405 protein-coding genes, 5 tRNA genes, 9 rRNA genes and 12 pseudogenes (2 of these 431 cut by a window edge) are annotated in these 461373 nt (G+C 40.0%); 172 read left to right on the top strand and 259 right to left on the bottom strand.

All coding sequences use genetic code 11. The features are described from left to right. On the top strand, positions 1–255 hold the 3' end of the coding sequence (locus ABX891_RS03505; protein WP_354628917.1) for a DUF2797 domain-containing protein. Its footprint begins 555 nt before the window's first position; 255 of the gene's 810 nt are visible here — the last part of the coding sequence; its start codon lies off the left edge, out of view; the stop codon is at positions 253–255. A gap of 6 nt (positions 256–261) precedes the next feature. Beyond that, positions 262–555: a DUF4144 family protein gene (locus tag ABX891_RS03500; RefSeq protein ID WP_002957811.1), complete on the top strand. Its 294-nt coding sequence runs from the start codon at positions 262–264 to the stop codon at positions 553–555. Positions 556–568: 13 nt separating this feature from the next. Here ABX891_RS03500 and ABX891_RS03495 read toward each other — a convergent pair whose 3' ends face one another. The 6 genes from ABX891_RS03495 to ABX891_RS03470 form a co-directional block, all read right to left on the bottom strand. After that, the gene (locus ABX891_RS03495; RefSeq protein ID WP_354628916.1) at positions 569–1486 is read right to left on the bottom strand and encodes a histone deacetylase family protein; all 918 of its coding nucleotides are present in this window, start codon (positions 1484–1486) and stop codon (positions 569–571) included. A gap of 100 nt (positions 1487–1586) precedes the next feature. Continuing rightward, positions 1587–3128: a serine hydrolase gene (locus ABX891_RS03490; protein WP_354628915.1), complete on the bottom strand. Its 1542-nt coding sequence runs from the start codon at positions 3126–3128 to the stop codon at positions 1587–1589. A 15-nt stretch (positions 3129–3143) separates the two neighbouring features. Further along, positions 3144–3638: a gamma-glutamylcyclotransferase family protein gene (locus ABX891_RS03485; protein WP_182747947.1), complete on the bottom strand. Its 495-nt coding sequence runs from the start codon at positions 3636–3638 to the stop codon at positions 3144–3146. 27 nt (positions 3639–3665) lie between these two features. Then, positions 3666–4304 carry a LysE family translocator gene (locus ABX891_RS03480; protein ID WP_354628914.1) on the bottom strand — a complete coding sequence of 213 codons (639 nt, stop codon included), beginning with the start codon at positions 4302–4304 and terminating at the stop codon, positions 3666–3668. 11 nt (positions 4305–4315) lie between these two features. Continuing rightward, the gene (locus tag ABX891_RS03475; RefSeq protein WP_354628913.1) at positions 4316–5089 is read right to left on the bottom strand and encodes a hypothetical protein; all 774 of its coding nucleotides are present in this window, start codon (positions 5087–5089) and stop codon (positions 4316–4318) included. 47 nt (positions 5090–5136) lie between these two features. Continuing rightward, entirely contained in the window at positions 5137–5622 is a 486-nt protein-coding gene (locus tag ABX891_RS03470) for a CreA family protein (RefSeq protein ID WP_002957817.1), read from the bottom strand. Between the two features lie 207 nt (positions 5623–5829). Between ABX891_RS03470 and ABX891_RS03465 the strand changes: the two genes are divergently transcribed. After that, positions 5830–6159 carry a 5-carboxymethyl-2-hydroxymuconate Delta-isomerase gene (locus ABX891_RS03465; RefSeq protein ID WP_002957818.1) on the top strand — a complete coding sequence of 110 codons (330 nt, stop codon included), beginning with the start codon at positions 5830–5832 and terminating at the stop codon, positions 6157–6159. Between the two features lie 313 nt (positions 6160–6472). Here ABX891_RS03465 and ABX891_RS03460 read toward each other — a convergent pair. The 4 genes from ABX891_RS03460 to ABX891_RS03445 form a co-directional block, all read right to left on the bottom strand. Continuing rightward, positions 6473–6549, bottom strand: a tRNA-Ile gene (locus tag ABX891_RS03460). 253 nt (positions 6550–6802) lie between these two features. Then, positions 6803–7300, bottom strand: a complete 498-nt coding sequence (locus tag ABX891_RS03455) for a hypothetical protein (protein WP_081473447.1) — start codon at positions 7298–7300, stop codon at positions 6803–6805. A 378-nt stretch (positions 7301–7678) separates the two neighbouring features. Then, positions 7679–7837 (bottom strand): YqaE/Pmp3 family membrane protein, encoded by a 159-nt coding sequence (locus ABX891_RS03450; RefSeq protein WP_002957822.1) that lies wholly within the window; start codon positions 7835–7837, stop codon positions 7679–7681. A 72-nt stretch (positions 7838–7909) separates the two neighbouring features. Beyond that, positions 7910–8476: a BON domain-containing protein gene (locus ABX891_RS03445; RefSeq protein ID WP_007586486.1), complete on the bottom strand. Its 567-nt coding sequence runs from the start codon at positions 8474–8476 to the stop codon at positions 7910–7912. Between the two features lie 328 nt (positions 8477–8804). Here ABX891_RS03445 and ABX891_RS03440 point away from each other — a divergent pair, with 328 nt between their 5' ends. Then, positions 8805–9467, top strand: a complete 663-nt coding sequence (locus tag ABX891_RS03440; protein WP_010553380.1) for a LiaF domain-containing protein — start codon at positions 8805–8807, stop codon at positions 9465–9467. Positions 9468–9511: 44 nt separating this feature from the next. On the opposite strand, the gene ABX891_RS03435 is transcribed toward ABX891_RS03440, so the two are convergent. Next, positions 9512–9928 (bottom strand): VOC family protein, encoded by a 417-nt coding sequence (locus ABX891_RS03435; RefSeq protein WP_354628912.1) that lies wholly within the window; start codon positions 9926–9928, stop codon positions 9512–9514. Positions 9929–10204: 276 nt separating this feature from the next. On the opposite strand from ABX891_RS03435, the gene suhB reads away from it, so the two are divergent. Then, positions 10205–11008, top strand: coding sequence for an inositol-1-monophosphatase (suhB, locus tag ABX891_RS03430; RefSeq protein WP_002957826.1), 804 nt, complete (start codon positions 10205–10207; stop codon positions 11006–11008). A gap of 53 nt (positions 11009–11061) precedes the next feature. Here suhB and ABX891_RS03425 read toward each other — a convergent pair whose 3' ends face one another. From ABX891_RS03425 to queA, 6 genes are all read right to left on the bottom strand, one after another. Beyond that, on the bottom strand, positions 11062–11871 hold the full coding sequence (locus ABX891_RS03425; RefSeq protein ID WP_354628911.1) for a substrate-binding periplasmic protein: 810 nt from the start codon (positions 11869–11871) through the stop codon (positions 11062–11064). Between the two features lie 313 nt (positions 11872–12184). Further along, a complete protein-coding gene (gene secF, locus ABX891_RS03420; RefSeq protein ID WP_002957828.1) occupies positions 12185–13132 on the bottom strand; it encodes a protein translocase subunit SecF in 948 nt (315 codons plus the stop codon). Between the two features lie 9 nt (positions 13133–13141). After that, entirely contained in the window at positions 13142–15001 is a 1860-nt protein-coding gene (gene secD / locus ABX891_RS03415; protein ID WP_024605592.1) for a protein translocase subunit SecD, read from the bottom strand. A gap of 19 nt (positions 15002–15020) precedes the next feature. Continuing rightward, positions 15021–15356: a preprotein translocase subunit YajC gene (gene yajC / locus ABX891_RS03410; protein ID WP_002957830.1), complete on the bottom strand. Its 336-nt coding sequence runs from the start codon at positions 15354–15356 to the stop codon at positions 15021–15023. A 25-nt stretch (positions 15357–15381) separates the two neighbouring features. Further along, positions 15382–16509 (bottom strand): tRNA guanosine(34) transglycosylase Tgt, encoded by a 1128-nt coding sequence (tgt, locus tag ABX891_RS03405; protein WP_002957831.1) that lies wholly within the window; start codon positions 16507–16509, stop codon positions 15382–15384. Between the two features lie 183 nt (positions 16510–16692). After that, positions 16693–17724: a tRNA preQ1(34) S-adenosylmethionine ribosyltransferase-isomerase QueA gene (gene queA, locus ABX891_RS03400; protein ID WP_354628910.1), complete on the bottom strand. Its 1032-nt coding sequence runs from the start codon at positions 17722–17724 to the stop codon at positions 16693–16695. Positions 17725–17910: 186 nt separating this feature from the next. Here queA and ABX891_RS03395 point away from each other — a divergent pair, with 186 nt between their 5' ends. Further along, the gene (locus tag ABX891_RS03395; protein WP_354628909.1) at positions 17911–20442 is read left to right on the top strand and encodes a two-component system response regulator; all 2532 of its coding nucleotides are present in this window, start codon (positions 17911–17913) and stop codon (positions 20440–20442) included. Between the two features lie 181 nt (positions 20443–20623). Beyond that, positions 20624–20836 carry a hypothetical protein gene (locus tag ABX891_RS03390; protein WP_024592496.1) on the top strand — a complete coding sequence of 71 codons (213 nt, stop codon included), beginning with the start codon at positions 20624–20626 and terminating at the stop codon, positions 20834–20836. A gap of 24 nt (positions 20837–20860) precedes the next feature. Here the strand turns inward: ABX891_RS03390 and ABX891_RS03385 are convergent, their stop codons facing one another. The 7 genes from ABX891_RS03385 to ABX891_RS03355 form a co-directional block, all read right to left on the bottom strand. After that, on the bottom strand, positions 20861–21781 hold the full coding sequence (locus ABX891_RS03385; protein ID WP_007586467.1) for a hydrogen peroxide-inducible genes activator: 921 nt from the start codon (positions 21779–21781) through the stop codon (positions 20861–20863). Between the two features lie 82 nt (positions 21782–21863). Then, positions 21864–23132 (bottom strand): inorganic phosphate transporter, encoded by a 1269-nt coding sequence (locus tag ABX891_RS03380; protein ID WP_354628908.1) that lies wholly within the window; start codon positions 23130–23132, stop codon positions 21864–21866. Between the two features lie 39 nt (positions 23133–23171). Further along, a complete protein-coding gene (locus ABX891_RS03375; RefSeq protein WP_002957838.1) occupies positions 23172–23849 on the bottom strand; it encodes a TIGR00153 family protein in 678 nt (225 codons plus the stop codon). Between the two features lie 150 nt (positions 23850–23999). After that, positions 24000–24701 (bottom strand): phosphate signaling complex protein PhoU, encoded by a 702-nt coding sequence (gene phoU / locus ABX891_RS03370; protein WP_007586465.1) that lies wholly within the window; start codon positions 24699–24701, stop codon positions 24000–24002. Positions 24702–24747: 46 nt separating this feature from the next. Continuing rightward, complete coding sequence (gene pstB / locus ABX891_RS03365) at positions 24748–25575, bottom strand: phosphate ABC transporter ATP-binding protein PstB (protein WP_002957840.1); 828 nt, start codon at positions 25573–25575, stop codon at positions 24748–24750. Between the two features lie 27 nt (positions 25576–25602). After that, positions 25603–27252: a phosphate ABC transporter permease PstA gene (pstA, locus tag ABX891_RS03360; protein WP_002957841.1), complete on the bottom strand. Its 1650-nt coding sequence runs from the start codon at positions 27250–27252 to the stop codon at positions 25603–25605. Positions 27253–27267: 15 nt separating this feature from the next. Further along, positions 27268–29502, bottom strand: coding sequence for an ABC transporter permease subunit (locus tag ABX891_RS03355; protein WP_354628907.1), 2235 nt, complete (start codon positions 29500–29502; stop codon positions 27268–27270). 381 nt (positions 29503–29883) lie between these two features. On the opposite strand from ABX891_RS03355, the gene ABX891_RS03350 reads away from it, so the two are divergent. Continuing rightward, positions 29884–30390, top strand: a complete 507-nt coding sequence (locus ABX891_RS03350; RefSeq protein WP_002957843.1) for a glycine cleavage system transcriptional repressor — start codon at positions 29884–29886, stop codon at positions 30388–30390. Between the two features lie 136 nt (positions 30391–30526). Here the strand turns inward: ABX891_RS03350 and ABX891_RS03345 are convergent, their stop codons facing one another. The 7 genes from ABX891_RS03345 to ABX891_RS03315 form a co-directional block, all read right to left on the bottom strand. Continuing rightward, on the bottom strand, positions 30527–30982 hold the full coding sequence (locus ABX891_RS03345) for a hypothetical protein (RefSeq protein WP_354628906.1): 456 nt from the start codon (positions 30980–30982) through the stop codon (positions 30527–30529). A 199-nt stretch (positions 30983–31181) separates the two neighbouring features. After that, complete coding sequence (locus ABX891_RS03340; protein WP_354628905.1) at positions 31182–34301, bottom strand: efflux RND transporter permease subunit; 3120 nt, start codon at positions 34299–34301, stop codon at positions 31182–31184. An 8-nt stretch (positions 34302–34309) separates the two neighbouring features. Further along, complete coding sequence (locus ABX891_RS03335) at positions 34310–35872, bottom strand: efflux RND transporter periplasmic adaptor subunit (protein WP_354628904.1); 1563 nt, start codon at positions 35870–35872, stop codon at positions 34310–34312. Then, entirely contained in the window at positions 35862–37238 is a 1377-nt protein-coding gene (locus ABX891_RS03330; RefSeq protein WP_354628903.1) for a TolC family protein, read from the bottom strand. The genes ABX891_RS03335 and ABX891_RS03330 overlap by 11 nt, the downstream gene beginning before the upstream one ends. Positions 37239–37496: 258 nt before the next feature. Then, positions 37497–37859, bottom strand: coding sequence for a hypothetical protein (locus tag ABX891_RS03325; RefSeq protein ID WP_354628902.1), 363 nt, complete (start codon positions 37857–37859; stop codon positions 37497–37499). 94 nt (positions 37860–37953) lie between these two features. Beyond that, positions 37954–38568: a paraquat-inducible protein A gene (locus tag ABX891_RS03320; RefSeq protein WP_182671454.1), complete on the bottom strand. Its 615-nt coding sequence runs from the start codon at positions 38566–38568 to the stop codon at positions 37954–37956. Between the two features lie 2 nt (positions 38569–38570). Continuing rightward, the gene (locus ABX891_RS03315; protein WP_354628901.1) at positions 38571–39836 is read right to left on the bottom strand and encodes an EAL and HDOD domain-containing protein; all 1266 of its coding nucleotides are present in this window, start codon (positions 39834–39836) and stop codon (positions 38571–38573) included. 149 nt (positions 39837–39985) lie between these two features. Here ABX891_RS03315 and ABX891_RS03310 point away from each other — a divergent pair, with 149 nt between their 5' ends. The 3 genes from ABX891_RS03310 (at position 39986) to ABX891_RS03300 (ending at position 42320) form a co-directional block, all read left to right on the top strand. Next, the gene (locus tag ABX891_RS03310) at positions 39986–40735 is read left to right on the top strand and encodes a substrate-binding periplasmic protein (RefSeq protein WP_024595823.1); all 750 of its coding nucleotides are present in this window, start codon (positions 39986–39988) and stop codon (positions 40733–40735) included. A 78-nt stretch (positions 40736–40813) separates the two neighbouring features. Next, a complete protein-coding gene (locus ABX891_RS03305) occupies positions 40814–41380 on the top strand; it encodes a PhnA domain-containing protein (protein WP_007586451.1) in 567 nt (188 codons plus the stop codon). A gap of 121 nt (positions 41381–41501) precedes the next feature. Then, positions 41502–42320 carry an META domain-containing protein gene (locus ABX891_RS03300; RefSeq protein ID WP_354628900.1) on the top strand — a complete coding sequence of 273 codons (819 nt, stop codon included), beginning with the start codon at positions 41502–41504 and terminating at the stop codon, positions 42318–42320. A gap of 107 nt (positions 42321–42427) precedes the next feature. Here the strand turns inward: ABX891_RS03300 and ABX891_RS03295 are convergent, their stop codons facing one another. Then, entirely contained in the window at positions 42428–43267 is an 840-nt protein-coding gene (locus tag ABX891_RS03295) for a 23S rRNA (adenine(2030)-N(6))-methyltransferase RlmJ (protein ID WP_182720368.1), read from the bottom strand. A 238-nt stretch (positions 43268–43505) separates the two neighbouring features. Here ABX891_RS03295 and ABX891_RS03290 point away from each other — a divergent pair, with 238 nt between their 5' ends. The 8 genes from ABX891_RS03290 to ABX891_RS03255 all read left to right on the top strand — a co-directional run bounded on the left by ABX891_RS03290 (position 43506) and on the right by ABX891_RS03255 (position 49214). Then, positions 43506–43736 carry a cell division protein ZapB gene (locus tag ABX891_RS03290; protein ID WP_002957855.1) on the top strand — a complete coding sequence of 77 codons (231 nt, stop codon included), beginning with the start codon at positions 43506–43508 and terminating at the stop codon, positions 43734–43736. Further along, positions 43736–44041 carry a cell division protein ZapA gene (locus tag ABX891_RS03285; protein ID WP_024605605.1) on the top strand — a complete coding sequence of 102 codons (306 nt, stop codon included), beginning with the start codon at positions 43736–43738 and terminating at the stop codon, positions 44039–44041. Before ABX891_RS03290 ends, ABX891_RS03285 begins: the two co-directional genes overlap by 1 nt. A gap of 63 nt (positions 44042–44104) precedes the next feature. Further along, positions 44105–45127, top strand: coding sequence for an MBL fold metallo-hydrolase (locus ABX891_RS03280; protein ID WP_165743440.1), 1023 nt, complete (start codon positions 44105–44107; stop codon positions 45125–45127). Between the two features lie 55 nt (positions 45128–45182). Beyond that, the gene (locus ABX891_RS03275) at positions 45183–46652 is read left to right on the top strand and encodes a LysM peptidoglycan-binding domain-containing protein (RefSeq protein WP_354628899.1); all 1470 of its coding nucleotides are present in this window, start codon (positions 45183–45185) and stop codon (positions 46650–46652) included. Positions 46653–46718: 66 nt separating this feature from the next. Then, the gene (locus tag ABX891_RS03270) at positions 46719–47207 is read left to right on the top strand and encodes an FKBP-type peptidyl-prolyl cis-trans isomerase (protein WP_002957860.1); all 489 of its coding nucleotides are present in this window, start codon (positions 46719–46721) and stop codon (positions 47205–47207) included. Between the two features lie 21 nt (positions 47208–47228). After that, entirely contained in the window at positions 47229–47957 is a 729-nt protein-coding gene (locus tag ABX891_RS03265; protein ID WP_354628898.1) for an SDR family NAD(P)-dependent oxidoreductase, read from the top strand. Continuing rightward, the gene (locus ABX891_RS03260; protein ID WP_354628897.1) at positions 47954–48793 is read left to right on the top strand and encodes an amidohydrolase family protein; all 840 of its coding nucleotides are present in this window, start codon (positions 47954–47956) and stop codon (positions 48791–48793) included. Before ABX891_RS03265 ends, ABX891_RS03260 begins: the two co-directional genes overlap by 4 nt. 49 nt (positions 48794–48842) lie before the next feature. Next, positions 48843–49214 carry a hypothetical protein gene (locus ABX891_RS03255; protein WP_039489041.1) on the top strand — a complete coding sequence of 124 codons (372 nt, stop codon included), beginning with the start codon at positions 48843–48845 and terminating at the stop codon, positions 49212–49214. Between the two features lie 93 nt (positions 49215–49307). On the opposite strand, the gene ABX891_RS03250 is transcribed toward ABX891_RS03255, so the two are convergent. From ABX891_RS03250 to ABX891_RS03235, 4 genes are all read right to left on the bottom strand, one after another. After that, the gene (locus tag ABX891_RS03250; protein ID WP_007375956.1) at positions 49308–50483 is read right to left on the bottom strand and encodes a mandelate racemase/muconate lactonizing enzyme family protein; all 1176 of its coding nucleotides are present in this window, start codon (positions 50481–50483) and stop codon (positions 49308–49310) included. Between the two features lie 26 nt (positions 50484–50509). Continuing rightward, a complete protein-coding gene (locus ABX891_RS03245; RefSeq protein ID WP_121953742.1) occupies positions 50510–51277 on the bottom strand; it encodes a class II aldolase/adducin family protein in 768 nt (255 codons plus the stop codon). Positions 51278–51442: 165 nt separating this feature from the next. Beyond that, positions 51443–51766, bottom strand: a complete 324-nt coding sequence (locus ABX891_RS03240; protein WP_002957866.1) for a c-type cytochrome — start codon at positions 51764–51766, stop codon at positions 51443–51445. A 183-nt stretch (positions 51767–51949) separates the two neighbouring features. Further along, the gene (locus ABX891_RS03235) at positions 51950–52489 is read right to left on the bottom strand and encodes a DUF2058 domain-containing protein (RefSeq protein WP_002957867.1); all 540 of its coding nucleotides are present in this window, start codon (positions 52487–52489) and stop codon (positions 51950–51952) included. Between the two features lie 198 nt (positions 52490–52687). Here ABX891_RS03235 and ABX891_RS03230 point away from each other — a divergent pair, with 198 nt between their 5' ends. After that, complete coding sequence (locus ABX891_RS03230; protein WP_309167735.1) at positions 52688–53836, top strand: MFS transporter; 1149 nt, start codon at positions 52688–52690, stop codon at positions 53834–53836. Here ABX891_RS03230 and ABX891_RS03225 read toward each other — a convergent pair. Continuing rightward, positions 53803–54303, bottom strand: coding sequence for a prolyl-tRNA synthetase associated domain-containing protein (locus ABX891_RS03225; RefSeq protein ID WP_154903604.1), 501 nt, complete (start codon positions 54301–54303; stop codon positions 53803–53805). The genes ABX891_RS03230 and ABX891_RS03225 overlap by 34 nt on opposite strands. A 1-nt stretch (position 54304) precedes the next feature. Further along, a complete protein-coding gene (locus tag ABX891_RS03220) occupies positions 54305–54700 on the bottom strand; it encodes a putative periplasmic lipoprotein (RefSeq protein ID WP_354628896.1) in 396 nt (131 codons plus the stop codon). 166 nt (positions 54701–54866) lie between these two features. On the opposite strand from ABX891_RS03220, the gene ABX891_RS03215 reads away from it, so the two are divergent. The 4 genes and pseudogenes from ABX891_RS03215 to ABX891_RS03200 all read left to right on the top strand — a co-directional run bounded on the left by ABX891_RS03215 (position 54867) and on the right by ABX891_RS03200 (position 59122). Continuing rightward, positions 54867–54942 (top strand) — tRNA-Ala (locus ABX891_RS03215). Between the two features lie 179 nt (positions 54943–55121). Further along, positions 55122–56168, top strand: a pseudogene (locus tag ABX891_RS03210) (ABC transporter substrate-binding protein); the annotation flags it as partial. A 559-nt stretch (positions 56169–56727) separates the two neighbouring features. Further along, positions 56728–58055 (top strand): annotated as a pseudogene (locus ABX891_RS03205) (IS4 family transposase). 116 nt (positions 58056–58171) lie between these two features. Next, positions 58172–59122, top strand: a complete 951-nt coding sequence (locus tag ABX891_RS03200; RefSeq protein ID WP_354630102.1) for an Hpt domain-containing response regulator — start codon at positions 58172–58174, stop codon at positions 59120–59122. A 93-nt stretch (positions 59123–59215) separates the two neighbouring features. On the opposite strand, the gene ABX891_RS03195 is transcribed toward ABX891_RS03200, so the two are convergent. The 8 genes from ABX891_RS03195 to ABX891_RS03160 all read right to left on the bottom strand — a co-directional run bounded on the left by ABX891_RS03195 (position 59216) and on the right by ABX891_RS03160 (position 69363). Then, entirely contained in the window at positions 59216–59566 is a 351-nt protein-coding gene (locus tag ABX891_RS03195) for a glutathione binding-like protein (RefSeq protein WP_354628895.1), read from the bottom strand. A gap of 23 nt (positions 59567–59589) precedes the next feature. Beyond that, positions 59590–59988, bottom strand: a complete 399-nt coding sequence (locus ABX891_RS03190) for a glutathione S-transferase family protein (protein WP_354628894.1) — start codon at positions 59986–59988, stop codon at positions 59590–59592. 455 nt (positions 59989–60443) lie between these two features. Next, a complete protein-coding gene (locus ABX891_RS03185) occupies positions 60444–61892 on the bottom strand; it encodes an efflux transporter outer membrane subunit (RefSeq protein ID WP_354628893.1) in 1449 nt (482 codons plus the stop codon). Next, entirely contained in the window at positions 61885–64974 is a 3090-nt protein-coding gene (locus ABX891_RS03180) for an efflux RND transporter permease subunit (protein WP_354628892.1), read from the bottom strand. Before ABX891_RS03180 ends, ABX891_RS03185 begins: the two co-directional genes overlap by 8 nt. 10 nt (positions 64975–64984) lie before the next feature. Then, entirely contained in the window at positions 64985–66103 is a 1119-nt protein-coding gene (locus ABX891_RS03175) for an efflux RND transporter periplasmic adaptor subunit (RefSeq protein WP_354628891.1), read from the bottom strand. Between the two features lie 729 nt (positions 66104–66832). Further along, on the bottom strand, positions 66833–67477 hold the full coding sequence (locus tag ABX891_RS03170; protein ID WP_354628890.1) for a lipocalin-like domain-containing protein: 645 nt from the start codon (positions 67475–67477) through the stop codon (positions 66833–66835). A 598-nt stretch (positions 67478–68075) separates the two neighbouring features. Then, complete coding sequence (locus ABX891_RS03165) at positions 68076–68885, bottom strand: AraC family transcriptional regulator (RefSeq protein WP_354628889.1); 810 nt, start codon at positions 68883–68885, stop codon at positions 68076–68078. A gap of 247 nt (positions 68886–69132) precedes the next feature. Beyond that, positions 69133–69363, bottom strand: a complete 231-nt coding sequence (locus ABX891_RS03160) for a hypothetical protein (protein ID WP_354628888.1) — start codon at positions 69361–69363, stop codon at positions 69133–69135. 505 nt (positions 69364–69868) lie between these two features. On the opposite strand from ABX891_RS03160, the gene ABX891_RS03155 reads away from it, so the two are divergent. Next, complete coding sequence (locus ABX891_RS03155; RefSeq protein WP_354628887.1) at positions 69869–70252, top strand: hypothetical protein; 384 nt, start codon at positions 69869–69871, stop codon at positions 70250–70252. Between the two features lie 127 nt (positions 70253–70379). Beyond that, positions 70380–70766, top strand: a pseudogene (locus ABX891_RS03150) (EAL domain-containing protein); the annotation flags it as partial. 72 nt (positions 70767–70838) lie between these two features. Here ABX891_RS03150 and ABX891_RS03145 read toward each other — a convergent pair. Both ABX891_RS03145 and proB read right to left on the bottom strand, forming a co-directional pair. Next, complete coding sequence (locus ABX891_RS03145) at positions 70839–72086, bottom strand: glutamate-5-semialdehyde dehydrogenase (protein ID WP_002957875.1); 1248 nt, start codon at positions 72084–72086, stop codon at positions 70839–70841. Continuing rightward, positions 72083–73189 carry a glutamate 5-kinase gene (gene proB / locus ABX891_RS03140; RefSeq protein WP_002957876.1) on the bottom strand — a complete coding sequence of 369 codons (1107 nt, stop codon included), beginning with the start codon at positions 73187–73189 and terminating at the stop codon, positions 72083–72085. The genes ABX891_RS03145 and proB overlap by 4 nt, the downstream gene beginning before the upstream one ends. A gap of 868 nt (positions 73190–74057) precedes the next feature. Between proB and ABX891_RS03135 the strand changes: the two genes are divergently transcribed. Beyond that, a complete protein-coding gene (locus tag ABX891_RS03135) occupies positions 74058–75905 on the top strand; it encodes a cation:proton antiporter (protein WP_154903610.1) in 1848 nt (615 codons plus the stop codon). Positions 75906–75974: 69 nt separating this feature from the next. Here ABX891_RS03135 and ABX891_RS03130 read toward each other — a convergent pair whose 3' ends face one another. The 21 genes from ABX891_RS03130 to rpsJ all read right to left on the bottom strand — a co-directional run bounded on the left by ABX891_RS03130 (position 75975) and on the right by rpsJ (position 92343). Then, complete coding sequence (locus tag ABX891_RS03130; RefSeq protein ID WP_039489024.1) at positions 75975–76613, bottom strand: tetratricopeptide repeat protein; 639 nt, start codon at positions 76611–76613, stop codon at positions 75975–75977. A gap of 111 nt (positions 76614–76724) precedes the next feature. Further along, on the bottom strand, positions 76725–78038 hold the full coding sequence (locus tag ABX891_RS03125) for an adenylosuccinate synthase (protein ID WP_024597266.1): 1314 nt from the start codon (positions 78036–78038) through the stop codon (positions 76725–76727). A 214-nt stretch (positions 78039–78252) separates the two neighbouring features. Continuing rightward, a complete protein-coding gene (hflC, locus tag ABX891_RS03120; RefSeq protein WP_002957880.1) occupies positions 78253–79131 on the bottom strand; it encodes a protease modulator HflC in 879 nt (292 codons plus the stop codon). Positions 79132–79136: 5 nt separating this feature from the next. Next, on the bottom strand, positions 79137–80306 hold the full coding sequence (gene hflK, locus ABX891_RS03115; protein WP_002957881.1) for an FtsH protease activity modulator HflK: 1170 nt from the start codon (positions 80304–80306) through the stop codon (positions 79137–79139). A 100-nt stretch (positions 80307–80406) separates the two neighbouring features. Continuing rightward, positions 80407–81696 carry a ribosome rescue GTPase HflX gene (hflX, locus tag ABX891_RS03110; protein ID WP_024597267.1) on the bottom strand — a complete coding sequence of 430 codons (1290 nt, stop codon included), beginning with the start codon at positions 81694–81696 and terminating at the stop codon, positions 80407–80409. 15 nt (positions 81697–81711) lie between these two features. Further along, positions 81712–81975 carry an RNA chaperone Hfq gene (gene hfq, locus ABX891_RS03105; protein WP_024597268.1) on the bottom strand — a complete coding sequence of 88 codons (264 nt, stop codon included), beginning with the start codon at positions 81973–81975 and terminating at the stop codon, positions 81712–81714. Positions 81976–82053: 78 nt separating this feature from the next. After that, on the bottom strand, positions 82054–82971 hold the full coding sequence (miaA, locus tag ABX891_RS03100; RefSeq protein WP_354628886.1) for a tRNA (adenosine(37)-N6)-dimethylallyltransferase MiaA: 918 nt from the start codon (positions 82969–82971) through the stop codon (positions 82054–82056). Between the two features lie 10 nt (positions 82972–82981). Beyond that, a complete protein-coding gene (mutL, locus tag ABX891_RS03095; RefSeq protein WP_024605620.1) occupies positions 82982–84829 on the bottom strand; it encodes a DNA mismatch repair endonuclease MutL in 1848 nt (615 codons plus the stop codon). Positions 84830–84862: 33 nt separating this feature from the next. Beyond that, positions 84863–86206, bottom strand: a complete 1344-nt coding sequence (locus tag ABX891_RS03090) for an N-acetylmuramoyl-L-alanine amidase (RefSeq protein WP_138489744.1) — start codon at positions 86204–86206, stop codon at positions 84863–84865. A 27-nt stretch (positions 86207–86233) separates the two neighbouring features. After that, on the bottom strand, positions 86234–86701 hold the full coding sequence (gene tsaE / locus ABX891_RS03085) for a tRNA (adenosine(37)-N6)-threonylcarbamoyltransferase complex ATPase subunit type 1 TsaE (protein ID WP_002957887.1): 468 nt from the start codon (positions 86699–86701) through the stop codon (positions 86234–86236). A gap of 678 nt (positions 86702–87379) precedes the next feature. Then, positions 87380–87637, bottom strand: coding sequence for a 30S ribosomal protein S17 (gene rpsQ / locus ABX891_RS03080; RefSeq protein WP_002957888.1), 258 nt, complete (start codon positions 87635–87637; stop codon positions 87380–87382). Then, the gene (rpmC, locus tag ABX891_RS03075) at positions 87637–87828 is read right to left on the bottom strand and encodes a 50S ribosomal protein L29 (protein ID WP_002957889.1); all 192 of its coding nucleotides are present in this window, start codon (positions 87826–87828) and stop codon (positions 87637–87639) included. Before rpmC ends, rpsQ begins: the two co-directional genes overlap by 1 nt. After that, positions 87828–88241, bottom strand: coding sequence for a 50S ribosomal protein L16 (rplP, locus tag ABX891_RS03070; protein WP_002957890.1), 414 nt, complete (start codon positions 88239–88241; stop codon positions 87828–87830). Before rplP ends, rpmC begins: the two co-directional genes overlap by 1 nt. 12 nt (positions 88242–88253) lie before the next feature. After that, positions 88254–88955: a 30S ribosomal protein S3 gene (rpsC, locus tag ABX891_RS03065; RefSeq protein WP_002957891.1), complete on the bottom strand. Its 702-nt coding sequence runs from the start codon at positions 88953–88955 to the stop codon at positions 88254–88256. 11 nt (positions 88956–88966) lie between these two features. Continuing rightward, the gene (gene rplV, locus ABX891_RS03060) at positions 88967–89299 is read right to left on the bottom strand and encodes a 50S ribosomal protein L22 (protein WP_002957892.1); all 333 of its coding nucleotides are present in this window, start codon (positions 89297–89299) and stop codon (positions 88967–88969) included. 13 nt (positions 89300–89312) lie between these two features. Continuing rightward, positions 89313–89591 carry a 30S ribosomal protein S19 gene (rpsS, locus tag ABX891_RS03055; protein WP_004588689.1) on the bottom strand — a complete coding sequence of 93 codons (279 nt, stop codon included), beginning with the start codon at positions 89589–89591 and terminating at the stop codon, positions 89313–89315. A gap of 15 nt (positions 89592–89606) precedes the next feature. Then, positions 89607–90431, bottom strand: a complete 825-nt coding sequence (gene rplB / locus ABX891_RS03050; protein WP_002957895.1) for a 50S ribosomal protein L2 — start codon at positions 90429–90431, stop codon at positions 89607–89609. A 15-nt stretch (positions 90432–90446) separates the two neighbouring features. Next, the gene (rplW, locus tag ABX891_RS03045; RefSeq protein WP_002957896.1) at positions 90447–90749 is read right to left on the bottom strand and encodes a 50S ribosomal protein L23; all 303 of its coding nucleotides are present in this window, start codon (positions 90747–90749) and stop codon (positions 90447–90449) included. Next, a complete protein-coding gene (rplD, locus tag ABX891_RS03040; protein ID WP_002957897.1) occupies positions 90746–91351 on the bottom strand; it encodes a 50S ribosomal protein L4 in 606 nt (201 codons plus the stop codon). The genes rplW and rplD overlap by 4 nt, the downstream gene beginning before the upstream one ends. A 17-nt stretch (positions 91352–91368) precedes the next feature. Beyond that, positions 91369–92004, bottom strand: coding sequence for a 50S ribosomal protein L3 (gene rplC / locus ABX891_RS03035; protein ID WP_002957898.1), 636 nt, complete (start codon positions 92002–92004; stop codon positions 91369–91371). Between the two features lie 27 nt (positions 92005–92031). After that, positions 92032–92343 carry a 30S ribosomal protein S10 gene (rpsJ, locus tag ABX891_RS03030; protein WP_002957900.1) on the bottom strand — a complete coding sequence of 104 codons (312 nt, stop codon included), beginning with the start codon at positions 92341–92343 and terminating at the stop codon, positions 92032–92034. 417 nt (positions 92344–92760) lie between these two features. On the opposite strand from rpsJ, the gene plsB reads away from it, so the two are divergent. Further along, the gene (gene plsB / locus ABX891_RS03025) at positions 92761–95199 is read left to right on the top strand and encodes a glycerol-3-phosphate 1-O-acyltransferase PlsB (RefSeq protein WP_354628884.1); all 2439 of its coding nucleotides are present in this window, start codon (positions 92761–92763) and stop codon (positions 95197–95199) included. A gap of 22 nt (positions 95200–95221) precedes the next feature. Here plsB and tesB read toward each other — a convergent pair whose 3' ends face one another. After that, positions 95222–96079 (bottom strand): acyl-CoA thioesterase II, encoded by an 858-nt coding sequence (gene tesB / locus ABX891_RS03020; RefSeq protein WP_002957902.1) that lies wholly within the window; start codon positions 96077–96079, stop codon positions 95222–95224. A 77-nt stretch (positions 96080–96156) separates the two neighbouring features. Here tesB and ABX891_RS03015 point away from each other — a divergent pair. Next, positions 96157–96614 (top strand): annotated as a pseudogene (locus tag ABX891_RS03015) (EVE domain-containing protein). A gap of 69 nt (positions 96615–96683) precedes the next feature. Next, positions 96684–97718, top strand: a complete 1035-nt coding sequence (locus ABX891_RS03010; protein ID WP_354628883.1) for a cytosolic protein — start codon at positions 96684–96686, stop codon at positions 97716–97718. A gap of 36 nt (positions 97719–97754) precedes the next feature. Here ABX891_RS03010 and ABX891_RS03005 read toward each other — a convergent pair whose 3' ends face one another. Then, the gene (locus tag ABX891_RS03005; RefSeq protein ID WP_354628881.1) at positions 97755–97952 is read right to left on the bottom strand and encodes a PLDc N-terminal domain-containing protein; all 198 of its coding nucleotides are present in this window, start codon (positions 97950–97952) and stop codon (positions 97755–97757) included. Beyond that, positions 97952–99019: a potassium channel family protein gene (locus ABX891_RS03000; RefSeq protein ID WP_354628880.1), complete on the bottom strand. Its 1068-nt coding sequence runs from the start codon at positions 99017–99019 to the stop codon at positions 97952–97954. The genes ABX891_RS03005 and ABX891_RS03000 overlap by 1 nt, the downstream gene beginning before the upstream one ends. 169 nt (positions 99020–99188) lie before the next feature. On the opposite strand from ABX891_RS03000, the gene ABX891_RS02995 reads away from it, so the two are divergent. Next, positions 99189–100499: a short-chain fatty acid transporter gene (locus ABX891_RS02995; protein WP_354628879.1), complete on the top strand. Its 1311-nt coding sequence runs from the start codon at positions 99189–99191 to the stop codon at positions 100497–100499. 55 nt (positions 100500–100554) lie between these two features. Here ABX891_RS02995 and ABX891_RS02990 read toward each other — a convergent pair whose 3' ends face one another. Then, positions 100555–101571 carry a metalloprotease gene (locus ABX891_RS02990; protein WP_354628877.1) on the bottom strand — a complete coding sequence of 339 codons (1017 nt, stop codon included), beginning with the start codon at positions 101569–101571 and terminating at the stop codon, positions 100555–100557. 166 nt (positions 101572–101737) lie between these two features. Here ABX891_RS02990 and ABX891_RS02985 point away from each other — a divergent pair, with 166 nt between their 5' ends. After that, positions 101738–102949, top strand: a complete 1212-nt coding sequence (locus ABX891_RS02985; protein WP_354628876.1) for an EAL domain-containing response regulator — start codon at positions 101738–101740, stop codon at positions 102947–102949. A 32-nt stretch (positions 102950–102981) separates the two neighbouring features. Here ABX891_RS02985 and ABX891_RS02980 read toward each other — a convergent pair whose 3' ends face one another. Continuing rightward, positions 102982–104058, bottom strand: coding sequence for a hemolysin family protein (locus ABX891_RS02980; RefSeq protein ID WP_002957910.1), 1077 nt, complete (start codon positions 104056–104058; stop codon positions 102982–102984). A gap of 84 nt (positions 104059–104142) precedes the next feature. On the opposite strand from ABX891_RS02980, the gene ABX891_RS02975 reads away from it, so the two are divergent. Both ABX891_RS02975 and ABX891_RS02970 read left to right on the top strand, forming a co-directional pair. Further along, complete coding sequence (locus ABX891_RS02975) at positions 104143–106638, top strand: alpha/beta hydrolase family protein (RefSeq protein ID WP_354628874.1); 2496 nt, start codon at positions 104143–104145, stop codon at positions 106636–106638. 216 nt (positions 106639–106854) lie between these two features. Continuing rightward, on the top strand, positions 106855–107559 hold the full coding sequence (locus ABX891_RS02970) for a response regulator transcription factor (protein ID WP_024605629.1): 705 nt from the start codon (positions 106855–106857) through the stop codon (positions 107557–107559). On the opposite strand, the gene ABX891_RS02965 is transcribed toward ABX891_RS02970, so the two are convergent. The 7 genes from ABX891_RS02965 to nudE form a co-directional block, all read right to left on the bottom strand. Further along, complete coding sequence (locus ABX891_RS02965; RefSeq protein WP_002957914.1) at positions 107556–109067, bottom strand: YifB family Mg chelatase-like AAA ATPase; 1512 nt, start codon at positions 109065–109067, stop codon at positions 107556–107558. The two genes, ABX891_RS02970 and ABX891_RS02965, sit on opposite strands and share 4 nt — an antisense overlap. A gap of 34 nt (positions 109068–109101) precedes the next feature. Continuing rightward, a complete protein-coding gene (locus ABX891_RS02960; protein ID WP_002957915.1) occupies positions 109102–109716 on the bottom strand; it encodes a trimeric intracellular cation channel family protein in 615 nt (204 codons plus the stop codon). Positions 109717–109952: 236 nt separating this feature from the next. Continuing rightward, positions 109953–110029 (bottom strand) — tRNA-Met (locus ABX891_RS02955). Between the two features lie 62 nt (positions 110030–110091). Next, positions 110092–110168, bottom strand: a tRNA-Met gene (locus tag ABX891_RS02950). Positions 110169–110248: 80 nt separating this feature from the next. Then, positions 110249–110325: transfer RNA gene (locus ABX891_RS02945), tRNA-Met, on the bottom strand. A 136-nt stretch (positions 110326–110461) separates the two neighbouring features. Further along, a complete protein-coding gene (gene cysQ, locus ABX891_RS02940) occupies positions 110462–111265 on the bottom strand; it encodes a 3'(2'),5'-bisphosphate nucleotidase CysQ (protein ID WP_002963016.1) in 804 nt (267 codons plus the stop codon). After that, positions 111258–111830 carry an ADP compounds hydrolase NudE gene (nudE, locus tag ABX891_RS02935; RefSeq protein ID WP_154903622.1) on the bottom strand — a complete coding sequence of 191 codons (573 nt, stop codon included), beginning with the start codon at positions 111828–111830 and terminating at the stop codon, positions 111258–111260. The genes cysQ and nudE overlap by 8 nt, the downstream gene beginning before the upstream one ends. Before the next feature lie 61 nt (positions 111831–111891). Here nudE and yrfG point away from each other — a divergent pair, with 61 nt between their 5' ends. Further along, on the top strand, positions 111892–112539 hold the full coding sequence (gene yrfG / locus ABX891_RS02930) for a GMP/IMP nucleotidase (RefSeq protein WP_007378908.1): 648 nt from the start codon (positions 111892–111894) through the stop codon (positions 112537–112539). Positions 112540–112554: 15 nt separating this feature from the next. Here the strand turns inward: yrfG and ABX891_RS02925 are convergent, their stop codons facing one another. The 3 genes from ABX891_RS02925 to ABX891_RS02915 form a co-directional block, all read right to left on the bottom strand. Beyond that, entirely contained in the window at positions 112555–113178 is a 624-nt protein-coding gene (locus ABX891_RS02925) for a dUTP diphosphatase (protein WP_002963012.1), read from the bottom strand. An 80-nt stretch (positions 113179–113258) separates the two neighbouring features. Continuing rightward, entirely contained in the window at positions 113259–113627 is a 369-nt protein-coding gene (locus tag ABX891_RS02920) for a YacL family protein (RefSeq protein ID WP_354628872.1), read from the bottom strand. Positions 113628–113743: 116 nt separating this feature from the next. Beyond that, positions 113744–113968, bottom strand: a complete 225-nt coding sequence (locus tag ABX891_RS02915; protein WP_002963009.1) for a hypothetical protein — start codon at positions 113966–113968, stop codon at positions 113744–113746. 303 nt (positions 113969–114271) lie between these two features. Here ABX891_RS02915 and uvrD point away from each other — a divergent pair, with 303 nt between their 5' ends. From uvrD to ABX891_RS02860, 11 genes and pseudogenes are all read left to right on the top strand, one after another. Continuing rightward, the gene (uvrD, locus tag ABX891_RS02910; RefSeq protein ID WP_354628871.1) at positions 114272–116437 is read left to right on the top strand and encodes a DNA helicase II; all 2166 of its coding nucleotides are present in this window, start codon (positions 114272–114274) and stop codon (positions 116435–116437) included. Next, positions 116415–118484, top strand: coding sequence for a tRNA(Met) cytidine acetyltransferase TmcA domain-containing protein (locus tag ABX891_RS02905; protein ID WP_354628870.1), 2070 nt, complete (start codon positions 116415–116417; stop codon positions 118482–118484). The genes uvrD and ABX891_RS02905 overlap by 23 nt, the downstream gene beginning before the upstream one ends. A gap of 302 nt (positions 118485–118786) precedes the next feature. After that, complete coding sequence (tnpA, locus tag ABX891_RS02900; protein WP_179808287.1) at positions 118787–119083, top strand: IS66 family insertion sequence element accessory protein TnpA; 297 nt, start codon at positions 118787–118789, stop codon at positions 119081–119083. Further along, the gene (tnpB, locus tag ABX891_RS02895) at positions 119080–119433 is read left to right on the top strand and encodes an IS66 family insertion sequence element accessory protein TnpB (RefSeq protein WP_354628869.1); all 354 of its coding nucleotides are present in this window, start codon (positions 119080–119082) and stop codon (positions 119431–119433) included. Before tnpA (ABX891_RS02900) ends, tnpB (ABX891_RS02895) begins: the two co-directional genes overlap by 4 nt. Before the next feature lie 70 nt (positions 119434–119503). After that, positions 119504–121033, top strand: a pseudogene (gene tnpC, locus ABX891_RS02890) (IS66 family transposase). 338 nt (positions 121034–121371) lie between these two features. After that, a complete protein-coding gene (locus ABX891_RS02885; RefSeq protein WP_354628868.1) occupies positions 121372–124083 on the top strand; it encodes a TonB-dependent receptor in 2712 nt (903 codons plus the stop codon). A gap of 65 nt (positions 124084–124148) precedes the next feature. After that, positions 124149–124847 carry an SDR family NAD(P)-dependent oxidoreductase gene (locus ABX891_RS02880; protein ID WP_354628867.1) on the top strand — a complete coding sequence of 233 codons (699 nt, stop codon included), beginning with the start codon at positions 124149–124151 and terminating at the stop codon, positions 124845–124847. A 36-nt stretch (positions 124848–124883) separates the two neighbouring features. Then, entirely contained in the window at positions 124884–127214 is a 2331-nt protein-coding gene (locus ABX891_RS02875; RefSeq protein ID WP_354628866.1) for a glycoside hydrolase family 2 protein, read from the top strand. Positions 127215–127262: 48 nt separating this feature from the next. After that, positions 127263–128831 (top strand): sodium/sugar symporter, encoded by a 1569-nt coding sequence (locus ABX891_RS02870; protein WP_354628865.1) that lies wholly within the window; start codon positions 127263–127265, stop codon positions 128829–128831. A 5-nt stretch (positions 128832–128836) separates the two neighbouring features. Beyond that, positions 128837–131473, top strand: a complete 2637-nt coding sequence (locus ABX891_RS02865; RefSeq protein ID WP_354628864.1) for a glycoside hydrolase 5 family protein — start codon at positions 128837–128839, stop codon at positions 131471–131473. 170 nt (positions 131474–131643) lie between these two features. Then, complete coding sequence (locus tag ABX891_RS02860) at positions 131644–134097, top strand: glycoside hydrolase family 2 TIM barrel-domain containing protein (protein WP_354628863.1); 2454 nt, start codon at positions 131644–131646, stop codon at positions 134095–134097. Between the two features lie 145 nt (positions 134098–134242). On the opposite strand, the gene ABX891_RS02855 is transcribed toward ABX891_RS02860, so the two are convergent. After that, entirely contained in the window at positions 134243–135250 is a 1008-nt protein-coding gene (locus tag ABX891_RS02855) for a LacI family DNA-binding transcriptional regulator (RefSeq protein WP_309167763.1), read from the bottom strand. Positions 135251–135441: 191 nt separating this feature from the next. Here ABX891_RS02855 and ABX891_RS02850 point away from each other — a divergent pair, with 191 nt between their 5' ends. The 4 genes from ABX891_RS02850 to ABX891_RS02835 are packed head-to-tail and all read left to right on the top strand — an operon-like array spanning position 135442 to position 139692. Further along, positions 135442–136485 (top strand): UDP-glucose--hexose-1-phosphate uridylyltransferase, encoded by a 1044-nt coding sequence (locus tag ABX891_RS02850; protein WP_354628862.1) that lies wholly within the window; start codon positions 135442–135444, stop codon positions 136483–136485. Beyond that, a complete protein-coding gene (gene galK / locus ABX891_RS02845) occupies positions 136485–137630 on the top strand; it encodes a galactokinase (RefSeq protein WP_354628861.1) in 1146 nt (381 codons plus the stop codon). The genes ABX891_RS02850 and galK overlap by 1 nt, the downstream gene beginning before the upstream one ends. 50 nt (positions 137631–137680) lie before the next feature. After that, positions 137681–138706 carry a UDP-glucose 4-epimerase GalE gene (gene galE, locus ABX891_RS02840; RefSeq protein ID WP_309167766.1) on the top strand — a complete coding sequence of 342 codons (1026 nt, stop codon included), beginning with the start codon at positions 137681–137683 and terminating at the stop codon, positions 138704–138706. Then, positions 138706–139692: an aldose epimerase family protein gene (locus ABX891_RS02835; RefSeq protein WP_309167767.1), complete on the top strand. Its 987-nt coding sequence runs from the start codon at positions 138706–138708 to the stop codon at positions 139690–139692. The genes galE and ABX891_RS02835 overlap by 1 nt, the downstream gene beginning before the upstream one ends. Before the next feature lie 48 nt (positions 139693–139740). On the opposite strand, the gene ABX891_RS20555 is transcribed toward ABX891_RS02835, so the two are convergent. From ABX891_RS20555 to ABX891_RS02810, 5 genes and pseudogenes are all read right to left on the bottom strand, one after another. Beyond that, positions 139741–140052 carry a type 2 periplasmic-binding domain-containing protein gene (locus ABX891_RS20555; RefSeq protein WP_375144328.1) on the bottom strand — a complete coding sequence of 104 codons (312 nt, stop codon included), beginning with the start codon at positions 140050–140052 and terminating at the stop codon, positions 139741–139743. A 214-nt stretch (positions 140053–140266) separates the two neighbouring features. Further along, positions 140267–141789, bottom strand: a pseudogene (gene tnpC, locus ABX891_RS02825) (IS66 family transposase). 70 nt (positions 141790–141859) lie between these two features. Beyond that, a complete protein-coding gene (gene tnpB, locus ABX891_RS02820) occupies positions 141860–142213 on the bottom strand; it encodes an IS66 family insertion sequence element accessory protein TnpB (RefSeq protein ID WP_024596033.1) in 354 nt (117 codons plus the stop codon). Beyond that, positions 142210–142473 (bottom strand): IS66 family insertion sequence element accessory protein TnpA, encoded by a 264-nt coding sequence (gene tnpA, locus ABX891_RS02815; protein WP_309167768.1) that lies wholly within the window; start codon positions 142471–142473, stop codon positions 142210–142212. Before tnpA (ABX891_RS02815) ends, tnpB (ABX891_RS02820) begins: the two co-directional genes overlap by 4 nt. A gap of 29 nt (positions 142474–142502) precedes the next feature. Continuing rightward, a complete protein-coding gene (locus ABX891_RS02810; protein ID WP_309167769.1) occupies positions 142503–142757 on the bottom strand; it encodes a hypothetical protein in 255 nt (84 codons plus the stop codon). A gap of 224 nt (positions 142758–142981) precedes the next feature. Here ABX891_RS02810 and istA point away from each other — a divergent pair, with 224 nt between their 5' ends. Together istA and istB are read left to right on the top strand one after the other, a co-directional pair. Continuing rightward, the gene (gene istA, locus ABX891_RS02805; protein WP_354628860.1) at positions 142982–144526 is read left to right on the top strand and encodes an IS21 family transposase; all 1545 of its coding nucleotides are present in this window, start codon (positions 142982–142984) and stop codon (positions 144524–144526) included. Between the two features lie 28 nt (positions 144527–144554). Then, entirely contained in the window at positions 144555–145319 is a 765-nt protein-coding gene (gene istB / locus ABX891_RS02800; RefSeq protein ID WP_008111090.1) for an IS21-like element ISShfr5 family helper ATPase IstB, read from the top strand. Between the two features lie 72 nt (positions 145320–145391). Here istB and ABX891_RS02795 read toward each other — a convergent pair whose 3' ends face one another. The 22 genes from ABX891_RS02795 to ABX891_RS02690 form a co-directional block, all read right to left on the bottom strand. Then, the gene (locus tag ABX891_RS02795; RefSeq protein ID WP_354628859.1) at positions 145392–146471 is read right to left on the bottom strand and encodes an IS4 family transposase; all 1080 of its coding nucleotides are present in this window, start codon (positions 146469–146471) and stop codon (positions 145392–145394) included. 314 nt (positions 146472–146785) lie between these two features. Further along, positions 146786–146900 (bottom strand): 5S ribosomal RNA (gene rrf, locus ABX891_RS02790). A 150-nt stretch (positions 146901–147050) separates the two neighbouring features. After that, positions 147051–149940: ribosomal RNA gene (locus tag ABX891_RS02785) — 23S ribosomal RNA — on the bottom strand. Positions 149941–150238: 298 nt separating this feature from the next. After that, positions 150239–151774 (bottom strand): 16S ribosomal RNA (locus tag ABX891_RS02780). Together the 16S, 23S and 5S rRNA genes form the textbook arrangement of a ribosomal RNA operon. Positions 151775–152931: 1157 nt before the next feature. Next, the gene (gene rplQ / locus ABX891_RS02775) at positions 152932–153333 is read right to left on the bottom strand and encodes a 50S ribosomal protein L17 (RefSeq protein ID WP_002959450.1); all 402 of its coding nucleotides are present in this window, start codon (positions 153331–153333) and stop codon (positions 152932–152934) included. Between the two features lie 39 nt (positions 153334–153372). Beyond that, positions 153373–154359, bottom strand: a complete 987-nt coding sequence (locus ABX891_RS02770) for a DNA-directed RNA polymerase subunit alpha (RefSeq protein ID WP_002959452.1) — start codon at positions 154357–154359, stop codon at positions 153373–153375. Positions 154360–154383: 24 nt separating this feature from the next. Beyond that, positions 154384–155004, bottom strand: coding sequence for a 30S ribosomal protein S4 (gene rpsD / locus ABX891_RS02765; RefSeq protein ID WP_002959461.1), 621 nt, complete (start codon positions 155002–155004; stop codon positions 154384–154386). 21 nt (positions 155005–155025) lie between these two features. Continuing rightward, positions 155026–155412 (bottom strand): 30S ribosomal protein S11, encoded by a 387-nt coding sequence (gene rpsK, locus ABX891_RS02760; protein ID WP_002959471.1) that lies wholly within the window; start codon positions 155410–155412, stop codon positions 155026–155028. 12 nt (positions 155413–155424) lie between these two features. After that, positions 155425–155781 carry a 30S ribosomal protein S13 gene (gene rpsM, locus ABX891_RS02755; protein ID WP_002959473.1) on the bottom strand — a complete coding sequence of 119 codons (357 nt, stop codon included), beginning with the start codon at positions 155779–155781 and terminating at the stop codon, positions 155425–155427. A 125-nt stretch (positions 155782–155906) separates the two neighbouring features. Further along, positions 155907–156020, bottom strand: a complete 114-nt coding sequence (gene rpmJ, locus ABX891_RS02750) for a 50S ribosomal protein L36 (RefSeq protein WP_002959476.1) — start codon at positions 156018–156020, stop codon at positions 155907–155909. 22 nt (positions 156021–156042) lie between these two features. Beyond that, a complete protein-coding gene (gene secY / locus ABX891_RS02745) occupies positions 156043–157371 on the bottom strand; it encodes a preprotein translocase subunit SecY (RefSeq protein ID WP_002959478.1) in 1329 nt (442 codons plus the stop codon). Positions 157372–157381: 10 nt separating this feature from the next. Further along, positions 157382–157816, bottom strand: a complete 435-nt coding sequence (rplO, locus tag ABX891_RS02740) for a 50S ribosomal protein L15 (RefSeq protein ID WP_002959480.1) — start codon at positions 157814–157816, stop codon at positions 157382–157384. 4 nt (positions 157817–157820) lie between these two features. Continuing rightward, the gene (gene rpmD, locus ABX891_RS02735; protein WP_002959482.1) at positions 157821–158003 is read right to left on the bottom strand and encodes a 50S ribosomal protein L30; all 183 of its coding nucleotides are present in this window, start codon (positions 158001–158003) and stop codon (positions 157821–157823) included. Positions 158004–158005: 2 nt separating this feature from the next. Next, positions 158006–158512, bottom strand: coding sequence for a 30S ribosomal protein S5 (gene rpsE, locus ABX891_RS02730; protein WP_002959485.1), 507 nt, complete (start codon positions 158510–158512; stop codon positions 158006–158008). A gap of 9 nt (positions 158513–158521) precedes the next feature. Then, on the bottom strand, positions 158522–158872 hold the full coding sequence (gene rplR, locus ABX891_RS02725) for a 50S ribosomal protein L18 (protein WP_002959486.1): 351 nt from the start codon (positions 158870–158872) through the stop codon (positions 158522–158524). Between the two features lie 9 nt (positions 158873–158881). Then, entirely contained in the window at positions 158882–159415 is a 534-nt protein-coding gene (rplF, locus tag ABX891_RS02720) for a 50S ribosomal protein L6 (RefSeq protein WP_002959488.1), read from the bottom strand. A 13-nt stretch (positions 159416–159428) separates the two neighbouring features. Further along, on the bottom strand, positions 159429–159821 hold the full coding sequence (rpsH, locus tag ABX891_RS02715) for a 30S ribosomal protein S8 (protein ID WP_002959491.1): 393 nt from the start codon (positions 159819–159821) through the stop codon (positions 159429–159431). 21 nt (positions 159822–159842) lie between these two features. Then, positions 159843–160148 carry a 30S ribosomal protein S14 gene (gene rpsN, locus ABX891_RS02710; RefSeq protein ID WP_006794245.1) on the bottom strand — a complete coding sequence of 102 codons (306 nt, stop codon included), beginning with the start codon at positions 160146–160148 and terminating at the stop codon, positions 159843–159845. A 10-nt stretch (positions 160149–160158) separates the two neighbouring features. Next, a complete protein-coding gene (gene rplE, locus ABX891_RS02705; protein WP_010554915.1) occupies positions 160159–160698 on the bottom strand; it encodes a 50S ribosomal protein L5 in 540 nt (179 codons plus the stop codon). Positions 160699–160714: 16 nt separating this feature from the next. After that, positions 160715–161029 carry a 50S ribosomal protein L24 gene (gene rplX, locus ABX891_RS02700; protein WP_002959496.1) on the bottom strand — a complete coding sequence of 105 codons (315 nt, stop codon included), beginning with the start codon at positions 161027–161029 and terminating at the stop codon, positions 160715–160717. 10 nt (positions 161030–161039) lie between these two features. Continuing rightward, entirely contained in the window at positions 161040–161408 is a 369-nt protein-coding gene (gene rplN / locus ABX891_RS02695) for a 50S ribosomal protein L14 (protein ID WP_002959498.1), read from the bottom strand. A gap of 272 nt (positions 161409–161680) precedes the next feature. Further along, the gene (locus ABX891_RS02690) at positions 161681–163651 is read right to left on the bottom strand and encodes an AsmA family protein (RefSeq protein ID WP_354628858.1); all 1971 of its coding nucleotides are present in this window, start codon (positions 163649–163651) and stop codon (positions 161681–161683) included. Positions 163652–163883: 232 nt separating this feature from the next. On the opposite strand from ABX891_RS02690, the gene ABX891_RS02685 reads away from it, so the two are divergent. From ABX891_RS02685 to ABX891_RS02670, 4 genes are all read left to right on the top strand, one after another. After that, a complete protein-coding gene (locus tag ABX891_RS02685) occupies positions 163884–164303 on the top strand; it encodes a hypothetical protein (protein ID WP_354628857.1) in 420 nt (139 codons plus the stop codon). 8 nt (positions 164304–164311) lie between these two features. Beyond that, positions 164312–164512: a helix-turn-helix transcriptional regulator gene (locus tag ABX891_RS02680; RefSeq protein ID WP_002959505.1), complete on the top strand. Its 201-nt coding sequence runs from the start codon at positions 164312–164314 to the stop codon at positions 164510–164512. Positions 164513–164667: 155 nt separating this feature from the next. Beyond that, on the top strand, positions 164668–165831 hold the full coding sequence (locus ABX891_RS02675; protein WP_024606326.1) for a hypothetical protein: 1164 nt from the start codon (positions 164668–164670) through the stop codon (positions 165829–165831). A 276-nt stretch (positions 165832–166107) separates the two neighbouring features. Next, positions 166108–166794, top strand: a complete 687-nt coding sequence (locus tag ABX891_RS02670) for a TorF family putative porin (RefSeq protein WP_033020855.1) — start codon at positions 166108–166110, stop codon at positions 166792–166794. 54 nt (positions 166795–166848) lie between these two features. Here ABX891_RS02670 and ABX891_RS02665 read toward each other — a convergent pair whose 3' ends face one another. The 4 genes from ABX891_RS02665 to ABX891_RS02650 all read right to left on the bottom strand — a co-directional run bounded on the left by ABX891_RS02665 (position 166849) and on the right by ABX891_RS02650 (position 172134). Further along, a complete protein-coding gene (locus tag ABX891_RS02665; RefSeq protein ID WP_182738358.1) occupies positions 166849–167184 on the bottom strand; it encodes a Bor/Iss family lipoprotein in 336 nt (111 codons plus the stop codon). Next, entirely contained in the window at positions 167181–167492 is a 312-nt protein-coding gene (locus ABX891_RS02660) for a Bor family protein (protein WP_165744191.1), read from the bottom strand. The genes ABX891_RS02665 and ABX891_RS02660 overlap by 4 nt, the downstream gene beginning before the upstream one ends. A gap of 172 nt (positions 167493–167664) precedes the next feature. Next, a complete protein-coding gene (locus ABX891_RS02655; RefSeq protein WP_354628856.1) occupies positions 167665–171243 on the bottom strand; it encodes an ABC transporter permease/M1 family aminopeptidase in 3579 nt (1192 codons plus the stop codon). Between the two features lie 9 nt (positions 171244–171252). Then, complete coding sequence (locus ABX891_RS02650) at positions 171253–172134, bottom strand: ABC transporter ATP-binding protein (protein ID WP_354628855.1); 882 nt, start codon at positions 172132–172134, stop codon at positions 171253–171255. A 244-nt stretch (positions 172135–172378) separates the two neighbouring features. Here ABX891_RS02650 and ABX891_RS02645 point away from each other — a divergent pair. Beyond that, a pseudogene (locus tag ABX891_RS02645) lies at positions 172379–172998 on the top strand (nitroreductase family protein). Here ABX891_RS02645 and ABX891_RS02640 read toward each other — a convergent pair. Beyond that, entirely contained in the window at positions 172991–173299 is a 309-nt protein-coding gene (locus ABX891_RS02640; protein WP_024594836.1) for an ArsR/SmtB family transcription factor, read from the bottom strand. The pseudogene ABX891_RS02645 and the gene ABX891_RS02640 overlap by 8 nt on opposite strands. 286 nt (positions 173300–173585) lie before the next feature. Between ABX891_RS02640 and ABX891_RS02635 the strand changes: the two genes are divergently transcribed. Continuing rightward, positions 173586–173930: a rhodanese-like domain-containing protein gene (locus ABX891_RS02635; RefSeq protein WP_354628853.1), complete on the top strand. Its 345-nt coding sequence runs from the start codon at positions 173586–173588 to the stop codon at positions 173928–173930. Between the two features lie 15 nt (positions 173931–173945). Here ABX891_RS02635 and ABX891_RS02630 read toward each other — a convergent pair whose 3' ends face one another. The 7 genes from ABX891_RS02630 to ABX891_RS02600 form a co-directional block, all read right to left on the bottom strand. Next, positions 173946–174347, bottom strand: coding sequence for a DUF1801 domain-containing protein (locus tag ABX891_RS02630; RefSeq protein ID WP_354628852.1), 402 nt, complete (start codon positions 174345–174347; stop codon positions 173946–173948). Positions 174348–174384: 37 nt separating this feature from the next. Then, on the bottom strand, positions 174385–174930 hold the full coding sequence (locus ABX891_RS02625; protein WP_354628851.1) for a PH domain-containing protein: 546 nt from the start codon (positions 174928–174930) through the stop codon (positions 174385–174387). 175 nt (positions 174931–175105) lie between these two features. Next, positions 175106–179410 carry an alpha-1,6-glucosidase domain-containing protein gene (locus ABX891_RS02620; protein WP_354628850.1) on the bottom strand — a complete coding sequence of 1435 codons (4305 nt, stop codon included), beginning with the start codon at positions 179408–179410 and terminating at the stop codon, positions 175106–175108. 22 nt (positions 179411–179432) lie between these two features. Next, positions 179433–182306 (bottom strand): TonB-dependent receptor, encoded by a 2874-nt coding sequence (locus ABX891_RS02615; protein ID WP_354628849.1) that lies wholly within the window; start codon positions 182304–182306, stop codon positions 179433–179435. Positions 182307–182472: 166 nt separating this feature from the next. Next, a complete protein-coding gene (locus tag ABX891_RS02610) occupies positions 182473–183090 on the bottom strand; it encodes a LysE family translocator (protein ID WP_024604487.1) in 618 nt (205 codons plus the stop codon). Further along, a complete protein-coding gene (locus ABX891_RS02605) occupies positions 183091–183273 on the bottom strand; it encodes a hypothetical protein (RefSeq protein ID WP_024604488.1) in 183 nt (60 codons plus the stop codon). Between the two features lie 17 nt (positions 183274–183290). Then, positions 183291–183689, bottom strand: a complete 399-nt coding sequence (locus ABX891_RS02600) for a DUF3224 domain-containing protein (protein WP_154904068.1) — start codon at positions 183687–183689, stop codon at positions 183291–183293. 91 nt (positions 183690–183780) lie between these two features. Here ABX891_RS02600 and ABX891_RS02595 point away from each other — a divergent pair, with 91 nt between their 5' ends. Beyond that, positions 183781–185559: an ABC transporter transmembrane domain-containing protein gene (locus ABX891_RS02595; RefSeq protein ID WP_354628848.1), complete on the top strand. Its 1779-nt coding sequence runs from the start codon at positions 183781–183783 to the stop codon at positions 185557–185559. On the opposite strand, the gene ABX891_RS02590 is transcribed toward ABX891_RS02595, so the two are convergent. Then, positions 185560–186192, bottom strand: a complete 633-nt coding sequence (locus ABX891_RS02590) for a YiaD family glycine zipper/OmpA-like lipoprotein (protein ID WP_002959537.1) — start codon at positions 186190–186192, stop codon at positions 185560–185562. 190 nt (positions 186193–186382) lie between these two features. Here ABX891_RS02590 and chrA point away from each other — a divergent pair, with 190 nt between their 5' ends. Further along, complete coding sequence (gene chrA, locus ABX891_RS02585; RefSeq protein WP_197098986.1) at positions 186383–187537, top strand: chromate efflux transporter; 1155 nt, start codon at positions 186383–186385, stop codon at positions 187535–187537. Here chrA and ABX891_RS02580 read toward each other — a convergent pair. From ABX891_RS02580 to speA, 4 genes are read right to left on the bottom strand one after another with little or no spacing between them, the layout of a single operon-like run. Then, positions 187494–188753: a mechanosensitive ion channel family protein gene (locus ABX891_RS02580; RefSeq protein WP_002959539.1), complete on the bottom strand. Its 1260-nt coding sequence runs from the start codon at positions 188751–188753 to the stop codon at positions 187494–187496. The genes chrA and ABX891_RS02580 overlap by 44 nt on opposite strands. After that, a complete protein-coding gene (yihG, locus tag ABX891_RS02575) occupies positions 188750–189670 on the bottom strand; it encodes a 1-acylglycerol-3-phosphate O-acyltransferase, YihG family (protein WP_165744197.1) in 921 nt (306 codons plus the stop codon). The genes ABX891_RS02580 and yihG (ABX891_RS02575) overlap by 4 nt, the downstream gene beginning before the upstream one ends. A 25-nt stretch (positions 189671–189695) precedes the next feature. After that, positions 189696–190574 carry a 1-acylglycerol-3-phosphate O-acyltransferase, YihG family gene (gene yihG, locus ABX891_RS02570; protein WP_354628847.1) on the bottom strand — a complete coding sequence of 293 codons (879 nt, stop codon included), beginning with the start codon at positions 190572–190574 and terminating at the stop codon, positions 189696–189698. 60 nt (positions 190575–190634) lie between these two features. Further along, on the bottom strand, positions 190635–192515 hold the full coding sequence (gene speA / locus ABX891_RS02565) for a biosynthetic arginine decarboxylase (RefSeq protein ID WP_002959544.1): 1881 nt from the start codon (positions 192513–192515) through the stop codon (positions 190635–190637). Between the two features lie 199 nt (positions 192516–192714). On the opposite strand from speA, the gene speE reads away from it, so the two are divergent. Continuing rightward, positions 192715–193578 (top strand): polyamine aminopropyltransferase, encoded by an 864-nt coding sequence (gene speE / locus ABX891_RS02560; protein WP_008138747.1) that lies wholly within the window; start codon positions 192715–192717, stop codon positions 193576–193578. Between the two features lie 180 nt (positions 193579–193758). Here speE and ABX891_RS02555 read toward each other — a convergent pair whose 3' ends face one another. The 3 genes from ABX891_RS02555 to ABX891_RS02545 all read right to left on the bottom strand — a co-directional run bounded on the left by ABX891_RS02555 (position 193759) and on the right by ABX891_RS02545 (position 197271). Beyond that, positions 193759–195360 carry a methyl-accepting chemotaxis protein gene (locus ABX891_RS02555; RefSeq protein ID WP_197098978.1) on the bottom strand — a complete coding sequence of 534 codons (1602 nt, stop codon included), beginning with the start codon at positions 195358–195360 and terminating at the stop codon, positions 193759–193761. A 65-nt stretch (positions 195361–195425) separates the two neighbouring features. Then, a complete protein-coding gene (locus ABX891_RS02550) occupies positions 195426–196658 on the bottom strand; it encodes a hypothetical protein (protein WP_354628846.1) in 1233 nt (410 codons plus the stop codon). Further along, positions 196648–197271 (bottom strand): cupredoxin domain-containing protein, encoded by a 624-nt coding sequence (locus tag ABX891_RS02545; protein WP_309167783.1) that lies wholly within the window; start codon positions 197269–197271, stop codon positions 196648–196650. The genes ABX891_RS02550 and ABX891_RS02545 overlap by 11 nt, the downstream gene beginning before the upstream one ends. 158 nt (positions 197272–197429) lie before the next feature. Here ABX891_RS02545 and ABX891_RS02540 point away from each other — a divergent pair, with 158 nt between their 5' ends. Further along, on the top strand, positions 197430–199472 hold the full coding sequence (locus ABX891_RS02540) for a glycoside hydrolase family 97 protein (RefSeq protein ID WP_354628845.1): 2043 nt from the start codon (positions 197430–197432) through the stop codon (positions 199470–199472). A gap of 22 nt (positions 199473–199494) precedes the next feature. Here the strand turns inward: ABX891_RS02540 and envZ are convergent, their stop codons facing one another. Both envZ and ompR read right to left on the bottom strand, forming a co-directional pair. Next, positions 199495–200808, bottom strand: coding sequence for a two-component system sensor histidine kinase EnvZ (envZ, locus tag ABX891_RS02535; RefSeq protein ID WP_024604498.1), 1314 nt, complete (start codon positions 200806–200808; stop codon positions 199495–199497). Between the two features lie 5 nt (positions 200809–200813). Next, positions 200814–201533, bottom strand: coding sequence for an osmolarity response regulator transcription factor OmpR (gene ompR, locus ABX891_RS02530; RefSeq protein WP_002959552.1), 720 nt, complete (start codon positions 201531–201533; stop codon positions 200814–200816). A 195-nt stretch (positions 201534–201728) separates the two neighbouring features. On the opposite strand from ompR, the gene greB reads away from it, so the two are divergent. The 4 genes from greB to ABX891_RS02510 all read left to right on the top strand — a co-directional run bounded on the left by greB (position 201729) and on the right by ABX891_RS02510 (position 205764). Continuing rightward, positions 201729–202208 (top strand): transcription elongation factor GreB, encoded by a 480-nt coding sequence (greB, locus tag ABX891_RS02525; protein WP_354628844.1) that lies wholly within the window; start codon positions 201729–201731, stop codon positions 202206–202208. Between the two features lie 116 nt (positions 202209–202324). Beyond that, a complete protein-coding gene (locus ABX891_RS02520; protein WP_033020846.1) occupies positions 202325–202636 on the top strand; it encodes a hypothetical protein in 312 nt (103 codons plus the stop codon). Between the two features lie 50 nt (positions 202637–202686). After that, the gene (locus ABX891_RS02515; RefSeq protein WP_039489108.1) at positions 202687–203268 is read left to right on the top strand and encodes a CBS domain-containing protein; all 582 of its coding nucleotides are present in this window, start codon (positions 202687–202689) and stop codon (positions 203266–203268) included. Positions 203269–203436: 168 nt separating this feature from the next. Further along, positions 203437–205764, top strand: coding sequence for a Tex family protein (locus tag ABX891_RS02510; RefSeq protein WP_354628843.1), 2328 nt, complete (start codon positions 203437–203439; stop codon positions 205762–205764). A 72-nt stretch (positions 205765–205836) separates the two neighbouring features. Here ABX891_RS02510 and ABX891_RS02505 read toward each other — a convergent pair whose 3' ends face one another. The 3 genes from ABX891_RS02505 to bioH all read right to left on the bottom strand — a co-directional run bounded on the left by ABX891_RS02505 (position 205837) and on the right by bioH (position 207832). Further along, positions 205837–206691, bottom strand: a complete 855-nt coding sequence (locus ABX891_RS02505) for a putative metalloprotease CJM1_0395 family protein (protein ID WP_354628842.1) — start codon at positions 206689–206691, stop codon at positions 205837–205839. A gap of 4 nt (positions 206692–206695) precedes the next feature. Continuing rightward, positions 206696–207004, bottom strand: a complete 309-nt coding sequence (locus ABX891_RS02500; RefSeq protein WP_002959563.1) for a hypothetical protein — start codon at positions 207002–207004, stop codon at positions 206696–206698. A 90-nt stretch (positions 207005–207094) separates the two neighbouring features. Beyond that, a complete protein-coding gene (bioH, locus tag ABX891_RS02495; RefSeq protein WP_354628841.1) occupies positions 207095–207832 on the bottom strand; it encodes a pimeloyl-ACP methyl ester esterase BioH in 738 nt (245 codons plus the stop codon). A 74-nt stretch (positions 207833–207906) separates the two neighbouring features. Between bioH and ABX891_RS02490 the strand changes: the two genes are divergently transcribed. Further along, positions 207907–208584 carry a ComF family protein gene (locus ABX891_RS02490; RefSeq protein WP_309167787.1) on the top strand — a complete coding sequence of 226 codons (678 nt, stop codon included), beginning with the start codon at positions 207907–207909 and terminating at the stop codon, positions 208582–208584. A 223-nt stretch (positions 208585–208807) separates the two neighbouring features. On the opposite strand, the gene ABX891_RS02485 is transcribed toward ABX891_RS02490, so the two are convergent. Beyond that, positions 208808–211363, bottom strand: coding sequence for a M14 family zinc carboxypeptidase (locus tag ABX891_RS02485; protein ID WP_354628840.1), 2556 nt, complete (start codon positions 211361–211363; stop codon positions 208808–208810). Between the two features lie 146 nt (positions 211364–211509). On the opposite strand from ABX891_RS02485, the gene nfuA reads away from it, so the two are divergent. Both nfuA and ABX891_RS02475 read left to right on the top strand, forming a co-directional pair. Continuing rightward, entirely contained in the window at positions 211510–212085 is a 576-nt protein-coding gene (nfuA, locus tag ABX891_RS02480) for a Fe-S biogenesis protein NfuA (RefSeq protein WP_002959571.1), read from the top strand. A 9-nt stretch (positions 212086–212094) separates the two neighbouring features. Further along, complete coding sequence (locus tag ABX891_RS02475) at positions 212095–212364, top strand: hypothetical protein (protein WP_354628839.1); 270 nt, start codon at positions 212095–212097, stop codon at positions 212362–212364. A gap of 9 nt (positions 212365–212373) precedes the next feature. Here ABX891_RS02475 and dinF read toward each other — a convergent pair whose 3' ends face one another. Further along, positions 212374–213708 (bottom strand): MATE family efflux transporter DinF, encoded by a 1335-nt coding sequence (gene dinF, locus ABX891_RS02470; RefSeq protein WP_354628838.1) that lies wholly within the window; start codon positions 213706–213708, stop codon positions 212374–212376. On the opposite strand from dinF, the gene ABX891_RS02465 reads away from it, so the two are divergent. Then, complete coding sequence (locus ABX891_RS02465; protein ID WP_309167788.1) at positions 213688–214725, top strand: polysaccharide deacetylase family protein; 1038 nt, start codon at positions 213688–213690, stop codon at positions 214723–214725. The two genes, dinF and ABX891_RS02465, sit on opposite strands and share 21 nt — an antisense overlap. Before the next feature lie 160 nt (positions 214726–214885). Next, positions 214886–216214, top strand: coding sequence for an IS4 family transposase (locus ABX891_RS02460; protein WP_502936041.1), 1329 nt, complete (start codon positions 214886–214888; stop codon positions 216212–216214). 47 nt (positions 216215–216261) lie between these two features. Here ABX891_RS02460 and ABX891_RS02455 read toward each other — a convergent pair whose 3' ends face one another. Genes ABX891_RS02455 through ABX891_RS02435 form a run of 5 tightly spaced genes read right to left on the bottom strand, consistent with a single transcriptional unit; the run spans position 216262 to position 220060 of the window. Continuing rightward, positions 216262–216879 carry an SCO family protein gene (locus ABX891_RS02455; protein ID WP_354628837.1) on the bottom strand — a complete coding sequence of 206 codons (618 nt, stop codon included), beginning with the start codon at positions 216877–216879 and terminating at the stop codon, positions 216262–216264. Beyond that, entirely contained in the window at positions 216876–217805 is a 930-nt protein-coding gene (cyoE, locus tag ABX891_RS02450; protein ID WP_024606467.1) for a heme o synthase, read from the bottom strand. The genes ABX891_RS02455 and cyoE overlap by 4 nt, the downstream gene beginning before the upstream one ends. Positions 217806–217817: 12 nt before the next feature. After that, positions 217818–218807, bottom strand: coding sequence for a COX15/CtaA family protein (locus ABX891_RS02445; protein WP_007584952.1), 990 nt, complete (start codon positions 218805–218807; stop codon positions 217818–217820). Between the two features lie 28 nt (positions 218808–218835). Then, a complete protein-coding gene (locus tag ABX891_RS02440) occupies positions 218836–219330 on the bottom strand; it encodes a hypothetical protein (RefSeq protein ID WP_024606466.1) in 495 nt (164 codons plus the stop codon). Further along, positions 219320–220060 carry an SURF1 family protein gene (locus tag ABX891_RS02435; RefSeq protein ID WP_354628836.1) on the bottom strand — a complete coding sequence of 247 codons (741 nt, stop codon included), beginning with the start codon at positions 220058–220060 and terminating at the stop codon, positions 219320–219322. Before ABX891_RS02435 ends, ABX891_RS02440 begins: the two co-directional genes overlap by 11 nt. 14 nt (positions 220061–220074) lie before the next feature. Here ABX891_RS02435 and ABX891_RS02430 point away from each other — a divergent pair, with 14 nt between their 5' ends. Beyond that, entirely contained in the window at positions 220075–220383 is a 309-nt protein-coding gene (locus tag ABX891_RS02430) for a DUF2909 family protein (RefSeq protein WP_354628835.1), read from the top strand. Here the strand turns inward: ABX891_RS02430 and ABX891_RS02425 are convergent. From ABX891_RS02425 to lexA, 5 genes are all read right to left on the bottom strand, one after another. Beyond that, on the bottom strand, positions 220286–221161 hold the full coding sequence (locus ABX891_RS02425; RefSeq protein ID WP_354628834.1) for a cytochrome c oxidase subunit 3: 876 nt from the start codon (positions 221159–221161) through the stop codon (positions 220286–220288). The two genes, ABX891_RS02430 and ABX891_RS02425, sit on opposite strands and share 98 nt — an antisense overlap. Before the next feature lie 35 nt (positions 221162–221196). Further along, entirely contained in the window at positions 221197–221727 is a 531-nt protein-coding gene (locus tag ABX891_RS02420) for a cytochrome c oxidase assembly protein (protein WP_002959612.1), read from the bottom strand. Then, positions 221727–223319 carry a cytochrome c oxidase subunit I gene (gene ctaD / locus ABX891_RS02415; protein WP_002959615.1) on the bottom strand — a complete coding sequence of 531 codons (1593 nt, stop codon included), beginning with the start codon at positions 223317–223319 and terminating at the stop codon, positions 221727–221729. The genes ABX891_RS02420 and ctaD overlap by 1 nt, the downstream gene beginning before the upstream one ends. Continuing rightward, entirely contained in the window at positions 223319–224461 is a 1143-nt protein-coding gene (gene coxB, locus ABX891_RS02410) for a cytochrome c oxidase subunit II (protein WP_039489140.1), read from the bottom strand. The genes ctaD and coxB overlap by 1 nt, the downstream gene beginning before the upstream one ends. Before the next feature lie 483 nt (positions 224462–224944). After that, positions 224945–225562: a transcriptional repressor LexA gene (lexA, locus tag ABX891_RS02405; RefSeq protein ID WP_024595093.1), complete on the bottom strand. Its 618-nt coding sequence runs from the start codon at positions 225560–225562 to the stop codon at positions 224945–224947. Between the two features lie 167 nt (positions 225563–225729). Between lexA and ABX891_RS02400 the strand changes: the two genes are divergently transcribed. After that, positions 225730–226170 (top strand): PaaI family thioesterase, encoded by a 441-nt coding sequence (locus tag ABX891_RS02400; RefSeq protein WP_149603343.1) that lies wholly within the window; start codon positions 225730–225732, stop codon positions 226168–226170. On the opposite strand, the gene ABX891_RS02395 is transcribed toward ABX891_RS02400, so the two are convergent. Beyond that, positions 226171–226551: a hypothetical protein gene (locus tag ABX891_RS02395; RefSeq protein ID WP_024595094.1), complete on the bottom strand. Its 381-nt coding sequence runs from the start codon at positions 226549–226551 to the stop codon at positions 226171–226173. It lies immediately after the preceding gene. Between the two features lie 313 nt (positions 226552–226864). Between ABX891_RS02395 and ABX891_RS02390 the strand changes: the two genes are divergently transcribed. Continuing rightward, positions 226865–227590, top strand: a complete 726-nt coding sequence (locus ABX891_RS02390) for a hypothetical protein (RefSeq protein WP_182738407.1) — start codon at positions 226865–226867, stop codon at positions 227588–227590. A gap of 62 nt (positions 227591–227652) precedes the next feature. Here the strand turns inward: ABX891_RS02390 and ABX891_RS02385 are convergent, their stop codons facing one another. Both ABX891_RS02385 and ABX891_RS02380 read right to left on the bottom strand, forming a co-directional pair. After that, the gene (locus ABX891_RS02385) at positions 227653–227973 is read right to left on the bottom strand and encodes a chaperone modulator CbpM (RefSeq protein ID WP_165744775.1); all 321 of its coding nucleotides are present in this window, start codon (positions 227971–227973) and stop codon (positions 227653–227655) included. Continuing rightward, complete coding sequence (locus ABX891_RS02380) at positions 227973–228941, bottom strand: DnaJ C-terminal domain-containing protein (RefSeq protein ID WP_309167793.1); 969 nt, start codon at positions 228939–228941, stop codon at positions 227973–227975. The genes ABX891_RS02385 and ABX891_RS02380 overlap by 1 nt, the downstream gene beginning before the upstream one ends. 231 nt (positions 228942–229172) lie before the next feature. Here ABX891_RS02380 and ABX891_RS02375 point away from each other — a divergent pair, with 231 nt between their 5' ends. The 3 genes from ABX891_RS02375 (at position 229173) to ABX891_RS02365 (ending at position 231904) form a co-directional block, all read left to right on the top strand. Next, on the top strand, positions 229173–229826 hold the full coding sequence (locus ABX891_RS02375; protein WP_309167794.1) for an endonuclease: 654 nt from the start codon (positions 229173–229175) through the stop codon (positions 229824–229826). 99 nt (positions 229827–229925) lie between these two features. After that, positions 229926–231533, top strand: a complete 1608-nt coding sequence (locus ABX891_RS02370; protein WP_354628833.1) for a S41 family peptidase — start codon at positions 229926–229928, stop codon at positions 231531–231533. Beyond that, entirely contained in the window at positions 231533–231904 is a 372-nt protein-coding gene (locus ABX891_RS02365; RefSeq protein WP_138489796.1) for a hypothetical protein, read from the top strand. Before ABX891_RS02370 ends, ABX891_RS02365 begins: the two co-directional genes overlap by 1 nt. Positions 231905–231973: 69 nt before the next feature. Here the strand turns inward: ABX891_RS02365 and hmpA are convergent, their stop codons facing one another. Further along, positions 231974–233155, bottom strand: coding sequence for an NO-inducible flavohemoprotein (gene hmpA, locus ABX891_RS02360; RefSeq protein ID WP_354628832.1), 1182 nt, complete (start codon positions 233153–233155; stop codon positions 231974–231976). Positions 233156–233175: 20 nt separating this feature from the next. Beyond that, positions 233176–234408: an NnrS family protein gene (locus ABX891_RS02355; protein ID WP_354628831.1), complete on the bottom strand. Its 1233-nt coding sequence runs from the start codon at positions 234406–234408 to the stop codon at positions 233176–233178. A gap of 279 nt (positions 234409–234687) precedes the next feature. On the opposite strand from ABX891_RS02355, the gene norR reads away from it, so the two are divergent. Next, complete coding sequence (norR, locus tag ABX891_RS02350; protein WP_354628830.1) at positions 234688–236244, top strand: nitric oxide reductase transcriptional regulator NorR; 1557 nt, start codon at positions 234688–234690, stop codon at positions 236242–236244. A 21-nt stretch (positions 236245–236265) separates the two neighbouring features. Here the strand turns inward: norR and ABX891_RS02345 are convergent, their stop codons facing one another. Then, positions 236266–237165, bottom strand: coding sequence for a LysR family transcriptional regulator (locus ABX891_RS02345; RefSeq protein WP_024605005.1), 900 nt, complete (start codon positions 237163–237165; stop codon positions 236266–236268). A gap of 119 nt (positions 237166–237284) precedes the next feature. On the opposite strand from ABX891_RS02345, the gene ABX891_RS02340 reads away from it, so the two are divergent. Beyond that, on the top strand, positions 237285–237851 hold the full coding sequence (locus ABX891_RS02340; RefSeq protein ID WP_354628829.1) for an NADPH-dependent FMN reductase: 567 nt from the start codon (positions 237285–237287) through the stop codon (positions 237849–237851). 17 nt (positions 237852–237868) lie between these two features. Here the strand turns inward: ABX891_RS02340 and ABX891_RS02335 are convergent, their stop codons facing one another. Next, positions 237869–238309 carry a tellurite resistance TerB family protein gene (locus tag ABX891_RS02335; protein WP_002959645.1) on the bottom strand — a complete coding sequence of 147 codons (441 nt, stop codon included), beginning with the start codon at positions 238307–238309 and terminating at the stop codon, positions 237869–237871. Between the two features lie 99 nt (positions 238310–238408). On the opposite strand from ABX891_RS02335, the gene ABX891_RS02330 reads away from it, so the two are divergent. Further along, complete coding sequence (locus tag ABX891_RS02330) at positions 238409–238789, top strand: hypothetical protein (RefSeq protein WP_002959647.1); 381 nt, start codon at positions 238409–238411, stop codon at positions 238787–238789. A 2-nt stretch (positions 238790–238791) separates the two neighbouring features. On the opposite strand, the gene ABX891_RS02325 is transcribed toward ABX891_RS02330, so the two are convergent. The 6 genes from ABX891_RS02325 to rhlB form a co-directional block, all read right to left on the bottom strand. Continuing rightward, entirely contained in the window at positions 238792–239385 is a 594-nt protein-coding gene (locus tag ABX891_RS02325; protein ID WP_309167799.1) for a hypothetical protein, read from the bottom strand. 582 nt (positions 239386–239967) lie between these two features. Further along, a 5S ribosomal RNA gene (gene rrf / locus ABX891_RS02320) occupies positions 239968–240082 on the bottom strand. 150 nt (positions 240083–240232) lie between these two features. Then, positions 240233–243122, bottom strand: a 23S ribosomal RNA gene (locus ABX891_RS02315). 298 nt (positions 243123–243420) lie between these two features. Further along, positions 243421–244956: ribosomal RNA gene (locus ABX891_RS02310) — 16S ribosomal RNA — on the bottom strand. Positions 244957–245491: 535 nt separating this feature from the next. Further along, positions 245492–246985, bottom strand: a complete 1494-nt coding sequence (gene gppA / locus ABX891_RS02305; RefSeq protein WP_354628828.1) for a guanosine-5'-triphosphate,3'-diphosphate diphosphatase — start codon at positions 246983–246985, stop codon at positions 245492–245494. Positions 246986–247028: 43 nt separating this feature from the next. After that, positions 247029–248306, bottom strand: coding sequence for an ATP-dependent RNA helicase RhlB (gene rhlB, locus ABX891_RS02300; RefSeq protein WP_002960940.1), 1278 nt, complete (start codon positions 248304–248306; stop codon positions 247029–247031). A 91-nt stretch (positions 248307–248397) separates the two neighbouring features. Here rhlB and trxA point away from each other — a divergent pair, with 91 nt between their 5' ends. After that, positions 248398–248724, top strand: a complete 327-nt coding sequence (gene trxA, locus ABX891_RS02295) for a thioredoxin TrxA (protein WP_354628827.1) — start codon at positions 248398–248400, stop codon at positions 248722–248724. Positions 248725–248910: 186 nt separating this feature from the next. Further along, positions 248911–250170, top strand: coding sequence for a transcription termination factor Rho (gene rho, locus ABX891_RS02290; protein ID WP_002960945.1), 1260 nt, complete (start codon positions 248911–248913; stop codon positions 250168–250170). A 63-nt stretch (positions 250171–250233) separates the two neighbouring features. Here rho and ABX891_RS02285 read toward each other — a convergent pair whose 3' ends face one another. Then, the gene (locus ABX891_RS02285) at positions 250234–253053 is read right to left on the bottom strand and encodes a tetratricopeptide repeat-containing hybrid sensor histidine kinase/response regulator (RefSeq protein WP_354628826.1); all 2820 of its coding nucleotides are present in this window, start codon (positions 253051–253053) and stop codon (positions 250234–250236) included. A 76-nt stretch (positions 253054–253129) separates the two neighbouring features. On the opposite strand from ABX891_RS02285, the gene ABX891_RS02280 reads away from it, so the two are divergent. Further along, complete coding sequence (locus ABX891_RS02280) at positions 253130–253702, top strand: DNA-J related domain-containing protein (RefSeq protein WP_278380182.1); 573 nt, start codon at positions 253130–253132, stop codon at positions 253700–253702. 22 nt (positions 253703–253724) lie between these two features. Here ABX891_RS02280 and dbpA read toward each other — a convergent pair whose 3' ends face one another. Next, entirely contained in the window at positions 253725–255113 is a 1389-nt protein-coding gene (gene dbpA / locus ABX891_RS02275) for an ATP-dependent RNA helicase DbpA (RefSeq protein WP_002960948.1), read from the bottom strand. 189 nt (positions 255114–255302) lie between these two features. Here dbpA and ABX891_RS02270 point away from each other — a divergent pair, with 189 nt between their 5' ends. From ABX891_RS02270 to ABX891_RS02260, 3 genes are all read left to right on the top strand, one after another. Beyond that, positions 255303–257381, top strand: coding sequence for a TonB-dependent siderophore receptor (locus ABX891_RS02270; protein ID WP_278380184.1), 2079 nt, complete (start codon positions 255303–255305; stop codon positions 257379–257381). A 181-nt stretch (positions 257382–257562) separates the two neighbouring features. Next, a complete protein-coding gene (locus tag ABX891_RS02265; protein ID WP_002960950.1) occupies positions 257563–258963 on the top strand; it encodes a M20/M25/M40 family metallo-hydrolase in 1401 nt (466 codons plus the stop codon). Positions 258964–259049: 86 nt separating this feature from the next. Further along, positions 259050–259991, top strand: coding sequence for a tetratricopeptide repeat protein (locus ABX891_RS02260; RefSeq protein WP_149603356.1), 942 nt, complete (start codon positions 259050–259052; stop codon positions 259989–259991). A 44-nt stretch (positions 259992–260035) separates the two neighbouring features. Here the strand turns inward: ABX891_RS02260 and ABX891_RS02255 are convergent, their stop codons facing one another. Continuing rightward, positions 260036–260941, bottom strand: a complete 906-nt coding sequence (locus ABX891_RS02255) for a DUF808 domain-containing protein (RefSeq protein ID WP_024605924.1) — start codon at positions 260939–260941, stop codon at positions 260036–260038. A 146-nt stretch (positions 260942–261087) separates the two neighbouring features. Here ABX891_RS02255 and ABX891_RS02250 point away from each other — a divergent pair, with 146 nt between their 5' ends. The 5 genes from ABX891_RS02250 to ABX891_RS02230 all read left to right on the top strand — a co-directional run bounded on the left by ABX891_RS02250 (position 261088) and on the right by ABX891_RS02230 (position 266405). Beyond that, the gene (locus ABX891_RS02250) at positions 261088–261369 is read left to right on the top strand and encodes an MliC family protein (RefSeq protein WP_024605925.1); all 282 of its coding nucleotides are present in this window, start codon (positions 261088–261090) and stop codon (positions 261367–261369) included. A 66-nt stretch (positions 261370–261435) separates the two neighbouring features. Beyond that, positions 261436–263466, top strand: coding sequence for a methyl-accepting chemotaxis protein (locus ABX891_RS02245; protein ID WP_354628825.1), 2031 nt, complete (start codon positions 261436–261438; stop codon positions 263464–263466). Positions 263467–263537: 71 nt separating this feature from the next. Continuing rightward, positions 263538–265004, top strand: coding sequence for a 4-hydroxy-3-polyprenylbenzoate decarboxylase (gene ubiD, locus ABX891_RS02240; RefSeq protein WP_002960958.1), 1467 nt, complete (start codon positions 263538–263540; stop codon positions 265002–265004). Positions 265005–265113: 109 nt separating this feature from the next. Further along, positions 265114–265827: an NAD(P)H-flavin reductase gene (fre, locus tag ABX891_RS02235; RefSeq protein ID WP_149594663.1), complete on the top strand. Its 714-nt coding sequence runs from the start codon at positions 265114–265116 to the stop codon at positions 265825–265827. Between the two features lie 167 nt (positions 265828–265994). Further along, complete coding sequence (locus tag ABX891_RS02230; protein WP_024594621.1) at positions 265995–266405, top strand: CBS domain-containing protein; 411 nt, start codon at positions 265995–265997, stop codon at positions 266403–266405. 54 nt (positions 266406–266459) lie between these two features. Here the strand turns inward: ABX891_RS02230 and add are convergent, their stop codons facing one another. From add to cyaY, 8 genes are all read right to left on the bottom strand, one after another. Further along, positions 266460–267461 (bottom strand): adenosine deaminase, encoded by a 1002-nt coding sequence (gene add / locus ABX891_RS02225; protein WP_039486862.1) that lies wholly within the window; start codon positions 267459–267461, stop codon positions 266460–266462. 127 nt (positions 267462–267588) lie between these two features. Then, positions 267589–270276 (bottom strand): CHASE domain-containing protein, encoded by a 2688-nt coding sequence (locus ABX891_RS02220; protein WP_149594662.1) that lies wholly within the window; start codon positions 270274–270276, stop codon positions 267589–267591. Between the two features lie 51 nt (positions 270277–270327). Beyond that, positions 270328–271437 (bottom strand): heme biosynthesis HemY N-terminal domain-containing protein, encoded by a 1110-nt coding sequence (locus ABX891_RS02215; RefSeq protein WP_354628824.1) that lies wholly within the window; start codon positions 271435–271437, stop codon positions 270328–270330. Then, positions 271434–273275: a uroporphyrinogen-III synthase gene (locus ABX891_RS02210; RefSeq protein WP_165743265.1), complete on the bottom strand. Its 1842-nt coding sequence runs from the start codon at positions 273273–273275 to the stop codon at positions 271434–271436. The genes ABX891_RS02215 and ABX891_RS02210 overlap by 4 nt, the downstream gene beginning before the upstream one ends. Beyond that, positions 273276–274214, bottom strand: a complete 939-nt coding sequence (hemC, locus tag ABX891_RS02205) for a hydroxymethylbilane synthase (RefSeq protein ID WP_024605933.1) — start codon at positions 274212–274214, stop codon at positions 273276–273278. A gap of 35 nt (positions 274215–274249) precedes the next feature. After that, positions 274250–275227 (bottom strand): DUF2914 domain-containing protein, encoded by a 978-nt coding sequence (locus tag ABX891_RS02200; protein WP_354628823.1) that lies wholly within the window; start codon positions 275225–275227, stop codon positions 274250–274252. Between the two features lie 22 nt (positions 275228–275249). Beyond that, positions 275250–275906: an alpha/beta hydrolase gene (locus tag ABX891_RS02195; RefSeq protein ID WP_007580555.1), complete on the bottom strand. Its 657-nt coding sequence runs from the start codon at positions 275904–275906 to the stop codon at positions 275250–275252. Next, the gene (cyaY, locus tag ABX891_RS02190) at positions 275903–276226 is read right to left on the bottom strand and encodes an iron donor protein CyaY (RefSeq protein WP_002960979.1); all 324 of its coding nucleotides are present in this window, start codon (positions 276224–276226) and stop codon (positions 275903–275905) included. The genes ABX891_RS02195 and cyaY overlap by 4 nt, the downstream gene beginning before the upstream one ends. Before the next feature lie 157 nt (positions 276227–276383). Here cyaY and lptM point away from each other — a divergent pair, with 157 nt between their 5' ends. From lptM to ABX891_RS02150, 8 genes are all read left to right on the top strand, one after another. Beyond that, entirely contained in the window at positions 276384–276578 is a 195-nt protein-coding gene (gene lptM / locus ABX891_RS02185) for an LPS translocon maturation chaperone LptM (protein ID WP_008136157.1), read from the top strand. Further along, positions 276579–277832, top strand: a complete 1254-nt coding sequence (lysA, locus tag ABX891_RS02180; protein ID WP_354628822.1) for a diaminopimelate decarboxylase — start codon at positions 276579–276581, stop codon at positions 277830–277832. 64 nt (positions 277833–277896) lie between these two features. Further along, entirely contained in the window at positions 277897–278727 is an 831-nt protein-coding gene (gene dapF, locus ABX891_RS02175; protein WP_002960987.1) for a diaminopimelate epimerase, read from the top strand. Beyond that, positions 278724–279335, top strand: a complete 612-nt coding sequence (locus ABX891_RS02170) for a DUF484 family protein (RefSeq protein WP_290192656.1) — start codon at positions 278724–278726, stop codon at positions 279333–279335. The genes dapF and ABX891_RS02170 overlap by 4 nt, the downstream gene beginning before the upstream one ends. After that, positions 279332–280276, top strand: a complete 945-nt coding sequence (locus ABX891_RS02165) for a tyrosine recombinase XerC (RefSeq protein ID WP_290192657.1) — start codon at positions 279332–279334, stop codon at positions 280274–280276. Before ABX891_RS02170 ends, ABX891_RS02165 begins: the two co-directional genes overlap by 4 nt. A 10-nt stretch (positions 280277–280286) precedes the next feature. Then, entirely contained in the window at positions 280287–280994 is a 708-nt protein-coding gene (locus ABX891_RS02160; protein ID WP_354628821.1) for an HAD-IA family hydrolase, read from the top strand. A 28-nt stretch (positions 280995–281022) separates the two neighbouring features. Then, positions 281023–282126 carry a retroviral-like aspartic protease family protein gene (locus ABX891_RS02155; RefSeq protein WP_354628820.1) on the top strand — a complete coding sequence of 368 codons (1104 nt, stop codon included), beginning with the start codon at positions 281023–281025 and terminating at the stop codon, positions 282124–282126. Positions 282127–282147: 21 nt separating this feature from the next. Further along, complete coding sequence (locus ABX891_RS02150) at positions 282148–282504, top strand: HopJ type III effector protein (RefSeq protein WP_182721006.1); 357 nt, start codon at positions 282148–282150, stop codon at positions 282502–282504. A 9-nt stretch (positions 282505–282513) separates the two neighbouring features. Here ABX891_RS02150 and ABX891_RS02145 read toward each other — a convergent pair whose 3' ends face one another. Then, complete coding sequence (locus ABX891_RS02145; RefSeq protein WP_182721007.1) at positions 282514–282921, bottom strand: GNAT family N-acetyltransferase; 408 nt, start codon at positions 282919–282921, stop codon at positions 282514–282516. Positions 282922–282962: 41 nt separating this feature from the next. After that, on the bottom strand, positions 282963–283268 hold the full coding sequence (locus ABX891_RS02140) for a DUF6482 family protein (RefSeq protein WP_182721008.1): 306 nt from the start codon (positions 283266–283268) through the stop codon (positions 282963–282965). Positions 283269–283357: 89 nt separating this feature from the next. On the opposite strand from ABX891_RS02140, the gene ABX891_RS02135 reads away from it, so the two are divergent. The 3 genes and pseudogenes from ABX891_RS02135 (at position 283358) to ABX891_RS02125 (ending at position 285743) form a co-directional block, all read left to right on the top strand. Further along, positions 283358–284050: a pseudouridine synthase gene (locus tag ABX891_RS02135; protein WP_182712529.1), complete on the top strand. Its 693-nt coding sequence runs from the start codon at positions 283358–283360 to the stop codon at positions 284048–284050. 101 nt (positions 284051–284151) lie between these two features. Continuing rightward, on the top strand, positions 284152–284526 hold the full coding sequence (locus tag ABX891_RS02130) for a BlaI/MecI/CopY family transcriptional regulator (protein ID WP_007377323.1): 375 nt from the start codon (positions 284152–284154) through the stop codon (positions 284524–284526). 9 nt (positions 284527–284535) lie between these two features. Then, a pseudogene (locus tag ABX891_RS02125) lies at positions 284536–285743 on the top strand (M56 family metallopeptidase). Positions 285744–285816: 73 nt separating this feature from the next. Here ABX891_RS02125 and ABX891_RS02120 read toward each other — a convergent pair. Continuing rightward, on the bottom strand, positions 285817–286200 hold the full coding sequence (locus tag ABX891_RS02120) for an MAPEG family protein (protein ID WP_002961011.1): 384 nt from the start codon (positions 286198–286200) through the stop codon (positions 285817–285819). Between the two features lie 239 nt (positions 286201–286439). On the opposite strand from ABX891_RS02120, the gene ABX891_RS02115 reads away from it, so the two are divergent. Further along, the gene (locus ABX891_RS02115) at positions 286440–287318 is read left to right on the top strand and encodes an EamA family transporter (RefSeq protein WP_442448668.1); all 879 of its coding nucleotides are present in this window, start codon (positions 286440–286442) and stop codon (positions 287316–287318) included. Positions 287319–287385: 67 nt separating this feature from the next. Here ABX891_RS02115 and ABX891_RS02110 read toward each other — a convergent pair whose 3' ends face one another. From ABX891_RS02110 to ABX891_RS02095, 4 genes are all read right to left on the bottom strand, one after another. Continuing rightward, a complete protein-coding gene (locus ABX891_RS02110; RefSeq protein ID WP_002962354.1) occupies positions 287386–287703 on the bottom strand; it encodes a DMT family transporter in 318 nt (105 codons plus the stop codon). After that, positions 287703–289235 (bottom strand): GNAT family N-acetyltransferase, encoded by a 1533-nt coding sequence (locus tag ABX891_RS02105; RefSeq protein WP_354628819.1) that lies wholly within the window; start codon positions 289233–289235, stop codon positions 287703–287705. Before ABX891_RS02105 ends, ABX891_RS02110 begins: the two co-directional genes overlap by 1 nt. A gap of 88 nt (positions 289236–289323) precedes the next feature. Beyond that, positions 289324–290172, bottom strand: a complete 849-nt coding sequence (locus tag ABX891_RS02100; protein WP_354628818.1) for an MBL fold metallo-hydrolase — start codon at positions 290170–290172, stop codon at positions 289324–289326. Positions 290173–290230: 58 nt separating this feature from the next. Beyond that, a complete protein-coding gene (locus ABX891_RS02095) occupies positions 290231–292516 on the bottom strand; it encodes a penicillin acylase family protein (protein WP_354628817.1) in 2286 nt (761 codons plus the stop codon). A gap of 156 nt (positions 292517–292672) precedes the next feature. Between ABX891_RS02095 and ycaO the strand changes: the two genes are divergently transcribed. The 7 genes from ycaO (at position 292673) to folX (ending at position 301363) form a co-directional block, all read left to right on the top strand. Next, a complete protein-coding gene (gene ycaO / locus ABX891_RS02090; protein WP_193226764.1) occupies positions 292673–294433 on the top strand; it encodes a 30S ribosomal protein S12 methylthiotransferase accessory factor YcaO in 1761 nt (586 codons plus the stop codon). 115 nt (positions 294434–294548) lie between these two features. Beyond that, positions 294549–297911, top strand: coding sequence for an ATP-binding protein (locus ABX891_RS02085; RefSeq protein ID WP_354628816.1), 3363 nt, complete (start codon positions 294549–294551; stop codon positions 297909–297911). A 43-nt stretch (positions 297912–297954) separates the two neighbouring features. Next, a complete protein-coding gene (locus ABX891_RS02080; RefSeq protein ID WP_354628815.1) occupies positions 297955–298584 on the top strand; it encodes a YceH family protein in 630 nt (209 codons plus the stop codon). Positions 298585–298652: 68 nt separating this feature from the next. Next, a complete protein-coding gene (gene nadE, locus ABX891_RS02075; RefSeq protein ID WP_024589633.1) occupies positions 298653–299483 on the top strand; it encodes an NAD(+) synthase in 831 nt (276 codons plus the stop codon). A 222-nt stretch (positions 299484–299705) separates the two neighbouring features. Beyond that, positions 299706–300425, top strand: a complete 720-nt coding sequence (folM, locus tag ABX891_RS02070) for a dihydromonapterin reductase (RefSeq protein ID WP_354628814.1) — start codon at positions 299706–299708, stop codon at positions 300423–300425. A gap of 22 nt (positions 300426–300447) precedes the next feature. Then, complete coding sequence (folE, locus tag ABX891_RS02065) at positions 300448–301002, top strand: GTP cyclohydrolase I FolE (RefSeq protein WP_002962341.1); 555 nt, start codon at positions 300448–300450, stop codon at positions 301000–301002. A gap of 4 nt (positions 301003–301006) precedes the next feature. After that, entirely contained in the window at positions 301007–301363 is a 357-nt protein-coding gene (gene folX / locus ABX891_RS02060; RefSeq protein WP_002962340.1) for a dihydroneopterin triphosphate 2'-epimerase, read from the top strand. A gap of 16 nt (positions 301364–301379) precedes the next feature. Here the strand turns inward: folX and ABX891_RS02055 are convergent, their stop codons facing one another. Both ABX891_RS02055 and ABX891_RS02050 read right to left on the bottom strand, forming a co-directional pair. Then, the gene (locus ABX891_RS02055; protein WP_354628813.1) at positions 301380–301814 is read right to left on the bottom strand and encodes a YqaA family protein; all 435 of its coding nucleotides are present in this window, start codon (positions 301812–301814) and stop codon (positions 301380–301382) included. A gap of 228 nt (positions 301815–302042) precedes the next feature. Continuing rightward, entirely contained in the window at positions 302043–302408 is a 366-nt protein-coding gene (locus tag ABX891_RS02050) for a DUF4870 domain-containing protein (protein WP_024595771.1), read from the bottom strand. A 185-nt stretch (positions 302409–302593) separates the two neighbouring features. On the opposite strand from ABX891_RS02050, the gene ABX891_RS02045 reads away from it, so the two are divergent. From ABX891_RS02045 to ABX891_RS02030, 4 genes and pseudogenes are all read left to right on the top strand, one after another. Beyond that, positions 302594–303295, top strand: coding sequence for a spondin domain-containing protein (locus tag ABX891_RS02045; protein WP_354628812.1), 702 nt, complete (start codon positions 302594–302596; stop codon positions 303293–303295). Positions 303296–303305: 10 nt separating this feature from the next. Continuing rightward, on the top strand, positions 303306–304040 hold the full coding sequence (locus tag ABX891_RS02040) for a spondin domain-containing protein (RefSeq protein WP_354628811.1): 735 nt from the start codon (positions 303306–303308) through the stop codon (positions 304038–304040). 63 nt (positions 304041–304103) lie between these two features. Continuing rightward, a complete protein-coding gene (locus ABX891_RS02035; RefSeq protein WP_197098930.1) occupies positions 304104–304829 on the top strand; it encodes a response regulator transcription factor in 726 nt (241 codons plus the stop codon). A gap of 52 nt (positions 304830–304881) precedes the next feature. Continuing rightward, a pseudogene (locus ABX891_RS02030) lies at positions 304882–306328 on the top strand (sensor histidine kinase). Positions 306329–306371: 43 nt separating this feature from the next. Here the strand turns inward: ABX891_RS02030 and ABX891_RS02025 are convergent. Then, positions 306372–308546: a S9 family peptidase gene (locus ABX891_RS02025; protein WP_354628810.1), complete on the bottom strand. Its 2175-nt coding sequence runs from the start codon at positions 308544–308546 to the stop codon at positions 306372–306374. 189 nt (positions 308547–308735) lie between these two features. Between ABX891_RS02025 and ABX891_RS02020 the strand changes: the two genes are divergently transcribed. Both ABX891_RS02020 and ABX891_RS02015 read left to right on the top strand, forming a co-directional pair. Continuing rightward, a complete protein-coding gene (locus tag ABX891_RS02020) occupies positions 308736–309206 on the top strand; it encodes a DUF2721 domain-containing protein (RefSeq protein ID WP_024605414.1) in 471 nt (156 codons plus the stop codon). Positions 309207–309298: 92 nt separating this feature from the next. Then, a complete protein-coding gene (locus tag ABX891_RS02015; RefSeq protein ID WP_024595584.1) occupies positions 309299–309751 on the top strand; it encodes a c-type cytochrome in 453 nt (150 codons plus the stop codon). A gap of 90 nt (positions 309752–309841) precedes the next feature. Here ABX891_RS02015 and ABX891_RS02010 read toward each other — a convergent pair whose 3' ends face one another. The 4 genes from ABX891_RS02010 to ABX891_RS01995 all read right to left on the bottom strand — a co-directional run bounded on the left by ABX891_RS02010 (position 309842) and on the right by ABX891_RS01995 (position 315860). Further along, positions 309842–312976 carry an efflux RND transporter permease subunit gene (locus ABX891_RS02010; protein ID WP_354628809.1) on the bottom strand — a complete coding sequence of 1045 codons (3135 nt, stop codon included), beginning with the start codon at positions 312974–312976 and terminating at the stop codon, positions 309842–309844. A 12-nt stretch (positions 312977–312988) separates the two neighbouring features. Beyond that, positions 312989–314167 (bottom strand): efflux RND transporter periplasmic adaptor subunit, encoded by a 1179-nt coding sequence (locus ABX891_RS02005; protein ID WP_354628808.1) that lies wholly within the window; start codon positions 314165–314167, stop codon positions 312989–312991. A gap of 217 nt (positions 314168–314384) precedes the next feature. Beyond that, positions 314385–315173: a PhzF family phenazine biosynthesis protein gene (locus tag ABX891_RS02000; protein ID WP_354628807.1), complete on the bottom strand. Its 789-nt coding sequence runs from the start codon at positions 315171–315173 to the stop codon at positions 314385–314387. 72 nt (positions 315174–315245) lie between these two features. Next, positions 315246–315860, bottom strand: coding sequence for a PQ-loop repeat-containing protein (locus tag ABX891_RS01995; protein WP_033013459.1), 615 nt, complete (start codon positions 315858–315860; stop codon positions 315246–315248). Between the two features lie 290 nt (positions 315861–316150). Here ABX891_RS01995 and ABX891_RS01990 point away from each other — a divergent pair, with 290 nt between their 5' ends. Then, complete coding sequence (locus ABX891_RS01990; RefSeq protein ID WP_354628806.1) at positions 316151–317284, top strand: PepSY-associated TM helix domain-containing protein; 1134 nt, start codon at positions 316151–316153, stop codon at positions 317282–317284. Between the two features lie 49 nt (positions 317285–317333). Next, on the top strand, positions 317334–318494 hold the full coding sequence (locus ABX891_RS01985) for a tetratricopeptide repeat protein (RefSeq protein WP_354628805.1): 1161 nt from the start codon (positions 317334–317336) through the stop codon (positions 318492–318494). Positions 318495–318523: 29 nt separating this feature from the next. On the opposite strand, the gene ABX891_RS01980 is transcribed toward ABX891_RS01985, so the two are convergent. The 4 genes from ABX891_RS01980 to ABX891_RS01965 form a co-directional block, all read right to left on the bottom strand. Beyond that, on the bottom strand, positions 318524–321340 hold the full coding sequence (locus ABX891_RS01980) for a TolB family protein (RefSeq protein WP_354628804.1): 2817 nt from the start codon (positions 321338–321340) through the stop codon (positions 318524–318526). Between the two features lie 122 nt (positions 321341–321462). Next, positions 321463–323010, bottom strand: coding sequence for a PH domain-containing protein (locus ABX891_RS01975; RefSeq protein WP_354628803.1), 1548 nt, complete (start codon positions 323008–323010; stop codon positions 321463–321465). Next, a complete protein-coding gene (locus ABX891_RS01970) occupies positions 323003–323536 on the bottom strand; it encodes a PH domain-containing protein (RefSeq protein ID WP_354628802.1) in 534 nt (177 codons plus the stop codon). Before ABX891_RS01970 ends, ABX891_RS01975 begins: the two co-directional genes overlap by 8 nt. Positions 323537–323564: 28 nt before the next feature. After that, positions 323565–324413, bottom strand: a complete 849-nt coding sequence (locus tag ABX891_RS01965; protein ID WP_354628801.1) for a D-hexose-6-phosphate mutarotase — start codon at positions 324411–324413, stop codon at positions 323565–323567. A gap of 427 nt (positions 324414–324840) precedes the next feature. On the opposite strand from ABX891_RS01965, the gene ABX891_RS01960 reads away from it, so the two are divergent. The 11 genes from ABX891_RS01960 (at position 324841) to ABX891_RS01910 (ending at position 338005) form a co-directional block, all read left to right on the top strand. Next, positions 324841–325323 (top strand): MarR family winged helix-turn-helix transcriptional regulator, encoded by a 483-nt coding sequence (locus ABX891_RS01960; RefSeq protein ID WP_010554531.1) that lies wholly within the window; start codon positions 324841–324843, stop codon positions 325321–325323. Positions 325324–325424: 101 nt separating this feature from the next. Next, positions 325425–326747: a putative porin gene (locus ABX891_RS01955; protein ID WP_354628800.1), complete on the top strand. Its 1323-nt coding sequence runs from the start codon at positions 325425–325427 to the stop codon at positions 326745–326747. 127 nt (positions 326748–326874) lie between these two features. Beyond that, positions 326875–327270, top strand: coding sequence for a YbaN family protein (locus ABX891_RS01950; RefSeq protein ID WP_309167835.1), 396 nt, complete (start codon positions 326875–326877; stop codon positions 327268–327270). A 144-nt stretch (positions 327271–327414) separates the two neighbouring features. Further along, on the top strand, positions 327415–328047 hold the full coding sequence (locus tag ABX891_RS01945; protein ID WP_354628799.1) for a PepSY-associated TM helix domain-containing protein: 633 nt from the start codon (positions 327415–327417) through the stop codon (positions 328045–328047). Next, positions 328047–328556, top strand: coding sequence for a DUF2271 domain-containing protein (locus ABX891_RS01940; RefSeq protein ID WP_024596098.1), 510 nt, complete (start codon positions 328047–328049; stop codon positions 328554–328556). The genes ABX891_RS01945 and ABX891_RS01940 overlap by 1 nt, the downstream gene beginning before the upstream one ends. A gap of 34 nt (positions 328557–328590) precedes the next feature. Beyond that, positions 328591–329436 (top strand): DUF4198 domain-containing protein, encoded by an 846-nt coding sequence (locus tag ABX891_RS01935; protein WP_086993150.1) that lies wholly within the window; start codon positions 328591–328593, stop codon positions 329434–329436. A 282-nt stretch (positions 329437–329718) separates the two neighbouring features. Further along, entirely contained in the window at positions 329719–332247 is a 2529-nt protein-coding gene (locus tag ABX891_RS01930; RefSeq protein WP_502936040.1) for a TonB-dependent receptor plug domain-containing protein, read from the top strand. 206 nt (positions 332248–332453) lie between these two features. Further along, positions 332454–333347, top strand: a complete 894-nt coding sequence (locus ABX891_RS01925; protein ID WP_309167839.1) for a DUF4097 family beta strand repeat-containing protein — start codon at positions 332454–332456, stop codon at positions 333345–333347. A 209-nt stretch (positions 333348–333556) separates the two neighbouring features. Then, complete coding sequence (locus tag ABX891_RS01920) at positions 333557–334480, top strand: PKD domain-containing protein (protein WP_354628798.1); 924 nt, start codon at positions 333557–333559, stop codon at positions 334478–334480. Positions 334481–334504: 24 nt separating this feature from the next. Continuing rightward, positions 334505–335953 carry a PKD domain-containing protein gene (locus ABX891_RS01915; protein WP_354630094.1) on the top strand — a complete coding sequence of 483 codons (1449 nt, stop codon included), beginning with the start codon at positions 334505–334507 and terminating at the stop codon, positions 335951–335953. Between the two features lie 162 nt (positions 335954–336115). After that, positions 336116–338005, top strand: a complete 1890-nt coding sequence (locus ABX891_RS01910) for a monovalent cation:proton antiporter-2 (CPA2) family protein (protein WP_024605241.1) — start codon at positions 336116–336118, stop codon at positions 338003–338005. A gap of 1155 nt (positions 338006–339160) precedes the next feature. On the opposite strand, the gene ABX891_RS01905 is transcribed toward ABX891_RS01910, so the two are convergent. The 3 genes from ABX891_RS01905 to ABX891_RS01895 all read right to left on the bottom strand — a co-directional run bounded on the left by ABX891_RS01905 (position 339161) and on the right by ABX891_RS01895 (position 343405). After that, positions 339161–339874, bottom strand: coding sequence for a hypothetical protein (locus ABX891_RS01905; protein WP_197099070.1), 714 nt, complete (start codon positions 339872–339874; stop codon positions 339161–339163). Between the two features lie 139 nt (positions 339875–340013). Further along, positions 340014–341804, bottom strand: coding sequence for an alkaline phosphatase (locus tag ABX891_RS01900; RefSeq protein ID WP_354628797.1), 1791 nt, complete (start codon positions 341802–341804; stop codon positions 340014–340016). A gap of 11 nt (positions 341805–341815) precedes the next feature. Continuing rightward, positions 341816–343405 (bottom strand): alkaline phosphatase, encoded by a 1590-nt coding sequence (locus ABX891_RS01895; RefSeq protein ID WP_188161989.1) that lies wholly within the window; start codon positions 343403–343405, stop codon positions 341816–341818. Positions 343406–343976: 571 nt separating this feature from the next. Here ABX891_RS01895 and ABX891_RS01890 point away from each other — a divergent pair. The 7 genes from ABX891_RS01890 (at position 343977) to ABX891_RS01860 (ending at position 349578) form a co-directional block, all read left to right on the top strand. Then, positions 343977–344726 (top strand): GntR family transcriptional regulator, encoded by a 750-nt coding sequence (locus tag ABX891_RS01890; RefSeq protein WP_354628796.1) that lies wholly within the window; start codon positions 343977–343979, stop codon positions 344724–344726. A 770-nt stretch (positions 344727–345496) separates the two neighbouring features. Next, positions 345497–345706: a cold-shock protein gene (locus tag ABX891_RS01885; RefSeq protein ID WP_024595869.1), complete on the top strand. Its 210-nt coding sequence runs from the start codon at positions 345497–345499 to the stop codon at positions 345704–345706. A gap of 183 nt (positions 345707–345889) precedes the next feature. Further along, entirely contained in the window at positions 345890–346099 is a 210-nt protein-coding gene (locus ABX891_RS01880; protein WP_354628795.1) for a cold-shock protein, read from the top strand. 187 nt (positions 346100–346286) lie between these two features. Then, positions 346287–346496, top strand: a complete 210-nt coding sequence (locus ABX891_RS01875) for a cold-shock protein (RefSeq protein ID WP_010554515.1) — start codon at positions 346287–346289, stop codon at positions 346494–346496. 231 nt (positions 346497–346727) lie between these two features. Further along, on the top strand, positions 346728–346976 hold the full coding sequence (locus ABX891_RS01870) for a DUF3297 family protein (RefSeq protein ID WP_002963088.1): 249 nt from the start codon (positions 346728–346730) through the stop codon (positions 346974–346976). A gap of 168 nt (positions 346977–347144) precedes the next feature. Next, entirely contained in the window at positions 347145–348050 is a 906-nt protein-coding gene (locus tag ABX891_RS01865) for a homocysteine S-methyltransferase family protein (RefSeq protein WP_354628794.1), read from the top strand. Beyond that, positions 348037–349578 carry a BCCT family transporter gene (locus ABX891_RS01860; RefSeq protein ID WP_354628793.1) on the top strand — a complete coding sequence of 514 codons (1542 nt, stop codon included), beginning with the start codon at positions 348037–348039 and terminating at the stop codon, positions 349576–349578. The genes ABX891_RS01865 and ABX891_RS01860 overlap by 14 nt, the downstream gene beginning before the upstream one ends. A gap of 161 nt (positions 349579–349739) precedes the next feature. Here the strand turns inward: ABX891_RS01860 and ABX891_RS01855 are convergent, their stop codons facing one another. Beyond that, on the bottom strand, positions 349740–350156 hold the full coding sequence (locus ABX891_RS01855) for a MerC domain-containing protein (RefSeq protein WP_309169043.1): 417 nt from the start codon (positions 350154–350156) through the stop codon (positions 349740–349742). A 141-nt stretch (positions 350157–350297) separates the two neighbouring features. Between ABX891_RS01855 and ABX891_RS01850 the strand changes: the two genes are divergently transcribed. Then, the gene (locus ABX891_RS01850) at positions 350298–352709 is read left to right on the top strand and encodes a TonB-dependent receptor (protein ID WP_354628792.1); all 2412 of its coding nucleotides are present in this window, start codon (positions 350298–350300) and stop codon (positions 352707–352709) included. A 32-nt stretch (positions 352710–352741) separates the two neighbouring features. Next, entirely contained in the window at positions 352742–354121 is a 1380-nt protein-coding gene (locus ABX891_RS01845; RefSeq protein WP_354628791.1) for a 5-methyltetrahydrofolate--homocysteine methyltransferase, read from the top strand. A 97-nt stretch (positions 354122–354218) separates the two neighbouring features. Here ABX891_RS01845 and ABX891_RS01840 read toward each other — a convergent pair whose 3' ends face one another. The 4 genes from ABX891_RS01840 to ABX891_RS01825 all read right to left on the bottom strand — a co-directional run bounded on the left by ABX891_RS01840 (position 354219) and on the right by ABX891_RS01825 (position 359614). Next, complete coding sequence (locus ABX891_RS01840) at positions 354219–355520, bottom strand: DEAD/DEAH box helicase (RefSeq protein ID WP_354628790.1); 1302 nt, start codon at positions 355518–355520, stop codon at positions 354219–354221. 159 nt (positions 355521–355679) lie between these two features. Further along, positions 355680–356870: an alpha/beta hydrolase-fold protein gene (locus ABX891_RS01835; protein WP_309167850.1), complete on the bottom strand. Its 1191-nt coding sequence runs from the start codon at positions 356868–356870 to the stop codon at positions 355680–355682. 112 nt (positions 356871–356982) lie between these two features. Further along, the gene (gene glmS / locus ABX891_RS01830; protein ID WP_309167858.1) at positions 356983–358803 is read right to left on the bottom strand and encodes a glutamine--fructose-6-phosphate transaminase (isomerizing); all 1821 of its coding nucleotides are present in this window, start codon (positions 358801–358803) and stop codon (positions 356983–356985) included. Positions 358804–358849: 46 nt separating this feature from the next. Continuing rightward, positions 358850–359614 (bottom strand): DeoR/GlpR family DNA-binding transcription regulator, encoded by a 765-nt coding sequence (locus tag ABX891_RS01825; protein ID WP_024589675.1) that lies wholly within the window; start codon positions 359612–359614, stop codon positions 358850–358852. Positions 359615–359767: 153 nt separating this feature from the next. Between ABX891_RS01825 and ABX891_RS01820 the strand changes: the two genes are divergently transcribed. The 4 genes and pseudogenes from ABX891_RS01820 to tnpC (ABX891_RS01805) all read left to right on the top strand — a co-directional run bounded on the left by ABX891_RS01820 (position 359768) and on the right by tnpC (ABX891_RS01805) (position 362688). Continuing rightward, the gene (locus ABX891_RS01820; protein ID WP_354628789.1) at positions 359768–360295 is read left to right on the top strand and encodes a sugar O-acetyltransferase; all 528 of its coding nucleotides are present in this window, start codon (positions 359768–359770) and stop codon (positions 360293–360295) included. A gap of 151 nt (positions 360296–360446) precedes the next feature. Next, positions 360447–360743, top strand: coding sequence for an IS66 family insertion sequence element accessory protein TnpA (tnpA, locus tag ABX891_RS01815; protein WP_179808287.1), 297 nt, complete (start codon positions 360447–360449; stop codon positions 360741–360743). Continuing rightward, a complete protein-coding gene (tnpB, locus tag ABX891_RS01810; RefSeq protein ID WP_024596033.1) occupies positions 360740–361093 on the top strand; it encodes an IS66 family insertion sequence element accessory protein TnpB in 354 nt (117 codons plus the stop codon). Before tnpA (ABX891_RS01815) ends, tnpB (ABX891_RS01810) begins: the two co-directional genes overlap by 4 nt. An 80-nt stretch (positions 361094–361173) precedes the next feature. Next, positions 361174–362688: pseudogene (gene tnpC, locus ABX891_RS01805) on the top strand (IS66 family transposase). A 199-nt stretch (positions 362689–362887) separates the two neighbouring features. Here the strand turns inward: tnpC (ABX891_RS01805) and rrf (ABX891_RS01800) are convergent. The 5 genes from rrf (ABX891_RS01800) to ABX891_RS01780 all read right to left on the bottom strand — a co-directional run bounded on the left by rrf (ABX891_RS01800) (position 362888) and on the right by ABX891_RS01780 (position 371601). Continuing rightward, positions 362888–363002, bottom strand: a 5S ribosomal RNA gene (gene rrf / locus ABX891_RS01800). Positions 363003–363147: 145 nt separating this feature from the next. Continuing rightward, a 23S ribosomal RNA gene (locus tag ABX891_RS01795) occupies positions 363148–366037 on the bottom strand. 298 nt (positions 366038–366335) lie between these two features. Continuing rightward, positions 366336–367871, bottom strand: a 16S ribosomal RNA gene (locus ABX891_RS01790). Between the two features lie 623 nt (positions 367872–368494). Continuing rightward, the gene (locus ABX891_RS01785; RefSeq protein ID WP_309167861.1) at positions 368495–370288 is read right to left on the bottom strand and encodes a choice-of-anchor I family protein; all 1794 of its coding nucleotides are present in this window, start codon (positions 370286–370288) and stop codon (positions 368495–368497) included. Between the two features lie 83 nt (positions 370289–370371). Next, entirely contained in the window at positions 370372–371601 is a 1230-nt protein-coding gene (locus tag ABX891_RS01780) for an acyltransferase family protein (protein ID WP_354628788.1), read from the bottom strand. Positions 371602–371745: 144 nt separating this feature from the next. Between ABX891_RS01780 and ABX891_RS01775 the strand changes: the two genes are divergently transcribed. Further along, complete coding sequence (locus tag ABX891_RS01775; protein WP_354628787.1) at positions 371746–372588, top strand: LytR/AlgR family response regulator transcription factor; 843 nt, start codon at positions 371746–371748, stop codon at positions 372586–372588. 28 nt (positions 372589–372616) lie between these two features. Here the strand turns inward: ABX891_RS01775 and glmU are convergent, their stop codons facing one another. The 40 genes and pseudogenes from glmU to ABX891_RS01575 all read right to left on the bottom strand — a co-directional run bounded on the left by glmU (position 372617) and on the right by ABX891_RS01575 (position 411750). Beyond that, entirely contained in the window at positions 372617–373975 is a 1359-nt protein-coding gene (gene glmU / locus ABX891_RS01770) for a bifunctional UDP-N-acetylglucosamine diphosphorylase/glucosamine-1-phosphate N-acetyltransferase GlmU (RefSeq protein WP_354628786.1), read from the bottom strand. Between the two features lie 212 nt (positions 373976–374187). Continuing rightward, positions 374188–377331 carry a lantibiotic dehydratase gene (locus tag ABX891_RS01765; RefSeq protein WP_354628785.1) on the bottom strand — a complete coding sequence of 1048 codons (3144 nt, stop codon included), beginning with the start codon at positions 377329–377331 and terminating at the stop codon, positions 374188–374190. A 19-nt stretch (positions 377332–377350) separates the two neighbouring features. Beyond that, a complete protein-coding gene (locus tag ABX891_RS01760; protein ID WP_354628784.1) occupies positions 377351–378568 on the bottom strand; it encodes a lanthionine synthetase LanC family protein in 1218 nt (405 codons plus the stop codon). Positions 378569–379096: 528 nt separating this feature from the next. Further along, complete coding sequence (locus tag ABX891_RS01755; protein ID WP_354628783.1) at positions 379097–379267, bottom strand: hypothetical protein; 171 nt, start codon at positions 379265–379267, stop codon at positions 379097–379099. 10 nt (positions 379268–379277) lie between these two features. Further along, complete coding sequence (locus ABX891_RS01750; RefSeq protein WP_157770560.1) at positions 379278–379421, bottom strand: hypothetical protein; 144 nt, start codon at positions 379419–379421, stop codon at positions 379278–379280. Positions 379422–379621: 200 nt separating this feature from the next. Beyond that, positions 379622–379795 carry a hypothetical protein gene (locus ABX891_RS01745; RefSeq protein WP_354628782.1) on the bottom strand — a complete coding sequence of 58 codons (174 nt, stop codon included), beginning with the start codon at positions 379793–379795 and terminating at the stop codon, positions 379622–379624. 98 nt (positions 379796–379893) lie between these two features. After that, positions 379894–380082: a hypothetical protein gene (locus ABX891_RS01740; RefSeq protein ID WP_096794043.1), complete on the bottom strand. Its 189-nt coding sequence runs from the start codon at positions 380080–380082 to the stop codon at positions 379894–379896. 252 nt (positions 380083–380334) lie between these two features. Further along, complete coding sequence (locus ABX891_RS01735; protein ID WP_354628781.1) at positions 380335–381252, bottom strand: ATP-grasp domain-containing protein; 918 nt, start codon at positions 381250–381252, stop codon at positions 380335–380337. Positions 381253–381265: 13 nt separating this feature from the next. Further along, positions 381266–381439, bottom strand: a complete 174-nt coding sequence (locus ABX891_RS01730) for a hypothetical protein (protein ID WP_354628780.1) — start codon at positions 381437–381439, stop codon at positions 381266–381268. A 1386-nt stretch (positions 381440–382825) separates the two neighbouring features. After that, the gene (locus tag ABX891_RS01725) at positions 382826–382948 is read right to left on the bottom strand and encodes a hypothetical protein (RefSeq protein WP_354628779.1); all 123 of its coding nucleotides are present in this window, start codon (positions 382946–382948) and stop codon (positions 382826–382828) included. A 20-nt stretch (positions 382949–382968) separates the two neighbouring features. Beyond that, positions 382969–383091, bottom strand: a complete 123-nt coding sequence (locus tag ABX891_RS01720; RefSeq protein WP_354628779.1) for a hypothetical protein — start codon at positions 383089–383091, stop codon at positions 382969–382971. 137 nt (positions 383092–383228) lie between these two features. Continuing rightward, positions 383229–383351 carry a hypothetical protein gene (locus ABX891_RS01715; RefSeq protein ID WP_354628777.1) on the bottom strand — a complete coding sequence of 41 codons (123 nt, stop codon included), beginning with the start codon at positions 383349–383351 and terminating at the stop codon, positions 383229–383231. Between the two features lie 20 nt (positions 383352–383371). Then, positions 383372–383494 carry a hypothetical protein gene (locus ABX891_RS01710; protein WP_354628779.1) on the bottom strand — a complete coding sequence of 41 codons (123 nt, stop codon included), beginning with the start codon at positions 383492–383494 and terminating at the stop codon, positions 383372–383374. A 137-nt stretch (positions 383495–383631) separates the two neighbouring features. Continuing rightward, positions 383632–383754, bottom strand: coding sequence for a hypothetical protein (locus ABX891_RS01705; protein WP_354628777.1), 123 nt, complete (start codon positions 383752–383754; stop codon positions 383632–383634). Between the two features lie 195 nt (positions 383755–383949). Next, positions 383950–386163, bottom strand: a complete 2214-nt coding sequence (locus ABX891_RS01700) for a peptidase domain-containing ABC transporter (RefSeq protein ID WP_354630092.1) — start codon at positions 386161–386163, stop codon at positions 383950–383952. Next, complete coding sequence (locus tag ABX891_RS01695; protein WP_354628776.1) at positions 386163–387407, bottom strand: HlyD family secretion protein; 1245 nt, start codon at positions 387405–387407, stop codon at positions 386163–386165. The genes ABX891_RS01700 and ABX891_RS01695 overlap by 1 nt, the downstream gene beginning before the upstream one ends. A gap of 2 nt (positions 387408–387409) precedes the next feature. Next, positions 387410–387751, bottom strand: a complete 342-nt coding sequence (locus ABX891_RS01690; protein WP_166379278.1) for a hypothetical protein — start codon at positions 387749–387751, stop codon at positions 387410–387412. A gap of 1257 nt (positions 387752–389008) precedes the next feature. Then, on the bottom strand, positions 389009–389509 hold the full coding sequence (locus tag ABX891_RS01685; RefSeq protein WP_309167876.1) for a hypothetical protein: 501 nt from the start codon (positions 389507–389509) through the stop codon (positions 389009–389011). Positions 389510–389517: 8 nt separating this feature from the next. Then, complete coding sequence (locus ABX891_RS01680; protein ID WP_309167877.1) at positions 389518–389721, bottom strand: hypothetical protein; 204 nt, start codon at positions 389719–389721, stop codon at positions 389518–389520. Between the two features lie 503 nt (positions 389722–390224). Then, positions 390225–390443: pseudogene (locus tag ABX891_RS01675) on the bottom strand (IS3 family transposase); the annotation flags it as partial. A 423-nt stretch (positions 390444–390866) separates the two neighbouring features. Further along, entirely contained in the window at positions 390867–393002 is a 2136-nt protein-coding gene (locus tag ABX891_RS01670) for a winged helix-turn-helix domain-containing protein (RefSeq protein ID WP_309167878.1), read from the bottom strand. Positions 393003–393167: 165 nt separating this feature from the next. Next, a complete protein-coding gene (locus ABX891_RS01665; protein ID WP_007377666.1) occupies positions 393168–393590 on the bottom strand; it encodes a F0F1 ATP synthase subunit epsilon in 423 nt (140 codons plus the stop codon). 13 nt (positions 393591–393603) lie between these two features. Beyond that, positions 393604–394989, bottom strand: a complete 1386-nt coding sequence (gene atpD / locus ABX891_RS01660) for a F0F1 ATP synthase subunit beta (RefSeq protein ID WP_007585971.1) — start codon at positions 394987–394989, stop codon at positions 393604–393606. A gap of 33 nt (positions 394990–395022) precedes the next feature. Beyond that, complete coding sequence (atpG, locus tag ABX891_RS01655) at positions 395023–395883, bottom strand: F0F1 ATP synthase subunit gamma (protein WP_007585974.1); 861 nt, start codon at positions 395881–395883, stop codon at positions 395023–395025. A 60-nt stretch (positions 395884–395943) separates the two neighbouring features. Beyond that, the gene (gene atpA, locus ABX891_RS01650) at positions 395944–397485 is read right to left on the bottom strand and encodes a F0F1 ATP synthase subunit alpha (protein WP_007585976.1); all 1542 of its coding nucleotides are present in this window, start codon (positions 397483–397485) and stop codon (positions 395944–395946) included. A 14-nt stretch (positions 397486–397499) separates the two neighbouring features. After that, positions 397500–398033 (bottom strand): F0F1 ATP synthase subunit delta, encoded by a 534-nt coding sequence (gene atpH, locus ABX891_RS01645; RefSeq protein ID WP_008134949.1) that lies wholly within the window; start codon positions 398031–398033, stop codon positions 397500–397502. Positions 398034–398049: 16 nt separating this feature from the next. Continuing rightward, positions 398050–398520, bottom strand: a complete 471-nt coding sequence (atpF, locus tag ABX891_RS01640; RefSeq protein WP_004335264.1) for a F0F1 ATP synthase subunit B — start codon at positions 398518–398520, stop codon at positions 398050–398052. 41 nt (positions 398521–398561) lie between these two features. Further along, positions 398562–398795, bottom strand: a complete 234-nt coding sequence (gene atpE / locus ABX891_RS01635) for a F0F1 ATP synthase subunit C (RefSeq protein WP_004335261.1) — start codon at positions 398793–398795, stop codon at positions 398562–398564. A gap of 56 nt (positions 398796–398851) precedes the next feature. Next, positions 398852–399709, bottom strand: a complete 858-nt coding sequence (atpB, locus tag ABX891_RS01630; protein ID WP_004335244.1) for a F0F1 ATP synthase subunit A — start codon at positions 399707–399709, stop codon at positions 398852–398854. Positions 399710–399723: 14 nt separating this feature from the next. After that, the gene (locus ABX891_RS01625; RefSeq protein WP_149594800.1) at positions 399724–400104 is read right to left on the bottom strand and encodes an ATP synthase subunit I; all 381 of its coding nucleotides are present in this window, start codon (positions 400102–400104) and stop codon (positions 399724–399726) included. Positions 400105–400246: 142 nt separating this feature from the next. After that, positions 400247–401173, bottom strand: a complete 927-nt coding sequence (locus ABX891_RS01620; RefSeq protein WP_039488567.1) for a ParB/RepB/Spo0J family partition protein — start codon at positions 401171–401173, stop codon at positions 400247–400249. A gap of 20 nt (positions 401174–401193) precedes the next feature. Further along, positions 401194–401979: a ParA family protein gene (locus ABX891_RS01615; RefSeq protein WP_004335235.1), complete on the bottom strand. Its 786-nt coding sequence runs from the start codon at positions 401977–401979 to the stop codon at positions 401194–401196. A 14-nt stretch (positions 401980–401993) separates the two neighbouring features. Next, a complete protein-coding gene (gene rsmG / locus ABX891_RS01610; RefSeq protein ID WP_354628775.1) occupies positions 401994–402614 on the bottom strand; it encodes a 16S rRNA (guanine(527)-N(7))-methyltransferase RsmG in 621 nt (206 codons plus the stop codon). 15 nt (positions 402615–402629) lie between these two features. Further along, positions 402630–404519: a tRNA uridine-5-carboxymethylaminomethyl(34) synthesis enzyme MnmG gene (gene mnmG / locus ABX891_RS01605; RefSeq protein ID WP_004335230.1), complete on the bottom strand. Its 1890-nt coding sequence runs from the start codon at positions 404517–404519 to the stop codon at positions 402630–402632. 428 nt (positions 404520–404947) lie between these two features. After that, entirely contained in the window at positions 404948–405397 is a 450-nt protein-coding gene (mioC, locus tag ABX891_RS01600; RefSeq protein WP_024604761.1) for an FMN-binding protein MioC, read from the bottom strand. A 1182-nt stretch (positions 405398–406579) separates the two neighbouring features. Further along, the gene (locus ABX891_RS01595) at positions 406580–408409 is read right to left on the bottom strand and encodes a hypothetical protein (RefSeq protein ID WP_354628774.1); all 1830 of its coding nucleotides are present in this window, start codon (positions 408407–408409) and stop codon (positions 406580–406582) included. A gap of 181 nt (positions 408410–408590) precedes the next feature. Next, the gene (locus tag ABX891_RS01590) at positions 408591–408923 is read right to left on the bottom strand and encodes an excisionase family DNA-binding protein (RefSeq protein ID WP_197122002.1); all 333 of its coding nucleotides are present in this window, start codon (positions 408921–408923) and stop codon (positions 408591–408593) included. Positions 408924–409065: 142 nt separating this feature from the next. Continuing rightward, a pseudogene (locus tag ABX891_RS01585) lies at positions 409066–410612 on the bottom strand (DUF927 domain-containing protein). A 530-nt stretch (positions 410613–411142) separates the two neighbouring features. Beyond that, positions 411143–411505 (bottom strand): hypothetical protein, encoded by a 363-nt coding sequence (locus tag ABX891_RS01580; protein WP_354628773.1) that lies wholly within the window; start codon positions 411503–411505, stop codon positions 411143–411145. 29 nt (positions 411506–411534) lie between these two features. Further along, on the bottom strand, positions 411535–411750 hold the full coding sequence (locus tag ABX891_RS01575; protein ID WP_354628772.1) for a hypothetical protein: 216 nt from the start codon (positions 411748–411750) through the stop codon (positions 411535–411537). A 114-nt stretch (positions 411751–411864) separates the two neighbouring features. Between ABX891_RS01575 and ABX891_RS01570 the strand changes: the two genes are divergently transcribed. Further along, positions 411865–412128 carry a helix-turn-helix domain-containing protein gene (locus ABX891_RS01570; protein ID WP_354628771.1) on the top strand — a complete coding sequence of 88 codons (264 nt, stop codon included), beginning with the start codon at positions 411865–411867 and terminating at the stop codon, positions 412126–412128. Then, a complete protein-coding gene (locus ABX891_RS01565) occupies positions 412122–413591 on the top strand; it encodes a hypothetical protein (protein WP_354628770.1) in 1470 nt (489 codons plus the stop codon). Before ABX891_RS01570 ends, ABX891_RS01565 begins: the two co-directional genes overlap by 7 nt. Before the next feature lie 21 nt (positions 413592–413612). Here ABX891_RS01565 and ABX891_RS01560 read toward each other — a convergent pair whose 3' ends face one another. Both ABX891_RS01560 and ABX891_RS01555 read right to left on the bottom strand, forming a co-directional pair. Then, positions 413613–414128 carry an integrase domain-containing protein gene (locus ABX891_RS01560; RefSeq protein ID WP_354628769.1) on the bottom strand — a complete coding sequence of 172 codons (516 nt, stop codon included), beginning with the start codon at positions 414126–414128 and terminating at the stop codon, positions 413613–413615. Positions 414129–414130: 2 nt separating this feature from the next. After that, on the bottom strand, positions 414131–414478 hold the full coding sequence (locus tag ABX891_RS01555) for a phage integrase N-terminal domain-containing protein (RefSeq protein ID WP_354628768.1): 348 nt from the start codon (positions 414476–414478) through the stop codon (positions 414131–414133). A 1040-nt stretch (positions 414479–415518) separates the two neighbouring features. Here ABX891_RS01555 and ABX891_RS01550 point away from each other — a divergent pair. Beyond that, positions 415519–416499, top strand: a complete 981-nt coding sequence (locus ABX891_RS01550; protein WP_248474696.1) for an AAA family ATPase — start codon at positions 415519–415521, stop codon at positions 416497–416499. A gap of 224 nt (positions 416500–416723) precedes the next feature. Further along, positions 416724–419054: a S8 family peptidase gene (locus ABX891_RS01545; RefSeq protein ID WP_354628767.1), complete on the top strand. Its 2331-nt coding sequence runs from the start codon at positions 416724–416726 to the stop codon at positions 419052–419054. Between the two features lie 460 nt (positions 419055–419514). Here ABX891_RS01545 and ABX891_RS01540 read toward each other — a convergent pair whose 3' ends face one another. Continuing rightward, positions 419515–420648, bottom strand: coding sequence for a tyrosine-type recombinase/integrase (locus tag ABX891_RS01540; RefSeq protein WP_248474694.1), 1134 nt, complete (start codon positions 420646–420648; stop codon positions 419515–419517). A gap of 176 nt (positions 420649–420824) precedes the next feature. Further along, on the bottom strand, positions 420825–422189 hold the full coding sequence (gene mnmE, locus ABX891_RS01535) for a tRNA uridine-5-carboxymethylaminomethyl(34) synthesis GTPase MnmE (RefSeq protein ID WP_007584209.1): 1365 nt from the start codon (positions 422187–422189) through the stop codon (positions 420825–420827). 200 nt (positions 422190–422389) lie between these two features. Here mnmE and ABX891_RS01530 point away from each other — a divergent pair, with 200 nt between their 5' ends. Further along, positions 422390–423718, top strand: a complete 1329-nt coding sequence (locus ABX891_RS01530) for an IS4 family transposase (protein WP_502936039.1) — start codon at positions 422390–422392, stop codon at positions 423716–423718. Between the two features lie 304 nt (positions 423719–424022). Here ABX891_RS01530 and yidC read toward each other — a convergent pair whose 3' ends face one another. From yidC to rpmH, 4 genes are all read right to left on the bottom strand, one after another. Next, positions 424023–425660 carry a membrane protein insertase YidC gene (gene yidC / locus ABX891_RS01525; RefSeq protein WP_354628766.1) on the bottom strand — a complete coding sequence of 546 codons (1638 nt, stop codon included), beginning with the start codon at positions 425658–425660 and terminating at the stop codon, positions 424023–424025. Between the two features lie 8 nt (positions 425661–425668). Beyond that, positions 425669–425944, bottom strand: a complete 276-nt coding sequence (gene yidD, locus ABX891_RS01520) for a membrane protein insertion efficiency factor YidD (RefSeq protein ID WP_004335219.1) — start codon at positions 425942–425944, stop codon at positions 425669–425671. Between the two features lie 129 nt (positions 425945–426073). Beyond that, positions 426074–426496: a ribonuclease P protein component gene (rnpA, locus tag ABX891_RS01515; RefSeq protein WP_004335217.1), complete on the bottom strand. Its 423-nt coding sequence runs from the start codon at positions 426494–426496 to the stop codon at positions 426074–426076. 7 nt (positions 426497–426503) lie between these two features. Further along, positions 426504–426638 carry a 50S ribosomal protein L34 gene (gene rpmH, locus ABX891_RS01510; RefSeq protein WP_004335215.1) on the bottom strand — a complete coding sequence of 45 codons (135 nt, stop codon included), beginning with the start codon at positions 426636–426638 and terminating at the stop codon, positions 426504–426506. Positions 426639–427156: 518 nt separating this feature from the next. Here rpmH and dnaA point away from each other — a divergent pair. From dnaA to ABX891_RS01470, 8 genes are all read left to right on the top strand, one after another. Further along, the gene (gene dnaA, locus ABX891_RS01505; RefSeq protein WP_004335207.1) at positions 427157–428539 is read left to right on the top strand and encodes a chromosomal replication initiator protein DnaA; all 1383 of its coding nucleotides are present in this window, start codon (positions 427157–427159) and stop codon (positions 428537–428539) included. Positions 428540–428552: 13 nt separating this feature from the next. Continuing rightward, positions 428553–429656, top strand: coding sequence for a DNA polymerase III subunit beta (gene dnaN, locus ABX891_RS01500; protein WP_004335206.1), 1104 nt, complete (start codon positions 428553–428555; stop codon positions 429654–429656). Between the two features lie 15 nt (positions 429657–429671). Next, on the top strand, positions 429672–430766 hold the full coding sequence (recF, locus tag ABX891_RS01495; RefSeq protein WP_182195786.1) for a DNA replication/repair protein RecF: 1095 nt from the start codon (positions 429672–429674) through the stop codon (positions 430764–430766). A 12-nt stretch (positions 430767–430778) separates the two neighbouring features. Next, a complete protein-coding gene (gene gyrB / locus ABX891_RS01490) occupies positions 430779–433205 on the top strand; it encodes a DNA topoisomerase (ATP-hydrolyzing) subunit B (RefSeq protein WP_024597183.1) in 2427 nt (808 codons plus the stop codon). A gap of 125 nt (positions 433206–433330) precedes the next feature. Beyond that, entirely contained in the window at positions 433331–434659 is a 1329-nt protein-coding gene (locus ABX891_RS01485) for an IS4 family transposase (protein ID WP_502936038.1), read from the top strand. 125 nt (positions 434660–434784) lie between these two features. Continuing rightward, on the top strand, positions 434785–435687 hold the full coding sequence (gene glyQ, locus ABX891_RS01480; RefSeq protein ID WP_004335201.1) for a glycine--tRNA ligase subunit alpha: 903 nt from the start codon (positions 434785–434787) through the stop codon (positions 435685–435687). 1 nt (position 435688) lies between these two features. Beyond that, positions 435689–437758, top strand: coding sequence for a glycine--tRNA ligase subunit beta (gene glyS / locus ABX891_RS01475; protein WP_354628765.1), 2070 nt, complete (start codon positions 435689–435691; stop codon positions 437756–437758). Positions 437759–437832: 74 nt separating this feature from the next. Beyond that, positions 437833–438282: an early set domain-containing protein gene (locus ABX891_RS01470; protein ID WP_138489861.1), complete on the top strand. Its 450-nt coding sequence runs from the start codon at positions 437833–437835 to the stop codon at positions 438280–438282. A 197-nt stretch (positions 438283–438479) separates the two neighbouring features. On the opposite strand, the gene tusA is transcribed toward ABX891_RS01470, so the two are convergent. The 3 genes from tusA to fadB form a co-directional block, all read right to left on the bottom strand. Beyond that, entirely contained in the window at positions 438480–438719 is a 240-nt protein-coding gene (gene tusA / locus ABX891_RS01465; RefSeq protein WP_354628764.1) for a sulfurtransferase TusA, read from the bottom strand. A 313-nt stretch (positions 438720–439032) separates the two neighbouring features. Continuing rightward, positions 439033–440202 (bottom strand): acetyl-CoA C-acyltransferase FadA, encoded by a 1170-nt coding sequence (fadA, locus tag ABX891_RS01460; protein ID WP_354628763.1) that lies wholly within the window; start codon positions 440200–440202, stop codon positions 439033–439035. 4 nt (positions 440203–440206) lie between these two features. Beyond that, positions 440207–442366 carry a fatty acid oxidation complex subunit alpha FadB gene (gene fadB, locus ABX891_RS01455; protein ID WP_138489862.1) on the bottom strand — a complete coding sequence of 720 codons (2160 nt, stop codon included), beginning with the start codon at positions 442364–442366 and terminating at the stop codon, positions 440207–440209. A 192-nt stretch (positions 442367–442558) separates the two neighbouring features. On the opposite strand from fadB, the gene ABX891_RS01450 reads away from it, so the two are divergent. From ABX891_RS01450 to ABX891_RS01410, 9 genes are all read left to right on the top strand, one after another. Next, positions 442559–444445, top strand: coding sequence for a transglycosylase SLT domain-containing protein (locus ABX891_RS01450; protein ID WP_354628762.1), 1887 nt, complete (start codon positions 442559–442561; stop codon positions 444443–444445). A 310-nt stretch (positions 444446–444755) separates the two neighbouring features. Continuing rightward, positions 444756–446078 carry a Xaa-Pro dipeptidase gene (gene pepQ, locus ABX891_RS01445; protein ID WP_024597188.1) on the top strand — a complete coding sequence of 441 codons (1323 nt, stop codon included), beginning with the start codon at positions 444756–444758 and terminating at the stop codon, positions 446076–446078. A gap of 86 nt (positions 446079–446164) precedes the next feature. Further along, positions 446165–446779, top strand: a complete 615-nt coding sequence (locus ABX891_RS01440) for a YigZ family protein (protein WP_004335181.1) — start codon at positions 446165–446167, stop codon at positions 446777–446779. A 96-nt stretch (positions 446780–446875) separates the two neighbouring features. Continuing rightward, entirely contained in the window at positions 446876–448327 is a 1452-nt protein-coding gene (locus ABX891_RS01435; RefSeq protein ID WP_004335179.1) for a TrkH family potassium uptake protein, read from the top strand. A 44-nt stretch (positions 448328–448371) separates the two neighbouring features. Then, positions 448372–449034, top strand: coding sequence for a PilZ domain-containing protein (locus ABX891_RS01430; protein ID WP_309167889.1), 663 nt, complete (start codon positions 448372–448374; stop codon positions 449032–449034). 450 nt (positions 449035–449484) lie between these two features. Then, complete coding sequence (locus ABX891_RS01425; protein WP_024604775.1) at positions 449485–449697, top strand: EF-hand domain-containing protein; 213 nt, start codon at positions 449485–449487, stop codon at positions 449695–449697. Between the two features lie 68 nt (positions 449698–449765). Continuing rightward, complete coding sequence (locus ABX891_RS01420; RefSeq protein ID WP_024604776.1) at positions 449766–449978, top strand: EF-hand domain-containing protein; 213 nt, start codon at positions 449766–449768, stop codon at positions 449976–449978. A 138-nt stretch (positions 449979–450116) separates the two neighbouring features. Beyond that, positions 450117–450329 (top strand): EF-hand domain-containing protein, encoded by a 213-nt coding sequence (locus ABX891_RS01415; RefSeq protein WP_024604777.1) that lies wholly within the window; start codon positions 450117–450119, stop codon positions 450327–450329. A gap of 277 nt (positions 450330–450606) precedes the next feature. Then, complete coding sequence (locus ABX891_RS01410) at positions 450607–450822, top strand: EF-hand domain-containing protein (protein ID WP_024597191.1); 216 nt, start codon at positions 450607–450609, stop codon at positions 450820–450822. Positions 450823–450889: 67 nt separating this feature from the next. Here the strand turns inward: ABX891_RS01410 and trkA are convergent, their stop codons facing one another. The 4 genes from trkA to def all read right to left on the bottom strand — a co-directional run bounded on the left by trkA (position 450890) and on the right by def (position 455122). Continuing rightward, positions 450890–452266, bottom strand: coding sequence for a Trk system potassium transporter TrkA (gene trkA, locus ABX891_RS01405; protein ID WP_004335170.1), 1377 nt, complete (start codon positions 452264–452266; stop codon positions 450890–450892). An 86-nt stretch (positions 452267–452352) separates the two neighbouring features. Then, positions 452353–453648, bottom strand: a complete 1296-nt coding sequence (gene rsmB / locus ABX891_RS01400) for a 16S rRNA (cytosine(967)-C(5))-methyltransferase RsmB (RefSeq protein ID WP_004335167.1) — start codon at positions 453646–453648, stop codon at positions 452353–452355. Next, positions 453641–454594, bottom strand: a complete 954-nt coding sequence (gene fmt / locus ABX891_RS01395; RefSeq protein WP_024604778.1) for a methionyl-tRNA formyltransferase — start codon at positions 454592–454594, stop codon at positions 453641–453643. The genes rsmB and fmt overlap by 8 nt, the downstream gene beginning before the upstream one ends. Positions 454595–454615: 21 nt before the next feature. Beyond that, complete coding sequence (gene def / locus ABX891_RS01390) at positions 454616–455122, bottom strand: peptide deformylase (RefSeq protein WP_309167890.1); 507 nt, start codon at positions 455120–455122, stop codon at positions 454616–454618. A gap of 118 nt (positions 455123–455240) precedes the next feature. Here def and ABX891_RS01385 point away from each other — a divergent pair, with 118 nt between their 5' ends. From ABX891_RS01385 to ABX891_RS01355, 7 genes are all read left to right on the top strand, one after another. Next, on the top strand, positions 455241–456359 hold the full coding sequence (locus ABX891_RS01385) for a LysM peptidoglycan-binding domain-containing protein (protein WP_309167891.1): 1119 nt from the start codon (positions 455241–455243) through the stop codon (positions 456357–456359). 31 nt (positions 456360–456390) lie between these two features. After that, entirely contained in the window at positions 456391–457482 is a 1092-nt protein-coding gene (dprA, locus tag ABX891_RS01380; RefSeq protein WP_033040315.1) for a DNA-processing protein DprA, read from the top strand. 1 nt (position 457483) lies between these two features. Continuing rightward, positions 457484–457957 (top strand): DUF494 family protein, encoded by a 474-nt coding sequence (locus ABX891_RS01375; RefSeq protein ID WP_309167892.1) that lies wholly within the window; start codon positions 457484–457486, stop codon positions 457955–457957. Positions 457958–458071: 114 nt separating this feature from the next. Further along, the gene (locus tag ABX891_RS01370) at positions 458072–458647 is read left to right on the top strand and encodes a DNA topoisomerase family protein (protein WP_004335155.1); all 576 of its coding nucleotides are present in this window, start codon (positions 458072–458074) and stop codon (positions 458645–458647) included. 25 nt (positions 458648–458672) lie between these two features. Further along, positions 458673–459236 (top strand): L-threonylcarbamoyladenylate synthase type 1 TsaC, encoded by a 564-nt coding sequence (gene tsaC / locus ABX891_RS01365; RefSeq protein WP_004335153.1) that lies wholly within the window; start codon positions 458673–458675, stop codon positions 459234–459236. Between the two features lies 1 nt (position 459237). Then, positions 459238–460188 carry an oxygen-dependent coproporphyrinogen oxidase gene (gene hemF, locus ABX891_RS01360; protein ID WP_024591292.1) on the top strand — a complete coding sequence of 317 codons (951 nt, stop codon included), beginning with the start codon at positions 459238–459240 and terminating at the stop codon, positions 460186–460188. Between the two features lie 136 nt (positions 460189–460324). Further along, a protein-coding gene (locus tag ABX891_RS01355) for an IS4 family transposase (protein WP_024598303.1) crosses the window boundary here: on the top strand, positions 460325–461373 show its 5' portion. The gene runs 325 nt beyond the window's last position; only the first 1049 of its 1374 coding nucleotides appear in the window; its start codon is at positions 460325–460327; the stop codon falls past the right edge of the window.

Raw genomic sequence — 461373 nt, 5'->3', positions numbered from 1 at the left:
ATCCCACAAATTAGTGAAAAGCTAGACGAGCTCAGTGAATTATTTGGCGCAACAGCAATAGAGCAACTTGATGAAGATGTGGTTGATTTAAACTTTCCAGTAACCGAATACCCAACAAAAATCAGCTCATTTAATTTTGATAAAGACCCTGTTGTAAGTGGTGTTTTACAAGGTATTAAAGGTCAGTACTTAATCTTTGAAAAAGGCGTTATTAATATACGTAAATTTACGTCTTATGAAGTAACCGTAGGCTAACGGGCCATGTTAAACAGCTACCCACAATTATTGGTTATTTATAATGAGCTTGAGATAGCCCATAACCAACAAGAGCAACAAGAGTGCTTGCACAGCGTTACGCAAAGTGAGCTAAGCGATGTGCGAGTACTTAACAAGCAAGGTGACTACCTTAATTTACAAGGCACTGTTTGCCCTAAATTGAATGGCGAGCAACTAGCACAGCTTGTTACAGCTTACTTATTAAATGAAGGACAATGCTGCCTTGGTAAAATCAAAACCCTAAGCACAGCGCAGGCGTTTGATTTACTAGGGCTATAAACACTCTCTTTATTTAAACCTCAGTAAGCACTTTTATATGCGCTACAGCACTGCGACCTAAAGCTGATAGCGCATAGCCACCTTCTAAATACGAAATAACCCCTTTGCAACCGCCCTCTTTAGCAACACCACATAGTTGCTCGGTAAGCCAAATATAGTCATCTTCAACAAATTTTAAGCTTGCCATATCATCTTCTAGGTGAGCATCGAACCCTGCGCTTATAAAAAGTAATTCAGGTTTAAACGCTTTTAATTTTGGTAGCCATTGCCCAGTAAACACCTCTTTTAAATCGTCGCCATTACTGGCAATTGGCAGAGGTGAATTAACTATATGGCTATTATTTTTAACCGCTGTATTTGGATAAAACGGATACTGAAATAACGAACAAAGCAGTACATTTTCGTCATCAATAAAAATATCTTGCGTACCATTACCGTGGTGTACATCAAAATCCGCAATAGCAATGCGCTTAACCCCTTTGCTTTGTGCGTACTTAACAGCAATAGCTAAGTTATTAAACACACAAAACCCAGATGATGAGTTTTTATTAGCGTGATGCCCTGGCGGGCGCACTGAGCAAAAAGCAGCATCGAGTTTATCGGCAAGTATTTCATCAACCGCTAACAATCCTGCACCTACTGCTCGCTCAATCGCTTTAAACGAATCGGGGCACAGCCACGTATCGCCATCTAAATTAGCGAGCCCTTCTGTTGGTAGTGTAGTTTCTACGTGTTTAACTAAAGCTTCATCGTGAGCAAGTAAATAATGCTCACGCTCGGCCTTGGGTGCTTGTAGGTGTGTTAAGCCAACATCTACGCCGCTGGCAAGTAATCGGTCTGTTATGGCATCTAGACGTTCTGGGCACTCGGGGTGGTCGTCTATCATTTTATGCTTACGGCAATGAGGATGAGAAATAACAGCGGTACGCATAAAAAGTCCCTTACAAGGTGTAAAAACTTAATATAGCAAAGCCACCGATGGGTGGCTTTGCGACTTTGGTTTATATCAATACTTTAAATATCAATATTAGCTATTTTGCTTTTAAATGTAGGTTTCTAAAGTCAAAGCTAAAGTCGGTCACTTGTGTTGATACCGCACGCATTTTGGCACTGTTTACACGATTTTGTGAGCTCATTTCAAAACGAATAAACGCATCTGCTTCTAGTAATTTTTCATCCCACTTAACAATAAATGTATTACCAGTGTAATGCTCAAGAGTGCCTTTCAAGCGTTTAGTGTGCGTAAAATCAATGCGTAATTTACCATCTAACTGCTCAATAATTACATCGCCGTACCAATCATCGTGCAATGTTCCGGTGTAATTAATATTTGGTAATTGTGGTTGGTAGTCAGCGGGGGCTTCTGGTTTTGCATTAGCATACGCTTGTTGCTTGCCTTCAAAATGACTTTTAGCTAAATCTTCTACCCAGTCTTTATCTTCAAGTTCAAGTGCATCTTCAAGCACTTCATGGGTTACTGCCGAAAGTGCACCAAAAGCTTGTTGATTAGATAAAATAACAATACCGAGGTTTTTCTCTGGCAATAAAGTAACTTGCGATACCATTCCCAAAATACCACCGCCGTGACCTAGCTTTTTAAAGCCGTGGTAGTCTTCAATGCTCCAGCCTAACCCATAACCCCTAAACTGCTGATGATACGATTCAAACGCACTTTTAGACGCCATAGATGTAATATGTGGGTGCCACATTTGCGCTTGTTGCTTTTCACTAAATAGCTGCTCGCCACTTGGCATTTTACCGCCTGCTAATTGCGTACGAAGCCATTGGCTCATGTCGCTTACACTTGATGCAATGGCGCCTGCACCTCTAAAGTCTTCAAGGTAGTTCACAAAAAAGGGATGAAGCGTGCCATCCATAGGAATATGACCTGTCGCCCAGTTTTTATTACTTTTAGGAATACGTGAAAAGCCCGCGCGTGAGTTATCCATGTGCAGCGGCTGTAATATATTTTTTTCGATGTAATCGTTCCAGCTCATACCCGACACACGTGCAACCACTTCACCAGCGGTAACAAACATCAAGTTGTTATAAGCGTACTTACTACGAAAACTGCTCGCTGGTTTTAAATACTGTAATCCCGCTAAAATTTCATCAACGGGCTTATCCGTGCTTGGCCAAATCATTAAATCTCCTTGCCCAAGCCCAAGTCCACTGCGATGGCTTAATAAGTCACGAATACGCATTTCGCGTGTTACGTACGAATCGTACAATCTAAACTCTGGTAAATGATCAATTACGCGATCATCCCAGCTTAATTTACCTTCATCAACCAACTTTGCCAGTGCCGCAGTAGTGAATGCTTTTGTGTTTGAAGCAATACCAAATAAAGTGTCTTTGTTTACTTTTTTGTTGGTATCGAGATTAGTTACACCAAAGCCTTTAGCAAATATTACTTTATCGTTTTCAACAATGGCAACTGCCATACCGGGTACGTCAAAACGTGCCATTGACGCTTTAATTACGTCGTCAATTTTGTTGGTATCAACTTGTGCCCAGCTGCTAAACGTAGTGCCTGCTAATAGTGCAATTGCGGCAAGTTTGGTTAATTTCATATCAATCCTATTTTATTATTTTTGATGAACTGCAAATTCAATTGCTGCGCGCTCTTGATTGGTGTCGCTTTTTTGTGCGCGATTTAATATGGCATCACTGTATTCTTTTGGTACGCCCGCTTCAAGTGAACCGCGATGAACGTGTTTTATGTACCAATCATATGGGAGTACATTGCTGTCATGGGTATTAGCTATATAACAATGTGCGGCTACAGTCTCACCCGTTAAAAGCGTTGGGGCTATATCTACGCAGTCATAACCTACGCCCTCAATACCATCTAAAATAGCTTTTTCTTCTTCATTGAGCTCATAAATAACGCCGTAAACCAATGCATCTTCTTTATCGCTTGGACAAATACTGCATTTACCTGAGCCATCTTTAAATAGCATATCAAAAGTAAGCTCGTAGCCCTTAAGTACCGCGGTTCCTACACGCTTTACATTGGGCAAGCGCGCTAACAAACGATTAGATGACATATTAGAACCAAACGAAAAATTATATAGCGGCATTTTTATCTCCTGCGCTTTTTGAATAAGTTAAATAACAACACGTACTGCAAGTGCAATTAAAATAATGCCAATTCCACGGTCAAACCAATAACCGCGTTGTTGGAAAAAACCTCTTACATTATCTCGAGAAAGCATCATTGAAAGCATTGAAAACCACGCCCAAGTAGCCAATGCCATGTACACGCCGTAGCCGACCTGTATGTTAGTAGGTGTTGTTGGGCTAATCACGAGTGTAAATAACGACATAAAAAATAACGTGGCTTTTGGGTTTAATGCATTGGTGAAAAAGCCGCGCCTAAAAGCCACCCAAACGGGTTCCTCTTGAATGGTTTTGTTTTCAACATCTTTTACAGCCTCGCCTTCATTACTTGCAGGCGGTTTTGCAGCTCTAAGAGCTTGTACGCCTAAGTAAGCTAAATATGCACCAGCAAGGTACTTAAGCGCCATAAATAAACTAGGCGATTGCGTTAAAATAAGCGCAACACCTAAAACGCAATAGGCAACGTGCAGTAAAATAGCAGCGCCAACACCGGCGCTTGTCCACAATGCATTGCGCCTTCCTTGTTGCACACTTTGCTTAAGTACTACGGCAAAGTCGGGCCCAGGGCTTGCTACTGCAAAAAAATGAGCAATAACAATCAGTAAAAATTCATCTAAGTATTCCACGCAGATCCTTGCTAGTTTGGCGAATAAGCTAATAACAGCGGGTTGGCCGAGTTATTTACCAATGCTTTAATTTCTTTTTGTGCTTTTTTAAACTGGCCACGTAAATGCGGCTTTAAATGCTTTTTAGACACTTTATCGTTTTTAAAGTAACTAATTAGGGCATGCATAAATACCGTATGCGTTTCACTTAACTTAGCTTCACGGTTAGCGTATGGGTTATAGCAAGAGCCACACCCGCCTTTAAACTGATACACCGTATTGCTCATCATCACACCAAACCCTAAAAAACAAGCAAGCGCATCGGCAGCTTGTGGTAAATACTCCCTACCACCAGGCGGCAGCACCCCAACGTGATGAATAAGTATGGTAGCTAGAGTACCTGCATAACTTGCCACTAAATCTTGTGGCTGATTAATCTGGTTAGGATTAAAAGAAATATTAATCGTATGGCTTGGCGGCACAATTAGATGGCTGCCTTCGCCACGTATTTCATTGCTAAATTCAAAGTGTGGAAAAACTTGCGGTTGTAATTGCTGCGGTGCAACTAGTTGGATAGGCCATGCGTTCATACCCGCGTAATTAGTAACGCGGTTAAAAACATTGGTTGCCATCTCTTCAATGCTCGATACCGAATCAGGGAAAAAAGTGGCCGTTGGCAGTATTATTTGAGTGTGCTTTGTAAAAAACTCAGCATCAAAGTTTTCTACAGCCCAAATAAATGTATCAATAAGCCATTGCTGTTCTTGCTGCTCTAATAATGGCTTTGATTTAAATAAAGCTAACATAGTGTGCTCTTTTAGGTTTTAGTTTAGGTGCTTACGTAGGTGCTAACTTAGTCTTTTTGTGTAAGCGCCCAGTCCCACGCTTGAGTATTGTATAGCGGCACTGTTGATAGCGCATGGTGGTGGCTTCCACTGGACTCTTTAGTTGAGTACGATAAGTACAATAAAGTACGATTTTCAGCATCGTAAATACGACGCACTTTTAGTGATTTAAATAATATACTTTTAGATGATTTAAAGATCACTTCGCCCGACTTGCTACGGTCTATTTTTTGTAGCTGCTGCGCTGTAATTGGCCCCGTTTGACGACACGCTATAGACATATCAGAGGGATCAGAAAAGTCCAAATTAGCCTCTATATGACTAATATGACAAGTAACGCCCTCAACAATAGGATCTTGCTGCGAATTCACCACAACATCTTTAGTTGTAAATAACCCAAGGCTTACCGACGCAACATCGTCAGAGCAAGCACTTAACGTAACAATTGCACCTGCAAGTAAAGCTAAACGTTTAAATTTTTGTGGTAATTTCATACTTATCCTTAATTAATATATAGGTAACTTAGTAGATAAGTTACTAAGCGAAGGTTCACCTGTTTGTTTTTATACTAACATCAAAAATAAATACGACTAAATTAGTTTAAAGTAAAGATTTTAGATAGCTCAGGGTTTAGTGACCCCTCTTGTATTTGGTACAATTACCTCTCGCTCATGTAGTAACTCATAATAGGAAACGCCTAAATGCCGCACATTATTATTGAACACTCAGAAGACCTCCCCGTTTTACCTCAAGTACTGGTAGAAAAAATTCATACAACCGCTTTCGAAAGTAACTTGTTTGAATTAGAAACCATAAAAACACGTGCTATTGCTTATCAGCAATATCAACTTGGCGCAGGAAAATCAGGGTTTATACATATCGCGGTACATATTTTGGCAGGACGCTCAATTGAGCAAAAACAAATGTTAAGCGAACTGCTACTTTCATGTTTAAAAACATATTGCAGAGCATCAGACAGTCTAAGCGTAAATATTTACGATATTGAGCATGAGATATACCGTAAAAATTAGTTAACTCTTGTAGTTTTGAGCAATAAAAGTAAACACTAGTAAGTAAAAAGCCCCAATAGGGGCTTTTTTAATTCTGAAATTAAATGCTAAACACTGTCACTTATTAAAGCAAAGCATCTGATCTAACGCTGGAATTTAATAGTACATTCGCACTCTTTCAAATTTAAGAAGGCTTAGCTTAATCTATGGATTTAACTTTATTTAGATTACGCTTATTATTAGGGATAAATAAAGAATAATAAATTGCCCGATATGAAATTAATGCAGCTTTAAATAATTTTAATAGATATTTACTTGGGAAAGTTTGTAAAAGTGGTGGCCCCTCCCAGACTCGAACTGGGGACCTAACGATTATGAGTCGTGTGCTCTAACCAACTGAGCTAAGGGGCCAACTTTATATAACTGCTAGGCAGTTAATTTTTGAGGCGTTCAGTCACAGAGCGACTAAAGCGGGTTGCAGTATAAAAACTTTTTAGGTGCTTGTCACTACCAAAAGCCTTTATTTTAACAACCAACAAGCTAACTGCTTAAATAGTAACCTTTTAAGTGGGCATAAACATAAAATGTAAGATATTTCCCGTGCTATTCACTGCATTAAATTATAAACAAAACCTATCCCATATAGTCTTTTATATTTAACCCTCTACTTTTTAAGCAAAGCTAACATATATGTATAGGCATACAAGGCTGTAAAAAATATGCTGGGGGCTACTGTCAGTGCCAAATTAGGTGTCTGATTAATTACATTCACCATAATTACTAAGCTCGATTGGACAGTAATCGGAATAATAGGCGCAAAAAGTACGCCTGCTATTTTTTTGTTACCTAAATACGATGCGCTAGAGTTAATTGCATTATTGAAGCTTTGTCGTATTGCTACGTTTTGTGGTGTTTTAGAATGAAACATACAAATAATTGGAGTTACAAACGCAAGCGTTACATAACTAGACTTATACTTGTTGACGACCTTTTCTAAAATAAAAGTAAAAAACAGCGTTACAAATCCACTATATAAACCTTGTACTAATGCAGCTTGAAGCGTGACCGATTTAGCAATATCTGCCGAGCTGTTTGCCCAGTAGGCCCAGCTAAAATAAAAAACGAATGACACAACGCCTGACAGTATAAGTCGAATATTCAATTAGCTACCTCAATATGCGTAAAAGTTTGGTGTAATGATAACACTAGAAGTGATGGTGATATTGTCACTAAATAATAGAGTAATTAATCGCGTATTGTAGATATATAAACAAACTAATGTTAAAGATTTCCTAACTGGCATCAATACAGAATCAGAACACTGCAGTTAGTTAGAAAGCTTAATTGAAGTAAACAATGGTTTGGCTGAGGGAATTTTGGGAGTGAGTTACAAGAAATAAATCACTTAGTTTGAGTAAATTAAAAATTAGATTTTGGTAAAAAATATTTACTTTAAAAACTAATATTGTGAGCCGAACAGTACTGAGACACTTGTATCATTAGGCCTCAGTAGTCGGCTTACACAATATATAATCTGTCATTATTTTTTCGCAATAATGTAGATTGCATGTATTAACCCTGGGAAATAACCTAGCAGTGTTAATAAAATATTTAACCAAAAGTGCATACCTAAGCCAACTTGCAAAAACACACCTAATGGCGGTAATAAAACCGAAAGTATTATACGAATAATATCCATGACTAAACTCCATTTAAATTAAGCATTAAAAAGGCGTAAAGCCCAGTGTTAGTGGGCCTTAACTATACTGTATTATTCAGCAACAATAGCTAGTTTATCAACTACGTCACGAACATCTTCAGCATTTTTAGCAATTTTAACTGCTAGTTGTTTTTCAGCTTCAGACTCTACTGAACCGTTCAGAGTTACAATACCGTTGTCGGTATCAACATCAATGTCTGTACCACCTACTTCTGAGTCAAACAGGAAGCGAGTTGTGATTACAGTGGTGATTTTAGCGTCCGTTAGGTCGTTATCATCATCGTCCATCATGTCATTGCTTTTATCTTTGGTATCCATGCTTTTAACAACAGTAAGGCTGTTATCAACATCAGATACACCATCTAGGCTAAGTACAAGTTCTTCCGCTAGCTCTTTATCAAGCTCGCTATTAACTTTACCTGTAAGTACTACTTTGCCATTTTTTACATCAGTGTTAATGTCAAAGTTGTTTAGATTAGTGTTCATAAGTAGAACTGTTTCTGCCTTACCATCAATCCAAGCATCTTTACTTTCGTTTTCCCAGCTGTTTGCTTGGGCACCCATAGCCGTAGTACCAAGAACTAGAGCTGCGATAATAGACTTGTTAAATGTTTTCATAATCTTTCTCCTTTTGATTAAAGACACTTTAACTAATGCGAGCTTTGGGCCAACTTTATTTATACTTAAATTTCAATAGGTTGAGTTTATTTTTGAGTGAGACATTATCTATAGTTGTGTAACTATTTACAGGCTACTCGGTAAAACTTTCTCAAATAGTGAAAATAGCTAGATAATTGCATTTTTGGTTAATCTATCGTTAATATAACAAAATAAAAAACATCATTATAAATTAACCTACTGATAATTAAGGTGATTACATTTGGTGCGTGCTTTGCATATAAACATCAAGAGCAGTATCAATAGTAAATATAATAAGGAATGCCCCATGTCTGTAAAAGTTGAAGACCGCCCAATAGAGCAAGTACGCGAACAAGTGATTGATCAATTAATTTATAATTACAGTCATGGGGTTATTTCTGTTGATGCATTTGAGAGACGACTCGATAGCGCGATGGATGCACCTAATAACGACGCTCTTTTAGCCTTAGTAGAAGACTTAACACTTAATACCGATCAGCAATATAAAGCAGAAAAACAATCGCAATTTAAACCACATTATAGTGCACAGCAGAACAGTGATGATGACTTTACATTACGCAGTATTTTAGGCTCTAACGAACGAAGCGGTCAGTGGGTTGTCCCAAAAAATATATATTTAAGTAACTTTATGGGATCGGTGGTACTTGATTTTACTGATGCCATTTTTGCGCATCAAAATGTAACTATTCACGTTAACTGTATTTTTGGTAGCGATGAGATTTACGTACCAGAGCATGTAAATGTAGTGTCTAAAATGTTTTGTATTTTAAGTAGTCTTGAAAATAAATCTGTGTCGCTTAACAAACGCCAAGGTCCTACTATTCATATTGAAGGAAAGGCAGTTATGGGATCGGTTGAAGTAAAAATAAAGCGCACAATTAAAGAAAAATTTATGAGCTTTGCAAATGAGCTAAAAACCCAGTTTGGCACGGGTAATAATAGCCGCTAACTATAATTGAGTAGCAGCGCTCTAGCGTGCTGCTTGGTATTTTATTATAAATCGTTATTTCGCTCGCTTGGTATGTCACTTAAATACTCTACAAATTCCACCTCAAACCCGGCGGGATCAATAAAGTAGACATTATTTCTGAAAGGATTCTCGCTACCTTGCTTGCTTACTGTAAAACCCACTTTATTTAAGCGCATTACTACTGCGCTTAAATTATTAGTTACATAAGCAAAGTGTGCAAAACCAATTTGATGGCCCGATAAGTTTCTGTTTTCACCCTCACCATGGTCGCTTATCGCAATGTAATGCGTGTCATCTCCAAAGTGTACCCAGCGTCTTGGTTTTCCATGCCAATCGCCTCTGCCCTCACTTCTAATCGACCAATGTGGAAATACAGCGCGATAAAATTTAAGCATACTATCTATATCACTCGCGACTAAGTTTACGTGCTCTAAATACATAATGTTGTCCTATCAATTAAGTTAGGATCACGATAAAACCTCAAGCTAACTTTAGGTAAAGCGTTATTTAAAATTAATTAAATTTAATTAACACACAAAGGAACATAATGACTTATTAATTGCTCATTATTATTTTTTAAAAATATAGACACTTTTCAATCTTGTATAAAAAACAAACATAAGTATTTGGGGTTTATTGTTTACTTTATGTCAAAAGTCGCTAAAATACGCCGGCTGAAATATATAAACGTTCTTTTACAACCCAAAGGTAATACCATGCATCCAATGTTAAACATTGCGGTTCGCGCTGCGCGCAACGCAGGCAAAATTTTACTTCGCGCAAGTGAAGATTTATCAAAAGTTGAAGTGCAACAAAAAGGCGCTAACGACTTAGTAACTAACATTGATAAAGAAGCCGAAGCCGTAATTCGTGACACTATTTTACAGTCTTACCCTACTCACTCAATTGTTGGTGAAGAACTAGGTGAGCATAAAGGCAAGGATGATGATTACCAATGGATTGTAGATCCTATCGATGGAACAACTAACTTCATCAAAGGTATCCCTCATTACGCGGTTTCTATCGCACTTAAAGTTAAAGGTCGTTTAGACCAAGCTGTTATTTATGATCCAATTCGTGGTGAGCTTTTCACTGCATCTCGCGGTCAAGGCACTCAGTTAAACAGTAAACGTCTACGCGTTAGCAAAACTACGGTTCTTGCAGGCACTGTACTTGCTACTGGTTTCCCTTTCAAAAACAAAAACCACATGGATGCATACACTGAAGCGTTTAAAGCATTATTTGTACACACTGCTGATATTCGCCGTGCAGGTTGCTCTGCTTTAGATATGGCATACGTTGCAGCTGGCCGTGTTGATGGATTTTTTGAAATTGGTTTAAAACCTTGGAACTCTGCTGCGGGCGAACTAATGGTTAAAGAAGCGGGCGGTATGGTTGTAGATTTCGCTGGTGGTAATAACTATAACCACAGCGGCAATATTATCTGTGGTTCACCAAAACTGACTCAAGCAATTATTCGCGAAATTCGTCCAGTATTAACTGAGTCGTTACTTCGCTAATTAAATGCTATTAATAGCATACTAAAAAGGAGCCCAGGCTCCTTTTTTTGTGCCTAAAAATAAGGGTTATCTAGCTTCAACTCTACTGTTTTACCTTTTTCGTAAGGTAACGAGTTTAAATCTTTTGCGAAATATTCATCAAATAAAGCATCAAACTCGCCATTTTCTTGCATTATCTCAAGCCCTTTTTTAATTGCCACTGCAAGCTCTGGCTTACTATTTGATACAAAATAATAAAACCCTGTTGGATAACTCATATATAAATTAGGTACTATCACTAGGTTACTTTGTTTATTTGCCGCTAGCTCTGAATTAACCTCGATAAATGAACGTGGGAAGTAATCAATACGCCCTGCACTTGTTAAGGCAAACATAGCCTGATAATTTGCAAACGGCCTTATATGCAGGCCATTAAACGCCATTATTTTTGTATCAGGCCAATCATGACCTTGCACTGCAGAAAGCCTACCTAACTGCTCTAAGCTCGTAATACCTTTAAATCTAGCAATGCTATTCTTACTTGTTAATAGTGCCCTTTTACCTATGTAGCCTTTAAATAATGGGATTTTAATCGCAATAGCTAAAGACTCTCTTTCGGGGCTGCTCATACTCCAGTATAAATCTAAATTTTTTGTATCTAGTGCTATTAAAGTACGTTGTTGATGGGGATGAATTAAAACGGGGTTAATCTCTGCAGGGTATTGTGCGCTCACCAATGCTTTTTCTAATAGCTCGTTAAGGTAGTCGTCACGAGCATATTGCACACGCTGCCCCTGCGCTACATTTACGATATTTACCTCACTCGCTAAAGCGCTGCATACAAACAAACTTACTACGTTAATCAAATACTTTAATGGCAACATAATTATCACCCTAGTTATTATCGGTAGTCTTAACAGTTATTATTGATAGTTTAAATTATCGCGTTATTTAAGCTAAACAGCTTCCAGCGCCTAAATAAAAGATGGCGATATTATGTAACTGTACTTATTAATAACCGCGCTATTAATACTTATCTTAAATACATAGTACGACGTTACACTCATGGCGTGCTCTACAAAGTTAGCACTGTTTATTCATACTTGCACAGTAAAGCTAAAACAATCGTGAGCATAAATATATTACAGGCAATAAAAAACCGCTCAATGAGCGGTTTTTAAAGTAGTTACAAAACCATTACGGCATAGCGTCTTGGTCTGCGCCTTCTTTTTCAATTACTTCTGGTATTAAATCTTCTTTGCTTACGCCCATTGCTATAGCAACAGAGCTTGCAACATAAATCGAAGAATAAGTACCAATAAACACACCAAACAGTAATGCAGTTGCAAAACCATGAATGGTTTGTCCGCCCCATGCAAACAAGGCAATCAATACTAAAATAGTCGTGATTGATGTTACAAGTGTACGGTTAAGTGTTTGCGTAAGTGAAATATCAATAATTTCTATCGTATCGTCAATGCGTACCTTACGGAAGTTTTCACGTATACGGTCTGATACAACAATCGTATCATTGAGTGAATAACCAATTACCGCAAGAATTGCCGCTAATATAGTTAAATCAAACTCTAAACCTAATACCGAAAATAAACCCACAGTAATGATAACATCGTGTAGTAGTGCACCTACCGCACCTACTGCAAAGCGCCATTCAAAACGGAACGCAACATAGATTAAGATACAAATAAGCGCAGTTAACATGGCAAGGCCACCCTGCTCTTTTAAGTCTTCACCTACACTTGGGCCTACAAATTCAATACGGCGCATTACTACGCTGTCGTCTGCTTTTTTAAGTGCATCGATTACTTGGTTACCAATCACCTCAGCTTTTACATCGCTACCGCGTGGTGCTAAGCGAACTAAAATTTCTTGGCTTGAACCAAATAGCTGCACTGATGCATCAGCAAAACCATTATCAGCTAGTGCATCACGCACTTTTTTAAGGTCAGCCGGTTGTGAAAAACCCACTTCTACCGCAGTACCGCCGGTAAAATCTAAACCAAAGTTTAGGCCTTTGATAAAAATTGATGCAAACGACGCTAAAATTAGTAGCGTCGAGAAACCCATAGCCACTTTTCGAAGAGACATGAAACGAAGGGTTCTACTACCCAAACTTAAAATTTGCATGTCTGCTCCTTAAATCGAAAGTTTATCAATGCGTTTACCACCAACAAATAAGTTGATTACCGCACGGGTACCAACGATGGCTGTAAACATTGAAGTTAAAATACCAATCGCAAGTGTCACTGCAAAGCCCGCAATTGGACCAGTGCCCACTGCAAACAGTATAATGGCAGCAATTAGTGTCGTGATGTTGGCATCAAATATAGTGCTAAATGCGCTATCGTAACCAAAATGAATCGCTTGTTGAGGGCTACGGCCATCGGCCAGCTCTTCACGAATACGTTCAAAAATAAGTACGTTAGCATCAACTGCCATACCTACTGTTAATACAATACCGGCAATACCTGGTAGCGTAAGTGTAGCGCCCGGAATTAAAGACATAACACCTACAATTAGTACTAAGTTAGCCGCAAGCGCAAGGTTTGCAACCATACCAAAGCCTTTGTAGTACACAAGCATAAATACAAGTACAAACGCAAAGCCAAGTGCAACCGCAGTCATACCCGCTTCAATATTTTCTTGTCCTAAGCTTGGACCTACTGTGCGCTCTTCAACTATTTGAATTGGCGCTACAAGTGCACCAGCACGAAGTAGTAAGCTTAAGTTATGAGCTTCTGCTGGGTTATCAATGCCGGTAATACGGAACGAGCGATCAAGACGGGCTTGAATCGTTGCTACGTTAATAACTTCTTCAACCTTAATAGGCGGAAGCGCTTTACCGTCTGCATCTTTTTTACCTGATGGCTTGTACTCAATAAATACCGTTGCCATACGCTTACCAATAGCACGTTTGGTAAAGGCATTCATTTTTGCCCCACCTTTGCTATCTAGCGTAATACTCACTTGCGGACGTTGGTATTCATCAGCGCCAGATTGCGCGCCAGTTATATGGCTGCCTTCTAGAATAATACGCTTTTTAAGTACAACAGGGTAACCGTCGCGGCTCATGATCATTTCAGTACCCGCAGGGATACGACCTTGAGCAGCAGCGCTAATATCAGCGTTTTCGTCTACTTCACGAAATTCAAGTGTTGCTGTTGCGCCTAAAATTTCTTTAGCGCGTGCTGTGTCTTGAATACCAGGTAGTTGAACAATAATACGCTCAGCGCCTTGGCGTTGTACGTTAGGTTCTGCAACACCAATTTGGTTGATACGGTTACGAATAATCGTTTCATTTTGCTTGATAGCGTAGTCACGAATCTCTTTGAGTTTTTGCTCACTCATTGTCGCAAAAAATGCTTTATCGTTACTGCTGTCATCAATGTAGACATTTAGCGGGTAGCGAGTTTCTAAGAAGCTCTCTGCTGCATTTTTGTCTGCTTCGGTACGCATTTCTACACGCATACGATCGGAGCCTGCTACGCGGCGAACACTACGATAACGTAGTTTTTCTTCGCGCAGGTCACTACGAAAATCTTGTTCCATTTGCTCAAGCTGGTTATCAACCGCTGTTGCCATGTCGATTTCCATGGTGAAATGTACGCCACCACTTAAATCAAGACCTAGCTTCATAGGGTTACCACCAACTGCTTTTAACCAAGCTGGTTGAGCAGGTGCCATATTAATAGCAGAAATGTAATCATCGCTCAGCGAATCACGAAGTAAGTCATGCGCTTTAAGTTGCTCTTCAACATTTTTTAAACGAACTAAAATTTGTCCATCTTCAAGTATTGTCGATTTAGCGGTTACATTATTTGTTTTAAGGATTGCGTTTACTTTGTCTACAACACTGAGATCGACATCAGCGCCTTTAGCACCTGAAACTTGTATGGCCGGATCGCGACCATACAAGTTTGGAGAGGCATATAAAAGGCCAATGGCTACCACAGCTAAAACAAGTAAATACTTCCAAACTGGAAACTTGTTTAACACGGGGTCGTCCTTATTATTTTTATAGCGACTTCATTGTGCCTTTTGGCAATACTGCAGATACTGCAGATTTTTGTACTGTAACTTCTGCTTGCTCGTTTAAAGAGATAACGATGAAATCTTTCTCTTCAGAAATTTTCACAATTTTACCCACTAAACCGCCTTGGGTAAGTACTTCATCACCTTTAGCCATCATACTCATTAAGCTTTTGTGCTCTTTAACGCGCTTAGCTTGTGGGCGGTAGATTAAAAAGTAAAAAACCAAACCGAAAATAGCTAACATTATTAGCATTTCCCAACCACCGCCTGCCGCAGGTTGACCAGCTGCTGCGTGTGCATTTGAAATAAATAAACTCATGATACTTCCTCTTTAATTTTAAAGTTTAATTTTTTATATCTGCTAACTCTGGCACATCTTGGCCTCGGCGAGCATAAAAATCTTGTACAAATTCTTCTAATTTACCTTCGCTAATTGCATTACGTAAACCTTCCATAACACGTTGATAGTAACGTAAGTTATGAATTGTGTTTAGTCGCGCACCTAAAATTTCGTTACATTTATCAAGGTGATGCAAATAAGCTCGTGAATAGTTTTTACACGTATGGCAATCACACTCAGGGTCAAGTGGCCCTGTATCTGTTTTATGCACTGCGTTACGTATTTTTACTACACCCGTGGTAATAAATAAATGGCCGTTACGCGCATTACGTGTTGGCATAACACAGTCAAACATATCAATACCACGGCGAACCGACTCAACTAAGTCTTCTGGCTTGCCTACACCCATAAGGTAACGAGGCTTGTCTTCTGGCATTTTAAACGCACAATGATCAAGGATATTCATCATTTCGTTTTTAGGCTCACCTACTGATAGGCCGCCTAATGCATAACCGTCAAAACCAATTTCTTCAAGACCAGCTTGTGATTGTGCACGTAATTCTGGGTACATACCACCTTGGATAATACCAAATAAAGCAGATGGATTATCGCCATGCCCTTCTTTTGAGCGCTTAGCCCAACGAAGAGATAACTCCATAGAATCTTTAGCTTCTTTTTCAGTTGCTGGGTATGGCGTACACTCGTCAAAAATCATAACGATGTCTGAGCCTAAGTCGCGCTGTACTTCCATCGACTTTTCAGGCGACATCATAATTTCATCACCATTTACTGGAGATTGAAATAAAACGCCTTCTTCAGTGATTTTGCGCATTGCGCCTAAGCTAAATACTTGAAAACCGCCTGAGTCAGTTAAAATTGGGAAGTCCCAATTCATAAAGTCGTGTAAATCACCATGTTGTTTAATGATCTCAGTACCTGGGCGAAGCATTAAATGAAAGGTATTACCTAAACATATTTGCGCACCAGTGGCTTTAACTTCATCTGGCGTCATACCTTTTACAGTACCGTAAGTACCAACAGGCATAAAAGCAGGTGTTTCTATTACACCACGGTCAAAAATCAAGCGGCCGCGGCGCGCTTTTCCGTCAGTACAATCTAATTCAAATTTCATATCATCCTCAATGTCGGAAAAACAGTCCAACAAGCTATAATTTAACCGCCTGATTCTACCCTTTTTGCCTCACTAATACTATTAGCTGCGATAAATTCAGTTTTGCCAATTGCCGCAAACAAAAACCCCAGCAACTAAGCTGGGGGTTTTAATATATTCGACTGAGTATTAAACAATATTTTGTTACTTATGTGTTAAAAACATCGCGTCGCCATAACTAAAAAAGCGGTACTGCTGCTCTATTGCAGTATTGTAAGCGCCCATAATATTGTCTTGGCCGCTAAATGCGCTGACTAACATTATAAGCGTTGATTCTGGTAAGTGAAAATTTGTGACCATGGCATCAACAACATTAAATTGATAACCCGGAAAAATAAATATATCGGTATCACCAAAATACGTATCTAACTTGCCGCCGTGAACTTTAGCAGCCGACTCCAATGAGCGAACTGAAGTTGTGCCTATCGCAATTACACGCCCACCATTTGCTTTAGTTTGCGCAACAGCTGCAACTACGTCATCAGGTACTTCTATGTACTCTGAGTGCATTACATGCTCATCAACACTATCAACTCGTACCGGCTGAAAAGTACCAGCGCCAACGTGTAGCGTAACAAAAGCCATATTTACGCCTTTATCTTTGAGTGCTGTCATTAACTTATCGTCAAAATGTAGACCTGCAGTTGGTGCTGCAACTGCACCTGGCTTTTCTCCATAAACAGTTTGATAGCGCTCACGGTCAGCATCGGTATCAGGTCGGTCAATATAAGGAGGCAGTGGCATATGGCCAATATCATTAAGTATATCTAGCACGTTTTGGCTATGATCGAACTCAAGCTCAAATAAAGTATCGTGGCGTGCAACCATTATTGCCTTGGCTTTGCCTTCTAAAATAACTTCGTTACCGACCTTAAGCGACTTGCTTGCCCGTACATGCGCAAGTACGCGATGCTCATCTAATACCCGCTCTACAAGTACTTCAACTTTTCCGCCTGAAGCTTTTTGACCAAACATACGTGCTGGAATAACGCGTGTATTGTTAAAGACCAATAAATCGCCTTCGTTTACTAAATCAAGTATATCGCTAAACACTTTATGTTCTAAAGTTCCGCTTGGGCCATCTAAAGTGAGTAGACGGCTGCTGGTTCTGTCCGCTTTTGGAAAACGAGCTATTAATTCATCAGGTAAGTCAAAGCTAAAGTCAGCCACGCGCATAATTAGTAATCCACATCATTTAAAATCGCGCCAAGTGTATATGTATCGGATATTAAGCTCAAGAAATCAGCCAAACTTATAATGTCTGTTTGCGTGTTTGCCATTAAATTCTCTTGTTCTTATGGTTAAATGTCACTATTCTTATTCGGCTAAATTATTATAAATTATATTAGGGGTGTTCAACTCGTGCCAAACCAGCTTAAATTGCTAATATTAAACGCAAGTAGTGCTGAACGTCGCGCGATTAAGGGCACTTTAGATAGCTTAAATGTATTTACCTTTATTGATGCCCAAGACAGTCAACAAGCTTTAAAGCTTTTAAAACAACACCCTGTTGATATTATAATAACGGGCATTAATGTTGGTAAAATTGATGGCTGGCGCTTTTCTAGGATGATCCGCTCAGGATTATTAAAAACACCAAAAAACACACCAATCTTACTTATTCCGCCAATTTACTGTGAGCGGATTGCCGAAACAACAGCCCGAAGCTATGGGATAGATGCTGTGCTACCGTTTGAGCACAAAGATATGCTCCCTCAAGTACTTGCGAATGTTTTATCTACTCACTTAGAAAAAAGTAGCCGGCTAAACTTATTATTATTAGAGCCACTTCAAAATACGGCCGACAAAATAAGTGAACTGTTAAAGTTAAACTTTGCTATCACTCACGTAACTTCAGCTAAAGCGGCACTTAACGCTTATAACCAACAGCAGTTTTCAATTGTGCTACTCGATGCCACTACATCAAGTGCAGAGAGCTCGAGTGTACTCGTTGAAGAAATCCTCCAGCACAATTCTAAACAAGCTATTGTTACAATTATAGAAAGTGACGATGCCGATTACGCTGAGCAGCTTTTGCTTTCGGGTGTTACCGACTTTATCAGAGCCCCTTACGATCCTTCATTTTTAAACAAAGTGTGTGACCACGCCGCACGACGTGAAGATTTTATGGTGAGTTATGCTGAATTTGCTTACAAAGTAGAACAATTGAGCGTGAGCGAAGTGCGTTACAAAGAGTTATTTTCTGCTCATCAGCGTATTTTATTGCACTTAAATACAGTTGTTTTAGAGCTCGATCAGCAAGGTAATATTCGTTTTATTAACCCCGCATGGGAAACATTAAGCGGTTTTGGTGTTAAATCATCACTACAAAACCCATTAAGCGCTTATTGTAATAACGAAGATAAAGGAAGGCTTGACTACACTATTAACGATATTTTACATGGTGGCGAGCAACAGCAACAAATAGAAGTAAAGTTAACCCACAAAAATGGCAATTTAATTTGGGTTGAATGCAGATTGCAGCTAATAAAAAATAGCCGTAATAACGCGACCATAACCGCAACTATCGACAATATACACGAACGAAAGCAAGCTGAGATTCAACTACGTCATTTAGCACACCATGACCCATTAACAGGTTTACATAATCGTTATTATTTTGATCAACAGCTTAATAAAATATGCCAAGATAAATACACCTATGATGGCATAGAGCATGCTGTTATTTATATTGACCTCGATCACTTTAAAATAATAAACGACAGTAAAGGCCATCATCAGGGCGATATAGTTTTAAAAGAAGTGGCGCAATTATTTAAAGCAAATATTGGCGACGATCACCTGGTATGCAGAATTGGTGGGGATGAATTTGCAGTCATACTTACCAATATGAATTTACTGGATGCACACCTTATTGCAGAAGGTGTGTGTAGTGCGATAGAAAAACATGCTTTTAAATCAGAAGATCAGATATACACTATTAGCTGCTCTATTGGTTTAACTCAAATCACGACACAAAATAACGACCCTAATGAGTGTTTAAAACAAGCCGATATTGCTTTGTATATTGCCAAAAACCTAGGGCGTAACTTAGTACATTGCTATTCAAAAGAAGATGCTCAAAACAATACACTACAAACAGGGCTTGAATGGGGCCACGAAATTCGCCAAGCACTACAGCAAGATAATATTGAACTACATTACCAACCTATTTGGGATTTTAAGGAGTGTAAAGTTGCTTATTTTGAAGCGCTTTTACGCTTAAAACTAAAAGGTGAACTCGTATACCCAAATCAGTTTATTCCCTCTTTAGAAATGCTTAACGACACATTTTTGATGGATCAATGCGTTATACGTAATGCTATTGCTTGTGTATCTAAGCACCCAGAGTTAAACCAAGTTGCTATTAATTTGTCAGCACAATCGTTCTTAGATGAACGCTTATTGCCATTAATTGAATCAAACCTTGAAAAGTATCACGTGCCTGCTTCGCGGATAATTTTTGAAATAACTGAATCTGCGAGTATTAATAACCTAAAGGCCACTCGTAAAATGATTGAGAAGCTTAATAGCTTAGGCTGTCATTTTTCTATCGATGATTTTGGAACTGGATTTAGTACATTTAACTATTTAAAGCAGCTTCCGGCACAGCATGTAAAAATTGATGGCTCATTTGTAAGCGACATGCTTAATGACCCTATAGATTTAGCGTTAGTAAAAGCAATAAATGATATTAGTCGGTCTCTCGATAAGCGCTCTGTAGCTGAGTACGTTGAAAACGAAGAGATATTTTTTGCACTAAAAGAGATAGGTGTTGATTATGGACAAGGCTACTTTATTGCACGCCCAGTACCTGTTGAAAAAGTAAAAGATGAACTTGAAAAAATTTCAAAAAATAAAACGTTTTACCAACAACAAGCTAGCCCAAAATAAACAAAATTAAACAATTTGTTACTACCAATATTACCTTTCTTGCCTATACTTTCAGTATCAAATAAGAAATGTCGTGTATTTTAATGCATTTCATTTTAAAAACATGACATTACCTTTTGGCGGCATAGTACTGATATTTATAGTGGGTTTCAAAGCTATTTAAGCTTTTAAGGAGAAAGGTATGACACAGCTAGTTATGTTATTACTGATTATACATTTTGCAATCGCGTATCAGTGTTATCGTTACGCAAATATTAAAGGCTACCCAGTTAAGGTTTTTACTGTATTAGGCTGCGTGCCTTACTTTAACTTAGTGGTATGGATTTATTTACTATTTTTACCCGAACTTGAGCCTTTTGAAAGCCATCTTAAAAATCAAAAGCAGCCTTTATAAGCTGCTTTCATTCATTTCCTATTCTTATTTAGAAAAATCTAAACTACATTGGCGCTTTAAAAATATCTCAAGCTGTTGACTAAATAACTTAAAGTCGCGGATCCGCCCCGTAGTTTTCCGCCACAATATGCCAATATCTCTATATGCATCGCTTTGTGATGGTGTTGCCACCATATTTTTATTATCTAAAATTCCGGCGTTAATCGCCATTTGTGGTAAAAAAGTCACCCCGAGCTGATGCTCAACCATACTCAATAATGTATGCAAGCTTGCTGCTTCAAATGGGTTAATACAACTAGCACGGTTTAAATGACATGCGCTAAGCGCATGGCCTGTCATACAGTGCTCACGCTCTAATAAGAATACGCTAGCCTCTGGTAATAGATTAAAGTCGACTACGCCCTTTGCAGCGCTGTAGTCCTTATGGTGCACTAAACTAAACTGATCTTTTGCCAATACTTGTGTATGAAATTTATCGGTTTCGTATGGCAGTGCAAGTAGCGCTAAATCAATATGCCCATGCTCAAGTTTGTCCAGTAGCTTGTCACTCGTATCTTCAATTAATACCAGCTCTAAATCACAAAAGGTTTCTTTACAAAAGTGATACAGAGGAGCCGCTATAAAGCTAGCAATTGTAGGTATAACACCCACTGTTAATTTACCACTCAGCGGTGTTAAAAAGCTTTTAGTGAGCTCTTTTAAACTAATTGTATCGTTAATTATTTTACGAGAGCGCTCAACAACTTCTTCACCAATACTGGTAAACATAAGGCTGCGATTTTCGCGCTCAATTAGCTGACAGCCTAGTGTTTCTTCAAGATTTTGAATAGCACTGCTTAAAGTAGATTGCCCTATAAAACAGGCACTGGCAGCTCTGCCAAAGTGCTGATGTTGATGAACAGCTAATAAATACTGTAGCTGTTTGATACTTGGAAGATTGGTCATTTTTTCTTTCCACAAATAAAAAGACCCCAACACCTAGGGCATTGAGATCTTTTCAAGCTAAAAGTCTTTGAGTACTTTTTTGTTAAACCCCAAATGCGGTTCTTAGTACGTAGAAAATAACAATAGCAAGGGCAGCGCCAACTGGCAATGTAATTACCCAAGAAACTACAATGTTTCTGATAACACCCATGTTAAGTGCACCAATTCCACGTGCCATACCTACACCTAATACCGCACCTACTAAGGTTTGGGTAGTAGAGATTGGCATACCAGTACCTGATGCAATAACAACGGTAGAAGCAGCGGCTAGTTCAGCAGCAAAACCACGGCTAGGCGTTAAATGTGTAATGCCTTCACCAATCGTTTTAATTACTTTTTTGCCCAAAATAGCAAGACCCGCAACAATACCAAAACCACCTAGAGGTAGAATCCACCAAGCAATAGCCGCTTTTTTAGCAATTTCACCATTGTTTTCAACAATATTTACAACAGCAGCTAGTGGACCGATTGCATTAGCAACATCGTTAGAACCATGTGCAAAGGCCATACAACATGCTGTTAATACCATAAGAACAGCAAACACTTTTTCAACATTGTTGAATTGCATTTGTTTATCTGCTTTTGGATCGATATTTAAGCGAGATATGGCAATTTTACCAATCACAGCAACAACTATTGCAACACCTACTGACAGTGCATAGCCTTCAGCTGAGCCTAGGTCTACACCAACGTGCTTTAAGCCCTTTTTAATTGTAACCAATGCCATGATAAAACCTGCTAAGCCCATATAAAGAGGGACATAACGTTTAGCATTTTTTAGTGGTGCATCTGTATTAAAAATAAGCTTTTGTGCACTCATGAATATTAAGTATGCAATAAAGCCTGATATGGCAGGTGTTATAATCCAACTACCTACAATACCACCTACTTTACCCCATTGAATCGCCTCAGTACCTACTGCAACTAACGCAAAACCTATGATTGCACCAATGATTGAGTGAGTTGTAGATACAGGCCAACCTAAGAACGAGGCCATTAATAACCAAGCACCGGCTGCAAATAAAGACGAAATCATACCCAGAACCATTAATTCCGGAATATCTGCAAATGGTGCTGCATCAATAATTCCTTTACGAATTGTTGATGTAACCTCACCACCTGCTAAATAGGCGCCTGCAAATTCAAAAATCATCGCTATAAAAATAGCTTGTTTGATTGTTAGCGCTTTTGAACCTACAGATGTACCCATGGCGTTCGCTACGTCGTTCGCGCCAATACCATAAGCCATAAAAAAGCCGACTGCTGCGGCAATTAAAATTAATACCGTGCCGTAAGATGCAATGATATCCATTGTAAAACCTTAATCTTTCGTGTTTGAACTGATTGTAAATTAACGAGCTAACATCAGCTCAAGACGTGATCCTACGCGCTCTGCAATATCTGCAAGCTCGCCAACCCATTCAATGATTTTGTACAAAAACATAACATCAATTGGATTTAACTCACCCTCTACATCACGTAGCTGGCGGCGTACTTTTATCTGCATTTCGTCCGTGTCTTGTTCTATGGCATCCAATTCAACTAACATTTTTTCTACTAAGGTGACTTCTCGACCTTTAAAACCCGTTTCTAGCAATTCTTCTAATTCGTTAATTGCTTTAGATGCTTGTTTAGTCGCATCTACACAACGGGTTAAGTAAGCTAAGAAATCAGCTTGCATTACTTTAGGAATGGTCATTTCACGACCAATCACTCGTCCTGCAATATCTTTTGCTTTATTGGCAATTTTATCTTGTTGAGTTACTAATTCGAGAAGATCTGTACGCTCTACCGGCATGAATAAACCACGTGGCAATTGTAATCGTATATCTCTTTTCATATCATCAGCTTCACGTTCTAAATTGCGAATAGTGATGCGAAGCTCTTCAGCTTGTACCCACTCTTCTTTAAATACGTGATTAAAAAAAGGTATCAAGGCTTTACTTGCTTGATGAACCTTCTTGATGTGTTCTTCCATTGGTTTGATAGGAGATTTTGCAAATACTCCTAAAAACGCGTTTGTAGGCATAACTGACCCTTTAATCAAATTGATATGCTTTGCAGCACGAATTTTACAGTATTAACCAAGATTGTGAACGCTTTTTATTACTTCACTAAGGCTTGCAATGCACAAAGCGGCACTAAGCCGCTTTAATAAAAAAGAAAAATAGGTAAAAAATTATAGCGATTTTTCTATATCTTCTTGAGATGTATGACGAATATCTTTGCCATTTACAAAATAAATAATGTATTCCGCAATATTTTGACAGCGATCCCCTATGCGCTCTAATGAACGAACAGACCAAACTAAGTCCATAATTTTAGGGATTGAGCGTGGATCTTCCATCATATAAGTCATTATTTGACGTGTGATAGCTTCATATTCACGGTCAACTTTTGCATCTTCTTTATGTACTTGAAATGCGCGCTGCACATCCATACGTGCAAATGCGTCTAGTACATCATGTAACATCTTTAGAACTTGGCGGCCCATATTCTCAATATTTACTAACAAGTCTTGTTGATCTTTAGTAAATGAGTCTAGTGCAACTTTAGCAATTCGCTCAGCTTCATCGCCAATACGTTCTAAATCTGCAATAGTTTTTGCAATTGCAATCACTAAACGTAAGTCACTTGCTGCAGGCTGACGACGAGCAATGATACGCGTACACTCTTCATCAATGCTGACTTCCATTGCATTTACTTTGTAATCGTTCTGACGTACTTTTTGAGCAAGCTCAGCATCGTTACGACTCACCGCATCAAGCGCGCTATTTAATTGCTGCTCAACTAAGCCACCCATACTCAATACATGGTTACGTACATTTTCTAGTTCTTGGTTAAAGCGCCCAGAAATATGCTTATTAATATTATGTTCCATAGTTACCTTCTCTTTTAATCTTGTACAACACGCTATAACGGGCTAATTAACCGTAACGACCGGTAATGTAATCTTCAGTCTTTTTCTTCGTTGGTGTAGTAAATAAGGTATTTGTGTCTGAGTATTCAATCAATTCGCCCATATACATAAAGGCTGTTTGATCAGATACACGCGCTGCTTGTTGCATGTTGTGCGTAACAATAACAACGGTAAATTTGTTTTTTAAATCGTTTATTAGCTCTTCGATTACCAAAGTAGAAATAGGGTCGAGTGCTGATGTTGGTTCATCAAGTAAAAGTACCTCAGGCTCAATTGCAATTGAGCGAGCTATAACTAAACGTTGTTGCTGACCACCCGATAAACCAAACGCGCTATCGTGCAATCTATCTTTTACTTCATCCCACAAAGCAGCACCACGAAGTGATTGCTCTACTACTTCATCTAATTTACGTTTCTCTTTAATGCCTTGTAAGCGCAGGCCATAAACTACATTTTCATAAATTGATTTAGGAAATGGATTAGGGCGCTGAAACACCATGCCTACATTACGACGAAGTGCAGCTACATCTACGCTCTTATCGTAAATATTTTGACCATGGAGTAATATTTCACCTTCAATACGGCAAATATCAACTAAATCATTCATGCGATTAATACAACGCAGTAATGTTGATTTACCACACCCAGACGGCCCGATAAACGCAGTTACTTGGCCTTTAGGAATGTTCATATTAACTTTATTAAGCGCCTGCTTATCACCGTAGTAAAGATCGAGGTCTTTAATCTCTAGCGCTTTTTGATCATCCGTTAAATTTTCTAGGTCTAACTTTTGACCAATATTAGCTTGGTTTACTTGTGGAGCGACTGTAATCATTTTTGTTACCTATAAAATCTTTACTAATTAGTGTTCAAGCGATCTGAATTTTTCACGTAAATGGTTACGTATACCAATGGCCGTTATGTTTAGGGTAATAATCACCGACACCAATAAAAAGGCAGTGGCGTATACCAGCGGACGTGCCGCTTCAACATTAGGGCTTTGGAAGCCAACATCGTATATATGAAAGCCTAAGTGCATGAACTTTCTATCTAAGTGAAAATACGGGAAGTTACCATCAAGTGGTAATGTAGGGGCCATTTTCACAACGCCTACTAACATTAATGGTGCAACTTCACCTGCAGCACGCGCAACTGCCAGTATTAAACCAGTCATAATTGCAGGGCTTGCCATTGGAATAATTATGCGCCATAACGTTTCAACCTTTGTTGCGCCAAGCGCTAGCGAACCGTCACGTACGGTACTTGGAATACGAGATAAGCCTTCCTCAGTCGATACAATAACAACTGGCAAAGTTAATATAGCAAGCGTTAACGCCGACCACATTACACCAGGCGTACCAAATACTGGCGTTGGTGCCGCTTCAGGGTAAAATAATTGGTCTAAGCTACCACCTAACATGTATACAAAAAAGCCGAGGCCAAATACACCGTACACAATTGAAGGCACACCGGCCAAGTTAATCACCGCAATACGAATCATCTTAGTGACTGCATTTTTAGCGGCATACTCGTGTAAGTAAATTGCAGCAACAACACCAAACGGCGTCACTATTACAGCCATCAGCATAACCATAAACACAGTACCAAATATAGCAGGGAAAACACCGCCCTCTGTATTTGCTTCACGTGGGTCATCAGATACAAACTTACCTAGCTGCACAAAGTAGTGCCCTAGCTTTGCAAAAAAGCCCATATCATTTGGAAACCAAACATCAAGTACTTGATACATTGGAATCGTAACTACTTCACCGCGCATATCTTTTACAGTTACGTGGTCACGTTTAGCTTGTTTACGTAGTGCAAATAAATCTTTTTCAAGTACACCATACTGCGCACGTAATTCAGCACGCTCTTGAGCAAGCTCAGCAACACGTTCATCAGTGAGTGCGTTATCTAGTAAGTAGCCCTTTTCTTTTAAACGAAGACGCTCAAGCTCATAGTTAATATGCCCAATGTCACCATTTTGTAAATCAAGTGCTTCGTCGTTTAAATCCACGGCACGCTCTACAAGTTCATGTAGAGCTTCAATTTTATCGCCTTCGACTGGTTTACCATCTTTAATTACACTTTCAACATAACCATAAAAATTACCGTTTTTACTACGCTCAAATACAGCAAGCGTTGCAGGCGTTGTTTTATTTTTAATGTCGGTTTCTAATATCCAACGAAAGTCTAAATCTACATACTCACGATTACCTGTTTTAATAAGTAAGCGCTCTATTTCTTCTTTTTCAAATCCGCTAACGTCAATACCTGTCGCGGCTAAACGCGTTTTTGGTACTAATTCACGGTCATAAACTTCGCCAATAACGGTTTGTTTTGAAATTGACCCTTCAAGTTCAAACTGCACAACTTCTGAAGGCCAGAAAAAACTTAATCCTTTCCAGGCTATCATTGCTAATAAGCCTAGAACTGAAATTAAACTGATGCTCACTGCACCACCGGTCATCCAAATCCAAGGAGAACCAGACTTAAACCACTGCTTTACCATGTCATGTCTCTCCGCTTACATTGAGCTATATTTTTCACGCAGTTGCTGGCGAACAAACTCAGCGACTGTGTTAAAAATGAATGTGAATATGAATAGTACAAAGGCCGCTAAGAACAATATTCTGTAATGCGAACTACCTACTTCTGACTCAGGCATTTCAACTGCAATATTTGCTGCAAGCGTACGCATACCTTGGAAGATGCTCCAATCCATAATAGGTGTATTACCCGTTGCCATAAGTACAATCATGGTTTCGCCAACGGCTCGGCCAAGTCCCATCATTACCGCAGAGAAAATACCAGGGCTTGCTGTAAGTAATACAACACGTATTAGTGTTTGCCACTGCGTTGCACCTAATGCTAATGAGCCATTTGATAAATGCTTTGGAACACTAAATACGGCGTCTTCTGCAATTGAGAATATAGTTGGAATAACTGCAAACCCCATCGCAATACCTACAACAAGCGAGTTACGTTGATCGAATGTCATACCCAGCTCATTTGTTAAGTACTGACGTACATTGCCGTCAAACATCCAAAGCTCAACAAATTCACTCATCGCAAACGAAAACCAGCCAATAAGTAAAACGACCGGAATAAGGATAATTGAATGAGATCCTTCAGGAATTCGATGACGAATTTTGGTTGGTAATTTAGTCCAAGCTAAACCTGTCGCTAACATACCTAAAGGTAATAATATGAGTAACCCAACAATTGCAGGTAAGTGCTCTTCTATCAATGGAGCTAACCAAAGACCGGCTAAAAAACCTAAAATAACGGTTGGTAATGCTTCCATTATTTCAACAGTGGGCTTAACTACCTTACGTAATTTACTCGACATAAAGTATGCCGTGTAAATTGCCGCCGAAAGCGCAATAGGCACTGCAAATAACATCGCGTAAAGGGCTGCTTTTAATGTACCAAACGAAATTGGCACTAATGAAAACTTAGATTCAAAGTCATCACTGGCTGATGTTGACTGCCATATATAACCTGGCTCTGGGTAACCTTCGTACCACACTTCTTGCCAAAGCGCTGACCAAGTGACTTCTGGATGCTCGTTATGTATTTCTAATACTGTTAGTTTGTTATCCGCCAAAATTAATGCAGCATTTGAACGCGGTGAAATTGCAAAGTTTTGTATTGCGCCTTCACTTACTTTACCTTGCCATAATTTTGCTTCGCTTGTTGTGTAGTACACCCCAAGCTCACCGTTACTGCTGGTCGTAAAAAAAGTACGACGATAGAACTCTGTAAATACATTTAATTTACTTTGCTTAGTCGTTTCAAATGAACGTATTTTTTGATATTCGCGGCCAGTGTCAGTGTTAACTTCAAACCACTGCGAAACTTCGCCGTTATCATTGGCAAGCATTAATGAGTTTGCACCTGCTAGTAATTTTGCAGATACAATATTGGCATTTTCTTCGTTAGCTGAAAGTAACTGAATTTGTTCTACATCACTTGGGTCACGTGTATCGTATACGTAAACTTGATTAGCAGAACGTACAAAAGTACGGGTTGTATCTGGAGACATTAATAGCTCATCTACACGCCCTTCAACATCTAGCTCTGTGCGCTCAACAACCCACTCAACTTCGCCAGTAAACATATTCTCTTCAGCAACAAAACTGCTAAACAGCACCCGTTTGTCTTCTGTAAGTGCGACAACGGCTGTTCTGTCTTCATAGTGGCTAAATGCAAAGCGCTTAATAGCTGAGCCTTGTTCATCTACTTCCAAAGCTATTTCCCCAAGAGGAAAGTCTAAACGAGGCGTTAATTTACGCTCGTTATTAGGAAAGGTGACCAAAAATTTAGGTGCTACAACCATTACAGTGCCATCTTTTAAACCAAACGCATAATGCCCTTGAAAAGGCGCGCTAGTTGCAAAGCTTGTTGCATCACTTGGTAGCTCGGCGTTTAATGTTTTAAGCTTTTTACCAAAGCTGCCATCTTGCACACTGTAAAAATCAACCTGCCCTTGCTGACTGAGTAAATAAGCAACTTCAGTTTGCTCTTCTACACCTAGGCCTGCTATTTGCTGCGAATTAGCGACCTGAAAGCTATCGCGTTTTTCTACTTTTACTGATTCAAAAATTGGCTGTACTACATAAAGAAGGTAAAAAAATATTAATAGCAGTGCTACCAATACCATTATCCCACCTGCGGTTATACCAAATTTGGCAAACCGATCTTTAAATAGACGGCTTCGATCCGTATTAAAAGTCGGTTTATTCGGATTTGAAGTCATCAAAACACCCTTAAATCTTAACGTTGTATAAATTATATTTCATCAAGATGACAGTAATGTTACAGCAGTAATAATAAGCACGTTAAAACGGTTTTAAATAAAACTAGCGAAGAAAATCGCTAAATAAGTCTCATATAGATGATTTTTAAGTGAACTAAATTATAAAATAATTGGACAAAGCATTTATCGAGGTCAATACTAAAAGAGTACTTACTAAATAAGAATGACTATTAATACCACGTATAGTCAACACAACCATATTCATTTTTATTATTTTAAAATCAACGATTTATAAAAAGTGCAACAACACACAATTTTGATTAGACAATACACTTAATGCCTATGCATTTACTTTCTTTGGGCTTAAAAAGAGAATTATTTATGAAGCAGTTGGTTATAACTATTCTAGGGCAAGATCGCCCTGGTTTAGTAGAGAGTATCTCATCCGTCGTGTTACAAAATCATGGCAACTGGCTAAGCAGTAACTTAAGCCATTTATTAGGTCATTTTGCAGGTATTATTCAACTTGAAGTTGCTGAGGAACACTTTCAATCATTACAAAGCGCTTTAAATAAGTTACCTAAGTTAGACGTTCGAATTGAAACCGGAAACACAGAAATTGAACCATCAACATTAGAACAAATCAATCTGGTTATAACAGGTAACGATCGCCCAGGTATTGTTCAAGAGTTGGCGAGTGTAATACGCCACAAAGGCGCTAACATTACTCATTTAAATTCAAGGCAGCAAAGTGCGCCTAATTGGGGGGTGCCTATTTTTAGCGCTGTTGCTACCGTTACTTTACCCAATGGTATGAATAAAGATGAAGTCATTGAAGCATTGGAATCAATAACAAGTGATTTAATTGTAGATACAGAAGAAGTTTGACATCCCTAGGTGCGTGCCACACGTTGACACGCATATTATTTTAGCCAGTCTATCAAAGCCCTCTGCGGGTTATTTAACGCAGACATAAAATAAGCCGATGCAAGCATCGGCTATTTTAAATGGTTATCTTATAAAGCTACATATCCATATGACGATTCGTACTTTGCATCATTTGCTTTATACCTTGCTTTTCCAGCTCTAGTATTTGTTGCAGCTTTTCTTGGCTACTTTGAGTTTCAGCGCGCTCAAGTAAGTATTCGTATAATTCAATTACCTTTTGATGCTGCTCTGATAAGTAAGCTTGAATAACTTTCTCATCAAATTGCTGGTCCTTACTAATGTCTTCGAAAGTAATTAGCTCAGGATTTTTAGCAAAGTATTCATAACAGTACGTATCGAGCGTATTTATTTCGGTTATCGCTTTAAACCCGACTAAATCTTCAGCGAGTTTTTTTTCGTAATTTAGGTAGTAGTCCACCAGCATTGCATTATGTTCATCGAGTAAATCCTTTACGCTATGAAAATTAGCCGCCATTTGCGTATGAAACAAAACGGTCCAATCGTATACCTCTTTAATTGTTTTAACTTGCATGTGCATTCCTTACTTAGTTGACTGTATAGGTACTACACTGCGTAAAGCGTGCCAATTAAAAAACCTTTAAAAACAGAGGGTTAATTTTAAAATAAATATTAATTAGCAATTTAATAGAATAACTTACAAATTATAGGTAATTTTTATAGAGCAATGCGTGAGTAGTAACCGCACTACTCTGTCGTCTTGTTGCTTTATATTATTTAAGTCCTTGTTTGCGCCACAGTAGGTAAACCGCAGGAATAACAAGTAAGGTGAGTACAATTGCACTGCCCATACCGCCAACCATAGGTGCAGCTATTCGACTCATTACTTCGTTTCCGGTGCCCGTGCCATAAAGTACAGGTAATAAACCGATAATAATTGTCGCGACAGTCATCATAACCGGGCGTACTCGAAGCCCTGCACCTTCAATAATAGCTTGCTGTAATTGCACTAAACTAAGTGGCTTACCTGCCTGCTCTGCTTCGATGCATTTTTCTTGATAGGCCTGGTTTAAATACACCAACATAATGACCCCAATTTCTACCGCTACCCCAGCTAAGGCAATAAAGCCCACACCTACTGCAACTGAAAAGTTAAAGCCCTCTAAATACATTAGCCATACGCCACCAATCATTGCCAGTGGCAACGTAGCCATAATAATAGTGACCTCAGCAAAGCTTCTAAAATTAAGATAAAGCAACACAATAATAATCGCTAATGTAAGTGGTAATACATAAGTCAGTTTGTCTTTAGCGCGCTGCATGTATTCATACTGCCCAGCCCACGTAATTGAGTAGCCAGCAGGTAGTATTAGGTCCTTATCGAGCACTTGCTGAGCGTGCTCAACGTAAGTACCAATATCAACGCCATCTATATCAATAAAACTCCAACCGTTTAAACGTGCATTTTCGCTTTTTATACCAGGCGGTCCATCTTCAATAAATACATCAACTACATCACCAAGTGCTATACGCTGCCCTGTAGGCGTTACAATAGGTAACAACATTAGCTCTTCTGGCGAGTCTCTGTATGCTTGCGGGTAACGCAAATTAACTGGGTAGCGCTCTTGCCCTTCTACCGTTTGTGTTACGTTTGTACCACCTATTGCAGTAGATACAACTTGCTGTATGTCGCTAATATTTAAGCTATAACGCGCCGCTTTTTCTCGGTTTATATCTACTTTTATATAACGCCCACCTGCTACTCGCTCTGAGTAAACCGATACGGTGCCTTGCACATCTTTTAAAAGCACTTCTATTTGTTGACCAACTTTTTGAATTTCACTCAACTTTGGTCCCGCAACTTTAATGCCCACGGGAGTTTTAATACCGGTTGCGAGCATATCAATACGTGTTTTAATTGGCATTACCCACGCATTCGTCAACCCCGGAAACTTAACCAAACCGTCGAGTTCTTTTTTAAGTTTTTCAAGCGTCATACCCTCGCGCCATTCGTTTTTTGGTTTTAGCTGAATAAACGTCTCTATCATTGTAAGCGGCGCAGGATCTGTTGCAGTTTCTGCTCGCCCAACTTTACCAAATACTGTTTTAACCTCGGGTACTGTGGCAATTAGCTTGTCGGTTTGCTGTAGTATTTCGCGCGCTTTACCTACCGATAAACCAGGATACGTTGTGGGCATATACATTAAGTCGCCCTCATCAAGTGGCGGAATAAATTCACTGCCTATTTTGTTTACCGGGTAAAAGCCAATAACAGAAACAACCACCGCGAGTACCAATGTCATTTTTGGAAATTTAAGCACCCAGTTAAGTAGTGGGCGATACGCTGCGACGAGTAATCGGTTAACTGGATTTTTTTGCTCCGAAATAACTTTACCTCTAATAAAGTAACCCATTAATACCGGCACTAAGGTAATCGCAAGCCCAGCAGACGCTGCCATAGCATAGGTTTTAGTGTAAGCTAGTGGCGCAAACATACGTCCTTCTTGCGCTTCTAAAATAAATACCGGCATAAAGCTGACGGTAATAATTAATAAACTAAAAAATAATGCAGGACCCACTTCACTCGCCGATTTAGCCACAACTTCCCAGCGGTTTTCGTTGGTAAGTGGCGTTTTTTCCATATGTTTGTGCATATTTTCAACCATGACGATAGCGCCGTCGGTCATTGCGCCTATCGCTATTGCAATTCCCCCTAAAGACATAATATTGGCGTTAATCCCCTGCCAATACATAATTATAAATGCCGTTAAAATGCCAAGCGGTAACGTAATAATTGCCACCAATGATGAGCGCACATGAAACAAAAACACCACACACACTAAAGCAACTACAATCAGCTCTTCAATTAGCTTACTTGTTAGATTATCTACCGCGTTATTTATTAAGTTGGAGCGATCGTACACAGGGACTATTTCAACGCCCTCTGGCAATCCCTTTTTAAGCGATTCTAATTTTGCTTTTACCAGCTCAATGGTTTTTTGTGCATTTTCGCCATAGCGCATAATAACGATGCCGCCGGTTACTTCGCCTTCGCCATTAAGCTCTGCAATACCACGGCGCATTTGCGGCCCGACTCTAATATCGGCTACATCACGCAATTGCAGCGCAGTACCATTAGCGTTTACACCAAGCGGAATAGCTTCTAGGTCGGCAACACTTTTAATGTAGCCTGTGCTTGTTACCATGTATTCAGCTTCAGCCATTTCAACTACCGAGGCGCCCATCTCTTGGTTGCCTTGTTGAATCGCCGTTTGAATAAGGCTAAGCGGGATACCATATGCACGTAATTTATCAGGCTCTACATTGACTTGGTATTGCTTAACCATGCCACCAACAGCAGCCACTTCAGATACACCGGGCACAGTTTGTAGCTCAAACTTTAAAAACCAATCTTGTAAGCTTCGTAGCTGACTAATATCGTGTTTATTTGTTTTATCAATTAGTGCGTATAAGTAAATCCAACCTACGCCTGTTGCATCAGGGCCAAGCTCTGGCGTAGCGCTATCGGGCAATCGGTTTGCTGCTTGGCTTAGGTATTCTTGTACTCGGCTACGCGCCCAATACAAATCAGTTTTTTCGTCAAAAATAACGTAAACGTACGAGTCACCAAAAAACGAAAAACCCCTTACAGTTTGTGCACCCGGCACAGAAAGCATTGCAGTGGTGAGCGGAAATGTAACTTGGTCTTGCACTACTTGCGGCGCTTGCCCCGGGTAAGTAGTTTTTATAATGACCTGAACATCAGATAAGTCAGGTAAGGCATCCACGGGCGTATTTTTTAGTGCAAACAATCCTCCACCCAGTAAAATTAATGTAAGCAACAACACAAAAAAGCGATTGCCAACAGACCAACGAATAATGGCAGTTATCATAATGGCTCCTAGTGAGAACTATGTTGCATAGGTTGCATAGTAGAATGATCAATCGGCTCTGCGTTTTGCGCTTTAGTAATTACAAATTCATCGTTAATAATGCTAAAAGTAAAATTAATATACAGGGCATTTTCAAACTGACTAATATCAATATCTGGCGCTAATACAAAGTCCATTGTGGCGGGTTCTCGATTCCATTTTTCAATGGCCTCTCGACTAATATTAATAATGCGATTTTGTGTATCTATGGCATTAATAGTGCCGTTAACCGTGGCGCTTTGTGGCTGTATATCCATGCTCATATTTGAGTCTGAACCAGAATCCGACCCCATACCTGAGCTAATGCTAGAACTAGGCATTTCCATTCGTTTAAAGTCGGAGCTCTTACTCGATTCAGAGTCTATTAAAAATTGCGCTGAGGTCACTACCGTGTCACCTGTCATTACACCTGACAAAATGACCGCTTCATTACTATTAATTTGCCCAACTACGACTTCTACCGATTTAAAACGACCCTCACCTAATGCAATAACCACACGATTTTGATGCTGCGTGCGAATTACCGCTTCTTTAGGGACTGTAAATTGCGCTTTACTCGCTTTAGCGTGAATGCTCACTTGTGCAAACATATTTGGTTTTAACCGATGATCTGTATTTTCAAACCTGAGTCTTACACGCAGAGTCCGGTTTTTAGCATCAAGCGCGGGGTAAATGTAATCAACCTTACCTTCCCACTTTTGACCTTTTAAGTAATCAAGCGTCATTGTTACAGGTAAACCAACGCTCACTTGTTCTGATTGGCGCTCGAATACTTCTGCCTCTACCCAAATTTCATCAAGCTGAGCAATACTCATCATTGATGTGCCTGGTTTAACGTAAAAGCCTTCTCGTACTGTTAGCTCATCTACCACACCACTTTGCTTTGCGTAAAAAGTAATGTTTTGCATTATCTTTTTATTTTTTTGTAAGCGCTCGATAAATCCATCAGATACATTTAACGACTCTAAACGCGCCTTTGCAGCGCGAATTAACACGGTATTATTACGATTAACCGCCAATAAAAACTCTTCCTGTGCATTCACCAATTGTGGTGAATACAAAGTATATAAAGGCTCACCGGCTTTAACTTGTGCTCCTTGCGCTTTAACGTACAAGCTTTCAATCCAGCCCTCTACACGCGGATGAATGTGAATAAGTTGGTCTTGGTTATATTGCACATACCCCACAGTATTTATATCGCTGTGAAGTGTTTTAAGCTCTACTTTGGCAGTTCTTACACCCAAGTTATTAATGACTGCAGGCGAAATAGTTACTGCACCTGGTCCATCCTGAGCGTTGCTATCGTTTTCATATACAGGGACTAAATCCATTCCCATTGGCGACAGCCCTGGCGCGTCACGCCTGTAATTACTATCCATAGGGGCTACCCAATATAAGGGCTGTTTTTCAGCACTTTGCTGTTCATGCATCGCCGAGCTGCTAGGTAAAAACTGCATCACTAAGGCGCCAATTAACGCAAATGCGCCCGCACCGACTAAGGCGGCAACAAGTAACTTTAAATTAGTATTCATTATGTAATTCTCCAGTTTTATCGCTCATTACTTGGGGGTCTAAGCTACTTGCATAATAATTAAGGCGAGCGGTAATAATATGCTGATCTACTTGAATATTAAGCGCGTCTATTTTGGCGTTAAGCTCACTAATGCGCGCGCGCATCACGTCAGAAAAATCCCCATCGTCGCGCGTATAAGCATTTAGTGTTGCTTGAGATTGCTCTGACATTTGCGGTAATAACGCATTTTGATATAGCGCATCGCGTTTTTGCAAACGAGCGAGTTGGCTAAACTCCTTAAAGTACATGCCTTTGAGTTTTTGAAGCGCCACCAGCTTTTGTGTTTTAGTAGCTTCTGCACTAGCAATAGCCGATTTAACCTGTTGATCTTGTCTGTTATCAGTAAACAATGGCAAATCAATGCTAAATCCTACTGAAAGTAAATCAGCTCGCGACTCCCCCATCGGCGTATCATCTCGATAACCATAACCCACATTAACGCCCATTTGAGGTTTGTAACTTTGCTTGGCGAGTGCAACTTCGGTTTGCTTTGCGGTGGCAGTTTTGTCTATCGCAATAATTGCGGGATGCGCCATAAGCAACTGTATTAATTTATCAAATTCAAGGTTTGCAAAATCAACCAGCCCTGTGGTTTTAGTAAATTCGGCATTTAAAGGCTGCATAAGCATATTCATAGGTAACCACTGTGCTAAACGGTTTTTAGCACTTTCAAATTGCTGCTCAAGCATAACCAGCTTATCTTCAAGGCGAGTGAGCTCTAATTGCGCACGAATAATATCTTGCTGGCGTGTTTTACCTAAGGTACTTGCGTAGCTTGCTTCGGTAACTTCAATAAGCTGAGTAAATAGCCCTTTATCTTGCTCAATTAAAGCAATACTTCGCTGAGCACGATACGCGTTTAACCACGACTCAATCACAATTGCTTTTACTTGTGCTAAGCGATCTGCGCGCTGCCAAGGGTATTGTTGAGCAGACTGAGCTAATGCCTTTTGTTTAAGCGCTAAACTATTCCCTCGGCTAAACTTTTGGCCCAAATCGACTTTAAGCTGCGTCACCCCTTCTTGATCAAACGCATAACCGTTAGTAGGTAAGTTAAGTAAGCCAACCGTTAAAACAGGATCGGGTAAGGTGCCTGCGGCAATACTTTGTGCTATTGCGGCATCTTCTTGGTAGCCACTCGCTTTTAGCCATGGCTCATGCGTTAGTGCATAATTAAGCGCTTGCGTTAAGCTAAGCGTTTGCTCATTGCGGGCTTGCTTTAGCGTATCGATATTTAGGTTATTTGAATTGTTTTGCGCATCAACAGCTGTGCTAAAAAACACAACACTACATAATACGGCTTTAATACTTACAGCGTGGTTCATCACCTGCTCCATCTAAAAATAAAAGAAATTCTTAAATTAGGAAGCAAAAAAGGTGTTTAGGAGTTTTACAAAAACCTTTTATATCAATTGCATTGAATTAATGATCTATTATTGCGGTAGGAAAATAGCTCTATAACAAGGAAAAAATTACGCAGTATAGTTGCTTTATATAAGTAATTTTTAACGCAGTTAGAGAGTTATTTAACTCGCTAGAATGAGCATGTTTTCAATAAAATTGATATTACACCTATCCTGCTATTAAGCAGACATAGGAGGGCGGTAAAGTGAACGAGGTATATTAATTTGTGTAGTAAATACACTTATATTTACTTTTTCAGATTCAAGTAAAGTAACGCTAAATAAAGTATCAACATTAAGCATTGAATTAGCAGCGCAGCCACTGATAGGGCATTTGCAATCATTTTGTGGCGTACTTTCGTCGTCGCAACAATCCATCTGCATCATATTTTCAGACATGCTAGCAACAGCTGTTGCATCATTACTGTGTGTCATTGGCATTTGGGCATGCGTTGCTGTTTTCGTTGGCAAATGTGGCATTTCGCATACCATAGCTACAGACGCAACTGCCTGACCCACAAAAGTGAGCAGTAAAGTTATCATGAGTAAACTAGAGTAAAAACGTTGCAACATTATGCCTTTTAATAAATTTTAAAATGATTGTAAGATAACCTAACAGCAACCACAAATACTTTAATTATGTAGACTGCGGTTTATCAGGTGTTTTAATTAAGTTACTCGCGATAATTGCAAATATACAATATGCGCTAAAATACCAAAAACCCTCACCAAATTGTGCATTCATAACAAGTAGCTCACCACTTTTACCATGAGCGTTACCTGCTAGGTAAGTCACTATTAATGCAATAACAAATACATCAACCATGCTCCACTTACTTAATGCACAAATAACCAGACCGAGCTTTTGCTTCAACCCATTCAAAGGTAGGCAACAATAAAGCAATTGTAATAGCAGCTTCAAGCTTGGAATAACAATAGAAAACAACCCCACTAAAGCAGCTACAAATAAATTATTATTGCTAGCAAGCTCTTTAACTGTGCCTAAAATACTTTGTGTTTTGTTATAGGCGCTAATCTCGCCCTCTAACTTATCAAGCCCTAGCATATTCGAGAACATCATTAGCATGCTACGAGTCCGACCATCACCCTCTTCAGCAAGCATTTCAATGCCCGCTTGCGCTAATTTTGATTTATCTATGTTACCCTCTATTGTTAATACTGGTTTTGTAATACCAGGAAACAATAAACAAAGAGCAACCACTACACTTATAACCGACAACCAATTACGCATATTTATTCTGCTATTGCCTCAATAATGTCATCACTGTATAAAACAGCATCCAATAAAAAATTAAATATATCGCCAATATGCAGCTCTGAGTTTATGTTGGCCAAATGGACCATAGCTTCATCTATATTATCTAATTCAAACTCTTTTATAAGCGATAAACAGTTCCCTAAAATGCCGCTCTCTAATAGTAACGCATCAGATATTGCAGCATCTAAAGTAAACTCTTTAACTATGTCTTTTAATTCAGCATCTAAAATAGCATCAAGCACCGAGAACAAACCCACCAGATACCCTTGCCCGGTCAACTCTTTATTATTTTGCTCCAATATTAGCGACATAAATTGAGCCCGCGTTAAAGCAAGCTTAGTTAATTCGGTTGGTTTTTCGACCCCCAACTCACTAATTGCTAATACGCGAACAAATTGTCTTATTGTGTCCTCACCTAAATAAATAACAGCTTGTGAAATAGACGTAATGACTAAATTTGCTTTGCCTGAACGCGCGTTAGCTAGCTTTAAAACCCTCGCTGTTATGGCGACATCTCTGGCCACTCGTTGATGAACTTCTTTAAAGCAAAGTGTTTCTTTTGCTGTAAAACGCAATAGATCAAAAACGGTTAGCTTTGAAGGCTCTACACCTTTATACGTAATCATTTCTGGGCGAGAAAAAAAGAACCCCTGAAATAAATCGCAGCCAGCCAATTTTAATACATTAAATTGTTCATGCGTCTCTATTCGTTCAACAATTATTTTTGCATGTGGATTTGCGCGTTTTATTTTTTTAATGCGCATATTGGTTTTAATAACCGGATCATCTATCTCAATTTTTATGTAATCAACATGTGCTAACAGTGGCTCCCATTTTGGATCGCCATCGTAATCATCAAGTGCAAAAACATAGCCTTCTTTTTTAAGTTCTTGCACACGCTCAGCCACCGCAGGAATATTACCCGTGCGCTCCACTATTTCAATAACACTATTTTCTGGCAATAAAAGTTTGGGGAAGTTATCGAGAATAGTTTCTGATGACAAGTTTATAAAAGCTAAATGATGTGCGGTAAGTCTATCTAAACCAACCAACATTAAAGCATTAAAAAATAGGCGGCTTGTCGCATGGACATCAGAAGTGCCTGCAGGAAACGCATTATTGGCTGAGTCTCTATAAAGCAATTCGTACGAGAAAACATTCTGGTCTATATCAAAAATAGGTTGCCGCGCAACAAACTGAGTTATTTTTTGTACTTCATCAGGTATGTTATGTAATTTCACTTGGCTCTAAACCTATAAATAAAAGATGGCAAAACAGCCAATAATATGTGTACTTTAATGCAACACGCATAAGATAAATATAGTCGTCATTGTAAAAACGTTAAAATTACACAACACTAATATAAAATATTAATATAAAAGGTAGAGATTTGACTAACTTTATTCGGTTATTAGTACTGAGCCCTCTGCTATTTGTATTTTTTAGCTATGCCAGCATTAATCCTACTCCCCTCAAATATAATGTTAGCGCGTCAGGGAGTCATTATCCATATTATACAAATGATCCAGAAAAGCCTGGCATATTACCCGAAATTATTGAAAAAGTACTCGATGATGCCAATATTGCAGCTTCTCATATCGACCTACCTACAAAGCGTATTACCAAATATTTACAAGATGAAATAATCGATTTTGATGTTATTTCATTAGAATGGCTCTCTAAGAGTGAGAGAAATGACCCTCGTTATGTTTTTTCAGAGCCGCTTATTTATGCCACAGAAATGATTGTTACCTTGCCTAAAAATGCCCAGCATTGGCAAAGCGCTGATAGCTTGAAGGGTAAAAATATAGGAACGGTACTAGGTTACTATTACTTTAATGACAACACCTTTGAGCGTGTTGACTTTCCATCCGAAAAAGAACTTATGACAGCCCTATCAAGAAACCGTGTAGAAGCTGCACTAGTAGGTAAGTTAACTGCGCTCTATTGGGCAAAGCAGTTAGGGATAAACATTGCCTTTGGCGCACAGCATTCCCATGGTTTTTTAAGAATTCGCTTATTGAGCAAACACAAAGAATTATTGCCCCAGATAAACCTAGCAATTAAAAACCTTCACGCTCAAGGATATATAAAAACTATTGAAGATAAGTATATGAGTAATATACCCACACAAAATTAAGGGACTAATGGCGCAGAGCTCGTGTTTTGGAGTATAATAGCAGCAAATGTTAACTCGACCAGAATCAGAAAGAGCCCCATGAGTATTGAAAAAGCCTTAATCGAACGTAGTAATAATCAATGTGAATTGTGTGCAGCCACCGAGAACTTATCTGTTTATGAAGTACCACCGGTAACTGAAACCCACTCAGATAAATGTATTTACACGTGTCAAACATGTAAAGATCAAATCGAGAATAACAGCGAAATAACGCCTACGCATTGGCACTGTTTAAACGATAGCATGTGGAGCCAAACTCCTGCAGTACAAGTTGTAGCTTACAGAATGCTTTCGCGTTTAGCGCCTGATAATGGCTGGGCACAAGATGCGCTAGACATGATTTACCTTGAAGAAGATACGCTGACGTGGGCTAAAAAAGCACTTGCTGAAGATGACGATTTAAAGCATGTAGATAGCAACGGTGTAGTACTTCAAGCAGGCGATACTGTTACCCTAATTAAAGACTTAGACGTTAAAGGTAGTAGCCTTACAGCTAAACGCGGAACAGCTGTTCGTAATATTGGCCTAACCAGCAACCCTGAACATATTGAAGGGCGAGTTGACGGCCAGCGCATAGTTATTTTAACTAAGTTTGTTAAAAAATAATCGTTTGTTTTTAATTATTAAAGGCGCTAATGCGCCTTTTTTTATGTTTAAAATAAGTTAAGGAATGATTAAGTCACTAGGTAATACACTAGGGGGATAATATTGAGTGAGGATAACAAACATGGAAAAGCATCAAGCAGTACATTCACGTAAAAAAGCACTTACAGGACTTAGTTTATTAGCACTGAGCGCTTTTGCTATAACCGGTTGTGATCAACAAACAAAGCCGACTGAAAATACAGAGCAAGCAAAATCAATATCGACTCTAACTACCCAAGTTAGCTACAAAGATCGCAGTATGCTTCGCCCCAGTTCACAGTTAATAGTTACGCTTTCGGATGTATCTAAAATGGATGTAAAAGCAGATATAATAACCCAAGAAGTGATTGATATAACCCAAGCCCCACCATTTACTGTAGAGCTAACTTATGATGCCAGTAAAGTTAACGATAAACACCGCTATAGCCTAAGCGCCAGAATCATAAATAAAGACAAAGTACTTTACACAAGTACCACAAATAACGACCCATTTAGAGAATCACAGCTAACTGGCCCTTATAAAATTGAGCTTTCAAAAGTATCCGTTGAAAAGCCAGACGTAACGCTTACAAATACGTACTGGAAAGCAATAACAATCAATGCTCAAACAGTAAATGTTACAACTAAAGAGCCGTTTATTCAGTTCGATAAAGACTACCGTGTTAATGGCTTTTTAGGCTGTAATAATTTTAGCGGAAGTTATAGCACCGAGCAGCACACAATTACACTTAGTCAGTTAGCGAGTACAAAAAAGATGTGTTCGGAGAATATGGACCAAGAGGCAGCTATGTCTAACGTACTTAACAATACTTCAAAGTGGGAAATTACAGGCGAGTCACTAAAACTTAAAAACAACAGCGGTAATACGCTTGCTACTTTTAACGCAGTTTATTTTAATTAATATTTAGCTCCCTAATATATGTGTTACCTAACACATTCGTATAGATTTTAAATAAAATGCCCAGCAAAGCTGGGCATTTTATTATTCGTTATAAGCGCTATTTAAAGCTACTCATCAACGAGTTGTTCACTTCTATAAAAACCACTTGGCTCACTTAACAAACCAACAAGTTCAGGCATTATTGCATCCATTGTTTGCTTTAGCTTCCATGGAGGGTTAATCACAATCATGCCAGATGCTGTCATGCCGTGTACGTCAGTGTCCGCTTCAGTGCCTAATTCAAATAGCTGAATGTTGCGCATTCCTGAATCAATTAAGCCCTGCTCCATATTATCAATGCGCTCTCTGTCTACTACCGGATACCAAATCATATAAGTACCTGTAGCAAAACGCTGATGAGCTTTAACTAAGGTTTTTACAACCGTTTCGTAGTCATCTTTAATTTCGTACGGAGGGTCAATTAACACACACGCTCTGCGAGATGCTGGTGGTAATAATCCTACTAAGCCGGTAAAGCCATCTTCTCCACGTACACGAATAGAGCGCTTACCTTGCATGTTTTCTTCAAGTAATAATAAATCGCGCGGGTGCAATTCAAAAAACCAGCCCTTATCTTGGCGGCGCAAGTAATGCTCTGCAATTTTTGGTGAACCTGGATAAAATGCAAGTTCGTCAGTGTCGTTAAATGACTTAATTAATTCAATGTACTCATTAAGCTCAGCATGTTCACTTTTATGTTGCCAAAGTTTTTCAATACCATCTTGATACTCTTGCGTTTTTTGCGCATCAGCAGCTGCCAGTTCAAAAAAGCCAGCACCTGAATGCGTGTCTATATAATCAAGCGGTTTATCTTTAATTGTTTGATAATTTAGTACTTGTGCCAGTACTAAATGTTTAAGTACATCGGCAGGATTACCCGCATGAAATGAGTGTCTGTAACTAAGCATTATTTATTTTCGCCATACGCAATTTAATATCGTAAGTGAACCATAAGCACTAGGCTTTGGCAACTTACACCAAGATAAGAGAGTGTTAAAGTGAACCATTTCTGAATGAAAAAGCTCATATGCTGAATTATCCCTTAACACAGAAGAAAAATCAGCTAAAACCACCGTAAATGCTGGCAAATCAACACACTTTGCTTTACATTTGCATGACATTAATTACAGTTATATGAGCGCCTTTATGAACAACACTACTCTTCAACAACTCGAACAACTGATCGATTCTTTAATCGAACGTAATAATCAATTACAAACAGATGTTGCTACTTTAAAAGAACAGAACACTAAACTAAGCGATGAAAACGAATTACTACAGCTTGAAGCTTTAGAAAATGAAGAAAAGCAAAAAGATGCCAGCACTACTTTATCTGGTCTTCTTGATAAATTACAAAGCGCACAACAGGCTAGCTAATGTCTGAGCTGCAAAACCAGCGGGTCACTGTTGAGTTGCTAGGTAAAGAGCAGCAATTTGCTTGCCCCGAAGGGCAGGAAGATGCATTAATAGCAGCAGCTAAAAATCTAAATGACTTAGTTGAGCAAATGAAACAACGCTCAACCGTTAGAAACGATCAAAAAGCCCTACTAATGGCAGCATTAAACTTAAGCCACGAATTGCTAGAAGCAAAAACACAGGCTACAGTTGAACAACAGCATCAAGACCAATTGATTGATAAACTCAGTCTGCATTTGGCAAATGACCCCAAACACCAAAAATAAAAAGCGCATACTGCGCTTTTTGTTTATTATTAAAGTAATTAAACCTCAGCGTAGAGATAATAAATGAAGTTAAAACTTTCAAACATAACCTCTTCATGTAAGCACTTACTATTGGCATGCACTTTACTATCAATAGCACCTAGCACCTACGCTGCCGTAACTTGGAATACAATAAACCCTCATATTCAGTTTTTAAAGCAACAAGACAAGCTTCGCTTCTACGACTCTAACCAAGTATTAATTGAAGGCGAAAAATGTGCCCTACTGGTTGATACGAGTGCCAATTTTGCTGCAGTTGAACAACTTGCTGAAGATTTAAAAAAACGCCTTAAAACACCTTTATGCTATTTGGTTGCCACGCATTACCATGACGATCACTTGCTAGGTATGGCGGTTATGCAAAATTTTTATCCTGATGCCAAGCTCGTTGTTCATCAGCAAGTAAATAAAAATTTTAGCCTTTACCAAACAGCATATACCGACAAACTAGACACCTATGAAAAGAGCATTGAGCTGAGCTACCAACGGTTAGCGAATGTACCTAAAGAAGAGCAAGCTAAATGGCGTGATAAGTTAAAGCTTGCAAAAAAGCGACTTTTTCGCTGGCAGGAGTATCAGCTTAGCAAACCCGAAATAGTAATTAATAGTCGTAAAATTATCGACCTTGGTGGTTTTGAGGTAACGCTTGAGCCGCAGCAAGCCCATACTAACGGTGATTTAACTATTACTACTAATAATGGCAGTGTGCTGATTGGTGGCGATATCGTTGACTGGCTTCCTTACCCTGGACACGGTGAACTTAAAAGTTGGCAAACGTTGCTTAAGCAATATATTAACGACGAAAAGCTCACTATTATTATACCTGGCCACGGCGGCACATTAACAAAAGAGCAGCTGAAACAGCCGCTATCATTTTTAACAGCCATAACGGAGCATGTTAAAAACAATAAAGATCAAAGTATTGAGCAGTTAATGCTGTCGTTTCCTGAATCAGTTATTGAGCCTTATAAACAAGAAGCGCTTAATATAAAATCGAGTAACTTTTTTTTACAAGCAGGCCTAAATCGTGTAAAAAGCGCAGAATAACTCAACACAACGGATTGTGTTAAAATAATAAAAGGAATTTACAAAAGTGATCACTATGCGCAGTTTGGTTTTATGTTGTTTGGGTATTTTGTTATTTGGTTGTCAATCAACGGAGCAAGAACCACAAGAAGCTCCACAAATATTTACTCATTTTGAGCCTGACTATACTTATGATATTGACGATGAAGTAGCTCAAACGCCTCAAGTTAAAGAGGCAGTTACGCCACTTCAATTCAAAAAAACAATCGTAAAAAAGCGCCCACTAAAAACCACCGATCTGTGGGTGCATATAGCCAATAATCTACACTTTACGATTTATCAAAATCGCGCTTTAAAAAAGCGTATCAGCTGGTATGCAAAGCAACCTAACTACTTACAAACGGTGAGCAAACGCGCAGCGCCTTACCTGTATCACATCGTAAAAAAAATTGAGCAAAAGCAATTACCTATGGAGCTCGCATTACTACCATTTGTAGAAAGCGATTTTAGACCAACAATAGCCTCATCACAGCAAGCTGTTGGTGTTTGGCAGTTAGTTGGCGCAACGGCGCATCACTTTGGTGTTAAATCAGACCAATGGTACGACGGGCGCCAAGACGTACTTGCTTCAACCGATGCTGCACTTGATTACTTAAGTTACTTACATAAACGCTTTGATGGTAATTGGCTACACGCTTTGGCCGCTTATAACAGTGGTGAAGGCCGCGTTAAACGCGCAATAGAAAAAAATAAAAAACGCGGTAAAAGCACCGATTACTGGTCGCTCAGCCTGCCAAAAGAAACCGCTGATTATGTACCCAAATTACTCGCTTTAAGCTATTTAGTTAAACATCCACAAAAGGGCATTCAACGCCCAAAGCTTGCATATAAGCCATTTACAACACAGATGAACATAGGTCAGCAGTTCGACTTTTCAGTCATTGCCAAGCTCTCTGGTATAGGTTCAAAGCAGTTACATGCTATTAATCAGGGATATTTAAAAAATCAAAGCTCACCTAACGGGCCGCATACTTTACTGCTGCCTATAGGGCAAGAAGCATTATTAAAAAGTCAGTTCTTCAAATCAAACTTTGCTGGAGAGTACATCGTTAAACAAAACGACACGCTTTACAGTATCGCCAGGCGTTTTAGTATGTCTGTAAAAGCTTTGAAACAACTTAATAATAAAAATAATAATTTAATAGGTGTTGGAGAAAAGTTATTAGTTGGGCAACCTAAAACTCTGCCAAGCACATTAACTGTTGATTACAAAATCAGCCCTTATTTAGAACACCAAGAGATTGCGATTCCCACCATTGAAATAGATTACGAAGTTAAGTCAGGCGATAGCCTTTGGAGTATAAGTCAGCTTTATGATGTACCTCATAGCGACTTGGCAAAATGGAACAAACTCTCTGCATCAAGTATTTTAAAGCCTGGCACTCAATTAGTACTGTTTATACCACAGGCTGAAAAGCAAAAAGCAGCACCAATAAAAAAAGATTTACTGCTAGATTTACAAAAAACACTAAATCAGCCACGTTAAGTTTATAAACACGTATATTTCGCGTAAAATTGCGCCCTAACATAGTTATTATTTGAAGAGACAAGCATGCAAATTAGCAAAAATTCAGCAGTTGAATTTCATTACACCCTTAGCGAAGCGGGCGAACAAATTGAAAGTAGCACAAACGAAGCGCCACTTACTTACATTCATGGCAGCGAAGGCATGCTTCCTGGTTTAGAAAAAGCACTTGAAGGCAAAGAAGCTGGCGAAAAATTTAGTGTAACTCTAGAGCCAAGTGAATCGTACGGCGAGCGTGTTGATGACTTAATTCAACGTATTCCGCTTAAGCACCTACAAGGCGACGTTAAAGTATGGAAACCAGGTATGACAGCAATGGTTAGCTCTAACCAAGGTCGTCATCAGGTTACTATTGTTAAGGTTGGTCGTTTTAACGCAGATTGTGATTTAAACCACCCATTTGCGGGCAAAACACTAACGTTTGACGTTGAAGTTGTATCTGTACGTGAAGCGACAAGTGAAGAAGTTTCTCACGGACATGTGCACGCTGAAGGCGGCTGCGGTCACTCTCACTAGTTAGCAATAAAGGAAGTAAGTATGTCTAAAGTTGCAGTAGTTACAGGTGGTACAAAAGGAATTGGTCTAGCCGTTGTAAAGCGTTTGCTAAGTAATGGCTATAAAGTACATAACCTTGATATAGAGCCAAGCGAAACTGGTATATTTCATCAGTGTGATGTAAGTGATGTATCGGCGGTACAAAGCTGCATCAACGCTATCTGTGAACAAAGCAAACGTATTGATGTACTTGTTTCTAATGCTGGAAAACACTTAAGCGCAAATATAGAAAGCACCGACGAGCAAACTCTCGATGCACTTTTTGCGCTTAATGTTAAAGGCGCCTATGGTGCAGTACAAAGCGTGTTGCCAAGCATGAAAGCGCAAAATAGCGGCGCTATTATATTAGTCGCATCCGATCAAGCAATTATAGGTAAGCAAAACTCTTTTGCGTATAACCTAACAAAACATGCCCTTGCCTCAATGGCCAAAACAACGGCGCTTGATTACGCGAGCTTTAATATTAGAGTAAATGCGGTATGCCCTGGCACAATAGAAACCCCGCTATTTCATAACGCGATAGATGCGTACTGCGCAAAAAGTGGCGCAAACAAAGCAGAAATAGTTGCCGAGGAAGCAAGTCTTCAACCGCTTAACCGATTAGGTCAAGCCGATGAGGTTGCTGCCCTTGTGAGCTTTTTAGCAAGTGACGATGCCAGTTTTATTACAGGCAGCCTACAAAGTATTGATGGTGGTTACACTGCCCAATGAGCATGCAAATTATTGACCCTCATGTGCATTTTTTTAATCTTGCCGAGGGGCAATATACTTGGCTACAAGGCGAAAACCCACCAACATGGCCTAACCTAGAAAAAATTAAACAACCAATAAGTGCAGAGCAACTTGTTAAAAGTACTGATTTTGAACTTGCGGGTATTGTGCACATTGAGGCTGGGTTTGATAATCAATCACCTATAAACGAGTTAAACTGGCTAAGCTCGCATTTAAAAAACCTTTCATTTAAGGCTATTAGTTACAACCAAATTGATGCGCCCGCAGAGCAATTTAATCACGCGCTAAATGCATTGGCTCATTCAACCCTTTGTGGTATAAGAGATATAACCGAAAAAGATGATGCAGTGAGGCTAAAAAGCCCTCATTGTATTAATAACCTTAATTTATTGGCTACAAATAAACTGCATTTTGAAGCTCAATTTGATATTGAAAATAGCGAAATAACCAAACAAATAGCTTACTACGCTAAGCAGCTACCGCAGCTTCAAATTATAATTAATCATGCAGGACTGCCAAGTAATTTAAATGATTGGCGACAAGGTGTTGAGTTACTTGCTCAGCACGACAACATAGCCATTAAATTCTCTGGTTTTGAATTACTACAACTTACCAGTGAGCAACAAGCAGCGTGTTTTAATATCCTTTTTAATCACTTTGGCCAGCAGCGTATTATGTTTGCAAGCAACTTTCCTGTGTGCCAAATAAATACAAGCTACAACACCCTATGGCACTCCCATAAGGCGTTATGCTCAAACGATAAGACATGGCATAACCTTAGCTATGCAAACGCTAAGCACTACTACCAAGTTTAAGTAAAACTAGTTATATTAAACTCTCTTTTTATAATAATACGGCCAATTTATGAAAATGTACTTTTTACTAATCGTTGTATTTTCTGCGTTTTTTCTCAATGGCTGCATATCTCAAAATCCAGATCCGACACCTAAGCTGCAACATGCTCTACTGTCAAAGCCAAATAAAACAGCCGTTAGCAAAGCAATTAAAACACTTGTACATATACAAGAAACTCAATTAGCTGATAATGTATTTACTACCAGCAGCACAGTAACCCTTAGCAATGTGGATGGTAATAATATTATCGACACGCAAAGTCGCAATACACCCGATCAGTTTGAATTGATGATTAAAGGCAAGCAATGCTATATACGCCACCTTGATAGTAAAGCCACTATTGAGCTTAAAGACGTAGAATGTAGAATTAACGAGTTATAACAAGCTAAAACTTTACCAAACAAGTAAAAGCCGGTAAGTGACTAATCACTTACCGGCTTTTTAATGCATGACCTAAGTTAGGTTAAAAGACTATTATTTTATTTCTACGCGTTGAGAACGCATAACAATCTCATCATTTAATTCAATACCCAACCCTGGCTCTTCTGACACTTCAAAGAAACCATTTTTAGGTTGTGGGTCTTGTAAACATAACTCGCGGTTCCACTTTTTAATCGCATAAGTGTGGTGCTCATGAATCAAAAAGTTAGGGATAGCCGTTTCTAAGTGCAGTGATGCTGCAGTTGCAACTGGCCCGCCACATACATGAGCTTGAATTCGCACATCAAAAATATCAGCGTAATCACACACTTTTTTAGTTTCGGTAAAACCACCACATAAACCAATATCAGGTTGCAGAACATCAATACTTTGATCTTCTAAATACGGGCGCACACCCCAGCGATTATACAAACGTTCACCACCAGCAATTGGCACATTAACTTTATCTGCTACTTTTGCATGTAATGAGTGGTTTAGGTAGTTAACTGGCTCTTCAAAGTACATACAGTCAAATTCTTCTGCAATTTCACCCAACTGAATGGCTGTTGTCACGCCTGGTAAACTGTGGCATTCAAAAATAATATCCACTTCGTCGCCTACTGCTTCGCGAATAGCTTGCATGCGTGCACGGTATAACTTCATTTCAGTACGTGAGATTATTTTTGTACGGTCGTAATAAGTATTGCCGTCTTTATCGTACTGAATTGGATCTACTTTTACTGCATCGTAGCCTTCGGCCATCGCCTTTAAAGCCGCTTCTGCATATTCTTGCGGTTGTACTAGCGCTTTAAATTCGCTATCCCAGTCAAACTGTAATTGCGAAGCGTAAGTGCGTAGTTTGTCGTTAACCTTACCGCCTAATAACTGGTATACAGGTAAACCAAGCGCTTTACCTTTTATATCCCAAAGTGCGGTATCAATTGCGCTCATTGCAGCATATACAACAGGTCCGCCGCCTAAACCCCAAAAGCTTTCACGTAACATACGAGACCATAGTTTTTCTGTTTGAAATGGGTCGTGGCCGATTAAAAAGGCGTCGGCCATTTCTTTAATCATAGCCGCTGCAGCACTGTGACCTAAATCGTATGCAAGGCCGGCTTCGCCAACACCACTAATACCTTCGTCAGTATGAATTCGTACAAACACAGGTGTCCAAGAAGGTCTATCAGGACAGTGAATATCAAATACTTCAACGCGATTTACTTTCATTAAAATTCCTTATTAACCGCTATGGGTTATTTTGCAAAACTAGGGTCAAGTCGATACGCTTTTCGTAACATTGCAGGCCACGCAAGTTGCCCGCCGGTGCTGCCACTGTGTACTACGTTTGCTTGATTATAAATATTGTCGATTATAGGTTGCGGTACTTCAATCACCTCTTGCGAGCTTGATTGTAGCGCTAGTTGAATTTCACACGCTCGCTGTAAATCATAAAAGCGCATAAACGCATCGCCTACCGTTGGACCTACTGTTAAGCCACCATGATTTACCAATAACATATGGTTAGTGCTGCCCAAATCATCTTGCAGCACTTTTCGCTCGTCGTCGTTTACTGCAAGCCCTTCGTAGCCATGATAAGAAAGCGATGGCAATGAAAACATTGAATACTGGCTAAGCGGTAATAAACCATTTTTTTGTGTAGCGACTGCGATTGTTTCTTTAGTATGAAGGTGAATAACACAATGAGCGTCTTCGCGTACCTCATGAATCGCACTGTGAATAGTAAAGCCAGCAGGGTTAATACTAAATGGCGTATCGTCAATAATGTTGCCGTCTAAGTCGACCTTTACTAAATTAGAGGCAGTTACTTCATCAAAGGTTAAACCAAACGCATTCACTAAGTAGTGGTCAGTGCCAGGTAAACGTGCTGATAAATGCGTATAGATCAAATCCCCCCAACGAAAGTGCTCTACCAGTCTATAACACGCGGCTAAATCAATACGAAGTTGCCACTCTTGTGCTGATACTTTATTTTTTAAATCGAGTTGGGGTAAATCAAACATAATAAGCCTTTTAAAAACGTACATTATTAACCTGTACGAACAGATGTTTAGAAGTCTAAAGCAGTCTCTATTTTATAGCAAACACCAAACAAAACAGCCACACTATTGTGTGGCTGTTTATAAAACTAAAATACTAATTGCATTAAAATGGTATAACTGCGTAAATTATTTTACGTTAGCTAGGTAATCTGCAATTGCTTCAAACTCTTCATCAGTTACCGTTGCAACCATTGCTTTCATAGCCATGGTCATACCGTTATTACGTGCACCTGACTTAATATCTTTCATTTGCGCTACTAAATAGTCTTTGTTTTGACCGTTTAGTTTAGGGTACATACCCATAATTGGTGCTTTACCTTCAGCGCCATGACAAGTTTGACAATTTTTAGCGGTATAAAGTGCAGCGCCATCGGCAGCAGCTGCATTAAACGAGAAGCTTGCGGCTAAAGTAATGCCCGCGCCTAATAGTAGTGTTTTCATCTTGCTCATTGTATTTACTCTTCTTTTTTGACGGTTAGAAAAACTGTTCTATTGATTGTAGTAAACAATCAAATAAAAAGCATACGTACGAAACGACGCTAGACGATCAACTTAACCAAAAACCGCCAACTCGTTTCTGTCTCACTTTTATATACTTTAACAAATAAAAATGAGCTTACCCTTAATAGACTATTACCACACTATATCATCTGGTACTTCAAAGTCTGCGTACGGGTCATCTTCATCTTTTGGTTTGTTTTCTGGCTCTACATGAAAAACAATATACTTTTCGTCAACTTCAGCCACTTTGCGTGCTGGTTCGTCGTCTAATACGTAAAATTGCCCTTCTAGTACACAAATAGCTAAACGACCGCCCGATAACGCTTTTTGCGTTTTCTCGTTCACGTCGATATTTTTTACTTTGTTTTGATAAGTAAAATTAAATGTGCGCTCACCACGAATAGCGTCTTGGTTGTGGTGCTCTAAAATTTGTTTAACACGCGCTTCTTGCTCGCGCTGCTTTAAACTCACTTGGCGTGTTTGGTTAAGCTCTTCAGCTTTTTTTTGCTGTTCTAGCTTGGTTTGTTGAATATGCTTTTGCAGATCACTTGGGTTGCTAGTAGCCCCTTTCTTTTGCTTTTTTTGTTGCTTACGCTTTTCTGATTTAGCAACTTTAGCATTATGCGATGTTGTTAATCCTGCTTGAAGCAATTGGTCTTGTAATGAACCCATGGCTTTGTTCCACTAAAAACTAATATTATCGCTATTTTAATCACCAACGAGTTCAAATAACAGCGCTATCGACATTAATCTAGCAAACTAGTTAAAACAAACCATGATATAGCGCAATGACTATGGTTTTAATTATGAATTAAAAGCAATTTTTAATACAATACCACGCAACCAATCAGCAAATGCACAAGCCATATAATGCGTTTACCTCATCTACTCGTTTGCTCGGTATTTATATTTTTTGTGCTTTATGCACCGCAACCCCTACTTAGCCTTTTTGCGAGCGAATTTAATGTAGCACCTGCGGTAGCTGGCAGCTTAATGACTGCAACTATGCTGCCCTTAGCCATTGCCCCGCTCGTTTATGGTTTATTTTTAGCAAAAATAAATCCACTACTTATATTACGTATTGCAATGGTGCTTTTAGGCCTTAGCTGCTTACTTTTTGTTTATGTACCTAGCTTTGAGCTTTTATTATTAGTCAGATTTTTACAAGGTTTAACGCTCCCCGCAGCTTTAACAGCAATGACTAGCTATATAGGCATGAGTTATAGCGCTGATACACTTCAAAAAAATATGACCCTATATATTGGTAGCAGTATAGTTGGTGGTTACTTTGGACGCGTGTTTGCCGCTTTGTTTAGCGACTTATGGAATTGGCAGAGCTTTTATTACGTAATTGCTTTTATGCTTATTTGCTTAGCTTTGACAATTAAGCATTCTCGCTTTACAAACCCAGCTACACAGTCGCAGCTCTCCCCACTCGATTACATTAAACAACTTAAAGAAGGCGCTATCCTTAAAGTGTACGGTGCCGTCTTTTGTATGTTTTTTTGTTTTGCTGCATTACTTAATTACTTACCGTTTATATTACAAAACACGTTTTTAATTACCAATACTCGTGACATAGGTTTAGTTTACAGTGGTTATTTAGTTGGTGCCCTCGCCTCTATTGCTGCACCTTGGTTGCTTAAAAAAGTCCCTTCGCCTTGGCATTTATTAACTGCGGTATTTAGTTTTTATAGTGTGAGTATTATTTTATTAATGAGCCACCAGCTTAGCTTATTTTTAATCGCATTTACTTTGTTTTGCGGTGCTATGTTTGTGATTCATTCAACTGCCGCACCGCTCGTTAATAAAATCAGTAAAGCCCCACCAAGTGTAACCAATGGCGGATATGTATCGTTTTATTACAGTGGTGGCGCATTGGGGTCGTTATTACCCGGTGTAGTATACCAACATCATGGGCAAACAGCGTTTATGTTTACGCTGCTTGCGGTTTGCTTATGTGGTTTATCGTTAATTATGTGGGCTTATTTTGAGGGTAAAAATACAACGCGCGGTTGATGCTTTGTGTAATTAAAAAATGTTTCTAAATCAGCTTTACTAAGCAACCATGTTTGGGTGTTTTCAAACGGATGACAATGAAACAAATCACCGTGCCAAATATCTTGGTCAACCCATAAGCTCACTTCGTTTTGCTTATCATTTAAAAGAGCCAACATAGATACACACCCAGGAGCCACTTTTAAATATTTAGCTAGCCGCTCACTCGATGCGAACCCTAAGCGTGAAAGCCCTTGTTGCTTTGATAGTGCCTTTAAGTCGAGTTGCTTATTGTGCGCTGTAATAACTAAAAAGTGTCGCTTGCCTTCGTTATCGCGTAAAAATAGGTTTTTAAGGCGAGTACCTGGGCGCTCAATCATAAACTCATCTGCCGCTAAGCTAGTATGTAGCGGCGGATGCTCTATTACATCATAGTTAATATCTAGGTGCGCCAAAAGCTCTGCTAACTTAGTTTTATCAGCCAGCATATTACAAACAACGCCCTCTTAGTTGTACACTCAAATCTCGCCATAAAACATCATTAACTTCATGCTTGTTGCCGCAATACTTACGATCTTTTAGCTCTTGATTTAATAATTCAACTGCTTGGTCTTCTAGCTGTAACTTCAGAATGCTCGACTCTTCAAAATGCTCTTTCTCTATATACTGCTTAACCTCACCACGACTTGGTCTCTTGTTAGGACCACGGTCTAAGTTAAAGTTTTCACGATGCTTAGCTTTTACCGAAACAACATAAGCAAAAAGCTTATTGCCTTGCTCATCTTGCCTTTCGTGAAACTGTTTATTATTTATTTCAAAAGGCGGCTCATCATTTGAGGCACAGCCAGCGAGTAAAACCATAAGCGCTAGAACACATTTTTTCATTGTTTTTTATCGTTTTAGTTTTGAATTAAGCCGAGTCTAACAAAAATTGACGTAAACAGTGAAAATTTACGAAAAAATACTTGACCAAATTTATAAAAAAACTTAAAGTTCGTCCCGCTTGGAACTCAGCAGTCAAGCAGTTACATTATATGTAACTTAGGAATGTGGGGCTATAGCTCAGCTGGGAGAGCGCCTGCCTTGCACGCAGGAGGTCAGCAGTTCGATCCTGCTTAGCTCCACCACTTTCCTACTCCTTTTCAAATTCGTTCTACTCTTCTATTTTTCCACTGTTTTTATTATTTTTTGATACCCTAATATTCTAATTTTTCATTCTATATAATTTTAAATTTATCCATTCAACTTGTGTCTTTACAAGTTCTTAGCTATACATAATGTCACACATTAGTACTTTAGGCTTAACATGGACAACCCTAAGCGTTCGACGCTAAAAAAGCTAGCTGCAATAGGTTTAACAGCTGGTGCAATAACACATGCGCCTTATGTTTTTGCCCGAAAAAAAGTCACATTAAGAGTGCTTGGTACGCATGTAACACTCCAAGAGGCTATCCGCAAGCAAGCGATGAGTGACTTGGGTATTAATATAGAATTTACTCCCGCAGGCAGCGCTGCTGTTTTGCAAAAGGCATCAATGGACCCTAGCTCCTTTGATTTATACGAACAGTGGTCAAACAGCATTAATGTGCTTTGGGATGCAGGTTCCATTCAGCCAATAGAAAAAAAACGACTCACCTACTTTAACGAAATAAATCCACTTACTAAAACGGGAAAACTAACCGAAACTGCAAGTATTGGTGCAGGTGATGCCCCCTATAAATTATTAAATGTTCAACCCGATGGCACGTTAAGCGCACAAGAAAGCGATCATATTAGCTTTTTACCTTATGTGCATAATGTTGACTCTTTTGGTTACAACACCGACTTTATTAAGCCCGGTATAGCATACGAAACAGAAAGCTGGAGTTGGCTGCTTGATGACGAGAACAGAGGTAAAGTAGCTATTGTAAATGCGCCTACCATTGGATTATTTGACCTAGCCCTAGCAGCACAAAGTAAAGGACTTATAAAATTTAACAATATAGGTGCAATGACCCGCCCAGAACTTGATAGATTGTTTAGTATATTACTCGACTTTAAACGCCAAGGTCACTTTAGTGGCTATTGGAACTCGGTTCCTGAGTCGATTGAATTTATGAAAAGTAAACGAGCCCATATAGAAAGTATGTTTTCGCCTGCCGTGTCTGCATTAAACAGCCAAAATATTAATGTACGATTTGCCGCACCAAAAGAAGGCTACCGAGGCTGGCATGGTGTTATGTGTTTATCGTCACAAATACAAAGTAGCGCAAAAGATGCTGCGTACGATTATATGAATTGGTGGCTTTCAGGCTGGCCTGGTGCATTTATTGCTCGCCAAGGTTATTACATTAGTAACCCGCAGCGCTCTAAACCTAAGGGATCCCCAAAAATAATTATTAAATTTCAATCACATCACTCACATCCATATTTTTCCAATCGAGTTGCACTACCACCTGTACGAAATAGGCTAGCCCTTCCAAGTAATCTCGCCGCCGCAGCTTAATGGACTGTTTTTTGAAGTATCGCAACCCAACAAATGCCCATGACACTACTCGCCTGTTTTTGCTTGAGTTAGCTTGAAAAGCCCCTGTCTTTCCTGCTTTGTCTATCACAGCACCCAGCATCATTGAGAACCAATGAGCCAATGTTGCGAGCAGTAAAAGTATGTCTAATCGATAGAGTTTGTTCGTTCTGTGCAGATCTGAGCCTAAGCCGAACCTAACACTTTTTTGGTCTCGAAACCCTGCCTCTATCTGCATTCTCATTCCGTATAGCTTGAGCACCTTTTCGAGAAAGTGGTGTCTTTTTGGAAGAGAAGAAACGAGTAGCCAAGGCTCTAATGCCGATCATTTAAGAATTAGTTAATAGCACTTGAACGATCTTCTAGGTATGTAAGAATCCGAATTCTTTTGTAGAATTCGGATTTTTTTATGCAACTTTCTAATGCTCTCGATATTATTAACAACATCAAACCTAATGACGTTGAAACACTCGCAGACTTACTCCCTTTATCTCTTATCGAAGAAGCCTATGCACTGACCGAAACCGTTACACTACGAAAAAGAAAACTAACCCTAGAATCGATGGCTTGGTTGTTGATCGGGATGGTTATTTATAATGACAAATCGATGGCCGATGTCGTTAATATGCTCGACATTGTTGATCGCGATGGTAAGCCATTTGTTGCGCCAAGTGCTTTAACTCAGCGTCGTAAAAACCTAGGTGAAGCCGCCATGAAAGCCTTATTTGAATGCACCCAAAGGCATTGGAATAATGACGCTAATCATCCTCATTGGAATGGGCTTACCTTGCTTGGTGTCGATGGTGTCGTTTGGCGTACGGATGACTCACCCCAAAACAATGAAGCCTTTACAAAACCGACTAATACACAATACCCACAGGTCAGAATGGTGTGTCAAATGGAGCTAAGCAGCCACCTAATCACGGGGAGTGCTTTTGATGATTACAAGGTCAATGAAATGGTGCTGGCTGAAAAGCTTATAGAAACCACACCCGATAACAGTCTCACTTTATTCGACAAAGGTTTCTATTCTTTAGGGCTTTTACATAAATGGCAAACAACTGGCAGTGAACGCCATTGGCTAATCCCCCTGAAAAAAATGTGCAATATGAAGTTATTCAAACATTAGGGCGTAATGATAAATTAGTCCAACTTAGCAGCAACCCAAGAGCAAGAAAGATGTGGCCAACGCTGCCTAACACCTTAATCGCGAGGTTAGTGACTCGAAAAATAAAGGGGAAATCATATAGTGTGATGACATCTATGACAGATCCGATGCGATATCTATCAGCCGATATAGGTGATTTGTACAGTCACCGCTGGGAGATAGAGCTTGGTTATCGGGAACAAAAGCAATATATGCTGGGCAATCGATTAACATTAAGAAGTCGCTTACCAGCGCTTGTAAAGCAAGCAGCGCTTGTAAAGCAAGAGCTGTGGGGAGTGTTGCTTACTTATAATATGGTGCGATATCAGATGGTAAAAATGTGCCACACATTAAAAGGTGATTATTTACCGTACCAACTGAGTTTCAATGGTAGTTTAGCTCAAATAATGAGGTTGCTTGTTGGATTACCTTATTCAACACCTGGAGCCATACCACGTCAATTAAAATACTTTTATGCGATGGCAGAAAGCCTAATTCTAGAGCCTCGAAGGGATCGAGGTTTTCCTCGTGCAGTCAAGCCAAGACCACAGCGGTACGCTAGAAATAAAAAAGCCGCTCACCTTAAGTGAACGGCATTAGAGCTCAACGATAACTTTATTTTACAACAACTGTACGCTCAAAATAAAACCGCTAATGAAAAATTAACACTTATTTTATTAATTACCGATGAAGAGTCTCCTGGCCAATTGCAAAAAATGAAAATATAGACATTATAATTATTGGTAATAAAAATAGTGAAGTTGAAATTTTAAGAAAGCTTTCACCCAATAATTTCAAAGAAAAGCAATTAAAGCCCCATCCTAAATTTTCGGGTTTTAATGCATTAGTTGTTGATGATAATAAAATTAACCAAGAAATAGCCTCAGCCCTTTTAACAAGATTAGATATGACTGTGATCATTGCTGATAATGGACGTGATGCATTAGATAAAATAGAGACAAATGACATCGATATTATTTTTATGGATGTTCAAATGCCAGTTATGGACGGACTAGAAGCAACAAGCATATTAAGAGAGCGAGGCTACAAAACTCCTATAATTGCTATTACGGCAGCCGCAGATCCTAATGATAAAAAAGCAGCGTTTAGAGCGGGTATGGACGACTTTTTAGTAAAACCGATTATTTTTGATGCGCTTTACGAAAGTATAGAGAAACATCTGCAAAGTAATGAACCTCTGAGCACTATAAATCTGCTTTTAGCAAAAGAAAACCTAGAAAATAATGACGTATTATTAACTAAATTATTTACTCAGTTTGTCAACGATTACAATGACTTTTCGACTAAAGCTGATATATTAATTAAAAATGGAGAGTTAGAAAGCTTAATTCGACTAGTACATACACTTAAGGGCCTTGCCGGCACATTAGGTTTGGAGCTACTGCAACAAAGCGCGCAAAGTGTTGAGAAAAGCTTAATAAATGAGAAAAGTATTAACTTATCTCACTTTAATGAACAATTAACACTTACACTTTTTGCTGTAAAACAATTTTTGATAGCTGATAGCTTTAAAAAAGAACATATACAGCAACATGAACTAGAAAACGAAGACTCGGTTATCGATAATATATACTCATTAGCATTAACCGCTCGCCCCGTACTGCTAAATGACGCTCGGCTAAGGTTAAATCGATAGGCACTAAATTAGCTTTTATTTGTGTTTCTTCTAAGGCCGCTAGCACCGTTAATGATGGCCCATTAGGTTCACCGTGGTATAAAGTCATATCCATTATTTTGCCCCTCTTTCTAAAATAGGAATGCGTTTTAATATATCGTTCGTGCCCATATCCCATGTTGTTCTTGTAGCCGGACGTTCATTGATTTTTCTTAACCATTCCATCGTAAATGGTGTTTTTTCATCATTCATTAATTCAGGTAATGTTAACGGAAGTGCATAGGCTAAATTAAATGCATTGATATCAGCCAAACTGTAATTGTCACTACCTAGCCATGCATGTTTGCTTAAATGCTCTTCAAGGAGTCCGATACCAATAGTGATGCGTCGGGTTGATTCTGCCATTTCTTCTTCTGAGAAGGTTCCGTGAATTGCTTTACGCCAAGCAACACGACGTTCTTCCATTGGAATACGGTCAATCGCAGCTTCTAATTCTTTAGGTCTCGGCTATTAACAGAAGGCCCTACAAATATTTTCCAGCCAATCATGCTAAATGAAGGTGCAAACCATTGATCTAAAAACTTCATCCACCAGCGCACTCGTAATTGATCAACTGGGTTCTCAGGCATTAAGGCTGGGCCATCAAACGTTTCATCAATATATTCCATGATTGCCGTAGATTCAGTTAATACACGTTCACCATGCACCATTGCAGGAATAGTTCCTTGTGGGTTAATCGCTAAATATTCAGGTTTGTGCTGGTCAAAATTTAATAAATCCAAGTAATGGCTCTTAAATTTCACGCCTTTTTCAATAATGGTTAACATTGGTTTACCCGAATTCGCATTCGGCTCCCAATGATAAAGAGTTACATTGCTATTACTCATAGAGTGCGCCTTTAATTAATTCGATATAAGTTTGTGGTGAAAATTAATTTAATATCTAAAATTGTTTTTATCAATACAAGCTGTAGATTTTATCTACCTACTACCATTAAAAAATGCTTATTAATGTATTTTAATAAATTGATAGTACGACAAGCCTTTAACTAAACTTGACCATTACAAATAGGAATAGATCACATTATGACAATTATAGTCGCTCTACTGGAAGATATAGATTTCAGCAAATTGATAAAGGGTCAACTTCAAGGTATTGATTGAAGACGACACCATCGATGGTGGAGATAGGACGATGTAGAGACAAGCCGATAATCGTTATTCTCGGTAATGCAAGAGCAGGTCTTTATCGCTTTGTCCGTAGAGAGCTAATTACATACTCACTCGGACAATCGCGTAAACCAAAACATTCACAAGGTACTAAAGTAACTAAATTTACCTTATTACTTATTATTCCATCCGCCGCCGAGGGATTTAAAGACCGAAATCCGAGCAGATCCAACTTGCTGGTCTGCTGCGGCGACTTTAGATCTAGTATTAATAAAGCTCGTCTGTGCGTCAAGCACGTCGAGATAGCTTATCGAACCGCCCTTATAACGTAGATCTGCCATTTTGAAGGCGCTTTCTGCATGACTCCGTGCTCTTATTAATAGATCGCGTTGCTCCATCGCAGAAACATAAGCACTCAAAGACTGTTCAGATTCCTTCAGGGCGTTAAGTACGACACCATCAAAATTTGCTAATGAAGCAGCACTTTGAGCCTTCGCCTGTGCTATATGGCTACGTACGACCACAGTATTAGGAAAGCTCCAGGAGATCAGTGGCCCTAAACCAAAGGAAAACGTACGGTTACCTTTTAAATTGTCATTGCGCAGATAGTTAGCCGATGCGCCAAGCGTGACATGCGGATACAAGTCAGCGATAGCAACGCCGATACGTGCAGTATCAGCTGCCAGTTGATTTTCCGCCTGTCGTATATCAGGACGACGTTTTAACAAGGCCGTGCCATCACCAATTGGTAATACGCCTATAACGTCAGGTGCTTTACGGCAAGCCTTTGCTGCATCCGGTATTTGCGCAGGTGTACGCCCCATTAATGCCACTAATTCAAACAAAGAAGCATTCTTCTTGTTTTTCAGTAGCGGTAAATCGGCTTCGGCAAGCGCTAATGTAAGCCCCGCTCTCTCTACATCGAGGTTCGAAGCAGATCCCGCCTGCTGCTGACTTTGGATAATGGAAAGACTTTTCTGTGCTAATTCGATTGAGGATTGGGCAACTTCAATCGATTCACCATAAGCGCAACTATCCACATAAGCGCGGGTCAGTTCTGCAATTATTATAACGCGGGTTAAATCATACGCTGCAGCAACTGCATCGGTGTCCCTAGAAGCCGCTTCAAGATCGCGTTTTACCCGGCCAAAGAAGTCCAGTTCATAGGATATATCCAAACCACCGCTATAAGACCATTGTTTGGGTGCCTTACCTGCCCCCCCCCAACTGGTTTGATCTCGGCCATAACTCGCACCGGCTGAAATATCAGTTGATGGGTAAAGCTCGCTACGTGATTCGTTATAAATTGCACGGGCACGGTCAAGGTTTGCTATTGCGATCCGTAGGTCGGTATTAGCGGACAATGCCTCCTGAATATAGCCGTTAAGCGCTAAATCATCGTAAAGCTCCCACCAGTTTTCCGGAAGTGGCTGTTGGCTATCGGTTTGACTCGATTGGTTAATGAATGAGCCGTCTGCAATTTTTGGCATAGCTGGCTCAGCGAAGTCTGGACCGCTTGCACAACCCGAAAGTGCGAGAATCGACAAAGTTGCAAAAGTACACAACTTAGTTTTCAACTTTAATGCGGTAAATCTCGATAGATAAGTTCTGTGATTATACATCAGTAGGCACCTCCGCAGACGCCAGTTCACGCGTACGAGCACTTTCAGCCACAGCACGGTGATCTTTAGCGATAAAACTATAAATAGTCGGTAAAACAAATAGAGTAAAGAACGTACCGATCAGCATTCCCATCACCACCACAATACCAATAGAGTAACGGCTAGCTGCGCCTGCTCCATCGGCAAATAAAAGCGGCACTAAGCCCGCAACCATTGCAGCTGTTGTCATGAGAACAGGGCGCATACGCACTGCAGCCGCTTTCTCAATCGCATCAATACGGCTAAGGTTTTCGTGGTGCTGAATATGGTTGGCGAAGGTCACCATCAGAATACCGTGTTTGGAAATCAAGCCGATTAATGTAACCAGCCCGATCTGCGTATAGATATTGAGTGTTGCATAGCCCAGCCATAAAGGCACTAAAGCTCCGCATATTGCCAATGGCACAGTGACCAAAATCACCAGAGGATCACGCAGGCTTTCAAATTGAGCAGCCAGTACCAGAAAGATAATGATCAGCGCAAAACCGAAAGACACCATTAAACCATTACCTTCTTGCACAAACTGGCGGCTATCGCTTAGCCAGTCAACGTTAGTGCCTAGCGGAAGCTTCTGTGATTTCAGAAAAGCAACGGCTTCGCCCATACTTACGCCGGGTGCTGGTAGCATCTCAAGGGTAGCCGAATTCATTTGCCCGAACTGGGTGAGCTGGTTGGCCTGTGGGCGAATATCTATCTGCGTCACAGTTGATAAAGCAACCAATGCGCCGGAGCTTGCTTTGACATAAAAGTTGCCAAGGTCTTCAGGTGTCATACGCTCACTGTCACGAACCTGCGGAATGACGTCGTAGGAGCGGTCATGGTAGTTAAAACGGTTAACATTATCTTCGCCGACCAATAATGCCAGCGTATCAGCAATCGCCTCCATGGTTACGCCCATCTCACTGGCTTTGGCGCTATTAATCGTGATATTTGCCTGCTGGCTATCGTAAGCCAGGTTGTTTTGCACGTACAGAAACAGACCACTGGCGTAAGCCGCTGCTTTAACCTGCTCGGCCGTTTCGTAAAGTGTTTTAAAATCATCAGGAGAGCGCAATACCATTTGTACAGGTAAACCACCACTGGATCCCGGTAGCGGTGGCAGTTGTACAGCCGTAACCGTTAAGCCTTCAATACCTGCACCGGCGACTTGAATTTCATTTTGAATATCAGTCGCTGAACGGCTACGTTCGGACCAGTCTTTTAAAATTGCACCACCCATCATGTTGTTTTGTCCACCAGCATCGCCACCTACGTCCATGAAACTGACGACATACTCAGGGATTGACTGAAATATTTTCTCGACTTGCGCTGCATATAGCGCTGTGTAGCCCGCACCCGCGTATTTAGGGCCTTGGGAAACGACAATGACAACTCCTTGATCTTCAGTCGGAGCGAGTTCTTTAGCCGTGCCATTAAATAATATAACAATGGCAGCAAGCACCACGATACTTACCAATAACACCGAGCCACGTGCGGCTAATGTGCCTGCTAATAAACGTGAATATATGCGGGTAAGGCTAGACATATACCGCTCGATAAACTTTTCCAAAGGCGCTTCGCCTTGCTTTGAATGCAGTAACATCGAACTCATAACGGGTGATAACGTCAGGGCGATAATACCCGACACAATCACTGATCCGGCCAGCGTAAAAGCAAACTCTTTAAAGAGGGCACCGGTTAATCCACCCATCATGCCGATGGGTGCGTAAACGGCCGCTAGTGTGATTGTCATCGCAATGACTGGCCCAATAATTTCTCTTGCACCTAGCAATGCTCCGCGTACCGGTGTATAGCCTTCTTCTATATGGCGGTGAATATTCTCTACGACTACGATGGCATCATCCACTACCAGACCAATGGCCAAAACCATAGCCAATAACGTGAGCAGATTGATTGAAAAACCAAAGGCATACATTAGTGCCATGGTGCCGACCAATGACAAAGGTATAGTAACAACCGGAATAATTACGGCACGAACGCTACCGAGAAACAGGAAAATAACGACGATAACAATGATAATCGCTTCAACTAAACTATGCTTCACTTCATCAATCGAAGCATTAACAAAACGAGCAACATCAAAAACAGATCTCACTTTTAGACCCGGTGGTGCCATGGCGCGGATACCCGGAAGTAGTTTATTTGCCTCTTTGACAATATCTAATGGATTACCATCCGGTGTGGGCTGAATCGCTATCGTGGTGGAAGGTGTGCCTGAGGTAAATGACATACTGTCATAGTTTTGGCCGCCTATCTCAACAGTAGCAACATCGGACAACCTGACTAAACCACCATCAGGATTGGATGAGACAACCATTTGGCGGAAATCTTCAACATCTCGCAAGTCAGTCTCCGCAGTAATGTCCGTTAGTGTTAATGCACTTTTGAGCTGACCCGGAGACGCCTGTACGTTATTGGTACGCAAGGCGGTAGAAATATCCCCGGCTGTCAAACCTCTTGCTGCCAATCGAACTGGATCAATCCATACACGCATGGCCAGTGGTCTACCGCCTTCTACATTAGCAGTCGCCACCCCCGGAATACCCGTAAATAAAGGCTGTGCGACACGTGTTGCGAAGTCAGTTACTTGGGGGATTGTTAAGGTATCACTATAGAATACGATGTACTGGACAGCAGTCCCGCCTTCGGTTGATTTATTAATCACCGGATCGTTGACGCCATCCGGCAGTTGATATTTAACTTGCTGAACTTTGGCGAGAATCTCGGTCATAGCGCGGTCCGCATTAGCATTCAGTACCAAGCGGGCTTTAACTTCGCTATTACCCATTGTTGTACTGGAAGTGAGGTACTCGATGCCGCTAGCCGTTGCTATAGCTTGGGCTATTGGTGTGGTAACAAACCCCTGCATGACTTCCTGAGTTGCGCCGGGGAAGCTGGTACTCACGCTGATAGTCGCGTTCTCTAAATAGGGATTCTCCCTAACAGGTAATAAAAATAAGGCGATGGCTCCGATTAGCAGGATTAGTAAACTGACGACCAGTGCTAATATCGGGCGGCGGATAAAAATATCGGTAAAATGCATAACGCGCTCCTTACAGATCGCTGAGGACAGTTGAAGCTGCCGCATCAGTACTAATTCTAACGGTGGCTTGTGGAGGCAAACGGTTTTGACCAGCCGTCACTACCACATCGTTGCGCTTAACGCCTTGAGTAATGATGATGTCGTTACCTATGCGACGGCCTGTTGTAACGGGTATAGATACGGCGGTACCAATATTATTAGCATTCAGGTTTTGCACTAACACTACATGATCACCGGAGGCTGACGTCAGAATAGCAGTCAGTGGTAAAATAACGGCATTGGCGGTGGCCGGTAGTTCGAGATTCGCAGTAACATACATACCCGATTTGAGCTGATGATTACCATTAGGCAGCAAAGCTTGTACGGCAACATTACGCGTTTCACGATTGATGCGAGGCTCGACAGTACTGACTTTGGCAGTAAACGAATGCTCAGGAATAGCATCAACGCTGACTTTTACCGGCGCATCGATACTCAGTTGAGCAATATCCTGTTGCGGCAAGGTAAAGTTGACATACAAAGGGTCGTGCTGAGTCAACGTGGCAATTGAGTCTCCCGCATTGAGGTATTGACCGAGATTGACCTGTCTTATACCGATTTGCCCGGAAAAAGGAGCACGGATCGTTTTTTGCTGAATACGTGCATCAAGCTGCTTAACGGCTGCTTGAGCTTGTGCGGCTTCGGCTTTACGTTGCTCCAGTATTTCACGCGATTCGGCACCTGATGTTGACAAGTTTTGTGAACGTTTTAATTGCACTAGCGCGAAGTCTGCTTTGGCTTTTGCCGCAGCACGGTCTGCCTGTTCTGGTGCATCGAAAAGCTTAACTAATACCTCTCCTTTTTTTACGGCTTGCCCGGCTTTAAAGTTAATGGCGGTTACGCGGCCTGATGTATCCGGTGCCAGTAACACTTCACGCACCGCTTGCAAGCTGCCAACGGCCTGCAGGTAATTGGAAACACTTTGGCTTTTTGCTTTTATTGCAGAAACAGGAATAGGTGGTGTTTCTTCCTGTACCGGATTGCCCATTCGCGCATCTCTCCATTTGTATAGCAAGCCGAAAATAATGGCCAAGGCAAGTATGCAAATAATAAATGAGACTATAGCTCGGCGGTTTGTATTTTTTTTCATATGCGACTCCTATCGCTGGCGATGCCTTAAAAACTAAAATCGTTATGGTTGATCATTAAATAAAGGGGATATAATGCATAATGTTCTCGTTAAGAATTATAAAAATAGCTCTAACGTAATATATGTCTAACCATATTAAGTTGTAGTTTACCCTGATTACATCGTTTCTTTATTGCCACTTATCGTCACAATACTTTTCATTCCGGCCAATCTTACCTAAATAGACTATTTTGTTATCTTTAAGCTCTGCATAAAAAGTTTTAACTGAAATAAAATAAATCATCTGAAATTCGCGATAGGACAAATGATTATGATGTAAAGCTTTATTACTTACTCACAATCCCTTGTTTATTTATAATAAGGGTATTGATACATTGATGTTGCTTAGCCTTATTTTGAACAATAGCCGTTTTTAGCACAGTGCTGCATTATAAAAATCTTAGGGCTTTTTACTTGGATCTGATACTTGGAATTTATTCATCTCTTCTAAATTTATAAAAGTGTATTACATAAGAAAAATTTAAAGAATAGACTTCAGGGTTATGATTTTTTAATCCACCTTTAAAATAGTGAATCTGTAAGCGGGGCTGAAAATTATAATATAAAGAATTGAAATACGGGCTGATAATCGGTTGTGGATTTATAATAACGAGCGTTCTAATCCTACATGGGATTGGGTGGTGTAACTCTTGACAGAGTGTTCACCCCCTCACCACTATGACAGAGCACCTACCAGCCGCCAACCATTTCGGTGTAGCACAAACCTGTTACCTTTTCACCTTTATAGCTACCTGTTATGGTGCAGGCACCTTCATAGACGGCGCGTCCCACTTCAGTTTCAGCACCTGATATTTCTTGCCCTTTAGGTGTTGCCGTAACCTCGAAAACCCCCTCCAGTGCGGGAATTTTCACTATCCAGCGTGATGGAAAATGTCGTCCTGATTCGGGGCTTATCCAGACGTCAGATGCATCCTTTTCAAGCGGAAGAACATTCGCAATAGTGTGGGTGCCATCTGGACTTACAACTATCGCCCACGCCTGATCTTTTCCCTCAAAGATCACATCCCAAAGAGAAATAACATCGCCGTTATTAAGGCGGAAATTCATCCATGTCCATTTAAATTTATCCGTCTGCAAGACTGAAAGGGGTTGATCCATCCATTGACGATCAAACCAAGTTGTTCCAGAAACCTGATAAGTGCTATCACCCAGAATCACGGTTCCCGATGTATCCATCTTCGGGAATGCAAACTGATATGTAGGAACACCCAGAAATGGAAATACACCAGCTCCATTGTTGTACAGTATCGGCCCAGCAGCGCGTGTGACGAGATCGACGGAAAAGCCATCGGGTAAAGTAGCTTGGATGGACATTTCTTCTATGTTCCTAGTCTATTTTGCGCCAGGCATACGGATATCAATATTGTCTCCCGATTTTGTAATACTGACGTCAGATATTGGATATACTTTTATAAACGTCTTGACTACACCAGTAACGCTGTCGGTAATTCCAAGTGTTATCCGGGCTAATTGTTGATTCTAATATGCAATAAACTTTCATAGCGCGATCATACGCCTATTATTTCCCTGCGGTCGCCATCATAATGGCAAACTTATGGATATTAAAACACATTTAATATATGGGCGATATTTGAGTTAAGCCAAGCTACTTTTCATTTCAGCCAAGTTGTTAAGTGCTCAAGTATTTAGTCGGACGACCTTCGTAAATATCCGTAGTATCTGGAAAAATTATCTACCAAGCACAGCTGTGGGTAATGCTAATTCTGATGCAACAAAGATAGCTAAACCATTAATGGACTGGCGAAAGTGACGATTAGTCGTTCAAAAAAATTCAAGATATCAATAAACTTTAGCACCTCAATCAATATTTTTATGTTTTTACGAGGAAATAGCGTTGATGATCAAACGGCATAGAAGACTGAGGCTTTTGGTGGTAGTAATTTAGCTACTTTTAAGAGTCACCCTCTTTCGGAAATACAATAGCAGGATATAAATGTTGCTCATCTAACGCTATTTTGTTTTTTCGTTCGGTTAAATAACGTGCAGGCGGCTTGCCTAAAGCTTTGCGAAACATTGTAACAAAACCACTTGCGTTCTCATAACCAAGATCAAGTGCTACGGTTTGTACACTTTCTCCTTTTGATAAACGCTGCAAAGAAATAATAATATGCATTTGTCGACGCCATTTTCCAAAACTCATACCAATTTCTTGAGATAATAACCGACTAAGACTACGTTCACTCATTCCTATTCGAATCGCCCATTCTTTTACTAAGGCTTTATCTGAGGGGGAAGCAAGTACCATATTCGCCAACTTTCGTAATTTATTATCTTTTGGCATAGGTAGATGTAAATCATCAATGGGGGCCGCTATCAATTCATCTAATAATGTGGCAATTAATCGAGTTTCAGCGCCTTTTAATGGATAAAGTGCAGGAAAGCGACTAACGCGAATAAATAATTCTCCTAGCAAGAGAGAAACTGAGATCGTACAACAAACCTTTGGAAGGTTAGGCACTACGTTAGGATCAATAAACAAGCAATAACATTCCGTTTCTCCAGAGCCTTTTGCTGAATGCATTAAGCCACTAGGGATCCATATTGCACATTGAGAAGGGACAATCCATACACCATCTTCAACAGTACAATTAATAATGCCACGTACCGTAAAAATTATTTGGGCTTTATTATGAACATGCGGCTCATGCTCCCAATCATGACCAACTGAGGATTGCGATATTGCGACCACAGGCCTTGGCACAGAATCTATATCTATATTATCTATGTCCGTTTTTTTTAAATTATTAATAATATTTCCTCATTATAAGAGTATATTCAAAACTGCATCTACTAAGTTAAACATCTGCAGGGTTGTTTTGTTTGAATGATATTCGAATAACTACGAACATATCATCGAGAGAAACTAGCTAAACAAATAGCTCACTATATAAACCTTGTTTTATAATTTACATTTTAAACAAGGTTTATATTTCTAGGAACGCCATAATTTACGTGACAAAACTCCCTACATTTGAATTATAATTTTTATCAAATAAGTTATTTATATCAAGTTTTGCCGATAAGTTATGATTGAAATCATATTTTGACATTAAATTTTCGAGCATATAGGAAGCTTGATTGATAGTCTCTCCTTGATAAACACCATCTGTTTCACTTATCCAATGAATACCTCCACCTAAATTTAGCTTACCAGGTTTATAGGTGGTAAATAATTTCACCGTTTTTATTGGTATTTACAGCATTATAGCATCTCATGTTAAATATAAGATAGCGGGATAGCATCTCATGTTAAATATAAGATAGCGGGGTTTTGATAAATTACTTTCCAATTCGGCCAAATGAGTCAAAGTATATTTAGTTTAAAATATTTATGGAGAATGCAACCGAACGATAAAACAAACGTTTTCTTAATTTAAAAAATATCACAGCACGTAAAGACTTGGACGATAAGCGCTTCTCCCTTATCGACTAAATCATGAAAGATCTTACCTAAATATTATTTCACGAATTTTTCCAGATAAATATAATACGGCATATACGATCTGATATTTTATGGGACAAAATCTTTCAGAGCTGGGGGATTTATCTATTTAAATTACTTACCACACTAAAAATGGCTGAGTTGAACAATATTTTGACAAATTTGTGAAATTACATCCAAGGCCTCCTCGGGTATAGTAATAGTTCTTATTATTATTCAATCTCAATTTTAGGCGATATATTATGTTAGATAGTACGAAATTTCCTCTTGTTTATATGACAAAAAACACTTCATCTGAGGCAAGTAAAGATGATCAATTTAAAGAACTTGAAGATTTACTTAAACTTAAACAACCTTTTGTTATCATTAGTGATGGTGGGTTCTCTGATAAAAAACATGAACACTCTAAAGAAGAAAATAAAAAAATGTCTCGTTGGATGAAAAAGAATAAAGTTGAAATGAAAAGTTATATTCAAAGCATGATTTTAATAGAGCCAAGTTTAGCAAAACGCTTAGCTGCAAAAACTTTTGCTATTACATTCAATAAATTTTGGGGATATCCACTATTAATTGCTGATTCTAAAGAAGATGCTTTAAACATTGCCCATGCGCTAATAGGAAAATAATATGAACCATAACCATGAAGTAATACTTAATCTGGTTTGTTATAATTGATGCGTAATATCATGATGTAGGTCGGTCAATGCTATTCAGGCCAATCACTTTTTTGTTCGACAGTAGATCTTGACGTGGTCTGTTGAGATAATTGAAGGTACATTGCTTAATCATATGGAAGCGGCTATTGAAGCGGTTCACTTTCTCAAGAAACTAGGTATTAGAGTATCAATTGACGACTTTGGTACTGGATATTCGAGTTTAACCTACCTAAAACAATTACCAATACAAGAACTTAAAATTGATCGTTCTTTTGTTTTAGAGGCTCCTACCGATAACAACGATAAACTAATTATTGATATGATTGTAAGCTTAGGTCGTTTATTTGAACTCGAGATAGTTGCTGAAGGCGTAGAGAACCAGTCCCACTTTGATTTACTACAGGAGTATCCTGAGGTTATTCTGCAAGGCTATTATTTACACAGACCAGAACCTGCAAGTGATTGGTTTAAAAAGTTAAAGTAACTATAGCGTGATTTATAAACTTAAAAGCCGAGCATGAATATGCTCGGCTTTTTATGGACTTAATTTTTACGGTTACTCGCGAACTTGGCCAACTCCATTAACTAAATACTTTTCGGTCGTTAGTGACTCTAGGCCCATAGGACCGTATGCATGTAGCTTGGAAGTAGCTATACCAATCTCTGCGCCTAGGCCCAATTGTGAGCCATCAGAAAAACGAGACGATGCGTTAACCATTACTACAGAAGCATCAACACTGCGTTGGAATAACTCTGCAGCAGCTTCATTTTTAGTACAAATTACTTCTGTATGGTTTGAACCAAACTGTGCAATGTGTTCAACCGCTGCCGTAAAGTTTGGAACAACGCGAATAGCGATTTCTAAGTCTAGGTATTCTTCACCAAACTCGTTATCGGCTAGGACTGTTGCGTTATCAAAGTATTTAGCTGCAAAGCTGTCAGCATTTATTTTTACACCTTCTTGGCGTAATACAACTGCACACAGATTTAAAAACTCATCTGCCACATCTTGATGCACAACTAAACCTTCTAGTGCATTACAAACACCGGTACGCTGCGTTTTACCATTAAGCAGTAAGTTAAGCGCAATTTCTAGGTCTGCATCTTTATCTACATATAGATGACAAACGCCTTTGTAATGCTGAATTACTGGGATCGTGCTGTTTTCAGTAACAAAGTTAATTAAACCCTCGCCGCCGCGTGGAATGATTAAATCAATGCTTTCGCGTTGCTGCATCAGTTCCATTAACAGCGCACGGTCTGGATCTGGAATCACTGAAATAAGTGATACCGGTAAGTTGTGCTTCTCAAGTACGCTGTGCATTACACTTGCGATAGCTTGTGAACTTCTAAGTGCTTCTTTGCCGCCACGTAAAATTACGCCATTACCTGATTTAAAGCATAATGCACCAGCGTCTGCTGTCACATTCGGGCGTGCTTCGTAAATCATACATACAACGCCAAGAGGTACTCGCATTTTGCGAATTTTAATACCATTTGGGCGCTCAGTAATATCACGCAGCTGACCAACAGGATCATCAAGGCTTACGATTACTTCAATACCTTCTGCCATTGCTTCAATACGCTCATCGTTTAACGTTAAGCGGTCGATCATTGAGGCTGCTAAGTTATTGTCGCGTGCTGCGCTTAAATCACTTTCATTTTCTTTTATTATAAATGCTTTTTGCTCTCTTAGTGCCGCTGCCATTTCAACTAATACTTGGTTTTTAGTCTCGGTATCGAGTAAAGCAAGTGTATGTGCAGCTTTAGCTGCCTGACGTGAAATGTCCGTAATTAAACTCATGACTTCTCCAATAATGCGATATGTTTTTCAGATATAACTGGTCCAATTGAATCCTGCATTTTTTCGCTGAATTCACTCTGTTCGTTGTCTGCAATAAAGTTTAACAAACAGCTACTATAATTTGCGGTCGCTTTAGCTAAACGCGTACCGTCTTCACTACGTACTAAAATGGTATCACCCACGGCAAATTCACCGTGAACTTCCATGATTTCGTCACCACGAATACATCCACTTTCACCTTCAAGAGATTCATCAAATGATCCATCAACAACAACTTCACCTTGCTCATTTGCTGTATGTGTCATCCAATGAATAGAGTCCTGCATCGGTTTTTCGTACGGTAAAAATACACTACCTGGGTTTTCTCCAGCTAGCAGTTTTGTAAATGTTTCTTCTTTAAAGCCATTTATAATATAAGTCGCTATACCATGTGACGTTGCTTTTTCTGCCGCTTCTATTTTAGTTTTCATACCACCAGTACCTACCGCACTTGTAGCACATCCTGCCATAGCATAAATAGATTCATCAATTGATTTTATTTCAGGCAGTAACACCGCATCATCATGTAAGTTAGGGTTTTTATCATATAGCCCATCAACGTCTGAGAATATTAATAAAGCATCTGCATCGGCAGCTGCTGCGACCATTGCTGATAAGTTATCGTTGTCACCTACTCGTAAATCGTCGGTGGTTACGGCATCGTTTTCATTAATGATAGGAAGTACACCATGTTCAAGTAAAGTGAACACGGTTTCACGGATGCTCTGGTAACGCTCGCGGTCTCGTAAATCGCCATGCGTTAATAATAGCTGCGCAGATGGAAAGTCAAAAAAGCGGTCCCACATGGCAATCATTTCTGTTTGACCCGCTGCCGCCATTGCTTTTTTCATTACCACAGAGCGTGGTTTGTCTGATGGGAATAAATGTGCGCCAGCCGCTACAGAACCCGATGATACTAAAATCACCTCGATTCCACGGGCACGACAACGAACAATGAACTGTGCGATGGTTAATATGTAACGCGAACGGCAGCCATCTTGATCTGGTGCAATTAATGCACTACCTACTTTAAGTACGATACGTCGCCAATTTAACTTTTGCATAAATGCTCAACTTTCCATTTTATCTGCGCTCACCTTAATTAGACGAGCTAAAACTAAGTAGCTAGGTTTAAAACATAGCTTCGAATTTTTCTTTCATTTAGGCAACACTTTTTTTACACACGCGAAAACCATATCTAAAACAATAAGCTTAGATTTAAGGTTAAGTATAAAGTAGCAACAACCCAATAATATTGAGCAGCACTAATCAAAAAATTTAAAAGTGTTGTTTATGCATCGCTGTAAAAAGCTGTGTGTGGCTTTTTTATTAACAACATACATAGAGCCTCTAAAGTCTGATACACCAACAGATAGGGTGAAGACCAAAGGACCGAGATTTAACCGCCACGATGGGGGTTAAACATTGAAAGTAATAGTTCAACTCAAACCTTTATTTACTTAAATAATTAAATAAACTTGTTTAGCAAAACCATACCAAGAGTTCGGCAAATGAAATTATGTAGTGTTCGAATACTAGTAACACCACTAATGCATGATTATAAAGATTAAAAATGACGTTAAGATTAACAAACCACTTTTACTTCCAATAAACTTCATTAGATAACTAATTATTAGAACACAAAGCATATTACACTAAATACCCCTTAAAAATCAAGGTTAAAATTCGAGCGAAGCTAATTCCTTCTCGTTTGTGGTGTTAGATTGTTATTAAAATTCAACCAATTAAACAATTAATACAGCTTAAAATAAGGCGGCTTAATACGCGCAAAATAATTTAAGCCTACTAATCTTCTATAAGCAGCTAAAATTGATTAGTAATATTTGAATTTCCCGTGTATACCCCTGTATTAATAATTAACAAAAGTTATACTTTCTAAACAAACCGTCATAAATAAGGAATTCTTAATCTATGTCAGCAATTTACATAGCCGGTATCGCACTTTGCTCTGTGCTTGCCCAATGGGTCGCGTGGGCTTTTAGAGTGCCCGCTATTCTTTTCTTATTGCTTACTGGTCTTTTACTTGGGCCATTTAGTGGTGTTTTAGACCCTGATGCATTGTTAGGTGATTTACTGTTTCCTGTTGTATCACTAAGTGTTGCCATCATTTTATTTGAAGGATCCTTAACTCTGCATTTCAGAGAGCTAAAAGGAATCGGAAAAGTTGTAAGGAACCTTTGCTCCATCGGCATGCTTACTACCTGTATTGTTATTAGCCTCAGCGCCTATTGGTTGCTTGAACTTAATTGGCGTGTAGCTGCGGTATTAGGTGCAGTGCTAGTTGTAACAGGCCCTACTGTTATAGCACCGCTATTAAACTCAATGCGCCCAACACAAGACATTGACCGCATACTTCGATGGGAAGGTATTGTAATAGACCCGATCGGCGCATTATTCGCTGTATTAGTATTTGAAGCCGTAATGCTGGTAGGCCAAGGCGAAGTATTTAGCCACACTATTATTGCTTTAGTTAAAACCCTAGGTGTTGGATTAAGTATTGGTGTTGCTGCTGGTTGGTTAACAACACTATTAATGCGCCGCGAGTGGCTACCATTTGAATTACATAAGTTTGGTATATTGGCATTAGTACTCATTAGTTTTTCTGTATCAAACTATTTAAGCCATGAATCAGGCCTATTAGCCGTGACTGTATTTGGTATTTGGCTTGCTAACCAAGACGATTTAGAAATAGATTCTGTACTTGAGTTCAAAGAAGACTTGTCGATGATATTAATATCAACGCTGTTTATTTTACTTGCAGCACGCTTACAGCTCTCTGATTTAATGATGCTCGACAGCGATGTATTTATATTTTTAGCTATCGTGCTTTTTGTTGCTCGGCCACTGTGTATTGCTATTTCGACCTTTGGTACTGACTTACCAATGAAGTCTCGTTTGGTACTTGCCTGGATAGCTCCACGCGGTATAGTCGCCGCAGCCGTTGGGTCGGTATTTGCGCTTAGCATGATGGAGTCTGGTGTTGCGGATGCTGAAAAAATGGTACCTCTTATATTTACAGTAATTATAATTACCGTTGTACTACAGAGCTTAACCGCCATTCCTGTCGCCAAGCTATTAGGTGTACGCCAGCCATCGCCAAATACAATATTAATTATTGGTGCAAACCATGTATCGCGTGCAATCGGCCGAGGCTTACAAGAGCAAAACATTCCGGTTCACCTGTCAGATCCTGCATGGGAAAACTGCAGAATGGCACGTATGGATGGTTTAGCTTGTTATTATGGTAACCCGCAATCAGAGCATGCTGAACGCTACTTACCTCTAACAACGATTCGTAGTGTATTAGCATTATCGCCAAATCGTCATCATAATGCGTTAGGTGTTCAATACTTTTCTCATTTACTTAATGAAAAAAATGTATTTTCGCTACGCTCATCAACGTCGCATGCAAAAGCAAATAAAGACAGCGCAACGTTTTTATCTAGACAAATACTGTTTGGAGACGAAGGCTCGTATGCACGTTTAAGCAGTATTATAGCTAAAGGCGGTAAGGTTAGTTCAACACGTATCTCGGATGAGTTTAGCTGGGAACAATACTTAGAAATGAACCCTGAGGCTATCCCTTTATTTATTCTCAAAGGTGATAAAGACAGTGATGACGATACACCAATTAAGCTAAGACCGTTTACAATCAATATGGAAAAACCGCCGCAAGAAGGCGAACGCGTTGTTGCATTACAGCCGCCTAAAATGTCAGTTTTAAAAGACCCGCAAACAAAGGCTAAAGAAGACAGTTAAATACTTTTACAGTCTGTAAAAACTAAAAAACCCTAACTTAAAAAGTTAGGGTTTTGTTTTTAACAGCCATTAAATAGGAAGGCGAGCTCGAGCAACCACACTATCTGGCATTTTTTGCGCTAACTTAGTCAGCGCTCGCTCAATTTTTCTATGAGTCGCTTTATCTGCCACCATAGAATTGAATAGCCAACGATAGGCATCTTCAAAATCACGCGGGCTGCCATAACCATCATTAAATAATTTAACTAAACGTAGTTGTGCTTTTAAATTGCCTTGCGACGAGGCTTCACGCAAATACGTAATTGCCATTGCTTTATCTTGCTGAACTAAGCGACCAGTGTCATAGTATCGTCCCAATTGCTCTAGCGCTGCCGCTAAGCCTTGCTCAGCTGCTTTTCGCATGTAATACACACCTAACTCTACATTGCGATCAACGCACACGTTATAAGCCAGCATATCGCCGTATAAAAATTGATAAGACGGCAATGCCATTTTATTGGCTCGTGCTTCTATATCTTGCACCAACTGGCAATCATCTGCCTTTACGCGCGCTAAATGCGTATTTTTATTTATTAACGCAATTAGCTCTGATTCTGTATACAGCGGCACAGCAGCAGGGCTTTCTGTAGCTAAGCTGTTGGTTGCAATAAATAAAGACAGCGGTATTAACGAAAGCCTTAGTACGCAATTACGATTAAATAAACGCATATTCACCACTTATATAAATAAACTTATTAAATAATATACAAAGATCGTTCCAAGGTGAATTTTAGACACAAAAAAAGCTGCACGAAGCAGCTTTTTTTAATCTAATGGTAATTACGCAAACGGATTGCGAAGCACCATAGTTTCTACACGGTCAGGACCTGTAGAAATAATATCAATTGGAACACCTGTAATTTCTTCAATACGTTTGATGTAGTCAATCGCAGCTTTTGGTAAACCGTCAAGACTCGTTACACCAACAGTGTTTTCTGACCAACCTGGCATTTCTTCGTATACTGGTGTTACTTTATCGTAACCTTCAGCCGCTAATGGTGTTACGTTAGTAACTGTGCCATCTTCAAGCTTGTAACCAGTACAGATTTTAAGTGTTTCTAAGCCATCTAAAACATCAAGCTTAGTTAAACAAAAACCTGAAATACTATTGATTTGAACTGCACGGCGCATAGCCACTGCATCTAACCAACCAGTACGACGAAGTCGACCTGTTGTAGCGCCAAACTCATGGCCTTTATCACCTAGGTGCTTACCAACTGGATCTTGTTTATCAAGACCGTCGTAAAGCTCTGTAGGGAAAGGACCTGAACCAACACGTGTAGTGTACGCTTTAATAATACCTAAAACGTAATCAAGGTTTAATGGACCAAAACCTGCACCAGTCGCAACGCCACCAGCGGTAGTGTTTGAAGATGTTACATAAGGGTAAGTACCGTGATCTATATCAAGTAACGTACCTTGTGCACCTTCAAATAAAATGTTTTCGCCTGCTAAACGCGTTTGATCTAAAAGCTCAGTTACATCTACAACCATTGCTTTTAAGATATCAGCAACAGCCATTGCATCATCAAACGTTTTTTGGAAATCTACAGCATCTACTTTGTAGTAGTTAACTAAAGTGAAGTTGTGGTACTCAAGCACTTCTTTTAATTTAGCTGCAAATACTTCAGGATTAAATAAATCGCCTACGCGTAAACCACGACGTGCTACTTTATCTTCGTACGCAGGACCGATTCCACGGCCAGTTGTACCAATAGGCTTATCGCCACGAGCTGTTTCGCGGGCTACATCTAATGCAACATGGAAAGGCAAGATTAGCGGACATGCTTCACTTATTAAAAGACGCTCGCGTACTGGTACGCCGCGCTCTTCAAGCATGCCAATTTCTCTCATTAGCGCTTCTGGTGATAAAACTACACCATTACCAATCACACATTTAACATTGTCACGTAATACACCCGATGGAATAAGGTGTAGAACCGTCTTTTCACCTTCGATAACTAAAGTATGACCCGCATTGTGGCCACCTTGATAACGAACTACTAAAGATGCTTTGTCTGTAAGGAGATCAACTACCTTACCCTTTCCTTCGTCACCCCATTGGGTGCCTAATACAACAACGTTTTTACCCATCGTAAATTCACTTAGAGAAAATTAGGACGAGATTTTACCAGAAAACTAAAGTAAAGATCACCCCTGTTCAGCTTATTTTTTCTGCGGGCAATTGTTATATCCAAATATTGACCAATAACCACATAAATAACAGTGATTTAACGCACTAGTTTGTATTTAACAAAAAGCCCCGCAAATGCGAGGCTTTTTAACTTTTAAATAATTAACGTAAAGTCTATTGAGCTTTAGCGCCTTTCATATATTGGAAGAAGTCGCTATCTGGTGAAAGCACCATAACATCTTGCTTATCTTTAAAAGTCTTTTTGTAAGCTTCCAGCGAACGTACAAAACTAAAGAACTCAGGGTCTTTGTTGTACGCATTAGCATAAATGCCTGCAGCATCAGCATCGCCTTGACCACGTACAGAACGTGCATTACGCTCAGCATCAGCAAGCATTACAGTTACTCGACGGTCAACTCCCGCACGAATAGTCTCTGCTTTTTCCTGACCTTCAGAGCGGTGCTCTTTTGCAACCGCAGTACGCTCAGCGCGCATACGTTGGTAAATAGAGCTACTCACTTCTTGTGGTAGGTTGATTTGCTTAACACGTACGTCTAGTACTTCAATACCTAGCTCACGTGCACTTTCAGAAGCTTGTACTAACGCTTCTTCCATCAACTCGCTACGCTCACCTGATACAATTTCGCGAATTGTACGTGTACCAAAGTTTGTACGAAGACCATTGTTTACTTTTTGCTTAAGTAGCGTTTCAGCATATTGCTTATCGCCACGAGCACGTAAGTAAAAAGCACTAAAGTCATTAACGCGCCATTTTACAAACGAATCAACAATTAAGTCTTTTTTCTCGCTAGTAACAAAGCGATCTGGCGCACCATCTAGCGTTTGAATACGTGCATCAATACGACGTACTTGGCTAAAAAATGGAACTTTAAATTGTAGGCCAGGGCCATATACAATCGCTTTATCGTCGCTATCTTTTTGTACTTTACTGAATAACATTACAATTGCTTTTTGCCCTTCAGGTACAACAAATACCGATGAGAAAGACATAACAATGGCAGCTAATAGTATTACTAAACTAAAGTTTTTCATTATGATTATCTCCCATCATTGAAGCGGTCGTTGTTAAAGCGGTCATTACCACTATTAACAGAGCTATTGCGCGACGTATTAACTTTATTACGTAAGTCTTGAATATCACTTGAACTTGGAAGTGCAACTCGTGTTGCGGTTCCTTGCTTGTCCATGATTTTATCAAGAGGTAAATACATCATGTTATTGCCGCCTTTAACATCAACCAATATTTTAGAACTACTCCCTAACACTTCTTCCATTGCATCAATGTATAAGCGCTCACGAGTAACTTCTTTAGCTGCTTGATATTCAGGTAAAAGCTTTTCAAAGCGAGCTACCTCACCTTGTGCTTCCAATGTAATGCGCTCTTGATAACCTTCCGCTTCTTGAGTCATACGCGTTACTTGACCACGAGCACGCGGTTCAATTTCACGAGCATATGCTTCTGCTTCACGGATGAAACGTTCTTCATCTTCTTGTGCAGCAATTGCATCATCAAATGCATCTTTAACTTCAGTTGGTGGACGAGAGTCTTTAAAGTTCACGTCAGTAACAATTAAACCTAAGTTATATGGTTCGATAATCTTATTAAGCTCATCCCATGTATTTTGACGAACAACCTCACGGCCATTAGTTAATACTTGGTCCATTTTTGCATGGCCCACAACATAACGCAGTGCACTGTCTAGCGCTTCTTCTAAGCTACTATCTGCGTTAGTTACGCTAAATTCATAAAGGTATGGGTCAATAACACGGTATTGCACCTGAAACTCAACGCTCACTACGTTTTCGTCTTCAGTAAGCATAAAACCAGAAGCCGATAATGAACGAACAGCTTCAATATCTACTGGGATTACCGTTTCGATGAAAGTCATTTTCCAACGCAAACCAGGATCAGCAATTCGGTCATATTTACCAAATTGTAGAACCACACCACGCTCGGCTTCTTTAACCGTATAAATACCACTTAACGCCCATACAATAACGGCGATAATAAGTATGAATGAAATACCGGCTCCGCCAAGTCCACCGCCGCTACCATTGCCGGATTTTTTCCCGCCAAATAAGCCGCTGAACTTGTTACTAAACTTGCGGAACACCTCGTCTAAATCAGGTGGGCCTTGATCACGTCCGCCTTTATTATTCCACGGATCTTTGTCATTGCCATTATTACCCGGTTCATTCCAGGCCATAGCTATACTCCATTGTTATCTAAATAAATTAGGAAATTGTGTTAAATCTAACAAATCTACCGCGTTTCTCATACAAAAACCGACATTAAAACGTCAATTTTTAATTACGGTTGATAAAACCAGCAATTTCAGGACCAAATTCTTTAATTAAACGATTCCACTCAACCATTGGCATTCTAACATCTAAAAGCCAATTACCTTGCTCATCAAATTGCTCTTCATGCACTGCATTTAAGCTGAACAATGCAGCTCTTAAGCGACCATACAATGGCGTAAGAAATAATGTTTCGTTAAACATCTTCTTAGCTAGTAACTCACTGATAGCCTCGCTAAGTAATTCACACCCTTCACCAGTCTGAGCGCTAAGCCATACTCTTATAGGTTGGCCTTCGTCGTCTCGATCAATACGTGGGCTTACGTTATCCAGCGCATCAATTTTATTATAAATTAATAGCTGTGGTACTTCGTCGGCCTCAATTTCTTTAAGCACCGATTGTACTTGTTCAATATTTTCTTGCAGACGTGAGTCTGCTGCATCAATTACATGTAACTGCAAATCAGCTTCGCGAGTTTCAGTAAGCGTTGCTTTAAAAGCAGCAACTAAGTCATGTGGTAGGTGACGAATAAAGCCCACTGTATCAGCTAAGATAACAGGGCCAACATCACCTAACTCAAGCTTACGTAGAGTCGGGTCAAGCGTGGCAAACAACTGATCGGCCGCGTATACATCTGAATTTGTAATTCGATTAAATAATGTAGATTTACCCGCATTGGTATAACCAACTAATGAAACTGTAGGTATTTCGTTGCGAGTACGAGCTCGCCTACCTTGTTCACGTTGCACTGCAACTTTTGCTAAACGTGCACGAATATTTTGGATACGGGCACGAAGTAATCTTCTGTCAGTTTCAAGTTGAGTTTCACCAGGGCCACGTAAACCAATCCCGCCTTTTTGACGTTCGAGGTGAGTCCAGCCTCGAATTAATCGAGTCGACATATGGCGAAGTTGAGCCAATTCAACTTGCAGCTTACCCTCGTGGGTACGTGCGCGCTGGGCAAAAATATCAAGAATTAGCGTCGTTCTATCAAGCACACGACATTGACAAACGCGCTCTAAATTACGCTCTTGTGATGGCCTGAGTTGATGATTAAAAATTACGACATCTGCTTTGTGGATTTTGACAATCTCAGCTATTTCTTCTGCTTTACCGGTACCGACGAATAGTTTCGGATGTGGTGCTTGACGGCTGCCTTGCACAACCGCCAAACTACTAACACCAGCAGAAGATACCAACATTTCTAATTCATGAAGATCTTCACGATCTCCTTCTTTAGGTAAGTCGATATGAACTAAAATTGCCTGTTCGCCGGATTCATAGCGGTCAAACAAACATTATGCTCCTAATTAAAAGTTTCCAGCTTCTGCCTCTTCAGTGTCTTCACTCCCTTGAACTGCTTGGAAGTTAACTGCGCGAGCAGGGACAACTGTAGAAATTGCATGCTTATAAACCATTTGATTTACGGTGTTCTCTAGTAAAATAACAAATTGGTCAAATGACTGAATTTTGCCTTGTAATTTTATGCCATTTACTAAAAAGATTGATACTGGAATGCGCTCACGTCGTAGTGCATTCAAAAATGGGTCTTGTAACGATTGGCCTTTTGCCATGTTATTGTTCCTTCGTTCTAGGTGTTATTATAATTAAGTGGCTGAACTTATTTGATAAAAAACAATATTCAACTACTACTAGCTTAGCGAACTTACTACACGATGCAAGTTTTCTTCGTCGCCTGTTGTTAACCAAGTAACATCAGGCCAACTACGAAGCCACGTTAACTGCCGTTTTGCCAGCTGACGTGTTGCTGCGATGCCACGAAAAACCATTTCATCATGGCTTGTTTCACCCGCAAGGTAATCCCACATTTGTCTATAACCAACACAACGAATAGAAGGCATATTGGGGTGTAAATCCTTACGTAGATATAGGGTCGAAACTTCATTTTCAAACCCCTGATCAATCATTATTTTAAACCTTTCTTCAATTCGGCGATGTAATTCACTGCGTTCTTGCGGTGCAATTGCAAATTGATGAAAAGTATAAGGTAAAGCCGGCTGTTTTTGCATTTGCAACTCAGTCATGGCCTTACCAGTTAACCTGTAAACCTCTAAAGCCCGATTAATTCTTTGTGAATCATTTTCACTTATTTTTTCGGCTGCTTTTGGGTCAACTTTAACTAATTCTTTATATAAATGAGGCCAGCCAAATTCTTTCGCTTGCGCTTCTAACTCTGCTCTTATCTCTGTATCTGCTTCAGGTAATGGCGATAAACCATCAATTAAAGATTTGAAGTACAGCATTGTACCTCCAACCAATACAGGCACTTTACCTTGTCTGTGAAATTCGTCAATTTTTTGCACTGCATCGCGCCTAAAATCTGCAACTGAATACGTTTCACTCGGGTCAAGTAGATCAATTAAATGATGCGGAGCTTTGGCTAATTCTTCGGCATCAGGTTTTGCTGTACCAATGTCCATACCTTTATACACTAGCGCTGAATCTACGCTGATTATTTCTGTATTTAAATGCTCGCACAGCGAGATTGCCAATGCTGTTTTACCTGCTGCAGTTGGACCCATTAAAAATATAACTGGTAAATTACTCAACACTGATACCTTAATCTAATTGCGTTAAATAGTGATTTAGCTCTATTTTAACTGCTTTTTTACGCAAGCGTTCAATAGTTTGTGGATTATTTTGTAAGCGCATTTGTTGCGCTAAAAATACATTGCTTAAATAAAATCGGGTCGGCACGCATTTCATTTGCCATTCTAACCAATTTTCTATATTTTCAAGTTTTGCTTTACACGCATCAAGTAGCTCACCTACCGCTGCACTTACGTCAAGTAAATATAAACACGCTGGCAATTTTTTAACCATTACAAATTGTTTTTCTATTACAAGTTCAAAACCAAGTAAGGTAAACCACGATTGCTGGGATTCTATAAGTAAACAATCTTCTTTTTCTAAGTTTACTCGCACTGGTAACAAAAGGGCTTTCCCTTCTAAACTTCCGAACTCTTTAATTTGATTATGCCAATCATCAACTAATGCATATTTAAAATGTGAGCAATACAATTGCTGCTCTTCACTAAAGACACACACTCCTTCACTAACACTTATAATAGAAACAGCTTTTAAGACATTATCAACAGATACTGACTGGTGTTGTGCAGCAGATATATTGGCTGCATTATCAAAATGTGCGGCGTGTTGCTCACTCACTCCTTGATAAAACGCATTTACGTCATGATGGCTCGTGCTTGGTGTAGCACGGTATGTACCGCCAACACTTCTAGTACCTGAGGACGAACTTGAGCTACCAGCACTTCCAGAGTAAGAAGGCTGTAATTGCGATTTAGGGTAATCAAACACTCCTTCGCTTTCTATATTATTAGCACTGCTATGCGTTGACTCAATGAACGCTGGCGTGAATTCTGCTTCTGTGCTCGCTGATTCGTTAGTGAATTCGCCTTGCAATGGCACGACTACCTGCTTAATAGCTTGCAATATAAAATCATGAATTAACCGCCCTTGATGAAAACGCACTTCATGCTTAGCAGGGTGAACATTTACATCAACCTGCCGAGGGTCAATATCAATATAAATGACAAAACCGGGTAATTCTTGTGTTCCACTTACTTCTTCAAATGCCTGGCGTATAGCATGCAAAATAAGCTTATCGCGCATCATGCGATTATTCACATAAGTGTACTGAGTCGTATTCGCTGAGCCTACAGGTAGCACCCAACCATGCAGCTGTAGGCCAGCCTCTCCTGATTGAATATGCAAACCTTGCTCAGCAAAGGCCTTACCTGCAACTTGTGCTACGCGTGTTATAGCCTGAGAGGGATCAGTTTTGGCACGATACTGCCTTACTACTTTTTCGTTGTGAGTTAGTGTAATAGAGACATCAAAGCGACTAAGCGCAATACGCTTTATCAACTCATCAATATGGCTAAATTCAGTTTTTTCGGTGCGTAAAAATTTACGACGTGCTGGAGTATTAAAAAATAAATCTTTTACTTCAATGGTTGTGCCATCGGGATGCGCTACAGGTTTTACTTGAACGGCCATGTCGCGGCCTTCTGCAAAAGCTTGCCAAGCTGCTTCTTGCTCTTTTGGTTTTGAGCTCAGCGTTAAACGCGACACAGAACTAATTGACGCAAGTGCTTCCCCTCTAAAGCCAAGTGAGCAAATGTTTTCAAGGTCATCAAGTGATTTTAATTTACTTGTCGCGTGGCGAGAAAGTGCGAGCGTTAGCTCATCTTTACTTATCCCTGCGCCATTATCACGAATACGAATAAGTTTGTGGCCGCCGCGCTCAATATCAATTTGAATACGCGTTGCGCCAGCATCTAAACTATTTTCAACAAGCTCTTTTACTACCGACGCTGGGCGCTCAACCACTTCGCCTGCGGCAATTTGGTTGGCTAAACGCGCTGGTAATATTTCAATATTCATGAGACTTCCTAGCAAACATTGCGCTAATAATGACTAACTTTGAGGTATATCGAGCTCTTGCCCAATAAATAAGGTATTAGAACTAAGCTTATTAACTTGTTTTAATTTATTGACTGTAACGCCATAGCGACTCGCTAACATACTTAAAGATTCACCGGGGCGTACTTTATGCTTTGTTGGATATTGCGACTTTAATTTAGCAAATAACGAATCATCCGGCGGATTTTTCAAATAATAATTTTTAATTGAAGTAAATATCGCTTTAGCTAAACGCTCTTGATGATTAGGGCTTTTAAGTAGCTTTTCTTCTCGCGGGTTAGATATAAACCCCGTTTCTACCAAAATAGATGGAATATCTGGTGATTTTAGTACTGCAAGGCTCGCATGCTGGGGATCTTTTTTATGCAGTTTGGCAACCTTACGAAGCTCTTTAACCACTTCGTCAGCTACATTTAAGCCAGTTTTCATAGAGTGGTCCATCGACATATCAAGCAACGCTTGTGCTAGATATTTTTCATTGGCGGCATCTTTCATTACATCAGCAGCGCCACCTAAAAGCTCGGAGTGTTTTTCTTTATCTTCTATCCATTTACCTATTTCTGAATTAGCACGTCTTAATGATAAAACCCACACAGAGGCACCATTTGGCCCAGGGCTTGTAAATGCATCAGCATGAATAGAAACAAAAAAATCTGCCTTTTTTTCACGGGCTCGATTAGTACGGGTATTTAATTTTACAAAATAGTCACCGCTTCGTACCATGCGCGAAATCATGCCACGTTCGCCATCAATCATGCGCTCTAAACGCTTCGCAATTTGCAGTGTAACTGTTTTTTCGTAGGTGCCTGATGGCCCAATTGAACCAGGATCTTCGCCACCATGCCCCGCATCAATCGCAATAACAATGTCGCGCTCTTGACTTAGTTGACGGTTTTTAGCGGCTGTTTGAGCAGGAGAAACAACTGTAGTAGCTTGGCTTTTATTGTATAAATCAACAACGAGTCTATTTTTATAAGGGCCTGTAGGTGCGAGGGCAAATACCACTGGCTTTATTGGCGCACTTAATTCAAATACTAAACGTACGCTTTGTTTATTTTTAGGTTTTGAGTAACGTAATTTGCTTACTATTTGATGTTTCGGGGGCACACCTGGCAATGTTTTTAACTCGCTAGTATTTTCTAAATCAATCACTAGGCGGCTAGGGTTTTTAAGCATGAAATAGCTAAAGTCGGGCTTATCATTTAAATCAAATACCACGCGCGTACTATCTGGAGACGGCCATACACGCACACTATTGATTGTGTTTTTAGCCCATAGCGGCAAGCTTATGGTGATAACCATAAGATAAATAAAAAGTTTAACTACACCTCGGCTCATTGGATAATTACTGCCTTAACTATATTATTATTGATTATTTAGTTTTTCGACAATTGCTATACCGCGCTCACTCGCACTATTTATAACAATTTTACGTTCGTTACCCACATAGCTTAGAGTAATATCTAAATCAGGCACAGGAATAAATTCACCACCCTTTTCAGGCCATTCAACAACACAAATTGCGTCTGCTGAGAAATAATCGCGTATTCCCATGTATTCGAGTTCTTCAGGATCACCTAAGCGGTATAAGTCAAAATGATAAACATTTGCACGCTCAAGCTCATAAGGTTCTACTAGTGTATAGGTCGGGCTTTTAACCTTACCTGTATGGCCAAAGCCTTGCACTACACCTCGTGTAAACGTTGTTTTACCAGCACCTAAATCACCATGTAAATAAATAACCGCACCTTGCTCTATAATATCAGCAACGCGATTACCCATTGCAACCGTGGCAATCTCATCAGTTAAATGAAATTCAAAACTACGCGTCATTATTACCTCAAAAATTCATTCAAAAGCGCATATTTGCTAATCATACCAGAATATTCATTTTAGGCGATAAATTGAGGTTTTAGACATAAAAAAACCACACAAGCGAATGATTAAAGTTATATTTGAATATCTATTTTCGATACCTTAAAACTGTAACATTGAAATAAAGTAAGAGAAAAGCAGCACAACGGCTGAGATGCCTATAGCAAGTATTAAAGTTACTGAGATATGTAAGCTTATAATCAAACTTTTGTGATTCACCCACTAGTTCTGACACCAAAAATATATAACAACAACGGAGTTGATGACACAAACCAGAAAACTACCCTGCATGCTTTTGTATTTCTGATAAAAAGATAATACCAACTAACTTAACGTCTTTAGTTTTAATAGTTTTAATAGTTTTCATAAAATAATACCAATTCGCTTAATTAAGTGATCTATTTTGAGGCTGGAAAAACGTGTTGATAGGTAGGCAGAAATTCGCTATTTAGTTGTTCTAAATGAGCATTTTTTAAAGCAGGTAGCGACACGTTTAGCCCCGCAAAATGATTAAGTATTATTGCGGATTGGTATAAGTCCTAAATGTATAAACACGTTTCAGGATAAGGCAGTTCCAGAAAACAAAAAGCCCCGGCTAATGCCAGGGCTTTTTTACAAAACTAACTTAATTAAAAATTAAGCTTGTTTTGGACTAGAAATAACGTCTACTAAAGTCCAAGATTTATTCTTAGAAATTGGTGCGCATTCACGGATAGTAACTACGTCACCCGCTTTTGCTGTGTTATTTTCGTCATGTACGTGTAACTTAGTCGTACGTTTAATGAATTTCCCATAGATTGGGTGCTTCACATAACGTGCGATAGCGATAGTGAAAGATTTTTCCATCTTGTCGCTGATTACACGGCCTTGAAGAGTACGAATTTTATCGCTCATTATTGACCTGCCTTCTGGTTAATAACTGTTTTTACACGCGCGATATCGCGGCGTACTGTTCTTAGCGTGTGTGTCTGAGCTAACTGACCAGTGCTAGCTTGCATGCGCATATTAAATTGCTCACGAAGTAGTCCTAGAAGTTCAGCATTAAGCTCTTCTACGCTTTTATCTTTTAGTTCGCTAGCTTTCATCACATTACCGTCCGAGTTACGAAAGTTGTTTTGAATGGCAGTTTACGAGCAGCAAGGTCAAACGCTTCACGAGCAAGCTCTTCTGAAACACCTTCCATTTCGTAAAGTACTTTACCAGGCTGAATTTCAGCAACCCAATATTCAACAGAACCTTTACCTTTACCCATACGAACTTCAAGAGGTTTTTCTGTAATCGGTTTGTCAGGGAAGACACGAATCCAGATTTTACCTTGACGTTTCACGTGACGCGTCATAGCACGACGAGCTGCTTCGATTTGACGAGCAGTCATACGGCCACGGCCAGTTGCTTTCAATCCGAAAGTACCGAAGCTTACTTTGTTACCGTTTTGCGCTAAACCGCGGTTGCGGCCTTTGTGCATTTTACGGAATTTTGTACGTTTTGGCTGTAACATTACTCGCTACCTCTACTTAGCACTTTTCTTGGCTTTCTTTGGTGCGCGTTTAGCTGGCTTCTCTTGCTCTTGTACTAGTGGTAAACCACCAATAACTTCGCCTTTGAAGATCCAAACTTTAACACCAATGATACCATAAGTGGTTAAGGCTTCAGAAGTTGCGTAATCGATATCAGCACGAAGAGTATGTAGAGGTACACGACCTTCACGATACCATTCTGAACGTGCGATTTCAGCGCCGCCAAGACGACCGCTAACTTCAACTTTAATCCCTTTAGAACCGATGCGCATTGCATTTTGTACCGAACGCTTCATAGCGCGACGGAACATAACACGACGTTCTAGTTGAGAGGCAATGCCGTCTGCTACTAGTTGTGCATCTAGTTCTGGTTTACGTACTTCAGAGATATTAATCTGAGCAGGTACACCAGCGATTTTAGTTACCGCTTGACGTAATTTTTCTACGTCTTCGCCTTTTTTACCGATAACAACACCCGGACGAGCCGTGTGAATTGTTACTCGGATTGATTTTGCTGGACGCTCAATAACGATTTTAGACACAGAAGCCGTTTTTAATTCCTTAGTAAGGAATGTACGAACTTTGTGATCGCCAAAAAGCTGTGCAGAGAAATCTTTTGAACTCGCGTACCAGGTAGAAACCCAAGGTTTAGATATACCTAGGCGAATACCAGTAGGATGAACTTTTTGTCCCATTACTTATACTCCTAGCTATCTGAAACCATAACAGTGATATGGCTTGTACGCTTAAGGATGCGATCTGCGCGTCCTTTAGCACGAGGCATAATACGTTTCATTGTAGGACCATCGTCCACAAAGATCGTTGTTATACGAAGCTCATCAATGTCAGCACCTTCGTTATGCTCTGCGTTAGCAATAGCAGACTCAAGTACTTTCTTAACTAATACAGCCGCTTTCTTAGGGCTGTACGCCAGGATTTCTAGTGCGCGATCTACAGGTAACCCGCGGATCTGATCTGCAACTAGACGTGCTTTTTGCGCCGAACCAGAGGCGAATTTATGTTTAGCTAATGCTTGCATTTATCTTCCCCTCTTATCGTTTCTTCGCTTTCTTATCCGCAGCATGGCCACGGTAAGTGCGAGTTGGTGCAAATTCACCTAGTTTGTGACCGATCATTTCGTCAGAAACGAAAACTGGTACGTGCTGGCGACCATTATGGACAGCAATGGTCAATCCGATCATGTTAGGTATGATCATTGAACGACGGCTCCAAGTTTTAATTGGCTTTTTCTCACCGCTTTCCAAAGCTTTCTCTACCTTCTTCAGCAAGTGTAGGTCTATAAAAGGACCCTTCTTGAGAGAGCGTGGCATGGCTATTCCTCAATATTACTTAGTACGACGACGTACTATAAATTTATCCGTACGCTTGTTCTTACGCGTCTTCGCACCTTTAGTCGGCTTACCCCATGGAGACACAGGATGACGACCACCAGATGTACGACCTTCACCACCACCGTGTGGGTGATCTACCGGGTTCATGGCAACACCACGAACTGTCGGACGAATACCACGCCAGCGATTTGCACCTGCTTTACCAAGTGAACGAAGCATATGCTCTGCATTGCCTACTTCACCTAGAGTCGCACGACAATCAGATTCAACTTTACGAACTTCGCCTGAACGAAGACGTAATGTTACATACTGACCATCACGAGCAAGGATTTGAACGTATGCACCAGCAGAACGTGCGATTTGAGCACCTTTACCTGGTTTTAATTCTACGTTGTGAACAGTCGAACCTACAGGCATATTACGCATTGGTAATGCATTACCAGGTTTGATTGGTGCATCAACACCAGACTGGATTGCATCGCCAGCTTTTAAGCCTTTTGGTGCGATAATGTAACGACGCTCACCGTCTGCATATAATACAAGAGCGATGTTTGCGCTACGATTTGGATCGTATTCTAAACGTTCAACAGTGGCTGGAATGCCATCTTTAGTACGTTTAAAATCGATTAAACGGTAATGTTGTTTATGACCACCACCGATATGACGAACCGTAATACGACCATTGTTATTACGACCACCTGATTTAGAGTTTTTCTCTAAAAGTGGTGCGTATGGCTTACCCTTATGTAGATCAGAGTTAACCACTTTAACTAGGTGACGACGGCCCGCAGAAGTAGGCTTACACTTTTGAAGTGCCATAATTCTATCCCCTTATTACTCGGCGCCGCCGACAAAGTCTAGCTCGCTGCCTTCTTTAAGAGTAACGTAAGCTTTTTTCCAGTCGCTACGACGACCGAAACGTGCGCCAGTACGTTTTGTTTTACCCTTAACGTTAAGTGTGCGAACACCCGTTACTTCTACTTCAAAAAGCTTCTCAACTGCTACTTTAATTTCAGCTTTAGTTGCGTCATTTACTACTTTAAAAACAATAGTATTGTTTTCTTCAGCAGCAATTGTGCTTTTTTCAGAGATATGTGGAGCAAGGATCACTTTTAAAAGACGTTCTTCGCGAATCATGCTAGCGCCTCCTCAAGTTGCTTAACAGCAGCGGCTGTAATAAGTACCTTATCGAAAGCAATTAAGCTTACAGGATCGATACCAGCTACATCACGTGTGTCAACCTTATAAAGGTTACGTGCCGATAAGAAAAGATTTTCATCAACTTCTTCAGTCACGATAAGAACATCTTTAAGCTCAAGTTCTTTAAGCTTAGCAACTAGTTCTTTAGTTTTTGGTGCTGCTAGAGCAAAACTTTCAACAACGATTAAACGCTCTTGACGAACTAATTCAGATAAGATGCTTTTAATCGCACCACGGTACATTTTACGGTTTACTTTTTGGCTGTGGTCTTGTGGTTTAGCTGCAAAGCTAACGCCACCTGAACGCCAAATTGGGCTACGGATTGTACCGGCACGTGCACGGCCAGTACCTTTTTGAGCCCATGGTTTTTTACCACCACCGCTTACTTCAGAACGTGTCTTCTGAGCACGAGTACCTTGACGAGCACCTGCTGCGTATGCAACAACTACTTGGTGTACTAATGCTTCGTTAAACTCACGTCCAAAAGTAGCTTCAGAAACTTCAAGACCGCCAGAAGCGTCTTTAATTGCTAATTCCATCACTAAATCTCCAGGACTTATGCTTTAACAGCTGGTTTAACGATAACGTCACCGCCAATAGCTCCAGGTACTGCACCCTTAACTAAAAGCAAATTACGCTCAGCGTCAACGCGAACTAGTTCTAAGTTTTGAGTCGTTACACGCTCAGCACCCATATGACCGGCCATTTTCTTACCTTTAAACACCTTACCAGGTGATTGGTTTTGACCGATTGAACCAGGAGCACGGTGAGATAGAGAGTTACCATGTGTAGCGTCTTGCATGCTGAAATTCCAGCGCTTAACACCACCTTGGAAACCTTTACCTTTAGAAGTACCGGTTACGTCAACCTTGTTGATTTCGTTGAATAATTCAACAGTAAGCTCAGCGCCTACTTCAAAATCGCCTTCACCACCGTTAAGGCGGAATTCCCACAGACCGCGACCCGCTTCAACACCAGCTTTAGCGAAATGACCCGCTTTAGCTTTGTTTACACGACTTGCTTTTTTAGTGCCTGCGGTTACTTGAAGCGCGTTATAACCGTCTGTTGCGTCAGATTTGATCTGAGCAATGCGGTTAGGTGTCGCTTCAATAACTGTCACAGGGATAGATACACCATCTTCAGTGAAGATTCGTGTCATACCCACTTTACGACCGACTAGACCTAATGCCATTTTCCTAAAACCTCTCTAATCTTTCGATTAACCCAGGCTGATTTGAACATCAACACCAGCAGCAAGATCTAAACGCATAAGCGCGTCTACAGTCTTGTCAGTTGGTTCTACGATGTCTATCAGACGTTTATGGGTGCGGATCTCGTACTGATCACGCGCATCTTTATTAACGTGCGGTGAAGTTAGTACAGTAAAACGTTCAAAGCGTGTAGGTAGTGGGATTGGACCACGTACTTGTGCGCCAGTGCGTTTCGCAGTTTCCACGATTTCTGCCGTTGATTGGTCAATCAAACGGTGGTCAAAAGCTTTTAGGCGAATACGAATGCGTTGATTTGACATTCTTAACCTCAATATAAAGAGCATATAAAAGAGCATAAAAAAACGACCGAAACAATCTTAAAACTTAAGATGTCGGCTGTTTGATTATATCTACGTTGAGTTCCAAATCGGAACTCCTGTTTATTAGCTTGAAATCCAAGCTTAATTTATCCTTTCTAGTTCCCAGAGGAATTTTGAAAGCCTGCGTATTATAGAGGTATTGGTGATAAATGCAACAACTATTTAGAAACAATACAATGCCTATAAATTTGATTAAATAAGCACCCATACATGCTTACTAGCTATACTTGAACTAATACCTCTACTGTTAGTCAATAAACAAGTTAACACCTTAATTACGCAAACTAAGGGATTTTTAGATATTATGGTATCCTACTGCGCTAATTTTGCCCTTAATACTCTCAATATGGTGAGTCGATGCGTATTTTTAATTATTGTTTAAATGTTATGTCTGCTGGATTTAGCCGCTTATTTGTAAAAAGCAAAGTGCTGCCAGAAAATCCGATTAAACAGTATGATCTAAACCCTGAGTACCCTACATTTTATATAGTGCGTTTAAATTCACGATTTGATTTAGCGGCTCTCGCACATGCGTGTAAAAAAAATGGTCTACCTAGCCCAACTGAAGAGCAAGTATTAGGTAACCAAGATTTAGACCGTTTTATTGGTATTAAAAATCCACCACCACTGTTTGGTGATGAAGCTAAGCCAACCAATGCTTTAGCTCAAGGTAAACAAATTATTGAATACCTAATACAAAGTGGGCAGCAAAACGTACAAGTGGTGCCTGTTACTATTTTATGGGGTCGCGACCCGGGTAAAGAAAAGCCAGGGCTACGCACTTTAATTACGCACTCTCTAACTCCTAGCTGGTTTAGAAAGTTTTTTGTGGTGTTGTTTTCAGGACGCGACAACTTTATTCGCTTTAGCCAACCACTCGACTTATCGCTTTTAGTCAATGAAAAAGCCGATGTAAGCGAGTTACCACATAAATTATTACGTGTAGCACGTGTTCACTTTAAGCGCCAAAAGCTAGCTGCTACAGGCCCTAAAATGCCCTCTCGTGAGCAATTATTTAATTCATTATTAGCGTCACCTACAATAAAAAAAGCAATTCAAGATGAAGCTAAAGCTAAAAACATTAGCCAAACAGAAGCCCGCCAAAATGCACTTAAGCTACTTGATGAGATAGCTGCTAATTACTCTGAAGCAATGATACGTGTGGCCGAAAGGTTTTTAACTTGGTTATGGAATAAGCTTTATAATGGTATTGATATTAAACACGCCGAACAAATTCATGAACTAACAGATAAAGGCCATGAAATAATTTATATGCCTTGTCATCGCAGCCATATGGATTACTTACTGCTTACTTACTCTATTTATCATTTAGGTTTAGTACCTCCGCATATAGCTGCTGGTATAAATCTTAACTTTTTCCCTGCCGGAGGCATATTTAGACGCTCTGGTGCGTTTTTTATTCGTCGCTCGTTTGCAGGTAATAAACTTTATTCTGCCATATTCAAAGAGTATTTAAGCCAACTGTTTATTAAAGGTTACTCTGTTAAGTTTTACACGGAAGGCGGTCGAAGCCGAACTGGGCGCTTACTTCCACCTAAAACAGGTATGCTATCTATGACATTACAAGCAATGCTACGCGGAATAGACAGACCAATATCTATCGTTCCTGTGTACATTGGCTACGAGCACGTAATGGAAATTAACACCTACCTTAAAGAGCTAGATGGAAAAGATAAAAAAGGCGAATCTATATTTGGTATTTTTAAGGCAATCAAAAACCTTAAAAACTACGGTCGTGGTAATTTAAACTTTGGCGACCCAATCTCTATTAACCAATACTTAAACGATAACCAACCTGATTGGCGTGATTCAATACACCCAACTGACGTGCAAAAGCCACAATGGTTAGCACCACAAGTAACTAAACTTGCCGACCAAGTAATGGTTAAAATTAATAATGCAGCGGCGCTTAATGCGGTTAACTTACTAGCGATGATATTGCTGGTTAATGATAAGCAAGCATTGAGTAAACCAAAGCTATTAGCACAGCTTGATTTTTATCTGCGCTTACAGCGTGATGCCAGCTACAGTAATAAAGTAACTACACCAGACGAAACACCAGAGCAATTACTAACGCATGCATTAAAGCTTAATAAGTTTGAAGTTATCAGTGATGAGTTTGGCGAAATCATTACGATTAGCGATAAAGAAAAAGTACTGTTTAATTACTACCGAAACAATATTTTGCACTTGTTTGCAGTACCAAGCTTAATTGCACTACATCTATTTAAACAACACAGCACTACGATTGCTCAATGCCAGCAACTTGTAAAAACATTTTATCCGCTATTTGCTAAAGAGTGGTATTTACAGCCTCTTGATGAAAACTATATAACGCGTATTTTAGCTAACTTTGCTGATCAAAATTTAATTGAGTTTGATGGCGATAACATTCATATAACGAACAGTAATGACTGCTTAGCTAAGCTAGAAATGCTTGGACGAGCACTTAGTTTTACTCTACAACGTTACGCTATTGTGATTGGTTTTATTCAAACAAGTGATGGCATTGAAAAAGCAGAATTAGAACGAGAGAGCCAAGTGCTTGCACAGCGTTTAGGCACACTGCATGGCATTAAAACACCTGAGTTTTTTGATAAAAAAGTACTTGTTAGTTTTATCGAAAACTTACGTGGCGAGTCGTTAATAACAGAGGGTGATAAAGGCTTAGTAGGCAGTACACAACTTTGCGAAACCTACGCACACCTTAAAACATTACTGCCAGCACGCGTCTGGCAGTCAATCAGCGATATAGTACAAGATCAGTGTAACTAGTAATATATCTATAGAAGGGGGGTTAGCGCTGACGCATAACCCCTTCTTGCATTGTTGAGGCAACCAAGTTGCCTTGGCGATCAAAAAACTGCCCGCGTACCAAACCACACCCATTACTCGCACTTGGACTGTCAATTGAATACAAAATCCAATCATCCATTCTAAATGGCCGATGAAACCACATTGCATGATCAATAGTAGCTACTTGCATATTTGGCTGCATAAACGATACACCATGAGGCTGCAATGCTGTTGGTAAAAACTCAAAATCAGAGGCGTATGCTAATAAGTAATTGTGGATGCGCTGATCGTCTGGCATTTCACCATTAGCTTTAAACCAAATATGCTTTACCGGCTCCATAACTTCTGGTTTAAACGGGTTATGAAAAGTTACTGGTCGCATTTCAATTGGCATTTCACGCGTAAACTTATTACGGATGACTTCAGGGATATGAGAAGCGTTATCTTGATAAAACTCAAGTGATGAGCGTAACTCTTCAGGTGCGGGTACATCAGGCATTGTTGCTTGATGCGACAAACCATTTTCTTCACCCTGAAACGACGCTGTCATATAAAAAATTGGCTTACCGTACTGAATCGCTTTTACTCGGCGAGTACTAAAGCTCTTTCCATCGCGAATAGTTTCTACATCATAAACAATCGGTTTAGCTGGATCGCCTGGGCGTAAAAAGTAAGAATGTAATGAGTGAACTATACGCCCCTCAGGTAGGGTTTCTTTGGCAGCAGAAAGCGCCTGCCCCATAACTTGACCGCCAAATACAGCACCAAAGCCTAAATCTTGGCTTTGTCCTCGATATAAACCTTGCTCAATTTCTTCAAGTGTTAACAACGACAATAAATCATCTAATACTTGGCTCATTACTTCTTCCTCATTACCCTAGTATCCAAATGATACTATACAATAGTGGGAAGTAAATATTTGTTAGGAATACTGTTATGGCTTACTGGCTATTTAAAACTGAACCCGATGCGTTTTCATTAGATGATTTAAAAAACGCACCAAAACAAGCGACTCTTTGGGAAGGCGTGCGTAATTACCAAGCGCGAAACTTCATGCGTGATGGCGTTAAGCTCGGTGATTCAGTGATGATTTACCATTCAAGCTGTAAACACGTAGGTGTAGCGGGTATTGCCGAAGTGACACACGATGCCTACCCTGACCCTACTCAGCTTGATTTAAGTAGCGACTATTACGATGCAAAAGCCACCAGCGACAAACCACGCTGGGTTGTTGTTGAGGTTACTTACCAAAGCCATTTAAAAAAATTAATTAGCCTTAAAGATATTAAAGCCAATAATAATATTACTGAAATCGCACTTAAAAAGGCGGACGACTATCAATAATGCCTGTTACTAAAAATGACTGGGATGAAATAATCAAAATGGCGCAGTAACACCCTCTCGGTTTGACCTAATTTCATTGAGTTTGATATGATCTACGCTGACTTATAGCTGGAGGATTAATGAAATTACTGTATTGGTTAGATGAATGGTTAACTCTCCCGCGCAATGAGCAACAAACTCGATTACCCATGACGGGTAGTGATTTACTCGGCGATGTATTTGTTAAGTATGATTTTGTTGACGTTAATAAGCCCCTGCTTTTTACCTTTTCACCCGCAGGCACTAACGTGCAAGAGCAAGATCTTCACCCTGATTTTGCACCATGGGGTTATCACTTGGCTCAAAAACAAAACGTAAACGTAATCGCTTTTCAGCATTTAGGTAAAAGTAATTGGTTTCGTAATCGTAATTTAATCTTTTTTCTCGAGCAATTATCAACATTACTTACGCCGTTTAATTGTCGATTAGGCTATGGCTTAAGCCGTGGCGGATTTGCTGTTGGCGCTTTTGCTAAACTATTAAAGCTAAACCAAGTACTGTTCTTTCACCCGGTAAGTACTAAAAATAAAGAATTAGTACCGTGGGATGACCGCTCTAGTACCGATATAGCTCAGCAGTTTGACTGGCAACAAGATTATCACGATCTAGATTTAGGAGATGCCCAAGGCTATATTATTTACGATCCTACTAATCGTATAGACCGAATGCACGCCAAGCGCTATAAGCAGTTAACTCACTTGCGAGTATTTGGTATGGGACATGGCACACACGCTACATATTTGAATAAGTTTGGGTTTTATAAGCAAGTAGCCGTTGATTTCATTCAACATCAGCAAATCGATATTGCACAGTTTCGCCTGCAAACCAAAACCTTACGCTTAAAAGAAGATTATTACAAAAGTCTCAATACGGCTAATGCAGACTCCCCCCATCGTTTAGCATTATTGAGTACAGCGCATAAAATTTTAGCTGATGAAAAAGAAGTGTATGTACAAGAACATCAGGCAAAAATTGATATTCAGCCATTAATAGACGTTGCTCTTAAGCATCAAGATGAGCATCCTAATGATGCCATTCAGTTATTAGAAGTTGCTCAACAACTTGTACCTGACGATCCTTTAATTGAGCATAAAATTAAGCAACTAGAAGAGTAGTTACGCCAGTAAAAGCGGCTGTAAAGGCCAACTACTCTATTTGGCCTTTTTCTTTTTGTGCCCATGCTTGGGCACCATGGCAAAGTACATCATTAATCCTAACCAAGAAAATATAATTATTCCCATTAACCAGCCGTTCTTTTCATGGCCCTTTGTACGCTTACTATTAAGTACAATAACAACAGGTAAAATGTAAGCACTTAAAACAACAATTAAAAATACAACTTCATTCATTATTTTTCTAAACTCGACCAATCTACTTCACTGCTTAATACTCGTTCTACCGATATATAATGTAAAATATCGCCTTCACTTACTTTGTAATCTAATGGCGGATTTAAATCCATATTTTGAGCGCTTAGGTTATGAGCTACGCCTAACAGTATTGCATCATGCTCAAGCTTAAAATGATGAAACAAAGTACCAAACTCCATATCTTTGCATCCGTTTGGTATTTTCAAACTAAATTGTGTATCACCACGCAGCGTAGAAAGTAGCTCTTCTTGCACACGGCTAGAGCCTGGATCTTGCATGGAGCGTACTAGTATTTCTGCTGATTTAGCACTGCTGCATTCTACATTTTGACAATGCTCTAGTAGCATATCTACTTTAGTTTCATCTAAAAAGTGAGCGCTTATATGGCAATCATCTTTTACTAAGCGACTAATACGCAGTGCTGTGGTAAATGTTTGGTCATCATCTTGACCATCAATAATCACCTTATCAGCACTACGAATAGCAACCCGCTCTAGCTCAGCTAAATTAGTAAAGCTCGTTAAACGTGCAAAATCAACGCTTTCGTTAGCTAAAAAAGGATGATCCATTTGCTCTGTTACCGCGAGTAATATACGACGGTCAGTACGTTTCGTATCTGCCAAAATGTAATCAATCATCTTTTTTGTACGAGTGTCGTGCCAACCAAAAATAATAATATGGTGGTTACTGTGGGCAAAGTTTTTATCACCAGTCATAGCGCGCCTAATTAAGTAAGTAACAGTTTGTCCTGCTTTTCCTAGCAAAACACCAAATAAAGCTAAACCAAATGGAATTTGTATTAATGCAACCACCCAACGACCAAGATCAGTAGTTGGACTAAAGTCACCATATCCCACTGTTGATGTTGTTACTGTGTAATAGTAAAAAAAGGTAGTAAGCGAGGTTAACGCTTTCTCATTCGCTATAAATAGTAAGCTCCATGTTAATAGCATATGAGTCAAAATAGCTAATGCCACTGCTTGCCAACTCAACTGATCTATATGAGCGCGAACAAGTAACGCTAGCCTTTTAAATATCACCGGCATAATACAAAGTCTTCGTTAGTAAATTATCTATAAACAGTACGTTACTGTAAGCGATGCTTTTAAGCAATGTTTAAGCTTTTAACCGCAAATATAAGACTAAATGCTGTTTGCCAATGGTGATTTTTCATGATTAATTAGCGTTAAAATAATAACCAAAACAGTTGTGCTTATGCTTAATAAAATAGCCCGCCCTTTTACTAAAATTGTAGAGCGTTATCTTCCCGACCCTTTTATATTTGTAATTTTACTTACAATAATTACTCTTGTCAGTGCGAGCTTATTTACAACCGCAACTAACATTGAAGTATTACAAGCGTGGGGAGGTAGGTTTTGGAACTTATTAAGTTTTGCTATGCAAATGCTACTAGTGTTAATTACAGGCTATATGTTGGCAAGTACGCCACTTATAAGTAAGTTATTAGAAAAGCTAGCAACATTTGCAAGCACCGCACCTAAAGCAATTATATTAGTCACGCTTATTTCGCTTTTAGCGAGCTGGGTAAATTGGGGATTTGGCTTAGTTATTGGTGCCCTTTTTGCCAAGGCAATTGCTAAACATACTCGTGTTGATTATCGATTATTAGTAGCCAGCGCTTACTCAGGCTTTGTTGTATGGCATGGCGGATTAGCGGGTTCGATTCCTTTAACTATTGCAACCGATGGTCACTTTTCAGAGGCCAGCATTGGTATTATTAGTACAGAGCACACTTTATTTGCGGGCTTTAATATAGCCATATTAGTTGGTTTATTCATTATTATGCCGCTCGTTAATCGCTATATGCTGCCAAGCGAGCAAGAAAGCGTATATATCGACCCAGCTCTTTTACAAGAGACAACACCTAAGCCCACAACAATAACCAGACCCGCCCAACATTTGGAAAAAAGTAAACTACTCGGCATGACAATTGGCTTATTAGGTTTGGCATATTTAGGTTATTACTTTTTTATTGCTGGCGGAAACTTAAACCTTAATAGCGTTATTGCCGTATTTTTGTTTTTAGCTATTACGCTGCATCAAACACCCCATAATTTACTTAACAGTCTGCAACAAGCAACTCCAAGCGGGGCTGGCATTGTTATTCAATTTCCTTTTTATGCTGGCATTATGGCGGTAATGGTTGATAGCGGATTAGCACAACAGATATCACGTGGCTTTATTGCCGTTGCAGATGCTGATAGCTTGCCATTCTTTAGTTTTATAAGTGCAGGACTCGTTAATATGTTTGTTCCCTCTGGCGGCGGGCAATGGGCAGTACAAGCGCCTATTGTAATACCTGCAGCACAAGAGCTAGGTGCCGATATATCACGTGTTGCTATGGCTGTTGCGTGGGGCGATACCTGGACCAATTTAATTCAGCCTTTTTGGGCACTACCCGTATTGGCTATAGCGGGCCTAAAAGCAAAAGATATTATGGGGTTTTGTGTTGTGCAGTTGTTTGTGACTGGGGTTTTTATATCGCTGGTATTGAGCTTTTATTAATGTTTAACGGGCTGTAATAAATATTACAGCCCGTTTTCATCTAGAACGATAAATACTAGCTCGATAAAATAGTCATCGGCAGGCTCAATATTGGATTTTCTGAATCGGCAAAGTGCATCATTACAGCTACATGCCCAGCCACTACAATTGCATACATAACCGCTGAAAAACCTTGGCCATATTTATCTAGTGGCATTAAATGTGAATAGTGACGGCCTCGCCACTCAAATACAATTTCCAGCGCACCTACAAACAAAAAGAATACCAGTAACATTAAGCCAAAGGTGTAGCTCAGCCATAAGCCAAATAGTACGCCTAATAAGCATACGCTAAAACCAATCCATGAACGCATTGAAAAGCTAATACTTTTTAATACATGCCCGCCATCAAGCGGTAGAATAGGTAACAAGTTAAATAAATTTAATAACGCACTAAGAACTGCAACACCTGCAAATATTTCCATCTCGGTGGCGTAATATAAAACGACGCCCAACACCGAGGTAATTAAACCAAACGCAGGCCCCATTAATGATATAACGACATCTTGCCAACGAGTCGTTATTTTATCGTCACTTACAGCAAGCCCACCAACAAACGGGATTAAGTAAATACCTTTGGTTTTTATGCCAAAGTATTTCATTGCTCGCACATGGCCGTACTCGTGTACGACTAAGCAACCAATTAGCATTAGTGCAAATTCAATACTAAATAACCACGCATAGCCTGCAACAGAAGCCCCCGCAAGCACTACTTTAATTACCTTAGCACTTTTAAAAAGCTTAAAACCTAATGCAGCTAGCCCTAAAAAGCCTTTTTTAGGTGAGCCATTTGTAGGTGCTGGTAGCGCAAGTTGTGTTGCAAATTGATCATCTACAAAAAGCGAAATGCTTTGCTCTTCCACCGTTCCAGTATCAATACCAATTACTTTATTGTCGTGAGTAAACTGATAGTAGTTTTCACGAGGGTTATCAAAGGTAATGGCTTGTTGTCCATGAAACACTTGCACAATTTTTTGCCCATACAGCATAAGCGAAAATGGTTGCTCGGCTAAAGTAAGATCTATTCTTATCATAATTAAGACCGTTTAAAATAATGGCGCTAGTATACCTAATCAGCTCAAAAACACGAGGGAAGGTGCTAGGTAACTATTTTCAAAATAAAAGCATTTGATACTGACAAAATAAAAAAACACTACTACTTTTATAGTAACTCCAAGCGATACATTGAAAGGGATAACAGTGAAGAAGATAGTGCCTAATATTTTAGTTGTTGACGATTCAAAAGCAATTTTGATCGTTATGGAAGCTATACTTAACGAATTGGGTATGTCTAACACTATAACTACGTACCTGAATGCAAAAGAAGCGCTTGAAAAAGTTAAAGAAGATATCAACTACTTTGATGCTATTTTTACTGATCTCAATATGCCCGAAATGGACGGCATGGAATTAATCCGCCACTTAGGAGAGTTACATTATCAAGGCGGTATAATAATTGTTTCTGAAATGGACCATAAAGTTATTAACTTAGCTGCCAATCTCGCGAAACAACATAACGCGCACCTCATTGGTAATATTTCAAAGCCAGTGCAACTGTCTCAGGTTAGTAGGTTACTTACTAAAGTGGCGCAATTAAACAGCCACACTTTATTAAAAGAGCCAGCCATTTCAAAAGATGAGCTTATTGATGCATTAAAAAATGATGAAATAACGCCTTATTATCAACCAAAAATAAACGCTGATAACAATAAAATTGAAAGCGTTGAAGTGTTAGCGCGTATTTTATCAAGTAAAGACGACAATATTATTTTACCTTGCCGTTTTATAAATACTGCCGAACAACACAACTTAATTAATCAAATTACATTTTCTCTTTTTGAAAAGGCCACCAGCGAATTCAAAAATATGACAGCACAACTAGGTCATGATTTTAAAATGGCCTTTAACTTATCGCCAACCCAGCTCGATGACCTAAACTGCCCTAATAAATTATTACTTATTTTAGAATTAAACCAACTCACGCCTAGTAATATAATTATAGAAATAACAGAACAACATGCACTCTCAAGCCTCATGCAATTAGAAACACTAAATAGATTAAGAATGCATGGCTTTGGTATATCGCTAGACGACTTTGGTGTTGGCTTTACTAATATGAACCAGCTTCGAAACCTTCCTTTTACTGAAATTAAAATAGACCGTTCACTCATTAGCCATATAGAAACAGATTTATTTTCTCAAGTGGTTGTAAGTTCGTTATTTAATATTACGAATAAAGATCATTTAGATTTAGTGGCAGAAGGCGTTGAACGCCCAGAAGAGCTCGATTATTTAAGGCACTATAGAAGAAACCTAGCCATACAAGGTTTTTTATTTAGTCGCCCTAAACCACAAGACGAATTTATATCTTGGGCTAAAGATTGGCTTAAAACTGATGGCAGCCCCGCTTAAAGCGGAACTAATATTTACTCGGGGCCTGTTAGCTAATTATCACCCCGAGTGTGTTTATCTTCTTCACTAACTATATGTGCACTACTTGCTAAGCGTTTGTGCCAACGCTGCCTTGCTACTGCGCGCATATTAGTAGATTGGTCACGCTCATCTACAATCTCTAGCCCCATTAAAGCTTCAATCATATCCTCTAACGTTACAATACCCTGCACGTCACCGTACTCATCAACAACTAAGCATATATGAGTGCGCTTTGTTAAAAGTGTTTGCAGTAACGACGATACGTTCTGAGAAGTTGGTACGGTATAAATAGGCTTAATCAATTTGCTAATTTTGTAATCGGTGCCTAAGCGGTGAAATGCCAGCATAATATCGTTTTTATGCACAAACCCAACGATATCATCGGCATCTTTATCAAATACCAACACTCTAGAAAACGATGACGATCCATGTTCATTTAAATACTGATTAACTGTTAAATCTTTATGGATTTTGAAAATAACAGTTCGCGGCGTCATTAAATCACATAATTTTGCATGCTTAAAATGCAACAAATTACGGATAATATCAGATTCATCTTGATGTAATGCTCCCGACTCCGTGCCTATATCTGCCATTGCCTCTATCTCTTGACGAATATAGTAAGCCTCATCGTGCTTTGGACCCATTAAATTTGTTAGCTTTTGAGCAAACCATACAAAAGGCTTTAGCGATATAACTAAAAACCGCAAAGCGTAGGTAACACTTGGGGTTAAAGCTCGCCAGTAATTAGCCCCCAAGGTTTTAGGTATAATTTCAGAAAGAATTAATACGAGAAATGTCATAATGGCTGATGCAATACCTACAGCCGCATCGGAAAAAACGACAGCCGCTTGTGCGCCAACTCCCGCTGCACCTGCAGTATGGGCAACTGTATTTAAAGTTAAAATAGCAGCTAAAGGCTGATCTATATTGTTTTTAAGCTTTTCGAGCTGTTTAGCAAGCTCAGGGTGTTTTTTTCTAAGTGATGCAACATAGCTGGGCGAAATACTTAATAACACAGCCTCCATCACAGAACATAAAAACGAAATAACAATCGCCACTACCATATAAACTATCAGTAAAGTCACTTTCTCTCCTCTATATTGGATATGTGAGCATGGTAACAATACATGCTATATTTGGCCAAACTTCCAATAATAATAGGCATAATAATGAAATTTAGCGCACCATGGTGTCATCAAAATAAGCTATTTAAGTACGCAGCAGCTCTTTTAACGCTTAGCAGCTTAAGCTTTGCTGCAATAGCTGCACCAATGGATAAATCAAAAATTCAGTTTATCGGCCCACTTGCCGAAGACATGCAGTTAAAGCCTTTTCAGACACCTCATGGCAGTGCGATTATTAACAACCTATTGCCGCAACTACAAGCAGACACAGATAGTTTTTTTGTATTTGGGAAAAAACAAAACTGGCAGCCGTTTAATAAAATCAATGCGCTCACTTTAGGTGGGTTACAGGCACTAAAATTTAATATTGAAACAACCCACTTTACGCAAGGTACACTTACCTTAAAAGGGATTGAGCAAGGTCAGTTATTTATTAATGGCGAACTACAAACAGGCGATAAAAATAGCTATAAGTTAGCTTTAAATAACAGTACTCACACTGTTTTAATAGTAGCCCAGCAAGTAGCTAATTGGCACGATGTAACGCTTGATTTTGCTCCTAAGAGCGACATTGATAAAATTACGCTCAGCACTTCACACATAAAACGTTTATCTGCAAAACAAATGTTTGATGCTCCTACTATTAGCCAATTATCACTCGCACCTAATGCCAAACAGTACGTTACTACCACTCGCACTTATAGCGATAAAACACAAAATCAAGCAAATACAGTTACTGTACTTAAAGATTCAGACAATCAAACGCTTTATCGCTTTGAAGCAGGCCAACCAAGTAACATTATTTGGAGTCCAGATAACCAATATTTAGTGTATTTGTTAAATGGTGAGCTTAAACAACTTAACCGTAAAAACTTCTCAATAAAAACATTAGCAAACGATTTAGAAGGAGCTAATGGCTTTACCTTTTATAACGACACCAGTCTTTTGTTTAGCTGGTCTAAATCACCTGAGAGTACTAACAGCTTAACCAAGCACTATAAAGGTCTGCAAGATCGCTGGTCGTATGCGCGTTCCATCAGCCAAATTTATATGCTTGATACTAAAAGTGGTTTAACAAAAGCACTTAGCCAAGGTCCTCTTTCTTACAGCCTTGAAGATTCAAATAGTAACCGTGGCAAAGTATTAATGAGCCGCCCAGTAATGGCAATACAGGCATCAACCCACCCTGAAACAGAGCTTGTTGAACTCGATTTAAAATCAAACAAGCTTTCATCGCTTGGTAAATTCAAAACGTTTAATTTAGCCAAATACGCAAATAAAGATATTTATGTAGTTGCAGGCCCGGACTTTAAAAATGGCGCAGGCAGAGCACTACCAAAAGCAATGCTTGCTAATAACTACGACGGGCAACTTTACCTACTTACTGAAAGCGGTAAAAACGTAAAAGCACTCAGTAAACAATTCGACCCCGCTATTGGCCAACTGCACGTTTTAGAAAACGGCGATGCGCTCATTAAAGTAACAGAGCAAGACACTCAACCACTTTACCTATTTGATTTAAGTAAACAGCGCTTTAAAAAGTTAAATACGGGATTGGATATTGTTGAACAATTTAGTTACTCACACGACCGTAATACCGAAATTTTATTAAGTGGCACTAACGCTTTAGCGCCACAACAACTAAAGCGCCTGAACGTAAGTAAAAATAAAACAGATTTAATATGGGATTCAAAACCAAGTAGCTATGCAAATACACGACTCCCTACATTAGAAGAGTTTAATTTTAAAAATAAACATGGGGTTGAGATAACGGGCCGTGTTTACATTCCAAGCAATTTAGATAAAACTAAAAAGCACCCAGCGCTCGTGTATTACTACGGCGGTACTTCACCTGTTACGCGTGGTTTTACAGGTCGTTACCCGTTTAACTTATGGGCAGAAAATGGCTATGTTGTTTATGTAGTGCAACCTACTGGCGCAACAGGGTTTGGACAAAATTTTTCAGCGCAGCATGTTAATGCCTGGGGCGACTACACCGCAGACGATATTATCGAAGGCACGCAAGCCTTTTTAAATAAATACAACTATGTTGATAGTAAAAAAGTAGGTAACTTAGGGGCATCGTACGGTGGCTTCATGACCATGTTATTAGCAACTAAAACCGATATATTTAGTGCTTCAATAGCTCATGCGGGTATTTCTAATATTACCTCGTATTGGGGTGAAGGTTGGTGGGGCTACTTATATTCTGGCGAAGCATCAAAAAATAGCTTCCCGTGGAATAACCCTGAGCTTTACAGCCAACATAGCCCTGTATTTCATGCCGACAAAGTAACAACACCTATGCTACTTCTTCATGGTGATAGCGATACCAATGTACCTGTTGGCGAAAGCTTAACAATGTACACTGCGCTTAAACTGCTTAATAAGGACGTAGAGTTAATCGAATACAAAGGCGCCGACCATCAAATTTTTGCACGCGATAAACGATTTGATTGGTGGAACACCATGCTCGCATACTTTGATAAAAAGCTAAAAAACGAGCCTCAATGGTGGGACTCGATGTATAAAAATGACTGAGCCTGAACCTTTAAAATAACAACTTAATACAGATTTATTAATAGTAGAATTAATTATTTAGCACCTTTTAATTAGTCTAAAGGTGCTAACCTAATCCTCTAATAACGTCTTATACACCTTTGAAATATTAAGTTACTTAAAACTAATAAACCCCCTTCTCAGCATTTACCTATTGGTGCTACCATACAGAGCTATAAGCATTCAAAATAAAGTACTATGGCTATTAATGTTTTATTGGTTGAAGACGATGAACTACTCGTTAAACGCATCAAAAATCACTTTGCAGATACCGAATTTACAATAGAGGTAGACCCCACTGGCGCTGATGCACTTAATATTGTAAGGCAGCGGGTAAACCTGCGCGGTGCTATATCATTAGCCATAATTGACATTGTTTTGCCAAAGCGCGACGGGCTTCAGCTCGCAAAAGAATTAAACACACTGACCGATATTGGCGTTATTGTATTATCGAGTCGTGACTCCCAAGCCGATCGTATTGCAGGCCTTGCACAAGGTGCTGATGACTATATTTGTAAGCCCGTCGATTTACTTGAGTTAGAGCTTCGCATGCGCGCGCTCTATAAGCGTGTTGCCGTTAACCTAGAAGACGACGAAAGCGAAGAGTTTATAGAATATGCTGACTTTAAGCTTCATCCCGATAACCGCACATTAATTACTGCTGCGGGCGTTGAGTCACGCTTAACTGAAGCCGAACATAAAGTGCTTATTTGCTTAATTAGTAATGCAGGTAAAGCCACATCCCGTGAAAAAATATCAGAAGAAATAGGCCAGCCCGATTGGAGCCCAAACGATCGTACTGTTGATGTGCTTATTGGTCGTTTACGTAAAAAATTAAATGACGAAAAAGATCAAAAACGCATCGTTACCGTACGCGGTAAAGGCTATATGCTTTCTATTTAATACTTAGTTAATTGCGCAATAAGGCGCTCAAATGCGCGGTAATTAAGTGCTTCTTTAAGCTCATTTAAACTAATGTTTTCAGCGCCTTTTAAATCACTAATAGTCCGCGCCACCTTAATTACTCTATGGTAAGAGCGTGGCGATAAAGACAACTTCTCGCTTGCTCTAGCTAAAAATTGCAACTCTGCAGGCGCAAGTTCACAGTGCACACTCATTTCTTTATTATTAAGTCTCGCATTAACCTTACCTTGGCGTTTTAGCTGTACATAATAAGCAGCCTCAACTCTTGCTCTAACCTCAGCACTGGTTTCCTCTGGTTTGGTACTTTGTAGCTCAACACTCGTTAAACGAGGTAGTTCTATTTGCAAATCAATACGGTCAATAAAAGGCCCCGACACGCGTGATAAATAACGCATAACTTGATCGGGAGTTGCCCGCTTATCAGTATGGCTCCCCGTTGGGCTTGGGTTTAATGCTGTAATAAGCTGAAACTGCGCTGGGAACTCCATTTGCCTAGCTGCACGTGAAATAGTAACCGTACCGGTCTCCATTGGTTCACGCAGTGAATCAAGCACCTTACGCTCGAATTCCGGTAACTCATCTAAGAAAAGCACACCGTTATGTGCCAGCGAAATTTCACCAGGTTTGGGATTCGAAGAGCCCCCCACCAAAGCAACCGCTGAGCACGTATGATGCGGATTACGAAATGGTCGCTGTCGCCAATTAGTTAAATCTATAGATTGCCCAATAATAGAGTAAAGCGCAGCTGTTGAAATAGCTTCATCGTCCGACATAGTGGGCATTATAGTAGCCATTCGCTGGGCCAGCATTGATTTACCAGTACCAGGAGGGCCTAAAAATAGTAAATTATGCCCGCCAGCTGCAGCAATTTCGAGTACTCGCTTGGCACCAGGCTGACCTTTCACATCGCTTAAATCGAGTAAAAAATCAGGGGCTTGAGTGCAGTCGGGGTACTCTATATTTAATGGCAAGGGTTGTTGATTAAGTAGGTCGCCCCATACTTCTTGAATAGAGCTTACGGCTTTGCGTTTAACGCCATTAACTAAGCTTGCTAGGCTGTCGTTTGCAAGAGGTAAAAAGCAGCAACGATCTTGCTCTTTTGCAGCAAGTACCGAAGGTAAAATAGCGTTTACACCACGCACCTCACCATTAAGAGCAAGCTCACCATAAAACTCGTACTTATGAATATCAGGACACACTATTTGCCCAGAGGCGACTAAAATACCCACCGCAATAGCCAGATCAAACCGCCCACCATCTTTTGGTAAGTCGGCTGGGGCTAAATTTACGGTTATTCGTTGATCGGGAAAACCAAATTGTGAGTTTTCGAGTGCGCTACGCACCCTGTCTTTCGACTCTTTAACAGACGCTTCGGGCAGACCTACAATATGAAAAGCAGGTAAACCATTTCCTAGGTGAACTTCTACAATAACTTCAGGGGCATTTATGCCCACTTGAGCACGAGAAAATATACGAGCTAACGACATTCCTTATCCTAGTAAATGGTGTGATTACACCAGTTTAGTCAGGATATTTAAAAACGTGTAATGTGATTTGCCATTTTATAGCGGCTAAACGAAGTAATAAGGTCATTAACATGCCTAATACCATCGCCATTTCGGTTGCTAACGAAAAACTAATGCCAAGCGTATAAACAGTACCACCCGCTATACAGGTAATAGCGTAAAGCTCACCCTTTAATAGCATAGGGATCTCGCGTGCAAGCACATCTCGAATTAATCCACCAAAGCAGCCTGTAATTACAGCCATAATTACCGCAGTCATATCGGGCATACCAACAAGCTGTGCTTTTTGCGCCCCCATTACTGCAAAAAAAGCTAACCCGAACGCATCCGCTGTTTGTAAAATATAATGAGGTATCGGCTTTTGTTTATTTATAAGGCGTGTTGTAACAAATACTGAAGCGAGTATGGCAAAAAAGTAACTTTGATCGTGTAACCAAAACACAGGAACATCTAAAATTAGATCTCGCACTGTACCACCACCAATAGCAGTTACTGTCGCTAAAACTACGACCCCAAAGCCATCCATTTTTTTCTCGTACGCTAGCAAAGTGCCTGATACAGCAAACACCGCAATGCCTATTAAATCAAACCAGTGGTAAAGTTCAGTCATATTTGTAACAACCTAAAAATATTTGTGCCGTTTTAACACAAACCAAACAAGGTTTTAAGTAATAACGATTTATTTTAAGAAGTTTATAACATTTTAAAGTGTATCTCAGGGGGCGGGAGCTTGCGCTTATGAGAAGTGAATGCCTCATGCAGTGAAGATGATCTCACCACACTCACCAAATTTTAGACATAAAAAAACACGCTTTAAGCGTGTCATTTCATTCTTATTTATTTCAGTGGTTGCGGGAGCCGGATTTGAACCGACGACCTTCGGGTTATGAGCCCGACGAGCTACCAGACTGCTCCATCCCGCGCCTGAAATTTGTAGACTTGTTTAAAGTTGCTTACATTACAACTTGGCTTCCAATTAAATAATTGGTTGCGGGAGCCGGATTTGAACCGACGACCTTCGGGTTATGAGCCCGACGAGCTACCAGACTGCTCCATCCCGCGCCTGTATATTTTAAGTCTATCGACTACTTTATTTTATCTCTTAAGTTAGAGTTTACAGTAACCTCAATCCCTAAGGAAATTGGTTGCGGGAGCCGGATTTGAACCGACGACCTTCGGGTTATGAGCCCGACGAGCTACCAGACTGCTCCATCCCGCGCCTGTAATTTCTTTAAAACATTTTCGTAATATTTACGAGCCTGCCTTGAAGAGAGCGCTACTATATAGGAATAAACATTTAATGCAAGACCTAAACTAATTAAAGTTGTTCAACCGAACAAAAAGCAACCAAATTACTATTCTGCGCTCAATCTTTGATGCGGATTAATCATTTTTTGCCATTCCCAGTCGGGATGTCCCATCACTATAAAGTCAGGGTTCTCAGTACTCTCTCGTTGGTTGTACGTTAGCGGGTTAAATTCTGCATCGGTAATACAACCACCGGCTTCTTCAACAATAACTTGTGAAGCACCTGTATCCCACTCTCCCGTTGGACCAATTCTTAAAAAACAATCTGCTTTGCCCTCTGCAACAGTACAGGCTTTTAAAGAACACGAACCAATAGCAATCGTTGTAAACTGACTATTTAAATACTGACTCACCGCTTCTATTTTTTGGCGGCGGCTCACTGCAAGCGTCAAGCTCTCTGGCGGCGCTACAGATATTTGCTTATCAATTGAGTTTTCACGTTTAAAGGCACCATTTTTAGCTGTAGCAAAATAAGTCACACCTTTTGCAGGCCAATGAATAACACCAAGCACAGGGTGATTATTTTCAATCAATGCAATGTTTACTGCAAAGTCGCCACTTTCTAAAATAAATTCGCCAGTACCATCCATCGGATCGAGCAACCAATAACGCTGCCAGTCCTGTCTGTCGGCGAGTGCTGGTATAGGTGTTTCTTCCGACATAATTGGGATATCGGGCGCAAGTGCTTTTAATCCAGCAACCAGTACGTCATTTGCTGCTAAATCAGCTTTGGTGACAGGCGTATTATCTGATTTCTCTTGTTGGCCAATATCGCCTTTTTTATAAATGGCCATAATTGCATCGCCAGCACGCTCAGCTAATTCAATACACGGTTCGATTAATTTATTCATCGGCAGCTCCAGACGCTAAATACTTATCTAATAATAGCAAAGCTGCAACACTGCGTGCTTCGGTAAAATCTTCTTGGTCTAATAATGACTGCCACTGAGTTAATGGCCACTTAACAACAACAAGCGGCTCTGGTTCGTCGCCAATAAGGGTTTGTGGGTATAATTGCTTAGCAAATAAAATATGCATAGTGGCATTAAAGTAACTCGGCGCCATTGTTACTGTTCTTAATGGTTTAAAATACTCAGCACCAAAGCCAATTTCTTCTTTAAGTTCTCTGTTAGCAGCTTGCTCTGGCGTTTCGCCCGGATCAATTAAGCCTTTAGGAAAACCTAACTGGTAATTGTTTGTGCCCGCACAGTATTCACGTACAAGTAGTAACTCATTATCTGCACTTAACGGAACAATCATCACTGCTCCCCGGCCACCGCCGCGAATTCGCTCATACTGGCGCTCTTCGTTATTAGAAAACTTTAACTCTAAAGACTCCACAGTAAACAGGCGACTTTTAGCAACAACATTGTTACTGAGGATTTGTGGTGGTGTTGGGTGCTTTTTCTGTGTCATTGGCGTTAATTTGCTATCATGGCAGTTAGTTCAATAATAAACCTTATAAGTTGAAATTCCTATGTTAAATTGGTCAAAAATCGATACCGTTTTGCTCGACATGGATGGAACATTACTCGATTTACATTACGACAGTCATTTTTGGCTTAACGTTATCCCTGCGCAACACGCATTAGCTAGAGGCATTAGCCTAGATGCAGCTAAAGCAGATATTTTAAAACGCTATCAAGCTGTGAGCGGTCAAATACAGTGGTATTGTTTAGATTATTGGGAGCAGCAATTAAGCTTGCCTATAATGGAGCTTAAACGAGAGTCTCAGCATTTAATTAAAATGCGCGAAGACGTACCTCATTTTTTAACCGAGCTTAAAAAAGCAGGCAAAGAGTTAATTTTACTTACCAACGCCCACCCTGAGAGCGTCATGCTAAAATTTGAGCATACAGCGATTGATAACTACCTAGATGGTGTAGTGTCTACTCATGAATATGGAGTAAGTAAAGAGCAGCAAAGTTTGTGGCACCAAGTACAAAAAGACTTAGGGTTTAATAAGCAGCGCACTTTGTTTGTAGATGACAGTGTGCCGGTATTAAATGCCGCACGAGAATACGGCATCGAGCACTTACTTGCAGTTGCTAACCCTGATAGCCAACAACCACATAACGAAATAGCCGATTACCTGAGTGTTACCGACTATCGTAAGATTATTTAACGTAGTTTACTTGGGCTAGATTTTTGGGTAACGCGCTTCAAGGCCTTGGTATACTAGCTTTGCAAAATCTGCATGTTCCGTATCAAGGCTTTTAACTACTTCAACTAAATGCTCGTTATCTTCTTGCCCGTTCCACTCTTTGATATAGCTACCATCTTTATAACCGTGATCTTGGCGGAAAAAGTTTAACGTATTTTTCCCTACGTAGCCGCGATATAAATCATCAATATCCATACCCATTTGCGCCATACAGCCAGCAAATGCAGCTGCATTAAACGTTTTATCTGCAACAGCAGAAGCCGCTAATATTTCTAGCGTTTGTTTAAAGTCATCCGCTTGTTGAGCATTACTAAGTTCAGCTTCAAGTTGCTTTGCTAAGTCTTCGTAGCTAGTTTTGCCGTCAATTCTAAGCGATAAACCAAAATGAAAAATATCAACCAACTCTAAAATAACTTGTTCGGTATCTGGTGTTTGTTTTTTCCACCATTTCCAACCATGATGATCCAGCATTTCAGCACACTCAACCCAAATAGCGCGGTACCATTCGAATCCTTGAGTAAACCATTGCTCATGTACTTTAGTGTTCATGGCGTTTTGCATTTCTAGCATAACTACTAGCTTGTTTAAATTGGCAGACATATTCATTCCTGTCGTTTTTGATTAGTGTAATAGTACAGATAAAGGAAGCTTAACGCATCAGCACTATCTTAATATGTAGTTTACTTTGAGCCGCTAAATTCAGCCCATGAATCAATTAAATCAATGAAATCTTCAAAGCCACAACCACTACTTAAACCATTTTCTTCAAGCGCTAAATCATCATCTTGATACGCTATTAGGTCTTCGCTATCTTGATGAAGCGCATGGGCTTCAAATAATGCTTCGTCTTTGGTTAATATTAAATCTATTTCTTGGCCTTTTAGCGTTAGTGGCTCAAAACTTGAACTTACCGATGCTATAAGCGCTTGCACCATAGCTACTTTATCTTTGCCTATTTCTTCGTTTAGCCAGCGGCCAATAATAGCGTGTTCACTGCTTATTTTAATACGAAGCCCGCTAATAGGATCGCGAATAAATTGATATTCCATAGGGTTTGCCTGTAAATCTTTAATTGCGTAATTATATACGTAAACGTTCGCAAACCACAGAACATATAAAGTAAAATAGCGCCACAAGGGCGCTATTTTATTCAACTTTAAAGCCGTTAACTTCGCGATCTATAACGCGCTGCGTCAATAATCGACCATAAGTAAATAATAGGCACAAGTACAAAACCTACAAGCACATAAATTAGTGCGTAACTTATTATAATAGCGAGTGCAAAAAATATAGCCGCTAAAATACGCCCTTGCACTAACTGCCCTAAACCAGGAAAAAATATATTACATAATGCTGCGATTACGTTACCGCCAGAACCTTGATCTGCCATACTAACCTCTGTATTTATTTGATTTTATAATTATTTACTTACACACTCTATGCCAATTTATTAAAGCTTACAAATCAAATAGTTAAATTACCCTAGATTTAGAGAGTTAGTAAAAATTGCTAACTTTAGGTCAAATTAGCAATTTTTATTGTGCGTTTACACTTTTTTGTTTGTTTAAAAAATTAGCAAGTTACTCGTTTTTAAGGCTATTTTATAAATAACTGTTTATAAAAACAGTATTTTATTTAGCCTAACAAAAACACCTGTTATACTGCCCACAATATTGATTAAAAAGGCGTAACGATGGACGTTTCACAATTACTCGATGGCTTAAATGACAAACAACGCGATGCCGTTGCAGCCCCACTACAAAACATGCTGGTATTAGCAGGTGCTGGGTCTGGTAAAACACGAGTGTTAGTTCATCGTATTGCGTGGCTTATGCAAGTTGAGCAAGCATCTGCTTACAGTATTTTTGCCGTAACCTTTACTAATAAAGCGGCTAAAGAAATGCGCAGCCGCGTTGAAGAAACACTAAAAGCCCCTGTAGGTGGTATGTGGATTGGTACGTTCCATGGTTTGTCGCATCGTATTTTACGTGCTCATCACCGTGAAGCTAACTTACCAGAAGCCTTTCAAATTTTAGACTCTGACGATCAACTTCGGATGATCAAGCGCTTATTAAAATCAATGAATATTGATGATAAAAAATGGCCTGCTAAACAATTTGGCTGGTACATTAGCGCCAAAAAAGATGAAGCACTTCGCCCTAAAGATATTCAAGCATACGATATTAACGAGCAAATGATGCTGCGTGTTTACGCCGCCTACCAAGAGGCCTGTGATAGAGCAGGACTAGTAGATTTTGCCGAAATATTACTACGCAGCTACGAAGTGTTAAAAAATAACCCTACGTTACTACGTCATTACCAGCAACGCTTTGCACATATGCTCGTAGACGAGTTCCAAGATACAAATACCATTCAATATGCATGGTTAAAGTTACTTGCAGGCGATACAAGCAGTATCATGATTGTAGGCGACGATGACCAAAGTATTTACGGTTGGCGCGGTGCTAAAATCGAAAATATTAAACGATTTTTAACTGACTTTAGCGCAGAAACCATTCGTCTTGAACAAAACTACCGTTCAACTGCAACTATTTTGAAAGCGTCTAATGCATTAATTCAAAATAACTCAGAGCGTATGGGTAAAAGCTTATGGACCGACGGTAGCGACGGCGAGCCAATTTCTATTTATGCGGCATTTAATGAGTTAGACGAAGCGCGCTTTGTAAGTAGCAAACTACGAAGCTGGTTAAATGCAGGTAATGCCCTACAAGATGCCGCAATTTTATACCGTAGTAACGCGCAATCTCGTGTACTCGAGGAAGCCATGCTACAAGAAGGCTTAAAATACCGTATTTATGGTGGTATGCGATTCTTCGAACGACAAGAAATTAAAGATGCGTTGTCGTACTTACGCCTAGTAGGTAATCGTCAAGACGATGCCGCATTTGAGCGTGTAATTAATACGCCAGCACGCGGTATTGGCGATAAAACATTGAGCCATATACGAGATTGTGCACGAGCAGAATCGTTACCGCTTTGGTATGCCGCAAAAGCAATTGTAGAACAACAGCATTTATCTGGTCGTGCTTCTGGTGCAGTAAGTAAGTTTGTAGAACTAGTAGAACAAATAGAAGATAAAATTAGCGATCTAACTTTGCATGAGCAAGCCAAGTACACAATTCAAACCTCAGGCTTAATGGCAATGTACCAAGCCGAAAAAGGTGAAAAAGGCCGTGCTCGCGTAGAAAACTTAGAAGAGCTAATTAGCGCTTGTGATCAGTATGAGCTGCCTGAAGACGAAGAGTACAGCTCACCTTTACAAGGCTTTTTAGCCCATACGTCACTTGAGTCAGGTGAAGGACAAGCAGAAGAACACGAAGACGCCGTACAAATGATGACGCTTCACTCAGCTAAAGGCTTAGAGTTTCCGCTAGTGTTTATGGTAGGCGTAGAAGAAGGCATGTTCCCTTCTCAGCAAAGCAACGAAGAGTCGGGTCGCTTAGAAGAAGAGCGCCGCCTTTGTTATGTAGGCATGACACGAGCAATGGATAAGTTATACATTAGCCATGCTGAGAGTCGCCGTTTATACGGGCAAGAAAAATACCATAGCCCATCTCGCTTTTTACGCGAAATCCCTGAAGACTGCGTAGAAGAAATCCGTATTAAAACACAGGTTTCTCGCCCGCCTGCCGCTGGGCGTTTTAGCGCATCAGTTAGCCATGCCGCATTTGAAGACAGTGGCTTTAACTTAGGACAACGCGTACTGCATGCTAAGTTTGGTATTGGTACTGTACTGAATTATGAAGGTAGTGGCGCACAATCTCGCGTACAAGTTAACTTTGACGACCTTGGTAGCAAATGGTTAGTAACGGCCTATGCACGATTACAAGCGGTATAAAGCACACCTAAATGAGTTAGAGCAACAATTAGCTGGCGCGTATCATCGTCAGCTAGTGTTGATCACGGGCAGCCCAGCTTGGTGTTATGAAATACTTAACTCATTAATAGATGAAAACAATACACTTGTTGTATCAAAGCAGTGCGCGATTAAAAATTCGTACTGGCCTACTCGCACACACCAAATTTTAGGGCAAGAATTTGCTCATGCTGTTTACGATGGTTTTAGTGGTTTGCACCCTGATAAACTTGCAGCACTTGCCGGCACCGTTAAAGCAGGCGGTATACTGTTTTTATTACTGCCTGAACTAGATGATTTAGGCTCTTGGCAAGATCCCGCATTAAGTACAGTGCAATCACACGGTCAGAGCATTGACTACAGCATATTTAATCAGCGTTTCGCGACTATTATTAAACCGTTACCTGCTTTTCACTTTAGTGAAAAAAATGGCTGTATTAGTAATAACGCTAGCTATGTAATGCATAATAAAATTGATTATGAGCCACAGCAAAACTGTATTGAGCAGATAGTAAAAGTAGCTAATGGCCGTGCAAACAGGCCTTTACTCATTAATGCTGATAGAGGCAGAGGTAAGTCGGCAGCACTTGGCTTAGCCGCGGCAAAACTAACTGATAAAAAAGTAATTATTTGCAGCACTCAGTTTAAAGCGACCCATAGCAGCTTTAAACATTTAGCCCAAGAGTTAAGCCTTCAATACAACGCTGAACATAAACAGCTCGCCAACTTGCACTACGTTGCACCTGACGCGTTATTAAACACACTACCTGAGTGCGATTTACTACTCGTTGATGAAGCTGCAGCAATCCCTGTTCCGTTATTACTACAAATGCTAGCTCATTACCCTCGTATAGTATTTGCAAGCACTCTGGTTGGGTATGAGGGCAATGGTAGGGGTTATACCATTCGCTTTAGTAACTATATAAAAGCGCACTATAAAGCCTCTAAAGTTGTAACGCTTGATGAGCCACTGCGTTTTGCTAAACACGATCCACTTGAGCAGCATATTCGCAGTTTATTAGCACTTGATGCACAGTATCAAGAGACTAATAGCAATAAATCGCAGATTCCTAAGCATAGTGAAGTAACTCAGCAACAACTCGTAACTGATGAAGCACTATTGTGCCAAGTCGTTGCTTTACTTGCACTTGCTCATTATCAAAGTAGTGTGAATGATTTACGCCAGTTGTTAGATGCGCCATCGCAACGCATATTTATAAGCAAATTAGACAAGCAATTAGTGGGTGTATGCTTAATCGCGATAGAAGGCGGTTTAAGTGAAGAACTTACTGAGCAAGTTATAAGTGGTGAGCGCCGCCCACAAGGGCATTTAATGGCGCAAACACTTGCACAACTGAGCTTTAACAGTGATTTTTTAACTCATTTAAGTGCGCGAGTTGTCCGTATTGCAATTGATCCAAGCTCACATAATTGTGGCCTAGGAAAAGCATTACTGAGCTATAGCGAGTCACAAGTAAAAGAACAATGTACTTGGTTTGGTGCTAGTTTTGGTGCCACTGCACAATTGCTAAAATTTTGGCAAAGCCTAGGCTTTAATGCTGTTAAATTAGGTTACCAACGCGACAAAAGCACTGCTGAGCACGCAACTTTAGTTGTTAAATCTCTTAATGCACCACAACAAAGTTTACAGTCACTGATTAAACAGTTTCAATACGAGCTCTTTTATAGCCTATTAAGCCACTTTAAGTCATTAGAATGGCAACTGGTTAGCACATTACTGCGCTCATTTAATGATGAGGTAATAGCTTCTGATACGTTAAGGTTATTTACACAGCAACTCAGCAGTAACCGCTTTACTATTTCACCCACTCTCTGGCGTTTAATTAGCCAAAATCCTGTTATAATTACTAGGATAGCAGCCAATCAGCAGCAACTTTTAATTCAAACAGTTTTACAACACCATACCGATGAGCAACTTATTAAAAATTTTAATCTCAGCGGCAAAAAGCAATTAGAACAGCAGTTCAAAAACACAACAAACATACTCGCAAAGCAACTTTCTTCATAAAGCCATTTCACTTTTCTGCAGACGTAAAAAAGCCCGAATCGTTAAATTCGGGCTTTCTACAATTTGGAGTCGGCGCGCTACTTCGTAGCGACAACGCAGTAGAATGGTAAGCGTCCGAGCAACGACACCTAGCAGAGTGGATTTAATTAATTGAAAATACCGTCAGTTTCTACTGGAGGTATTATGCAAAAAAGAACCCTTAATGACTGGCAAAAATTGATTGAGGTAAGCGTCCGAGCAACGACACCTAGCAGAGTGGATTTAATTAATTGAAAATACCGTCTGTTTCTACTGGAGGTATTATGCAAAAAAGAACCCTTAATGACTGGCAAAAATTGATTGAGCAGCAACAAACCAGCGGCTTATCTATTGTCGCATTTTGTAAAGAAAACATGTTACCCACTTCAAACTTTTATAAATATCGGTCTAAGTTACAAGACGCTGCAAAAGCACCTAAATTGGTGAAAGTGCAAAACAAAGCCATTTCCCATAAAGTGAATGCCTCAATCACGTTATCTCATGGTGAAACTCATTTAACTATACCAACCTCATCTGAGCCTACATGGGTGGCTAATTTAATAAAGGCGCTGCAAGCATGAACATGTTTATTGATGTGCCCGACGTGTACCTTTGCAATCAGTTTGTCGACTTCAGAAAATCCATTAATGGCTTAGCGGCCATTGTTGAAAGAGAACTCGAACTGTCAGTGCTATCCGGTGCCGTGTTTGTTTTTTGTAATAAAAGCCGAGATAAGCTGAAGATATTGTATTGGGATAACACAGGCTTTGCCCTGTGGTATAAACGCCTCGATAAGCACAAATTTAAATGGCCGAAAAACCTCAGCGCCGACACCCTAAACTTAACCGAGCAACAATTACACTGGTTATTATCTGGGTATGATGTCATAGGGCATCAACAAATCAACATCGAAAACGCTAGCATTATTTAGATCGTCGCGGGATCAATATTAACCATCGCATTAAGCTAGTTTACGGTAAAAAACATTATAAAATAAAAGGATGAATATTGATGTTAACTGCCTTCCAGACGATCCGGCTTTGCTTAAAAAGCTGCTGGCAGAGCACGCTGAAAAATTAGCGCAAGCGACTGCAAGAAACCGGTATCTAGAGGAACAATTCCGCCTAGCGCAACAAAAACAATTTGGTAAAAGTGCCGAAGTCTTTGACGCACAAGGTGAATTGTTTAATGAAGCCGAAGACATCATTGAGCAACCTGATGAGCTTGCTACGCAAGAGATTAGCTACACTCGCAAAACACCAAAGCGCAAACCATTACCCAAAGACTTACCCCGTGAGCAAGTGATTCATGACATTGCCGAAGAAGACAAGTTGTGTAACTGCTGTGGTAATGAGTTGCATAAAATGGGTGAAGACGTCAGCGAAAAGCTCGACTTCGTCCCCGCAAAGATAAAAGTCATTGAGCATATTCGCCCAAAGTACGCGTGTCGTGAATGTGATAAGTCAGGGTCGAATAACAGTATTAAACAAGCCAAGATGCCAAACATGGCCAATCAACAAAGGCATGGCGACATCAAGTTTATTAAGCCAAATCATCACCAGTAAATATCAGTATGCGTTGCCGCTTCACAGACAAGAGGCGATGTTCAAACAATACGGGATTGAACTGAGCCGACAAACCATGAGTGACTGGGTGTTAAAATCAGCCACCTTGTTTGAACCATTGATAAAACGATTTAAACAAGAGCTGTTAAAACAACCGGTGGTGCATGCGGATGAAACTACTGTGAATGTGGTTAATTCGGATAAAGTAAAAAGTTACATGTGGTTGTATTGCACAGGCACCGATTCACCACATCCCATAAACAAAGAACAAACAAACCACATACCTAATATTGTGCTTTACGACTATCAAAACAGTCGGGCGGCTTCCTCCGTCGTCGATTACCTTGATGGTTATTCGGGCTATTTACAGGTGGATGGTTATCAAGCCTATGCACAAACGCAAGCAACGCTAGTTGGCTGTTGGGCACATGCTCGAAGAAAATTCATTGAAGCCAAACAAGTGCAAGGTAACAAGAAGACAGGTAAAGCCGATGTGGCATTAAGTCTTATTCAAAAGCTTTACGGTATTGAATCAAAGCTCAAAGACAAAAAACCGATGAAAAACATGAAATAAGGCAACAACAAACAAAACCAATTCTCGACAAATTACATCAATGGTTAGAGCAAAACCAGCCACGGTTAATTGGTAAAACAAAACTAGCAGAAGCCGCTAACTATCTAGCGAACCAATGGCCTAAACTTATTATTTACCTTGAAGATGGTCGATTAAATATCGACAACAACCGTGCTGAACGAGCAATAAAACCATTCGTCATTGGCCGCAAGAACTGGATGTTCAGTCAAACATCTAACGGAGCGAATGCCAGTGCGGCTTTATACGGCATTATCGAAACGGCCAAAGCCAATGGTTTAATCCCATTCGACTACATCATGAAATGCCTAGATGAACTCTGCCAAGCAGAGCCAGACATCAACAGTCTATTACCTTGGAATATTATTAGTTAGGTGTAGATCACCAGACGTTTACATTTGTGTTAACGCTTTTCTTTCATTAAGAAAAGGCAATTTACATAAGCTTAAATCCATAAAATATACTCACTGTATAACGATATATAACACTTGCTTATTGTGTTTACCTACCTAACTAGGTAAACGTTTACCCAATTTAAATTCATTTAAAATCAATTGGTTGCGTTGCTTGTGTTGTTTTTGTATATTTTTTGTTAGAAAACGTTTACCTTTGGTGTTATAAATGTCGAACAATACGATATATAAACATATGCTACGGACGAAAAAAGTAACTAGGGAAGATTGCAATACAACAATATTAACGGGGAAAAATAATGAATAAACTATTTAAGACTACTTTAGTGGCGTTGGCTGTAAGTCAAATTTTAGCCGCTCAATCGGTTGTAGCCGATGAAACCGAAGATAAAATGAAAGATGTTGAGGTAATTGAAGTTAAAGGCTTTGGTGCCGCGTTGGGTAAAGCCTTACGCGAAAAACGTTTTTCTGACTCCGTGGTAGAGATAATTTCATCGGATGATTTAGGCGTATTACCAGATGTCAGTATTACCGACTCACTGGTTCGTTTACCTGGTATTGCGGCATCACGAGATAGAGGTAATGCAAGTCGAATATCGATTCGTGGCATGGGACCTCGTTTAAATAATGCAACGATGAATAATCGTGAAATCGTATCAGCAGAGCCAAGTCGAGATGTTCGTTTTGAACAATTTCCTGCTGAATTAATAGACTCAGTTGAGGTTTATAAAAGCCCGACTGCCAGCTTAGCCGAAGGCGGTATTTCTGGCCTAGTTAACATGAACTTTGTTAGCCCACTATCTAAAGATCAAAAAGTCTTTACCGTGTCTGGCAACCTTATGAAAAATACCTTAGCCGATGACTTACCAAATAACGACGGTGTTGGTGAAAAATTTTCTATTAGTTATGTAGATCCTATCTCAGATACTTTTGGTATCGCACTAGGTCTTACCTATCAAGATCAGCCATCTTTAGAACGTGGTGTGGAATCTTGGAATTATAACAATGGTGATACTCGTGGTGACTTGAATGGTAATGGGATACCTGAACACGCACCTTTTGGCGTAATGGCCAAGAGTAAACAAGGTAATAATGAGCGTATTGGTGGCCTTGCAATCGTTGAGTGGATGCCTACTGACAGCCTAACAGTGAAAGGTGATTTATTTTATTCACAGTTCGACATTAAAGAGCGTGATGACCAAATGGGACCTGGTGACTTAGGTAACTGGGATGATGCTGATGCACCTGAAGGTGGCTGGGGAGCTGAAGCATATAACAACGGCTCTTATAAAATAATTCCTCATGCCGACGGAACAGAACAGCTTGTTGCTGGTAGTCAATTAGTTGGCCTTGATGTTTCAAACCCAACCTGGTTTCAAACCAATGAAATGTTAAGCACAGGATTAAATATTGAACACATTGGTGATACTTGGACTATCACTGCTGATGTTGGTTATTCAAAAGCCAGTATCGAATCGGTTTGGGTAAATATAAAACCTACTTACGTAGGTGGCGATTACGAACTAGGTTTTGATGTTGAAGGTAAAGATGCCGCTGAAATTATTGTTAAAAATGGTGATATCAGCAGCCCTGAAAATTATTCATTGGGTAGCGTATCAGATGTATGGACCGAAACATCACCAGGTAATTGGGAAATTACAAGTCAAGAATATACGCCATCTGAAATGACAGGCGATGATGACAAAGTTCTAACCGATGAGATGTATAATGTTAATTTAGACTTTGAGCGTGACTTATATTGGGGCGTGATTGAAAAAGTAAAATTTGGTGGGCGTTTAACCGACAGAACCAAAGAGAATGATCAAATAAATGATTGGTTCCGTTATGCTAAACAAGACCATGGTTTAACTGACTATGGTATGAGTTATGAAATTGGTGGCGATTATAATGTCCCAGCAATTTATTCATTTAAAGATTGGGATCAAGTGGCCAATGTGGCATTTGGTGGCTCCACCAATCCAGGAGATCGTTCGGATAAAAACCAACTGGCTTCTTGGGAATTAAATGAAAAAAATACCGCAGCCTATGTGATGTTTAATATCTCAGGTGATGTTGGCGATACCACGTTCACTGGTAACTTTGGTTTGCGTTATGCAAAAACAGAAGTTGAGTCCATCGGTTATGAACAGAACGCTGGCGGTGATATCGTGCCGTTAACGGTTGATCACGATTATGATGTAGTGCTGCCATCATTAAATATGGTATTTAATATCACTAATGAATCGCAAATCCGTTTAGGCATTGCACGTACCATGTCTCGTCCTCCTTTATTAGAAATGCGTACTGGTTATTCGTTTGATGATACGACTCAACCTCCATCAGCAAGTGGCGGTAATCCATTACTAGACCCATATTTAGCAAACCAAATTGATTTAGGTTACGAATATTTCTGGGGCGAAAGTTCAGCGGCAACCATCAATTTGTTTATAAAAGATCTAGATTCGCACATTGGACTTTCAGAAGAGATGATAGAAGTTGATGGTCAATCGTACACCATGACTCGCTCTATCAATGGTGACGGTGGAGTCATTCAAGGCTTTGAATTATTGTATCAACAATCATTTGACATGTTACCTGCGCCATTTGATGGGTTAGGTTTGTTTGCTAACTACTCTTACACAGACAGTGATGTAGAAGAATTCAAACCAACAAGTAATCCATATAACTTAGGCGGTCTTTCTAAAGATATCGCAAGTTTAACTTTATGGTATGACAAAGATGGTTTTGATGCTCGAGTGTCTTACAACTACCGCAGTGAGTTTACTGGCATAAATAGTTGGGATCCGTCAAAGGTTAACTTGAATGCTGAAGAAACTACGGTTGATGCAAGTATTGGTTATCAAGTAACTGAAAACTTTAAATTAACCCTACAAGCTCAAAATCTAACCAACCAAGCTTCTGTAAGTTATTGGGATAATGACTATAGCAAGCCAGCTAAAAATGTTGAATGGGGTCGTCGATTCCTAATTGGTTTCCAATATTCAATGTAAATAAGACATAATCGGTAAAGTGTTGTTAACACTTTACCGCTTTTTTTATTTTAAGGATATTGAAAATGGCCAAACATATATTGCTCACAGGTGCGTCATCTGGAGTTGGTAGAGAGTTAGCAATAACGCTATCTAATCTCGGTTTTACGTTAAGTATATGCGGAAAAACTAGCAGCAAAGTTCAAACAACATTGTCTAAACTTAAACCAAACACACCAGTCTATTCCGGCTGTTTTTGTTTGTCTGACCAACAAGCACTTAATCAATTTGTAACTGAATCTAAAAAAGCCAATGGCGATATAGATATTTTAATTAATTGCGCAGGGTTAAATTCATCAAGAACATTAGCGCATCAGCCACAGTGGCAAGAATGTACAAAAATGATGGAGATTAATTATTTTGCTCCAGTACGATTAGTTGAGTTAGTTTTACCATCCATGTTGACAAAAAAAGATGGCATTGTACTGAATGTCCTGTCAACCACATGTTTATATGCAAATGCAGGCATTGCCCAGTACACGGCCAGTAAGTCAGCATTAGATATGTATACTAAAGTGTTGAGAAAAGAGCTCCATGCTAGCGGTATAAAGGTTCTGTCCGTTTATCCGGGAGGTATTAATACTGAATTTAGATCTGAATCAAGACCAAACTATTTAAATCCTGAGGATGTATCAGAGGCGATTGTGTCTATGTTACAGACAAAAGGAAATGTACATGTACATGAATTGGTTATTAGACCTGAGTGTGAAAGTAACTTTTGCTAAATTATTATTGCTGAATTCAGCGTTAAGGGGTGTCTAGTGTTAAGAGCACTATGTTTTATTTTATTATCATTCATTATTAGTTCATGTGGTGTTAAACAAACGCCATCAATTAATAAAGTTAATATAAACCAGAATTGGAAATTTAAAGTTGTAAAGGCGAATGTTGCTAACGATAGTTGGGAACAAGTTAGTTTACCGCATACTCCAAAGATTGAGCCTATGGTTGTTAATGATCAGTGGCAAGGTGATGCAATATACGAAAAAACATTAGATATCTCGCCTACATGGAAAGATAAAAAAGTGTTTATTCGTTTTGAAGCGGCAATGAGCCATGCGCAAGTTTGGTTAAATGACACTAAATTAGGTGAGCATTTAGGTGGTTACCTGCCATTCACTTATGATTTAACTGACTTAATCAGTGAGACAAAACCGAATATTATAAAAGTAAAATTAAGTAATCTTGATAACCCAATTATTGGTCCTAAACCGCTTAATAAATTAGACTTTAATACTTACGGTGGGTTATACAGAGACGTTAACTTAATAATTAAAGACCGTTTGTACATCACCGATGAAATGCAGGCGAATAAAGTAGCAAGTGGTGGCATTTTTGTTACTTACCCAAAAGTAAGTGTTAAAACCTCAACCATTAATGTTAAAACCCATATTGCCAATGACTACAAACAGAGCAAAGATTTTACACTTAAGCAAAAAGTATATTTCAATAATGAATTAGTGGCTGAAACATCAGATGACAGTTTGTCGCTACAAGCTAATGATAATCATCAATACAATCAAATATTGAATATAGAAAACGCTCATTTGTGGAGTCCTAATTCACCTAATCTATACCAACTAAGCACAGAGATTTATTTAGGTGATGAACTGGTTGAGCAAAAGAATACTCGTATCGGTATTAGAAAATTTGAATTTAATGCAAAACATAAATTGTTGATCAATGGTGAGAAAACATTTTTACGAGGCGTAAACCGCCATCAAGAATATCCTCATGTTGGATACGCAACGTCTGCACAAGCTGATTACCGTGATGCGGTTAAAATAAAATCAGCCGGTTTTGATTATGTCCGTTTATCTCATTACCCTCATTCTAAAGCGTTTATGGATGCGGCCGATGAATTAGGCTTAGTATTAATTGATGCTATTTTGGGCTGGCAATATTATTTAGAAAACCCAGAGTTTAAACAGCAAATCATTAACACCTGTCATGATCTTATCCGTCGTGATAGAAATCATGCCAGTGTATTAGCTTGGGAATGTTCATTAAACGAGTCTTGGATGCCAGAACCGTTTATTGCTGACTTACATCGTGCCGTTAAGTTAGAAGACCCTACCGGCTTCTCTGCCGGCTGGCAGCTTGGTTATGATTTATATTTGCAAGCCCGTCAACATAGACAAAAACATTATGAAGTCCCCACTCAACCTTACAATGTTTCAGAGTACGGTGACTGGGAATATTACGCACAAAATGCAGGCTTAAATCAAGACTCGTGGAGCGATTTAAAAGAAGAGGAACGTACTTCTCGTCAGTTATTAAGTGCAGGTGAAGCCCGTTTGTTACAACAAGCGAGAAACCTACAAGAAGCTCATAATGACAACTTAAGCTTTCCAGCTTTCGCTGATGGTTACTGGGTAATGTTTGATTATAACCGTGGTTATGCGGATGACTTAGAATCATCGGGGATCATGAGCTTATATCGTTTACCTAAATACAGTTATTACTTTTATCAAAGTCAACGTAGCCCTCAAATCAAGTCAGATAAGTTTGATTCTGGTCCTATGGTCTTTATTGCTAGCGAATGGAACGGTCACTCATCAAACAATGTGAGAGTGTTTAGTAATGCTGATGAAGTGGAACTTTGGTTAAATAACACATTGATCGCTAAACAAAAACCAACTCAAAATAAATTATCTAGCCATTTAAATCATCCTCCATTTGAATTTGCTATGCAGCAATTTAAACCGGGTCAATTAAAGGCAAAAGCATTTATAGATGGTGAATTAGTCGCTGAGCATAGTGTTACCACTGCTGGAGAACCAGCAGGGATAAAACTATCTATCGATATTAGTGGACAATTACCAGCGGTTGGTGTCAAAGATGTCGTCTTTGCTTATGCACAATTAGTGGATAGCAAAGGAAACTTGGTTCATACCAATGGTGAAGAAATTCATTTTAGCACCACAGGTGATATTGAGATTGTTTACTCAAGTGATTCACTTACCGAGCAAGGTAAAGCAGCCGTATTATTACGTATTGGCGAATCGTTAAAAGGCGGAACTATTCAAGCTAGCTCCAGCGCTTTAAACATAAAAAGTTCACCATTACAGTTTGAGAATCTTTCAAATTAATAGAATAAGTAGTCAATAAAAAGCTACAACAATGAAGAAAGGATATGTATGACGTTAAATACAATTGATTTGGCAATATTTGCCATTTATGTGCTCGGTTTAATCGCTATAGCTTATTATGTTTCTCGTGAAAAAGTCGGTCATGATAAAAATACAGATGATTATTTCTTAGCTAGTAATAGCTTGCCTTGGTGGGCAATTGGAGCATCCTTAATTGCCGCTAATATTTCTGCTGAGCAAATCATAGGTATGTCTGGCTCTGGTTACGTAGTCGGTTTAGCTATTGCGTCTTATGAATGGATGTCGGCAATAACCTTGATCATTGTTGGTAAGTACTTTTTGCCTATTTTTATGAAACGTAAAATTTATACGATGCCACAGTTTTTACAGGAACGTTTTGATGGTCGCGTTAAAACGACCATGGCTATTTTTTGGTTAGCGGTTTATGTTTTTGTTAATTTAACTGCGGTTTTATGGTTAGGTGCGTTAGCGATTAATACCATTACCGGCCTAGACTTAACCATTTGTATGATTTTACTGGCGGTTTTATCACTAGCTTATTCATTGTATGGCGGGTTAAAAGCGGTTGCCTTTACCGATATTATTCAGGTTGTATTGCTGATAGCCGGTGGCTTATTCTTATCTTATATGTCGCTAAGTTTAATTGGTGATGGACAAGGATTATTGGCTGGATTTGATCGCTTAACTAGCGAATTACCTGAAAAGTTTGACATGATCTTATCAGCTGATAGCCCTCATTATGTCAACCTACCAGGTTTGTCAGTATTACTTGGTGGTTTGTGGGTCATGAACCTGTCTTATTGGGGATTCAATCAATACATTATCCAACGTACGCTTGCGGCTAAAGATTTAGCTGAAGCACAAAAAGGTATCGCCTTTGCTGCCTTTTTGAAATTGTTAATGCCTGTAATTGTTGTTTTACCTGGTATCGCAGCGGTACTTCTATTACCAGAGCTGTCAAAACCAGACCAAGCCTATCCTGAATTAATGAACTTAATGCCAACTGGTCTAAAAGGGTTGATCTTTGCAGCCTTAGTCGCTGCTATCTTGTCGAGCTTAGCGTCGATGACTAACAGTGTTGCGACTATCTTTACGATGGATTTATATAAGCCAATAAAATCAGATAAATCGCAGTCTCATTATGTGTTAGTTGGACGTGTGGTAAGTGTAATCGCATTAATCATTGCATTATTGACTGCTAAACCGCTTCTAGGTGACTTTGATCAAGCATTCCAATATATCCAAGAATTTACTGGATTCTTCACACCAGGAATTGTTGTGTTGTTTTTATTAGGTATGTTTTGGAAAAGAACAACCGCCAATGCGGCACTTGCTGCCACAATAGGCTCAGCGGTGTTCTCAGTTGCAGCCAAAATACTCATACCTGAAGTGCCTTTCATGGACAGAGTAGGTTACGTCTTTTTAAGTTGTTTTGCGTTGGCGGTTGTCGTGACATTGATGCAAAAAGAGTCAAAAAATGCACACCCTAATGCAGTTCAATTAGACGATGTTAATTTCACCACGCAAAAGAGTTTCAATATATCTGCCTTATTGAACACGCTTATATTAATCGCATTTTATACAGTTTGGTGGTAATAAAAATGAGTAAAATACGAAGCATAATTACGGCGTTATTAACGTTTTCGATAGCAGCAAGCAATGTTCAAGCGCAGACTACTGAGAATGTAGTAGTAGAAAAAGGCGTACTTAAATGGGCATCTGGCGAACAGAAGGGCAAAGAGCTTGCTTTGTTTGGCGTTAATTATAGTGCGCCATTTGCTTACTCTTATCGTGCTCTGAATAAGCTTGGTATCGATCCTAAACAAGCAATTGATATGGATGTCGATCATATTGCTCGTTTAGGGTTAGACGCCTACCGTATCCATCTTTGGGATCGAGAGCTGACTGATAAAGCTGGTAACTTACAGAATAATCATCACTTAGAGTTATTTGATTATTTGCTGTTTAAACTAAGCCAAAAGAATATTAAAGTCATTCTGACACCACTTGCTTGGTGGGGAAGTGGTTATCCTGAACCTGATCCGCTAGAAACCGGTTTTGCCACTAATTATAGCAAAGCACAAATGAATGAAGTTGAGGCGGCTATTGCTGCCCAACACATTTATTTAAAACAGTTAATGGCGCATACCAACCGTTATTCTGGGCAACGTTATGGACAAGATCCAAACATTGTGGCTCTGGAGTTGTTTAACGAACCTAAGCATCATCAATCACCTGAAAAAAGCATAAGCTATATTGAGGGATTAATTGATGTTATCCGTCAGCAACAGGTGACAAAACCGTTGTTTTATAACATTAGTGAACAAGGTAATGATCAACCTTATGCAAAAGCATTATGTGAAAGTAAAATCGACGGTATCGCCTATCAATGGTATCCAACAGGATTAGTAAAAAATAGTGAAATATTGGCCAATATGTTACCTATGGTGGCAAGCTACACCAATGTATTTGCCTCTATTGCTAGTTGTAACAACAAAGCGAAAATGATCTATGAATTTGATGCTGCTGATGTCGGTCGCAGTGTTATGTATCCAGCTATGGCAAGAAGTTTTAGAGCCGCTGGTTTTCAATGGGCTACTCAGTTTTCTTATGATCCTGGGAATATTGCTCATACAAATTCAGAATACAATACTCACTATTTAAATTTACTCTACACTCCTAAAAAAGCCATTAGCTTAATGATAGCGGCACGTGCTTTTAAACAAGCGGAGCGAGGCGTTGAATCTAAGCCTTATCCAGAAAATAATCAATTTGGAGATGTTGAATTAAGTTATCAAGATGATTTGAGTTTATTTAATAACGACCGTTATTTTTATCACTCAAACACAACCACCAAAGCCCCGAAAAACCTTAAGAAATTGAAGCATATTGCAGGTGTTGGTAGCTCTCCAGTTGTTCAATATGAAGGTAATGGCGCTTACTTTTTAGATAAATTAACCGACGATATTTGGCAGTTAGAGGTGTATCCAGACGTACATCAATTACAAGACCCATACCAAAACTCTAGCTTACAAAGAGAAGTTAGACGCCTTTATATCAATCAACGTAAATTAACGGTAACGGTTGATGACTTAGCCGAAAGCTTTTATCTACAAGGTATTAATTTACATAATTCAACTCAAATCAAAGCCGATAATAACAGCGTGGTTATTACACCAGGTAAATACCTGATTGCCAATTCACAGCAGCAGCTGGAGCAGTTCATGGTTGCATCGGCAGTGGGCAACCAGAGTTCGAATAGTCCGAGTGAAAATATAACGGCTAAAAAAGTTTCAACCGATTACTTTTTACCTAACATTCAAAATCAAGATTTAACTTTATCGCATCAACCTCAAAGAGCGATAACGCTAGATGATGATTATCAGCTCGTTGTCAAACTTGGAACTAATCAAGCGGTTGATAATGTCGAATTATTGTTACGTTATCGCAATGACAGAAGCTTTACTGCTTTTGCAATGACCAAACAATCAGGTACAAAATACAGTGCTCCATTGCCTAAATCTTGGCAAAAGACAGGGCCAATGGAATATGCATTTGTTGTGACTTCTAACGGTGAAAAAACCACATTTCCAGGAGCCGTAAGCGGTACACCATTTGACTGGGATTTTGTCAAAGCAACTGATTACTGGTCGTTTGAACTGCAACCTAAAGGTACACCTTTGAGTTTGTTCGATGCGCAATTGGATCGTAATAATTTAATTTATCCTAAAAATGGCAAGGTAAGACAAGAGTATGTTAGTGGTCAAAATGGATTGGGCACGGTTTTAAAACTGGGCTTAGATAATCTAACCCAGAGCAACGATTTGTTAAAAACCACCTTGGCAGCGGATAGTCAGTTAATCGACAGAAATACCCGAGGACTAAATACGGTCGCAATAAAAATACGTTCGTTAACCAAACAAGAGCATATTAACTTTGCTCTGTTAGATAAAGACGGGTTGGCATTTGGCACTAAACTAAATGTAACCAATCAATGGCAGTATTTACTTGTGCCGTTATCTTCATTAACCTCCAGCGAGACAATGATGATTCAAGCCTATCCATCGTTTATGCCTAATTCAATTGCCCCACAGGGCAATGATGCTAAAACATTTGATAGTTCTATAAACTTAATACAAGGTTTGCAGATCTCATTAGACGTTAAAGCATATAACGACAAGGCAATGTCTAGTTGGCATGGTATCGAAATAGAGAACGTAAGTTTAATTAAACGCTAGAGTTTGACGTTTACTTAAGCTACTTATTTCAGGTTACTACAATTACGTAGTAACCTGACTAAATCTGGAGGAGACCCGGTTTGAGTTTTATAAAATTCAATTTATTCAGTATGTTACGTGTAAGCTTATTGGTTTTATTTACCCACCTTATTTCCTTCTATTGCTATTCGATGGATGTTAATAGCAGTCCAGATATTAATTTAGATTGGCGCTTCCATCTTGGTGATGTGAAGCAAGGCTCTGACGTTAATTTAGATGTTACTAACTGGCAAAAAATTCAGTTACCTCATGACTGGTCAATTAAAGATATTGGCTCAAGCAATAGCCCATTCGATAAAAACTCAATCGATCAATACGACACCGGTTATACCAAAGGTGGCATTGCCTGGTATCGAAAAGAAATTGAGCTAAATAGCCAATTAAATACCGAGCTAAAAGATAGCGTGGCTATCCTTGAGTTTGGTGGTATTTACATGAATTCAGAAGTCTATGTAAATGGCGCATTGGTTGGCGGCCAACATTATGGATATACATCCTTCTGGATTGATATTACCAACCATCTGAAATTTGGGCAGACCAATACGATTGCGGTGAAAGTGAATAATAACCACTTAAATAGCCGTTGGTATTCAGGCTCTGGGATATATCGCCCTGTGTCACTTTCATTTAAACCCGCTACTCATATACAGCATTGGGGCACGTTTGTTACTACACCGGTAATAACTGATGAATTTGCCAGTATTAACGTGGATACCTCAATTGTAAGTAAAAGTATTGTTAGTAAAACCAATGTAAGCAAAACCAATAAAAAGATATCGTTGACGCAAGAGGTGTTAGATCAACAAGGTAATGTTGTTGCTCAGCAACGTAATAGTAATGTCAGTTTGACTGCCACAAGCTCGGATAGTCCTAAAAATAGCTCTAACAGCACCAACGGCTCTGTTGGAAAAACCGGGCACGTTAACACCACTATCACATTACCGCGGCCAACATTATGGTCAGGCTCATCACCGTATTTATACAAATTAAAACAAACTCTTGTTGTGGATGGTGTTCAGACCGATGTCACCGAAACGGAGTTTGGCATTAGACAGTTATCGTTTGATGCCAAAAATGGCTTTACTCTAAATGGTCAACCTCTGTTGTTAAAAGGGTTAAACATTCACCATGATAATTATTTATTAGGCTCTGTGGCTTATAAACGAGCAGAGGAACGTAAAGTAGAAAGAATATTAGCTGCTGGATTTAATGCGGTGCGTACTGCCCACAATCCGCCCTCAGTGGCATTTTTAAATGCGGCTGACCGTTTAGGATTGTTAGTGATCAATGAAATATTCGACGCTTGGAATTATTCTAAATTTGATCATAAAAACGATTATGCATCTCGGTTTAAGCAAGATTGGCAACAAGATGTCAGTAACTTTATAAAGCGAGACCGAAATCACCCTAGCGTCATCATGTGGAGTTTAGGCAACGAGATCCCCGAACAGAATGAAGCATTAGGCGTTAATACTGCATCAATGCTTAAAGCACATGTTCTGTCTTTAGACAGTAGCCGGGAAATAACCGTCGGTGCTAATACTGCGGGAGAAAAGGCGGATCCATATTTAAATGTGTTTGATGTTGTAGGTTATAACTATCAAGAAAAAAACTATAAAAGCGAGCATAAACGTTTTCCTGCACGAGTAATGTATGGGTCTGAAACTTACTCCAATCTTGCATTTGAGTATTGGCAATATGTCGAAGACTTGCCTTATGTCATCGGTGATTTTGTTTGGACTGGGTGGGATTATATTGGTGAAGCATCGATTGGCTGGACCGGCTATGCCCCTGAGTGGAAAAACTTAGCTCCCTATCCTTGGACATTAGCTTACACTGGCGAAATTGATGCATTAGGCTTTAAACGTCCAGCGGCTTATTACCGAGATGTACTTTGGCACACCGGAAAGAACAAAATATCTGCATTTGTGCAAAGTCCAAATCCATCATTAAGCCCGGAACAAGACCCGTCGTGGTATTTGTATTGGGTCAGTCCAGATATTCATCCAAGTTGGACATGGCCAGAAGCAAAAGGGAAAAACCTAGATGTTGTGGTTTATTCAGTATTTGAGGAAGTTGAATTATTCATTAACGGTAAAAGTTACGGTCGCCAAATAACCTCACCAGAGACTAAATTTATGACCACGTTTACTGTGCCTTATATTGAGGGCACGTTAAAAGTGGTTGGCTACAATGCTGGGGTTGCCGAAGATCAATGGTTATTAAATACGGCAGGTAAACCCGCTGAGATAAGACTGGTCTCCCAGCGCAAGTCACTGTCGGCTGATGGGCAAGATATAGCTTATGTTACCGCAGAGCTTTATGACGCTGAGGGGCATCGAGTTTATCATTGGGATCAAGATGTGGCGGTAGAATTTAATGTGTCAGGCACTGGAAAACTATTAGCTGTGGGTAATGCAAACCCAAGATCGGTAGAAAGTTTTACAAGCAATAGTAGACAAACATTTCGGGGTCGCGTTGTGGCCGTTGTGCAATCTAACAACCGCGTTATAGGTGATATTACCGTTACGGCCAAAGCCAAAGGTATAACCTCTAATAAGATCACGTTTAAGACTCGTAATTAATAAAAGAATAAGTAGAAAACCACTAGCTAAGAAAATCAGTAGCTAAAAAAGCTAATGCTAATACCAAAGTAGTTTTGACGACAAATACAGGTCTAACACACAGATAATATCCGTGAAAGACATTACCAGTGCTTTGAAGATTAACTTAGCTTTTTAATCCGGTGGATTCGCGTTTTACTAATCTAGGTATGTATTTAAAGCCTTTTTTAAGTTGCTCTGCTGATATATTGGTGACTTTTTTTAATGCTAGTTGAGCTGCAAATTCCGCCATTTCTTCAACAGGGTAGTGCAAGGTGGTTAGTTTTGGTCGAGAGTAGCGGGACAATAATACGTCATCGAAACCAATCACTGATATATCATTTGGCACTTTAAAGCCGTTATCTTCAAGGGTACAGATCGCACCAATGGCCATTGCATCGTTGTACACAAAAATAGCATCAAAACTTGAATCACTCGATAACAATTTCTGTGTCGCTATTTCACCACCTTGTAACGTTGGTTTTTCTTGTACAGTATGGTGCGGTAACAATGAAGAGCCAGATTCCGCAATTTCCTGCTGAAATCCTTTGAAGCGTAATGCGGGATCATCGATTGCGTAGTGACTTGAAATACAGGCAAATTTTGTATGTCCTAGAGACATTAAATGCCTTGCTGCAATTTTTCCACCTTCTTCATTATCAAGCCAAACACACTTCTGGGCTATTTGCTCGATAAACCGATCAATTAATACGAAGCCCGGTACGTTGTTGGCTAATTCGATCAGTTCCTGATCCGGCAGTTTTTTACTATGGATAACGATAGACTCACAACGTCGTTCTAACAGTAGATTTATCGCCTGTCGTTCAGACTCTTCACTGACCATACCGGTACTCAGTAGAAGCTGCATATTATTTTGGCGAGCGACTTTATCCACACCATTAGCGAGAGAGGCAAAAAAAGGGTCGGTTAAATCTGGGATCACTACACCTAATGTTGTACTTTTTTGGGTCACTAATGCTCTGGCATTTTCGTTTGGGCGATAGCCCAATTTTGCCATAATAGACAGCACTTTATTTTTGGTTTTTTCGCTTACTTTAGGGCCATTGTTTACCACTCGTGAGACAGTGGCGATTGAAACGCCAGCTTCCTTTGCTACATCTTTTATGGTTGACATAAATAATTTTCGTATAGAATTTTGTCTGATATTACATGGTATTTCCTATGGTTAAAAGTCAAAACGTTTACATATCTTATTTCTGTGTATTTCCTTTTAAAATTATTACGTTTCAAAGTGTAAAATTATACTTGTAGATTAAAATGTAAACGTTTACACTTTGCTTATTGAATTTAATTAGGTAACTAATCATGAGCACAGCTTTCGACCCAACAGAACACCCTCATCGTCGATATAATCCGTTAATTAATGAATGGGTGTTAGTGTCACCACATCGAGCTAAACGTCCTTGGCAGGGGCAAATAGAAGCGCTGGATGAAAAACAAAATCCAGCCTACGACAGCAGTTGCTTTTTATGCTCTGGCAATACCAGAATCAATGGTGAAGTAAATCCTGAGTATGATAGTACTTTTGTATTTCAGAATGACTTTGCCGCTTTAAAATCAGACACACCGGTTGTTAGTACAGACGATCCGTTATTTAAAATGCAAACCGAGCAAGGTGAAAGTCGAGTTATTTGTTTCTCTCCAGATCACAGTAAAACCTTACCTCAGTTAAGTGTTGAAGAAATTACTAGGGTAGTTCAAACATGGCAAGAGCAATGCCAGCAAATCGGCAAAACCTATAACTGGGTACAGGTATTTGAAAATAAAGGCGCGGTAATGGGGTGTTCAAATCCGCACCCTCATGGCCAAATTTGGGCACAACAACAACTGCCGACATTGGTACAAAAAAAGCAAAACGCTCAAGCAGCATATTTAGCAGAGCACGGAACAAACCTGTTAGAAGATTACACACAACGTGAGTTTGATTCAGAAGAACGTACCGTGGTAAGTAATGAAGATTGGTTAGTGGTAGTTCCATATTGGGCAGCATGGCCTTTTGAAACACTACTATTACCACGCTTTCCTATCCAAAGAATGACGGACTTAACCGCGCAACAACAAGTTACCTTGGCGGATATTATTCAGCAGATCACCATTCGATATGACAACTTGTTTAATACTTCTTTTCCATATTCTATGGGTTGGCATGGCGCGCCTTATGATGGTGAAGATCATAAAGAGTGGACATTGCACGCGAGCTTTTTCCCGCCATTGTTACGTTCAGCGACGGTACGTAAATTCATGGTTGGTTATGAAATGATGGCGGAAGCTCAAAGAGACCTTACCGCCGAACAAGCGGCTCAAAGATTAAGAGATGCATCGTCAGTACATTATAAAGGGCAAAAATAATGAGCCAGTTTGATTTAGTTAGCGAAAAGTATATTAACCATTTTGGCACTAAGCCGAGCTTATTAACCCATGGTCCTGGCCGAGTAAATTTGATTGGCGATCATACTGACTACAATGATGGCTTTGTTTTACCGGCAGCGATAAATTTTGGTACTGACATCGCGGCGAGCAAACGAGATGATAAGATTATTCGTGTATTAGCGGTAGATTGTAATAATGAAACCGTTGAGTTTTCGTTAGATAATATCGAATTTAATAACGAAAAAATGTGGGTTAATTACATTGGCGGCACCTTACAAGTATTAACTAAACAGTACACAGACATTGTAGGTGCCGATTTAGTCGTTACAGGTAACGTGCCACAAGGCGCGGGGTTAAGCTCGTCGGCAAGCTTTGAAATTGCCATATTAAAAACATTTGCTCAATTAAATGACATTGATCTTGGTGGTGTGCAGGCGGCATTATTGGGCCAGCAGGCTGAGAATAACTTTGTCGGCTGTAACTGCGGGATTATGGATCAACTGATTTCGGCGTTGGGCAAAAAAAATAATGCGATGTTATTAGACTGTCGAACCTTAACTTACCAACATGCACCTATTCCAAATTCAATGGCGCTGCTAATCGTTAATTCAAATGTGAAACGAGGCTTGGTTGATAGTGAATACAATACCAGACGTCAACAATGTGAAGAAGTTGCTCGTTATTTTAATCAGCCAGCCCTAAGAGATGTCACTCTAGAGCAATTGTTATCGGCACAAGATAAACTAACTCCAGACTTAGTGAGACGTGCAAAACATGTGATCACAGAAAATGCTCGTACAGAATCCGCATTAATCGCTTTACAAAACAATGATATGATAAAGATGAGTGAGTTAATGGCTGAGTCGCATATATCGTTAAAAGATGACTTTGCGGTGACCACTCCAGAGATGGATTATCTGGTAGAACTAATTGGTTCTGAGTTAGGTAATAAAGGCGGAGTCCGTATGACTGGCGGCGGTTTTGGTGGTTGTGTGGTGGCGTTGACACCTAAAGATTTAGTTGATGATATAAAACTAAAAATCTCACAAAACTACCAGCAAAAAACCGGTCTAAAAGAACATATTTATGTCTGTGTTGCATCGGATGGCGCATTTAATCGTTAGGGCAAAAGTATTCCGTACATTGTGGCTAAGAATATAAAGGTATTAAATAAATGAAAGTGTTAGTAACAGGTGGAGCCGGTTATATCGGCTCTCATACCGTTTTGTGTTTGTTGGAAAATGATCATCAAGTTGTTGTTTATGACAACCTTTGTAATTCAAGTGAAGAGTCCTTAAACCGAGTGGAAAAATTGACCGGTAAAAGTGTTGATTTTATCCAAGGTGATATTTGTAACGTCAATGAATTAGAGGCGGTATTTAACACCCATAACATTGATGCTGTTATTCATTTTGCGGCATTAAAAGCGGTGGGTGAGTCAGGTCAAATTCCGTTGAATTACTATCAAAATAACGTGCATGGCTCGGTATGTTTATTGGAAGTAATGCAAAAGTATAATGTACAAAACTTTATATTTAGCTCTTCCGCTACCGTGTACGGTGAAGAAAATGAAATACCGTATGTCGAGTCGATGAAACTAGGGACGCCATCAAGTCCTTACGGGGCAACAAAAGTAATGGTTGAGCGTATCATGGCTGATCAAGCCAACGCCAATGATAGATTCAGAGGTGTTTCATTACGCTACTTTAATCCTATAGGTGCGCATCCTAGCGGCAGCATAGGTGAAGATCCTAAAGGTATCCCAAATAATTTATTGCCATTTGTGGCGCAAGTTGCGGTAGGTAAACGTGACAAGTTAAGTATATTTGGCGACGATTACGATACTACAGATGGCAGCTGTGAACGAGATTATTTACACGTTATGGATTTAGCCGAAGGCCATGTTGCGGCATTAAATTGGTTACAAAAAAATGTTAATTTCACCGGTGTCGAGGCCTTTAATCTAGGAACTGGCAAAGGCATTTCTGTATTTAACATTATTACCGCCTTTGAAAAAGCGGTAAATAAAGCGATTCCATATCAAGTGTCGCCTCGACGTTCTGGTGATTTACCTGCATTTTGGGCTAATGCGCAAAAAGCCAATACTCAATTGAATTGGCAAGCCAAACGTAATTTAGCTGAAATGATGGAAGATACTTGGCGTTGGCAGTCGAATAACCCAAATGGTTACGATAAATAATGGCCAGTGTTAGTACTCAAGTTTTACAAAATATTAATGGAATGCGGGTTGAGTTAATTGATTTTGGTGCTCGGGTAAAATCCATTAAATTGCCGATAAACGGTCAGTTAACCGAAATGACATTGACATATGATGAGGCCAATGACTTTTTAACTGACCCATACTATATTGGCGCAACTTGCGGACCTGTGTGTAATCGGATTAAAGATGCAAAGATGGTGGTTGAAGGTACAAGTTATTCCCTTAATAAGAACGATGGCGAGAATTGCCTTCATTCCGGTGAAGATAATTTGTCATTGCGCTTTTGGCGGGCCGCTGAAGTTACTGACAATAGTGTCTGTTACCAGTTAATGATTGCCGATCAAGAAATAGGATTTCCTGGTAATGTCGAATACTCCGTGGAATATAAGTTAACCGATAGCAACCGGTTAGAAATTAACTACCACGCTGTCAGTGACAAAACCTCAGCAATAAACTTAACCAATCATTGTTATTTTACCCTTGGTGAAGAATCATGTGCCGATTTAACGGTTTTGTTAAATGCCGATTCATTTTTAGAAAAATACAGCGATGGTTTACCGACTGGCGAGATCATCGATTGTAATAAATTAGGCCAATCAGCAAACCTAAAATCGGATCTAAAAATTAGTCAGTTAATAGAACAGTCTAACTATCAGCAAGTGATTGATGAGTCAGGTTTTGATCATTGTTTTGTATTGCAAAAAAGTTCATTTAAGCAGGAGAAAGCAAGGTTAACATCAATCAAAAATGGCATAGCTGTTTCTGTGTATACCGACCAGCCTTGTATTCAATTTTATACTGGTAAGTTTTTATCCGGCGCCTTTGATGCTTATCAAGGTGTCTGCTTAGAAAGCCAAGGTTATGTTGACGCTGTTAACCAACTACAGTTTCCGAGTATATTAGTGGATAAAAATACTCGTTATAACAAGCGTGTAAGTTACCAGTTTGATATTTTAGAGGGGTAGAGTAGCTGTTGAAGGTACAATAAATCCTACAAATAGAGGCTATAATTTTTATGGATACTTAATATACTGTTTATAAATATTTTCGAGACTGCCGTCCTCTGACATATTTTTAATTTGTATATTCACTTTATCTCGCAAAATTTCATCTTTAAATGCCATGTGTGAATATACATCAGGCCATAAATGATGGATGTCAAATTCTTGTGTTTTAATATCGTTGTTGTTGTAGTTTTGATTTTTCAAATCAAAATAAAAGATATTGATATCGCCAATTCTAATGTCTTTTTTACCGGCTAACATGGCAAGAGTTGTGTTTTTTGGATGCGGGTGTTCTACATACGTTAGATTCGACAAAGTCATTATTTTAAACTGTTCACCCAATAAATCTTTTGCTCCTTGATAGGCTGCTATGGAGAAATTGGATAAGTCTTCGATAGATTCTAATTTTAGCTGCTTTTCCTTTTTAGAAATTGCTACATCGGTATATCGAAATAATGGATCTGATAAATGCGCGCTGGTTTTTGAATTCTTAAAAATATTACATGCAACATCGTAAACGTCCGGTGATCATCACCTAGATATTGATATTCCAAGGCAATAATTGTTCTATGTCTGGCTCAGGCTGACAAAGCTCATCGAGGCAATGCATGATGTAATCAAATGGCGTTAAGCCGTTGGATCTTGCAGTTTCGATGATGCTGTATAGGTGAGCGCTTGCCATTGCGCCGCGTGAGGTTTGGCTAAACATCCAGTTCTTACGGCCAATAACAAATGGTTTGATAGCGCGCTCGGCGCGGTTATTGTCGATATTAAGCTGACCATTTTCAAGGTAAACTATAAGTTTATGCCATTGATTAGCGAGATAGGTTGCTGCCTCTGCTAACTTGGTTTTCCCGACTAAACGTGGCTGGTTTTGCTCTAGCCATTTATGCAGTTTATCAATAATAGGTTTCGCTTGCTCTTGCCTTATTTCATGCTTTTGTTCTGGTGTTTTATCGTTGAGTTTTGATTCAATGCCGTACAGTTTTTGAATAAGACTCAAGACTACGTCGGCTTTGCCTGTCTTGTTTTTACCCTGCACGTGTTTTGCTTCTATAAATTTACGACGTGCATGGGCCCAGCAACCAACGAGTGTTGATTGCGTTTGTGCATACGCTTGATAACCATCAACCTGTAAATAGCCCGAATAGCCATCCAGATAATTAACCACACAGGAAGCTGCCCGACTGTTTTGATAGTCGTAAAGCACAATGTTTGGTATTGGGTTGTGTTTATTTATAGCCGATGGCGAATCCGTGCCGGTACAATATAGCCACATGTAACTTTTTACTTTGTCGGCGTTGACCACATTGACCGTCGTTTCATCGGCATGTATCGCAGGCTGTTTAAGTAACGCGTGTTTCAGTCGTTGTATCAGCGGTTCAAACAAGGTAGCGGATGCGAGTACCCAGTCACTCATGGTTTTACGGCTAAGCTCAATGCCGTATTGCTTGAACATCGACTCTTGTCTGTGCAGTGGCATGCATATTGATATTTGCTGGTGATGATTTGACTTAACAAACTGGACGTGGCCATGCCTTTGTTGATGGCCATGTTTGGCATCTTGGCTTGTTTAATACTGTTATTCGACCCTGACTTATCACATTCACGACACGCGTACTTTGGGCGAATATGCTCAATGACTTTTATCTTTGCGGGGACGAAGTCGATCTTTTCGCTGACGTCTTCACCCATTTTATGCAACTCATTACCACAGCAGTTACACAACTTGTCTTCTTCGGCAATGTCATGAATCACTTGCTCACGGGGTAAGTCTTTGGGTAATGGTTTGCGCTTTGGTGTTTTGCGAGTGTAGCTAATCTCTTGCGTAGCAAGCTCATCAGGTTGCTCAATGATGTCTTCGGCTTCATTAAACAATTCACCTTGTGCGTCAAAGACTTCAGCACTTTTACCAAATTGTTTTTGTTGCGCTAGGCGGAATTGTTCCTCTAGATACCGGTTTCTTGCAGTCGCTTGCGCTAATTTTTCAGCGTGCTCTGCCAGCAGCTTTTTAAGCAAAGCCGGATCGTCTGGAAGGCAGTTAACATCAATATTCATCCTTTTATTTTATAATGTTTTTTACCGTAAACTAGCTTAATGCGATGGTTAATATTGATCCCGCGACGATCTAAATAATGCTAGCGTTTTCGATGTTGATTTGTTGATGCCCTATGACATCATACCCAGATAATAACCAGTGTAATTGTTGCTCGGTTAAGTTTAGTGTGTCGGCGCTGAGGTTTTTCGGCCATTTAAATTTGTGCTTATCGAGGCGTTTATACCACAGGGCAAAGCCTGTGTTATCCCAATACAATATCTTCAGCTTATCTCGGCTTTTATTACAAAAAACAAACACGGCACCGGATAGCACGGACAGTTCGAGTTCACTTTCAACAATGGCCGCTAAGCCATTAATGGATTTTCTGAAGTCGACAAACTGATTGCAAAGGTACACGTCGGGCACATCAATAAACATGTTCATGCTTGCAGCGCCTTTATTAAATTAGCCACCCATGTAGGCTCAGATGAGGTTGGTATAGTTAAATGAGTTTCACCATGAGATAACGTGATTGAGGCATTCACTTTATGGGGAATGGCTTTGTTTTGCACTTTCACCAATTTAGGTGCTTTTGCAGCGTCTTGTAACTTAGACCGATATTTATAAAAGTTTGAAGTGGGTAACATGTTTTCTTTACAAAATGCGACAATAGATAAGCCGCTGGTTTGTTGCTGCTCAATCAATTTTTGCCAGTCATTAAGGGTAATGCCTGTCAGTTAAGCTGACTGGCATCTTTCTTTTTATGGGGATACTTAGATGGTTTTGGCTTAACCCATCGGGGATATCTTCTATCCTCTCGTCTAGCTGGAAGCTTAAATAAGACCAGTGTATCGAGTAAGTGCTGCCAGTGTATTGGAATGTTCCCTGGGCTCATTATAGATACTGACGAGAAATACTGAATGACAGCCATCGAACTGCTAGAGAAACTAAGCTGGTTAGGCCATATCCCTGTGACTGTCGCCGCCATCGTCATTGCATATTCTCATGCATCGCGATCACCTAATACTATCTAAGCCGATCACCTAATACCATCCATCGAGATCACTCAATACCATCGATGCCGATCACTTTTCGGTCAAAATGGTATTGAGTGATCGGCTTGAATGGTATCGTTCAATTTGTACACGTTTTTGTCTAGCCAGTAGGTATTTTTAACCGTTATTCTTTTCATTTTTGATGATGAGAATGACCATGCCAACGGCACCTATTTCAATGCGTAAACTTAAAGAGATTTTAAGACTAAAATACAGCTGTAAACTCAGTCATCGTCAGATAGCAACAAGCTTATCTGTTTCACCCTCAATCGTGTCTAAATATGCCTGTAAATCAGCAGAGTTAGATATTACTTACTGGCCGCTTGATGAGAAGTGGGATGATCACGCTCTGCAACGAGCGTTCTTCAAAACAAAGCCTCGATTAAAAGGCTTTACCATTCCTGACTGGTCGTTAGTTCAGCAAGAGCTTCGGCCTAAAACCATGACGTTGTTGCTGCTTTGGGAAGAATACAAAGAGCGGCACGCGGAAGGTTTTTACAGTTACACTCACTTCTGCCGTCAGTACAAGGCATGGCTTAAATGCCAAAAACCCTCCATGCGACAAAATCATAAAGCAGGTGAAAAACTGTTTGTGGATTACTGTGGCCCAACCATGAGTATTGTTGATACAAGTACAGGCGAGTGTCGTACTACACAAGTGTTCGTTGAGGTCATGGGTGCATCAAATTATACCTATGCCGAAGCGACTTACAGCCAGAAACTCGAAGATTGGGTGATGAGTCACGCCCGTTGTTTTGAGTTTCTTGGCGGTGTTCCTGAGCTAATAATTCCTGACAACCTTAAAAGTGCCGTCACCAAACCGTGTCGATATGAGCCTGACTTAAATCCAACCTACCAACAACTAGCGACACATTACGATACGGTCATTGTGCCCGCTAGACCCTATAAACCAAAGGATAAGGCTAAGGCTGAAGTGGGTGTGCAAATTGTTGAACGTTGGATAATGGCGCGCCTTCGCAATGAAACCTTCTTTAGCTTGCGTCGATTGAACCTGAAAATACAAGCATTACTGGTCGATTTAAATCAACGGAAAATGAAAAAGCATCCTGGCTCACGGCTCAGTCAGTTTGATGCTATCGACAGACCTGCACTCAAACCACTGCCCACACAGCCTTACAGCTATACCTTAGTAAAACAGGTGAGCGTGCATATTGATTATCATGTGGAAATTGAAAAGCACTACTACTCAGTGCCACATACCTTAATTAAACAAAAGCTTGAAGCCCATGCCTCCGGGAAGTTGGTGACACTCTACCATCAAGGCATACGAGTCGCTGTTCACCCCAGATCATACCGAGAAGGTGCGCACACCACGCTTGATCTGCATATGCCTATCGCTCATCAAAAGCAGCAACAATGGACACCACAGCGGTTCGAACGCTGGGCGAGTAAATTTGGCACATCAACTGAGCAGTTTGTTATGCAATTGATGCGAGCTAAAAAACATCCAGAGCAAAGCTACCGTGCTTGTATGGGGTTATTAAGCCTAGGTAAAAAGTTTAGTGATCAACGTCTTGAAGCCGCCTGTCATCGCGCATTAACCACAGGTGTTACTCGCGTTAAACAAGTAAAGACTATCTTAGAAAAAGGCTTGGATAAACAACCCTTGCCACAAGCTCAAGGTGATTTACTACAAGATATTGATCATAAAAATATCCGTGGCAACCACTATTACCATTAATAAAAATTAACAAACCATAGGAAAACTTATGCAAAATATCAATCAACAAGTTAATAATCAGTTAAGTAATTTAAAGCTAAGCGGCATACGTGATGCGCTATTGCAGCAATACGAGCAACCCAATTTATACGTTGAACAAAGCTTCGAAGAGCGGCTAAGTTTATTGCTTGAACATGAAATAACGCAGCGTGATCAGCGTAAAATAGATCGCCTAACGCGACAAGCAAAGTTCAGAGTTGGCGGCACACTTGCCCAACTCAACTATGGCGCAGCACGACAACTCGATAAAGCTCAGATCCGTTCATTAGCACAAGGTGAATGGCTTCGTCTTCACCAAAACATCTTGATCACAGGAGCAACAGGTTGTGGCAAAACTTACCTCGCTTGCGCGCTTGGTCAAAACCACTGCCAACAAGGGAGTAGCGTTTATTATTTTAGGCTCAAAGAGCTATTAGAAAAGATGTTTCTAGCGCAAGCCGATGGTAGTTATCGAAAACTGATCAACAAGCTTAGCTCTGCCAATTTACTGATCTTAGATGATTGGGGATTAGAGCCATTAACGGCTCAACAACGGAGTGATTTACTGGAATTAATTGATGCAAGATATGATACAAAATCGACCTTAATTGCGAGTCAATTACCGATAGAAAATTGGTATGAAATGATCGGAGAATCGACCCACGCGGATGCGATTCTAGATAGGCTTGTGCACGGGGCGATAAAGTTGGAATTAAAAGGCGAGTCGATGCGAAAAAAACTAAATTTCTTGACTGATGCCGATCACTCAAGTTAGATTTTACTGAGGTCTACTGACAGACAAAAAAGTGATCGGCTTGAATGGTATTGAGCGATCGGCATCATGGTATTACGCAGTCATTATTCTTCGTATTAAATTATAGGCGAGTAACACGCCCCATAGCTCCTGACGCACCATGTCTGGACGCTTACTTCTTAAATGGTATGCGCTATCAAGCATGGTTTGTTTGATTTCTCTAAACCCAAGTTCTATCTCCCAACGATGACAATATAATTCAACAATTTCATTACCTGGATAACGCAATCTATCCGTCATCGAGGTTAATATACGGTAGCTTTTGCCCTTTATTGTTTTGCTGATTAATCTCGCTTTAATCGTTTCAGGAACATCGGGAAAGTTTTTTTGTGCATGCTTTGTGGTTTTCAATTCAATGATATGGTCATTTTTACCCGCGCTGGAGATGATTTCATACTGTAAGTCGGGCCTTGCTGGTATCAGCCAGTGCCTCATCTCCCCAGTTTGATGCCAACGGTTTAACAGGCCTAAAGAATAATATCCTTTATCAAACATAGTCAGTGAATTATCTGGTGTACGTTCAATTAAACGCTCAGCTAATTTCATCTCGTTGGTTTTATAGTTATCAAACTCGCTACTGAGAAGTTGATGGCTGGTCAATTCCATATGACAGACCATGCGTATTTGAGGAAAGGCTGTATCACCGTATTGGTTGCTACCTGAAGAGAAGGCTTTACGATTATCAGGCGTGTCGGCTGTTCGCCACACAACACCGTCAACAGCTAATAGGTTCAAACCATTCCATGTTTCGAATGACTGTTGCTTATACATTGATTGAGCAGATTTATTGAAAACGTGTTTAACGGAATCATCACCTAACCTTTGTCTCGCCTGTACCATCGCACTTGGAGCAACGAGTTGGTTCTTGCCAGGTAACATGATATCTAGCTTATTAGCGATATTCCAAACTGATTCTTTTCGAAACAATGCCATGCCAATAACTGACCACAAAACGGCTTCAAGCGGTAATCTTCGCTTACGAACGGTTGCAATCCCTGCTTGTTGAAAACCTTGTTCAATGATTTCAGGGTCAAGAATTTCTGATAATTTTTCAAAGGTATGGTATCGGCTGCTTTCTTCAAGTGTTGCTTGCAGTGCTTGTTCTATATTCACAAAAAATCCGTAGTTAGTTTCCTAACTACGGATTTTGCATGATCGTTTGGATCGGTCAACCGGTCATTTTCTTAACTGATCGGCATTAGTCATTAAGGGTTCTTTTTTGCATAATACCTCCAGTAGAAACTGACGGTATTTTCAATTCTGCTAGGTGTCGTTGCTCGGACGCTTACGCATTAGTATGTCGTGGAATTGGGTCTGTTCAATTCTCTTCCTTTAACCTAATACCTTTCACCTCGAACCTGCTTTTTCACTTTCCTACAGACGTAAAAAAGCCCGACTATTTCTAGTCGGGCTCTCTACAATTTGAAGCCTGGTAATGTCCTACTTTCACATAGCAAATGCTACACTATCATCGGCGCTGTTTCGTTTCACTACTGAGTTCGGCATGGAGTCAGGTGGGTCCAAAACGCTATTGTCACCAAGCAAATTTGGGCGTTAATTCGTATCGCTACGCACTAACTGAATTTGGAAAATATCTGATAATATTTTTTAAGTCTTTCTAAGTAATTTCTACTTTAGTTATATTAACTTCTTCGCTTGTTTCACTATCACATAAAACGCGTTTGGCGTTGTATGGTTAAGCCTCACGGGTAATTAGTACAAGTTAGCTTAATGGCTCACACCACTTCCACATCTTGCCTATCAACGTTGTAGTCTTCAACGGCCCTTCAGAGACTTTAAAAGTCTAGTGAGAACTCATCTCGAGGCCTGCTTCGCGCTTAGATGCTTTCAGCGCTTATCAGTTCCGAACGTAGCTACCGGGCAATGCCATTGGCATGACAACCCGAACACCAGCGGTTCGTTCACTCCGGTCCTCTCGTACTAGGAGCAACCCCTCTCAATTCTCAAACGCCCACGGCAGATAGGGACCGAACTGTCTCACGACGTTCTAAACCCAGCTCGCGTACCACTTTAAATGGCGAACAGCCATACCCTTGGGACCGACTTCAGCCCCAGGATGTGATGAGCCGACATCGAGGTGCCAAACACCGCCGTCGATATGAACTCTTGGGCGGTATCAGCCTGTTATCCCCGGAGTACCTTTTATCCGTTGAGCGATGGCCCTTCCATTCAGAACCACCGGATCACTATGACCTACTTTCGTACCTGCTCGACGTGTCTGTCTCGCAGTTAAGCTGGCTTCTACCATTACACTAACCGTACGATGTCCGACCGTACTTAGCCAACCTTCGTGCTCCTCCGTTACTCTTTAGGAGGAGACCGCCCCAGTCAAACTACCCACCAGGCACTGTCCGTAACCCCGATTCAGGGGCCAACGTTAGAACATCAAAACTACAAGGGTGGTATTTCAAGGACGACTCCACAACAACTAGCGTCGCTGCTTCAAAGTCTCCCACCTATCCTACACATGTAGGTTCAATGTTCAGTGCCAAGCTGTAGTAAAGGTTCACGGGGTCTTTCCGTCTAGCCGCGGGTACACAGCATCTTCACTGCGATTTCAATTTCACTGAGTCTCGGGTGGAGACAGCGTGGCCATGGTTACACCATTCGTGCAGGTCGGAACTTACCCGACAAGGAATTTCGCTACCTTAGGACCGTTATAGTTACGGCCGCCGTTTACCGGGGCTTCGATCAAGAGCTTCTCCCTAAGGATAACCCCATCAATTAACCTTCCGGCACCGGGCAGGTGTCACACCGTATACGTCATCTTGCGATTTTGCACAGTGCTGTGTTTTTAATAAACAGTCCCAGCCACCTGGTCACTGCGGCTCCCGTCCGCTTAGAGAGCAAGTCTCATCACAGATAGGAGCGTACCTTCTCCCGAAGTTACGGTACGATTTTGCCTAGTTCCTTCACCCGAGTTCTCTCAAGCGCCTTAGTATTCTCTACCTGACCACCTGTGTCGGTTTGGGGTACGATTCCATATAATCTGAAGCTTAGAGGCTTTTCCTGGAAGTATGGCATCAACAACTTCATCACCGTAGTGACTCGTCTCGTGTCTCAGTCTTAATAGCAACCCGGATTTACCTAAGTCGCCAACCTACTCACTTTCACATGGACTACCAACGCCATGCTTGTTTAGCCTGCTCCGTCCCCCCATCGCAATTATATCGAGTACAGAAATATTAATCTGTTTCCCATCGACTACGCCTTTCGGCCTCGCCTTAGGGGTCGACTTACCCTACCCTGATTAACATGGGATAGGAACCCTTGGTCTTCCGGCGTGGGAGTTTTTCACTCCCATTATCGTTACTCATGTCAGCATTCGCACTTCTGATACGTCCAGCATACCTCCCGGTACACCTTCAACCGCTTACAGAACGCTCCCCTACCACTCAGAATAAATTCTGAATCCGCAGCTTCGGTGCATAGTTTAGCCCCGTTACATCTTCCGCGCAGACCGACTCGACCAGTGAGCTATTACGCTTTCTTTAAAGGATGGCTGCTTCTAAGCCAACCTCCTGGCTGTCTGGGCCTTTCCACATCGTTTCCCACTTAACTATGACTTTGGGACCTTAGCTGGCGGTCTGGGTTGTTTCCCTCTTCACGACGGACGTTAGCACCCGCCGTGTGTCTCCCGGATATTACTTTACGGTATTCGGAGTTTGCAAAGGGTTGGTAAGTCGGGATGACCCCCTAGCCTTAACAGTGCTCTACCCCCGTAAGTATTCGTCCGAGGCTCTACCTAAATAGATTTCGGGGAGAACCAGCTATCTCCCGGTTTGATTAGCCTTTCACTCCTAGCCACAGGTCATCCCCTAACTTTTCAACGTTAGTGGGTTCGGTCCTCCAGTTGATGTTACTCAACCTTCAACCTGCCCATGGCTAGATCACCGGGTTTCGGGTCTATACCTTGCAACTATTCGCCCAGTTAAGACTCGGTTTCCCTACGGCTACCCTATTCGGTTAACCTCGCTACAAAATATAAGTCGCTGACCCATTATACAAAAGGTACGCAGTCACCCAACAAGTGGGCTCCTACTGCTTGTACGTACACGGTTTCAGGTTCTATTTCACTCCCCTCACAGGGGTTCTTTTCGCCTTTCCCTCACGGTACTGGTTCACTATCGGTCAGTTGGGAGTATTTAGCCTTAGATGATGGTCCACCTATATTCAGTCAAAGTTTCACGTGCTCCGACCTACTCGATTTCACTTAAAATGTCTTTTCATGTACGGGACTATCACCCTGTATCGTGGCACTTTCCAGAGCCTTCCATTAACACATAATAAGCTTAAGGGCTGTTCCGATTTCGCTCGCCGCTACTTTCGGAATCTCGGTTGATTTCTTTTCCTACGGGTACTTAGATGTTTCAGTTCTCCGCGTTCGCCTCGTTAACCTATGTATTCAGTTAACGATACCTGCAAGCAGGTGGGTTTCCCCATTCGGAAATCCTAGTCTCAAGCGCTTTTTACTAGCTTGACTAGGCTTATCGCAAGTTAATACGTCCTTCATCGCCTCCAACTGCCAAGGCATCCACCGTGTACGCTTAGTCACTTAACCATACAACCCAAACGGGTCTTTGTTTTGTGACAGTTTAACTTCGCCAGAAGTCAATATTGAATACTAAAGTAGATACCAATCAATCAACTCCTAAGAGTTAATTAAATGGCACTGAATGGTACTGCTACCATTCTTTTTTTACTTTTGAAAACTCTTGATAAATACAATGTATCTATCAGAATTTTATTATCAGCTTTTCCAAATTTTTAAAGAGCATATTAATTAGTTATCCCGAAGGACACGCACTAATTAACAATCATCTGTGTGGACACTACGAACAAATAAGTTCTAAATCGTATAAGGAGGTGATCCAGCCCCAGGTTCCCCTAGGGCTACCTTGTTACGACTTCACCCCAGTCATGAATCACTCCGTGGTAAACGTCCTCCCGAGGGTTAGACTATCTACTTCTGGAGCAACCCACTCCCATGGTGTGACGGGCGGTGTGTACAAGGCCCGGGAACGTATTCACCGCGTCATTCTGATACGCGATTACTAGCGATTCCGACTTCATGGAGTCGAGTTGCAGACTCCAATCCGGACTACGACGCACTTTAAGTGATTCGCTTACTCTCGCGAGTTCGCAGCACTCTGTATGCGCCATTGTAGCACGTGTGTAGCCCTACACGTAAGGGCCATGATGACTTGACGTCGTCCCCACCTTCCTCCGGTTTATCACCGGCAGTCTCCTTAGAGTTCTCAGCATTACCTGCTAGCAACTAAGGATAGGGGTTGCGCTCGTTGCGGGACTTAACCCAACATCTCACAACACGAGCTGACGACAGCCATGCAGCACCTGTATCAGAGTTCCCGAAGGCACCAAACCATCTCTGGTAAGTTCTCTGTATGTCAAGTGTAGGTAAGGTTCTTCGCGTTGCATCGAATTAAACCACATGCTCCACCGCTTGTGCGGGCCCCCGTCAATTCATTTGAGTTTTAACCTTGCGGCCGTACTCCCCAGGCGGTCTACTTAATGCGTTAGCTTTGAAAAACAGAACCGAGGCTCCGAGCTTCTAGTAGACATCGTTTACGGCGTGGACTACCGGGGTATCTAATCCCGTTTGCTCCCCACGCTTTCGTACATGAGCGTCAGTGTTGACCCAGGTGGCTGCCTTCGCCATCGGTATTCCTTCAGATCTCTACGCATTTCACCGCTACACCTGAAATTCTACCACCCTCTATCACACTCTAGTTTGCCAGTTCGAAATGCAGTTCCCAGGTTGAGCCCGGGGCTTTCACATCTCGCTTAACAAACCGCCTGCGTACGCTTTACGCCCAGTAATTCCGATTAACGCTCGCACCCTCCGTATTACCGCGGCTGCTGGCACGGAGTTAGCCGGTGCTTCTTCTGTCAGTAACGTCACAGCTAGCAGGTATTAACTACTAACCTTTCCTCCTGACTGAAAGTGCTTTACAACCCGAAGGCCTTCTTCACACACGCGGCATGGCTGCATCAGGCTTGCGCCCATTGTGCAATATTCCCCACTGCTGCCTCCCGTAGGAGTCTGGGCCGTGTCTCAGTCCCAGTGTGGCTGATCATCCTCTCAAACCAGCTAGGGATCGTCGCCTTGGTGAGCCATTACCTCACCAACTAGCTAATCCCACTTGGGCCAATCTAAAGGCGAGAGCCGAAGCCCTCTTTGGTCCGTAGACATTATGCGGTATTAGCAGTCGTTTCCAACTGTTGTCCCCCACCTCAAGGCATGTTCCCAAGCATTACTCACCCGTCCGCCGCTCGTCAGCAAAGTAGCAAGCTACTCTCTGTTACCGCTCGACTTGCATGTGTTAGGCCTGCCGCCAGCGTTCAATCTGAGCCATGATCAAACTCTTCAATTAAAAAGTTTTATGTCTTTCGACAGCTCAATGAATTCTGAATTTTTGTTTTTGTTGCCAAAAACGAATTGACTGTGCGTTATTATTTTCACTTTTAAAAAAGTAAAATCAAAACAGCTCAAGGCTGAATCTTTTAATAACATATGGTCACTCAGTTTCAATTGAGACTCTAATTTGTTTGCCTCATTACTTGCTCAATAAAGAACGAAGTAGCTTGGCTGTTAGAACTCAATCTGTACGAGTGCCCACACAGATGATTGCTTTATATTGTTAAAGAACGTTTTGAGTCGCTTTAGCGTCTCAAGGGATGCGAATAATACACCCTTTATTTTTCGAGTCAACACTTTGTTTTAAACTTTCTTTTGGAAGATTTAAAACCGAAGTTTTATTTAACTCTCTGAGTAGTTCGTGCCTCGCTATGCTTCGTCCGCTGCGCGTCGCCATATCCCGTCTCAGTGGGGTCGCATTATAGGGAGATCCGAAAACAGATCAACCCTTTTTTGAAGAAAACTTGAAATAATGTGCTGCTCGCTGAGTATTTGAGCTAAACGCTCAAAAACACAACTAAACCACCTGTATTGAGGGGTTTATAGAGCTATTTAAAGTCAAAGTTATGGTAACTAGTGATCAGTGGAGGCATATTTGGATCATCAATGCTGAAAAAGCCAACCAATAAGTTAAGAGTCGTGTTACTAAAATCATTTGAAATAGTCAAAAGCTGAGATTTAAATTCATTGGGCTATATTTTTATTTGAGAAGTGAGTTTACTAAGGCCCCAATGGTTAGCTTTACTATGAGGTTCTTAGTACCGGTATATAGATAAGAGAGCGACCCTTATATCTTCTGATCAGCTCTAATCAATAAAAACTTCGTTAGGGATTGCTTAATGGTAGTTAAATTCGAAGTGCTATTATTAATAACGGTAAATCACTATATAAAGTAAAAATGCTCTTTAACTAAAACCGGATAGGCTATTTTGGATCGATGGTAAGTAAAGGATAACTAGGCAGAGCTATTAAAATAACTGTAAAAACAACCTATCGATTCAGAATCTATGAGTCGATGCTCATAATAGAAGGTAATTACTGGTTCATATAGTTTGACAAATTTTAGGCAAGAAAAAGCCGAGCATAAGCTCGGCTTTTAGGTTTCTTTAAGACTTACTCTGCAGACTGTGCGTCTTCTTGAACTGCTTCGCTAGTCGCTGGGCGACCAACTAGTTCAATATAAGCCATTGGTGCATTATCACCAGTACGGAAGCCACACTTAAGAATACGAGTGTAACCACCTGGACGATCCGCGTTACGTGGACCGATTTCACTGAATAATTTACCAACAACTTCATTATCACGCGTGCGAGCAAACGCTAAACGGCGATTTGCTACACTGTCAGTCTTAGCCAGTGTGATTAAAGGTTCAATTACACGACGTAACTCTTTCGCTTTTGGCAAAGTAGTTTTGATGATTTCATGTTTCACCAAAGAACCTGCCATATTGCTAAACATCGCTTTACGATGGCTACTGTTACGGTTTAATTGACGACCACTCTTACGATGGCGCATGACCCTATCCTTCTAACTAAACTAATATAGTGATTTAGATTATTCAGCTAAGCTTGCAGGTGGCCAATTTTCTAGGCGCATGCCTAGAGAAAGTCCACGTGAAGCTAGCACGTCTTTAATTTCAGTTAGAGACTTCTTACCTAAATTAGGCGTTTTAAGAAGCTCAACTTCAGTGCGCTGAACTAAATCACCGATATATTGAATTTGCTCGGCTTTCAAACAATTTGCTGAGCGTACTGTTAATTCAAGATCATCAACTGGACGAAGTAGAATAGGATCGAATTCTGGCTTCTCTTCTTTCTCTTCTGGCTCAGTTACATCACGTAAATCTACGAATGCATCTAATTGCTCAGCTAAGATAGTAGACGCACGGCGGATCGCTTCTTCTGGATCTAAAGTGCCGTTTGTTTCCATATCAATGATTAACTTGTCTAAATCTGTACGTTGCTCAACTCGAGCTGATTCAACCGAGTACGCAATACGTTCAACTGGGCTAAATGATGCATCAAGCAACAATCTACCAATTGGACGCTCATCGTCATCAGAGGATAAACGACTAGATGCCGGCACATAACCACGACCACGTTCAACACGAATACGCATGCTGATCTCGCTGTTATTTGTAGTTAAATTACAAATAACGTGATCTGGATTAGCAATTGTTACATCGCCATCGTGCTGAATATCAGCCGCAGTAACAGGGCCTACACCAGATTTAGTCAGGGTCAGAAAAACTTCATCTTTGCCTTCTAACGTTACTGCTAAACCTTTAAGGTTTAATAGTATTTCAATGATGTCTTCTTGAACGCCTTCTTTCGCGCTGTACTCATGTAATACACCGTCGATTTCAACTTCAGTTACTGCACATCCAGGCATAGATGAAAGTAATATACGGCGTAAAGCATTACCCAGAGTATGGCCAAAGCCACGCTCTAATGGTTCTAAAACTATTTTAGAACGCGTTGGGTTGATAGCGTCGATGTCGACTAACCTTGGTTTTAGAAATTCTGTAACAGAACCCTGCATTTTATCCTCTCTTAACTCTTAACTTTACTTAGAGTAAAGTTCGACGATTAGTTGTTCATTAATGTCCGCAGACAGGTCTGAACGCTCAGGTAGACGCTTAAAGCTGCCTTCCAATTTCTTACCGTCAACTTCAACCCAAGTCGGCTTTTCACGTTGCTCAGCCAACTCTAGAGCAGCGATGATACGTGCTTGCGTCTTAGACTTCTCACGGATTACAACAGTATCTTCTGGAGTAATTACGTATGAAGGAATGTTCACAACACGACCATTAACTAAAATCGCTTTATGGCTTACTAACTGACGTGCTTCTGCACGTGTGCTAGCAAAACCCATGCGATATACAACATTGTCTAAACGTTGCTCTAAAAGCTGTAACAAGTTTTCACCTGTGTTGCCTTTAAGGCGAGCAGCTTCTTTGTAGTAGTTACGGAATTGCTTTTCTAATACACCGTAGATACGACGTACTTTTTGCTTTTCACGTAATTGTAAACCGTAATCAGATAAGCGACCTTTACGAGCGCCGTGCTGACCAGGTGCAGTCTCAAGTTTACACTTAGAGTCGATAGCTCTTACGCCGCTCTTAAGGAACAGGTCAGTACCTTCACGACGACTCAGCTTGAGCTTAGGGCCCAAATATCTTGCCATGTTATTTCTCCTAACCTATTGTTAAACGCGACGTTTCTTCGGTGGACGACAACCATTATGTGGTATTGGCGTCACGTCAGTAATGTTGGTAATACGGTAACCAGCAGCATTCAAAGCACGTACAGCAGATTCACGACCTGGACCTGGACCTTTAATGAAAACTTCTAGATTTTTTAAACCGTATTCTTGAGCAGCAGTACCTGCACGCTCTGCAGCAACCTGAGCAGCAAATGGTGTAGATTTACGTGAACCACGGAAACCTGAACCACCGGCAGTAGCCCATGATAGTGCATTACCTTGACGGTCGGTAATCGTTACAATAGTGTTGTTGAAAGACGCATGAACATGAGCCATACCATCAGCAACTTGTTTTTTAACCTTTTTACGACGAATTGGTGTCTTAGCCATAATACTATCCCCTTATCGCTTAATAGGCTTACGAGGACCCTTACGGGTGCGCGCGTTAGTCTTAGTTCTTTGACCACGTAGTGGTAAAGAGCGACGGTGACGTAGGCCACGATAACAACCAAGGTCCATTAGGCGCTTGATATTTAAAGTAACTTCACGACGAAGATCACCTTCAACAGTGTACTTGCCAACTGCATCACGCAGTACGTCAAGAATTTCGTCTGAAAGTTCACCGATTTTTGTGGTTTCGGCGATACCAGTCGCTTCTAAGATAGCCTTAGAGCGAGTCTTACCTATGCCATAAATAGCTGTTAAACCAATAACTGCATGTTTATGATCAGGGACGTTAATGCCAGCAATACGGGCCACTAACACATCTCCTATATTCGAATTTGGTAATCAAAAGTTTGAAAAGCCCGTAAGGATACTCAAACGAAGACCAAATCACTACTAAAAACACAGGCCGAGAAAACTCAGCCTGCACGACTGTTTACTTAGCCTTGCCTTTGCTTATGCTTAGGCTCACTGCAAATTACGCGTACTACACCAGCACGTTTAATAACTTTACAGTTACGGCATATTTTCTTAACGGAAGCACGTACTTTCATTGCTCAACTCCGTAAACTGACCTTATCGACCGTAGCCTTTAAGGTTCGCTTTTTTCAGCACAGAATCATACTGATGAGACATCAGGTGAGTCTGTACTTGTGCCATAAAGTCCATGATTACTACAACGATAATCAAAACTGATGTACCGCCGAAGTAGAATGGCGTTTGCCACGCCATCGTCATGAATTCAGGCACCAGACAGATAAAGGTTATATACAAAGCACCTGCCAATGTCAGGCGTGTCATCACTTTATCAATGTATTTAGATGTCTGCTCACCTGGACGAATACCTGGGATAAATGCGCCAGATTTCTTAAGGTTATCTGCTGTTTCACGCGGGTTAAAAACCAACGCTGTGTAGAAAAAGCAGAAGAAGATAATAGCCGCAGCTAAAACAAGCGAGTACAACGGTTGACCTGGAGTCAACGTAGTAGCAACAGCTTGTAATACATCAGCGACTGGACCTTCACCTTGGCCGAACCAGCTAGCAATTGTACCAGGGAACAGAATTATACTGCTAGCGAAGATTGGTGGAATAACACCCGCCATATTTACTTTTAGTGGTAAATGCGTGCTTTGGGCAGCAAATACTTGACGACCTTGTTGGCGTTTAGCGTAGTTAACAACAATACGACGTTGTCCACGTTCGAAAAACACTACAAGATAAGTAACAGCGAATACGATTACCGCAACCATCAACAGTACAAAAACATTCAAATCACCTTGGCGCGCCATTTCGACTGTCGAACCAATAGCAGACGGCAAGTTAGCTACAATACCAACAAATATTAAAACAGAGATACCGTTACCGATACCACGCTCTGTTATTTGTTCACCCAACCACATAAGGAACATAGTACCAGTAACTAAACTCACCACAGCGGTGAAATAGAAACCCATACCAGGGTTAACAACTAACCCCTCCATCATGCCCGGTAAGCTAGTAGCAATACCGATTGATTGAATAGTAGCTAGCACAAGCGTGCCATAGCGTGTGTACTGGCTAATTTTTTTACGCCCTTGCTCACCTTCTTTCTTAAGCTCTATAAACGGAGGATACATATGCGTTAATAGTTGCGTAATAATCGAAGCCGAGATATACGGCATAATACCCAGTGCTAACACTGAAGCTCGCTCAAGTGCACCACCACTGAACATGTTGAACATTTCAACAATGGTGCCCTTTTGTTGCTCGAAGAAATCGGCAAGTACAGCGGCGTCAATCCCAGGGATCGGCACAAATGAACCTAGACGGTAAATTATGATAGCACCCAATACGAAGAGTAATCGGCGCTTCAATTCCGAAAGTCCACCTTGTGCACTTTTTGTATCTTGACCTGGTTTAGCCATTAGTACTTCCTTAGTCTTCTACCTTGCCTCCGGCAGCTTCAATAGCTTCGCGAGCACCTTTAGAGGCTTTAAGGCCTTTAACGGTAACAGCGCGTGAAACTTCGCCAGATTTAACAACTTTAACGAAAAGAACGTTCTTTTTAACTAGACCAGCTGCTTGTAACGCGCTTAGGTCTACCACATCGCCTTCAACTTTAGCGATTTCAAAAAGGTTTATTTCTGCAGATACTAAAGATTTGCGAGAAGTAAAACCAAATTTAGGTAGACGACGTTGCATAGGCATTTGACCGCCTTCAAAACCAACGCGTACTTTGCCGCCAGAACGTGATTTTTGACCTTTGTGACCACGACCACCAGTCTTACCTAGACCAGAACCGATACCACGACCAACACGTTTTGGAGCAGTTTTTGAACCTGCAGCAGGTGAAAGTGTATTCAAATGCATCGAATTAACCCTCTACCTTAACCATGTAAGAAACCTTGTTTATCATACCACGTACACATGCTGTGTCTTCTAACTCAACAGTGTGGTTGATACGACGTAAACCAAGACCGCGTAATGTAGCTTTATGTTTCGGTAAACGACCGATAGAGCTTTTTACTTGTGTTACTTTTACAGTTTGATTTGCCATGGTTACCCCAGTATTTCGTCTACGCGAAGGCCACGTTTTGCAGCGATTGACTGTGGAGAATTCATATTCTCAAGAGCCGAAATCGTTGCACGCACTACGTTGATTGGGTTAGTAGAACCGTAACATTTAGAAAGTACGTTCTGAACACCAGTCACTTCTAGTACTGCACGCATAGCACCACCTGCGATGATACCAGTACCTTCAGAGGCTGGTTTCATGAACACTAGTGAGCCAGCATGACGTCCCTTAACAGGATGCTGTAATGTATTGCCATTTAGGTCTACATTGATCATGTTGCGACGTGCTTTTTCCATTGCTTTTTGAATAGCAGCTGGAACTTCACGTGCTTTACCATAACCAAAACCTACTTTACCTGCGCCGTCACCAACTACAGTTAGTGCAGTAAAGCTAAAGATACGACCACCTTTAACTACTTTAGACACACGGTTCACCGCGATTAGCTTTTCAGCTAGATCAGGCTGTTGTTGCTTTGCTTCTACGTTAGCCATAGTCTACTCCTAGAATTGCAAACCGGCTTCACGCGCAGCATCAGCTAGCGCCTTCACACGGCCGTGATATTTAAAGCCACTGCGATCAAAAGCAATCTTTTCGATGCCTTTGTCAGCCGCACGTTCAGCAACCGCTTTGCCAACTGCTTGCGCAGCTTCAACGTTACCGGTGCCTTTAACTGTTTCGCTAATAGCCTTTTCAACAGTAGAAGCAGCAGCCAGTACATTACCCTCAGCATTTACAACTTGAGCGTATATGTGACGTGGCGTGCGGTGGATAACAAGACGCGTTGTGCCTTGTTCAATATAATTTCTACGAGTGCGTTTAGCACGACGTAGACGAGCTGTTTTTTTATCCATCGTCTTACCTTACTTCTTCTTAGCCTCTTTACGGCGTACATTCTCATCTGAATAACGAACACCCTTACCTTTATAAGGCTCAGGTTTACGGTATGCACGAATGTTAGCAGCTGTTTGACCAACTAACTGCTTGTCTACGCCCTTAACTAGAACTTCTGTTTGGCTTGGAGTTTCAATCGTAATTCCTTCAGGAACTGCGAAATTAACTGGGTGTGAGAAGCCAAGAGTTAAATCTAATGTTTTACCCTTCGCTGCAGCACGGTAACCCACGCCTACTAACTGAAGTTTCTTCTCGTAACCTTCATGCGTACCAACAACCATGTTGTTGATTAGAGCGCGAGCAGTACCTGCTTGAGCCCATGCATTAGCTACGCCATCACGAGGTAAAGTAGTAATAACGTTGTCATTAACTTGTACTTCAACAGCGTTGTTGATTGTACGAGTAAGTTCACCGTTTTTGCCTTTAACTGTGATTTCCTGGCCTTTTAATGTAACTTCTACACCGGCAGGAACAGTAATTGGTGCCTTTGCTATGCGAGACATAGTTCCCCTCCGATTAAGCTACAAAACCAATGATTTCACCACCAACACCAGCACTACGTGCTGCGCGGTCTGTCATTAGGCCTTTAGAAGTTGATACGATAGCGATACCAAGACCACCCATTACCTTAGGTAATTGGTCACGTTTCTTATAGATACGTAAACCAGGGCGACTTACACGCTGGATATTTTCAATTACAGCTTTGCCTTCGAAGTACTTCAACTCGATAGAAAGCTCAGGTTTAGTTTCGCCGTTAACAGCGAAATCTACGATATAACCTTCGTCTTTTAGTACTTTAGCTAATGCTACTTTCAGCTTTGAAGTTGGCATCGTTACAGATACTTTCTTCGCTGATTGACCGTTACGAATTCGTGTGAACAAATCCGCGATAGGATCTTGCAAGCTCATAGTCTTACTCCCATGATTCTATTACCAGCTAGCCTTTTTAAGGCCAGGAATTTCACCGCGCATAGCTGCTTCGCGAACTTTAATACGGCTCATGCCGAATTTGCGAAGGAAACCATGTGGGCGGCCCGTAATGTTACAACGATTACGTTGACGTGCAGGGCTAGAATCACGTGGTAAAGCTTGTAGCTTAAGTACCGCGTCCCAACGATCATCTTCAGATGTGTTAACATCACTGATGATAGCTTTTAGTGCAGCGCGCTTTTCAGCGTACTGAGCAACTAGTTTTGTGCGCTTTGCTTCGCGCGCTTTCATAGAATTCTTTGCCATAACCCTACCCTTATTTCTTAAATGGGAAGTTAAACGCTTCTAACAACGCACGGCCTTCCTCATCAGATTTCGCAGAAGTAGTGATAGTAATATCCATACCGCGTACACGGTCTACTTTATCGTAATCGATTTCTGGGAAGATGATTTGTTCACGTACGCCCATGCTGTAGTTGCCACGTCCATCAAAAGACTTTGCACTTACGCCACGGAAGTCACGAATACGTGGGATAGCGATTGATACCAAACGCTCAAAAAAGTCCCACATACGCTCGCCGCGTAGGGTTACTTTACAACCAATCGGGTAGCCTTCACGCACTTTAAAGCCAGCAACAGATTTGCGTGCTTTAGTGATTAAAGGTTTCTGACCAGAGATTGCTGCTAGATCCGCTACTGCGTTATCTAAAATCTTCTTGTCAGCTAGGGCTTCGCCCACGCCCATATTCAATGTGATCTTTTCGATCTGAGGGACTTGCATGACAGAGCTGAAACCAAACTTCTCTTGAAGTTCAGCAACTACTTTGTCTTTATATACTTCATGCAGTTTCGCCATCATTCTACTCCAACTATTAGATAGTTTTACCAGTAGATTTAAAGATACGTAATTTCTTACCATCTTCAATCTTGAAACCTACACGATCAGCTTTACTCGTTTCCGAGTTGAAGATCGCAACGTTTGATGCATCCATAGATGCTTCTTTCTCAACAATGCCGCCAGCTTGGTTCAATTGTGGAACCGGCTTTTGGTGTTTCTTGATCAAGTTTATGCCTTCGACAAAGATTCGACCAGATTCAGTAACAACTGAAAGCACTTTTCCGCGCTTACCTTTGTCTTTACCTGCTAGTACGATTACTTCGTCATCACGACGTATTTTTGCTGCCATGATTGGCTCCTTACAGTACTTCTGGGGCTAGTGAAACGATTTTCATGAACTTATCATTACGAAGTTCGCGAGTCACAGGGCCGAAAATACGTGTACCAATTGGCTGTAAGTTATCATTTAAGATAACAGCAGCGTTGCTGTCAAAACGGATCAGAGAACCATCTGGACGGCGAACACCTTTTCTGGTACGCACAACTACCGCGTTTTTAACATCACCTTTCTTCACTTTACCGCGAGGAATAGCTTCTTTTACAGAAACTTTAATGATGTCGCCAATCGCTGCGTAGCGACGGTGAGAACCACCAAGGACTTTTATACACTGCACTTTGCGAGCGCCGCTGTTATCAGCAACTTCCAGCTGAGTTTGCATTTGGATCATGTTAATGACCTCCGGTGTAGTAATTACAACGTGTCTTAAATTTGTTTAAAATCAAGACATTTCGATTAAATCCCACTCAAAAACAAACGAGTTGTCTCTTAAGGGCGGGCAATTGTACCAGCATTGAGGGGGTAGCGATAGGTTATTTTTTAATTAATTTGGAGTGATGGGAAATTAAAGCTGAGTAATTACGGCTATGTAGCTATTTTACAGGTGGTTACAAAACAAACAAGGCACCTGTAATGTGCCTTGTTTGTTTAAAGTATAATAAATTAACCAAATAAACCTTTTAATTTATCTTTAATTTTATCTTTTGCTTTGTCTTTGGCTTTTTCTTTTGCCTCATCGACCTTCTGCTTAGCTTCATCTTTGAGCGCATCACCAACATCTAGCTTTATACCTACATCGTGGAAAGGCCCTTTTATACGTAGTGGTATTTTAAAGCCAGTGCTGTCATCAGTAGTTCCCTGACCTTCGATAGATCCAACTATACCTGTAACCAAACGATAGTTGACCGTTGTTTGCGGTAAATCAACGTCGCCTTCACCTGATATTCTAATAAGTGGGCTGATAAGTGATAGGTCGGTATTTTTGCCAACGCCATTAGTAAAGTTAAAACTTCCAGTTAATGCTGAAAAATCTGTTTGCTCAGATTCTTCAAATCCGGTATCAAGCCCTTCAGATGCAGCACCAAAGTTACCTGAAATAAGTTCCTTACCTTTACGAACCATCTCAGCTATATTTGCACCTTTTACAGCTCCATCAGCAAACTCAAATCCAAGCTTTCCATTAAGCGCACCAATAAACGACTTTTGACTTTGGCCAGTTGTGTTTAGGTTCCAATTTAAAGACCCTTTACCCATTAGCTTGTCAAAACCTGCCGCATCCGTTAATAAAGGCTGTGCATCTATTCCAGCTAAGTCAAAGTTAGTTGATATTTTATAAGGTACTTGCTGTGCGTTTATATTGATAACGCCTTTACCTGACCCTTCATAAGCAGAAAAGCTATCTAGGCTTAGTTTTGCAACGCTATTTTTTAAAGCAACAGTAAATTGATTTGCGCCTAATTTAATATCATTTGCTTTTAATCCACTTGAACGAATCACTACATTTGCATCTAGTGAATTTAATGCACTTAAATCAATTTTAGTGTCATCCCATACTATTGGCTCTGCAGGTTTATCTTCTTGCTCTTCTGGCTCTTCTTGTTTTGCCACTGCTTCAGGTAAATACGGGTTTAAGTCAAGCATACCTAAATCAATATCAGCATTTACTGCTAAACGCTTACCTAGGTTAAGCTCGCTCTTACCTTTTATTTCTAATGCGTCTAACGTCGCAACTAAATCTTCTAGATTAAATTTCTCACCTAGTAGGTGCATTTTACCGTTTACACTAAATCCGTTAAATGCATTGTCTTTAGCGTCTAGCTCTACACCTTGCCATTTCGCAATACTTTTAACAGACTCACCGCTTAGTGCTAACTGACCTTTAATATCTTGGCCTTGCTTAGCTATGCTCCCTTCGAACGTTAAATCAACTAAACGAGAATCTAAAGTTTGTTTAACATTAAAAGTAGCACCTTCAATTGCTTTAGCAGGAGTATCTAGTTTTATATCAAGATCAAAACGCTCTTGCATATAAGTAATACCCCCTTTTACTTCTAATGTTTTACGAAGTGAAGGAAGTAAAATAGCGAGTTCTAAATCGCTAACTTGTTGTTTGGCACCTGTTTGACCATCTAGATAAGTGAATGTGCCGCCATAAATAGCAACCTCACCTAACTCAATATCAAAGTTATCTGGAAGCTTTATCGCTTCACCTGGTTGGCTCTGCTCTTTTGGTTGCTCTGCAACTGCATCAAACAACTGCCAATTGGCTTTACCATTTTTGTCGGTTTCCAATAGGATATTTGGTTCGTTTATAACAAACTTATCTAATTTAAACTCACCACCAAATAATGAAAACCAAGGTATGTGTACAGCAAGCTGTTTCATACTCGCCATATCGGCGCGCGAACCTGATTCCATATTTGCAAAATGCACGTCGTTAAGTTCTAACTTTAATGCAGGGAATACGCTAAGTGTTTTATCACCTTTAATGGTAAGAGTGCGCCCAGTTGTTTGTTCTACCTGTTCTGAAACTTTGTTAAAAATAGTATCAGTAGGGATTAGAAACGGTGCGGCAACAATTAGTGCTATACATAGTAAAAGTATTACACCTACAATTTTAAGTAAGGTTTTCATGATCGTCCTTTAAAACGTGCAAATAATGTTCTTATCATAGCGAGTGTTAGCCTTAAAATCATTGTCGTTCTGATAAAAAAGCTTTTTATTAGATATTACATTCCCATCCTGAATCGCCCCTGAAACATTTTGATACCTTTAGGTTACAAATAAATATTGACCCAATGAAACCTTAAGGTTACATTGATACCTACAGGTTACATATTGTAAAAATTTTAAAAGGAAATGAGCTATGTCTAATTACGATATTAAAAGTGAAGAAAAATTTATGGGCCAAAATGCATGGTTTTCATTATTCATGGGGGTCACTTTATTAATCATTAGTGTTTACCCAATGCTTAATCAAACATCAGCCCCACTATTGTTTTTAGGAACTGCTGCTTTTTTAGGTTCATTCTTTATGTTTGTGATCAGAGGCGGGTTTACATGGAGAATGAAATACCACCTTACATATAAAGATAGGTATTTAAATACCATCGACACTATTGCCTATAAACATGTCGTGCTTGGCTTACTTTTTAGTATGGGTGGCGTGTACTTACTCTCCGATACTCTTGCTTTAGAAGTATCTCACAGCATGATGGCTACATCATGCCTTGCTGTAATGAGTTTAATATACGGCGTATCAATTCTTTGGCAAAGCAAAGATTAGGAGCAAAAGTGCAAAATAAAATTGCAAAATACCGCAAAGAAGCAGGCCTTTCTCAACAAGACTTGGCTGATCTAATTGCGGTTTCACGTAAGACTATTAGTACAGTAGAAACGGCACGATTTACCCCTTCGGTAATAATTGCTCTAAAAATAGCAAAGCATTTTAATACCTCAGTTGAAAGTCTCTTTGTACTAGATAAAAATGATTGATACATGTTAAAACGTTGGCCTCATTCTATTAGCAAAAACGCCGATTTAGCTACTTCAATTACAACGTATGGAGGACAGCGCTGTTGTTATTAGCGTAATTGCGCTAAAATAGACCAGCAAAAAAATATATATCTAAACCGGAGATTCTACAAGGCATGAAAAAACTGCTAATTTCACCGTCAAAAATGACGCTAGGCGAACAAGAAAATCAAATCTATCAGAACATTCTGAAGCAATCTTCAGAATTAAGCCTTAACCTTATGGCCGTGAAAGTAGAAAACCACCCTGATGATTTTTTACCTTGGTGTTACGAATTGCTAAGTGCAAGTAGAGATCGTATGAACTACGATTTACTAGAGCCGCAGCAATTACCAGTACTTAAGAAGCTACACGATCAGCTTATTTCAGCTATCAGCTTTTTACAGGTTAAAACTTTACGTATTGCTCCGTGGCCTGTAGTAAGTGTATTTGTAGAACAACACAAAGACGTTATTGCTCTTGATGAACAGCTTCGCTTAGTAGACTACATTAAGAGCATTCGTGAACAATCTCTTAAAGATATGATTCCTGAAGATTTACTTGCGTTTAGCGGTAAGCACATGGCATCACTTGATCCAAGCACATATAACTTTGACGTTGAATGGTTTGCATCAACAAAAAGTGCGAAGAGCTTTCATCAAATGCTTGGCGATTTACCAGGTGCCTTTGACGATGCACTAGTAAATATTCCACTTGAAGGTGACATTACTCAATACGAATATCAACAATTTGTTGCTGCTTATTCAAAAATATTCACCGACAATAATGAAAAACCAACACTTGCGCCTGCAACACGACTGCTTGCAATGCGTCGCCCTGATATATTTACTCCGATCACAAACAATCGGTTAGATGCATTATGCGGTGCCCTTGGTGTTTCTAAACTTAAAAATAGTGATTTTGAGCGTTACTGGCAAGATATTGTAAAAGGTATTCAAGCTATGTCATGGTACAAAATGGCTAAACCTAGTAATGAGTTAGAAGAACAATTAGTTGCTATTAAAGCGCTAATCCCATGTTTCTTTCACTATGCTGATGCTAAAACACCAGATAACTCTAACTACATCAAACTGTTAAGTAAGCCTAAACGAACTACAACTACGACAGGTAAAACTCAGCGTAGAGGTAAAGAGTCTGCAGAAATTTTAGTAGACCGCGCACTTGCTGCTGACGATATTCCTGAGCACATTCGCAGTAAGCGCGATTCAATTGTGAGTGAAGTTCAAAAAGGTCGTAGTGTAAACGAAACAATTAGCCTTATGCGCACTATATTTGGCTAAAAACTTCTAATTTAGTCGTACTTTTATGGTGCGGCTAGGTTAATTTATGCACCAGCAGTGTGCGCAACATCTTCCTACATACCATATCTCTTCTCAATCTATAAAATACAAGCTCATGTTTTTAATGTATAAAAATAATTTTCAATAAAAAATAATGAAGCTGGCACATACAGTGCAATTATCTCGTTAGTTAAACAATAAAAAGCCGTCAGCCTAAAGGTTCCGAATACATAATAAAAACCTTGGCGAGCAAAAATCATATAACGGGAAATGGACATGCTAAAACTAAAAAAAACCATTGCTATAGGTGCTATAGCATTAATGGGCGCAACATCTTTAACGTCAACAGCCGTACATGCTGAAGTAACTGCTAATGCAGCGGCAACATCAAACTACTTATGGCGTGGTCAAGAGCAAACTGGGGGCGATGCAGCTATTTCAGGCGGTATTGATTACGCCAATGAATCGGGCTTTTATGCAGGTACTTGGGCTTCAAACGCATCGTGGGCCGATGAAATGACCTATGAGCTTGACTTATATGCAGGCTTTGGTGGCGACATTAACGAAAGTGTTAGCTACGATGTTGGCTATATTTATTACGCTTACCCAGATGCCGCTTCTGAAGCTGACGCCGATTTCTCTGAAATTTACGGTAGCATTAGTGTTGAAGGCTTCACATTTGGTGCTTCAGTACTTGCAACATCAGCTGCAAGTGGTGATGGTACAGACTTTGGTGATTCACTTTACCTGACAGCTGACTACGGTTTTGCTGTTGGCAGTAACGGCACTGAAATGGCACTTCACTTAGGCCACTACTCTGGTGACTTTATTGGCGATGATAATATCTTAGATTACGGTGTATCAATTTCGAAAGATGGGTTCACTTTTGGTTTATCTGATACAGATATGGATGACTCAGATATTAAAGCTTACGTTGCTTATTCTGTAGACTTTAATTTATAAGAAAGAATGTGTTACTTGCTGCGACACGAAGGGCCTTTTGGCCCTTTTCTTGTTTTATAGCTGTTTTGCTTTAAATGGTACCTTATTACATTGTACTTCTACTGTTTTAGGGTACCAAGCTGGGCCAATTTGATTCACAACCACCTCAGCTAAACCATTAGTAAACGATTTATACGTATGAACGCTTTGCCACTCCCCTTGTGGGCAATGTTTTGTTAAATCTAACGGCTCTGATCCCTCGTACAACGCAAGTGCAAAATTATGATGCCACTGTGAACTTTTTAGCGTCTTATTGCTTACTTTGCTCTGCATACCGTTATCAAAGTAAATATTTGTACACCCCGTTAAAATAATCAGTGTGCAACCGGCTGCAAATAGCTTGATGCTCATAATGTCTCCCCTAGTACTTGCTCTTGGCACCACACTTTAATGGTATGAGGCGAGTATATTCCAAGCGTAATTAAACTCAGCGCTCCATCACTAAACGTTTGCTGTGACTGCATTTGAATAACCGGTGTATTTGAACATATTTGTTTTACGTCTACCCGCTGCTCACCCACTAATCCCCATAAATAAAATGGGCGGCTATCTTCGTAATTAGCTTGGCTCGTTATTTTTGCTGTTGCCCGTGGCTGAATGGTTACCGCAGAACAAGCACTGAGGCTTAATGCTATCGCCCCTATGATTAATGGTTTCATACTCTTCCTTATAAACTAAATACCAGTAAGGTAACTTTATAAGAGAACATAAAATATTAGCGTAAAAAGCTGTGGGGAATATGTAGAAACGCTATGAAGTTTTATACAGTTTATTACACATAAATGCGGCCTTTAAAGTAGTCAGTTTAAGTCCTTAGTAAATAAATAGACTTTAAAAGGTAGCTAAGTTGTTTTTACTGTCTTTATCGACCAGCTTAATGTAAGGATCAACCCCCGCAAATAATGGTTTTTCTTTTACTTTTAGCTCAATAGTATTGGTACCAGATACTATTTGATGCTTTTTCGAGTAAATAACAAAGTCTTCAGCGAGTAAGTTTTCAGGGTCGTCGCTAAACAATGCAATATCAATTAGCTCATCGAGCGGCTGCTCAGTTTCTTCACCTTGTCCATCGGCATGCTGCTTAGTTGCTTCAACGCTCAGTGTTACTGTATAAAAACCTTCGCCATCAACATCATCTGTAACCGACACTTCTTTCATTTCAAGCTCATAAAGCGTTATATATTTAAACTGATCATCAATAAAACGTTGTTCAGCTTGTGTTGCATCTCGCTTTAAATAACTAAGTAAATCAAGTGTGGTTGGATATGGCGTTGATTGATATTTAAACTCATTCAAAAACGCTTTAAGTGCTGCATTTAAGCGTACTTCACCTAATCGATCATAAATCGCCATCATCGCAACTGAGCCTTTATTGTAATGAAGGTATTGTTGAGCCTGCGTTTTATATAGTGGCATTTCTTCAAAGGCTTCGCCAGTACGGCCCATTAAGTATTTATCTAACTCGTACTTTAAGAATTTACGGAGCTTCTCGGCGCCAAAGCGTTTTTTTAGCACCATAAGCGCACTGTACTGGGAAAGTGTTTCAGAAATAACAGCACTACCCTCTACATTAGCCCCTGATACTTGATGCCCCCACCATTGGTGCGCAACTTCATGTGCGGTTACATAGTAAGGTAGGTCAACTTTACTCTCATCTCCTAGGTCTGTAATAAAACCAATACTTTCTGAGTAAGGTACCGTATTGGCAAAACTTTGTGCAAACGAGCGATACTTAGGAAACTCAATAATACGTAACTGCTTATGCTGATACGGGCCAAAGGCTTGTGTGTAGTAATCTATTGAGTCTTGAACTGACTCAATCATGCGGTCAACATTCCATGCATGATCTTTGTGGTAGTACACCTCAATATTTACCCCATTATGCTCAACCTTTTTACTTTCAAGCTCTGCCGAAAGCACAGAGTAAAAGTTTATAATTGGAGCATCCATTTCATAAACAAAGGTGCGGCGTCCATCTTTTACACTCTCACTTTTTAAGTAACCTGGTGTAATAGCAAATTGTGACTCATCGGTGGTTACCGTTGCCTTATAGTTTATAAACCCATTAGCAGGCCCAAACTCATTTTGCGTATAATAACGGCTGTCTTCTAGTTTATGTGCGCGCTCAAGTTCAGGTAACTCGTGCTTACGGCGCTCATACTTGTCAGCAATTTGAAAATACTTTTGATAACCAAAATTTGGTAATAATTCTCCATTATTTACAAATGTACCGTTGTGCACGAGTTGAGTATCAGATCTTCTATCAACAAAACCGTCGTGTTCACGAGAAACTGAGAGCTCGCCTTCTCGCACTTCATTGGGCATTAGCGGTTGTTCAAACTCAAACCATACCATGCCAAAATCGGTTAAACGCTCTACTATTTTTCCGCCCGCCATTTTTACATCCCAGCTTTTAGATTGGCTAGGCTCGTTGATTAACACACGGGTTATTGGCTCGTTTGCGGTATTGGTAAACTTAATTTTAGCCACGGCATTTAAAGCACGCTTTTTAGGATAAATATCAATGTTTAAATCAACATCAGTTATTATAGGCAGTGGCAAGTCTTTGTATTGTGAAAACTCTTGCTCATACCTTACTTGTAGCGCTTCGTTATCATCACTTGTTACAAACTCGTTGATTACACGGGTGTTGTAATAAATGTTATAACCCGCGCCCACAAATACCAATAAACTTATAACGGATGCAATCTGGCCTTTTAAAGACATGTTGTAACGTACTAAAGATAAACGAGTACGCAATGTTTGCGACGGGCCGCGATACCATAAAGCAAACCCTACAATAGCTAAAAACACACTCAATGCCCCCCAATATAGGGTATACCAATGCGCGCCTTGTAAAAAATGTCCATAACCATTTATATCAGAGTACGGTACGCTACTGCTTTGAGAAAAATGATACATATGATGCTCAAACCCGTAAGCACCCATTACCATTTGAGCAATGTAATACAGAATAAATAAACCCATACCTATGTATTTATTAGGGCTAATTATTTGTAAAAAGAACGCCAATATAGCCATCATAATTAAAGGCAGTAATGTAAGGTAACCCAACCTAAATAAGTACTGGCCAAGCTCTAGGTTAAATTGCCCCTTAAACAGTTGCACTGCAATGGTAAACATCATGCCTACTAAATAAAGGCCACAAACTGCAGTGATTAACGCAATAATTTTAGATACCCAAAACACACTGTTATGCACTGGGAAACTGTCAACAATATCACCCATACCACTTTGGCGTTCTCGCCAAACCAGCTCTGCGCTGTAATAAGCAATAATGATAAACATAAACAAAGCGGAGGAGTTTTGAATTATGCCCACCGTGTTTTGTGTGAGCGGCCAATCCGTTGTGCCATATGCGCCAATAGGTGCAAAAAGTGGTGCGAGTAACATAGTAATACTGACACCCGCTAAAATCATAAAAGGGGCACTTAATATAACTTGCTTAAGTTCAAATAAGCTGCGCATTACTAATTGCGATTTCGTATTTACCCCTTTTGACTTGTAATTTTTAGCGCTGCTAATAAGTGCTGCTTGTTTATTTTTTACAAACGTAGAGACAGCAAATTGCTTTTTCTGTTTTTTAGTGACTACGCGATTACCTAACTTTCCGAGGCCAAAAAACATCGCTAAACTTATTGCTACCCATAAAATACGGTTAATTAAAAAATCGCCCGAAAGCGTTAACACTTCAGTATTTTTATCACTTACAGTCCAGTAACGGGTTAAGTCAATTAACGACCCTGTGCCAAATGGGTCTGCGTAAACAACAATATTTCTAAACGCTAAATCATCAAAATAGATACTCGCCAATTGGTAGGTTATATAAACCACCACGGCCGTTACATATACCGCCATCATGGTTTTAAAATAGACCGCCACACTATTAAAAATAGCACTGAGGACCAATAAGCTTGGCACTGCTAAATATAAAAAAGGCGCTGCGTAATATATAAACTTATTGGGGCCTACTAGCTCGCTATCGAGCCAGCCAACCAACAAGCCAAATTGAGATCCTAAACACACGCCTAATGGCACAGTTAAAAAAACAACTAGCACAACCAAGTAAGCACCAAAAAAACGTCCTGATTGATAAGCAAGCGGGTTAACGGGCTTACTAAACACCAGCTCATCCATTTTGGTCTCGCTGTTGCGAATCGCTGAGCTTGCAACAAAGTTAACCACTAAAAACATAGCAAGCGTACAAAAGGTAACCGTTAAAACCATAATGGTATAAGGCGAGTTCATATGAACATTAGCCCCACCTAACGGAAACTTACTACTGGAGCTTATAAAAAACGCCATAAAAAAGAATATTAATGAGGTCACATAAAACGAAGGCTGACGCATAAAATAGCGCAGCTCAAACGCGAGCATATTAAAAAACATAGCGCCCCCTTATGCTACTTGGCTGTTACGATGATTAAGCAACGTAGAAAAATACACATCTTCTAGGTTTGCACTGCTGAGCTCAAAACCTTCAGGGGCTTCATTGGCTAATACGTGTAATATGGTTTGCCCAGCAAATAAGCGTTTTGAAATAACAGGCAGCTGCGGTTCAAGCTCTAGCGCTTCTTCTTGGCTCATGGCTTTGCGCCAAATTTGGCCTTGGAGTTTATCGGTAAGGGCAATTGGATTGCCCTCTAATAGTATTTTACCGCCTGCCAGCACCGCCATGTTTGGGCAAAGCTCTGCTACATCTTCAACAATGTGGGTCGATAATATAACGACTTTTTGCTCGCCTAAGCTTACTAACAAGTTATGAAAACGATTACGCTCTTCAGGATCTAGCCCCGCTGTTGGTTCATCAACGATAAGTAAGTCGGGGTCACCTAGTAAGGCTTGTGCAATACCAAAACGCTGGCGCATACCGCCCGAAAAGCCACTTACCGCTTTTGAGCGATGTTGATATAAATTAGTATGTGCAAGTAATCCTTCAACCGACTCTTTACGCTCTGCTTTATTATGAATTCCCTTTAAAACAGCCATATGGTCTAGCAAGTCGTAGGCACTTACCCGTGGGTATACACCAAAATCTTGCGGTAGGTAACCTAAACGTTGGCGCAAAGCCTGTGGGTCTTTAAATACATCAATGCCATCAAAAGTAATTGAACCTGAATCAGTCGACTGCAGTGTTGCAATGGTACGCATTAGCGATGATTTACCTGCGCCATTTGGCCCAAGTAATCCAAACATCCCTTTGCCGATAGATAAATCAACACCTTGTAGTGCATGTACGCCGTTATCGTAGGTTTTAGATAACCCTGTTATTGATAGCATTTTTACTTCCTTGAATATGAGTAATTATTTTTATAATGTTTTATACCACAAGAAAAATAGGAACATAAGTTACTTACTGGTTAGATTTGTAACAACAAATAAACATAATTTAAACTCATAACACTTGCCTGCACTGTATTCACTCGGTATAAAAACCACATATACTTTTTATAAGAAGCGAAAAGCCATGCAAGATCACTAAAGCCAGCCGTTAAATGACTTTATAGAATATCCACATGAAGAAATGCTAAATCGTGCTAACGAGTTTTTACAAACCAGCCAACGCCGCCATAGCATTCGCAGCTTTAGCGATCGCCCAGTACCAAAAAATATTATTGAAGCATGTATAAAAGCAGCTGGCACAGCACCAAGTGGAGCGAATCATCAGCCTTGGCATTTTGTGGCTATAAACAGTAGCGATGTAAAAAACAAATAAGAGAAGCCGCAGAAAAATTAGAGCGTTCTTTTTACGAAGGCAGAGCAGGTGAAGAATGGTTAGATGCGCTAAAACCGTTAGGTACCGACGCCAATAAACCTTATTTAGAGCATGCACCTTGGCTTATAGCTGTATTTAGTCAAAAAAAGGGGGGCGTAAGCACCGATGATAAAAATACGAATTATTATGTGCATGAGTCTGTTGGCTTAGCTACCGGCTTTTTAATTCAAGCTTTGCACCGCAGTGGTTTAGCAACCCTTACTCATACTCCAAAGCCAATGAGTTTTTTAACCGACATATGTAATCGCGATAGAGATAACGAACGCCCATACATGCTACTTATTACAGGCTACCCAAGTGATGATGCATCAATACCTGCTCATGCACTGGATAAAAAATCACTCGATGAAATAGCTACGTTTATTTAGTATTTTCTGCTCGGCAAAACCACTCATATAGCAAAGCAATGATCGACTCAACTTTTGGGTCGGTCAACGAGTAATAAATAGTGTGCCCTTCTCTGCGAGTAGCAACCATATCTGCCTTGCGTAAACTTGCTAAATGCTGAGATAACGCTGACTGTGCTAAAGGTACATTTTTATTTAGCTCACCTACACTTTGCTCACCTTGTAATAAACTACATAAAATCATTAAGCGATTTTTGTTAGCCATTAATTTTAAAAACTGTTCGGCTTGCTCTGCGTTGACAGCTAGTTGTTCAATATTCATTTTTATTATTTCTCTTTTTGATACCTTTTTAAGTATAGACTTTTACATTAGTAGGTTCTAATATAATTAACATTAGACTTTACTAATATTAAGGCAATCACAAAATTAACGATGCCGTTTTATTAATCGGCGGAAGTGCTGTGGCAGTATCCGCGCTATTAAGTTACTTTGTATAAAGTAACTTTCAGTTTTTAACGTTATTTATAAGTATTAACTCAATTCAACCTACTTATACCAAGTAGCACCTATTAATGTCTTTTTTAAGAAAAAGAGGATTTACAAACTAATGCTTACATCAATCCCTGACTTACTAAAAATTATCACACCTAACCAACGCCGTATTGACGCAGCGCAAGCAAAACTCGAGCTTGAACAAAATAAAGGTTTACTTATTGATGTGCGAGAACCTGCAGAGCACGCGACAAAATCGGCTGCCGGCGCTATAAATATTCCGCGTGGATTACTCGAGATGAAACTGATGGAAATAGAAAAAGACGCAGCTCGCCCTATTTACGTGCACTGCGCAAGTGGTGCGCGCGCATCGTTGGGAGCAGAAGCGTTAACGCGTGTGGGTTATGAAAACGTAACCGTTATTACCTGTGACGCAAACCAAATATGTAGTGTGTTTTAAACATCAACTGAATACTTATAATGATGCGCCTAGTAAAGGTAGGCGTTTAACTTTGTGATAAGTCAGTGCTAATTTAATACACGCTTTAACTGGGTATTCTGGTAATGGCTTTTCACTATTTAATACAATTGCCCGGTTACCTTCGAAAGTGAGAGTGTGGGAATACAACTCTCTAAATGTGCTTACTAGCTTTGATTGGCAATGAAAAAACAAATAACACGAGGAGCCCTTAGAGCCTACGCGAATGGGGCTGCCATTTATTGTGTTATAACTTGGCTCTCCCCACTTTAAAGACTCTTCAACAGCTCCTAAGTTTTGCTCTTGTGCTACGGTATAAATTAACTCTCGTAATTTTATAAGCTTACTTTTTGCTATCTCAGGATAATTATTAAATATATTTTCTATTTCCGTATTCATAAAAATATCCTTATAAGCTTTACAATTTTAAAACAGGCTACTTTTGCTGCCTTTCATCAAGTAAAACAAGTAGCATCTGCTCAATATTTTTAACACTATAAGTAAGTGCTCTCAGTAGCTCTTTCTCACTTTGCTCTGTTGCCTGCTGCGACGCTTTACCTTGATTAGCCAATACATCTTTTTGCTCAAGTATCGCCTCTCTAAACTCACTCGTATTAACTACACCAAGCAAAGACACTAAAGCACCATTTCCTGACTGCCCAGCTGTTTCAAAACTTAAACGATATAATCCAAAAATTCGCATAAGCGGCCCTTGGCTTAACCCAACATCGGTTATTTTTTCAAGCGGAATAGATTTTTCTTCTTTAAATAATATGCCACGTTTAACTACCAATTTTTGTGGTAATAAGTCAGCTGACATAGCTGCGAGTATTCGTCCGCCCACCAGCCATACAATCAGTAAAATGATAGGTATAAGCGGTATAGTAACAAGAGCCAACATTGCAAATAGCGAGGCAGTAACCATCCAGTATTGTTTTACTTTAGGATCAAAATTAGCACTTTTTAAGGTTAAGTTACTCATTAGCTTTCTTTTGTATGGTTGGGGGATTTATAAAAGTACGCCAATCTAATATTGAATGCAATTTAGTCCAAACATTTATAATTAGCATTCAAATATACTTTCACACACTTATGTACATACAAAAAAGCCGAGCATACAGGGCCATGCTCGGCTTAGGTCTGGGAAAATATAACTGCTACTGTTTGTTGATAAGTATGCTCACATTTTCTCTATCTGGGCCTATTACCTTAAAGGTGTAAGTACCTTGTTCGGTAATATTTAGTGCTATATTGGCACCTACCGCTTCAAGTGGTGTTAGTTCATCAATTGCCACTACCGGCGTATCGCCTGCTCCACCGTAATCAACGGTACTCCAATCTTCAGACGCTACTTTAAATTCGTAGTCACCCGCTTCTAACTCTATTGATGTAGAGTAAATTGCATCACCCTCGTATATCAGCGGGTTATCAGTACTCCAGTCATTTAAGCTGCCGCGAATAAACACTGTCGTTTGTGCAAACATTTCAGCGTTGAGCACTTTTAGCGATACGTTATTTAAATCACTGGCGTCAAATATAAACTGGTATTCACCTTGCTCGGTAATGTCGATGGTCATATTCGCGCCCGCAACCGACAACTGCTCAGCGGTGCCAACCATTACACTGGCATCACCCTCAGCCGAGCCATAATCAACCGTGCTCCAATCTTCTGACGCTATTTTAAATTCGTAGCTTGCAGCGCTCAGTGTTTTAGTAAAGGTGTAAATACCTTTGCTTTTATAACTTAACTCATCGGTTACTCCCCAGTCATTAAGCGTACCGCGCACATAAATAGCAGTGCCTATAAATGGCTCTTCGTTGTATAAAGTAAGCGTTGGATTTTCAGGGTTTGAAGCATCAAGTGAAAATACATAGGTTGCATCAATAGTAGCGCTGAATGTCATGTTTGCACCTGAGCGCGTTAATGGTTCACTTTGGTTTTCAACTACATCTTTATCAGCGTCAGTAAGCGCGCCAAAATCAACTGTAGACCAATCTTCAGAGGCAATTTTAAATTCGTAATCACCAGCGCTCAGCGCAATTGCTATACGGTATTGACCTTCGCCAATATATTCAAATGCATCGCGTGTGCCCCAGTCATTTAAACTACCGCGCACAAACACCGCGGTGCTGCCATAAGGTACTACATCAGGCGCGCCTACGGTCGCATTTGCACTTAAACCAACACCTTGGCTCTCACCTTGGTTTTTAGTAAATACAGCTAATGTGTAAGGCGGTACAGTAAATGTGCCTTCGTTATCGCCAGTAGCAAAATTGGCGCTAGCCATACTTGCATCAACACTGTTTTTTAATACATTGTGTAATTCAAAATCCGCTGCGGTGGCAATAGTATGGCTAAGGGTTTGCTCGGTTGCGTTAATCACCACAACAAGCGCATCAAATGCAGGGTCTAAGTCTGTTAGCCCTTCGCCATCATCAATGCTCATTACTATTAAGCCATGTTGCTGCGCTTTACCTACGTTATGAAAACCCACCCGCTCAATAACATCTTGCTCTGTGGTTAATCTAAAGAGTGGGCTGCTACTACGTATTTGTAAAAATTCATTAAATACATCATGTGCAAAGGTAATATCTTGTGGCTGTGCAGCCGCTTGGGTATTAGCAGAAATAGGCATAATTTCTTGCCATTTCACTTCGTTGTCTTGTGCGAGTGGCAAGCCAATATTCCAGTTATTGGTATCTTTGGTAAAATCAACAAAGTTAAACCAGTCGCCAGAGTCGTAGCTGTTACGATCCATCGATTTTGAACGCAGCAAGTCGGCACCCATTTGCATAAATGGAATACCTTGGCTCATAAGCGGAAGTGCTAATGCCATATTATGAGCACGAACGCGCTGCTCAATACTCATATTAGTGCTGTGTTTATATTGCAGCTGATCCCATAGTGTTTCGTTATCGTGTTTTGATACGTAATGAATGCTATCGGCAGGGTCTAGTGCATACGCCGCTGGCTGAGTATTCCAAGTAAAGCTATTACCCTTTGCTGAGTTACCTTTAAAGTCTTTTAAAACGTAGTTTTGTAAATTACCCGCAAGTGACAAACGTAAAGTATCTTGCTCTGCTAAATTGCCATCCGTTGAGCTATTACTAAATAATGCGCCGCCGCGAACGGCTTCACGAATACGGTCGTTAAAGGTACCTACTTCGCTACCGGCCATATCGGCTTGTTTGGCTTGCACAAATAAGCGGTTATTTGCCACCTCACCAAAGTCCCAACCTTCGCCATAAAAGTAGTTATCTTCATCAACAGCTTGCACTGCATCACGTGCTGCAAGAATTGACGATTTTGGCATGTGCCCCATTACATCAAATCTAAAGCTGTCATAGCCAAATTCACGCGCCAAAATAACTAATGAATCACTAACAAACTTATCCATCATTACATGCTCTGTAGCTGTATTTTCACAACACGTTGAGCGCTCTATTTCACCGCTTACTTCGTTATAGCGATGGTAGTAACCCGGTACTAGCTTATCAAATACCGACTTGTCCCAAATACCCGACGATGTTGTATGGTTATAAACCACATCAAGCACTACGCGCAGACCAATAGATTGCAGTGATTGCACCATAGCGCGGGTTTCTTTAACGCGGGCAATGCCCTCTGGGCTTGAGGCGTACGAGCCTTCAGGCGCAATAAAGTAATGCGGATCGTAACCCCAGTTAAAGCTATCTAAGCTGCGCATAGCATTAGCAAGTGCTTGTGCGTCATCTGAGCCTGGTAAATAACCGCCCATTAAATCAATTATGGTGCTGTTTTTATCTTGGGTTTTACACGCATCGGCTTCATCATTAATTTGCTCACATAAATCACCTAGCGTATCGCTAATATCTACACGCTTACTGACGTCTTCATCTATGGTGCCAATATCAGTAATAGGTAATAAATGAAAGTGTGTTAAGCCATTTTGAGCCAAAGTTTGTAAGTGCTGCATAGGAGCACTATTTAGCTCAGTAAATGCAAGGTACTTACCACGGTTAGCCTCTGTTACGCTGTTATCGCGCGCACTAAAGTCACGTACATGGCCCTCGTAAATAATCGCATCTTCTGAGTTTTCTACCGTAGGAATAAGGCGTGTATCCCACCCTTCGGGTTTAGTGTCTTCATCGGCTAAATTAATCAACTGGCTGTATAAACCATTGGTAGATACATTTAGTGAGTAAGGATCCGTGCTCCAAAGCGACTCTATTTGCTGAGTCAGTGGGTGGTAAACATCAAAATTAAAGCGGTAGTAGTGGCGGTCGTATTGCATATCTAAACTTGCTTGCCAAATACCTGTCTGTGTATTTAATGTCATTGGCGTAGAGTGCACTTGTGTTTTTGCATCATCAAACACGTTTAGCATCATGTTATTAGCGGTGGGTGCCCACACAGTTACATCAATCGCGTTATTGCCATAATTTACACCCAGCACAGCTTCATTAGCATCGTCTTCGCCTTGCGTATAAAGGGCATCGAGTGCTTTAGCGGTTTGCACATAGCTTGCTTCTAGCAGTGTGCCTTCACTATCGTAACCTGCAATAACAAGCTGCGATTTAATAAGCGTTTTGGCAGTGCTTGTATCCCAACTTCCTTCGTATGCGTTCCAGGTGGTTAAATGCGGTACTTTTGACGCTTGCTCATCAGTTAAATTGCTTGATTGCAGCGTAATAGTATCGCCGTTTAAACCAGTATCAATATCCACTTCAAGCTCAGCCGTAGCTGATGAATGTAACTTAATTAGGCTTGTAAACTCGTTACTTGGTTTATACAAAATAGTATTTAAATCAATCCAATGCGCTGAAGCACCTGTTATAGCAACTGCGCGTTCGCCTAAACTTAATATAGGGTATTCAAACACCGAAGGCTCGCCATGAATGGTAAAGTTCATACGCTGAAAGGTTTCATCGTCTTGCATCAGCGGCATGGTTAAATCCACATCACCAAACGCCTTACCTGACCCTTCTGTACCAATATGAATAATAAAATTGGCACATTCGTTATAACCCTCTTTAAGGTTAATTATCCAGTACGCACCGTAGTTTGGATCAATACCATCGTATTCATGGCCGTTAGCCCAATCACTGGTATCAAATGGTGGTGCATAAGCATCACACACATCGTTATTCCACGAATGTAATCGGTAGCCTTCGTAATTGTCATCGGCTAAGCGGTTATAAAACAAAACCGCCTCTCCTTCCCCTGCAAATACAACAGGGTCTGGCAGGGTTGGGTCGGCGCCAACCACGCAACTTTCGTTATTTTCATCAGGTACTGTAGGTGCCGGGCACGATATAGGTTCGGGATCGACACATTGTGACCCCGCTTCATTAGGGACTTGTGGCACATTACAGGTAAGTAATGGTTCACCAGATTCAACATCACCTGTTCCACCACACGCTGCTAATAGCATTAACGCTAACGTTATTAGCAAATATTTAGACATAGTTATAATTTTCATTTTTAAACGCTCCGTTTGCTAATTAATGACTGTATGTAAAACCAAGGTAGAACTGACGACCAAAGTACTGAGTCGTCCCTGTTCGTTGCTCTGAGCCAAAGTAACTTTGGGTTGGTTCATCGGTTAAGTTATTAACTTGCAAAAGCATTGTTAGCGAGTCGCTAAAGCGATAAGAGGTTTGAAAGTCGACTACGGTTTCAGCATCAAAATTAACCACTTGCTCGTTAATGGCAACCTGCTCTGATACAAACTCATCGCGGTAGCGCACATTAAGGCGGGTTTCAAAATCATCCATTGAGTAAAAAACCGTGGCATTAAACACGTTATTAGATAGCCCAGGTAAAGATTGCGCTAATGTGTCGCCCCCTAAGCTGGTAATCGATTCAATTTCACTTTCGGTGTATGAGTAACTTGCGTTAGCGCCTAAACCATTAAATGGCTCAGGTAAAAAGGTAAACACTTGCGTATAAGCAAGCTCTAGCCCTCTGATATAGCCACCTTCACCGTTATTAACTGCCGTGGTGTAAATACCGTTGGTTGTCGCAACTTGCTCGCCACTAACTGGGTCTTCTATAGAATCAGGTACGTTAAAGCCATTGCCTTTAAAGTCGAAGTTTTCGATTGATAAGGTTTCAACAAACGAGTCTATATTTTTATAAAATAACGCTGCTGCGATAGTGCCGTTACCTTCTTCAAAATAATATTCGTAAGATAAGTCGTATTGGTCGGCATAAAAGGGTTTTAAAAATGGGTTATTAGTACTTGAGCCATTAATAACACCATCATCGCTTACGTTTGCACTGGCATCGCCCGCTAAACGGTTAATTGGCGCACGCGACATTACTTTAGCCGCAGCAAAGCGCACAAGTGAATTATCGTTAAGTTGCAGGTTTAAATTTAATGATGGTAAGTAATCGGTGTATTTAGTGCCTAGTACATTAGGCGCGTATAAATCATTTACAATGCCGTTCTCATCAACAATATTTTGCGCACCTAAGCGCGCATCGCCTGCTACGTTTTCTAGTACCGTTGCTGATTGATCGGTTTCAACGCGGCGCACACCCACATTACCCGATAGGTCGAGCCCCCCTATTTGCGTGTTAATGTTTACCATAACGTACGCAGCTAGCACATCTTCAAACACCGAGCCGCTTTGTAGCACTGTCCACGAATAGTTAGTTGTGTAACCTTGCGCGTCGTCTACGCCATCGGCGTTGCCCCATGTTTGTACAGGCTCGGGCGTGCCATCTGGAAACCACGCATTGAGCGCTTTGTCTAAATCAATGGCTAAATACGATGGGAAATAACTAAACTCGCCCTGCCAGTCAACCACAGAGGCCATATCGTCGGTTAAACGTAAAGGCGGTTGCGTTGCTGAAAACGCCCCGTCGTTACCGTACTCAAATACCGATCGTTTACGGCTGTACTCTCTATCTGAGTAGCGCGCACCAAACTCTACTGAGCTAAATATGTCGCTTTCTAGCTCGTATTTAAAATCGAGCCTAAATGCCGTTACTTCATCTTCTGTTTGATCTGGGTAAATACCATATTTGCTGACCATTACACGGTCTATATCGCTAAAGGCGGCCGCCTGATTAAACCCAACGTCAGGTAAATTTAAGCCATTTAATTGATAGTTAATTGCTACGTTGTTATCAAATACTGGCGTTTCTGCATTGGCATCTTCTGCTACTAAGCTCCACAGTAAGCCATTTCTAAAATTACTTTTTGCGCGAGAGAGCGACACATCGGCATTTACGTTTAATCTATCGGTTACCTGCCAATCAGCATTCACGCCAAAACTGTCGACTTCGTCAAAGTCTTGGTTGTCGTCGTTCACTATTTCAACGCGGGTATAGCTTTGCGAAGTACGGTTAACCGCTGCGCCTATTACGGCATTACCATCAAGCTGAGCGTTTGCATATGCAGCTGTTGGCCCGCCTAATTTAACCCTCAGGCCGCGAGCAAACGACTCTTTATCAAAGCGCGATAAAAACGCATCACCTTTTAATTTAAAGTTATCTGCCGGTGCCCACTCTATGGCTGCTAAGTAACCATTACGGGTTTCTTCGCCACCTAAATGCTGTAGCTCAAAGCCTTCGCTAATGTATTCGCTTTCTGGGTTAGCTAAAGGGCCATTGGTGTCGTTAGCTGCGCCATCAACGTCTTTTGTGTCGTTGTAAGCAAGGCCAATAAACTGCGTTGCTACACTTGGCTGAAACAAGCGCGCATAGCCCAGCGCCACGCCCAATGTGTCGTCTAGGTATTTGCCTTGATACGAAAAACTAATTCGGTCGCCAAACTCAGTGGCATCCGATACCTCTGAGGCGCGGTCGTTATACATACCGCGCACATTAGCTAAAAATTTATGTGTTTGGTCGTTATTGAGTGGGCTGGCGGTTTCAAGCTCTACCGTACCGGCCACGCCGCCTTCAATAAGCGATGCCTTTGGCGATTTGTATACCGCCGCAGAGCTAATTAATTCTGACGGGTATTGGTCAAACTCAATACTGCGGCTGCCACTTGTAGATACTTGCTCGCGGCCATTAAGTGTTGAAAATACAAACCCGCCCGAAAGCCCGCGTATATTAATTTGCGCCGCTTGGCCGCCCGTTCTTACTGCTGAAATACCTGGTAATCGTGTAAGCGCATCGGCCATTGAAATATCAGGCAATGCCCCTAAATCATCGGCAGAAATTTGTTCTGACACCGTATCGCTAAAACGCTTTTGATTTAAAGATTGGATTAAACTGCGACTAAAGCCTCGCACTTCAATAATTTCTAAATCTTCAGCTTGTGTGCTGGGTGATTGATTTGTTGAGCCTTCGTTTGCAGCCAATGCACTATTTGCGGCAAATAAAGCCAGCATAAGTGCACTTAGTTTAAACTTGTCCATGTGTGTGAACCTTTGAGTTATTGTTGTCAGGTGTTGCTGTGTTGTTCAAAACACAACCAACAAATTGTAACTAAAAGGTAAAATTAATGTGATGAATACGTATGTAAGGCATGAGGGTTAGGCTGCAGGTGTATGCGCGTACAGACACCTGCATTTGGAACGCTATTTAAAGGCTAAGCACCACTTTTATCGCAAGAGCAATAAATACGACTCCCAGTATTTTATCAAGCCACGGGTTTTGCTTGGTAAATCCAAAGCGGTTTTTTGAAACCTCAGTCAGTAACGCCACCAGCAAGTACCAACCGGTATCAATTACAAACACGGTTAAACACATAATTATGCCCACACTTAAAGTAAGTAGCTGAGGGTCAATAAACTGTGAGAACAAGGCTAAAAAGAAAATAGCGAGCTTGGGGTTCAAAAAAGCAATGGCAAAACCATCTTGTAATGCTTTAGCTGCACTTACCTCACTTTTTTGTACTTCAAGTTCGTTATTGCTGGGTTTTGCTAGCAATATTTTTATACCTAAATACGCCAAATAGGCCGCACCTAAGTAAACGAGTATTTGATAAACAGTTGGAAACTGCATCATTAAAGCGCCTAACCCTAATAACGATGCACCAGCATACAAGCCAACGCCAGTACCATGACTGAGCGCGGCAAGCATACCGTTTTTCATACTGCCGTTAAGTGAGTGCTTTAAAACCACCGCTAAACTTGGTCCTGGCGACATTGCGCCCATCATGCAAATAGCCGCTAGGCTTAACCATACTGTAAATGTCATTTAAAGCTCGTCAGTTTCAATAAGTAATGTATAACCGTGCACTTGCCCATAAAAACCTGCCAAGGGCACTGCGTTTATTACTTTCCAGCCATCTTGGTTTAATTCCTGTATGCGGTCATTCAGTGCGACTATATCTACCCCACCCAAAAAACGGGTCTTTCTAAATTCGATTACTTTTTGCATTTTAATCCCTGTGTATCTTATAAAGTGTATTCAAAATCGTAGTGGTGAATCCCTTGCTCAATACGTATTTTCATACTGCCCGTTAACCCTTCTAGCTCATTAGTGCCTGAGTCGGGAATTACATTTAAAATTAGGCTGTCTTGGCCTTTATCCATAGTGCCAAAATGCTGCAATACAAAACTGCCTTTTTTACCTTCAAGCTCGCCTATTACTTGCTCTATGGCAACATAACCGGCACTGCCTTGTGTGGGTGTCATGGCGCTTAGCATTTCGCCTTGGCTGGTGGCATTTAAGCTACCTTTAAATGTTTTATCTATCGACATACGCCCTAAATTAACGCCGTTTTGGCCGCTTGCGTAACCTTCAATTGGGGCTAGATTTACATTGAATTCTCCACTTACGGTTGCAGTAGTCATAACGTTTCCTTATTGATGCTAATGTTTAAAAGTATTGATTTTTATTATCTTAGTGCCATATCTATACCTTAACCTTTAAAAAGAATCCACTATGTCAAAAACAAGCCCTAAGCCCGAAAAAGCCGCTTTTAGTAGTTTATTACCTATTTTTGCTTTTATTAAACCTTACAAATGGATGGTAGTAGCGGCGCTTGCTGCCCTTTTAGTAACCGCTGGTGTTAACTTATCATTAGGGCAAGGGGTTAAGTTTGTCATAGATCATGGCTTTATAGCTGGCTCTAAAGATCAGCTACAACAAGCTGTATTGGTGCTTATTGGTTTAATTAGTTTATTGGCCGTAGGCACCTTTAGCCGCTTTTATTTAATGTCGTGGATTGGCGAGCGAGTCAGTAACGATATTCGCAAAGCCGTGTTTAATCGCATTGTTACTTTGCACCCAAGCTACTTTGAAGAAAACCGCAGTGGCGAGCTTATGTCGCGTTTAACAACCGACACAACATTACTGCAATCAATTATTGGTTCATCATTTTCTATGGCGCTTCGCAGTGTACTTATGCTGGTTGGTGGACTTGCTATGCTGTTGTTTACTAATTTAAAACTTACTTTAGTGGTTGTTGCTTGTGTGCCGTTGGTACTTGTTCCTATGATGGTATTTGGTAAAAAGGTGCGCAAACTTGCAAGCTCCAGCCAAGATGCCATAGCCGATATAAGCACCTATGCCGGCGAGATCATTCAAAATATTAAAGTAGTGCAAAGCTATAGCCACGAAGAACAAGAGCAGCACGCTTTTGCACTTGAAACCGAAAAAGCCTTTAATGTGGCTAAAAGCCGCATTAAACAACGCTCGTTTTTAATTGCAGCGGTAATATTTTTAACTTTTAGTGCTATTAGCGCAATGCTGTGGGTCGGCGGCAGCGACGTATTAGCAGGTACCATGACTGGCGGTGAGCTAGGAGCCTTTGTGTTTTACGCTATTATGGTGGCAATGTCGGTGGCAACCGTTGCTGAAGTATATGGCGAACTACAACGCGCAGCAGGCGCAGCTGCAAGATTACTTGAGTTACTTGCTGTTAAAAGTGAGATAGAAAACCCACTAAATCCACAAGATAGTAACTTACTAAAAAATAGTAACAGCCCTGCTATTACGCTTGAGAATATAAGCTTTAACTACCCTTCTCGCCCAGACGTAAGCGCACTTAATAAAATAAGTTTAAATATACTTCAAGGCCAAACTGTGGCTATTGTTGGCCCTTCTGGCGCAGGTAAAACAACCTTATTTGAATTACTACAGCGCTTTTACGATCCGGCTAGCGGAGCCATCAAATTTAAAGATATAAACATTAAAGAATTATCGCTTAATACCCTCAGAGGTAAAATGGGTATGGTAGCGCAAAACCCTATTTTATTTAGCTCCGATGTAATGCATAACATTCGCTACGGCAACCCAAAAGCAAGTGACGAGCAAGTATATGCCGCTGCCAAACATGCTCATGCTGATGAATTTATTAAACAATTACCGCAAGGTTATAACAGTTTTTTAGGTGAGCAAGGTGTGAGGTTATCGGGTGGGCAAAAGCAGCGTATTGTACTGGCACGCGCTATTTTAAAAGATCCTGAAATACTGCTTTTAGATGAAGCAACCAGTGCACTCGATGCTCAAAGTGAGCACCACGTGCAAGCTGCGCTTGAGCATTTAATGCAAAACCGCACCACGCTTATTATTGCCCATAGACTAGCAACGGTTAAACATGCCGATGTGATTGTAGTCATGGAAAATGGAGAGATTATAGCAACGGGTACCCACCAAGAATTAGTAACAAGTAACCCGTTGTATCAAAAACTGTGTGAATTACAGTTTAATAAAGACTAATTATTCTTCAGTGTTTGGTACTATTTGAATTTCTACACGGCGGTTTTGAGCACGGCCATTTGCACTATCGTTAGTCGCAATTGGACGTGTTTCGCCATAACCCATAGTACTTACACGCTCAGCCATGATTTGCTGGTTCACTAAGTAGTTTTTAACGCTTTGAGCACGTTCACGCGATAGGTTCATGTTGTAGCTGTCTTTACCTGTGCTATCTGTATGGCCTTCAATACTTAGGTACGTTTTTTCGTATTTGTTCATCACTTTAGCAATCGCATCTAAGGTATCGTTAAAGCCAGACGAAATATAAGATTGGTCGGTCGCAAACGTAATATTAGATGGCATAACTAAACGCAAGTTATCGCCTTCACGTACAACTTCAACACCAGAGCCTGCAAGTTCATCACGAAATGCTTCTTCTTGCTTATCCATGTAGTTGCCCACTGCAGCGCCAGCTAGTGCGCCGATAGCAGCGCCTATAAAAATACGCTTATCTTTATGGTTACTTGTTGCTTTACCTAATACGCCACCCGCTGCTGCGCCAATAGCCGCACCTTTGCCGGTGTTATTCATTTCACAACCAGAAAGTAATACAGCTACTACGGTTACGCTTAAAAGTGATTTAGTTAAAGTCATGGTGATACCCTATTCATTAAGAATTTAGCAAGAGTATGCAAATACATGTATGAACAAACTATGAAGAGAGTGTTAAAAGCAGCGCATCTTGCTTGATTGTTAAACAGACCTCAAACTAATGTGCCGTTTTAATAAAAATGTCATACTACGCTGTGACAATTTAATGAATTTTACAAAGGATATTGGCGCAATGTTAATTGCTATTTTTAGACAATTTTTTTTACTAGGGTGCATGAGTTTTGGTGGCCCCGCTGCGCATTTAGGCTATTTTAAGCGCCACTTTGTAGACTCGTTAAATTGGCTAACTAACACGCGTTACGCACAACTTATTAGTTTAAGCCAAGCATTACCAGGGCCAGGCTCTAGCCAAGTTAGTTTTGCTATTGGTGTTGAGCGTGCAGGAGTACTGGGTGGTATAGCTGCTTTTGTAGGCTTTACCTTGCCTTCGTTTTTAATAATGGTGCTGCTTGCGGTTAGTGCCCATCAGTTTGACGCTGTTTACTTTGCAATTATTGCAGGCTTAAAGTTATTTGCCGTTGTTATAGTCGCGGATGCAACACTTAGTATGGCTAAAAGCTTTTGTACAAGTGCTGCGCTTAAGTTACTTGCGATAATGAGTACACTTGCCTTGGTGTTATTTCCAATGATGGGAACTCAAATAGCGATTTTAATCACTGCTGCAACAGTAGGTGCTATATGGCCTTTATTAAAACTTGGCACAGTAGCAGACGATGTTAGCAGTAAAAACAGTAATATTAATTGGATTGCACTGGGGTTATTTGCGCTCTTACTTGGGGTTAGCTTTATTCCACTAGGGCATGAGTTTGCTTTGTTTACCCCTTTTTACCAAGCGGGTGCAATGGTGTTTGGCGGCGGACACGTAGTACTGCCGGTACTTCAAGCTGGCGTACCAGCATTGAGTGATGATCAGTTTTTAAGTGCTTACGCGAGTGCACAGGCAGTGCCAGGGCCAATGTTTACTATTGCTACTTACTTAGGCGCACAACTTACTACTGAGCAACCTTTAGTGGGTGCCCTTATAGCTACACTGCTTATATTTATGCCTGGTTTTTTACTTATACTGGCGTTTCAGAAGAGTTGGATTAATTTGGCAAGTAAGCCACGTTTTGCAAGTTCAATAGCGGCGCTTAATGCAGCGGTAGTCGGTTTTTTAGCGGCCGCATTGTATTCACCAATTTGGACATCGGCTGTGCATAACCTTTGGCAGGTTGCGTTACTAATAATTACATTTGCATGGCTGCGATTTAAAAAGCCACCTATTTGGTGGCTCTTAGCTTTATTTATTGCTGTGGGTCTTTTGCAGCACTATTTGCCATCACTCTAAATGTTGGCTTATCTGTTTGTTGCTCGTTAGGAGGGCTTAATTGCCCACTCACACTTTGATATGCCCTAAGCCCAAACACTGGCAATACTGCAAGTAAATGGTCCATTATTTCGGCTTGTAGATGCTCGTACGAAATCCAGCGTTTGTCTTCACTAAAGCAATAAAACTCAATCGGTAACCCGTGGTTCATTGGTTGTAGCTCTCGTACCATTAACGTAAGCGACGTATTAATTTTACTGTGCTGCTTTAAATAGCCCTCAGCATAACGACGAAACAGCCCTAAATTAGAAACTTGAGCGGGTAATGTCGTCACTCGGATATAGTCATGAAGCGGAATAGCCGCATCTATTTGCTTTCTAAATTCATCACTTACTAAACAAATACTGTGCATATCTATATTAAGTGAACGTTTAATACGTCTACCGCCCGACTCTTGCATACCGCGCCAGTTTTTAAACGAACCCGCAACTAGCATATAAGTTGGAATAGTTGTAATGGTGTTATCCCAGTTACGTACCTTTACAGTGTTTAAACCCAAATCAATTACTTCGCCATCGGCGCCATAGTTTTCTACTTGAATCCAATCACCATAGGTTACTAGGCGATTTGCTGCGATTTGAATACTAGCTACAAAGCCTAAAATAGTGTCTTTAAATACTAATAACGTAACAGCAGCAATAGCACCAAAGCCAGAGAGAATATAAGTGGGTGACTTCTCAAGGAAAATACTTACAATTAAAATAGCACACACAATAAAGGTGATTAGCTTAACAACCTGAATTAAGCCCTGAATAGGGACTTCGCGTGCAAACTCCAATTGGTTATAAATAGAACCCGCAATACTTACAATACTGCTAAAAATAAAACCTACATGAATAATTAGTATGGCTTGGCCAACCGTTTTCAAAATTTCAGCGGTCAGCTCATTAACCGGATAAACACTGTCAAAGGTCGCCAAAAATAATACGCAGCAAAGCATACCTGCAATACGTCTATTAAGCTTATTAAGCATAGGCGACAACGAACCAATACGTTGAGGCGAAAGCTTAGTTACCACTTTTTGAATGCCTGGTAACATTAACCTACGAGTAAATAAGTAAACAATTAATAAAGAAAAAATCCCTATTGAAACTGCGGTAATAGAACTAAGAAAATCCGCATCGGGTACTTTTTCAAACCAAGGAGCTATTAACTCCTGTAGGTGGGTGTTGGTCATAGTGTTTCAATTTCCTTACTGATTTGTGGTTCAGGTAAATCTTGTTGAGCATAAATATCGGCAAGCTGCTGATCTTTCGCAACCCATAGCTCATTCACATAATGTTGAAAATTAGCTTTAAATACGTCATCGGTTTGATAGCTGCCCTGCATATTGTCATTAATGGGCGTTACGTCTATTGAAACATAAATAGAATCTAGCTCGCCTTTGAGTAAGTTCCGACAAACGTGATCTGTTTTACCGCTATACACTAAACTTGTATTTAGCATGGCATCAAATTGGTTGGCTAGCACTTCAAGCGCAAAAGCAATGCCACCCGCTTTGGGTTTTAATAAATGCTTAAAAGGACTTTGCTGCAGATTATGCTTAGCTGGCGTAAAGCGTGTGCCTTCAACAAAATTAACGATGGTAGTAGGATAGTGACGAAAATTGCGACAGCTGTGCTTTGTGCGCTCTACATCCAACCCTTTCAATTTTGGGTTTTTAGCAAGCTGTGCTTTGCTTACCCGTTTCATAAACGGCATACCCATAGCCCACGCACCAGTGCCAATAAAAGGCACGTATTTTAATTCATCTTTTAAAAAAAACTTAGGGGCTGGTAATGCATGTAATGAGCTAAGCACAGTTATATCTAACCAACTCGTGTGATTACATATAAGTAAATACCAACTTTTTGAATTTAAATCGCCACTTATATCAACCATAATATTAGGACAACCTAACCACAAGCCAAACCGATTGCCATTGCACCACCCTCGATAAGCGCTGTGCAATAAAGAGTTAACAACAGACAAAGGCAGTAATAACTTAATAAGCCCTAGTACAAATACTAGTGAGCCAAAAAGCATTACATTAGAAAACAATACGCAGCCCACAATTAAGCCGTTAAGCCAATTTGGTAACCACTTTTTTAGCATAACTGTAAGCTCATATTTTTGCCTTTTATTTGGGGTGTTTTTCGAGCGATTGTAATGTTTGCTCTTTATTTTCCCATAAACGATTTAGCTCGCTTTGAAAGCGTACTCTAAATTCAGAATCGCCGGTGTAGTCACCAATAAGCTCTTCGCTTACAGGCCTTACATCCACGTGTACGTTGATATTTTTTACCTTACCACCTGCAAAATCCATGAATGTAGGAATGCCATCAGGGTAATGAATTGTAACGTTAACCACCTTAGTAATTTGCTCGCCCATCGCTTGCATTACAAAAGCGATACCGCCCGCTTTTGGTTTTAATAAATGTGGAAACGGGCTATTTTGGCGCGCGTGCTTTTGTGTAGTAAAACGAGTGCCTTCTACAAAGTTAACCACACTTACTGGCATCTCTTTAAATTTTTCGCAGGCTTTACGCGTGGTTTCTAAGTCTTTGCCACGCAGCTTTGGATTCTTTTTTAATTGGCTTTTACTCGTGCGGGTCATAAACGGAAAATCAAGCGCCCACCAACACAAACCTAGAATAGGCACGTAAATAAGCTCTTTTTTCAAAAAGAAGTTTAAAAATGGAATTTTACGGTTAAACACGCGCTGCAATACTAAAATATCGACCCAGCTTTGGTGATTTGCAATTACTAGGTACCAATCCTTTAACTTGAGGTCTTCAAGGCCAGTTACATTAAGTTTAGTTGGCGTAAATAACTTTTGATTTAAGCTATTAAAGGTCACCCAAATAGTTGCAAATTGCTTTGCAGCCCAGCTCATAATCTTTTGTAGAGGCTTAATAGGTATAAGCTTTATAAGCCCACAAATAAAAATAGGCACAAACCAAAAAAGTGTGTTTATTGTGTAAAAAACAATACTAAATACACCGCGAATAACTGACATTACTTCCATTCCTTTAAACATTGCGCAGCCACTAATACTGCGCTTTCAGTTGCTTACAAATTAATCTTCAAAATAGGTATAGCCTTCAAGGCCTGCATTAAGCTCAGCTAAGTAACCTTCTTTACACTGCGCTGATACATCAAGTTTATTAACTTGGTACGCAAAGTTGTCAGCTAAAATGGCGCTATCATAGTCAACGAACTTTAATACATCCTTAACGCTATCACCTTTTATAGCATTGGTTAACACATAACCTTCATCATTAAGCTCTACATGCACTGAATCAGTGTCACCAAATAGGTTATGTAAATCGCCTAAAATTTCTTGATATGCACCCACCATAAACATAGCAATGTGGTATTGCTCGCCGTGTTTATATTCTGGTATTGGTAGGCTGGTTTCGATACCAGCGCCTTCAACGTATTCGCGGATTTGCCCGTCAGAGTCACAGGTAATATCTTGAATAATCGCGCGCTGAGTCAATGGTTGAGTTAAGTTTTCGATTGGCATAACCGGAAACAACTGCTGAATACCCCATACATCAGGCAATGACTGAAATAATGAAAAGTTAACAAAGAGTTTATCGGCAAGCTTTTCGTTTAAATCGTCGAGGACTTCACGGTGCGCCCGCGCGTTATTACTAAGCGATGCACGTACACGATGTAAAATAGTAAAGTAAAGCTGCTCTATTTTCGCCCACTCTAGCATGCTTACTAAGCCATGCACGTACTGATCGTGCGCTTCGCTAAATAAGTGCATAGCGTCGTGATAAATCTCAAGTGCCATACGCGGGTTTAAACGCTGTAAACACTGCCACATTTCATCAAGCACTAATGCGCTATTTTCAAGCGGCGGCTCTGGATTTAAATGATTGGGCGCTTTTTCTACGTCAATTACATCGGTAATTAATACCGCATGGTGAGCGGTTAAAGCGCGCCCCGATTCGGTGATAATGGCCGGATGCGTAAGATTATGCTGATCGCACACTTCTGCAAATGCATTCACTACATTACGCGCGTACTCTTCTACGGTGTAATTCATTGAACACGCACTGCGTGAGCCTGAGCCCTCGTAATCAACGCCTAAGCCGCCGCCTACATCAACGGTGTTTAACGGTACGTTTAATTGTGTAAGCTCAGCAAAGTGGCGTGCACATTCACGCAAGGCACGGTGAATATCACGAATGTTGGCAATTTGAGAACCAATATGAAAATGCACCATTTGCATTAAGTGCAGCTTATTATGCTTTTTCAGCACTTCAACAGCACTTAGTACTTGGCCTGCCGTTAAACCAAACTTGCCTTTTTCGCCGCCCGTGTTTTGCCACTTGCCTTTGCCTACTGAGTTTAGGCGAATGCGAATGCCAATGGCCGGTTCAATGCCTAGGTTGTCTATTTCTTCAAGTAGTGTGGTCAGTTCTGAAAGCTTTTCTACCACAATTTTTACGCTGTGGCCCATTGCTTGACCAATACACGCTAGGCGTAAAAACTCACTGTCTTTATAGCCGTTACACACAATAGTGATTGGCTCTTTTGCTACGCCCAAAATAGCCATAAGTTCTGGCTTTGAGCCTGCTTCTAGGCCAACAAGTCCGCTTGGATGCGCTAATAGCTTACTTACTACAGAGCGTTGCTGATTTACTTTAATTGGGTAAACACAGGTGTATTTGCCATTATATTCACGATTTGCTCGCGCTTGCGTAAACGCGTTAGTGAGCGTATCTACACGATTTTTTAAAATATCAGTAAAGCGTACTAAAACCGGCAATGTTAAACCTTGTTGTTTAAACTGCTCTGTTAATTGCGTTAAAGAAATGGCCGGTTTTGTTTGGTCGCCATCTGGGTAAGCCACCAGTTCGCCTTGTGCGTTAATATCAAAATAACCATCACTCCAATGAGCAACGTTATAAGTGGCGCGTGCTGTTTCTAAACCCCAGGTCATGGCAACTCTTCTTTAGTCAATTAGGTATAAAGGCGCATTTTAATACGTCACTATCCACTAGGCTAACAAAAATTGAACTTTCACTCACTCCTAACTAACTTTATTCGTCAAATCAGTTAAAATGTCATTGAGCAAAACGCCAAGCACTGGCAGAATTGCCCCTTTTTCATACTCAACCTAAAAAAGTGTAATAGTAACTATGGCAAATTTAGATCAAAGTAAGTGGTTTACTGAAATTAGCGACCGCGATGGCAGCGCATTTTCATTACGTATTAATAAAAAGTTAGATGAAAAACAGTCTCCTTTTCAAAAGGTAGAAATGTTTGAAACCACAGACTTTGGTAATTTAATGATCATCGACGGGTGTACTATGGTAACAACCCGCGAAAACTTCTTTTATCATGAGATGATCAGCCACCCTGCACTTTTAGCGCACCCAAACCCTAAAAACGTCGTTATTATTGGCGGCGGCGACTGCGGTACTTTACGCGAAGTATTAAAACACCCAGGCGTAGAAACTGTAACGCAAATAGATATAGACGAAGTAGTAACGCAAATGTCGTTAAAATACTTCCCAGAGCTTTGTGAATCTAACAACGACGCCCGTGCAACGGTTATGTTTGACGACGGTATTAAATACATGCGCGAAGCCGCTGGCGAATCTATCGACGTGGTTATTGTTGATGGCACCGATCCGGTGGGTCCAGGTGAAGGTTTATTTAATCATGCGTTTTACACAAGCTGTTTAGATGCACTGCGCCCAGGTGGTATTTTAGTACAACAAAGCGAATCACCTCTTATGCATATGCCATTATTAGTTGAAATGCGCGAAGCAATGCTAAGCGTAGGCTTTAACGATTTACAAACACTACCATTCCCGCAACCAATTTACCCAAGCGGTTTATGGTCGGTAACACTTGCACGTAAATCACAAGCATTTGACGGTTTTAGAGAAGACGGCGCAGCACAAATAGCTGAGCAAAGTGAATACTACAACAGCGGCATTCATCATGGTGCACTCGCTACACCTAACTACATGAAACGCGCTTTTGATAAAAAATAATACTAATTCACTTTAGGCTTTGTTGACTTCTCAAGGTTAAAATTGCATTAAAAAAGGGACTTTTAAAGTCCCTTTTTATATTTATAATGACTATTCAAACTGAACTCGAGCTAGCAAACAACATAAGTACAGTCATATTTCAAAACCTTAAAGAGCTATCTAACCAAATAATCAGTTTATTTAAACTTTAAATCGATGCACTAAGTGATTTAGCTCATCAGTCAATTGTTCCATTTTTTTAGATACATCCTCAGTAGTTCGAGCAAGCGCCCCCCCTTCTAAAGTTTGATCGTTTAATGATGATAGGTTTTGACTTATTTCATCTGCAACCGTTGTCTGCTCTTCAGTCGCTTGCGCTGTTTGCATCGCCATATCATTTACTTTAGTAGACGAGCTTTGCATTGCATTAAGCACATCATTAGTTTGACTAAACGAGCCAACCGCATCATCTGCAAATTGCTTACCTTCATCTATCGCTTTAATTGATTGTTCTACGCTCGTTGCAAATTGCTCTATCATTTTTTGAATATCGTTTGTGCTTACTTGCGTGCGTGTAGCCAATGTTCTTACTTCATCTGCTACTACAGCAAAACCTCTGCCATATTCACCAGCTCGCGCGGCTTCAATAGCAGCATTAAGCGCCAGCAGATTTGTTTGCTCTGCAATTGCACGAATAACCTCAAGTACTTTGGCAATGTTATCAGAACTTTGTTGTAGCTCTGTAGAGCGCGCCATAGCTTGCTCCATATTTTGCGACAAAGAAATAATACGAGAACTAGAGTGCGCAACCGCTGTTAGTCCTTGCTGAGCTAAATTTAACGATTTATCAGCTTCTGTTGATGATTGCTGAGCAACACCTGCAACTTCTCTACTTGCTACACTCATCTCATGCACTGCACTTACTATTGACTCAGAGGCTTGGCTGAGCGTTTGATTTACAGCATTGTTTTTATTTGCAACCTGACTTAACTCACCTCCTAATTCACTTAGTTCTTTTGATTGCTCTAAAATATCGCGAATTAATTGCTGTAAGTTGTCGAGAAATCGATTGAACTGCGTTGCAAGTTCAGAAAACTCATCTTTAGACGTTATAGCGATCCTGCCAGTTAAATCGCCATCACCAGAGGCTATATCGTTAATACGAGAAGTTACATAGTTAATTTGCTGTGTTAATTGCTTAGGAATAAGGTAACTAAACCAACACGCCACTAATAAAATTAATATGACAAAAATAAGCATAGTTAACTTAGTTGAAGCAATTGTGTCTGATAGTTTTTGAACTTCTTCAACCGATGTTTGCTCTGCTAATTCACCAGCTTGATCAAGCGTAGCTCTTAATTCGTCAAATGCTTTTTCTGATTGAGACTGTTTTTTTAGATTTGTTTTATCATTCATATAGGCCAGTGAAGCGTTTAACCAAGTATTATAAGCACCATCAAAACCGCGAAGCCCATTTATAGCTTTTGGATAGTCCGATAACAAAGCTAAGTACTGCTCTAACCTTTGCGTTACTTGCTCAGCATTTTCTTTATGTTCTTGCAAATAAGCTTCTTTATTGTCGTTATGTGCGACTAAATTTAACTCAGCAACCTTTGCTTGATACAAATCCCTGTCGGCACTCAAAGCAAGAGACACAGCCTTAATAAATTTATCGGATTGCACATCTAATGCATTTTTTTGTAAGTTAATTAAGTATGAATACCCAATAATTAACGACAAGATAGCAATACCTAAAATAACAATAGGAAAAGAGACTTTGACGCGGATACTATTCAAATTCATTACTTACTCCAAAAAAAACCATATTTAATACCTACCTTTTTGATAATAAATCTAGTTTATAAAACCTAAAATCGCCATTGAGCGTTTAGCATTATTTGCTGCTGCGAGATTCGTTCATTAAATCCAATTGGCTCTCTATTTTTTGCAACACTTTTAAGTGCAGAACCTTCAACCCCTATTTGTAGTTTATTAGTGAGCTGGTAGCGCCATGTTGCGGTTAAACCTTCCCCATTGCTTGCATTAGGATCAAACGCAGTGGTGTCGTTATCTGTCACTTTAAAGTAATCGTAGCGTACAGAAACTCGATGCTTGCCTTCTTTATGGCTTAACATTAAATAATGGCTGTAAAAGCCATTATCTATTAAAGCATTAGCGCCCATTTCGGTTTTACCATTAAGTACCTGTGCTATAAAGCGGGTTTTATTATTAAACTTATAAAGCCAAGCGGCGCTTGTAAAGCGAGTATCCCAAGCATACTGCCCTGTACTAATATTAAGTGTGGTTGGGTCACCGTTATTGTTGTAATAATAAATTCGAAATTGTGATTTTTTTAAGTAATCCCAATGTACGCCAGCGTAATAGCCAAAACGTCCGTCTACTTCTTCAAACGGTAAAACCTGATTAGCTTGCCAGCGTAATTCATACGCATTTAATGCCGCTACAGGCGCAAATTTAACACTTTCGTTAAATGTAGTTTGCCTATCGTGTAATGCAAAACCACGCCAAGCAAGTAAAGTACCGGCAGGGTCATTGCCTTTAAATGTAGCACCTACAAAACTAAAGCTATGAGCGCTGTTAAAACGTTTTGCTGGGCGCTTAATAGTTATCTCTGCGCCAACAGTGCGTACTTCCTCGCCTATCCAGCTATTAATAGCTGAGTTTGTATAGTTATAAGGAGAAGTCCACCCTATATCAGGGTTTTCAAGCGACATAAGTGGATAAAAGCCCCCTACACGCACATGCCATTTATAGTTGCTGTTAGATAGCGGCTGATACTTTACATAAGCTTGCGTAAAACCAAGGCCAACGTCAGGATCTTGATTCGCATTTAACACCCCATGAGCCGACCAACTAGATGCTAAATCAACATTAAAATTTAAAATACCTTGGGATAAAATAAGTTCGTCGCTTTTAGTATCGTGCCGATATAGCCCAAGGCCGCCCTCTTGAAAGCTACGTATATCGTCACCCTGCACGGCTCTAATTTGTAACAAGCCTTTTACTTGTGCATACAATGCATTACTAAAACATAAAGCACCGGCTAAAAATATCAGCCTCGTTAAGCGATTAATAGTCATCAAATTCATCCGTAGCAAAGTCAATTTGCTCCGCAATTTTCTGCTTTACTTTATAAGTGATCGGGTTAGTAGCCACAGTAATAGTTTGAGATTCAACCTTACTAATATCACTAAACCCAGAATGCCAAACACTTAACGTGTATTCGCCTACATTGGCATTTAAATCAACATGACCATTTTCATCAGTGATTGCAAAAATAGTACTATCGACCACCACAATATAACCTAACATCCAATCATGAATGTTACAGCCAAGCTCAATGACCCCTGTTTGATCAAAAGTAATGGGCGCTTTTGGGTGCTCCTTATATAGCTTTAATTCAAATGTTTTAGCTTTAGAAAATGAATAAACATGGTGCATGATTGAGTCCGCATTCGGAAACTCTACCTTTGCATTTTGTGGGACAACTAAAATACGCGGCTTGAATTCTCGATTTTGCTGGGTCATCGCATAAGGTGCTTCTGGAGGAATAACGCTAGAGGAATCTCCTGCAGTTAGCCATACAACAGCATTAGGTAATGGGTCATTATTAGCATTTTTAATTGTAATATTTGCTGCAAAAACTCCAGTACTAACACTTAGTAAAAATACACAAAGTAAGCTTTTTATCATTTTCTTGTCGCTATTATCAATTTGTTTACATTATAGACCGATTAAGCCACCAAATTCTTTCTATTTTTTAAAACATTGAATACGTATGTAAGCAGTCGTATTAATCATCAACAGTCATTATCCTTAGATGTCACCACCGACTCATCTAAGGACACACCATGAGAATACCAGCACTTGTGCTTTTAGCCTTTGCTAGTAATAGCTACGGACAAACCGTAGAGCTAAAATCGCCAGACACACAAATAACAGTAAGCATCTCTGACGAAAACAACACGCCAAGCTACGCAATAAAATTTAAAAACAAAGCGGTTATAAACAAATCTTTACTGGGGTTTGAATTTAAAACACAAGCAGCTTTTAGCGATGGCTTTAAAATTAAAAGCATTGAACAACAAAGCGTTAACTCGCAGTGGCAACAACCTTGGGGCGAACGCCAAAACGTTGTTGACGAATATAACGAAGTGGCCGTTACCTTTACAAAAAACGAGCCAAATAAAGGTACCTACACTATTCGATTTAAAGCATTTGATAGTGGTGTAGGTTTTAGATACGAAGTACCACAACAAGCCGGCTTCGAACATACAGAAATAACCAAAGAGTTAACTGAATTTGCAATAAACAATAGCCATGATGCAACAGCATGGTGGATACCTGCTCGTGGCTGGAACCGCTACGAATATGTTTACAACACTACTCCACTTAACGAAGCTCCACTAGCTCACACACCATTTACGTTTAAAACAAGTGACGGTACTCATATTAGTATTCATGAAGCTGCGCTTGTTGATTACGCGGGTATGGTGCTTAATCAGCGCCGTCCAGGCACATTTACAGCCGACTTAACCCCTTGGTCAGATGGTGTTGCCGTTAAAAAGCAAGGTGCTTTTAAAACACCATGGCGCACCATTCAAATAGCCGACAGCGCTGTTGGCTTAGTTAATTCAGATATAATACTAAACCTAAACGAGCCTAATAAACTCGGTGATGTGTCGTGGGTTAAGCCTGGCAAATACGTGGGTATCTGGTGGGGTATGCATATAAACACGCAAACTTGGGGTAGCGGTAAAAAACACGGCGCCACTACGCAAACCACAAAATACTATATGGATTTTGCAGCGCAGTATGGTTTTGATGGTGTACTCGTTGAAGGCTGGAATATTGGCTGGGATGGCGATTGGTACTTTAATGGCGATGTATTTAACTTTACCAAACCGTACGATGATTTTGATATAGCAGCGCTGACTCAATACGGCAAAGAAAAAGGTGTACAGCTCATTGGCCATCACGAAACATCAGGCAATGTAAGCAACTACCGAGACCAAATGGAAGATGCCTTTACACTTTACGAAAAATCAAACGTCAGCCAAGTAAAAACAGGTTATGTAGCCGATGGCGGGAATATAAAACGTATAGACAAAAACGGTATTGCGCGCCATGAATGGCATGACGGCCAATTTATGGTTAACGAATACCTTCATAACGTAAAGCTTGCGGCTAAACATAAAATTAGCATCAATACGCACGAGCCAATTAAAGATACAGGCCTGCGCCGTACTTACCCAAACTGGATCGCGCGCGAAGGTGCACGCGGGCAAGAATATAATGCATGGGGTTCGCCTCCTAACCCACCAGAACACGTACCAATGCTTGCCTTTACCCGCATGCTCTCTGGCCCTATGGACTTTACGCCAGGTATTTTTGATATGAGCTTTAATGGTTTAGGAGGCGATACAAACCGCCCACAAACTACACTTGCCAAACAACTTGCACTTTATGTTGTGTTGTATAGCCCAATTCAAATGGCTGCCGACTTACCTAAAAACTATTTGGCTAAGCCCGACGCATTTCAATTTATTCAAGACGTACCAACAGATTGGCAGCAAAGTATTGCCCTTGATGGCGAAGTAGGCGACTTTATTGTATTTGCCCGTAAAGAACGTAAAAGCACTAAATACTCAGGAAACGATTGGTACCTAGGTGCTGTTACTGACGAGAAAGCCCGTACTATTGAAGTAAAGCTCGACTTTTTAGAGCAAGGTAAAAAGTTTGAAGCGCAAATTTATCAAGACGGTAAAAACGCAGAGTGGAAAAACAATCCATACGATCTAACTATCGAAAAACGTGTTGTAACTGCAAGCGATAAACTAACGCTTAAATTAGCCACTAGTGGCGGTACAGCTATTCGTTTTAAAGCACTTTAATATGATGGGCCCCCTGCATTTACTATGCAGGGGTTGATACCTTTATTGGCAAATATACTTGTGCACTTAAACCGCCTTCTGGGCGGTTTTCTAGTTTTACTTTACCGTCGTGTATATCAACAATGCGTTTAATAATGGCAAGGCCTAAGCCACTACCTTCACTGCCACGTGCAGCATCGCCTTGCTTAAAGGGCTCAAACACAGACTCTAATTCGTTTTCAGGGATCCCAGGACCACTATCGTTTACAGCGATAACTACATATTTTTTGTTTGAATTAAAGTAACTAAGTACTTCAATATCGCCCTCAGAATAACGCAGCGCATTACCAATCATGTTGGTAATTACACGTTTAATAGCCACAGAGCTTAAGGGTATATTGCCTATATTTGGATTACTTTTAAACGTAATAGTACGTTGATGCTGAAGCTCAGAATTTACAACCTCGGCAACTAAAGCATTTATATCTTCGCAACTTAGCTCTTCACGTTTATGGTGGCGTAAATACTCAATAAACTGATCGATAATCCCGTTCATATCTTCTATATCGTAAATAATACCTTCACGAAGATAGTCGTCTTCATCAACCATCATTTCGGTGGCTAAACGGATACGCGTAAGCGGCGTACGTAAATCATGCGATACACCAGCCATTAGTAAACGGCGGTCGTTTTCAAGTGCGGCAATTCCGCGCGACATTTGATTAAACGCGCGCGTTACTTCTATTACTTCTGTTGAGCCTTCTTCTTCTAATTTGGTAGAAAAATCGCCTTTACCTACTTTTACTGCAGCTTGTTGCAGTGCTTTTAATGGCCTATTAAGGTGCCTTGCAAACAACCACCCACCCAGCACACTTAAAAAGCCAATACTTGATAAGTAAAAAGTTAAAAACTCTAAGTTATTTTCTTTAAAGCCTTTAAGCGGTACTTTTACCCAATAACCTGGCGCTTGCGGTGCTTCAACCCAATAAATCAATGGATCAGTTTGGCTAATACGTACACGAGAATAACCACCAAGTTGCTCAGTCATGCTACGCGATAGCATAGAATATTCGCGGCTTTGCCCAAGCCCTTGACGCATCGCTTCGCGCTGAGTCATCACTTCAATGCCGGTAATTTCAAAAAACTTCGCAGATACTTCGTCGTTTATTTCAACGCCATCTTCCCAGTCAATAAATACCGTTTTAATTTGCTTAGCAAGCATCAAGTTAACTTGCTCAATAGTTGGTTTTACAACATAAAAACTAACCGTAACATAAGACACTATTTGATTTATTAGCAACAAAGCCGCCACTAAAAAAACAGTTTGCCCAAAAGCACTGCGCGGAAACATGCCCATAAATATTACTTTTCACCGTCGGGAACAAACACATACCCCAAACCCCAAACGGTTTGAATATATCGCGGATTAGCAGCATCTACTTCAATCATGCGGCGAAGTCGCGACACTTGCACATCAATACTTCGCTCAAGCGCACTGTAATCACGCCCACGCGCTAAGTTCATTAGCTTATCGCGGCTAAGTGGCTCACGCGGATGCGAAACAAGCGCTTTGAGCACTGCAAACTCACCACTGGTAAGCGATATTGTTTTATCCCCTTCACTCATTTCGCGCGTTGCTAAATTAAGCGTAAATTTACCAAAAGCGATTAAGTTTTCTTCAGCAGCAGGAGCACCTGGCACTTCTTTTGCGCGGCGGCGTAAAATTGCTTTTATGCGAGCAAGTAGCTCACGTGGATTAAATGGTTTTGGAATGTAATCGTCAGCGCCAAGTTCAAGACCAATAATACGGTCTACTTCGTCGCCCTTTGCAGTAAGCATAACAATAGGAATTTCATTTTCTTTTTGGCGTAGTCGGCGGCAAATAGATAAGCCATCCTCGCCTGGAAGCATTAAATCGAGAACCATTAAGTGAAAGTTTTCACGCTCTAGGAGTCTATCCATTTGCTCCGAGTTTCCTGCGGTTCTAACAATAAAGCCTTGCTCTACTAAGTAACGTTCAAGCAAACTGCGTAAGCGCATATCGTCATCAACAACTAATACTTTTGTGGTCTCGTGTCCCATAATCTCTTTCTTATTTTTATATCCAATTACTAGTTAATATAAATGAAAAACTTAATAATCAAAAACTAATTACTTGCTTAGATTGTTACTGAACATTTCAAAGCTTCCTTACTCGTACTTTATTACATTTTACGCTCGACAAGTTTTGGCAAATTTAATAACGTGCACACCATTAGAGTTAATAAAGAATTGGCCATGAAAACAAATTTAGTTACCCGCGAAGGTTACTTGCAATTACAACAAGAACACGATCAACTATGGAACGTAAAACGCCCAGAAGTAACAAAAATAGTCAGCTGGGCGGCCAGCCTCGGAGATCGCTCTGAGAACGCAGACTATCAGTATAACAAGCGATTGCTGCGTCAAATTGACCGCCGGGTACGCTACTTACGCAAGCGCATACCTGATTTAAAAATTATTGACTACTCTCCCGTGCAAGATGGAAAAGTATTTTTTGGTGCATGGGTTGAAGTTGAAAACGAAGAAGGTGAAGTTAAAAAGTTCAGAATTGTAGGTCCTGATGAAATTTACGACCGTAAAGATTACATATCAATAGACTCACCTATGGCGCGTGCGTTGATTAAAAAACAAGTGGACGATGAATTTGAAGTGACCACTCCTCAGGGAAAAAAGCAGTGGTATGTAAACAGTATCGATTACCAAAAAAAGAAATAAAAAGTTTTGATTCAGATCATGTTAACTTTTGATTGTGTAAATTAAAGCAATAAGCTATAACTGAATTATTCAAGTTGATTTGTTTAATTTGAAAGCAGTTAATTAAGGTCGTGATTATGTCAAACATAGTACAGCGCATATTTAGTAATGCCGTATTGTTTGCACTTTTAATGAGTGTAAGTTTGACGCTGCATGCCAGCAACACTGACGTAAACCTTGATAACGCTAAACTATCTAATCACTTTATTACTTGTGATATTCCTGACCAAGCAAACCTCGATTTTGACGTGGACTCTCACGTTAACACTATTACCTTTAGGTCGCCTCAACCACTTCCTAATGTCGTAGATTCTTTTTATAAGAGCACTAATCTAAACAGACCTTTTAGCACTGCATACCAACGCGGACCACCTAGCTATTTAATTTAATTCATTATTTTACAACTTAATTAAATTTTATAACTACTAAGGTGACTACTATGTCTAACTTTAAAGAATTACGTACCCAAAATATTTCTCATGGCGTTATTGCTAGCACATTTGCAGATGATCAACCATTAATCGATTTATCTTCTCCAGCGCTAAAAATGGTGAATAACTTTACTCAAAAAACACCTATTCGCGCAGAGCATGGAACAACGATTACAGATGCACTTAAACAAGTAAGTGCACAACAATCTGACTTTGTTTTAGTAACAGACGAACACCAAAAATTAATTGGCCTAGTTTCTAGCGCCGATTTACAAAGCTCTAAAATTACTATTATTGCAGAGCGCTTAAATATGCAACGAAGCGAAGTAAGCTTACGTGACATTATGACACCAGTTAACCGCCTTACAGGTGTAAGTATGCAAAGCTTAAGCTACGCATGCATTGGTGATGCGCTGCAAACTATGGAGCATCAGGGCACAATGTTTTTATTAGTTACAACAGCGAGTAACGAAATTTGTGGTTTAATTTCAGCTCGCCAAATAGCTAAAACATTACATATTCCTGTACATATCTCACCTATTGCTCACTCTTTCAGTGAAGTATTAGAAAACATTGAGCACCCTCACTAGGGCGCTCTTTTAGTTGAATTGATTTACTCCCGACCCAACCATCTTAAAGCAAGTAAAATAGCTTGCTTTAAGAGCTTTTCATTACTACCTCCTGTGATATTATTCAAGCAATTAACGGCGCCAGTAACACGCTTCTGGTCTTATTTTATTGTATAAAAAGGTTTTTGCATGAGCGATATCTCTGCACGTTTAGCCGGTGAGTTAAACGCACAGCAGCAACAGGTTGTTGCAGCTACAAAATTACTTGATGAAGGCGCAACTGTTCCTTTTATTGCCCGCTACAGAAAAGAAGTTACCGGCGGCCTAGACGACACCCAATTACGCCTTTTAGAGCAGCGTTTATCGTATTTACGTGAACTAGAAGAGCGCCGTAGTTTTATTTTATCGACAATCGAATCGCAAAATAAATTAACGCCAGAGCTAAGTGCCGATATAACCAATGCACAAAGTAAAACAGAACTTGAAGATTTATACCTACCATATAAAGCTAAGCGCCGCACTAAAGGTCAAATAGCAATTGAAGCTGGTTTAGAGCCACTTGCAGATGCACTATTTAAAGATGCTAACCTTGACCCAGAGCAACAAGCGGAACAGTTTGTAAGTGCTGAAAAAGGTTTTGCAGATACAAAAGCGGTACTTGAAGGAGCTAAATTCATCTTAATGGAACGCTTTGCTGAAGACGCAAAATTACTTGCTAAATTTAGAAGCCACATTAGCCAAAATGGCGCAATTGAAAGTACTGTGATTAAAGGCCAAGAGCAAACCGGTGCAAAATACCGTGATTACTTTGAGCATCAAGAACTTCTTAAAAAAGTACCTTCTCACCGTGCGCTTGCAATGCTTAGAGCCCGAAATGAAGGTGTACTTCAGTTAAATATAAACCCAGAGCCTAGTGCAGAAAATTCAGCACAACTATGTGCAAACATGATTGCTGAGCATTACCGTTTAGATATTAAATATAAAGCGGCAAGCCCTTGGTTATTAAACGTTGTTCAATGGGCGTGGAAGGTTAAGCTAGGGTTACACCTAGAGAATGAGTTTTTTGCAGCAATGCGCGAAAAAGCAGAAGCCGGTGCAATAGATGTATTTGCTAAAAACTTAAAAGATTTATTAATGGCTGCACCTGCAGGCCCTCGTACTACTTTAGGTCTTGATCCAGGACTTCGTACTGGCTGTAAGATTGCCGTTGTTGATAGCACAGGTAAATTACTAGCTACACAAACTATTTTCCCTCATGCACCACAAAATCATTGGGATAAATCACTGCGTACGTTAGAGCAACTTTGCCGTCAGCATAAAGTTGAGCTAATTGCGATTGGTAACGGTACTGCATCACGCGAATCAGATAAGTTGGTTGCAGAGCTTATCAAAGCAAACAGCGAACTTAAACTTAGTAAAATTATGGTTAGCGAAGCAGGTGCATCGGTTTACTCAGCTTCTGAATTTGCAGCTAATGAATTTCCAGATTTAGATGTTTCTATACGAGGGGCTGTCTCTATTGCACGCCGCCTTCAAGATCCTCTTGCTGAACTTGTTAAAATTGAGCCAAAATCAATTGGTGTTGGCCAATACCAACATGATGTATCGCAAAGCCAATTAGGCCAGAGCCTTATTTCAGTAGTTGAAGACTGTGTAAACTCAGTAGGCGTAGATTTAAACATGGCCTCGGTACCCTTACTTACACGCGTATCTGGTTTAAACAAAACATTAGCGCAAAATATCGTTAATTATCGCGATGCTAACGGCACATTTACTAAACGTAGTGAGCTTAAAAAGGTTGAGCGTTTAGGGCCAAAAGCATTTGAACAAGCGGCTGGTTTTTTACGTATTAACAATGGTAGCGATCCACTAGATAACTCATCAGTACACCCTGAAGCTTATCCTGTTGTTAAACGCATTTGTGAACGCAATAGCGTAGATGTCAGTAACCTAATTGGTAACAGCGACTTTTTAACTAAACTTGCTGCTAACGATTACACTGACGAAAAGTTTGGCTTACCAACCGTTACCGACATTATTACTGAGCTTGATAAACCTGGTCGAGATCCTCGACCTGAATTTAAAACAGCTGAGTTTAAAGCCGGTGTTGAAAAAATTAGTGACCTAAAACCAGGTATGATTTTAGAAGGCGTGGTTTCAAACGTTGCTAATTTTGGTGCGTTTGTTGATGTAGGTGTTCACCAAGATGGTTTAGTGCATATTTCAGCAATCACGAATAAATTTATATCAGATCCGCGTGAAGTTGTTAAAGCTGGTGATATTGTAAAGGTTAAAGTTGTTGAAGTAGACGCTGCACGTAAACGCATAAGCTTTACTATGCGCTTAGATGACGATATTAACACAAGTAATAAGTCAGCAGCTCCAGCTACGCAAAAGCCACAAGCACGTGCTAATAATTCGCAACCTCGCGCTGCAAAGCCTAAACGTGACAACGGTAATGCGTTAATGGGCAATGCATTTGCCGATGCGTTCGCTAATGCTAAAGTAAAAAAATAATACTTGTACAACTAAGCTAAAACGAAAAAAACCGCGTAAGCGGTTTTTTTGTGGTTATGTTTTGCTAAATTATTAACTTAACGCTGAAAAACTACTTTGGCTCGCTGGCGATGTAGCCATTTGGTAAAAATTAGCAATACGCCCCGCCCGTGCCTCAACATCGGCATCACGTGTTTTCTCGTCACTTTTAGCTGTTTTTGTATCGCTGCTTTCATCGCTAGAGAATGACGCTTCAAGTTTACTTTTTGCGTCTTCGTCGTCTTCTTTTTCAGGTTGTGCAAGCTCAGCTTGAGCCGCTGCCAGCTTTTGCGTAGCATCTGCGGCAATAGAGCGATCAGCTCCTGAAGGCTCTGCAGGCGCTAATGCGGCAGCGCGTACCGTTTGCATTTTGTCTATAGTCGCTTGCGGGTCACCCGGAATTTCTGATACATCTATTTGTACTTCTCCGCCAACTGCGTAGTTAGTACCATCTGGGCCACGTTGATATTCATAGCTTGGCGAGCCAGCATGTTGCCCACCTACAGAAGCGTGCGCTTGCTCGTGTATTCGTACTTCAGTATCCCGTGCTTTTAGTTCTGTAATTTGTTGTTGTTCTTGTTCTAATTGCAGCTCTTCTTGCTCAGATTCTTTTTTCTCAATTGCTTCACTTTCTTGCTCAGCGCCCTCAGGGTTTTCTGAGTTTCCATCGCGCTGCTGAACTGACTTTTCGCCTGCTATTTTTCCCGTTGCGCTATACGTCGCACCATCGCTACTACCTGGCAATTTTGCTTTTTCAGCATCACTTTGCGCTTTGGTTTCTGTGTTGCTTGCGCTACTAGATGCGGGAGCCGGAATAACTTCGCGTAATTGGTTGTCACGCCGTGCGGTTTCCGTATAAACATTTGCGGTGTTTATATTAATAGACGGAAATGGCGTGACAATATTCATAATACTAAACTTTAATATCGATTAACGTGCCAAGTACATCATCGGCCGTTTGAATTGATTGCGTATTTGCCTTGGCATTAAACTCTTCAACTTTTAAGTTAACAAGCGCTTCATCAACACGAGCTGGTTGTGCTACTGGTGCAGTAATCGCTTCTTCAGGGCGTGCTGCCGTAAGCTGACGTTGCTGCGCTAATTGCGCGTCATCTTGTTGTTCTATACTGGCACGGTTAATCTCAGCACTGGCTTTTTCAATACCTTGGCTAGCTCGGTTAAACCCTTCTATACCACTATTAAATACTGATCCGATTGGCATATTAAAACCTCCACCAAATAAACATTGTTTAATTATCGCTCAGGTTCTGCTCAAAATAAAGCTTTAAACAGCGCTATTCTTAGCTCTATTTTAAAGCATTGATTTAACGACAGATAAAAACTCACTTTTATGAGAAATAAATGGTGCATGGGACGCTTTATCTAGTACTTCATATTCAAACTCAGTATTTAGTGCTGACATTTTGCTAATAGCTTTATAAGGTACTAAAGCATCAAGGCGGCCGAATACTCCCCTAATAGGGACTGGGCAATGAGTAAATAAGTCACGTAAATCGTCGTTTTGTAAAATATCTAAACCAGCACTCAGGGCATCGCTTTGGGGTGCGCTGTACTGATTTAGCAATTGTTTAAGTTGCTTTATATCATCACGCGCCGACTCGCTACCCATTGCTTGAATAGCTAAAAAGCGCTCTATTGTTTTTTCTCGATGATTAACTAACTGCTCTTTAAACTGCGCCAATACATTCGCTTTTATTCCAGGCCAGTTATCTGCCTCAGCAAAAAAAGGAGTCGATGCTATTAAAATAACTTTAGATACTTTTTCAGGCCAATGCTTAGCAATATAAAGTGCAAATAATCCACCTAACGACCATCCCATTAAAATGATCTTCGGCTTTAATTGCTTACTTAAAATTTCTGCTGCATCATGCAAAGTATAAGGGCTTGGGCACACATCGCTATTACCAAACCCAGGTAGGTCAAGGCTACGTACATTTCCTGAATATAAAAACTCAAGTTCTGGCTGTACTAACTGCCATACGCCCTGATTCATTCCCCAACCATGTAATAACACTAACTCATTTTGCATATTTGCCTAACCTTTACCAAACTTAGGCTCATCATAACGTTTAGAAAGGCGATTGCAATGCAAGGAGCGAGTCTGTGAAACAAGCCGTTTTAAATTGGTTATTTCCCTCTTATTGCGTGCAGTGTCAAAACTCGATTACGACCTCTTTAGGGCTATGTGATTATTGCCTTGAAGATTTACCATTGTTTGATTTTAGTAAGCATACGAGTTTATTGCATCGACCTGATATTATTGAGATGTTTCCTAATTGCGAGTTTGATAAATTATTTGCATGCGCTTTTTATCAACCTCCCTTTGAGCATTGGCTTAAAAGGCTAAAATTTAATAATCAAATTCATTATAAAAAGGCATTGCAGCAAATTATACAAAAACAGTTAACGCAGTTTTTTGAGCAAAGCCCTAACTTGCCAGATACCTTTATTATTTTACCTCTTCATAAAAGCCGCTTTATTACTCGCGGATTTAATCAGGTAAGCCAAGTATGGCAACCCTGTTTAGCTAATTACGCCCCACTAAGTAATGTTCTTATTCGCGATAAAAAAACACAAGCTCAGTCGGAGCTATCCAAAGCAAAGCGTATTAAAAACTTAAAAAATGCCTTTATTTGCACACAAGACATGGCAGGTAAAACAGTCGCTATTGTTGATGATGTGATGACGACAGGGGCAACATTAAACGCAGCTACTAGTGCACTAAAACAAGCAGGCGCTAAACAAGTGTGGGCTTTTACAACTTGCTTAACGCCTATTTAATTATTAAAAAGTACTAAACCAATCCGCAATAATACTTAATCATTTTGCGGGGCTAAACGTATCGCTACCTGTGTTAAAAAATTCTCATTTACGACTGCATGGATGCAGAAGGTAGAGCAATCCAAGAGCAATTGCCGAGAGCAACTAATTAGCGAATTTTTTGCCTAGCTATCAACACGTTTTTCCATCCTCAAAATAGATTACTTAATTAAGCTAATTGGTATTATTCGCCATTTGCACGAAACGTATGACCAAAAAATAAAGCGTTGCTTAGTAGTCGACTAGTCCCATACCAGTAACCTCTAAATACAGGATCGTCGGTCATGCCTATTACTGTACCTCGTCCATATGAGTGCGCAATTAAACCAGCACCACCAGCAACTTGATCAACATTAACGGCATCAGTAAAACCTGCCAATAATGGGTTTTTAGTGTAGGTAAGTACATTTACGAATGGCGCATCGGAAGCTTCTAGCAACCAAGTACTGTTTTTGAATACGGGCAATGTATTGCGCTTAAGTGAAAATGTAAGCGGATGAGTTAAATCTACATTAGTATTAAAAATAGCACCTGCAATACGCTGACGCCCTGCTAAATGATCTTTATCGCCATAACTTAAACCTTTTGTTTTAAATGCACTTGCTACATCTTGGCGTGATAGATAGCTTGCTTTGAGTAATTGCTGATCAGCTAAAAATTTAGCACCGCCTTTATGGCCCCAAATAACGCCGCCTTTTCTTACCCAGCTTTTTATAGCCACTTTGTCGGTATCAGATAAGCTATTGTAGTTACCATGAGCAAGTACTATATGACTGTAATTACTGAGTTCGATAGAGTTTAAACGCTCCATTTCTACAATTGTTGGCGCAACACCGACAAAGCGATCGAGGTAATACCATACTTCCCCAGCTTCGTACTGGCTTACGCCTTTACCACCTACCAATAATACTTTTGGCTCGCTAACAACCGCCATTGTGCGAGACCCTAAGTCGGCTCCTTTGCTTGTAAGACCTGAGTTAATAGGCTTGATTGCAATTCCAAACTCGTTTTGTGCTTTATTTAATATCCCAACCCAATCATTATTCGTTTGTAAGCCTGCTGGCACAATGATACTACCAGCATCAAAGCTTACTTCACTTGAGTTTGATTTGGCTGTTAATGGACTTAGCGCAACACGCGCTTTAATACCTAGCTTTAAAAGGCTGTTTAGCATTTTAGGTGCTAGGTAATCATCCCACGAAAAGCCATACGCATAGCTTTGCTCAAGTGCGGCAAAAGAAGGTTTTACCGCTTTTTGCCACGGTGTGCTTGCAACCTCTAAACCCCAACTGCTTTTTACTTTTGCAAAAGGTAAGTTAAACGCATGCGCTAAAGTCCAGCCAGATACGTCATAAAAAGTGTTATCAGCAAAGTTTTTTTGCTCGCTAAAAATAGCTTTTATTAGGCGGTACTGTGGCTGGGCTAAGGGCACAAAGTAACTATTGGTTGTATAGTTGTTGCCATTAGCCTTAAGTGATTTAGTAAGCGAAAAAGCATCTATTTGATGCTGTTTCAACAACCCTAAAAAATCTTTAATACGAGTGTTGTCATCCGCGCCCTCAATTACATAACCTTCAAAGCTTTCATCACTAGCTAAATCTGTAGCTTGATTATAAAACTTAGCTTGGTAATCAAGTAGTGCTTGGCGGTTATCAACAGCGGCTTTAAAGGTAGATAAACTCGTTAATAATTGATTTTTAATAGTAAAGGGAAAGCTCAAAGGTCCATTTATAGTATCTTGAATATGCCCGCGAGAACTGGCTTGCTCAAATAAAATACCTACACCACCATTAACGTCGGGATAAGTTGAGCCTTTACCGTAATAGAAGTCATCAAAGCTTTCTTCAGTAAAGTACAGTGCGTTATTTTCATCTAACGTTTTTGCGTGATAGTTAGCAATCGCTTTAGTTAACGTTACATTTTCATCCGGTGTTATAGGATGCTTACGACTAGGAATACCTGGCTGAAAAAAGTAACTGCTGTTTGGTCTCATTTCATGAAAATCGGTTAAGACATTTGGTTTCCACTGATGAAATTTAGCAATACGCGCGCGCGATTCAGGATGTTGTAGTAATAACCAGTCACGATTTAAATCAAACCAGTAATGATTGGTACGACTGCTTGGCCAGTTTTCAACATGTTCACGAGTTTTAGGGTCGCTTGATAAGTTCATACCTCGGTTACTGTTGGCCCAATTAGCAAAACGAGCAAGTCCGTCAGGATTAAGCGAAGGGTCGAGTAAAATAACCGTGTTATTTAATAACTCATCTATTTCAGCGCCTTGTGCAGCAGCTAAGTAATACGCCACCAGCAAAGATGAGTTACTACCTGATGACTCATTACCATGCACACTGTATCCCATCCATACAACGGCAGGCTGTTTTGTAGAATTAGCATCTGATCCATCGTTACTTAAGCGTGCTAAGTGAGCTTGGCGTGTCTGCTCTATGCTTGATAACTTATCAGCTGCTGTAATTGTTAGCATGACAAGGGGGCGTTGTTCATGTGTGCGGCCAATCACTTCAAAATTTATACGGTCGCTTTTATCAGCAAGTATTTCCATATAACGTACGAGCTGATCATGTCTCACGTGCCACTCTCCTACTTCGTAACCGAGTACTTGCTCAGGAGTAGGAATTGAAGGGTCAAATTTTACATCTTGTTCAAAATAATACGAAAGTGGCTTAGCTACACTTGAAAAGCTAAGCAACACCACCATTAATGTTAATACCAAACGCATATAAATCACTCAAAAAATGTTCGCTGTTTGCACGCTACCATTGCTTAAAATAGATGCCAACTTTTTACGCTCAACACTAGCCGCAACACGATGAGCGGAGTATGATACGCAGTATCCGAGTAATTTAGTCAAGTATAGATGGTTTTATGATTTCTATTTCCGAAACAGCGCAAGCGCATTTTGCTAAACTATTAGCAGATCAATCACAACAAACCAATATTCGTGTGTTTGTTGTAAACCCTGGTTCATCACAAGCGGAATGTGGTGTGTCTTATTGTCCAGAAGACGCTGTAGAAGCGAGCGATATTCGCCTAAACTTTAACGGTTTTGATGCCGTTGTAGATGCAGAAAGTGCGCCATTTTTAGAAGAAGCTGAAATCGATTTTGTTACCGACAAAATGGGTACTCAGTTAACGCTAAAAGCACCAAATGCAAAGGCGCGTAAAATAGGTGACGATGCATCGTTAAACGAACGTGTACAGCACATGCTAGAAACCGAAGTAAATCCACAACTTGCTAACCACGGTGGTCAAGTAAGCCTTGTTGAGATTACAGCTGCAGGTATAGCTATACTTCAGTTTGGTGGTGGTTGTAACGGTTGTTCTATGATCGATGTAACACTAAAAGAAGGCATTGAAAAAGAAATGATAGCTAAGTTTGAAGAAATCACCGGTGTTGCTGATATAACAGAACACGAAGCGGGCGATCACTCTTACTATTAGGCCTTGTAAATGCTAAAGCAGCTTATCTATCGCTTAGGGAGCAATCCTAAGCTGAGCTTAAAGCGCTTTTTTCGCGGCTTAGCACTGTTTGTGCTAGCCGTGATATTCATATCTATTGGGTATTACACCCACTACAGCTTACAAATAATTGGCGTTATAATTTTACTCCCCGCATTATTTTTTGCCGGTTGGGGCTACTGCGGTATTTTTGCTAATCGTTTTTCACAAGTTCTAAAAGATATAGGCCCTAAACACCACGACCCCGATCTCTGGAAATAAACCATTTATTTAATCTAATAGCTGATTATTTATTTTTAAGTGGTGATATTTAATTATTAATGTAACCCCGCGCATTAACATAAAACAGCTCATAGCCAGCCATAACCCGTTATTTTGCAAGTCTATAAACACCCAAAACACACCAAAAAAGCCAACTCCAGCTGAAAGTATCATACTGTTACGCATGTTCTTTGCTCGCGTAAGCCCTACAAAAACACCATCAAACAAAAAGCAGCTCATGGCCAAAATTGGTAATACTACTATCCATGGTAAATAATGCGTTGCCTCTTGAATAACCTCTGGCACATTGGTTAAAAGCTTGATTATGGTGTTGCCAAATAATGCAAAAAATAGGCTATATAACACACCAAAAAGCATACCCCAAAATACACTTATTTTAACCCAAAGCTCTATGTTTTTAACACTTCCTTGGCCTTTAGCTTGCCCTACTTTTGCCTCAGAGGCGTAAGCAACGCCATCAAGAGCAAAGCTCACCAACATTAAAAAGTTAAGTAAGACAGCATTAGCAGCTAATGTGGTTTCGCCTATACGCGCCGCGTAAAATGTCATAAAACTAAAGCATAATTGCAGTATTAAAGAGCGAATAAATATATCTCTATTCAAACTCAATAATTCAGCCATTTTGCTAATACTCAACCAGTTCGGTACATTTAGATCAATGTCTTGTTTTTTAGCTAGTTTAGCCACTAAAAACAGTGCAAATACTAGTGCTGTATAGTCAGCAATAAGTGACGCCCATGCAGCGCCTGAAACTGCCCAATCTAAATAAACAACAAAATAAATATCGAGCACTATATTAACGATATTAGTGACGAGTAATAAATAAAATGGACCTCGACCATAATGCACACCAAGCATCCAACCCAGTAACACTAAGTTACATAATGCTGCTGGAGCACTAAAAATACGAATGCTAAAATACTGATAAGCTTGGTTAAGTACGTCGCTATTAGCTGCGGAGAGATAAGCAATAGCGTGCTTTATTAATGGGGATAACACAATTAATAGCACGGCCACTGCGCTTGCAAGCAATAGGCTGCGTTTAAGTAAAGCGGCAAGTTGGGTTAAATCGTTTTTTCCGTATGCTTGTGCCACGAGTCCCGTGGTGCTCATTCTTAAAAAACCAGCAAGCCAAAATAAAATAGATATAACTGCAGAGCCAAGGGCAATTCCAGCTAAGTAATGAGCGCTTCCTAAGTGCCCAATTACAGCAGTATCAACAATTCCTAACAACGGCACTGTGATATTTGATAGTATCATCGGACCCGCTAACAACAGCAAGCTTTTATGGTGTGCCTTATTATGTATAAGAAATTGTTTCATTTAGTATTATTTATCCTCATTAGTGTGTCTGTACGGGCTCAAGCAGCCGTTATTTTACAGTATCATCATGTTAGTGAAACCCTACCCGCTGTCACGAGCGTTAGCGCAAATACATTTACGGAGCATTTAAGCTATTTAAAAGAGCACAACTTTAACGTTATTCCTCTTAATGAGTTAATTAGCGCGCTTCAACAAGGTGAAACTTTACCTGATAAAACACTCGCCATCACCTTTGATGATGGTTATAACAATAACTATGAACAAGCCGCACCTATTTTAGAAAAGTTTGGCTACCCGTACACTATCTTTGTAAATCCTAAATTAATAGACGAAGGTATGAGTTACGTAATGGGGTGGGATAAGCTCAAAGAATTATCTAAAAAAGGGGCATTAATAGCCAATCATAGCGGACAACATGATTACTTACACCTTAAGCGTGAAAACGAAACCGATGCACAATGGCAATCACGTATTAAGCAAGATATTCTTAACTCTCAAAAGCGCATAAAAGAAGAAATAGGCCACGACTATAAATACTTAGCATACCCGTATGGTGAGTTTAATAACGAGCTGCAAGCACTCGTGACAGAGCTTGGTTTTGTGGGTATTGGCCAGCACTCAGGCGCTGTAAATAAAGATTCTAATTTTAGCCGCTTGCCGCGTTTTCCTGCATCAGGCTTTTACAGCAAACTAGAAACCCTTATTACTAAGCTTAACTCACGCGCGTTTAATATCACCAATTTAACTTATCAAGATAGCGTTACACAGCAAAATCCACCCACGCTCACAATTGAATTTAAGATGGGTGATTTTCATAAGAGCCAATTTGCCTGTTATGTATCAAGCGTAGGCCAAGCAGATTTAAAATGGATAACTAAAAATACTGTCGAAATCACCTCACCAAAAGTGCTTAATAAAGGGCGTTCTCGTTTTAATTGCACGGCCCCTTCTATTTCAAGCCCTGGTGATTACTTTTGGTTTTCGCAGCCTTGGGTAATTGAAGCGCCTAAACCTTAACTGCCTGATGTAAAAACCGCTAGGTTATTTTATTAACTACTCTAGAGCACAAAAAAAGGAGCCTAAAGCTTAATGCCGATCAGTTAAGAAAATGACCGGTTGACCGATCCAAACGATCATGCAAAATCCGTAGTTAGGAAACTAACTACGGATTTTTTTTGTGAATATAGAACAAGCACTGCAAGCAACACTTGAAGAAAGCAGCCGATACCATACCTTTGAAAAATTATCAGAAATTCTTGACCCTGAAATCATTGAACAAGGTTTTCAACAAGCAGGGATTGCAACCGTTCGTAAGCGAAGGTTACCGCTTGAGGCCGTTTTGTGGTCAGTTATTGGCATGGCATTGTTTCGAAAAGAATCGGTTTGGAATATCGCTAATAAGCTAGATATCATGTTACCTGGCAAGAACCCACTCGTTGCTCCAAGTGCGATGGTACAGGCGAGACAAAGGTTAGGTGATGATTCCGTTAAACACGTTTTCAATAAATCTGCTCAATCAATGTATAAGCAACAGTCATTCGAAACATGGAATGGTTTGAACCTATTAGCTGTTGACGGTGTTGTGTGGCGAACAGCCGACACGCCTGATAACCGTAAAGCCTTCTCTTCAGGTAGCAACCAATACGGTGATACAGCCTTTCCTCAAATACGCATGGTCTGTCATATGGAATTGACCAGCCATCAACTGCTCAGTAGCGAGTTTGATAACTATAAAACCAACGAGATGAAATTAGCTGAGCGTTTAATTGAACGTACACCAGATAATTCACTGACTATGTTTGATAAAGGATATTATTCTTTAGGCCTGTTAAATCGTTGGCACCAAACTGGGAAGATGAGGCACTGGCTGATACCAGCAAGGCCCGACTTACAGTATGAAATCATCTCCAGCGCGGGTAAAAATGACCATATCATTGAATTGAAAACAACAAAGCATGCACAAAAAAACTTTCCCGATGTTCCTGAAACGATTAAAGCGAGATTAATCAGTAAAACAATAAAGGGCAAAAGCTACCGTATATTAACCTCGATGACGGATAGATTACGTTATCCAGGTAATGAAATTGTTGAATTATATTGTCATCGTTGGGAGATAGAACTTGGGTTTAGAGAAATCAAACAAACCATGCTTGATAGCGCATACCATTTAAGAAGTAAGCGTCCAGACATGGTGCGTCAGGAGCTATGGGCCGTGTTACTCGCCTATAATTTAATACGAAGAATAATGACGATGGCGGCGACAGTCACAGGGATATGGCCTAACCAGCTTAGTTTCTCTAGCAGTTCGATGGCTGTCATTCAGTATTTCTCGTCAGTATCTATAATGAGCCCAGGGAACATTCCAATACACTGGCAGCACTTACTCGATACACTGGTCTTATTTAAGCTTCCAGCTAGACGAGAGGATAGAAGATATCCCCGATGGGTTAAGCCAAAACCATCTAAGTATCCCCATAAAAAGAAAGATGCCAGTCAGCTTAACTGACTGGCATTAAGCCTAAAGCTCCTTTCAAATTGGTAAAAAGTAAAAAACTAGTTTTTGTAGTAATCGGCTATTTTTTTAAACTCTTGCGTTAAAGTCGTCGCATTAATTAATGGCACGCTACCTTGTTTAAATTCTGGTTTAAAAATAGCTCTAACGGCTCCATTTTGATCAACCATAGCGACCGAAGCACTATGATCAACTGCATATTCTGATTCACTACTATCGCTAATCGCGTAAATTAAACCAAGCTCTCTAACAACAGGAAAAAGGTGTTTATGTTCCCCTGATACAGCTAAAAAGTCAGGATTAAAGTAATCTATATATTGCTTTCGTTTAGCTGGTGTATCGCGTTTTGGATCAACCGATAAAAACCAAATTTGCAGCGGATAATCTGCTTGTAAGTTTTTATAAACAGCATTTAACTTAGCAAGTGTTAATGGACAAATATCTGGACAGCTTGTATAGCCTAAAAATACTAAATTCCACTGTCCTAAAAATTGTTGCTTAGTCACTAATTCGCCGCGCTGATCGTTTAGCGTAAAATCAGACAGTGGCTTTGCATTTTCGTAAACTAATGCATCTACATCTGGCGGACTATTTTCGTTTGAACATGCTGATAAAAACAAAACTAAAACAACAATTAATCCAAGCCATAACTGCTTCATAAAGGGAGCCATTTATCTATAAATAAGATTACAAAGAGTACCATTAAATGAATAATCGAAAAACGAAATAAGTCCATTGCAGTCTCATCATTTCCAGCAATTTTTAATTTGACGGCTTTATATATAAACACAGCATTTAATACACACGCACCTATTAAATATATTAATCCAGACATACCAATTAAATAAGGTAATACGCAAACTACAGCGAGTAAAACAGAGTAAGCAACAACGCAGGTTTTACAAAAATCGATACCATGGGTTACTGGTAACATAGGAATTTTAGCGCGTTCATAATCACTTTTTCGTGCTATAGCCAGCGCCCAAAAGTGTGGCGGAGTCCAGGTAAATATTATCATTACAAGTAACCAAGGGGCTGCTGCCATTTGGTTTGTTTCTGACACCCAACCTAATAATGGAGGCATTGCGCCAGCCAACCCACCTATAACAATATTTTGCGGTGTAGCACGCTTTAAAAATGATGTATAAACAAATGCATAACCTACCAATGCAAATAACGTTAATATAGCGGTTAAGGTATTAGCCCACACCATCAGCATAATAAAACCCGCAACCCCAATAACAGCTGCAAAACTAAGCGCATGTGTTTTACTTAAACGCCCTTTAGCCACAGGGCGATGACGAGTCCTTGCCATTTTTGAGTCTATCTCACTATCAACCACATGATTAATAACCGCTGCAGCAGCAGAAAGTAGCCCTATACCTAACAAGCTAATAAACTGTACAGCCATACCTCGCCCTACATCAGGAGCCAGCGCTAAACCAACCCAAGCTGTTAGTACCAGCATGGCTACCACTTTAAATTTACTAATTGCTAAGTAGTCTTGCAGCAAATTATGAGTACGCGAAATTAGCGATTGAGCATTAACGGGTAGCAGTATTTTTTTATCAATTATAAGTGCCATTATATTTCCCCTTTATGTGCGTGATTTTAGGTAATAACACAACCTAACCATGCTTAATAATAGTATGGCAGCCATCAAGTTATGCGCCAATGCAACTCCCAACGGAATATGCCAATGTACTAAAATAAGCCCTAAGCTAATTTGGCAAAGCAGAACAAGTAATACACTCACCACGCAATTTTTAATTTTTTTAGAGTACGCTTGGCTGTATATTTTCCACATAATTAGCGCCAGAACGATGCAAGTAACCAGTGCCCAAATGCGGTGTAATAAATGAATAGACATACGCGCTTGCTGCGATAACACACCAAACTCATAATTACTGTGCTCAAGTGGTAATTGAAATACGCTACTCAATGAAAACGGTTGTGCGTAATTACACAATGGCAAACCACTACAATGAGGAGCGGCGTAATTTGCAGCCAGCCAACCACCTAGTGCAATTTGGATAATCAATACACTGAGCGCTACTAAACTTAAACCAAAATAGCGTTTTGCGCCGCTATCGCCACCCATAATAGGTTTTGCGGTTAGCCGTAAATATAAAAGCGTTATAAGTGACAAAATACTAAAGCCACCTAATAAGTGGCCCATTACAATAAGCGGCTGAAGGTTCATGGTTACTGTCCACATACCAAGGGCAGCCTGAAATACCACGAGTAGAAGTAAAGCCAAAGGCAATTTAACTGGCGTAGTTGGATATTGGCGTTTTAAAAAAGCCAACACAAATAAACCTAAAATAAGTAAGCCTAAAGCACCTGCAAAGTAGCGATGAATCATTTCTTTCCACGCTTTTGCGGTTTCGAACATCATATCGGGGTAGCTTTGAGTTGCTAAGGCTATGTCAGCCTCATGCTTAGGTACCGTTAAAAAGCCATAACAACCAGGCCAATCGGGGCACCCTAATCCTGCATCACTTAAGCGGGTGTACGCACCTAAAGCAACTACAATCAAAGCGAGTAATCCTGTTATTAATACTAAGTTTTTATAATTTTTATACATCAGATACTCCAACTTAAGCTCAACTTAGTTAGCTAGAACGAGAATAGTTAAGTAATTTTTTTAGATCTTTTAATAACCCTTTTTGTACTAAACGGTTTTCTTGTGGCTGGACCTTAAAGGGATATTCAAGTACCACTAACCCCATATGATCAATTAAATATAAACTTGCAGGATTTAAACTCTGTTGCTCGGTAATAATTTTCCATGGTAGATTTTTATTGTCGGGACTTCCCATTACAGCCATATCAACCTTGCCTTGGTTTTTACCAAGTGCCACATATAAGTTATTAAGTGCATTGAGTTGTTCGCTGCATGGGGTGTTACATTCGTTTGAATAATTAAGTGCGATAGTCCATTGTTTGGGATTATTTTTCGGCCAATTTTTAAGTTTTATTTCTTGGCTTAAAAACTCGCCATTATTAGTAATTGCAGTAGGCAACCAATCAAACTTTAATGCGCCATATGCCAAAATTAATGGGATAGCGCAGCAACCTACAAACAACAAAAGGGGATTATTTTTCATTATGTGTCCTTTTTTTACTCGCAAAAATAGCCACAACAACACATGCAACAGCAATTAAAAACCATTGCACAGCGTAGGCATTATGCTTTTGAGGGCTCATAACAACGGCCTCATAATGAGGTGTTGCAATCTCATCACCAGTACCTTGTCTGTAAGCCATAAAATTAATTAATGATTGCTGGCTTTGAGTGCTCAGCATATTCAAGTCTATAGATTGGATTCTTGTAGGTAAGTCGTTATTTGTAGTTTTATCTTCAAGCGTAAAGCTACCTAGGTTATTTTCTTTTATTTGCGCTTTAAGAATAAAAACACCTGTAGGCAGAGCAACCTTTGGCAGGGTATCTCTAGATATAGGCGCTTTTACCCATCCTAAATTAACTAAAATCACTTTTTCTTCGGTGTCTGGCTTTAGTAAAGCAAGTAAGTCGTACCCTACTTGTCCGTTATAAACTTGATTATCTAAAAGCCAATATTGGTTTTGTACAAACCGCCCTTTTAACTCAACCAATACACCAGTTTTGTTCCAGCTATCAGGCAAGTTAAGTAATTGAGACCAGCTCATCACACCACGAGTCTGTTGCTTAGCTATGGCGGTTAGTTGTTGCTGCTTTTGCTCACCTCGCTCCAACTGCCAAAACCCTAATCGCACACACACAAGTACAACAACCACAACCATACAAAGTGTGATTAGTGAGCTAAGCTTTTGTTTGTGCCGTAAAACTAACTGCATAAAGGGTCAACTCAGTGATTATTAAAATTATTATCGTACTGTTGTTAATATTTATACTTTTTAACTTATTTAGAGCATTGTTTATTATGGTGTCAGGGAAAACAGGGGGACGATCTATGTCTCACTTTTTAGGTCGTCGCGTATTGTTTTCGGTCGTTGTTTTAGTTGTTGTTATTGCAGCGCTTAAACTTGGTTTTATTAAAGCAAATAATTCGCCAATAAACGCTACAGCACATATACAAATACAAACAAACACAGCCACACCACATCAACAAAGTGCCAATACCAAGCAGCTGCTTGAAAAGCAAAGTGCTTATCTTTAGTAAAGTGCCCTTTTAATATCCGTAAAAATATTACAAATAAAAGTACGGTTCCTAGCGTTACATGCATGCCATGAAAACCAGTCAATAAAAAGAACGTATTACCGTAAATACCCGCATCTAGCGTTAGATTAAGGTCATTATATGCATGCATGTACTCCTCAACTTGCAGCCCTAAAAAGCAAACACCCAATAAAATAGTAGCGCCTAAAAAAACCTTAAGTGGAGTACGTTTATTGTTTTCCATCGCTACGTCGGCAAAATGTAAAGTAACTGAGGAAATAAGCAGTATTAAGGTATTTATAAGTGGTAAGCCTTGCCAGCCCATAGCCTGAGTAGTTTCGCCAGCAGGTGTTGAAACTAGCGGCCAAACAGCTTCAAAAGTTGGCCATAAAACCTCGTTAGTCATTGCATTATTGCCTGCACCTCCAAGCCAAGGTACCGACAATACCCGTGCATAAAAAAGCGCACCAAAAAAGGCCATAAAAAACATAACTTCAGAAAAAATAAACCAGCTCATACCTTGTCTAAAAGAGCGATCCATTTGTGCTGAGTACAAACCTTTATCCGATTCACTAATTACATTTTTAAACCAGCTAAACAACATATACACAAGCACAGCAATACCGGCATAAAGCAGATAAACCCCGCTACCACCTTCTTTACCTACACTCATAACAGTCAAGCCTGCCCCTACTGCAATAAAAAACAATGCAACAGCACCTACAATAGGCCACGGGCTTTGCTCAGGTACGTAATAATGCTCATATTCTTGATTCATTTTATTTACTCCTAGTTTCACACTAGTTTAAAAAGCTAGTTATTACTTGCCACCAGCTGTTCACTAATATCAAATACGGTATAAGATAAAGTTAATTCTTCAATGTCGCTTGGCAATGCGGTATCAACATAAAAAAGTAATTTAAATTCAAGCTCTTCCCCTGCTTTTAGAGGTTGCTGATCAAAGCAAAAACAGGCTATTTTATGTAAATACTTTGCCGCTTTACCTGGTGAGACTGATGGTACAGCCTGCATTACTTTATCTAGGTTGCTGTTATTTTTTGCACTAAACATTACTTCACGCATTGCACCGGGTTTTACCACTACACTGTATTCTTTTGATTTAACTTCAAACGGTGCACCACTTTGTGCGTGAGTAGTAAAGCTAACGCCGACTTCTCGGTTTTGTACTATTTGTGTACTTTGCTCTGCTTGCTCAAGCGAAGGCTTTCCATTAAGCCCTGTTACATCACAAAACACGTCATACAAAGGTACTAAGGCAAAGGCAAAGGCAAACATGCCTATGCAAATAAGTACCAAACGTTTGAGTAGCGGTGCGTGTGTCATTACTTAATAACCGGCGGCGTAGAAAAAGTATGATATGGCGCTGGAGAGTCAACTTCCCACTCAAGGCCTTCTGCCCCTTCCCATACTTTTGCAGGCACTTTATCACCGCCACGCGCGCATTTAATTACCACAGCTACAAACAACAATTGCGATAAACCAAAGGCAAACCCACCAATACTTATGATTGCGTTAAAGTCGGCAAATTGAAGAGCATAATCGGGAATTCGACGCGGCATACCGGCAAGCCCTACAAAATGCATAGGAAAAAACAGTACGTTCACGCTCACCAGCGATAGCCAAAAATGCCATTTAGCCAATGTGATATTAAACATATTGCCCGTCCACTTAGGCAGCCAATAATAAGCACCTGCCATTATCGAAAATACAGCCCCTGTTACTAATACATAATGAAAGTGCGCCACTACAAAATAAGTATCGTGATATTGAAAATCAGCAGGTGTAATTGCCAGCATCAATCCCGAAAAACCACCTAAGGTAAACAGCACAATAAACGCAATACTAAAAAGCATTGGCACTTCAAAAGTTATTGAGCCTTTCCACATTGTGGCAACCCAATTAAATACTTTTACTCCTGTAGGTACCGATATAAGCATGGTCGCGTACATAAAAAACAACTCGCCAGCTACCGGCATCCCAGTAGTAAACATATGATGAGCCCATACAATAAAGCTCAATAGTGCTATGGAGGATGTGGCGTATACCATTGAGGCATAGCCAAAAAGTTTTTTACGAGAAAAGGTAGGTACTATTGTAGATATAATGCCAAAGGCAGGAAGAATCATTATGTATACTTCGGGATGACCAAAAAACCAAAAAATGTGTTGGAACATCACCGGGTCGCCACCGCCTGCGGCATCAAAAAAGCTGGTCGCAAAATACTTATCGGTAAGTACCATAGTGACAGCCCCTGCAAGCACTGGCATTACCGCTATTAATAAAAAGGCAGTAATTAACCACGTCCATACAAATAAGGGCAACTTCATCCATGTCATGCCGGGGGCACGTAAGTTCACTATGGTTACAATCACATTGATTGCGCCCATTATTGAGCTAATCCCCATAATATGTACGGCAAATACAAACAATGCAGTATTATCATTACTGTATGTTGTGGACAGTGGTGCATAAAAAGTCCAACCAAATGCAGGACCCCCACCAGGCATAAATAACGATGCCAATAGGATTAAAAACGCAAACGGTAAAATCCAAAAGCTCCAGTTATTCATTCTTGGCAATGCCATATCTGGCGCGCCAATCATGAGTGGTATCATCCAGTTAGCAAGGCCTGTAAAGGCGGGCATAACCGCACCAAACACCATAATTAAACCATGCACTGTGGTCATTTGATTAAAAAAGTGAGGGTCGACCAACTGTAAACCTGGTTGAAATAATTCAGCCCTGATCACCATGGCCATTGCGCCACCAATTAAGAACATGGTCAGCGAAAAAATTAAATATAAACTACCTATATCTTTATGATTAGTTGTGTAAAGCCAGCGTTTAAAACCTTTAGCTGGGTGATGAGCATGATGAGCTTCATTGGCGTTAGGTTGTTCTACTATGCTACTCATTAGTTCGCCTCCACTTTGGCATCAAGTGCTGTCTGTATTTGACTCGGTTGAATAACATCACCCGTATCATTACCCCACGCATTACGTTTATAAGTAATAACCGCAGCTAATTGCTTTATAGATAACTGCTTGGCAAAAGCTTGCATTGCCGTACCGGGTCGTCCATGGATAACTACATCAATGTGATCTTTTATATCGCCAAGCACTATCGGGCTGCCTTTAAGTGCAGGAAATACGCCCGGTAACCCCATGCCAGTAGGTTGATGACATGCAGCACAATTAGCCATATATACTTGTTCGCCTAAAGTCATTAATTCTTCTTTTGGGAGGGTTTTATCAAGTAATGCGGCATCTGCTAATGCTGCTTTTTGTTTAGCCTGCTTTGCATCTGCAAGCCATGTTTTAAAATCAGCCTCAGATTTAGCGACCACCACAACGGGCATAAAGCCATGGTCTTTACCACACAACTCAGCACATTGGCCTCGGTAAGTACCTTCTTCGTTTATGTTCGTCCATGTTTCGTTTATAAAGCCGGGGTTAGCATCTTTTTTAACTGCAAAATCAGGTACCCACCAAGAGTGAATAACATCGTCAGAAGTCATTAAAAATCGTACTTTTTGATTTATTGGCAGTACAAGAGGCTTATCAACCTCAAGTAAGTAGTTAGGATTTTTATCTGCAAGATTCGCGATTTCATCTTGCGGGGTAGATAAAATAGAGTAGAACTCTACATCTTCACCCATATATTCATAATGCCATTTCCATTGCGAACCCGTAATTTTAATAGTGAGATCAGCTTTGCTGGCATCTTCCATTGCAATTAGGGTTTTAGTGGCTGGTACTGCCATAGCAATTAAAATAACAAACGGAATTGCAGTCCAAAGTATTTCTACTTTAGTGCTTTCGTGAAATTGGGCAGGTACAGCCCCTTTAGATTTACGGTGATGAATAAGTGCCCAAAACATAATTGCGAACACTATCACCCCAATCACACAACATATTATAAATATGGTCATGTGCAGCTGATATACATTATTGCTTATATCGGTTACGCCTTTGCGCATATTGTATTGGCTGTTAGCCAAAACTGGGTGCGAAAAAACACATAATATAAGCCACAAGGTAGAGGTCAGTTTACCCATGTGACGGCTCCTTTGATGCTATTGCGAATGCAAAGCGAAGAGGCATACGGCTTAAACGCCAATTCGTTATTTTTATTTTTTTAGCCAATCTTATTTAATATTGATTGGTTTTGCTGCGCCAACAACGAGTTTGTGTATATTGTGTGTTCTCAAAACTAAAAAGCTGTGAGTTATTATTAGCTCAGCACATTAACAACTAGCTAAAAAACGAACAACAAGCAAGTTTTAGTATAAAAAACAATCAGGTGATATTGAATAATTAATAAAAAATCGGTAATCAACTGGGCAACAGAAAGTTCAAAATATGAGCAAAACAAAGGGGTTTAACGCATTCGGAGGGGGAAAATATAAGTGCAAAAAAGTTTACAGCTTAAATAGTCAGTGGGCTGTTTACGCCCTATTTTTAGTACAAATTTTAAAACAAAAATGCGTACTAGTTAGTACGCATTTATAAAACTGCTTGTTTAAAAGCTATTTTTAAAGTCACATCCAATCAGCGTTTCTTATAACGCCAACGGCTAAGCCTTCAATATTAAAAGACTCATTCTCAAGATCTACTTCAATAGAGTCAAAATCGTCGTTTTCAGCATGAAGTAATACTTTACGACCCGCTTTCTCAAGACGTTTTACAGTTACGTCTTCGTCTAGGCGGGCAACAACAACTTGTCCGTTTTCAGCGGTTTGAGTACGATGTACAGCAAGTAAATCACCATCCATAATGCCAATATCTTTCATGCTCATACCGTTAACGCGTAGTAAAAAATCTGCAGCCGGTTTAAACATTAATGGATCGATTTTGCAGTGACTTTCAACGTGCTCTTGCGCCAAAATAGGTGAACCAGCAGCAACACGCCCTATAAGCGGTAAACCTAATTGTTCTGGCTCTTCTTCTTCAATTAATTGAATACCACGGCTTGCACCTGGTTTCATTTTAATTGCGCCTTTTTTAGCAAGTGCTTTTAAATGTTCTTCAGCAGCATTGGCACTTTTAAAACCTAATGTTTGCGCTATTTCAGCACGTGTAGGAGGCATACCAGTGTCTTTAATAAAAACTTTAATTAGTTCGAGTATTTGAGCTTGGCGGTTCGTTAATGGTCGCATACAACTGGTTTTCCATACAGTACATTTAACTGTGAGTATATACAGTTAAATAAAAATCGCAAATTTAAATTAAGCCTTAAAATAGCTAAAGTAATTTCACTTGTGTACATTTTAGGGATATAACTAAAGCTAAGTTTATAAATGATTAAAAATGCAAAGGAGACATTATGAGTATTTGGTACCAGCCCATCACCTTAGAGCTGTGCAAGCAGTTAGAACAAGGCATTAATGGCCAAGGAACATTAATGAAAACTATGGGGATAGAAGTCACAGAAATTGGCGATGATTATTTGGTTGCCACAATGCCGGCAATTCCTGAGCATCATAACCCAATGGGGATGGTTCACGGCGGAGCTAACGTTGTACTTGCCGAAACAGTTGCCAGCTATGCCGCTAACTTTGTTGTCGATTTTACTAAATTTTACTGTGTAGGGCAGGAAATTAGCGCAAGTCATTTAAAAGCATCTCGCAACGGCACTTTAACAGCAACGGCAAGAGCGTTTCATATTGGCAAACGTAGTTCAGTATGGGAAATAAAAATTACAAATAGCCGCAATGAGCTGTGCTGCGTATCAAAAATGACCGCAGCAGTCGTAGAGCGAAGATAGTTACTTTTCGATTGGGTAAATGGTAATTTCCATACCCGCACCAATCGCAGATATACGCAATAATGTATCTGCGTCTAAGGCTTGATTAAAGCACTTAGGAGAAGTCCCTGATTCAAAACCAATATCAAACGTTCTACGTGAACAGCTTAACCATTGCTTTAGCGCGTTACGCGAACACGATTCAATAAGCTCACATATATGGTTTATGGCTTTATCAGGTGTGCTCACCTCACCTGTAGCTTCAATACGCGCTAGTTGACGGTATTCGTCTTTGTCATAATGTAAAATCGTCGCGACTTTTTTCAAGTCCGCCACTAGCAAACTAATATCTTGCTTTGATTCAAGCTCAAGATCTACATTTAAAAATTGAATTTCCGACATCGTTTCGTATTTATCCTCTAATAATTTCATTGCAAACTTTAACGCAGTTTTACCGTTATACCAAATCAACTATGCTCTATTAACCACTTTATATGGATATTTCGCAGCTTTTAAGTATTTTTTAGCATTTAAAGCTAGCTGGATATCAAATATTCAGCTCAATTAAACAGATAAGTCATGTTAGGAATTTAAGTGTAATCTTTTTTATTTTTAAATGATTACAGTAAGCTATAGTTTAAACTGCGACAAAATGTCGCAGTAACTTATCCTATTAATGTAATAAACTAGCCTCTAAAAATAATAAGACTAAAACATGAATAAAAAAATATTTAAACATGCTCGCAAGTTACATAAATGGTTAGGTTATTTATTAGCACTACAAATTTTAGCATGGTTACTAGGTGGTTTAATTATGAGTGCAATCCCTCTTGATAAAGTTCATGGGGAGCATCTTGCAACACGTACTCTTAATAACCCATTTACGCAGGCTGATTATGTTGCCTCCCTTGACGATATTGCCTCTCAGGTGGTTAATCCAACACAAATAATTTTTGAGAACTTCTTAACTACACCACTTATTACTGTCTTTAGTAATAACGAGCAGCAAAGCTTCAATGGCATAACAGGCCGACCATTTGAACCGCCAACTAAAATACAAATTACCGCAAATGCTAAAGCACACTTACTTATTGACGCTCAAGTAACAAGCGCTGTACTACTAAAGCTAGGTACGCGGGAAGTCGGATATAAAACCAATGTTTGGCAGGTCCAATTTGACGACACCTTTAACACAACACTGTACTTGTCAGAAAATAACGGCAAAGTTGTCACCGTTCGCAGCACGCTATGGCGAATATTCGACTTTTTTTGGATGTTACATATTATGGATTACGATGAGCGAGAGAATTTTAATAATCCACTACTTATTAGCTTTTCAGCAACTAGCGTACTTTTTTGTTTAAGTGGAATATTATTACTTATACAAAATATACGACTAAAACGATTTATCCGAATTAAAAATAAGAATAAATCAAAGTAGTCATATTGGTTTTTGAGAGCTAGCGCCCACTTATCAAAGAGTAAATAAGCCTAGGGCTTATTTTATTCCAAGTGCTTAAATCGACTCAAATGTCGCTTTAACATTTCGTTTTCGAAAATCAACTCATCACGCTCATCCAGCAATTGTAAAACTAAAGCTATTGCCGACCAATCTAACGAAAAGTCATGTTGGATACGGGCCGCTTTTTTAACTAAGGTCACTGCAGATACCGTAAATAGCCACTGCGTAACATGCTTCCCCTCAATTGGAACCGCAATATTATGCTCAACTAACTCATATAAAATTGCTTCGCTAATATCACTGCTCAAACATAGCTCTTTGCTAGTAAGTAAATCGTCTTTTTGTGTCACGATAATTTGCATTATGGCTTGCTCCAGTTATTACGGGGATCAAAGTGAGCTTTTTTGGCTAATTCTTCCCACAGTTTTTTACTGGTATCATCAACAGATGTTGGATTAACAATTTTAAGCACAGCAAATAAGTCACCTTTAGCTTTTTTACTCATTAATCCCTTACCTTTAATACGCAAGCGTTGACCAGACTGACTATTAGAAGGAATAGTTAATTGGATTTTTCCTGTCAACGTAGGTAAATTTAGCTTTGTACCAAGAGCCGCTTCCCATGGTGCAAGAGGGACAATTATATTTAGGTTATGACCCTCAACATCAAATAATGGGTGAGGCACTAAACTAATTTGTAAATACAAGTCGCCATTTTGCCCATTCGCTGACCCTAATCCGCCTTGCCCTTTTAGTCGAATTCGCTCGCCATTTACTGAACCTGCGGGAATTTTCACTTTTAGTGATTTTTTAATTTCAGTGACACGGCCACTGCTGTCTCGCTGCGGTAACATAAACTCAACAGGCTTCACGGTATCAACTAAAGTCTCTTCAAGAAAAATTGGGAACTCTATTTCCACATCTTGTCCTTTTTGCGCGCGAGCGGCGTTACTTCTGCTCTGCCCGGAACGATTGAATCCACCGGCGCCGCCAAACATTGAATTAACAAAATCAGAAAACTCTTGATCGGTTTGAGGATCGCTTTGCTGATAATTACTTTGCGATGAGGCATTGTTACCACCATAATTACCTTGCTGTTGACGAGCACGATTTTGTTGGTGACGACGTAACTCGTCGTATTTTACACGTTCTTCTTTGTTATGAATGACTTCGTAAGCTTCTGCTATTTCTTTAAACTTATCTTCTGCTTGAGGCTCTTTGCTTACATCTGGGTGATATTTTCTGGCTAACTTTTTATAAGCTACTTTAACCGCTTTATCATCTGCATCAGGCGATATTCCAAGCACTGCATAATAATCAACAAATTTCATTTGCAATCCAAATCCTCATATTGAGTAAGCTTTAAGCATACTCCTTAACGGGTAACCTTGTGTGGTTAAAATACGATAAATAGTGAGAAATAAATGAATAGTGAAAATAACTTTGAGTAAAAAATTAATCAGGCACTTTTTAGTAATATAAGCGTTGGCCTTAAGTTAACTTTATCTTTTATCTTCAAGGCTTTAAACTGCCCATTCCTGTAGTTCACATTTGTGATGGATATGACTCGATTTATTCTGGCCTTATTGGCTTGTTGTGTGTGCGTTTCGGTATCTGCCGAACAATTTACCCGTTTTTCAACGGCTAAAAGACATTTAATTAAAACCCTACCTGACAACGCCAAGAGCATTTACTGCGGCTGTGATATTAAAAAAGAAGGCAAAAAACTCGTTCCTGATCCGTCTAACTGTGGTTACATTCCTCGAAATACCCTTACCCGCTCAGGCAAAGTAAATGTGCGAGCACTACGCATTGAGTGGGAGCACATTGTTCCGGCGTGGGAATTTGGTCACCAGCTACAATGCTGGCAAGATGGCGGGCGTAAAAACTGCCGTAAAGTAAGTGCTAAATTTAGAAAAATGGAAGCTGATATAAATAACTTAGCGCCAGCTATTGGCGAAATTAATGCCGATCGCTCTAATTATCGTTTTGGTATGCTTAGCGAAAACGCAACGCAATATGGCCGTTGCGAAGTAAAAGTAAACTTTAAGCAACGTGTAGTTGAACCGCCTGTTTATGCACGAAAACGTATAGCTGACACCTACGCTTACATGCAAAAAACATACGGTTTAAAAATCTCTGATAAACAGCAAAAGTTATTTAATGCATGGCAAAAGCAAGCATTCGCAGATACAAGTAGTGTGAGCAAGCTCTAAGCTTTAACTCTCATTTACATAAATCAAAGTTATAAATGTTGAATAAACGAGCGAGTGTTGTAATATTTTAAACAACTTATTTACAAAAAGCCCTTACCTATGTTTAAAAATAATAAAACCTCGCTTGCCATTTTCACTGCATTTGCGGGCTTTGCTTTGACCGGTTGTGGCGGCGGCGGTAGCGGTATCGACTCAGCCCCTGTAGTTACAACACCTGTAAGTAGCAGTCCAACATGGACTGCGGGTGTATTTGAACCCTCTAACGATTTAAAAAACTTTTGCGAAACCCCGCGTACGGGTAACGATCCCTTTAATAACAACGAGCCTTACCCAGATCAAGCAGGTTCTGCCCTTTACGAAAAACTCTGGCTTCGCTCTTGGAGCGACGAAACCTACCTTTGGTATGATGAGATTGCCGATAACGATCCTGAAAGCTTTGCCACAGTAGCCGATTATTTTGCCCAATTAAAAACAGAGCAGCTTACCGACTCAGGGGCAAAAAAAGATAACTTTCATTTTTCAGAACCTACTGAAGATTACTTTCAAGAAGCGCAATCGGGCGTTACTTCTGGTTACGGTATAAATTGGGCGTTCATTGGCGATACAGCCGACCGTATTTTACGCGTCGCTTATCTTGAAGATAATTCACCTGCAAGCCAAATAGGCTTTCAACGTGGTGATACTGTACTTTCAGTTGACGGTGTTAGCATTAATACCAATACACAGTCGGGTGTAGATACGCTTAACGAAGGCTTATTTAGCCCAACTAATGGCGACTCACATACTATTGTTGTGCGCAGTAACGATGGCGCCGAAAAAACATTTAATGTAACCGCTGGCAATATTGAACAAACACCGGTTCAAAATGTTAAAACGATTACAACCGCAAATGGTTTAAGCGTGGGTTACATGCAATTTAATAGCCATATAAGCATTGCCCAAGAAGGGCTTATTGATGCGGTAAATAAGTTTAAAACCGATGGTATTGATGAGCTTGTAATCGACTTTAGATATAACGGTGGTGGTTTATTAGCACTGTCGGCACAATTGGCTTATATGGTTGCCGGTAATGCCAACGTTAACAACCGCTTTTATTATCAAACTCAACAAAACGATAAACAACCCGTTGATTCACCTTTTCCATTTATTGATGAAGAAATAGATTACTCTACTTTTTTTAGCACAGGTGAAAACCTACCTGATTTAAACCTATCAAAGGTTTATGTATTAAGCACATCAGGCACCTGTTCGGCATCAGAAGCTTTTATTAATGGTTTAAAAGGTATAGACGCAGAAGTTATTTTAATTGGCGACACAACCTGCGGTAAGCCCTATGGCTTTACCCCAACTCATAACTGCGCAACAACCTATTACACTATTCAATTTAGTGGGGTAAATAGCAAAGGATTTGGCGAATACGCTGCGGGTTTTACACCAACCCCTACGCCACAATTTGATGCTGATGTTCAAGGTTGTGAAATTGAGGACGACTTTGATCATCAGTTAGGCGACAGTGACGAGGCCGTTTTAGCCACCGCATTATTTCATGTTGAAAATGGCAGTTGCCCAATTAGAACGGCTGCTGCAAAAGCAGAGCCAGCTAATTTTTCAAGCTCTCGTGAATCTCTCATTCCTTTAAATATACCGGTACAATTTACCCAGCGTAATATGGACTTAACTTGGCCAACACTGAGTGAGGAAAGGTAATGGCTAAATTATTACTCCCATTAGCTACCTTATTCGCTTTGGGAGGATGCCAAAGTGTAAATAGTGAGCCCGCTAAACCCGCTATATTAACGAGCGTTAATCCTAGCGTTATTACAACACTACAACAGGCAATTCAACAAGCTAAGGGAGGCGCATTAGTAACACTTTCCGATTCCGTATTTACTAAACGTAGCGAACTGCTAATTGATCATGCAATGAGTAAAGGGTCTGATGGCAGAGTAATTATGGGCGCGCATAATATAAAATCTGAAAAGTTTATTTTGCAGCTACGTAATAACCAATGCGAGCTTTACTATCCTAAAAAAGAGCTTACTACAGTACTTGAAGGTGTGACCTGTAAAGAGTTATAAGGCACTTTAAAGTTTATAAAAAAGGCGTGCAGCACATCGCTGTACGCCTTTTTCTATTTTAAAGCGTTACTACAAGTCTTGATGCGGACCAAACACTTCATAATGAATCTGCTCGTTTTTAACACCTAGTTCAAGTAACTGGTTTTTTATAAATGCCATAAAACCGGCAGGACCACATAAGTAAAAGTCGCCATTACTCAATGGTAGCTGTGCTTGTACTGCATTTAGGTTCATTAACCCAGTAAAGTCAGCGCCCTCTGTCGCTTGGTTAAACCACGTTATTGTTTTCAAGCGGTTATTCTGCGCTGTTAGATCATATAAATATTTTGAAAACGAATGTTGCTGAGTATTTTCGCAAGCATGTAAATACATAATCTCTTGATTAGAGTTGTCACTTAATAGCGTTTCAAGTATAGCCAGCATTGGCGTTTGCCCAACACCTGCTGAAATGAGTACCGCTGGGTTTGTGTTATTGCGTAAAAAGAAGTCTCCTGCTGGCGGGTATAACTCAACAATAGTGCCTTGCTCTAATGAGTGTAGATAATTAGACACCATGCCAGGCTTTGGCTGTAGCTCTTTTTTAACACTAATACGGTAGTTTTTAGCGTTACTTTTTTGTGAAATAGAATACTGGCGAATTTCTTCATATTCAGCGCCCTCTGGCTTAACTTTAATACCTAAATACTGCCCTGGTTTATGTGTAATAACAGCTTCGCCATCAACTGGCGTAAGTGTAAAACTCGTTACTAGTTCTGATTCGGCCTGTTTGTTGGTTATTTCAAATTGGCGAGTTCCCGCCCAACCACCGTGTTTATTTTTACTGTGCTCATACAAAGCAGCTTCTTCGGTTATACAAATATCAGCAAGTACGCCGTAAGCTTCGCGCCAAGCGTATTCAACATCGGGAGTAAATTGCTCAGGAATAAGCTCTTTTAAAGTACCAATTAAATGCGCACCTACAATAGGGTAATGCTCAGGTAAAATATTCAAGCTTGTATGCTTATGATTAATACGTGTTAGCGCTTCTTTTAATACGGCTAAATTATCAATATTTTGTGCATACGCAGCCAATGCATTAAAAAGTGCAAATTGCTGACGACCTGTATCTTGATTCGCCATATTAAAAATATTTTTAAGCTCAGGATTATGGCTAAATAAACGCTTATAAAAATGATCGGTAACAACTGTACCCGCCTGCGCTAATAACGGAACTGTGTTTTTTACAATCTCAATGGTTTTATCAGATAACATATGTGTTTCCTATGGATGAACTAACCACGACGCCCATCAACACGACGCCGCGTTAATATAGGTGTGCAGTGAATTAAAAATAATGAAAAAGCCACTAACCACAGCAAAGCACTTATTTGCCAAGCAAGGTGAGGCCCAATAATAAAAGGGAGTAATGAACGAGTAATAGCGGCCACAAACAAAAACGCAAAAGCAACAGCCATGTAATGAGGAATAGCGAGTGTCCGCCCTGTATGACCATGTGATACACGCGTCATCATTGCTAAAATCATCATACCTATTGTGCCAATAGTGATTAAGTGCAGCGCATCTTTAAATTGTATTGCACTGCTATAAAAGCTAAATGCAACCATCATTAACCCTACGCCTAACGCTAAGTAGGAAAAATGTAAAGACCATAACAACGGCACTCTCAATACCTTCCTATCCCACCAAAAACCAGCCCTGACCAGGTGAAGCGCAGCAACAGTTGCAACAACTAACGCAGGATTAATCGTGTTCAAAAACAACTTGTTGATGAAAAATAAAGTGATAGCCAAAATAGATAAATACATAACAGCTTTATCTATTTTAGGAGTGCGAACTTGTGCGGTTAAACCTAGACCTTTAGCGGTAAAAAATGGTAAAACGCGACCCGCAACAATGCCAACTAGTAAAGTAATTACCAGTACTGCGGTATCAACCACACCAAGTGCAAGCTGCATGTTTTGTTGTAAAACAAGTATTAAATACAATACATTGAGCCCACAAAGCACAGCTAAAATAGCTAAAAACGGATAGTTACTTTTGCTATTGGCTTTTAATAACATATTAGCCAACGCGGTTATGGCGCCTAGCCACCAAATAACTTGTAATGTAAGTGCAGCATATAAATTAAAATGAGTAATATCTGGCAGTGCTACAAAAAATGCTAAGCGCGCTGCAAGCCATATAAACGTAAGCCACATAAGGGCTTTGCCACTTATGCTCGGCACGCCTGTCCACGTTTGTGCTGCGGTAAGTAAAAAGCCAACAGCTACAACTCCTGCAAAGCCAAACAGCATTTCGTGCGCGTGCCATAATGTCGCAGGTATCGATAAGTGCCAACTTGTATGGCCTGTTAAAATAAGTAGCCAATACCCCACTGACAAAAATGCCAATAAGCCACCACCTAAAAAGAAAGGCCTAAAAGCTAGCATCCATAACGGCCATTGAGATACTTGATGAATAGCAACGCGTGCTGGCATTGGCTCTGTTAAGTTTATAGGGCGCATTATTTTATTTCCTGCCCTACACCATACTGAGCAAAAAAGTATTCAGCGCACGCTAGTGCCTCATGCAGTGAACTAAACTGTGTTTGATTATTTAAATTATTCAGCATTAGTGTGTTCATGGCGATCTCTGTAACTAACTACGTTACTTAGCTATTACACATACTGTGCCAACAAGTTTAATTAATTAAATTCAACAAGTTAAATTAAATCACTTTACAGTGTGAGTCTTTATGACCTACTATAAATTAACTCATAAAAACACAAATAGGTCATTTTGACGTGAACCAGCAATTCAACCTTACACAAGTTGCTCTAGAGCTTGCTCAAAGTACACTACACGAGCATAGCTTTGATCAATTACTAGCAACGGTTGAGCGGGTTATTCCTAGTGATGCAAGTGCGTTATTAGTGCTTCAGGGCGAACAATTAAAACCCCTGGCAATTAAAGGATTAATGCCCGACAGTTTAGGCAGACGATTTAAAATAGTAGAACACCCTCGCCTAGAAGCTATTTGCAAAAGCACACTCGCGCTTCAATTTGCGCACGACTGCCCACTACCCGATCCATACGACGGATTACTATTAGCTAAAACCGGCGACATACCGGTACATGCATGCTTAGGTTTACCTCTTTATGATAAAAACGCGCTACTTGGCGTACTTACGTTCGATAGCCTTAACGCCAATGCATTTAACAGCATAAGTGCTGATACACTCAATACTTTACAAACGCTGTGTAGCGCGCACTTTAAAACGGCCTTAGAACTTGCCCATTACAAACAGCATGCACAGCACTCAAGTGCATTAGTACAAGAACTAAATCGTGAAGCATTAACACGTGACGGCGGTGAAATTATTGGTCAAAGCCCGCTAATGCAAACACTTAAAAACGAAATTAAACTCGTTGCAGCATCTAACTTTAGCGTGCTTATATTAGGTGAAACAGGGGTAGGGAAAGAGCTTGTTGCGCGTAATATTCACTTAAATTCAGCTCGCAAAGATCAACCGCTTATTCACTTAAATTGTGCATCGCTTCCCGAAAGCCTTGCTGAAAGTGAATTTTTTGGTCATGCGAAAGGGGCTTTTACAGGCGCACAAAATTCGCGCCAAGGTAAATTTCAATTAGCTGATGGCGGCACGTTATTTTTAGATGAAATTGGCGAACTGCCCCTGGCCATGCAAAGTAAACTATTACGAGTGCTACAAAGTGGCGAAATACAAACGGTAGGAGAAGACACGCCAAAGTACGTAGATGTACGCGTCGTTGCTGCAACCAACAGAAATTTAAAAGAAGAAGTAGCTCAAGGTCGCTTTAGAGCCGATTTATACCATCGCCTCAGTGTCTACCCTATTACTGTGCCACCACTTAGTAAACGCGAGCACGACATAACACTCTTAGCTGGTTATTTTATTGAGCAAACAGCCCGTAAATTAGGGATAAAACAATTAAAACTAAGCCCCGAAGCGCAAGCATTGCTTAATCAGTACAACTGGCCAGGTAACGTTCGCGAGCTTGAACATGTCATTAGCCGCAGCGCCCTAAAAGCAAAACAAAGCCAATGGCAAAATCCAATAATAACCATTACAAGCGAGCACTGTGATTTAACACCGAGTGCGCTGCAACCCCCTATAGCAGAGAGCCGAAGTACAGCGAACGCCTTAATCAACCAACCTTTAAAACAAGCTGTAGAATCGTTGCAATACAACATAATTACCGAGCAATTAAAACAGCATAACTACAACTGGTCGGCAGCAGCAAGAGTACTTGAATTAGATAGAGCAAACTTAGTACGCTTGGCTAAACGCCTAGGAATAGAAGTAAAAAAAATACTATAATCATTTAAAATACAGCTAAAACTATTGATTAGCAGCTAACTTACTAAAGTGTGTTTTTAACAACCCTGCAAAAGCTTGTACTTTAGCAGTACGATGCACTAAGTGATGCGTGACTAACCATACATCGGTAGGCCAGCTTAACTGACTGTGCAATATAGGCACTAAATCAGGATATTGCGCCGCTACGTCATGTTGTAACCCGCCAATGCCTAGCCCTTTAATGATTGCACGAGTCGCTTCTGCAGTTTCAGATACTCGCAGCTTTATTTGCGATGCAGGAATGTGCTCATCAGCCCATGCAAAATAAGGCACGCGGGCATTAAAACCAGCCACGCCCGATACAAAGTTATGTTGTTGTAAATCAATTAATAATTTAGGCATACCGTATTTATTAATGTAACGTTTATTAGCGTATAAACCCGATGAAAGCTGCGCCAAATGCTGAGCAATATAATCGCCTTCATCAGGTCTTGGGCCTGCACGCACTGCAATATGTGCTTGTCCGTGATCGAGCCTTAGCCTTTTTTGTTCTAAAATAACCTCAAGCTGCACTTGTGGATGTAGCGCCTGAAATTGCTCACATACATCACCAAGGACATCCATGAAGCCACTTACCGTCGTTAGCAACAAACTACCTCTAAGGGTGCTATCGGCCGCTACTATATCGTTATGTAACTGCTCTAAGGAGCTATGGATTGTTTGTGCTGTTGCAAATAACTTGGTGCCAATTTCAGTAACCTTGTAGCCACGAGCATGGCGATGAAAAAGCCGTGCATTTAAGTTTTTTTCAAGATTATTAATTCGCCTAAGCACTGTGCTGTGGTGCACATTAAGCTCCTCGGCCGCTGCTGTTAGCGTGCCTAACCGTGCCACTTCAAACGCAACTTTAACGTCTTGCCAATCTTCAAATTTTATCGCCATGCTGCCTACCTTTTACTTATGTGCATATACGCACACAAGTGTTGCGTTTATTAGGGTTTTCTACAAGTGAAATTTTGCTACATTAGTCATGTAACTTAAAACATTAAAAGGCCACTACCATGTCAGCACCAAAAATTATCGCCCTAGCAGGAAGCCTTCGCCAAGAAAGCTTTAATCAAAAAATTATTAATGAGGCAGCACGCTTTGCTCTACAAACAGGTGCTGAAGTAGAAGTAATAAAACTAAACGAATTAAACATCCCACTATTTAACGAAGATATTGAAGCGCAAGGTACACCAAGCGATGTACAGCTTTTAAAAGATAAGCTACGTAAAGCCGAAGGTATTTTACTAGCAAGCCCAGAGTACAACGGCTCTATTACCGCAGCACTAAAAAATGCGATTGATTGGGCATCGCGCACAGAACAAGGTGCTGTTCCTGCTTTTCGTAATAAAGTGGTTGCTTTGTTTGCAGCATCGCCTGGTGGGCTTGGCGGCTTACGCGGTTTAAATCATGTGCGTGATATATTAAACGGCATTGGATCGTTAGTACTTGCCGATCAACTTGCAGTACCCGCTGTGCACACATTGTTTAATGAAAATGGGCAAATAAATGAACCTGTAACGGCTGAAAAAGTATCAGCCCTCGCTCATCAGTTAGTAAGCGTTGCAAGTAAGTTAAAATAACTTGCACGCACGCCTACTTACTTTGTCGCTGCTATTTTGGCGGCGATAAAGTCGGTATGCGTTACATATAAAAGCCCTGCTACTTTACGTATAACGTAGTCTTCTTGGGGATCTATTTCTCCATCGGCATACGCTAAGCGCCATAATAACTCTATTATTTCTATTCGCTGCGCCGCGCTACAATGCTCATTAATCTGCTTTGAAAACTGAAAGTAATCTATCGAATCATCTAAGCTACTTGCCGCATTATTAGTAAGCTCATTAACCTCAGTGTCTGTTAAATTAAAGTACTTTTTTAAGGTTACAGTCAGGGTTCGTTGTTCATCATGTTCAAGCTTGGTATCTGCGCGCATAACTTCAATTAATAATGCAGCAACCGCTGTTTTTAAATCGTGCTCTTGCATACTTGGCTGCTGTTCATCGAATACAGCAAAAAGTTGTTTTATTTGTTTGAACATCACACTTTCCCTTTTTGGGTGTTAGACTAATACGTAAAGAAATCGACCTTATTACTCTTATTAATGGGTATAAAGTTCGCAAATTAAAGGATACATTTTATGAAAGGAATAAACACACCACGCTTATTTATAGGCGCTACGCTGGTGGCCCTTTCGAGTGCAAATACTGCACTTGCTGAAAAAGCCGAAACCGAGAAGCTCTACGACTTTGATAACAAAGTACATTACTACCAAACACAAATTGGCGAAGACAACTATAAAATAGAAATCCAGTCAGACGATTACAAACACTTTACCAATCAAAGTGTATTTTTGTTACGTCATGCTGACCGTCTATGCCGTGGCAATACCTTTATGTTGAAAGTACTTGAAGGCGTGCAAGAGTACGAACGCTTTCCAACAAAACCACGCGCTTACCAACCAGATTTAAGTGTTTTACTCCAATGCGAAACTAAAGAAAATACAAGTAAGGGTAAGTAACCTTAGTCTTTATAACCCCAAGGTGCTGATGGTGGAGTAATCGGTTTAGTTAAATCAAAATCCACCTTAAACTCACGTCCTTGGCGAATTAATCGATAAGTAAATACTTCTGGGTAAATATACATTTGCCATGTATTACCTACAGACTGCGCAAGACCTTGTTTTACAAATAACTCTTTAGAGTATTGGTCTGCTGGAAACGACTGTATCTGCGCAGACCCTGCATCAAGCGTATGGCCACCATACATAGTTGATGCGTCGTCTGTTCCATCTTTATGACGATGATCGTGCTTTAAACTCAAGCCGCTACCCGTTTTAGTTATGATCCACGTACGTGATGCATCGTCTCCTACATGAAACGGTACTTGTAACTCAGTCTCACTACATTTACGTACATGCATAACCAGTTTTTTATCTGTAAATGAGCTTGGGCCTTTCGCGTTATCTACCGCAACTTCACCTTCAAAAGCTTTACCGCAATGCGCTGCAATACTATTAAAAAAGGCATCATGAGTAGGAATAGACACTAACGGTGCAGGGCGTGCAAAAGCTGTCGATGAAGCAATTATTAAAGTTGCTGCAGTTAATAATTTCATTTGTTTCTCGTTATAATTATTTTAAAACAGCTGTAATAGTACAGTTTTCTTAAGTACTTTATTAGAAGTATCTATATAAAAATGAGAGCGGGACAGCTAGATAAAACTTTAAGTAATGATTAACGACTAAATATCTCTGTACTCATTAACAATCCTACTTTTATAAATATTAATTACACACTCCTAGATGTGATTTTAACGTCGGGAGTCGCTAAGCTCACCCGACCTACATGATGGGTGTTGCTGTGAGTGTGTGTTAACTGCGCACATTTTACTTTTCTGCAGACGTAAAAAAGCCCGAATTGTTAGATTCGGGCTTTCTACAATTTGAGGTCGGTGCGCTACGCAGTAGGATGTCGTAGTGCCCACAGCGGTGGAGAGTCACTTAGCAAATGCTATTTTATTGGCCGACTGAAATACTGAGAAGTTTTGTTGTGATTTTAACGTCGGGAACGTCGGGAGTCGCTACGGCCGACCTACGTGATGGATGTAGCTGTGAGTGGATGTTAATTGCGCACATTTCACTTTTCTTCAGACGTAAAAAAGCCCGACTATTTCTAGTCGGGCTCTCTACAATTTGAAGCCTGGTAATGTCCTACTTTCACATAGCAAATGCTACACTATCATCGGCGCTGTTTCGTTTCACTACTGAGTTCGGCATGGAATCAGGTGGGTCCAAAACGCTATTGTCACCAAGCAAATTTGGGCGTTAATTCGTATTTCTACGCACTAACTGAATTTGGAAAATATCTGATAATATTTTTTAAGTCTTTCTAAGTAATTTCTACTTTAGTTATATTAACTTCTTCGCTTGTTTCACTATCACATAAAACGCGTTTGGCGTTGTATGGTTAAGCCTCACGGGTAATTAGTACAAGTTAGCTTAATGGCTCACACCACTTCCACATCTTGCCTATCAACGTTGTAGTCTTCAACGGCCCTTCAGAGACTTTAAAAGTCTAGTGAGAACTCATCTCGAGGCCTGCTTCGCGCTTAGATGCTTTCAGCGCTTATCAGTTCCGAACGTAGCTACCGGGCAATGCCATTGGCATGACAACCCGAACACCAGCGGTTCGTTCACTCCGGTCCTCTCGTACTAGGAGCAACCCCTCTCAATTCTCAAACGCCCACGGCAGATAGGGACCGAACTGTCTCACGACGTTCTAAACCCAGCTCGCGTACCACTTTAAATGGCGAACAGCCATACCCTTGGGACCGACTTCAGCCCCAGGATGTGATGAGCCGACATCGAGGTGCCAAACACCGCCGTCGATATGAACTCTTGGGCGGTATCAGCCTGTTATCCCCGGAGTACCTTTTATCCGTTGAGCGATGGCCCTTCCATTCAGAACCACCGGATCACTATGACCTACTTTCGTACCTGCTCGACGTGTCTGTCTCGCAGTTAAGCTGGCTTCTACCATTACACTAACCGTACGATGTCCGACCGTACTTAGCCAACCTTCGTGCTCCTCCGTTACTCTTTAGGAGGAGACCGCCCCAGTCAAACTACCCACCAGGCACTGTCCGTAACCCCGATTCAGGGGCCAACGTTAGAACATCAAAACTACAAGGGTGGTATTTCAAGGACGACTCCACAACAACTAGCGTCGCTGCTTCAAAGTCTCCCACCTATCCTACACATGTAGGTTCAATGTTCAGTGCCAAGCTGTAGTAAAGGTTCACGGGGTCTTTCCGTCTAGCCGCGGGTACACAGCATCTTCACTGCGATTTCAATTTCACTGAGTCTCGGGTGGAGACAGCGTGGCCATGGTTACACCATTCGTGCAGGTCGGAACTTACCCGACAAGGAATTTCGCTACCTTAGGACCGTTATAGTTACGGCCGCCGTTTACCGGGGCTTCGATCAAGAGCTTCTCCCTAAGGATAACCCCATCAATTAACCTTCCGGCACCGGGCAGGTGTCACACCGTATACGTCATCTTGCGATTTTGCACAGTGCTGTGTTTTTAATAAACAGTCCCAGCCACCTGGTCACTGCGGCTCCCGTCCGCTTAGAGAGCAAGTCTCATCACAGATAGGAGCGTACCTTCTCCCGAAGTTACGGTACGATTTTGCCTAGTTCCTTCACCCGAGTTCTCTCAAGCGCCTTAGTATTCTCTACCTGACCACCTGTGTCGGTTTGGGGTACGATTCCATATAATCTGAAGCTTAGAGGCTTTTCCTGGAAGTATGGCATCAACAACTTCATCACCGTAGTGACTCGTCTCGTGTCTCAGTCTTAATAGCAACCCGGATTTACCTAAGTCGCCAACCTACTCACTTTCACATGGACTACCAACGCCATGCTTGTTTAGCCTGCTCCGTCCCCCCATCGCAATTATATCGAGTACAGAAATATTAATCTGTTTCCCATCGACTACGCCTTTCGGCCTCGCCTTAGGGGTCGACTTACCCTACCCTGATTAACATGGGATAGGAACCCTTGGTCTTCCGGCGTGGGAGTTTTTCACTCCCATTATCGTTACTCATGTCAGCATTCGCACTTCTGATACGTCCAGCATACCTCCCGGTACACCTTCAACCGCTTACAGAACGCTCCCCTACCACTCAGAATAAATTCTGAATCCGCAGCTTCGGTGCATAGTTTAGCCCCGTTACATCTTCCGCGCAGACCGACTCGACCAGTGAGCTATTACGCTTTCTTTAAAGGATGGCTGCTTCTAAGCCAACCTCCTGGCTGTCTGGGCCTTTCCACATCGTTTCCCACTTAACTATGACTTTGGGACCTTAGCTGGCGGTCTGGGTTGTTTCCCTCTTCACGACGGACGTTAGCACCCGCCGTGTGTCTCCCGGATATTACTTTACGGTATTCGGAGTTTGCAAAGGGTTGGTAAGTCGGGATGACCCCCTAGCCTTAACAGTGCTCTACCCCCGTAAGTATTCGTCCGAGGCTCTACCTAAATAGATTTCGGGGAGAACCAGCTATCTCCCGGTTTGATTAGCCTTTCACTCCTAGCCACAGGTCATCCCCTAACTTTTCAACGTTAGTGGGTTCGGTCCTCCAGTTGATGTTACTCAACCTTCAACCTGCCCATGGCTAGATCACCGGGTTTCGGGTCTATACCTTGCAACTATTCGCCCAGTTAAGACTCGGTTTCCCTACGGCTACCCTATTCGGTTAACCTCGCTACAAAATATAAGTCGCTGACCCATTATACAAAAGGTACGCAGTCACCCAACAAGTGGGCTCCTACTGCTTGTACGTACACGGTTTCAGGTTCTATTTCACTCCCCTCACAGGGGTTCTTTTCGCCTTTCCCTCACGGTACTGGTTCACTATCGGTCAGTTGGGAGTATTTAGCCTTAGATGATGGTCCACCTATATTCAGTCAAAGTTTCACGTGCTCCGACCTACTCGATTTCACTTAAAATGTCTTTTCATGTACGGGACTATCACCCTGTATCGTGGCACTTTCCAGAGCCTTCCATTAACACATAATAAGCTTAAGGGCTGTTCCGATTTCGCTCGCCGCTACTTTCGGAATCTCGGTTGATTTCTTTTCCTACGGGTACTTAGATGTTTCAGTTCTCCGCGTTCGCCTCGTTAACCTATGTATTCAGTTAACGATACCTGCAAGCAGGTGGGTTTCCCCATTCGGAAATCCTAGTCTCAAGCGCTTTTTACTAGCTTGACTAGGCTTATCGCAAGTTAATACGTCCTTCATCGCCTCCAACTGCCAAGGCATCCACCGTGTACGCTTAGTCACTTAACCATACAACCCAAACGGGTCTTTGTTTTGTGACAGTTTAACTTCGCCAGAAGTCAATATTGAATACTAAAGTAGATACCAATCAATCAACTCCTAAGAGTTAATTAAATGGCACTGAATGGTACTGCTACCATTCTTTTTTTACTTTTGAAAACTCTTGATAAATACAATGTATCTATCAGAATTTTATTATCAGCTTTTCCAAATTTTTAAAGAGCATATTAATTAGTTATCCCGAAGGACACGCACTAATTAACAATCATCTGTGTGGACACTACGAACAAATAAGTTCTAAATCGTATAAGGAGGTGATCCAGCCCCAGGTTCCCCTAGGGCTACCTTGTTACGACTTCACCCCAGTCATGAATCACTCCGTGGTAAACGTCCTCCCGAGGGTTAGACTATCTACTTCTGGAGCAACCCACTCCCATGGTGTGACGGGCGGTGTGTACAAGGCCCGGGAACGTATTCACCGCGTCATTCTGATACGCGATTACTAGCGATTCCGACTTCATGGAGTCGAGTTGCAGACTCCAATCCGGACTACGACGCACTTTAAGTGATTCGCTTACTCTCGCGAGTTCGCAGCACTCTGTATGCGCCATTGTAGCACGTGTGTAGCCCTACACGTAAGGGCCATGATGACTTGACGTCGTCCCCACCTTCCTCCGGTTTATCACCGGCAGTCTCCTTAGAGTTCTCAGCATTACCTGCTAGCAACTAAGGATAGGGGTTGCGCTCGTTGCGGGACTTAACCCAACATCTCACAACACGAGCTGACGACAGCCATGCAGCACCTGTATCAGAGTTCCCGAAGGCACCAAACCATCTCTGGTAAGTTCTCTGTATGTCAAGTGTAGGTAAGGTTCTTCGCGTTGCATCGAATTAAACCACATGCTCCACCGCTTGTGCGGGCCCCCGTCAATTCATTTGAGTTTTAACCTTGCGGCCGTACTCCCCAGGCGGTCTACTTAATGCGTTAGCTTTGAAAAACAGAACCGAGGCTCCGAGCTTCTAGTAGACATCGTTTACGGCGTGGACTACCGGGGTATCTAATCCCGTTTGCTCCCCACGCTTTCGTACATGAGCGTCAGTGTTGACCCAGGTGGCTGCCTTCGCCATCGGTATTCCTTCAGATCTCTACGCATTTCACCGCTACACCTGAAATTCTACCACCCTCTATCACACTCTAGTTTGCCAGTTCGAAATGCAGTTCCCAGGTTGAGCCCGGGGCTTTCACATCTCGCTTAACAAACCGCCTGCGTACGCTTTACGCCCAGTAATTCCGATTAACGCTCGCACCCTCCGTATTACCGCGGCTGCTGGCACGGAGTTAGCCGGTGCTTCTTCTGTCAGTAACGTCACAGCTAGCAGGTATTAACTACTAACCTTTCCTCCTGACTGAAAGTGCTTTACAACCCGAAGGCCTTCTTCACACACGCGGCATGGCTGCATCAGGCTTGCGCCCATTGTGCAATATTCCCCACTGCTGCCTCCCGTAGGAGTCTGGGCCGTGTCTCAGTCCCAGTGTGGCTGATCATCCTCTCAAACCAGCTAGGGATCGTCGCCTTGGTGAGCCATTACCTCACCAACTAGCTAATCCCACTTGGGCCAATCTAAAGGCGAGAGCCGAAGCCCTCTTTGGTCCGTAGACATTATGCGGTATTAGCAGTCGTTTCCAACTGTTGTCCCCCACCTCAAGGCATGTTCCCAAGCATTACTCACCCGTCCGCCGCTCGTCAGCAAAGTAGCAAGCTACTCTCTGTTACCGCTCGACTTGCATGTGTTAGGCCTGCCGCCAGCGTTCAATCTGAGCCATGATCAAACTCTTCAATTAAAAAGTTTTATGTCTTTCGACAGCTCAATGAATTCTGAATTTTTTAATATCTTTCGATATTGAATTGACTGTGCCGAATAATTACCGAAATAACTATTCTGTTGGTCACTCAGTTTTCAATTGAGACTCTAATTTGTTTGCCTCATTACTTGCTCAATAAAGAACGAAGTAGTTTGGCTGTTAGAACTCAATCTGTACGAGTGCCCACACAGATGATTGCTTTATATTGTTAAAGAACGTTTGAGTCGCTTTAGCGCCTCAAGGGATGAGAATAATACACCCTTTATTTTTTGAGTCAACACTTTGTTTTAAAATTTCTTTCGACAATTTAAAACCGAAGTTTTATTTAACTCTCTGAGTAGTTCGTGCCTCGCTATGCGTTGGCGTTTCCCGTCTCAGTGGGGTCGCATTATAGGGAGATCCGAAAACAGATCAACCCTTTTTTGAAGAAAACTTGAAATAATGTGCTGTTCGCACATATTTACATCGAAATGGTTACTTTAAACACTAAAAAGGCCCTGATGGCCCTTGTTAATTAGTTTACTATGAGCTTCCAGCCAAGTTTTCCTTGCTGTTTAGACTCTTGTTGCAGCTCGCTGGCCATCAACGGATGATCTTTTAACCAGTTACTTTCAAACTTAAGGTCTAACACTTCATTTTTAGCAGTTAACTTAAACTTAGGCAGTACATCATCTTGTCTGCGCATTGATAAAATGACTGCTATTCGTAGTAATCTCACTATATATTGCGCTAATAGACTATTTACGCCGAGTGAATTAAAACAACCTTTTGGAAAATCAGATCGATGTGCATCTGCTACCGCTACTATTAATTTATGCTCTGATTGTGAAAAACCAGGCATATCGGTATTTTCCAAAATATAAGCGGTATGTTTATGGTACTGCTTATACTCTATTAGTAATCCAACCTCATGAAGCTGCGCTACCGCTTTTAATAGTGGTAACCCATTTAAGCTTTCAATTGGCCAATCTTTATCAATACTCAGCGCTAACTGCATTGCCAAGCTAGAAACTCGACACGCTTGTTTTTGATCAACATGATAACGACTCATAAACCCATCAACTGTGCGTTTGCGAATGTCGTTATTATGAAACTCCGGAACCATGCTATATAAAACACCTTCACGCAGTGCTCCACCCGCCAATCCCATTTTTTCTATTTCAAGAGATTCAAATAGTGCGATTAAGATTGCAAGTCCTGATACAAATACCAGTCGACGGTCTTCACTTAATCCAGGAAGGTCTAGCGCTGCAATAGTGCTAAATGCAATTGCTTGATCTTTTATAGTGTTGAGCTTTTCAAGTGTAAGTAAGTCGTCAAGATTTTGCGCGACCATAATTTCTTGAATTGCTTGTACTGTACCAGAAGCTCCAGATGCAATTTGCCATCCAGCTGCTTTATACTCTGGAGAAATTTCATCAATGACTGTACGAGCCGCTTTTATTGCTGCGTTAAAGTTACTCTTACTTAGTTGGCAATCTTTAAAATAGCGTTCAAGATAGGTAACACAGCCCATATTGAGGCTTTTGTAATGTAGGGCATCAAATGCTTTACCAATTACAACTTCTGTACTTGCACCACCAATATCAATAACAAGCTGTTTGCCAGTACAAGATGAAGTATGGGCAACACCTTTATAAATTGTGCGCGCTTCTAATTCTCCGCTAATAACATTAATGTTATGACCTAGAATTTTTTCGGCATGATTTTTAAATACGTCGGCGTTAGTTGCTAAGCGTAAGGTAGCTGTTGCTACTATGGTGATGTTTTTGTCTGGGATATCTTGTAGACGCTCAGCAAAAAGGGCAAGGCATTCCCAGCCTCGCTGCATTGCTTCAGTGCTTAATACGTTTCCTTTATCAAGCCCTGCGGCTAATCGGACTTTGCGTTTAACACGTCCAATTGTTTGTAGACCGCCAGCAATTGATTTGGCAATAAGCATATGAAAGCTATTTGAGCCCAAATCAATAACTGCGTACACATTTTTTTGCGGTTTAAGTTGCCCCACCGTTCAAAAACCTCTAGTTACTACTACTTATACAAACGGTCGCTTACGACCGTCCTTTTTGGTAACTATTATTTGGGCGACGTCCGCTGTTATTACTACGGTTACGTGGACCTGTTGAATAGTTGCGCTTTCTTTGAATAATAGGCTGAGTTAAATCATCTAGCAATGCTGTTTTATCATAATGTGATAAAGGAATGCTGTGCTCTATATATTCTTCAATTTCATGCAGGTTGTATGCATATTGCTCACATGCAAAACTAATTGCGTGGCCTGATGCACCAGCGCGGCCAGTACGGCCAATACGGTGAACATAATCTTCACAATCGTCAGGTAAATCAAAGTTAAACACATGACTTACTTCTGGAATATGAAGACCACGCGCTGCAACATCGGTCGCAACTAAAAAGTCTAAATCACCTTTGCTAAATTGCGCTAATATAGTTTGGCGTTTTTTCTGGTTAACATCACCAGTAAGCATACCTACACGATGACCGTCTGATTTAAGCCAAGCATATACTGTTTCACAACTATGCTTGGTATTTGCAAACACGATTGCTTTCTCTGGCCATTCTTCTTCAATTAAGGTTAACAACAGCTTAATTTTATCTTCTTGCGAAGGATGAAATAGCTCTTCTTGAATACGTTTACCCGTTTTAACGTCAGGTTCAATTTGAACATGCTCTGGGTTTGTCATGTGCTCAAAAGCTAATTCTTGTACGCGGTACGATAATGTGGCAGAAAATAATAAGTTTAAACGCTTTGATGTATCTGGCATGCGATCGAACATATAGCGAATATCTTTGATAAAACCTAAATCGAACATACGATCGGCTTCGTCCAGCACGACTACCTCAATTTCATTAAGGGTGTAACAGCCTTGCTTATACAGATCAATTAGGCGACCTGTAGTACCAATTAAAATATCAACGCCTTTTTCTAGTTGTGCACGTTGTTTTTCGTAATCTTCGCCACCATATACTAAACCTAAGTTAAGATTACAGTGCGGCGCTAAAATTTTAGCATCTTTGTGTATCTGAATCGCAAGCTCCCGAGTAGGGGCCATGATCAGGGCTCTTGGATGTTTACTAGGTGCTTTGCTAGATTGTAATAACCGATGGCACGTGGCAGTTAAAAACGCCAACGTTTTGCCTGTACCCGTTTGAGCTTGGCCCGCGATATCGCGTCCATCACAAATAAAAGGTAGGCATTTTGCTTGAATAGGTGTGCAATATTCAAACCCATTCTCGGTTAAACCGGCAACCACTTCCGGTGCGATAGCAAAGTCTGAAAACTTTTTATCGGTTAAATGTGTCTTAGTCATAGCGTTTAAGCATAACGTTTAAACTTGCAATAAGAAACAAGAGTGTTTAAATACGCACTAAATATTTCGCCTAACTAAATCGGAGAGCGCAATGAGCGAGAAAATAATCCAAATTACTGACGATAGCTTTGAATCTGACGTATTACAATCAGACAAACCAGTACTAGTAGATTTCTGGGCTGAATGGTGTGGACCTTGTAAAATGATCGCCCCTATTCTTCACGAAGTTGCTGATGAATACGACAGCCGTGTGACTGTTGCTAAATTAAATATTGACCAAAATGCTGGCACACCGCCAAAGTTTGGTATTCGTGGTATCCCTACTTTACTTCTTTTTAAAGATGGCCAAGTAGCTGCAACGAAAGTAGGTGCTCTTTCAAAAACTCAACTTATCGAGTTTTTAGAAAACAACATCTAACGGTAAGCTAGAACAATAAAAAGGGCTTTTTTGCCCTTTTTTAAATTTATTTTGTATAAAGACTGGACGCTTTGCCAGTGAACTGCTAGTTTATAAAGCCAACTAATCCTTAGTTATATTCAACAAACCTCACTCAACGATCAAAGCGATTTTGAGTATGACAACTGTAATAAAGAACCCACCAATATGCATTTACGCGAATTAAAAGACAAGTCGATTAAAGAGCTTGTAGACTTAGCTGAGTCCATGGGGCTCGAAAACGTAGCCCGCTTAAGAAAGCAAGATATCATTTTTGCCATTCTTAAATCCCATGCCAAAGGCGGAGAGAATATCTTCGGCGGCGGTGTATTAGAGATTTTACAAGATGGTTTCGGCTTCTTAAGATCATCAGAAGCCTCTTACTTAGCTGGGCCAGATGACATTTATGTTTCACCTAGCCAAATTCGCCGTTTCAGCATGCGTACTGGCGATTCAATTTCAGGCCTTATTCGTCCACCTAAAGACGGTGAACGTTACTTTGCTTTACTCAAAGTAAATGAAGTTAACTTTGATAAACCTGAAAACTCTCGAACTAAAATTCTTTTTGAAAACCTTACTCCACTACATGCAAACGAACGTTTTCGCATGGAACGTGGTAACGGCAGTAAAGAAGATATTACAGCCCGTGTACTTGATTTAGCATCTCCTATTGGCCGCGGCCAACGTGGCTTGTTAGTAGCTCCGCCAAAAGCGGGTAAAACAATGCTACTTCAAAACATTGCACAATCAATTACGCATAATCACCCTGATGTAACATTAATGGTTTTACTTATTGATGAACGTCCGGAAGAAGTAACAGAGATGCAACGCCTAGTTAAAGGTGAAGTTATTGCATCAACGTTCGATGAGCCAGCTTCTCGTCACGTACAAGTTGCCGAAATGGTTATCGAAAAAGCAAAACGTTTAGTTGAACATAAAAAAGATGTTGTTATCTTATTGGATTCAATCACTCGTTTAGCACGTGCTTATAACACCGTTATTCCTTCATCAGGTAAAGTACTTACTGGTGGTGTTGACGCTAACGCATTACACAAGCCTAAGCGCTTCTTTGGTGCTGCACGTAACGTTGAGGAAGGTGGTAGCTTAACAATCATAGCTACAGCTCTTATCGATACCGGCTCTAAAATGGATGAAGTTATCTACGAAGAGTTTAAAGGTACTGGTAACATGGAACTTCACCTTAACCGTAAAATTGCGGAAAGACGTGTATTCCCTGCTATCGACTTTAATCGTTCAGGCACTCGTCGTGAAGAATTACTAACAAAACCAGATGAGCTTCAAAAGCTTTGGATTTTACGTAAAATTGTTCATGACATGTCAGAAATTGATGCAATGGAATTCTTAATTGATAAACTATCGATGAGCAAAACCAATGATGAATTTTTTGATTCGATGAGACGCCAATAAAGCGTTTTAGCTGAATAAAAAAAGCGCCTAAGGCGCTTTTTTTATGTCTGGATTAAACACAGTTTAACTTTCGTTATACTTTTTAAGTACACTCTGCAACGTATCAACGAGCGCTTTAAAGTCATTCGCACTACTTTTTTGGGTCCTGCGTAAAAGTGCTCTATCTAAACTTTGAGCCGATTGCGCAATTTCATCTAAACCAAACATTTGCGCCGCTCCTAAAATGCGATGACTATCTTTTTGTAGCGCGGCTAAATCTTCACTTATAAAATGCTGAGTAATCGTTTCACTCTCCAAAGCAAAGCTTTGCTTAAAACTTATCACAAGATCGCTCATATCAACTTCATTTTGCTTTGTAATTGGCTGATCTTCTGCATTATGTAGGTGGCTGGAAAGCGCTTTATAAAATGACTCTTTATCTATTGGTTTACCTAAGTAACCACTAAACCCTAACTCTAAATAGCCATCCACTTCATGACTCATAGCATTTGCAGTTAAAGCAAAAATAGGCCGCTCAAAACCACACTGTTTTAATAGCTGAAAAGCAGAACGCCCATCCATCACAGGCATTTGAATATCGAGTAGCACTAAATCAGGATACTCTTTTAAGCACTGCTCTACCGCTTGCTCACCATTTTCAACGGCAATAACCTCGAGCCCCATTGAACGTAAATAGCGGCTTATTAACCTTCGATTATCAGGGTGATCTTCTGCAAGTACAACACGCCCTGCCAATTGCTTATTTACCTTTGGAGCACTTTGAGTTTCAATCAGGCTTTGCGATTTATTTACTTCTGCGCACGGTAAAAAGAACGAAAACTGACTGCCCTTTTTGTATTCGCTTTGTACACTGATATAACCGCCCATCATCGCGGCTAATTGTTGCGATAAGCTAAGTCCTAACCCTGTCCCCCCAAAGCGACGGCTAATACTGTTATCAGCTTGGCTAAAGCATTCAAAAATAAGCTTTAACTGTTTAGAGCTCATACCAATACCGGTATCTTTTACAATAATCACTAGCCCTTGTTCACTCTTATTTAAAGCAATAATGATTTGGCCAGCGTGAGTAAACTTAATAGCATTAGCACATAAATTTATAAGAATCTGTTTTACGCGTATTAAATCCAGCTTAGTGTAAAACTCATTACCCACTTGATTGTCTAAAATGAGGCGTAAATTTTTTGCTTTTGCTTGAGTGATAAACATTGCATGTACGTCATTTACAAGCTCTACAATATCAAAGCACGAAATATTTAACTCTAATCTATTGGCTTCAATTTTACTTAAATCGAGCACGTCGTTTATTAAGCTTTTTAAATGGTCGCTATGACGCTGAATTACTCTTAATTCATCTTTAAGTGACTCAGGCTCATATAATTCATTAATTAAAGCATCTGTTTGCCCTAAAATAGCCGTTAGTGGAGTGCGGATTTCGTGGCTAATATTGGCCAAAAACTGGCTTTTAACATCGTTAGCTTCTCTTAGCTCCTGTGCTATTGCTTGTAACTCGGCAGTGCGCTGCGTAACTTGCTCTGTTAACTGCTGCTTAGCGCGTTTTTCTGCGCCACGGCGGTAAAGCGCAATACCAGTTACAACAACCAAAAGTAATAGTAAAAAAGAGAATAAAGTAAGCTGAGAACGCTGCGACATTTTTAGCTCTTGCACACGTCGATCTTGTTTAAGTTTTTCTATCTCTTGGTTTAATTGTGTTGCTTTAAATTGATGCTGAAGTACCGCTAGTGCATTTATAATTGCTGTACTTCTGAGTTTTCGCAGCTCACTAATATATTCTTGTTGCAAGGCCATTGCGCTTGAATAATCGCCTTTACTGGCTTCAAGTAGTGCTTTAGTCCCTAAACCCTCCCTAACTATTCGCTCACTGCCATATTCGTGGGCAAGTGAAATAGCTCTATCTAAACTTATTTTCGCCTCTTCTAAGTTGCCTTTAACAAACTGAATTTTACCAAGCGCATGTAGCGCATTAAGCTCTAAATTATGGTTACCTATTTTAAGCGCATAGTACTCACCTAATTTAGCTTGCTCGTATGCTTCATCTACTTTTTTTAACACTAAATTAGTATTTGCCAAGTTAGTATATTGCGTAGATAACTTATTGTAATCATTGGCTGAAATATAATAACGCAGCGCTAGCTGGTAATAATGAAGTGCTAAGTCAAATTGATTACTCTCCATATGAGCAACACCCATATTGTTGTATACCTGCGCAATACCGCTTTTATCATCTAACCGCTGATAAACTTTAAGTACATCTTGATAAAGACTAAATGCACTATCGTAGCGTGATAAGCGTATATATACGCCTGCTATATTAAGTAATATGTCGGTTTGATCTTGCTCACTACCGTGCGCTTCGTAAATAGCTTTTGCCTTTAAGTAAAACTCTAGGGTATCGCCTAGCTTATTCATATTAAAATAAGCCAAACCAATATTATTTAGTAAATTTGCTTGTTCAAGTAGTTGTTCATTTTTTTCAGCTAATACTAGGGTGCGGGTATATTCACTTATGGCTTTTTGAAATAAGCCTTGATAAAAAAGTGCTACACCTTGCATTTTTATTGCACGAAAGTGCTCGTCAGGAAAGAAAGTATCTGAAGTGTTTTTTTCTAATAATTTAAAATAGTGTAAAGATTCTTTAAAATTATCAGCCGATAACGCACTATTACCTAATGCCGAATAAACAGCGACACGCTCTTTTTTAGAAACGTTTTTATTAGCAAGTAACGTATTTGCTAATTGTAATTTAGGCTCCCACTGCACTTCGTTTTTGAATTGCTCAAATAACGAATCACTATTTTGGGCATAGCTAGGAGCTATTAGTACACAGCATATAATAAATAAGAGGCATTTAAACTTGCCCAGCATAATTTTAATCCTTCAAACCGTTACTTATATCAGTGTAATCTTTATTGAAGATACACTAACTACTAGGGCCTAAACAATGCTTAACCCACTGATTGATGAGATTTTTGAGCTGATATTAACAAGGCAGGTTTGGCAAGTTCATACTTTAGCAGCAGAACTGACAAACCGCAGCGCAATAACAACACTCGATAAAAGCCCTGAACGTGATTTATTTAAACGTAACTTTTTAATTATGAATGCATTGTACCAACTGCAGGCACAATTACGCCCTCAAAGTTTACTCATTTCAACTCTGCATATCGAGCTTTTAGAAAAAGAAGATAATAGTTTAGTAACAACGAACGAAAATTTGCGAGATTATTATTTAGATTGGCGTAATTACGATACCGGTGAAGAGAAAATTGATGAGCTTTTGAATAGTTTTTGGCGTCAGTTTAAAACGACATCACCACAACTGGTATTAAATGACAATGAATTTAAAGCGTTGGCTTTAGAATGGAAGTTACCTGAAAATTTCACTCTTAAAAACGTTCAAAAGCGCTGGAGACAACTTGCATTACAGATGCACCCAGATAAACCAAATGGTTGTGAAGTTAAGTTTAAAAAAATAAAATTACAATACGAGCAGCTAAAGGTAGCTGCTCGCTAATTTGTTAATTTAGCGGTTTAAATTAACGAGTAAGGCGACGAGCGCGTATTTTACGCCCTTTAATGTTGCCTTCGGTTAGTTTGCGAAGTGCTGGTTTTGATGAGTTACGTTCAACAGCAACAAATGCTACGTTATCAAGTACGTTAATTTTACCTACTTGACGACCTGCAACTCCATCCTTACCTGTTAGAGCACCAAGAATATCGCCTGCACGTACTTTTTGCTTTTTACCTGAATCAATCATCAAAGTAACCATTTCAGGTCGGTACGGCGGTTTATCTAATAAATTAAACGGCGGCATTTGCTCTGGAGTAATATCACGCTCGTAATGATCGCCAATTTGTGCAATTTTAAACGCTTCAGCTTCACCATAAATAGAACAAGCAATGCCCTTTTTACCAGCACGCCCAGTTCGGCCAACACGGTGAACATGTGTTTGCGTGTCATGTGCTAAATGGTAGTTAATAACCATATCCATGTCATCAATATCTAAACCTCGTGCAGCAACATCGGTTGCAACAAGTATTGAAGCACTTTTATTTGAAAAGTGAATTAGCGTACGTTCACGATCGCGTTGCTCTAAATCACCGTGCAATGCAACAGCGCTGAAGCCTTCGTCAGCTAAATCATCACACACTTGTTGAGTTTCTACTTTGGTATTACAAAATACAACACAGCTTTGTGGTGTAAATTTAAGAAGTAATAACTTAAGCGTTGGATAGCGCTGCTTATTGTTATCCATTTTGTAGAAGTACTGCTTAATTGTGCTTTTGGCTTGCTCTTCTTCTACTTTAACCATTTCTGGATTTTTAAGTACACGCTTAGCAATTGCTTCAATAGCTCTTGGGAAAGTAGCACTAAATAACAATGTTTGACGATTTTGTGGAATACGCTCAATAATTGCATCAAGTGTGTCTTGAAAACCCATATCAAGCATTTGATCAGCTTCATCAAGCACCAATGTTTCCACATCATCTAAACGTAGAGTACCTTTACGAATATGGTCATCAACACGCCCTGGCGTGCCAACAATAATATGCGCGCCATGTTCAAGTGAACCTATTTGCGGGCCAATTGAAACACCACCACATAACGTCAATATTTTAATGTTATGAATGCCGCGCGCTAATTTACGCATTTCTACCGCAACCTGCTCGGCAAGTTCGCGAGTCGGACACAAGACTAAAGATTGAATACGAAAGCGTTTTACGTTTAATTTAGCTAACACACCCAAGCTAAACGCAGCAGTTTTACCTGAACCGGTTTTTGCCTGAGCAATGATGTCTTTACCAGCAAGTACAGGCGGCAAACTTTGCGCTTGTACAGGTGTCATGTGGGCATAGCCAAGTGTTGATAAGTTATCAACGAGTCCAGCCGGTAAAGCCAAAGATGAAAAAGCAGTTGAAGTCACAGTAAGTTCCATAGCAATAAAATAACATGGGAGAAAGCCCCACTAATATGCAGCTTATAATAGCAGAATTCGTAATTGGCAACCATTAACAAACACATTATAAAACATGTTAATGAAAGGTGTTGAAAATGATAGTAGTTTGCATTAAGATCGCGATTGTTTTTTACATACCTGCGCTGGAAGCAATTAATGAAACTGAATTCTATTTACATAGCACTATTAGCAAGCATTACAACAAGCACATATGCAAACACTACCGACCTTGAACGCATAGAAGTAAAGGGAAGCTACTTTAACGATTACAAAGTAGATAACGCTAATGGCGCAATGAGAACATCAGCTTCATTACTTGAAACTGCACAATCTGTCACTGTAATAACCGACACTATTATTAGCGAACAGCTTGCCACTACACTTGGCGAAGTACTCACAAATGACGCAAGCTTAACTGCAGGCTCACAACAACGAAATCGTGAAGTATTTAACTTACGCGGCTTTGAGCTGAGCTCATCGACAGGTTATTTACGCGACGGTCATCAGCATTGGTCGCACTATCAGCAACCAATCGAAATTTTGCAACAAGTTGAAGTAATTAAAGGCCCATCAAGTATTTTATATGGTCAGTCAGGCCCGGGTGGCTTGGTTAACATGGTAACTAAAAAGCCTACAGCACAAACATTATTTAATGCCAGTGCCGATGTAGATCAGCATGGCTCAACCCGCTTTATGGTTGATGCTGCAGGTGCCTTGACTGAATCGGAAGATTTACGTGCTCGCGGGATTTTAGTAAAGCAAGACGTTGACTACTGGCGTGAGTACCAAAACGGTGAAAATCGTGAACGCGACCGCTTTTTAGGTGCTTTAGTTGTAGATTACGATATTAGCGATAACGCATTAGTACGTGTGCATTACGACCGCACAGATGACGAAGCAGGTTTAGATACTGGTGCATGGATAGATGATAATGCTAATGTAATTGGTAGCGATAAAACAATCCGTGATATGTCTTGGGCGTTTACCGATATTACCGTAGAAAACCTAGGTGTAGACCTAGAAGTATTTTTAACCGATAACTGGCAAGTAAAACTTGGCTATAACGAACAAACGTTTGAGCGCCAACGCTTTGAGTCAGCACCTCGCATGCCTAGTGGCTTTGCTGAAGGTGACAGCTATGAATCTCGTCCTTACGACCGTTTTGACGATTGGCAATTTAAAACTGCATTTATTGATTTTATTGGGGAATTTAAAACAGGTAGCTTACAGCATCAGTTTTTAATTGGCGCAAACTCGCTAGATTACTACTACGGGCAACGCCGTACTTCTGCTGACTACTTTGATTTTTCTGCAGGACAAGCAGAACCATCACGCCCATCTGTAAGTTATAAAACAGATGATACAGTAAGCGAAACTGAATACGACTATTACGGTATTTACGTTCAGGACTTAATTTCGTTCTCACCACAATGGCAATTATCGCTAGGTGGCCGTTACGATAAACAAACACGAGAAGGTGCAGATAACGAGTCATTTGTACCAAAGGTAGGTGTGCTTTATCATCCAAATACTTCGGCAACTATATATGCTAGTTACTCAGAAGGTTTTGAGCCTCAAGGTAGTGAAACTCTGATTGATGAAACCGATGTAAATAATGGCATGAAGCTAGATGCCATTACCTCAGAGCAAAGAGAGATTGGTATTAAATGGCAATTATTTGATGACCGTTTACTGCTTACAGGTGCACTTTTTGATATTAGTAAAGAAGGCACACTTGTTAGCGAACAGCTTGAGACACCTATTGGCTCATTCACAAGTGAAACAAACCAAGTGGGTGAACAACGCCATAAAGGTGTTGAAGTAAGCGCACAAGGTGCTGCTACTGACCGCTTATTTGTTATGGCATCAACTATGTATCTAGATGCTAACTTTGAACGCGATGAAGTATTGGAAGGTAAGCGCCCTACCGATGCACCAAAATGGTCGGCATCTCTGTGGACTCGTTATGAATTAAACGACGCCATTGCCATTAACGCTGGCGCTTTTTACGAAGGCGAGCGCTTTGCAGATAGCGATAATACAATTACTAAAGATGCATATACACGTGTTGATGTTGGCGCCACTTATAAGTTTAACTTAAGCAATACCGATATTAACTTACGCCTTAACATCGAAAACTTATTTGATAAAAGCTATTTAGGTGGTGGCGGCACGAGTAATGTAACTGTTGGCGAGGGTACAAATCTTCGTTTAGCTGCGCAATTTAGCTTTTAATTAAATACCTTAAATAACAGTGTTAAAAGATAGCCCGCGTAAATTTATGCGGGCTTTTTTTATATCTAAACGTTTATACCTAACAGCATTAAACCTATTACAAAGCCTATTCATCTCATCTATTTTTTATCATGTTTGTTACATGTTCTAATAGCGCTAATTATTAAAAAGGCTTACCCAAATGAAAAAATTAATTACCGCACTGCTGCTTACTAGCAGTATGGCTGCAAACGCTAACAACGCCGAATTTACCCAAAAGCAATTACAACAAGTCAATGAAGTGCGCACCTCTGCTCTAAATAGTGATTTAAGCTATAAATTACTAGAGTCATTAACAACTGAAGTAGGACCTCGCTTACCTGGTACTGAAAATGATAAAAAAGCAGTGGCATGGGCTAAAGCTAAATTTAATGAGCTTGGTTTTGATAAAGTATGGCTTGAAGAAGCGACTTTTCCTGAATGGCGCCGTTATAGCGAAAGCGGAAAAATACTAACACCAAGCGAGCAACCTCTACATTTAACTGCATTAGGTAACAGTATAAGCACGCCTAAAGGTGGGATCACAGCATCAGTAGTCTTGTTCGAAACACTTGATGAGTTAATTGCAGCACCAGCAAATAGCCTAAAAGGTAAAATTGCGTATATTAATTACCGCATGAACCGCGATATAGACGGGAATGGTTACGGACCTGCTGTAAAAGCACGTGGCACAGGCGCTATAGAAGCGTCTAAAAAAGGGGCTGTTGCCTACATGATGCGCTCGGTAAGTACTGGTCATCATCGTTTTGCACACACTGGCGGTAGTTACTACAAAGAAGGTGTTACAAAAATACCTAATGTAACCATTGCTAATCCAGATGCCGATCAAATAGCACGACTCATTGCTTTAGATAAAGACGTATCGGTAAATATTAATGTGCAAACCGAAAGCCTTGGTGAAGGCACTGGTTATAACGTTATTGGCCAATTTAATGGTACCGAAAACCCTGAGCAATATGTATTAATTGGCGGGCATTTAGATTCTTGGGACTTAGGGACTGGCGCACTAGATGACGGTGCAGGCGTTGCGCTAACAATGGCAGCCGCTAAACATATTAGCGATGTAAAACGTCCTAAGCGCAGTATTCGTGTGGTACTTTTTGCAGCTGAAGAGCTAGGTCTTTGGGGTGCAAAAGCTTATTTTGCAGAGCATAAAAACGAGCTAAGCAATATTGTTGCAGCCGCTGAGTCTGATTTTGGCGCCGATGTTGTATATGCTTTTGAATCGAACGTAAGCGCAGAGTCACTTCCTGTAGTTCGCGCTATAGCAAAAGAACTTGCGCCGTTAAATATTGAGCACATTGGTAAAAACCAAGCGAATGGTGGCCCCGATCTAATTCCACTTAAAGCAGCAACGTCAGCGCCTATTTTTGAACTTGCTCAAGATGGAACAGATTACTTTGATTACCACCATACAGCTGACGATACGCTTGATAAAGTAACACCTGCTAAGCTTCGTCAAAATACCGCTGCATATGCTGTATTTGCTCTAATGGCTGCTGATGCAAAAACAACAATTAAGCCTAAAGCTCAAAATAAGTAATAACAGACATACTTACTTACAGTTTGTGGCTTTAACTAACACGCTTCTTGTTTTACCTTTAGGTAATTAAACAAGGAGCGTGCTTTATGTTACTTTTCAACACGAGTGAATCATTTCCACATTTTGCACAAACAACACGCTGCCCTCATTGTCAAAGCGACGCCTACCATTTAGTAAATAAAAGCCGCTATTTACGGTTTAGTATTTTACCTATGCTTGCCTTAAAATTAAGCTATAAACGCGAGTGCTATCAATGCGGAAAAAGCGAACCTGTAAAAATAACGCAACTACCGTTAATAGAAAAACTAAGCCTACCTAAATACTTTATTGGTGTATTTTTATTACTTTGGATTGTTTTATTTTTTTATCAACAGCACCTTAATAGCGAGACTCGAAAGGAAGGCTATTTAAATGCGCCTAAAATATATGATACCTACTTAGTACACGCCGACAAATTTACACACGAGCCCTGGACCCTAACCAATTTAAGAATTGCTCAAGTTTTAAATTTTGACGAACAATTTATTACCTTTCAGATAAGCAACTACAGCTATAAACGTAATAATAGTATTACTTTGGCAATGCGTACTAGCCAGCTAATTCAAGACAATTACTTTTCCACTAAAACAATCACCCTCCCTCGTGATGAAGTAGCACGCCTTTACAACGACGAAGCTATTTACGACGTGCTGCGCCCCTATGCCAACATCCTTTATGGTGGGTTTGTGATGCATCCTCCCAAACCTAAGCCACTATATAAAGGCTTAAAGCTCGATAAAAACAATCAACAAGGCATTATTTATTTTAAAGATGGTTTGTTTGTTGAAGCATTTAATAGCTTTAAACAAGCTGCTGAAGCGGGCTCTCAATGGGGGCAATTAAATTTAGCGCAAATGTATCGTGATGGTCAGGGAATAGATCAGGATCAACAGCAGGCTATTTATTGGTACAAAAAGGCCATTGAGCAAAAAAATACTAAAGCACAATTTGAATTGGAATCTCTTTGTAAAATAGCTAACTGTGAATGAGTGAATTTCAATATAGCTGGCGCAACAAGTACGCCAGCTTGGAATTATTTTTTAAATAACTTTGTATAACCTACATGTATAAGCACAACAACTAAGCCAGCAATCACGCCTAGCAAACCATCAAACAATAGAGGAGCTAATACCTCTCCTGTACCGCCAGCAACAGATTGGGCATAGTTTGTTACATCGACTTGAGTATGATGCAGTAACTCAACACCATGTACTAAAATCCCGCCACCGACTAAAAACATCGCGATGGTGCCCGCAAATGCTAAAAACTGCATCAACCTAGGCGCTGCTGCGAGTAAGCCTTTCCCAAGTAATTCTTTAAATTTATTAGCTGTTACCTTTGATTGGTTGAGTAAATAAAGTCCGGCATCATCCAGTTTTACAATACCTGCCACTAAGCCATAAACACCAATAGTCATTATAATTGCGATAACACAAAGCACTAAAGCTTGATTAAGCAATGTAGCACCAGCCACAGTACCTAAAGTAATCACAATAATTTCGGCAGAAAGAATAAAGTCGGTTCTTATTGCCCCTTTTATTTTTTGTTTTTCGTACTCAACTAAATCTAATTTCTCACCCTCGTCTACCGCCTCACTGTTATGAGGCAAAAACTTAGCAAATACTTTTTCAGCTCCCTCAAAACATAAAAACAAACCACCCATCATTAAAAGCGGTGTTATTAACCAAGGCAGCCATACGCTTATTAATAAAGCAGCGGGTACGAGTATCGCTTTATTTAAAAATGAGCCCTTTGCCACAGCCCAAACAACCGGTAATTCACGCTCTGCTGCTACACCTGTAACCTGCTGTGCATTGAGCGCTAAGTCATCGCCTAATACACCCGCTGTTTTTTTTGTTGCAACCTTACTCATTGTCGCAATGTCATCAAGTAAAGTGGTTATATCATCTAATAACGTTAAAAGGTTAGTGCCTGCCATAAAGCTTCCGAGCTCAAAAAATATTGCTATAAACATAACTTAAAGCGCTACTTTCACCAACGGTTAATTTTTGCTTTGTTATTCTTACATTAGATTAAAATTTTGCCCTGTGTTTTAACTAACGTTTAAAGAAGATGGGAGGAAAAATGAAAGTATATTTAGCATTAATCGCTATTTTACTAAGCTTAACCGCATGTAGTGATTTAAAAACCAGTACTGCTTACCAATGCGATGATGAGAGCGTAAAACTCAATATTATTAATAATTCTGAAGCCGAACTTATCTTTAACAATAAAGTGCATGTACTTAATCACGAAAAAAGTGCCTCAGGGAATAAATATATAAGTGAAGAGGTACTGTTTTGGGGTAAGGGTAAGGAAGCCATGTTAATCATTGCAGGTAAAAAAAGACAGTGCACCAAGGTTTAACATAAAAACAACCAATAAATTACAATAATGCTACAATAATTAAAGACCCATTATTGTGATGAAGTTATGCGTTCAATTGCGATCAAACATAAAATAATTTTAGCCTTTACAGCCATTGGCATATTGGTGCTAACAAGTAGTGTATTTTTTTATTGGTCATTAAACAAAATTAGCGTTAACAATACCCGAACCGAAAAATTAGCGGTTCCGGTACAACAGTTCAGCAAAGATTTAAGGCTATCATTACTGTCTATTACCAAATTTAACGCCTTAGCTTACAGCCAAGCAAACCTTGATTTACTTCAACAAAATAAAAAACAGGCGCAAGTTGAGCAACAACAATTTAGCGATATGCTCAATTCGTTAAGCACTCAACTAAATCAACAAATAACAATGCAAAATTTACTCACCAGTACCAACGCAGGTTTCGAGCAACTGACTGAAGTAAGTGTCGCAATGTTCAGCGCTAAAGAGCGTAAGTTTGTAGCGCAAAATTCCACCATAGAATTATCAGCAACGTTTAACGAGCAACTTTACAATTTAAGTTCTAACTTACTTGATATAGAACTTTTAGAAGTGCCTGTAAAACAGCAGGCATTACTTAATGCTATGTTTGGAACAGCGACCCGTATAGACGATTTATTGTTTAACTTAAGTAATAATATAAAAAGCATTACTCAAACTACAAGTATCAATGATTTAAATAGCCATCAGCAAGATACCCTATTTCTACTAGATAACATCCAACCTAATTTCACCTATTTAGAGCAACAAGCGCTACCTTTTAATAATGCGTTTAATGCTAAAAATTTAACGGCTAAGTTTAATCAATTAAGAGAGTTACTTAACAACGATACAGGAGTTTATGCCCAACAAAATAAAGTACTCAAAAGTACTATTGCTGCAGCTCAAAATTTTGAACACTTTCAACAGCAATTTATAACAACAGAAGGTCAGCTTATTGAACTTAATAAATTGGCTGATGAGCGCTTTAATGCCTTACAAACTAATGCAAAGGCCGCCATAAATACAGGGATTAGTTCTGTAGTAATTATTACGATTGTTTTAATTATATTGATTATCGCTATCTCTATTTTTACAACTCGCGCAATGCTAAAACCGCTTAAAAAAGTAAACCGCGATTTAGCCCGAATCGCCTCAGGTGATTTATCAAAGCGAAGCCACCCACGTAGTAAAGATGAGTTTGGTACTTTGCTAAATAACATAAATAAACTCAGTGAAGACCTTACTAACCTAATTGGTGCAATTAGTAGCGACGCCCACGAACTAGACAGCAGCGCTATTAAAACCAGTGAAAAAGGTCAGCAAATGACGGTTGTTGCACAACAGCAGTTAGAGCGAAGCGCGCAGGCAACATCGCTTGCACAAAATATGCTAATCAACTCACAAGCGGTTTATGAACAAGCAGATAAAACATCAAGTGAAATAACAAACGCATCGCAATTTGCAAATGATGTAAACGAGATTGCTAATCAAAATAGTCTAAGTATAGAAACTTTATTGCAGCGTCTTGATAAAGCAGTAGGCAGCACAGAAGAGCTCGCACAGTACACTCAGCTTATTGAAGCCATTGTTGAAACAATTAGTAGCATTGCCGAGCAGACTAACTTACTTGCACTTAATGCTGCAATTGAAGCAGCGCGAGCGGGTGAAAACGGACGCGGGTTTGCTGTAGTTGCTGATGAGGTTCGATCTTTAGCTGCACGAACACAAACCTCGACTAGCGAAATAAACACCATGATCCAAACATTGCAACAACACACTAAAACAACTCAAGAACACATTACTGATGGCCAACACCAAGCCAAGCAATGTGTTAAAAACAGCACTGAACTAAATAAAGCCGTAGAGCGTATTAAAAGCACATTGTTGTCTGTTAATCAGATGAGTGAGCAAATTGCTCATGCATCACATGAGCAATTGACTAACAGTGGCGACATTCAACAAATAATGGCAAAGGTAACAGAGCAAGCAACCTTGAATGCCCAAAACGCGACAACCCTAGCAAGCGAAAGTGAAGACGTAAACCAACTTGCACACTCTTTAACGAGTGCCGTAGAGCGCTTTAAGTTTTAAGTGCAAGTAATGACTTGCCTTGCATGAAATGGGTATAATACTTTAACTCTTTTGCTTAATAGCGGCCCACAATGAAATATAAAGATCTACGTGATTTTATCGATTTGCTTGAAAAAAAAGGCGAACTTAAACGTATCACCCAAGAAATCGACCCGTATCTTGAAATGACCGAAATATCTGATCGCACCTTACGTGCAAAAGGCCCTGCGTTATTATTTGAAAACCCAAAAGGCTACGATATGCCGGTGCTTACCAACTTATTTGGTACACCAAAACGCGTAGCAATGGGCATGGGCCAAACAGATGTTAGCGAGCTTCGCGAAGTGGGCAAGCTACTCGCTTTTTTAAAAGAACCTGATCCACCAAAGGGTATTAAAGAAGCTCTAGGCGCTATACCTATTTTTAAGCAAGTGCTTAATATGCCTGCAAAAGAAGTTAAAAAAGCGCCTTGCCAACAAGTAGTTTTAGAAGGTGATGATGTAGATTTAACTAAATTACCTATTCAACATTGCTGGCCAGGTGATGCAGCACCATTAATTACTTGGGGCCTTACAGTTACCAAAGGGCCTTATAAAAAGCGCCAAAATTTAGGTATTTATCGCCAACAATTATTAGGCAAAAATAAAATAATTATGCGCTGGTTGTCACATCGTGGTGGCGCGCTTGATTTTCAAGAATGGTGTAAAGAAAACCCAGGGCAACCCTACCCTGTATCGGTAGCATTAGGTGCCGATCCTGCCACTATATTAGGTGCCGTAACGCCTGTACCTGACACTCTAAGCGAATATGCATTCGCTGGCTTATTACGTGGCAGCAGAACCGAAGTTGTAAAATCTATTTCAAATGACCTACAAGTCCCTGCCAGTGCAGAAATAGTACTTGAAGGTTACATAATGCCTGGTGAAATGGCGCCAGAAGGCCCTTATGGTGACCATACCGGTTACTATAATGAAGTCGATGACTTTCCAGTAATGACGGTTACTCACTTAACGCATCGTAAAGATCCTATTTATCACAGCACATTTACTGGCCGTCCGCCTGATGAGCCTGCTATTTTAGGTGTGGCACTTAATGAAGTGTTTGTGCCGATACTACAAAAGCAATTCCCTGAAATTGTCGACTTTTACCTTCCGCCTGAAGGGTGCTCATATCGTATGGCGATTGTAACAATGAAAAAACAATATCCAGGCCATGCTAAGCGCGTGATGATGGGAGTTTGGTCGTTCTTACGTCAGTTTATGTACACCAAATTTGTAATCGTCTGCGATGACGATGTTAACGCCCGCGATTGGGAAGATGTTATTTGGGCTATAACAACCCGAATGGATCCGGCGCGTGATACAACATTAATAGAAAACACACCTATTGATTATCTCGATTTTGCATCACCAGTCTCAGGTCTTGGTTCAAAAATGGGAATGGATGCTACCAATAAATGGCCTGGCGAAACCACCCGCGAATGGGGCGAGCCTATTGTTATGGATAAAGACACCAAAGACCGCGTAGATGATATTTGGGAAAGCCTTAATATTGTTTAAGTGTTTATATGTAAGTACATATCAGGCTATAAAATAACCCTGCAGATATGCTAGAATCGAGCTATTCGATTGCGTATCTGCTGTTACAAGCGCTGCTAAAAGGTAAAAAATGCAAACATTAAAAGCTGAAGTTGTAGCTATCAGCCCACTTACAGAATTTGTTCATAAAGTAATTTTAAAGCCACAACAACCGGTGACCTTTGAAGCTGGCCAATACATGCAACTCGTATTAGGCGAAAAAGACAAACGTGCTTTTTCTATAGCTAGTCGCCCTTCACAGTGCGATGCAATAGAACTGCATATTGGCGCCTCAGGTGCCGATTCGTATGCAATGCAATCGTTAGAGCATTTACGAAACGCCCATACCACAGGGCAGTTAGTAGACATTGAAGCTGGCCTGGGTATTTCACAGTTGCGCCTGCAATGTGAGCGCCCTATTATTTTACTTGCCGGTGGTACTGGTTTTTCATACGCAAAATCAATGGCTGATCATTTAGCTGAAATAAAATGCGACCGTCCTGTATTGTTTTACTGGGGCGTAAAAGAAGAATCTGCTTTATACGCACACACAGAAATGCAAGCATGGGCAGATAGCCATGAGAACTTTAAGTTTATTCCTGTAGTAGAAAATCCATCTGCTAATTGGCAAGGACACACTGGCTATGTACACAAAGCAGTAATGCAAGATATTGTGTCACTAGAACCATACGATATTTATATGGCAGGTCGTTTTGACATGATAGGTATTGTCCGTGATGACTTTATTACTCATGGTGCAATTCGTGAAAACATGTACGCAGATGCATTCGCATTTATCAAATAATTGAAATTTACTTTCAGTTATAAATAAAGGCACCTAATCGGTGCCTTTATTTTTATAACAACAAATATTTAATAGTTAAAACCTATCAACTCCATCAATATAAACAATTTCCTAAATCCCTATCTATAAACCATACTTTGTATAGAACATCAGCGGGAGAGACCCAAATGCTAAATACAAAAGTAAAAGATTTTATGCAACGCAAGTTGCCAAATATCACACCAGATACAGAAATGACGACAGCCATAGCAGAATTACAAAAATTTAAACTACTTGGCGCACCAGTATTTGATAAAGATAAATGCTTAGTTGGATTTATATCAGAGCAAGAGCTGTTAAAACCACTTACGCAAAGCAGTTATTTTTGTGATGGGATGGTTAAAGTATCGCAGCTTATGCAAACAGAGGTAGTGACCGTTAGCGGCGATACCAACATTATTGAGCTTGCACAGCAGATGCAGCCTGGTAAACCAAAAAACTACCCTGTTGTAGAGGGTGTTAAAGTAATCGGTATGATCAGCCGAGCAGACGTACTTAAAGCGCTTTACGATAATTACATAAGCTGCCAAACACACTAAATTGCAGATACAAAAATGCCGCTTATATAAAGCGGCATTTTTAATGCTCTTAAATTAACGTGCGCTAACGAGTGCTAAAAGTTCTTTTTTATCGCCATCGCTTAAAAATGCTATTTCTAACGCATTTTTTTGAGCTTTTTCCATATCAGCTTGAGATAAGCCAGCTTTAGGTGCAGCAACGGTATATTCATACTCAATTTCAATACCTTCAACCGCAGGATCATCAGTATTAATACACGCTAAAATACCATGATCTAAAAACTGTTTAAGTGGGTGCTTAGTTAAATCGTTTACTGTACTGGTTTGAATATTACTTGTTAAGCATGACTCAATACCAATACGGTTATCGCGTAAATAATCCATTAGTTTTGGATCTTCAATTGCTTTAACGCCATGCCCTATTCTGCTCGCACCCAACTCATTAATTGCTTGCCAAATACTTGGAGCACCAAGTGCTTCTCCAGCATGGACAGTCGAAGCTAAATACGCATTTCGTACTTGTTTAAAGTGCTCTACAAATAACTCACCCGGGAAGCCAATTTCGTCACCGGCTAAATCAACAGCAACTAAATCATTTTTAAATGCGAGTAATGCATCAAGCTCTTTTTGACACGTTTTTACGCCATAAGTACGCGATAAAATACCAATCAAGTTAGCTTTTATATTTGCACCTTTTGTTGCTGATTTAATACCATCAACAACTGCCTCTACAACGCCTTCTGGGTGTAAACCTTGGCTTTGTGCCATGTAGTAAGGGCTAAATCGAAGCTCCACATAATCAAGACCTTGTGCTTGTGCATCTTCAATGTTTTCAATTGCGATACGTCTACACGCATCGTAGTCGCCAAGCACAGTAACTCCCCAATCTAACTTTTGTAAAAAAGCCATGAGGTTTGGTTCAGGATCAATAACTTGAACATGAGGGATTAATGCTTCAACGTTATCTGCAGGTAGCTCTATATTAAACTGTCGACCAAGTTCTAATATGGTTTGCGCACGTACATTACCGTCTAAATGGCGGTGAATATCTAGCAAAGGTAATTTTCTATTGATCATAATAGCAACCCAGTTTAGTTAAATTTGCGCGCATGATACGCAGATACAGTTATTTTTCAAGTCTATATGATTTGCGGTAAGTTTTAGCGGTCATATGTCTGCTTTTTGTGCAAAAAAATGATACAGCTTATTTTCCTGATAAGTGATGCCAAAGAGTTTTAAAAAGCGTATTTGCATCAATAGGTTTGGTAATATAACCATTCATTCCACAGGCTAGTGCCTTATTAACGTCCTCGTCATGGGCGTTCGCCGATAGCCCTATTATGGGTAAATCAATTAACTCTAAATCACGACGAATTACTTTTGTTGCTTTGAGTCCATCCATTTTTGGCATTTGAATATCCATAAGAACAATGTCGTAGCTATTTTCGGCTAGCTTTTCTATGGCCTCAAAACCATCGTTAGCAATGTCGGCAATACAGCCTTTCGTTTTTAAAATAGCATTAGCAACATGCTGATTAAGTGGATTATCTTCTACTAAAAGTAATTTATAGCCTGTAAATGATAATGTACTTACGTCTATTTCGTTGTATTGCTGCTGAATTTGCTCTGCCTTTGGTAAAGGCGATATTAGCGGCAAACTAAATGTAAATGTAGAGCCTTTACCTTCATAACTAACTAAATCAATTGCACCACCCATTAACTCAACTAGTTTTCTGCAAATACTTAATCCTAAGCCGGTACCACCATATTGGCGTGAGGTTGAGCTATCAGCTTGCGCAAACGGTTTAAACAATTGTTTTTGTGCTTCGCTACTTATACCAATACCCGTATCGTTAATACTAAAATAAGTCATTTTTTTCGACTGCCAAATTTTCAGAGTGATTTCACCTTCCCCTGTAAATTTAACCGCATTATTGAGCAGGTTCAGCAGCACTTGTTTTAAGCGGATTGGATCGGTATTGATGACCAAATTTGATGTTTTATCAAAATCGAGACTTAACTTTATTGATTTAATATCAGCCTCAAATTGAAGTAAATTAAGCATTTCATCCGCTAAACTCGCTACATTAATAGGCTCTTGCATTAAGTCTAGCTTGCCTGCTTCCATTTTTGAAAAGTCGAGCACATCGTTTAATACCCTCAGTAAAACACCCAGTGCCCCATCTGCTTGCTCTATGTAACTTCTAGCTTGTTGCCAATCATTTTGCTGGAGCGCTAAATAATGCAGCCCTTTTATACCGTTAATAGGGGTACGGACTTCGTGGCTCATATTTGCTAAAAACTGCCCCTTTATATGACTCGCTTCATCTGCTTTTTGTTTTTCTTTGCGTAATGTATGCGTTTGCTTAGCCACTTGTTCGCGAATTTGTATGTTTGTACCAGTAACTGAAATCAAAAATGTAATCAGTAACCACACAAACAACATACCTACTATTTGTGCAAGCCAATATACTAACCAAGACGTTCTAACTATTGGCTCATATAACTCAACCTGCCACATACGTTTGCCAATCAACAATTGATATTCTTTAAATAGCGCTTGCGAATTAGCGGTATCTGCAATATAAATTGCCTGCTTTTTCCCTGGTATCGTTGTGTCAAAAAAACTAGCTGAAATTGAGTTGTTGTGATCAAATAATAGTGTTTGCGATAAGCGTTTCAGGCTGACAATCGCTGCCACAAAGCCTTGAAAATCATCTTCGGTAGAGGACTCTCCAAAAACAGGATATAAAAAAAGCACACCGTGTTCGGCTGTATTTTGGACCAAATTAATTGGCTCACTTAGTGCAAGTTCATTAAGCTCTTTCGCTTTGCTAAGCGCTGCACCTCTTACTTTACTAGAAGCTAAATCAAACCCTAAAACATCTTCATTACCTTTTAAGGGATATACGTACTTTACTGGAAAGTAATTACTACGCGTACCTGCAGGTTGCCAAGCTCCATCTAGTGACTTTTCTTTTATATATAGAGGTTTGCCTGTGGCTGGATTTTCATGTGTCTCAAAATCTGCGAGTTTATTTGCTGGTATATAAGGTATCCATTCAAAAGCTAGAATTTCTTGGCTGTAGTCCAACTGCTTTGAAGTAAATTGTTTAAACTCTTTAAAATCCACGTCACTACTACTAGCAAAAAACGTAGCTAATAAGCCTAAATGAGCAGTAATACCATCGAGCTTTTGGCTTATAGCATTTTGCACAGAAAGTATTTTGGCTTCTTGCTTTTGAATATCTTTTTCTTTTTTAACACTAGCAGCGCCATAAAAACTAACGCTGATCAGTATGTAAATTAATAGCGAGGGTAAAATTACCAACATACGGTGGCGTACTTGTGTGTAATTAAAAGCGGCGAGTACTAAAGGTGTAAATATAAGTACGCCAATACTGTCGCCAATCCACCATGCTATAAAGTTATCAAAAATAGCATTGGTCGGAATCACATTATTCAATGCTAATAAACTTGTTCCTACACCTGCAGCAATAACACAACATATTGGCCCCGCTACTATTAAGCTTTGAACACTGTGTTTTAAAGAGGATAAATCCAACGGCGCTTTTATAACATTCACTATAATTTGTCGGCCAATCCAAGCCTGTAAAACAGAGGCTAAAGTAATGCCTATAGCTTGTAAAAGCACAATAAAATGAAAAATATCTACGGTGTGTTCAAGGTGAATTAAGTTAGTACAAAAAGCCCCAATAATAAGGCCAATAAATGACTTACGTCCCCAAATTAAAAAGCTGGCTAAAGCAATTCCTGAGGGCGGCCAGGAGGCGACCGCATAGCCATCTACAGAAAGAAGTGAGTTGCTAAAGTATCCTGTAAAGAAGTAAGCACAAGCCAAGCTAAGGGTTAATATTAAAAACTTTCTCAAAGCTTGTGCTCCTGAACTACAAAAAATGCTAAGTAGTTATAGTGTAGTCATTTATTGATATAAAACGAGCGCCTTTTCTGCCTGTGCACTATTTTTATAACTCAACACAGCTTGTTCAGAGAACTGTTTTTTATTTTCACTATTCAGTGCTTTATCAAAAATTCTAGCTGCTAAGTCATAATCACCCTTAGCATTAGCAAGGCAAGCTAGCGCAAGTAATAGTGAATTATTTGAATCATCCTTCTTAAGCCGTTCTTGAATGCTTATTTGCAACTTAGCTGCATCGGCTGCTGTTGCTTTACTTAATATATTGGCAAGCTCTAAGTGTTGCTCATTGTGCTTAACCATCTTAATTAAGTCACTTTCAATAACAGCCAATTGACCTGCTTGCGCCATTTGCATTAAATATGCGGTGTGGGCATGAGCTTGCAGCTTTTTCGGTAGCTGTTTATATTTTTCACTCAGCTTGTCTGCATCTAACGCATTAAAATAAGCACTAAATAACTGCGTCCACTGTGCATCAGTAAGTACTTTTTTGCGCAGTAAACGCGGCAAAAAGTCTTCCAGCGCACTAAAGTGTTGTTGCTGTACTAATACTTCTGCATAAAGTTTTAACTCAAGTGCGGTGGCTTTTTTAGCTTCTGCGCTAATACGCATTTGTGATTCAATCGCGCTACTGTCGCCACTTGCCAACCATAGCTTTGCTACTTTTAATTGATGCTCTGGGCTTATTTCAAATAAACGCTCAAGTGCTTTATCTGTTTGATTATTAGCAAGCGCTGCTTTTGCAAGTAATGCTAAGCGAATATCTTCAAACTTATCTGGTACGCTATTACCCGATAAAGCCTGTTCTACGTGCTCGTAATCATCATTAATAGTACTCCAAAGAGCCTGCTCAATAGCTGCTTGTTTGCGCTCTTGGCTACGTGCAAAAAAGCCATGCTTAGTATTATGATAAATCGATAATAAATAACGAATTAACTTATATGTTAAATATAAAACAACAGCGGTAATGACTGCCATTATACAAAACGATACTATCGTGCCTTCTATCGTCGTATTGTTAAATGAAATAAGTACATAACCTTTTTCATCTAGAACAAATGGAGTAACCGCTAGTACAACAACAATAGCTACAATTAAAATAATTAGCCCTATCATTGCGCCCACTCCTTAACCTTTTGTGTACTGTTTAAGGTTACTTTTGGATTAAAGTTAAGCTGCTCTTTTTCGAGTTTAGACAACGCTTTAAGGACCGTTTTAGTTGTATCATCGTCTTGCTTGAAATACTCACCAACTAAGCGTTTTGCTTCACTTAAGGCGCTAAAGAAAATACTCGCCTGCTTACTCATAAGTGCATCTTGTGCCTGAGTTATATTAAGCTTGATTCGTTGATTTATTAAATGGCGCTCTTGATCCGTCAGTAATGGCTCAATGGAAACACCTTCATGCTGGCGAATAGTAATAAAGCTATCCACAATTTTATTCCAGCTATTACTCAAGTTTTGCTGCCAATCACTCACGTCACCACTTAAAGCATTTTCATCTATTGTAGCTGCTTCTTCTGGTAAATTAACTGCATTAAAAACTAAGTCATCAATACTGCTTAGTACACTGTTTAGCTGTAAATAAATAGCCTCTGTTGCAACAGGTTTAAGGCTATCAAGTGTTTGTATGTCTTGCATAATAGCTTGGCGAACTTCAACTGTTCCTGGGTGCTCACTAAGTAACCCATCTAAGCGTTTTAAAACAGCACTAGCGCCTTGGTAATCTTTTTCAGCCCATAGTTTAAACTCAGCCATACGTTGTAAGCTGGTTACTTCTTGTGGGTTTAAAGATGAGCCTTGTTGCTGCGCCTTTTGCAAAGCGGCTTTCAATTCTTGCTGATTTTGAACTGCACTTTCATTTAGGGCTGCGGCAACTTTTTCCTCACTATTAAACAGCGCTTGTTGCAAATTAGATTGCGCCGATTTAAGTGCTTGCAGCTCCTGGGTGAGTAACTTATTTTGCTCGCTTAACTCATTAACGGCTAGGTTTTGCGCCTTACCAGCATTTAATTTTTGATAAAACTCGTATCCAACACCAGAGGCCACAATTAACGAAATAAGAAGCGCAAGTACTGCAACCTTACTTATTTTTTGTTTACTTTTGTCTGCCGTATTTTTTGTAGCTGTAGGCTCTTGCTTAGTTGATTTAGCAGAGGTCGTGTTAGCTATTGTTGGTGTGGCTTTTTCTGCCGTTACTGGCTTTGACTGTTCGCTCATGTTGCTACCTTGCTGATTTATGCAGGTAAACATAGCATTATCGCTAGCCCCTGCTGCAATGTGTATATTAGCCGAACTTACCTGTTGCAGCTTTAAATAAGCGGCTATACGCTCGCTAGCAACATAAAATCGGCACTGTTGTAACCATTGTAGTTGGTGTGCAGTAAGGCTTTTAAATATAGCATCAACTGCTGCATTACTTGTTATGACTATACCGTGTACATTCTGGCTTTTCCAGTGGTCTGTCCAGTTAGAGGTGATACTCTCTGTCGGTTCACGTTTGTACACAACACAATTATTTAAAAAAGCACCGCGCTCTTTGAGCGTTTTAGCTAACTCAGGGCGGCCACCTTGGCCCTTAACTAATACTATATTACAGCCATCCACCTCGGCGAGTGATTTAAGCGCAAGTAACCCTTCTGAATCATACTGCTTTGGTACTGCTGCGCGCACACCAAATTGCTCATATATAACACCGGCTGTTTGTTGTCCAACCGCATAAAACTGCGCTTTGGTATTTATATCTGGTTTCAATTGCGAAAGTGCACTGACTGCATCTTGCGAGATAAATATTATTTTATCTGCATTTAATAGCGAACTAAGCTCAGTGCTGGAGGGTGTTAAATGCGTTATTTTTAATACCGGAAATAAAGACGCCTGATAACCCGCTTGCTCAAGTTGCTGTGCAAGGGCTGCGCCTTTTCCTTCGGGCCGAGTTATCAGAATATGTGTCATTTATGCGTCTCTATAAACTTCAGCTAATATTTTGTCTGCACCTTGAGCTAGTAATTTTTTAGCAAGCTCAATACCTAGTTTTTCTGCGTCATTTACATGGCCTGTTACTTCGTCACGTAAAATTTCGCTGCCATCAACAGCACCAACTAAACCACGTAAATGCACTTGTTCGCCATCAACCAATGCATAAGCACCAATAGGAACTTGGCAACCACCTTCTAAATAGCGATTCATCGAACGCTCTGCGTTTACGCGAATACGTGTTTGTGTATGCTCAAGTGGTGCAAGTAATGCTTTGGTTACTTCATCATCAATACGACATTCAATACCTACAGCGCCTTGACCATTTGCTGGTAATGACACTTCTGGCTCAATGTAGTCAGCAATACGCGACTCCATTTCTAAACGAATAAGCCCTGCAGCCGCTAAAATAATAGCATCATATTGGCCGTCATCTAATTTACCTAAACGCGTATTTACATTGCCGCGTAAATCACGAATATCTAAATCAGGGCGAAGTGCCTTAATTTGGCACTGGCGGCGTAGGCTCGAAGTACCAACAATAGAGCCTTGTGGTAGGGCACTTAAATTTGCAAAATTGTTTGATACAAACGCATCGCGTGGATCCTCACGCTCACAAATAGTATGCAGTGCTAGCCCTTGAGGAAACTCTACTGGCACATCTTTCATAGAATGTACGGCAATGTCAGCTCGGCCATCTAGCATGGCTTGCTCTAGTTCTTTAACAAATAAGCCTTTACCGCCAATTTTGGCCAATGGCGTATCTAAAATTATATCCCCTTGTGTCGACATTGGGACTAATTCTACGCGCACATCTGCATGAAAACGCTCAAGCTCTGCTTTTACAAATTCGGCCTGCCAAAGTGCTAGAGCGCTTTTGCGCGTTGCGATGCGTACTAATTTTGTTTTTTCTGTCATAGGGGTATCCAATTAATTACTGCGTTTAGCCAGTTTTAGTCAGCTAAAATTCTAAATTCTTTTTGGGCAATTAAATTACCTTGCTCATCAACTACATCAACACGCCAATGACCTGTTTGTGTGTTCATTATATTTTTTGTTGAGTACGTTCTGTAACGAGGCGAAGTAACATTAAGTGTAATTTCAGCCATCGTTTCACCTTCAAACGACCAAACATGCTTAACTTGCTGGCCTTGAAGGTTTTTAATCTCGCTAAAAAACGATAACCCTTCCTCAAACTGGCTTAACCTAATATCAGCAGCAAACACATTAGTAGGCTCACGCTTACTTACTTTACGAGTAAGTACCGCGCGACTAATTTTACCCGTGTCTATTTGCGCCCCCAATGCCACACTTGCCACATGTGCTGTAGAGGAAAAACCTTCAGTGCCACTCAATGCGCCATCATCACTTTCTAACTCTAAAACTAAGTCACTTTGACTAGCAGGCTCAATCACGTTTTGAGCTTCTGCGGTTTCTTCTTGCACATCATTATCAAGGTTTGAGTTTAACTCTGTATTAATGCTTTCGCTTTGTTCAGTAACACTATCGTTGTTAGCCAATAAAACAGGGGGATTATTTACAAGCTCAGCTTCATCAGATGTATTACTTGAAATGCTTAGTTGAGCCTCATTTTGCTCAGCTGACAACGGTTCAATCCGAGCTTGCATTACCTCTGCAGATTCATTAGGGGTATTGTTTATTGATGATTCAGACTCAACATCCGTTACTTCAACGTTTGCCTGGTTTTGAGCGTTACTGCTAAAGCTTAAAAATTGCTCCTGCTCATTTGGATGCTCACCTTGCTCTGCACTGGCTGACGTTGTTAAGCCATACACAACTGCTGCAGAGGTCATTAATACCAACATAGCAATACTCACAATACGACGCCAATTCCACTCGTAGCTTACCGTTGGTACACTCTCTTGTAGTTCGCGTTTAACATTTGCTTTAATAACTATTTTTTGACTCATATTGACCTCAGCGGTTCCAAAATTAGCTTAAACGAGCAATTAACCATTGGCGAATAGCTTGCAATTCTTCTGCGCAAACTTGGTGAGCCATTGGATATTCTTGCCAGCTTACATCCATGTTATGTGCTGTTAATACTTCAAACGCACTTCTTCCCGCACTATGCGGTACAACGTTATCTTGGCTACCATGAGCCATAAATACGTTTAAATCAGTATGCTTTGCTTCATCAGCAAATTTTTGCGGCACACACATATAAGTAGAAAGCGCCATAACACCCCCAAGCTTTTGCTCAAAGCGCGGTGCTAAATGCAGAGACACAACACCACCTTGAGAAAAACCAGCTAAAATAATTTTATTAGCAGGTATGCCATTAGCAATTTCTTTATTAATTAACTCTTCTACCTTTGCAGCCGAATCCCTTACGCCTTGTTCATCGGCACGCTTATCTAATTCTATAGATTTAATATCGTACCAAGAGCGCATTTCCATGCCACCATTTATGGTGACCGGTTGTACTGGCGCATGCGGAAAAACAAACCGTATACCAAGCTCACTTGGTAAATTAAGCTGCGGAGCTACTGGCGCAAAACCATCCCCAGAGTCACCTAAACCATGTAACCAAATAACCGTTGCTTTGTGCTCACTTTGGGCTGCATATTCTACAAATTCTAAACTCATAGTGATGATTGCCACTTAACTTCTTGGCCTGCTTGGCGAGTTGAGGCTTCATTTATAAACGCCCAAAATTCAGCGCCAGAACGGTTATCAATCCATAACCCATCACGCATTTCAAAATGATGTCCATTAAACTTAGTCGCAACCCATACTTGGTGAAGAGGTGCTTGCTTGTTAATCACTATTTTACTTTTATCAGGAAAAATTATTTCTAAAATACCTTGTGCCGATTCGTAATCTAAATCAGCTTCGCAATCATCAACCTGCTCTTCAATAGTGAACATAAGAGCTTCGGCTAATTGGTGATATTCGTGTTCAGTCATTGTTATTTCCTTTGCAGGCGAGCCGCCTAATATTGGGTACGTTTTAGCTTTAAAAGTATGCAGCTAGTGTAACAGGAATAAAATCATCCGCGAATAGCTGCATTTTTTAGATATTCTGTTACTCTGCGATTATAAAGCCAGCAACCGTATTAATCTAATGAAAGCGACACATACCTTACAATTAAAAAAACTATTAATAAGCACTGTACTGTTAAGCGCCTTAGCTGGCTGCGGACAAAGCGGTCCGTTATATTTACCAGAGCCACAAACAGAGCAAAACCAACCTCAAAATACAGCTCAGCCAGCCACTACCGCTGAGCAAGCCAAAGCACAGCAAAGTCAGGAGCAATAAATGGATTATTTTAATTACAAAAACAACCAATTATTTGCCGAAGACGTCAGTGTGGCAAGCATAGCGCAGCAATACGGTACGCCATGTTATGTTTACTCGCGTGCTACATTTGAGCGCCATTACTTAGCGTTTGCTAACGCCACTAAAAATCACAAAAGCCTGGTATGTTACGCTGTAAAAGCAAACTCAAATATTGCCGTACTTAATATATTAGCGCGCTTAGGATCGGGTTTCGATATTGTATCTAAAGGTGAACTAGCGCGTGTAATTAAAGCGGGAGGCGATGCTTCTAAAGTGGTTTTTTCAGGCGTGGCTAAAACGTCTGACGAAATAGCTTACGCATTAAAACTGGGCATTAAATGTTTTAATGTAGAGTCGGCGTCTGAGCTTGAGCGTATTTCTGAAGTGGCTTGCGAGCTTAACCTAGAAGCGCCTATTTCTATTCGCGTAAACCCAGACATAGATGCAAAAACACATCCGTATATTTCTACCGGTTTAAAAGAAAATAAATTTGGTATTGATATTCAAACAGCAGTGAGTGTTTATCAACGAGCCGCAGCACTACCTGGTTTAAAAGTAATTGGTGTCGATTGCCATATTGGCTCTCAATTAACGCAAGTTAGACCTTTTTTAGAAGCCCTTGATAAATTAATGGCGCTTATTGATGAGCTAAAAACTAACGGTATTGAGCTAACTCACTTAGATATTGGTGGCGGTTTAGGCGTGCCATATAATAATGAGCAACCACCACACCCAAGTGAATATGCAGCACAAGTTACCGAGCGCTTAGCTAACTACAAACACCTTGAACTTATTTTTGAACCAGGACGCGCCATTGCAGCTAATGCGGGTATTTTGGTTACTCAAGTTGAATTTATTAAACAAAACCAAGACAAATTTTTTGCCATTGTCGATGCGGGCATGAACGACATGCTTCGCCCTGCGCTTTATCAAGCGTGGCAAAAAATTATTCCGGTATCCGTTCGCGACGACGAAACACCTACTCACAACTTTGATATTGTGGGTCCCGTGTGTGAAACCGGCGACTTTTTAGGAAAAGACCGTGAACTAGCGCTTAAACAAGGCGATTTACTTGCACAACGAAGTGCGGGTGCATATGGCTTTACAATGAGCTCAAACTACAACTCGCGCCCGCGTGTTGCAGAAATAATGGTAGATGGTCAGCAGCATCACCTTATTCGTGAACGCGAAACTATTGAAAGCCTTTATCAAGGTGAGAAAGTTTTACCATAAACGTTTTTGTCTACTAGCTGCTCTGTGGCATGATTAGCACAGAGCAAAACCGAATTAGAGCGCTATGTTAGTTAATTTTTCCAAAATGCACGGCTTAGGTAACGACTTTGTTGTGATTGATAACATTACACAAAATGTTTTTTTGTCGCGAGACCAAATCAAAAAACTGGCAGATCGCCACTTTGGCATTGGCTTTGACCAATTGCTGATGGTTGAAGCACCATATTCACCTGATCTCGACTTTCATTATCGAATTTTTAATGCCGATGGTACCGAAGTAGAACAATGCGGTAACGGCGCACGCTGTTTTGCCCGCTTTGTACGCATGAAAGGCCTTACTAACAAGCACAAAATTAGTGTATCGACTAAGTCGGGCAACTTAACGCTCTACATAGAAAAAGACGGTCAAGTAACTGTTAACATGGGCCATCCTAATTTTGAGCCAAGTAAAATTCCGTTAAAAGCCAGCAAACGCGAGCTTACTTATATTATTAGAACGCAAGAACACACTGTATTTAGTGGCGCGGTATCTATGGGTAACCCGCATTGCGTGCTAGAGGTTGACGACGTAACCACCGCACAAGTTGATATATTGGGTCCATTACTTGAAAACCATGAACGCTTTCCCCAAAAAGCGAACATTGGCTTTATGCAGGTTGTATCGCAAGAACACATTAAGCTAAGAGTGTGGGAGCGCGGCGTTAACGAAACCTTAGCCTGTGGCACTGGTGCATGTGCAGCGATGGTGATTGGTCATATGCAAAATAAATTATCAACAACCGTTCAAGTAGATTTGCCGGGCGGTACTTTGCAAGTGCGCTGGAGTGGTGAAGGTCACCCGGTACGTATGACTGGTCCCGCAGAGCATGTTTTCGACGGACAAGTAGCACTATGAGCGAGCTAAGTACAGAGCAGGTTATTAATTACTTACAGCAACATCCTGACTTTTTAGTTCATCACCCTGAGCTACTCGCACAACTTGAGCTGCAACAGCAAGCTCAAGGTGCAACGTCACTAGTACATATTCAGCAACGTCAATTACGCGAGCACAACACGCTTTTAAAAAGCCAAATAGATGCTATGAGCAAGCATGCAACGCAAAACGAGCTCGTATATCGTTTGTTTAGCCAATGTCATCGCCAGCTTTGGAATCATGACGATTTTGACACTCTTGCAAATAATCTACGCAATATAATTTGCTCAAGTGAAGATGTTAACGACTGCAAATTAGTAAAATACAATCCCGAGTACGACGAGCTTATTGCGCATCGCCTTACCCATTCTGGGCATTATTTAGGGCGAATTAATAAACAAGAGCGCGAACAATTATTTAGTGAAGATACACAATCCGTCGCTATTTATTTAATTGGCGACACCAAGCACCCTATCGCTATTTTGGCGTTTGGTAGCAATAACGTAAACCATTTTGAGCCCGCGCAAGATAACCTGTTTGTGCTCGACTTAATAAACGCATTACACCTGCGGTTACAAAAACTAGCATGAGTGACGATGCGCCTAATATTACTGAGCTAAGTGACAACTGGCGTACACCCATAACGCTATTTAGCGATTATTTAAAGTTTGAAAAACAATATTCAGCGCACACAGTTAATCAATACGTAAGCCAACTTGGCTTTGCTGCCCTATATTTTAGCAAACTATGTGATGACTGGTTTGGCGTACAAGGCGAGCATATTCGCCGCTACAGTATGGCACTGCGATCAAAGCAATTAAGTGGCCGTACAATTAGCTTAAAGCTCAGTTGTATTCGCAGCTTGTATAAGTTTTTAAAAGCAAAAAATATTGCCGAGCAATCGCATTACCATAATCCGGCTATAGGTATAAAAGGCCCTAAGTTTGCAAAGCCCCTACCTAAAAATCTCGATGTAGATCAAATGGCACGCTTGCTCGAAATACCCGACGACGAACCTCTCGCAATTAGAGATAAAGCAATGATGGAGTTAATGTATTCATCAGGGCTGCGTATAAGCGAGTTAGTTGGCGCTAACATGCAAGATATTAGCGCTGCCAATGGTGAAATTTTAGTGCGTGGTAAAGGTAATAAAGAGCGATTAATTCCGGTGGGCAAAAAAGCGTTAGACGCATTAAAAAAATGGCTCACAATACGCCCTCAGTTTGCAAAGCCCGATGAAATAGCAGTATTTTTAAGTAGCCAAAAAAACCGTATTTCGATTCGCCAAGTGCGCCTACGCATGCAAGAGTGGGGAATAAAACAAGGCATTAGCTCGCAGGTTCATCCGCATAAGCTACGCCACTCGTTTGCGTCACATATTTTAGAATCATCTGGTGATTTACGCGCCGTGCAAGAGTTACTAGGGCACAGCAGTTTGTCGGCTACACAAGTGTATACACATTTAGATTTTCAACATTTAGCCAAAGTGTACGACAACACTCACCCTCGTGCAAAAAAACGAACTGATTAGGTAAATAAAAATGATCCGATTTAATCGTGCTATTAAGCCATTTTCTGTCATGAGCTTTGATTTAGACGACACGCTATACAGCAATCACCCTATTATAAAAGCAGCCGTTAAAGCCCAACAAAATTATTTAAACGCGCTACCGGGCTATCAAGAGCAAGGTCCAAAGTACTGGCAACTATGCCGTAACGAAGCCGTATTACAATCACCAGAACTTGCCGATAACGTCACTAAATGGCGCCAACATACACTGCGTTTAGCGCTTTCCAAGTTAAATTTAAACGTCGATGATGTAGAGCTTCATGCAAATGCAGCGTATAACGCCTTTGCCGATGCACGTAGCAACATAGTGGTTAGCGATGACATACTTAACCTGCTGGATAACTTGGCAAAACATTTCACTCTTATTGCAATTACTAACGGTAACGTTGAAATTGAACGCTTTAATTTACACAATAAATTTGAGCTAGTACTGCAAGCGGGTATGCACGGTAAAGCAAAACCGCATACCACTTTATTTGATAAAGCAGCCGCACATTTAAACGTTGCTAAAAGCGATATTTTACATATTGGTGATAGCCTAGATACCGACGTGCAAGGCGCAAATAATGCCGGTTGCCAATCGGTATGGTTAAACGACCAAGGCGCTAATTATAGCTATAAAGGGCTGGCTGATATTGAAATAGCCAATATTCATGCATTAACGCACTTTATTAAATAATACCAATTGCATTAAATAAGAGGTAATAATGAGCCACTATGCCAAGCTAATCACCTTACTATTAATTGGCTCACTTAGCCTTAACGCTTATTTATTATGGCCGCAGCCCGTGTTAACTAAAGTACAAAAAACGCAAAGTACCCAGCAAAGTGTATTACCTAAACAACAAAATACGTTACTAAATACAGCAAAGCAGCAATTTAAAAAACACCAATTTGAAGCCGCACTTAATAGCTATCAACAGTTAAAAAACAGCAATCCAGAAAGTGCAAAAAAACTTTATTCATCGTGGCTAGTACAGCTTAAAACATGGCTAAGAAGCAATTTATTACTCAGCGAGTCATTTCTCAATGCGCTATTAAATAACAGTCCTTATAACGTAGAATTACTTAACTTTCAGATTGAGTATTTAATAAGTAGCGAGCAAACACAAAACGCCATCATTGCTTTATTTGAGTTGTTTCCGTTGCTATCTGCTGATCAGCAAAGCAATGCAAATACACGCTTAAATACGCTCACTCAAAACGAATTACACACATTAACTGAGCAACAAAATTGGCAAGCTATTATTGAGCAAACACAAATTTGGCTTGATTATAAAAGCGATAACGCACAGTTTTTATACCCGCTTGCGTACGCCTACTATCAGCAAGGCGATTTAATTAGCGCACAAGCAACGCTTGATCGAATGCCAAACCAGCACAATCTAAAAAGCCAAGTACAAACACTGCAAGCGATGATCAATAAAGCACAATCGCAAGACGACTTCGTTGCTTTAACGCCTTACGGCGCACATTACTTAATAAACACCGAAATAAATAATAATCTATCGACCGAACTAATGATTGATACTGGCGCAAGCGTGACCTCGCTACCTACAAGTATAATTGAGCAAATTTCGCCACAACCTTTATATTTAGGCGATGTAACGGTAAATACAGCTAACGGTCAAATTATTGTAAAGCGTTATCAAATTGAATCGTTTAAAGTGGGCTCGCAAATTATTTATGGTTTTGAAGTGTTGAGTATTGAAAACACCCGCGGGCAAGGTTTGCTAGGAATGAACTTTCTATCGCGATTTAAATTCAATATAAATCAGCAAACAGATGAGCTAGAGTTGAGCGCTAAATAATTAAAAACCCAAAGGTAACACATGACACTAAATGACTATTTAAAAACCCTTGCAGAAAACCCAAAAAGCATTCAATTTACCGATACAATGGCGGTGATTGAAGCAAATTACGACTTTACTGCATGTGGCTTTAATAACCATGGATTACTTAGCGCTGCGAGTGAGAACAACGGATCGTGTAAAATTTTTGCGTTTGCTAAATTAAACGACTTAAGTAAACAAAATACGTTGGATTGTTTTGGTAAGTTTTACCGAGAAGACGTGCTGCAAAACCCTAAAGGGGATGATCACATGAACATTCGCACGTTTATGTTAGCACCTGAGGCAACACCTTTTTTAGGTGTTACCTTTGAAGGCGAGCCATTAAAAGAAAAATAGCCAGCAAAATTAAAGTGGCTTTTCCATAAAGTAACGCGTACCTGAGCGTGGGTAATTATTAAGTTGATACTTAACACTATAACCGCGCTTTTCATAAAAGGGTTTTGCTTGAAAATCAAGTGTATCAAGCTGAGCAGTTGTTGCACCTAATTCAATAGCAGCTTGCTCAAGTGCCGTTAGCAACTTACCTGCAAGCCCCTTACCTTGCGCACTATCGCTACACCAAAGCCAACTAACCATCAGCCAATTTCCAAACACACACCCACTAATACCGGCAACAAGCTCACCTTGCTCATCAGTAAATTTATAGCCTAATGGCACTCTTTGCGCATCAAAATGCTGGGCGTTAAATTCAACTATTTTACCACGTAGTATAGAGCTTAATACGTCGGAGTGATCTGCTTGTAATTGGTACATATTGCGCTTCTTAAAAAGCGAATGTTAGCAAACTCATACCATCAATACAGATTATTTTTACCAAAAGGTACTTCAAGCATATTGCTGCCGGTTTTTTCTGGCTGACCGCACATTTCGTCATAAGCACTAGTTTGCCTTAATATCATCTGTGCATATGCTATTTTGTCAAAACGCTTTTGAACATGCAGTGGGCTTAGCGCTCTTAAAAACTCACTGCTGTCTTCTGTTACATAATATTCAACGTTATTAATCATTACCGATACTTGATAAAGCGCCATATCTAACGAGTGAACAATGACTTTTTGTAGCGGTTCGTGCTTTTTTAACTGTGAAAATTTAATACCCATCATGTTTACCTTTTTATATTTAGCATTATCGATACGCAGCTTTGCTATAATCGCGATCAAATTTTTATTAGCCGCTGGCGTCACACGTTATGATCACAAAAATTCGACTCGCTAAATATATTGCCCATGCAGGTATTTGCTCTCGTAAACAGGCATCGCGTTTAATTGATGAAGGTGTGGTGACTGTAAATAATCGCCCAGCAAATCATATAGATCACGTTGACGAGCAAGACATTGTAATAGTGAACGAAAAAGAAATTAAAGGTGCTGCCGATTTAGTTTATTTTGCGTACCACAAACCAGTAGGTATTGACTGTAAATTAAATATTGATGACCCTGCCAGCCTTATTCACCATTTGCCCACACTCACCCGTGTTTACCCTATTGGTCGATTAGATAAAGACTCTCGTGGTTTGCTTATTTTAACCAACGATGGGGATTTTTGTAATCAACTAATACATCCTGACTTCCACCAGCCTAAACATTATTTAGTCACCGTAAATAAGCCTTTAGACGATGCTTTTTGTAAAAAAATGGCAGCAGGCGTACCCGTTGATAAACACATAACCCTGCCTTGTGAGGTAAATAAAATAGCCAGTAATCAGTTTAGTATTGTTTTAAAACAAGGGCTAAACAGACAAATACGTAAAATGGCGCATTACTGCGGATACAAAGTAATTGACTTATTTAGAGTGCAATTTAGTGACCTCACCCTTTCAAAGCTAAACCTACCTGAAAACCAATATATACAAATTAATAAAAACGATATTTCAAAAATCTAATACCAAGTCACTTAACTACATCTCAAAAAGTTAAAAATAAACTTGCAAAAATAGATTACAGGTGTAGTCTTAAATTAAAGATTACACTTGTAGGCGATAAAATGATTGAATTATCAAAAGCAGAATTTGACGTGCTCGACGCACTTTGGATTAATTACCCCGCCACCGCGAGCCAAATAATTGAGCGCTTAAGTGACGATAAGCAATGGCACGAAAAAACCATTAAAACGCTACTAGGTCGACTAGTAAAAAAAGGCGCACTTACATTTGAAAAAGAAGGTCGCCAATATATTTATACTCCCTGTATGGAGCGCGCCGACTACACCCTAAAAGAAAGCCAAAACTTTATTGAGCGATTTTTTAGTGGGCGTATTGCGCCACTTGTGAGTGGCTTTGCTAAATCGGAGCAGCTTTCTCAGCAAGATATAAACGAGCTTAAAAAAGTTATAGATGACTGGGAAAAAAACCAAAAGTAAGGGATTAACATGGTTATTCAAACTGGTTTTAATTGGTTAATTGAGCAGCAACTACTATTAAGTATTTTGTTTTGTGGATTTATTTTACTTGAGCGATTTGCTTTAAAAGCCCTTGGCTCGCGGTTTGTATATAAATTAGCATGGCTATTACCTGCGGCATTGGTGATTGCTAATTTACCAAATGCGATTAAACCACTGCAAAATAGCAATATTAGCCATTACTTAATCACCCCTAACCAGCCTTTTACACATGAAATGGGTATTAGCTGGGCGCTCATGTATGTACTTATTACCGCAGGGTTATTAATAGCTAGCTTTATTACGCATACCCGCTTTGTTAAAAGCCTGCAGTTAACTGAGTTAACCCAATTTGAAAGCACTCTTACCGCTGATGTTAAAACTTATGCCAGCCAACATGTAGCCACGCCAATGGTGGTCGGTATTTTAAACAGCAAGCTGGTGTTACCGAGTAACTACAATACCCAGTTTGATAAAGCCACATTAGCGCTTATTTTAGAGCACGAAAACGTACACATAAAACGCAAAGACAACCTAACAAACACACTTATATTACTACCTACTATTTTACTTTGGTTTAACCCACTAGCTTGGGTTTGTTACGCAAGCATGCGCCGACTACAAGAGCTAACTTGTGATGAACGGGTACTTGCCAATAAAACCACACAACAACATATTTTATATAGCAAAGCCTTAATAAACTGCGCGGCAAATGCGCCCACAGGACTTATGGCTTATTCACACTACGGAGATAAAAAACCATGTTACAACGACTTACTAATATAAAACACAGCGGGGAGCGTTCAAAGTTTGCTAAAGGTGGCTTATTGCTTGTAGCAGCAAGTATGCTAAGCGGATTAGCGATTGCAAAGCAACCTGAGGCAATGACTAAAGAGGATCACATTTCACCAACAATACGCATTGAACCTGCTTACCCAATACAAGCAGCTCAACAAGGGATCAGCGGCTCTGTTGTATTAAAATACGATATTGCAGCAAACGGTAAAACAAAAAACATTAGTGTTATTCAATCTAAACCTAAAGATATTTTTGATAAATCAGCGAAAGAGGCGCTAGCAAAATGGAAATATAAAGCATCAGATTCAGGTTTTGAAGATGTACTTGTGCAACTAGATTTTGCGATTAATAGTGAAGTGACGCCTACCGATTTAATTGAGCGAATTAAAGTGTCGCATTAACGCCACGAGTTGTTCAAGACTACAAAGCAAGCGCCCTTTTAGGCTGCTTGCTTTGTGGTTTTAAAATTTAAACCTACAAACTCACCACAATCATGGCAATGGCTGTACCCAAACCAATAAACCACACTAATGAGCGAATTATATCTAGATTCATATAGTAAAATACGCAATACAAAATACGCGACACAATATGCGTAACCGCTAGCATTTCGGTCACTGCACCTACAGAGTTAGTGCCCAGTACAACTGCAATAGCGACAGCAAAAACAGCAAGCGATTCAAAACAGTTTTGATGAGCAGCGAGCGCCCGTGCACCAAAGCCGGTTAATTTTGTTTGTTGCGCCCTTGGATGTTTATTGTCGTATCGACCTAATTTTGCCATTGCTATAGCAACCGGCACTTTTGCAAAGTAAGGCATTAATACCGCAAGTAATGCACATACAACTAATGTTGTCATAATTTATCCTTTTGATGTTTCGGATAATTTAGCATAAGCGTAATAAAAAAGCCGCCAGATACGTTTTATGACAAACGCTGGCGGCTAACAATAACATCAGGTCTACTATAGCTAAATTTATCCTCAAACCCGTGCGACATAATGTCGCAGATGATGAATATTCAACATCATAGTTAATGCATCGCTTTACTTCACAAAGCTTGTTAACTTTACTGCCTTACATTTTAACGATGACGACCATGACCTGGATATTTTTCACTTTTTTAGCCGCCTTCATGCAAGCATGGCGTAATGCCCTGCAAAGTAAATTAAGTAACGATGTGAGTGTGGCTGGCGTAACACTCTCTCGCTTTATTATTGCAGGCCCTATTGCTGGCGTGTATTTATATGGTTTGTATCAATATCAAGATACCGCCATGCCTACGTTTAATAATGCCTTTTGGGGATTTATTGTAGGCGCAAGTGTGATGCAAATACTTGCCACTGGTTTAATGGTTAAGCTATTTAAAATGAATAATTACGCTGTAGGTGCTGGTCTTGCCAAAAGCGAGGCGTTAGTAGCTGCTATTTTAGGTGTATTATTTTTTGGCTCGGCACTTTCTTTGCTCGGTTGGCTTGGTGTGTTTTTTGGCGCTATTGCCGTATTGCTACTCAGCGGCATAACAAGCGTTAAACACTTTAATGCTAAAACAGCATTACTAGGACTGGCTTGTGGTACTTGCTTTGCACTTACATCGCTGTGGGTACGAGAAGCGAGCTTAAATTCAGGATTATTATTTCCTCACTCAGCAGCTTGGGTTTTGCTGTTTGTAATTAGCTTACAAACACTAATACTACTGGGCTATTTATTATTAAAAGAGCCGCAAACACTTAGTAAACTGTGGCAATACAAAGGTACTACAGCCGCAATTAGTGTTTTTAGTTGTGTCGGTTCTATTGGCTGGTTTAGTGCAATGAGCTTACACCACGTTGCTTACGTTAAAACACTTGGACAGGTTGAAGTGTTTTTTACCATGCTAATTGCCGTTCTTTGGTTAAAGCAGTCACTTAAGAAACAAGATACTGCAGGCTTAATACTCATAGCCATTGCCGCTGTTTTGGTTATGTTGCCGAATTAAGGGCATAAAAAAGCGCAGGCTTTTATACCTGCGCTGTTATAATTTTTTATCGCTTTAAGAACTGGTTCTAAGAGCTGATTTTTAGTGTTATCACACCACTAATAATCATTAATACTCCCGCAATACGACCAAATGTAGCGGCATCGTTATAAAACAATATACCCACTAAAAACGTACCGGCGGCGCCAATACCTGTCCATACGGCGTATGAGGTGCCCATTGATATTTGCCTTTGTGCAAGCCACAACATAAAACCACTAGCGACTAAAAATACCACCGCTATTGCTATACCTTGCCAGCGAGTATCAGCGTTTTGCGAAATTTTTAAGCCAATCGGCCAGCCAATTTCAAGTAACCCAGCAATAATTAAGTACACCCACGCCATTAAACGCCTCTCTTTTTAACAATCACTTCGTATAAATCTTCGCGGCGATCTTTTAAATTACGCACTGTGCCTTCGCTGTGAAGTATTTTAAGCTTATCCATATCAAGGTCACTAAATAGCAGCATTTCGGTGTTTGGTGTGGCTTCGTTAAGTGTTGCATCGTGCGGGAACGAAAAGTCCGATGGCGTTAATACCGCCGATTGTGAGTACTGCACATCAAGGCTTTCTACCTCTGGTAAATTACCTACTGAGCCTGCAATAACCACATAACATTCGTTTTCTATTGCACGCGCTTGTGCACAGTGGCGCACACGTAAATAACTGTTTTTAGTATCAGTCCAAAATGGCACAAACAGAATATCTAACCCTTGTTTGGCCAATATGCGTGAAAGCTCTGGAAACTCTACATCGTAACAAATTTGAATACCTACACGACCGGCATCGGTATCAAACACGGCAATTTTATCGCCGCCTTGAATAACCCAATCGTTTTGCTCATGCGGGGTTATGTGTATTTTACGTTGCTCGTCTATTTTACCGCTACGATGGCACAGGTAACTTACGTTATAAATTTTATCATCTTCGGCAAGTGGCATAGAGCCGGTAATAATATTAGCGTTGTATTCTATTGCCATACGCGACATCGCGTTTTTAAACGTTTCGGTATATTCCGCTAGATAGCGAATCGCTTCTGTTTGATTACTTTGATTCCCTAGCCCCATTAGTGGCGCATTAAAAAACTCAGGGAATAGTATAAAGTCACTTTTGTAGTCAGATACGGTATCTACAAAGTATTCAACCTGCTTTAGCATTTCTTCAACCGATTCAACACAACGCATTTGCCATTGCACAGCACCTACACGCACGATTGATTTAGTTGACTCAAGTACCGTGTCGGTTGGCTCATACATAATGTTATTCCACTCAAGTAAAGTGGCGTAACCAACAGACTCTTGATCCTCCGGTAAATACTTTTTAAGTAAGCGTTTTACCTGAAAATCGTTAGATAACTGAAAACTTAAAATAGGATCGTATAATTCTTTTTGATCTACTTTTGCAATGTATTCCATTGGCGTCATTTCACTACTGTGATTGTAATAACGCGGAATACGCCCACCTGCTAAAATAGCGCGTAAGTTATATTGGCGGCACAATTCTTTACGGGCATCATAAAGGCGACGACCTAAACGCATGCCTCTGTGACTTTCGCTAATAGCAACATCTAAGCCGTATAGCGCATCGCCGTCGGTATCGCTAAATACACGGTCGTGACCGTCTGCAATATCTTCGTATGTATGCGGGTTTGAAAATCGCGTGTAATCAACCTGCACGCTTAATGCTAAGCCCACCAGCACGCCGTCATCTACAATACCTATTTGCCCTTCAGGAAACTGGTCTATTAATCTAAAAATGGTATGACTTGGCCACGCACCGCCTAAGTCGGGATACGCTTGATCCATCAAGGTTTTAATTTGCGGATATTGCTCTCTGGTTAAGTTACAAATTTCAAGATGGGTTTTTTCTGCCGACATACACAACTCCTTTGGGCATAAGAAAATAAAAGCTGAGTGTACGTTAAAGTACACTCAGCTTTGTATCATGTTTTTTACGTTACGCGTACTACTTTAAGCTACGATAAAAAAGTGTGGTTACTTTCTCTTTTGGTAACCAGCCTGCGTATTCAAGATTCAGCTCAGCCAATGGATCGGCTTTAAGTACTTGCTCTAAGCTTGCATTATTTTGCATTGCTTTTAGCATTACGTCTTTCGCGTTTTGAACTAGCTTACCATACGCTATCAGTCCTGAACGGTCACTTACCTTGCCGTGACCTGGTATTACTTTAGTGTTGCCGTCAATTTGATTAACTACATCGTTTACTGCCGCTAAAATACCATCAACGCTGCCGCCGCTATCTACATCAACAAACGGTAAGCTGCCAAAATTAAAGTAAATGTCGCCCATATGCACTATGTTGTCGTTACTAAAAAAGATAACGGAGTCGCCATCGGTGTGTGCATGTTCGTAATGCACTACATGGGCGTGTTCGTTATTAAAATGTAGTTTTAAGTCGTGACCAAAACTAATGTGCGGTAAAAAGTCTGACCCCTCCCCGTGCTGCTCTTCTAAACGTTTGTGTACATTGTCGTGCGCTATAACATGCGCACCCGCTTTAGCAAAGTTCTCGTTGCCACCGGTATGATCGCCATGATGGTGAGTATTAATGACAAACTCTGCACTGCCTGGTTTTAAATCGCTAATGGTTTTTTTAATATCATCTGAGAGCTTGGCAAACTGATCATCAATAATATAAATGCCATCATCACCTACACTTGCTGCAATATTACCGCCTTGCCCAAATAGTACGTATACATGCTCACTTAGCTTTTGTGCTGTTACTGGGCCATCATCTGCTTGCGCTGTAGTGCTTAGTAATAAACCTGTTATTAATGCGGGTAGTATTTTTTTCATTTTAGTTCTCTGTTGTTTTATTGGTAATTATATAGAACGTGTTTAGCTATACTTTAGTTCATCGTGTCGGCTTTATTACTATTTGATGTATTAATTCTTGAGGCAATAAAGGTGTATGCTTACCTTCAACGTAATCACTAAACCCCGCTCTGTAAAATTCAGAAAGAGGGTGCCCCGATTGCCCACCGGGAATAGCTAAAATTGCATGCTCTAAATGCCCAGGTTGAGCAATAAAACGCTGCGATGCGCCAAAACTACGCCCTTGTACGGCGGGCATATAACTATCTCCAAAACCCGCTGCTGTGGGCATATTTAATAACTTAGCAAGTAACGGCATTTGCTTTGCAAACGGATGCTCTATCACTAACTCATTTACCTTGCCCCACTGCCAGTTTTGTACATTATTACCAAACTGTTCTGTAAGCTTAGTAATAGTCTGGCTAAATGCTCCTTGTAGCTGCTCATCCCAGCTTTTAAATTGTGGGTTTATCCATGTGTCGGGCTTGTTGTTTATAAGCTGCCAAACAGCGGGCTCTAAATCTCGTTTTACGTATTTAAGTGTGCCTTGTTGTTTATTTAATTCATCCTCCATACTGCTAAATAAAATATTAATCACTTCATCGCGGTAGCGCTTAACTAAGGTATACCCTGTGGAGGTTGAACACGCACATTGCTGCCAGTTTTCAAGCGCTGTTATATATTGCTGATTTTTAGTTTGATCGGCTTTTAATTGCTTTAATAGCAGAGCATGCCAAGGCATTAAAAAGCGAGCTTGGTTATCAAGTTGTAATGCGTAAAAGTCGCTCTCAGCAAATGTTTGTTTTTCAAATAATCTATCGCGAATTTGACTCGAACGTGCGCCGAGTGCATAACCACCATTACCAAAACGCGCGTCATCTTCAGCCGATACCACGCGAGAATTACCAGTCCATAATCGACCGCTTTGCGGGTTTTTAATAAAAGGGCGTTGTAATTCATTTTGCTGCCAAAGCGCTGAGTAGTCATCGGCATTTACGCCAAGCACACTTGGCGCTTTACGAGCCGGTATACCGCCCATGTTTTTCCACGCTGCGCTACCAAGGCTGTCTACCACCATTAGGTTTTGCACCGGAATGCCCACATCGCTTGCTACAGCAAGTGCATCATCTACTGTTTTGGCTTGCTCTAATTTTAATAACTGCATATTAACGGCATAAGGCTGATGGGCAGCCCAGCTCAACGCATAAGATTTTTCGTTAATATATTTTACAGGTCCGTATTCACTGAGTATTAATGAATAGTTTTCAACCTCCCCATCGGGTAATGCAATAGGTTCATCTACTTGCCATGTTTTACTATCATCGTTTAATGCAATCCAATCGGCAGTATCTAAATAACCGTTAGTAAATCCCCATGCAACATTGTTGTTAGTGCCAACAACAATGGCTGGTGCTCCGGGCAGCGATACTCCGGTTACCTGAGTCTGCTCACCACTGTGCATGTAATTTAATTGTGCCCTGTACCAAATTACAGGTACTGCCATCGATAAATGCATATCATCCGACACCATACCAGCACCTGTTTTAGTAAGCGCCCCTGTAACAGCCCAGTTGTTACTGCCGCGCTCTTGGTTAGCTTCAATACTTTTAACTATATGCTTTGTTTGAGTTGGAAAGGTAGGTATGCCGCCGTTATAAGGCGCTAATTTGCTGCCATCAAGCGCGGCTTGGTACTTACTCGGTTGCGTTAAAAAATCAACCATTTGCTTTGTGTATGCTTGCTCAATTTGAATAAGTGCTTGGTCGCGCTCAAATGTGGCGCTTTGTAAATCAAGGTACATGCTAAATATCACAAGTAGGCTGTCTTCACTTTGCCATGGCTTTTGCGCTGCACCTGTTAGTAAATATTCAAAGCTTGAATACCCTACTTGCGCTAAGCCTTCGTTTACACCTTGAGCGTAACTTTTAAGTAATTGCTTATCAGCCTCTGGCAAGGTTTGTAAAATAATTTGGCTGCGTTTACGTAATTGATGAAAACGCATTTTTTTATCGAGCCCCAACGCTGCTTGGCCAAATAATTCACTTAACTCACCTGCGGCATTACGCCTTAGTAAATCCATTTGAAAAAATCGGTCTTGCCCATGCGCATAACCTAAACCGTAGGCGGCGTCGTTTCGGCTATTGGCGTTTATTACTGCTTGCCCTAATGCATCTCGCGAAATTTTTACAGGCTCTGCTACCGCGTTACTGCGTCCGTTTCCATCAAGGGCGGGTAAACTTAAACTAAGTACCCCATAAACAACAGCGGTACTTGCCAGCCCTAATATCACAATTAATAACAACAAGCGTTTGATTACTTTAAACATCACCGTTTCCTTTGCACGTTTTGACCAAGCGTTAAGCACATATAATAACCACAGTTTTATTAAATAATAATGTTCTTGCTCGCAAAGGGTGAAATAAACATCAAAATCCACGATAATGTCAGCTCCACACATCGTGCAGAACTAGTTGAGATCAATATGACTGAAAAAACATTTATCAAAGGTAAAGACCGCGACCTAGAATCGTCAATCTCTACCATGCAAAACAAGCTTAAAGCCCTAAACATTAATGTTGAAGAAGCGCTTTGGCTTAACCCTGTAGCTAACTGTTATTCGGTTCATATAAAAGACAGCGACTGCGGTGTTATGTTTACCAATGGTAAAGGCGCAACCGACAAAGCATCTATTGCTTCAGCACTCGGTGAATACTTTGAACGTTTAAGCTGTAACTACTTTTTTGCAGACTTTTATCTAGGTGAAGAATTTGCTAATGGCGAGTTTACTCATTACCCAAGCGAAAAATGGTTTAAAGTTGAAGGCGATGAAGTGCCAGAGGGCATTATGGATGAAAGCTTATGGGATTACTTTGACCCAGAGCGCGAACTAAACGCATCACACCTTTTTGATTTTAACTCAGGCAATATCGATCGTGGCATTTGTACCCTGCCATACACACGCCAACGCGATAACCAAGACGTATACATTCCGGTAAACGTTATCGGTAATATTTTTGTATCTAACGGTATGAGCGCAGGTAACACCAAGTTTGAAGCTCGCGTACAAGGTTTATCAGAAGTATTTGAACGTGCTATTAAAAACCGTATCATCGCCGAAGGTATTTGTTTACCAATCGTGCCTGAAGACGTTGTTAAGCAATACCCTAAAATTCACGAAGCGTGTGAAGAGCTTCGCAGCCATGGCTTTCATTTACGTATTGCCGATGCATCACTTGGGGGTAAATACCCTGTAATGAGCGTAACGCTTATTAACCCAACAGATGGTTCTGTATTTGCTTCTTTTGGTGCTCACCCATCATTTGAAGTTGCGCTTGAACGTACCGTGACTGAGTTACTACAAGGTCGTCGTCTTGATCAGCTAGATGTATTCCAACCTGCTACCTTTGATAACGATGAAGTAGCAACACCAGAGAACATTGAACTGCACTTTATTGATTCAAGCGGTTTGATTTCGCATGATTTTTTCCGTGCAAAACCTGATTTTGAATTTGTACACTGGGACTTTAGCGGAACAACTGAAGAAGAATATAACTTCTGTACTGACTTAATTCATAGCATGGATCATGATATCTACATCATGGATTACACGCACCTAAACGTATACGCGTGTCGTATTTTAGTACCTGGCATGTCTGACATTTACCCTGTTGATGAGCTTATTTGGCGTAACAACAACGAAGGCGCTAAATTCCGCGAAACATTCCTATCGCTTGATCAGTACGATGCAGAGCAGTGGATGGACATTTACGACAGCCTTGAAGAAGCAGGCCACAGCGATATTATCCGCGCCGCAGAATTTATTGGCCTTGCAACCGATGCCGACACACCATGGCACACACTGCGCATAGGTGAGCTTAAAGCGCACCTATGTTTAGCTGCAGGCAGCGAAGAAGCCATTGATTGGGTTGACTGGATACTTCATACAGGCCAAGTAAATGAAGAGGCAATGCGCCACTTCCGCTGTTTAAAAGCAGTTCTTGAAATTAAATACGATGACGAGCGCGAATACGCAGATTACCAAGATGCACTAGGCTTAATGTTTGGTGCTAATAATGTAGCGCTGGCTATAGAAATTGCCGAAGGTAAAAAGCAGTTTAACGGTTTAACTTTCCCTGGTTTATCGCTTGAAGGCTTTAAAAAGCATGCGGCGCTACTTGATGGTTACCGCAAGCTACATGTAGCAAAGCAAAATCACTGGGCGCGTGAAGTTAGTGACTCGTAACTCGCTAAACTACTAATTATAAAAAATAAACGGCGCATTTGTTAATGCGCCGTTTTCATTTGTGTAATAAATTAGCTATAGTTAATTTGCCTAAATTAACGCCACGATGTAGCAAATGCCACCATCTACTAACAATAAAAAAACGAACATTCATAACTTTAAGTTGACCTTTTGGTTATCGCTTACGCTAACTGTACTAGTTGGTATCGTTCTTGATCGTATTAACTACAATCGTGTTAAAGATGCTCATCGCCTACAAATTCTTTCTGAAGTAAGTACATATCGAGCTCAATTAGAATCTATTTTAGTTTCTAATATCCAACTAGTTCGAGGTTTAGGTGTTGCCGTAGCAGCGCAGCCTGATTTACAGCAAACACAATTTGAACAAATTGCCCAACCACTATTTAAAACCTCAAATGAGCTTCGCAATATTGGTGGCGCTCCCGATATGGTAATTCGTATGACTTACCCCTTAAAAGGTAATGAAAAAGCACTCGGTTTAAACTTTTTAGAAGAAAAAAACCAACGCGCTGATGCTATTAGAGCTCGCGATACAAATACCATTGTAATGGCTGGCCCATTAAAATTAATCCAAGGTGACATAGCACTTATAGCCCGAGTTCCTGTTTACATACCGCCAGATAATCGCTTTTGGGGACTACTTTCAGTTGTTCTCAACATTGACAAGGTCTATGAAAATTCAGGTATTTATGAGCTAGAAAAAGAATACAACGTCGCTTTACAAGGCAGGCATGGACTTGGCAGCAAAGGGGAGTTTTTTTACGGTAATCAAAACATAATAGAGCAAGACCCCCTTGAGTTTACGTTAAGCTTTCAAGGTGGCAATTGGCAACTTTACGTAGCACCTAAAATAGGTTGGAGCCCACCAAATTCAGCTGTGTGGCCACTTAGGTTATCAATTATAATTATTTGCGGGTTATTAATTTGGGCCTTTTTATTCTTTTTGAAAATGCTTAATCGCCAGCAACAAAACGAAAAAATGCTTGAGGCAATGAGTGATCTAGCCCAAATAGGCGCATGGTCATTTAACTTAGAAACGAAACAAGTGTATTGGTCTGATATGACCAAAAAACTATTTAAATACCCATTAAATAGCCAACCAGAATGGCCTAAAGATTTAAATTACTTTAAAAAAGGTACTAGCAGAGAAACAATTAAACCTTTAATTGAACGAGCTATAAAATATGGTGAAAGCTACGAAGTTGAATTAGAAGTAATGGATGAAGAAGGTGAATCTGTTTGGGTACTCGTACATGGTGAAGCAGAACGAAAAAATGGACGATGCACACGTATTTTTGGCTCATTACAGAATATTGATACCCGTAAAAAGATTGAATTAGAAAATAATAAAACAGCATTACACAACGAAATTTTAGCCTCCCTTACCGTTAATAAATTAATATTAACTGGGCAACTGAGCCAATCAAAAGATATTATTACTGAAGCAATCTGCCAAGCATTTGATATTAAACGTGCCAGTATTTGGTTTTTTAATGAAGACAAATCCAAACTAAGCCCTTTTGCCATACATAGTAAACATTCGTCTAGTGATAAAATTGACTCTATTTGGCTAAGAAAAAATCTTCCCGGCTTTTTTAATGCAATAGATCACCAGCCTGTATTTAATGTGCCTGACGCCCAAGAACACCCAATACTCGCGCCAATTAAAGAACAGTATTTAATGACTCTCGAGATTAAATCAATGCTGTGCGTAATAATCCCTGCAGGAAGTGGCGCTATAGGAGTCGTCTGCGCAGAGCAATGTCAATCAAAACGCTACTGGTCTAAAAACGAAGAAAGCTTTTTAATTGCCGTTGCAGCGTTAATAGGCAGCTTGCACTCAAGCCAACAGCGAATTGAAACCGAACAAAAACTAGTTTCTGCCAAAGAAACCGCCGAACAAGCTGTTGAAGCTAAAAGTGAATTTTTAGCGAGTATGAGCCACGAAATTCGCACCCCAATGAACGGTGTTTTAGGTATGCTTAACATAATTAAGCAAACTCAATTGGACCTACAGCAAAAACATCATATTGAACTTGCTCAATCATCAGCTCAATCTTTGCTTAATATAATTAATGACATATTAGACTTTTCTAAAATTGAAGCCGGTAAGCTCGATATTGAAAACGTGCAATTTAATTTACCTCGGTTATTAGGCGAAGTGGTGGAATCCTTTGCTTTAAAGGTAGAACAAAACAATACAAAACTTATTCTAGATGCGACTCAAATAACTGTTAGCGAGATAATTAGTGACCCTAACCGCTTGCGCCAAATTTTAAATAACTTAATTGGCAACGCAGTTAAATTTACTATTGATGGCGAAGTAGTCATTACTGCCAGAATAGATGAAACAACGGATGGCTCGTTCCTACAGTGTTCGATTATTGATACTGGTATTGGTATTGACCCTAAAAAACAAGCGTCGTTATTTGACTCATTCACACAAGCCGATGCTTCAACAACACGCCAATTTGGGGGCACAGGGCTTGGTCTTGCCATAGTAAAACAATTGTGCGAACTGATGAACGGTGAAGTAAGTGTAAACAGTATGCAAGGTGAAGGAAGTACATTTTCTTTCACAGTACAAATACAACCGCGCTTAAGTAAAGAACAAGATTTACCGAGTCATTTAATTAAAAACAAACATATTTTAATTATTGATGAGTGCTCGTTAAATGCTAACACCGCTAATAAGCAGCTCACTGTTTGGGGTGCAAAAGTTAATTGTATACATAACTATCTTGAGGTTGATGATTACTTAAATAATGTAACCACCCACCTTGGTGCTATTTTAGTTGACTACTACTTTTTTGAAAAAGCCCCACAAACGCATATCACCGCGCTCAAAAACTTTATAAATATGCATAGTTGCAAGTTAGTTATTATGGCGCCAATGAGTTATTCACCTGAGGAGTCTAAAGTAGGTATGGAAGTCGACTGTATGATTTTCAAACCTCTCACACCGTCTGATTTGTTTGACTCACTTACAAACGATAAATACATTGAACAACAGCAGCAACAAGCTCAATTGCAAAACAAGCTAACTAAAGCACCGGCACTCGACTCATCAGAGCCACAACTACTGCTTGTAGAAGACAATAAAATAAACCAAGTGGTTGCCTCTGCGCTATTAAAGCAGGCGGGTGTTACTTTTGATATTGCCGAAAATGGACTTGAGGCAATTGTAAAGCTCAATGCAAAACAAGGGAAACCATATAAGCTAGTTTTAATGGATTGCCAAATGCCCGAAATGGATGGCTACCAAGCCACTAAAGCCATTAGAGAAGGTGATGCAGGTAAAGATAATGAAAATATTACTATTATTGCGCTAACAGCCAATGCCATGCAGGGCGATAAAGAAAAATGCCTAGCCGCAGGCATGAACGACTATTTAAGTAAGCCTCTCGATTTAGCTGCATTACAACCAAAGCTTCAACAATGGCTTGGCATTCAATAAAGGTGTAAGCTAATAAAATACGCTTACTAATTTGAGATTATTTATGCAGTTATCAACAAATCAACAACGTATTCTTGGTTGCCTATTAGAAAAACAAAGCACAACGCCAGAGCATTATCCGCTATCGTTAAACGCGCTAGTGAACGCATGTAACCAAAAATCTAATCGCGATCCTGTGTTAAGTCTTACAGATGAAGACGTGCAAAACGCACTCGATGAACTAATAGAAATGCGTTTGGTTACAATAGATGAAGGTCTTTCGGGTCGCGTAAATAAATACGACCACCGCTTTTGCAACACTGAATTTAGTAATCTGCAATTTTCTGCTCAGCAGCGTGCCATTGTTTGTTTATTACTTTTGCGTGGTGCTCAGACTCCTGGTGAATTAAGAACCCGCAGTGCTAGGCTTGCTGATTTTAATAACGTAAATGAAGTAGAGGCAGCGCTCAATAAACTGATTGAAAGCGAGTACGTCACAAAGCTAGAGCGTGAAGCTGGTAAACGTGACAGTCGATATATTTATTTATTTGGCGAACAACAAAATAATCCCGCCGATGCCTTTGTTGCTCTACCAAGCGAAGTAATTAAAGACAAAGAATTAAGCGATTTACTTGAAGAAGTAGAAAAATTAAAAGCAGAGCTTCGCCAAATAAAAGCTCATTTAAAACTTTAATTAACTAAGACTAAATCACATAATAAGTTTATTGCGTATCACATATTAAATTTTATAAGGAGCTGGCAATGCGCGCCGAAATTATGGCTGAAATGAAGGTTCAGCCAACGATTGATGTAAATGCTGAGATAACTCGCCGAGTTAATTTTATTAAAACACGTTTGGTAGCAGCTCATTCACGCTCGTTAGTACTGGGTATTAGCGGTGGTGTTGACTCATCAACCTGCGGCCGCTTATGTCAACTTGCTGTAAACGAGCTAAATAAAGAACACGATACTGACAAGTATCAGTTTATTGCAGTGCGCCTACCTTATGGTGTACAAGCTGACGAAGATGAAGCACAAATGGCGGTTGATTTTATTCAGCCAAGTAAACGTATGACCGTAAACGTACAACCTGCGGCTGATGCATTGCATGAGCAAGCGATAGCTGCTGTAGTTGGCTGTGGTGAAGCACTGCCTGAGCAAGCTCAAATAGATTTTATTAAAGGTAATGTTAAAGCGCGTCAACGTATGGTTGCTCAGTACGAAATTGCAGGTTTTTGCCAAGGCTTAGTAGTGGGTACCGATCATAGTGCTGAAAACATTACTGGTTTTTATACTAAATTTGGTGACGGCGCGTGCGATTTAGCCCCTCTGTTTGGTTTATCAAAACGCCAAGTTCGTGCACTTGCTACTGCACTAGGTGCGCCAGCTTTATTGGTAGATAAAGCACCTACAGCTGATTTAGAAAGTGACCGCCCAGGTTTAACAGACGAAGAAGCACTTGGTTTGAGCTATGAGCAAATTGATGACTTTTTAGAAGGTAAACCTGTGTCTAATGATGTTGAACAAAAGCTTGTAAGCATTTACACGCGTACACAACATAAGCGTCAACCAATTCCGACAATTTACGATTAATGTTTAGTAGCTAAAATAAAGCAATTAATGCTTTGAGGATTAATTGCTTTTTTGATCGACAGATTAAGAAGCTGCGTATATTTTAATAAATTAACGCTTTGAATTTTATAATACCAATTGCATTAAATTAGTGAGCTATTATAGCCCTATGAAATAGCGATAGAACGATGATATTTTTAATGATATTGGTATAACTACCCGCCAAAGAGAACACTGCCTTATATGACATCGCCCATTTTAATTACCGGCGCAGGCCAACGTATTGGTTTAGCACTCGCTCAGCATTATATAGCCCAAGGGCAGAGTATTATTATCACGTATCGTACTCGTCACGCCGCTGTTGATAAATTAGAGCAACAAGGCGCTGTATGTATTTATGCCGATTTTAGTACCGATGAAGGTATTAGTGCATTTATAAATACGCTTAAAGAGCATACAATATCGCTGCGCGCTGTTGTTCACAATGCATCAAGCTGGGACTGCGAAGCTAACAACCCTGACTTTGCAGCACTGTTTGATAATATGATGCGTATACATGCCAAAACACCGTATTTAATTAATTTAATGTGCGCAGAGCTGCTTTTAAACTATCAGCAAAATGAAAAAGTACCTGCCGATATAATACACCTTACTGATTATGTAGTTGAAACAGGCAGCCCTAAACACTTAGCTTATGCAGCAAGTAAAGCAGCACTCGACAACCTAACTAAATCGTTTAGCGCTAAATATGCGCCAAATATAAAAGTGAACTCGGTTGCTCCATCGCTCATTATTTTTAATGAACATGATGATGAGCAATATCGAGCTAAGACCCTTAAAAAATCATTAATGGGCATTGAACCCGGATGCCAAGAAATTATCAATAGCATTGATTTACTATTACAAAGCCACTACATCACAGGGCGCTCTTTGCCTATTGATGGCGGTCGTCATTTAAAGTAAATATAAATAAACTGAGATATTTATGCACAATGAATTAAAAGAAAGTTATGAAAAAATCATCACCGCTGTAGGCGAAGATGCTAACCGCGAAGGCCTACTTGATACGCCAAAACGTGCTGCAAAAGCAATGGAATATTTAACGCAAGGGTATCGTCAAACGCTTGATGAAATAACTAATAAAGCAGTATTTACATCTGACGCTGACGACATGGTGTTAGTACAAGACATAGAGCTCTACTCTATGTGTGAGCATCATTTACTGCCTTTTATTGGCCGTTGCCATATTGCTTATATACCAAACGGTAAAGTATTAGGCTTGTCTAAATTTGCCCGTATTGTTGATATGTTTTCACGCCGTTTTCAAATTCAAGAACAGTTAACGCATCAAATCGCTAAAGCAGTTGAAGAAGTTACTGGCGCTAAGGGCGTAGGCGTTATTGTTGAGGCAAAACACATGTGTATGATGATGCGTGGTGTAGAAAAGCAAAATTCAAGCATGCGTACATCAGTAATGTTAGGTAACTTTAGAAGCGATCCTAAAACACGTAACGAATTTTTGCAGCTTATAAAAGGTTAACCCTATGGCTAATGCAATTATTAACGTTACTAATTTACGCCTGCGTACGTTTATTGGCTTTAACCCCGATGAGCGTGAAAAAAAGCAAGATGTAGTGATTAATCTAGAGATTCACTACCCTGCTGATGATGCATGTAAAACGGATGAAGTTGATCAAGCACTTAATTATAAAGTGATCACCAAAGAAGTTATTAGCTTAGTAGAGCAAGGGCACTTTTTACTGCTCGAAAAATTAGTTGCTGAAATTCTTGCTGTTTGTCACGCGCACCCAAGCGTTCATTACGCTAAAGCACGTGTTGATAAACCACATGCACTGCGTTTTGCCGACTCAGTGTCGTTAACGCTTGATTGGGCTAAATAAGCACTTAAAAACTTATTTAAAAAAGCTTTTCGAATCCTACGGCAAGGGCGATAACCGCTAAATAGCGAGCGCCTTTGCCTAGTGTTACTAACAGTAAAAAGGTACTAAATCGTACTTTAAATATGCCTCCAATCACCGTTAATGGGTCCCCCACAATCGGTAACCAAGCAAATAACAAACTATACACTCCATATTTATTAAATTGCTTTTGTGCGCTATCAAGCCCTTTTTGCGATACAGGAAACCATTTTTTATCTTTAAAACGCAGTACCTGCGTGCCTAACCAGTAATTAACACAGCTCCCTAACACATTTCCAAGTGTTGCTAAGCACCACATAAGCCATAAATTAACTTTATCTTGAGTAATCATTCCCACCATTATCACCTCAGAAGAGCTAGGCAGTAATGTGGCAGATATAAATGCGCTAATAAATAACGTGAGATAAAGCATAATGCCCTTATGGCTAAACGTAAAAACCCAGCCTATAGCTGGGTTTATAATACCAATTTTATTAAAAACATGATCATTCTAGCGTATTAAATAACTCACTAACTACGTTAAAAATTATTTATATAGAACAACTATGTATCATAATTTTAGCCTTGTTATTGAGCTATTTTCTTATCGCTATAATAGATCACTAATTTAATGCAATTGGTATAAAAATAAACTGTGTGTTTATTTTATCAAATTTAAACTAAACGGGTAATTAAACTCTTTACCTTCATTAGCTTTAATACTTGCCATTACAACCATTACAAACCCAAAAATTGCCACTATAGGTAGTAATATTAAGCCGACTGCTACAAACATCAGTACAAAACAAACTACATATGCAATTGCCATCGTTATTTGAAAGTTAAGCGCCTTTTTACCGTGCACGTCAACAATTGGCATTTCATCTCTTTTAATTAACCACACAATTAATGGCCCAATTATTGAGCCAAACGGCACAACAAACCCAGCAAGCGCACTTAAATGGCATAACATAGCCCACGTACGGTCATCTTTATTAACTGGTTCAACCTGTTGATTTTCTTCCATAACACTCTCCTTTTTGTTTTATGTATGTTGCCTCTTAACTAAACAAATGTCTACAAATCAACCAACGTATTTATGTTTAAAAATCACAGCGTGCAATCTTGTGATAAAAAAGTGATAAGTTTGTGAGAGTTTCTGGAGACGATTATTCAATACTTAACTCGAATCATCACTTACAGGAAATAATAATGAAAACTTCTACATTAACAATCGCAATTCTTTTAGCGGCAGCTAGCCAATCGACTATGGCCGCAGAATTAGACCTAAAAGTTACTAACCTAACCAAGGGTATTCACTTTACTCCACTGTTAATTACAGCACACAACAGCGAAGACACACTATTTGAAGTCGCAACAGAGGCATCTACAGCATTACAAACAATGGCTGAAGGCGGCAATATTGCAGAGCTAGTTGCACAAGCAACTGCAGCGGGCAGTGATATGGCTGCAAATCCAGCTGAAGGTTTACTTGCACCAGCCGCATCTACAACGGCAACACTGAGCACGCCCGACGGTAACGAGTACCTATCATTAACTGCAATGATGCTACCAACTAATGATGGCTTTGTAGGCTTAAACAGCTGGAAAATCCCAACAGAAGCGGGTACTTACACAATTAATTTAAATGCTTACGATGCAGGCACAGAACAGAACAATGAGCTTGTAGTTGAAGGCTCTGGCGCTCCAGGTACTCCGGGTATTCCTGCGGCTCCAGGTGGCGACGCTGGCACTGGCGGTACAGGTATATTAAGTGGTGATACAAATACAAGCATCCATATTCACCCAGGTAGCTTAGGTGATGACGATTTAGAAGCGGGTAATAGCGATTTAAGTAATACAGTACACAGATGGTTAAACCCAGTAGCGCAATTAACCGTTACAGTAAAGTAGGAGCATGATTATGTCATCTGCTAACAACCTTAAAAAAAGTCTACTAGTGCTTGCATTTGCAACCACACTTGCAGCGTGTAGCGATAATGATAACGACCCAGTGGTTGAAGAGCCGGTCGTTGTTGAGCCAATTGTTGTAGAACCTGTGATAAGTGAGTTTACTATTACTTTTAGTAACTTAACTGCAGGACAGCCTTTGTCACCACTCTCTGTCATTGCTTTTGAAGATGAAGCACCTTGGTCATTCGGTACCACAGCTTCTGTTGGTTTAGAAATGCTTGCAGAAAGCGGTGCAAATGAAGAATACCTCAGCTATGAAAGTGCACTTGCTGCAGTTTCAGCTGAAGGCGCTATTGGCCCTGGTGAAACCACCACAGTAATCATTACTGTTGAAGAGCAAGAAACACTTAATTTGTCATTTGCTGCCATGCTTGGGAATACAAATGATGCTTTTACCGGTCTTAGTTCTTTAGATGTATCAACATTAGAAGTTGGCGGTTCGTTATCACGCACTACGACTGCTTATGATGCGGGTACGGAAGCAAATACAGAAACAGCTGAAACTGTGCCAGGTCCTGCCGCTAGCGGCGAAGGGTTTAACGAAATACGTGACGATACAGCCGATATAATAACGATGCATCCAGGCATTGTTTCAAATCAAGATGGATTATCTACATCAGCACTTGGTGTTGAACATAAGTTTGATAACCCAGTATCGAAAATAGTAATTACGCGCACGCAGTAACGTTCCAGCTTGTAATGGGGAAGTAAGGGAGCACGGATGCCCCCCCTTTTTACGAGGTAATACATGCGTCACGAAAAAATATTAGTAGTAGAAGATGACAGAGAAATAGGTAAGTTAATTACCACGCAGCTAACGTCGCTTAACTTACATGTTGATCATGTTGTAAGCGCAGAACTAGCCTTAAAAAAAACAGCCAAGCATCCCTACGGACTTATTTTACTCGATATAAACTTACCGCAAATGGATGGTTTGAGCTTATGCCGAAAAATAAAAGAGCATTACCCTACTACCTCCGTTATTTTACTCACCGCGCTGAGTAGCGATATGGACAGAGTTATTGGCCTTGAAATGGGCGCCGATGATTATATTTGTAAACCCTTTTTTGCACGAGAATTACAAGCCAGAGTAAAAACCCAATTACGCCACAGAGCACAACTACTCGCTGGCCAAAACAACGACAACTCTCCCGCTAATAGCGAACAAACACTAAATGTAGGCTCACTCAACATAGAATTTAGTTCGCACCAAGTGTATTTAGGTAAACAAGCCCTTAACCTTACCGCCACCGAATTTGATTTACTCGTTTACTTTGCACGCCATCCTAATCATGTTTTTAGCCGCCAGCAGTTACTCGATAAGGTATGGGGTTACCAACACAGTGGTTACGAGCACACGGTTAATTCACATATAAACCGCTTACGTGCCAAGCTAGAAGAACACCAACAAGCGCCTATCATCGAAACAGTTTGGGGTGTTGGTTACAAACTAAACTCTAGCCAACTCAATTAAGACACCTATTATGAAATTATCTTTGTATCAAAAATTAGCTATATAGCTAGTCGTGATTTTTTGTTTTATTTGCGCTCTAGTTTACGGCTGGAGCAAGCAACTGGAGCTCACCTCAAAGCATCATGCTGAGCAAAATTTACATTTGGCGCTTGCCGAGCATTTAGTACAAGATAATCCACTAATAAAAGAAGGGGTGTACGACTACAAAGCGCTTGAAAACCTCTTTCATACCTTGATGTTATTAGGTCCTGCGTTTGAATTTTATTTTGTAGACGAAACCGGAGAAATTCTTACTTACTCCGCAAAGCCAGGTAAAGTTAAACGCACGCATATTAGTTTAACGCCTTTAAAAAGGCTGATTAACGACCCAAACGCTGCACCTATTTATGGTGATAATCCTCGTAATAAAGAGCAACAAAAAATATTTTCAGCCGCGCCTGTATTTAATCAAGATAAGCTACAAGGCTATTTATATGTAATTATTGGTGGTGAGGCTTACGACACCTCACTAAGTACTGTAAAAAATAATGATAAGTTATGGCTAGCCGCTTTATGGCTTGGCTCTGCACTCGCATTTTTATTTATTGCGATGCTAATTTTGCTACGCTTTTTTACCAACCCAATTCAGCGCTTAGCCCGCGATGTTAGTAATATTGAAGCAGCTAACTACAGCCTTACCGACACCAAGCTAAGTAATTACTCAACGCAAAAAAGTAACGAAGTTCATAGTTTAGGGCGAAGTATTCAAGCCATGCTAACGCGTATTAACGAGCAGTTTAAAGCACTTGAACAAGGCGATAAACAACGCAAAGAGTTGCTAACTCACTTATCGCACGACCTACGTACCCCCACTTGCTTCACTGCAGGGGTTTTTAGAAGTACTAAATCAGTCAGGTGAGCAATTAAGTAAACAAGAGCAGCAAGAATACTTACAGGTATCGCTTAATAATTGTGGGCAATTAAAGCTACTCATAGAGCAAATATTTGAACTTGCTCACTTAGAAAATGGCGAAATAAGTATAAATAAAGAAACCTTTAATTTAGGTGAACTCATTTACGATTGCATGGCAAAATTTAGTTTAGCCGTTGATAAAAAAGGCATTGGTTTGTCGGTAGAACCTGCGATTTGTGACTTTCCTGTGGTTGCCGATATAGCTAAATTAGAGCGCGTGTTAAGTAACTTAATTGACAATGCAATTAGGCATACCCCTCGTGGCGGCAGCATTGCAGTACATGTAAAACGCAGTGACGATAATCAACTATTTGTGCATGTATCAGACACGGGCGTAGGCATAAAAGAAGATGAGCTGAATGCTATTTTTGACCCGCACTACCAAGCAAGTAATTCTAATAAAGAGGGGCGCCAGCAAGGTGGTTTAGGATTGGCTATTTGCAGAGGGTTATTAAAACTGATGGATAGTGAAATTTACGTACAAAGTGAAATTGGTAAAGGCACTATGTTTAGCTTTAATTTACCACAAAAAAAGGTGCTTTCTTAAAAAGCACCTTATTGAGTTAAATCTATTTAAATATAAAGAGTAACTACTTTTTAATACCTGCTAAATCAAGCATAAATGCATAGTTTAGCGCGGTATCTTCTAAGCGTTTAAAGCGACCCGATGCGCCGCCGTGCCCTGCTTCCATATCTATTTTAAACAGTAACTTATTATCATCAGTTTTATAGTCACGCAGCTTAGCAACCCATTTTGCAGGCTCAAAGTATTGAACTTGTGAATCGTGCAAGCCAGTCGTCACTAACATATTAGGATATGCTTGCTTAGATACTTGGTCATATGGCGAGTAAGACAGCATGTAATCGTAATACGCTTTTTCGTTCGGATTACCCCACTCGCCGTATTCATTTGTTGTAAGCGGAATGCTCGCATCTAGCATAGTGGTTACTACATCTACAAACGGGACCGCAGCAACCATGCCTTTATAAAGCTCCGGTGCTTGGTTTGCTACTGCGCCCATTAATAAGCCACCAGCACTGCCACCTAACGCAAATATTTCATCTTTTGCGCCATACTTTTGAGAAACCAATGCTTTAGTTACATCAACAAAGTCATTAAACGTATTCTTTTTAGTGAGTAGCTTGCCGTCTTCGTACCAAGGGCGACCTAGCATTTGTGAGCCACGTACATGGGCAATTGCAAATACAAAGCCACGGTCAAGTAAACTCAAACGCGTGCTTGAAAAAGTAGGATCCATGGTTGCGCCATAAGAGCCGTAACCGTATTGCAGTAGCGGGTTAGTACCATCTTTTTTAAACGCGTCTTTACGGTAAACTAAGCTTACCGGTACTTTTATGCCATCACGTGCTGTTACAAAAATACGCTCTGAGGCGTAATTATCAGCATCAAAATCACCTAATACAGCTTGCTGTTTAAGTAGTTTTTTATCGCCAGTCGCTAAATCTACATCGTACGATGAACCAGGTGTAGTCATGCTTGTGTAGTAAACTCGTAACGTGCTGCTATCTATATCGTTATTACCATAAGTACCAATTGTATAAGCGCTATCGTTAAAGCTCAGTGGTAACTCTTTACCTGTTTTTAAATCACGCGCAATCAACTTTGATTGGCCCATTTCACGCTCTTGGTAAACTAAGTAGTCATTAAATAAATCAATGCCTTCGAGCTTAATATCATCGCGCGCTGGGATCACACTTTGCCAATTTGCTTTGTCACCAGCTTTATCAATATCCACTTTCATCAGCTGAAAATTTACAGCATCTAAGTTAGTTACAATGTAGTAAGTATTCCCTAGTTTAGATATTTCATATTCAAGCCCTGCTTCGCGCTCAATTAAGCGTTTAGGCATTGCCTTAGCATCATCAGCACTTAGTACCGATACGCCTGATGCAGCTGTGCTGCTGTGCCAAATATAAATTTCTGACTCATCTTTGCTTTTACTCATACCCATGTAGTAACTGGTATCAGTTTCTTCGTAAATTAGCTCATCATCAGCTTGTGGTGTACCTAATGTATGACGATAAACTTGGTAACCTAGCAAGGTTTGTAAATCTTTTTTAATGTAATAAAGCGTTTTGTTATCGTTTGCCCACACAATGCCACCGTTGGTGCCCTCTAGTGTATCTTCGAGTAGTTTACCGGTTGTTAAATCTTTTATTTTTATACTATAAATACGACGGCTAACAGTATCTTCGCCATAAGCCATTAAATTGCCATTCGGGCTTACATTTAAGCCACTTACTGCATAATAATCATGGCCTTTCGCAAGCTCATTTACATCTAAAATAACTTGCTGATCCGTACCTGTAAAATCGCTGCTGCGTAAGTAAGTAGTGTACTCGTTATCGCCACGTGTTTGCGTTGAGTAAAAATAATCACCGTTTTTAACTGGGACTGAATCATCGTCTTTTTGGATACGCCCTTTTAGCTCTTCAAACAATTCACTTTGCAGCGTTTTAGTATGTGCAAGCATGGCATCAGTGTATGTATTTTCAGCTTCTAAATAGTTAATCACCTCTGGCGCTTTACGTTCGTCATCACGTAACCAATAGTAATTATCTACCCGTGTGTCACCATGAATAGTCATCTCATAAGGCACTTTTTTAGCAACTGGGGCTACAGCTTGGGCTACTTGAACCGTTTTAACTTGTGTATTATTTTTTTTGGTTTCTTCAGGGGCTTGATTACAGCCACTTAAAATAGCGAGCGATAGTGCAGCAAGAGCGAATGGAGTACGTTTCATCAGTCAAATCCTTGTTGTTTTTTATTTTTTATTAAGTAATTAAATATACCTAAAAATAACCTGTGTTGTGATTTACTTTGTGAAGCTATGTAAAGTAAATCAACGTAATTCCTCTTTTCTTAATAAGCCTACATCAGGTACTCTGTAGATATATAAGTCATTTTTAAGCTCAACTGATTAAGGGTAGTAATGAATAGCGAAGTAATAAATATTTTAACTATGGCAAAAGTAATTCAAACGGCCGTTGCTCCCGTATTTTTAATCACAGGTATAGCAGCAACTTTAGGTGTTTTATCTAATCGCTTAGCGCGAATTACCGACAGAGCGCGCTTATTGGAGCGAAGATTAAAAGTAAATACAGATGATGATTTTAATAAGTCGCTAGCAACAGAACTCCGCGCTTTATTAAAAAGATCTCGATGTATACATATTGCTTTTAGTTTAAGTGTATTAAGTGCCTTACTTGTATGTGCTGTGGTCATGTTTTTATTCTTGTCGCACATTCAATCAATTAACTTAAGCGTGACTATTGCTTGTTGTTTTGTTGCCGCAATGGCATTACTTATATGTGCATTTATTTCACTACTTGGAGAAGTATTTTTGGCTACCAGAAGTATGCGTCGAGGAATGATATTTGCTGATATAGGTCTTAATGACTAAGTTTTAATTAAATCTATCGCATTCACTTGAATAAATACGATGTTAGATACAAGATATCAAATTAAGAATTACAATTTTCAACAGGGGCAAACATGAAATTAAAAAAAGTATTAGCAACAATAGCACTGGCAACGTGTGCATTTAGCGTATCGGCAAATTCTGCATTTAAAGAGCCAAGTGACGCGATTGAATACCGCCAAGCAGCATTTTCAATGATCTCAGTACAAATTGGTGACATGGGCGCAATGCTAAAAGGTAAAGTACCTTTTGACGCAGAGCAATTTAAAAAGCGTGCTAACAACGCAGCTGCACTTTCAAAAATGCCATGGGAAGCGTTTTACGAAGGAACAGATAAAGGCGACACAGCTGCACTTGCTGCTGTTTGGTCTGAAAACGATACTTTTATGAAAAAAGCAACTGCATTCCAACAATACGCAGATGAGCTAGCAGTAGCGGCTCAATCAGGCGATAAGGCCGTAATTGGTAAAGCTTTTGGCGCATGGGCTAAAGGCTGTAAAGATTGCCATAAGCAATTTAAAGATTAATTTTACTGCAGCATCTAAGCTGCATTAAAAAGATAATAAAAAAGCCCTGGATGGTTAACCGTTCAGGGCTTTTTTTAACTTTATTGTCTATTAACTATTTATTGATACTTTCGTAGCTCGCCCTTTAAATGGGCGCTTAAATAACGTGCCAATATCACCTAAAATCATATATAAACACGGTACCAATATAAGCGTTATTAACGTTGCAAACATAACAGCAAAGCCAAGCGCTACTGCCATTGGTATTACAAACTTAGCCTGCAGGCTTGTTTCAAACATAATAGGTAGTACACCGGCAAAAGTTGTTATCGACGTTAATAGTATTGCTCTAAAGCGAGCACACCCTGCTTCTATTACTGCATTTTTAACGCTAACACCTTCGCGGCGCACTTGGTTTACGTAATCGGTCATTACAAGTGAGTCGTTTATAACAACACCAGCAGCAGCAATTAAGCCAAAGCCCGACATTAAGCTTATATCTAAATCAAACCAGTAATGACCCCAAATAGCCCCGGTTAAGCTAAACGGAATAACCGACATTACAATAAGCGGTTGTGAATAGCTTTTAAGCGGCACAGCTAGCAGTATGTATACTAAAATCATTCCGCCAATGAAAAACATTATTTGCTCATTGGCTTGAGCTTGCTGCTCTTCTATTGCGCCACCAAGTTCTGATTTAACACTTGGAAATTCTTCAATTAGCTGTGGAAGTAAGTTTTCTTTTACCTGCTTAACTACTTCACCAGGTTCAATTTGCTCTTCATCAATATTGCCATAAACATACACGGTACGATAACCACCTTCACGACGAATATAACTAATGCCAGGTGTTTCGGTCAGCTCTACAACATCACCAAGTAATACTTCTCGCCCCTGTGGGGTGGTCACTACAGTATGTTTAAGCGATGAAAATGCTTCACGAGTTAGTTTAGGGTAACGTACCATTACGCGTACTTCTTCGCCATTTCGGATTACGCGCTGTGCTTCTCCACCATAAAAACTAGCACCCACTTGATTGGCAATACTTGCTAAATCTAAGCCCAGGTCGTAAGCGACCGGCTTTAAGCTCATTTGCACTTCTTTGCTCGCGGGGTCAATTGTTGAGCTTATATCAAACAGTCCTTTTTGCTGTTGCAGTAATTGAATAAAACGACGACCGGCTTCATTTAAAGTCTCTATGTCAGAACCAAACAGTAAGTAACCAAACTCGCCGCCGCCATTGCCACCACCGCCGCCGCCAACATCGTCTTGAATAGTTAACGACTTAATACCGGCAATAGTTGGCATAGCTTCACGCCAACGACGTGAAAGTTCAAATGCATTATACGGGCGTGAATCTTCGTCAACTAAAGGGGCAAGTAATTGAGACTCAGTTCTGCCTTGGTTAAATACCAACACATCACGAATAATTTTTTGACCAAATTCACGCTCAGTTTCTTCATCGACTCTAAGTACCATGGCTTCTATTTCACGAATAGCCGCAATAGTTTGTAAGTCAGAAACGTTATCGTTCATTTCAACTTGTATTTGCGGAAAGTCGTGCGGCACTTTAGGAGTAGGTACTGTACGTACTTTATTAGACGTAATAAGTGCAATGCTTATTATAAACATAGCAATAAAAGCGAATAACACTGTCCAGCGCCAATCTACACATTTCGCAATAAAACGTTTATATGGACCATTTACAAAACCAAAAAAGCGAGTGTTAAAGCTATCGCGCCAGCCACCTTTTTTAATCGGTGAAAAGTGTGTATGTGCAATATGAGCCGGTAATATAAGCTTTGACTCTACAAGGCTAAATACTAAACACAGCATAACTACAACAGCTATACCATAAAAAAAGGCACTTTCTGGACCGCTTGAAAGCGTAAACGGCGCAAACACAGCAATTGTTGTTAGTACACCAAACGTTGCGGGAGTTGCTACGCGGTTTGCACCACGTACAACGTTTTCAACACCACCACCGCTTTTTTCTACCTCGGTATAGGCGGCTTCACCTATTACTATGGCGTCATCCACCACTATGCCAAGCACCATAATAAACGCGAATAACGAAATAATATTAATGCTGATGCCAAATAGCGGCATCATCATCATGGCCCCTAAAAAACAAACGGGTAAGCCAATCATTACCCATAATGCAAGTTTAAAGCGCAAGAATAAAGACAGCATAATGGCCACTAAAATTGCACCTTGAAACAAGTTAGCCTTCATCATATCAAGGCGTGCGTTTAGGTAATATGTCATGTCCATTAATGGCTCTAACCTAATACCTGGCGGTAGCTGCTTATTTTTTTGATCAATAAATGTCTTAACCGAATCGGCCACAGGAATTATATTCTGCTCTTGTGTTGCTTTAACCGACATATAAACGGCATTTTCACCATTAAACTTAAAGTAGCGCTCACCTTCGGTAAATTGATCTTTAATAACTGCAATATCTTGCAGTAAAACTTTAGCGCCATACTCGCCAATTTTTACCGGAATTTGCCTAAACTCTTCACCTGAGTAAAACTGATTCTCGACGCGAACAGAAATAACACCTGCGTCTGTTTTTAGCTGCCCCGCCGAAAAGTTAGCTGAGTAACGGCGTACCGCATTCATCACATCACTAAGGGTTAGATTATATTGGCGCAGCGTATCTGGCTCTATTTCAATTGCTATCTCATCAAGAGGAACATCGTTTACCACTAACGACACGTTAGATAACTGTAGTAACTCATCCTCTATTTGGTTTGCTATAGGCTTAAGCTCTGTAAGTGGTAAGTCAGCAACGAGCGTCATACCTATTACGTCTTGCCTAAACTCAACCTGACTTATGGTGACCGGTTCCATACCTGCCGGAAAAGTCGCAATACCATCAACACGCAACTTTACTTTATCAAGCACATCGGTAAGTTTTGCATCGGTGTTTATTTCCAGGCTGGCTGTACCGCCATTTCTAAATGCGCGATACACGCCTTTTTTAATTTCGGTTATATCTTTAAGTGACTCTTCAACTTTTATAAGAATACTTTCTTCTATTTCCTGAGGAGAGGCACCTGGGTAATTAGCCTCAATATTAATGTAGTTAATCTCTACATTAGGAAACATTTGACGCTGAATCGTAAAGTAACTTATAGCCCCCATAATAATGATAAAAAACATCATTAAATTAGCGGCTACTGAATTATTAGCAAAGTAGGCAATTAGCCCTGTTTGTTTTTGTTGTATTGACTCGCTCATAACTATTACACCCTACAGCTGTTGCGTGTTTGAAGTGCTCGTTTCTGAGCTTTCAGGTTTTGCAGCTACACCTGCAATTTTAACCTGCATTCCTTTTTGCGGGTATTCAGGTAGAGTAATAACGAGTTTGTCATCGGCATTTAAACCACTGTTAATATAAAAATACTCACCCTCTTCACGAATAACCGTTACTTTGCGAGGCTCTAGTTCTTGATTTTCGTTTACTACCCACACAGTTTGGTTGTTAACCAAAGCTTGCGGTAAACGGTAAATATTATTAAGCGTAGCCCCTGCAAAATTAACTTGTACGTAGCTACCAAATTTAATAGATGGTTGTTTTGTTTTTAAACCATAAGGGTCTTCAATTCGCACAACTAAACTGCTCATGCGCGTAGCGCTATCTACAATTCCTAAGTCGCGGTCTATTACCCCTTCGCGCGTAAAGCTATTTAGCCCTTTTTGAATCACTGTAGCGGTAATGCCTTTAATACGCTCTGGTAAAAACACGCTATCGAACCCTGCGATAGGAATAATCACTTCAGCGGTCTCAATATTATTGAGTTCAGCAACTTGTGAGCCCATAGTGACAAATTGTCCAACACCTATATTTCGGCTAATCACCAATGCGTCGTAAGGGGCTGTAACATCACAATTATCCAAATCACGTTGCGCGCGCTTTAATGCTGCTTGCGCCGACTTTACAGATGCCTGCGCACTTAACACTTGAGGTTTACGTAAAAATAAATCTGTGCGCGCTTTACTTGGAAAGCGCTTGGCTTCGTCTTCGGCTACTTGAGCTTGAGCTTGTTCTTCTATTAAACCCGCTTGCGCGCGAGCAAGCTCAGCCTCTGCAACAAGTACTGCTGCTTCATAATTATCTTTTTCGATAGTGAATAACGTTTCACCGCGAGCAACTATGCCACCAGCTACAAAATTAGGATGCCAACTTAACACTTCACCCGACACCTGCGCCGAGAGCAGTGTATTTTCAAGAGGCTTTACTTCACCGTAGCTATTAATAATAACTTGATGATCGTTTGCAGCCACTGGCTCAACTTGCACTGTTGGACGAGTATCAATTACTTCTTTTTTTTCTGGCTCTTGTGCAATGGCATTTATTCCCATAAAGCCAACAACACCAACAATTAGCGCTACAAATGGAAAAACCCATCTAAGTGAATTTGTTTGCATATTCTATTATCCCCAAAACTCTATTAACATCATAAGACCAGAGCCTTATGAAACATTAAGGTGACATTTGTAAGCAACTGTTACAAATGCGTGTATTAATAGATAAAATAAAGACGGTAATTCAAAAATGACTAGTGGGATTATAAAAAACAACTTGCTAATATGATTTTGAAATGAATAGTTAAACATTATTCCTTGTCAAATATAAAGTTCCTAATTAAATATAAATAGTGCCTTTTAAATACCTTACAGCATGTCCGGTCAAAGTGACGGTTGTATCATCCACTTTGCAAATTAAATGCCCGCCTCTGCTTGAAGCCTGATAAGCACTTAACGTAGTTTTATCCAATTGCTGCGCCCAGTAAGGTGCCAAGCCAGTATGAATTGAGCCCGTTACATAATCTTCGTCGCCACCGCTTGCAGGCCAAAAATAACGAGATATAAAATCATATTCAGCACTTGGAGCAGTGGCCACTACATCAAGTGGATAAAGCGTTTTTAAAAGCTCTGAGCTAGTTTTTAATTCAAGTATTTGATCGGCGTTTTCATAAATAGCAAAGTAAGCTTGGCGATTTTTAAGCACTTTACTCGGTTGTATAGACAAGCCATCAAGCAATTGCTGCGGTATATTTTGTACCTCAATCGGTGCTTGTTTAGGAAAGGTCATTGCAAAGCTGCCATCAGCGTTTTTATTAACGATTAGCTCGCCCACCGCATCAGCAACAAAGCGAATTTTCGATATATTATGCTCTTCACATAAAACATAGGCAGCCGCAAGTGTGGCGTGACCACAAAAGTCGATTTCCATCAACGGCGAAAACCAGCGAATAACAAAACTTCCATCGTCTTGCAGGCAGGTAAAAGCAGTTTCAGATACGTTATTCTCAGCGCCAACCTTTAGCATTAAATCGTCACTTAACCACGATTCTAGTGGGATCACTGCCGCATAGTTACCTTTAAATAACTCATTCGTAAACGCATCAATTTGATGAATAGCTAATTGCATTGTTTAAACTTTGTAATGATTAATAGCTTAAAACTGCCATACCTAAACTAAATTAGCACTTTTATTTTTGCTTTAAGCCATTACAGGTCGCATTCTATAGTATTGCATACAACCAAATTGCACAGCATTGGTAAGCAATAGCATAATAAACATAAGTAAGTGCGCCGTGCTTGGAGCAACTGTTGTGAGCTCAACAACTAAGCCGCAAATACCAGCAATAAACTGCAAGCTAAAGTAGCGCGCGCTTAAATTACTCACATTACCCGTACGCAATGTTTTATAAGTTTGCGGCATAACACGTACAGAACTCATCACAAGGCCAACATACGTTAAAGCGCTTAATACCGTTGCAGTATCAAGGCTTGAATTTAAAAGCAGTGAAAACGGCAGTAACGAAAAGCCTAGCATAGTAACCAGCTGTACACGTTCTCGTTTAGCTGCGTTGAAACGTGCAAAAAAATATAAAATAAGCCCGCTTAATGCACCGGTTACAATAAATGGTAACGCAATATAATAGCGCTCAAAGAAAATATTGTAGGTTATAAAATAAAGGCTTTGTGCTAATCCAAATGTCATCATTAATAGTGACAAACCAGAGACACTACGATTTTTTCGAATTTTGTTTAGTAATGGTAAAAAACTAAAAACCAAAATAAAAGAAGACAATATAGGCAAATAATGCGCCAAAGCAACCTCGCTCGTTATATAAATGTTAATTAAAAAAAGAAATAAAAACATTTAATAAACATCTGTTTTTAAAAGGCTTTTACTATGAGCGCGGCATTGTAGAGCCGCGTAAATTTAACTCAACTAAATAAGATATTCTTATTTTAGGTACTGGCAAGTTAGGTATACAAAAACCGTAGAATTAAGTTCACGGTTTACCTATTTAATAGAAAACCTACTCACAAGCTATCAAATGAAAATGATAGTTGTTATCATGCGCAAGTCATTAACTGCAATATATAAAACTATCTATGAGAAAAACTCTTTTTAAAATTCACAGTTGGATCGCTCTTATAGCTCTCATTCCCTTGATTGTTATTAGTATTACAGGGAGCGTATTAGTTTTTAAAAGTGAAATAGATGGCTTACTTATGCCAAGCAGTCACTATGTTATAAAAGCACTGCCAGAGCGCATGCCAATCGACAAATTAATCGCAAAAACAGAGCTTGCTTACCCTGAGTATGTAGTAGGTAGTTGGGAAATATTTAACGATGATACTGCTGATCGGGTTTACTTAGTTAAACGCGGGACAGAGCAATGGTATAAGTTTCATTTAAACCAGTATACGGGTGACATTTTGTCAGAGCCTGTTGGTACCAGCCATTATTTTACTGATTGGTTTTTAGAACTGCATTACACCTTTTTACTTAACGACTTTAAAAACCTGCCAGGGCAAACAGGCACAGTACTAGGCTTCTTTTTTGCTCTGTTTTTATTGGTATTAGGTATTACAGGACTTATTATTTATCGTAAATTTTGGCAGCGCCTATTTAGTGTGCGCTGGCGTGCAACACTGCAAATTGTACTTAGCGACATTCATAAAATGACGGGGGTGATAGGGTCGCCCATCATTATTATTTTAGCTATTACAGGTGGCTACTTTAACTGGGCGGTGTGGTATCACGAAGTTATTGAACACGCTGAGGAAGAGCACTTTGTACTAACCAAAAACTTGCACAATAGCGATATTTCGTTTCAACACATACTCGATGACAGTAAAAAGCAAATACCCACTTTTAATGGTACATTTTTAGTTATGCCACTCGATCCTGACGAAAATATCACCTTATTCGGCGAAGTCGATACAAATAACCCGCTTGCGAGCGAATACGCTAATACGGTTAGCTACGATAAGCAAACAGGCGAACATTTAACTAACTGGGATATTCGCGAAGTAGGCGTTGGCTGGCAAGTAATTGATAGTTTTAGAAAACTTCATTTTGGCTACTTTGCAGGGCTAATAAGTAAAATACTGTGGTGCGTAATTGGTTTGAGCCCAGTGTGGCTAGCAGGTACTGGTTTTTACTTGTGGTTTACCCGCCGTAAACGTAAAAAACAATCACAAAAAAATCGCTCAAGTAAACGCAGTACAGCAAGTACTTGATTAAAAACCCACCACATTGTAATGTAAAATTTAACAATGGAGTGGGTTTATGATGTTTTATAAAATAGCAGTCTGTATTACTTTTTTATATTTAGTTGGATGTAACACAACCAAGGTTCAGCAAGTAGAACAACAAATAGAGCTTGAACAACTATTAAACCATTCTTTGTTTAATAAACTCGACACTCCTTCTGAGTACAGTATTTTCGAGCTGCCAAATGTTGAAAAAGAACAATTTTTAGCCTATGCCGAAAAACAAAAACAGTCTGAAATCCGTCATGACCGCATTATTTACAACTACCTCGAAAGCAACTTAGCTAACTTTAAATACCACGGCGATACACTTACTTCAGCCCAAGCCTTAAAACTTTCGCAAGGCAACTGCATTAGCTTAGCTGTTTTAACACAAAGCTATGCACAAGCTCTCGAATTAGAAACGAGCTTTCAAGAAGTAACAAGTCAGCCTGTATACGCAAAAGAAAATAATGTTGTTTATGTAGCAAGCCACTTTAGAACAAGAGTATACGCCCCAAAAGTAGAGAAAAAAGATGATAATATTGTTGAATTTTTCAGAGCGGGCACCTTAATCGACTACTTTCCTACCCGTCGCAGCTTTTATTCAAGCAGTGCAGATTATAACGATTTAGTTTCTAAGTTTTACAGTAATTTAGCTGCAACAGCGCTAGCAGACAAACAGCTGGATATTGCGTACTCACTTATTCTACAAGCAAACAAATACACTCCCAATGATCCTGAATTATTTAATATAGCGGGCATTTTGCATCGTCGGGCTGGTGATTTACAAAGCGCTAAAAACATCTATCAAACAGCACTTAGTAATAATGAAATAAGCATTAATTTAATCAGCAACTATCAGCTTTTAGCTAAAAAATTAGGCGACAAAGAGCTTGTTAAAGAGCTCACTTCACAATTAGTTAATAAAGAAAAAGACCCATATGAATTACTAGTAATCGCTAAAAACGACTTACAAGCTGGCCACGCTCATCAGGCTAAAGCGCACCTTGAGCAAGCTATTACTAAAGCGCCTTACATTGCTGAGTTATACTTGGAACTCGCAAAAGTTCGCTATCAACAAGGTAATATTAAACAAACACAAACCTTACTTGAGAAAGCTATCGAACTAGAACGTGATAACCAAAAAATCGATGTATATCAAGCTAAGTTACTGTCGTTACAAATGGACAAATAACTTAGCCAAACCGTGGTTAACTTTAAACGCTAAAGGGAATAATAAAAGCTTAGCCACGCTCGCATTTCATCTTCAAAACTGTCGCCTTCTACTCGCGACAGTCCCATATTAAATATTAAGTCATTTATACCAGCAGGCCCCATTCCAAAACTAAAATCACCTTGGTGTTTTATCCCGTAACTTTGTGCATATACGGTGCTGTCGAGTTGATGTTGCTTGTAATAAAGCCACGGCATGCCTTCTTTAAAGCTAAAGCCGCCACCGTAACCTTGATAGCGCTTTGCAGTTGCGCTGTAAAAAGGCAGCTCAGATGTAAGTACATATTCACTATTTTGCTGCTGATTAATAAGATTTGAGCTAAAGCCCCCTAATGCAAGGCTGCTGTCATCACGCTGCTTTTGAGAAAAGTTTGCATAAAGAGGAACACCAAACGCCTTACCAAAAATTTTGGCGGCTAAATCGTAACCTTGCCAATTATTATTTTTGGTGCTGCCATCGTACCAACTCGCATAAAGGCTTTGGCCTATCACAAAGTCTTGACGATCATATTGCCAATTTTGGGCAACGCCTAAACGCGTCCAATTTTTATGGCTTTGTTTATAATCAGTGTAATTGTAGGCAAGCTCTGGCGTTAAACTTAACTGCCCAAATTTAACGGGGTAACTTATTGCAGCAAAACCACCACGGGCATCCATATCTGCATTTAGGCTTTGTTGATACTGGCGCGATGTATTTAAATTATAGTCAAACAGTGCAAGTTTCAGTTTTACATCAAGCGCATTATATTTTGCCTGCACATAACCACCGTGCAGTGCTCCATCGTGTAAATCAGTGCTATATCCCGCTTGCAAGTCGAGCTGCTTTAATAAGTCGCTACTTTTAATGCTTAAATCTAACAAAATGGTAGAAGCCGAATAATACTGTGTTCCTAGTGCAAAAGTAGCGTGCTGGTCGAGTACGTTGTAATTTGTTTGCTCTGTAATTTCGTGCGTATATATTTTAGCTTTTGGAAGCGTATGTTCGTTTACAATGAGCAGCGGTGCTTTTTTATTAGCCGAAAATTCAGTAACTACAGTGCTGTTTATAGCTTTTGGCAATGTTTTTACATTTGGCCCATCTGCGGTTATCGAAAAATAGAGTAACGAGCCATCGGCCATTTCAATCGGGTGGGCAACGGCTTCCTGCCCCTGAGTTAACTTGCTGAGTGTTTTACTCTCTATGTTGTAGTTATAAATATCAGTAGCGCTATTTAAGCCCGCAACAAAGTAAAGTGACTCACCATTAAGACTAAAGCTAGGCTGACTTGAATATTGATACCCGTTTGGCATAGGTACTAATTGCTGCTGACTGCCACCTACATCTTGTATATACAATTGCCAGTTTTCATTTAATGACTTTGATAAATAAGCTAATTTAGTTTCATCAGGACTGAGTATTGGGTAATCGTAAGTTGTCTCAAGGCTTTTTGTAAATAATGGTGTGGTGGTTTGCGTATTGAGATCAACCTTTACTAATTCAGAGTAGCCATCTCTTATTTGCTCGCCATACAAGGTTTCACCGTTACTGGTTACGCTAAATCGTCGTATACCAGCAAGTTTGGTAAGCTGTGTGATATATCCAGTGTCAGTGTTATAGCTAAATATATCAGACACTTTGTTATAAATACCCGACTCTTCATTGCTGTACGCATTAAAATACAACGTTGTGCTATTTACCCATTGCGGGTTTGCAATACCGGCTCGATTAATTTGATTAAGCACTTTTTTTTGTTCGCGCTTAAACACACTTGGCGCTGTATCGGGGATGTCTTGTGCATCGTTTTCGAGTAGCTCTTTTTGCGCTTTAGTAAACTCTTCTTGCGCCTTTATGTTGTCATCCGTGCTATAAATTATAAGCTTGGTATTACTCTCTTTATCTCGCTCAACAATCGCAATTTTACTACCATCTTTTGAAAGTGCTGGGTTACTTGCATATAAGTTAAGCTCAAGCCAAAGTTCACTATTAAGTAACGGCTCCCCTTGCTCTTTTTGCATTGCTTTATAGGTATATTCAGCTATAAATCGTCGATATAGCTTGGCTGCACTTTGCCCAAACACACCGCTAAATGCTTCATCGAAGTTGCGCGTTTTTACGCCTTGCATTCGCGTCCAAACGCTATCGAGTGTTTGCTCTGAATAGTTTTTCTCTAACCAATTTAAAAAGCGGCTCCCCATTAAATAAGCCATTGAGCCGCCCATAAAGCCCTGTTCGCCATTTAATTGCCCATAGGTTGGCAAACCACCTTGCTGAGCAAATTCTCGCAGTATTGACTCTGAGTAGTTATCAAATAAACGCCCACGGCCCGTCATTTTAGACTCAATCAATGTGGCATAACCTTCGGCTACCCAGCGTGGTGTATTGCTATAGGTTAAGTCGTATAAATCCCATATGCCACGTACTTTTTGCTGCCAGTCATTGCGTGTTGGCTGTGCTAAGTGCACTAAGTGAATATATTCATGCAGTACAAGTAACTGCTGCCAGCCAGCGCTGTTTGATATAACGGTGTCGGATTGTGGTGGGGTTGTAAAAAGCGCCATTACAGGATTATTTGAGGTAGGTAGCGCAAAGCCATTTGCCGCATTTAGGGGATCAAACACCACTACATCAACTGTTTTATCAAGTGCTCGGTTTTGCTGCTCAAGCACTTTGGTGCGTACTACTTCCAGCTCTGCTGCAGTTGATTTAGCAAAATCAGCATGCTCAACACTGTAGTGAATGTTGAAATGTTCGGTATGAATAGTTTGCCAATCGGCTGCAAAGCTCGGTGCTGCTAGTAATAAAGCTGATGCGATAAGTGTTTTTTTCATGAGCGTCCCTAAAAGAATTCCTTAATACCATCTAGGGTATTATTAAATGTCTTTCATGGGCAGTAAGAAAATGTAATAAAACATGTGAAAATGAGTATTTACACATGTTTTATTAGGGTGATTTACATCCAGCTGCGAGTATCTAACTCAATCTGCTTAATTGTAAAATCAATAATAAAGTCAGCATCTTGCTGCTTTATGTAGGGCATAAATGCAAAGCCCGAAGCAAGTTGTATATACAGGCTTTTTAAGCCTGACTTTCTCATTAGGTACGTACTTATACTGCGTGCACTTTGCGCTTTATAAAGCTCAAAAACACGGTAATGAACGCCAATCAACCCTTTGCGTACAACCATGTAAAATCGGCCATTATCTTCATGCATGTAATAACCATAACGCTGATACGATAAAGTTACCAAGCCAGAAAACACCACCAAAACACCAAGGCTAATCAAAGTATTAATATCAGCAATAAAACAAAAGCCAAACACGAGTGCACTCGGTAACAGTGAATAAAAGCCTAAATTTTTATACAAAAGCGCTCGCTCTGCGCGCTTAAAAGCGAGTTTTTTACTATTAAACCACGGGTAAATCCACTGGCATACACTATCAACTTGTTCGCTATTTAATACAGGTAATACTAAGGTTTGTTTATTTTTTTTAGCCGCAACACCGGCTGCTATTCCGCCGCTACTTGCTTGCAAGCACTCAACGGTAAATCGCTTTAGCAATCGCCCCATTAGGTTTTGCTTAATAACAATAGATTGCACTTTATCCATGCTCATAGAAAGCTGATGGCGCTCTAACAAGCCAGCAATACGTTTAAACTTTTGACCTTTAAAATAAAGCTCAAAGTTATAAAAACGAATAAGCGACATAGTCACCGATAGCATTACAGCCACCAAAACTAACAAAACAATTAAGGTGATCATCGCAAAGGTAGCAGCACTTGCCAGCATACCAAGCTCTTGTTGGTAAAAGCCTTCTACTTTCGCAATAATTTGCTTCTCTAAAAAATCAACAATTAGGTTTATAAAAGGGGCCAAAGCAGCCATTGCAAAAATGGCCATATTCGACATCAAACCAAATTTGGCTATTTCTTTATTGCTAATGCTTAGGCTGTTTTCGATAGTGTCTGTTTTGCTTTGTTCAGTATTTGGTGCTTCTTGCTGTTGCTGCGCTTTAAAATCAAATATTTGTTTACGCATTTGCTGTGCATAGTCTTTAGTGACACCAGGTAAAACAACTTCTTGCGACACACTGCCAGCTGCATCAAAAATACAATTAACTAAGTTTACGGGGGTAAAATAAAACGGCTCGGCAATATTAACGTTTTGCACACGGCCAAATTTAAGCGTAAGTCGCTCTTTTTTAAATACACCTTTGTTAAGCAATATTTCGTTGTCGCTACTAATACTAAACTTAAAATTTAAATAATATAAAAATGAGTAAACAAGTAGCAAAATTAGTGCAATACCGCCTGCAACCTGCGCCCAAAACAATTTATTTTCTACTTGAGTAACAAACACGACAAGCATAGGTAGTAAGTTTAAAAGGCCATCTTTTACAAAGCGCACACTAAAGTGCACAACAAAGTATAAAAGTGCCCAGGGCGATACTTTTTGCCAGTAAATAGGGCTCGCTTTATCTTCGATAGTTGTATTACTCATCGACTAAAGCTGCCTGAGTAGTTGCGTCGTCTTGACGGTAGTTTTGTACAAATTGGCGCATATTTTTACAATCATCATGGGTTAGCCCGCTAATTTGTAAATCCGCACTTACACCGCCAGCGCTAAATAATTTAATGCTCGCAAGGCTAAGTTTTCGCTCTATTGGCCCTTGGTGTATTTCCATATGCTGTACACGCGCTAAAGGTAATACCGTCACTTGTTGCCAAATAACGCCTTTTTTAAAAGCAATGTCATGATCTCGCACTGCAAAACCTCGCAGCCTCACACTTATCATGTTGTACGCTATAGATACGGCTACCAAAATAGGCATACCAATTAGCAAATATGTTTGTGCGTTATTAGCAAAGGCTTCATTAAAATAACAAACAGCAATAAGCGCTCCAATTAGCGGTACATAAAACAGAAGCGAGCTAAGCTGTGTATGTAATAAGGCTTTATCAGCCAATGGCTTAAAGCTAATATCACTATGCTTTGGTAAATCCATTATTTGTTGATTGTTAAACACTATTTATCCCTATTACTGCTTTAATTACTTACCAACTAATGGTGGTTATTAAGGTGTGGCTTTGTTTTGGCTCAAGCGTTACTTCATCTGTCAGTACATTAGCGGCCTCTAGACACAGCATTGTTTTATATTCATCGTCAGCAAAGTTAGATAAGCGTTTTGATTTTTCTATCCATGGGTTCCACAGCACACACGAACTTGAGTTTTCCCGGCTCACATTAATAACACCTTCTGGCGTGTTAATGGTTTGTACTGCATTTGCTTGTGTATAAACCATGTCGGTTTCGCGATTAAAGCTTACTACATCATTTTGTACAAATGGCCCTTCACTAAACTCAATATATTGCGCGCCTTGCAAACCATCAACATGGGTATTTGTAATATCTGAGGTTGGAAAATAGGTATGCAATGCTTGAGTAAAGCTAAATGGCACACTTCCTAAGTTAGTGGTCGTTAAGCGAACCTGTAATTTATCGCTTAATATAAACTCAACTTTTAATGCGGACTGATGCGGCCAATACGTTGTATTAACAAGTTTCATGGGGAGCTTTAAACTAACTGTAATTTTCTCATCAGATTCGTGTACTTCATCGGCTTGCCATACGCTTGTGCGCGCAAAACCGTGGGCAGGCCACCCATCATTAGCGTGTGTACCAAACCACGGCCAACAAATAGGAATACCGCCTCGAATACTCGCCCCTTCTTGATAAGTTTCCTCTTGTGAAACCCAAATAAGTGGCTTGTTATTTTTAGGGATAAACTCGGTAATTTGCCCACCTTGCAAAAATATTTTTGCGTCGCACTTTTCACTAGCTACTTTAATAAACTCAAGTCCGGATTCGCTTTGCTCAATGCTAACTGATGGCGATAATTTCATACCTTCCCCTATAATACTGATACTAAAGATTTTTAATGTTTACATCTAAACAATAATGCATGCTTAAAGTATACGCTATTGATATTAAATATTGATTGCTGAATTTGTTCATTACCGATTAATACATATACAGTAAACTCACAAATAATTACTTTGTACTAACAGCTGTAAATGAATAATACTAAAGTCTATACAATAAGACTTGCCAATTATTCACAACATACGTACTGTGCGCAACTTAATGCACACAAGGTGCTAAGAAAATTTACCAATATTTAAACAATATAATTTTACATTAGTTACTGCTCTAACTATTAAAAACCAATAAAAGCGGGCTAAAGTACAATATATTATTTGAATTCAATTTATTTGATGTGTAACATTTCGCGATTACGGCAAACTACCGCCCCATCGATGAGATAAGCAAATGCAAAAATATGACGAGTTATTGGTTTCTTTACGTAAAGTGATCCGCGCGATTGACTTACATTCTAAGCAGCTAAATAAAACTTCGGGTTTAACTGGCCCACAATTGCTTATAATGCAAGAAGTTAAAAAAACCGATGGAATAACGGCGAGCCGTATTGCTCAAAACGTAAATTTAAGCCCAGCAACGGTCACCAATATTCTCGACAGAATAGAAAGCAGAAACTTAGTAACACGCGTACGCAGTCAAATGGATAAACGCAGAGTGAGCTTATACCTCACCGAAAAAGGAAAAGAGTTACTTGATAAAGCACCTCAGCCATTGCAAGAACACTTTATTGAAAAGTTTTCTGCACTTGCTGAGTGGGAACAGAGCCTTTTACTCTCATCAATGCAGCGTGTAGCCGCAATGATGGATGCAGATAAATTAGATGCATCGCCCCTTCTAGAAGTTGGTGCGCTTACTCAAGCTCCTAAAGAATAAATAATAAAAAAAATACATAGTTTTTGTACTTACTCTAAACGTAAGGCGTTTTTTTACATCTTGAATTTTTTTATTTTTTAATCACAAGCAGAGCGGCTATTATGACTAAACTCTCAAAATTGACACTAGCACTAGTTCTAGGTGGTGTTACAAGTACTTCTTATGCGTCTGATGATCTAGACACGTTACAAAGCCAACTTAAGCAGTTAAAGCAACAAATGCAACTGCTTGAAAATAAGTTAGCTGATGAAAAAACAAAACAGCAAAAAATTAATGAGCAACACAAGCAAGAAGTTGCAAAAATTAGTAAAAAAGCAGATCAAAAAGAGGTTGTAGTAGCAGCCGCTGAGTCTGAAACAAAAGATGAAGGCATTAAAGTTGGTGGAGCAATACGCTTTAATTACAGCACCAACACATACGATGAAGATACCCAAGATCGCGGTGGCGATTTTGATTTTGATATTTTCCGTATAAATGTATCTGGTGAAATTAACGATATTTCACTGAACGGTGAAGTACGTTTTTACGATTATATGACCGTTGTTAAATATGCTTACTTAGGTTACGAGTTTGCAGATGGCTGGGAAGGACAAGCAGGTATTGCACCCGTGCCTTTTGGTAATGGCCCATATAACTCACACAACTACTTTTTTAGTACTAACTACTATGTTGGCCTAGAAGATGACTTTGATTTAGGTGTAGTAGTAAAACGTAAACTTAAAGATAACTGGAAGCTAGACCTAGGCTTTTTCAAAAATGATGAGCTAGGTGGAGTAGACGGTGGTTCCGATAAAAGCAAGCGTTACTCTTACGATATAGTTGGAAGTGGTACTTATGATTCTGAAGCTGGGATTACTGAAGGTAACAATATTGGTGAATACAATACGTTTGCCGGGCGTGCGACGTATCAAATTGAGCACAGCAAAAATATAACTACCGATGTGGGTGTATCATTATTAAGTGGTGGCTTACATGACGGTAACGACCGTGCAGGTAACTACGGTGCATGGGCATTTCATGTTGATAGCACAATTAACAACTGGAATATCCAATTTCAACACGGTGAATACGACTACGACCTAGATGACAGTAGCGACCGTTTTGTTGTTGGTGCGTATGCTTATTACGATACCGTATCTAGCGAAGCAACTATGACTAACTTTAACGTTGCTTATAATTACTCGCTTGATTGGGGCCCAGTTACCGACATTCAATTTTACAACGATTACGGCATTATTTATGACAAGTCTGACGACAGCGCAGATACATGGATGAACGTAACGGGTATGAGTGTTGCTGCAGGTGGTTTCTTTAGTTACTTCGACTTTATTCAAGCACGTAACCAGCCATTTATTGGCGGAACAATTATTGGTGATGGCGATACAGAACGTCGCTTCAACATAAATATTGGTTACTACTTCTAAACTGTTAACCGCATTTATTTTTAAAAGGGCAAACTTAGTTTGCCCTTTTTTATTGATTTTAAGCTTCGAATTAATAGCTATTTAGCCTACAATTAGAGATACCATAACACGCCTAAAAAGAGCCTAAGTGAATATAAAAGCAGTGTTTATTTGTTATAAAAACTTATGGTTTAAAGCGCTTGGCTTAATACTTGTAGCCTTGGGTATTATTGGCATTGTGTTACCGGTCATGCCTACCACTATATTTTTTATTTTAGCGCTCACCTGCTTTACTCGCTCATCACCCGCGCTCGAACAATGGCTGTTAAACCACCCTCGTTACGGTGCAACTTTGCAACAATGGCAAGCCCATAAAGTAGTGCCTGTAAAAGCCAAATGCTACGCCGCCATTGGCATGTTAATTGGATTTATATTTTTACTGTATTCAGCCGCCCCTATTTGGGTTATTTATCTCGTTGCAGTAATAGAAGTATTGGTAATGATTTACCTTATTTTAAGACCTTCCAGCCCTCCTAAACAGTAAATAGGCACTTTATGGTTAAGTCTCACTTTTTAACCGGTATATATCCTTTATTTTTAAAGTTTTTATGTAAAGATAAGTAAGTAAATTTGTAATAGCTAATGCAAATCATTATCATGTTGTAAATTTAATTTATTAACTGTTTTTATGTCGTTTATTAATAAGCGGGCTTTGTATAGTACAAGCCGTGCTCTACATATTTATATTTCTACAGCTTTGTTTTTTTTGCTTATTTTATTTTGCGTTAGCGGCATTGTGCTTAATCACGTCGATTGGCTTAAAAACGATAAAAATAACGGTCAAGTAACCGCAACGATTCCTGCAGAGCTAGTTACTAAAGCAAATGCACAGCTAAATACGTTGCCTACGCTATATCCTGAAATAGAAGCTTATTTAGCTAAGCAGTATTCACTCACAAAAGTAAAAAGTATTGAGTGGGAAAAAGAAGATGCACTTGTCATGCTCGACTACCCACTACCAGCGGGGTTTGCTTATGCCGAACTCGACTTTACAACTGGCGAGCTAAATCTTGATTACCAAACAGGTGGCTTTTTAAGCCTTATTGGCGACTTACATAAAGGCCGCCACAGCGGTGAAGTATGGAGTTGGGTAATTGATATATCTGCCGTACTAATGATTTTATTTGCCATCACCGGCATGATTATTTTGTTTCAAAATAGAAAAAAACGCTTAGCAGGAATATGGATAACCGTACTAGGAGTGGCAACTCCACTGGTTATTTATTTATGTTGGGTTCCACAAATAAAAGGAGTGTCTTAATGGTTAAATTTAAATTATTTATAAGCGCCGCATTACTGCTCGTAGCTGCGTTTTTTCAAACAACGGCGCATGCAAAAACACCACAGCTAGAGGTTGAATTAACGCTTCCTGACTTAGAAGTACAACCGTATCACCGCCCATACGTTGCAGTTTGGCTTGAAACACCAGAGCGCAAACACGTTACAACGCTTGCACTTTGGGTGCAAAAAGCAGAATGGTTTAAAGACTTACGCCAATGGTGGCGTAAAGCCGGTAAAAGCGATGCCAACTTTGACGGCATTAGCGGCGCAACAAAACGCGCAGGTACTTACACCATAAATTGGCAAGGTAATGATTTAGACGGTAACCCAGTAAAACCAGGTAAATACTTACTAAATATTGAAGTTGTACGCGAAGAAGGCGGCAGAGACTACACCCGCGTTGAGCTTGATTTAACTAAATCAGGCAAACTAACAATTGATGGTAAAAACGAGTTTTCTAAAAGCTTCGTCACTGTAAGCACTAAGTAGCTGCTACTTAATCATTTGAATTTAAGGAAATACAATGAAAATTAATTTATTAAAAACGGCATTAATCGGCGCATTGAGCTTATCTGCTTTAGTGTCAACTTCAGCAAGTGCACACGGACGTTGGTTACTACCTTCGCATACATCTTTATCAGGCGATAAAGCGCATTACGTAATGATTGACGCAAGTATTTCAAACGAAATTTTTGCACCAGACAAAGCCTTTAAACCTAAAGAAAAAGGCGCCGAGTACGACGACACATTATTAATGGCACTTGCGCCTAATGGTGAGCCAGTAAGCGACACCATTCGTGCTTATTACTTAAAGCGTAAAAGCTCAGCTGCAGTAAGCTTAACAGAGCAAGGCACTTACCATATTGCAATGACCCAAAAGCCAATGTACATGACCTTCTATAAAAACGAAGAAGGTAAGCGCAAGCGCGTATTTGGTAAAAAAACAGACGCCGAGTTACCTAGCAATGCAAAAGATGTAACTACAACGAAGGTTGTTTCAACAGTAGATACATTTGTAAGCCGAAATGGCACCTCAAAGCCTGCACAGTTAGGTTTAGGCTTAGAGCTTAGCGGTCCAACGCATCCAAACGATTTATTTGTAGGTGAGCAAGCACGTTTTCAATTACTACAAGATGGTAAATCTGCTGGTGAAGGCATTGAAGTAAGTATTTTAAAAGGTGACACTCGTTACCGTAACGAGCGTGGCGAAGTAAAAGTAACTACCGATAAAAATGGTATGTTCACAACTACGTGGAAAGAGCCTGGCTTATACCTAATAGAAACATCTAACGATGTTGAAGTAAACGAAGAAGGCGTAGACGCTGGCCGTTATGCTTTATTCACAACACTTGAAGTTGCGCCTGAATAATTTTATTCACGTAGGTTAGCACCTTATAAAGGCTGAGCACTTGCTTGGCCTTTTTACTTTTTAATAACTTTTATCCACGCTCCCCCTTGAATTCGCAACCATTCGACACAAGATTGCAACTGAAACGATCCAAACGTCTCTATCGTTCATAAACACTGACCTTATGTGTTAACAACTTAGAATATCTTAGATAGTTTTTATCTTTGCACTAGGGTAGCCGCTTCTATATGATGCGCTCCTTCTAAAAATCAATAGTCAGCAGCCCTTAAGGGAATCAACATCATGTTAAAGCAATTATCAGCCAAAAAAGTAGCACTTAGTCTGGCCGTTACCTCTGCGCTTAGCGCGTCTTATTCACCAGCGTTTGCTGCTGAGCAAGACACACAAGCTCAAGAAAGTATTGAAGTCATTTCGGTTACTGGTACACGTAGAAGTTTACGTAGTATTGCCGAAAGTACCGTACCTGTAGATATTATTACCAGCGGTGATATGCAAAGTACGGGTCAGCTAGAAATAAGCCAAATACTAGCAAACCAAGTACCTAGCTTTAACTACCCAAGTGCCACTATGGGTGATGGTACTGACCATGCAAAACCAGCTGTTTTACGTGGTTTAGCACCCGATCACACCCTAGTGCTAATTAATGGCAAACGCCGCCATGCAGGCGCGTTATTAAACTTAGCGGGTGTTGTTGGCCGTGGCTCTACTGCTGTTGATTTAAACATGATTCCAACTTCAGCTATTAAACGTGTTGAAGTACTGCGTGACGGTGCTGCAGCGCAGTACGGCTCAGACGCCATTGCAGGCGTAATTAACATTGTACTTAAAGATGCCTCAGAAGGCGGTAGCGTAAGCGTAACGTACGGTAAATACGATACACAAATGGCCGGTGTACCGCAACTAAATAGCACTTATGCGGATGATAACGGCAAACTTGCATTTAATTTAGGCGACGATCGTCACGTTAACGACGGTAGTACCCGCACAATTAGCGCAAACTCAGGTTTTTCATTAACAGACAATGGCTTTGTAAACGTATCAATTGAATACCGCGATAACGACTCAACTCAACGCTCTGGCTTTGACCCACGCGAACAATACAGCCGTCTTGATGATGGCAGCTTAGACCCACGCGAATTTACTATCGATCGTTACAATCACCGTTTTGGTAAAGCTGACCTTGAAGATTACGCGTTGTTTTACAACATGGGTTACGATTTAGATAACGGCTTAAACTTATACTCTTTTGGTAGCTACTCTAAGCGTGAAGGCAACTCAGGCGGATTTTATCGCCGAGCTGTAGATAAAAATAACATTTTAGACGTTTACCCTAATGGCTTTTTGCCACAAATTGAAACCGACGTAGAAGATTACTCTCTCGCTCTTGGTTTACAAGGTGAAACAGGCGACTGGACATGGGATGTAAGTACCAACTACGGCCGCAACGACTTTGCATTAGGCGTAGTAAATAGCTTAAATACATCTTTAGGTGCCACCAGCCAAACCGAATTTGATAACGGCGCATTGGTTTATGCCCAATTTATTGTTAATGGAGATGCCAGCACAGCATTTGATTTAGGTTTACCAGATGACGTATTTTTTACTATAGGTGCTGAATACCGCCACGAAAGCTACAAAATAGAACAAGGCGAAGAAGCTTCTTATATTACCGCGCTTGATAGTAACGGCAACCCAATTGCAGAAGGTGGTGCACAGGTACTATCTGGTTTTGGTCCGCAAAGTGTTACCGACGAAAGCCGCCACAACGTAGCACTTTTTGTTGAATTTGATACCTACTTAACAGAAAAGTGGAATGTGGTTTTAGCCAGCCGTTATGAAGATTACAGCGACTTTGGCGACACATTCACCTCAAAAATAGCAACGCGTTACAGTATTACTGATAACTTATCGTTACGTGGTGCAGCAAGTACCGGCTTTCGCGCGCCATCGCTAGCACAAAGCTCGTATCGTCAAATATCAACCATACTTGAAAACAATCAAGCGTTTGAAGTAGCTTTATTTCCAAGTGACTCTCCAGCAGCACAAGCATTAGGCGCTAAAAAACTAGACGCTGAAGACTCTGTAAACTTAACCGCTGGCTTTGTCTACACTCAAGGTAATTTTAGCCTAACGGTTGATGCATATCGTATTGATATTGATGACCGGATTGTACTCTCTGAAAATCTAGCCGGTGCAGCAGTTGCGCAAATTTTAGCAAACGCTGGTGAGCTAAACACCGACAGGGTACGCTACTTTACCAATGCAATAGACTCACGTACGCAAGGTGTTGATATAGTTGCCACTTATAACCTAGATTTAGACAACTTAGGTGATTTACGCCTAAACGTAGCCGCTAACTTTAACGACACCGAAGTAACACACGTAAACGACAACCCAAGCGAACTTAACTCACTAGGTGACGACTACGTAGTGTTTGCACGTCGTGAAGTAGGTCGCTTTGAAGAAGGCACGCCAGATAGCAAATGGAATCTATCAGCAGTGTGGAACTTTAACGAATGGCAAACAACGCTTCGTGCCACACGTTATGGTGAAGTCGCTGATATATCAACCACAGCTGATCGCGATGAATACCTAGACCCTAAGTGGATCACCGACCTAGAAGTGGCATACCGTCCAGACGAATATTGGAAATTTGCCGTTGGTGCAAACAACTTATTCGATCAATACCCACAAGCAACTGTGGATAACATTGGTTACTCTGACTTTGGCCAAATATTCCCGTACACCCCGTATGCACCTTACGGATTAGACGGACGCTTTTTATACGGTAATATTACTTACAGCTTTTAATTAGTTCCCTAATAAAAGCTGAGCAATTATAAAAGGATGCATCGCGCATCCTTTTATATTAATAATTAGTTATTTTAACCACTTATTAGTATTTCAACTTTCATAAAAAACAACCACCCTATATAAAACAACAGCTTACATTTCGGCCTCATTTTTGCTCTATATTGTTTATATAAATACAAACAATAAATACCAAAGGACTAAACATGAGCTCATCAACACAATTAAGCATTACAAAACCACTTTCACTTGTTGGCGGCATTTTATTATTAAGTGGCTGTGTATTTCACATATCGCCAAGCGTTGCCTCAGTAAAGCAAACTCAACAGCTATCACTGCCAAGCAATAATCTTGAGTATTTAAATGTATTAAGCGGTGCAGGTAGCCTTGAAATAAAAGGCTCAAAAACGGCCATCAGAATTAGTGTTAACGCCACCATTTACACAGCCGACATTGAAGACGAATACGAACTAACGCTCGAGCAAGACGGTAAACAGGCAAAGCTTGTTGCCCAAAATAAAAGTCGTAATGGTATTAGCTTTTACAGTGGCCAATCTCCAAGTATTAATTTAGTGGTTACTGTGCCAAGTAATCTAAATTTAGATATTGATGATGGCTCTGGCGACATTTTAATAAATGCTATGCAAAGCAATATTGATGTAAAAGACGGCTCAGGAAATTTAACAATAAGCGGGGCTAAAAACCTAACTGTTGACGATGGATCAGGTGAAGTAAACTTTGAAAACATCGCAGGTAATTTAGAATTAACCGACGGCTCTGACAGTATTCATATAAACAACGTAAGTGGCAATGCAACTATTGACGATGGTTCTGGCGAAATGCACGTGAGCAACATAACCGGTTCGCTAAACGTTGAAGATGGATCGGGTGATATAGTAATAAGCCATATTAGCGGTGCAGTTAATGTTGATGATAACTCTGGCGACCTGCTTATTGAGTATATTGGTTCAAGTGTAACAATTGAAGACGGTTCGGGTGATATTCGCGTTAATCATGCAAAGGGGCTGACTATTACTGAGTCGGGCTCGGGCGATGTAAGTATCGATAATATTAGCGGTTCAGTAAAAGTAGCAGACTAACTTTATTTAACTGCCATTTAATATACTTTATGCCCTCTCAATCTGGGCATAAAGCACTCCCCTCAAAGTATAAATGATTCAAAATTAGCACTGTTTCACGTTAACTATTTCCTAAAATAATGCAAAAGTACTTATTTGATTTATTTTTTTGCTTTATAGCTAATTTAGGTACATATTGATATTCAACTTATTAAAAGGATATTAATATTATGAAATGGAAGTTATTAATTTTAATTACTGCTTTATTCACCCTCGTAGCTTGTGGCTCTGGAGGTTCAGACTCCAAAACAGTAACTAAACCAGTCAGTACTAACACAAAGCCTATTGCAGTTATTACTACCGAGCAATCGGAGTTTAAAGTAAATACCACCCTCGTTTTTAGCGCAGCACAAAGTAGTGACCCTGATGGCGATGCACTCACCTATCAATGGCAATTAACCAGCAAAAATGCGCAAGTAGAAATACCGATTACGGTTAATAATGAAAGTACCGTTGAGTTTTCAGTATCTGAAGCACAAGAGTACCAATTAGTATTAACCGTGAATGACGGCAAGCTTTCAAGCACACCTGCACAAAAACAATTCACCGTTACTGCAAATACCCAACTAATTGCTAACGCAGGTAGCACACAAACCGTTAAACAAGGTGATGTTGTGCTTTTAAATGGCGCGCAAAGTAGCACAACCAGCGGCGCCATTAATCAATACAAATGGCAATTTATTACCAAGCCCGTAGCAAGTAATGCAACGCTTGAAAATGCGACTCAAGTAAAAAGCCAGTTTGTTGCAGACGAAATAGGCGAGTTTAAAGTTGAGCTTACCGTTACTAATTCACAAGGTGATACAGCAAGCACTGTCGTACTCATAAAAAGTGAATCGCTTAATTCTAACTCATCACCACAAGCGGTTATTAACGTAGAAAATAAAACAATTGCCCCAAATGAAGTTGTTACACTTTATGGTAACCAAAGCACTGATCCCGATAAAAACGATACGCTTAGTTATGCGTGGGCAATTACATCAAAACCCCAGGGCAGCACGCCGGCTCTTTCAAACATGCAAAATCATACCGCTGGATTTTCAGCGTCAACAGCTGGAGATTACTCGCTTTCACTCACTGTTACCGATCAATAAAGCGAAAGTGATACCGCATCAGTTATTTTAACTGTTACCACAAGTAATAAAGCCCCCGTTGCAACACTTGAATCCGAACGTGATATTACGTTAAACGAATCAACCACTTTGCAGTGCCAACAATGTAGCGACCCAGACGGAGATACGCTGAGTTATAACTGGCAGTTACAAGCCAAGCCTTTAAATAGTACATCACAACTAACTAACAACACATCAGCAACGCCCTCTATTGTTGCCGATAAAGAAGGCGACTACGTTGTAAGGCTTACAGTGTCTGATGGGCAATTAAGTTCAAACCAAGCAACCTCAGCACTGCATGCCAGTAGCAATAAAAAGCCTGTTACTTTGGTAACTTATGAAACCTCTATAACGGTTGATGAACAAGTTTTACTTGATGCTTCAAATAGTTACGATCCAGAAGGCCAGCCACTAAGTTACCAATGGGAAATCATTTCGTCGCAAGGCCAAGCAACGCTTAGCAGTAATACAATACCAAAACCAACGTTTAGCGCATCAGTAGAGGGGCAAGTTGTTATTTCGTTACGCACTAACGATGGTGTGCAGTTCTCTGACACAAAAACCCTAACAATTGATGTAATACAAAATGCACTGCCAGTAATTAGTTTCACGGGGGAGCAATCGCGCTACGATGTAGTGGGTAATACAGTTAAATTTGATGTAAGCCAAAGTTACGACCCAGAGGGAACCTCTCTCGATTACGCTTGGACACTATCAGCCCCTTCAGGCTCGAGCACCAGCTTAAGCAATACAAACCAAAGTATTACCGAATTTATCGCCGATATGACAGGTATTTACACGCTAACCGTTGTAGCAACTGATGCTGATGGCTTTTCAAAAAGTGTGCAATTTTCAATTACAGTAACTAACTCTGCACAACTTACCGGTCGCATTAAAGGACAACTCACTAATGTGCAAAAAGCGGCTATAAGCAATGCACCGCTAACAATTAATGGACAGCAGTACAGCACCAACACAAATGGCTTTTTTGATGAAGAGGTTAATTTAGCGCAAGGTGAAAAAATAACGATAAAAACAGCAGATCAAAGGCTAGCAACTGGGGAATACAACTCTGTAGCTATTACGCAAGGCAACTTTACTGTGGATATAGGCCAAAATAGCATGCCCGTTTTACAAGCTGTTGAGGTTTCGGTATTTGTGTGTGCTGAGTTTTCAGGCCCCGACACCGTTAATTTACGTTTTAACATGGTAGATACACTTTTAGCGTCAGATAGCTTTCAATTTAGCTTTGATCAAACAAAACCACTTACTTTGCAAAAAAGCGGAAGTACTTACCTCGATAGCGAATTGGATATCGACCTACCTGCATCTGCCGAATTTGAAGTAACAGCAATTGAAACAAACGTTGAAAATACAATCAGCTCAAACATTACTATTTACCATTCTGATTCAGGCCAACCAAGCTCAGCAATTATAAGTATTTGTAATATTTAGCTCCCAATAAGCCCTTCAACACAAAGTGCTATTTTTAGCCCAGTAGTTATAACCATTAGTGTTATAGCTACTGATAAATAAGCAACTTTGAGCCATATAATCCATTGTATTTTATAAGCAGCTAAGCCATTATAAAAGCCTTGATGTTATTAGGATAAACGCGTGTTAGAAATTGCTTTAATTTACTTAGCAGCAGCCATTGTAGCTGTGCCTATTGCAAAACGAGTCGGACTTGGCTCAGTATTAGGTTATTTAATTGCGGGCATACTTATTGGCCCTTATGCGCTGGGTGTTGTGGGCGATCAAACCGATGTAATGCACTTCGCTGAATTTGGCGTAGTAATGATGCTGTTTTTAGTGGGCCTTGAGCTACAACCTTCGCGTTTATGGACATTACGCCACTCTATTTTAGGGCTTGGCGGCTTACAGGTTGTGTTATCGGCAGCGGCTATATTTGCATTTTGTTATTGGTTTTTTGCCATGCATTGGCAAACCGCACTCGCCATTGGTTTAATGCTCGCGCTCTCCTCTACCGCTATTGTACTGCAAAGCCTTGAAGAAAAAGGTTGGCTAAAGCAAGAAGCCGGACAAAACGCTTTTTCGGTATTGCTGTTTCAAGACATCGCAATTATCCCTATTTTAGCCCTATTGCCACTGCTCGCATTTGCCCCGCAAACTAGCACAAAAGAAATCAGCGATTCGATTATTGCAAGCTGGCCTGTATGGCAACAAGTATGTGTTTCGGTTGCGGTTATTGCCGCTATTATTGCCGGCGGTAAATATGTATCGGCGCCGTTATTTAGATACATTGCCCAAACGCACATGCGTGAAATATTTACTATTTTTGCACTGTTTTTAGTGGTCGCTATTGCACTGGTTATGCAAAGTATTGGTTTATCGCCTGCATTGGGAACTTTTTTAGCAGGCGTTGTACTTGCCGAGAGTGAATTTAGACACGAATTAGAAGCCGATATAGAACCCTTTAAAGGCTTACTTTTAGGACTGTTTTTTATAACTGTTGGCGCATCAATTAACTTTGAACTGCTATTTAACGAGTTTAGTACTGTTATTGGCTTAGTGGTTTTACTTATTGTAGTTAAAGCCTGCATTTTATTTGCCCTTGCCGTTACCTGTAAAATTAACAGTAAACAGCAGTTATTATTTGCCTTAGCGCTTGCCCAAGGGGGTGAGTTTGCCTTTGTACTTTTAAGCGTAACCACCACCTTAAGTATTTTAACGCCCGAGCAAACCAGCCTTGTTACCTTAGTTGTAGCGGTATCAATGCTAATAGCGCCGTTACTACTTATGGTTTATGAACAAATACAAAAACGCAGCAGCAGTGCTCCGCCTGAGTTTGATAAGCCAGAGCAAATTAACACCGCTAAGCACGTAATTATTGCGGGCTACGGACGTTTTGGCCAAATTATGGGGCGTTTACTGCACGCGCAAGGCTACGAAATTACCGTACTTGATCACAGCCCTAGCCAAATAGAATTACTACGCCGTTTTGGCAATACTGTATTTTATGGCGATGCCGCACGCCAAGAGCTCCTTGAAGCCGCAGGCGCGCACACCGCGCAAATGCTGGTAATTGCAATTGATAACCCAGATAAAACTATCGAGATAATTAAGCTCGCGCATAAAAACTACCCGCAGTTAAAAATTGTTGCTCGCGCAATCGACCGCCGCCATGCGTATCAGTTACTTAATTTAAAAGTAGATGCGTTTAACCGCGAAACAGTCGACTCAGCTATTAACCTTGCCGTAGAAGCACTCGAGTTACTAGGTAACACTAAGCAAGATGCAGAGCGTGCTGGTAAGCTGTTTAGAGACCACGACCGCGCTGCGGTTGTGCAACTTGCCGAGCTGTGGGGCGACGACGCCAGCTACGGCGTAGCCGTGCGCCAACGCATGGAAGATTTAAAACAAGTTCTGCAACAAGATAAACAAGCACAAAGCGATTTAAATACCTGCGACAGCGGTGATTGCGAAGACGGCTTAACAGAGCTAGCTGATAGACCCAAAAAGCCTGATGATTCTCATTTGGAGTAGTGTTAAGGCTTTTATATTTGTGCTGTTGGCAATAGCTTGCAGCACATAAACTTGAGATATGATTGCTAAACGCTCTATTAAGCCTGTAGCTGGCACTGCGACGAACATTCAATCCCTAAATAATTTTTAATAATATTTTTGTTTTTTGGATCATTTTTCCAACGACGATAACCTCTTAAGAAGCTTTCAACATCAGTATTTTCACCGAATGTGTTATTATTTTTTTTCTGAGCATTCTAGTAAGTATTGTTCCGCAACAACCTTCAATGATTCCTTCTTATCTGTAACCAATTTTAATTCAAAATCCATATACTTAGTAATCTTAGACACGTTTATACAATGCTCAAACTGATTATTTTTCCCGAAGAAATCTTCAGATAAATTAGTTTTCCCTCCGCTAATCATATGAGCTCGAAAACAACTTGCGACAATAATTAATAACTCGGGGGGTGGATAAAACCCAGATTCTATGAAGTATAAAAAGCTGTTTAATAGATTACTTTCTACTAGTTCACACTCAATTACATTATGTAATGAGTTTTCTCTAGCATATTCCAGCTATGTTCAAGCTTTGCGTAGTATGGAAACTCATTATGTTTATAAGAAGCTTTTAAAATTTCTCTCACTTCCACTACATCTTCAAGATGTATTTTTATAAGCGCCTGCAAAAAAAACTTTCCCTTTCACTAATTCAGTCAACTCATCAATATCCATTTTTTCACCCTAATTTAAACACTAATAAAACAAGACAAATACAAACAGTAACCGTTGAAACATTCTCAACTCTCACTACGCTTAGTAGTTTCATAATCAACTTTTCCATAACTAAATAACCTCTTTATATAGGATTAGTTTCCATTATATCGTCCTTTTAAAGAAGCAAAGAGCCATTAACTCAAGCTAATATCATTAATGAATGAGACTCTAGCTTTATTACAAAGAGGCTTTAAATCTTGGTCGCGTACCGATATTAAGTAACGTCTGTTTTATCAAAAAAGAACCGCCGTCGATATGTTAACTTTGAAAATACGAAAAAAGGTATTTGATTAGGTTATATCTGTGGCAGGAATTTAGGGTAGCTCTTTCAGTGTTACATTTAGCTCATAGCCTTTCATTCTTTCAGCTATGAGCTACTACATTTAAAAACGCTAAAATCTAGTGATGGTGCCCGCCTTGAATAGCCTCGCCCTGCTGGTTATAAAAGCCAGTTGCACTGTGCTCTATAAAACCAAGGTTTATCATTTTAGCTAAAAATGGGTCGCCTTCGTTATCGCCAATGTCGGCGTAATCGGTGGTTTGAAAACGGTCCCACTGTGCAAATTGAGCAGTAATTAATGGCACATCAGTGCTTACATTGTTAAGGCTTAGCAAGGTAGTTGTTTGGCTTTTTTTATTACTAATGCTAAATGTTTTAACTAATTTTGAATGCGTAATAAAGGCAAGGTAAAAGTCGTTGCCATTTTCGCTCAGTGTATAGTTTTTTACTTCACCGCAGCCTGTGCCTTGTGTGCTTAATAAGGTCATTTTTTCGATTAAGTGGTTATCCACCAGCTGACTTTTAGCACTCCAATTTTGTACGCCGCGTACTTCAGATGGTTGGTATTCAATGCCGCGTTGCTGGGCATTAAAGTAACGTATTGGGCGTATTTGATTATTGGCTAAGTGCTGCCAAAGCTCGGTTATTACTTCACTTTGATGCGCTACTTGCTGGTTGTTTCGCCAAAGGGTAAGTGACTCGCTACTTTGCTGCGCTTTATGGCTGTTGGTAATTTTATAATCCGCTTTTAAATGCTTGGCATCAATATCACATTGCGAGGCAAAGCTACTTGTACTCACAAGCGTGGCAATTATTAATAACGCTTTTTTCATTTAGCTATCTCTTATTTATATTTCAGGTTTATGGCAATAACATAACGATTATAAATGTCAGTTTAATGACAAAAACCCCGCAAAGTGTGCGGGGTTTTTTATTTAGATATATTTAACTAAATTTATAACTAGCCGGTATTTATTGCGCTAGTTTTTCGTCTGCTGTTTTTACAAAGTCAGCGGCAAAGTCCATTACATGGAACAAAAAGCTTTGCTCGTTTGTGCCTGTTACTAAGTGTGCACCTGGTCCCATTGCATAAACGCCTACGTCTTCACCGGCATGTGTTTCTGAGCCCATTGGTACCAGTGCTTCTTGATGAAAACCAGGTGTTGTTGTATCAACATCAGTTAAATCAACACGCCCTGTAACAGGTGCAAACGCGTAACCTGCGTCGGCATCAGTCTCGCTACCTAGGTTTCTAAAACCCCCACCATTGGTGTAACCAACCGTTGTATAAGGCATATCGTCGGCAGCTAAGCTTGGCTCAGTAGCGCCTACTGCAACCACTTTACCTAAAATTGGGTTACCGCGTTTAGGGTAACCAGCAATGGTAAATACATGGCTGTGATCGGCAGTTACAACTATTAATGTTTCTTCTGGGTTGGTGTTTTCCATCGCCACTTTAACGGCTTTGGCAAGCTCAATAGTGTCGTTTAACGCGTTATAAGCGTTACCCGCATGATGCGCGTGGTCAATTCGACCCGACTCAACCGTTAAGAAAAAACCTTGCTCGTTGTTATCAAGTACGTTTATTGCTTTTTCGGTCATTTGTGAAAGCGAAGGCTCGCCTGCTACATCGTTTGCGCGGTCAGCTTCGTACTGCATGTGGGATTCGTTAAATAAGCCAAACACTTTAGTGGCGTCGTCACTTATTGCATCAAAACCGGTTTGATCCATTACGTACGTGCCATTTGGATATTGCGTTTTCCACTCTGCGGTTAAGTCGCGGTTATCTGTTCGATCCCCTTCAACAGCACTTACTGCATCGGCTGAATTAAACGCGGCATCTTTTGGTAAAAAGTGACGACGACCGCCGCCCATTACTACGTCAATACCGTCTACATCAACACCACTAAAGCGTGCTTCTAGGTTGGCTTCAAAATTAACCAGTTGCGATGCAATGTCTTCACATGTTGCGGCACTTTCTGGCATATCGGAGATATCTTCCCAGTTACGCTCTGCCGATTTAGCATACGTTGCAGCTGGTGTTGCGTGAGTAATACGCGCTGTAGAAATAATCCCTGTTGCTTTACCTGCAATTTCAGCAAGCTCTAACGAGGAAACAAGTTCGTGCCCTTTGCCTGATGCACAATTACCACGTTCAACCGCTTCATCAATACCAATAACGCCTGCGTCGGTTTTAACACCCGATGCCATTGCGGTCATAGTGCCTGCCGAATCTGGCGTTTGCGCATCTACGTTGTATGTTTTTACAAAGCCCGAAAAAGGCATAGTTTCAAAGCTTAACTGGTGATCTTCACCCATTTCACCCTCTAACTGACCCGCTAAAATACGTGCTGCGGTTATGGTAGAAATACCCATACCATCGCCCACAAATAAAATTACGTTTTTAGCTTTGCCTGATTCTGTAACAATGTTGCTACTGGCTGTTTGTGCAGCGCCTAATTTTGTTTGTGCTTCACTAAACCAAGTATTACTAGTGAGTGAGGCTAACTGCTCGGTAGTTAACGACGTTGCAGGTGCATTACACACTAAATTAGTTGAATTAACTTCGTCGCTGTCTAGCACGTCGTTATTATTGATATCTGCGCCTACTTGCGTCTCTACACCGCCATTAATACACTGCTCAGAGCCTACTGCAATAGCGTTATCTACTGCGATAATATTATTTTCATTTTTGTTATCGTCACTCGAGCAACCTGCAAGCGCGACCATTACTGCCAAAGAAAGTACCGTTAATTTGTTCATGTTAGCCGCCATTATTGCTGAGTTAGTTCAAGAGCTTGATTAATTAGATGAAACACTACGTTTTGTTCAATTACGCCTTGTGCTAGCTGAGCACCAGGACCTTTTGCATGCAGTGAAATATCTTCACCCGCGTGTGTTTCTGACCCCATTGGTACGGTTGCTTCTTGGTGAAAACCTGGGGTTGTTGTATCAACGCCATTTAGCTCAACACGCCCTGCTACAGCAGCACTTGTGTAACTCGCATCAGCATCAGTCTCGTCGCCTAGGTCTCTAAAACCTAAACCATTTGCGTAACCTACTGTGGTGTACGGCATATCGTCGGCAGCTAGGCTTGGTGTAGTTTCGCCTACTGCAACTACTTGACCTAAAATTGGATTACCACGCTTAGGGTAGCCAGCAATGGTAAATACATGGCTGTGATCGGCGGTTACTAAAATAAGGGTTTCTTCTGGATTAGTGTTATCTACCGCTGCTTGCACGGCTTTAGCAAACTCAATGGTGTCGTTAAGCGCGTTGTACGCATTACCCGCGTGGTGCGCGTGGTCAATTCTTCCCGACTCAACCGTTAAGAAAAATCCATTATCGTTTTTACCAAGCACTTCAATTGCTTTAGTGGTCATATCGGTAAGTGAAGGCTCGCCCGCTACATCGTTTGCGCGGTCAGCTTCGTATTGCATGTGGGATTCGTTAAATAAACCAAATACTTTAGTGGCGTCATCTGCTATTGCATCAAAGCCTGTTTGATCCATCACGTACGTAGCATCTGGGTATTGTGTTTGCCACTCAGTTACTAAGTTGCGCTCGTCAGTGCGGTCGCCTTCTATAGCACTTACTGCATCTGTTGAGTTAGCTGTTTCGTCTTTTGGTAAAAAGTGACGACGACCGCCACCCATTACAAAATCAAGACCGTCTACGTCGGTCCCTACAAATCGTGCTTCTAGGTTTTTTTCAAAGTTAACCAGTTGCGATGCAATGTCTTCACAGCCACCCGTTACGGCATCTTCTGGCATATCGGATACGTCTTCCCAGTTACGGTCAGCCGATTTAGCATACGTGGCAGCAGGGGTAGCATGTGTAATACGTGCTGTAGAAATAATACCGGTAGATAGCCCTTTAATTTCAGCCAATTCAGTTGCGGTTATTAGCTCGTTACCAGCTACTGTTGAACACACGCCGCGTTCAATATCTTCATCTACACCAATAACGCCCACATCGGTTTTCACACCCGAAATAATAGCCGTCATCGTGCCTGCTGAATCGGGAGTTTGCGCATCTACGTTATACGTTTTAACTTGTGCAGAATATGGGAACTCTTCAAAGCTTAAATAACCTTCTTCGCCAGATTGGTTATTACGCTGCCCTTGCAAAATACGCGCGGCGGTAAGAGTAGAAATACCCATGCCATCGCCCACAAATAAAATGACATTTTTAGCTTTAGTGGCTTGTGTAGCCTGCGCTTGTGCTGTTTTTGTTGTTAGTTTAGTTTGCGCAGCGCTATACCAGCTGCTGTCTTTTTGGCTTTGCGGTAGTACATCAGCATGGCTAACTGCGCTAAACGCAAATGTTAGCGCGATTGCCGCAGCGACTTTTTTAATTTTCATCCGTAATTCCCATTGTTTAGTGGTTATTTTTTGAAATGTGTAAACACAAAAAAGATCAACCGCTGCACTATAGAAAACAGATGTGACTGATAAAGGTAATTTTGATGAAAGTAAGATGACTAAACTATTACAAAAATAAGTCACAAAAAAAGCGCAACGTGTTAAACGTTGCGCTTTTAAGGGAAATTATTGAGGGAGTTATTTAAAATCTGGCGAAAATGCTATATCTAACCCAGAGCGCCTGTACATGAAACCATAACTACCTTTACCGGACACAATTTAAGCTTTAGTGTAAGTGGTATCACCGGTACTACGGGTAAATTTAATCGAGTAATTGTATTTATAACACTGAAAAACAAGTGGCAAACCCAGTGAACAAACAATCCTTCAAGTAATGTGGTTACTCCACTTGAGATTAAAATGAATGAGGACGATTTTTAAACATAATATGCAGTTTGCCTCAATAAGAAATTACTGCGGTAGCTCACGTTTAATCAAGAAACGCAAATATGCGTAAAAGGCTTCACCTATGATATAACTACAAGTGGATTAAATTTAATGGTAAATAACAATGAGTAACTCTATGTTTGATCACAAATTAAGTAGCCCAAGCTTGGATTTTCAACCACTCTACTTACAAGTGTCTGATAGTATAAAACAACTCATTGTTAAACGGCATTGGTTGCCCGGCGAGGCTTTACCAAGCGAATTTCGCCTTGCTGAAGAATTTAACGTAAGCCAAGGTACGGTTCGTAAAGCATTAAATTTGTTAACCGACAATAAAATAGTCACTCGTCGCCAAGGCGTTGGTACATTTGTATCTGAGCATACCTCGCAAGATGCCTTATTCAGGTTTTTTCCTTTACAAGCCGACGGTAAAAGTGACAACTCACCAAAGGCAGAACTGTTATCAGTTGAGCTTTGTGCTGCGCCTGCTGAAGCTATAAAGGCTTTGCAGCTAAATAAAAAAGACAAGGTTACTAAGCTAGTTCGCAGACGTACTCTCGATAACGAATTTTGCATGAGCGAAACTATATACCTACCGCAAAGCTACTTTCCTGATATACATCAAAGTAGTGATATACCGCACACTCTCTATCATTACTATCAGAATAAATTTAACCAGACTGTACACAAAACCCAAGACAGTATTAAAGCCGTACTTGCTACAATAGATGATGCAAAAATGCTTGCCATTAAAGTCGGCGACCCACTACTGTTGGTATCACGCGTTACAGAATCAATAGAAGGTAAGCGTATTGAATACCGCCTAAGTAAATGCCGTAGCGATCACTATCATTACCAAATTGAGCTCGACTAGTTAAACGTACTTAAACTACTAATTAGCAATCTTAGCGCACAACCTTTAAATATTTTTTAAAGATAGCAAGCCTTACCTTGATGGCTTTCTATCCACTAATCAGCCGCTTTGCTTTAAACGCAGCATGATTCACTTATTACATAACGCATCTTCGAGATAAATTCCTATTGAAATAATTAAGTACCATTCTTCCAGTAGGCTTCTATTTATTAAAATTAGCGCAAGAATATTGTGTGCAAACGGTAGGAAAACTAACCGAAGTAGGTATGAAACCCATTATTTTAATTGTGGCTGAAACACTTTGGATTGCGTTATTAATACTTGGATTTGTAATTTGGAGCTAAAGAATTACATTATTTAGGGTATATCTCAAAAAAATTTAATAGGTAATTAGGTCATGTTTTAACCAATTAAAAGCTGTGTTTTGCCTACTTTAAAACTACGCACAAAAACAGGCTTAACGTATTGATTAAACAAAGCTTACCTTTATTTTAAAAGTATAAAATATCATCTTAATCATAACTAATTAGTTAAAAAAACAACAAACAAATAAAGTACTTACTCTAAAATAAATTTACAATAGGGCTTGGTATATACTTTAATTTACTGTTATCCTGCCTCGCATCGGGTTGACAGAAAACCCTATTTATTTGTAAGTACCACGTTGTTTTAGTAATAATCCTTCGCGTTATCCTCAGTTAAATGTATGTTTTCTTCCTGTTAAATTGCCTAATTTAAGGCGCACTTTTATTAATCCTTAGGATACTATTATGTCTACAACTACAACTGGTACAGTTAAATTTTTCAACGAAGCAAAAGGTTTTGGTTTCATCGAGCAAGAATCTGGTCCTGATGTTTTCGCACATTTCAGCGCAATCTCTGGCGACGGTTTCAAAACTTTAGCTGAAGGCCAACGTGTACAGTTTACTGTTACTCAAGGTCAAAAAGGCCCACAAGCTGAAAACATCGTTAGCATCTAATTGCTTTCGTTAAATGGGTTAGCAATAACCCATTTTGAATACTAGTTTGAAAGAAGTTTTGTTTTATTTGTTAGTACCGAGTTGTTTTAGTAATAATCCTGCACGATATCCTCAAGTTAACTATCTTTTCCGGCTCAATCGCCTCTTTTCAGGCACACTTATTAATTTTTTAGGATACATATTATGTCTAATACAACTACTGGTTCAGTAAAATGGTTTAACGAAGCAAAAGGTTTTGGTTTTATCGAGCAAGAATCTGGCGCAGACGTGTTCGCACATTTCAGCGCGATCTCTGGCGACGGTTTTAAAACTTTAGCTGAAGGCCAACGTGTACAGTTTACTGTTATTCAAGGTCAAAAAGGCCCACAAGCCGAGAACATTGTTAGCATCTAATTACTACACAATTTAATGGGTTAGCAATAATCCATTTTGAATACTAGTTTGAAAGAAGTTTTGTTTTATTTGTTAGTACCGAGTTGTTTTAGTAATAATCCTGCACGATATCCTCAAGTTAACTATTTTTTCCGGCTCAATCGCCTCTTTTCAGGCACACTTATATTAATTTTTTAGGATACATATTATGTCTACTACAACTACTGGTTCAGTAAAATGGTTTAACGAAGCAAAAGGTTTTGGTTTTATCGAGCAAGAATCTGGCGCAGATGTGTTCGCACATTTTAGCGCGATCTCTGGCGACGGTTTTAAAACTTTAGCTGAAGGCCAACGTGTACAGTTTACTGTTACTCAAGGTCAAAAAGGCCCTCAAGCCGAGAACATTGTTAGCATCTAATTGCTACACAATTTAATGGGTTAGCAATAGCCCATTAATATACTTATCTATATAGTTTTTAGTCAAATATCGTCAAAATCCCCTTCTATACATATTTTCCAAGCGCAATCTCATTTGTATACACAACTCATTAATTAGTACATTTTTAAACACATTTACTACTATCTCTCTTGAGCGAAAGCTTTGTATTGCCTACAATAGCGCATACTTCATTCAATATAGAATATGACCATGAACGACACTACCGCAAAACCTGCTTTACCAGATCGCCTTTCTATTAATCCACGTAGCCCACATCATGTGGAAGAAGTTTTTGAACACGATATTGGTATCACGTTCAACGGCAAAGAGCGTTTTGATGTTGAAGAGTACTGCATCAGCGAAGGTTGGATAAAGTTTGCATCCCCAAAAGGGCTTGATCGTCGCGGACAACCGCTTTTACTTACAAGAAAAGGCACTGTTGAAGCCTTTTATAAGTAAGCTAATACTACTTACTAAAAAAGCGACACCATATTGGGTAGTCGCTTTTTTTGTGCCTTTTTAATAGGTTGAGCTTTTTTCATGCCCAACCTGATGAAGTTTCATTATGATTTTTTAAAAAATATGTTTGAATAGCGCCATATTATTTAGACATATAGAAGTCCATAAGTGAAAAAGGTAACAATTTTAGATGGCGGCATGGGACGTGAACTTAAGCGCATTGGCGCACCGTTCTCACAGCCACTTTGGAGTGCACAAGCACTTATAGAAGCTCCTCAATATGTAGCACAAGCTCATCAAGGCTTTATAGATGCAGGCGCTGAAATAATTACGGTTAACAGTTATGCCTGTGTGCCCTTTCATTTAGGTGAAGAACGCTACGAAAGCCAAGGCGCGTTACTCGCAGAGCAAGCGGCGCTTATTGCTAAAGAAGTAGCTCAAAATGCTAAACAAAGTGTATTAGTTGCAGGGTCATTACCCCCTGCATTTGGTTCATATCGCCCCGATTTATTTGAAAGTAAACGTGCTTTTACTATTTTAAATACCTTATACAATGCACAAAATCTCCATGTAGACCTCTGGCTTGGCGAAACAATATCGAGTACTGAAGAAGCACAAGTAATGGCAAGCGTACTTAAAGGCTCAACTAAGCCATGTTATTACGCATTTACCCTAAGTGACGAAGTAACTGAGCAGGCAACGCTGCGTTCAGGTGAGCTAGTAACCGATGCCATAACCGCACTACTTGAGCAGCAAAACATTGCAGGTATTTTCTTTAATTGCTCTATCCCTGAAGTTATTGAGCAAGCACTGCGTGATACTAATAACGTATTAACTAAGCAAAATAAAAAAGTAACGTTAGGCGCATTTGCTAACAGCTTTACTCCTATTTCAAATGCTCACAAAGCAAATGAAGCAGTGCAAGACTACCGTGATTTATCTCCTAACGAGTATCTTGAGTTTGCAAAACAATGGCATAGCCTTGGCGCTAATATTATTGGTGGTTGCTGCGGAATTAACCCAAGCCATATCAAAGCACTCGTGCAATGGAGAAATTCCATTGAAAAACCTTAACTTTGAGCTGGCTATTCCTGCAATTACATTAGTAATTACTTTATTAGTTATCTCAACTTTATATCCAGAGCAATCACAATTATTAGCAAGCAACGCCATGCATTTTGTAACAGGCTGGTTTGGTTGGTTAGTAGAGCTTGTGAGCTTGGCTTTAGTTGGTTTTTTATTTTGGTTAGCTTTTTCAAAGTACGGATCTATTAGATTAGGTGAAGAAAAAAAAGAGCACTCTAACTTTTCGTACGGCGGTATGATTTTTACCGCAGGTGTAGGTGCTTCTCTTATATATTGGGGAATTGGTGAGCCGATGTATTATTTGCAATCGCCACCACTTTTTGCCGAACCAAATAGCTACGCAGCAGCAGCTTGGTCTGTTACTTATTCTATTTTTCATTGGGGCGTGACTGGCTGGGCCATTTACTGCTTTCCGGCAATCCCGTTTGCGTACGCGTTTTACGTACAAAAAAAGCGTACTTTAAAGCTCTCTACCCTTTGCGAACCTGTAGTAGGCAGCAATCCTATTATTGCTAAAGCAATCGATTTACTTGCAATTTTTGGCACCCTCGCAGCTTTTGCAAGCTCGCTAGCACTTACTGTATCTTTATTAAGTACTGGCGTTTCTGCATTATTAGGAATTAAAAACAGCTTATTACTCCAAGGCAGTATTATTTTATTATTTGTTTTAATGCTTGTTGCGGTAATGCTTGTTGGCTTTAAAAAAGGCATTAGTAAAGTGTCCGACTATACGGTTGTAGCAGCAATATGCTTTGCCTTATTTGTATTGCTTGTGGCTGACTCTCAGTTTATTTTAAATAACTTTACCGACTCAATAGGTGTCATGCTCGATAACTTTTTTAGAATGTCACTTTGGACCGACCCAGTTCAAAAAAGTGGTTTTTCGCAATCGTGGACTCAATACTATTGGTTTTGGTACTACGCTTATTTAATTATGATGGGGCTTTTTATTACCCGCATTTCGCGTGGACGTACTATTAAAGAAGTTATTTTGTACACTATTTCGATGGGTTCACTCGGCTGTGCATTCTTTATATCAATCTTTGGTGGTTATGCAGTATGGGCACAATTAATTGGTGGCTTACCTGTTCAACAATGGATGAGCGAAGGCGGTTTAACGTTTGCAGTAGTTTCACTAATTCAAACTCTACCATCGGGTAATATTGGCTTAGTATTATTTTTGATTATTCAATTTTTTTTAATGCTAACGACTATGTCAAGCGCAAGCGTTGCCACCGCTATGTTGACAACTAATAAACTAGAACTAAATGGCGACCCCGATCATAAAGTTAAGCTTCTATGGGCTGGTGCAATTGCACTCATTAGTTTTAGCGTATTTTTATGCGGTGGTGGAATAGATACTATTAAGTCACTCTGCGTTGTAGCAGGCCTACCAATGATGTTTATTTACATGATTTTAGTAAAGCAATTAATGATGCAGCTAAAAGGTGTAGATCAAGTAAAAACACTTGATCAGTATGAAAGTATAAATTCCGAAACAGTTAAAGTGAATTAGTAACATTTTAAGGCCTCATATTATGAGGCCTTATTTACTATTACTGAGCATGTTACTACAGCATGAAAGAGGTCGCCTTTTAAAACGAAGAAGCTTAGTATTTAAAATAAATCAGTATTAATTTAGCCGACGAAAGCCATACCACCAGCAACAACTAAGCGTTAAACCATTTGATCCAATTTGCTACCTGAACACGGGCATTTTTCGTCATTTTGCTTAAGGCATTGCTGGTAATTAAACCAATGAGCTACAGCAATAAAAGCCGAGCCTATTAAAGTGAGCGCCTTTTCGGCTATTTCATGCCCTAGTAATACTGCGCATATCATAAAGGCTAGCCCTATAACGCCGCAGGCTATATAACGCATAAGTTTATGCTTTTTACAGCCTAAGCTTAATGCCAGTAAACTGGTGGGTAATACCGCTGCAAGAATCCATAAATGAAATTGTTCACTATCTATTTGCAATACAGCAAAGCTTGGTAATAACGCTAAAATAACCGGGGTTGCAAAACAATGTACTGTGCACATTACCGATAACCCAATTGCCACACGATCCATAACACTTTGACTCGACTTCATTATTTCCTCTACTAAATCAGTGTCTCCACTCAAAAACGTTACTCTTAAAGAGACATTTTAATAACATCAGTTAATTGTTGTTGATATATTATAACATTACTCACATAATTGATATAATATAACATCTAATAAGGTAGTCAAATGAAACGTAGATCACAATTAGCTGTTCTCATAGCAGCTTTATTGCCGGCTAGTGTGCTTGCATCCACAATTGAAGGCGTTGTTTTAAACAACAAAGGTAAAGTAGTTACCAATGCAACGGTAGAAGTTGAAGGCTCAGACCTTAAAGTAGCCACCGATAAAAACGGTAAATTTGTAATAACCGAGCTAAAAAATGGCTTAAAAGAGCTTCACGTTGTAGCGCCTGGTTATGCGCATCTCCATCTAGATATAACAATAACGAATGATGAAAACCAATCAGTTACGTTTAATTTAAAGCGCTCACCTATTGAAGTTATTGATATTGAAGCAACCCCTATTCATATGTCGGCAATGGAATCTGCATCGCCTGTTAGTGTTTTATCTGGCGAACAACTAAGGCGCCAACAAGCCGCAACCCTTGGCGATAGCCTTGAAAAACTCCCAGGCGTTAATACAAATTTTCACGGTAAAGTAGCCAGCACACCTATTATTCGTGGCTTAAGCGGCCCGCGTGTACTCATTACTCAAAATGGCCTTGATGTAAGTGATGTATCGCGCGTTGGCCCCGATCACTCTGTTGCATCGGAGGCGTCTACCGCACAACAAATTGAAGTATTACGCGGCCCTGCAACGCTGTTTTATGGCAGTGGCGCAATTGGTGGTGTGGTTAATGTAGTAGATAACCGCGTACCTACCGACAGCACCACGCGTGGTGAATGGAACCTAGAACATAACTCTGTAGATAACCAAAAAGTGGCCTCGTTTAATGCCACCACAGGTACAGACTCTATGGCTTTTTACGCCGATGCATTTTGGCGTGAGGCCGATGACTACGGGGTACCTGTAGCTGCCGATATAGATAGCGACGGTGAAGAGCATCGTGGTGACTACACTGTTGAAAACAGTAATGAAGAGTCTGACGGTTTTACTGTTGGCGCTAGCTATTTAATGGATAACGGCTTTATTGGCTTAGCAGTAGAGCAATTTAATCGTCAATACGGTATTCCGGGTCATACGCACGGCGAGGAAGAAGAGGAAGAACACAACGACGAAGAAGAAAGCGTATTTGCTGATTTAGAGCAAACTAAAGTGCAATTATTAGGTGAGTACAACCTAGATAATAAATGGCTAAACAAAATAAATCTCCGCGCTGGCCATACCGACTACGAACACGCTGAAATTGAGAGCGGCGCTGTTGGCACTACCTTTAAAAACGAAACAAATGAATTACGCATAGACCTATTACATAACCAGTTTAGTGAGTGGAATGGCGGCATTAGCTTTCATTACAAACAAAGCGATGTTGAAGCACAAGGTGAAGAGGCCTTTACGCCTCCATCAGAAACCGAAAGCTTTGCTGTAGCACTAATGGAAGAAAGACACTTTGGTGATTTTTTAGTGCAAGTAGGTGGGCGTATAGAGCGTGTAACCATTGAAGCAGGCGACGTATTACTGCCAAATATTGACGCTCACGCACACGATGAAGCAGAAGAAGCCGACGAGCATGATCATGACCACGAAGAAAGCGCAGAAACCACGCGCGTATTTGACGTAGAGCATGAATTTACACCAATCAGTTTATCGGCAGGCGTAGTATGGGATTTTACACCTAACTATAACTTAGGCCTTTCTGTATCGCGCTCTGAACGTGCGCCTTCTGCCTCTGAATTGTTATCGTTTGGGCCACACATTGGTACTGGCACTTACGAAGTAGGTGCACTATTTGATTTAGATGAAAACGACCATTTGGGTTTATCTGATCAAGCAATTGATTTGGAAACAGCCAATAATATCGATTTAACCATACGTAAAACCCAAGGTGATGTTGGCTTTATTTTAAATGCCTTTTACAACCAAGTAGATAATTACTATTACCAAATAGACACCGGTTTATTCGCCGAAAGTGGCCACGACCATGGCGATGAAGAAGAAGGGGCTGACGAACACGACCATTCATCAGAACTGCCGGTTTATTTATTTAAAACAGACGACGTAATTTTACACGGGTTTGAAGCGCAAATTGCGTGGCAATTAACCGATGAGTTTAAAGTCGATTTATTCTCAGATTACGTTCGTGCACGCCTTAAAGACGGCGGCGATTTACCCCGTACACCACCGCTTCGTTTTGGTAGCGAGTTAAGCTATCAAACAGATAAATTAAGTGCGCATATTCACGTTACTCGCTATCAAAAGCAAGACCGCACAGCCCCACAAGAAACAGCAACAGACGGCTACACATTGGTGGATGCAAGCATCTCTTACGACCTTTCAGTATTAAACCAAGATATGTCTGTTTACCTGCGAGGCACCAACTTAACAGATACAGAAGCACGCGTGCACAGCTCGTTTGTAAAAGATATAGCACCACGTCCAGGGCGTAGCTTTGCGCTAGGTATTCGCGGTTATTTTTAAGCATTAAAAAATTATAATTAAAGGAAATAAACATGAAAAAACTATACAAATTAAAGCTTATTGCACTCGCTATTAGCGCTACATTTATTACGGCCTGTGGCGATGCCCAAACCAACATTGTGGAAAAAGATCCTATTGTTGTAGAGGACGAGCACGACCATGATGATGGCTACACAATTGATTCATTAGGCAGATTAGCTGTGCTTGCAGGCAACAGCAACGAAGCCAGCTTTTATGACCTAGATGACAACTCTCTGCTTGAAACATTTACCCTTACGAATGATTCAAACACGCTGTCGTCATCACCTGATTTTCGTTATGCCGTTATTGCAAGCCGCGCACAAGATTACTTAGGCTTTATTGATGGTGGTTTATGGCGTGAAGATCATGGTGAGCACTTGCATGATTACGAGCAAGGCCCTGCATTTAGTAGCTACGAGCTAACAAGTGGCAGCCGCCCTACACACTTAATGACACACGACGGGCAATTAGCCATATTTTACGATGGCGATGCAGACTCAGGTACGGTTGCCTCTGTTGAAGTATTAACAGATAACAACATAACAAGCGCAACAGCAACACTACCGGGTATTAGCTACGATATTAATATGCACGGTGTAGCAGAGCCTCGCGGTGAGCATTTATTATCAACCATTCGCCGTGATGACAGCGAAAGCACATCGGTTGCTAAAGTATTGCCAGACCAAGTAGCTGTTTATTATTTTCATGATGGTGAATATGAGCTTGAACAAACCTTAGAAGTTACGTGCCCTGATTTACACGGTGCGGCACAAAACCACGACTACGTAGTATTTGGCTGTAGCGATGGTGTGTTATTAACCCACCAGCACGATGATGAATACGAAGCTGAAAAAATAGCGAACATTGCAGCCGTTGGCGATTTACGCATTGGTAGTATTTATGGCCACGAAGATAGCGAGACCTTTATTGGCGTAGCATCTGGCCACGGTGGCGGCGAAGCCGTAATTGTAACTATTAACCCAGCAACAGCACAAATGGAAGAACTAGAATGGCAACTAGCCGATGGCGCAAGTGCTGTATCGTACTCTTTTTCTGCCCATGGCGAGCACTTTTTAATATTAGACAGCTTAGGCTTTTTAAATGTATTTAGCGCACATGACCATGATGGCGAAATGCATTGGGAGCTTGAAGGCCAAATTGATATTACTCAAGCAAACGTAACCACAATGCCCGAAGGAATGAGCTTTAGTATGACAGTGGCGCAAAATGGTCAGTTTGCTTATGTAGCCGACCCTATTGCTCAGCACGTTGTGCAAGTACACCTTGAAGACTTAGAAATTGAAAGTGAGCTAGAGTTAACTTTTCCACCTACAAGCATTACCTGGTTAGGGATTGCACAAGAAATAGAAGATGAAGATCACGACCATTAATTTAAAACTAACGCTTTAAGTTAAAGCCACAAAACAAAAAACCCGTAATTAGGTTTACTAATTACGGGTTTTTACAGCTATTTATTTAGCTCTATTGTTACTTACGGCGCCAGCCACTCCATACATCATCTATATCATCGGCTTTATTTTTTTTCTTTTTCTTGCCTGTGCCTTCTGGTTTTGCCATTGGCTTTTCATTTTTAAGCGCCTCGGCAGCATCAAGATTAGCTTGGTTTACAGCAAAACCGGTTACTTCTTCACGCTCTAAACGTAGTTTGTTTTTCTTCTCGATTATTTTAAAGTGATGCAAATCTTCGTAATCAACCAATGAAAGCGCTAAGCCTACTTCACCAGCACGGCCGCTTCGACCAATACGGTGCATATAATCAGAAGGACTTCGTGGTAGATTAAAGTTTATTACCACTGGCAGCTTTTCAATATCTAAACCACGTGCAGCAATATCGGTTGCGATAAGCACCTCTATTTCGCCGGCTTTAAATTTTTCAATTACACGAGTACGCTCACTTTGGCCTTTATCACCATGGAACACTTGTGCATTCACACCGCGTTTTTCAAGTTTACTGGCTAAATGCTCACAGTCTTTTTTAGCATTTACAAAAATAAGTGCTTGGCGCCATTTATGGATTTTAATTAAATGCGCTAAAACCGTGGTTTTTTCGCCTTTATTTACCGTAAACACGCGTTGAACAAGTGTGCTTTCATCTTTATTTTGTACTTGTATTTCAACAGGATTAGTTAACAGTTCTTGCGTTAATTGAGTGACTTGCTCTGGGAAGGTCGCTGAAAACAACATGGTTTGTTTTTTAGCAGGCATTAACGCTAAAAGATCAGCCAGCTCTTCGGTAAAGCCAAGGCTTAGCATACGGTCGGCTTCATCAAGCACTAAGGTCGTCACTTTATCGAGCTTAATAGCATTGCTTGAGATTAAATCAAGCAAACGACCAGGTGTTGCCACAATAATATCGGCGCCGCCGCGCAGTGCCTGCATTTGTGTATTAACCGATACACCACCAAACACCGCAACCGTTTTAATCGCGCCATTAAAATTTGCAGAATACGATTTAACGCTATCGGCCACTTGCGTAGCAAGCTCACGCGTCGGTACTAAAATAAGCCCCGTTACAAAATTACCTTTGCTGGCAGTATTTTTAGCGCCCTGCTCTAAAAATAGGGTTTGTAGCATAGGTAAAGCAAACGTCGCTGTTTTACCTGAGCCAGTATTTGCCCCCGCAATTAAGTCACTTCCCGTCAAAATACTCGGAATTGCTTGTGCCTGAATAGGTGTAGGTTGTGTGTATTCAAGATCAGACAATCGAGCAATTAGCTCTGGAATTAGGCCAAGTTCTTTGAAATTACTAGGATTTGCGGCTGAGGTCATAAAATTTGCGGGCTCATTACTAAAATAGCCTGCAATTTTAGCGTATTTATTACCCGTTAAGTAGGGGTTAGTGATTTTAATGTGGTTTTAGAAAAAGAGAAAAGCTGTTACTCCCTTTTCTCTTTAAATATATAACAATCGAGTTGGATTAAAAAGTGGTTATGTTTCGTCTTTGCCTAAAGCTATTTGTAGTCTAGCTTTTGTTTCTTTTAAGTAATTTATATAAGGGTATGAGTCATCTGCAATTGCTAGAGCAGATTCCATATTTTCAAGCGCTTGACGAGTATCCCCCTGCATTTCATAGCCATAAGATAAGGCTGAAAGCGCATCGACTGATTTTGGGTAGTTTTTTATATTGTACTTAAACACCTCTATAGCGCGGGTAAACTGCTTGCTGCCCGTTAAGTTATAACCGAGTGATCTAACAGCGCGGTCTGGTGGCGCAACCTGCTCGCCCCATTGTTGAGATAAGTTTTGATAATAAGCATCAATAGAGGCTACATCGTCAGTTAAATCACTTATGGGCATTTGTTTAGGCAAAAATAAGTTGTGATAGGCATTAAATGCACCAGCAACGGAAGTCAGGTTATGCGAGACACCGTCAAACGCATTACTAAAGAAGCGTAGCTCTCGCACTTTATGCGATTGCAGTGATTGCTGTAATTCATCGTATCTTTCACGCATTATGCCGGCTTCTTCGCCAATATTAATGTAAACATAGTTACTTAGGTCTTGTGATTTATTAATAAACGCCTTAGCTGCTTTTACCGGTGCGCCATAGTTCCACCAAACGGCAGGGCTGTAAGCAATATGCGCTTGGAAAAGCTCTGGGTTAGCTTGCATAGTATAAAGTGCAAACACGCCTGCTGCTGAGCCCCCAGCAATCACATTAAAGTGATGCGTGCGGTAGTTTTTATTAATCAAGGGCATAAGTTCTTGCTCAATAAATGCTAAAAACGTTGCTGCACCACCCCCTTCACCTACCGGGCCTTGTGGCTCTTTATTCACTGTGGGGTATAAATCTCTTAAGCGATTGGTACTTTCAATAGCGACAATAATAACCTCTGGCGCACGATTATCATTTTGCAAACGCTCCATCACTGCACTTATAAGCGGTATGTTACCCGCGCCATCAAGGCGATAGATGACCGGATAAACTTTGTTTGGCTCAGCTTGATAGCTTTTTGGTAATTGAACGACAACTGTGCGCTCTTCGTTTAAAACAGCCGATTTAATAGTGTGTGTTTGTTGCGTATAGCTAATGGTTTGCTGTTTTAAATCAGGCTCTGCAAGTGTGTTATTAGAAACTATAAATAAGCTACATATAAAAATAGCAGTGAATAAACGCATAGCTAATCCTTTAGAAAATAGTGTGTTATTTAATCTAACAGGCTTTGAGGTACAAAAAAAGGCGCATCGAGCGCCTTTTTAGTTTTAACTAATAAATAATAACCTATTGATTTTACTCAACCGTAACAGATTTAGCTAAGTTACGAGGTTGGTCAACGTCAGTACCTTTAATTACCGCTACGTAGTACGACAGTAACTGTAATGGCAGTGTGTAAACAATTGGCGCAATAATGTCGTCAGTGTGGTTTACGTTGATAACACGCATTGTGTCGTCTGACTCAAAGTGTGAATCTTTATCTGCGAATACGTAAATAATGCCGCCACGTGCGCGTACTTCTTCTACGTTTGATTTAAGCTTTTCTAATAACTCATTGTTTGGTGCTACAACAATAATTGGCATGTCAGCATCAATAAGTGCGAGTGGGCCATGTTTTAGCTCGCCCGCTGCGTAGGCTTCTGCGTGAATGTAAGAAATCTCTTTAAGTTTAAGCGCACCTTCCATCGCGATTGGGTATTGCGAGCCACGACCTAAAAACAGTGAGTGATGCTTGTCGGCAAATTCTTCTGCAAGGTCTGCAATGCCATCTGCAAGCAGTAATGTTTCTTCAAGCTTAGCAGGTAGTACTTTTATAGCATTTACAATAGCACTTTGATCAAGCTGTTTTTCTTGAGCAATGGACGCAGTAAGCATTAACAAACCAACTAATTGCGTTGTAAATGCTTTAGTAGAAGCCACGCCTATTTCAGCGCCAGCTTTGGTCATAAAGGCAAGGTCTGATTCGCGTACAAGCGATGAACCAGGTACGTTACAAATGGTCATTGAGGCCATGTAACCTTGCTCTTTAGCTAGGCGTAATGCAGCTAGCGTATCGGCAGTTTCACCCGATTGTGAAATAGTAACAAGTAAGCTATTTTCATGAACAAACGACTGACGGTATCTAAATTCAGAAGCTATTTCTACATTACAGCTAACGCCTGCAAATTGCTCAAGCCAATAACGTGCAACCATACCTGAATGGTAAGACGTGCCACAGGCAATAATTTGCACGTGTTTTACGTCTTTAAATATTTGCTGAGCGCTTTCGCCAAACGCATCAATTGCTACGCGATCGTCGTTTAAACGCCCTTCAAGGGTATTACGTACCGCAAGGGGCTGCTCGTAAATTTCTTTTAGCATGTAGTGGCGGTAGTCGCCTTTGCCTGATGCATCTTGTGTGATGTTTGATTCAATCACTTCGCGCTCTACAGCGTCGCCATTTTCATCAAAGATTTCAACAGTGTCACGTGTAATGCGGGCTACGTCGCCTTCTTCTAAAAAGATGAAGCTACGAGTAACTGGTAATAGTGCTAACTGATCAGAGGCAATAAAGTTCTCGCCAAGGCCTAAACCAATAACAAGAGGGCTACCTGAACGTGCTACGATAATTTCGTTGTCGTTGTCTTTATCAAATACAACCGTGCCAAATGCACCTTCAAATTGCTTAACAGCTGCCTGTACTGCAGCAAGTAAACTAGTGTGCTGCTTACGAAGCTTATGAATTAAGTGCACCATTACTTCGGTATCGGTTTCAGATAGGAACTCGTAACCTTCTTCTTTAAGCGATGCGCGCAGGCTTGCGTGGTTTTCAATTATACCGTTATGAACAAGTGCTAACTGATTGTTTGATACATGCGGGTGTGCGTTTTCTTCTGTAACGCTACCGTGAGTTGCCCAGCGTGTGTGTGCAATACCTGTATGACCGCTAACGCCTGCTTTCTCAAGTGCAGCTTCTACGTTTACTACTTTACCTACTGCTTTAACAGTATTAAGTGTGTTGCCATCAAGCAATGCTACGCCTGCTGAATCATAACCACGGTATTCAAGACGTTTAAGGCCTTCAACTAAAATTTTGTTTACTGGACGTTCTGCAACTGCCCCAACTATTCCACACATAGTGTCTCCATTAATTTTTTAATTCTAGTAACTCACTTTGTAGTTACTATTCAATAATCTCTGCGCAAATTAGTTTTACACCACACGCCTCAATTGCTTTGCGTTTTTCGTCTGCTAAGCCATTGTCGGTTATTAATGTGGTTACTATTTTCCACGGTAATTCTAAATTTGGTATTTTTCGGCCAATCTTATCTGATTCAACCATTACAATTACTTCACGAGCGGCTTTTGCCATAACTTGGCTTAAACCAACTAGCTCATTAAAGGTAGTAGTACCACGCTTTACATCTATGCCGTCAGCGCCAATAAATAGCTGATCAAAGTCGTAAGAACATAATACATTTTCGGCAACTTGCCCCTGAAATGACTCAGAATGTGGATCCCACGTTCCGCCGGTCATTAAAAGTGTCGGCTCGTTCTCGAGTGCTAATAAACGACTCGCTACTTTAATAGCGTTGGTCATAACAACTAGCCCACGCTTATCAGCAAGCTCAGGGATCATAGCTGCTGTGGTACGCCCGCTATCAATAATAATGCGGTTATGATCTTTTATAAGTTTTGCTGCAGCTTTTGCTATTGCGACTTTGCGCTTTGAATCTACTTCATCGCTAACAATTTCTTTAGGTAGTGCAATAGCACCACCGTAGCGGCGAAGTAATAAGCCACTTTTTTCAAGCGAGGTTAAATCTTTTCGAATGGTTACTTCAGATGTTTGAAACTGCTGTGCTAACTTTTCAACGGCTACTTCACCTAATTCATTAACTTGAACCAGTATATTGTGACGACGCTGCTGTGTGTTTCGTTTAGTCATAGAGCTCGTGAATTAAGTTTCGTTTCGAAAGTTATGCAATTTTAAACGAAACTAGTTAAATGGCAAGTGAACGAACAAAAATAAAGCAGCTTTAAACAAGTAATAATATAGGTAAAATACACTCAGCAATAATTAACCTAATTAAAGACCTTAATGCAGCCATTTAATAGCATAAATAAAGAGCTTTTAGCCCTACGTAAACAAACAGGCGAAGTATGTCGTCTATTCAATAAAAGCCCCAGCAAAGGCAATTTAAAACGTATTAAAGAATTGCTCGCTCAATGCGGTGAAGGGGTAATTATAGAATCAGGTTTTCATTGCGATTACGGCAATCAAATCGTTATTGGTGATCGTACTTTTATGAATATTAATTGCACACTTCTCGACTCGCCATTAGCCAATCACTCAATCACCATTGGTGATGACTGCTTAATAGGCCCGAACGTTCAGCTTTTAGCTGTGTCACATGCTACTAATCCAGCAGAAAGGCTTAATAAGGAAAACTTTGCAGCCCCTATCGCGTTAGGCAATAACGTATGGATTGGCGCAGGCGCTATTATTTTAGCGGGTGTGAGTATTGGTGAAAATAGTATTGTGGGTGCAGGATCTGTAGTAACTAAAAATGTAATGCCTAATACCGCAGTAGCGGGTAATCCAGCTCGTGAAATAAGAACACTATAGCTATTACCGATGTGATTTTAATGTCGGGAGTCGCTACGCTCGCCCTACCTACGTGATGGGTGTTGCTGTGGGAGGTGAGCGTCCGAGCAACGACACCTAGCAGAGTGGATTTAATTAATTGAAAATACCGTCAGTTTCTACTGGAGGTATTATGCAAAAAAGAACCCTTAATGACTGGCAAAAATTGATTGAGCAGCAACAAACCAGCGGCTTATCTATTGTCGCATTTTGTAAAGAAAACATGTTACCCACTTCAAACTTTTATAAATATCGGTCTAAGTTACAAGACGCTGCAAAAGCACCTAAATTGGTGAAAGTGCAAAACAAAGCCATTTCCCATAAAGTGAATGCCTCAATCACGTTATCTCATGGTGAAACTCATTTAACTATACCAACCTCATCTGAGCCTACATGGGTGGCTAATTTAATAAAGGCGCTGCAAGCATGAACATGTTTATTGATGTGCCCGACGTGTACCTTTGCAATCAGTTTGTCGACTTCAGAAAATCCATTAATGGCTTAGCGGCCATTGTTGAAAGTGAACTCGAACTGTCAGTGCTATCCGGTGCCGTGTTTGTTTTTTGTAATAAAAGCCGAGATAAGCTGAAGATATTGTATTGGGATAACACAGGCTTTGCCCTGTGGTATAAACGCCTCGATAAGCACAAATTTAAATGGCCGAAAAACCTCAGCGCCGACACCCTAAACTTAACCGAGCAACAATTACACTGGTTATTATCTGGGTATGATGTCATAGGGCATCAACAAATCAACATCGAAAACGCTAGCATTATTTAGATCGTCGCGGGATCAATATTAACCATCGCATTAAGCTAGTTTACGGTAAAAAACATTATAAAATAGAAGGATGAATATTGATGTTAACTGCCTTCCAGACGATCCGGCGTTGCTTAAAAAGCTGCTGGGCAGAGCACGCTGAAAAATTAGCGCAAGCGACTGCAAGAAACCGGTATCTAGAGGAACAATTCCGCCTAGCGCAACAAAAACAATTTGGTAAAAGTGCCGAAGTCTTTGACGCACAAGGTGAATTGTTTAATGAAGCCGAAGACATCATTGAGCAACCTGATGAGCTTGCTACGCAAGAGATTAGCTACACTCGCAAAACACCAAAGCACAAACCATTACCCAAAGACTTACCCCGTGAGCAAGTGATTCATGACATTGCCGAAGAAGACAAGTTGTGTAACTGCTGTGGTAATGAGTTGCATAAAATGGGTGAAGACGTCAGCGAAAAGCTCGACTTCGTCCCCGCAAAGATAAAAGTCATTGAGCATATTCGCCCAAAGTACGCGTGTCGTGAATGTGATAAGTCAGGGTCGAATAACAGTATTAAACAAGCCAAGATGCCAAACATGGCCATCAACAAAGGCATGGCCACGTCCAGTTTGTTAAGTCAAATCATCACCAGCAAATATCAATATGCACTGCCACTGCACAGACAAGAGTCGATGTTCAAGCAATACGGCATTAAGCTTAGCCGTAAAACCATGAGTGACTGGGTACTCGCATCCGCTACCTTGTTTGAACCGCTGATACAACGACTGAAACACGCGTTACATAAACAGCCTGCGATACATGCCGATGAAACGACGGTCAATGTGGTCAACGCCGACAAAGTAAAAAGTTACATGTGACTATATTGTACCGGCACGGATTCGCCATCGGCTATAAATAAACACAACCCAATACCAAACATTGTGCTTTACGACTATCAAAACAGTCGGGCAGCTTCCTGTGTGGTTAATTATCTGGATGGCTATTCGGGCTATTTACAGGTTGATGGTTATCAAGCGTATGCACAAACGCAATCAACACTCGTTGGTTGCTGGGCCCATGCACGTCGTAAATTTATAGAAGCAAAACACGTGCAGGGTAAAAACAAGACAGGCAAAGCCGACGTAGTCTTGAGTCTTATTCAAAAACTGTACGGCATTGAATCAAAACTCAACGATAAAACACCAGAACAAAAGCATGAAATAAGGCAAGAGCAAGCGAAACCTATTATCGATAAACTGCATAAATGGCTAGAGCAAAACCAGCCACGTTTAGTCGGGAAAACCAAGTTAGCAGAGGCAGCAACCTATCTCGCTAATCAATGGCATAAACTTATAGTTTACCTTGAAAATGGTCAGCTTAATATCGACAATAACCGCGCCGAGCGTGCTATCAAACCATTTGTTATTGGCCGTAAGAACTGGATGTTTAGCCAAACCTCACGCGGCGCAATAGCAAGCGCTCACCTATACAGCATCATCGAAACTGCAAGATCCAACGGCTTAACGCCATTTGATTACATCATGCATTGCCTCGATGAGCTTTGTCAGCCTGAGCCAGACATAGAACAATTATTGCCTTGGAATATCAATATCTAGGTGATGATCACCGGACGTTTACTTTGAAGCCTGGTAATGTCCTACTTTCACATAGCAAATGCTACACTATCGTTGGCCGGGGCTCGCCTTCGAGCTGTTTTGTTTCACTGCTGAGTGCGGTTTGGGCTCTTGGCTATTTACTAAATCCCATAAAGCAAAAAACCCGTCACATTGCTGTAACGGGTTTCTCTTATTTGAAGCCTGGTAATGTCCTACTTTCACATAGCAAATGCTACACTATCATCGGCGCTGTTTCGTTTCACTACTGAGTTCGGCATGGAGTCAGGTGGGTCCAAAACGCTATTGTCACCAAGCAAATTTGGGCGTTAATTCGTATCTCTACGCATTAACTGAATTTGGAAAATATCTGATAATATTTTTTAAGTCTTTCTAAGTAATATCTACTTTAGTTATATTAACTTCTGTCTAAACTATCACATAAAACGCGTTTGGCGTTGTATGGTTAAGCCTCACGGGTAATTAGTACAAGTTAGCTTAATGGCTCACACCACTTCCACATCTTGCCTATCAACGTTGTAGTCTTCAACGGCCCTTCAGAGACTTTAAAAGTCTAGTGAGAACTCATCTCGAGGCCTGCTTCGCGCTTAGATGCTTTCAGCGCTTATCAGTTCCGAACGTAGCTACCGGGCAATGCCATTGGCATGACAACCCGAACACCAGCGGTTCGTTCACTCCGGTCCTCTCGTACTAGGAGCAACCCCTCTCAATTCTCAAACGCCCACGGCAGATAGGGACCGAACTGTCTCACGACGTTCTAAACCCAGCTCGCGTACCACTTTAAATGGCGAACAGCCATACCCTTGGGACCGACTTCAGCCCCAGGATGTGATGAGCCGACATCGAGGTGCCAAACACCGCCGTCGATATGAACTCTTGGGCGGTATCAGCCTGTTATCCCCGGAGTACCTTTTATCCGTTGAGCGATGGCCCTTCCATTCAGAACCACCGGATCACTATGACCTACTTTCGTACCTGCTCGACGTGTCTGTCTCGCAGTTAAGCTGGCTTCTACCATTACACTAACCGTACGATGTCCGACCGTACTTAGCCAACCTTCGTGCTCCTCCGTTACTCTTTAGGAGGAGACCGCCCCAGTCAAACTACCCACCAGGCACTGTCCGTAACCCCGATTCAGGGGCCAACGTTAGAACATCAAAACTACAAGGGTGGTATTTCAAGGACGACTCCACAACAACTAGCGTCGCTGCTTCAAAGTCTCCCACCTATCCTACACATGTAGGTTCAATGTTCAGTGCCAAGCTGTAGTAAAGGTTCACGGGGTCTTTCCGTCTAGCCGCGGGTACACAGCATCTTCACTGCGATTTCAATTTCACTGAGTCTCGGGTGGAGACAGCGTGGCCATGGTTACACCATTCGTGCAGGTCGGAACTTACCCGACAAGGAATTTCGCTACCTTAGGACCGTTATAGTTACGGCCGCCGTTTACCGGGGCTTCGATCAAGAGCTTCTCCCTAAGGATAACCCCATCAATTAACCTTCCGGCACCGGGCAGGTGTCACACCGTATACGTCATCTTGCGATTTTGCACAGTGCTGTGTTTTTAATAAACAGTCCCAGCCACCTGGTCACTGCGGCTCCCGTCCGCTTAGAGAGCAAGTCTCATCACAGATAGGAGCGTACCTTCTCCCGAAGTTACGGTACGATTTTGCCTAGTTCCTTCACCCGAGTTCTCTCAAGCGCCTTAGTATTCTCTACCTGACCACCTGTGTCGGTTTGGGGTACGATTCCATATAATCTGAAGCTTAGAGGCTTTTCCTGGAAGTATGGCATCAACAACTTCATCACCTTAGTGACTCGTCTCGTGTCTCAGTCTTAATAGCAACCCGGATTTACCTAAGTCGCCAACCTACTCACTTTCACATGGACTACCAACGCCATGCTTGTTTAGCCTGCTCCGTCCCCCCATCGCAATTATATCGAGTACAGAAATATTAATCTGTTTCCCATCGACTACGCCTTTCGGCCTCGCCTTAGGGGTCGACTTACCCTACCCTGATTAACATGGGATAGGAACCCTTGGTCTTCCGGCGTGGGAGTTTTTCACTCCCATTATCGTTACTCATGTCAGCATTCGCACTTCTGATACGTCCAGCATACCTCCCGGTACACCTTCAACCGCTTACAGAACGCTCCCCTACCACTCAGAATAAATTCTGAATCCGCAGCTTCGGTGCATAGTTTAGCCCCGTTACATCTTCCGCGCAGACCGACTCGACCAGTGAGCTATTACGCTTTCTTTAAAGGATGGCTGCTTCTAAGCCAACCTCCTGGCTGTCTGGGCCTTTCCACATCGTTTCCCACTTAACTATGACTTTGGGACCTTAGCTGGCGGTCTGGGTTGTTTCCCTCTTCACGACGGACGTTAGCACCCGCCGTGTGTCTCCCGGATATTACTTTACGGTATTCGGAGTTTGCAAAGGGTTGGTAAGTCGGGATGACCCCCTAGCCTTAACAGTGCTCTACCCCCGTAAGTATTCGTCCGAGGCTCTACCTAAATAGATTTCGGGGAGAACCAGCTATCTCCCGGTTTGATTAGCCTTTCACTCCTAGCCACAGGTCATCCCCTAACTTTTCAACGTTAGTGGGTTCGGTCCTCCAGTTGATGTTACTCAACCTTCAACCTGCCCATGGCTAGATCACCGGGTTTCGGGTCTATACCTTGCAACTAGTCGCCCAGTTAAGACTCGGTTTCCCTACGGCTACCCTATTCGGTTAACCTCGCTACAAAATATAAGTCGCTGACCCATTATACAAAAGGTACGCAGTCACCCAACAAGTGGGCTCCTACTGCTTGTACGTACACGGTTTCAGGTTCTATTTCACTCCCCTCACAGGGGTTCTTTTCGCCTTTCCCTCACGGTACTGGTTCACTATCGGTCAGTTGGGAGTATTTAGCCTTAGATGATGGTCCACCTATATTCAGTCAAAGTTTCACGTGCTCCGACCTACTCGATTTCACTTAAAATGTCTTTTCATGTACGGGACTATCACCCTGTATCGTGGCACTTTCCAGAGCCTTCCATTAACACATAATAAGCTTAAGGGCTGTTCCGATTTCGCTCGCCGCTACTTTCGGAATCTCGGTTGATTTCTTTTCCTACGGGTACTTAGATGTTTCAGTTCTCCGCGTTCGCCTCGTTAACCTATGTATTCAGTTAACGATACCTGCAAGCAGGTGGGTTTCCCCATTCGGAAATCCTAGTCTCAAGCGCTTTTTACTAGCTTGACTAGGCTTATCGCAAGTTAATACGTCCTTCATCGCCTCCAACTGCCAAGGCATCCACCGTGTACGCTTAGTCACTTAACCATACAACCCAAACGGGTCTTTGTTTTGTGACAGTTTAACTTCGCCAGAAGTCAATATTGAATACTAAAGTAGATACCAATCAATCAACTCCTAAGAGTTAATTAAATGGCACTGAATGGTACTGCTACCATTCTTTTTTTACTTTTGAAAACTCTTGATAAATACAATGTATCTATCAGAATTTTATTATCAGCTTTTCCAAATTTTTAAAGAGCATATTAATTAGTTATCCCGAAGGACACGCACTAATTAACAATCATCTGTGTGGACACTACGAACAAATAAGTTCTAAATCGTATAAGGAGGTGATCCAGCCCCAGGTTCCCCTAGGGCTACCTTGTTACGACTTCACCCCAGTCATGAATCACTCCGTGGTAAACGTCCTCCCGAGGGTTAGACTATCTACTTCTGGAGCAACCCACTCCCATGGTGTGACGGGCGGTGTGTACAAGGCCCGGGAACGTATTCACCGCGTCATTCTGATACGCGATTACTAGCGATTCCGACTTCATGGAGTCGAGTTGCAGACTCCAATCCGGACTACGACGCACTTTAAGTGATTCGCTTACTCTCGCGAGTTCGCAGCACTCTGTATGCGCCATTGTAGCACGTGTGTAGCCCTACACGTAAGGGCCATGATGACTTGACGTCGTCCCCACCTTCCTCCGGTTTATCACCGGCAGTCTCCTTAGAGTTCTCAGCATTACCTGCTAGCAACTAAGGATAGGGGTTGCGCTCGTTGCGGGACTTAACCCAACATCTCACAACACGAGCTGACGACAGCCATGCAGCACCTGTATCAGAGTTCCCGAAGGCACCAAACCATCTCTGGTAAGTTCTCTGTATGTCAAGTGTAGGTAAGGTTCTTCGCGTTGCATCGAATTAAACCACATGCTCCACCGCTTGTGCGGGCCCCCGTCAATTCATTTGAGTTTTAACCTTGCGGCCGTACTCCCCAGGCGGTCTACTTAATGCGTTAGCTTTGAAAAACAGAACCGAGGCTCCGAGCTTCTAGTAGACATCGTTTACGGCGTGGACTACCGGGGTATCTAATCCCGTTTGCTCCCCACGCTTTCGTACATGAGCGTCAGTGTTGACCCAGGTGGCTGCCTTCGCCATCGGTATTCCTTCAGATCTCTACGCATTTCACCGCTACACCTGAAATTCTACCACCCTCTATCACACTCTAGTTTGCCAGTTCGAAATGCAGTTCCCAGGTTGAGCCCGGGGCTTTCACATCTCGCTTAACAAACCGCCTGCGTACGCTTTACGCCCAGTAATTCCGATTAACGCTCGCACCCTCCGTATTACCGCGGCTGCTGGCACGGAGTTAGCCGGTGCTTCTTCTGTCAGTAACGTCACAGCTAGCAGGTATTAACTACTAACCTTTCCTCCTGACTGAAAGTGCTTTACAACCCGAAGGCCTTCTTCACACACGCGGCATGGCTGCATCAGGCTTGCGCCCATTGTGCAATATTCCCCACTGCTGCCTCCCGTAGGAGTCTGGGCCGTGTCTCAGTCCCAGTGTGGCTGATCATCCTCTCAAACCAGCTAGGGATCGTCGCCTTGGTGAGCCATTACCTCACCAACTAGCTAATCCCACTTGGGCCAATCTAAAGGCGAGAGCCGAAGCCCTCTTTGGTCCGTAGACATTATGCGGTATTAGCAGTCGTTTCCAACTGTTGTCCCCCACCTCAAGGCATGTTCCCAAGCATTACTCACCCGTCCGCCGCTCGTCAGCAAAGTAGCAAGCTACTCTCTGTTACCGCTCGACTTGCATGTGTTAGGCCTGCCGCCAGCGTTCAATCTGAGCCATGATCAAACTCTTCAATTAAAAAGTTTTATGTCTTTCGACAGCTCAATGAATTCTGATTTTTTAATATCTTTCGATATTGAATTGACTGTGCCGAATAATTACCGAAATAACTATTCTGTTGGTCACTCAGTTTTCAATTGAGACTCTAATTTGTTTGCCTCATTACTTGCTCAATAAAGAACGAAGTAGCTTGGCTGTTAGAACTCAATCTGTACGAGTGCCCACACAGATGATTGCTTTATATTGTTAAAGAACGTTTTGAGTCGCTTTATCGTCTCAAGGGATGCGTATATTACACCCTTTATTTTTCGAGTCAACACTTTGTTTTAAACTTTCTTTTTGGAAGATTTAAAACCGAAGTTTTATTTAACTCTCTGATTAGTTCGTGCCTCGCTATGCTTCAGCGTTTCCCGTCTCAGTGGGGTCGCATTATAGGGAGATTCGAGCGGGGGTCAATGTTTTATTTCAGCTTTTTGACAATTAAATGAATTTAGTATGAAAGCTATACAAATAAAGGGCTACAGGATACTTTTAGTTTAAAAAACACGCACAACATATGTATCTATTGATGATGTATAGTAAGGTTTAAACTAAGCTGTATGTTAAACAAACAACACACAGCTTTATTTTAAATTAAAGGTTTATTTAGATGCTATTTCCCATACGGCAATGGAGCCTGATATTTCATTTCCAACGATTAAGAGTGGGTTTCCTGTCGCACTTTGCTCTGCTGGAACGAATACCATTCCTTCAGGTGCTAAATCGCCTGTAATAGTCGCTCCTTTAATTAAGCCTCTATTGTAGAAGTAGTCTTCAAACTGCACATTGTATGGATTAGTAATGTCGTAAACCATAATACCGCCCATACGTTCTAAACCTATAAAAGCAAATGTACGATCGTCAATTTTACCAATAGTCAGCGCTTCTGGCTCTGCGCCTTTATCATCTGAACGTGAGTCACCTTTGTTTTCATCTTCATTGTTGTTAAATGCTTCACCATGAACCGATGCAGTAATACGACCTATATCATCGCCTGAATCAAACACCACCAGCCCATTGCTGTCCCAAATGGTAAACGAACGTGCACCATAAGCATAAAGCGATTCGTATTGGCCATCGTTATTAGTATCGCCTTTTATTGTTGTTACTTTTAAGCGACCAATATCATCATCGTCATTATTTAAGTAATCAAAATTAGCTGCAAGCGTTAAGTCTTCAACGCGGCTTTCATCTATATAAGCTAAGCAGCCATCGTCTTTATCGTAATCAAGACCGCCCTTTGCTATACAGTCTGATTCATCCGTTGTATCAAAAAAGTATTCTCTTGCGTCACCTTCGTTGGCAGTGACTATAAAGTTAGCGCCTTTCCAACTAAAGCTTGAGATAGTATCGGGCTGGTACATACCATAGAGCCCTGGGTATGATTTAAAATTAACGCCGCCATCTTTATCTGAGGCATCAAGTTGTAAGCTTGACCAATCTTTAAAGCCTAAGCCCTTTAGCTCAAGGCTGTTGTCTTGTAGGTTAACTATTGCAAGTGCATTGTTTTCTTGAATAGATACATAAGCATATTTGTTATCTTTAGAAATGCTAACGTACTCGGGTTCTAAATCCATAGCTACTGTAGTATTTATTAGATTACCGTTAATAGTACGACCATTTGGGTTTGCAAAAACGACCCCTTGCGCTTCTAGTTCGGCTTGTTTGTTGTTATAGGCTTTAAAATCAATATTTATTGCTGTATCGGCTATTACATTATTTGTTATATCGATAATACTAATAGAACCTTCAGGATCTACGCTGTAGTCGCCACTTGGTTCACCTTCGTTAGCAACCACTGCCTTTGCGCCATCATGGGTGAACGTCACCATGTCTGGTAAAAATCCGACTGTAACATTTTTAATAAATACAGGTAAGTCGCCGCTTATATCGTAAAAAGCAATTTGACCTGCATCACCCGTGCTTTCAGCAGCCATTGCCACTGCAAGTAGGTTGTTATTTTCATCAATAGCAATGCTGTTTGCATCGCCTTGGGTATGCTCTTTTAAAGACAACGTAATAACGGACGTTAAATTTGTCGCGCTGATAACCCCTTCGTTATCTTTAACGAGTGCGGCAGTATCAAAGGTATCGGCGGGTAAAATATTAATAACAACGTCATCGCCTGAACTGTTAATAGCGTAAATCCATTTTTTAGATGCTTGGTAAGCAACTATTTCAGCGGCACCTTCTGGACTTTGTGCATTTAATACTCCTCTTCCTACGAGGCTAATATTTAATACTGAATTAGCATTTACACCATTTATCCCATTAGTTCCAGTTGTGCCTTGTTCTCCCTGTAATCCTTGAAAGCCGTTTTGGCCATCGTCACCATCAAGTGAGCAACCAGTAAGAACAGATATAAGTGACAGCGCAATAATTGATTTTTTAAACATGTGATTTTCCTTAGTATTGTATTTGCTAAATATCAACACACAGGCATGACAAGATTATGGCAATTTTAATACAGCCCCTTAGCCTAAGTAATTAGCTTATACGCTAGCGGAGTTATTAAAATTAAAGCGGCCGTATAGCCAAGTATTTTTACAGTCGGGGAATAATCTCGTTTAATTGCAACCCCTAGCAAAGGTCTAAGTACATCAATACGTGTAATACCCCATGTAATAACACCGCAAAAAGACCAAGTCCCTGTAATAATGATGAATGGTTCAGCAACAGGCCCTAAACTTAAAGGCTGTAGTAAAAAACACAAAATAATCAAAATGCTTTGATGCAATAAATAAAAGGGAAACACCCATACATTGAGCTGTTTTAAATAGTAAGTATTAAAATTTAAAAATCGGTGAGCGAGCGCAAGTACAAAAAATACACCTACAACACGTTGAATATTGTAGCTAGCGCTTAAAATAAAATGAGGAAGAGTAAACACCTTCTGATAACTCAATATTATAAGTACAAACAAAACCGCAAAACTCAAAGCTAGTAATACTAATTTTTTATTTAAGCAGTTCCAAAAGTAAGTGTTTTTAGCAAATATGTATCCTGCGAGTAGCAGTATTAAGCCGTTAGTCTCTCTAATTGAATCGCCAGTTAAGTAATAGCTTGTAAATAGTATGGCAATAGTGAGCAAGGTAATTAAAAACCCAAATGACACACCCCCCTTAACAAATGTTTTTAAAGGCGCAATAAAGGGCAAGCGTGCAAAAAGAGTTAAAACAATAATGATCAGCATAAATTGCCACAACGAGCGCAAATACCACAAGTGATTTACATCCACATTCGGCCACACTCCAGACTGATAATTAATAAAAAGCGTATTGTTAGTCTCTATAAAAGCTAAATAAAATTGCCAATAGCTAATATCAATAACATCGTGCTGCGACATTTCTGCAAACAGCTGTAAAGGCACTATTAACCATAACCCCACCAGCAAGGGTAATAGTAAAAAAATAGAGCGGTATAAGGTGAAATGTAACCAAGACTTAAAGCTGCGTACTTTATCAATCATAAAACGCAGTGCTACGCCCGATATAAACCAAATGAGCAACATGCGCCAAGGTGAAAACACCAACATTAAATATTCAACATACTGTGATGTATAATTACTTTTAAAATGAAATCCCCAGTTTTCACTATACAACATGCCAATGTGATAAAAAATTAGCGACGCAAATGCGATTACCCTAAGCCAATCAAGGTAATATTTACGCGAATTAACTAATGAAGGTTGTTGTACTTGAGTGCTCATGCTTTTACTACTTTATGTATGTTATGCGTTATTCATACCTAAAGCTCTCGCTAAAACTATCTATAAGTGCCTATATTACAAGCAATAGTGATAAAAGGTGGTATACAGTGATAAGCGTGCCACGTCAGCAATAAGCATATATTTATGAACCTACAGCACTTTCAACGTTTTCAAAGCATTTACGCATCAGTATTACTGTGTGCTTACGTATTAATTAATAATACAGTAAACGCTACAACCCAAATAATGGAAGCCCATAGAGAAGGAGCTTTAACTTTTTTAATGTGGGAGCCATTTGTTTGGGAGTATTCAAGTGCCTTGAGTACTTTGCTTATATTCCCTATTTTAACTTGGTTTTTAAGACACTTATCTTTTAATTGGCAAAATATTACGGCCTCATTAGGTATGTACTTTGCTGCCTCTATTATATTTAGCGTGTTACACGTTGGTATTATGGTAGGGGTTCGTAAATTCATATATTTGTTGAATGATGGGTCTTACAACTTTGGACTTAGCTGGTTTGAGCTTATTTATGAATACCAGAAAGACGCTATAAGCTTTGTGTTTTTCATCGTACTTATCAAAGTATATCAATATGTGGTGCAGCAGTTACTAGGTGAAGCCTCTTCAATTGAAGAAAGTGAGCAGCAAACAACATCGACCATAAACCGCCTATTAGTTAAAAAGCTCGGAAAAGAATTCATTATAAAAATAGAGGATGTTGATTGGCTTGAATCGTCGGGTAATTATGTAAACCTACATATAGGCTCACGTATATATCCGTTAAGGGCAACGCTTACAGCATTAAGTAAACAACTTGAAGTGCAGGGGTTTTGTAGAATTCACCGCAGCCATGGTGTAAAGCTCGATAAAGTGGAGTCCATTACACCACTACCCAGTGGCGACAGTGAAATAAAACTAACAACAGGTAAAGTACTAAACCTATCTAGACGCTATAAAGAGCAATTTAAACTTCAACTAAAATAAAAAAGGCTACCTAAGTAGCCTCTAATTATTATTTTTTAACTGGGCGTTTCCAACCCGTTAAATTACGCTGTTTAGAGCGTGCTATTGCTAATTGATCATCTTCAACGGTACTGGTGATCACAGAGCCTGCACCAATTGTTGCAGTTGCGCCTATATTTACTGGGGCAACAAGTGATGAATTAGAGCCAATAAAGGCATTATCGCCAATAATAGTTTTTGCCTTGTTAACACCATCGTAGTTACAGGTAATAGTGCCAGCGCCAATATTCACTTTTTCGCCAATTTCAGCATCACCTAAATAACTTAAGTGGTTGGCTTTAGAGCCTTTACCTAAACGGGTTTTTTTCATCTCAACAAAGTTACCAATGTGTGAGTCTTCTTCCATTACAGCGCCTGGGCGAAGGCGAGCATAAGGACCAAGCGTACACTTATCTGCAACTGTGGCATCTTCAATCAGTGTATTAGCTTTAATAATAACGTTATCACCAATACTACAATTTTTAAGGACACAGTTAGGACCTATTTGTACATTATTACCAAGAGTGACTGTGCCTTCAAAAATAACGTTTACGTCGATAAGTACATCTTCACCGGTGGTAACTGTTCCTCGCACATCAATACGCGCAGGGTCAGCAAGTGTTGCGCCATTTAACATTAACTCTTCTGCTTGCCATGCTTGGTAAGCGCGCTCTAAGCCTGCAAGTTGTACGCGGTTATTTGCGCCCTCAACTTCCATTGCATGATCTGGCTGAGCAGAAGTGATTTCTACGCCTTCACTGTGAGCCATTGCAACGATATCTGTTAAGTAGTACTCGCCTTGTGCATTATTGTTAGATAAGTTACCTAACCATGTTTTTAATAGCTTACCGTTAACAGCCATAATGCCTGTATTTACTTCGTTAATAAGTAACTGCTCTGGACTTGAATCTTTTTGCTCAACAATACCAACTAACTTACCACCGGCACGAAGCATTCGACCATAGCCATTTGGGTTTACCAAATTTACCGTTAATACCGCTAAACCATTTTTAGGTGTTGCGGCTAATAAACGCTCTAGTGTTGATTGTTTTGTTAGCGGTACATCGCCGTATAAAATCAATACTGTATCTTCATCGTTAATATGAGAGTTGGCTTGCGCTACTGCGTGGCCAGTACCGAGTTGTTCTGCTTGGAGTACCCAATTTACATCGTTATCGGCAAGTTGTTGTTGTAATAGTTCGCCGCCATGTCCATAAACTAAGTTTGTAGCCGTTGCACCTAATGCCATCACATTATCAATAACGTGCTGTACCATTGGTTTACCTGCAACTTTGTGCAAAACTTTAGGTAGAGCAGAGCGCATGCGAGTACCTTTACCCGCAGCAAGAATAACAGTTGTTAGAGCCATTAAAACAATTTCCTTTTTCCGTTGTTTTAGCTAAATAAGCCTGTTTATACAGAAGATTGCGTAAGTCACGCCCTGTGCAAATACTCAGTAAACTAATTTGCTAGTACTGAATCTTGGCTGAAAAATAGACTTAATTGAATAGCGTTATTGTAGCGAGGATTAAAGGAATATATAAGCGCGTTTAAAGGTATTAATTCTCTAAACGCGCTTTTTTACTTAACTTTACTCATAGAAAAGTATTTTCGCCTTAACAAGTCGTGTATTACAAACTCTTGCTCTCTGCCGTATGCTTTAAACATTCGGTTATTATGCATATGTAAAAGCGAACCTAAAAGTGAATCTCGTGTACAGTTAAGCTTATTTTCTTTGATGAGCTTAACTAAAGCTTTAACTATTGGTTCAGCATCTCTTTGCCATTTTTCAAGTAACTTAAAAATAAACGTTTGTATTTCATCAAGCTCAACTGTATCAACAATATTTAGCTTTTTAAAATCGTCATTTAACTGCGCTTGGTACTCTCGAAAACGGTTACCTAATTGCTTACGTAACATACTGTTTTCATTAAACTCATTACCAAAACCATCTCGTAAATAGCTGATCAGCTTTAACCGTTCATCACTGCTGTAATCAAATAGATTAAGCAACTTATGTGTATAATTTAATGCTATACGCCAACGTATATCTTCACCGTAGTCATCTACTAATAAACAGGCCTTTGCAATTAACGAGCTGTCATACATAAATAAAGATTCAACTAAACCTATAGATTCAGGGCCACCATAGCGTTCAACTTCTCGCTCATAGGTCATTAGCTCTACTTTATGTAACTCACCGCTTTCGATCATTGGATCAAGCAACTGATTTAATAAAGGTAACAACTCACCACATAATTTATTTGGCTTTCCATGAAAACGAACTCTAATATGCCAATCTGGATCTGAATATCTAATAAAAAACCACTTGTTATAAAGGTTTTTATTTGACTCAATGAGCGGAAGTAATTTCTCACTCAAAAGTTGCTCAACTAAAGAGTTACCGCTATAAATTTTTAAACTGAGCCACTCAGAACCAGCACTAAACCTTCTTTTAATTGGCTTGGCCGATATATTTGCAAGTGGCTCATCTACAAAGTGCTTATGTACTTTTGCCGCTGTATTTCTAAAAGGTACTATTACTTCATTATTATAATTGTGTCCAAATTCATCTCTTACACGTGAGGAAAAGCTAGAAGATAAAACCTCCTTTAATTCAACCTTGGTTTGTCCTTTAGTCTCTGCTAGTAAAATTTCAAACATGTCAGAGTTTCGCAAGTCCAATTGCAAAATATTATCAAACATTGCATAACAAACTTGCGGATCTAATTGGAAGGTAGCTAAGAGAGCATTGAGCTTATCCATATTAAGCTGGCCATCAATTAGCACTTCTTGTAGATATTTTCTATCGATGCGCCATGTTTTTTCACTAAGCACTAAATTATCTAACATTATCCGTGGTACAAAACTATGTCTCAATGTACTTTGCGGCATAGAAAACTGAGGTACTCGCCCATCTTGATGTTGCAGCATGCATAAAAATTTATATGCACTAAGACTGCGCGAAGAATAATTGTGCGCACATGACAAACGCGGAACAATTTGTTTATTTAATCGCTTACTCCAGAGTTTAACCTGATGGCCTTCAACCCAAACATATAAATCACTTAAATGAATTTGATATTCGTCATTTAGACTACTGTCAGCCATAAATACAATCTCGTATTCACGCAAATGCGGACGAGCAATAACGTTACCGGGTCGCCCTTCTGGCATATGTACAACTTCAGCAAAAATAACATCGGGTGAATGCGCTTGCTCTTGTTTTAACTCCTCTATCACTGCATTTTTTAAACTTTCATCTAAATGACAAAAACGGCCTAATAAATTTGCTGATGATGGCCCATAGCAGCCATTAAACTTAATTATAGGATTGTGTTTATCATCTTCGTATAAACTTAGCATTGCAGCAAAAGAGCTGGGATAATATTTTAGTGCGTTAGTATTTGCCGCTTTAACTTTGAGTTCTTTACTTTTTAGAACAATACAGTTTTTATTGCGATTTTTTGGTAAACTAATTGCTTCTTCAATAATTGCATCGATTAGACTCACACCTGCCGGAGTATTGACAATACCGCCTGCCCGAGCGAAGTGTAAGCCAGCAACCAAAGGTGCTTCATAGCCTGTTTCATTTGAAATACCAATCCCTGTTTCATCATCTAAAATGACATCAAGTGCTACAAACTGCCCTTCAAAACGAACATTAAATTGGTTAATAAACGGGGATAAAGGATTGCTTCTTTCGTTCAAGCTCAAACCAGACAGTAGCTCAAGTTGCTTTTGCAAGCGGTTAATTTCTATTTCGCTTAAATAACAAGTACTGTAGTTGCGATATATATCAGCTTGAAACAGCTTATTTTCTTGTGCTTTTATCGGCAATTTATCTAAATGTGTGAGTAATTGCTTGTATGGTGCAATGCTTCCTAAGTTAACTTCATCTAGATGATCTATTTTTACCAAGGCTGTAGCAAGATGATCAGCGTAAATATTTTCTTTAAGATTTTGAATAGACTTTAATAAAGCATAATCTGGAGAATCTCCAGTTAATGGCAATGGTATATCAGCTATTAAAATGCCTTCATCTATTAAATCTTGAATGTATGACTCTACATCTTCTTTATCGGCATCTATATATTGCTCACAAAAAGCCTTACATAAGTTATTAAAGCTAATCCCGGTACTTGCTAAATTTAAAGCAAATTTAAAATATTCGTCACTTTCCACCGCGCTTAAACGATATTGCACACTATCATCGAAGAGGTAAGCTTCTATGTAACGACACTGCTCCGCGATGAAATAATGAGAGGGATTTGGTTTATATTTTAGTGTGTCAGATTTCGAGGTATGCTTGATAAAATAGTCTTTAAGCTCATTTAGGTAAAACATGTCTAAACGAGTCTTACGGTTATCTTTTTTATAATCCCCACAGATTAAATCTGTAACCGAAGTGATCTCACCTTTACTTACACCCGAAAATAAACCGAACGGTGTTGCTCTTGAACACATCCGGATCATATATTTTATTAAAGCGTGTGATACCTTTTTACCTTGCTTAGTATCTGGTTTTTCACGCCATAGATTTATGCGTTCTAATAGCGAGGGGCTAGCTAAATAAAGTGCTTCTTGAACACCATACATAGCTAACCAGCTTTCAAGTATTTTATTAGTATCAGCATTCGCATTATTAAACTGTAGAAGTTGTTCGTTACTTAACCGTGGTGCACGTACAACAAAGAATGGAGCATTTTTTATTTTATTAGTCATTCCAATTTCCTTTTGTATTTTAATCAATTAGCAAACTATCGGCCCAACCAAACTCACCATTTAAAAGACTTATAATTACTAGCCCTATTCCTGAATACCCCATTAAGAGACTGAAATCCTCTTCATAGCCGCCTTCATCACCTTTATAGCTGTAAAAGCTGCTAATTCCATTATCTTCATATTGTTCTAAAGCAAAACTTAGCCAATAGTTAATTGCTGCTTGTAAATCTGGATGTGGAGATAGTTTATTTAACAAGCTAAATATCATTATTAACCCAAAGTAACCGTGGCAAATCCCCGCATCCTTGACGTAACCAGAAATTTCATCACGCTTGGCTGCGTGACGAGCGATACCTAGTGCTCTTTCAACATAAAGAGGCATATTTAAAGCGACCCCTGCGCGCATAAGAGTCAAAGCAATTGTTAAGTCACCATAACACCAACCTAAACGGGAATCTCCCCCATCACCAGCACAACTGCCAAAACAAGCGTTACTACTTAAATTACAGTTTTGATTAGTCAATAGCCAATCACAACTGCCTAACAATAACTTACGCGCTCTTGCCTTTAGTTTGGGTATATGTAGGACAGGAACTAAAGCAGCAATAATACCTGGCACACCATGGGCTAAGCCTAAATTATACTCAGGTAAGTTTTCATCATTTTGATTAAACCTATAAGCCGACTTATAGGGTTGAGACCAAGTAATGTTTCCATTATCAAAGTAAGTGGCTGTTTGCTCAAAAGCTCTAACGATAATACTGTAAAGTCTTGTTTGATCGGTAAAACGAGCACGTCTTGCTGTATAAGGTGTGTAACCTGCTAGACCTAGTATTGTTTCAATCTCACCAAGCCAAACATCATTCTGAGACAAACTATTAGCAAATAGAATATCTATACTTTCAAGAAGCTCGCTATCGTAATCAGCTTTATTTGATTGATTTAAAAACTCCAACAGCCATGCCTGCCCAGCTAATCCCGAACTAAACTCCAAGGACTGCTTAGCTAACTGAGCCTGTAAAAGCTCCATTTTTTCATTTAGGAATGAATCACCGACACAAATATCCTCAAACTTACCTGCATTGTATAAAAATAAGATGTAACCAGCCAGCCCATTTAATAGCCCATTACCACTCTCTTTTTTTATTATCTCTTCTGATATTTTTTGAGTTATTTCTTTGAGGATACCCCTCATCACATCACTTTGCGCATTTCCAACCAACCCATTGATTATCATGAAATTCCTTTCTATCAACATTTTTAAATTTTAAATAATCATAATTTCATATTAACATTAGAAGTACAAATGTTAATGTTTTACATTGCATGTTTAACTTAGTGTGGTGTAATAACGTACTACTATGTTACTAAGCTATAAATTAGAAATGAAATTACATAAAAAGAATATTAAAAGCTTATCCTCAGGCATGCAGCTCGTACCAAATGAGATTACATCATTGATAGTTGGTGGGGCTATCAATGAAGGCCACCATAGGTCACTGCATGAAAGATATAATTTACAAGTAGACTTAAGTTATCAAAAAATATTTATAGGTAGGGAAATAAAAGAACTTGAGTTGGTTTAACTACGATCCAAGAAGAACTCACTATCCTGATCATTTAGAATAAATCATCATTAATAGAAGAATCTAAGTTAGCTCACTCTTTATAACAAAAAGTATGAGCTAACTACTATTTTTCAATACACTTCTACCTTGTAGAAAAACACTTACGACTATCTAGGTTTGAAGTGCAGTGGAATGCCTTACATTTCTGAGATACAAACAATACCACAAGAATTTAGAGTAAACATATTACCTGTTGGTTGCTCAACCGGATAACTTGCACCTCCCGCAACTTCTTTAGTAGCAACATTAGCACTACGGCCTTGTTGAGAAAGGTTTTTAATAGCTTTTTTATTCATTTTAATATTCATAATATTTTCCTTACATTTCTAATTTATTGATGGTTTCAGGGCTACAAGTAATAACTGTTGGGGGGCAAAAACCACCTACAACTTTGTCTGTCATTTTAATATCAATTACATTGAACTCTTGTAACTGTTTAAGTTTTCTTTTATTCAATTTCATACATTGTCACCGGTTACAGCTGAATAATAATAAATGGTGGAATACAACCATTACCATTTTCATCCATATACACTCCACCAAAAATATTCGCTATCATTTCTTTATTTTGTAACTCAATCATGTTTTTACCTTCAAGTATTAATAAATGTGAATTTTAACTTTGCTTTATACGGGTATTACTACACCCATAAGTAAGAAAATTACATCCATTCTTCAGGTGGAAATGGACGTGGATCGTTACCGTCTTCAGGAATAGCCATAGTGATCGGCCCATCTGGACCTCCATTCTCTTTAAGGCTTAAAGTGAAGTTAATATCACCTTTACCGCCAACAACTTGCTCTTCTTGTGATTTTTTTAATGAAAATGGGTGCATTTTCTTTTCCTTATTTACTTTCTCGTTAATGGCATTATTGCCGGTTTTATTACGTGATACTCCGCCAAGAACTCACGTAACGTTAAAAATTGTTTTAATTACATCCACTCTTCTGGTGGGAATGGACGAGGGTCGTTACCATCCTCAGGGATTGCCATTGTAATTGGGTCTGTAGGGTTGATCCCACCACCATCCTCTGTACAACCGCCAAAATAAGTAACTTTAGAGGCAACAACGCCACCTACAACTTGCTCTTCTTGTGTTTTTTCTAATGAAAATGGATGCATTTTCTTTTCCTTATTTACTTTCTCATTGATGGCATTATTGCCGTGTTTATTACGTGATACTCCGCCAAGAATTCACATAACAGTAAAAACTAAACTTTCTGTTTAACCAATTTCATGCTTACGGGAATAACTTTCGGATAGCTTGCAAACAATCTGCCCAATTACCATTCTCGTCCCAACCGAGGCCACCATCTACTGTTTTCAGTTGAACAAGACTTAACTCTTTCATATACATTTCCTTTTTATCAATTATTAACGCTCTAGCATGTAATCAACTATATAATCAGACATTGGAATACCTGATTGTTTTTCAAAACCAATAAACATGGGTGAAGGATTTGCCTCTAAAAAATAATACTCACCGCTTTCGTTCCTACGCCAGTCTATAGCAGTCCAATTAAGGTATAACTCTTCAGCAATCTGTTTTGCTTGGCTCTTTATTAACTCAGGTGTATCGATAACGATTAACTTTGCGTCATCATCCTCTCTAAAATCAGCCAACTCACTTTTTAGCTCTATTGATATAACACGCTCACCTACTACATAGGTTCGTATATTGGTGCCGGCAATAAACTCTTGTACTGTAATGGGAGATTTAGCCAACGCCGCTTCAACTCTTCCAGCCTCAAAGTGAGACTCTGTTAAAATTTCAGTATGCGCGCCACCAAAAACAGGTTTAAAAATACTTTGATCTAAATTTTTATATGCAAGCTTTATATCTTCTATGTTGTTACCAACATAGGTTTGAGGAATTTTAACGCCCAAATTTTTTATTTTTTGTAACTGATACGGTTTTTCTTGATGATGCTGAAAAGCCTCCCAGCCATTAACCCACTTAGTGCCATTTTTTAGGTAAAACCAAGTTCTTAAGCAGGCCATGCTATCCTTTGCTGCAATACCCTGCTCAGTCATATAAGTGGCTCGAGTCTCTTCATCAGACACACCCGAGAAGCTACGCCAAAACACGGCTTTAATATCACTTAAATTGATAAGCGTGCCACAACTTAAAGTTAAACTGCCATCGCCATCATTAGGTGAAAAACTAAACTTTATTTTTTTTGGAAAGTCATGCGTCTGTAGCAAATATGCGTCTACATTTCTCGCTTTTAATTTATTAAGTATTTTTAAGGCATGCTCATCATGTAACTGCCCAATAACAATATAAGCCATTTACTAAACCCTATTAATTAAGTGTGTAATAATCTAAATTACTTATGTCGCTTTCCGCGATATTGAATATTTGACAGCTATTACTCATAACACCGTCTGAATCTAAATAACTGTCAATACAGTCGGCTGCAATTTGCTTATCTAAAAAGCGTTCTAGTTCGTATTCTGATTGGAAGTACTTAGCCATTTTTATTGTTCCTATTTTGTTATTAGTGGCTGTAACAACTACGCTTTCAAATATGCATATAAAATCAGCCAATTACTGGTTTATAATTCAAACTCATGTCGCTCTATGTTTTCGACAGGATTAATAATGAGTTTTTTTTTTTAAGATTGCAAAAAACCTAAAAAAAACATAAAACAATAAAAATCAATATCTTGCCTTGAAATATTATTTTATTATAATTTCATTTTATGCTCTAAATATGAAATAGCGTGGTTTGTAAGCGCTGTATATTGTTTTAATTAGCTGGTGAAATAATAAGGTCGTTTCGACTATGAGTAGCAATTGCAGGAGCTTGGGAACGAGACTATTCCTGAGTAATATAGGCACCTTTTATTTATAAATTAAGTAAGGCATAGAAATGGTTAGTAACAAGATTTCTTTATGAGGTTTAATCTTTGAGTAGATCGCAAAGTTATCAATAAACACTTTTCTTTAAAGCGAAAATAAACAACTCAGTGCAAAGTGAAACAAGTGATCTAGCAATAGAGGTGATTTTGATTTACTCACTTACTACTCCAATGCTAATTGTAGTTTTTCGCAATGGGAGATCTGTATTTGCTAAAAGTAATACATGGGACTTTTTATATCTAACTACGTTTAGGGGCTATTCTTAGTGCTTTTATTAATTAATCAATGAATAAGCTAATAAACAACACATCATAATAAGTCTAGACTCACGGCATAATGGCCACTCACCAACGATAACTTTAAGCTGAACTAATCGATATTGAAAAGTAAACTGCCTTCTACTAATTACCGAGACTAAACAGTCAATCACCACCCTAGCTGAAAACAGTAATGATAAAAAGTTAAACCGCTGAAAAATCTACTTTGATATAAATTATTTATAACCTTAAGAGTTATTCGTAAATATTTCACCGACTAAGTTTGAAGCAGTTAAATACTAACTCTACAGCTAAAGGAAATGAGCTTGGCTGCTAATAATAGGAGGGCCTTCAGAACTCACTTTTTCAAGCCGATGTTTTAATTTTTGTTTGAGCCAGTACATCTTTTAAAGCAAAAAAAAGGAGCATATCTGCTCCTTATTCATCTTATTTCTCGCAATAAGTTAATATTACTTCTCCGCCAAGAGGGGTAATATTATTCATCAAAATATTTAATATCTGGACACATTGGTACTTTCTCACCACCAGATACTTTTTTAACTTCAAATAAAAATAAGTCTTTCACTGTTTACTCCTTATTAAAACTAATAATAAATCTTTGGTAATTTAATAATAGGCCCACATACTGTCTTAGGGGGCTTACTTTGTGAAATTGCCCCACCGATAATATCCTGCACTTCATTTACATTTAACTCTTTCATCTGTTTTTCCTTTTTATAAATTACCATTCGTATTTAAATTCAATTTTTACCGTCGTATTACCGTTACTGCTTGAAACTGACCCAGATACAGAGCCTTTACCGCCCGCAATAGCTTCTACTTCATTTACATTTAACTCTTTCATCTGTTTTTCCTTTTTATAAATTACCATTCGTATTTAAATTCAATTTTTACCGTCGTATTACCGTTACTGCTTGAAACTGACCCAGATACAGAGCCTTTACCGCCCGCAATAGCTTCTACTTCATTTACATTTAACTCTTTCATTTATTTCTCCTACTTAGAAAATTTTGGGATAGTTAGAACTTTAGGCCCAATTACACAACCACCATCTACAATGCCACCATTAGCTTCTTTTACTTGCACTATGTTCAATTCATTCATGATATTTTCCTCTTTATAAATTACCATTCGTATGTAAATACAATTTCTACCGTCGTATTGCCGTTACTGCTTGAAACTGACCCAGATACAGAGCCTTTACCGCCCGCAATAGCTTCTACTTCATTTACATTTAACTCTTTCATCTGTTTTTCCTTTTTATAAATTACCATTCGTATTTAAATTCAATTTTTACCGTCGTATTACCGTTACTGCTTGAAACTGACCCAGATACAGAGCCTTTACCGCCCGCAATAGCTTCTACTTCATTTACATTTAACTCTTTCATTTATTTCTCCTACTTAGAAAATTTTGGGATAGTTAGAACTTTAGGCCCAATTACACAACCACCATCTACAATGCCACCATTAGCTTCTTTTACTTGCACTATGTTCAATTCATTCATGATATTTTCCTCTTTATAAATTACCATTCGTATGTAAATACAATTTCTACCGTCGTATTGCCGTTACTGCTTGAAACTGACCCAGATACAGAGCCTTTACCGCCCGCAATAGCTTCTACTTCATTTACATTTAACTCTTTCATCTGTTTTTCCTTTTTATAAATTACCATTCGTATTTAAATTCAATTTTTACCGTCATATTACCGTTACGGCCTAATAGATTTTTTAGTCGGATCATCACATCCAATAAATTGTTCTCCTCTGCATGTGATACCACCAGTTACCATACCTAATGTAGCTATACTTAACTCTTTCATTTATTTTCTCCTTTTTACTAATTAACGTATTAAAAAATTGCCGTCTGAACTTGTATCTGTAAACTCTTCATTTTCAATATTTAAGCTATTTATTTTCTTTATAGCTTTGGTTCTTGAACCTAAATCTGGCTTATCTACTTCTATTGCTTCACCATATCTAAGCTCTATAACTCTATCTGCACTGGCTATTGTTTCAGGCCTATGCGCAATAATAATGCGTGTCACATCTAAATTTTTAACGGCTTCGTTTACTGAAAACTCTAGCTTTGTGTCTAAGTTACTTGTTGCTTCATCCATAAATAGAATTTTAGGTTTTCTGTACAAAGCTCTTGCTAGTAATAAACGCTGTATTTGTCCGCCCGATAATGCAGCCCCCATGTCACCAACGAGTGTGTTGTAGCCCATTGTCATTTGTAAAATATCTTTATCTATAGCCGCAATTTTGGCTGCCCATTCAACTTGTTGCATATCGAGCTCTGGGTCAAAAAACGATATATTGTCTGCTATTGACCCTGATAGAAGCTGGTCATCCTGCATTACAGCTGCAATCTGCGTTCTATATTGACCAAGTCCTAGCTGTCTAATATCAACACCGTCTACCTCAATCTTTCCTTCGTCGGGTTCAAACAATCCAAGCATTAACTTTGCAAGTGTGGTTTTACCGCAACCCGACGGGCCAATAATGGCGACTGACTCTCCGGCTTTAATTGATAGGTCTAGGTGTTTAAATACCGGTGCTTCTTTTTTGTTATATCGGTAATTAATGCCTTTAAGCTCTATATCGCCACTGATTTTTTTACCGCTCATTTTCCCCTGAATATCTTGCTCTTTCTCTGTTAAAGAGATATCTGCTAAGCGGTTAAAATGAAGACTGAGCATTTTAAATTCGATTATTTTTTCGATTAAGCTCGCCATTTTTTCTACAAATTGGCGTTTATAAGCCATAAAGGCAAACAACATACCGACCGTTAAATCACCTTCCATGACCAGCATGGCTGCAAAGTAAATAACTAGAACATTTTCAAGGCCAAAAATAACTTTATTAAACGCTTCGTAGCCTATGTTTAAGTGACCTACACGTATGCCTGAGTTCAAACTATCCGCGTATTTGTTGTGCCATACACTTTGCCTTTGCACTTCTCGACCAAAAAGCTTAATGGTTTGAATACCTCTCACTGTTTCCATAAAGTTAGATTGCTCTTTTGCCTGATTAACAATCACCTCTTCTGACATTTGGCGAAGTGGACGGTACATTGCAATTCTGAATACGGCATAAATAGCTATTGCAATTAACACAATAACGCTCAGCTTGGGGCTATATAAAAAAATCATAATGAGCGTTGCAATAGCCATAACACCATCAATAACCGCTTCAATCACACCTTTAGTCAATAGCTCTTTTACTTGTTGCAGTGAACCGAACCGAGATACAACATCACCAATATGTCGCTTTTCAAAATACTGCAAAGGTAGTCTGACTAAATGATGAAATAAGTTTGCCCCGAGCTGTATACTCATTAAATTACCAAAATGCAGTAATAAAACACTCCGTACAGCTCCTGTAACCATCTCTATTGCCATCAACAATCCAAAGCCAATAGCTAAAATAGCGAGTAAGTTTCGGTCATAGCTTAAAATAACCTCATCAACTACTAGCTGCATGTAATAAGGACTCGCTATTGCAAATGCTTGCAGTAATAGTGATAAAACAAATACTTTACCTAGCGTTGACTTTAAGCCGGTTACTTTGCTCCAAAAGTCAGATAATTTTAAGTTCACCCGCGAATCTTCAGATTTAAACTCTTCAGTTGGACTAAGCTCTAACGCAACACCTGTAAAATGTTTAGAGAACTCCTCCATTGTGTATTTTCGCTCGCCTAAACCTGGATCATGTATCTCTATTGACTTTTTAGTTACCTTTTTCAGAACCACAAAGTGATTCATATCCCAATGTAAAATACAGGGTGTTTTAAGCTGTGATAAATGTTCTAAATCTAACCTTAGTGCTCGTGTGCTTAACTTTAATTTATCTGCAATTTGCATTAGCTCTTCAAGGTTTGCACCCTTCAAAGATATTTCATGCTCTTGACGTAAACTAGTTAAGTCTGTTTTGTAACCATAGTAAGCGGCAACCATTGCTATACTTGCTAACCCACACTCCGCAGCTTCTGTTTGTAAAATTACAGGGAGACGTTTTGCTCCGCTAAATTTTAATAAGTGCATTGGGTTTTCCATCATACTGCTCCCTTAATGCTATATATTGGCTCAAATAACCACTCGAACAGAGAGCGACTGTCTACCATAATGTCTGCTTCGAGTAACATGCCTGCTTGTAAAGGCACAGAAGCTCCGTAAGCTTGTGCATTTTGATTTGTTAGCTCTACAACCACTTGATACATGGGCTCTTGAAGCGACACTGGTAAAGTCGTTTCGTTTGGTAAAAGTATTGATTTAGAAACACTTTTTATCACTCCGTCATAAATACCAAAGCGTTGATACGGAAATGCCTGATAACGAATGCGTGTACTTTGTCCTTTTTGTACAAACCCGTATGCTCTTGTGGGAACAAAAAGAACAGCTTCTAATTTTGTGTCTTCTGGTAACACTGCCATTAATGGATAATTTGATTGCGCCATCATCCCAGGTTTAACTAATAAGTTACTGATGCGACCGCTACGCTGACTTCTCACATCATAACTTCCTTGTGATTCAGCCTGGCTAATTTGCTGATTTATGTCAGCTAATTGAGAGCGTATTTGCGATTCAACTTCTTGCTGGTTCATCGGCATTTGTATTAATTCAAATCGATACTGACTTAGTAATTCTTTTTGTGAAAGTAACTGGGCTTCTAAATCTTCTGCTTGTTGCTGAATAGAAAAGTAATTATCTTTTACCGTTTCTAAATCGGCGTTAGAAGCAAATTGCTTTTCTATAAGCGATTCAGTGTCAGTAACTCTTTTTTTACTTAAAACAACTCGTTTATCTAATAATGTCAGCTGTTTTTGGGCCTGCTCCACTTGAAAAGTCGTGCTCGCTATTTGAGATTCTAATTTTTCAACACTCACTTCAGCTAATAATTTTTGATTTTGTAAGTTTTCATTTAAGAATTGCTTTTGCTTAGTTAACTCACTCACGATTACATCATTAATATCGTTACCAGAAGAAAGTAACCTTTCCATCCGTATCCGCGCTAGCAATTGACCTTTAATGACATGTTCACCTTCTTCTACAAAAATCTCTTCAACAACACCTGTTGTTAAAGGATAAACCTTAGATAAACCGGTTGTTGGTCGTAAATAACCAGAAACAACTTCTTTTCGGTGATATTCACCTAAAATAAGGTATGTGAAGCCAATAATAACAATCCCTAAAATCAACCCTAATATCCATGTAAACGACATATGAGTTGCTATTGTTACCTCACCATCAAGTTTTTGTCCTTGATGGTCAATAGCTTCTTTGCGAAATAAACCTGACATATTTACACCATTGCCTCAGGTAGTGGTGTACTACAATGCAATTTCCATTCACCTGACTCTTTTACTAACGAATGTAAATTACTCGACACTTTATCTATATCTTTGCCATCTATCTCTGCTTTAAAATTAACTACATCTCTTACAACTAATAAGTCGTCTTGCTTTGCAATTAGTGCCACATTTTGCAAAGTAAACTTAAAGTCAAATTGCTTTCTTAGTGTTTCAAACTGTTGCTTGGTCGCATTAAATAAAGGGGAGCCAGAACAGAAATAATCTTCTAAATCATCTAAGCTACCATCGCAGATTAATGCATAGTAACGGCTAAAATATTCATTAAGCGTCATAGTAAGCTCCAAATTATTTAACTTTTAAAAGAGGGTTTTATTGGCCCCCTCTGATTCGATGGAATTTATATTCACAGATAATTATTCATTTAGCAAATGTGAGGATAATTAATAAAATTATTTTTTTCAGTCACTTAAGCTAAAAAGTTATTTGTAAATAAGCTAGTAATAGTGATTAGATTTGCTTTGCTAATATGGTAAACATATTTATAGATATGGATTTGCGAAGGGAATACATAAGAAGTATCATCCCGATGGTTGCTCGGGTCTAATTTAGCTGAACGCTTAATTTATTGACATTAATACCAATAAATTAAGGAAGAAAGATGAGCTAAAAACAACTCAAAAGCCCCCACAAGCTGTTAAATATAGCGCTATTTTATTGACTAACGAGCAAGGCTACAGTATTGCAAAAATTGCTAAGTTTGTGTGTATAACGCTTAACTTTAAAGGTGAAAATATAAAGAAATAGCTAAAACGCAGCAGAGACTTCGGATGAGTCTAAAAAGCGTATGCCGTAATAACTGAGTAAAAAGCACTAAATAAAAAGTTCGAAAAGTAATACTAACCAAGGCTAACTCCTTTTCCACTAAAAAAAGTAATGATTATGAGCATAAAAACTAGTGTTCCTGAATCACCTTTAAAATTAATTTGTTACATGATGGGAATAAATAATGGCTAACTTAAATACCGAGTAGTGTTATCAGCCTATACTTTAAAATTTAATACGCGTGTTTGGTGTCTATTTAAAACTAAGAAGGGTAAGTAGTTTGGGATAACAAGGTAAATATAATTTAGAAAACAAGTAGATGAGTAACTACAGATAGATGAGTAACTACAGATTTAATTGGTATGCTTTTGATATAAGCCTGTTATTTTCTGTGGCCCTGGGCGGGAAAGTGGTTAAAATTATTGCCAGCTATTTCTCCAGCGGTTGTTAAATATAACACAACTTAAGAAAAGAAAGGAATGTAGATATATACTGCTAATAAACGCTTTTTCGGTAATTTATTTAGTACTAAGCCAGATTGTTTATGACAAAGTATACAGCCACTTATATAAAGCATGACTATATTTGGAGAATAGAGGTTAGAATGGTGAAGAGTGTAAAAATTCTTAAATAAAAATTTCCATTTAATAGAACTAAATAAGCTTAAATGGCGATTATGGCCGCTTAATAAATCTAAACCATCGTAATATAATGTAAAATTTGATAAAAATACTTACTAGTTTGCAAAGCAGATAGTACCGGCGAAACTAATTGCAATTATAAAAAACTTCATTAACCCCCTTATTTTTCATGCTCAAATCCTCATCTAAATTCTTAATTGATACTAAAATAGATGAATGGTCTACCTTGACCACTTTAAAACGAAAGTCATATGCGTCTGAACATAAGTAACCCTCTAGCTTTATAGAGGCAATGTTATCTAGCTCCTTATTATTAAAAGAAAGTACGCCATAAAACTCTTCGTTTTTGATTTTAAAAAGTAGCTCTCCCTTATAAAAAAAACCACCTTTTTCTAACCTTGGCCCATATACGACATTTCCCTTTAAAGTAGAGTAAACATACTTTCTTGACTCATAATTATCATACGCCATTAATAAATCATTTTTATTAACTAAATCACCGTTCTTAACAAAAACATCACTAATATTCCCAGATTCTCTGGAATATAAATACTCCTGAAGTTCAGGTGTATTTATATTCAAAACAGCAGAGAATGAAATTGCAGTATATAAATTGATTACTAACAAAAAGCCCCCTATTTAGTGACTTCAGTAAATATTGTAACTGAACCTGGAATTTGAACATCAGGGTCTTCCGGATTACACCAGCTTGTTCTAATCGTCACAGTTTTTGCCGCACCGTTTATCATTTTCGTTTGTTCTGGCGCTAGGATATTATTAGTATTTAAGCCTTCTGATTTAAGAACTTTTAGGTTTTTTTTCTTTAATGAAAATTTCATGAATCTTAATCCTATAGATAATTGTTTGTTATAGTTTCTTAGTGAACACAATTAATTTATCCTAAAAATATAAAAAAATGTAATTATCAATCATTATTAAATCATATAATAATTAGACCTAAACTACTGAAATTAAATAGCTTAACAATATTAGCAATCGAAAATATTAGAATAATAAAAAACTTGTCTTATTTTTGGAACGGCTGTAAAATTTAGTTTCCTTATTGCATTTGCATTTCTCGCATATGTAGCCCAAAGTACCGCCATACTTTGGGCATATATATACAAAGTCAAATAAGTAAGTCCTAAAATACATATAATTGTTTTAAGTACAACAAAGTGACGCCAGCATTGAAAATAACACTTTTCACTATTAAGCCCTTAAGTTAAATACAAAAATATTGCATCCGATTTGAAGAAACTTATAAGGCGCAAGTTTACTTTTAAATTTATAAAATTAAGTAACGGAGTTTTTCAAGTTAGTTGTCGCATCAAGTTAAATTTTATGCCGCCCGCACTTCTTCTTTTTTCTCTGGATTTAAATTTACTTCATTGATCATTGTCCAATCTCGCGACTTTCCTGACCAACGGCTTGGATTCTGTAATTTCGCCATTTCATTTACCCGATGACGTTTCGCTAGTATCGCTTTATCTAATCCTAAATGGCGCTGGTTTGGCGTGACAAATTTAATACCGCTGTGCAAGTGCGATCCATCGTTGTAAAGTTGAATAACCGATGTCTAAATCAAGCGCAATATCTTCTAGGCGAACATCATCACATTGAGATAATGCTTTTTCAACAGCTTAAACTTTAAATTCGTGTGTAAATCGACGTCTCATTTTATCTGCCTCTATTAAAAGTTAGAGGCGACAACTATCCTGACACAGGGGGGTAACAAAGATGAATTGGATTAGCTGAGAAGTTATAATATCAAACTTAGTTTTACTTAGTAATGCAGACCACATTAAATTAAAAATCAAGCTAGTTACTATATCTAACACTGTTGATTAAAAGCGATCGCATGAAAGAGCGCGCATAAATTTATCGTTTATAAGTTATTACATGCAGAAAGTCTTCGTATAAACTACTTAAATTAAGGCATAAAAGTTTTGATAACTATATTGATAATTTCAAAAAATACTAGTTAATCACTTTTCTCTAGCGATAATCTCACAAGCTCATTGTTTAGCAATTCAACTATTTCTAAGGTTAGAGTGCTATCTGAACTCGAAGAATTTACATTTAGAATAACATCTTCTGCATTGCTAACTTCAAATACTTTTTTAGGCAATATATCAACACTCTCAGCAAAATCATATTCGTAAATTGCTTTACCAGTCGAATGATAAACTTTATTTTTATTTATCGATAAAGAGTGCTTATAAGTTGATTGTTTAACTTCTAAGCCAGTTGTTTGCACCCCTGTAGATAAATCAAAAAATATTAACATACCTAGATTATTCAAAAATACTATTTTATTATTTTGTAACTGGCCAAACCACAATGCATTATTTACAGGTAATAATATACTTTTAGAGTTAACCCTATTAAAAATGTAAGAGTGAGTACTTGCACCAGATTCATCTTGCACAATATAACCAATGTTTTTATCTAGTAAATAACTAGCTGAAATCAAATTACCTTTTGGGGTAATAACTTCCCTAACGGATAAATTTTCATAATTAAGTATTTCTATTTCACTTTCATTAACACCAAAAGCCTCTTGGGAATCAGAAGATATTTTAAAGTCTCGATAGCTGAAGCTAACTTTTTTTGATTTGACCTTACCATCTTTGAATACCGTATTTAATTTAATTGATTCCCCATCATTACTTAAAAACACAAGGTTTTCTCCAATAGAACTTGCAAACCTGCTATCGTATTTTGATACACGTTCAAAGTTTTTAGAAGTTAGATCTAATCTGTAGACATTATGAAAAAAAGGATATATCAACCCTAGAACATTGTTATTGTTAATAGGATAAGTTGCCGAGTAGCGACTTCTACTATGAACTTTTGTTTTACTTTTTATACGGTTATTATTTAACGAATATTGGTAAAAAATTTCTTCTGTATTGTCATACCATAACAATGAGTCGGTTTCTTTTTGATAGTTAATTGACCATATTCTATTTTTGGTCTCAAATAGTTTTATCTGCGCGCCACCTTCTAAATCAGTCATGTATAATTCACTAGAATTAAATTGATGTCTTTCAAATATAATTTTATTCTTGTTTTTTATAAAATATAAAAACTTATCACCATATGAATTTAGGTTTGGTGAACTTATTTGAAACTCCTCACCTGTACTTAAGTTTCGATTAACAAGAACTGATAATTCAGAGCGGTTTCTATAACCATACTTTGAATAAATAAGAGAATTATTATCAATATTAATCGCATTTATTGGGTATGAAGACTCACAATTAAATAAAAACTTACTATCCGCATTACTTGTTAAACCTACTTCCCACAGCTCACATTTGCCTTTACTTTCTACACTATAAATTGCACGTTCACTATCAATTGACCAACCTGCCGGGGAAATATTAGCGTTAGCTTCTGAAATTTTTATTTCTTGCCCAGTATTTAAGTTTTTTAATAAAAGCACTGAATCTAATTGTTCTTCTCCAATGAATGAAAGCGCAACGGTTGAGTTATTTGGGGAAAGTATCATTTGACTATATACCCCCTGTAGCCAAGAGAGTGTTTCTTCGTTAAATTTTTTCTCTACAATGTTTGGGCTTTTTGTTCCTACCTTTGATAGCGTATCCTTTTGTTTATAGTCATTTTTATTTAGTAGGCTCTGAAATATGTAGATACTACCAATAACCCCTAAAACTAATATTACTATAAATCCTATTACCTTTTTTTGCATTTTATTAGGGGTTTCTTTTAATATATTAACCTGCCCCGAAGTCGAAGGCTCTTCTTCATAATAAATAATCTCAGGCTCCAAGAAAAAGCTATAACCCTTCCTGTAATGTGTTTTTACCACTAAACCACGTTGTATTTCTGACTTCAGTACTTTTCTAAGTTCTGACATTGCTCGGTTAATTGCGTTGTCATCAACATAGTGTTGACACCAAACATCATCAATTAAGTCTTGACGGGTAATGATCTCGTCTTTGTTAATAATCAAATAAGAAAGTACTTTAAAAAGAAGTGGTTCTAGTTCTCTTTCAACTTCACCATCAGAAATTATTTGAAGTTTTGGATTAAGGCTCCACGCACCGAACTTGACTTCTTTAACACTACGGGGAAAATTTGCTTCTTTCATAATTGTTATAACCCAACATCCATATCACAACTTGAGAATAAAAAATGTTTAAACTGTTTCAAATGCAAAAACATTAACGAGAGGTTAACAGCTATGTAAAGTAATGTCATCTGAACAGGCACAAAAAAGCCCACTTATAGTGGGCTTTTTACAAACCGGATAGGCTTACTTGTGACGTAATTGCTGAATTACGCGTAACTGAGCAACTGCTTCTGCCAGTCGCGTAGCCGCTTGCTGATAATCAAACTCAACAGCTGACGAATTCGCCATATGTTCTTCAGCTTCACGTTTAGCTTTTTGTACAGAATCTTCATCTAAATCTTCACCACGAACCGCAGTATCTGCAAGAATCGTGATGTGATTTGGTTGAACTTCTAATGTACCGCCAGCAACATATATCACATCTTCGTGACCAAATTGCTTAACTAAACGTACCATACCAGGTTTAAGGGCAGTTAGTAGTGGAGCATGGCCTAGGTTTACACCCAGCTCGCCTTCACTACCAGATACTTGAATCGATTCAACAAGACCAGAGAACAAACTCTGCTCAGCGCTTACTACGTCAAGATGTACAGTCATAGCTGTCATACTACCCTCCTAGTTACATGCCTTTGGCTTTTTCTTGAGCTTCTTCGATAGAGCCAACCATGTAGAACGCTTGCTCTGGCATATCATCAAATTCACCGTTTAAAATGCCTTTAAAGCCAGAAATTGTATCTTTTAGTGATACGTATTTACCAGACGCGCCTGTAAACACCTCTGCCACGAAGAATGGCTGAGATAGGAAACGTTGGATTTTACGTGCACGAGATACAAGTTGCTTATCTTCGTCAGAAAGCTCGTCCATACCTAGGATTGCAATGATGTCTTTAAGTTCTTTGTAACGCTGAAGAACTGTTTGAACGCCACGTGCTGTATCGTAGTGCTCTTGACCAATTACTTGTGGGTCAAGTTGACGTGAAGATGAATCAAGTGGGTCTACCGCTGGGTAGATACCAAGTGACGCGATATCACGTGAAAGTACTACTGTTGCGTCTAAGTGAGCAAAGGTAGTTGCTGGAGATGGATCTGTTAAATCATCCGCAGGTACGTATACCGCTTGGATTGATGTAATTGAACCAGTCTTAGTTGAAGCGATACGCTCTTGAAGCACACCCATTTCTTCAGCAAGTGTAGGCTGGTAACCTACCGCTGATGGCATACGACCAAGAAGTGCAGATACTTCTGTACCAGCAAGAGTATAACGGTAGATGTTATCTACGAAGAAAAGTACATCGCGACCTTCATCACGGAACTTTTCAGCCATAGTAAGACCAGTTAACGCTACGCGTAAACGGTTACCAGGAGGCTCGTTCATCTGACCGTATACAAGCGATACTTTATCAAGTACGTTTGAATCGTTCATCTCATGGTAGAAATCGTTACCCTCACGTGTACGCTCACCAACACCTGCGAATACTGAGTAGCCGCTGTGCTCGATTGCGATGTTACGGATAAGTTCCATCATGTTTACAGTTTTACCAACACCGGCACCACCGAATAAACCAACTTTACCACCTTTAGCAAACGGACATACAAGGTCGATAACCTTGATACCAGTTTCTAAAAGTTCAACTGAACTTGATTGCTCTTCGTATGAAGGTGCTGCACGGTGAATAGACATACGGTCTTCTTCGCCGATTGGACCCGCTTCATCGATTGGCTCACCAAGTACGTTCATGATACGACCAAGTGTTGCTTTACCAACTGGAACTTGAATCGATTCACCTGTATTCATAACTAAAGCACTACGACGTAAACCATCAGTAGTACCCATAGCGATAGTACGCACTACACCGCCACCTAGCTGTTGTTGAACTTCTAGAGTCAAACCAGCTAAATCGCCATCTGTTACTCTTAGTGCGTGGTATACCGCTGGCACGCTATCTTGTGGAAATTCAATATCCACAACGGCGCCGATAATTTGGACGACCTTACCTAAACTCATGTCTATTCCTCTCGTTAATCTTTACCCGAAGCATTAAACTGCTGCTGAGCCAGAACAAATCTCACTAATTTCTTGTGTGATTGCTGCTTGGCGAGCCTTGTTATAAACAAGCTGTAGCTCGTCCATAAGGTCACCTGCGTTATCAGTTGCAGCTTTCATTGCAACCATACGAGCAGCCTGTTCAGAGGCAGCATTTTCTACCACACCTTGGTATGCTTGAGACTCAATAAAGCGTACTAACAAAGACTCTAAAATAGCCTCTGGATTTGGCTCGTATAAGTAATCCCATGTGTGAGCAGATACTTCTTCTTCAGCTTTTGGCAAAGGGAGTAACTGATCTATAATTGGCTCTTGCCTCATGGTATTAACGAATTTGTTATATACCAAGAATAAACGGTCTATTTTGCCTTCAGAAAATGCATCAAGCATAACTTTTACAGGACCAATAACGTCTTGTACTGAAGGTTTATCTCCTAGGCCCGCTTTTTTAGCGAGTAGTTGACCACCAAAACGTTGAAAGAAGCCAGCTGCTTTACTACCTAAAGTAGCAAATTCAGCATCAACACCTTTTTCTTTCCACGCTTTAACATCAAGTGCAACTTTCTTAAACTCGTTTGAGTTTAGACCGCCACACAGACCACGGTCTGTAGAGATAACAATATAACCAACTCGTTTCACTTCACGATCTTTTAAGAACGGGTGAGTAAAATCAAGATTTGCTTGAGCAACACGACCAATTACTTCACGTAATTTGTCAGCGTATGGACGGCTTGAAGCAACGCGTTCTTGCGCCCTTTTCATTTTAGACGCAGCAACCATTTCCATTGCGCTAGTGATCTTTTGAGTATTTTTAATACTCCCGATCTTGCTTTTAATCTCTTTTCCGCTGGCCATGACTCTCTCTCCGAATCAAGGTGTGCTTTAGTTTCCTAAAGCGCACCATTAATAACTAAATTACCAAGTTTGCGTAGACTTGAACTTCGTTAGAAGTTCTTTAAGCTGCGCTTCGATCTCGGCATTTAAGTTACCAGTTTCATTGATTTGAGCCACAAGCTCTGCGTATGTGCTATTTGCATACGAAAGTAAAGCTGCTTCAAAGTCACCGATTTTCGCGATTTCGATGTCTTGAAGGAAGCCTTTTTCAGCAGCAAATAACGACAAAGACATATCAGCAACAGACATTGGCGCGTACTGTTTCTGCTTCATTAGCTCTGTTACACGCTCACCATGCTCAAGTTGAGCACGAGTTGCATCATCAAGGTCAGACGCGAACTGCGAGAACGCAGCTAATTCACGGTACTGAGCTAGGGCTAGACGAATACCGCCACCTAGTTTCTTAACGATTTTAGTTTGTGCAGCACCACCAACACGCGATACCGAGATACCAGCATTTACTGCTGGACGGATACCTGAGTTGAATAAGTCAGTTTCTAAGAAGATCTGACCATCGGTGATAGAGATAACGTTAGTCGGTACGAACGCAGAAACGTCGCCGCCTTGAGTTTCAATGATTGGCAATGCCGTCAATGAACCAGTTTTACCTTTCACTTCACCATTAGTGAACTTTTCAACGTAATCTGCGTTTACACGCGATGCACGCTCTAAAAGACGAGAGTGAAGGTAGAATACGTCACCTGGGTATGCTTCACGGCCTGGTGGACGCTTAAGTAGTAATGAAATTTGACGGTAAGCAACTGCTTGCTTAGACAAATCATCATATACGATTAATGCGTTTTCACCACGGTCACGGAAGTATTCACCCATAGTACAGCCCGCGAACGGTGCTAAGTACTGAAGTGCCGCAGATTCAGAAGCAGATGCAACAACTACGATAGTATTTGCTAGTGCACCATGCTCTTCTAATTTACGAACTACGTTTGCAATAGTAGATGCTTTTTGACCAATCGCAACGTACACACACTTAACGCCTGTGTCTTTTTGATTGATGATTGCATCGATTGCTAGTGCAGTTTTACCTGTTTGACGGTCACCGATGATAAGTTCACGTTGACCACGACCAACTGGAATCATCGCATCGATAGATTTATAACCGGTTTGAACTGGCTCATCTACTGATTTACGCTCGATTACACCTGGTGCAATTTTTTCTACAGGTTCAAACCCGTCGTTATCTAAAGCGCCTTTACCATCGATTGGAGCACCTAGTGTGTTTACAACACGACCAAGTAGACCAGGACCAACAGGAACTTCTAAAATACGACCAGTTGTATATACTTTTACGCCTTCAGTAAGGTCAGCGTACGGACCCATTACTACTGCACCAATTGAGTCGCGCTCAAGGTTTAGTGCGATAGCATAACGGCTGCCAGGAAGCTCAATCATTTCACCTTGCATACAGTCAGCAAGACCGTGGATGCGGATGATACCGTCAGTAACAGATACAATAGTACCTTCGTTACGAGCTTCACTTACAACTTCGAACTTCTCAATACGTTGTTTGATCAGATCTGAAATTTCAGTGGAATTAAGTTGCATGCTCTTTTTCCCAATTACGATTGTAGTGTTGTAGCTAAGCGGCTTAATTTACCGCGAATAGTACCGTCGATTACAGTGTCGCCAGACCTAATAATAAGTCCACCAACCACTGACGCGTCTTCACTACAATTCAGCTTAACTTTGCGTGCGAAACGTTTTTCAAGTGCCGCTACCAATGACTCTTGTTGCGCAGCAACAAGAGGAGTTGCAGAAATCACATCTACTTCGATTTCTTTATCGTATTGTGCTTTAAATTCAGCAAATAACTCAGCAACGTCAGGTAGAGCAGTCAAACGTCCATTTTCAGCCATCACCTTAACTAGGTTCTGACCTTGTTCGTTGAGCTGCTCAGCACAAAGTTGAATAAATAATTCAGCTTGTGCAGTAGCTGTAGGCATACCTGCTAAAGCAGATGATGCTTGTTCATTGCTGGCTACGTGGCCTGCAAAGAACAACATATCATTCCAGCTTTCTAGGGTGCCTTTCTCAACGGCAAGTTCAAAAGCCGCTTTAGCGTATGGGCGAGCGATAGTAGTCAAATTAGACATGCTCATACCCTCCTAATTACAGCTCAGCGACAAGTTTTTCAACGATGTCACTATGTGCGGCTTGATTAATTTCACGCTCTAAAATACGTTCTGCACCAATCACTGCCAGAGTTGCTACTTGCTTACGTAGCTCTTCTGTTATGCGATTACGTTCAGACTCAACTTCAGAGTGCCCTTGAGCAATGATACTTTCACGCTCTTGCTGACCACGAAGTGTTTCTTCGTCAACAATTAGCACTGCACGCTTTTTAGCTTGATCAATGATATCAGCCGCTTGAGCTTTTGCATCTTTAAGCTGTTCAGCAGCTTTCTTTTGCGCAAGTTCTAAGTCTTTTTCGGCTCTATCAGAGGCAGCTAAACCATCTTCGATTTTTTTCTGGCGAGCTTCAATTGCACCGTTTAGTGGTGGCCATACGTATTTCATACAAAATAATACGAAAACCGTAAACGCAATCAATTCACCGATAAGAGTGGCGTTTAAGTTCACAACCGCTCCTCCTTAAATAGTAAGCTGTTCAAAAAATAAAATTAAAGTACGAACAACAATACCATAGCGATACCAACACCAATCATTGCTACAGCATCGATTAGACCAGCAAGAATAAACATCTTAACTTGTAGCGAAGGTGCAAGCTCAGGTTGACGCGCACATGCTTCAAGGAATTTACCGCCCATGTTACCAAAACCGATTGCTGTGCCGATTGCACCAAAGCCGATTAGTAAAGCTACTGCGATATACTTAAGACCTAATACTAGTTCCATTTTTTTCTCCAAAGTTTCAATTGTAAATTAAAGTTAAATATTAAAGGTTGTAAAAATTAGTGATTATCTGAACTTGCCATGCTTAGGTATACAATCGTAAGCATCATGAATAAGAATGCTTGTAATGTAATAACTAGAATATGGAATACTGCCCAAACAAAGTGCAACGGTAGTTGCATAAAACCGATAGCGCCGATCAAGATGAAAATCAACTCACCAGCATATAAGTTACCAAACAAACGTAGTGCTAATGAAAACGGTTTAGAAACCAGCGCAATCAGTTCAAGTAATAAGTTAAATGGTATCAAAATAATTTGAACAAACATGTTATTTGAGCTGAACGGATGAAGCGTTAACTCTTTAATAAACCCGCCAATACCTTTTATTTTGATTGAAAAGCCAACCATTAGTATAAATACACCCAGCGCTAGCGCTGAAGTCATATTAATATCGGTAGTAGGTACAATTTTCATGTACACATCATGTGAATCCATACCAAATGCTGTTTCACCAACGAAACCTGCAAATGCTGGTAAAAAGTCAACTGGGATTAAATCCATTAAGTTCATTAAGAACACCCAAACGAAAATCGTTAAGGCTAATGGTGCAATAAGTTTGCTTTTACCATGGAAAGTATCGCGTACGTTGTCGCCAACAAATTCTACGATTATTTCAATAAAACACTGAAATTTTCCAGGTACACCTAGTGTTGATTTTTTAGCGGCACTACGAAAGATCCATAAAAATATAAGACCTAAACCGATAGACCATGCGAGGGTATCTATATGCCATGTCCAGAAACCACTATCCGTACATGCTTTATTGAAGGCGAGACCTGTATCGGTCGAACACATCTTAGCATTGGTCAAATGGTGCTGGATATGGCCAGATAGAGTAACTTCTTCTGCTGCCATGTTATATCCCAAAGTTAATGTTTAAAAAAAACGGGTGCGAACAATCCAGTAAAGAGCGCCAGTATATAAGTACTAAAAAAGGGTAATAAAATTACCGGAAAATGCTTCAGTACTAGCGCAAACAATACAATTGTTAGCATAAATTTTAATCCGTTGCCGCGTTTCAACGAGGCATACGCTTGATTTGCTCGACTTGCACCCATATATCGGAATGCATAAAGACCAAATACAAAGTGCGGAAGTACTGCGACAACTCCACCAGCGAGTGATGAAAGCGCGGCATTGACTCCCGAACTAAAACAAATAATTACAGCAGCAACTAATGCTACAACACCCTGAAGGCAAATTAACTTTAATACGGCAAGTCGATATGGACTCGCTAACTTATCAGTCACGTTTAGTTAACCTTTATTGCGTTCTAATTGTTAGGGTGTGAAAACTGGCGAAATTATACTTAATCCTGCCAGTTTTGCAACTTGAGTAGACGCTTTGTAACACGAAATAGCTACAAATGTCCCTTTTTAGACATGTAGAAAACTAATGGTGGGTATTGTCTTGATTAATGCGATTTAAAATGCCGTCAAGTTCGTCCAAATTAGTATAAGAAATAACAAGCTTACCTTTGCCTTTTTTGTTGTAATTTATTTCTACTTTGGCACCTAGGTTTTCAGCGAGTTGTTGCTCTAACTGTTTAACATCTGGATCTTTTTCAGCTATTTCTTTAGCTGGCACTGGTTCTAAAATTGAACGAACTAACTTTTCGGTTTCACGAACAGTTAGTGCTTTAGCGACAGCTAAACGAGCAGCATCTGATTGTGCTTCTCCCTCAAGGGCTAATAAACAACGAGCGTGCCCCATTTCAATGTCGCCATGTTCTAACAGAATTTTTACATCACTGTTTAAATTATTTAAACGAAGTAAGTTAGTTACTGTAGTGCGTGATTTGCCAACCGCATCTGCTACTTGTTGATGTGTTAGTTCAAATTCATTAAGTAAGCGATTTAACGCAACCGCTTCTTCCATAGCATTTAAATCTTCACGTTGAATATTTTCTATTAGCGCAATAGCAACTGCAGCTTCATCTGGTACGTCTTTAATAATACAAGGTACTGTTTCAAGCTTAGCTATTTGCGCTGCACGCCAACGACGCTCACCGGCGATAATTTCAAAACTATTTTGTGCAATAGGGCGCACGACTATAGGTTGAATAATACCTTGTGAGCGAATAGAACTAGCAAGCTCTTCTAGTGCCTCTTCGGACATGTCTTTACGAGGTTGATATTTACCAGAGTGTAAAAACTCGATTGGGAGTTTTTGTAATTCACTGTTATTTGGCCCAGCCGCATTTTTTACAGCTTCAGTCACGTTTGATGTGTCTTGTTCCTTGCTTGCGCTCGGTGTAGGCTTTGACGAACTTAAAAGTGCATCGAGTCCTCGGCCTAAACCTCGTTTTTTAGCAGACATGTTATTTTTTTACCTCAAAGTTAGGCGACAACGGACGCTGTTTTTTCTTTTCTACGTAACATTTCACCAGCGAGTGCTAAATATGCTTTAGCGCCACTTGATGCCCGGTCATAATACATAGCAGGTGTACCAAAACTAGGTGCCTCTGCTAAACGAACATTACGCGGGATCACCGTACGGTATACTTTGTCGCCAAAATGTTGTTTTAATTGTTCTGATACGTCATTCGCTAAACGGTTACGCGGATCGTACATAGTACGAAGTATGCCTTCAATTTGTAAGCTAGGGTTTACTAACTTAGCAAGCTGCGTAATCGTATCCATTAATGCGGTTAAACCTTCAAGTGCATAATACTCACACTGCATTGGCACTAAAATAGAATCAGCTGCGGCCATTGCGTTAACAGTTAACATATTTAAAGAGGGTGGACAGTCGATAAAAATAAATTCGTACTGATCCTGAATTTTTTCAAGTGCGTTACGTAAACGCACTTCACGGGCAAATAATTCCATCAATTTAACTTCTGCAGCGGTTACATCACCGTTTGCAGCAATCATATGGTATTCGCCAGACGTTTCTTTGATAATAACGTCTTCTATAGGTTTATCTTCAATGAGTAAGTCGTAAATAGTTGGTACGTCGCCGTACTTATCTACGCCACTTCCCATAGTCGCATTGCCTTGCGGATCGAGATCAATTAACAGCACTTTACGTTTCGTTGCAGCCATAGACGCAGCGAGGTTTACAGCGGTTGTAGTTTTACCCACTCCACCTTTTTGATTTGCTAATGCGATGACTTTTGCCACGGTGTCTCTGATCCCTAGTCTTTAGAAAGAATAATTAAATGTCGTTGTGCATCTAACTTAGGTACTTCTAATGCAATTTTTTGCTCAAACTTAACGCCAGTAGGTAATGACTCTAGCTCTTCGCTAGGGAACACACCTTTAAGCGCTATAAATTTACCCGAATGATCAATTAAGTGCGAACACCAGTCAACCATATCTTGTAATGAAGCAAATGCACGACTGATTACGCCATCTAATTTAACACTTGGCTGATATTCTTCAACTCTTGACTGAACAGGTGTTACGTTATCAAGGCCAAGCTCATGTTTAACATGCATTAAAAAGCGAACGCGTTTACCTAGACTATCTAGTAACACAAATTGTGTGTTAGGTAATGCAATCGCTAATACAATGCCCGGAAGGCCAGGCCCTGTGCCAACATCAATATAATGATGACCGGGTAAGTGAGGTGCAACAACTAAACTATCCATAATATGCTTAATCATCATTTCTTCAGGTAAGCGTACCGAAGTTAAATTATAAGCTTTATTCCACTTATCTAATAACTCGACGTAACGAACTAGCTGTTGCTGTTGTTTTTGTGTTAGCGCAATATCAGTTTGCGCTAACAATGTAGTTAATTGTTGCTGTAACACTATGTACCCTTATCGTTACGCAGATTTGCGTAATAAGCCTTGCTTCTTCAGATACACTAATAATAGCGAAATCGCCGCTGGGGTGATACCAGAAATACGCGATGCTTGGCCAATAGTGTCTGGACGTGACTCAATAAGCTTAGCAACAACCTCATTTGATAAACCTGATACAGTTTTGTAATCAAACTCTTTTGGTAAAATTGTTTGCTCATGACGAAGCTGCTTATTGATCTCATCCTGTTGACGCGCAATATAGCCTGCGTACTTAGTATGGATCTCAACTTGTTCAAGTGCTGCTACGTTTGTAAATTCAGATCCTAAACCGTCAATAGCCATAAGATCGTTATAACGAATCTCTGGACGACGAAGTAATTCTTCTAAACTTGCTTCACGAGTTAATGGTGTTTTTAGTAATGCATTTACTTGATCAACAACGACGTGATCTTTATGAATCCACGTATCTTTAATGCGTTGTTTTTCTTTCTCAATTACTTCCATTTTTTCGTTAAATGCCTGCCAACGTTCGTCATTAACTAAACCCAGCTCACGGCCTTTTTCAGTTAAGCGAATATCTGCATTATCTTCACGAAGTAGTAAACGGTATTCGGCACGGCTAGTAAACATGCGGTACGGTTCTTTCGTACCCAGTGTTGCTAAGTCGTCGATTAATACACCCACGTAAGCTTCATCGCGACGTGGCGTCCAAGAATCTTTACCTTGCACTTTTAACGCAGCATTCATACCTGCAATTAAGCCTTGTGCACCCGCTTCTTCATAACCGGTAGTGCCGTTAATTTGACCCGCGAAAAATAAGCCTTCGATAAATTTTGTTTCTAAAGACTGTTTTAAATCACGTGGATCAAAGTAGTCATATTCTATTGCATAGCCTGGTCGACAAATATGTGCATTTTCAAAACCAGAAATAGATTGCACAATCTCAAGTTGTACATCAAACGGTAAACTAGTAGAAATACCATTTGGATATAATTCGTATGATGTTAAGCCTTCAGGTTCAACAAATATTTGGTGCTTATCTTTATCCGCAAAACGTACAATTTTATCTTCAATTGATGGGCAGTAGCGTGGACCAATACCTTCAATAACACCTGAGTACATAGGTGAGCGATGTAGGTTTTTACGAATAACATCATGTGTTTTTTCGTTGGTGTAAGTGATGTAACACGGTATTTGTTGTGGGTGATCTGATTGTTTACCCATAAATGAAAATACAGGTGTTGGCATATCACCAGGCTGTGCTTCCATTTTTGTAAAATCAACAGTACGTGCATCAATACGTGGCGGAGTACCTGTTTTTAAGCGATCCACTCTAAAAGGGTGTTCGCGTAAACGTTCAGCCAATGCAATTGATGGTGGATCACCAGCACGACCGCCTTTGTAATTTTCTAAACCAATGTGTATTTGGCCACCTAAAAAAGTACCCACGGTTAAAACAACACTTGGAGCACTAAAACGTAAACCCATTTGAGTTACTACGCCAGTAACACGATCGTTTTCAACAATAAGATCATCACATGATTGTTGAAAAATCTTAAGGTTATCTTGATTTTGTAATGTTGTTTGAATAGCTGCTTTGTATAAAGCGCGATCTGCTTGTGCTCGAGTTGCACGAACAGCAGGTCCTTTTGAAGAGTTTAGTGTGCGAAATTGGATCCCGCCTTTGTCAATGGCCTGTGCCATTGCACCGCCAAGCGCATCAATTTCTTTTACCAAATGACCTTTGCCAATCCCACCAATCGCTGGGTTACAAGACATTTGACCAAGGGTATCCATATTGTGAGTCAGTAGCAGGGTATTCATCCCCATACGGGCAGCTGCTAATGCGGCTTCAGTGCCAGCATGTCCACCACCTACTACGATAACGTCAAAATTTTCGTGAAAAATCATTAATGGGATCCTACTTAAATCAAACCGGTAAACTTCAAAAGGGAGCGTATTCTACCTAGAAATTGGCAGAAGATAAATGATTAAACAAAGAGCAAGATCTAAGTATGTGATCTCTAATAATATAAAGGATCTTTTAAAGAGATCTTTTATTACTATTACTACTACTGATCAGCTTTTCTGTTGATAAGGTTTAGATCTTCATTTAAAACATGAAATTAGATCAGATCTAAAGGTGTTAATATGATCGGATCATCCAGCAAATAAGCTCTGATCAAAAAGGCACCTTATGCACAGGGCTGAATCAGTTGGATCTTATCCCATGGATAAGCATGCTTTAAAAAGCAGTTTATTCAATCTTTATCCACAAAATCTATTAAATTATTAGTAAATTGTGGGTAACTTTATATATAACTTTTTACTTGATCTATCTATTTTAAGCCTGTTTTGGTTATCCAAGAGTCTAACCATGCTAATGCTGTGTCTTCTGGTAGTGCTTCATCGAGAATATTAAGCTCTAAGCGTTCTGCTACTTTTATAGCGCCTTTTTGAGATAATAAGGCATCTATATTACGTCCAGCTTGGTTGTAAGTGTCATAACTGGTATCACCTAAAGCGATTACTGAGTATTTTAATTCTGATAAATCATTAGCTTGAGTCACATCTTCAACAAAGCTAATAAAGTTTTCAGGATAATCACCTGCACCATAAGTAGATGTGCAAATTAACCAAATGGTATTTTGCTGATCAATATCGCTAAATTCAGGTTGATCATGTAGTTGTGTAGTAATACCAAGGTTATTAAGCGCGTCGCTTAGTTGCTCTGCAACATACTCGGCTGATCCCATTTGGCTGCCAACAATAAGATTTACTGAACTCATGAATATTAGTGATCACATTGGTTTTAATTGCTGCCTATGATAACTGAGTGTGAGTAACAGTAAAGTTAAGAGTGCTTTTTTGTATAACTATTTTTGTGCTAATTTTACTCTTATTTGAAAGCGACTCCTTAAGTTGTTGATATTATAGTGATTAACAAAATATCTTTAAATGTAATCTTCTGATAAAGTTGTTGATAACAGTGGGGAAAGCTCTGTTTAAACACACCTTTTAGGTTGTTTAATAATCGCTAAGTTATTGATATTACTATTTAGTGAAAGACTTACTTATAAATCTAGGCATAAAAAGCACAAGGTGATCATAATGTGGATATAAAGGTTGTTGATAACCTTAAGTTTAGATCGAAAATAATTTTATTAAATGATCTAATTGGGCTGATCTAACGAAATTAATTAAAAATAAGCTTATAAACAGATAATTTTTAATAGATCATTAGGTTTTTCTCTGCGAGGTGGCTCAATTTACTATTTATTTGAGCTAAAAATTAGATTTTGTGGATAAGTGATCTCAATATATTTAATTTAATGCGTATTTATAGCTGCTTTTTTTATGTATTTTGCTGGTGGATTGGTAGATCAAAAGTTTGACGCACTCAAATCTCGAGTCATTTTTATTAAAAAGCCGCAGTGATCGTCTGTCCATATGTTGTATAAAGTTGGTTTTTTAGAGTGTTGAACGTCACGTTTTAGCTCTTAAATTGAGCAAATAACATTAGTTTTTATGAGCTAGGTAATTATAAAAAAGCTATTTATAACTAACTTTTGTGTGGAGGATAACGATTTTAAAACGTATTTTTGTTTGAAATATGTATCGGTTTTGACCTTAAAATGGGTGTTACTTGCGCTATTAATACCTTACTTAAAGGCTCTTTCTACAATCTAGTCTACATAATCTAGCTGGTAATAATTATCGCTTTGGGTATGATTTTATTGGCAGAACTGGCTGGGATTGACGGTATAAATACATATTTTATAGTGAATATTTTACATAAAAAAAGAGCACCTAAGTGCTCTTATAATAAACATATATCTGTAATAAGGTGCTTATTTGCCAATACAATAAGTAAAAAAGTTAATAAAAACAGTAAGTTTATGTTTTTTTGGTGGGTCTGTGGTGGCCCACTTTCGCATTAGAAAATATCGTGCAAGTAAACTAAAGGAAACTTACTCGTGTATTTCCAGCCATTTGACTAGTTCAATATCGGTAGTTTCTTCGTCACCTGAACGAAGTGCTTTCTCTCTGTTTTCTTTCTCTTTTTTTTCTTTCGTAGAGGTACTTCTCATGAGATATGTTGGATCCATTTCACCAATAATTTTGTTTGTGAGGTACTTGTATCTAGAGAAAGCTTCTTCAGGGGTTACGATCGTTTGTGCATTTTCCATCATATAAACCATAGCATTGAGAGTACCTCTCAGGTAATGCTCTACGTTAACTAAAAGTAGCTCTAATCTTTCAGGTGTATGTGCATTATGAACAATAGAGTTTCTTGTTCTATATATTCGATGGATTTGTAACTCTACTTTCTTCATGTGTTGCTGAACCTTTTCTCCAAGGAGGTAAGGTTTGTTACAAAAATGCATTAATTTATTGAACCTGTGTTTTGCGTATGGATATTTTTCTAAATTAGCTCTTATTTGCACTTTAATTTGTTCATTTTTAATAGCCTTATATAAATCTACAAGGTTGGCTGTTTTAAGATCTAATCTATTATTATCAAGAGTGAGTTCCCCCCACTCTAACTCTTTAGCAACACCCCTTAAGGCGAAAAGCTGTTTTATTGGATAATCAAGTCCAATACATGGCATCGTTGCAAATAGAACATGCTCATCATGGCCTAAAGTTTCTTCTGAAACTCCCTCTGTTATAGATTCTAGTGCAGACCAAAAGGCTGTAAAACGACTTTCAGATGCTCCAGGCTCTAGTCCCTTTTTCATAAATCTCATGGCAGAGCTAACTTTTTTGATTGCTTCATCACTACCTTCGGAATATACCCTCTCCATAGTTTTCATATAAAGTAAGAAATCACTAGACTGAATTCGATCAGATATACTTATTAGGTTGTCTGTTGAATCCCTGATAGTTTTTGATATGCCCCAGCCATCAGCGTCATAGCTTCTTTGAATGATTATTTTGTCTTGTCCAATAGCTACAGCCATAATGTCCAATGAGCGATGCAACACTTGTAAAGATTTAGAATGCGCAGCAGAATGACTGATTGCACATACTGTGATATTTACAGCGATGCTATTTCTTTTTTGATGGTCAATTAGATGGAATCTACAGTTGTTAAAATTTAATTCTCCCTCAATACTATCCAGAAATGTATAAAGCTTATTTGATATTATTTTTAAAGATACCCTTACATCTTCTTCTTGTAAGGTTAATTTCGCTTTGAATTTAGCAATTTGTTCTATAAAGGATTCGTTACGAGATAAGAAAAAGTTCCGGCCTAATAAATAACACTCGGTTAGGGGCATTCCAAGACTGTTTAGTGTGCTAGCGAGATTATTAGTTGCTACATAAAGTTTATCAAAGTCTGCTTCATTTTCATTGTTTATTAATTCATCTATTTTATAAAGTGCAATATCACGATAGTTTTTTTCTATCAGAGTTTTAAGCTGGTTTAATAGACTTACTATTAATTTTTTTTCTTTTTCTATCGGTTGGTTCTTTTCTGACTCTGATGGAATATTTGCAGATAAAATTTCTATCAGATGATTGGGTATGTTTTTAAACGTTGGGTTATCTAAACAAGTATCTGATTTAAATATTGAAATAAGCTCTTCTGCTATTATTAATCTTTTTTGTGGTGCTCTGTATTTTGTACCTAACTTATATAGGGACAAGAGCTCTTCAACAGCATTCAGAGAGTTATTAAATGTAACCCTATCACTATCAATATTACTTTTACTGGTTAAGCTAAGCCAACACTCAATAAAAAAAATTTGTGAATTCGTTAGCCCTTGGCGTTCTAATCTGGTATCGACTCGCATATTGCTCTACTTAATTATTCTGTTATACTTATACCTAATTAGATTAAATTTACATCAATTGCTTATCATAAGCTATTGATTCAGAAAAAAACGGTCTCCCCTTGTGACTGAGGTTTGTCCCGGCAAGGTGTAGAGACCCCTCATATCAATAAGCCCACACTATGTGGGCTTATTTTCTATTTTAGAAAAATTTCTTGTTTAGTGATTCTGCTGTCTTTTTGATGAAATCACTTTCGCTTATATCACCTTTTACCTTGTTACCAAGAAGCCATTGATCAAGCTCTAACCTATCGAAGAAGATCTTTTTACCATTAGGTTTTGCATGAGGAATAATGCCTTCATGGGTTAGTTTATAGATATAGCTTTTTGCCATACCTGTATAAAGTGCGCATTCGTCAACTGTTAATGCGGCTTTGTTGCTTAAGTGACTTTTCAAGATCATCTCTTCAATTGTATTTCGGATATCTGGTAATTCGTCATTCTTACGTAGTGCATCACTTATATCATTTTTCATGGTCTACTCTCTAAAATTTATTGGGAAAACGGGAATATTGGGAAAATCCAATTAATTCATCACTTTAGGTTGGTAAATAAACTTGGGAAAGTGTCTCATCTAAAGCTAAATCAGCCACAATTTGTTGTGGTAGCACCTTAAATTAGCGACCACCAGGTGGCCCACCTGCGATTACTTTCTTGAATGTTCCTCGACCTTCACGACTTTCCAGCCAATGATTTTTACACATTAGTTTAATCGTATGAGAAATATCAGCTTTATAACTAACCTTTAATCCTTTCATAAATGCATCACGAGTTATGAACCAAGCAAGCTGGCGATCTTTTTCTATCGCGTAGCCGTAGTTATCACCCAAAAACTTACCTTCAGGTAATAATTTTCGTCGCCAAAGTTCTAAGGCAGTTGGTAATTGTTTTATCAACTTGTCATCTTCTGAATCACTAGAAGAGCCACGTATTTCGAGCCAAGCATCAAAGGCTTCCTTTGCGCTTTTTTCAGCAAGGCCTTTAGGCCAAGGCATAAGTCCAGCTGAAGCAGCCAATTCACCACTCACACCATGTAACGCAAATCTTTTTGCTGCTTCAATAACCTGATTGCCATTATTTTCTTTTGTTATTTCCCAATGGGTTAACATCGCTTTGATATTGCGATTTAAAAGAGTAGGGAGATCATCAATAGTGCTTAAGTACTCAACCCATTGTGGCATGACAGTGCCGTGATTTTCGTTAACGGCTTTCCAAATAGATTCAGAAAAGTTATTCATGTTGTTATGACCATAAAGATCGTCATAAGCACCATGTTGCCTTTGGGCTGGTACTTCTAAGAAACGGATTTCTTGACCTGCTTTTACGCCTTTATGTATTGATGAAAGTTTTTCTTCAAGTCCCATTTCACCGGTACTTAAAAAGATAAGTCGCCACTTTTTTCGCTGGCTTTGGGAACCATCTTTATTACTGCGTGATTTTGACATTCCATTAGCTATTGTATAAATGGACTGATCGACGACCTCAGGGTCTACCTGATGCAGTTCATCTAAGCAAAGCAGTAAGTTATTGTGTTCCACCGCTACTGCTTCTAATCCATTAGCGGTGCTTCTCCATGCATAATAGAAGTCAGTACCTGAGTACAAGCTTGCAGCCATGATTAAGATCGTTGTTTTAGATACCTTGGACTTACCAAACAGGTGAACACCACAACTGGGCCAATTTAACCAATGAAGCAGGGGGCACATAAGCCTGTGCAAACAGTAAATGCAAGTAATGGGTTATTAATACAAAGAGTACCAACCTCTTTCTGCCAACTAGATAAGGTACCTGCGGAACTTAAAAAATCAGCTTCTTTTGTGCCTGAGTAAATAACTTGCTCTGCTCCATTACTTACGCACCAACTGGGTGTAACAAAGCTATTATTAAGCCAGCCTGTTTGAGTCGCGCTTTTATATCGTTTTTCTGGCCTTGCTTGAATCAGGTAAGATGTTATTGGGTCCCATATACCTTTACGACTTGAAAGTGCAAGGCCTGTATCTACAAGCAATTCTTTTAACACTTTACCTTGATCATTAATTATGTGGCGTCGTGGTATTAGCTTGCGTATGCAAAGACCGTCTAAGTTTTTCCACTCAACAAGCAAGCCGTAGTCTCGAGTACTGTTACCTCCTCTGGAAATGCCAGCACTTGAATTGGGCCACACAAGAACCTTGGTTCTGAATCGGCTGTTGGGGTGTAAAATAAACCTGTTTCTCTAAGCTCAAACATGATAAAGCTCCTTTACTTTGATTTCTTTTAGTTTCGTTTGGAGTTATTTGAGCAGGAAATTTCATGGGATGCTGGGAAAAACTAGGGGGAATTTCAGTGGGTTTTTCAGCCCTTTAAAAATGCGGTGTTGACATTATGGGTACGCCTTTTTTACATAAAATTGGCGTAAAAATGACGTTTTTGAACGTAAAAAATTAGGCATGCCTAATTTTTTGCTAGGAATGATTAGGTATCAGTCGAATTTATTGAGGGCTTTTCGATTTAAATGGAATAGAACAGCAAAAAATATCACTATTGCTAGAATTAAAGCGCAGCCTGTTAGTAAAGGAGTCATTGCTATATTTTACCCTCTTTAATTGCTTCAAATAAATCATGCTTCAGTTTGTCGTAGTGGCGAGTCGCGCGAATAGCCAGCACCATTAATACCCACATTTGAAACCATCCATAATCAGTCATAAGCACAGCTTAATGTTTTGTATTACCTAAATAGATATTACCTTCCCAATTGCAAAGCTCTAAAATCCAGTTACTAATTTTCAACCGTTTAGTTGGATTAAGACCTGTGAAAGGAAAGAAAATTTGAGTGCTACGATTTTTGAACTTTGAAAAGGGTTCCAATCGAATATCCCAAATATCGTCATGTTCATTCATAACATCAAATGCAAACGCTTTTTGTGTGGTTAAAGCAATGAACATCTCTTCTTCCGTTTCATTGCGAAGATTAACCTCTAAACCTAATGGTTCACACTCGTCCTCAATACCAGCTAAGCGAATCTTCAGCTCATCGTATACAGGCTTAAATGGCCAAAGCTCTTTATTTGTCATCATTTCTTCTCTCAAAATTAGGCATGCCTAATTTATAGATGAGTATCGTAGAGCTCGCCACGAGCCTGAGCATCCTCAGCCTCTGCACGAGGCATATGCTCGCCATCAGCGATAATATTCCCCATACCATCATCTAGTTTATCTAGTTGTTCGTTTTCATTTTCAACAGTTTCGCTACAACTAAAAAAAGCACTTGCTACAAACAAAGCTACAACAACTAATATACCCAAAAAGCCTTCAAATCCCATGTTAACCTCCAAAATAATTAGGCATGCCTAATTTAATGCTAAGTATTCCTTAGTATCTAGATTATATTAAAGCTAAGAAAATCTTAGTTTTCAAGAGCAGATGTCTTACACCAATTGAAAACTAACGATGGTTCGCCGTTTCCAATACGGCTAAAGCAAGCAAGAACAAGACTAGGCCTGTCCCAAAAGCAATTAGGAATAATGGCGGGAATGGATAAGTTTGTTGCGTCTGCTCGTATGAACCAATATGAACGTGGCGTTCACACCCCAGATTTTAAAACAGTGATAGCGTTGAGTGTTGTTCTCAAAGTGCCAACTGCCTTCTTGTTCTGTATTGAAGACGAATTGGCTGAAAATATATTGGATTGGAATTGCTGAATGACAAAGAACATGGGATAAAACGTTTACAAATGAAGAAATACATAGAGTTATTTACAGGGATATCTAAATTAGTTGTTGGATGTTGTATTGCAATTGGAACAATTGTAATTTTACTGTACTGCATGGGGATTAATTTCTATCCCAAAGGGATTGAAATTGGTGATGGCCTTTTCTTTATTTGGACAGCTTTAGCATTTGGCGCAAGGCTAATATTTACTGTACTATTTTTCTCAGCTATCGGTTTGTCTCTGTATTCAGCTCTCGTTTCTTTAATAACGTTATGCCTATCCTTTATTATCTCTAATTACCAAACAAAACTTCCAAAAGTTCAGAACTCAACTATATGGCCTTTACATGTAGCAACGATAATTGTATTAGCATTATATTTTCTGATGTCAATCAGCGTGTGGTTAGATAAAAGCTCAGATTTAGAGATTGACTATATGTATTGGTTCCAACTCTTTACTGCACTTTTAGCCAATGGATTTATAGCCGCAGGGTTATTAACTATAAACGATAGGCAAAATGCTGGTGATGAAAATGAAGATTTAGATGAAAACTTTCCAGTTTTTGATTCGGAAGTGAAAAAACGCAAAAAAATCACTATGTATATAGTTGGTTGCCTACTATTTTATATTCCACTTTTATCAATAGATGGATTTGGGGAAAGAGTTTTAAATCGCTCCATAGTTAACCTGGGTATAAAAAAAGATCATGTTAGCCTTTACTTAAATCAAATGTCCTCTTCTTTTGTCTCCAATTTGATAAAAAAAGGCAACTATGACTTTTTTCTTGTTCCTGTTGGAAATGGTAGTTATAGACTGGATGAAGCAACTGTTCTCTTTCAAGGTATCGGGAATGTAAGCCATATAAGATTGAGATCAAGTAGCGGTGAACTTACATTTGACCTGCCATCAGATTCATTTGTTGTAAGTAAAGAATCTAAAGTTAGAGCCAGAGGAGAGCTAGCTGACTTAGTATTAGAAAGTTTGCCGCAGGTAATGAAACGTCATGAGATAAAGTTCAACCCTGACACTTACATGATTACATTCTCTGATAAATACTCAGCATTTAACATAAACTCAACAGAGCTTTCAAGCTCTTTTAAATCAGTATTGAACGAATCTATGCCTCATATTTTAGATTTTCTAAACCAGCATCAAGAACTAATAGAACGAATAGAAGTTGTAGGTTACTCATCTGATGAATGGAAAGCATCTGATAGTAAAGTCGATGCTTATATTAAAAATCATGAGCTAGCCGTTGCGAGATCTACCAGTTTTATTAGGCATTTATACAATACTGAATCAATTTTGAGCCGAATGTCCTTAATGATTAACTTGATTAATATTAAAGGCGTATCTTCAAATGATAGCTCCCGTGTTAATAGCAGAACTGTAGAGCTCAAAATTGTTCCAAGAGTTAAAAAGAGTAACTCACTAGAACTGAAAAATATTTGATGTGTTTATATTACTTAAATTCTAACTGCCCAAGTAGGCATAGGTGATCTTCAATCTTTCATGACCTAACTCTTGGCTAATTTGTTCACGGACTTTGGTATCGTGATCATAATCGGTTGGCGAGAGCTCTCTTCTATGTGGGCCACCGTCGGCAGGGCATTTCCAGCCTGTAAGCTCTATATAACGCTCCCTTGCGTAATGATGACGCAGTCCGTGATTTTTATTTAATCCAACTCGAATTGTTTCGCGGTCGTACTGTTCCATTTGTGACTTATAGTTTTTGTCAGGTTCGATAAGTGCGCCTTTAGTAACGGCACCAATATCACGAATGAGCTGTCGTTGAGATTCTTTTAAGATCGGAATTTTGCGGTATTTGCCACCCTTAGCCCATGAGCCTTTTATTTGCAGAGTGTTAGCATCTATCAAAGCATAGGATAAGCTGAATTTCATACACTCCTCTTTTCTAAGCCCAAACTCTTGCTGCAAACGCAGGGAAAGCTTGATCAAGTCACTCTTGATCTTGGCATGTTTATCCATGTCTAATGTTTTTGACTTGCCAATAGGGTTGTTGCGAACTCTTGGATGCCGTAATCATCATTGCTGCGTGAACAGATATTAGGTTTACCTATTTTCTCAGCAATCCAACGCAAGGCCGCCATTCTGTTTTTTATTGTTTTTGCTGCTAGGCCTTCATCTTGCCAACGTGTAACAAGATGATTGATATGCTTGGTTTTAAGTCCGGACGGGTCTTTTAATCTATAACCATGTTTGAGTAGCTGCTTTGCAGCAAGGTTTAAAACTTTGCTTCGGGTAGCTCTAGTGCTAAAGCTACTTTCACGGTGTGTGTCGTTTACCATTTGGTGAAGTCGGTATCCTAATTGGCTCATTTCATGTTCCTCATAAATTTAAAAAGTAATTTTGAAAGTATTGAGAAAAACACCAAACCGAAGACCAGGGGGCGAAACGCCAAAATAGGTAAGTTTTAAAGCCATATGAACGGTGCGTAACCGAGCATATTGTCGAAAGACATAAAGGCTAACGGGTCTAAAGCAACAAAGCTGAGCCGTGTGATTTCTGTTGAAATACAGCGCGAACTACTGTGGTTTATATTTGTGTTGTTTATAGTGGGGTGGTCGTGTGACCCATAATGCTGCGAATGCAGCTCCTCAGGAACGTGTTGCGGGCAGTGAATACGCCCTTTTTATTTGTGCTCATTTCGAGCTAGTTCATAATTAAAATTATCACAGTGATCAGAGATTGCAACACCTTTTCGACGCGTTCAAATCTCCATCCCTCTTCTGGCCCTGCAATTTCTCAGGGCGGATTGGGTATCGAGGCATCATGAGCAGTGGCCTCGACGGGCGACTCTGCGAGTCGTCCCTACCTCTTTCGAGTAGGGACGACTCGTCGCCAATCCGCCTTCAAATAAAGCCCTGGCAATTTCACCAGGGTTTTTCCAAGCATTATTTTTTAAAGCGGTTTATCTTTGTAACCGGCAGCGCACACCGCGATTCGTTATCGATAGTAACGGCCCACACCTGGGTGCATGAAACAGGGCTATGGTGCATCAGGGTGCGACCCTGGAGGCGTGTAATCCATCAGGCGTTAGGGTTTATCGTCTGTAGTCTTAGAGGATAGTCGTGTAGTTCCTACACGCGCAGCCCATTATATTGGGCTGTTTTTATTAAGAATTGGTGTGTGCTGCTTTCCTATTATTATTCTCAAATAACAAATAACAAATAACAAATAACAAATAACAAATAACAAATAGCGAACCCACTAATTTAAATGTTTTATTAATACCATCCCTCAAGTTTTAGCTATTCTTGTTTATGTTAAACGATGATTAGATAATCAGATGATAGAAGAAATTGACTTTTCAATGTATGATTACACGGTAAACATTAACTGATTTTAAAAAGTAACTATGGCTAGCTCGACTCAAATTAAAGCTTTAATGCAATCTCATATCGACAAAGATGACGACAGATTTTTATCTGTCGCACTTCAGGTTGCCGCTCATGAAGCGAGAAATGGTCATGGAAAACTTGCACAAGAGCTCAAAGGGTTAGTTGAGCAGGCAAAAAAGAATAGTGCTAAAAACCTACCTATCTCGATTGCTAGTAGTGTTAAGGACACTTCAGGTCTATTAGCTACAACCCACCCCAAACTTCGCTTCTCTGACCTTATTGTCTCAAGTTCTGTTAAAAGTCGGCTTGAAAGGTTGGTTAAAGAGCAAAAACATCTTATTACCTTAAAAAATCATGGTCTTTCCCCCCGTAGAAAGTTGCTACTTGCAGGTAAGCCAGGAACAGGTAAAACCTTTACTGCATCTGTTTTGGCGGGCGAGCTAAATTTTCCTTTGTTTGAGGTGCGCCTTGATGGGGTAATTACAAAGTACCTAGGGGAATCTTCAACTAAGCTACGCCAGATTTTTGATGCTATTCGAGAAGTTAGAGGGGTCTACTTTTTTGACGAGTTTGATGCTTTGGGTTCTCATCGTGGATCAAGTAATGATGTAGGTGAAGCTAGGCGTATCCTCAATAGCTTTTTGCAGATGATTGAACAAGATGACTCTAATAGTGTTATCGTTTGCGCTACAAATCACATTGAAGCATTAGATCACGCTCTTTTTCGCCGTTTTGATGATGTCATTAAGTATCAACTTCCATCAGAAGAGGAAATTATCAAGCTTTTCAAAACGCGGTTGCATTCTTATGTCGCTAATAACTTCTCATGGAAGAAGCTTTCAGCGATAGCAGGTGGGTTAAGTAATGCTGAAATTACTTTAGCTGCAAATGATGCAATCAAAGAAATGCTTATTCATGATCATAACTCAATTACTATTACAATGCTTCAGCAGGCAATTGAAGACAGAAAGAGTATTAGCCAACACTTTATGGAATAAAAAGGAACTTTAATGGCTCGAAACGAATTTGATAAACCCCACTTCTTTTTTAATTCTTCTGCTAGTTCTCACGAGTTCACCTCACCGAGTGGAGGTGGCGGCGGCCATTAACAATACCCGCCAAGGACCGAGCTATTCATAGTGCTCACCTACGTCAAAGTATTCAATTTGTTGCAAACGAATTCTCAGAACTGAAACGCTCTGTAGCTTCAACTGAGCTGAGTATGGGAGTGGGTATTCAGGTTGAGTTTGAAAGCTTCCCTGATGTGGTGATGGCAGTAGAGAGTTTGGCGAATGATCCTCAAGGCATTGTGCTGCATAATGTCAAGTCCGTGGAGCTAGAGGAAGGCAAAAAAACCACAATTGCAACAGCGTTCGTTCCTGAAGGTAAACTGAGCTTTTACCAGAAGAAGCTAAACGAGTATGAGGAACGTAGGGTGTTGTCTGGTGGGAGGGCTGGTGATCACCAGAAACTTATTGATTCAATAAAAAATATCAAGCGAGCTACTTTTGCTGCAATTTGGGCTGATGATGAAACATTGTTACCTGAAGATAAAGATGAAATAGTGTGGTGGGAAGTGTGGTTAGCTACACCAAGAAAGACACGTAAAACGCACAACCACTATCAAGAAATCTTGGCTGATTTTACTCGATTGGCAAATATAGCTGAAATGAGGGTGTCGGAGCATAAGTTGCGATTCCCTGAGCATACAGTTATTCAATTGCAAGCGAGTCAAAGAAAACTGGAAGAAAGCGCAGCTTTATTGTTTCGAGTCGCTGAGATTAGATTCCCGAAAGTTACTGCGGAATTCTTTGCTGCTATGCCGAGTGAGGAACAAGAGGAGTGGACAGAAGAACTTTTACAGCGTCTTAACTCTAACACCTCCGATGAATCACCTTATGTTTGTATTATAGATTCAGGAGTTAATGTCGAGCACCCGTTACTAGCTCCTTTTTCAACTATTTCTGATCAGAGAACTATTACAGAAGACAGCGACCCTACAGATGCACTGGGTCACGGAACCGAAATGGCTGGCCTTGCTATGTGGGGAGATATGACTGATCGGTTGAGCTCAACTAGTGTTGAAGTAGTTGGTCATAGACTTGAATCGGTCAAAACCATGAGATTCAATGGAGATAATGCTGATAAACCTCTGGGTATCGTGACAACTAATGCTGTATCTGAAATGGAGATATATAAGCCTGAAAGGTCTAGAGTTTTCTCTATGTCGCTTTCGTCAGGAATAGGAACAGATAGAGGACGCCCGTCATCATGGTCTAGTGCAATGGATATGTTAGCAGTCGATTACTCAGGTGAAGGCCTAACCCCACGCTTGTTCACTGTATGCGCAGGGAATGCCAAGTTAGATGTAAATGTAGATTACCCTAATGCCAATTACTTAAGTAATGTGCATGACCCTGCTCAGGCTTGGAATGTGCTCACTGTTGGTGCATTTACAGAAAAAGACCAGCTGTCGTTTTCAGGAGATTTAGTGCCTTTAGCCCCTTCCGGGGGGTTGTCTCCATACTCGACAACGTCACTAGGCTGGGATAAAAATAATGCTCCATTCAAGTCCGAGGTTGTGTTTGAAGGTGGAAACTTAGCGAGAGCTGAGGATGGATTTTGTGGTGATGAACCCGACTTGCACCTTTTGACAGCGAATAGTGATTATTCTCAGCGGCACTTTACAACAACTCACGCTACCAGCGCTGCTACTGCTTTGGCAGCAAGGTTCTCTGCGCAGATTAAAACTCAGTATAATGATATTTGGCCTGAAACTGTTAGAGCTTTAGCGGTACATTCAGCAGATTGGACTGATGCAATGTACGCATTAATTTCTGCACAACGCGGTGATACTATAAAGAAGTCGGATATGGTGAAGCTAATCAGGAAGGTAGGGTTTGGCGTGCCGAATATCGAAAGGGCGATAAAAAGTGCCAATAACTCACTATCAATTGTGATTCAAGATGAATTACAACCTTTCGTTAAGCCTCGCTCTAAAGATACAAGAACAAAGGATATGCACTTACATGCTTTACCATGGCCGCAAGAAGAGTTGCTAAAAATTGGTGAGGCTAATGTTGAGTTGACGATTACACTTTCATACTTTATTGAACCTAACCCTTCAAGTCGTAATGTCCTAGATAAATACAACTATGCAAGTCATCAGTTAAGATTTGATGTCAAGCACCATGGTGAGTCAGATGCTCAATTTATGCGCAGAATTAACGCACAGGCTGAAGGTGAGAAGCCTGATACTATTGAGGATAGCAATTGGCTCATAGGTAAGCAGCAACGACATAAAGGCTCTATCCATAAAGATGTTTGGCGTGGCAGCGCTGCTGATTTGGCTGCTAGAGGTAAGATAGCAATCTATCCCGCTAAAGGATGGTGGAAAACGCGCAAAGCCCATGAAAGGTATGATTCTAAAGCTAGATATGCGTTAGTAGTATCATTGTCTGTCCCTGAGGTCGATGTGGATTTGTATTCAGCTCTAAAAACTATCATACAGGCTGAAGTTGTTGCTCCAGCTGTGGTGGAAGTGACTAATTAAGAGTGTATTACGAGGTCCTATACATTTCTATTTTAGTAAGGTAATTAAATTTCGTAACCTAATGTCTGCCACCATAGCACTTATTATAAATGGAACTCTATATACGATGCATTACCACAATAAATGATTTCTGATTTTTTAAGTAGAAATGAAAAATCAACATTAGGGCCGGAACCACTTCTTTCAAATCCTGTAAAGCAATAAATCGGAACCCCGCAAGCGGGGCCCCCTTGCTTCGCAACCCTTCGGGCGATTTCTAGCTTGACTGGCTTTTCTCTGCGTAGTGAAGGTTATCCAAGAGGTATGCGGCGCTCTGAGTGGCAAGCACTCGACGCTTTCACACCTCCTGGATACGACTGGCTTTTCAAATAATGCGGGAAAGAGGGAAGGTAAATAAATTTATATTTATATGTTTTTATTATATTTTCCCAGTTTCCCATATTTCCCACCCTAATATCCTTTATTGAAATAGACTAGGTAGGGTGGTCATCGCCTCTTTTCGCTTACGCTCGACTATATCTGAGTAAATTTGTGTTGTTTTCAACTCTGAGTGGCCTAGTAGCTTTGATACCGTGTAGATATCGATATCATTAGTTAACATACGGACTGCGAACGAGTGTCTTCCACAGTGAAAGGTTATGTGCTTTGTAATTCCTGCTCTGAGCATCCATTGGGTTAGGGCTACGTTTGTATAGCTTGAGTATCTTAAGCCTTTAAAAACACGTTCATGGGCTTCTCCTTGCGAACCTAATAAGCTGATCGCATCATCGGGTAAGTCAAGGTATTGTAGGTGTTTTGTTTTCGTATGTCTGAACGTCGCGCGTTGCTCTTTTAAAGCTATTCGATCCCACGTTAGTTTTTGAATATCGCTCCAACGCATACCTGTAAGGCAACTGAATAAAAATGCTCTTTTGAGTACATCATATCGGCACTCTGTTCTATAAAGAGCTGTTACTTCTTCCTCTTCTAAGTAATTACGAGGGTTTTGTTCTATCTTGATGCTTTTTACTTCGTTTACAGGATTTCGGCGAATAATGCCTTCGTGAAATGCTTTGTTTAAAGCCGCTCTCACTTTATTGAAATAGCATGATGTAGTATTTGAAGAAAGTAGCTTATCTGATTTTGTGCGTGCATGTTTTATTAGGTATGTTCTGAACCCAAGTAATACATCAGCATCAAAATCAGCAAATGACAGCGGATTTCCTTCACAATATCTCTTTAGATGCATTAACGATGATTCCCATAGCGATACGTTTGATGGGCTATCAGTGTGCTCTTTGTCATTAATTATTTGCTGCATGTAGTTATAAAAGCTTTCTTGCTGTTTTTCTGAGTCTTCAAAGTGATGCTTGTTGTTAGCTAAATCGACAATTGCTTGCGCTCTTATCTTTTCTGAAATATCTAAGGTCTTTTTATTGTGGTCACGTTGGAACTTGTCTTTAGGGTTGGCATAAATGAACAAGTCCATTGATTGTCTTTTACGGCGTTTAACTCGTTTGCCGTTTTCGTTTAGGTAAGAACCATAATTTCTGGTTAACAGTAGTTGTTGGCGGCCTGTGCTATCAGGTGACTTTTTCTCGATAGTTAATTTCATAATAACTTCCTCTTTGGTGGACCAATAATGGCCCACATCAAAGAAGTAGGTGGGCCGTTCAAGACCCATATTATGAAACTAAAGGAAACTATTGAAAGATAAAAAAGTTATTAAATGTATGAATAAATTAGGTTTTTTAACTTAAGTTGGATGTTTGTTTCCTTTAGTTTACCTTGTTATTTACCAATACAAAATGAGCTAAATATCTTGCCAAGTAAGTCGTCTGAGGTAAATTCACCGGTTATTTCGTTTAAATACTGCTGTGTTAAACGCAGTTCTTCAGCCAATATTTCACCAGCAATGTGCATTTCTAATTGTGTTTTACCTGTTTCTAAATGATACGCAGCACTCTCTAGCGCATCCAAATGACGACGGCGCGCCATAAAGCCACCCTCTGTTGCGCCTTGAAAGCCTATACAGGCTTTTAAATGCTCGCGAACAAGCTCAATACCGTCAGCATTTTTAGCACTTAAGCTGATGACCGGGTATTGTTGCTCTTGCTCCATTCCGACTATATCACCCGATAAATCAGCTTTATTTCTGATGACCGTAACCCCCATACCTTCTGGTAATTTGGCCATAAATTCAGGCCAAATTTTATGCGGGTCAGTATCTATAGTGTCAGTGCCATCAAGCATAAATAAAACGCGATCGGCTTGGTTTATTTCATCCCACGCCCGTTCAATACCTATTTGTTCTACGCGGTCAGGGCTCTCTCGTAGGCCTGCGGTATCTATAATATGCAGTGGCATACCATCTATATGTATATGCTCTCGTAGTACGTCGCGAGTGGTACCGGCTATTTCTGTTACGATTGCAGCTTCACGACCGGCTAGGGCGTTTAGTAGGCTTGATTTACCGGCATTTGGGCGACCAGCAATAACAACACGCATACCTTCGCGCATGATGCTGCCTTGCTTGGCTTGGTTGGTTACAGTGTTAAGCTGAGTAATAATAGCGTCTAAGTCGCCTGACACTTTACCGTCTGATAAAAAATCAATTTCTTCATCAGGAAAATCTATTGCCGCTTCTACATACATACGTAAATGAATTACTTTTTCTACAAGCGTTTCTATGTGTTTAGAAAATTCACCTTGGAGAGACTGTAGGGCGCTTTTGGCAGCTTGTTCGCTCGTAGCATTAATTAAGTCGGCGATGGCCTCTGCTTGCGTTAAATCAAGCTTGTCATTCATAAATGCGCGCTCAGAAAACTCACCAGGCTTTGCTAAACGAACGCCCTCTATTTTACTAATTTCTTTAAGTAGCATATCAAGTACTACAGGACCGCCGTGGCCTTGTAATTCAAGTACGTCTTCACCAGTAAATGAGTTAGGACCTGCAAAGTAAATGGCAATACCTTGGTCAAGCTGCTCGCCAGCTAGGCTTTTAAATGGCACGTAATCGGCGTAACGAACTTTAGGAATTTTACCTACTACTTTTTCGGCGACACTTTTAGCAAGGCTACCTGAAACGCGAATAATACCAACACCACCACGTCCGGGGGCAGTTGCTTGTGCTGCAATTGTATCTTGATTGATCATGCTATTAATTTGCCAACGATGAGTAACTTTATGGCGGTATTGTAACCTATGAAATAAACACTCGCGAATACTCTGGTGAAAAACAGGCAATAAAAAAGGCGACCGAAGTCTAATGCCGATCAGTTAAGAAAATGACCGGTTGACCGATCCAAACGATCATGCAAAATCCGTAGTTAGGAAACTAACTACGGATTTTTTTTGTGAATATAGAACAAGCACTGCAAGCAACACTTGAAGAAAGCAGCCGATACCATACCTTTGAAAAATTATCAGAAATTCTTGACCCTGAAATCATTGAACAAGGTTTTCAACAAGCAGGGATTGCAACCGTTCGTAAGCGAAGGTTACCGCTTGAGGCCGTTTTGTGGTCAGTTATTGGCATGGCATTGTTTCGAAAAGAATCGGTTTGGAATATCGCTAATAAGCTAGATATCATGTTACCTGGCAAGAACCAACTCGTTGCTCCAAGTGCGATGGTACAGGCGAGACAAAGGTTAGGTGATGATTCCGTTAAACACGTTTTCAATAAATCTGCTCAATCAATGTATAAGCAACAGTCATTCGAAACATGGAATGGTTTGAACCTATTAGCTGTTGACGGTGTTGTGTGGCGAACAGCCGACACGCCTGATAATCGTAAAGCCTTCTCTTCAGGTAGCAACCAATACGGTGATACAGCCTTTCCTCAAATACGCATGGTCTGTCATATGGAATTGACCAGCCATCAACTGCTCAGTAGCGAGTTTGATAACTATAAAACCAACGAGATGAAATTAGCTGAGCGTTTAATTGAACGTACACCAGATAATTCACTGACTATGTTTGATAAAGGATATTATTCTTTAGGCCTGTTAAACCGTTGGCACCAAACTGGGGAGATGAGGCACTGGTTGATACCAGCAAGGCCCGACTTACAGTATGAAATCATCTCCAGCGCGGGTAAAAATGACCATATCATTGAATTGAAAACAACAAAGCATGCACAAAAAAACTTTCCCGATGTTCCTGAAACGATTAAAGCGAGATTAATCAGTAAAACAATAAAGGGCAAAAGCTACCGTATATTAACCTCGATGACGGATAGATTACGTTATCCAGGTAATGAAATTGTTGAATTATATTGTCATCGTTGGGAGATAGAACTTGGGTTTAGAGAAATCAAACAAACCATGCTTGATAGCGCATACCATTTAAGAAGCAAGCGTCCAGACATGGTGCGTCAGGAGCTATGGGGCGTGTTACTCGCCTATAATTTAATACGAAGAATAATGACGATGGCGGCGACAGTTACAGGGATATGGCCTAACCAGCTTAGTTTCTCTAGCAGTTCGATGGCTGTCATTCAGTATTTCTCGTCAGTATCTATAATGAGCCCAGGGAACATTCCAATACACTGGCAGCACTTACTCGATACACTGGTCTTATTTAAGCTTCCAGCTAGACGAGAGGATAGAAGATATCCCCGATGGGTTAAGCCAAAACCATCTAAGTATCCCCATAAAAAGAAAAATGTCAGTCAGCTTAACTGACTGGCATTAGACCGAAGTCGCCTTTATATAAGTAATATACCCAAGCCATCTCAAGATGCGAGTTTCAGTTGGAGTTAAAAGCTATTTAGGCAAGGCATTGATTGAGAATAATAGTGGTTCTATTGTTAAAATCAATAACGCAGTATAAATCGCTTTTAAACCAACCCTTTGGGCGTTTCACAGGTACTTAATTTCATCGTTGTTACTTTTTAAAAGGGACTGCCATTCTTGCAAAGTAACGCCTTGATCTTAAGCCCCTGTGAAACGCTGAATTTTGCATCTTGATGTGGCTTGGGTATAGGCGCTAGCCTCTTACTTTAATTCCTTTCTTTTCCATGCCACGGTAGATGATTAACATCTGGACAATAGAAATAAGGTTAGACACTAACCAGTAAAGAACTAAACCCGACGGGAACCATAAGAAAAATACAGAGAAGATAACCGGCATAAAGGTCATCATTTTTTGCTGCATTGGATCAGTTACCGTCATAGGCTGTAGTTTTTGCGTCACAAACATACTCGCACCAAATAAGATTGGTAATACGTAGTACGGGTCTTGTGCAGAAAGGTCAGTTAACCAAAAAATAAATTCAGCATGGCGAAGTTCAGTAGACTCTAAGAATACGTAGAACAAGGCTAAGAAAATCGGCATTTGAAGTAAAATAGGGAAACAGCCACCCATTGGGTTAACTTTTTCTTTTTTGTACATTTCCATAGTTGCTTGGCCGAACTTTTGACGGTCATCACCAAACTTTTCTTTAAGAGCTGCCATTTTAGGCTGTAGCGCACGCATTTTTGCCATTGAAGTGTATTGCGCTTTAGTAAGTGGGTACATTAACGATTTAACGATAATAGTGATGGCAATAATTGCTACACCCCAGTTACCTAAAATGCTATGTAGCCATTTTAGCAATACGAATAAAGGTTGCGAAATAAACCATAACCAACCGTAATCTACAGTTAAGTCTAAGTCTGGGTGAATCGCTTCAAGAATATCTGACTCTTTCGGACCCATATAATAAGTAGCAGTTAGTGTTTGCTCACTACCAGCTTGAATATTTACAGCGGGATCTTTAGCACCAATAATAGCGGCATTACTTTTTGTAATTAAGCTATAAATTGTATTTGTTTGATCCTGCATTGGAACCCAAGCACTTACAAAGTAATGTTGTATAAATGCAACATAACCACCTTGCGTGTTTTTGTTTAGGTTTTTATCAGCCACATCTGAAAAACTATACTTTTCATATGGTTCTTCGTCAGTACCGTATGCAGCACCTAAATAGTTTTGATCAACCATGCTACCTTTTTCTTGTACGGTACGCTTAATTTGCGTGTATAGCTGTACTTGAAGAGGTGCGCTGGTAGTATTGTTGATTTTGTATTCTAAGCCTACGTCATACTGACCTTTTTTGAATACATACGTTTTAGTAAAACTAACACCATTACTATCAGTAAACTGAAGTGGAACGCGAAGCTCATCACCCGTTAAGGTATATGATTTTTGTTCGGTACTATAAGTAGGGCGACCGTTAGCTGATGCGTCAGGGCCATTTAAGCCAATTAAGCCACTTTGTGAAAAGTATTGTTTGCCACTATCAAGCTGACCAAGAAGCATATAAGGTGTTTCACTTCCTTTAGTTTCTTCGTATTGAAGAAGGTCTGTTTCAACAATGTCACCGCCTTTGGTGTCAATTTTAACTTTAAAAACGTCAGTTGTGATTTCAATAACTGAACGTTTAGCTAAAGTTGCTGAAGCGGGTAAACCTGAATCTGACGATGAAGGAATATAATCATCCGACTCTGGTGAATTTGCTTGTAGTGTTTGTGTTGTGGCACTTGGATCGGCTTTAGGCTTGTTGTAATCATTATCCCATTCTTGGAACAATAAAAACGACACTAGCATTAGGCCAATTAATAAAAACGTGCGTTGCGATTCCATAACAGCTCTTATTTCTCGTGTTGGTGGTTAATATGGGTTAATTTTTCAGGTACGGGGTCGTCTCCACCTGAATGTAAAGGATGGCATTTTAATATGCGTTTTAAAGCTAACCAACTACCTTTTATAAATCCATGCAAATTAATTGCTTGAATTGCATAATGTGAGCAGCTTGGATTAAAACGACAATGCGGACCTAACAGCGGGCTAATCCACTTTTGATAACCGCGGATAAATAACACTAAACAAATCTTAGGAAAAGCAACAAGTGGTTTAATTAACCTCATGATGTTTATGCCCCTACTTAAGTTTAGTGAGATAGATATCATGTATTTAAAGACTCAATTAGAAATTTTAAATGCATGATTAAAAGGTGAGCTAAAGATACATTAATTAACCCTGCAATTCTATTGCAATTAGGTTTGTTTATTAGATTTAGCTGATTTGTTTGGGCGTTTCTTAAAAGGTGGCGGTTTAGGTGCACCTGGTTTACAGCGTTCGTTAATTTTTCGCCATAATTTAGTAAGTTGTTTGGTTAATTCTTCATTAGACTGTTCATCAATACCACTTTTCACCATAAGCACAATATCAATATTATCGATGCTGTGTTGATTTAAACGAAAACTTTCGCGAGCGAGACGTTTAATACGGTTTCGTTGGCATGCCTTTTTTACGCGTTTTTTAGCAACAGTAAGACCTAACCGAGGTTTTTCTTGGTCATTTGGTTTAGCTAATAGAGTAAAGAAAGGAGTTGCAGCCCGAGCGGGTTCATTAAATATGCGAGAGTAATGCGAGGGAGTTAACAGACGTAACTCCCTGCCAAAGCTAAAGTCTTCCACTTATAAATTAAGCAGAAAGAACTTTGCGGCCTTTAGCGCGGCGACGTGCTAATACTTTACGGCCATTTACAGTTGCCATGCGAGCACGGAAGCCGTGTGCACGTTTGCGTTTTAAAACGCTAGGTTGAAAAGTTCTTTTCATAACAATCTCATCCGATCGGTTAAAGTTAAAACATCCTATACAGGTCGCGATCCTGGCATAGGTGCCATTGCGAGCGCGAGATATTATAGAGTAAGTAACGTAAAGTCAATCATAATTACGTTCGCAGTATATAGCCTACTTATGGTCCATAAAGAGATCATGTAGAGCGATCTGATAGGATCATCATAAATAAGAAGTTTTCCACAGCCCCTGTATAAAAAGTGAATAAAAGCGGGGGAAAAGAAAATTGGATCGTAAATTTGGTTCGCGATCTTGGTGTTATTTTGTTATGATCTCCTCTTCGGATCTAAAATAAAAACTGTTTTAAATCAGGTTGTTAATGATTTTATACATCGATATCAACAATTTTATAAAAATCAATCTTTTACTTGTGGATAAAGTGCCTTCATAATACGCGGTCTTGGGTCGCTTATTGGACCATTTGAACGCAATAAATGTATGATTTATAATCATTAATGATGTGCGGGAATAAAAATTATATCTCTGGGAGTTTAACTGTGTATCTGTCGGTTTGGCAAAGTTGTTTATATGTATTGCAAGATGAGCTGCCTTCGCAGCAATTCAGTATGTGGGTAAGACCACTACAAGCAGAAAGTACCGAAGATACCTTGACGATTTATGCACCTAATCGCTTTGTGCTTGATTGGGTAAGAGAAAAGTACCTAAATAGAATTAACGAATTATTAGTAGAAATTTGTGGTGTTGAAGCACCAAAGCTACGTTTTGATGTAGGTAGTAAGCCTTTATTAAATGCACAAGCTGCACCGGTTATAGAAACACAATCAGCACCACAAGCTTCTACAAAACAACAGCCTCGTGAGCAAAAGCCTGTTGTTGAACCTGCACCTAAGTCAGGTTACAAATCTAACATTAAAGAAAACTATACCTTTGACAGCTTTGTTGAGGGTAAGTCAAACCAATTAGCAAAAGCAGCGGCCACTCAAGTTGCCGATAATCCTGGCTCTGCTTTTAACCCTGTATTTATTTACGGTGGTACTGGTTTAGGTAAAACTCACTTATTACATGCAGTAGGTAACGGCATTATGGCAAACAAGCCAGATGCTAAAATTGTTTACATGCATTCAGAACGCTTTGTTCAAGATATGGTAAAGGCACTGCAAAATAATGCGATAGAAGAATTTAAGCGCTATTACCGCAGTGTTGACGCATTAATGATTGATGATATTCAATTTTTTGCTAATAAAGAGCGTTCACAAGAAGAGTTTTTTCATACCTTTAATGCATTACTTGAAGGCAACCAACAAATTATTTTAACCTCTGACCGTTATCCAAAAGAGATTGAAGGGGTCGAAGACCGTCTTAAATCACGTTTTGGTTGGGGATTAACAATCGCGATTGAGCCACCAGAGCTTGAAACTCGCGTTGCTATTTTGATGAAAAAAGCACAGCAAAGTAAGATTAACTTACCACATGAAGTTGCCTTTTTTATCGCCAAAAAATTACGTTCAAATGTACGTGAGCTAGAAGGCGCACTTAACCGTGTAATTGCTAATGCTAATTTTACAGGTCGTCCAATTTCGATTGATTTTGTAAAAGAAGCACTACGCGATTTACTTGCCTTGCAAGATAAGCTGGTTACGATAGATAATATTCAGCGCACCGTTGCTGAGTACTACCGAATTCGAGTGTCAGATCTATTGTCTAAGCGCCGCAGCCGCTCTATAGCAAGGCCACGCCAAGTTGCCATGGCATTATCTAAAGAATTAACTAATCACAGCTTACCTGAGATTGGTGACGCATTTGGTGGACGCGATCATACGACCGTATTACACGCATGTCGTAAGATAAAATCACTACGTGACGAAAGCCACGAAATTAAAGAAGATTACCAAAACTTAATAAGAACATTGTCATCTTAGGGCTGACTTTATTATGCAAATAACAATATCAAGACAACAATTTTTAAAGCCATTGGTGCAAGTGTCGGGTGCAATAGAGCGCAAACACACGCTACCAATCTTATCTAACGTTTTGTTAGTGGTAGAAAACGGACAACTTTCAATGACGGGTACTGACCTTGAAATTGAATTAGTTTCTGGCGTATTTGTAGGTGATGATATTGCCGATACAAAACTAACGTTACCCGCTAAAAAGTTACTCGATATTTGTAAAAGTCTACCAGACGGTTCAGACATTACTTTAAGCTTGCAAGAGCACCAATTACTTTTAACCAGTGGTAAAAGCCGTTTTTCATTAACGACTTTATCAGCTGATGATTTTCCTAATTTAGAGCAGTGGGATGGTGAGGTTGAATTTCAACTAACTCGTTTAGAACTTCGTAAGTTACTTGAAAGCACGCATTTTTCGATGGCGAATCAAGACGTACGTTATTACTTAAACGGTATGTCTTTTGAAGTAGATAATACAGACATAAAAACAGTAGCAACAGATGGTCACCGTTTAGCTATTGCACAAAAGCAATTAACGCAATCGCTTAACACTCAACGTCAATTAATTATACCTCGCAAAGGTGTGCAAGAAATTATGCGCCTTATGGTAGCTGACGACGAATTGGTAACAATTCAGTTTGGTGCTAACCATATCCGTATTATTGATATTGAGTTTACATTTACAAGTAAGCTAGTTGATGGACGCTTTCCTGATTACCGTCGTGTATTACCACGTGGTGGCGACAAAGTAATTACAGCTAACCGAGAATGGTTACGAAATGCGTTTCAACGAGTGTCTATTTTATCGAATGAAAAATTTCGTGGTGTACGCTTAAACCTATCAAACGGTTTATTAAAAATTACTGCCAATAACCCAGAGCAAGAACAAGCTGAAGAAGTTGTTGAAGTAAGTTACGAAGGCGCGGACCTAGAAATAGGATTCAACGTGTCTTACGTATTAGATGTACTAAACACATTAAAAACAGAAGACGTACTATTTACATTAGCCGACTCAAACAGCAGTGCATTAATTGAAGGTGCAGGCGATGAAGAAGCAATGTACGTTGTTATGCCTATGCGTTTATAAGACTATAAATACATAATGAGCTTAAGTCATTTGAGCCTCAAATATTTTCGTAATATTGAGGCGCTGACGCTAGAACCAGTCAACGGCGTTAATATAATTTATGGTGAAAATGGCAGCGGAAAAACCAGCCTTTTAGAGGCTATATATTACCTTTCTCATGGCAAATCTTTTCGTACTCCAAAACACAAAAGTATTATTGCGCACCAGCAAGAGCAATTTGTAATTCACGGGCGTAAAACAATACACGATTTATCAATTCCAATTGGTATTAGTAAAACGCAAACGGGTGAGACCAATTTAAAAATTCAAGGTAAGGCGAGCCGTAAGATATCAGAACTAGCTCAACTTATGCCTGTACAAATTATTACACCAGAGAGTTATTCTTTGTTTTTTGGTGGACCTAAAGAGCGCAGAAAGTTTTTAGATTTAGGTTTGTTCCACGTGGAACATGAGTTCTTTTTTTTGTGGCAATCATTTAATAAAGTACTTAAACAACGTAATGCATTATTAAAAACTAAGCCCAAGAATTATTTTGACCAAATTAAGTTTTGGGACAAAGAATTTGTTAGACTGGCTGAAGAAATAAATAAATTAAGATTGGCGTATATAAGTAGGTTTAAGCAGCAATTTTTTGATAAAATGTGTGCAGAATTGACGCTTGTACGTGATTTAGAAATGACCTTTAGCGCAGGCTGGAAAGAGACTGAATCTCTTGCAGATGCGTTAGAGCAAAACTTTGAGCGAGATGCTCGCCAAGGGTTTACAAGTAAAGGCCCTCATAAGGCCGATTTTAGTTTTAGTGTCGTTGGCAACAGTGTGGAGAATACATTCTCACGCGGTCAATTGAAGCTATTATTGTATGCGTTGAAAGTTACGCAAAATAGCTTAATTGAGTCAGAGACAGATAAGCAATCTATATTGCTAATAGATGATCTACCTTCAGAATTAGGCGAAGATACAAAAGAGAAAGTGGGACAATTACTTGCTCACTGCAGTTCTCAAATTTTTATCTCTTCAATTTTATCTGAAAGTATTTCTGCTGTGGTGGAACCCATGCAACGAGAACTACAAATGTTCCACGTGAAACATGGCAACCTAATAACAAGATAAGTGGGATTAACCATGTCTGAGAATTATGACTCGTCGAGTATTAAAGTACTTAAAGGATTAGACGCAGTAAGAAAGCGTCCTGGAATGTATATTGGGGACACCGATGATGGCACAGGCTTACACCACATGGTGTTTGAGGTCGTTGATAACTCGATCGATGAAGCCTTAGCAGGTCATTGTGATGATATTTATGTAACGATTCACTTAGACGGTTCTGTCTCAGTTCGAGATAACGGTCGTGGTATCCCAACTTCTATCCATGAAGAAGAAGGCGTATCTGCAGCCGAAGTTATTATGACGGTACTTCATGCCGGTGGTAAGTTTGATGATAACTCTTATAAAGTATCGGGTGGCTTACATGGTGTTGGTGTTTCTGTTGTAAATGCACTTTCAGAAAAACTAAAACTGACTGTTCGTCGTGAAGGTAAGCTTCATGAGCAGTTTTATACTATGGGTGTTCCAGATGCACCTTTAGCTGTAATTGGTGACTCAGAAACAACTGGTACAGAATTACGTTTTTGGCCAAGCGCTGAAACATTCACAAATTTAGATTTTCATTACGACATTTTAGCTAAGCGTTTACGCGAGCTTTCATTCCTAAACTCAGGTGTGAGCATCATCTTAAATGATGAGCGTGAAGAAAATAAATCTGACCACTTTAAATATGAAGGCGGTATTCAAGCTTTCGTAGAATACTTAAACCGTAATAAAACACCTATACATAAAGGTGTGTTCCATTTTACTCACGAACGTGAAGAAGATGGTATTAGTGTTGAAGTATCAATGCAGTGGAATGATGCATACCAAGAAAACATTTACTGTTTCACAAATAATATTCCACAACGTGATGGTGGTACTCACTTAGCCGGTTTTAGATCAGCGCTAACACGTACACTTAATAACTACATGGAAAAAGAAGGCTTTAACAAAAAAGCTAAAACAACCAGCAATGCTACCGGTGATGATGCCCGTGAAGGCTTAACGGCTGTTGTTAGTGTTAAAGTTCCTGATCCTAAGTTCTCATCGCAAACTAAAGACAAGCTAGTATCAAGTGAAGTTAAATCTGCGGTTGAGCAAGCAATGGCTGAAAAATTCACTGAGTTTTTATTAGAAAATCCAACTGATGCCAAAATTGTTGTAGGTAAGATTATTGATGCCTCACGTGCACGTGAAGCGGCGCGTAAAGCCCGTGAAATGACACGACGTAAAGGTGCAATGGACTTAGCAGGCTTACCAGGTAAGCTAGCTGATTGCCAAGAAAAAGACCCAGCACAATCTGAACTATATATAGTGGAAGGGGACTCTGCTGGCGGATCAGCCAAGCAGGGACGTAACCGTAAAAACCAAGCTATTCTTCCGCTTAAAGGTAAAATATTAAACGTAGAAAAAGCACGTTTTGATAAAATGTTATCTTCGCAAGAAGTAGCAACACTAATTACTGCATTAGGGTGTGGTATTGGTCGTGACGAATATAACCCTGAGAAATTACGTTATCACCGTATCATCATCATGACCGATGCGGACGTGGATGGTTCTCACATTCGTACGTTACTACTAACATTCTTCTATCGTCAAATGCCTGAAATTGTAGAACGCGGTTATATTTATATTGCTCAACCACCACTTTATAAAGTGAAAAAAGGTAAGCAAGAGCGTTATATTAAAGATGATCCTGCATTAGTAGAATACTTAACGTCGCTTGCACTTAATAATGCTGCTTTATATCCAAGTGCAGATGCTTCTGCGCTAGAAGGTGAAGCGCTTGAGAAAGTCGTTCACGATTACCAAAATACAGTTAAAGTTATTGAGCGTTTAAAGCGTAAATATCCTAACACGGTAATGGAGCGCTTAATCTACCAAACAGAGTTGAAAACTGATGACCTTTCTGACGAAGCTAAAGTAATTGCTTGGACAAAAGAGTTAGTTGATGACCTGATTGCACGTGATGAAGATGCAACTATTTTCCATGCAGGCACAGAGTTTGACGCTGAGCGTAATATGTATTACCCGGTTGTGAATATTCGTCAGCACGGTGTTGATAAAGCACATGTACTTCATTATGACTTTATTGCATCACGTGACTACCAACGCATTGCTGTGACTGGTACTAACATTGCAAACATCCTAAAAGAAGGTGCTTATATTCAACGTGGTGAGAAAACAAAACCTGTTGATAACTTTGTGGATGCTTTGGAATGGTTGATCACAGAATCTAAGCGCGGGATCTACATTCAACGCTATAAAGGACTGGGTGAAATGAACCCAAGCCAGCTTTGGGAAACAACAATGGATCCTAGTGCTCGTCGTATGTTACAAGTAACGATTGAAGATGCTGTTGGCGCGGATCAATTATTTGCCACCTTAATGGGTGATCAAGTAGAGCCTCGTAGAGAGTTTATCGAAACTAACGCTCTACGCGTAGTTAATCTAGACGTGTAAAAATATTACTTACACCGAAAAAGGAGCCTTATGGCTAATGCCGATCAGTTAAGAAAATGACCGGTTGACCGATCCAAACGATCATGCAAAATCCGTAGTTAGGAAACTAACTACGGATTTTTTTTGTGAATATAGAACAAGCACTGCAAGCAACACTTGAAGAAAGCAGCCGATACCATACCTTTGAAAAATTATCAGAAATTATTGACCCTGAAATCATTGAACAAGGCTTTCAACAAGCTGGGATTGCAACCGTTCGTAAGCGAAGGTTACCGCTTGAGGGCGTTTTGTGGTCAGTTATTGGCATGGCATTGTTTCGAAAAGAATCGGTTTGGAATATCGCTAATAAGCTAGATATCATGTTACCAGGCAAGAACCCACTCGTTGCTCCAAGTGCGATGGTACAGGCGAGACAAAGGTTAGGTGATGATTCCGTTAAACACGTTTTCAATAAATCTGCTCAATCAATGTATAAGCAACAGTCATTCGAAACATGGAATGGTTTGAACCTATTAGCTGTTGACGGTGTTGTGTGGCGAACAGCCGACACGCCTGATAATCGTAAAGCCTTCTCTTCAGGTAGCAACCAATACGGTGATACAGCCTTTCCTCAAATACGCAGGGTCTGTCATATGGAATTGACCAGCCATCAACTGCTCAGTAGCGAGTTTGATAACTATAAAACCAACGAGATGAAATTAGCTGAGCGTTTAATTGAACGTACACCAGATAATTCACTGACTATGTTTGATAAAGGATATTATTCTTTAAGCCTGTTAAATCGTTGGCACCAAACTGGGAAGATGAGGCACTGGCTGATACCAGCAAGGCCCGACTTACAGTATGAAATCATCTCCAGCGCGGGTAAAAATGACCATATCATTGAATTGAAAACCACAAAGCATGCACAAAAAAACTTTCCCGATGTTCCTGAAACGATTAAAGCGAGATTAATCAGTAAAACAATAAAGGGCAAAAGCTACCGTATATTAACCTCGATGACGGATAGATTGCGTTATCCAGGTAATGAAATTGTTGAATTATATTGTCATCGTTGGGAGATAGAACTTGGGTTTAGAGAAATCAAACAAACCATGCTTGATAGCGCATACCATTTAAGAAGTAAGCGTCCAGACATGGTGCGTCAGGAGCTATGGGGCGTGTTACTGGCCTATAATTTAATACGAAGAATAATGACGATGGCAGCGACAGTCACAGGGATATGGCCTAACCAGCTTAGTTTCTCTAGCAGTTCGATGGCTGTCATTCAGTATTTCTCGTCAGTATCTATAATGAGCCCAGGGAACATTCCAATACACTGGCAGCACTTACTCGATACACTGGTCTTATTTAAGCTTCCAGCTAGACGAGAGGATAGAAGATATCCCCGATGGGTTAAGCCAAAACCATCTAAGTATCCCCATAAAAAGAAAGATGCCAGTCAGCTTAACTGACTGGCATTAAGCCTAATGGCTCCTTTTTTATTTTTTCAATTACACAAACTGCTTAAAACCTGAGTGTACACACGGTATACTAAGGGTAATTTTCACGCTACTTCTTAGATAGTAAAAAGCCAAATATGCAAAAATATGACGTAAAAACCTTTCAAGGTTTGATCCTGGCTTTACAGGATTATTGGGCGCAGCAAGGCTGTGTCATTATTCAACCACTTGATATGGAAGTGGGCGCCGGGACATTTCACCCGCAAACATTTTTAAAGTCTATTGGTCCAGAGCCAATGTCGAGCGCGTACGTTCAGCCGTGTCGTCGTCCTACGGATGGCCGCTATGGTGAAAACCCAAATCGCCTACAACATTACTACCAATTCCAAGTAGTTTTAAAGCCATCGCCAGATAACATCCAAGAGCTTTACTTAGGCTCATTAGCGGCAATGGGTATTGATACCCTTACCCATGAAGTTCGCTTTGTAGAAGATAACTGGGAATCACCTACGCTAGGCGCATGGGGCTTGGGATGGGAAATTTGGTTAAACGGCATGGAAGTAACGCAGTTTACCTACTTTCAACAAGTGGGTGGCTTAGAGTGCTCACCAGTAACAGGCGAAATTACTTACGGCCTAGAGCGTTTAGCAATGTACATTCAAGGCGTAGATAGCATTTACGACCTAGTATGGGCAGACGGTCCACTAGGGCGTGTAACCTACGGCGACGTGTTCCATCAAAATGAAGTAGAGCAATCTACTTATAATTTTGAACATGCAAACGTAGAAGACTTATTTGCACAGTTTGATAAGTGTGAAGCAGAAAGCCAAAAGTTAATTGAAGCTAACTTACCACTACCTGCATACGAGCAAGTAATGAAAGCATCGCACGCATTTAACTTACTAGACGCACGCCACGCAATTTCGGTAACCGAACGTCAGCGTTATATTTTACGCGTTCGTGCGTTATCAAAAGCGTGTGCACAAAGTTACTATGACAAACGTGAAGCGCTTGGTTTCCCGCTGTGTAAGGATAAGTAAAATGTCAGCACAAAATTTATTAGTAGAAATTGGCACAGAAGAGTTACCACCAAAAGCATTGCGTAAATTAGCAGAAGCCTTTGCTGCAAACTTAACTCAAGAGCTAGAAACATTAGAATTAGCACACCAAGGCGTAAGCTGGTATGCATCGCCTCGTCGTTTGGGTTTACAAGTAAAAGCGCTTGAAGCTAAGCAACAAGACAAAGAAGTTGAAAAGCGTGGCCCAGCAACAAAGGCAGCGTTTGACAGTGAAGGTAACCCAACAAAAGCAGCAATGGGTTGGGCACGTGGTTGTGGTATTGAAGTAAAAGACGCACAAACACTTGAAACCAATAAAGGCGCTTGGTTATTGCACATTGCTAAAGTAGCAGGGCAAGAAACTAAAACCCTAATGACAGATGCAATCACAAAAGCATTAAGTAAATTACCAATCCCTAAACCAATGCGTTGGGGCGCGAATAAAACACAATTTATTCGCCCTGTGCATACAGTAACTATTTTATTTGGTGATGAGCTACTAGAAGGCGAAATTCTTGGTAAGCAAATAGCTAACCAGCTTCAGGGTCATCGTTTTCATCACCCAGAAAAAATTAGCATTAACCATGCTGATGATGTGTTTGACGTACTTAAATCTGCTTACGTTATTGCTGATTACGAGCAACGTAAAGCGCAAATTCGAGCACAAATAGAAGAGGCTGCAAGCGCAGTTAACGCTGTTGTTGCAATGGATGAAGATTTACTAGAAGAAGTAACATCACTTGTAGAGTGGCCAGTTACTTTAACGGCAACATTTGAAGAAGCATTTTTAGATGTACCAGCCGAAGCGTTAATTTACACCATGAAAGACGATCAAAAATATTTCCCGTTATTAGATCAAAACGGCAAACTTTTAAATAAGTTTTTGTTTGTATCTAACATCGAAAGTAAAGATCCAAGTGTGGTTATTTCTGGTAACGAAAAAGTAGTGCGTCCGCGTTTAGCCGATGCACAGTTCTTCTTTGAAACCGATAAAAAGAAAACATTAGAAAGCCGACTTGAGTCGCTAGACAGCGTATTGTTTCAAAAGCAACTTGGTACGCTTAAAGACAAGTCACAGCGTATTAGTGAACTAGCTGGTTACATTGCAGAGCAACTTGGTGCCGACAAAGAGCTAGCAGCGCGTGCAGGCTTATTAAGTAAAACAGACTTAATGACCGAAATGGTAATGGAATTTACCGACGTACAAGGTGTAATGGGAATGCATTACGCTCGTCACGATGGTGAAGCAGAAGAAGTCGCAGTGGCACAGAACGAGCAATATATGCCACGTTTTGCAGGTGATAACTTACCAACGAGTTTGATCAGCTGTGCAGTGGCTATTGCAGATAAGTTTGACACGCTGGTGGGTATTTTTGGTATAGGCCAAGCACCAAAAGGTGATAAAGACCCATTTGCACTTCGTCGTGCGGCCATTGGTGCATTACGTATCATGGTAGAAAAGCAGCTACCACTTGATATTTTAGACCTGGTTGCTAAATCACAAACCTTGTTTGGTGAAAAGCTGACTAACCTAAATGTATCAACCGATGTATTCGAATTTATGCTAGGGCGTTTCCGTGCTTGGTATCAAGATGAAGGCATTGAGGTAGATGTAATTCAAGCGGTACTTGCGCGCCGTCCAACGAAGCCTGTTGATTTTGACCGTCGAGTTAAAGCCGTGAGCCATTTCCGTACGTTAGACGCCGCAGAAGCGCTTGCAGCAGCTAATAAGCGTGTAGGTAACATTCTGGCTAAAAACGATATTACCAGCCAAGGTAGTGTTGATGAGAGCTTATTAAGCGACGACGCCGAAAAAGTATTGGCATCACAAGTAGCAAAATTTGCCACTGACCTTGCACCACTTTACGCAGATGGAAACTACCAAGAAGCATTAAGCCAATTGGCGGGTATTCGTGAAAGTGTTGATAACTTTTTTGACAACGTAATGGTTATGGCCGACGATGAAGCTGTTAAGCAAAATCGTCTTGCGCTATTAAGCCAGTTAAGCGGATTGTTTTTAGGTATTGCAGATATTTCTGTTTTACAAAAATAACACCGATTAGCAATTTTAAAAGCCAGCGTTTTGCTGGCTTTTTAGTTTTCACTGTATGCAAAGGATACCCATTGATGATTTCTATGAAACGAATTTTAACCTTAGCAATTGCTGGTTTACTTACTGCCTGTACAAGCCAAATTTCGATTAACGATGTATTGCCACAGCAAGAGCTTGACCGCACAATTTACTTACGTGGCGACTTTACACTGTGGGATGCAGAACCCCAGTATCAGTTTGCGCCAGTTGGCCCTGCGCTTTATCAAACACAAGTTAAATTTAGTACGCCAGGTAAAGTGTACGAATTTAAAATAGCCGATGCCGATTTTAGTGAAGGCTACAACTGTGGCTACAGCGACGCACAACCAGCAGGGCAAAAACTAACACTCGGCCAGCCAGCTATCGCAGACTGTAATACTATTTATAACTACTTTAGTTTCACACCAGCAATAAAAGGTACGTACATAGTAAGTATTGATTACAGTGACTACGATAAGCCACAAGTGACGATAACGAAGAAGTGATTTTTAGCTATTTAATAGCCCTAGTGGGTTGATGGACTTGTGACAAGGACGTTGTAGGATTTATTCAGCATTAACACCAAGGGGGTTTCGTAGTTTGGGTAGAGTGAAGCGAAACCCAACATGTGTGGCGAACAAAACGATTTTGGTGGTTATTAAATACGTTGGGTTTCGTAAAACTCAACCCAACCTACGTGAGTTTAAAGCCCTTTCTTCACCAGATATCTATACGGTGCTGCTTCTGCATCTTTAGCCACCAGCGTGTGATCCATAAACGTACAAAAGCTCGGAATGTCGCGAGTGGTTGATGGGTCATCAGCAGTTATTAATAACGTTTCACCATCGTTCATTTTACGAATAGCAGCACGTACCATCATTACTGGCTCTGGGCAGCGAAGGCCTATGGCATCTAATTGGTGATCGGGATTATCAAAGCTCATAATAAATTGGCCTGTTTAATTAAAGTGTTTGCTGTGTACGCGAGTGCTTAGGTATAGCAATTAATAAGTTTGGCAGTTTAACGCAATTTTAAGCGTAATTTAACTATTTTACTTATCTTAATATGCCCATTTCATTTGAAACATTATTGCTGCAAAACACGTTATTTAATAATACGCCCGATCACATAATTACGCTGTTACATGCTTGTTTGATAAAGGGACGTTTTTATAAATGAAGCTAATAAAAAAGGCGAACTGAATAAAATCAGTTCGCCTTTTTAATCACCAAGATGGTTTTACATGTTTAAACTAATTAGTCTTGAACACGTTCAAATACAGTTGCAATGCCTTGGCCTAAACCAATACACATAGTTGCTAAACCGTATCGTACATTTTTGTCTTCCATTAAGTGAATAAGCGATGTGCTAATACGCGAACCCGAACAACCCAGTGGGTGACCAAGTGCGATTGCGCCGCCATTTAAATTCACTTTTTCGTCAACAACATCCATTAACCCTAAATCTTTCATTACAGGTAATGATTGTGCTGCAAAGGCTTCGTTAAGTTCTACTACGCCTATGTCATCAATTGTAATACCGGCTTGAGCAAGTGCTTTTTTACTTGCTGGTACTGGGCCGTAACCCATAATTGATGGATCGCAACCAGCGACTGCCATTGCTTTAATACGCGCACGAATTGGTAAACCAAGTTCTTTTGCTTTTTCTTCGCTCATTACTAACATTGCAGATGCGCCGTCAGAAAGTGCTGAAGACGTACCGGCTGTTACCGTACCCGATGCAGGATTAAATACAGGGCGAAGCTTTGATAGACCTTCTACTGTTGTTTCTGGGCGAATTACTTCGTCGTCTTCAACTAAGATAAGCGAACCATCTGCTGCGTGACCTTCCATTGCTAAAATTTCGCGACGAAAACGGCCCTCAACAGTTGCAGCTTGTGCACGTTGATGTGAACGGTAAGCAAATTCATCTTGTTGCTCACGGCTAATGCCATGAAGCGTTGCAAGGTATTCTGCTGTTAAGCCCATAGAGCCAGACGCTTGTGCAATTGATGTTGCTAAGCCTGGGTGAAAGTCGTTGCCGTGAGTCATAGGTACGTGACCCATGTGCTCAACACCACCAATTAGGTAAGTGTCGCCAGCGCCTGTCATTATTGCGCGTGCTGCGTCATGCAATGCTTGCATAGAAGAGCCACATAAACGGTTAACCGTAACAGCAGGAACGCTGTGCGGAATACCGGCAAGCAATGATGCGTTACGCGCTACGTTAAAGCCTTGCTCTAATGTTTGCTGTACACAACCCCAATAAATATCGTCAATTGATGCTGGATCAACTGCTGGGTTGCGATCTAGTAAGCCTTTCATTAAATGTGCGCTTAAGTCTTCTGCACGTTTATGTTTGAATACACCACTTTTAGAGCGACCCATTGGTGTGCGGATACAATCTACAATTACTGGATTATTCATGATATTAACCTTCCACCTTATAGAAAACACGACCTTCTTCGGCCCACTTGCGAGTTTGTTCAGATACTTGGTAAATCGCACCTAGGTGAGCGTATTTGTCTGCTGCTGCAACAAAGTTAGCTAAACCAGTTTGATCTAAGTAACGGAACGCGCCGCCTCTAAATGGAGGGAAACCAACACCGTAAACTAATGCCATATCTGCTTCTTGCGGCGAGGCAACAATGCCTTCTTGCAAGCACAGTAGCACTTCGTTGATCATTGGAATCATACAACGGTCGATGATTTCTTGTTTATCAAATTCTTTTGGTGCGTCTGTAATTGGGCTTAGTAGCTCAATTGCTGTCTCGTCATGAGACTTTTTAAGACGACCGCGACGATCTGTTTCGTATTTGTAAAAACCGGCTTTGTTCTTTTGACCAAAACGTTTTTCGTTGGCAAAAATAGTCACAGGGTCTTTATCAGCACGCGCCATACGCTCAGGGAAACCGTCAGCCATTACGCCAGTACAATGGAACGCTGTATCAATACCTACAACATCAAGTAGGTAAGCCGGACCCATAGGCCAACCAAATACGTTTTCCATTACTTTATCTACTTTTGCAAAGTTAGCGCCTTCAACCACTAATTTGCTAAAACCTGCAAAGTAAGGGAATAAAACACGGTTTACAAAAAAGCCTGGGCAATCGTTAACAACAATTGGCGATTTACCTAATTTAAGCGCGTAATCAACTACTGCATTAATTGTTTTATCTGAGGTTTTTGCACCACGGATAATTTCTACTAATGGCATTTTTGGCACTGGATTGAAAAAGTGCATACCACAGAAGTTTTCTGGCTTATCTAGCGCTTGTGCTAGTAAATCAATACAAATAGTCGATGTATTTGAAGTAAGTACAGTGCCTTCTGGCATGTTCTTTTCAAGATCAGCGAGTACTGCTTGCTTAACTTTAGGGTTTTCTACAACGGCTTCAACAATGATGTTGGCACTTTGTAGGTCTGACTCGTTAAGTGTTGGTTTAATTTTGCTAAGTGTTGCCAACATTTTTTCCATTGGCATGTGGCCACGCTTAACTTTTGCACCTAACAATTTAGATGCTTCACCCATACCTAAATCAAGCGCATCTTGTTGGATGTCTTTCATTATAATAGGTGTGCCTTTATAAGCAGACTGGTATGCAATACCGCCACCCATAATACCAGCACCTAATACTGCGGCTTGTTTGATTTCTACATCGCTGTGCTTAGCAAATTTACGTGCTTTACCTTTAATGTATTGGTCAGCTAGGAATATACCAGTTTGTGCTGCTGCTTCTGGTGTACGTGCTAATTTAGCAAAGTTAGCGTTTTCGATTGCCATTGCTTCATCGCGAGTACAGTTTGCCGCTGCTTTAATAGTACGTACAGCCATAACCGGTGCAGGATAGTGGCCTTTGGTTTTACCCATTACCATACCTTCTGCCATAGCAAAGCTCATGCCTTGCTCAACACGGTTTAATTTAAGTGGCTGTAGTTTTACGTTACGTTTTGCTTGCCAATCTAGCTTACCAGCAATCGCCAGTTCGAGTGTTGATACACTTGACTCTAGAAGTTTGTCAGCACTAACTACCGCGTCAAACGCACCTACTTTAAGGGCATCTGCTGCGCGGTTTTCTGCGCCTGAGGTAATCCACATCATCGCGTTATCGGCGCCAATGATACGTGGTAAGCGCACTGTGCCACCAAAGCCTGGCATTATGCCAAGTTTAACTTCTGGTAGGCCCATTTTAGCTGTTTCGCTTGCCACACGATAATCGGTAGCAAGTGCCCACTCACAACCACCGCCAAGTGCCATACCGTTTATAGCGCTTAGAGTTGGGAATGGTAAATCTTCAATTGCATCAAAAACGTCTGTTGCGTTTTTGATCCACACTACTAATTCTTCTTCAGGTTTAGTAAATGTAGGTAAAAATTCGAAGATATCGGCACCAATAATAAAGTGGTCTTTATCACTGGTAAAAATCATGCCTTTGATATCAGTATTGGCGGCTAATTCTTTTAATGCTGCTGCGCAATCTGAAAGAGTTTTTTGAGATAGTGTGTTTACAGAACCTGCAACACAAAACTTAAACTCGGCGATGTTTTCCTTTAGGAAGCTAACTTCAAAGGAATCGCTTTTATATAACATTATTATTCTCCCTAGTTGACGAACTAAGACTGGTACGATGAGTTTGCATTTCAATCAGTGTGCTTGCTTTAAATTAAAAATGCAACGAAAAATTTAACTCGGTTACAATCGACTGGTTAAAATATAGCTGGTTTGGTGCTAAGGTGGTTGAAAAGTTTTTATTCACAACTTTAATTTTTATTAAAGGACATTATGAAAAAATATTTACTAAGTGTTGCGGCAGCTGCATTCATTTTTCCTCTTCATTCTGCCGAGGCAAGTAACGATAACGATGCATTTTTAGATGCCGAAAAAAAAGTAAGGTACGGCAGTTACCAAGACTTTAAACAAGCGGTTAATAACCTAAATCATCCGTTAAAACCTTATGTTGAAAAAACGTATTGGCAACGCCATCCGAGCATTAAACATCAGACAGAAATAGAAGAATATTTAAATATATACCAGCATACGCCGCTTGAGTGGCCGGTCCGTAAAGCGTGGTTAGAGTATTTAAAAGATAACAACGAAAAGGCGGCGTATATCCGCAACTATCGTGAAACGTCTAATACGGAGCTTACTTGTACTTATTTAGATTTTCAGCTTGATTTAGGTGCTCCCGAAAAGGCAATTCTAAATCAGGTGACCGACTTATGGGCTGTAGGTAAATCGCAACCTAATGGTTGTGATAGTTTATTTTCTACGTGGCGTAAAAAAGGCTACATGAAAGAAGAAACGGTTTGGAAGCGTGTAACACTTGCTGCACAAGGCGGAACGCAAAGCTTATTACCTTACTTAAAAACTTTATTACCAAGTAAGGAGCGTTACTTAGCTGACTTATATTTAAAAGTGCGAAAAGATCCAAGCGCAGCCGCTGGATTATATAGATATAAAAACAAGTCGGCTAAAGAAGGGCAAATAGCTATTTATGGTGTTAAGCGTTTGGTTTGGCGCGATAAAGAGCTAGCTTTAAAAGCATGGGAAAAGCTAGAAAAAATATTTAAGTACAGCGATGAAGAAAAAGCGGATGTGTATTACACCTTTGCATTGTCACTTGCCTCTAGCGGGCATAAACAAGCGAGCTTTTGGCTAAATAAAGTGCCAAAAGAGCGACTAGACAGCAAGCTTATTCAATGGCAACTGGGCAATATGCTCAAAACCCAAGATTGGGAAGGGATTGCTGCATTTTTTACAGGTAAAGAAAATTTAAGTCTTGGTCAGCAATATTGGTTAGCTTATAGCTATGCACAACGTGGCGAGCAACAAAAAGCAGACGACATCTGGAAAAAAGTAGCGGCTAATCGTGATTATTACGGCTTTTTAGCCGCAGCACGTTTGGGGTTGCCCGTTGATTTAAATAATCAGCCTTTAGCAGTCGATAAGGTACTTGTAGATAAAGTGAGTAATGCACCAGGCTTTAAGCGTGCAAAAGCACTTTATGATATTGAGCGCTTTACGTCGGCACGCCGTGAATGGAATTACCTAACGGATACCTCCAGCGATGAAGAAAAGCTGGCAGCATCACAACTATCTACCGATTTAGGTTGGCACGACAGTACTATTTTTACTTTAGCAAAAATTAAAGCATGGGATAACGTAGAGCAACGTTTTCCGTTTGCGTTTCAAGATGTTTTTGAGCGCTACAGTAAACGTAGCAAGATAGATGTTGCTTGGAGTATTGCTATTGCAAGGCGCGAAAGCTCTTTTGCGCCAGATGCACGCTCGCATGCTAATGCGCGTGGTTTAATGCAGTTATTACCTAGTACTGCTGAGTATGTAAATAAAGGCAGTGTGACAAGTAGTCGTTTATATCAACCTAAAACAAATATTAGGTTGGGTACGAGTTACTTACAATACTTAAAAAAGAAAAACCATGGCAATGAAGTGCTGGCTACGGCTTCTTATAATGCGGGTTATCACCGTATAAAGCGTTGGTTACCTGATGACGCTATTCCGGCTGAGTTATGGGTAGAGCTTATTCCGTATCGCGAAACCCGCAATTACGTAAAAAATGTATTTGCGTACAGGCAGGTTTACCATACAAGAATGGGCCGAGAAGGTAATGTATTAGCGCCGCTACTCGAAATGAAAATGGGCGGTTGAATATATGATACCAATCGACCAATAACTTAACACGATAGGTATAGGTATTAATAAGGGGGATGTTTACATGTTAAATATCCCCCTTTTTTGAGCGCTTAGGGTAATACCAATTTTATTAAAAACATGATCATTCTAGCGTATTAAATAACTCACTAACTGCGTTAAAAATTATTTATATAGAACAACTATGTATCATAATTTTAGCCTTGTTATTAAGCTATTCTCTTATCGCTATAATAGATCATTAATTTAATGCAATTGGTATAAGTGATAGACTCATAGCAAGTTAAATTTAACAGATGGATTAACAATGGATAAATTAGCCGTTTTATACGCCGAACATATTGCAACACTGCAACAGCGTACTCGTACAATTTGTAATAGCGAAGGGTTAGAAGGATTAGTAATTCATTCAGGCCAAGCTAAGCGCCAGTTTTTAGATGATATGTATTATCCATTTAAAGTTAATCCACAGTTTAAAGCGTGGTTACCGGTTATTGACAATCCTCATTGCTGGATTGTGGTAAATGGCAGCGACAAGCCAAAACTAATATTTTATCGCCCGGTAGATTTTTGGCATAAAGTACCAGACGAGCCTCGCGACTTTTGGGCTGAGTACTTTGATATAGAGCTACTACTTCAGCCTGATCAAGTAGAAAAGTTATTACCATACGATAAAGCTAAATATGCTTACATGGGTGAATACATTGAAGTAGCGCAAGCTCTTGGTTTTAGTATTATGAACCCTGAGCCTGTACTTAACTATTTTCATTACCACCGCGCTTATAAAACGCAGTACGAACTTGAATGTTTACGCAACGCTAACCGCATTGCAGTAGATGGGCATAAAGCTGCACGCGATACATTCTTTAATGGTGGTAGCGAGTTTGATATTCAGCAAGCGTACTTAATGGCGACACGTCAAAGCGAAAATGAAATGCCGTACGGCAACATTGTTGCGCTTAACGAAAACTGCGCTATTTTGCACTACACGCACTTTGATCCAAAAGTGCCACACACCCACAACTCATTTTTAATTGATGCCGGTGCAAACTTTAATGGTTACGCTGCTGATATTACTCGTACGTATGATTTTAAAAAGCAGGGTGAGTTTGCTGAGCTTGTACAAGCGATGACAGTTCAACAAATCGAGTTAGGTAAAGGTTTAAAGCCGGGTATGCTTTATGGTGATTTACACGTTGAATGCCATAACCGTATCGCACAAATACTCAGTGACTTTAAAATTGTTAACCTACCCGCGGAGGAAATTGTTGAGCGTAAAATTACATCTACTTTCTTCCCGCATGGACTAGGACATCACCTAGGTTTACAAGTGCATGATATGGGCGGTTTTATGAGTGACGAAAAGGGCACACATCAACCATCGCCTGAAGGGCATCCGTTCTTGCGTTGTACTCGCCTGATCGAAAAAAACCAAGTGTTTACTATTGAGCCTGGTTTATACTTTATTGATTCACTGCTTGGTGATTTAGCGCAAACCGATAATAAGCAGTTTATTAACTGGGAAAAGGTCGAGTCATTTAAACCATTTGGCGGCATTCGTATTGAAGATAACATTATTGTTCACGAAGATAGCCTAGAGAATATGACGCGTAATTTAGAACTCGATTAATTTCTATAAAGACGAGTTAGCGAATAAACGTTAAAATATGCATATGAACGGGGCCTTTAGGCCCCATTTTTAATTGAGCTTTTAATATGTCTGAATATAAATATCCTGCTGCTGACGTTTTTCATCAAGAAGAAATAAAAAAAAGTACGTTTATAGTCCACATTGCACACACCCCCGATTTAAATTCAGCAAAAACATTTATTAAAAGCATTGAAGAAAAGTATAGCGATGCACGCCATAACTGCTGGGCACATGTGGCAGGCAACCCCGGTGGCAGCCATGTTTATGGTTTTTCGGACGATGGTGAACCAAATGGCACTGCAGGAAAGCCTATGTTAAATGTGCTGGTGGGTTCGGGCCTTGGCGAAATCACTGCCGTGGTGACACGTTATTTTGGCGGCATAAAATTAGGCACCGGCGGGCTAGTACGTGCTTATGGTGGCTCATTAAATAATGCATTAGTAAAATTGCAAACGGTGCTTAAAGTTCCCAGCGTTGAAATTACTGGGAGTAGCGAGTACAGCATGCAAGGCGCGATTGAGCAGTTATTAAAAACAAAGTATCAAGTGCTTAATATTGATAAGCAATTTACTGCTAATATTGAGTGGGTGATTACAATCGATAGCCGCGAAGCTCAGCAAGCAATCAAAGATATTTTTGATTTAAGTCACGGCGCAGTTGAGTTAACTATTAAAGAGTAATAACCTACACAAATTGCATATAATGCATACTGACCCTATTTAATTTGGTTGATACTACTCAGCCTGAATTTACTAATAATAAAAGCGACAAGCTAAATGCAATTTCGTACCATCATAAAAATTCTTGGCCAACTTGTTGCGCTGTTTAGTATTACCATGGTGCCTCCGGCACTGGTGTCTTTAATATACAAAGACGGTGGTGGTGTTCCCTTTGTTTTAGCATTTATTTTTAGTGTTGTTATTGGCATGATGGCTTATTACCCAAACCGCCATGAAAACGGTGATTTAAAAGCACGTGAAGGCTTTTTAATTGTTGTTTTGTTTTGGCTGGTACTTGGGGCGTTTGCGTCCTTGCCGCTTATCTTTTTACAAGAACCTAATTTATCGCTCGCCGATGCGGTATTTGAAGCATTTTCTGGCTTAACAACCACCGGCGCTACAGTACTTACCGGTATTGAGTATTTACCCAAGTCGGTATTGTTTTATCGCCAGCAACTCCAGTGGTTTGGCGGTATGGGTATAATCGTACTCGCTGTTGCTATACTCCCAATGCTAGGTGTTGGTGGTATGCAGTTGTACCGCGCTGAAATACCTGGGCCTGTAAAAGATTCTAAAATGACCCCGCGAATTGCCGATACTGCAAAGCACCTTTGGTATATTTATGTGTCGTTGACTATTACTTGTATGCTGGCTTATTGGGCTGCAGGGATGGAGTGGTTTGATGCGATATGTCATGCATTCTCAACGGTCGCTATTGGTGGTTTTTCTACTTACGATGCTTCCATGGGTCACTTTGACAGCCCTGTAATTAACTTTATTTGTGTGTTCTTTTTAATTATTGCCGCTGTTAACTTCTCCCTGCATTACGCCGCAGTGGCCAGTCGTAATATACAAGTTTATATCAGAGACCCAGAGTTTAAGGTGTTTTTGTGTATTCAATTAGCCCTGGTGGTTATTTGTTTTACTGTACTTTCCTCTAACGAAATATTTGCTAATGGCGATGAAACCCTCGATCAGGCGTTATTTCAAGCTGTTTCAATGAGTACAACAGCAGGCTTTGCTACGGATAACTTTTCAACATGGCCATTGTTTTTACCTATTTTACTTATATTTTCGAGCTTTATTGGTGGCTGTGCAGGCTCTACCGGTGGTGGCATGAAAGTAGTGCGCGTGTTCTTACTTTATTTACAGGGTGTGCGTGAGCTTAATCGTTTGGTGCACCCACGGGCTATATATTCAATCAAGCTGGGTCGTAAGGCGTTGCCAGATAAAGTAGTAGAAGCTGTGTGGGGTTTTTTCTCTGCTTATGCGCTGGTATTTATTATTATTATGTTAGCGCTTATGGGCACGGGTATGGATAACATAACTGCGTTCTCAGCCACTGCTGCTTGTTTAAATAACTTAGGCCCAGGTTTAGGAGATGTAGCATCGCATTATGGTGCTATAACCGATGGGGCTAAATGGTTACTGACCATTGCAATGGTGTTTGGTCGCCTAGAAATATTTACCTTATTAGTGCTATTTACGCCTACATTTTGGCGTGGTTAAACGAGTCGTTTAAATTTTAATATACAAGTTAGTGGGAAAGGGATATGCCAACTTCAAATCTAGACAAATTACATCAACTAACTACAAGTGGTTTGGTCGATTTAGAAATATTAACCCCAACCGACAGTAAACGTGTAAAAACCGAGTTTGTTGGTTTGCTTGAAAATAAATTTATTATTTTAAATTACCCAAACTCTAGACGTTTACCTGCTAGTAGTGACTATTTACGTGATGGTGTAATGGTTGTTGTTAGAGCATTAATTGAAGGTAGTGGCGGGCAAGTTATAGCGTTTCGCCAACAAATAATGTCGGTTGCGTCTCACCCGGCTAAGCTTATATTTATTAACTATCCTAAGCAGGTGCAGTTATTTGCACTGCGCTCGCAAACGCGTATACCTACCTTATTACCTGCAAAGCTAAAGCTAAGTGACGACAGAATACTTGAAGGCCTCATTAAAGACATTTCGCTAACAGGAGTAATGTTTGATATTAGAGGTGATCAGCAAGATGAAAATATTAAAGATATGCAATGCACAGTAATACTCAATAGCAGCGATAAAAGTTTTGAAGGCGAAATTTGCAGTGCTAAGGAACATGTCGCAGGCGTGCACTGCGGAATTAAGCTACTAGCAAGCGAGGATGAAATGAAAACCTTTATGAAAGAGCATTTTATAGACCCATCTGCGCTTGAGCCCACCGTTGAATAAATCGTTTTTCGCTTATTTGCAACAAAATGGCGTTTTACGTGAGTATTTATAAAGTATTTTTTGTTTTTATATAATTAAATATATTATTTAAATAAAACAGTGCATTACGTATTATTTTTTGTGTTATTAAATCTACCTCGTTAAAATTTATCTGAATTATTCTATAAATCCCCTTCTTTAATTTCCATACATTTAAAAATGTATCTTTTTATCTAAACATAACTATATGTTTTTAATAGTTTTAATGTATCCACTCTGAAGTGCGTTGCTAAAAGGCAACAGTAATTACTTTAAAAATCCCTTCTTTTTATGAATTTTACATTTAACTATCTGAAATTTAATAGCTTTTAAATGTTGGCATCTAATTTGTTATACCCTAGGTGTACTGAACGAAATCGTGATTCAAAGTGAAATACTTAATCGCACACATAAATTTGAAGGATACATATTATGAAAAGCATTAATAAAACTTTAGCACTTATCGCTATTGCATCTTCTTCAGCCGCTTTTGCTGCAACAGACTTTGACACACTTGATGTGGATGGCAGTGGCACTATTAGCCAAGCAGAAGCATCAGTAGACGCAAAATTAATGAGCATGTTCTCTGAACTTGATACAGACCAAGACGGCGAACTATCTAAAGAAGAGTTTTCACAAGTATAAGCTTAAAACTCTGGGGCGCTACGCTACTAAGAGCCCCACATTACTCATAAAATTGAAGGATACACGTTATGAAAACATTAAATAAAGCATTAGCACTTGTGGCACTAGCATCTTCTTCAGCCGCGTTTGCAGCAACAGATTTCGATACATTAGATGTAGATGGCAGTGGCACAATTAGCCAAGCAGAGGCATCAGTAGATGCAAAGCTAATGAGTATGTTCTCAGAACTTGATACTGACCAAAATGGTGAGTTATCAAAAGAAGAATTTTCAGAAGCTTAATTTAAAGTATTTATCCTGAGTTGCCAAAGACAACCTAAGTAGGCAAGGGAGCTTACGAAAGAGGATAACAAGGAAGTGAAAAATTACGTTTTAAGTTAAACGAAGCAATTTTTTGATAGAACATTGAAGGATTAAGTTATGAAAAATTTAAATAAAGCATTAGCACTTATAGCACTAGCGTCTTCTTCTGCTGCATTTGCAGCATCAGGTTTTGATAGCCTTGATATTGATGGTAGCGGCACAATTAGCCCAAGCGAAGCGGCAGTTGATACAGATTTAATGGCCGAGTTTATTGAGCTAGATACCGACGGTAGCGGCGAGCTTTCTAAAGAAGAGTTTGCTAATTACTAATTAACCTGAACTCTGGATAATAAATCTATCTCTAGCAGCTATTTTCAGCGCTAACTGCGTTGAATTTACTTGCAATAGGCCCGCTATTGACGCGTAAATTCGCCTTGTTTTCACTGAAAATCTCTGGCTAGAGAAAATAAATTTAAATATCACCATGATTCAATACGTTAGTAAATCTCTTAACCAGAGTACAGGTTAACTAACCTTTTTCAGATTAAACATTTTTCACAGTCAGGGATCTTTGAAAAGGACTTCCCATATTACTAGGAATATTATTATGAAAACATTCAATACAACACTTGCAGTTATCGTTTTAGCATCTTCATCAGCAGCATATGCAGCAGTGGACTTTGCCTCTTTTGATGCAGATGGCGACGGTGCGATTACAATGGAAGAAGCAAAGGTTAACCCTCAGCTTGTAAAGATTTTTGATGATTTAGATACTGATGGAAATGGTGAAATCTCTAAAGAAGAGTTTTCAAAGGTACAGTAATCAATATTCGAAGATACTCCACTAAAGCCGCCTTAGTCAGCGGCTTTTTTGCGTTTACGCCAAATAATTATAAGAATATAGCACTTACCTGGAATAGCTTTTCTACAACGGTAATGTGTTTTTTGTCGATTAGAAACATAATGACATGATCGCCCGACATAATAATTGTATCATCGTGGGCTATCAGTACATCGTCGTTACGTACTATTGCGCCAATAGTAGTACCCGCAGGGAGTTTAATGTCGGCAATAGCACGGCCAACCACTTTTGAAGTGTTTTCATCGCCATGAGCAACGGCTTCAATTGCTTCTGCTGCACCTTTGCGTAATGAGTACACATTAACAATATCACCACGGCGTACGTGCGTTAATAACGCTGATATTGTTGCTTGTTGTGGGGATATGGCAATATCTATTTCGCCGCCTTGTACCAAATCAACGTAAGCACCACGCTGGATAAGCACCATGGTTTTTTGTGCGCCCATACGTTTTGCAAGCATGGCTGACATAATGTTTGCTTCATCGTCATTGGTTACGGCAATAAACACATCTACTTGTTCAATATGCTCTTCTGAGAGCAGTTCTTGATCAGATGCGTCACCACAAAAAACAACCGTGTTATCGAGCATTTCTGAGAGTTGCTCGGCACGTTCTTTACTGCGTTCAATTAGTTTAACGGTGTGGTTTTTTTCAAGAGAGCGGGCAAGGCCTGCCCCAATGTTACCGCCACCAGCTATCATAATTTTTTTGTAAGAACGTTCAAGTTTTTGTAGCTCGTTCATTACTGCGCGTATGTGTTTTGTAGCGGCAATAAAGAATACTTCGTCATCTGCTTCAATAACAGTGGTACCCAATGGTTTTATTGCTTTACCTTGACGATAAATAGCGGCAACACGAGTCTCTACATTAGGGATGTGTTCTTTAAGTGCAGATAACGCATAACCTACAAGTAAACCGCCATAGTAAGCTTTTACGGCTACTAACGAGAGCATGCCATCAGCAAACTGCAATACTTGCAGAGCACCAGGGTAGTCAATTAAACGGCGAATATACTTAGTGACCAGTGCTTCGGGAGCAATGTAATGATCGATTGGTAAATCATCGTTTTGAAATAGTTTTTCGCGGTATTTTAAATATTGCTCTGAGCGAATGCGGGCAATTTTAGTGGGCGTTTTAAAAATACTGTACGCCACTTGGCATGCAACCATGTTCACTTCATCTGAACTGGTTACCGCAATAATCATATCGGCATCTTCAGCACCTGCACGGCGTAATACATCAGGATGCGCGCTGTGGCCCATAACCCCTTGTAAGTCGTACTTATCTTGAAGTTCACGTAATCGGTTACCGTCTATATCAACAACGGTAATTTCGTTTTGTTCGCCAACTAAGTTTTCAGCAAGCGTAGCACCAACTTGCCCGGCACCGAGTATAATTATTTTCATTATTTACCCGTGGTATTGATCATAATTTAATTAAAAAAATAGCCATTTAATGTTTCATAAATGGCTAACTATTTAGTGTACGGCTATTAGGCTTTTTTAACTAGCTTAGCGTAATAAAATCCATCACTTTCACCGGGCAGTAACTGCAAACCTGGCGTTGTTACGGTATCGTTTTCGTGTAGAGGTATATGTTCTACATCATCATTATTAGCTAAAAACTTAGCAACTTGCTGTTGGTTTTCTTGTGGAAGAACCGAACACGTAGCATATACCAATGTGCCACCTGGTTTTAACAGTGGCCAAATGCTATCAAGAATATCGCTTTGTAACTTAGCTAAGTCTTCGATGTCTGATGCGCGACGTAACCATTTTATGTCAGGGTGACGGCGAATTACACCAGTGGCCGAACAAGGCACATCAAGTAAAATACGATCAAATAATTTTTCATCCCACCATGTATGTGGTTGTGATGCGTCGCCACATTGTAGGTCTGCACCTAAGCCAATGCGAGTTAAGTTTTGCTTAACACGTTCAAGGCGAGTTGAGTCGCTATCAAGTGCAAGTACATCTGCATCAGCAAGCTCTAAAATATGACATGTTTTACCGCCAGGTGCTGCGCAGGCATCCAAAATATAGTCATCTGCTTTAGGTTCTAAAAAGCGGGCTGCTAACTGTGCTGCAGCATCTTGTACTGAACATGCACCTGTATCAAACTCAGGCAACGAAAATACATCACGTGGTTTGGCAAGTTTAATCCCATCAATAAAATCAGGGTTTAAGGTGTGTTCAATATCGTTAGCGCTAAGCATGTCGCTGTATTCTTGCGTGCTAAATTGGGCTTGATTGACACGAAGCCACATTGGCGCTTGTTGCTGGTTTTCTTCAAGTAGTGCTTCCCAGCTATCTGGGTAGGCTGTTTGCACCTGTTTAATAAACCAATTTGGATGGTTGTATAAACATACCGGAATAAGCTTCGCTTTTTCTTCAAGCTCAGCTTGTTGACGCTGAAAGCTACGTAAAATGGCGTTTATCAGCCCTTTTAATCCTAAAGCGCGTAGTTGAGCCAGTGCGTTAACCGTTTCTGAAATGGCAGCATGAGGTGGTACGCGCATATGCTGCAGTTGATAAATACCTACGTATAATAAAAACTGAAATATTCTACGTTTACCTTTTAATGGCTGCTCTACTAAGTGTTGGCAGTAATTTTCAAGGCTCGGTAAGTAGCGTAAAACGCCATAACAAATTTGCTGTAGCAACGCTTTATCTTTAGGCGGCAAGCCTTGGCTTGCAAATGGAAGTTCTTGATTAAGCGATGCGCCTTTATCAACTACGTTATATAAAGTTTCAGCGGCAAGCGCTCGTACGTTTGGAACATTACTCATTGTTTTCGCCTAATATTGTGCCAGGAGTAACCCAGTCACTACGACCATTTAAAAAGTCGTTAATTGCCATTGGTTTTTTACCTTGCGGCTGTAATTGCGTAATACATAAAGCGTGTTCGCCACACGCCACTACTACGCCATTTTTGTCGCTTGATAAAATTTGCCCAGGATCACCTGATTGCAGCATAACCTGCGCTTGATGAATCTTTACTGTTTGCCCACCCATTTGGGTAAAGCACATTGGCCACGGGTTAAAAGAGCGAATGTTTCGCTCGATTTGAAGCGCACTCATGGACCAGTCGATATCAGCTTCTTCTTTAGAAAGCTTTTTAGCGTAGTTAGCAAGTTCATCGTTTTGAGGTTCAGGGGTGATCTCACCATTAGCTAATTTATTAATGGTTTCAATTAACGCATCTGGACCTAGCTCAGCAAGCTTTGTATATAAGCTTGCGCTAGTTTCTGTTGTGCTAATAGGGCAGCGGCTTATATGTAGCATATCGCCGGTATCTAGCCCTTCATCCATTTGCATTATTGTTACGCCGGTTTGTTCATCACCTGCCCAAATTGCGCGTTGAATAGGTGCAGCACCGCGCCAGCGCGGTAATATAGAGCCATGCACATTTAAACAACCTAAACGTGGCGCTTCTAAAATAGCTTTAGGTAAAATTAAGCCATATGCTACAACAATCATAATGTCGGCATTTAAGCTTGTTAGCTCAGCTAGTGCTTCATCATTTTTTAATGACTGTGGCTGAAAAACCGGTAAGTTGTGCTCAAGCGCTAGCTCTTTCACTTCACTGGCTTTTAATTTTTTACCACGACCTGCAGGGCGATCTGGCTGGCTATATACACCCACTATTTTGTGTTCGCTTTGTATCAGCGCTTGTAAATGACGTGCGGCAAAGTCTGGCGTACCGGCAAATATAATGCGTAATGGTTGAGTCACTGAGTTTTCCTAAGGTGCTTATTACTGTTCTGCAAACTTGGCTTCTTTTTCAAGCTTTTTACGAATACGTTGGCGTTTTAATGGAGATAAGTAATCAATGAATAGCTTACCTTGAAGGTGATCTAGTTCATGTTGAATACAAATAGCCAATAATTCATCTGCATCTAGTACAAATTCTTCACCGTTTTCGTTAAGTGCAGCGACTGTTACTGTTTCTGCGCGATCTACTTTTGCATACGAGTTAGGTACTGATAAACAGCCTTCTTCGCTAACGGTAAAGCCGTCTTTTTTAATGATTTGTGGATTAATTAATACCAGTGGCTCATTGCGCTCTTCTGATACATCAATAACAACGATTCGTTGATGAATATCTACTTGCGTGGCCGCAAGACCAATGCCATTTTCATCGTACATTGTCTCTAGCATGTCTTTTACAATTTGGCGTACTGTGTCGTCAACTTGTACAACATCTTTTGCTACGGTACGTAAACGTTCATCTGGAAATCTTAAAACTTCTAACCTAGCCATAGTTACCTTTTTCACTTGTGCTTAATTTAGGGTATTGTATGCTCTTATTTTAGCCATTCGCGTTCACCTTTAACAGGTTTTGGGCAATAATAATGAAAAAACAATACAAGGAAGCTCGATGAAATCTCCATTACTTGCAATCATGCTTACGTTAAGCGCCGCGTTTCCCGCAGTTGCTGATGTACTTAAAATAAAAAAAGACGCACCAAAACAGTATGTTGTAAAAAAAGGCGATACACTTTGGGATATTTCTGGCATCTATTTAGATGAGCCTTGGCTATGGCCTGAACTTTGGCAAATGAATCCACAAATTGACAACCCACACCTAATTTACCCCGGTGATGCATTAGCGTTGATATACGATGCTGATGGAAACCCACGTTTAGTGATCAATAAAGGATATAGAAAGCTATCTCCTCAGGGTCGTATTACACCAAAAGGGCGTAATGCTATTACTACTTTGCCGCTTGAAATGATCAAACCTTATATCAGTTACGAGCAAGCAATGAACAGTGATGATATTAAAGGTAAGCCTTATATTTTAGGTGCTAACGAAAATACTAAAACACAAACGTTAGGCCACATTTTATATGCCAAAGGCGACTTACAAGTACATAAAGCATATGCCATTTATCATAAAGGTGACCTTTACACAGACTTAACCGGTGAAGTGTTAGCAACGCGTGCATCTTATGTGGGTATAGCACGTGCTTTTAGAGCGGGCGATGAGAAAAATGGCGTGCCTTCGTCATTACGTGTTGAGTCTGTTAAACGAGAAATTCAGCAAGGTGATTTTTTAATGCCGGCAATGGAAGGCCAAATGCTCCCTGCGTACTTTGATATACACCGTCCTTTAGAACCTGTAACAGGTAATATTATTGCTTCACCACGTGAAGTTAGAGAATTCAGCACAATGGATGTTGTGGTGCTAAACTTAGGCAGTGAACAAAATATAGAAGCGGGTCATGTATTAGATCTAGAACGTCAATCGCCAACGGTTATCGATGGTCCTCGTGGCCCTCGTTATCCAGAAGATTCTAGTAAATATGAGAAGCTTTTATCTGATGTGAGCCAATTATTTGGTGATGAGTCTGACGAACAAAACACAACGTGGACCATGCCTAAAGAAAAAGTTGGTGAGCTAATTGTCTTTAAAGTGTATGACAAAGTAAGTTATGCATTAATAACTAAAAACCAGCACCCAATTCGCATTGGAGATATTGCAGTTATTCATTAAGAAGTAGCGAGTCGGTGCTCTAGGAGAGAGCATGGATCAGTCATCTGGCAAGCTAGCCCACTGGCTTGCCTTTTATATGTGTAAAGGGTTGGGTATAAAAACCCTTTTAGCACTATCTACAAACTATTCCCTTGGGTCGTTATTCGACTTATCCCATGACAAGCTTTTACAGCTTGGGTTAACCGCTAATCAAGCGAGTAATTTACTCAACACTAATTGGCAACAAGTCAGTCATTATGAGCAATTAATAGCGCTGAACAACATTACTGTTGTCTGTATTTTTGATGCGCTTTACCCAGAAGATCTCCGGCAGATTGCCAGTGCGCCTTTATTACTCTTTTGCAGGGGAGATGTCTCGTTATTATCAACTCCACAGATTGCAATTGTTGGCAGCCGTAATGCTACACCTACCGGGCTTGAAATAGCCTCAGAATTTGCATACGAGTTAACTTTGGCGGGTATTACAGTTACTTCAGGCATGGCGCGGGGAATAGATGGTGCAGCACACAAAGGTTCTCTTGCTGGTACAGGTAAAACCATAGCTGTGCTTGGTACTGGGGTTGATATTTACTACCCCAAACGCCATAAACTATTAACAGACCAAGTTTTAGAAAGCGGCCTGCTGGTGAGTGAGTTTTTACCAGGCACAGCTGCTCATGCGCACAACTTTCCGCGCCGTAATCGTATTATTTCTGGGTTATCGTTAGGAGTACTTATTGTTGAGGCTGAAATTAAAAGTGGTTCGTTAATTACAGTACGCTATGCGCTTGAACAAAATAAAGAGGTATTTGCAGTACCGGGTTCTATTAAAAACCCGTTAGCGCAGGCAAGTCACTTTTTAATAAAGCAAGGTGCTAAGCTGGTAGAAAACGTGGCTGACATTCTTGATGAGGTGAGTTTTACTTACGACAATAATGTATGTAATAAAGAGCAGCCGATTCAAGCCAATTCTCAATGTGAGGTTTTAAATAGTATTGGCTTTGAAGTAACCAGTGTAGATGACATTGTGCGTCGTGCGCAGTGGCCAATAGATAAAGTACTCAGTAGGTTGCTCGATTTAGAATTAGACGATCAGATTGAGCGAGTGTTAGATGGTTACATCAAGTTAAGCGCAGGAAGGTAATATGTTTGATATTCTTTTGTATCTTTTTGAAAATTACATTCATAGCGAAGCGGATATATTTGCAGAGCAAAATGAGTTAAGCGATGAGCTACTGCGTGCGGGCTTTAATAAGCCTGAGATATTTAAAGCTCTTGATTGGTTAGAGCAACTAGCCGATTTACAACACAGCGATGAGTCTCCTTATCTTATTGCTAACCCTAAAGATGCTGTGCGTATATTTACCGATAGTGAATGCCAAAGGCTCAGCGCTGAGTGTCGTGGCTTTTTAATGTTTATTGAACAAATAGGCGTAATTAACAATGTAACACGTGAAATGGTAATGGACTGTTTAGCCTCTCTCGATAAACCAACTATAAGCCTAGAAGACTTAAAGTGGATTGTACTTATGATCTTGTTTAACGTTCCTGGCTCTGAAGAGGCATATGAGCAAATGGAAGATTTGATTTTTGATGAACCCAGCGAACTTCTTCATTAGAGATAATTATCTTAATTGTACTCAAATTACTTAAAAGGATAAGCACGGCATTACTTGTATCTTTAAGTGGTTTGGGTATATTAGGCGAAAATTCACCAACCTATTAGGATCACCATGAGTAAAATCGACCATTCGCTTTTCTCGGCGAACAAGCACGCCCTCGAAAAAGAATACGAGATATGCCCACAGTGTGGTTCAGAGTTAGTGATCCGCAATAGTAAATCAGGCCCTTTTCTAGGATGCGCAAGTTATCCCAAATGCGACTTTATTAGGCCGCTGGCACATCACGACAGTAACGAAATCAAAATATTAGAAGATTCAGCATGTCCTGAGTGTAGCAAACCGCTGGTGGTTAAAAATGGCCGCTATGGTATGTTTATTGGGTGTACGGGTTATCCAGAGTGTCATTACATTGCTAACGAAAATGAAGAAAAGCAAAGCGAAGATACTTTGCCTAGTTGCCCTAAATGCAAAAAAGGTCATTTAGTCGCGCGCAGTAATAAGTTTGGTAAAGTATTTTATTCTTGTGATTGTTATCCAAGCTGTAAATACACGCTTAATAATAAACCGGTTGAACATCCGTGTCCTGAATGTGACTGGCCTATCGTCATAGAAAGAAATATGGCAAACGGCATATTATTGCAATGCCCACAAAAAAGCTGCATGCATAAGCTCACCCCAACTGAATAACGTTTAATTATATCTGGAGACTACTTTGTCAGACCTTTCAAATACGCCCACTGCAATAACATGCTTAACGCAAGGCGAAGTTATTTTATACCCAACAGAAGCTGTATATGGTTTAGGTTGTGATCCAGATAATCAACAAGCCGTTGAAGCACTATTAGCTATTAAGCAGCGCCCGGTTGAAAAAGGGCTTATTTTAATCGCTGATAACTACGGACAATTATTAAAATACGTAGATGATGCAAAAATACCAATGGATAAACGCGCTGATATTTTTTCGAGTTGGCCTGCTGCAATTACATGGGTGATGCCTGCATCTAAAAATACGCCTAAATGGCTCACAGGGCAGTTTGATACCATTGCAGTAAGAGTAACAAACCATCCAACAGTAAAGCGTTTATGCCAAGAGTTTGGTAAGCCATTAGTATCAACCAGTGCAAACTTAACCGGCCAAGAAACGGTAATTAGTATTGAGCAAGCCAAAGCGCAATTTGCAGAACAAGTTGGCTTTTACGTTGACGAGCCGTTAGGTGGTAATACTCAACCAAGCACAATAAAAGACGCCATGACTGGCAAAATATTTAGAGGTTAATATGCAAAGCGAATTATTAGATCAAGTAAAAGCCTACTTTATGGCTTTGCAAGACACTATTTGCCAAGGTTTGGAGGCTGCAGATGGCAGTGCTAAATTTATAGAAGATAACTGGCAGCGAGCAGAAGGTGGTGGTGGTCGTACACGTGTAACCACAAATGGCACTGTAATAGAGCAAGGCGGAGTTAATTACTCACACGTATTTGGCGCTTCAATGCCAGGCTCTGCAACAGCACATAGACCAGAGCTTGCAGGGCGCAGCTTTCATGCATGTGGTGTGTCGTTAGTTATTCATCCTAAAAACCCTCATGTACCAACAAGTCATGCCAATGTGCGCTTTTTTATAGCCGAAAAAGAAGGCGAAGAGCCAATATGGTGGTTTGGTGGCGGGTTTGATCTCACTCCTTTTTACCCAGTATTAGAAGACGTACAGCATTGGCATCAAGTTGCTCACGACATTTGTGCGCCATTTGGTAGTGAAGTTTATCCAAAATATAAAACATGGTGCGACGAGTATTTTTATTTAAAGCACAGAGACGAGACGCGCGGAGTAGGCGGTTTGTTTTTTGACGATTTAAACGAACTTGGTTTTGAAAAGAGTTTTGCGTTTATGCAATCGGTGGGTAATGGATTTTTAGATGCCTATTTACCAATTATAGAACGTCGCAAAAATGATGAATACACAGAACAACAACGTGATTTTCAGCTTTATCGTCGCGGACGTTATGTAGAGTTTAATTTAGTATGGGATAGAGGCACTTTATTTGGATTACAAAGTGGCGGGCGCACTGAGTCTATATTAATGTCTATGCCACCACTTGCACGCTGGGAATATAACTATAAACCAGAGCCAAGTAGCCCAGAAGCTAACCTATATCAGTATTACTTACGCCCGCAAGAGTGGTTAACGAGTCAACCAAGTGAGCTGATAGCCAGAGAGTGGCAATTATAAAAATTAAACAATAATCAAAAAGGCGCTAATTAGCTGTCTCTTATACACAAATTCCTGCTAAGAAATTAGCGGGGATTTTTTTGAACTAAATCTCAATGTCATGATCAGATCTTCAAATCTTGTTTGAGGGCACATTATGATTAACGAACATACTCATTGGGCAAAACAACAATTCGGTAAATCGGACTTAGGTGATCCAAGAAGAACAGCGCGTCTGGTAAAGTTAGCATCAACGCTTGCAAATGAACCAGGAAAACCACTTGTGAACATCACTCAATCCCCCGCCGATATGGAAGGTGCCTACCGCTTTATTCGCAACGAGAATATTGACGCAACGGCTATAGCAGAGTCAGGCTTTAAAGCCACGGTTGAACAAGCAAAAAGTCATAACTTATTGCTCGCATTAGAAGACACGACCACACTAATTTATAAGCATTCCTCCATTCGAGATGATTTGGGTCATGTCGGACGAGGAGCAAAACAACGAGGCTTGTTAGCTCATAGCGTATTACTGTTTGCGCCAGACACAAAGCAAGTTGTGGGATTAATTGAACAGTCTCGCTGGAGTCGTGATATCAACACGATTGGAAAAAGAGAAAAACACGCGACGACTTCTTACGAAGAAAAAGAAAGTTACAAGTGGGAGTCAGCGTCACGAGCGATGGCAGAGCGGCTGCAAGGACAAATGGCGAACGTGATATCGGTGTGTGACCGCGAAGCGGACATCTACGAATACTTGCAGTATAAACTGACCGAGCAGCAACGATTCGTCGTACGCTCGATGCAAAGTCGTCATATTGAAGAAGGTGAGGATAAGCTCTATGCGTTTGCAAGCGAGCTGATGAGTGCAGGCACCAAACACATCCACATTGCACAAAAAGGAGGAAGAAAAGCCCGAAGCGCAACACTGGATATCACCTATGCGCCAGTGACACTCAAAGCGCCTTACAATAAGAAAGGACACTCCCTCCCAGTTTACTATGTCGGCTGTACAGAGCGAGGAAACGCTAAGAACGGCTTAAGCTGGCACCTATTAACCAGTGAACCAGTCACCAGCAAAGAAGACGCCTTAGCTATCATCACCTACTATGAGCACCGTTGGCTTGTAGAGGAATACCATAAAGTCTGGAAAAGTGATGGTACGGATATCGAAAGTTTACGCCTTCAAAGCCAAGATAACATGGA

Source organism: Pseudoalteromonas sp. NCIMB 1079 (genome assembly GCF_040567695.1).
Classification (GTDB): Bacteria; Pseudomonadota; Gammaproteobacteria; order Enterobacterales; family Alteromonadaceae; genus Pseudoalteromonas; species Pseudoalteromonas distincta.
This window is presented reverse-complemented; position numbering and strand designations above follow the sequence as displayed.

Excerpts from the sequence above, each read along its gene's own strand:
- uvrD (WP_354628871.1), top strand. The coding sequence starts at position 114,272 with ATGGACGTTTCACAATTACTCGATGGCTTAAATGACAAACAACGCGAT.
- ABX891_RS01785 (WP_309167861.1), bottom strand. The coding sequence starts at position 370,288 with ATGTTTAAAAAATCAATTATTGCGCTGTCACTTATATCTGTTCTTACT.
- ABX891_RS03320 (WP_182671454.1), bottom strand. The coding sequence starts at position 38,568 with ATGCGTAATTGGTTGTCGGTTATAAGTGTAGTGGTTGCTCTTTGTTTA.
- ABX891_RS02880 (WP_354628867.1), top strand. The coding sequence starts at position 124,149 with ATGGCCAAACATATATTGCTCACAGGTGCGTCATCTGGAGTTGGTAGA.
- ABX891_RS01450 (WP_354628762.1), top strand. The coding sequence starts at position 442,559 with ATGAAAAAATATTTACTAAGTGTTGCGGCAGCTGCATTCATTTTTCCT.
- plsB (WP_354628884.1), top strand. The coding sequence starts at position 92,761 with ATGCGTATTTTTAATTATTGTTTAAATGTTATGTCTGCTGGATTTAGC.
- ABX891_RS02670 (WP_033020855.1), top strand. The coding sequence starts at position 166,108 with ATGCTAAAACTAAAAAAAACCATTGCTATAGGTGCTATAGCATTAATG.
- ABX891_RS01945 (WP_354628799.1), top strand. The coding sequence starts at position 327,415 with ATGTCGTTTATTAATAAGCGGGCTTTGTATAGTACAAGCCGTGCTCTA.
- ABX891_RS02335 (WP_002959645.1), bottom strand. The coding sequence starts at position 238,309 with ATGTTCAAACAAATAAAACAACTTTTTGCTGTATTCGATGAACAGCAG.
- ABX891_RS01680 (WP_309167877.1), bottom strand. The coding sequence starts at position 389,721 with ATGAAATTTTCATTAAAGAAAAAAAACCTAAAAGTTCTTAAATCAGAA.
- rplC (WP_002957898.1), bottom strand. The coding sequence starts at position 92,004 with ATGGCATTAGGTCTAGTCGGTCGTAAAGTGGGTATGACACGAATCTTC.
- yihG (WP_354628847.1), bottom strand. The coding sequence starts at position 190,574 with ATGTCAGTTATTCGCGGTGTATTTAGTATTGTTTTTTACACAATAAAC.
- ABX891_RS02325 (WP_309167799.1), bottom strand. The coding sequence starts at position 239,385 with ATGAAATTATTAACTGCAGCAACTTTAATAATTGCTTCATCGACAGCT.
- ABX891_RS02255 (WP_024605924.1), bottom strand. The coding sequence starts at position 260,941 with ATGGCAGGCACTAACCTTTTAACGTTATTAGATGATATAACCACTTTA.
- ABX891_RS03435 (WP_354628912.1), bottom strand. The coding sequence starts at position 9,928 with ATGTATTTAGAGCACGTAAACTTAGTCGCGAGTGATATAGATAGTATG.
- ABX891_RS02370 (WP_354628833.1), top strand. The coding sequence starts at position 229,926 with ATGTTTAAAAATAATAAAACCTCGCTTGCCATTTTCACTGCATTTGCG.
- ABX891_RS02610 (WP_024604487.1), bottom strand. The coding sequence starts at position 183,090 with ATGACATTTACAGTATGGTTAAGCCTAGCGGCTATTTGCATGATGGGC.
- ABX891_RS01705 (WP_354628777.1), bottom strand. The coding sequence starts at position 383,754 with ATGAAAGAGTTAAATGTAAATGAAGTAGAAGCTATTGCGGGCGGTAAA.
- ABX891_RS01370 (WP_004335155.1), top strand. The coding sequence starts at position 458,072 with ATGAGTAAAATCGACCATTCGCTTTTCTCGGCGAACAAGCACGCCCTC.
- rpsK (WP_002959471.1), bottom strand. The coding sequence starts at position 155,412 with ATGGCTAAGACACCAATTCGTCGTAAAAAGGTTAAAAAACAAGTTGCT.
- ABX891_RS01410 (WP_024597191.1), top strand. The coding sequence starts at position 450,607 with ATGAAAACATTCAATACAACACTTGCAGTTATCGTTTTAGCATCTTCA.
- ABX891_RS03440 (WP_010553380.1), top strand. The coding sequence starts at position 8,805 with ATGTCTGTAAAAGTTGAAGACCGCCCAATAGAGCAAGTACGCGAACAA.
- istB (WP_008111090.1), top strand. The coding sequence starts at position 144,555 with ATGCAAAATATCAATCAACAAGTTAATAATCAGTTAAGTAATTTAAAG.
- ycaO (WP_193226764.1), top strand. The coding sequence starts at position 292,673 with ATGACTGAAAAAACATTTATCAAAGGTAAAGACCGCGACCTAGAATCG.
- ABX891_RS02095 (WP_354628817.1), bottom strand. The coding sequence starts at position 292,516 with ATGTTTAAAGTAATCAAACGCTTGTTGTTATTAATTGTGATATTAGGG.
- ABX891_RS02140 (WP_182721008.1), bottom strand. The coding sequence starts at position 283,268 with ATGGGTATTAAATTTTCACAGTTAAAAAAGCACGAACCGCTACAAAAA.
- rplQ (WP_002959450.1), bottom strand. The coding sequence starts at position 153,333 with ATGCGCCATCGTAAGAGTGGTCGTCAATTAAACCGTAACAGTAGCCAT.
- lysA (WP_354628822.1), top strand. The coding sequence starts at position 276,579 with ATGGATTATTTTAATTACAAAAACAACCAATTATTTGCCGAAGACGTC.
- ABX891_RS01905 (WP_197099070.1), bottom strand. The coding sequence starts at position 339,874 with ATGAAAAAAGCGTTATTAATAATTGCCACGCTTGTGAGTACAAGTAGC.
- atpA (WP_007585976.1), bottom strand. The coding sequence starts at position 397,485 with ATGCAACTTAATTCCACTGAAATTTCAGATCTGATCAAACAACGTATT.
- rpsD (WP_002959461.1), bottom strand. The coding sequence starts at position 155,004 with ATGGCAAGATATTTGGGCCCTAAGCTCAAGCTGAGTCGTCGTGAAGGT.
- ABX891_RS03010 (WP_354628883.1), top strand. The coding sequence starts at position 96,684 with ATGAAATTACTGTATTGGTTAGATGAATGGTTAACTCTCCCGCGCAAT.
- ABX891_RS02345 (WP_024605005.1), bottom strand. The coding sequence starts at position 237,165 with ATGGCGATAAAATTTGAAGATTGGCAAGACGTTAAAGTTGCGTTTGAA.
- rpmH (WP_004335215.1), bottom strand. The coding sequence starts at position 426,638 with ATGAAAAGAACTTTTCAACCTAGCGTTTTAAAACGCAAACGTGCACAC.
- gyrB (WP_024597183.1), top strand. The coding sequence starts at position 430,779 with ATGTCTGAGAATTATGACTCGTCGAGTATTAAAGTACTTAAAGGATTA.
- ABX891_RS02685 (WP_354628857.1), top strand. The coding sequence starts at position 163,884 with ATGTCTAATTACGATATTAAAAGTGAAGAAAAATTTATGGGCCAAAAT.
- ABX891_RS02085 (WP_354628816.1), top strand. The coding sequence starts at position 294,549 with ATGCCACCATCTACTAACAATAAAAAAACGAACATTCATAACTTTAAG.
- ABX891_RS02675 (WP_024606326.1), top strand. The coding sequence starts at position 164,668 with ATGAAAAAACTGCTAATTTCACCGTCAAAAATGACGCTAGGCGAACAA.
- ABX891_RS02145 (WP_182721007.1), bottom strand. The coding sequence starts at position 282,921 with ATGTACCAATTACAAGCAGATCACTCCGACGTATTAAGCTCTATACTA.
- ABX891_RS01385 (WP_309167891.1), top strand. The coding sequence starts at position 455,241 with ATGAAATCTCCATTACTTGCAATCATGCTTACGTTAAGCGCCGCGTTT.
- ABX891_RS01850 (WP_354628792.1), top strand. The coding sequence starts at position 350,298 with ATGAAACGTAGATCACAATTAGCTGTTCTCATAGCAGCTTTATTGCCG.
- ABX891_RS02150 (WP_182721006.1), top strand. The coding sequence starts at position 282,148 with ATGACACTAAATGACTATTTAAAAACCCTTGCAGAAAACCCAAAAAGC.
- ABX891_RS02425 (WP_354628834.1), bottom strand. The coding sequence starts at position 221,161 with ATGAATCAAGAATATGAGCATTATTACGTACCTGAGCAAAGCCCGTGG.
- ABX891_RS02005 (WP_354628808.1), bottom strand. The coding sequence starts at position 314,167 with ATGCAAACAAATTCACTTAGATGGGTTTTTCCATTTGTAGCGCTAATT.
- tnpB (WP_024596033.1), bottom strand. The coding sequence starts at position 142,213 with ATGAACATGTTTATTGATGTGCCCGACGTGTACCTTTGCAATCAGTTT.
- hflC (WP_002957880.1), bottom strand. The coding sequence starts at position 79,131 with ATGAAAAACTTTAGTTTAGTAATACTATTAGCTGCCATTGTTATGTCT.
- ABX891_RS02635 (WP_354628853.1), top strand. The coding sequence starts at position 173,586 with ATGCTTACATCAATCCCTGACTTACTAAAAATTATCACACCTAACCAA.
- ABX891_RS01720 (WP_354628779.1), bottom strand. The coding sequence starts at position 383,091 with ATGAAAGAGTTAAATGTAAATGAAGTAGAAGCTATTGCGGGCGGTAAA.
- ABX891_RS02640 (WP_024594836.1), bottom strand. The coding sequence starts at position 173,299 with ATGAATATTGAACAACTAGCTGTCAACGCAGAGCAAGCCGAACAGTTT.
- ABX891_RS01710 (WP_354628779.1), bottom strand. The coding sequence starts at position 383,494 with ATGAAAGAGTTAAATGTAAATGAAGTAGAAGCTATTGCGGGCGGTAAA.
- ABX891_RS02135 (WP_182712529.1), top strand. The coding sequence starts at position 283,358 with ATGATCACAAAAATTCGACTCGCTAAATATATTGCCCATGCAGGTATT.
- ABX891_RS01440 (WP_004335181.1), top strand. The coding sequence starts at position 446,165 with ATGTCTGAATATAAATATCCTGCTGCTGACGTTTTTCATCAAGAAGAA.
- ABX891_RS02200 (WP_354628823.1), bottom strand. The coding sequence starts at position 275,227 with ATGAGTCAAAAAATAGTTATTAAAGCAAATGTTAAACGCGAACTACAA.
- ABX891_RS01975 (WP_354628803.1), bottom strand. The coding sequence starts at position 323,010 with ATGAGTAATACAACTATCGAAGATAAAGCGAGCCCTATTTACTGGCAA.
- rpsC (WP_002957891.1), bottom strand. The coding sequence starts at position 88,955 with ATGGGACAAAAAGTTCATCCTACTGGTATTCGCCTAGGTATATCTAAA.
- ABX891_RS02850 (WP_354628862.1), top strand. The coding sequence starts at position 135,442 with ATGAGCACAGCTTTCGACCCAACAGAACACCCTCATCGTCGATATAAT.
- ABX891_RS02855 (WP_309167763.1), bottom strand. The coding sequence starts at position 135,250 with ATGTCAACCATAAAAGATGTAGCAAAGGAAGCTGGCGTTTCAATCGCC.
- ABX891_RS01415 (WP_024604777.1), top strand. The coding sequence starts at position 450,117 with ATGAAAAATTTAAATAAAGCATTAGCACTTATAGCACTAGCGTCTTCT.
- ABX891_RS01780 (WP_354628788.1), bottom strand. The coding sequence starts at position 371,601 with ATGAGCACTCAAGTACAACAACCTTCATTAGTTAATTCGCGTAAATAT.
- def (WP_309167890.1), bottom strand. The coding sequence starts at position 455,122 with ATGGCTAGGTTAGAAGTTTTAAGATTTCCAGATGAACGTTTACGTACC.
- rplE (WP_010554915.1), bottom strand. The coding sequence starts at position 160,698 with ATGGCGAAACTGCATGAAGTATATAAAGACAAAGTAGTTGCTGAACTT.
- ABX891_RS02475 (WP_354628839.1), top strand. The coding sequence starts at position 212,095 with ATGCTAAAGCAGCTTATCTATCGCTTAGGGAGCAATCCTAAGCTGAGC.
- fadB (WP_138489862.1), bottom strand. The coding sequence starts at position 442,366 with ATGTTATATAAAAGCGATTCCTTTGAAGTTAGCTTCCTAAAGGAAAAC.
- ABX891_RS01890 (WP_354628796.1), top strand. The coding sequence starts at position 343,977 with ATGAGTAACTCTATGTTTGATCACAAATTAAGTAGCCCAAGCTTGGAT.
- ABX891_RS02630 (WP_354628852.1), bottom strand. The coding sequence starts at position 174,347 with ATGAATACGGAAATAGAAAATATATTTAATAATTATCCTGAGATAGCA.
- envZ (WP_024604498.1), bottom strand. The coding sequence starts at position 200,808 with ATGGGCATGTTTCCGCGCAGTGCTTTTGGGCAAACTGTTTTTTTAGTG.
- ABX891_RS03300 (WP_354628900.1), top strand. The coding sequence starts at position 41,502 with ATGGAAAAGCATCAAGCAGTACATTCACGTAAAAAAGCACTTACAGGA.
- ABX891_RS03185 (WP_354628893.1), bottom strand. The coding sequence starts at position 61,892 with ATGTATAATCACAGAACTTATCTATCGAGATTTACCGCATTAAAGTTG.
- ABX891_RS01985 (WP_354628805.1), top strand. The coding sequence starts at position 317,334 with ATGATGTTTTATAAAATAGCAGTCTGTATTACTTTTTTATATTTAGTT.
- ABX891_RS03290 (WP_002957855.1), top strand. The coding sequence starts at position 43,506 with ATGAACAACACTACTCTTCAACAACTCGAACAACTGATCGATTCTTTA.
- ABX891_RS02015 (WP_024595584.1), top strand. The coding sequence starts at position 309,299 with ATGAAATTAAAAAAAGTATTAGCAACAATAGCACTGGCAACGTGTGCA.
- ABX891_RS03355 (WP_354628907.1), bottom strand. The coding sequence starts at position 29,502 with ATGACTTCAAATCCGAATAAACCGACTTTTAATACGGATCGAAGCCGT.
- ABX891_RS02215 (WP_354628824.1), bottom strand. The coding sequence starts at position 271,437 with ATGATAGGGCTAATTATTTTAATTGTAGCTATTGTTGTTGTACTAGCG.
- ABX891_RS01990 (WP_354628806.1), top strand. The coding sequence starts at position 316,151 with ATGAGAAAAACTCTTTTTAAAATTCACAGTTGGATCGCTCTTATAGCT.
- ABX891_RS02340 (WP_354628829.1), top strand. The coding sequence starts at position 237,285 with ATGTCAGCACCAAAAATTATCGCCCTAGCAGGAAGCCTTCGCCAAGAA.
- ABX891_RS02975 (WP_354628874.1), top strand. The coding sequence starts at position 104,143 with ATGAAATTTAGCGCACCATGGTGTCATCAAAATAAGCTATTTAAGTAC.
- ABX891_RS02550 (WP_354628846.1), bottom strand. The coding sequence starts at position 196,658 with ATGACTATTAATCGCTTAACGAGGCTGATATTTTTAGCCGGTGCTTTA.
- ABX891_RS02210 (WP_165743265.1), bottom strand. The coding sequence starts at position 273,275 with ATGACACATATTCTGATAACTCGGCCCGAAGGAAAAGGCGCAGCCCTT.
- ABX891_RS01430 (WP_309167889.1), top strand. The coding sequence starts at position 448,372 with ATGCCAACTTCAAATCTAGACAAATTACATCAACTAACTACAAGTGGT.
- ctaD (WP_002959615.1), bottom strand. The coding sequence starts at position 223,319 with ATGAGTAGCATAGTAGAACAACCTAACGCCAATGAAGCTCATCATGCT.
- ABX891_RS02115 (WP_442448668.1), top strand. The coding sequence starts at position 286,440 with ATGACCTGGATATTTTTCACTTTTTTAGCCGCCTTCATGCAAGCATGG.
- ABX891_RS02625 (WP_354628851.1), bottom strand. The coding sequence starts at position 174,930 with ATGAGTAACTTAACCTTAAAAAGTGCTAATTTTGATCCTAAAGTAAAA.
- ABX891_RS01960 (WP_010554531.1), top strand. The coding sequence starts at position 324,841 with ATGCAAAAATATGACGAGTTATTGGTTTCTTTACGTAAAGTGATCCGC.
- ABX891_RS03445 (WP_007586486.1), bottom strand. The coding sequence starts at position 8,476 with ATGAAAACATTTAACAAGTCTATTATCGCAGCTCTAGTTCTTGGTACT.
- ABX891_RS01820 (WP_354628789.1), top strand. The coding sequence starts at position 359,768 with ATGCAGCCATTTAATAGCATAAATAAAGAGCTTTTAGCCCTACGTAAA.
- phoU (WP_007586465.1), bottom strand. The coding sequence starts at position 24,701 with ATGGAACATAATATTAATAAGCATATTTCTGGGCGCTTTAACCAAGAA.
- ABX891_RS03000 (WP_354628880.1), bottom strand. The coding sequence starts at position 99,019 with ATGCCGGTGATATTTAAAAGGCTAGCGTTACTTGTTCGCGCTCATATA.
- ABX891_RS01870 (WP_002963088.1), top strand. The coding sequence starts at position 346,728 with ATGAACGACACTACCGCAAAACCTGCTTTACCAGATCGCCTTTCTATT.
- yidD (WP_004335219.1), bottom strand. The coding sequence starts at position 425,944 with ATGAGGTTAATTAAACCACTTGTTGCTTTTCCTAAGATTTGTTTAGTG.
- ABX891_RS02540 (WP_354628845.1), top strand. The coding sequence starts at position 197,430 with ATGAGAATACCAGCACTTGTGCTTTTAGCCTTTGCTAGTAATAGCTAC.
- rplB (WP_002957895.1), bottom strand. The coding sequence starts at position 90,431 with ATGGCACTTCAAAAGTGTAAGCCTACTTCTGCGGGCCGTCGTCACCTA.
- cysQ (WP_002963016.1), bottom strand. The coding sequence starts at position 111,265 with ATGAATAAATTAATCGAACCGTGTATTGAATTAGCTGAGCGTGCTGGC.
- rplW (WP_002957896.1), bottom strand. The coding sequence starts at position 90,749 with ATGATTCGCGAAGAACGTCTTTTAAAAGTGATCCTTGCTCCACATATC.
- recF (WP_182195786.1), top strand. The coding sequence starts at position 429,672 with ATGAGCTTAAGTCATTTGAGCCTCAAATATTTTCGTAATATTGAGGCG.
- ABX891_RS03295 (WP_182720368.1), bottom strand. The coding sequence starts at position 43,267 with ATGCTTAGTTACAGACACTCATTTCATGCGGGTAATCCTGCCGATGTA.
- ABX891_RS02000 (WP_354628807.1), bottom strand. The coding sequence starts at position 315,173 with ATGCAATTAGCTATTCATCAAATTGATGCGTTTACGAATGAGTTATTT.
- ABX891_RS03125 (WP_024597266.1), bottom strand. The coding sequence starts at position 78,038 with ATGGGTAAAAACGTTGTTGTATTAGGCACCCAATGGGGTGACGAAGGA.
- ABX891_RS01580 (WP_354628773.1), bottom strand. The coding sequence starts at position 411,505 with ATGATGACAAATAAAGAGCTTTGGCCATTTAAGCCTGTATACGATGAG.
- ABX891_RS02355 (WP_354628831.1), bottom strand. The coding sequence starts at position 234,408 with ATGCGCCCTATAAACTTAACAGAGCCAATGCCAGCACGCGTTGCTATT.
- trkA (WP_004335170.1), bottom strand. The coding sequence starts at position 452,266 with ATGAAAATAATTATACTCGGTGCCGGGCAAGTTGGTGCTACGCTTGCT.
- rplR (WP_002959486.1), bottom strand. The coding sequence starts at position 158,872 with ATGGATAAAAAAACAGCTCGTCTACGTCGTGCTAAACGCACTCGTAGA.
- tnpB (WP_024596033.1), top strand. The coding sequence starts at position 360,740 with ATGAACATGTTTATTGATGTGCCCGACGTGTACCTTTGCAATCAGTTT.
- hemF (WP_024591292.1), top strand. The coding sequence starts at position 459,238 with ATGCAAAGCGAATTATTAGATCAAGTAAAAGCCTACTTTATGGCTTTG.
- ABX891_RS01955 (WP_354628800.1), top strand. The coding sequence starts at position 325,425 with ATGACTAAACTCTCAAAATTGACACTAGCACTAGTTCTAGGTGGTGTT.
- nfuA (WP_002959571.1), top strand. The coding sequence starts at position 211,510 with ATGATTTCTATTTCCGAAACAGCGCAAGCGCATTTTGCTAAACTATTA.
- ABX891_RS01560 (WP_354628769.1), bottom strand. The coding sequence starts at position 414,128 with ATGGATAAACATGCCAAGATCAAGAGTGACTTGATCAAGCTTTCCCTG.
- ABX891_RS01745 (WP_354628782.1), bottom strand. The coding sequence starts at position 379,795 with ATGCACCCATTTTCATTAAAAAAATCACAAGAAGAGCAAGTTGTTGGC.
- rpsE (WP_002959485.1), bottom strand. The coding sequence starts at position 158,512 with ATGGCTAACGTAGAAGCAAAGCAACAACAGCCTGATCTAGCTGAAAAG.
- ABX891_RS02665 (WP_182738358.1), bottom strand. The coding sequence starts at position 167,184 with ATGAGCATCAAGCTATTTGCAGCCGGTTGCACACTGATTATTTTAACG.
- ABX891_RS03325 (WP_354628902.1), bottom strand. The coding sequence starts at position 37,859 with ATGATAACTTTACTGCTCACTTTTGTGGGTCAGGCAGTTGCGTCTGTA.
- proB (WP_002957876.1), bottom strand. The coding sequence starts at position 73,189 with ATGCAAAAGTTAAATTGGCGACGTATCGTACTTAAAGTAGGTAGTGCA.
- ABX891_RS03495 (WP_354628916.1), bottom strand. The coding sequence starts at position 1,486 with ATGCGTACCGCTGTTATTTCTCATCCTCATTGCCGTAAGCATAAAATG.
- ABX891_RS02690 (WP_354628858.1), bottom strand. The coding sequence starts at position 163,651 with ATGAAAACCTTACTTAAAATTGTAGGTGTAATACTTTTACTATGTATA.
- ABX891_RS02660 (WP_165744191.1), bottom strand. The coding sequence starts at position 167,492 with ATGAAACCATTAATCATAGGGGCGATAGCATTAAGCCTCAGTGCTTGT.
- ABX891_RS02445 (WP_007584952.1), bottom strand. The coding sequence starts at position 218,807 with ATGTATAAAAATTATAAAAACTTAGTATTAATAACAGGATTACTCGCT.
- ABX891_RS02260 (WP_149603356.1), top strand. The coding sequence starts at position 259,050 with ATGTTACTTTTCAACACGAGTGAATCATTTCCACATTTTGCACAAACA.
- ABX891_RS02440 (WP_024606466.1), bottom strand. The coding sequence starts at position 219,330 with ATGAAAAATAATCCCCTTTTGTTGTTTGTAGGTTGCTGCGCTATCCCA.
- ABX891_RS02055 (WP_354628813.1), bottom strand. The coding sequence starts at position 301,814 with ATGCTTTATCTCACGTTATTTATTAGCGCATTTATATCTGCCACATTA.
- ABX891_RS01375 (WP_309167892.1), top strand. The coding sequence starts at position 457,484 with ATGTTTGATATTCTTTTGTATCTTTTTGAAAATTACATTCATAGCGAA.
- ABX891_RS01920 (WP_354628798.1), top strand. The coding sequence starts at position 333,557 with ATGAAATGGAAGTTATTAATTTTAATTACTGCTTTATTCACCCTCGTA.
- ABX891_RS01420 (WP_024604776.1), top strand. The coding sequence starts at position 449,766 with ATGAAAACATTAAATAAAGCATTAGCACTTGTGGCACTAGCATCTTCT.
- ABX891_RS03385 (WP_007586467.1), bottom strand. The coding sequence starts at position 21,781 with ATGACCAATCTTCCAAGTATCAAACAGCTACAGTATTTATTAGCTGTT.
- ABX891_RS01620 (WP_039488567.1), bottom strand. The coding sequence starts at position 401,173 with ATGTCTGCTAAAAAACGAGGTTTAGGCCGAGGACTCGATGCACTTTTA.
- ABX891_RS02615 (WP_354628849.1), bottom strand. The coding sequence starts at position 182,306 with ATGGACAAGTTTAAACTAAGTGCACTTATGCTGGCTTTATTTGCCGCA.
- hemC (WP_024605933.1), bottom strand. The coding sequence starts at position 274,214 with ATGACAGAAAAAACAAAATTAGTACGCATCGCAACGCGCAAAAGCGCT.
- ABX891_RS02170 (WP_290192656.1), top strand. The coding sequence starts at position 278,724 with ATGAGCGAGCTAAGTACAGAGCAGGTTATTAATTACTTACAGCAACAT.
- ABX891_RS01695 (WP_354628776.1), bottom strand. The coding sequence starts at position 387,407 with ATGTCAGGTTTATTTCGCAAAGAAGCTATTGACCATCAAGGACAAAAA.
- ABX891_RS02555 (WP_197098978.1), bottom strand. The coding sequence starts at position 195,360 with ATGAATTTGAATAGTATCCGCGTCAAAGTCTCTTTTCCTATTGTTATT.
- tusA (WP_354628764.1), bottom strand. The coding sequence starts at position 438,719 with ATGAGCTTTGATAATCCCGATCACCAATTAGATGCCATAGGCCTTCGC.
- mnmG (WP_004335230.1), bottom strand. The coding sequence starts at position 404,519 with ATGATTTTTCACGAAAATTTTGACGTTATCGTAGTAGGTGGTGGACAT.
- ABX891_RS02050 (WP_024595771.1), bottom strand. The coding sequence starts at position 302,408 with ATGGAAGAAAATCAACAGGTTGAACCAGTTAATAAAGATGACCGTACG.
- ABX891_RS01740 (WP_096794043.1), bottom strand. The coding sequence starts at position 380,082 with ATGCATCCATTTTCATTAGAAAAAACACAAGAAGAGCAAGTTGTAGGT.
- bioH (WP_354628841.1), bottom strand. The coding sequence starts at position 207,832 with ATGCAAAATGAGTTAGTGTTATTACATGGTTGGGGAATGAATCAGGGC.
- ABX891_RS03175 (WP_354628891.1), bottom strand. The coding sequence starts at position 66,103 with ATGAAAAAAAATACAAACCGCCGAGCTATAGTCTCATTTATTATTTGC.
- rplD (WP_002957897.1), bottom strand. The coding sequence starts at position 91,351 with ATGGAATTAGCAATTAAAGACGCTTCTGGCGGTCTTGAAGTTTCTGAA.
- ABX891_RS03250 (WP_007375956.1), bottom strand. The coding sequence starts at position 50,483 with ATGAAAGTAAATCGCGTTGAAGTATTTGATATTCACTGTCCTGATAGA.
- ABX891_RS02080 (WP_354628815.1), top strand. The coding sequence starts at position 297,955 with ATGCAGTTATCAACAAATCAACAACGTATTCTTGGTTGCCTATTAGAA.
- dapF (WP_002960987.1), top strand. The coding sequence starts at position 277,897 with ATGTTAGTTAATTTTTCCAAAATGCACGGCTTAGGTAACGACTTTGTT.
- ABX891_RS02995 (WP_354628879.1), top strand. The coding sequence starts at position 99,189 with ATGCTTAATAAAATAGCCCGCCCTTTTACTAAAATTGTAGAGCGTTAT.
- ABX891_RS01835 (WP_309167850.1), bottom strand. The coding sequence starts at position 356,870 with ATGCGTTTATTCACTGCTATTTTTATATGTAGCTTATTTATAGTTTCT.
- tnpA (WP_179808287.1), top strand. The coding sequence starts at position 360,447 with ATGCAAAAAAGAACCCTTAATGACTGGCAAAAATTGATTGAGCAGCAA.
- ABX891_RS02120 (WP_002961011.1), bottom strand. The coding sequence starts at position 286,200 with ATGACAACATTAGTTGTATGTGCATTACTTGCGGTATTAATGCCTTAC.
- ABX891_RS03470 (WP_002957817.1), bottom strand. The coding sequence starts at position 5,622 with ATGAAATTACCACAAAAATTTAAACGTTTAGCTTTACTTGCAGGTGCA.
- ABX891_RS03390 (WP_024592496.1), top strand. The coding sequence starts at position 20,624 with ATGACACAGCTAGTTATGTTATTACTGATTATACATTTTGCAATCGCG.
- ABX891_RS01435 (WP_004335179.1), top strand. The coding sequence starts at position 446,876 with ATGCAATTTCGTACCATCATAAAAATTCTTGGCCAACTTGTTGCGCTG.
- folM (WP_354628814.1), top strand. The coding sequence starts at position 299,706 with ATGACATCGCCCATTTTAATTACCGGCGCAGGCCAACGTATTGGTTTA.
- ompR (WP_002959552.1), bottom strand. The coding sequence starts at position 201,533 with ATGGGACACGAGACCACAAAAGTATTAGTTGTTGATGACGATATGCGC.
- ABX891_RS01765 (WP_354628785.1), bottom strand. The coding sequence starts at position 377,331 with ATGACTAATAAAATAAAAAATGCTCCATTCTTTGTTGTACGTGCACCA.
- ABX891_RS02045 (WP_354628812.1), top strand. The coding sequence starts at position 302,594 with ATGAAAACTTCTACATTAACAATCGCAATTCTTTTAGCGGCAGCTAGC.
- nadE (WP_024589633.1), top strand. The coding sequence starts at position 298,653 with ATGCGCGCCGAAATTATGGCTGAAATGAAGGTTCAGCCAACGATTGAT.
- pstA (WP_002957841.1), bottom strand. The coding sequence starts at position 27,252 with ATGGTAAAGCAGTGGTTTAAGTCTGGTTCTCCTTGGATTTGGATGACC.
- ABX891_RS01885 (WP_024595869.1), top strand. The coding sequence starts at position 345,497 with ATGTCTACAACTACAACTGGTACAGTTAAATTTTTCAACGAAGCAAAA.
- yidC (WP_354628766.1), bottom strand. The coding sequence starts at position 425,660 with ATGGAATCGCAACGCACGTTTTTATTAATTGGCCTAATGCTAGTGTCG.
- cyoE (WP_024606467.1), bottom strand. The coding sequence starts at position 217,805 with ATGGCACTTATAATTGATAAAAAAATACTGCTACCCGTTAATGCTCAA.
- ABX891_RS02020 (WP_024605414.1), top strand. The coding sequence starts at position 308,736 with ATGAATAGCGAAGTAATAAATATTTTAACTATGGCAAAAGTAATTCAA.
- ABX891_RS02265 (WP_002960950.1), top strand. The coding sequence starts at position 257,563 with ATGAAAAAATTAATTACCGCACTGCTGCTTACTAGCAGTATGGCTGCA.
- rpsJ (WP_002957900.1), bottom strand. The coding sequence starts at position 92,343 with ATGTCAAATCAACGCATTCGTATTCGCCTAAAAGCTTTTGACCACCGT.
- ABX891_RS01965 (WP_354628801.1), bottom strand. The coding sequence starts at position 324,413 with ATGAAATTATCGCCATCAGTTAGCATTGAGCAAAGCGAATCCGGACTT.
- ABX891_RS03345 (WP_354628906.1), bottom strand. The coding sequence starts at position 30,982 with ATGCAAGTTAAAACAATTAAAGAGGTATACGATTGGACCGTTTTGTTT.
- ABX891_RS03180 (WP_354628892.1), bottom strand. The coding sequence starts at position 64,974 with ATGCATTTTACCGATATTTTTATCCGCCGCCCGATATTAGCACTGGTC.
- ABX891_RS02250 (WP_024605925.1), top strand. The coding sequence starts at position 261,088 with ATGAAAGTATATTTAGCATTAATCGCTATTTTACTAAGCTTAACCGCA.
- tnpA (WP_179808287.1), top strand. The coding sequence starts at position 118,787 with ATGCAAAAAAGAACCCTTAATGACTGGCAAAAATTGATTGAGCAGCAA.
- ABX891_RS01575 (WP_354628772.1), bottom strand. The coding sequence starts at position 411,750 with ATGGGATTTGAAGGCTTTTTGGGTATATTAGTTGTTGTAGCTTTGTTT.
- ABX891_RS01880 (WP_354628795.1), top strand. The coding sequence starts at position 345,890 with ATGTCTAATACAACTACTGGTTCAGTAAAATGGTTTAACGAAGCAAAA.
- ABX891_RS02035 (WP_197098930.1), top strand. The coding sequence starts at position 304,104 with ATGCGTCACGAAAAAATATTAGTAGTAGAAGATGACAGAGAAATAGGT.
- ABX891_RS01845 (WP_354628791.1), top strand. The coding sequence starts at position 352,742 with ATGAAAAAACTATACAAATTAAAGCTTATTGCACTCGCTATTAGCGCT.
- folE (WP_002962341.1), top strand. The coding sequence starts at position 300,448 with ATGCACAATGAATTAAAAGAAAGTTATGAAAAAATCATCACCGCTGTA.
- dinF (WP_354628838.1), bottom strand. The coding sequence starts at position 213,708 with ATGAAACAATTTCTTATACATAATAAGGCACACCATAAAAGCTTGCTG.
- rsmB (WP_004335167.1), bottom strand. The coding sequence starts at position 453,648 with ATGAGTAATGTTCCAAACGTACGAGCGCTTGCCGCTGAAACTTTATAT.
- atpE (WP_004335261.1), bottom strand. The coding sequence starts at position 398,795 with ATGGAACTAGTATTAGGTCTTAAGTATATCGCAGTAGCTTTACTAATC.
- ABX891_RS03130 (WP_039489024.1), bottom strand. The coding sequence starts at position 76,613 with ATGCGTTTATTTAATCGTAATTGCGTACTAAGGCTTTCGTTAATACCG.
- lptM (WP_008136157.1), top strand. The coding sequence starts at position 276,384 with ATGAAAGCGACACATACCTTACAATTAAAAAAACTATTAATAAGCACT.
- ABX891_RS02655 (WP_354628856.1), bottom strand. The coding sequence starts at position 171,243 with ATGTTTTTTAATATGCTCGCGTTTGAGCTGCGCTATTTTATGCGTCAG.
- ABX891_RS02620 (WP_354628850.1), bottom strand. The coding sequence starts at position 179,410 with ATGAAAATTATAACTATGTCTAAATATTTGCTAATAACGTTAGCGTTA.
- ABX891_RS03305 (WP_007586451.1), top strand. The coding sequence starts at position 40,814 with ATGAGTATTGAAAAAGCCTTAATCGAACGTAGTAATAATCAATGTGAA.
- ABX891_RS01735 (WP_354628781.1), bottom strand. The coding sequence starts at position 381,252 with ATGGCTTATATTGTTATTGGGCAGTTACATGATGAGCATGCCTTAAAA.
- rpsS (WP_004588689.1), bottom strand. The coding sequence starts at position 89,591 with ATGCCACGCTCTCTCAAGAAGGGTCCTTTTATAGACCTACACTTGCTG.
- ABX891_RS02365 (WP_138489796.1), top strand. The coding sequence starts at position 231,533 with ATGGCTAAATTATTACTCCCATTAGCTACCTTATTCGCTTTGGGAGGA.
- ABX891_RS02025 (WP_354628810.1), bottom strand. The coding sequence starts at position 308,546 with ATGAAACGTACTCCATTCGCTCTTGCTGCACTATCGCTCGCTATTTTA.
- ABX891_RS02865 (WP_354628864.1), top strand. The coding sequence starts at position 128,837 with ATGAGTAAAATACGAAGCATAATTACGGCGTTATTAACGTTTTCGATA.
- ABX891_RS01730 (WP_354628780.1), bottom strand. The coding sequence starts at position 381,439 with ATGGCTAAGTACTTCCAATCAGAATACGAACTAGAACGCTTTTTAGAT.
- ABX891_RS01940 (WP_024596098.1), top strand. The coding sequence starts at position 328,047 with ATGGTTAAATTTAAATTATTTATAAGCGCCGCATTACTGCTCGTAGCT.
- secY (WP_002959478.1), bottom strand. The coding sequence starts at position 157,371 with ATGGCTAAACCAGGTCAAGATACAAAAAGTGCACAAGGTGGACTTTCG.
- ABX891_RS01725 (WP_354628779.1), bottom strand. The coding sequence starts at position 382,948 with ATGAAAGAGTTAAATGTAAATGAAGTAGAAGCTATTGCGGGCGGTAAA.
- ABX891_RS03500 (WP_002957811.1), top strand. The coding sequence starts at position 262 with ATGTTAAACAGCTACCCACAATTATTGGTTATTTATAATGAGCTTGAG.
- ABX891_RS02100 (WP_354628818.1), bottom strand. The coding sequence starts at position 290,172 with ATGAAAAAAATACTACCCGCATTAATAACAGGTTTATTACTAAGCACT.
- folX (WP_002962340.1), top strand. The coding sequence starts at position 301,007 with ATGGCTAATGCAATTATTAACGTTACTAATTTACGCCTGCGTACGTTT.
- ABX891_RS03190 (WP_354628894.1), bottom strand. The coding sequence starts at position 59,988 with ATGAGTAATAGCAATGTAACTCTTTATCATTGGGAGCCGAATGCGAAT.
- ABX891_RS02380 (WP_309167793.1), bottom strand. The coding sequence starts at position 228,941 with ATGAAATTTGTTGATTATTATGCAGTGCTTGGAATATCGCCTGATGCA.
- dnaN (WP_004335206.1), top strand. The coding sequence starts at position 428,553 with ATGCAAATAACAATATCAAGACAACAATTTTTAAAGCCATTGGTGCAA.
- ABX891_RS02010 (WP_354628809.1), bottom strand. The coding sequence starts at position 312,976 with ATGAGCGAGTCAATACAACAAAAACAAACAGGGCTAATTGCCTACTTT.
- trxA (WP_354628827.1), top strand. The coding sequence starts at position 248,398 with ATGAGCGAGAAAATAATCCAAATTACTGACGATAGCTTTGAATCTGAC.
- rhlB (WP_002960940.1), bottom strand. The coding sequence starts at position 248,306 with ATGACTAAGACACATTTAACCGATAAAAAGTTTTCAGACTTTGCTATC.
- ABX891_RS02605 (WP_024604488.1), bottom strand. The coding sequence starts at position 183,273 with ATGCAAAAAGTAATCGAATTTAGAAAGACCCGTTTTTTGGGTGGGGTA.
- ABX891_RS01550 (WP_248474696.1), top strand. The coding sequence starts at position 415,519 with ATGGCTAGCTCGACTCAAATTAAAGCTTTAATGCAATCTCATATCGAC.
- ABX891_RS02105 (WP_354628819.1), bottom strand. The coding sequence starts at position 289,235 with ATGTCGGCAGAAAAAACCCATCTTGAAATTTGTAACTTAACCAGAGAG.
- cyaY (WP_002960979.1), bottom strand. The coding sequence starts at position 276,226 with ATGACTGAACACGAATATCACCAATTAGCCGAAGCTCTTATGTTCACT.
- ABX891_RS02870 (WP_354628865.1), top strand. The coding sequence starts at position 127,263 with ATGACGTTAAATACAATTGATTTGGCAATATTTGCCATTTATGTGCTC.
- ABX891_RS01935 (WP_086993150.1), top strand. The coding sequence starts at position 328,591 with ATGAAAATTAATTTATTAAAAACGGCATTAATCGGCGCATTGAGCTTA.
- ABX891_RS02510 (WP_354628843.1), top strand. The coding sequence starts at position 203,437 with ATGAGCGATATCTCTGCACGTTTAGCCGGTGAGTTAAACGCACAGCAG.
- ABX891_RS03285 (WP_024605605.1), top strand. The coding sequence starts at position 43,736 with ATGTCTGAGCTGCAAAACCAGCGGGTCACTGTTGAGTTGCTAGGTAAA.
- tesB (WP_002957902.1), bottom strand. The coding sequence starts at position 96,079 with ATGAGCCAAGTATTAGATGATTTATTGTCGTTGTTAACACTTGAAGAA.
- ABX891_RS01750 (WP_157770560.1), bottom strand. The coding sequence starts at position 379,421 with ATGAAATTGAATAAAAGAAAACTTAAACAGTTACAAGAGTTCAATGTA.
- ABX891_RS03280 (WP_165743440.1), top strand. The coding sequence starts at position 44,105 with ATGAAGTTAAAACTTTCAAACATAACCTCTTCATGTAAGCACTTACTA.
- ABX891_RS02375 (WP_309167794.1), top strand. The coding sequence starts at position 229,173 with ATGACTCGATTTATTCTGGCCTTATTGGCTTGTTGTGTGTGCGTTTCG.
- ABX891_RS02130 (WP_007377323.1), top strand. The coding sequence starts at position 284,152 with ATGATTGAATTATCAAAAGCAGAATTTGACGTGCTCGACGCACTTTGG.
- ABX891_RS03005 (WP_354628881.1), bottom strand. The coding sequence starts at position 97,952 with ATGAATGAAGTTGTATTTTTAATTGTTGTTTTAAGTGCTTACATTTTA.
- rpmD (WP_002959482.1), bottom strand. The coding sequence starts at position 158,003 with ATGGCAAATCAAACTGTAAAAGTAACACAAGTAAAAAGCTCTATCGGT.
- hflK (WP_002957881.1), bottom strand. The coding sequence starts at position 80,306 with ATGGCCTGGAATGAACCGGGTAATAATGGCAATGACAAAGATCCGTGG.
- ABX891_RS01670 (WP_309167878.1), bottom strand. The coding sequence starts at position 393,002 with ATGAAAGAAGCAAATTTTCCCCGTAGTGTTAAAGAAGTCAAGTTCGGT.
- ABX891_RS03170 (WP_354628890.1), bottom strand. The coding sequence starts at position 67,477 with ATGTCCATCCAAGCTACTTTACCCGATGGCTTTTCCGTCGATCTCGTC.
- ABX891_RS02580 (WP_002959539.1), bottom strand. The coding sequence starts at position 188,753 with ATGACCAACACCCACCTACAGGAGTTAATAGCTCCTTGGTTTGAAAAA.
- atpB (WP_004335244.1), bottom strand. The coding sequence starts at position 399,709 with ATGGCAGCAGAAGAAGTTACTCTATCTGGCCATATCCAGCACCATTTG.
- dprA (WP_033040315.1), top strand. The coding sequence starts at position 456,391 with ATGGATCAGTCATCTGGCAAGCTAGCCCACTGGCTTGCCTTTTATATG.
- ABX891_RS01760 (WP_354628784.1), bottom strand. The coding sequence starts at position 378,568 with ATGATAATCAATGGGTTGGTTGGAAATGCGCAAAGTGATGTGATGAGG.
- ABX891_RS02420 (WP_002959612.1), bottom strand. The coding sequence starts at position 221,727 with ATGACACACGCACCGCTACTCAAACGTTTGGTACTTATTTGCATAGGC.
- ABX891_RS03260 (WP_354628897.1), top strand. The coding sequence starts at position 47,954 with ATGAGCATGCAAATTATTGACCCTCATGTGCATTTTTTTAATCTTGCC.
- ABX891_RS01840 (WP_354628790.1), bottom strand. The coding sequence starts at position 355,520 with ATGACCTCAGCCGCAAATCCTAGTAATTTCAAAGAACTTGGCCTAATT.
- tgt (WP_002957831.1), bottom strand. The coding sequence starts at position 16,509 with ATGAAATTTGAATTAGATTGTACTGACGGAAAAGCGCGCCGCGGCCGC.
- rpsH (WP_002959491.1), bottom strand. The coding sequence starts at position 159,821 with ATGAGCTTGCAAGATCCTATCGCGGATTTGTTCACACGAATTCGTAAC.
- atpH (WP_008134949.1), bottom strand. The coding sequence starts at position 398,033 with ATGTCTAATTTGACTACTATCGCTCGCCCATACGCTAAAGCGGCTTTT.
- ABX891_RS02885 (WP_354628868.1), top strand. The coding sequence starts at position 121,372 with ATGAATAAACTATTTAAGACTACTTTAGTGGCGTTGGCTGTAAGTCAA.
- ABX891_RS03335 (WP_354628904.1), bottom strand. The coding sequence starts at position 35,872 with ATGAATACTAATTTAAAGTTACTTGTTGCCGCCTTAGTCGGTGCGGGC.
- ABX891_RS02435 (WP_354628836.1), bottom strand. The coding sequence starts at position 220,060 with ATGCAGTTAGTTTTACGGCACAAACAAAAGCTTAGCTCACTAATCACA.
- ABX891_RS03195 (WP_354628895.1), bottom strand. The coding sequence starts at position 59,566 with ATGGAAGAACGTCGTGTTGCTTGGCGTAAAGCAATTCACGGAACCTTC.
- ABX891_RS02600 (WP_154904068.1), bottom strand. The coding sequence starts at position 183,689 with ATGACTACTGCAACCGTAAGTGGAGAATTCAATGTAAATCTAGCCCCA.
- rplX (WP_002959496.1), bottom strand. The coding sequence starts at position 161,029 with ATGGCAGCAAAAATACGTCGTGATGACGAAGTAATCGTACTAGCAGGT.
- ABX891_RS01855 (WP_309169043.1), bottom strand. The coding sequence starts at position 350,156 with ATGAAGTCGAGTCAAAGTGTTATGGATCGTGTGGCAATTGGGTTATCG.
- lexA (WP_024595093.1), bottom strand. The coding sequence starts at position 225,562 with ATGCGACCATTAACGAACCGCCAAGCTCAAATACTCGAACTAATTAAA.
- ABX891_RS02905 (WP_354628870.1), top strand. The coding sequence starts at position 116,415 with ATGCACGATTACAAGCGGTATAAAGCACACCTAAATGAGTTAGAGCAA.
- ABX891_RS03450 (WP_002957822.1), bottom strand. The coding sequence starts at position 7,837 with ATGGATATTATTCGTATAATACTTTCGGTTTTATTACCGCCATTAGGT.
- ABX891_RS02515 (WP_039489108.1), top strand. The coding sequence starts at position 202,687 with ATGTCTAACTTTAAAGAATTACGTACCCAAAATATTTCTCATGGCGTT.
- ABX891_RS02990 (WP_354628877.1), bottom strand. The coding sequence starts at position 101,571 with ATGATAAGAATAGATCTTACTTTAGCCGAGCAACCATTTTCGCTTATG.
- ABX891_RS02285 (WP_354628826.1), bottom strand. The coding sequence starts at position 253,053 with ATGCTGGGCAAGTTTAAATGCCTCTTATTTATTATATGCTGTGTACTA.
- rplN (WP_002959498.1), bottom strand. The coding sequence starts at position 161,408 with ATGATCCAAATGCAAACTCAGCTGGAAGTTGCTGATAACAGCGGCGCT.
- ABX891_RS02970 (WP_024605629.1), top strand. The coding sequence starts at position 106,855 with ATGGCTATTAATGTTTTATTGGTTGAAGACGATGAACTACTCGTTAAA.
- ABX891_RS01755 (WP_354628783.1), bottom strand. The coding sequence starts at position 379,267 with ATGAATATTAAAATGAATAAAAAAGCTATTAAAAACCTTTCTCAACAA.
- ABX891_RS03265 (WP_354628898.1), top strand. The coding sequence starts at position 47,229 with ATGTCTAAAGTTGCAGTAGTTACAGGTGGTACAAAAGGAATTGGTCTA.
- ABX891_RS01925 (WP_309167839.1), top strand. The coding sequence starts at position 332,454 with ATGAGCTCATCAACACAATTAAGCATTACAAAACCACTTTCACTTGTT.
- chrA (WP_197098986.1), top strand. The coding sequence starts at position 186,383 with ATGTTAATTGCTATTTTTAGACAATTTTTTTTACTAGGGTGCATGAGT.
- ABX891_RS03255 (WP_039489041.1), top strand. The coding sequence starts at position 48,843 with ATGAAAATGTACTTTTTACTAATCGTTGTATTTTCTGCGTTTTTTCTC.
- ABX891_RS01895 (WP_188161989.1), bottom strand. The coding sequence starts at position 343,405 with ATGAAAATTAAAAAAGTCGCTGCGGCAATCGCGCTAACATTTGCGTTT.
- ABX891_RS03090 (WP_138489744.1), bottom strand. The coding sequence starts at position 86,206 with ATGAGCCGAGGTGTAGTTAAACTTTTTATTTATCTTATGGTTATCACC.
- ABX891_RS02965 (WP_002957914.1), bottom strand. The coding sequence starts at position 109,067 with ATGTCGTTAGCTCGTATATTTTCTCGTGCTCAAGTGGGCATAAATGCC.
- queA (WP_354628910.1), bottom strand. The coding sequence starts at position 17,724 with ATGCGCGTGGCTGACTTTAGCTTTGACTTACCTGATGAATTAATAGCT.
- ABX891_RS03475 (WP_354628913.1), bottom strand. The coding sequence starts at position 5,089 with ATGTTAGCTTTATTTAAATCAAAGCCATTATTAGAGCAGCAAGAACAG.
- ABX891_RS01875 (WP_010554515.1), top strand. The coding sequence starts at position 346,287 with ATGTCTACTACAACTACTGGTTCAGTAAAATGGTTTAACGAAGCAAAA.
- ABX891_RS02110 (WP_002962354.1), bottom strand. The coding sequence starts at position 287,703 with ATGGCGTGGGTGTACTTAATTATTGCTGGGTTACTTGAAATTGGCTGG.
- ABX891_RS02925 (WP_002963012.1), bottom strand. The coding sequence starts at position 113,178 with ATGTCTGCCAATTTAAACAAGCTAGTAGTTATGCTAGAAATGCAAAAC.
- istA (WP_354628860.1), top strand. The coding sequence starts at position 142,982 with ATGCCAACGGCACCTATTTCAATGCGTAAACTTAAAGAGATTTTAAGA.
- ABX891_RS02280 (WP_278380182.1), top strand. The coding sequence starts at position 253,130 with ATGCTTAACCCACTGATTGATGAGATTTTTGAGCTGATATTAACAAGG.
- ABX891_RS02650 (WP_354628855.1), bottom strand. The coding sequence starts at position 172,134 with ATGCTATCAATAACAGGGTTATCTAAAACCTACGATAACGGCGTACAT.
- ABX891_RS02915 (WP_002963009.1), bottom strand. The coding sequence starts at position 113,968 with ATGGCAGATCAAGGTTCTGGCGGTAACGTAATCGCAGCATTATGTAAT.
- atpG (WP_007585974.1), bottom strand. The coding sequence starts at position 395,883 with ATGGCCAGCGGAAAAGAGATTAAAAGCAAGATCGGGAGTATTAAAAAT.
- ABX891_RS02270 (WP_278380184.1), top strand. The coding sequence starts at position 255,303 with ATGAAACTGAATTCTATTTACATAGCACTATTAGCAAGCATTACAACA.
- coxB (WP_039489140.1), bottom strand. The coding sequence starts at position 224,461 with ATGGGTAAACTGACCTCTACCTTGTGGCTTATATTATGTGTTTTTTCG.
- ABX891_RS03240 (WP_002957866.1), bottom strand. The coding sequence starts at position 51,766 with ATGAGCAAGATGAAAACACTACTATTAGGCGCGGGCATTACTTTAGCC.
- hfq (WP_024597268.1), bottom strand. The coding sequence starts at position 81,975 with ATGGCAAAAGGCCAATCGTTACAAGACCCATTTTTGAATGCACTACGA.
- ABX891_RS02165 (WP_290192657.1), top strand. The coding sequence starts at position 279,332 with ATGAGTGACGATGCGCCTAATATTACTGAGCTAAGTGACAACTGGCGT.
- ABX891_RS01590 (WP_197122002.1), bottom strand. The coding sequence starts at position 408,923 with ATGAAAAATGATATAAGTGATGCACTACGTAAGAATGACGAATTACCA.
- ABX891_RS01690 (WP_166379278.1), bottom strand. The coding sequence starts at position 387,751 with ATGACGCTTAATGAATATTTTAGCCGTTACTATGCATTAATCTGCGAT.
- fadA (WP_354628763.1), bottom strand. The coding sequence starts at position 440,202 with ATGAATAATCCAGTAATTGTAGATTGTATCCGCACACCAATGGGTCGC.
- rplV (WP_002957892.1), bottom strand. The coding sequence starts at position 89,299 with ATGCAAGCATTAGCTAAACATAAATTCGCCTCTGGTTCGGCGCAAAAA.
- ABX891_RS01595 (WP_354628774.1), bottom strand. The coding sequence starts at position 408,409 with ATGCGAGTCGATACCAGATTAGAACGCCAAGGGCTAACGAATTCACAA.
- ABX891_RS02465 (WP_309167788.1), top strand. The coding sequence starts at position 213,688 with ATGTATAAGAAATTGTTTCATTTAGTATTATTTATCCTCATTAGTGTG.
- ABX891_RS03380 (WP_354628908.1), bottom strand. The coding sequence starts at position 23,132 with ATGGATATCATTGCATCTTACGGCACGGTATTAATTTTAATTGCCGCA.
- pstB (WP_002957840.1), bottom strand. The coding sequence starts at position 25,575 with ATGATTACAGTCGCTCCACAAGTAAACCAAGCTAATATTGGTCAAAAG.
- ABX891_RS01555 (WP_354628768.1), bottom strand. The coding sequence starts at position 414,478 with ATGAGCCAATTAGGATACCGACTTCACCAAATGGTAAACGACACACAC.
- mioC (WP_024604761.1), bottom strand. The coding sequence starts at position 405,397 with ATGAGTTCAGTAAATCTTATTGTTGGCAGCCAAATGGGATCAGCCGAG.
- rplP (WP_002957890.1), bottom strand. The coding sequence starts at position 88,241 with ATGTTACAGCCAAAACGTACAAAATTCCGTAAAATGCACAAAGGCCGC.
- ABX891_RS02195 (WP_007580555.1), bottom strand. The coding sequence starts at position 275,906 with ATGAGTTTAGAATTTGTAGAATATGCAGCCCAAAGTGAGCACAAAGCA.
- ABX891_RS02520 (WP_033020846.1), top strand. The coding sequence starts at position 202,325 with ATGTCAAACATAGTACAGCGCATATTTAGTAATGCCGTATTGTTTGCA.
- ABX891_RS02960 (WP_002957915.1), bottom strand. The coding sequence starts at position 109,716 with ATGACTGAACTTTACCACTGGTTTGATTTAATAGGCATTGCGGTGTTT.
- ABX891_RS02920 (WP_354628872.1), bottom strand. The coding sequence starts at position 113,627 with ATGGAATATCAATTTATTCGCGATCCTATTAGCGGGCTTCGTATTAAA.
- ABX891_RS01900 (WP_354628797.1), bottom strand. The coding sequence starts at position 341,804 with ATGAACAAATTAACGGTACTTTCTTTGGCAGTAATGGTCGCGCTTGCA.
- yrfG (WP_007378908.1), top strand. The coding sequence starts at position 111,892 with ATGTTAAATTGGTCAAAAATCGATACCGTTTTGCTCGACATGGATGGA.
- ABX891_RS02400 (WP_149603343.1), top strand. The coding sequence starts at position 225,730 with ATGAGTATTTGGTACCAGCCCATCACCTTAGAGCTGTGCAAGCAGTTA.
- ABX891_RS02500 (WP_002959563.1), bottom strand. The coding sequence starts at position 207,004 with ATGCCAATCGGATCAGTATTTAATAGTGGTATAGAAGGGTTTAACCGA.
- atpD (WP_007585971.1), bottom strand. The coding sequence starts at position 394,989 with ATGAGTTTAGGTAAGGTCGTCCAAATTATCGGCGCCGTTGTGGATATT.
- ABX891_RS02835 (WP_309167767.1), top strand. The coding sequence starts at position 138,706 with ATGGCCAGTGTTAGTACTCAAGTTTTACAAAATATTAATGGAATGCGG.
- ABX891_RS02455 (WP_354628837.1), bottom strand. The coding sequence starts at position 216,879 with ATGAAGCAGTTATGGCTTGGATTAATTGTTGTTTTAGTTTTGTTTTTA.
- ABX891_RS03225 (WP_154903604.1), bottom strand. The coding sequence starts at position 54,303 with ATGCTGGCTGATAAAACTAAGTTAGCAGAGCTTTTGGCGCACCTAGAT.
- ABX891_RS03275 (WP_354628899.1), top strand. The coding sequence starts at position 45,183 with ATGCGCAGTTTGGTTTTATGTTGTTTGGGTATTTTGTTATTTGGTTGT.
- ABX891_RS02385 (WP_165744775.1), bottom strand. The coding sequence starts at position 227,973 with ATGCAAATTATCGTGACACAAAAAGACGATTTACTTACTAGCAAAGAG.
- mnmE (WP_007584209.1), bottom strand. The coding sequence starts at position 422,189 with ATGATCAATCAAGATACAATTGCAGCACAAGCAACTGCCCCCGGACGT.
- ABX891_RS01545 (WP_354628767.1), top strand. The coding sequence starts at position 416,724 with ATGGGAGTGGGTATTCAGGTTGAGTTTGAAAGCTTCCCTGATGTGGTG.
- ABX891_RS01930 (WP_502936040.1), top strand. The coding sequence starts at position 329,719 with ATGTTAAAGCAATTATCAGCCAAAAAAGTAGCACTTAGTCTGGCCGTT.
- ubiD (WP_002960958.1), top strand. The coding sequence starts at position 263,538 with ATGAAATATAAAGATCTACGTGATTTTATCGATTTGCTTGAAAAAAAA.
- ABX891_RS03490 (WP_354628915.1), bottom strand. The coding sequence starts at position 3,128 with ATGAAATTAACCAAACTTGCCGCAATTGCACTATTAGCAGGCACTACG.
- nudE (WP_154903622.1), bottom strand. The coding sequence starts at position 111,830 with ATGACACAGAAAAAGCACCCAACACCACCACAAATCCTCAGTAACAAT.
- speE (WP_008138747.1), top strand. The coding sequence starts at position 192,715 with ATGGCAAATTTAGATCAAAGTAAGTGGTTTACTGAAATTAGCGACCGC.
- ABX891_RS01425 (WP_024604775.1), top strand. The coding sequence starts at position 449,485 with ATGAAAAGCATTAATAAAACTTTAGCACTTATCGCTATTGCATCTTCT.
- hmpA (WP_354628832.1), bottom strand. The coding sequence starts at position 233,155 with ATGTTATCTGATAAAACCATTGAGATTGTAAAAAACACAGTTCCGTTA.
- rplF (WP_002959488.1), bottom strand. The coding sequence starts at position 159,415 with ATGTCTCGCATAGCAAAGGCACCAATTACTGTTCCTGCCGGTGTAGAA.
- secF (WP_002957828.1), bottom strand. The coding sequence starts at position 13,132 with ATGCAAATTTTAAGTTTGGGTAGTAGAACCCTTCGTTTCATGTCTCTT.
- glyS (WP_354628765.1), top strand. The coding sequence starts at position 435,689 with ATGTCAGCACAAAATTTATTAGTAGAAATTGGCACAGAAGAGTTACCA.
- rho (WP_002960945.1), top strand. The coding sequence starts at position 248,911 with ATGCATTTACGCGAATTAAAAGACAAGTCGATTAAAGAGCTTGTAGAC.
- rpmC (WP_002957889.1), bottom strand. The coding sequence starts at position 87,828 with ATGAAAGCTAGCGAACTAAAAGATAAAAGCGTAGAAGAGCTTAATGCT.
- ABX891_RS03465 (WP_002957818.1), top strand. The coding sequence starts at position 5,830 with ATGCCGCACATTATTATTGAACACTCAGAAGACCTCCCCGTTTTACCT.
- ABX891_RS02040 (WP_354628811.1), top strand. The coding sequence starts at position 303,306 with ATGTCATCTGCTAACAACCTTAAAAAAAGTCTACTAGTGCTTGCATTT.
- ABX891_RS03375 (WP_002957838.1), bottom strand. The coding sequence starts at position 23,849 with ATGCCTACAAACGCGTTTTTAGGAGTATTTGCAAAATCTCCTATCAAA.
- ABX891_RS03220 (WP_354628896.1), bottom strand. The coding sequence starts at position 54,700 with ATGAAAAAATGTGTTCTAGCGCTTATGGTTTTACTCGCTGGCTGTGCC.
- speA (WP_002959544.1), bottom strand. The coding sequence starts at position 192,515 with ATGACCTGGGGTTTAGAAACAGCACGCGCCACTTATAACGTTGCTCAT.
- ABX891_RS02155 (WP_354628820.1), top strand. The coding sequence starts at position 281,023 with ATGAGCCACTATGCCAAGCTAATCACCTTACTATTAATTGGCTCACTT.
- ABX891_RS01540 (WP_248474694.1), bottom strand. The coding sequence starts at position 420,648 with ATGAAATTAACTATCGAGAAAAAGTCACCTGATAGCACAGGCCGCCAA.
- ABX891_RS20555 (WP_375144328.1), bottom strand. The coding sequence starts at position 140,052 with ATGACTTTGTCGAATCTAACGTATGTAGAACACCCGCATCCAAAAAAC.
- ABX891_RS02545 (WP_309167783.1), bottom strand. The coding sequence starts at position 197,271 with ATGATAAAAAGCTTACTTTGTGTATTTTTACTAAGTGTTAGTACTGGA.
- ABX891_RS01775 (WP_354628787.1), top strand. The coding sequence starts at position 371,746 with ATGAACCTACAGCACTTTCAACGTTTTCAAAGCATTTACGCATCAGTA.
- rplO (WP_002959480.1), bottom strand. The coding sequence starts at position 157,816 with ATGCATTTGAATACACTTTCACCTGCTGCAGGTTCAAAAACTGCTCCA.
- ABX891_RS02485 (WP_354628840.1), bottom strand. The coding sequence starts at position 211,363 with ATGCGTTTGGTATTAACATTAATGGTGGTGTTGCTTAGCTTTTCAAGT.
- ABX891_RS01980 (WP_354628804.1), bottom strand. The coding sequence starts at position 321,340 with ATGAAAAAAACACTTATCGCATCAGCTTTATTACTAGCAGCACCGAGC.
- ABX891_RS02160 (WP_354628821.1), top strand. The coding sequence starts at position 280,287 with ATGATCCGATTTAATCGTGCTATTAAGCCATTTTCTGTCATGAGCTTT.
- ABX891_RS03155 (WP_354628887.1), top strand. The coding sequence starts at position 69,869 with ATGTTAGATAGTACGAAATTTCCTCTTGTTTATATGACAAAAAACACT.
- tsaE (WP_002957887.1), bottom strand. The coding sequence starts at position 86,701 with ATGACGCGTAGTTTTGAATTTCATTTAACTGATGAGATTGCCACGGTT.
- galK (WP_354628861.1), top strand. The coding sequence starts at position 136,485 with ATGAGCCAGTTTGATTTAGTTAGCGAAAAGTATATTAACCATTTTGGC.
- ABX891_RS02810 (WP_309167769.1), bottom strand. The coding sequence starts at position 142,757 with ATGGCGGCGACAGTCACAGGGATATGGCCTAACCAGCTTAGTTTCTCT.
- yajC (WP_002957830.1), bottom strand. The coding sequence starts at position 15,356 with ATGAGTTTATTTATTTCAAATGCACACGCAGCAGCTGGTCAACCTGCG.
- mutL (WP_024605620.1), bottom strand. The coding sequence starts at position 84,829 with ATGAATATTGAAATATTACCAGCGCGTTTAGCCAACCAAATTGCCGCA.
- rpsN (WP_006794245.1), bottom strand. The coding sequence starts at position 160,148 with ATGGCAAAGAATTCTATGAAAGCGCGCGAAGCAAAGCGCACAAAACTA.
- ABX891_RS02770 (WP_002959452.1), bottom strand. The coding sequence starts at position 154,359 with ATGCAGGGTTCTGTTACAGAATTTCTAAAACCAAGGTTAGTCGACATC.
- ABX891_RS01665 (WP_007377666.1), bottom strand. The coding sequence starts at position 393,590 with ATGACAGCTATGACTGTACATCTTGACGTAGTAAGCGCTGAGCAGAGT.
- ABX891_RS02860 (WP_354628863.1), top strand. The coding sequence starts at position 131,644 with ATGGATGTTAATAGCAGTCCAGATATTAATTTAGATTGGCGCTTCCAT.
- ABX891_RS02590 (WP_002959537.1), bottom strand. The coding sequence starts at position 186,192 with ATGACTTTAACTAAATCACTTTTAAGCGTAACCGTAGTAGCTGTATTA.
- ABX891_RS02395 (WP_024595094.1), bottom strand. The coding sequence starts at position 226,551 with ATGTCGGAAATTCAATTTTTAAATGTAGATCTTGAGCTTGAATCAAAG.
- galE (WP_309167766.1), top strand. The coding sequence starts at position 137,681 with ATGAAAGTGTTAGTAACAGGTGGAGCCGGTTATATCGGCTCTCATACC.
- rpmJ (WP_002959476.1), bottom strand. The coding sequence starts at position 156,020 with ATGAAAGTACGTGCTTCCGTTAAGAAAATATGCCGTAACTGTAAAGTT.
- add (WP_039486862.1), bottom strand. The coding sequence starts at position 267,461 with ATGATCAATAGAAAATTACCTTTGCTAGATATTCACCGCCATTTAGAC.
- ABX891_RS01470 (WP_138489861.1), top strand. The coding sequence starts at position 437,833 with ATGATTTCTATGAAACGAATTTTAACCTTAGCAATTGCTGGTTTACTT.
- ABX891_RS02505 (WP_354628842.1), bottom strand. The coding sequence starts at position 206,691 with ATGAATATTGTCACGCCATTTCCGTCTATTAATATAAACACCGCAAAT.
- ABX891_RS01715 (WP_354628777.1), bottom strand. The coding sequence starts at position 383,351 with ATGAAAGAGTTAAATGTAAATGAAGTAGAAGCTATTGCGGGCGGTAAA.
- ABX891_RS03145 (WP_002957875.1), bottom strand. The coding sequence starts at position 72,086 with ATGAGTTTAATTACGGACATTTCACGTCAGGCAGCTAAAGCTGCACAT.
- ABX891_RS03270 (WP_002957860.1), top strand. The coding sequence starts at position 46,719 with ATGCAAATTAGCAAAAATTCAGCAGTTGAATTTCATTACACCCTTAGC.
- ABX891_RS03330 (WP_354628903.1), bottom strand. The coding sequence starts at position 37,238 with ATGAACCACGCTGTAAGTATTAAAGCCGTATTATGTAGTGTTGTGTTT.
- yihG (WP_165744197.1), bottom strand. The coding sequence starts at position 189,670 with ATGCTAAAAAAGTGGTTACCAAATTGGCTTAACGGCTTAATTGTGGGC.
- ABX891_RS03340 (WP_354628905.1), bottom strand. The coding sequence starts at position 34,301 with ATGATAACTGCCATTATTCGTTGGTCTGTTGGCAATCGCTTTTTTGTG.
- ABX891_RS03425 (WP_354628911.1), bottom strand. The coding sequence starts at position 11,871 with ATGTTGCCATTAAAGTATTTGATTAACGTAGTAAGTTTGTTTGTATGC.
- ABX891_RS02330 (WP_002959647.1), top strand. The coding sequence starts at position 238,409 with ATGAAAGGAATAAACACACCACGCTTATTTATAGGCGCTACGCTGGTG.
- ABX891_RS03350 (WP_002957843.1), top strand. The coding sequence starts at position 29,884 with ATGAAGCAGTTGGTTATAACTATTCTAGGGCAAGATCGCCCTGGTTTA.
- ABX891_RS02390 (WP_182738407.1), top strand. The coding sequence starts at position 226,865 with ATGAATAAAAAAATATTTAAACATGCTCGCAAGTTACATAAATGGTTA.
- ABX891_RS03235 (WP_002957867.1), bottom strand. The coding sequence starts at position 52,489 with ATGGGTTCATTACAAGACCAATTGCTTCAAGCAGGATTAACAACATCG.
- ABX891_RS02230 (WP_024594621.1), top strand. The coding sequence starts at position 265,995 with ATGCTAAATACAAAAGTAAAAGATTTTATGCAACGCAAGTTGCCAAAT.
- greB (WP_354628844.1), top strand. The coding sequence starts at position 201,729 with ATGAAAACAAATTTAGTTACCCGCGAAGGTTACTTGCAATTACAACAA.
- rpsQ (WP_002957888.1), bottom strand. The coding sequence starts at position 87,637 with ATGAGCGATAAAATTCGTACTCTTCAAGGCCGTGTAATCAGCGACAAG.
- suhB (WP_002957826.1), top strand. The coding sequence starts at position 10,205 with ATGCATCCAATGTTAAACATTGCGGTTCGCGCTGCGCGCAACGCAGGC.
- ABX891_RS02245 (WP_354628825.1), top strand. The coding sequence starts at position 261,436 with ATGCGTTCAATTGCGATCAAACATAAAATAATTTTAGCCTTTACAGCC.
- fre (WP_149594663.1), top strand. The coding sequence starts at position 265,114 with ATGCAAACATTAAAAGCTGAAGTTGTAGCTATCAGCCCACTTACAGAA.
- glyQ (WP_004335201.1), top strand. The coding sequence starts at position 434,785 with ATGCAAAAATATGACGTAAAAACCTTTCAAGGTTTGATCCTGGCTTTA.
- ABX891_RS03230 (WP_309167735.1), top strand. The coding sequence starts at position 52,688 with ATGCGTTTACCTCATCTACTCGTTTGCTCGGTATTTATATTTTTTGTG.
- ABX891_RS03485 (WP_182747947.1), bottom strand. The coding sequence starts at position 3,638 with ATGCCGCTATATAATTTTTCGTTTGGTTCTAATATGTCATCTAATCGT.
- glmU (WP_354628786.1), bottom strand. The coding sequence starts at position 373,975 with ATGGCTCTAACAACTGTTATTCTTGCTGCGGGTAAAGGTACTCGCATG.
- ABX891_RS01825 (WP_024589675.1), bottom strand. The coding sequence starts at position 359,614 with ATGACTAAACGAAACACACAGCAGCGTCGTCACAATATACTGGTTCAA.
- glmS (WP_309167858.1), bottom strand. The coding sequence starts at position 358,803 with ATGTGTGGAATAGTTGGGGCAGTTGCAGAACGTCCAGTAAACAAAATT.
- pepQ (WP_024597188.1), top strand. The coding sequence starts at position 444,756 with ATGGATAAATTAGCCGTTTTATACGCCGAACATATTGCAACACTGCAA.
- tnpB (WP_354628869.1), top strand. The coding sequence starts at position 119,080 with ATGAACATGTTTATTGATGTGCCCGACGTGTACCTTTGCAATCAGTTT.
- ABX891_RS03245 (WP_121953742.1), bottom strand. The coding sequence starts at position 51,277 with ATGTTTGATTTACCCCAACTCGATTTAAAAAATAAAGTATCAGCACAA.
- ABX891_RS02595 (WP_354628848.1), top strand. The coding sequence starts at position 183,781 with ATGTCAAAAACAAGCCCTAAGCCCGAAAAAGCCGCTTTTAGTAGTTTA.
- ABX891_RS03135 (WP_154903610.1), top strand. The coding sequence starts at position 74,058 with ATGTCAGCAATTTACATAGCCGGTATCGCACTTTGCTCTGTGCTTGCC.
- ABX891_RS01700 (WP_354630092.1), bottom strand. The coding sequence starts at position 386,163 with ATGGAAAACCCAATGCACTTATTAAAATTTAGCGGAGCAAAACGTCTC.